The sequence below is a fragment of the Labrys okinawensis genome (genome assembly GCF_047345005.1).
In the GTDB taxonomy this organism is placed as follows: domain Bacteria; phylum Pseudomonadota; class Alphaproteobacteria; order Rhizobiales; family Labraceae; genus Labrys; species Labrys okinawensis.
In genome coordinates, this window is record NZ_CP178864.1 from 2,378,583 (window position 1) to 2,838,534 (window position 459,952).

Annotated in this window: 399 protein-coding genes, 3 tRNA genes and 6 pseudogenes (2 of these 408 only partly in view); 233 read left to right on the forward strand and 175 right to left on the reverse strand. The window is 63.4% G+C overall.

Features of this window, described 5'->3' with window-relative positions:
• From ACMDCR_RS11185 to ACMDCR_RS11205, 5 genes are all read left to right on the forward strand, one after another.
• Positions 1-747: the 3' portion of a DUF58 domain-containing protein gene (locus ACMDCR_RS11185; RefSeq protein ID WP_413992597.1), read on the forward strand. It extends 162 nt beyond the left edge of the window; the window shows 747 of its 909 coding nt (coding positions 163-909); its start codon lies off the left edge, out of view; its stop codon occupies positions 745-747.
• Positions 747-3,536, forward strand: a complete 2,790-nt coding sequence (locus ACMDCR_RS11190; protein ID WP_413992598.1) for a DUF4159 domain-containing protein — start codon at positions 747-749, stop codon at positions 3,534-3,536. Before ACMDCR_RS11185 ends, ACMDCR_RS11190 begins: the two co-directional genes overlap by 1 nt.
• Complete coding sequence (locus tag ACMDCR_RS11195; RefSeq protein WP_413992599.1) at positions 3,536-5,608, forward strand: hypothetical protein; 2,073 nt, start codon at positions 3,536-3,538, stop codon at positions 5,606-5,608. Before ACMDCR_RS11190 ends, ACMDCR_RS11195 begins: the two co-directional genes overlap by 1 nt.
• A gap of 303 nt (positions 5,609-5,911) precedes the next feature.
• Entirely contained in the window at positions 5,912-6,154 is a 243-nt protein-coding gene (locus ACMDCR_RS11200; RefSeq protein ID WP_413993591.1) for a hypothetical protein, read from the forward strand.
• Between the two features lie 21 nt (positions 6,155-6,175).
• Positions 6,176-6,937 carry an SDR family oxidoreductase gene (locus ACMDCR_RS11205; RefSeq protein WP_413992600.1) on the forward strand — a complete coding sequence of 254 codons (762 nt, stop codon included), beginning with the start codon at positions 6,176-6,178 and terminating at the stop codon, positions 6,935-6,937.
• A 16-nt stretch (positions 6,938-6,953) separates the two neighbouring features.
• Here ACMDCR_RS11205 and ACMDCR_RS11210 read toward each other — a convergent pair whose 3' ends face one another.
• Complete coding sequence (locus ACMDCR_RS11210) at positions 6,954-7,847, reverse strand: haloalkane dehalogenase (protein WP_413992601.1); 894 nt, start codon at positions 7,845-7,847, stop codon at positions 6,954-6,956.
• On the reverse strand, positions 7,844-8,437 hold the full coding sequence (locus ACMDCR_RS11215) for a TetR family transcriptional regulator C-terminal domain-containing protein (RefSeq protein WP_413992602.1): 594 nt from the start codon (positions 8,435-8,437) through the stop codon (positions 7,844-7,846). The genes ACMDCR_RS11210 and ACMDCR_RS11215 overlap by 4 nt, the downstream gene beginning before the upstream one ends.
• 105 nt (positions 8,438-8,542) lie before the next feature.
• Here ACMDCR_RS11215 and ACMDCR_RS11220 point away from each other — a divergent pair, with 105 nt between their 5' ends.
• Complete coding sequence (locus ACMDCR_RS11220) at positions 8,543-9,325, forward strand: SDR family oxidoreductase (protein ID WP_413992603.1); 783 nt, start codon at positions 8,543-8,545, stop codon at positions 9,323-9,325.
• Between the two features lie 17 nt (positions 9,326-9,342).
• Here the strand turns inward: ACMDCR_RS11220 and hemF are convergent, their stop codons facing one another.
• Positions 9,343-10,251, reverse strand: a complete 909-nt coding sequence (hemF, locus tag ACMDCR_RS11225) for an oxygen-dependent coproporphyrinogen oxidase (RefSeq protein ID WP_413992604.1) — start codon at positions 10,249-10,251, stop codon at positions 9,343-9,345.
• A 73-nt stretch (positions 10,252-10,324) separates the two neighbouring features.
• On the reverse strand, positions 10,325-10,810 hold the full coding sequence (locus tag ACMDCR_RS11230) for a tRNA (cytidine(34)-2'-O)-methyltransferase (protein WP_413992605.1): 486 nt from the start codon (positions 10,808-10,810) through the stop codon (positions 10,325-10,327).
• Between the two features lie 309 nt (positions 10,811-11,119).
• Here ACMDCR_RS11230 and petA point away from each other — a divergent pair, with 309 nt between their 5' ends.
• The 7 genes and pseudogenes from petA (at position 11,120) to ACMDCR_RS11265 (ending at position 18,698) form a co-directional block, all read left to right on the forward strand.
• Entirely contained in the window at positions 11,120-11,680 is a 561-nt protein-coding gene (petA, locus tag ACMDCR_RS11235) for a ubiquinol-cytochrome c reductase iron-sulfur subunit (protein ID WP_413992606.1), read from the forward strand.
• An 11-nt stretch (positions 11,681-11,691) separates the two neighbouring features.
• Positions 11,692-13,903 (forward strand): annotated as a pseudogene (locus tag ACMDCR_RS11240) (cytochrome c1).
• Positions 13,904-14,056: 153 nt separating this feature from the next.
• The gene (locus ACMDCR_RS11245; protein ID WP_413992607.1) at positions 14,057-14,602 is read left to right on the forward strand and encodes an adenine phosphoribosyltransferase; all 546 of its coding nucleotides are present in this window, start codon (positions 14,057-14,059) and stop codon (positions 14,600-14,602) included.
• Positions 14,603-14,830: 228 nt separating this feature from the next.
• Entirely contained in the window at positions 14,831-15,466 is a 636-nt protein-coding gene (locus ACMDCR_RS11250) for a 50S ribosomal protein L25/general stress protein Ctc (protein WP_413992608.1), read from the forward strand.
• Positions 15,467-15,618: 152 nt separating this feature from the next.
• Entirely contained in the window at positions 15,619-16,221 is a 603-nt protein-coding gene (gene pth / locus ACMDCR_RS11255) for an aminoacyl-tRNA hydrolase (RefSeq protein ID WP_413992609.1), read from the forward strand.
• A 164-nt stretch (positions 16,222-16,385) separates the two neighbouring features.
• A complete protein-coding gene (gene ychF, locus ACMDCR_RS11260; RefSeq protein WP_413992610.1) occupies positions 16,386-17,486 on the forward strand; it encodes a redox-regulated ATPase YchF in 1,101 nt (366 codons plus the stop codon).
• A 171-nt stretch (positions 17,487-17,657) separates the two neighbouring features.
• Positions 17,658-18,698, forward strand: coding sequence for a LacI family DNA-binding transcriptional regulator (locus tag ACMDCR_RS11265; protein WP_413992611.1), 1,041 nt, complete (start codon positions 17,658-17,660; stop codon positions 18,696-18,698).
• Positions 18,699-18,765: 67 nt separating this feature from the next.
• Here the strand turns inward: ACMDCR_RS11265 and phnN are convergent, their stop codons facing one another.
• The 8 genes from phnN to phnG form a co-directional block, all read right to left on the reverse strand.
• Positions 18,766-19,377, reverse strand: a complete 612-nt coding sequence (gene phnN / locus ACMDCR_RS11270) for a phosphonate metabolism protein/1,5-bisphosphokinase (PRPP-forming) PhnN (protein WP_413992612.1) — start codon at positions 19,375-19,377, stop codon at positions 18,766-18,768.
• Entirely contained in the window at positions 19,374-20,525 is a 1,152-nt protein-coding gene (locus tag ACMDCR_RS11275; protein ID WP_413992613.1) for an alpha-D-ribose 1-methylphosphonate 5-triphosphate diphosphatase, read from the reverse strand. The genes phnN and ACMDCR_RS11275 overlap by 4 nt, the downstream gene beginning before the upstream one ends.
• A 28-nt stretch (positions 20,526-20,553) precedes the next feature.
• The gene (gene phnL / locus ACMDCR_RS11280; RefSeq protein WP_413992614.1) at positions 20,554-21,264 is read right to left on the reverse strand and encodes a phosphonate C-P lyase system protein PhnL; all 711 of its coding nucleotides are present in this window, start codon (positions 21,262-21,264) and stop codon (positions 20,554-20,556) included.
• Positions 21,261-22,049, reverse strand: a complete 789-nt coding sequence (gene phnK, locus ACMDCR_RS11285) for a phosphonate C-P lyase system protein PhnK (RefSeq protein ID WP_413992615.1) — start codon at positions 22,047-22,049, stop codon at positions 21,261-21,263. The genes phnL and phnK overlap by 4 nt, the downstream gene beginning before the upstream one ends.
• Positions 22,050-22,129: 80 nt before the next feature.
• A complete protein-coding gene (locus ACMDCR_RS11290; RefSeq protein WP_413993592.1) occupies positions 22,130-23,047 on the reverse strand; it encodes an alpha-D-ribose 1-methylphosphonate 5-phosphate C-P-lyase PhnJ in 918 nt (305 codons plus the stop codon).
• A gap of 140 nt (positions 23,048-23,187) precedes the next feature.
• On the reverse strand, positions 23,188-24,285 hold the full coding sequence (locus tag ACMDCR_RS11295; RefSeq protein ID WP_413992616.1) for a carbon-phosphorus lyase complex subunit PhnI: 1,098 nt from the start codon (positions 24,283-24,285) through the stop codon (positions 23,188-23,190).
• On the reverse strand, positions 24,286-24,882 hold the full coding sequence (gene phnH, locus ACMDCR_RS11300; protein WP_413992617.1) for a phosphonate C-P lyase system protein PhnH: 597 nt from the start codon (positions 24,880-24,882) through the stop codon (positions 24,286-24,288).
• A complete protein-coding gene (gene phnG / locus ACMDCR_RS11305; protein ID WP_413992618.1) occupies positions 24,882-25,361 on the reverse strand; it encodes a phosphonate C-P lyase system protein PhnG in 480 nt (159 codons plus the stop codon). Before phnG ends, phnH begins: the two co-directional genes overlap by 1 nt.
• Positions 25,362-25,439: 78 nt before the next feature.
• Here phnG and phnF point away from each other — a divergent pair, with 78 nt between their 5' ends.
• On the forward strand, positions 25,440-26,189 hold the full coding sequence (gene phnF, locus ACMDCR_RS11310; RefSeq protein ID WP_413992619.1) for a phosphonate metabolism transcriptional regulator PhnF: 750 nt from the start codon (positions 25,440-25,442) through the stop codon (positions 26,187-26,189).
• Between the two features lie 161 nt (positions 26,190-26,350).
• On the opposite strand, the gene ACMDCR_RS11315 is transcribed toward phnF, so the two are convergent.
• The gene (locus ACMDCR_RS11315; protein WP_413992620.1) at positions 26,351-27,394 is read right to left on the reverse strand and encodes a lysine-2,3-aminomutase-like protein; all 1,044 of its coding nucleotides are present in this window, start codon (positions 27,392-27,394) and stop codon (positions 26,351-26,353) included.
• A 130-nt stretch (positions 27,395-27,524) separates the two neighbouring features.
• Here ACMDCR_RS11315 and ACMDCR_RS11320 point away from each other — a divergent pair, with 130 nt between their 5' ends.
• Positions 27,525-27,782 carry a hypothetical protein gene (locus tag ACMDCR_RS11320; protein WP_413992621.1) on the forward strand — a complete coding sequence of 86 codons (258 nt, stop codon included), beginning with the start codon at positions 27,525-27,527 and terminating at the stop codon, positions 27,780-27,782.
• Between the two features lie 78 nt (positions 27,783-27,860).
• Here ACMDCR_RS11320 and ACMDCR_RS11325 read toward each other — a convergent pair whose 3' ends face one another.
• Positions 27,861-28,190 carry an NIPSNAP family protein gene (locus ACMDCR_RS11325; protein ID WP_413992622.1) on the reverse strand — a complete coding sequence of 110 codons (330 nt, stop codon included), beginning with the start codon at positions 28,188-28,190 and terminating at the stop codon, positions 27,861-27,863.
• Between the two features lie 81 nt (positions 28,191-28,271).
• Here ACMDCR_RS11325 and ACMDCR_RS11330 point away from each other — a divergent pair, with 81 nt between their 5' ends.
• A complete protein-coding gene (locus ACMDCR_RS11330; RefSeq protein ID WP_413992623.1) occupies positions 28,272-28,952 on the forward strand; it encodes an ArsR/SmtB family transcription factor in 681 nt (226 codons plus the stop codon).
• 77 nt (positions 28,953-29,029) lie between these two features.
• Here the strand turns inward: ACMDCR_RS11330 and phnE (ACMDCR_RS11335) are convergent, their stop codons facing one another.
• The 4 genes from phnE (ACMDCR_RS11335) to phnC form a co-directional block, all read right to left on the reverse strand.
• On the reverse strand, positions 29,030-29,884 hold the full coding sequence (gene phnE, locus ACMDCR_RS11335) for a phosphonate ABC transporter, permease protein PhnE (protein WP_413992624.1): 855 nt from the start codon (positions 29,882-29,884) through the stop codon (positions 29,030-29,032).
• Positions 29,881-30,762 (reverse strand): phosphonate ABC transporter, permease protein PhnE, encoded by an 882-nt coding sequence (gene phnE, locus ACMDCR_RS11340; RefSeq protein ID WP_413992625.1) that lies wholly within the window; start codon positions 30,760-30,762, stop codon positions 29,881-29,883. The genes phnE (ACMDCR_RS11335) and phnE (ACMDCR_RS11340) overlap by 4 nt, the downstream gene beginning before the upstream one ends.
• Positions 30,763-30,823: 61 nt before the next feature.
• A complete protein-coding gene (gene phnD, locus ACMDCR_RS11345) occupies positions 30,824-31,756 on the reverse strand; it encodes a phosphonate ABC transporter substrate-binding protein (RefSeq protein WP_413992626.1) in 933 nt (310 codons plus the stop codon).
• A gap of 74 nt (positions 31,757-31,830) precedes the next feature.
• Complete coding sequence (gene phnC, locus ACMDCR_RS11350; protein ID WP_413992627.1) at positions 31,831-32,637, reverse strand: phosphonate ABC transporter ATP-binding protein; 807 nt, start codon at positions 32,635-32,637, stop codon at positions 31,831-31,833.
• 239 nt (positions 32,638-32,876) lie between these two features.
• Between phnC and ACMDCR_RS11355 the strand changes: the two genes are divergently transcribed.
• From ACMDCR_RS11355 to ACMDCR_RS11380, 6 genes are read left to right on the forward strand one after another with little or no spacing between them, the layout of a single operon-like run.
• On the forward strand, positions 32,877-33,521 hold the full coding sequence (locus ACMDCR_RS11355) for a chloramphenicol acetyltransferase (RefSeq protein WP_413992628.1): 645 nt from the start codon (positions 32,877-32,879) through the stop codon (positions 33,519-33,521).
• Between the two features lie 4 nt (positions 33,522-33,525).
• Positions 33,526-33,984, forward strand: coding sequence for a MaoC family dehydratase (locus ACMDCR_RS11360; protein WP_413992629.1), 459 nt, complete (start codon positions 33,526-33,528; stop codon positions 33,982-33,984).
• Complete coding sequence (locus ACMDCR_RS11365) at positions 33,981-34,454, forward strand: MaoC family dehydratase (protein ID WP_413992630.1); 474 nt, start codon at positions 33,981-33,983, stop codon at positions 34,452-34,454. The genes ACMDCR_RS11360 and ACMDCR_RS11365 overlap by 4 nt, the downstream gene beginning before the upstream one ends.
• 36 nt (positions 34,455-34,490) lie before the next feature.
• A complete protein-coding gene (gene otnK / locus ACMDCR_RS11370) occupies positions 34,491-35,753 on the forward strand; it encodes a 3-oxo-tetronate kinase (protein ID WP_413992631.1) in 1,263 nt (420 codons plus the stop codon).
• Positions 35,750-36,385 carry an aldolase gene (locus ACMDCR_RS11375; RefSeq protein WP_413992632.1) on the forward strand — a complete coding sequence of 212 codons (636 nt, stop codon included), beginning with the start codon at positions 35,750-35,752 and terminating at the stop codon, positions 36,383-36,385. The genes otnK and ACMDCR_RS11375 overlap by 4 nt, the downstream gene beginning before the upstream one ends.
• Positions 36,386-36,387: 2 nt before the next feature.
• Complete coding sequence (locus ACMDCR_RS11380; protein ID WP_413992633.1) at positions 36,388-37,161, forward strand: hydroxypyruvate isomerase family protein; 774 nt, start codon at positions 36,388-36,390, stop codon at positions 37,159-37,161.
• Between the two features lie 116 nt (positions 37,162-37,277).
• Here ACMDCR_RS11380 and ACMDCR_RS11385 read toward each other — a convergent pair whose 3' ends face one another.
• Positions 37,278-37,946, reverse strand: coding sequence for a class I SAM-dependent methyltransferase (locus ACMDCR_RS11385; RefSeq protein WP_413992634.1), 669 nt, complete (start codon positions 37,944-37,946; stop codon positions 37,278-37,280).
• A complete protein-coding gene (locus tag ACMDCR_RS11390; RefSeq protein ID WP_413992635.1) occupies positions 37,943-39,193 on the reverse strand; it encodes a DUF3419 family protein in 1,251 nt (416 codons plus the stop codon). Before ACMDCR_RS11390 ends, ACMDCR_RS11385 begins: the two co-directional genes overlap by 4 nt.
• A gap of 231 nt (positions 39,194-39,424) precedes the next feature.
• Here ACMDCR_RS11390 and ACMDCR_RS11395 point away from each other — a divergent pair, with 231 nt between their 5' ends.
• Positions 39,425-40,237, forward strand: a complete 813-nt coding sequence (locus ACMDCR_RS11395; RefSeq protein WP_413992636.1) for a class I SAM-dependent methyltransferase — start codon at positions 39,425-39,427, stop codon at positions 40,235-40,237.
• A gap of 1,182 nt (positions 40,238-41,419) precedes the next feature.
• On the opposite strand, the gene ACMDCR_RS11400 is transcribed toward ACMDCR_RS11395, so the two are convergent.
• Together ACMDCR_RS11400 and ACMDCR_RS11405 are read right to left on the reverse strand one after the other, a co-directional pair.
• Complete coding sequence (locus ACMDCR_RS11400; protein WP_413992637.1) at positions 41,420-42,445, reverse strand: zinc-dependent alcohol dehydrogenase family protein; 1,026 nt, start codon at positions 42,443-42,445, stop codon at positions 41,420-41,422.
• A 151-nt stretch (positions 42,446-42,596) separates the two neighbouring features.
• The gene (locus tag ACMDCR_RS11405; RefSeq protein WP_413992638.1) at positions 42,597-42,965 is read right to left on the reverse strand and encodes a DUF1330 domain-containing protein; all 369 of its coding nucleotides are present in this window, start codon (positions 42,963-42,965) and stop codon (positions 42,597-42,599) included.
• Between the two features lie 224 nt (positions 42,966-43,189).
• Between ACMDCR_RS11405 and ACMDCR_RS11410 the strand changes: the two genes are divergently transcribed.
• Positions 43,190-44,083 (forward strand): LysR family transcriptional regulator, encoded by an 894-nt coding sequence (locus tag ACMDCR_RS11410; RefSeq protein ID WP_413992639.1) that lies wholly within the window; start codon positions 43,190-43,192, stop codon positions 44,081-44,083.
• Between the two features lie 71 nt (positions 44,084-44,154).
• Here ACMDCR_RS11410 and ACMDCR_RS11415 read toward each other — a convergent pair whose 3' ends face one another.
• The 8 genes from ACMDCR_RS11415 to pgeF form a co-directional block, all read right to left on the reverse strand.
• Positions 44,155-45,801 carry an ABC transporter ATP-binding protein gene (locus ACMDCR_RS11415; protein WP_413992640.1) on the reverse strand — a complete coding sequence of 549 codons (1,647 nt, stop codon included), beginning with the start codon at positions 45,799-45,801 and terminating at the stop codon, positions 44,155-44,157.
• Between the two features lies 1 nt (position 45,802).
• Complete coding sequence (locus ACMDCR_RS11420) at positions 45,803-46,930, reverse strand: ABC transporter permease subunit (RefSeq protein ID WP_413992641.1); 1,128 nt, start codon at positions 46,928-46,930, stop codon at positions 45,803-45,805.
• Positions 46,923-47,846 (reverse strand): oligopeptide ABC transporter permease OppB, encoded by a 924-nt coding sequence (gene oppB / locus ACMDCR_RS11425; protein ID WP_413992642.1) that lies wholly within the window; start codon positions 47,844-47,846, stop codon positions 46,923-46,925. Before oppB ends, ACMDCR_RS11420 begins: the two co-directional genes overlap by 8 nt.
• A 210-nt stretch (positions 47,847-48,056) precedes the next feature.
• The gene (locus tag ACMDCR_RS11430) at positions 48,057-49,652 is read right to left on the reverse strand and encodes a peptide ABC transporter substrate-binding protein (protein ID WP_413992643.1); all 1,596 of its coding nucleotides are present in this window, start codon (positions 49,650-49,652) and stop codon (positions 48,057-48,059) included.
• A gap of 445 nt (positions 49,653-50,097) precedes the next feature.
• Entirely contained in the window at positions 50,098-51,066 is a 969-nt protein-coding gene (locus ACMDCR_RS11435; protein WP_413992644.1) for a ribose-phosphate pyrophosphokinase, read from the reverse strand.
• A gap of 169 nt (positions 51,067-51,235) precedes the next feature.
• Positions 51,236-52,384, reverse strand: a complete 1,149-nt coding sequence (locus ACMDCR_RS11440; protein ID WP_413992645.1) for a M24 family metallopeptidase — start codon at positions 52,382-52,384, stop codon at positions 51,236-51,238.
• A gap of 106 nt (positions 52,385-52,490) precedes the next feature.
• Positions 52,491-53,099, reverse strand: a complete 609-nt coding sequence (locus tag ACMDCR_RS11445) for a dual specificity protein phosphatase family protein (protein ID WP_413992646.1) — start codon at positions 53,097-53,099, stop codon at positions 52,491-52,493.
• Positions 53,100-53,114: 15 nt separating this feature from the next.
• Positions 53,115-53,903, reverse strand: coding sequence for a peptidoglycan editing factor PgeF (pgeF, locus tag ACMDCR_RS11450; protein ID WP_413992647.1), 789 nt, complete (start codon positions 53,901-53,903; stop codon positions 53,115-53,117).
• A 290-nt stretch (positions 53,904-54,193) separates the two neighbouring features.
• Between pgeF and ACMDCR_RS11455 the strand changes: the two genes are divergently transcribed.
• A complete protein-coding gene (locus ACMDCR_RS11455; RefSeq protein WP_413992648.1) occupies positions 54,194-54,805 on the forward strand; it encodes a DUF992 domain-containing protein in 612 nt (203 codons plus the stop codon).
• A 135-nt stretch (positions 54,806-54,940) separates the two neighbouring features.
• Here ACMDCR_RS11455 and ACMDCR_RS11460 read toward each other — a convergent pair whose 3' ends face one another.
• Both ACMDCR_RS11460 and lgt read right to left on the reverse strand, forming a co-directional pair.
• A complete protein-coding gene (locus ACMDCR_RS11460) occupies positions 54,941-56,002 on the reverse strand; it encodes a class I SAM-dependent methyltransferase (RefSeq protein ID WP_413992649.1) in 1,062 nt (353 codons plus the stop codon).
• A complete protein-coding gene (gene lgt, locus ACMDCR_RS11465) occupies positions 55,999-56,856 on the reverse strand; it encodes a prolipoprotein diacylglyceryl transferase (protein WP_413992650.1) in 858 nt (285 codons plus the stop codon). The genes ACMDCR_RS11460 and lgt overlap by 4 nt, the downstream gene beginning before the upstream one ends.
• A 93-nt stretch (positions 56,857-56,949) precedes the next feature.
• Between lgt and ACMDCR_RS11470 the strand changes: the two genes are divergently transcribed.
• The 3 genes from ACMDCR_RS11470 to proC all read left to right on the forward strand — a co-directional run bounded on the left by ACMDCR_RS11470 (position 56,950) and on the right by proC (position 58,687).
• Positions 56,950-57,204 (forward strand): accessory factor UbiK family protein, encoded by a 255-nt coding sequence (locus ACMDCR_RS11470; RefSeq protein ID WP_413992651.1) that lies wholly within the window; start codon positions 56,950-56,952, stop codon positions 57,202-57,204.
• Positions 57,205-57,354: 150 nt separating this feature from the next.
• On the forward strand, positions 57,355-57,855 hold the full coding sequence (locus ACMDCR_RS11475; protein ID WP_284313626.1) for a YbjN domain-containing protein: 501 nt from the start codon (positions 57,355-57,357) through the stop codon (positions 57,853-57,855).
• Positions 57,856-57,859: 4 nt separating this feature from the next.
• A complete protein-coding gene (proC, locus tag ACMDCR_RS11480; protein ID WP_413992652.1) occupies positions 57,860-58,687 on the forward strand; it encodes a pyrroline-5-carboxylate reductase in 828 nt (275 codons plus the stop codon).
• A gap of 37 nt (positions 58,688-58,724) precedes the next feature.
• Here the strand turns inward: proC and ACMDCR_RS11485 are convergent, their stop codons facing one another.
• Positions 58,725-60,596, reverse strand: coding sequence for a CHASE3 domain-containing protein (locus ACMDCR_RS11485; protein ID WP_413992653.1), 1,872 nt, complete (start codon positions 60,594-60,596; stop codon positions 58,725-58,727).
• A 181-nt stretch (positions 60,597-60,777) separates the two neighbouring features.
• Here ACMDCR_RS11485 and ACMDCR_RS11490 point away from each other — a divergent pair, with 181 nt between their 5' ends.
• From ACMDCR_RS11490 to ACMDCR_RS11500, 3 genes are all read left to right on the forward strand, one after another.
• Positions 60,778-61,518 (forward strand): TetR/AcrR family transcriptional regulator, encoded by a 741-nt coding sequence (locus ACMDCR_RS11490; RefSeq protein WP_413992654.1) that lies wholly within the window; start codon positions 60,778-60,780, stop codon positions 61,516-61,518.
• Entirely contained in the window at positions 61,515-61,871 is a 357-nt protein-coding gene (locus tag ACMDCR_RS11495; RefSeq protein WP_413992655.1) for a tRNA-binding protein, read from the forward strand. The genes ACMDCR_RS11490 and ACMDCR_RS11495 overlap by 4 nt, the downstream gene beginning before the upstream one ends.
• 300 nt (positions 61,872-62,171) lie before the next feature.
• Positions 62,172-63,938 carry a M23 family metallopeptidase gene (locus ACMDCR_RS11500; RefSeq protein ID WP_413992656.1) on the forward strand — a complete coding sequence of 589 codons (1,767 nt, stop codon included), beginning with the start codon at positions 62,172-62,174 and terminating at the stop codon, positions 63,936-63,938.
• A gap of 159 nt (positions 63,939-64,097) precedes the next feature.
• Here the strand turns inward: ACMDCR_RS11500 and ACMDCR_RS11505 are convergent, their stop codons facing one another.
• The 4 genes from ACMDCR_RS11505 to ACMDCR_RS11520 form a co-directional block, all read right to left on the reverse strand.
• Entirely contained in the window at positions 64,098-64,904 is an 807-nt protein-coding gene (locus ACMDCR_RS11505; protein WP_413992657.1) for a carbon-nitrogen hydrolase family protein, read from the reverse strand.
• Positions 64,905-65,014: 110 nt separating this feature from the next.
• Positions 65,015-66,463 carry an ATP-binding protein gene (locus tag ACMDCR_RS11510; RefSeq protein WP_413992658.1) on the reverse strand — a complete coding sequence of 483 codons (1,449 nt, stop codon included), beginning with the start codon at positions 66,461-66,463 and terminating at the stop codon, positions 65,015-65,017.
• Positions 66,463-67,176 carry a response regulator gene (locus ACMDCR_RS11515; protein WP_413992659.1) on the reverse strand — a complete coding sequence of 238 codons (714 nt, stop codon included), beginning with the start codon at positions 67,174-67,176 and terminating at the stop codon, positions 66,463-66,465. The genes ACMDCR_RS11510 and ACMDCR_RS11515 overlap by 1 nt, the downstream gene beginning before the upstream one ends.
• A complete protein-coding gene (locus tag ACMDCR_RS11520; protein WP_413992660.1) occupies positions 67,173-67,709 on the reverse strand; it encodes a MarR family winged helix-turn-helix transcriptional regulator in 537 nt (178 codons plus the stop codon). Before ACMDCR_RS11520 ends, ACMDCR_RS11515 begins: the two co-directional genes overlap by 4 nt.
• 265 nt (positions 67,710-67,974) lie before the next feature.
• Here ACMDCR_RS11520 and ACMDCR_RS11525 point away from each other — a divergent pair, with 265 nt between their 5' ends.
• Complete coding sequence (locus ACMDCR_RS11525) at positions 67,975-68,868, forward strand: branched-chain amino acid aminotransferase (RefSeq protein ID WP_413992661.1); 894 nt, start codon at positions 67,975-67,977, stop codon at positions 68,866-68,868.
• Positions 68,869-68,905: 37 nt separating this feature from the next.
• Here ACMDCR_RS11525 and ACMDCR_RS11530 read toward each other — a convergent pair whose 3' ends face one another.
• The 4 genes from ACMDCR_RS11530 to ACMDCR_RS11545 form a co-directional block, all read right to left on the reverse strand.
• Positions 68,906-69,538, reverse strand: a complete 633-nt coding sequence (locus tag ACMDCR_RS11530; RefSeq protein WP_413992662.1) for a glutathione S-transferase family protein — start codon at positions 69,536-69,538, stop codon at positions 68,906-68,908.
• The gene (locus ACMDCR_RS11535) at positions 69,535-70,011 is read right to left on the reverse strand and encodes an SRPBCC family protein (protein WP_413992663.1); all 477 of its coding nucleotides are present in this window, start codon (positions 70,009-70,011) and stop codon (positions 69,535-69,537) included. Before ACMDCR_RS11535 ends, ACMDCR_RS11530 begins: the two co-directional genes overlap by 4 nt.
• Positions 69,995-70,342 (reverse strand): ArsR/SmtB family transcription factor, encoded by a 348-nt coding sequence (locus ACMDCR_RS11540; RefSeq protein WP_413992664.1) that lies wholly within the window; start codon positions 70,340-70,342, stop codon positions 69,995-69,997. The genes ACMDCR_RS11535 and ACMDCR_RS11540 overlap by 17 nt, the downstream gene beginning before the upstream one ends.
• A gap of 178 nt (positions 70,343-70,520) precedes the next feature.
• Complete coding sequence (locus tag ACMDCR_RS11545) at positions 70,521-72,788, reverse strand: heavy metal translocating P-type ATPase (protein ID WP_413992665.1); 2,268 nt, start codon at positions 72,786-72,788, stop codon at positions 70,521-70,523.
• 82 nt (positions 72,789-72,870) lie between these two features.
• On the opposite strand from ACMDCR_RS11545, the gene ACMDCR_RS11550 reads away from it, so the two are divergent.
• Entirely contained in the window at positions 72,871-73,299 is a 429-nt protein-coding gene (locus tag ACMDCR_RS11550) for a MerR family transcriptional regulator (RefSeq protein ID WP_413992666.1), read from the forward strand.
• A 26-nt stretch (positions 73,300-73,325) separates the two neighbouring features.
• Here the strand turns inward: ACMDCR_RS11550 and ACMDCR_RS11555 are convergent, their stop codons facing one another.
• From ACMDCR_RS11555 to ACMDCR_RS11570, 4 genes are all read right to left on the reverse strand, one after another.
• The gene (locus ACMDCR_RS11555) at positions 73,326-73,862 is read right to left on the reverse strand and encodes a hypothetical protein (protein ID WP_413992667.1); all 537 of its coding nucleotides are present in this window, start codon (positions 73,860-73,862) and stop codon (positions 73,326-73,328) included.
• Between the two features lie 181 nt (positions 73,863-74,043).
• Entirely contained in the window at positions 74,044-75,258 is a 1,215-nt protein-coding gene (locus ACMDCR_RS11560) for an ornithine decarboxylase (RefSeq protein WP_413993593.1), read from the reverse strand.
• A 338-nt stretch (positions 75,259-75,596) separates the two neighbouring features.
• On the reverse strand, positions 75,597-76,058 hold the full coding sequence (locus tag ACMDCR_RS11565) for a GFA family protein (protein ID WP_413992668.1): 462 nt from the start codon (positions 76,056-76,058) through the stop codon (positions 75,597-75,599).
• 243 nt (positions 76,059-76,301) lie between these two features.
• The gene (locus ACMDCR_RS11570; protein WP_413992669.1) at positions 76,302-77,099 is read right to left on the reverse strand and encodes a phosphodiesterase; all 798 of its coding nucleotides are present in this window, start codon (positions 77,097-77,099) and stop codon (positions 76,302-76,304) included.
• Positions 77,100-77,357: 258 nt separating this feature from the next.
• On the opposite strand from ACMDCR_RS11570, the gene ACMDCR_RS11575 reads away from it, so the two are divergent.
• From ACMDCR_RS11575 to ACMDCR_RS11600, 6 genes are all read left to right on the forward strand, one after another.
• Positions 77,358-77,801, forward strand: coding sequence for a hypothetical protein (locus ACMDCR_RS11575; protein WP_413992670.1), 444 nt, complete (start codon positions 77,358-77,360; stop codon positions 77,799-77,801).
• A gap of 201 nt (positions 77,802-78,002) precedes the next feature.
• Entirely contained in the window at positions 78,003-78,353 is a 351-nt protein-coding gene (locus ACMDCR_RS11580) for a cupin domain-containing protein (protein WP_413992671.1), read from the forward strand.
• A 170-nt stretch (positions 78,354-78,523) separates the two neighbouring features.
• Positions 78,524-79,720, forward strand: coding sequence for a low temperature requirement protein A (locus tag ACMDCR_RS11585; RefSeq protein ID WP_413992672.1), 1,197 nt, complete (start codon positions 78,524-78,526; stop codon positions 79,718-79,720).
• Positions 79,717-80,571 carry a 23S rRNA (adenine(2030)-N(6))-methyltransferase RlmJ gene (locus ACMDCR_RS11590; protein WP_413992673.1) on the forward strand — a complete coding sequence of 285 codons (855 nt, stop codon included), beginning with the start codon at positions 79,717-79,719 and terminating at the stop codon, positions 80,569-80,571. The genes ACMDCR_RS11585 and ACMDCR_RS11590 overlap by 4 nt, the downstream gene beginning before the upstream one ends.
• Positions 80,571-81,398: a sulfurtransferase gene (locus ACMDCR_RS11595; RefSeq protein WP_413992674.1), complete on the forward strand. Its 828-nt coding sequence runs from the start codon at positions 80,571-80,573 to the stop codon at positions 81,396-81,398. The genes ACMDCR_RS11590 and ACMDCR_RS11595 overlap by 1 nt, the downstream gene beginning before the upstream one ends.
• 115 nt (positions 81,399-81,513) lie before the next feature.
• Positions 81,514-82,125, forward strand: a complete 612-nt coding sequence (locus tag ACMDCR_RS11600; protein ID WP_413992675.1) for a biotin transporter BioY — start codon at positions 81,514-81,516, stop codon at positions 82,123-82,125.
• 84 nt (positions 82,126-82,209) lie between these two features.
• Here ACMDCR_RS11600 and ACMDCR_RS11605 read toward each other — a convergent pair whose 3' ends face one another.
• Entirely contained in the window at positions 82,210-83,460 is a 1,251-nt protein-coding gene (locus tag ACMDCR_RS11605) for an ROK family protein (RefSeq protein ID WP_413992676.1), read from the reverse strand.
• A gap of 285 nt (positions 83,461-83,745) precedes the next feature.
• On the opposite strand from ACMDCR_RS11605, the gene ACMDCR_RS11610 reads away from it, so the two are divergent.
• Both ACMDCR_RS11610 and ACMDCR_RS11615 read left to right on the forward strand, forming a co-directional pair.
• Entirely contained in the window at positions 83,746-84,450 is a 705-nt protein-coding gene (locus tag ACMDCR_RS11610) for an SDR family NAD(P)-dependent oxidoreductase (protein ID WP_413992677.1), read from the forward strand.
• A 5-nt stretch (positions 84,451-84,455) separates the two neighbouring features.
• Positions 84,456-85,004 carry a 2,4'-dihydroxyacetophenone dioxygenase family protein gene (locus ACMDCR_RS11615; RefSeq protein ID WP_413992678.1) on the forward strand — a complete coding sequence of 183 codons (549 nt, stop codon included), beginning with the start codon at positions 84,456-84,458 and terminating at the stop codon, positions 85,002-85,004.
• Position 85,005: 1 nt separating this feature from the next.
• Here the strand turns inward: ACMDCR_RS11615 and ACMDCR_RS11620 are convergent, their stop codons facing one another.
• Together ACMDCR_RS11620 and ACMDCR_RS11625 are read right to left on the reverse strand one after the other, a co-directional pair.
• Entirely contained in the window at positions 85,006-85,503 is a 498-nt protein-coding gene (locus ACMDCR_RS11620) for an SPOR domain-containing protein (protein WP_413992679.1), read from the reverse strand.
• A 180-nt stretch (positions 85,504-85,683) separates the two neighbouring features.
• Positions 85,684-85,851, reverse strand: a complete 168-nt coding sequence (locus tag ACMDCR_RS11625) for a hypothetical protein (protein ID WP_413992680.1) — start codon at positions 85,849-85,851, stop codon at positions 85,684-85,686.
• Positions 85,852-85,980: 129 nt separating this feature from the next.
• Between ACMDCR_RS11625 and ACMDCR_RS11630 the strand changes: the two genes are divergently transcribed.
• On the forward strand, positions 85,981-86,214 hold the full coding sequence (locus tag ACMDCR_RS11630; protein WP_413992681.1) for a hypothetical protein: 234 nt from the start codon (positions 85,981-85,983) through the stop codon (positions 86,212-86,214).
• Positions 86,215-86,302: 88 nt separating this feature from the next.
• Here ACMDCR_RS11630 and ACMDCR_RS11635 read toward each other — a convergent pair.
• A tRNA-Gln gene (locus ACMDCR_RS11635) sits at positions 86,303-86,377 on the reverse strand.
• A 144-nt stretch (positions 86,378-86,521) separates the two neighbouring features.
• Between ACMDCR_RS11635 and ACMDCR_RS11640 the strand changes: the two genes are divergently transcribed.
• From ACMDCR_RS11640 to ACMDCR_RS11735, 20 genes are all read left to right on the forward strand, one after another.
• A tRNA-Pro gene (locus ACMDCR_RS11640) sits at positions 86,522-86,598 on the forward strand.
• Between the two features lie 265 nt (positions 86,599-86,863).
• Positions 86,864-88,159 carry a TIGR04372 family glycosyltransferase gene (locus ACMDCR_RS11645; RefSeq protein ID WP_413992682.1) on the forward strand — a complete coding sequence of 432 codons (1,296 nt, stop codon included), beginning with the start codon at positions 86,864-86,866 and terminating at the stop codon, positions 88,157-88,159.
• Positions 88,156-88,758, forward strand: a complete 603-nt coding sequence (locus tag ACMDCR_RS11650; protein ID WP_413992683.1) for an SIS domain-containing protein — start codon at positions 88,156-88,158, stop codon at positions 88,756-88,758. The genes ACMDCR_RS11645 and ACMDCR_RS11650 overlap by 4 nt, the downstream gene beginning before the upstream one ends.
• The gene (locus tag ACMDCR_RS11655; RefSeq protein ID WP_413992684.1) at positions 88,752-89,306 is read left to right on the forward strand and encodes a D-glycero-alpha-D-manno-heptose-1,7-bisphosphate 7-phosphatase; all 555 of its coding nucleotides are present in this window, start codon (positions 88,752-88,754) and stop codon (positions 89,304-89,306) included. Before ACMDCR_RS11650 ends, ACMDCR_RS11655 begins: the two co-directional genes overlap by 7 nt.
• Before the next feature lie 17 nt (positions 89,307-89,323).
• Positions 89,324-90,088, forward strand: coding sequence for a transaldolase (locus ACMDCR_RS11660; RefSeq protein WP_413992685.1), 765 nt, complete (start codon positions 89,324-89,326; stop codon positions 90,086-90,088).
• Positions 90,089-90,169: 81 nt separating this feature from the next.
• On the forward strand, positions 90,170-91,120 hold the full coding sequence (locus tag ACMDCR_RS11665) for an NAD-dependent epimerase/dehydratase family protein (protein ID WP_413992686.1): 951 nt from the start codon (positions 90,170-90,172) through the stop codon (positions 91,118-91,120).
• Positions 91,117-92,130 carry an NAD-dependent epimerase/dehydratase family protein gene (locus tag ACMDCR_RS11670; protein WP_413992687.1) on the forward strand — a complete coding sequence of 338 codons (1,014 nt, stop codon included), beginning with the start codon at positions 91,117-91,119 and terminating at the stop codon, positions 92,128-92,130. Before ACMDCR_RS11665 ends, ACMDCR_RS11670 begins: the two co-directional genes overlap by 4 nt.
• Positions 92,130-93,683, forward strand: a complete 1,554-nt coding sequence (locus ACMDCR_RS11675) for a PfkB family carbohydrate kinase (RefSeq protein WP_413992688.1) — start codon at positions 92,130-92,132, stop codon at positions 93,681-93,683. The genes ACMDCR_RS11670 and ACMDCR_RS11675 overlap by 1 nt, the downstream gene beginning before the upstream one ends.
• On the forward strand, positions 93,680-94,627 hold the full coding sequence (locus ACMDCR_RS11680) for a Gfo/Idh/MocA family protein (protein WP_413992689.1): 948 nt from the start codon (positions 93,680-93,682) through the stop codon (positions 94,625-94,627). The genes ACMDCR_RS11675 and ACMDCR_RS11680 overlap by 4 nt, the downstream gene beginning before the upstream one ends.
• Positions 94,624-95,940 carry a nucleotide sugar dehydrogenase gene (locus tag ACMDCR_RS11685; protein ID WP_413992690.1) on the forward strand — a complete coding sequence of 439 codons (1,317 nt, stop codon included), beginning with the start codon at positions 94,624-94,626 and terminating at the stop codon, positions 95,938-95,940. Before ACMDCR_RS11680 ends, ACMDCR_RS11685 begins: the two co-directional genes overlap by 4 nt.
• Positions 95,940-96,827, forward strand: coding sequence for an NAD-dependent epimerase/dehydratase family protein (locus ACMDCR_RS11690; RefSeq protein WP_413992691.1), 888 nt, complete (start codon positions 95,940-95,942; stop codon positions 96,825-96,827). Before ACMDCR_RS11685 ends, ACMDCR_RS11690 begins: the two co-directional genes overlap by 1 nt.
• Positions 96,820-97,476 (forward strand): class I SAM-dependent methyltransferase, encoded by a 657-nt coding sequence (locus tag ACMDCR_RS11695; RefSeq protein ID WP_413992692.1) that lies wholly within the window; start codon positions 96,820-96,822, stop codon positions 97,474-97,476. The genes ACMDCR_RS11690 and ACMDCR_RS11695 overlap by 8 nt, the downstream gene beginning before the upstream one ends.
• Before the next feature lie 43 nt (positions 97,477-97,519).
• Positions 97,520-98,515, forward strand: coding sequence for a GDP-mannose 4,6-dehydratase (locus tag ACMDCR_RS11700; RefSeq protein ID WP_413992693.1), 996 nt, complete (start codon positions 97,520-97,522; stop codon positions 98,513-98,515).
• A gap of 10 nt (positions 98,516-98,525) precedes the next feature.
• Positions 98,526-99,353, forward strand: coding sequence for a transketolase (locus ACMDCR_RS11705; protein ID WP_413992694.1), 828 nt, complete (start codon positions 98,526-98,528; stop codon positions 99,351-99,353).
• On the forward strand, positions 99,350-100,273 hold the full coding sequence (locus ACMDCR_RS11710) for a transketolase family protein (RefSeq protein WP_413992695.1): 924 nt from the start codon (positions 99,350-99,352) through the stop codon (positions 100,271-100,273). The genes ACMDCR_RS11705 and ACMDCR_RS11710 overlap by 4 nt, the downstream gene beginning before the upstream one ends.
• A 228-nt stretch (positions 100,274-100,501) precedes the next feature.
• The gene (locus tag ACMDCR_RS11715) at positions 100,502-101,515 is read left to right on the forward strand and encodes a class I SAM-dependent methyltransferase (protein ID WP_413993594.1); all 1,014 of its coding nucleotides are present in this window, start codon (positions 100,502-100,504) and stop codon (positions 101,513-101,515) included.
• A gap of 36 nt (positions 101,516-101,551) precedes the next feature.
• Complete coding sequence (locus ACMDCR_RS11720; RefSeq protein WP_413992696.1) at positions 101,552-102,418, forward strand: SDR family oxidoreductase; 867 nt, start codon at positions 101,552-101,554, stop codon at positions 102,416-102,418.
• Positions 102,419-102,517: 99 nt separating this feature from the next.
• The gene (locus tag ACMDCR_RS11725; RefSeq protein WP_413992697.1) at positions 102,518-103,204 is read left to right on the forward strand and encodes a class I SAM-dependent methyltransferase; all 687 of its coding nucleotides are present in this window, start codon (positions 102,518-102,520) and stop codon (positions 103,202-103,204) included.
• 362 nt (positions 103,205-103,566) lie between these two features.
• Positions 103,567-105,291, forward strand: coding sequence for an ABC transporter ATP-binding protein (locus tag ACMDCR_RS11730; RefSeq protein ID WP_413992698.1), 1,725 nt, complete (start codon positions 103,567-103,569; stop codon positions 105,289-105,291).
• Positions 105,292-105,955: 664 nt separating this feature from the next.
• Positions 105,956-107,071: a hypothetical protein gene (locus tag ACMDCR_RS11735; protein ID WP_413992699.1), complete on the forward strand. Its 1,116-nt coding sequence runs from the start codon at positions 105,956-105,958 to the stop codon at positions 107,069-107,071.
• Positions 107,072-107,180: 109 nt separating this feature from the next.
• Here the strand turns inward: ACMDCR_RS11735 and ACMDCR_RS11740 are convergent, their stop codons facing one another.
• Positions 107,181-107,402, reverse strand: coding sequence for a transposase domain-containing protein (locus ACMDCR_RS11740; RefSeq protein ID WP_413992700.1), 222 nt, complete (start codon positions 107,400-107,402; stop codon positions 107,181-107,183).
• A gap of 92 nt (positions 107,403-107,494) precedes the next feature.
• On the opposite strand from ACMDCR_RS11740, the gene tnpA (ACMDCR_RS11745) reads away from it, so the two are divergent.
• The 19 genes from tnpA (ACMDCR_RS11745) to ACMDCR_RS11835 all read left to right on the forward strand — a co-directional run bounded on the left by tnpA (ACMDCR_RS11745) (position 107,495) and on the right by ACMDCR_RS11835 (position 128,078).
• The gene (tnpA, locus tag ACMDCR_RS11745; RefSeq protein ID WP_413992701.1) at positions 107,495-107,878 is read left to right on the forward strand and encodes an IS66-like element accessory protein TnpA; all 384 of its coding nucleotides are present in this window, start codon (positions 107,495-107,497) and stop codon (positions 107,876-107,878) included.
• Positions 107,879-108,060: 182 nt separating this feature from the next.
• Entirely contained in the window at positions 108,061-108,456 is a 396-nt protein-coding gene (gene tnpA, locus ACMDCR_RS11750; RefSeq protein ID WP_413989781.1) for an IS66-like element accessory protein TnpA, read from the forward strand.
• 50 nt (positions 108,457-108,506) lie between these two features.
• Positions 108,507-108,800: an IS66 family insertion sequence element accessory protein TnpB gene (tnpB, locus tag ACMDCR_RS11755; RefSeq protein ID WP_413989782.1), complete on the forward strand. Its 294-nt coding sequence runs from the start codon at positions 108,507-108,509 to the stop codon at positions 108,798-108,800.
• 71 nt (positions 108,801-108,871) lie between these two features.
• A protein-coding gene (gene tnpC / locus ACMDCR_RS11760; RefSeq protein WP_413989783.1) for an IS66 family transposase occupies positions 108,872-110,525 on the forward strand; the annotation gives its coding sequence in 2 pieces (ribosomal slippage) (positions 108,872-109,600 and positions 109,602-110,525; 1,653 coding nt in all).
• A complete protein-coding gene (locus ACMDCR_RS11765; RefSeq protein ID WP_413989784.1) occupies positions 110,477-110,776 on the forward strand; it encodes a hypothetical protein in 300 nt (99 codons plus the stop codon). The genes tnpC and ACMDCR_RS11765 overlap by 49 nt, the downstream gene beginning before the upstream one ends.
• A 217-nt stretch (positions 110,777-110,993) precedes the next feature.
• Positions 110,994-112,001, forward strand: a complete 1,008-nt coding sequence (locus ACMDCR_RS11770; protein ID WP_413992702.1) for a GlxA family transcriptional regulator — start codon at positions 110,994-110,996, stop codon at positions 111,999-112,001.
• Between the two features lie 298 nt (positions 112,002-112,299).
• Positions 112,300-113,937, forward strand: a complete 1,638-nt coding sequence (locus ACMDCR_RS11775; RefSeq protein WP_413992703.1) for an ABC transporter substrate-binding protein — start codon at positions 112,300-112,302, stop codon at positions 113,935-113,937.
• 125 nt (positions 113,938-114,062) lie between these two features.
• Positions 114,063-115,076, forward strand: coding sequence for an ABC transporter permease (locus tag ACMDCR_RS11780; protein ID WP_413992704.1), 1,014 nt, complete (start codon positions 114,063-114,065; stop codon positions 115,074-115,076).
• Between the two features lie 3 nt (positions 115,077-115,079).
• Positions 115,080-115,955: an ABC transporter permease gene (locus ACMDCR_RS11785; protein WP_413992705.1), complete on the forward strand. Its 876-nt coding sequence runs from the start codon at positions 115,080-115,082 to the stop codon at positions 115,953-115,955.
• Positions 115,952-118,048, forward strand: coding sequence for a dipeptide ABC transporter ATP-binding protein (locus tag ACMDCR_RS11790; protein WP_413992706.1), 2,097 nt, complete (start codon positions 115,952-115,954; stop codon positions 118,046-118,048). Before ACMDCR_RS11785 ends, ACMDCR_RS11790 begins: the two co-directional genes overlap by 4 nt.
• Positions 118,045-119,307 carry an MFS transporter gene (locus ACMDCR_RS11795; RefSeq protein ID WP_413992707.1) on the forward strand — a complete coding sequence of 421 codons (1,263 nt, stop codon included), beginning with the start codon at positions 118,045-118,047 and terminating at the stop codon, positions 119,305-119,307. Before ACMDCR_RS11790 ends, ACMDCR_RS11795 begins: the two co-directional genes overlap by 4 nt.
• A 4-nt stretch (positions 119,308-119,311) precedes the next feature.
• Positions 119,312-120,754 carry a dihydropyrimidinase gene (hydA, locus tag ACMDCR_RS11800; protein ID WP_413992708.1) on the forward strand — a complete coding sequence of 481 codons (1,443 nt, stop codon included), beginning with the start codon at positions 119,312-119,314 and terminating at the stop codon, positions 120,752-120,754.
• Positions 120,751-121,524 (forward strand): SDR family NAD(P)-dependent oxidoreductase, encoded by a 774-nt coding sequence (locus tag ACMDCR_RS11805; RefSeq protein ID WP_413992709.1) that lies wholly within the window; start codon positions 120,751-120,753, stop codon positions 121,522-121,524. Before hydA (ACMDCR_RS11800) ends, ACMDCR_RS11805 begins: the two co-directional genes overlap by 4 nt.
• A gap of 51 nt (positions 121,525-121,575) precedes the next feature.
• On the forward strand, positions 121,576-122,607 hold the full coding sequence (locus ACMDCR_RS11810) for an NAD-dependent epimerase/dehydratase family protein (RefSeq protein WP_413992710.1): 1,032 nt from the start codon (positions 121,576-121,578) through the stop codon (positions 122,605-122,607).
• Between the two features lie 42 nt (positions 122,608-122,649).
• Positions 122,650-123,591 (forward strand): polysaccharide deacetylase family protein, encoded by a 942-nt coding sequence (locus ACMDCR_RS11815; RefSeq protein WP_413992711.1) that lies wholly within the window; start codon positions 122,650-122,652, stop codon positions 123,589-123,591.
• A 2-nt stretch (positions 123,592-123,593) separates the two neighbouring features.
• On the forward strand, positions 123,594-125,312 hold the full coding sequence (locus ACMDCR_RS11820; protein ID WP_413992712.1) for a thiamine pyrophosphate-requiring protein: 1,719 nt from the start codon (positions 123,594-123,596) through the stop codon (positions 125,310-125,312).
• A 17-nt stretch (positions 125,313-125,329) separates the two neighbouring features.
• Positions 125,330-126,694 carry a dihydroorotase gene (locus ACMDCR_RS11825; RefSeq protein ID WP_413992713.1) on the forward strand — a complete coding sequence of 455 codons (1,365 nt, stop codon included), beginning with the start codon at positions 125,330-125,332 and terminating at the stop codon, positions 126,692-126,694.
• 5 nt (positions 126,695-126,699) lie between these two features.
• Complete coding sequence (locus tag ACMDCR_RS11830; protein WP_413992714.1) at positions 126,700-127,473, forward strand: SDR family NAD(P)-dependent oxidoreductase; 774 nt, start codon at positions 126,700-126,702, stop codon at positions 127,471-127,473.
• 116 nt (positions 127,474-127,589) lie between these two features.
• Positions 127,590-128,078, forward strand: a complete 489-nt coding sequence (locus ACMDCR_RS11835; RefSeq protein ID WP_413992715.1) for an RrF2 family transcriptional regulator — start codon at positions 127,590-127,592, stop codon at positions 128,076-128,078.
• Between the two features lie 135 nt (positions 128,079-128,213).
• Here the strand turns inward: ACMDCR_RS11835 and ACMDCR_RS11840 are convergent, their stop codons facing one another.
• The 3 genes from ACMDCR_RS11840 to ACMDCR_RS11850 all read right to left on the reverse strand — a co-directional run bounded on the left by ACMDCR_RS11840 (position 128,214) and on the right by ACMDCR_RS11850 (position 130,110).
• On the reverse strand, positions 128,214-128,633 hold the full coding sequence (locus tag ACMDCR_RS11840) for a cupin domain-containing protein (RefSeq protein ID WP_413992716.1): 420 nt from the start codon (positions 128,631-128,633) through the stop codon (positions 128,214-128,216).
• A gap of 62 nt (positions 128,634-128,695) precedes the next feature.
• Complete coding sequence (locus ACMDCR_RS11845; RefSeq protein WP_413992717.1) at positions 128,696-129,448, reverse strand: SDR family oxidoreductase; 753 nt, start codon at positions 129,446-129,448, stop codon at positions 128,696-128,698.
• A gap of 155 nt (positions 129,449-129,603) precedes the next feature.
• Positions 129,604-130,110, reverse strand: a complete 507-nt coding sequence (locus ACMDCR_RS11850) for a carboxymuconolactone decarboxylase family protein (protein ID WP_413992718.1) — start codon at positions 130,108-130,110, stop codon at positions 129,604-129,606.
• Positions 130,111-130,241: 131 nt separating this feature from the next.
• Between ACMDCR_RS11850 and ACMDCR_RS11855 the strand changes: the two genes are divergently transcribed.
• Both ACMDCR_RS11855 and ACMDCR_RS11860 read left to right on the forward strand, forming a co-directional pair.
• On the forward strand, positions 130,242-131,153 hold the full coding sequence (locus ACMDCR_RS11855) for a LysR family transcriptional regulator (RefSeq protein WP_413992719.1): 912 nt from the start codon (positions 130,242-130,244) through the stop codon (positions 131,151-131,153).
• Positions 131,154-131,599: 446 nt separating this feature from the next.
• Positions 131,600-132,253 carry an outer membrane protein gene (locus tag ACMDCR_RS11860; RefSeq protein WP_413992720.1) on the forward strand — a complete coding sequence of 218 codons (654 nt, stop codon included), beginning with the start codon at positions 131,600-131,602 and terminating at the stop codon, positions 132,251-132,253.
• A 59-nt stretch (positions 132,254-132,312) separates the two neighbouring features.
• On the opposite strand, the gene ACMDCR_RS11865 is transcribed toward ACMDCR_RS11860, so the two are convergent.
• The 8 genes from ACMDCR_RS11865 to ACMDCR_RS11900 all read right to left on the reverse strand — a co-directional run bounded on the left by ACMDCR_RS11865 (position 132,313) and on the right by ACMDCR_RS11900 (position 142,538).
• Positions 132,313-132,762: an RrF2 family transcriptional regulator gene (locus tag ACMDCR_RS11865; protein WP_413992721.1), complete on the reverse strand. Its 450-nt coding sequence runs from the start codon at positions 132,760-132,762 to the stop codon at positions 132,313-132,315.
• Positions 132,763-132,884: 122 nt separating this feature from the next.
• A complete protein-coding gene (locus tag ACMDCR_RS11870) occupies positions 132,885-133,313 on the reverse strand; it encodes an OsmC family protein (RefSeq protein WP_413992722.1) in 429 nt (142 codons plus the stop codon).
• Between the two features lie 12 nt (positions 133,314-133,325).
• Entirely contained in the window at positions 133,326-134,594 is a 1,269-nt protein-coding gene (locus ACMDCR_RS11875; protein ID WP_413992723.1) for a M24 family metallopeptidase, read from the reverse strand.
• A 284-nt stretch (positions 134,595-134,878) separates the two neighbouring features.
• Complete coding sequence (locus ACMDCR_RS11880; protein WP_413992724.1) at positions 134,879-136,411, reverse strand: hypothetical protein; 1,533 nt, start codon at positions 136,409-136,411, stop codon at positions 134,879-134,881.
• 2 nt (positions 136,412-136,413) lie between these two features.
• A complete protein-coding gene (locus ACMDCR_RS11885) occupies positions 136,414-140,031 on the reverse strand; it encodes a S8 family serine peptidase (RefSeq protein WP_413992725.1) in 3,618 nt (1,205 codons plus the stop codon).
• A 326-nt stretch (positions 140,032-140,357) separates the two neighbouring features.
• Positions 140,358-140,966 carry a peptide deformylase gene (def, locus tag ACMDCR_RS11890; RefSeq protein WP_413992726.1) on the reverse strand — a complete coding sequence of 203 codons (609 nt, stop codon included), beginning with the start codon at positions 140,964-140,966 and terminating at the stop codon, positions 140,358-140,360.
• Positions 140,963-141,133 carry a hypothetical protein gene (locus ACMDCR_RS11895; protein ID WP_413992727.1) on the reverse strand — a complete coding sequence of 57 codons (171 nt, stop codon included), beginning with the start codon at positions 141,131-141,133 and terminating at the stop codon, positions 140,963-140,965. Before ACMDCR_RS11895 ends, def begins: the two co-directional genes overlap by 4 nt.
• Before the next feature lie 187 nt (positions 141,134-141,320).
• Positions 141,321-142,538, reverse strand: a complete 1,218-nt coding sequence (locus ACMDCR_RS11900; protein WP_413993595.1) for a hemolysin family protein — start codon at positions 142,536-142,538, stop codon at positions 141,321-141,323.
• A gap of 274 nt (positions 142,539-142,812) precedes the next feature.
• Here ACMDCR_RS11900 and ACMDCR_RS11905 point away from each other — a divergent pair, with 274 nt between their 5' ends.
• Entirely contained in the window at positions 142,813-144,141 is a 1,329-nt protein-coding gene (locus ACMDCR_RS11905) for an NAD(P)/FAD-dependent oxidoreductase (RefSeq protein WP_413992728.1), read from the forward strand.
• A gap of 26 nt (positions 144,142-144,167) precedes the next feature.
• Here ACMDCR_RS11905 and ACMDCR_RS11910 read toward each other — a convergent pair whose 3' ends face one another.
• The 9 genes and pseudogenes from ACMDCR_RS11910 to hutI form a co-directional block, all read right to left on the reverse strand.
• Positions 144,168-144,989, reverse strand: coding sequence for a carbohydrate ABC transporter permease (locus ACMDCR_RS11910; RefSeq protein WP_413993596.1), 822 nt, complete (start codon positions 144,987-144,989; stop codon positions 144,168-144,170).
• 5 nt (positions 144,990-144,994) lie between these two features.
• Entirely contained in the window at positions 144,995-145,858 is an 864-nt protein-coding gene (locus ACMDCR_RS11915; RefSeq protein ID WP_413992729.1) for a carbohydrate ABC transporter permease, read from the reverse strand.
• A gap of 253 nt (positions 145,859-146,111) precedes the next feature.
• Positions 146,112-147,431, reverse strand: a complete 1,320-nt coding sequence (locus ACMDCR_RS11920) for an extracellular solute-binding protein (protein ID WP_413992730.1) — start codon at positions 147,429-147,431, stop codon at positions 146,112-146,114.
• Positions 147,428-149,009 (reverse strand): annotated as a pseudogene (locus ACMDCR_RS11925) (putative N-acetylmannosamine-6-phosphate 2-epimerase). The gene ACMDCR_RS11920 and the pseudogene ACMDCR_RS11925 overlap by 4 nt, the downstream one beginning before the upstream one ends.
• 234 nt (positions 149,010-149,243) lie before the next feature.
• Positions 149,244-150,062, reverse strand: a complete 819-nt coding sequence (locus ACMDCR_RS11930; RefSeq protein ID WP_413992731.1) for a GntR family transcriptional regulator — start codon at positions 150,060-150,062, stop codon at positions 149,244-149,246.
• Between the two features lie 58 nt (positions 150,063-150,120).
• A complete protein-coding gene (locus ACMDCR_RS11935; protein ID WP_413992732.1) occupies positions 150,121-150,684 on the reverse strand; it encodes a HutD family protein in 564 nt (187 codons plus the stop codon).
• 93 nt (positions 150,685-150,777) lie between these two features.
• Positions 150,778-151,605: an N-formylglutamate deformylase gene (hutG, locus tag ACMDCR_RS11940; RefSeq protein WP_413992733.1), complete on the reverse strand. Its 828-nt coding sequence runs from the start codon at positions 151,603-151,605 to the stop codon at positions 150,778-150,780.
• Positions 151,602-153,146: a histidine ammonia-lyase gene (hutH, locus tag ACMDCR_RS11945; RefSeq protein ID WP_413992734.1), complete on the reverse strand. Its 1,545-nt coding sequence runs from the start codon at positions 153,144-153,146 to the stop codon at positions 151,602-151,604. The genes hutG and hutH overlap by 4 nt, the downstream gene beginning before the upstream one ends.
• Positions 153,146-154,366, reverse strand: coding sequence for an imidazolonepropionase (gene hutI / locus ACMDCR_RS11950; RefSeq protein WP_413992735.1), 1,221 nt, complete (start codon positions 154,364-154,366; stop codon positions 153,146-153,148). Before hutI ends, hutH begins: the two co-directional genes overlap by 1 nt.
• Before the next feature lie 203 nt (positions 154,367-154,569).
• Between hutI and hutC the strand changes: the two genes are divergently transcribed.
• Positions 154,570-155,307: a histidine utilization repressor gene (hutC, locus tag ACMDCR_RS11955; RefSeq protein ID WP_413992736.1), complete on the forward strand. Its 738-nt coding sequence runs from the start codon at positions 154,570-154,572 to the stop codon at positions 155,305-155,307.
• Between the two features lie 281 nt (positions 155,308-155,588).
• Here hutC and ACMDCR_RS11960 read toward each other — a convergent pair whose 3' ends face one another.
• Entirely contained in the window at positions 155,589-157,091 is a 1,503-nt protein-coding gene (locus ACMDCR_RS11960; RefSeq protein ID WP_413992737.1) for a multicopper oxidase family protein, read from the reverse strand.
• A 270-nt stretch (positions 157,092-157,361) separates the two neighbouring features.
• Between ACMDCR_RS11960 and ACMDCR_RS11965 the strand changes: the two genes are divergently transcribed.
• From ACMDCR_RS11965 to ACMDCR_RS11980, 4 genes are all read left to right on the forward strand, one after another.
• Positions 157,362-157,529: a DUF3311 domain-containing protein gene (locus ACMDCR_RS11965; protein WP_284315717.1), complete on the forward strand. Its 168-nt coding sequence runs from the start codon at positions 157,362-157,364 to the stop codon at positions 157,527-157,529.
• A complete protein-coding gene (gene mctP / locus ACMDCR_RS11970; protein ID WP_413992738.1) occupies positions 157,529-159,076 on the forward strand; it encodes a monocarboxylate uptake permease MctP in 1,548 nt (515 codons plus the stop codon). Before ACMDCR_RS11965 ends, mctP begins: the two co-directional genes overlap by 1 nt.
• Before the next feature lie 195 nt (positions 159,077-159,271).
• Positions 159,272-160,300 (forward strand): L-glyceraldehyde 3-phosphate reductase, encoded by a 1,029-nt coding sequence (gene mgrA / locus ACMDCR_RS11975; RefSeq protein WP_413992739.1) that lies wholly within the window; start codon positions 159,272-159,274, stop codon positions 160,298-160,300.
• 87 nt (positions 160,301-160,387) lie between these two features.
• Positions 160,388-160,714 carry a YnfA family protein gene (locus ACMDCR_RS11980; protein ID WP_413992740.1) on the forward strand — a complete coding sequence of 109 codons (327 nt, stop codon included), beginning with the start codon at positions 160,388-160,390 and terminating at the stop codon, positions 160,712-160,714.
• Positions 160,715-160,735: 21 nt separating this feature from the next.
• On the opposite strand, the gene ACMDCR_RS11985 is transcribed toward ACMDCR_RS11980, so the two are convergent.
• The 7 genes from ACMDCR_RS11985 to ACMDCR_RS12015 form a co-directional block, all read right to left on the reverse strand.
• A complete protein-coding gene (locus ACMDCR_RS11985; protein ID WP_413992741.1) occupies positions 160,736-161,725 on the reverse strand; it encodes an ABC transporter permease in 990 nt (329 codons plus the stop codon).
• 4 nt (positions 161,726-161,729) lie between these two features.
• A complete protein-coding gene (locus tag ACMDCR_RS11990) occupies positions 161,730-162,710 on the reverse strand; it encodes an ABC transporter permease (protein ID WP_413992742.1) in 981 nt (326 codons plus the stop codon).
• Positions 162,707-164,260, reverse strand: a complete 1,554-nt coding sequence (locus ACMDCR_RS11995; protein WP_413992743.1) for a sugar ABC transporter ATP-binding protein — start codon at positions 164,258-164,260, stop codon at positions 162,707-162,709. Before ACMDCR_RS11995 ends, ACMDCR_RS11990 begins: the two co-directional genes overlap by 4 nt.
• Positions 164,261-164,478: 218 nt before the next feature.
• Positions 164,479-165,609, reverse strand: coding sequence for a sugar ABC transporter substrate-binding protein (locus ACMDCR_RS12000; protein WP_413992744.1), 1,131 nt, complete (start codon positions 165,607-165,609; stop codon positions 164,479-164,481).
• A 332-nt stretch (positions 165,610-165,941) separates the two neighbouring features.
• The gene (gene nagA / locus ACMDCR_RS12005) at positions 165,942-167,087 is read right to left on the reverse strand and encodes an N-acetylglucosamine-6-phosphate deacetylase (protein WP_413992745.1); all 1,146 of its coding nucleotides are present in this window, start codon (positions 167,085-167,087) and stop codon (positions 165,942-165,944) included.
• A complete protein-coding gene (locus ACMDCR_RS12010; RefSeq protein WP_413992746.1) occupies positions 167,087-168,115 on the reverse strand; it encodes an SIS domain-containing protein in 1,029 nt (342 codons plus the stop codon). Before ACMDCR_RS12010 ends, nagA begins: the two co-directional genes overlap by 1 nt.
• Positions 168,116-168,379: 264 nt before the next feature.
• Positions 168,380-169,264 (reverse strand): BadF/BadG/BcrA/BcrD ATPase family protein, encoded by an 885-nt coding sequence (locus tag ACMDCR_RS12015; protein WP_413992747.1) that lies wholly within the window; start codon positions 169,262-169,264, stop codon positions 168,380-168,382.
• 225 nt (positions 169,265-169,489) lie between these two features.
• On the opposite strand from ACMDCR_RS12015, the gene ACMDCR_RS12020 reads away from it, so the two are divergent.
• From ACMDCR_RS12020 to ACMDCR_RS12045, 6 genes are all read left to right on the forward strand, one after another.
• Positions 169,490-172,003 (forward strand): glycogen/starch/alpha-glucan phosphorylase, encoded by a 2,514-nt coding sequence (locus ACMDCR_RS12020; protein WP_413992748.1) that lies wholly within the window; start codon positions 169,490-169,492, stop codon positions 172,001-172,003.
• 567 nt (positions 172,004-172,570) lie between these two features.
• Positions 172,571-174,802: a 1,4-alpha-glucan branching protein GlgB gene (glgB, locus tag ACMDCR_RS12025; protein WP_413993597.1), complete on the forward strand. Its 2,232-nt coding sequence runs from the start codon at positions 172,571-172,573 to the stop codon at positions 174,800-174,802.
• 118 nt (positions 174,803-174,920) lie between these two features.
• On the forward strand, positions 174,921-176,192 hold the full coding sequence (gene glgC, locus ACMDCR_RS12030; RefSeq protein ID WP_413992749.1) for a glucose-1-phosphate adenylyltransferase: 1,272 nt from the start codon (positions 174,921-174,923) through the stop codon (positions 176,190-176,192).
• 121 nt (positions 176,193-176,313) lie between these two features.
• The gene (glgA, locus tag ACMDCR_RS12035) at positions 176,314-177,756 is read left to right on the forward strand and encodes a glycogen synthase GlgA (protein WP_413993598.1); all 1,443 of its coding nucleotides are present in this window, start codon (positions 176,314-176,316) and stop codon (positions 177,754-177,756) included.
• A 66-nt stretch (positions 177,757-177,822) separates the two neighbouring features.
• Positions 177,823-179,451, forward strand: coding sequence for an alpha-D-glucose phosphate-specific phosphoglucomutase (locus ACMDCR_RS12040; protein ID WP_413992750.1), 1,629 nt, complete (start codon positions 177,823-177,825; stop codon positions 179,449-179,451).
• 142 nt (positions 179,452-179,593) lie between these two features.
• On the forward strand, positions 179,594-181,156 hold the full coding sequence (locus tag ACMDCR_RS12045) for a hypothetical protein (RefSeq protein ID WP_413992751.1): 1,563 nt from the start codon (positions 179,594-179,596) through the stop codon (positions 181,154-181,156).
• Positions 181,157-181,385: 229 nt separating this feature from the next.
• On the opposite strand, the gene ACMDCR_RS12050 is transcribed toward ACMDCR_RS12045, so the two are convergent.
• Positions 181,386-182,321 (reverse strand): lysophospholipid acyltransferase family protein, encoded by a 936-nt coding sequence (locus tag ACMDCR_RS12050; protein ID WP_413992752.1) that lies wholly within the window; start codon positions 182,319-182,321, stop codon positions 181,386-181,388.
• 241 nt (positions 182,322-182,562) lie between these two features.
• Here ACMDCR_RS12050 and glgX point away from each other — a divergent pair, with 241 nt between their 5' ends.
• From glgX to ACMDCR_RS12110, 12 genes are all read left to right on the forward strand, one after another.
• Entirely contained in the window at positions 182,563-186,423 is a 3,861-nt protein-coding gene (gene glgX / locus ACMDCR_RS12055; protein WP_413992753.1) for a glycogen debranching protein GlgX, read from the forward strand.
• A 1-nt stretch (position 186,424) separates the two neighbouring features.
• Positions 186,425-186,904, forward strand: coding sequence for a hypothetical protein (locus ACMDCR_RS12060; RefSeq protein WP_413992754.1), 480 nt, complete (start codon positions 186,425-186,427; stop codon positions 186,902-186,904).
• Between the two features lie 416 nt (positions 186,905-187,320).
• Complete coding sequence (locus tag ACMDCR_RS12065) at positions 187,321-187,818, forward strand: (2Fe-2S)-binding protein (RefSeq protein ID WP_413992755.1); 498 nt, start codon at positions 187,321-187,323, stop codon at positions 187,816-187,818.
• Positions 187,815-188,873 carry an FAD binding domain-containing protein gene (locus ACMDCR_RS12070; RefSeq protein ID WP_413992756.1) on the forward strand — a complete coding sequence of 353 codons (1,059 nt, stop codon included), beginning with the start codon at positions 187,815-187,817 and terminating at the stop codon, positions 188,871-188,873. Before ACMDCR_RS12065 ends, ACMDCR_RS12070 begins: the two co-directional genes overlap by 4 nt.
• Positions 188,863-191,121 carry a xanthine dehydrogenase family protein molybdopterin-binding subunit gene (locus ACMDCR_RS12075; RefSeq protein WP_413992757.1) on the forward strand — a complete coding sequence of 753 codons (2,259 nt, stop codon included), beginning with the start codon at positions 188,863-188,865 and terminating at the stop codon, positions 191,119-191,121. The genes ACMDCR_RS12070 and ACMDCR_RS12075 overlap by 11 nt, the downstream gene beginning before the upstream one ends.
• A gap of 369 nt (positions 191,122-191,490) precedes the next feature.
• On the forward strand, positions 191,491-192,111 hold the full coding sequence (locus tag ACMDCR_RS12080) for a CDP-alcohol phosphatidyltransferase family protein (RefSeq protein WP_413992758.1): 621 nt from the start codon (positions 191,491-191,493) through the stop codon (positions 192,109-192,111).
• 62 nt (positions 192,112-192,173) lie between these two features.
• A complete protein-coding gene (locus tag ACMDCR_RS12085; RefSeq protein ID WP_413992759.1) occupies positions 192,174-193,931 on the forward strand; it encodes a bifunctional alpha/beta hydrolase/class I SAM-dependent methyltransferase in 1,758 nt (585 codons plus the stop codon).
• A 97-nt stretch (positions 193,932-194,028) separates the two neighbouring features.
• The gene (locus tag ACMDCR_RS12090; RefSeq protein ID WP_413992760.1) at positions 194,029-195,366 is read left to right on the forward strand and encodes a phosphatase PAP2/dual specificity phosphatase family protein; all 1,338 of its coding nucleotides are present in this window, start codon (positions 194,029-194,031) and stop codon (positions 195,364-195,366) included.
• Positions 195,359-195,802, forward strand: coding sequence for a hypothetical protein (locus ACMDCR_RS12095; protein ID WP_413992761.1), 444 nt, complete (start codon positions 195,359-195,361; stop codon positions 195,800-195,802). Before ACMDCR_RS12090 ends, ACMDCR_RS12095 begins: the two co-directional genes overlap by 8 nt.
• A complete protein-coding gene (locus ACMDCR_RS12100) occupies positions 195,799-196,464 on the forward strand; it encodes a lysophospholipid acyltransferase family protein (RefSeq protein WP_413992762.1) in 666 nt (221 codons plus the stop codon). Before ACMDCR_RS12095 ends, ACMDCR_RS12100 begins: the two co-directional genes overlap by 4 nt.
• Positions 196,461-197,402, forward strand: a complete 942-nt coding sequence (locus tag ACMDCR_RS12105) for a phosphatidate cytidylyltransferase (protein ID WP_413992763.1) — start codon at positions 196,461-196,463, stop codon at positions 197,400-197,402. Before ACMDCR_RS12100 ends, ACMDCR_RS12105 begins: the two co-directional genes overlap by 4 nt.
• 106 nt (positions 197,403-197,508) lie before the next feature.
• Positions 197,509-198,525, forward strand: a complete 1,017-nt coding sequence (locus tag ACMDCR_RS12110) for an aldose epimerase family protein (protein WP_413992764.1) — start codon at positions 197,509-197,511, stop codon at positions 198,523-198,525.
• Positions 198,526-198,620: 95 nt separating this feature from the next.
• Here the strand turns inward: ACMDCR_RS12110 and ACMDCR_RS12115 are convergent, their stop codons facing one another.
• Positions 198,621-199,709: a PLP-dependent cysteine synthase family protein gene (locus tag ACMDCR_RS12115; RefSeq protein ID WP_413992765.1), complete on the reverse strand. Its 1,089-nt coding sequence runs from the start codon at positions 199,707-199,709 to the stop codon at positions 198,621-198,623.
• A gap of 103 nt (positions 199,710-199,812) precedes the next feature.
• Positions 199,813-200,817 carry an asparaginase gene (locus ACMDCR_RS12120; protein ID WP_413992766.1) on the reverse strand — a complete coding sequence of 335 codons (1,005 nt, stop codon included), beginning with the start codon at positions 200,815-200,817 and terminating at the stop codon, positions 199,813-199,815.
• A 179-nt stretch (positions 200,818-200,996) separates the two neighbouring features.
• Between ACMDCR_RS12120 and ACMDCR_RS12125 the strand changes: the two genes are divergently transcribed.
• Entirely contained in the window at positions 200,997-202,460 is a 1,464-nt protein-coding gene (locus ACMDCR_RS12125) for an NAD-dependent succinate-semialdehyde dehydrogenase (protein WP_413992767.1), read from the forward strand.
• 68 nt (positions 202,461-202,528) lie between these two features.
• Here ACMDCR_RS12125 and ACMDCR_RS12130 read toward each other — a convergent pair whose 3' ends face one another.
• On the reverse strand, positions 202,529-203,320 hold the full coding sequence (locus tag ACMDCR_RS12130; protein ID WP_413992768.1) for a hypothetical protein: 792 nt from the start codon (positions 203,318-203,320) through the stop codon (positions 202,529-202,531).
• A 321-nt stretch (positions 203,321-203,641) separates the two neighbouring features.
• On the opposite strand from ACMDCR_RS12130, the gene ACMDCR_RS12135 reads away from it, so the two are divergent.
• Positions 203,642-204,685, forward strand: coding sequence for an alpha/beta hydrolase (locus ACMDCR_RS12135; RefSeq protein WP_413992769.1), 1,044 nt, complete (start codon positions 203,642-203,644; stop codon positions 204,683-204,685).
• Between the two features lie 22 nt (positions 204,686-204,707).
• On the opposite strand, the gene ACMDCR_RS12140 is transcribed toward ACMDCR_RS12135, so the two are convergent.
• Positions 204,708-205,451 carry a FadR/GntR family transcriptional regulator gene (locus ACMDCR_RS12140; RefSeq protein ID WP_413992770.1) on the reverse strand — a complete coding sequence of 248 codons (744 nt, stop codon included), beginning with the start codon at positions 205,449-205,451 and terminating at the stop codon, positions 204,708-204,710.
• Between the two features lie 242 nt (positions 205,452-205,693).
• Here ACMDCR_RS12140 and ACMDCR_RS12145 point away from each other — a divergent pair, with 242 nt between their 5' ends.
• The 5 genes from ACMDCR_RS12145 (at position 205,694) to ACMDCR_RS12165 (ending at position 211,580) form a co-directional block, all read left to right on the forward strand.
• Positions 205,694-206,773 carry an ABC transporter ATP-binding protein gene (locus ACMDCR_RS12145; protein ID WP_413992771.1) on the forward strand — a complete coding sequence of 360 codons (1,080 nt, stop codon included), beginning with the start codon at positions 205,694-205,696 and terminating at the stop codon, positions 206,771-206,773.
• 10 nt (positions 206,774-206,783) lie between these two features.
• A complete protein-coding gene (locus ACMDCR_RS12150) occupies positions 206,784-207,716 on the forward strand; it encodes a carbohydrate ABC transporter permease (RefSeq protein ID WP_413992772.1) in 933 nt (310 codons plus the stop codon).
• A 2-nt stretch (positions 207,717-207,718) separates the two neighbouring features.
• Positions 207,719-208,564, forward strand: a complete 846-nt coding sequence (locus ACMDCR_RS12155; protein ID WP_413992773.1) for a carbohydrate ABC transporter permease — start codon at positions 207,719-207,721, stop codon at positions 208,562-208,564.
• Positions 208,565-208,643: 79 nt separating this feature from the next.
• Positions 208,644-209,966, forward strand: coding sequence for an extracellular solute-binding protein (locus ACMDCR_RS12160; RefSeq protein ID WP_413992774.1), 1,323 nt, complete (start codon positions 208,644-208,646; stop codon positions 209,964-209,966).
• Positions 209,967-210,068: 102 nt separating this feature from the next.
• Entirely contained in the window at positions 210,069-211,580 is a 1,512-nt protein-coding gene (locus ACMDCR_RS12165) for an alpha-N-arabinofuranosidase (RefSeq protein ID WP_413992775.1), read from the forward strand.
• A gap of 16 nt (positions 211,581-211,596) precedes the next feature.
• Here ACMDCR_RS12165 and ACMDCR_RS12170 read toward each other — a convergent pair whose 3' ends face one another.
• Both ACMDCR_RS12170 and ACMDCR_RS12175 read right to left on the reverse strand, forming a co-directional pair.
• A complete protein-coding gene (locus tag ACMDCR_RS12170; protein ID WP_413992776.1) occupies positions 211,597-212,190 on the reverse strand; it encodes a demethoxyubiquinone hydroxylase family protein in 594 nt (197 codons plus the stop codon).
• Between the two features lie 31 nt (positions 212,191-212,221).
• On the reverse strand, positions 212,222-212,569 hold the full coding sequence (locus tag ACMDCR_RS12175) for a hypothetical protein (protein ID WP_413993829.1): 348 nt from the start codon (positions 212,567-212,569) through the stop codon (positions 212,222-212,224).
• On the opposite strand from ACMDCR_RS12175, the gene ACMDCR_RS12180 reads away from it, so the two are divergent.
• Together ACMDCR_RS12180 and ACMDCR_RS12185 are read left to right on the forward strand one after the other, a co-directional pair.
• Entirely contained in the window at positions 212,537-213,061 is a 525-nt protein-coding gene (locus ACMDCR_RS12180; protein WP_413993599.1) for a hypothetical protein, read from the forward strand. The genes ACMDCR_RS12175 and ACMDCR_RS12180 overlap by 33 nt on opposite strands.
• A 58-nt stretch (positions 213,062-213,119) precedes the next feature.
• Positions 213,120-213,983: a DUF3037 domain-containing protein gene (locus ACMDCR_RS12185; protein ID WP_413992777.1), complete on the forward strand. Its 864-nt coding sequence runs from the start codon at positions 213,120-213,122 to the stop codon at positions 213,981-213,983.
• A gap of 1,259 nt (positions 213,984-215,242) precedes the next feature.
• On the opposite strand, the gene scpA is transcribed toward ACMDCR_RS12185, so the two are convergent.
• From scpA to ACMDCR_RS12200, 3 genes are read right to left on the reverse strand one after another with little or no spacing between them, the layout of a single operon-like run.
• Positions 215,243-217,399: a methylmalonyl-CoA mutase gene (scpA, locus tag ACMDCR_RS12190; RefSeq protein WP_413992778.1), complete on the reverse strand. Its 2,157-nt coding sequence runs from the start codon at positions 217,397-217,399 to the stop codon at positions 215,243-215,245.
• Complete coding sequence (locus ACMDCR_RS12195) at positions 217,396-218,736, reverse strand: methylmalonyl-CoA mutase family protein (protein WP_413992779.1); 1,341 nt, start codon at positions 218,734-218,736, stop codon at positions 217,396-217,398. The genes scpA and ACMDCR_RS12195 overlap by 4 nt, the downstream gene beginning before the upstream one ends.
• Positions 218,737-218,739: 3 nt before the next feature.
• Positions 218,740-219,093, reverse strand: coding sequence for a DUF2267 domain-containing protein (locus tag ACMDCR_RS12200; protein WP_413992780.1), 354 nt, complete (start codon positions 219,091-219,093; stop codon positions 218,740-218,742).
• A 258-nt stretch (positions 219,094-219,351) separates the two neighbouring features.
• Here ACMDCR_RS12200 and ACMDCR_RS12205 point away from each other — a divergent pair, with 258 nt between their 5' ends.
• From ACMDCR_RS12205 to ACMDCR_RS12220, 4 genes are all read left to right on the forward strand, one after another.
• Entirely contained in the window at positions 219,352-220,854 is a 1,503-nt protein-coding gene (locus ACMDCR_RS12205) for a helicase HerA-like domain-containing protein (RefSeq protein ID WP_413992781.1), read from the forward strand.
• A gap of 197 nt (positions 220,855-221,051) precedes the next feature.
• The gene (locus ACMDCR_RS12210; RefSeq protein ID WP_413992782.1) at positions 221,052-221,510 is read left to right on the forward strand and encodes a two-component system response regulator; all 459 of its coding nucleotides are present in this window, start codon (positions 221,052-221,054) and stop codon (positions 221,508-221,510) included.
• A 171-nt stretch (positions 221,511-221,681) separates the two neighbouring features.
• Positions 221,682-223,067, forward strand: coding sequence for a dipeptidase (locus tag ACMDCR_RS12215; protein WP_413992783.1), 1,386 nt, complete (start codon positions 221,682-221,684; stop codon positions 223,065-223,067).
• A 153-nt stretch (positions 223,068-223,220) separates the two neighbouring features.
• Positions 223,221-224,261 (forward strand): zinc-dependent alcohol dehydrogenase family protein, encoded by a 1,041-nt coding sequence (locus tag ACMDCR_RS12220; RefSeq protein WP_413992784.1) that lies wholly within the window; start codon positions 223,221-223,223, stop codon positions 224,259-224,261.
• Here the strand turns inward: ACMDCR_RS12220 and murJ are convergent.
• The 4 genes from murJ to msrB form a co-directional block, all read right to left on the reverse strand.
• Positions 224,239-225,768 (reverse strand): murein biosynthesis integral membrane protein MurJ, encoded by a 1,530-nt coding sequence (gene murJ / locus ACMDCR_RS12225; RefSeq protein WP_413992785.1) that lies wholly within the window; start codon positions 225,766-225,768, stop codon positions 224,239-224,241. The genes ACMDCR_RS12220 and murJ overlap by 23 nt on opposite strands.
• Before the next feature lie 574 nt (positions 225,769-226,342).
• Positions 226,343-226,942 carry a superoxide dismutase gene (locus ACMDCR_RS12230; RefSeq protein WP_413992786.1) on the reverse strand — a complete coding sequence of 200 codons (600 nt, stop codon included), beginning with the start codon at positions 226,940-226,942 and terminating at the stop codon, positions 226,343-226,345.
• Between the two features lie 244 nt (positions 226,943-227,186).
• Positions 227,187-229,286, reverse strand: a complete 2,100-nt coding sequence (locus ACMDCR_RS12235; RefSeq protein WP_413992787.1) for a S9 family peptidase — start codon at positions 229,284-229,286, stop codon at positions 227,187-227,189.
• 7 nt (positions 229,287-229,293) lie between these two features.
• Positions 229,294-229,701, reverse strand: a complete 408-nt coding sequence (gene msrB, locus ACMDCR_RS12240) for a peptide-methionine (R)-S-oxide reductase MsrB (RefSeq protein ID WP_413992788.1) — start codon at positions 229,699-229,701, stop codon at positions 229,294-229,296.
• Between the two features lie 654 nt (positions 229,702-230,355).
• Between msrB and ACMDCR_RS12245 the strand changes: the two genes are divergently transcribed.
• Positions 230,356-230,775, forward strand: a complete 420-nt coding sequence (locus tag ACMDCR_RS12245) for a MucR family transcriptional regulator (RefSeq protein WP_284315766.1) — start codon at positions 230,356-230,358, stop codon at positions 230,773-230,775.
• A gap of 195 nt (positions 230,776-230,970) precedes the next feature.
• Here ACMDCR_RS12245 and ACMDCR_RS12250 read toward each other — a convergent pair whose 3' ends face one another.
• The gene (locus tag ACMDCR_RS12250; protein WP_413993600.1) at positions 230,971-231,381 is read right to left on the reverse strand and encodes a SufE family protein; all 411 of its coding nucleotides are present in this window, start codon (positions 231,379-231,381) and stop codon (positions 230,971-230,973) included.
• A 50-nt stretch (positions 231,382-231,431) separates the two neighbouring features.
• Positions 231,432-231,725: a hypothetical protein gene (locus tag ACMDCR_RS12255; protein WP_413992789.1), complete on the reverse strand. Its 294-nt coding sequence runs from the start codon at positions 231,723-231,725 to the stop codon at positions 231,432-231,434.
• 389 nt (positions 231,726-232,114) lie between these two features.
• Here ACMDCR_RS12255 and ACMDCR_RS12260 point away from each other — a divergent pair, with 389 nt between their 5' ends.
• The 5 genes from ACMDCR_RS12260 to ACMDCR_RS12280 all read left to right on the forward strand — a co-directional run bounded on the left by ACMDCR_RS12260 (position 232,115) and on the right by ACMDCR_RS12280 (position 236,083).
• On the forward strand, positions 232,115-233,836 hold the full coding sequence (locus tag ACMDCR_RS12260; protein WP_413992790.1) for an ATP-binding protein: 1,722 nt from the start codon (positions 232,115-232,117) through the stop codon (positions 233,834-233,836).
• On the forward strand, positions 233,829-234,620 hold the full coding sequence (locus ACMDCR_RS12265) for a peptidoglycan-binding domain-containing protein (protein WP_413992791.1): 792 nt from the start codon (positions 233,829-233,831) through the stop codon (positions 234,618-234,620). Before ACMDCR_RS12260 ends, ACMDCR_RS12265 begins: the two co-directional genes overlap by 8 nt.
• A 123-nt stretch (positions 234,621-234,743) precedes the next feature.
• Positions 234,744-235,091: a DUF1491 family protein gene (locus ACMDCR_RS12270; protein ID WP_413992792.1), complete on the forward strand. Its 348-nt coding sequence runs from the start codon at positions 234,744-234,746 to the stop codon at positions 235,089-235,091.
• Positions 235,092-235,517: 426 nt separating this feature from the next.
• A complete protein-coding gene (locus ACMDCR_RS12275) occupies positions 235,518-235,709 on the forward strand; it encodes a hypothetical protein (protein ID WP_413992793.1) in 192 nt (63 codons plus the stop codon).
• A 188-nt stretch (positions 235,710-235,897) separates the two neighbouring features.
• Positions 235,898-236,083, forward strand: coding sequence for an ADP-ribosylglycohydrolase family protein (locus ACMDCR_RS12280; protein WP_413992794.1), 186 nt, complete (start codon positions 235,898-235,900; stop codon positions 236,081-236,083).
• Here the strand turns inward: ACMDCR_RS12280 and ACMDCR_RS12285 are convergent.
• The 3 genes from ACMDCR_RS12285 to ACMDCR_RS12295 are packed head-to-tail and all read right to left on the reverse strand — an operon-like array spanning position 236,080 to position 239,455.
• Positions 236,080-236,619, reverse strand: coding sequence for a DUF1254 domain-containing protein (locus ACMDCR_RS12285; protein ID WP_413992795.1), 540 nt, complete (start codon positions 236,617-236,619; stop codon positions 236,080-236,082). The two genes, ACMDCR_RS12280 and ACMDCR_RS12285, sit on opposite strands and share 4 nt — an antisense overlap.
• A complete protein-coding gene (locus ACMDCR_RS12290) occupies positions 236,616-237,227 on the reverse strand; it encodes a DUF1214 domain-containing protein (protein WP_413992796.1) in 612 nt (203 codons plus the stop codon). The genes ACMDCR_RS12285 and ACMDCR_RS12290 overlap by 4 nt, the downstream gene beginning before the upstream one ends.
• A complete protein-coding gene (locus ACMDCR_RS12295; protein ID WP_413992797.1) occupies positions 237,224-239,455 on the reverse strand; it encodes a transglycosylase domain-containing protein in 2,232 nt (743 codons plus the stop codon). The genes ACMDCR_RS12290 and ACMDCR_RS12295 overlap by 4 nt, the downstream gene beginning before the upstream one ends.
• A gap of 217 nt (positions 239,456-239,672) precedes the next feature.
• Between ACMDCR_RS12295 and ACMDCR_RS12300 the strand changes: the two genes are divergently transcribed.
• Positions 239,673-240,134 (forward strand): VOC family protein, encoded by a 462-nt coding sequence (locus ACMDCR_RS12300; protein WP_413992798.1) that lies wholly within the window; start codon positions 239,673-239,675, stop codon positions 240,132-240,134.
• 79 nt (positions 240,135-240,213) lie between these two features.
• The gene (locus tag ACMDCR_RS12305) at positions 240,214-240,714 is read left to right on the forward strand and encodes a YcgN family cysteine cluster protein (protein ID WP_413993601.1); all 501 of its coding nucleotides are present in this window, start codon (positions 240,214-240,216) and stop codon (positions 240,712-240,714) included.
• Between the two features lie 17 nt (positions 240,715-240,731).
• On the opposite strand, the gene ACMDCR_RS12310 is transcribed toward ACMDCR_RS12305, so the two are convergent.
• Both ACMDCR_RS12310 and ACMDCR_RS12315 read right to left on the reverse strand, forming a co-directional pair.
• On the reverse strand, positions 240,732-241,520 hold the full coding sequence (locus ACMDCR_RS12310; RefSeq protein WP_413992799.1) for a S1 family peptidase: 789 nt from the start codon (positions 241,518-241,520) through the stop codon (positions 240,732-240,734).
• A gap of 38 nt (positions 241,521-241,558) precedes the next feature.
• Complete coding sequence (locus ACMDCR_RS12315) at positions 241,559-242,290, reverse strand: S1 family peptidase (protein WP_413992800.1); 732 nt, start codon at positions 242,288-242,290, stop codon at positions 241,559-241,561.
• 315 nt (positions 242,291-242,605) lie between these two features.
• Here ACMDCR_RS12315 and ACMDCR_RS12320 point away from each other — a divergent pair, with 315 nt between their 5' ends.
• The 3 genes from ACMDCR_RS12320 to ACMDCR_RS12330 are packed head-to-tail and all read left to right on the forward strand — an operon-like array spanning position 242,606 to position 244,980.
• Positions 242,606-242,896, forward strand: a complete 291-nt coding sequence (locus ACMDCR_RS12320) for a PepSY domain-containing protein (RefSeq protein ID WP_413992801.1) — start codon at positions 242,606-242,608, stop codon at positions 242,894-242,896.
• A 9-nt stretch (positions 242,897-242,905) separates the two neighbouring features.
• On the forward strand, positions 242,906-243,580 hold the full coding sequence (locus tag ACMDCR_RS12325) for a response regulator transcription factor (protein ID WP_413992802.1): 675 nt from the start codon (positions 242,906-242,908) through the stop codon (positions 243,578-243,580).
• Positions 243,577-244,980: an ATP-binding protein gene (locus ACMDCR_RS12330; protein ID WP_413992803.1), complete on the forward strand. Its 1,404-nt coding sequence runs from the start codon at positions 243,577-243,579 to the stop codon at positions 244,978-244,980. The genes ACMDCR_RS12325 and ACMDCR_RS12330 overlap by 4 nt, the downstream gene beginning before the upstream one ends.
• 77 nt (positions 244,981-245,057) lie before the next feature.
• On the opposite strand, the gene ACMDCR_RS12335 is transcribed toward ACMDCR_RS12330, so the two are convergent.
• From ACMDCR_RS12335 to ACMDCR_RS12345, 3 genes are all read right to left on the reverse strand, one after another.
• On the reverse strand, positions 245,058-247,316 hold the full coding sequence (locus ACMDCR_RS12335; protein ID WP_413992804.1) for a transglycosylase domain-containing protein: 2,259 nt from the start codon (positions 247,314-247,316) through the stop codon (positions 245,058-245,060).
• Positions 247,317-247,452: 136 nt separating this feature from the next.
• On the reverse strand, positions 247,453-253,440 hold the full coding sequence (locus ACMDCR_RS12340; RefSeq protein ID WP_413992805.1) for an MG2 domain-containing protein: 5,988 nt from the start codon (positions 253,438-253,440) through the stop codon (positions 247,453-247,455).
• A gap of 5 nt (positions 253,441-253,445) precedes the next feature.
• Positions 253,446-258,983: a lysozyme inhibitor LprI family protein gene (locus ACMDCR_RS12345; RefSeq protein ID WP_413992806.1), complete on the reverse strand. Its 5,538-nt coding sequence runs from the start codon at positions 258,981-258,983 to the stop codon at positions 253,446-253,448.
• Between the two features lie 423 nt (positions 258,984-259,406).
• On the opposite strand from ACMDCR_RS12345, the gene ACMDCR_RS12350 reads away from it, so the two are divergent.
• The 5 genes from ACMDCR_RS12350 (at position 259,407) to ACMDCR_RS12370 (ending at position 263,929) form a co-directional block, all read left to right on the forward strand.
• Positions 259,407-259,823, forward strand: a complete 417-nt coding sequence (locus ACMDCR_RS12350) for a hypothetical protein (protein ID WP_413992807.1) — start codon at positions 259,407-259,409, stop codon at positions 259,821-259,823.
• Between the two features lie 86 nt (positions 259,824-259,909).
• Positions 259,910-261,034 (forward strand): c-type cytochrome biogenesis protein CcmI, encoded by a 1,125-nt coding sequence (ccmI, locus tag ACMDCR_RS12355; RefSeq protein ID WP_413992808.1) that lies wholly within the window; start codon positions 259,910-259,912, stop codon positions 261,032-261,034.
• Entirely contained in the window at positions 261,031-261,486 is a 456-nt protein-coding gene (gene ccmE / locus ACMDCR_RS12360; RefSeq protein WP_413992809.1) for a cytochrome c maturation protein CcmE, read from the forward strand. The genes ccmI and ccmE overlap by 4 nt, the downstream gene beginning before the upstream one ends.
• The gene (locus tag ACMDCR_RS12365; RefSeq protein WP_413992810.1) at positions 261,483-263,468 is read left to right on the forward strand and encodes a heme lyase CcmF/NrfE family subunit; all 1,986 of its coding nucleotides are present in this window, start codon (positions 261,483-261,485) and stop codon (positions 263,466-263,468) included. The genes ccmE and ACMDCR_RS12365 overlap by 4 nt, the downstream gene beginning before the upstream one ends.
• A gap of 2 nt (positions 263,469-263,470) precedes the next feature.
• The gene (locus ACMDCR_RS12370; RefSeq protein ID WP_413992811.1) at positions 263,471-263,929 is read left to right on the forward strand and encodes a cytochrome c-type biogenesis protein; all 459 of its coding nucleotides are present in this window, start codon (positions 263,471-263,473) and stop codon (positions 263,927-263,929) included.
• Positions 263,930-264,005: 76 nt separating this feature from the next.
• Here ACMDCR_RS12370 and ACMDCR_RS12375 read toward each other — a convergent pair whose 3' ends face one another.
• A complete protein-coding gene (locus ACMDCR_RS12375) occupies positions 264,006-264,521 on the reverse strand; it encodes a Dps family protein (RefSeq protein ID WP_413992812.1) in 516 nt (171 codons plus the stop codon).
• A gap of 324 nt (positions 264,522-264,845) precedes the next feature.
• On the opposite strand from ACMDCR_RS12375, the gene ACMDCR_RS12380 reads away from it, so the two are divergent.
• The 6 genes from ACMDCR_RS12380 (at position 264,846) to ACMDCR_RS12405 (ending at position 272,526) form a co-directional block, all read left to right on the forward strand.
• The gene (locus tag ACMDCR_RS12380; protein WP_413992813.1) at positions 264,846-266,381 is read left to right on the forward strand and encodes a Do family serine endopeptidase; all 1,536 of its coding nucleotides are present in this window, start codon (positions 264,846-264,848) and stop codon (positions 266,379-266,381) included.
• Positions 266,382-266,540: 159 nt separating this feature from the next.
• The gene (locus ACMDCR_RS12385) at positions 266,541-267,221 is read left to right on the forward strand and encodes a response regulator transcription factor (protein WP_413992814.1); all 681 of its coding nucleotides are present in this window, start codon (positions 266,541-266,543) and stop codon (positions 267,219-267,221) included.
• Positions 267,222-267,439: 218 nt separating this feature from the next.
• Positions 267,440-268,891, forward strand: a complete 1,452-nt coding sequence (locus ACMDCR_RS12390) for an ATP-binding protein (protein ID WP_413992815.1) — start codon at positions 267,440-267,442, stop codon at positions 268,889-268,891.
• Between the two features lie 98 nt (positions 268,892-268,989).
• Positions 268,990-271,887 (forward strand): bifunctional [glutamine synthetase] adenylyltransferase/[glutamine synthetase]-adenylyl-L-tyrosine phosphorylase, encoded by a 2,898-nt coding sequence (locus ACMDCR_RS12395; RefSeq protein WP_413992816.1) that lies wholly within the window; start codon positions 268,990-268,992, stop codon positions 271,885-271,887.
• Positions 271,888-271,963: 76 nt separating this feature from the next.
• Positions 271,964-272,269 carry an ATP-dependent Clp protease adapter ClpS gene (gene clpS, locus ACMDCR_RS12400; RefSeq protein ID WP_413992817.1) on the forward strand — a complete coding sequence of 102 codons (306 nt, stop codon included), beginning with the start codon at positions 271,964-271,966 and terminating at the stop codon, positions 272,267-272,269.
• A 71-nt stretch (positions 272,270-272,340) separates the two neighbouring features.
• Positions 272,341-272,526, forward strand: coding sequence for a hypothetical protein (locus tag ACMDCR_RS12405; RefSeq protein WP_413992818.1), 186 nt, complete (start codon positions 272,341-272,343; stop codon positions 272,524-272,526).
• 47 nt (positions 272,527-272,573) lie between these two features.
• Here ACMDCR_RS12405 and ACMDCR_RS12410 read toward each other — a convergent pair whose 3' ends face one another.
• Together ACMDCR_RS12410 and pepN are read right to left on the reverse strand one after the other, a co-directional pair.
• Positions 272,574-274,880 carry a PAS domain-containing sensor histidine kinase gene (locus ACMDCR_RS12410; RefSeq protein WP_413992819.1) on the reverse strand — a complete coding sequence of 769 codons (2,307 nt, stop codon included), beginning with the start codon at positions 274,878-274,880 and terminating at the stop codon, positions 272,574-272,576.
• 356 nt (positions 274,881-275,236) lie between these two features.
• The gene (gene pepN, locus ACMDCR_RS12415) at positions 275,237-277,858 is read right to left on the reverse strand and encodes an aminopeptidase N (protein WP_413992820.1); all 2,622 of its coding nucleotides are present in this window, start codon (positions 277,856-277,858) and stop codon (positions 275,237-275,239) included.
• A gap of 216 nt (positions 277,859-278,074) precedes the next feature.
• Between pepN and ACMDCR_RS12420 the strand changes: the two genes are divergently transcribed.
• The 3 genes from ACMDCR_RS12420 to ACMDCR_RS12430 all read left to right on the forward strand — a co-directional run bounded on the left by ACMDCR_RS12420 (position 278,075) and on the right by ACMDCR_RS12430 (position 281,531).
• Positions 278,075-279,442 carry a glycerophosphodiester phosphodiesterase family protein gene (locus tag ACMDCR_RS12420; RefSeq protein ID WP_413992821.1) on the forward strand — a complete coding sequence of 456 codons (1,368 nt, stop codon included), beginning with the start codon at positions 278,075-278,077 and terminating at the stop codon, positions 279,440-279,442.
• Between the two features lie 771 nt (positions 279,443-280,213).
• Positions 280,214-281,200: a M4 family metallopeptidase gene (locus ACMDCR_RS12425; protein WP_413992822.1), complete on the forward strand. Its 987-nt coding sequence runs from the start codon at positions 280,214-280,216 to the stop codon at positions 281,198-281,200.
• A gap of 40 nt (positions 281,201-281,240) precedes the next feature.
• On the forward strand, positions 281,241-281,531 hold the full coding sequence (locus tag ACMDCR_RS12430) for a protealysin inhibitor emfourin (protein WP_413992823.1): 291 nt from the start codon (positions 281,241-281,243) through the stop codon (positions 281,529-281,531).
• A gap of 45 nt (positions 281,532-281,576) precedes the next feature.
• Here the strand turns inward: ACMDCR_RS12430 and ACMDCR_RS12435 are convergent, their stop codons facing one another.
• The 3 genes from ACMDCR_RS12435 to recQ form a co-directional block, all read right to left on the reverse strand.
• Positions 281,577-282,143, reverse strand: a complete 567-nt coding sequence (locus ACMDCR_RS12435) for a TetR/AcrR family transcriptional regulator (RefSeq protein WP_413992824.1) — start codon at positions 282,141-282,143, stop codon at positions 281,577-281,579.
• Positions 282,136-285,729 (reverse strand): acyl-[ACP]--phospholipid O-acyltransferase, encoded by a 3,594-nt coding sequence (locus ACMDCR_RS12440; RefSeq protein WP_413992825.1) that lies wholly within the window; start codon positions 285,727-285,729, stop codon positions 282,136-282,138. The genes ACMDCR_RS12435 and ACMDCR_RS12440 overlap by 8 nt, the downstream gene beginning before the upstream one ends.
• Before the next feature lie 154 nt (positions 285,730-285,883).
• Complete coding sequence (recQ, locus tag ACMDCR_RS12445; RefSeq protein WP_413993602.1) at positions 285,884-287,692, reverse strand: DNA helicase RecQ; 1,809 nt, start codon at positions 287,690-287,692, stop codon at positions 285,884-285,886.
• A gap of 165 nt (positions 287,693-287,857) precedes the next feature.
• Between recQ and ACMDCR_RS12450 the strand changes: the two genes are divergently transcribed.
• The 3 genes from ACMDCR_RS12450 (at position 287,858) to ACMDCR_RS12460 (ending at position 290,056) form a co-directional block, all read left to right on the forward strand.
• On the forward strand, positions 287,858-288,415 hold the full coding sequence (locus tag ACMDCR_RS12450; protein WP_413992826.1) for an REP-associated tyrosine transposase: 558 nt from the start codon (positions 287,858-287,860) through the stop codon (positions 288,413-288,415).
• Positions 288,416-288,581: 166 nt separating this feature from the next.
• Positions 288,582-289,556 (forward strand): transaldolase, encoded by a 975-nt coding sequence (gene tal / locus ACMDCR_RS12455; protein WP_413992827.1) that lies wholly within the window; start codon positions 288,582-288,584, stop codon positions 289,554-289,556.
• Positions 289,557-289,573: 17 nt separating this feature from the next.
• Positions 289,574-290,056, forward strand: coding sequence for a GreA/GreB family elongation factor (locus ACMDCR_RS12460; protein ID WP_413992828.1), 483 nt, complete (start codon positions 289,574-289,576; stop codon positions 290,054-290,056).
• 193 nt (positions 290,057-290,249) lie between these two features.
• On the opposite strand, the gene ACMDCR_RS12465 is transcribed toward ACMDCR_RS12460, so the two are convergent.
• Positions 290,250-290,885 carry a LysE family translocator gene (locus ACMDCR_RS12465; protein ID WP_413992829.1) on the reverse strand — a complete coding sequence of 212 codons (636 nt, stop codon included), beginning with the start codon at positions 290,883-290,885 and terminating at the stop codon, positions 290,250-290,252.
• Positions 290,886-291,017: 132 nt separating this feature from the next.
• Between ACMDCR_RS12465 and ACMDCR_RS12470 the strand changes: the two genes are divergently transcribed.
• Positions 291,018-291,509, forward strand: coding sequence for an Lrp/AsnC family transcriptional regulator (locus ACMDCR_RS12470; RefSeq protein ID WP_413992830.1), 492 nt, complete (start codon positions 291,018-291,020; stop codon positions 291,507-291,509).
• Between the two features lie 13 nt (positions 291,510-291,522).
• Here ACMDCR_RS12470 and ACMDCR_RS12475 read toward each other — a convergent pair whose 3' ends face one another.
• Positions 291,523-292,980 carry an FAD-dependent monooxygenase gene (locus tag ACMDCR_RS12475; RefSeq protein WP_413992831.1) on the reverse strand — a complete coding sequence of 486 codons (1,458 nt, stop codon included), beginning with the start codon at positions 292,978-292,980 and terminating at the stop codon, positions 291,523-291,525.
• A gap of 135 nt (positions 292,981-293,115) precedes the next feature.
• Positions 293,116-293,598: a bacterioferritin gene (bfr, locus tag ACMDCR_RS12480; RefSeq protein WP_413992832.1), complete on the reverse strand. Its 483-nt coding sequence runs from the start codon at positions 293,596-293,598 to the stop codon at positions 293,116-293,118.
• Between the two features lie 264 nt (positions 293,599-293,862).
• Between bfr and ACMDCR_RS12485 the strand changes: the two genes are divergently transcribed.
• The 8 genes from ACMDCR_RS12485 (at position 293,863) to ACMDCR_RS12520 (ending at position 301,770) form a co-directional block, all read left to right on the forward strand.
• Positions 293,863-294,138: a bacterioferritin-associated ferredoxin gene (locus tag ACMDCR_RS12485; protein WP_413992833.1), complete on the forward strand. Its 276-nt coding sequence runs from the start codon at positions 293,863-293,865 to the stop codon at positions 294,136-294,138.
• Between the two features lie 86 nt (positions 294,139-294,224).
• Positions 294,225-294,728: an RNA polymerase sigma factor gene (locus tag ACMDCR_RS12490; RefSeq protein ID WP_413992834.1), complete on the forward strand. Its 504-nt coding sequence runs from the start codon at positions 294,225-294,227 to the stop codon at positions 294,726-294,728.
• A complete protein-coding gene (locus ACMDCR_RS12495; RefSeq protein ID WP_413992835.1) occupies positions 294,725-295,561 on the forward strand; it encodes an anti-sigma factor family protein in 837 nt (278 codons plus the stop codon). The genes ACMDCR_RS12490 and ACMDCR_RS12495 overlap by 4 nt, the downstream gene beginning before the upstream one ends.
• Positions 295,562-295,808: 247 nt before the next feature.
• Entirely contained in the window at positions 295,809-297,143 is a 1,335-nt protein-coding gene (locus ACMDCR_RS12500) for an NAD(P)-dependent oxidoreductase (RefSeq protein ID WP_413992836.1), read from the forward strand.
• Between the two features lie 138 nt (positions 297,144-297,281).
• Positions 297,282-298,601: an NAD-dependent dihydropyrimidine dehydrogenase subunit PreA gene (gene preA / locus ACMDCR_RS12505; protein WP_413992837.1), complete on the forward strand. Its 1,320-nt coding sequence runs from the start codon at positions 297,282-297,284 to the stop codon at positions 298,599-298,601.
• Positions 298,602-298,603: 2 nt separating this feature from the next.
• Positions 298,604-299,293, forward strand: coding sequence for a ferredoxin (locus tag ACMDCR_RS12510; RefSeq protein WP_413992838.1), 690 nt, complete (start codon positions 298,604-298,606; stop codon positions 299,291-299,293).
• Between the two features lie 282 nt (positions 299,294-299,575).
• Positions 299,576-301,075 (forward strand): tyrosinase family protein, encoded by a 1,500-nt coding sequence (locus ACMDCR_RS12515; protein ID WP_413992839.1) that lies wholly within the window; start codon positions 299,576-299,578, stop codon positions 301,073-301,075.
• Positions 301,072-301,770 (forward strand): DUF2182 domain-containing protein, encoded by a 699-nt coding sequence (locus ACMDCR_RS12520; protein WP_413992840.1) that lies wholly within the window; start codon positions 301,072-301,074, stop codon positions 301,768-301,770. The genes ACMDCR_RS12515 and ACMDCR_RS12520 overlap by 4 nt, the downstream gene beginning before the upstream one ends.
• A 19-nt stretch (positions 301,771-301,789) precedes the next feature.
• On the opposite strand, the gene rutR is transcribed toward ACMDCR_RS12520, so the two are convergent.
• Both rutR and ACMDCR_RS12530 read right to left on the reverse strand, forming a co-directional pair.
• Complete coding sequence (rutR, locus tag ACMDCR_RS12525; protein ID WP_413992841.1) at positions 301,790-302,428, reverse strand: HTH-type transcriptional regulator RutR; 639 nt, start codon at positions 302,426-302,428, stop codon at positions 301,790-301,792.
• A 135-nt stretch (positions 302,429-302,563) separates the two neighbouring features.
• The gene (locus ACMDCR_RS12530; protein WP_413992842.1) at positions 302,564-303,115 is read right to left on the reverse strand and encodes a cupin domain-containing protein; all 552 of its coding nucleotides are present in this window, start codon (positions 303,113-303,115) and stop codon (positions 302,564-302,566) included.
• 283 nt (positions 303,116-303,398) lie between these two features.
• Between ACMDCR_RS12530 and ACMDCR_RS12535 the strand changes: the two genes are divergently transcribed.
• The 10 genes from ACMDCR_RS12535 to ACMDCR_RS12580 all read left to right on the forward strand — a co-directional run bounded on the left by ACMDCR_RS12535 (position 303,399) and on the right by ACMDCR_RS12580 (position 314,755).
• Entirely contained in the window at positions 303,399-304,724 is a 1,326-nt protein-coding gene (locus tag ACMDCR_RS12535) for an aspartate aminotransferase family protein (RefSeq protein WP_413992843.1), read from the forward strand.
• Positions 304,725-304,884: 160 nt separating this feature from the next.
• Positions 304,885-306,381: a CoA-acylating methylmalonate-semialdehyde dehydrogenase gene (locus ACMDCR_RS12540; RefSeq protein WP_413992844.1), complete on the forward strand. Its 1,497-nt coding sequence runs from the start codon at positions 304,885-304,887 to the stop codon at positions 306,379-306,381.
• A gap of 385 nt (positions 306,382-306,766) precedes the next feature.
• Positions 306,767-307,603 (forward strand): ABC transporter ATP-binding protein, encoded by an 837-nt coding sequence (locus ACMDCR_RS12545; RefSeq protein WP_413992845.1) that lies wholly within the window; start codon positions 306,767-306,769, stop codon positions 307,601-307,603.
• Positions 307,593-308,522, forward strand: coding sequence for an ABC transporter permease (locus ACMDCR_RS12550; RefSeq protein WP_413992846.1), 930 nt, complete (start codon positions 307,593-307,595; stop codon positions 308,520-308,522). Before ACMDCR_RS12545 ends, ACMDCR_RS12550 begins: the two co-directional genes overlap by 11 nt.
• On the forward strand, positions 308,519-309,637 hold the full coding sequence (locus ACMDCR_RS12555; protein WP_413992847.1) for an ABC transporter permease: 1,119 nt from the start codon (positions 308,519-308,521) through the stop codon (positions 309,635-309,637). The genes ACMDCR_RS12550 and ACMDCR_RS12555 overlap by 4 nt, the downstream gene beginning before the upstream one ends.
• 53 nt (positions 309,638-309,690) lie before the next feature.
• A complete protein-coding gene (locus ACMDCR_RS12560) occupies positions 309,691-310,689 on the forward strand; it encodes an ABC transporter substrate-binding protein (protein WP_413992848.1) in 999 nt (332 codons plus the stop codon).
• 107 nt (positions 310,690-310,796) lie between these two features.
• Entirely contained in the window at positions 310,797-312,251 is a 1,455-nt protein-coding gene (hydA, locus tag ACMDCR_RS12565; protein WP_413992849.1) for a dihydropyrimidinase, read from the forward strand.
• A gap of 51 nt (positions 312,252-312,302) precedes the next feature.
• Positions 312,303-312,902 (forward strand): DUF1349 domain-containing protein, encoded by a 600-nt coding sequence (locus ACMDCR_RS12570; protein WP_413992850.1) that lies wholly within the window; start codon positions 312,303-312,305, stop codon positions 312,900-312,902.
• Positions 312,903-312,935: 33 nt separating this feature from the next.
• Complete coding sequence (locus ACMDCR_RS12575; RefSeq protein ID WP_413992851.1) at positions 312,936-314,174, forward strand: Zn-dependent hydrolase; 1,239 nt, start codon at positions 312,936-312,938, stop codon at positions 314,172-314,174.
• Positions 314,175-314,278: 104 nt separating this feature from the next.
• On the forward strand, positions 314,279-314,755 hold the full coding sequence (locus tag ACMDCR_RS12580) for a YiiD C-terminal domain-containing protein (protein WP_413992852.1): 477 nt from the start codon (positions 314,279-314,281) through the stop codon (positions 314,753-314,755).
• 88 nt (positions 314,756-314,843) lie between these two features.
• On the opposite strand, the gene ACMDCR_RS12585 is transcribed toward ACMDCR_RS12580, so the two are convergent.
• From ACMDCR_RS12585 to ACMDCR_RS12595, 3 genes are all read right to left on the reverse strand, one after another.
• The gene (locus tag ACMDCR_RS12585) at positions 314,844-315,809 is read right to left on the reverse strand and encodes a threo-3-hydroxy-L-aspartate ammonia-lyase (protein WP_413992853.1); all 966 of its coding nucleotides are present in this window, start codon (positions 315,807-315,809) and stop codon (positions 314,844-314,846) included.
• 93 nt (positions 315,810-315,902) lie between these two features.
• Positions 315,903-317,984, reverse strand: a complete 2,082-nt coding sequence (locus tag ACMDCR_RS12590; RefSeq protein WP_413992854.1) for a prolyl oligopeptidase family serine peptidase — start codon at positions 317,982-317,984, stop codon at positions 315,903-315,905.
• Positions 317,985-318,107: 123 nt separating this feature from the next.
• Positions 318,108-319,268: a M20 aminoacylase family protein gene (locus ACMDCR_RS12595; protein ID WP_413992855.1), complete on the reverse strand. Its 1,161-nt coding sequence runs from the start codon at positions 319,266-319,268 to the stop codon at positions 318,108-318,110.
• 95 nt (positions 319,269-319,363) lie between these two features.
• Between ACMDCR_RS12595 and pgi the strand changes: the two genes are divergently transcribed.
• Together pgi and ACMDCR_RS12605 are read left to right on the forward strand one after the other, a co-directional pair.
• Positions 319,364-321,004 (forward strand): glucose-6-phosphate isomerase, encoded by a 1,641-nt coding sequence (gene pgi, locus ACMDCR_RS12600; protein ID WP_413992856.1) that lies wholly within the window; start codon positions 319,364-319,366, stop codon positions 321,002-321,004.
• Between the two features lie 182 nt (positions 321,005-321,186).
• Positions 321,187-322,266, forward strand: coding sequence for a dipeptidase (locus ACMDCR_RS12605; protein ID WP_413992857.1), 1,080 nt, complete (start codon positions 321,187-321,189; stop codon positions 322,264-322,266).
• A gap of 139 nt (positions 322,267-322,405) precedes the next feature.
• Here the strand turns inward: ACMDCR_RS12605 and ACMDCR_RS12610 are convergent, their stop codons facing one another.
• From ACMDCR_RS12610 to ACMDCR_RS12625, 4 genes are all read right to left on the reverse strand, one after another.
• On the reverse strand, positions 322,406-323,161 hold the full coding sequence (locus ACMDCR_RS12610; protein WP_413992858.1) for an endonuclease III domain-containing protein: 756 nt from the start codon (positions 323,159-323,161) through the stop codon (positions 322,406-322,408).
• A gap of 9 nt (positions 323,162-323,170) precedes the next feature.
• Complete coding sequence (locus tag ACMDCR_RS12615) at positions 323,171-326,458, reverse strand: error-prone DNA polymerase (RefSeq protein WP_413992859.1); 3,288 nt, start codon at positions 326,456-326,458, stop codon at positions 323,171-323,173.
• A 107-nt stretch (positions 326,459-326,565) separates the two neighbouring features.
• A complete protein-coding gene (locus tag ACMDCR_RS12620; RefSeq protein WP_413992860.1) occupies positions 326,566-328,287 on the reverse strand; it encodes a Y-family DNA polymerase in 1,722 nt (573 codons plus the stop codon).
• Entirely contained in the window at positions 328,202-328,987 is a 786-nt protein-coding gene (locus ACMDCR_RS12625) for an ImuA family protein (RefSeq protein WP_413992861.1), read from the reverse strand. The genes ACMDCR_RS12620 and ACMDCR_RS12625 overlap by 86 nt, the downstream gene beginning before the upstream one ends.
• 339 nt (positions 328,988-329,326) lie before the next feature.
• Here ACMDCR_RS12625 and ACMDCR_RS12630 point away from each other — a divergent pair, with 339 nt between their 5' ends.
• A complete protein-coding gene (locus ACMDCR_RS12630; RefSeq protein WP_413992862.1) occupies positions 329,327-329,785 on the forward strand; it encodes a nuclear transport factor 2 family protein in 459 nt (152 codons plus the stop codon).
• Positions 329,786-329,893: 108 nt separating this feature from the next.
• Here ACMDCR_RS12630 and ACMDCR_RS12635 read toward each other — a convergent pair whose 3' ends face one another.
• Entirely contained in the window at positions 329,894-332,215 is a 2,322-nt protein-coding gene (locus ACMDCR_RS12635; protein WP_413992863.1) for a Tex family protein, read from the reverse strand.
• A gap of 224 nt (positions 332,216-332,439) precedes the next feature.
• Here ACMDCR_RS12635 and ACMDCR_RS12640 point away from each other — a divergent pair, with 224 nt between their 5' ends.
• Positions 332,440-332,832 (forward strand): amidase, encoded by a 393-nt coding sequence (locus tag ACMDCR_RS12640; RefSeq protein WP_413992864.1) that lies wholly within the window; start codon positions 332,440-332,442, stop codon positions 332,830-332,832.
• A 12-nt stretch (positions 332,833-332,844) separates the two neighbouring features.
• Here the strand turns inward: ACMDCR_RS12640 and ACMDCR_RS12645 are convergent, their stop codons facing one another.
• From ACMDCR_RS12645 to ACMDCR_RS12660, 4 genes and pseudogenes are all read right to left on the reverse strand, one after another.
• Positions 332,845-333,495 (reverse strand): glutathione S-transferase family protein, encoded by a 651-nt coding sequence (locus ACMDCR_RS12645; protein WP_413992865.1) that lies wholly within the window; start codon positions 333,493-333,495, stop codon positions 332,845-332,847.
• 186 nt (positions 333,496-333,681) lie between these two features.
• A pseudogene (atzF, locus tag ACMDCR_RS12650) lies at positions 333,682-335,052 on the reverse strand (allophanate hydrolase); the annotation flags it as partial.
• Positions 335,052-335,351: an acetyl-CoA carboxylase biotin carboxyl carrier protein subunit gene (locus ACMDCR_RS12655; RefSeq protein ID WP_413992866.1), complete on the reverse strand. Its 300-nt coding sequence runs from the start codon at positions 335,349-335,351 to the stop codon at positions 335,052-335,054. The gene ACMDCR_RS12655 and the pseudogene atzF, both read right to left, overlap by 1 nt.
• A 1,564-nt stretch (positions 335,352-336,915) precedes the next feature.
• On the reverse strand, positions 336,916-337,056 hold the full coding sequence (locus ACMDCR_RS12660) for a hypothetical protein (protein WP_413992867.1): 141 nt from the start codon (positions 337,054-337,056) through the stop codon (positions 336,916-336,918).
• A gap of 781 nt (positions 337,057-337,837) precedes the next feature.
• Between ACMDCR_RS12660 and ACMDCR_RS12665 the strand changes: the two genes are divergently transcribed.
• Positions 337,838-343,189 carry a beta strand repeat-containing protein gene (locus tag ACMDCR_RS12665; RefSeq protein ID WP_413993603.1) on the forward strand — a complete coding sequence of 1,784 codons (5,352 nt, stop codon included), beginning with the start codon at positions 337,838-337,840 and terminating at the stop codon, positions 343,187-343,189.
• A 54-nt stretch (positions 343,190-343,243) separates the two neighbouring features.
• Here ACMDCR_RS12665 and istB read toward each other — a convergent pair whose 3' ends face one another.
• Both istB and istA read right to left on the reverse strand, forming a co-directional pair.
• On the reverse strand, positions 343,244-344,038 hold the full coding sequence (gene istB / locus ACMDCR_RS12670) for an IS21-like element helper ATPase IstB (protein WP_413991136.1): 795 nt from the start codon (positions 344,036-344,038) through the stop codon (positions 343,244-343,246).
• Complete coding sequence (gene istA / locus ACMDCR_RS12675) at positions 344,028-345,551, reverse strand: IS21 family transposase (RefSeq protein WP_413989053.1); 1,524 nt, start codon at positions 345,549-345,551, stop codon at positions 344,028-344,030. Before istA ends, istB begins: the two co-directional genes overlap by 11 nt.
• A 188-nt stretch (positions 345,552-345,739) precedes the next feature.
• On the opposite strand from istA, the gene ACMDCR_RS12680 reads away from it, so the two are divergent.
• The gene (locus ACMDCR_RS12680) at positions 345,740-347,815 is read left to right on the forward strand and encodes a YadA family autotransporter adhesin (protein WP_413992868.1); all 2,076 of its coding nucleotides are present in this window, start codon (positions 345,740-345,742) and stop codon (positions 347,813-347,815) included.
• 323 nt (positions 347,816-348,138) lie between these two features.
• Here ACMDCR_RS12680 and ACMDCR_RS12685 read toward each other — a convergent pair whose 3' ends face one another.
• Complete coding sequence (locus ACMDCR_RS12685; protein WP_413992869.1) at positions 348,139-348,537, reverse strand: Crp/Fnr family transcriptional regulator; 399 nt, start codon at positions 348,535-348,537, stop codon at positions 348,139-348,141.
• 220 nt (positions 348,538-348,757) lie between these two features.
• Positions 348,758-350,035, reverse strand: coding sequence for a DUF3422 family protein (locus ACMDCR_RS12690; protein WP_413992870.1), 1,278 nt, complete (start codon positions 350,033-350,035; stop codon positions 348,758-348,760).
• Between the two features lie 636 nt (positions 350,036-350,671).
• On the opposite strand from ACMDCR_RS12690, the gene ACMDCR_RS12695 reads away from it, so the two are divergent.
• A complete protein-coding gene (locus tag ACMDCR_RS12695) occupies positions 350,672-351,700 on the forward strand; it encodes a sulfotransferase domain-containing protein (protein ID WP_413993604.1) in 1,029 nt (342 codons plus the stop codon).
• On the opposite strand, the pseudogene ACMDCR_RS12700 reads toward ACMDCR_RS12695, so the two are convergent.
• Positions 351,675-351,908: pseudogene (locus ACMDCR_RS12700) on the reverse strand (IS481 family transposase); the annotation flags it as partial. The gene ACMDCR_RS12695 and the pseudogene ACMDCR_RS12700 overlap by 26 nt on opposite strands.
• A gap of 71 nt (positions 351,909-351,979) precedes the next feature.
• On the opposite strand from ACMDCR_RS12700, the gene ACMDCR_RS12705 reads away from it, so the two are divergent.
• From ACMDCR_RS12705 to ACMDCR_RS12740, 8 genes are all read left to right on the forward strand, one after another.
• Positions 351,980-352,558 carry a hypothetical protein gene (locus ACMDCR_RS12705; protein ID WP_413992871.1) on the forward strand — a complete coding sequence of 193 codons (579 nt, stop codon included), beginning with the start codon at positions 351,980-351,982 and terminating at the stop codon, positions 352,556-352,558.
• Positions 352,559-352,731: 173 nt separating this feature from the next.
• Positions 352,732-353,949 carry a nitrate/nitrite transporter gene (locus ACMDCR_RS12710; RefSeq protein ID WP_413992872.1) on the forward strand — a complete coding sequence of 406 codons (1,218 nt, stop codon included), beginning with the start codon at positions 352,732-352,734 and terminating at the stop codon, positions 353,947-353,949.
• Between the two features lie 10 nt (positions 353,950-353,959).
• Positions 353,960-355,198, forward strand: coding sequence for an NAD(P)/FAD-dependent oxidoreductase (locus tag ACMDCR_RS12715; RefSeq protein WP_413992873.1), 1,239 nt, complete (start codon positions 353,960-353,962; stop codon positions 355,196-355,198).
• A complete protein-coding gene (locus ACMDCR_RS12720) occupies positions 355,198-356,949 on the forward strand; it encodes a NirA family protein (protein WP_413992874.1) in 1,752 nt (583 codons plus the stop codon). The genes ACMDCR_RS12715 and ACMDCR_RS12720 overlap by 1 nt, the downstream gene beginning before the upstream one ends.
• Entirely contained in the window at positions 356,946-358,562 is a 1,617-nt protein-coding gene (locus ACMDCR_RS12725; RefSeq protein WP_413992875.1) for a sulfite reductase subunit alpha, read from the forward strand. Before ACMDCR_RS12720 ends, ACMDCR_RS12725 begins: the two co-directional genes overlap by 4 nt.
• A gap of 46 nt (positions 358,563-358,608) precedes the next feature.
• Positions 358,609-361,272: a molybdopterin-dependent oxidoreductase gene (locus ACMDCR_RS12730; RefSeq protein ID WP_413993605.1), complete on the forward strand. Its 2,664-nt coding sequence runs from the start codon at positions 358,609-358,611 to the stop codon at positions 361,270-361,272.
• Between the two features lie 77 nt (positions 361,273-361,349).
• Positions 361,350-361,937 (forward strand): ANTAR domain-containing response regulator, encoded by a 588-nt coding sequence (locus ACMDCR_RS12735; protein ID WP_413992876.1) that lies wholly within the window; start codon positions 361,350-361,352, stop codon positions 361,935-361,937.
• Between the two features lie 12 nt (positions 361,938-361,949).
• Positions 361,950-363,206: a CmpA/NrtA family ABC transporter substrate-binding protein gene (locus ACMDCR_RS12740; RefSeq protein WP_413992877.1), complete on the forward strand. Its 1,257-nt coding sequence runs from the start codon at positions 361,950-361,952 to the stop codon at positions 363,204-363,206.
• A gap of 285 nt (positions 363,207-363,491) precedes the next feature.
• Here ACMDCR_RS12740 and ACMDCR_RS12745 read toward each other — a convergent pair.
• A pseudogene (locus ACMDCR_RS12745) lies at positions 363,492-363,698 on the reverse strand (IS481 family transposase); the annotation flags it as partial.
• A gap of 457 nt (positions 363,699-364,155) precedes the next feature.
• Here ACMDCR_RS12745 and ACMDCR_RS12750 point away from each other — a divergent pair.
• Positions 364,156-365,094 (forward strand): NAD-dependent epimerase/dehydratase family protein, encoded by a 939-nt coding sequence (locus ACMDCR_RS12750; RefSeq protein ID WP_413992878.1) that lies wholly within the window; start codon positions 364,156-364,158, stop codon positions 365,092-365,094.
• A 299-nt stretch (positions 365,095-365,393) separates the two neighbouring features.
• On the opposite strand, the gene ACMDCR_RS12755 is transcribed toward ACMDCR_RS12750, so the two are convergent.
• Entirely contained in the window at positions 365,394-366,755 is a 1,362-nt protein-coding gene (locus tag ACMDCR_RS12755) for a cytochrome P450 (RefSeq protein ID WP_413992879.1), read from the reverse strand.
• 162 nt (positions 366,756-366,917) lie between these two features.
• Positions 366,918-367,307: a DoxX family protein gene (locus ACMDCR_RS12760; protein WP_413992880.1), complete on the reverse strand. Its 390-nt coding sequence runs from the start codon at positions 367,305-367,307 to the stop codon at positions 366,918-366,920.
• A gap of 632 nt (positions 367,308-367,939) precedes the next feature.
• Here ACMDCR_RS12760 and ACMDCR_RS12765 point away from each other — a divergent pair.
• Positions 367,940-368,644 (forward strand): aspartate/glutamate racemase family protein, encoded by a 705-nt coding sequence (locus tag ACMDCR_RS12765; RefSeq protein WP_413992881.1) that lies wholly within the window; start codon positions 367,940-367,942, stop codon positions 368,642-368,644.
• A gap of 61 nt (positions 368,645-368,705) precedes the next feature.
• Positions 368,706-368,975, forward strand: coding sequence for a hypothetical protein (locus ACMDCR_RS12770; protein ID WP_413992882.1), 270 nt, complete (start codon positions 368,706-368,708; stop codon positions 368,973-368,975).
• Here the strand turns inward: ACMDCR_RS12770 and ACMDCR_RS12775 are convergent.
• Positions 368,946-369,614 carry a LysR substrate-binding domain-containing protein gene (locus ACMDCR_RS12775; RefSeq protein ID WP_413992883.1) on the reverse strand — a complete coding sequence of 223 codons (669 nt, stop codon included), beginning with the start codon at positions 369,612-369,614 and terminating at the stop codon, positions 368,946-368,948. The two genes, ACMDCR_RS12770 and ACMDCR_RS12775, sit on opposite strands and share 30 nt — an antisense overlap.
• A gap of 114 nt (positions 369,615-369,728) precedes the next feature.
• Here ACMDCR_RS12775 and dusA point away from each other — a divergent pair, with 114 nt between their 5' ends.
• From dusA to ACMDCR_RS12790, 3 genes are all read left to right on the forward strand, one after another.
• A complete protein-coding gene (gene dusA / locus ACMDCR_RS12780) occupies positions 369,729-370,727 on the forward strand; it encodes a tRNA dihydrouridine(20/20a) synthase DusA (RefSeq protein ID WP_413992884.1) in 999 nt (332 codons plus the stop codon).
• Between the two features lie 382 nt (positions 370,728-371,109).
• A complete protein-coding gene (locus tag ACMDCR_RS12785; RefSeq protein ID WP_413992885.1) occupies positions 371,110-371,583 on the forward strand; it encodes a hypothetical protein in 474 nt (157 codons plus the stop codon).
• Between the two features lie 113 nt (positions 371,584-371,696).
• Positions 371,697-373,727, forward strand: coding sequence for a sigma-54-dependent Fis family transcriptional regulator (locus ACMDCR_RS12790; RefSeq protein ID WP_413992886.1), 2,031 nt, complete (start codon positions 371,697-371,699; stop codon positions 373,725-373,727).
• Between the two features lie 256 nt (positions 373,728-373,983).
• On the opposite strand, the gene ACMDCR_RS12795 is transcribed toward ACMDCR_RS12790, so the two are convergent.
• The 7 genes from ACMDCR_RS12795 to ACMDCR_RS12825 form a co-directional block, all read right to left on the reverse strand.
• On the reverse strand, positions 373,984-375,615 hold the full coding sequence (locus ACMDCR_RS12795) for a molecular chaperone GroEL (RefSeq protein WP_413992887.1): 1,632 nt from the start codon (positions 375,613-375,615) through the stop codon (positions 373,984-373,986).
• 146 nt (positions 375,616-375,761) lie between these two features.
• A complete protein-coding gene (locus tag ACMDCR_RS12800; protein ID WP_413992888.1) occupies positions 375,762-376,559 on the reverse strand; it encodes an iron-sulfur cluster assembly protein in 798 nt (265 codons plus the stop codon).
• Positions 376,560-376,564: 5 nt separating this feature from the next.
• A complete protein-coding gene (locus ACMDCR_RS12805) occupies positions 376,565-377,587 on the reverse strand; it encodes an amidohydrolase family protein (protein ID WP_413992889.1) in 1,023 nt (340 codons plus the stop codon).
• A 377-nt stretch (positions 377,588-377,964) separates the two neighbouring features.
• On the reverse strand, positions 377,965-378,333 hold the full coding sequence (locus ACMDCR_RS12810; RefSeq protein ID WP_413992890.1) for an MmoB/DmpM family protein: 369 nt from the start codon (positions 378,331-378,333) through the stop codon (positions 377,965-377,967).
• Between the two features lie 30 nt (positions 378,334-378,363).
• Positions 378,364-379,422, reverse strand: coding sequence for an aromatic/alkene monooxygenase hydroxylase subunit beta (locus ACMDCR_RS12815; RefSeq protein WP_413992891.1), 1,059 nt, complete (start codon positions 379,420-379,422; stop codon positions 378,364-378,366).
• A gap of 244 nt (positions 379,423-379,666) precedes the next feature.
• Positions 379,667-380,728, reverse strand: a complete 1,062-nt coding sequence (locus tag ACMDCR_RS12820) for an NADH:ubiquinone reductase (Na(+)-transporting) subunit F (RefSeq protein ID WP_413992892.1) — start codon at positions 380,726-380,728, stop codon at positions 379,667-379,669.
• A gap of 101 nt (positions 380,729-380,829) precedes the next feature.
• On the reverse strand, positions 380,830-382,503 hold the full coding sequence (locus ACMDCR_RS12825; RefSeq protein ID WP_413992893.1) for an aromatic/alkene/methane monooxygenase hydroxylase/oxygenase subunit alpha: 1,674 nt from the start codon (positions 382,501-382,503) through the stop codon (positions 380,830-380,832).
• A 545-nt stretch (positions 382,504-383,048) separates the two neighbouring features.
• Here ACMDCR_RS12825 and ACMDCR_RS12830 point away from each other — a divergent pair.
• The 4 genes from ACMDCR_RS12830 to ACMDCR_RS12845 are packed head-to-tail and all read left to right on the forward strand — an operon-like array spanning position 383,049 to position 385,164.
• Positions 383,049-383,510, forward strand: a complete 462-nt coding sequence (locus tag ACMDCR_RS12830) for a hypothetical protein (RefSeq protein WP_413992894.1) — start codon at positions 383,049-383,051, stop codon at positions 383,508-383,510.
• Positions 383,507-383,839, forward strand: a complete 333-nt coding sequence (locus tag ACMDCR_RS12835; RefSeq protein WP_413992895.1) for a hypothetical protein — start codon at positions 383,507-383,509, stop codon at positions 383,837-383,839. The genes ACMDCR_RS12830 and ACMDCR_RS12835 overlap by 4 nt, the downstream gene beginning before the upstream one ends.
• Positions 383,836-384,954 carry a WD40 repeat domain-containing protein gene (locus ACMDCR_RS12840; protein ID WP_413992896.1) on the forward strand — a complete coding sequence of 373 codons (1,119 nt, stop codon included), beginning with the start codon at positions 383,836-383,838 and terminating at the stop codon, positions 384,952-384,954. The genes ACMDCR_RS12835 and ACMDCR_RS12840 overlap by 4 nt, the downstream gene beginning before the upstream one ends.
• A 33-nt stretch (positions 384,955-384,987) precedes the next feature.
• Positions 384,988-385,164, forward strand: a complete 177-nt coding sequence (locus tag ACMDCR_RS12845; protein ID WP_413992897.1) for a hypothetical protein — start codon at positions 384,988-384,990, stop codon at positions 385,162-385,164.
• A gap of 181 nt (positions 385,165-385,345) precedes the next feature.
• Here the strand turns inward: ACMDCR_RS12845 and ACMDCR_RS12850 are convergent, their stop codons facing one another.
• Both ACMDCR_RS12850 and ACMDCR_RS12855 read right to left on the reverse strand, forming a co-directional pair.
• Entirely contained in the window at positions 385,346-385,624 is a 279-nt protein-coding gene (locus ACMDCR_RS12850; RefSeq protein WP_413992898.1) for a ribbon-helix-helix domain-containing protein, read from the reverse strand.
• A 195-nt stretch (positions 385,625-385,819) separates the two neighbouring features.
• Complete coding sequence (locus ACMDCR_RS12855; protein WP_413992899.1) at positions 385,820-386,872, reverse strand: NAD(P)-dependent alcohol dehydrogenase; 1,053 nt, start codon at positions 386,870-386,872, stop codon at positions 385,820-385,822.
• 226 nt (positions 386,873-387,098) lie between these two features.
• On the opposite strand from ACMDCR_RS12855, the gene ACMDCR_RS12860 reads away from it, so the two are divergent.
• A complete protein-coding gene (locus ACMDCR_RS12860) occupies positions 387,099-389,024 on the forward strand; it encodes a sigma-54-dependent Fis family transcriptional regulator (RefSeq protein WP_413992900.1) in 1,926 nt (641 codons plus the stop codon).
• Positions 389,025-389,028: 4 nt separating this feature from the next.
• Here the strand turns inward: ACMDCR_RS12860 and ACMDCR_RS12865 are convergent, their stop codons facing one another.
• The 9 genes from ACMDCR_RS12865 to ACMDCR_RS12905 form a co-directional block, all read right to left on the reverse strand.
• Positions 389,029-390,261 carry a CaiB/BaiF CoA transferase family protein gene (locus ACMDCR_RS12865; protein WP_413992901.1) on the reverse strand — a complete coding sequence of 411 codons (1,233 nt, stop codon included), beginning with the start codon at positions 390,259-390,261 and terminating at the stop codon, positions 389,029-389,031.
• Between the two features lie 15 nt (positions 390,262-390,276).
• Positions 390,277-391,413 (reverse strand): carbohydrate ABC transporter substrate-binding protein, encoded by a 1,137-nt coding sequence (locus tag ACMDCR_RS12870; RefSeq protein WP_413992902.1) that lies wholly within the window; start codon positions 391,411-391,413, stop codon positions 390,277-390,279.
• Positions 391,410-392,474 carry an ABC transporter ATP-binding protein gene (locus ACMDCR_RS12875; RefSeq protein ID WP_413992903.1) on the reverse strand — a complete coding sequence of 355 codons (1,065 nt, stop codon included), beginning with the start codon at positions 392,472-392,474 and terminating at the stop codon, positions 391,410-391,412. Before ACMDCR_RS12875 ends, ACMDCR_RS12870 begins: the two co-directional genes overlap by 4 nt.
• A 1-nt stretch (position 392,475) precedes the next feature.
• A complete protein-coding gene (locus ACMDCR_RS12880; protein WP_413992904.1) occupies positions 392,476-393,252 on the reverse strand; it encodes an SDR family NAD(P)-dependent oxidoreductase in 777 nt (258 codons plus the stop codon).
• A gap of 1 nt (position 393,253) precedes the next feature.
• Positions 393,254-394,039 carry an enoyl-CoA hydratase/isomerase family protein gene (locus ACMDCR_RS12885; RefSeq protein WP_413992905.1) on the reverse strand — a complete coding sequence of 262 codons (786 nt, stop codon included), beginning with the start codon at positions 394,037-394,039 and terminating at the stop codon, positions 393,254-393,256.
• Between the two features lie 21 nt (positions 394,040-394,060).
• Positions 394,061-394,894 carry a carbohydrate ABC transporter permease gene (locus tag ACMDCR_RS12890; RefSeq protein ID WP_413992906.1) on the reverse strand — a complete coding sequence of 278 codons (834 nt, stop codon included), beginning with the start codon at positions 394,892-394,894 and terminating at the stop codon, positions 394,061-394,063.
• Positions 394,891-395,766, reverse strand: a complete 876-nt coding sequence (locus ACMDCR_RS12895) for a carbohydrate ABC transporter permease (RefSeq protein ID WP_413992907.1) — start codon at positions 395,764-395,766, stop codon at positions 394,891-394,893. The genes ACMDCR_RS12890 and ACMDCR_RS12895 overlap by 4 nt, the downstream gene beginning before the upstream one ends.
• A 128-nt stretch (positions 395,767-395,894) precedes the next feature.
• Positions 395,895-397,130, reverse strand: a complete 1,236-nt coding sequence (locus ACMDCR_RS12900) for an ABC transporter substrate-binding protein (RefSeq protein ID WP_413992908.1) — start codon at positions 397,128-397,130, stop codon at positions 395,895-395,897.
• A gap of 23 nt (positions 397,131-397,153) precedes the next feature.
• Positions 397,154-398,836, reverse strand: a complete 1,683-nt coding sequence (locus ACMDCR_RS12905) for a DeoR family transcriptional regulator (protein ID WP_413992909.1) — start codon at positions 398,834-398,836, stop codon at positions 397,154-397,156.
• A gap of 329 nt (positions 398,837-399,165) precedes the next feature.
• Between ACMDCR_RS12905 and ACMDCR_RS12910 the strand changes: the two genes are divergently transcribed.
• Positions 399,166-399,771, forward strand: a complete 606-nt coding sequence (locus ACMDCR_RS12910) for a hypothetical protein (RefSeq protein ID WP_413992910.1) — start codon at positions 399,166-399,168, stop codon at positions 399,769-399,771.
• Between the two features lie 88 nt (positions 399,772-399,859).
• On the opposite strand, the gene ACMDCR_RS12915 is transcribed toward ACMDCR_RS12910, so the two are convergent.
• From ACMDCR_RS12915 to cobT, 3 genes are all read right to left on the reverse strand, one after another.
• On the reverse strand, positions 399,860-400,618 hold the full coding sequence (locus tag ACMDCR_RS12915; protein ID WP_413992911.1) for an MBL fold metallo-hydrolase: 759 nt from the start codon (positions 400,616-400,618) through the stop codon (positions 399,860-399,862).
• Positions 400,619-401,023: 405 nt separating this feature from the next.
• Positions 401,024-401,323, reverse strand: coding sequence for a porin (locus ACMDCR_RS12920; RefSeq protein WP_413992912.1), 300 nt, complete (start codon positions 401,321-401,323; stop codon positions 401,024-401,026).
• Positions 401,324-401,419: 96 nt separating this feature from the next.
• A complete protein-coding gene (gene cobT / locus ACMDCR_RS12925) occupies positions 401,420-402,445 on the reverse strand; it encodes a nicotinate-nucleotide--dimethylbenzimidazole phosphoribosyltransferase (RefSeq protein ID WP_413992913.1) in 1,026 nt (341 codons plus the stop codon).
• A gap of 383 nt (positions 402,446-402,828) precedes the next feature.
• On the opposite strand from cobT, the gene cobS reads away from it, so the two are divergent.
• The 5 genes from cobS to ACMDCR_RS12950 all read left to right on the forward strand — a co-directional run bounded on the left by cobS (position 402,829) and on the right by ACMDCR_RS12950 (position 406,875).
• Positions 402,829-403,626, forward strand: a complete 798-nt coding sequence (cobS, locus tag ACMDCR_RS12930) for an adenosylcobinamide-GDP ribazoletransferase (RefSeq protein WP_413992914.1) — start codon at positions 402,829-402,831, stop codon at positions 403,624-403,626.
• Between the two features lie 30 nt (positions 403,627-403,656).
• Positions 403,657-403,905 (forward strand): DUF1289 domain-containing protein, encoded by a 249-nt coding sequence (locus ACMDCR_RS12935; RefSeq protein WP_413992915.1) that lies wholly within the window; start codon positions 403,657-403,659, stop codon positions 403,903-403,905.
• Positions 403,906-403,955: 50 nt separating this feature from the next.
• The gene (locus tag ACMDCR_RS12940) at positions 403,956-404,741 is read left to right on the forward strand and encodes a transporter substrate-binding domain-containing protein (RefSeq protein WP_413992916.1); all 786 of its coding nucleotides are present in this window, start codon (positions 403,956-403,958) and stop codon (positions 404,739-404,741) included.
• 47 nt (positions 404,742-404,788) lie between these two features.
• A complete protein-coding gene (locus ACMDCR_RS12945; protein ID WP_413992917.1) occupies positions 404,789-405,661 on the forward strand; it encodes an NAD(P)-dependent oxidoreductase in 873 nt (290 codons plus the stop codon).
• A 266-nt stretch (positions 405,662-405,927) separates the two neighbouring features.
• Positions 405,928-406,875 carry a homoserine O-succinyltransferase gene (locus ACMDCR_RS12950; RefSeq protein WP_413992918.1) on the forward strand — a complete coding sequence of 316 codons (948 nt, stop codon included), beginning with the start codon at positions 405,928-405,930 and terminating at the stop codon, positions 406,873-406,875.
• Positions 406,876-408,018: 1,143 nt separating this feature from the next.
• Here the strand turns inward: ACMDCR_RS12950 and ACMDCR_RS12955 are convergent.
• Positions 408,019-408,531, reverse strand: coding sequence for a winged helix-turn-helix transcriptional regulator (locus ACMDCR_RS12955; RefSeq protein ID WP_413992919.1), 513 nt, complete (start codon positions 408,529-408,531; stop codon positions 408,019-408,021).
• 95 nt (positions 408,532-408,626) lie between these two features.
• Here ACMDCR_RS12955 and ACMDCR_RS12960 point away from each other — a divergent pair, with 95 nt between their 5' ends.
• Positions 408,627-409,280 (forward strand): glutathione S-transferase family protein, encoded by a 654-nt coding sequence (locus ACMDCR_RS12960; protein ID WP_413993606.1) that lies wholly within the window; start codon positions 408,627-408,629, stop codon positions 409,278-409,280.
• 17 nt (positions 409,281-409,297) lie between these two features.
• The gene (locus tag ACMDCR_RS12965) at positions 409,298-409,678 is read left to right on the forward strand and encodes a nuclear transport factor 2 family protein (RefSeq protein WP_413992920.1); all 381 of its coding nucleotides are present in this window, start codon (positions 409,298-409,300) and stop codon (positions 409,676-409,678) included.
• A gap of 514 nt (positions 409,679-410,192) precedes the next feature.
• On the opposite strand, the gene ACMDCR_RS12970 is transcribed toward ACMDCR_RS12965, so the two are convergent.
• The 6 genes from ACMDCR_RS12970 to moaA form a co-directional block, all read right to left on the reverse strand.
• Positions 410,193-410,405 (reverse strand): hypothetical protein, encoded by a 213-nt coding sequence (locus ACMDCR_RS12970; RefSeq protein ID WP_413992921.1) that lies wholly within the window; start codon positions 410,403-410,405, stop codon positions 410,193-410,195.
• Positions 410,406-410,615: 210 nt separating this feature from the next.
• Positions 410,616-411,401, reverse strand: coding sequence for an enoyl-CoA hydratase-related protein (locus ACMDCR_RS12975; RefSeq protein ID WP_413992922.1), 786 nt, complete (start codon positions 411,399-411,401; stop codon positions 410,616-410,618).
• Positions 411,402-411,416: 15 nt separating this feature from the next.
• Positions 411,417-412,352, reverse strand: coding sequence for a DMT family transporter (locus ACMDCR_RS12980; RefSeq protein WP_413992923.1), 936 nt, complete (start codon positions 412,350-412,352; stop codon positions 411,417-411,419).
• Positions 412,352-413,239, reverse strand: coding sequence for a DMT family transporter (locus ACMDCR_RS12985; protein WP_413992924.1), 888 nt, complete (start codon positions 413,237-413,239; stop codon positions 412,352-412,354). The genes ACMDCR_RS12980 and ACMDCR_RS12985 overlap by 1 nt, the downstream gene beginning before the upstream one ends.
• Before the next feature lie 117 nt (positions 413,240-413,356).
• Positions 413,357-414,490 carry an N-methyl-L-tryptophan oxidase gene (solA, locus tag ACMDCR_RS12990; protein WP_413992925.1) on the reverse strand — a complete coding sequence of 378 codons (1,134 nt, stop codon included), beginning with the start codon at positions 414,488-414,490 and terminating at the stop codon, positions 413,357-413,359.
• Positions 414,491-414,582: 92 nt separating this feature from the next.
• The gene (gene moaA, locus ACMDCR_RS12995; RefSeq protein WP_413992926.1) at positions 414,583-415,590 is read right to left on the reverse strand and encodes a GTP 3',8-cyclase MoaA; all 1,008 of its coding nucleotides are present in this window, start codon (positions 415,588-415,590) and stop codon (positions 414,583-414,585) included.
• Between the two features lie 133 nt (positions 415,591-415,723).
• Between moaA and ACMDCR_RS13000 the strand changes: the two genes are divergently transcribed.
• A complete protein-coding gene (locus tag ACMDCR_RS13000; protein WP_413992927.1) occupies positions 415,724-416,125 on the forward strand; it encodes a gamma-butyrobetaine hydroxylase-like domain-containing protein in 402 nt (133 codons plus the stop codon).
• Positions 416,126-416,169: 44 nt separating this feature from the next.
• Here ACMDCR_RS13000 and ACMDCR_RS13005 read toward each other — a convergent pair whose 3' ends face one another.
• Together ACMDCR_RS13005 and ACMDCR_RS13010 are read right to left on the reverse strand one after the other, a co-directional pair.
• The gene (locus ACMDCR_RS13005; RefSeq protein ID WP_413992928.1) at positions 416,170-417,333 is read right to left on the reverse strand and encodes a patatin-like phospholipase family protein; all 1,164 of its coding nucleotides are present in this window, start codon (positions 417,331-417,333) and stop codon (positions 416,170-416,172) included.
• 103 nt (positions 417,334-417,436) lie between these two features.
• A complete protein-coding gene (locus tag ACMDCR_RS13010; protein WP_413992929.1) occupies positions 417,437-418,234 on the reverse strand; it encodes an acetoacetate decarboxylase in 798 nt (265 codons plus the stop codon).
• 191 nt (positions 418,235-418,425) lie between these two features.
• On the opposite strand from ACMDCR_RS13010, the gene ACMDCR_RS13015 reads away from it, so the two are divergent.
• The gene (locus ACMDCR_RS13015) at positions 418,426-419,214 is read left to right on the forward strand and encodes a 3-hydroxybutyrate dehydrogenase (RefSeq protein WP_413992930.1); all 789 of its coding nucleotides are present in this window, start codon (positions 418,426-418,428) and stop codon (positions 419,212-419,214) included.
• Positions 419,215-419,321: 107 nt separating this feature from the next.
• Here the strand turns inward: ACMDCR_RS13015 and ACMDCR_RS13020 are convergent, their stop codons facing one another.
• Entirely contained in the window at positions 419,322-419,612 is a 291-nt protein-coding gene (locus ACMDCR_RS13020) for a hypothetical protein (RefSeq protein WP_413992931.1), read from the reverse strand.
• Positions 419,613-419,899: 287 nt separating this feature from the next.
• Between ACMDCR_RS13020 and ACMDCR_RS13025 the strand changes: the two genes are divergently transcribed.
• A complete protein-coding gene (locus ACMDCR_RS13025) occupies positions 419,900-420,325 on the forward strand; it encodes a rhodanese-like domain-containing protein (RefSeq protein ID WP_413992932.1) in 426 nt (141 codons plus the stop codon).
• A 200-nt stretch (positions 420,326-420,525) separates the two neighbouring features.
• Here the strand turns inward: ACMDCR_RS13025 and ACMDCR_RS13030 are convergent, their stop codons facing one another.
• Positions 420,526-420,858: a hypothetical protein gene (locus tag ACMDCR_RS13030; protein WP_413992933.1), complete on the reverse strand. Its 333-nt coding sequence runs from the start codon at positions 420,856-420,858 to the stop codon at positions 420,526-420,528.
• 270 nt (positions 420,859-421,128) lie between these two features.
• Here ACMDCR_RS13030 and ACMDCR_RS13035 point away from each other — a divergent pair, with 270 nt between their 5' ends.
• The 9 genes from ACMDCR_RS13035 (at position 421,129) to ACMDCR_RS13075 (ending at position 431,419) form a co-directional block, all read left to right on the forward strand.
• Complete coding sequence (locus ACMDCR_RS13035) at positions 421,129-422,178, forward strand: ADP-ribosylglycohydrolase family protein (protein WP_413992934.1); 1,050 nt, start codon at positions 421,129-421,131, stop codon at positions 422,176-422,178.
• Positions 422,175-423,119, forward strand: a complete 945-nt coding sequence (locus tag ACMDCR_RS13040) for a PfkB family carbohydrate kinase (RefSeq protein WP_413992935.1) — start codon at positions 422,175-422,177, stop codon at positions 423,117-423,119. The genes ACMDCR_RS13035 and ACMDCR_RS13040 overlap by 4 nt, the downstream gene beginning before the upstream one ends.
• A 107-nt stretch (positions 423,120-423,226) precedes the next feature.
• On the forward strand, positions 423,227-424,294 hold the full coding sequence (locus ACMDCR_RS13045) for an ABC transporter substrate-binding protein (RefSeq protein ID WP_413992936.1): 1,068 nt from the start codon (positions 423,227-423,229) through the stop codon (positions 424,292-424,294).
• A gap of 85 nt (positions 424,295-424,379) precedes the next feature.
• Positions 424,380-425,285 (forward strand): ABC transporter permease, encoded by a 906-nt coding sequence (locus ACMDCR_RS13050; protein ID WP_413992937.1) that lies wholly within the window; start codon positions 424,380-424,382, stop codon positions 425,283-425,285.
• A 9-nt stretch (positions 425,286-425,294) separates the two neighbouring features.
• Positions 425,295-426,074: an ABC transporter permease gene (locus ACMDCR_RS13055; protein WP_413993607.1), complete on the forward strand. Its 780-nt coding sequence runs from the start codon at positions 425,295-425,297 to the stop codon at positions 426,072-426,074.
• Entirely contained in the window at positions 426,061-427,116 is a 1,056-nt protein-coding gene (locus tag ACMDCR_RS13060) for an ABC transporter ATP-binding protein (protein ID WP_413992938.1), read from the forward strand. The genes ACMDCR_RS13055 and ACMDCR_RS13060 overlap by 14 nt, the downstream gene beginning before the upstream one ends.
• Position 427,117: 1 nt before the next feature.
• The gene (locus ACMDCR_RS13065; RefSeq protein WP_413992939.1) at positions 427,118-427,708 is read left to right on the forward strand and encodes a cysteine hydrolase family protein; all 591 of its coding nucleotides are present in this window, start codon (positions 427,118-427,120) and stop codon (positions 427,706-427,708) included.
• Positions 427,709-427,736: 28 nt separating this feature from the next.
• Positions 427,737-429,971 (forward strand): MGH1-like glycoside hydrolase domain-containing protein, encoded by a 2,235-nt coding sequence (locus ACMDCR_RS13070; RefSeq protein ID WP_413992940.1) that lies wholly within the window; start codon positions 427,737-427,739, stop codon positions 429,969-429,971.
• A gap of 119 nt (positions 429,972-430,090) precedes the next feature.
• Positions 430,091-431,419: an MmgE/PrpD family protein gene (locus ACMDCR_RS13075; RefSeq protein WP_413992941.1), complete on the forward strand. Its 1,329-nt coding sequence runs from the start codon at positions 430,091-430,093 to the stop codon at positions 431,417-431,419.
• Here the strand turns inward: ACMDCR_RS13075 and ACMDCR_RS13080 are convergent.
• Complete coding sequence (locus ACMDCR_RS13080) at positions 431,402-432,076, reverse strand: GntR family transcriptional regulator (RefSeq protein WP_413992942.1); 675 nt, start codon at positions 432,074-432,076, stop codon at positions 431,402-431,404. The genes ACMDCR_RS13075 and ACMDCR_RS13080 overlap by 18 nt on opposite strands.
• A gap of 339 nt (positions 432,077-432,415) precedes the next feature.
• Between ACMDCR_RS13080 and ACMDCR_RS13085 the strand changes: the two genes are divergently transcribed.
• The 4 genes from ACMDCR_RS13085 to ACMDCR_RS13100 all read left to right on the forward strand — a co-directional run bounded on the left by ACMDCR_RS13085 (position 432,416) and on the right by ACMDCR_RS13100 (position 436,819).
• A complete protein-coding gene (locus ACMDCR_RS13085) occupies positions 432,416-433,444 on the forward strand; it encodes an ABC transporter ATP-binding protein (protein WP_413992943.1) in 1,029 nt (342 codons plus the stop codon).
• 44 nt (positions 433,445-433,488) lie between these two features.
• On the forward strand, positions 433,489-434,769 hold the full coding sequence (locus ACMDCR_RS13090) for an ABC transporter substrate-binding protein (RefSeq protein ID WP_413992944.1): 1,281 nt from the start codon (positions 433,489-433,491) through the stop codon (positions 434,767-434,769).
• Positions 434,770-434,970: 201 nt separating this feature from the next.
• A complete protein-coding gene (locus ACMDCR_RS13095) occupies positions 434,971-435,915 on the forward strand; it encodes an ABC transporter permease (protein ID WP_413992945.1) in 945 nt (314 codons plus the stop codon).
• A gap of 1 nt (position 435,916) precedes the next feature.
• Complete coding sequence (locus ACMDCR_RS13100) at positions 435,917-436,819, forward strand: ABC transporter permease (protein ID WP_413992946.1); 903 nt, start codon at positions 435,917-435,919, stop codon at positions 436,817-436,819.
• A gap of 37 nt (positions 436,820-436,856) precedes the next feature.
• Here the strand turns inward: ACMDCR_RS13100 and ACMDCR_RS13105 are convergent, their stop codons facing one another.
• The 3 genes from ACMDCR_RS13105 to ACMDCR_RS13115 all read right to left on the reverse strand — a co-directional run bounded on the left by ACMDCR_RS13105 (position 436,857) and on the right by ACMDCR_RS13115 (position 440,998).
• The gene (locus tag ACMDCR_RS13105) at positions 436,857-438,722 is read right to left on the reverse strand and encodes an ABC transporter ATP-binding protein (RefSeq protein WP_413992947.1); all 1,866 of its coding nucleotides are present in this window, start codon (positions 438,720-438,722) and stop codon (positions 436,857-436,859) included.
• Between the two features lie 187 nt (positions 438,723-438,909).
• Complete coding sequence (locus ACMDCR_RS13110) at positions 438,910-440,199, reverse strand: glycerate kinase (protein ID WP_413992948.1); 1,290 nt, start codon at positions 440,197-440,199, stop codon at positions 438,910-438,912.
• Between the two features lie 175 nt (positions 440,200-440,374).
• Entirely contained in the window at positions 440,375-440,998 is a 624-nt protein-coding gene (locus ACMDCR_RS13115) for a CGNR zinc finger domain-containing protein (RefSeq protein WP_413992949.1), read from the reverse strand.
• A gap of 97 nt (positions 440,999-441,095) precedes the next feature.
• Here ACMDCR_RS13115 and ACMDCR_RS13120 point away from each other — a divergent pair, with 97 nt between their 5' ends.
• Complete coding sequence (locus ACMDCR_RS13120; RefSeq protein ID WP_413992950.1) at positions 441,096-442,037, forward strand: DMT family transporter; 942 nt, start codon at positions 441,096-441,098, stop codon at positions 442,035-442,037.
• A gap of 492 nt (positions 442,038-442,529) precedes the next feature.
• Here the strand turns inward: ACMDCR_RS13120 and ACMDCR_RS13125 are convergent, their stop codons facing one another.
• The gene (locus ACMDCR_RS13125; protein ID WP_413992951.1) at positions 442,530-442,766 is read right to left on the reverse strand and encodes a hypothetical protein; all 237 of its coding nucleotides are present in this window, start codon (positions 442,764-442,766) and stop codon (positions 442,530-442,532) included.
• Positions 442,767-442,847: 81 nt separating this feature from the next.
• Here ACMDCR_RS13125 and ACMDCR_RS13130 point away from each other — a divergent pair, with 81 nt between their 5' ends.
• Both ACMDCR_RS13130 and ACMDCR_RS13135 read left to right on the forward strand, forming a co-directional pair.
• On the forward strand, positions 442,848-443,249 hold the full coding sequence (locus ACMDCR_RS13130) for a response regulator (RefSeq protein WP_413992952.1): 402 nt from the start codon (positions 442,848-442,850) through the stop codon (positions 443,247-443,249).
• On the forward strand, positions 443,246-443,638 hold the full coding sequence (locus ACMDCR_RS13135) for a response regulator (protein ID WP_413992953.1): 393 nt from the start codon (positions 443,246-443,248) through the stop codon (positions 443,636-443,638). The genes ACMDCR_RS13130 and ACMDCR_RS13135 overlap by 4 nt, the downstream gene beginning before the upstream one ends.
• Before the next feature lie 16 nt (positions 443,639-443,654).
• Here ACMDCR_RS13135 and ACMDCR_RS13140 read toward each other — a convergent pair whose 3' ends face one another.
• From ACMDCR_RS13140 to ACMDCR_RS13155, 4 genes are all read right to left on the reverse strand, one after another.
• A complete protein-coding gene (locus ACMDCR_RS13140; protein WP_413992954.1) occupies positions 443,655-444,149 on the reverse strand; it encodes a hypothetical protein in 495 nt (164 codons plus the stop codon).
• A 12-nt stretch (positions 444,150-444,161) separates the two neighbouring features.
• A complete protein-coding gene (locus tag ACMDCR_RS13145) occupies positions 444,162-444,401 on the reverse strand; it encodes a DUF4160 domain-containing protein (RefSeq protein WP_413992955.1) in 240 nt (79 codons plus the stop codon).
• Positions 444,402-444,636: 235 nt separating this feature from the next.
• Positions 444,637-444,711, reverse strand: a tRNA-Val gene (locus ACMDCR_RS13150).
• A 147-nt stretch (positions 444,712-444,858) separates the two neighbouring features.
• On the reverse strand, positions 444,859-445,554 hold the full coding sequence (locus ACMDCR_RS13155; protein ID WP_413992956.1) for an HAD family hydrolase: 696 nt from the start codon (positions 445,552-445,554) through the stop codon (positions 444,859-444,861).
• Between the two features lie 170 nt (positions 445,555-445,724).
• On the opposite strand from ACMDCR_RS13155, the gene ACMDCR_RS13160 reads away from it, so the two are divergent.
• The 13 genes and pseudogenes from ACMDCR_RS13160 to ACMDCR_RS13220 form a co-directional block, all read left to right on the forward strand.
• Positions 445,725-446,081: a hypothetical protein gene (locus tag ACMDCR_RS13160; protein WP_413992957.1), complete on the forward strand. Its 357-nt coding sequence runs from the start codon at positions 445,725-445,727 to the stop codon at positions 446,079-446,081.
• Positions 446,082-446,277: 196 nt separating this feature from the next.
• A complete protein-coding gene (gene rpiA, locus ACMDCR_RS13165; protein WP_413993608.1) occupies positions 446,278-446,976 on the forward strand; it encodes a ribose-5-phosphate isomerase RpiA in 699 nt (232 codons plus the stop codon).
• A 17-nt stretch (positions 446,977-446,993) separates the two neighbouring features.
• Positions 446,994-447,677: a DUF2059 domain-containing protein gene (locus ACMDCR_RS13170; protein WP_413992958.1), complete on the forward strand. Its 684-nt coding sequence runs from the start codon at positions 446,994-446,996 to the stop codon at positions 447,675-447,677.
• 127 nt (positions 447,678-447,804) lie between these two features.
• On the forward strand, positions 447,805-449,166 hold the full coding sequence (gene gor / locus ACMDCR_RS13175; protein WP_413992959.1) for a glutathione-disulfide reductase: 1,362 nt from the start codon (positions 447,805-447,807) through the stop codon (positions 449,164-449,166).
• Between the two features lie 34 nt (positions 449,167-449,200).
• A complete protein-coding gene (locus ACMDCR_RS13180; protein WP_413992960.1) occupies positions 449,201-450,394 on the forward strand; it encodes a tetratricopeptide repeat protein in 1,194 nt (397 codons plus the stop codon).
• Between the two features lie 153 nt (positions 450,395-450,547).
• The gene (locus ACMDCR_RS13185) at positions 450,548-452,104 is read left to right on the forward strand and encodes a toll/interleukin-1 receptor domain-containing protein (RefSeq protein WP_413992961.1); all 1,557 of its coding nucleotides are present in this window, start codon (positions 450,548-450,550) and stop codon (positions 452,102-452,104) included.
• A gap of 11 nt (positions 452,105-452,115) precedes the next feature.
• The gene (locus ACMDCR_RS13190; RefSeq protein ID WP_413992962.1) at positions 452,116-454,944 is read left to right on the forward strand and encodes a tetratricopeptide repeat protein; all 2,829 of its coding nucleotides are present in this window, start codon (positions 452,116-452,118) and stop codon (positions 454,942-454,944) included.
• A gap of 122 nt (positions 454,945-455,066) precedes the next feature.
• Positions 455,067-456,452, forward strand: coding sequence for a class II 3-deoxy-7-phosphoheptulonate synthase (locus ACMDCR_RS13195; protein WP_413992963.1), 1,386 nt, complete (start codon positions 455,067-455,069; stop codon positions 456,450-456,452).
• A 298-nt stretch (positions 456,453-456,750) separates the two neighbouring features.
• Positions 456,751-457,104: pseudogene (locus ACMDCR_RS13200) on the forward strand (metallophosphoesterase); the annotation flags it as partial.
• Positions 457,105-457,290: 186 nt separating this feature from the next.
• Positions 457,291-458,172, forward strand: coding sequence for a metallophosphoesterase (locus ACMDCR_RS13205; protein ID WP_413992964.1), 882 nt, complete (start codon positions 457,291-457,293; stop codon positions 458,170-458,172).
• Between the two features lie 26 nt (positions 458,173-458,198).
• Positions 458,199-458,525: a GMC oxidoreductase gene (locus ACMDCR_RS13210; RefSeq protein WP_413992965.1), complete on the forward strand. Its 327-nt coding sequence runs from the start codon at positions 458,199-458,201 to the stop codon at positions 458,523-458,525.
• A gap of 76 nt (positions 458,526-458,601) precedes the next feature.
• Positions 458,602-459,522, forward strand: a complete 921-nt coding sequence (ppk2, locus tag ACMDCR_RS13215) for a polyphosphate kinase 2 (RefSeq protein WP_413992966.1) — start codon at positions 458,602-458,604, stop codon at positions 459,520-459,522.
• A 230-nt stretch (positions 459,523-459,752) separates the two neighbouring features.
• Positions 459,753-459,952, forward strand: partial view of a glycine C-acetyltransferase gene (locus ACMDCR_RS13220; RefSeq protein ID WP_413993609.1) — the start only. 1,003 nt of this gene lie beyond the right edge of the window; 200 of the gene's 1,203 nt are visible here — the first part of the coding sequence; its start codon is at positions 459,753-459,755; its stop codon lies off the right edge, out of view.

Sequence of the window (459,952 nt, forward strand, 5' to 3'; positions counted from 1 at the left end):
GGGCAGGGGGAGAATTTCTGGCAGTTCCGTCACTTCGCTTCCGGAGAGGCGGCATCCAGTGTCGACTGGCGCCGCTCGGCACGGGGCGATGCGCTCTATGTGCGTGAGCATGAATGGGACGCCGCGCAGACGCTGTGGCTGTGGGTCGATCGCTCGGCCTCGATGAATCTCGCATCCAGCCTCGCCCAGACCTCGAAGATCGAGCGCGCGCTGATGCTCTGCCTCGCCCTTGCCGATCTGCTGGTGCGCGGAGGCGAGCGCGTCGGCCTGATCGGCGTGGTGAGGCCTTCCTCGCAACGCGCCATCATCCAGAAGCTGGCTCTTGCGATGATGACTGCCAAGGAGGAGCCCTCCGGCCTGCCTGATCGTATCGCCCTGGCGCCACGTAGCGAAGCCATCCTGATCGGCGATTTCCTCGGCGAGCCCGAGACGCTCGCTGCCACAATCGGGGCGCTCGCCAGCCGCGGCGCCCGCGGTCATCTGCTCGTGATCGCCGACCCGGTGGAAGAGACCTTCCCCTTCGCCGGCCGTACCGAGCTGATCGACCCCGAAAGCGGCGGCAAGTTCCTGGCCGCCCGCGCCCAGGATATCCGACAGGCCTATGAGACGCGCCTGGCGGCCCATCGCGACGCCGTGCGCGCGGTCGCGCGCCGTTTTGGCTGGAGCATGACGCTCCACCGCACCGACAGGCCGGCCTCGCAGGCCGTGCTTGCCGTGCATCCCCTCCTGCAGCAGGGCGCCCGCTGATGTTCGGTACGCTCGCCCTCGCCTCTCCCTGGATGCTGGCAGCCCTGGTGCTGCTGCCGGCGATCTGGCTGCTGCTGCGCCTCATTCCGCCGCGCCCGCAGCGGATCGACTTTCCGCCGCTGCGCCTGCTCTACGATCTCATGCCACGCCAGCGCGTCGCCGCACGCTCACCCTGGTGGCTGACGGCGCTGCGCCTGCTGCTGGCGGCGTGCGTGATCGCCATGTTGGCGGTGCCCATCCTCCGGCCGTCGGCCCATACCGGCCTGCCGCGCTCCGGTCCGCTGCTCCTACTGGTCGACAATGGCTGGGCTGCGGCGTCCAATTGGGATCTGCGCAAGAGCGTTATCCAGGCGACGCTGCAGACCGCGGAGCAGGATCACAGGCCCGTAGCGCTGGTGGCCCTGGCCGAGCCGGTGAGTGATCTTTCGCTCAGTCCGGCTGCCGCGGTGGCAGAGAAGCTCGCAGCGCTCAATCCCGAACCCTGGCAGGCCAATCGGGGCGTTTTCGCCAAGGCGATCGGGGATTTCCTGCGCGCCGAGCCCGATGCCGAGATCGCCTGGTTTTCCGACGGATTGGCCGGTGCCGATGACAATGCCTTCCTCAAGGCCCTCGCCCCCTCGGGCGAGGAGGGCAAGGTCACCGTCTATCGCGACAGCACCCACGACGTGCTGGCCCTCGCCGGCGCCAACAACGCGCCTTCCGGCGTCTCGGTGCGCGTCCTGCGCACAGGCACGCTCGAGGTGCCCCTGAAGGGAAGCGTGCGGGCGCTCGATCTCAAGAGCCTCCCGGTCGGCCAGGCCGACTTCATCTTTGCGCCCGGCGCGAGCGAGACCACCGCCACGCTTGATCTGCCCGTCGATATCCGCAACGACATCGCCCGCATCGAGCTGGTCGGCGCCAATTCGGCGGGCTCGGTGCAATTGCTCGACCGCAATTGGCGCCGCCGCGTGGTGGGCATCGTCTCTGGTCAGGATCAGGACGTCAGCCAGCCGTTGCTGTCGGCCAATTATTATCTGGGCCGCGCCCTCCAGCCCTTTGCCGATGTGCGTGCGGCCCAGGGCACGTCGCCGAGCGAGGCGATCGACCGCTACATCGACGACAAGCTGCCCGTGCTCATGCTGGCCGATGTCGGCAATCTCGGCCCCGCCGAGGACAAGTTATCGTCCTGGATCGACAATGGCGGCGTGCTGGTACGCTTCGCCGGCTCGCGCCTTGCCGCCGCTGAAAATACGCTGCTCCCAGTCAAGCTGCGCGAGGGCGGACGCACGCTCGGCGGCGCCCTCTCCTGGGAGAAGCCGCAGAAGCTCGGCAGTTTCGACGCCAACGGCCCCTTCGCGGGCCTCGCCGTACCCGAGGACATCACGATCAACCGCCAGCTTCTGGCCGAGCCGGATATCGACCTGCCCGGCAAGACCTGGGCGACGCTCGCCGACGGCACGCCGCTAGTGACCGCGGAAAAGCGGGGCAAAGGGCTTCTCGTGCTCTTTCACGTGACGGCCGATACCACCTGGTCCAACCTCGTGCTTTCCGGCACCTTCCCGGAAATGCTCCGCAAGGTGGTCGGATTGGCGACATCGGGCCCGGCTGCCGATGCGAGCGCGGCCGGGGCGCCCGCATCCAGCACCGCCCCGGTCTTTGCTTCGCCCAGCCGGACGCTGGACGGGCTGGGTGCCTTCGAGGTGCCGCCGGCCACTGCTCAGCCGGCACGGGTGGACCAGCCGGGAGTCGGACGTGCCGACCATCCGCCGGGGTTCTATGGCCCGCCGGACGGTCTGGTGGCAGTCAACGCGCTGGCGCCAAATGCCTACCTGAAGCCGCTGGAATTTGCGCCTCTGAATGCCACGTTCGAGGCTTATGCCGTGGCCAAACCGGTGGCGCTCGGCCCAGCAATCCTGGTCTTCGCGCTGGTTCTGCTGATGGCGGATGCCCTGATCGTATTTTTCATGTCCGGTGGGCTGTCACGCCTCACCCGGGCGGGAACGGGCGCGGCCGCGCTTGTCTTGTTCGCTATGGTGCTGGCGCTGCCGCATGAGGCCCATGCCCAGTCGCGCCCCTTCGATGCCGCGCTGAGAACGCGCCTCGCCTACGTCGTCACCGGCGACAAGGAGACCGACGACACCAGTCTCGCCGGTCTCAAGGGACTGACGGCCTATATCACCGAGCGCACCGCTTTGGAGCCGGGCCCGCCCGATGGCATCGATCTGGCCAAGGACGAGCTTGCCTTCTACCCGCTGATCTATTGGCCCATCGTTCCCGGCCAGGATCCGCCACCGCCGGCCGTTATGGCGCGTGTGGATGCCTTCATGAAGTCGGGCGGCATGGTCATCTTCGACACGCGCGATGCCGTGCAACGCGACGCCGGGCAGGCTGATACGCCAGCCGGCGACACGCTGAAGCGACTGCTCGCCGGGCTCGACATTCCCGAGCTCGAGCCCGTGCCACCCAAGCATGTGCTGACCAAGACCTTCTACCTGCTCGACAAGTTCATGGGCCGCTACGATACAGGCGAGACTTGGGTGCAGGCAACGCCCCAGACGGCCGACGACGCCGACAAGCCGGTACTGGATGGCGATGGCGTCTCGCCCATCATCATCACCTCCAACGACCTCGCAGGAGCCTGGGCTATCGACGACAACATGAACCCGTTGTTCCCGGTCTCGACCGGTCTGGAACGCCAGCGGGAACTTGCCTACCGCGCCGGCGTCAACATGGTGATGTATGCGCTGACGGGCAACTATAAGGCCGACCAGGTCCATGTACAGGACCTCCTGGAAAGGCTCGGACGCTGATGGGCGATTTCTCCCTGCAATTTGCCCCGCTGCTGCCTTGGGCCGCGATCATCGCTCTGGCCTGCGTAGCGGCGGTCGTCGCCCTCCTTGGCATCGTGGCCCGCCTGCGCGCGGCCTGGCTGCGCACAGCGATGCTCGGCCTGTTCCTGCTGGCGCTGTGCGGCCCCATCCTGTCGCGCCAGGACCGCGAGCCCTTGCCGAACGTCGTTGCCCTGGTGGTCGATCGCTCGGCCTCCCAGGGTATCGGTGATCGCACCAGTCAGACCAACGAGGCGCGCGATGCCATCACCCGGCAGGTGAAAGCGCTCGGCAATGTCGATCTGCGCGTGGTCGAGGCCAGCGGCGACCCCGCCAGCGCCGACGGCACGCGACTCTTCGGCGCGCTCTCGAACGCACTTTCGGACGTGCCGCCCGACCGGGTCGGCGGCGCCGTCCTCCTTACCGATGGCGTGGTGGACGACGTTCCCGCCCGTGCAGCCGAACTTGGCTTCAAGGCACCCGTGCATGGCCTGATCACCGGCGTGCCCGACGAACGCGATCGCCAGATCTCGCTGGTCGAGGCGCCTCGTTTCGGCCTGGTCAAGCAATCGACCACCATCCGCTTCCGCATCACCGACCACGGGCCGAACATGCCCTCGACCGCAACGGTTGTCTTGCGCCGCGACGGCGAGGAGATCGCGCGTACCAGCGTGCCGGTGGGCGAAGTCTCCTCGCTGCAGGTGCCGATTGACCATGCCGGCCTCAACGTGGTCGAACTGGAGGCCGAGACGGTACCGGGCGAGCTCTCGCCGGTGAACAACCGTGCCGTGCTGGAGATCGAAGGCATTCGCGAGAAGATGCGCGTGCTGCTCGTTTCCGGCGAGCCCAATGCAGGCGAGCGCACCTGGCGCAACCTCCTCAAGGCCGATGCCAATGTCGACCTCGTGCATTTCACGATCCTGCGCCCGCCCCAGAAAGGGGACGGCACGCCGATCAACGAGCTCTCGCTGATCCAGTTCCCGACTCATCGCCTGTTCGATGAGGAGATCCACCGCTTCGATCTCATCATCTTCGACCGCTATGCCCAGGAGGGCCTGCTGCCTTCGGCTTATTTCGACAATATGACCGAGTTCGTACGCAATGGCGGGGCGATCCTGCTGGCTTCCGGCGCCGATTACGCTTCCGAGAACAGCCTGTGGGGCACGGCGCTTGCCGATATCCTGCCTGCGGCGCCTACGGGCAACGTGCTCTACCAGCCCTACCGGCCAGCGATTAGCGATCTCGGCAAACGCCATCCCGTGACGCGCGATCTGCCGGGTTCCGGCGCCAACCCCCCGGCGTGGGGGCAGTGGTACACCACGGTCGAGACCAATCTGCGCGAGGGCACCGCCGTGATGTCGGGGGCGCAGGGCGCGCCGCTGCTGGTGCTCGCCCATCAGGACAAGGGGCGGGTGGCGCTGCTGCTCTCCGACCATGCCTGGCTGTGGGCGCGCGGCTATGAGGGCGGCGGACCCTATGTCGACCTCCTGCGGCGCCTGTCGCACTGGCTGATGAAGGAGCCCGATCTCGACGAGGAGGCCCTGCGCGCCAAGGCCAATGGCCGCGACATCACCATCGAGCGTCAGACCATGGCCGACAGCGTCGCGCCGGTGGATCTCACGGGGCCGAATGGCGAGAAGGCGCGGCTGACCCTGAAGCCGGAGAAGCCCGGCCTGTGGACGGCGGACTACACCACCGACACGATGGGCATCTGGCATGCACAGGATGGCGCGCTGCAGGCCATCACCAATGTCGGTCCGGCCAATCCGCGCGAATTCCAGGATCTCATCTCGACGCCCGATCGCCTGAAGGAGGTCGCCAAAGAAACCGGCGGCACCGTGCAGCGCCTCGCCTCCGCTGCGGGTTTTGCGGTTCCGGCCGTGCGCGCCGTCGGCGACGGCTCGCCCTATGGCGGCGATGGTTGGATCGGCCTGAAGCGCAGCGAGGCCACGGTGGTGCGCGGCATCGCCTCCTTCCCACTCTTCGCCGGCTTGATCGGCCTGGCGCTGCTACTGGGCGGCCTATCGATGATGTGGGCGAGGGAAGGGCGGTAATCCCAAAGCAAGGCGCGCTCAAGCGTAAGAACGCTTCTTTGCCTAACTCCTTGTTCAGACGCATCTTTGCGGTTCTTGACGATTCCGTCTAATCGCAAAATACTTTGGGAGCGCGGACGTCCCTCCAACGCGCTCTTGAGCGTCGTAGGAACGTCCGCGGCTGCCGACAGGCGGTAAAAAAAGACGGCGCTCGCCGCGATGCCAGATGCCCTTACGATTCGACTCTTGCGCCCTCACGCACTACGTTAGGAATATGAGTTCTGGTGCTGCCCTTCCTTAAGGGAAGAGGCCGAGGATGCAATGATGCGCAGTGACGAGATCCGGCCGAAAACGCTTGCCAAGCGCCATGCGGAACGGCGGGCGCAATTGTCCTCGGGTTTCCGGCGCGAGAGCTTCACCTTGCCGCGCGAGGAAGCACGCGCCAAGGCCCGCGATTTCTTTTCGCGTTATCCCAAGGCCGCCTATATGACCGAGATCGAATATTGGGAAGAACTGCCGGATGGCCAAATCTTCGTGACGATGCGCCATCTGCCGACGGCTGACTGACGAACGTTAGCCGGAGCGCGGATGGCTAAGCGTGTCCTGATCACGGCGGGCGGCAGCGGCATCGGCCGGGCGGTGGCCGAGGCCTTCGAGGCGACGGGTGCGCGCATCTGGGTTGTCGATGCCGACGGTACGGCACTCATCGCCTGTCCCGCCGCCTGGCGCAGGAGTCGGCTCGACGTCACCGACGAGGCCGCCGTCAGCCATATGTTCGAGCAGCTCCAGGCCGAATGGGGCGGTCTTGACACGCTTTGCGCCAATGCCGGCGTCGCCGGGCCGACTGCCCTGATCGAGGATATCGAACTGGAAGCCTGGCGGCGCTGCCTATCGGTCAATCTGGAGGGCATGTTCCTCTTCGCCAAATATGCCGTGCCGCTGATGAAGGCGCAGCGCTCGGGCTCGATCATCCTCACCTCCTCGACGGCAGGCATCTATGGCTATCCCAATCGGGCGCCCTATGCCGCCAGCAAATGGGCGGTGAACGGCCTGATGAAGACGCTTGCAATGGAACTCGGCCCTTTCGGCATCCGCGCCAACTCCATCTGCCCCGGCGCCGTGGAAGGGCCGCGCATGGAGCGCGTGCTCGCGCACGAGGCCGCCATCAAGGGCACCACGCGCGATGCCATCTATGAAGGCTACGCCAGCGGTACCTCCATGCGCTCCTTCATCTCCGCGAAGGATATCGGGTCGATGGCGGTTTTCCTGGCGTCCGAAGCGGCACGCTTCGTCTCAGGCCAGATCATTGCCGTGGATGGGCATACGGAGAACCCGGATCCGAAGGTGTGATCCACCGCCGGCCGGCTCAACCTGCTGCCGCCAACCGCCGCTGCCTTTCGATCCATCCGGCAACGGCCTTCCCGATCTCCTGCGGATGATCCTCCTGCAGATAATGCGCGCCGGAGGGGAGTTGCACGAACTCGCAATCGTGCAGGCCCGCAGCGAAGCGCTCCGCGAAGTCCGGTGCGATCAATGCGCCCGGATTGCCCGCGAAGAGGAGCTTGGGATAGCGCGAGGAGGTCAGGGCGTGGTGCGCCTCCTCCATTAGCGCATAGACGTCCGCGGGCTGGCCCTCGATCGGCAACTCATTGGGGAAGCGCCAGGTCGGCCGGCGGGATTGTGGCGTCGGGAATGGCGCTCGATAGACGGCCATTTCCTCTTCGCTGAGTGTGCGCAGTATGGCGCCCGGCAGAACGCCCTCGACGAAGGCGTTGTCATCGAGGATCAGCCGTTCGCCTTCTCCCGGCGTCCGGAATTTCCGGAAGATCTCCCTTTCCGCCGTTCTCCGCACGAAGTCCTCCCAGCTCGGCATGGGGCGGATGAATTCCATGAAGGCGAGGCCGCGCACGAATTCCGGCCGGCGCGCGGCGAGGTGAAAGGCGAGGGCGCTGCCCCAATCCTGCACCACCAGATAGGCCGAGGTGATGCCCATCCTCTCGAGGAAGGCGTCGAGATAGCGGACGTGATCCTCGAAGCGATAGTCGATGTCGGGCTTGCTGGATTGGCCGAAGCCGATGAGGTCGGGCGCGATACAATGGGCAAAAGGCGCAACCAGGGGCATGATGTTGCGCCAGATATAGGACGAGGTGGGATTGCCATGCAGGAAAAGCGCCACTGGCGCGCCAGGCCGGCGGTATTCGCGATAAGCCATGGTCGAGCCGAGAACGGGGATCTGCGGCAGGCTGATATCCGGTATCATGGGCGTTGCTCCTCGAAGACGGTGGCAAAGGCGATGCGTTTGAAGCGCTCCAGAGGCTCGGCCGTGCGGTCGACCTTCATGCGCAGGATCGCTCCCTCCCAGGAAGCGAGCAGGAATTCGGCGAGGTCGTCGGGCGTGAAGGTCTTGGCGATCTCCCCCGCGGCCTGGGCCTCGCCGATGCAGGCGGCGAAGGGCGCGCGCCACTCTGCGAAGATCTCGACGAGCTGGTCGCGCAGCATTTCGCTCTGCGGCGCGGCCTCGAGGCTGAAATCGCCGATCAGGCAGCCGCGGGTGAAATGGTCCTGCGCCAGGCGAGCCGTGATGATGTCGAGATAGCGCCGCAGGCGCTGGCGTGGTGTCAGGCTGGTATCGTCGAGCGCTTCGCTGACCACGCTCTTCAGATTCTCGAAATAGCGTGCCAGCACGAGACTGGCGAAGCCCTCCTTCGAGCGGAAATGATTGGTGTAGGAGCCGAGCGGCGCGGAGGCCTCGGCTGCAATGTCGCGCACGCCGGCGCCGACATAGCCCTTCCTGAACATCACCCGGATGCCGGCGTCGATGATGCTGTCGCGGTGGGATGCTTTGGCCATGACTCATAATGCGTACGAACGTATTGAGAGTCAATCACGATTTTTCAAGTTGAATTCGCCGGCCGGGAAGGCAAGTCTCACGCCCAATCGCAGGAGGAAATCGCCATGGATGTCGGTCTGAAGGGGCGCCGTGCCCTGGTTTGCGCGGCCAGCAAGGGCCTTGGACTGGCTTGCGCCACCGCTCTCGCCCGGGAGGGCGTCGCGGTCACCATCACTGGACGCACGCTCGCTACCCTGGAGAACGCGGCGGCCGGCATCCTGGAGCAAACAGGCGCGCAGGTGTCGATCGCCCCGGGCGATATCGCGACGCCAGAGGGGAGGGCGATGGCGCTCGCGGCGTGTCCCGAGCCCGATATCCTGGTCAACAATGCCGGCGGACCGCCGCCCGGCGACTTCCGGGATTGGCAGCGCGAGGACTGGCTCAAGGCGCTCGATGCCAACATGCTGACGCCGATCGAGCTGATCAAGGCAGTGGTCGACGGCATGATCGGCCGGCGCTTCGGGCGCATCGTCAACATCACCTCCTCCGCCGTGAAATCGCCGATCCCGACGCTCGGCCTCAGCAATGGCGCGCGCTCGGGGCTCACGGGGTTTCTTGGCGGGCTGGCTCGGCAGGTGGCGCCCTACAATGTGACGATCAACAATCTGCTGCCTGGCTCATTCCTTACCGACCGCCTGCGCAACATGAGTGTGGCGGCGGCACAGGAGAACGGCCTCACGCCGGAGGAGGAGATGGCGGAGAGCACCAGGGCCATCCCCGCCGGGCGTTTCGGCGATCCCGCCGAGTTCGGGGACGCCTGCGTCTTCCTCTGTGCGTCGTCGTCAGGCTATATCGTCGGCCAGAACCTGCTGCTCGACGGCGGGGCGTTCAGGGCGTCGTTTGGGTAACCCTGGGAGCGCGGACGTCAGGGCCATTTCACCGCGGGCGGCATCGAGGACAGGATCGATTCGACATTGCCGCCGGTTTTGAGCCCGAATAGCGTGCCGCGGTCATAGAGCAGGTTGAACTCCACATAGCGCCCGCGCCGCACCAATTGTTCCTCGCGGTCGGCATCGCTCCAGCGTGTGGCGAAGTTGCGGGCAACCAACTCCGGGTAGACGGCGGCAAAGTTCTTCCCCACGGCCTGCGTGAAGGCAAAATCCGCAGTCCAGTCGCCGGAGGCCAGGCCGTCATAGAAGATGCCGCCGATGCCGCGCGGCTCGTTGCGGTGCTTGAGGAAGAAATAGTCGTCGCACCATTTCTTGTAGCGTGGATAGTCCGCGACCTCGTGCGCCTCGCAGGCTTCGCGCATGGCGGCATGGAAAGCTCTGGTGTCGGGGTCACCCTGCGTGCGCCGGCGGTCGAGCACGGGGGTCAGGTCCGCGCCGCCGCCGAACCAGGCCTTGGTGGTGACCACGAAGCGCGTGTTCATGTGCACGGCGGGCACATTCGGGTTCCAGGGATGGGCGATCAGCGAGATGCCCGAGGCCCAGAAACGGGGATCCTCGCCGGCGCCCGGGATCTCCTGGCGGAATTCAGGCGAGAACTCGCCATGCACGGTGGAGCAATGCACGCCCACCTTCTCGAATACGCGGCCCTTCATCATCGCCATGACGCCTCCGCCGCCGGCGCTGCCGGTGTGGTCGGTGCGCTGCCAGGGCTTGCGGACGAAACGCCCGGGCTTGGTGCCGGTCGGCGCCAGCGTATCGGGAAGCTCGTCCTCCAGCCGCTCCAGCGATTGGCAGATACGGTTGCGCAGTTCCTCGAACCAGGCGCGGGCTTCATTTTTGCGGGAATCGAGGTCGGCGGGATAGTCAAGCAATTCTGTTGTCATGCCACCTCTATACGTCATCTCGTCGGGCAGGCAATTGCGCCAGATCAACCCAGGGCCAATGATTATACGCCAATCAGGCAGGCGTTCCGCCAGGCAGCCCCTGGAATCCGCTTGTTTGCCGCAGGGCCTCTCCCATCACCATGGCCGCTGTTACGGCGACATTCAGCGAACGGAAGCCAGGGCGCATGGGCACGATGATGCGGGCGTCAGCCGCGTCATGCACGCTTTCGGGCACGCCCGCTGATTCCCGGCCGACCAGAAGGATGTCGTCGGCAGTAAAGGCGAATTCCGTGTAGGGTGTGGCACCCCTGGTGGTCAGCAGCACGAGGCGGCGGCCGCTGGACGCGCGTCGGGCCTCGAAGGCCGCGAAAGAGGCGTGGCGCACGATCTCGATCCGGTCGAGATAGTCCATGCCGGCCCGGCGGAATGCGCGGTCGGAAACCGGAAAGGCGGCGGGCTCGATGATATCGGCGCTCACGCCCAGGCACGCGCACAGCCGCAGCATCATGCCGGTGTTCTGCGGGATGTCGGGCTGGTAGAGCGCGAGGCTTAGTGGCATTTCCATATTCGCTTGCGGTGGCCGAACGCCCCGGGTTGCCGGTCCGTCAGCACACGTAGACGGGATTCGGTACGAATGGCGTTGATGTCATGCGACATAGCGCCATTAGCAGGCTGCACGATCTAGACAACTTCGCAACAGAGTGGCATGAGCCCGTGATGAGGTTTGCCCTAGTTTCGCCGCGATCCCTTCGTGCGCGCCTGGGGTGGCCGAAGTTTAGCAGAGTTTGGCAGGCGCTGGGCGTCCCCCGTCCCGTTCCTCCATCACCCCGGCGGCAGCCGGGGTGCGACGTATGAGAAGGATCGATCCGTGGCAGCCACGAACGAAAACGCCGCAGAGCCCACTCGTCGCGATTTCATTTACATTGCTACCGGCGCGGTCGGTGCTGTGGGTGTCGCTAGCGCCATTTGGCCTTTTATCGACCAGATGCAGCCTGACAAGGCGACCATCGCTGCCGGTGTCCCCGTCGAGGTCGATCTGACGCCGATTCCCGAAGGCGGGAATGTCAAGGTGTTCTGGCGCGGTAAGCCGATCTACGTGCGCCATCGCACCAAGGAAGAGATCGCGGCAGCCGACAATGTCGACGTTTCCTCCCTCCGTGACCCGCAAACGGACGCCGAGCGCGTGAAGAAGGGTGACGAGCAGTGGCTGGTCGTGATCGGCATCTGCACCCATCTTGGCTGCATCCCGCTCATCAATGAAGGGCCCTATCACGGCTGGTTCTGCCCCTGCCACGGCTCGGTCTACGACACCTCCGGCCGCATCCGCCAGGGGCCTGCACCGCTCAATCTTGCCATTCCGCCCTACAGTTTCGAGAGCGCCAGCAAGATCATCATCGGCGCCGACTCCGATTCGACCCCCAAAGCTTAAGGTCACATTCCATGAGCGGATCCTCGACCTGGACCCCGAAAAGCGCCCTCGGACAGTGGTTCGAAAGCCGCCTGCCGCTTGGCGCACTGGTTCATTCCTCCTTCATCGCCTATCCGACGCCGCGCAACCTCAACTATATGTGGACCTTCGGCGCCATCCTGTCCTTCATGCTCGGCGCGCAGATCCTGACCGGCGTCGTGCTGGCCATGCACTACGTGCCTGACGCCAAGCTCGCCTTCACCTCGGTCGACCTTATCCGCCGTGATGTGAACTGGGGCTGGATGATCCAGAAGCTGCATGCCAACGGCGCCTCGATGTTCTTCATCGCGGTGTATCTCCATATCGCCCGCGGCATGTATTACGGCTCCTACAAGGGCCCGCGCGAGGTGCTCTGGCTGCTCGGCGTGGTCATCTTCCTCCTGATGATGGCCACCGGATTCATGGGCTATGTGCTGCCCTGGGGCCAGATGTCCGGCTGGGGCGCCACGGTGATCACCAACCTGTTCTCGGCGATTCCGGTGGTCGGCGATACCATCGTGACCTGGTTGTGGGGCGGCTATGCCGTCGGCAACCCGACGCTGAACCGCTTCTTCTCGCTGCATTACCTCCTGCCCTTCATGATCGCGGGCGTCGTGGTCCTGCATGTGTGGGCGCTGCATGTGGTCGGCCAGAACAACCCGGCCGGGGTCGACATCAAGACCGAGAAGGATTCGGTCGCCTTCACACCCTATGCGACGCTGAAGGATGCCACCGGCACTGCCTTCTTCCTCATCCTCTACATGTATTTCGTGTTCTACATCCCCGATTATCTCGGCGATCCCGTGAACTATGTGCCGTTCAACCCGGCGCAGACCCCGGCCGAGATCGTGCCTGAATGGTACTTCCTGCCCTTCTACGCCATCCTGCGCTCGATCCCGGACAAGCTGCTCGGCGTCATCATGATGTTCGGCTCCATCGCCATGCTGGCGTTGCTGCCCTGGCTCGACACCTCCAAGGTGCGTTCGGCGGTCTATCGCCCGGTCTTCCGCGTGGTGTTCTTCATCTTCGTGGCCGTTTGCCTCGGCCTTGGCTGGGTAGGCTCGCAGCCGCCGCAGGGCGTTCTGCTGACCGTCGGCCGCGTATTGACCGCCCTCTATTTCGCTTACTTCATCATCGTTCTGCCTCTGCTGGGGCTGTTCGAGCAGACAAAGCCTGTGCCCGCTTCCATTGCGGATGCGATCCTGGCGAAATCAAGCGGAGATCCCGCTCCGCAACTCAACGGCTGAGGGTGGAACTGCAATGATTCGGATGTTCAAACCCTCACCGCGCCTGGTCCGTTTCGGCCTCGCGCTGGCAGCCCTCACGATGGTCGCTGGCTATGCGGTTCCGGCGCCTGCGCAGGACGACAGCAATATCCCCGAAACGCCGCCGGTCATGTATCCACCGAAGCAGAGCTGGAGCTTTGCGGGTCCTCTCGGCAAGTTCGACCCGGAGCAGCTGCAGCGTGGCTTCAAGGTCTATAAGGAAGTCTGCTCGGCCTGCCACAGCCTGCATCGCGTTGCCTTCCGCAACCTTGCCGATCCGGGCGGCCCCGAGTTCACCGAAGGCCAGGTCAAGGCTCTCGCCGCGACCTATTCGATTGCCGATTTCGACGATAAGGGCCAGCCTGTCGACCGTCCCGGCCGCCCGGCTGATTATTTCCCGCTGGTCTTCCCGAACGACGACGCCGCGCGAGCTGCCAACAACGGCGCCGTGCCACCGGACATGTCGCTGCTCGCCAAGGCGCGCGGCGCGAAGTCGGGTTTCCCCTGGTTCATTTTCGACGTGTTCACGCAATATCAGGAACAGGGTCCCGACTATATCCATGCGCTGATCACCGATGGCTATCTCAATGAAGCCAAGGGCGAGAAGCCGCCGCTGGTCGCCACCGAAGACCCGAGCAATCCAGGCAAGAGGACCGTCGCCCCCTTCAAGGTGCCGGAGGGCTTGCATTACAACAGCGTCTTCGAGGCCCATTCGATCGCCATGGCCAAGCCGATCCAGGACGGCCAGGTGGAATACACCGACGGCGCGCCGCAGACGGTCGACCAATATACCAAGGACGTCGCGGCGTTCCTGGCCTGGGCCGGCGATCCGACGCTGGTCGAGCGCAAGCAGAACGGCCTCAAGGTCCTGATCTTCCTGATCGTGCTCTCCGGCCTGCTCTGGTACACCAAGAAGAAGGTCTGGATCGACGCCCACTGATGGCGAATCGATATCGCAACGAAGCAGGCGGCCGGAGTGAATGCTCCGGCCGTTTTGTTTTGGGTTCCTGCGGTTCGTGGCAACCCGATCATTCCTGAGGTTGCAACAGCGCGGGAATCGTGCATCGAAGGGAAGTTATCGTAGGAAGGCGCCATGACCAGCCAGATTGCCCGCATCCTCAAGGATGCCGTCCGCACCATTCCCGACTACCCCAAGCCCGGCATCGAGTTCCGCGACATCACCACTTTGCTTGGCGATGCCTGGGCCTTCCGGCGCGCGATCGACGAACTGGTGCAGCCCTGGGCAGGCTCCAAGATCGACAAGGTGGCGGGCATCGAGGCGCGCGGCTTCATCCTTGGCGGCGCGCTGGCCCACCAGCTCTCGGCCGGCTTCGTGCCCGTGCGCAAGAAAGGCAAGCTGCCGCACGATACGGTGCGCATCGCCTATTCGCTCGAATATGGCCTCGACGAGATGGAAGTGCACAAGGACGCGGTAAAGCCGGGCGAGAAGGTCATCCTGGTCGACGATCTCATCGCCACTGGCGGTACGGCGGAAGCGGCGGTGAAGCTGCTGCGCGAGATCCGAGCGGATGTAATCGCGGCCGTCTTCGTGATCGACCTGCCGGCCCTCAAGGGCGCGGACAAAATCCGGGCGCTCGGTGTGCCCGTGCATACGCTGATGTCGTTCGACGGGCATTGACTTCCTGGGATCGCAGGCATCCTTGCCCGCATCTTGAACCGCCGCGTCTCCAAGAGCAGGCAAGGATGCCTGCGATCCCGGGAAGTTGCGTTCACCCTCGTTGCAATTCCTGCACGATCCGTCTATAGGAAGCCCGTCCTGCGACCAGACACCCCTGGAGGCAATGCGGGACAGCCGAACCGGCCGCATGAGCGGCCTTTTTATTTGATCCTACCAAGGAATATCCAGATGTCCGTGAAGCAGATTTCCGCCACGGCGCGTACGCAAGTGGGCAAGGGGGCCGCGCGTGCCGTTCGTCGTGAAGGAAAAGTGCCGGCCGTGATCTACGGCGCCGGCAAGCCCCCCGTTTCCATCGCGCTCGACTCCAAGGCGACCAACCTTCTCGTCTATGCCGGCCATTTCCTCACCACCGTCTTCGAGATCGAGGTCGATGGTAAGAAGACCCGCGCCATTCCGCGTGACTATGCGCTCGACCCGGTGAGGGATACCGTCGAGCATGTCGACTTCCTGCGCGTCGATGCCGGTTCGCGCCTGCGCGTTGAAATCCCGGTCCATGCCATCAATGCTGCCGCCTCTCCCGGCGTCAAGCTCGGTGGTTCGGTCAACGTCGTGACTCATGCGCTGACGGTTCTGGCGCCGGCCGACAAGATCCCCGATTCCATCGACGTCGATGTCTCCGCGCTCGCGATCAACGATTCCGTGCACATCTCGCAGATCACGCTGCCGGAAGGCGTTTCCTATGTTGGCCAGGACGACGCGACCCTCGTCTCGATCCTGCCGCCGGCTGGCGAAGAAGCTGCTCCTGCTGCTGCGGAGCCGACTGCCGCACCCGCCGCTGCCCCTGCGCCGGCTGCCAAGAAGTAATCCGGCCTGTCTGCCGTTTCTGGAGTGGCCGGGCATGTCCCGGCCATTTCCCTTTTTGGACATGGCAACATGCCCTATTTCTGCCGTGACGCATTTTCTTCGCAGAAGAGTCTGCATAGATTTTTCGAAAGTGCCCTGAATCAGGTTCCGTCATGCGTCTGTTCGTCGGGCTCGGCAATCCGGGCGCCAAATATGCCGGCAACCGGCACAACATAGGTTTCCTCGCTATCGATGAGATCGCACGGCGCCATCGTTTTGCGCCCTGGCGTTCGCGCTTCCAGGGCCAGGTGAGCGAGGGCACCATCGGCAATGAGCGGGTGATGCTGCTCAAGCCCCAGACCTATATGAACGAGAGCGGTCAGTCGGTAGGGGAGGCCATGCGCTTCTACAAGATCGGCCTTCCCGATATCTCCGTCTTCCATGATGAGCTCGATCTGGCTCCTGCCAAGATGCGGGTGAAGGTCGGTGGCGGTAATGCCGGCCATAACGGCCTGCGCTCGATCACCGCTCACTGCGGCAATGACTATCGCCGTATCAGGCTCGGTATCGGCCATCCCGGCGACAAGGCGCTCGTACTGCATTTCGTGCTGGCCGATTTCGCCAAGGCAGAGTGGCCTTGGGTCGAGGATCTCTGCGCGTCCTGCGCCGACGCCGCCCAGCTTCTGGCCGATGGCGAGGATGCGAGCTTCCAGAACAAGGTGCACCTGTTCATGGAGGGGCGGGGACACGGCGCCGCGAAGCTGGCGGGGGCTTGAGGGAGCGCGGACTTCCAGTCCGCATTCCGAGACGTCGCGCTAGCGTGAAAGATGCGGACTGGAAGTCCGCGCTCCATTGACGCCGCGCCCCTTCCTATCTACCCAGCGCATAACAATTTTACCGGAGGCTGGGACGCCCCGGTCCTGATGAACGAGCGAGAGCCATGGGTTTCAAATGCGGTATTGTCGGCCTGCCCAATGTCGGCAAGTCGACCCTGTTCAACGCGCTGACGCAGACGGCGGCGGCGCAGGCGGCAAACTATCCTTTCTGCACCATCGAGCCGAATGTCGGCGACGTTGCCGTGCCGGATGAGCGGCTGGAGAGGCTGGCGGCCATTGCCAAGTCGGCCAACATCATTCCGACGCGCCTCACCTTCGTCGATATCGCGGGCCTGGTGCGCGGCGCCTCGAAGGGAGAAGGCCTCGGCAACCAGTTCCTCGGCAATATCCGCGAATGCGACGCCATAGCCCATGTCGTGCGCTGCTTCGAGGACGGCGATGTCACCCATGTCGAAGGCAAGATCGATCCGATAGCCGATATCGAGACCATCGAAACCGAATTGATGATCGCCGATCTCGATAGCCTGGAGCGCCGTGTGACGGCGCTGGAGAAGAAGGCCAAGACCGGCGGCGACAAGGAAGCCAAGGAGACGCTCGAGCTGGTCAATCGCGCCCTGGTGCTTTTGCGCGAGGGCAAGCCCGCGCGTCTCGTCGAGGTTCGGCCCGAAGAGCGCCGCGCCTTCGACATGCTGCAACTCCTCACCGCCAAGCCGGTGCTCTATGTCTGCAATGTCGAGGAAGCCTCTGCCGACAAGGGCAATGCCTTCTCCGACAAGGTCAAGGCCCGCGCCGCGGAAGAAGGCGCCAAGGCCGTGGTCGTCTCCGCCAAGATCGAGAGCGAGATCGCCGTGCTGCCGCCCGAGGAGCAGAAGGATTATCTCGAGGCGATCGGGCTCGAAGAACCCGGCCTCAACCGCGTCATTCGCACGGGCTACGAACTCCTGAGCCTGGTGACTTACTTCACCGTCGGTCCCAAGGAGGCGCGTGCATGGACCATCACCCAGGGCATGCGGGCGCCGCAGGCAGCTGGCGTCATCCATTCGGATTTCGAGAAAGGCTTCATCCGCTCCGAGACGATCGCCTATGGTGACTATGTCGCCCTGAACGGCGAGAGCGGCGCCAAGGAGGCCGGCAAGTTCCGGCTCGAAGGCAAGGATTATGTCGTCGCCGATGGCGACGTCCTTCATTTTCGCTTTGCGACGTGAGGCGTCGCGCGATTACAATCGAAAGTTGCAAGAACCGATTGTACATTCCCTAACGGCAGAAAATGACCGGCTTTGCCTTCTTGCGCGCTTTTTGTTGTGCGCGGACGAAAAAACCGATTTATCTGTGTTATACTGTTTGGATGGCCTTGTTTGTGACAGAGGCAGGAAACAATGGCCCAAGACGAGCCGCAGCGAAGATCAACTGGTGAACGGGCAACTATTCACGATGTCGCCAGGCTTGCGAATGTATCACCCGCCACCGTTTCCAAGGTGCTTCGCGGCCTTGGTGCCGTGAAGGCCGAGAGCGTTGCTCGCATTCATGCCGCGGTGCGCGAACTCGGCTTCCGTGTCGATCCGCTGGCTGCCAATCTGCGCCGCTCGCGCCGCTCTATCATTGGGTTGGTGGTGCCGGACTTCCGCAACCCCTTCTTCGGTTCCATGGTTGCTTCCTTCGAGCGACTGGCCGAAGGCAGCGGCTACCGCCTGGTGGCGGTGAGCAGCGCGGAGAAGGTTGAGCGCGAAGCCGCCCAGATTGAAGCCTTGCTCGATTGGCGCGTGGCTGGCCTGATCGTGGTGCCTACCGAAGCCCGCCTGGCGGCGGAGACCTCCATCCTTGACCAGAAGGTCGCCACCGTACTGCTCGACCGCGTGCCGGACGAGAGCAGCTTCGACAAGGTCAATGTCGACAATATCGAGGCGAGCGCCGCTGTCATCCGTGAACTCGTGGCCAGAGGTCACAAGCGCATCATGATCGCCACCGCCACGCTCGAACGTACCAATATGCGTGACCGCCTGGCGGGCGTGATGATGGCCGCGCAGGAAGCCGGCATTGCCGACAGCATCGAGGTGGTGCAATGCGGGCCTGATGTCGGCACGGCCACCGAGGCGATGGTGGCTCGGTTCGACAAGGGCAGGCTCCCGAGCGCTGCTTTCGCCTTGCTCGGTCCCGCGACCATGGCGATCCTGCGTGAGGTAGAGCGCCGTGGCTTGGTGGTGCCTGCAGACCTCTCCGTGGTGGGCTTCGACGACGTCGAATGGATGCAGGTGACGCATCCCCCCATCGCCGCCGTGATCCAGCCCATCGACCAGATCGCGGAGGCGGCCTGGAACCAGATGATCGCGCGTCTCGCCAACCCCGCCGATCCGCCGCGATCCCTGGAAGTGCAGTGCCAGCTCGATTTTCGCGGTTCGGTAGCAACCTTGTTGAAGTAGGCGGGATCTTCTCTTGGCGGTTCGGGGGCGAGTGCCATGGGACAGCGCCCCCGAGGTGCAAGTCCGATTACTCCGCCGCCTGGCGCGCGCTGCTCGACAGCTCAGCTCGCAGATGCGCCAGCAAGCGGTCGACGGCGGCTTCCACCGGCCCATCATTGGTGATGATGAGGTCGGGATGCAGCGCGTCCTCGCGGTCGACCTTGCGGGCGAGGCGGGCGCGGATCACCTCCGCGCTCTCGCGACCGCGCGCCGCGAGCCTCTGGGCGATGACCTCGGCGGGCGCGGTAACCAGCACGACATTCACCCGGGCGAAGCGCTCGCGGGCTTCCGACAGGCTCGAACGAGAGAGGTTACACACGGCATGGATGCCGCGTTCGGTGGCGCTGCGCACCTCCCGGGGCAGGGCGTAGCTTAGCCCATGCGCACGCCAGGAGAGCGAGAAGCCTCCCTCGGCCTCGATTCTGGCGAATTCGGCTTCGGACATCGTGTCGTGATCCTCGGCAGAGGAACTTTCGCGGGTGATGATCCGGCGGGGGAAGGCAAGGCCGGGATGTCCGGCGAATTCGGCGCGCGCCGCATCGATCAGCGTATCCTTGCCGGCGCCGCTCGGCCCGACGATGGCAATGAGCTTGCCATGGCTCGGCACCGGCGCGAAGGGAACCCTCTCTTCGGTGCTCATGCTGCTATCCGGCCCTGGCGCCAGACGCGGCGGATGATTGGCGTGGTGCCTGCCTGGATTACGCGGACGATGTCGGCACGACGGCCCTTCTCCAGCCGGCCGCGATCGTCGAGCCCCGTGGCCTTGGCGGGCGTGTCGCTGACCATGCGCATGGCGGTCGTAAGATCGATGCCATCAACGCGTTCCGGCAACTGGAAGGCGGCGAGCAGGAGCGAGGCCGGCACATAGTCGGAAGAGAGAATGTCGAGCACGCCCTTCTTGGCGAGATCGGCCGCGGCGATGTTGCCGGAATGCGAGCCGCCGCGCACGACGTTGGGCGCGCCCATCATCACGCTGATGCCGGCCTTGTGAGAGGCAAGGGCGGCTTCCAGCGTCGTAGGGAACTCGGCGATGGCAACGCCGTCGCCCACCGCTTCCTCGACATGGCCAGCGGTGGCATCGTCATGACTGGCGATGACTATGCCATGCTCGCGTGCTGACTTGACCAGGTTGGTGCGGCTGAAGGCGGCATATTGCTGGTGCTTCGCCAGCTTGGTCTGGATAAACTCCTCGACATCGGCGTCGCCCCGCACGCGGCGCGGCATGTAGAACTTCAGCCACTGGTCGAGGTTCTGGAACTGGCGCTGGCCCGGTGTGTGATCCATCAGCGAGATCATGTGGATTGGATAGGTCTCGCGGAAATAGTCGAAGTCCGTGACGACGTCGTGGGTTGCGAGTTCGCAACGCAGATGCGTGCGATGCTCGACCCGCAGATGCCCGCCTTGGCGCGCTTCTTCAAGGGCGTCGGCAAGCTGCCGGCCCTCGCTTGCGATCGTGCTTTCCAGAGCGGCGGAGCCGAGGCGGATCGAGTCGAACACCGTGGTGATGCCCGCGCTGGCGATCTGGGCGTCATAGGCCATCACCGCGCTCAGCGTATGCCAGCGCACCGAAGGGCGGGGCGTGTAATGAGCTTCCAGATGGTCGGTATGCAGCTCGATCAGGCCCGGCAGCAAATAGTCGCCACCCATGTCCAGACCCTTCTCCGGGGCAGCGCCTTCGCCGAGATCGGCGATCTCGCCCTTGTCGACGGCGAGCCATCCCTGCTCGATCACCCTGTCGGCGAGGACAAGGCGGGCGTTGGTGAGGAGGAATTGATCAAGGTCCGGCATAGGTCAGGTCCAATTGGGTCAGGTCCGGTCAGGCAGCAGCTTGGTCAGGCGAAAAACGAGTGACGTCGACGATTCGGTCCGCAACCTTCTCGCGAACATCTTCATCATGAAAAATGCCCACAATTGCGACACCGGCCGTTTTTTTCTCGGAAATGAGATCGACCACCACGGCCCGGTTGGCCGCGTCGAGCGAGGCGGTGGGCTCATCGAGGAGCAGGAGCGGACGATCGGGCGCGAGGCCCCGGGCAATATTGACGCGCTGCTGCTCGCCGCCGGAAAAGGTCGCTGGTGGAAGGCCCCAGAGCCGCTCGGGCACGTTGAGCAGGCTGAGGAGGCGTCTGGCGCGAGCGGTCGCCTGCGTCTCGTCGAGCCCGGTCTCGCGGGCGGCATCGACAACGATGGCAATCGCCGGCACGCGGGGGATGACGCGCAGGAACTGGCTGACATAGCCCATGGTATGCTTGCGCAGGGCAAGGATACGCCGGGGCTCGGCGGTGGCGACATCCACGGGTTCGTCGCCGTCATGCAGCCGGATGGAGCCGACATCGCAGCGATAATTGCCGTAGATCATCTTGAGGATCGAGGACTTGCCGGCGCCCGAGGGCCCGCCCAGCACCACGCATTCGCCGGGGGCGACGGAAAAGCCGACATCCTGCATCACACCGATGCTCAGGCCGCCCTGCAGATGCAGGGTGAAGCTCTTGCAGACACCTTCGAGGGTAAGAATGGGAGTGGTCATGCCGCAAGCACCGAAGAAACCAGAAGCTGCGTATAGGCCTCGTGCGGATCGTCGAGGACCTGATCGGTCAGGCCGGTCTCGATCACGCGGCCCTGCTTCATCACCATGATCCGGTGCGATAACAGCCGTGCGACAGACAGGTCGTGCGTGACGATGATGACGGCAATGCCGAGATCGGCCACCAGGCCACGCAGGAGGTCGAGAAGGCGGGCCTGCACGGAGACATCCAGGCCGGAAGTCGGCTCGTCCATGAAGACAAGGCGTGGCTTGGTCACCAGGTTGCGGGCGATCTGCAGGCGCTGACGCATGCCGCCGGAAAAGCTGGTCGGCCGGTCGTCGATGCGGTTGGCTTCGATCTCGACACGGCCGAGCCAGTCGAGCGCCGCGGCGCGGATATCGCCATAATGCCTGGCGCCGACAGCCATCAGCCGTTCGCCGACATTGGCGCCGGCCGAGACGCCCATGCGCAGGCCCTCGCGCGCATCCTGGCGCACGAATCCCCAGTCGGTGCGCAGCAGGAAGCGCCGTTCGGCCTCGCTGAGCGAGAAGAGATCGCGCGTCCGACCGTCGCGCATGCGGTAACGGACATGGCCCGAGGTCGGCTCGAGCTCGCTGGAGAGCAGACTGAGCAGCGTGGACTTGCCCGAGCCGGATTCACCGACGACGGCGAGAACCTCGCCCTCGTAGAGGTCGAAGGAAACGTCGGCGCAGCCGAGACGCAGGCCGTAATGCTTGGTAAGGCCGCTGGCTTGGAGGAGGGGGGTATTTCCCGGGTCCGCGGACATCTTGTCCGCTCCTTGCTCTCCTGCAAGTACACCGTTTCCAAGATGCGGACGGGACGTCCGCGCACCCGGGATGTCCTCGTTCATGGCGCTGCCTCCCTGGGAACGCGGACATCCTCGTCCGCTCTTGGAAACGTTTCGCTCGACGACGAAGGAAGAGCGGACGAGGACGTGTGCGCTCCCAGCTGGGACGCCTCGCCCAGCATGGCGCCCTTGTGGCCATCCGCCCGCCGCTTCTCGCAGTAATCCGTATCCGAGCATACGAACATGCGACCGCCGCGGTCGTCGAGCACGACCTCGTCGAGATAGACCCCTTCGGCTGCGCAAAGGGCGCAAGGTTGTTTGAAGGTCTGCACCGTGAAGGGGTGGTCCTCGAAGTCGAGGCTCCTCACCCTGGTATGTGGCGGCACGGCATAGATGCGCTTCTCGCGGCCGGCGCCGAAGAGCTGCAGCGCCTCGCAATTGTCGATCTTCGGATTGTCGAATTTCGGCGTCGGCGAAGGGTCCATGACGTAGCGCCCGGCAACCTCCACCGGATAGGCATAGGTGGTGGCGATATGGCCGTGGCGGGCGATGTCCTCATAAAGCTTCACATGCATCAGGCCGTAATCGGCGAGGGCATGCAGCTTGCGAGTCTCCGTCTCGCGCGGCTCGAGATAGCGCAGGGGTTCGGGAATCGGCACTTGGTAGACAAGGATCTGATCGGGCTTCAGCCTAGCCTCCGGTACGCGGTGGCGCGTCTGGATGATGGTTGCTTCTTCCGTGGAAGTCGTTGTGGCGACGCCTGCCGTCTTGGCGAAGAAGCGGCGGATCGAGACAGCATTGGTGGTGTCGTCGGCGCCCTGGTCGATGACCTTGAGCACATCGTCTGGACCGATCACCGCCGCTGTCACCTGCACGCCACCCGTGCCCCAGCCATAGGGCATCGGCATCTCGCGCGAGGCGAAGGGCACCTGGTAGCCGGGGATGGCGATCGCCTTCAGGATCGCCCGGCGGATCATGCGCTTCGTCTGCTCGTCGAGATAAGCGAAGTTGTAGCCGGTCGCGGCGTCATCCCGGCCGGAGCGCAGCGCAGTGCCCGGATGATGACGCGACTGGCCGCTCTGCACTTCGCTTCGGCCGGGATGACCCTCTGTCCCACTCATGCCGCGTCCTCCTCGACCTTCGCGCGTCGCTCGGCGTGCTCCGCCCTTAAGCGCCGCACCAGGTCGAGCTCCGCCTGGAAGTCGACGTAATGCGGCAGCTTCAGATGCTCGACGAAGCCGGTGGCCTGCACATTGTCGCAATGGGACATCACGAATTCCTCGTCCTGTGCCGGCGACCTCGCCTCCTCGCCGAATTCGCGCGCGCGCAGCGAGCGGTCGACCAGCGCCATGGACATCGCCTTTCGCTCGGCCTGACCGAAGACGAGGCCGTAGCCACGGGTGAATTGCGGCGGTGCCTCCGCCGAGCCCGCGAACTGGTTGACCATCTGGCATTCAGTGAGGGTGATCGCACCCATAGGCACGGCAAAACCAAGCTCCTCGGGCACGAACTCCACCTCGACCTCGCCAAGGCGGATCTCGCCGACGAAAGGATGGGTGCGGCCATAGCCACGCTGGGTGGAATAGGCGAGGGAGAGCAGGAAGCCTTCGTCGCCCCGCGCCAGGGACTGCAGGCGCAAGTCGCGGTCGGCGGGAAACTCCAGCGGCTCGCGCGTCATGTCGCCGACGGCCTTGCCATCATCGGGGACGGCATTGCGCTCGATCAGGTCTTCGCCGCTGAGGAGGTCGCTGACGCGAGGTGTTTTTTCTCCGGTGGCGGGCCTTTCCTCCGGTGCCCCGACCTCGCCACCCGCTTCCAGCAGGAAATCTATCAGACGGTGGGTGTAGTCGAAAGTCGGCCCGAGGATCTGCCCGCCGGGCAGGTCCTTGAAGGTGGCGGAGATGCGCCGGCGGATCACCATCGCATCGGTGTCGAGCGGCACGCCGTGGCCGAAGCGCGGTAGCGTGGTGCGGTAGGCGCGCACCAGGAAGATCGCCTCGACGAGATCGCCGCGCGCCTGCTTGATGGCGAGCGCCGCGAGGTCTCGGTCATAGAGCGAGCCTTCCGCCATCACACGGTCGACGCCGAGCGCAAGCTGCTCGCGGATCTGCTCGGGGGAGAGTTCGGGGATGCCGGCATCGCCGCGCCTGACATGGCCGAGCAGGCGATGGGCGTTGTCGATGGCCTCTTCGCCACCCTTCACCGCGACATACATTCAAGCCTCCCCAATCAGCCGGGACGAGCGTGGCAAAGCAGCGATGCGCCTTGTCGTCGTGAAGATGAGATCGACCCCACGCGGGAAGAGTGCGGCATTGGCGTGGAGCTGCTGCCGGAAACCTGATGGCAGTGGGGCGATGCCGAGGCCGATAGGCTCCTTGATACCAGGGCCGGTGAAGACGAATTCCTCTGCCGCCTCAAGTCGGTTGACCGCAATCAGCAGCGTGGTCGAGCGATCGGGGTATTCATCGCTGCCCAGCGCAAAACGTTCGAAGGGTGGGCAGGCGGCGGCATCGCCGATGAGCGCAAACGTCGCCTCGGCTGGATCTTCGACAAAGCGGGCGCCGGTGTGAAAGGCGAGATAGCGTCGCACCCCGGGCTCCCCCCGCAACGCCGCATCCAGCCACAGCGGCGCTTCATGGTCGGCCATGGCCAGGGCGAGGGCCGCCAATTCCGGCGTCAACGGGGCGGGCGGCGCCAGTTCCGTCGCGAGCGGCTGCGGCAGGGCCGGACGGGCGAGGGCGTTCATGCAGGCACGGAACACAGCCTGCGAGTCGAGTGCTACGTCGGCAAAGCCGGGAGCGAGATCGGCCATTAATCCTCTCCCCGGACCATGGTGAAGAAATTGACCTTTGTCGCCGCCGTCTGCCGCGCCGTTGTCGCAGCTTCAGCCTGAAGGCGGGCGGCGACCGGCTGCAAGGCCTTGCTCACCGCCTCGCGCCGGCCCTCGTCCTGCCAGAGCGCATCGAGAAGGGCGGCAGCGTTGGCCTTGGCGAGGTCGCGGCCGAGATGATACGCGAAGCCGATCTCGCCGCTCGCGAGGCGTATGGTGGCGCGCGAAGTGCTGGCCTCGCCAAGATTGAAGGGCGCGCCGTCCCCACCGATCCGCCCCTGCAGCATCACTAGGCCTGTCTGCGCGGGTCGCAACGGGGTATGGGCAGGCAGCGGTGCGAGGACGGCGAGGGCACGGTCGAGCTCCACCCGGGATGCATGGGCGCATAGCCGCATCGCAGCTTGACGGGCCTTCAGGCTGGTTTGGACCTGGCGGTGGATATCGGGAGAGGTTTCATTCATGACGAAGCCGGATTCGAGCTTTGAGATGATGTTGTCTAGTGTTATAGACAACTATATGACCAACTCTGCAACGACGCCATGACAAAACCGGCTCAGGCCCAGGAATTTTTCACCAGCCGCGGCGACGGCATCGCCGCCTGGCGCAAGATCGCCGACCTCCTGGAGGCTGAGATCGCCGGTGGCTTGCTCGTACCCGGCAGCCAATTGCCGACTGAGGCGGTGTTGGCCGCGCGCTTCACGGTCAACCGCCATACGGTGCGCCGGGCGCTGGCCGAGCTGGCCGACAAGGGGCTGGTGCGTACGGCGCAGGGGCGTGGCACCTTCGTTGAGGCGGCGCGCCTCGCCTATCCTATCGGTACGCGCACCCGTTTCAGCCAGAATATTGCGCAGGAGGGCCGCGAACCCGGCGGTGTCATTCTCGATGCGGCCGAGATCGAAGCCGATGCACGTATTGCCGGCCTCCTGGCGATCCCGCCCGGCAGCCTGGTCCTCAGGCTGCACACTGCGCGGCTTGCCGACGGCGTGCCGATCGCGATCGGCCACTCCTGCATTCCCCTGCCACGTTTCGCAGGCTTCGAGGCCGCCTATCGCCGCTTTGGCGCCGTTACGCCGTCCTTTGCCGCCTGCGGAGTCGATGACTACAAGCGCCGGGAAACGAGGGTCAGCGCCCGCTTCGCCTCGCCCGAGGAAGCCGCTGGCCTGGACATTGCCCCCGGGCGGCCGGTGATGGTGGTCGACAGCGTCAATGTCGATCTCGGCGGTGTGCCCATCCAGGCCACCAAGGGCGTCTTCGCGGCAGATCGCGCGGAGATCTTGCTGCAGAGCTGAGGGCGATTGGGTGGTGCTGAGATTGCACAAAGGGGCACGCCAAACACGGAGTGGCGGTCTCTGACCGCCATCTTCCTTTTCGACATAAGCAGCGCTTCCGAGAATGGCGGTCAGAGACCGCCACTCCAATCCCGCGCTTCCTCCATCAAAAGCAGCGCCTACTAGCCATTCACCCCATAAGCATGCGTACCGCCCCGCGGGTCGGTCACCTCATACCCCTCCCCCGTCTTCTCCACATAACCCGGCCCGATCGGCACCTTGCCGTGGCCGCCGGGGATGTCGAGCACATAGGTAGGCTGGCCCAGCCCGGTGAGATTTCCGCGCAGTTCGCGCATCAGGGCCTGCCCTTTGGCGATGGTGGTGCGGAAATGGCCCGTGCCTTTCGCCATATCCCCATGGTGAAGATAATATGGCTTGATGCGCAGGGTGAGGAGTGCGCGGAAGAGTTCGGTTAGCGCCTCCGGCGTGTCGTTGACGCCGCGCAGCAGCACGCTCTGGCTCACCATGGCGATACCCGCCTTTACAAGCCTGGTGCAGGCCTCGCGGGCAGCTGGTGTCAGCTCGCGCACATGGTTGGTGTGCAGGGCGACGAACACCGCCTTGTCGCTGGCAAGGCTTTCCACCAGTTCGGTGGTGACGCGTTCCGGGGCCACCACGGGGACGCGGGTATGAAAGCGGATCACGCCGACATGCTCGATGGCCGAGAGCGCCTCGACGATCCGCCTGATCCGTCGCGGCGAGAGGGCAAAGGGGTCTCCGCCCGTGATGATCACCTCGAAGATGGCTGAATTGCCGGAAATGTAGGCAAGTGCTGCCTCAAGCTCGGCATTGGTCAGGTTCTCGCCCTCGGGCCCCACCATCTCGCGCCGGAAGCAGAAGCGGCAGTAGACCGGGCAGATATGCAGTGGCTTCAGCAGCACGCGATCGGGATAGCGGTGCACGATGCCGGGTACCGGCGAAAAAGCCTCGTCGCCGATGGGATCGGCAAGCTCGTCGGTGCTGAATACCAGCTCCCGCTCGTCTGGCACGAATTGGGCGGCGATGGGATCTTCCGGCGGTGGCCCGCTGATGAGATCTGCCATGGCCGGCGTAATCGCCACCGAGAAGCGGCGCGCAACTTCCTCGATGCCGATGCGCTCGGCCGGTGCGATGAGGCCCCTGGCTTCCAGATCGGAAGCGCTCCGAAGGCTGGAATGCTTGTTCATGGCTAGTACCCGACGTGAGGGCCTGCTCTTAGACCATCACCTGTTGGGACGAAAGTCCCAATGGAGAATCGGCCTCGACCGTTCGGTGCAAACGGGGCATCATTCCCTTGGGGCTCCAGGGAGAATCATCATGACCCGTCTGCTTTCGATCGCACTCGTCTCGTCTTGCCTCGCTATCGGCCTGACTTCCGCCGCGCTTGCCGACGCCACCTGCAAGGCCCAGGCAACCGACAAGAAGCTGGCCGGCGCGGCCTTGACAAGCTTCTCCAAGAAATGCGCCAAGGATGCAGCCAGCGCCTGCGACGCCCAGGCTGCCACCAAGAAGCTCGCCGGGGCCGCCAAGACCAGCTTTGTGAAGAAGTGCACATCGGACGCCGTGGGCGGCTGAGGATGTTGGGGGGCGGGTCTTCGGACCCGCCTGCTCGTCGACATTGCAGGAAAAGCGCGTCCGAAGACCCGCCCTCGACTACGCTTTCACCAGCGGCGCATGCGGTGCGGAGGCCTGGCACAGGAAGATGCGCTCCTCCTGGCGGATGAAGCCTTCGCGCTTGGAGAAGGCGTAGTTGGCCTGCCCTTCCGGCGTGTTGCGCAGGCGGGCACGGTAGGCCTCGTAGGCCGCGAGATTCTCGATGTTGTAGACGCCGTAAGCCGTGGTGGCCGAGCCCTCATGCGGCGCGTAGTAGCCGATGAGATCGGCGCCGCAGCGCGGGATGATCCGGCCCCAGTTACGGGCGTATTCCTCGAAGGCGTCCACCTTGAAGGGATCGATCTCATAGCGGATGAAGCAGGTGATCATGCCGGGTTCCTTTCGATTGGCATTTCGACAGGGAAACTGTAGCGGATTGCCACACGCGGATGGTTCGGCTAGGATCGTAGTATGAAGGATGGACCGGTTATCGCATCAGTCGCCGCTCTGATGGGCGACCCGGCGCGCGCCAACATGCTGACGGCGCTGATGGACGGGCGCGCGCTCACGGTGAGCGAATTGTCGGAGGCTGCGGGCGTGACGCTGCAGACCGCCAGCGGCCATCTGGCCAAGCTCGACACCGCCGGCTTGCTCACGGCAGAAAAGCAGGGGCGGCACCGCTATTTCCGCCTTTCCGGCCCTGATGTCGCCCAGGTCCTGGAGGGCCTGATGGGCCTTGCCCAGCGCACCGGCGCCGTACGCGTGCGCACGGGCCCGCGCGACACGGCCATGCGCACAGCCAGGATCTGCTACGACCATCTCGCCGGCGAACGCGGCGTGGCGCTGCTGGACGGCTTCTTCTGCCAGGGGTTGGTGACGGACGAGGAAGCACCGGCGGTGACGCCGGAGGGAAAGCGCTTCTTCTCCGGTCTCGGCCTGGAGATCGACGTCATGGCCAGGGCACGCCGCCCGCTCTGCCGCCGCTGCCTCGACTGGAGCGAGCGCCGCAGCCATCTCGGCGGCGCGCTGGGCGCAAGGCTGCTCGACTGGGTGATCGACCAGAAATGGGCGCGACGCGAGAAGGGCCGCGTGATCACCTTCAGCCGGGAGGGCGGGCGCGCCTTCGATGAGCGCTTCGGGCTGGCGGCCTGAGATCGGGGGAGGTGGTCTTCAGACCAGCCTTTCTCGTCAGTGCGGGTGGATCAGGCGGGTCTGAAGACCCGTCCCCCTCACCGCTTCTGAGGCTGGCCGATGATGGCGAGACGCAGGCGCGAGGAGATGCGGTCGATCACAGCCACTGTAACCAGGATCATGATGATCAGCACGCAAAGCGGCGGCAGGTCGAGCACACGCAGCAATTCCTGGAGATATTGGCCAACGCCGCCCGCGCCGACAATGCCGAGCACGGTGGCCGAGCGGACATTGGATTCGAAGAAATAGAGCGTCTGGCTCGCCATTACGGGCAGCACCTGTGGGAGCAGCGCGAAGCGGATGCGATGGAGCTGGCTGCCGCCGGCGGAGATCACGCCTTCGCTCGCCTTGGTATCGCTGGCCTCGATGGCTTCGGAGAACAGTTTGCCCAAGCCGCCGAAATCGACACAGATGATGGCGAGCACGCCGGCGAAGGGGCCAAGGCCGACGACGCTTACCCAGGCCAGCGCCCAGATCAGCACATCGATCGCCCGGATCACGTCGAGGCTCCGGCGCGCCGTGAAATGGGCGAAGACGTTGGGGACGACATTGATCGCCGCGAGAAAGGCTATGGGCGCCGCCAGCAGTGCCGCGATCAGCGTGCCGGCGAAGGCGATGGCGAGCGTTTCCCCCAGCGCCTGGACGAAGAACCAGAATTTGCCCTCGGAATTAGGCGGGAACATCAGCACCGTGAAGTTGCCGAGGCGACTGATGCCGCTGAAGAAGCGTTCGGGCGTGAATTCCAGCCGCACCATGGCCACGACAAGCAAGGCAAGCATGGCGACGACCATGCCGGTCGTGAGCACGCGCGCGCGCCAGGAAGGCTGGAAATAGGCGGGATAGCGCGCCGCGACGGCGGAAGGATCGCTCTGGCGCAGGGGGCTGTCGCTCATGGCTTCTTCTCCATGCCGGCCAGCCGGTGGCGCAATTGTTCGCTGATCATGTCGATAAGGAAGACGGTACCGATCATCAGGAGCAGGATGGCGCTGGGATCGCCTGCCCGATAGGTGCGGATCGCCGTAAGCAGCTCCTGGCTGATGCCACCGGCGCCGACGAAGGCCATCACGGTGGCGCTGCGCACATTGATCTCGAAGCGCAGCAGCGTATAGGACGCAAAGTTCTGCAGCACTTGCGGCAGCACAGCAAAGCGCACCGTGGCGATCCAGGAGGCTCCGGTGGCGGTGGTGCCTTCCACCGGTTTCATGTCGATGTTTTCGACCACTTCGGAGAACAATTTGCCGAGAGCGCCGATGGTGTGCACCGCCAAGGCGAGGCCGCCGGCCATCGGCCCCGACTTGAAGGCGACGAGAAAGATCATCGCGAAGACGAGGTCTGGAACCGAGCGGCAGAATTCGAACAGGCGCCGCACCGGCTCGCGGATCAGCCAGTTCGGCATCAGGTTCGAGGAAGCGGTGAAGCAGAGGAGAAAGGCGCCGATCGCACCGGCGACCGTGCCGAAATAGGCGATCAGCAGTGTGTCGCCCAGCAGGGCCATCCAGCGCTTGAAGCCCCAGAACCAATCGGCGATGTCGGAAAACAGATGATCGAACCGCAGGCTGGGAAGCATGCGGCCGACATAGCCGCCGAAATTGCCGATATGCGTCCACAGCACGTAGGGCCTGACATCGGCGATGTGGAGCGAGACCGCAAAGCAGGCGATGCCGACGATGAAGCCCAGCCAGATCCTGCGCCTCTTGAGCGCGGAAGCGGCCTGATAGGCGGCAAGAAGGGCTCGCGACTGAGAGTCAGGGAGGTTGTTGATAGCCGGCAAAACGTTACTCCCAGGAAGAGGAGCGCGAACCACTCGGTTCGCGCCCTCCGAAACTCGCCCCTTACTGGGTCTTCTTCAGGCTGTCGTTGAATTTCACCATGTCGACGATCGGCTGGTATTCCTTGGCGGAGATCGGCGCGAGCTCGATATCCTTGCCGTCGGAAAGCTTGTCGAAATCGGCCTTGTCGTTCTTCGAGTAGTCGGTCAGCGCGCTGGCGATCTTCTTCTTCAGATCGTCGGGGAGCGAAGAGAGCACGGCATAGGGGCCTTCCGGCAGGAAGGGCGTCTTGTAGATCACGCGGAAGTCGGCCTTGGTCATCGGAGTCCCGTCATCCTTCTTCAGGATGCCGCGGCTCAGCATGCGGGTGAGGTTGGAATCGTCATCCGAGTTCCAGCTGTTGGCGGCGGCGTCGGCCGTGCCCTGGGCGAGGGCGAGGACGGCATTGTCATGGCTGCCGGCAAAGAAGTTGGAACCGAAGAAGCTGTCGATGTCGATGCCATCGCGATGCAGGGCGAAGCGCGGTGCATTGTTGCCGGAAGTCGAGTTGGGGTCGACCAGAGCGAGCTTCTTGCCCTTGAGGTCGGCGATCGTCTTATAGGGGCTGTCGGCCTTCACATAGATCACGGAGTAGTAGCCGGTCAGGCCATTGTTGTGGCGCGATACGGCAACCGGTTCGGTGCCTACGCCGGTGATTACGGCGCGGGCATAGGAGGCCGGGCCATAGAAGGCGATCTGGGCAAAACCGGCGCGCTGCGCTTCGATCACCGCGGCATAGTCGTTGGCGATGTTGAGCTTGACGGGCACGCCCACCTGCTTGGCGATATAGTCGGCCAGCGGCTGGTAGCGGTCGGCAGTGGTGGAGGCGTTTTCGGCCGGGATGACGGCGAGCGTCAATTCCGGGTACTGGGCCTTCCAGTCCTGGGCGTAGGAAGCGGTAGCTGTGAAGCTGAAAGCCGCGGCGGCAAGGCCGAGCAGCGTACGACGCGAAAGCATGGTTCTCTCCTGTCGAGATTTGACGTCTTGTCGGTAACGCTTGTGGTTACTTCGGGTGGAGCGCGCTGCCCGTCTCAGGCGGCGGCGCCGGCTGGGCTGGTTTGACCGGCCCAATTCGCTTCGGTTTCGGTATCCATCACCTCGCCGGCCTCCAGGCCGTAGAGTTCGCGGGCGGCGTCGGCGGTGAGGGCGGCGGGCACGTCGTCGAACACGACCTGCCCTGCCGCCATGCCGACCAGGCGGTCGCAATAGGAGCGGGCAAGATCGAGCGAATGCAGGTTGCAGATCACGGTGATGCCGAAATGCTTGTTGATGCGCAGCAGCGCATCCATCACCACCTTGGTGTTGCGGGGGTCGAGCGAGGCGATCGGCTCGTCGGCCAGGATGATCGAGGGCTCCTGCACCAGTGCGCGGGCGATGGCCACGCGCTGTTGCTGGCCGCCGGACAGGCTGTCGGCGCGCTGGGCGGCGAGATTGGCAATGTCGAATTGCTCGAGCGCGGACAGGGCCAGCGCCTTGTCCTCCTTGCTCCACAGCTGCAGCACGGCGCTGGCTGTCGAAACCTTGTTCAGGCGGCCCATCAGCACATTGGTGAGCACGTCGAGGCGGCCGATGAGGTTGAACTGCTGGAAGATCATGGCGCAGCGAGCGCGCCAGTCACGCAGGGCCTGGCCGCGCAGGGCGGTGACATCGACCCCGTCGAAGACGATCTTGCCTTCGCTCGGATCGACAAGGCGGTTCAGCATGCGCAGCAGCGTTGATTTGCCGGCTCCGGAACGGCCGATCACACCGATGAAGGCCCCGGGCGCTATTTCCAGATTGACGTTGGAAACTGCGGCTTTGCCGCCAAAACGCCGGGAAACGCCTTCGATTGCCAGCATGGAAACGCCCCTTCGCAATTGCAGCATGCCAGTCGGTACCCCTGGCCGATTACAGCGGGATGGCGTTTGAATGACGCTTCGATGACCGTGCCCATGCGAGACGTGTCACAATCATGAATTGTAATCGATTTTTGAGTGCAGCTTGCGGGACATGCGGAACTCGCCCCCGGCCTGCGTCATCGAAATGTCGTCGGGCGGTGGGAAGGGACCGGTCTTCCCAACAAGTGGAGTTTGCGCCGGTGACCAAGCTCAGCCCTGTGCCGCTCATCGAGCCCAGCGCCACCGTCAAGGCGAGTCGTCTGGGCCGCTATACGGAGGTCGGCGCGCGCACCAGCCTCCTGGAGGTCGAACTCGGTGACTATTCCTATGTCGTCAACGACGCCAACATCGCCTATGCACAGATTGGCCGCTTCACGTCCATCGCTGCCCACACCCGCATCAACCCCGGCAACCATCCGATGCAACGTGCCAGCCAGGCCCATTTCACCTATCGCGCCTCGGCCTATTTCGAAGGAGAGAGCGACGAGGAGGAGTTCTTCGCCTGGCGCCGCAGCCATGGCGTGACCATCGGCCACGATGTCTGGATCGGGCATGGCGCCGTCGTCCTCCCTGGACGTCGCATCGCCACCGGCGCCGTAGTCGGGGCGGGGGCCGTCATCACCAAGGATGTGGAAGCCTATATGATCGTTGGAGGCAATCCGGCGAAGCCGATCCGGCAGCGCTTCGGGAGGGATGTCCCGGCGCGCCTGGAAGCTCTGGCCTGGTGGAACTGGCCGCATGAAAGCCTGCACGCCGCCCTGCCGGATTTCCGCGCCCTGCCGGTCGAAGGCTTCCTCGACAAATATGAAGCCCTTGCCGTAAGCGGGGCAATCGGTTCAATCTGAGCACATGACCGATGACCTGCTCCATTTTGAAGATTTTCCAGTCGGTGAAGTCGTCACCTATGGTTCCTACAAGCTGACGCGCGAGGCCATGCTGGCCTTTGCCCGCGAATACGACCCCCAGCCCTTTCATCTCGATGAGGAAGCGGCGAGGGACACCCTGCTGAACGGGCTCGCCGCCTCCGGTTGGCATGCCTGCGCCATCATGATGCGTCTCAACTGCGATGGCTTCCTGTTGAACTCCACCTCGATGGGCGCGCCGGGGATCGACGAGGTGAAATGGCTTGTCCCGCTGCGCCCGGATGTCACGCTGAGCGTCCGGCGCACCGCGCTGGAGGCACGGACCTCGAAGAGCCGGCCGGAACTCGGCTTCGTCAAGTTCCTGTTCGAGCTGATCGCGGACGAGAAGGCTGTGGTGACCACGCAGGTCTGCTCCATCATGTTCGCTCGGAGACAGGCGCCATGAAATATTTCGAGGATCTTGCCATCGGCGACATCGATGAGATCGGCGCTTTCACGTTCTCGGCCGAGAGCATCAAGCGGTTTGCCCGTGACTACGACCCCCAGCGCTTTCATGTCGACGAAGCTGCCGCCGAGGCCAGCCTCTATGGCGGCCTGATCGCCTCGGGCTGGCAGGTCGCCGCGATCTGGATGAAGCTCATGGTGGCGCATCAGGAGACCGAGGTGGCGCGGGCGAAACTACTCGGCAAGCCAGTGGTCAAGCTCGGCCCCTCGCCGGGCTTTCGCAACATGGTTTGGGCCAAGCCCGTGCGTCCGGGCGACACGCTGCGCTACAGCGTCGAGATCACGGCGAAGAAGGAAAGCGCCTCGCGGCCCGAATGGGGCATCGTCTCCATGCTGAGTTCGGCGCTGAACCAGCATGGCGAACAGGCCTTCAAATTTGACGGCGTGGTGTTCTGGGAAAGACGCGCATGATCGGCGCGACCGCTTGCGGTCCGTGAGGGAGGCAGAATGCTTTTGGGAGCGGTAGCCGACGACTTTACCGGCGCCAGCGACCTCGCGAACACGCTTGCGAGGGGTGGCATGCAGACGATCCAGTTCGTCGGCGCATCCTCCGGTGCGGCGCCAGCGGATTGCGAAGCGGGCGTGGTCGCCCTGAAGACTCGATCGATCGCGGTCGCCGATGCGGTGCGGCAATCTCTGGAGGCCGCACGCTGGCTGCTCGGGCAGGGTTGCCGCCAGCTTGTCTTCAAATATTGCTCCACCTTCGATTCCACCCCCGAGGGTAACATCGGCCCGGTGGCGGAGGCGCTGCTCGATCTTACCGGCGCGGAGGTGGCGGTGGTCTGTCCGGTATTCCCCAAGACGGGCCGGCGGCTGTTCATGGGTCATCTCTTCGTAGGCGACCGGCTCCTGAGCGAATCCGGCATGGAGAAGCATCCGCTTACGCCGATGACCGATCCCGACATCCGGCGCTGGCTGGGTTACCAGGTAAAGGGCAAGGTCGGTCATGTTCCACTCGGGGTGGTGCATGAGGGCGATGCTGCGCTCGCTCGGGCCTTCGCTGCGGAAGCGGCTGCGGGGCGGCGCCTGGTCGTGGCCGATGCCGTCGAGGACGACGACCTCCTGATCCTCGGCAAGGCCCTCGCCGGCCACCGGCTCGTCACCGGCGGTTCCGGCATCGCCTTGGGCCTGCCGGCCAATTTCCGGGCACAGGGACTGCTGGCGGACCGCGCCGTGGAACTGCCGATCGCCCACGGGCCGGGCGTGGTGCTGTGCGGTTCCTGTTCCACGGCGTCGCAGCAGCAGGTCGCCGCCTATCTCGATGGCGGGGAAGGTTTGCGGATCGATCCAGCCGACCTGCTTTCCGGCCGCATGTCCGCGCAGGCGGCGGCGGGCTGGGTGCGCGAGCGCCAACAATCAGGTGCGGCGCCGATCGTCTATTCGACCGCCGATCCCGCCATCGTTGCCGGCGCCCAGCAGGCACATGGCAAGGCCGAGACTGCCGGGGCTATCGAGCATTTCTTCGGTGATGTCGCACGTCTGCTGGCCGACGCCGGCACGCATCGCATCGTGGTGGGCGGCGGCGAGACCTCGGGCGCGGTGGTGGAGGCCCTCGGGGTGAACGATCTGCGCATCGGCGCCGAGATCGATCCCGGCGTGCCGGCGCTGGTCACGGACAGGGGAGCGCCCCTCGGCCTTGCCCTCAAGAGCGGCAATTTCGGCGGTCGCGACTTTTTCGCCAAGGCACTCCGACAGGTGGGGACGGCATGAGCGAGCAGGCACTTCGCGACGCCATCGTGCGATGGGGCAGGTCGCTGTTCGAACGTGGCCTGACGGCCGGCTCCTCCGGCAATCTTTCGGCGCGGACCGAGCAGGGCTTCATCGCTACGCCCACCAATTCGTGCCTCGGCTTTCTCGATGCGGACCGTTTGTCGATCCTCGACCAGGAAGGCAGACATGTCGGTGGCGATCCGCCCACCAAGGAACTGCCTCTGCATTTCGCCTTCTATCGCAACCGGCCCAACGCAAGGGCCGTGGTGCATTTGCATTCGACCTATGCCACGGCACTGTCCTGCCTTGCCGATGTCGATCCCGCCGATGCCGTGCCGCCAATCACGCCCTATGTGGTGATGCGCGTCGGCAAGGTGCCGGTAGTGGCCTATGCGCGCCCCGGCTCTCCCGAGGTCGCGCCGCTGATCGATGCCGTGGCGCCCGACCACGCCGCCGTGCTCCTGCAGAACCACGGGCCAGTCGTCTCGGCCCCATCGCTGGAAAGCGCCGTCTTCGCCATGGAGGAACTGGAGGAGACGGCGAAGCTTGTCCTGCTCACGCGCGGCATGAAGGTGCGCCTGCTCGACGCCGGCCAGATCGCCGATCTCGAACGCAATTTCAAATTGAGATGATCATGCAGAAATTTTCAGCCAATCTCGGTTTCCTATGGCCCGACCGGCCTCTGCTCGCCCGTATCGATGCCGCGGCGGCGGCCGGCTTCAAGGCCATCGAGCTTCACTGGCCGTATGAGGTTCCGCCTGCCGACCTCCGCGCTGCCAATGAGCGGCACGGCCTCGAAATGCTCGGCATCAACACGCCCATCGACGCCGCCAAGGGCGAGTTCGGCCTCGCCGCCGTGCCCGGTCGCCAGCAGGATTTTCGCGAGGGCTTCAGCCGCGCCGCCGATTACGCCCACGCCATCGGCGCCCGCTCGATCCATGTCATGGCGGGCGATGTTCCGCCGGAACGGAGGGCGGAGGGAACGCAGCAATTCCTCGACAACCTGGCTTGGGCGGCCGAACAGGCGAGGGACCTCACCCTGCTGCTCGAACCGCTCAATAAGCACGACCGGCCAGGCTATTTCTACTCGACCAGCGGCGAGGGCGCGGCCGTCATCGCCGCGGCCGGCGTGCCCAAGCTGAAGCTGATGTTCGACGCCTATCATGTCGGCCGGACCGAGGGACATGTGGTCGAGCGCCTGGAACGGCATTCGGGCGTGATCGGCCATGTGCAGATTGCCGCCGTTCCCAGCCGCGCCGAACCCGACGATGGCGAGGTCGACTACCGCGCCTTTTTCACTGCGCTGGACCGACTTGGGTACAGCGGCTGGGTCGGCTGCGAATACAAGCCGCGTGGCGATACGGATGAGGGGCTGAGGTGGACGGAGACGCTTGGGGTGAAACTGTGATTGGAGTGGCGATCACCACCACCACATCGGCTCTTGCCGATGTGGTGAGGCCATCTTCCTATCCGAGATAGGTGGCGGTTCAAGAATGGCGGTCGGAGACCGCCACTCCATACCGCTCAACCCGGCTGCTCCAGCTCCGCGTAGAAAGCATAGCCCCGGCAGATCTTCTCCGCCCTGAACCTCAGCCCCTTGCGTTCGGCGATCTCGGCCAGCGTCGGACCCATCTCCGCGATCGGGTGCACCTGGTAGTGCGCGAGCCAGGCGAAGAGGAAGCGCTTGAACCAGGCCGGCAGTTCGTCCTGCTGGCCGAAATCGACGATCAGCAAGCGCCCGCCGGGCTTGAGGCTTGAAGTGGCGCGTTCGAGCACGGCGCGCCAGTCGGGAATCATCGACAGCGTATAGGAGATGTAGATGCGCTCGAAGCCCTGGCGTCCGAACATCGTCGGCTCGAAACGCGTCGCGTCCGCCTGCGCCACCGTGACGCGGCCGAGATTGTGCCGGGCGAGCGAGCGCTTGGTCGTCTCCAGCATGGCGGTGGAGATATCGAAGCCGTAGATTGGCGTGGCCGGATAGCGCCTGGCGACGGCCACGAGGTTGCGCCCCGTGCCGCAGCCGATTTCCAGGATCGCATCGCCGGCGCCGGGCTTGATCGAGGCGATCAGCCGGTCGCGGCCCAGCAGGTAATATTTGCGCGTGAGATCATAGATATAGCGTTGGTAGCGATAGATCCGGTTCATGGCCTCGGCGGCTTGGGCCGAAGACTTGATCTCTGACTGCGCGCTCAATGGACTGTCCTGAGCTCATAGAGGTGGAAGCCGCCATAGATGGCCGAACGGTCACGGGCGGTCAATTCGCGGCAGCGCTCACGGTCATAAGACCAGCGGGCGAGGAGGTCGCTGGGGATGCGGCCGGGCAGCAGGCTGTCCTCGGCGGCGGTGCGGAAGATGACGCGGGCGCCGGGACGGGCCGTGCGCGTGATCTCGCTCCAGAGCATGGTGAGGATCGGGTCCGTCATCCAGTCCTGCGCATCGAGCAGGACGTAGGCATCGAGGCTCGCGGCAGGCTGGGCCTTGAGATGATCGATCAGGTTGACATGGCGCACATCGATCCGGCCGGCGCGGCTTTTCACCGCCTCATAGGCGCCTGATTCGAGATAGGGCGGCACCGGGCCGTCGCCCTCGGGCTTATAGCCGCGGCCAAAGGCCTGCCAGGCGAAATAATTGTTCTTGAGATCGAAGTCGCAGGCGAGGCGCTCCAGCCTCTCGCGCAGCACATCGGCGATCTCGCCGCCATCGCTGGCCGCTTCGGCGAGGGCGTCATATTGCGCCGGCGGGATGCCGAGGCCGTAGAGCGAGGCGCGGCGACGGGTGAGCCATTTGATGTGAGGGCGGTCGAACAGAGGGGCGATGCGCTCGTCGAAGACCTGGCGCTGTTCGGCGAGATCGCGCGCCGCGAGGAGATCGCCCGGATTGATGCGGTGCAGCTTGCCGAGGAGGTGGCCGAGGCCGATAAAGCGGCCGAGCAAGCCGTGGCGATAGAGATTCTTGGCAAAATAGCCGATGCGCTTGCGGCCGAGGGTGTCGCGGCCATTCCAATAGGCGCGGGTATCCTCGTCGAGATGAGCGCGCAGATGGCCTTCGTAGGCCGCGATGTTGCCGTGCTGGCCGGCCCTGGCGAAGAAATCGAAGAAGGCATCATGGTCGGGCAGATGCTGGGCGGCGGCGATCTTGAGCTTGTTCAGCGCGATGTGGTGGCGGTTGAGATCGACGGCGGTGATGGCGGCCGGATTGGCGGTGAGATAGCTCATCACATTGCAGCCGCCGGAAGCGATGGCGACAAGCCGGTCGTCGGGCTTGAGGGCGAGCGCTTCCATGTCGATCTCGGGATCTTCCCAGATCTGGGCATAGACCAAGCCGCTGAAGGCGAGAGTGAAGAGCCTGTCCTGGATGCCGCGCAACGACAGCAATTTGTGGTGTTCGACTGCCTGCTTCACATGCCCCTTCGCCGGGCCACGCGCTTCAACCGTGCTCACATCCGCTATCCCTATCTTCGTCGCTCTCAGGGAATCCGAGTTACGACACAGGTTGTCGCGGATACGACTTAGGGATGACGATGGGATGACGGATGTCTTGTAGCGAGGATACAATATGTGGGGAACTGCTGCGCTGCAGGCTGCTTTTGGGGTGATAGTGCCTGGCGCACGGACGGTATATGGTTTCGGTGGCTGGACGCCGGAACCTCAGCCGTGACAGGAGCATTGCCGATGTCCGACACCGACCAGCTCTTCACCGGGTCCATCCCCGAGATTTACGACACCTATCTGGTTCCCCTGATCTTTGAACCGTATGCCGCGGACCTGGCGCGACGGGTAGCGGACGCGTCTCCGACCCGAATTCTTGAGACTGCGGCGGGAACCGGTGTTGTAACGCGCGCGCTGGCCCCGCTTCTCGGAAAGGACGTTCGCTACATCGTCAGCGATCTGAACCAAGCCATGCTCGACAGGGCTGCCGGCCGGCAGGGCACGGACGAGCGCATAGCCTGGCGACAGGCGGATGCCCTGCATTTGCCCTTTGAGCCAGGCAGCTTCGATGCGGTCTGCTGTCAGTTTGGCGTGATGTTCTTCCCGGATAAGGTAGCCGGCTACCAGGAAACGCTTCGCGTCCTCAGACCTGGCGGCCGCTTTCTCTTCAACGTGTGGGATCGCATCGAAGACAATGATTTCTCTCGTCTGGTGACTGAGGCCGCAAGCGGCTATTTTCCAGGCAATCCGCCCCGGTTCCTGGCCCGAACGCCACATGGCTACCACGATGTCGCGCAGATCGAAGCCGACTTGGGCAAGGCCGGCTTTTCAGCCATTGAGATCGTGACGCTTCGACATGAAAGCAGGGCTCCGAATGCCCGTGCCTCGGCAATTGCGTATTGTCAGGGCACGCCGTTGCGCAACGAGATCGAAGCCCGCGACCCGCAAGCCTTGGAGGCCGTCACCAGTGGGGCTGCCCAGGCGATCGCAAGGGAGTTCGGCGAAGGATCGGTCTGTGGAAAGATCCAGGCGCATGTGATCGTTGCACGCGCTTAGGGCGTTTTACTTTCAGATCAAATCGTCAGGAATCGCAAAGACAAGTTAAAACAGGTGGTTAGAGCAATGGGCGTCTGCGTGTAAACGCGCTTTGCTCAAGGGAATGTTAAAAGTAAGTGCTTGAAACACGACGCCTCCACCGCCTTCTCACCGCCATAGGCAAGCGCTCTCGTTCCCACGCCCTTTCCGGCTGGGTTGATGAGGAGACCGGGCGATGGCGGCTGCGGGGCAGCCGTGAAAGCAGGATTCATGGAAGATGGCAGGCCGCATTTGTCGGCCAGACGCCATCGCCCTGTTCCGGCGGCCCGGCACGCTGACAAAACGCGCAAGGCCACCTGTTTTTCCGCCTTCTGAAAGCGGAGGCGAGCCGGGAGCGGATGGCACGGACCATCCGAACCTGACCAGCCGGCTCGGCAAAGGGGCTGAGCGACGTCCGTCCTGGCCGGACGGTGGCATCAGCCGTCTTCACCGCATCGGCGGGAGGAGGGACGAAGGCGTTGCCGGGTTCAAGCCCTTCGCGCTCCCTCCAGGGATCACAGGGCACTTCCATGGGGTGCCGATCCCGTCTGTCCCGCTCGTCACCCCTGGAGGCCGGCTTCGAAGGAAGCAGGACCGCCGCGCACCTATCGCCTGGACAGGCCGCTGGGGTGGATGGAGGCGTTCGGGGCCGGGCTGTACATGCGCCGGCCATTGACGCCTCATTCCGCTACGGAATAAAACATGGCAACGAACGGAAGTCAATATTCGTTCTGTTTCTATTCACGCACCGCATGAGGAGAATGCCAGGCAGGGTGTTGTCGATTGACCCGGTCGCCGACGAGCGGTTTGACCGGGTAACCAAGGGATCGTCTAGGAATAAGCGCTTCCGGAACGCCATCGGACGCTCCGTCGACCTCTGCTCGCCTGCCGAATGCCAAAGCTACTTCAACGCAGCTGGCCACGATGCAACATGATCGGATTCCGCTCTCGTCGTTGTCTGCCTCAGCTTTCGTCCGATTGCGGTCAGGATAGCAGGTGGAATCATGGCCCGCACCGCCGCGTAGTCTTGATGGTCAGCCGGGCCTGTTCTTCTCTGGCGGACAGAGCGTCTTGAGCGCGCTTATGCTCGGTGATGTCGGCCGAGATTCCGAACGCCATTTGGGTTGCCAGCCTCGTTGCTGAGCACCCGACACGCCTTTGGTATCAGGCGATCTCGATAACGAGCTTTCCGAATGCGCCTCGGTTGAGGTGGTCGAGAGCAGCCGGCAGATCTTCAAGCCTATAGCGTTTGTCGATCACTGGCTTGATCCGGGTGCGGTCGACGGCTGCGACAAGATCTTCCAGTGCTCTTCGATGCCCGACACTGATCCCTGAAATTCTGGGAACCTTGAGGAGAAGCGGAAGAATAGGAGCAGAAACTTCGGAGCCTTCCAGCGCGCTGATAACGGCGATATGTCCCCCAGCAGCCACAGCGTGAAGGGATTTGCCCAGATTCGAACCGCCGGCAACTTCCAGTATGTGATCTGCGCCGCGGTTGCCCGTCCGGCTCCACACCGCCTCGACCCAGTCTTCCGCCTGCCGGTTGATGCCATGGTCGGCGCCAAGCGTCTTTGCCCGTTCGAGCTTTTCGGGGCTGCTGGAGGTCAGGAATACTTCGGCGCCGTGGGCTTTCGCGATCTGCAGCCCAAACAGTGCGACGCCGCCTGTTCCCTGCACCACAACGGTCTGCCCCGCGCGAAGTTGGCCGCGTTCGACAAGCGCGAACCATGCCGTGAGCCCGGCACAAGGCAATGTGCTTGCCTCGCCATCATCCAGCGACGTCGGCGCTGCGACGAACCATGCTTCCGGGAAGGAAACAAATTCTGACAGTACGCCCGGATGAAAACCTCCCAGGGAGCGATACGCTGGATCGCGAGCGTCGCCAAGCGGCCTTCCTTCCAACCAGCCTGGTGTGAAGGTCGAAATCACACGGTCGCCGGGTTTGAAACGGCATGAGTTCTCCCCAATCTTCACCACCGTCCCAGCCATATCTGAAGCCGGCGTGAAGGGGAAAGTCACGTCAAGGCCGCCGCCGGCTTCGATAACGTTGTTGTCGCGATTGTTGAGCGCAACCGCTGATACCTTGACCAAGACCTCGCCGGACCGAACGGCTGGCACCGGCACTTGGGAGAGGAAGAGATTGTTACGCCCGAAAGCGGTCATCTCCCAACGCCTCATCACTTTTGTCATTCGATTCTCCTCTGCCTCCCATTTATTCAAGCGTCCACAACCGTCTCCGGTGACGTCTCTTTCTCGCTTCCCACGCATCAAACCATGTAAGACATCGGTTTTGTCTGAATAAACAGACGCAACGCGCGCCTGATATTCTTCAAATCTTGGCCTATACTACTGAACTTGAAGGAAAGAAACCTTCCGAGATGACAACCGATCCTTCGGTCGACGCCGTGCGGAACTCACGGGCAGCCGCGTATTCGGGTGAGTTGTAGAACCGCTGCGCCGCGGCAAGGCTTGGAAACTCGGCGATGCCTATGACTGATCGGGGCGGGCCTTCCACCACCGTCGCGTTGAGGTTGAAGACAATGATCTTGCCGCCAAATCGCGGAACGAGTGGCCTGGCCGCCTCTATATATTTCTCAAAGGTCGGCTGATCCTTGATCGTGTAGTTCGCGATCACATAGCCGGCCGGCTGCGTATCTGGGGCGAGCGCATGAGCTGCCGTCGCCGATATTCCAAGAGCGATCTTCTTCATGTCGAGCGGCACTTTCGTTGAGAGCCGGAGCATCACATTCCGCTGGAGCGCGCTCCGTCGAAATCTGATTGCACGTCGTCACCTTTAATGATCTACGAAGCATGTCGTAATGCCTCCAATTTGGGGAAGCCCGCACCCTTCGCATTGCTCATTGCAAGATAGTCTTGTTGTCCGCTTTCGATAATGCACCATGATTCAATTAGCCTTATGGGTACGGCGCATAAATGAAACGAGACGATCTGTATGACCTCGCCGCCTTCTCTGTCGTAGCGGAACACGGCAGTTTTACACGTGCCGCCGCGGAGCTCGGAATGTCTCAGTCCGCACTGAGCCATGCAATGAAGGCCTTGGAGGAGCGGCTCGGCGTACGGCTCTTGTCACGGACCACGCGCTCGGTATCAACGACCGAAGCTGGTGAGACGCTGCTGCGCTCGCTGCGCCCCGCACTGGGGGACATTGCTTCCGGAATCGACGCGATCGTCGCCCTTCGCGGGAAGCCGTCCGGCACCGTTCGCATTACCGCGACCAAACATGCGGTCTCGTCTGTCGTGATGCCCGTTCTGCCGAGCTTTCTGGCATCACATCCAGACATTCGCGTGGATATGATCGTCGATGACAAATTGAACGATATCGTCGCCGACCGCATCGACGCAGGCATCCGCTTCGGCGACATCGTCGAGAAGGACATGGTCGCAGTCCGCGTCGGGCCGGATATCCGGATGGCCGTCGTCGGTGCTCCGTCCTATTTCGCAGACCATCCAGTTCCGCTAACGCCGCGCGAGCTATCAAGCCATCGTTGCATCAACTACAGGTACGTCAAGTCAGGCGGGCTCTACGCCTGGGACTTCCTGGAGGACGGGCGGCCCTTGCAAGTTCGCGTCGAGGGACCTCTGATATTCAACAACTCCGACCTAATTCGCGAGGCGGCCTTGGCAGGTCACGGCCTCGCTTATGTCCGCGAGGATGAAGTTGCGGCCGACATCGTCGCCGGCAGGCTCACGAAAATTCTCGAAGTCTGGAGTCCAGCCTTTCCAGGTTACCACCTCTATCATCCGAGTCGGCGCCTATCGCCTCCCGCATTGGTGGCCCTCATCGCGGCGCTGCGCCACAAGTCCTAAACGAGCCTTGCCCCAGGGCATGTTGCCTTCATATCAAATCGCCAAGAATCGTAAATTCCCGCCGAACGCCTCTATTCTGCCGCCTCCAGAGTCTTGCCGAGCGCCGCCGCCATCAAGGCCTTAGTATAGGCCTGGCGTGGCGCGTCGAAGATCTGGCGCGTCGGTCCTTCCTCGACGATCCGTCCCTCGCGCATGACGATCACATAGTCGGAGAGGGCCCTCACCACGGCGAGATCATGGCTGATGAAGAGGTAGGAGAGGTCATGTGCGGCCTGCAGTTCGCGCAGCAATTCCACGATCTGCTTCTGCACGGAGCGGTCGAGGGCCGAGGTCGGCTCGTCCAGCACCACGACCTTCGGCTTGAGGATCATCGCGCGCGCAATGGCGATGCGTTGGCGCTGGCCGCCTGAGAATTCATGCGGATAGCGGTTGCGGGCGAGAGGATCGAGGCCGACTTCCGTCAAGGCCTGGATGGCGCGCTTGTCGCGCTCGGCGGCGGAAAGGTTGGGCTCATGCACCTTGAGCCCCTCGGTGACGATGGCGCCCACCGTCATGCGTGGCGACAGCGAGCCGTAGGGGTCCTGGAAGACGAGCTGCAGCGCCCGCCGGAGGGGCCGCATGCGAGTCCTGTCGGCTTGGGAAATGTCCTTGCCGTCGAACAGGACATGGCCCTGGCTGGCAAGCAGCCGCAGCAAGGCTCGGCCGAGGGTGGACTTGCCCGAGCCGGATTCGCCGACGATGCCGATGGTCTGTCCCTGCTGCAGGCGCAGCGAAACGCCGTCCACTGCCTTGAGCTCGATGGCGGCATGGCGGCTGAAGAGGCCCCCTCCGGGAAGATGGAAGCTCACCTTGACGTCCCGCCCCTCCAGCAGCACGGGCGCTCCCGCCCGCGGCGGCGCCTTGCTGCCCGTCGGCTCGGCTGCGAGCAACATCTGTGTGTAGGGGTTGCGCGGGCGGCTGAAGACCTCCTCGATCGGTCCTTCCTCCACCACCTCGCCATAACGCATGACATAGACCCGGTCGGCAAAGCGCCTGACGACATTGAGGTCATGGCTGATGAAGACGATCGCCATGCCGAGCCGCTCTCGCAAATCCGCCAGCAGTGCGAGGATCTGCGCCTGCACGGTGACATCAAGGGCTGTGGTCGGCTCGTCGGCGATAAGCACGTCCGGCTGGTTGGCGAGCGCCATGGCGATCATCACGCGCTGGCGCTGGCCGCCGGACATTTCATGCGGATAGGCATCGACCCGCCGCTCGGGATGGGGAATGCCGACCAGCCGAAGCAGCTCGATCACTTGCTTGCGGGCCTCGGCGTAGCCGATGCCCTGGTGATGCACGATCGGCTCTGCCACCTGGCGGCCGATGCGATAGAGCGGGTCCAGCGAGGTCATCGGCTCCTGGAAGATCATGGTGATCTTGGCGCCGCGCACCTTGTTGAGCTCTTTCGGCCTGAGCCCGAGCAATTCGCGCCCGCGATATCGGACCGAACCGGTCGCGCGGCCATTGCCGGCCAGAAGCCCCATGGCCGCCATCATGGTCTGGCTCTTGCCGGAACCGGATTCGCCGACGATGGCGACGGTCTCGCCACGCCCGACCTTGATGTCGACGCCCTTGACGGCGCGAAGCTCGCCATCGGGTGTCGCGAAACGGACGTCGAGGCCCGAAATGTCGAGAACGGTCTCGTTGTCTTTAGACTGGGTCACGTCAGCGCTCGCCATATCAACGGTCCTTTGGATCGAGGGCGTCGCGCAGGCCGTCGCCGATGAAGTTGAGGCAGAACAGCGTGGTGACGAAGAAGGCGGCGGGGCAGATCAGCAGCCAGGGCGCGGCCTGCATGGAGCCGGCGCCGATGGCGATGAGGGCGCCCCAGCTCGTCAGCGGTTCCTGCACGCCGAGGCCGAGGAAGGAAAGGAAGCTCTCCAGCAGGATGACGCGCGGGATGCGTACGGTGAGGAAGATCACCACTTGCCCGATGGTGTTGGGGATGATGTGCTGGCGGATTACAGCCCAGTCCGAAAGGCCCATGGCATGGGCGGCGGCGACGAACTCGCGCCGCTTCAGCGACAGCGTCTGCCCGCGCACGATCCGCGCCATATCCAGCCACTCGATGGCACCGATGGCCACGAAGATCAGGACGAAGTTGCGGCCGAAATAGACCACCAGCAGGATGACGAAGAAGGTGAAGGGCAGGGAATAGAGGATCTCGACGAAGCGCATCATCACATTGTCGGTGCGCCCGCCTGCAAAGCCGGAGATCGCTCCATAGGTGACGCCGAGCAAGAGGCTGACCAGGCTCGCCAGGATGCCGACGAGCAGCGAGATCTGGCCACCGAGCATGATGCGCGAGAGCAGGTCACGCCCATTCGCATCCGTGCCCAGCAAGAAATATTGTCCGTTGATGTCGCCCTTGACCACCAGGGTGCGGCCGTCGTCGCGCGTCTCGGCCACCGTGGCGTTCTCGAATTCGTTGACGCGGTCGACATAGCGGGTGACGCGCGGATCGATCTTCCTGTCCGAGGAGAAGGTTGCGGTGAAGCTGGAGCCGGCGGTTTCGAAACTGTCGAGCTTCACCCGCGCCTGCTCGGCAACATGCGCAATGACTTCGGTCAGGGTATCCTTTTGCGGATAAGGCGACAGGCTCGGCGGCACGTTTACATAGGATTCGAAGACCTGATCGTAGTGATGCGGCGCCACCAGCGGACCGAAGACGCAGAAGAGGGCGATCGCGGCGAAGACCACCAGGCTGGTCATGGCGGCGGTGTTGCGGCGCAGGCGCAGCATGGCGAGCTGGAACAGGCTGCGGCTTCGGCCGCTCGTGCCCTGGGGCGTGATGGCGGCGTCAGTCATAGCGAACCCTCGGATCGAGCAGGGCATAGATGAGATCGACGGCGAGGTTGAAGGCGATGATGAACACCGAAACCAGCACGACGGTTGCCATCACCAGCGTATAGTCGCGGTTGAGGGCACCTGTGACGAAATAGCGCCCGACGCCGGGAATGCCGAAAATGGTCTCGACCACCGCGGAGCCGGTGAGGAGCTGCGCTGCCGCCGGCGCGAGATAGGTGATGCAGGGCAGCAGCCCGGCGCGCATGGCGTGGGCGAAGACCAGCACCCGGCTGGGCAGGCCATAGGCGCGGGCGGTGCGGATATGGTCGGTCCTCAGCGATTCGAGCATGGAGCCGCGCATCAGCCGGGCGAACACCGCCATTTCCGGCAGGGCGAGCGCGATCATTGGCAGGACGAGGAAGCGCGGCGAGCCGTCGCCCCAGCCCCCGCCCGGAAGCCAGCCCAGCATGACCGCGAAGATCAGCGCAAGCACGGGCCCGACCACGAAATTGGGAACGGTGATGCCGATATTGGCAACGCTCATCACCAGGACGTCGATGATCGAGTTCTGCCGAAGCGCCGCGATCGTGCCCATGGTGAGGCCGCCGCCAACGGCGATCAGCAAGGCGAACGAGCCCAATGTCAGCGAGTAGGGCAGGCTCTGCTTCATCAGTTCCAGGATGGTGAAGTCACGATAGATATAGCTCGGGCCGAAATCCCCCTGCACGACATTGGCCATATAGCGCAGATATTGCTGCCAGAGCGGCTCGTCGAGGTGATAGGCCCGGTTCATGTTCTCCAGGATCTGGGGCGGCAGCGGCCGCTCCATATTGAAGGGACCGCCGGGGGCGAACCGCATCAGGAAGAAGGAGATCGTGATCACCAGGAACAGGGTCGGTACCGCGCTGGCGAACCGACGCAGGATGAAGCGGAGCATGAGGCCTCCTCAGGGGGCGAGGGTGCGGGCGGAGAACTGCAGCGGATGAAAAGCGCCAGCCTGACCTGGAGAGACGCCGCCTTTGTCATGCCCGGGCTCGACCCGGGCATCCCATCCCGGGCAGGGCGCTGGCTGGATTGCCGGGACAAGCCCGGCAATGACAAATTGGAGAGGCCCTCGTCAGGCTGTCGTCGCTTGTGCGGCCTCGAGTTATTCCTTGCTGAGGAAGCGCGTCAGATGCTGGTTGGCGGCGTTGTCGTGCCAGCCCTTGATCTTGCTGGAGACCAGCCAGAAATCGGCATAGGTCATCAGGGGCGCCATGGCGCCGTCCTTGAGGCCGAGGGATTCGGCATCATGCAGGATCTGCATGCGCTTGGCCGGATCGCGCTCGGCATAGGACTTGGCCATCAGCGCGTCGAAGTCCGGATTGGAGTAGTGCGTCCAGTTCAGGCTCTTGGTGTTGCTGGCGAGCAGGAAGAGGAAATTCTCGGGGTCGGCATAATCGGCCACCCAGCCGGTGCGGGCGACGTCATAGGAACCGCCGTCCTGGATATAGGCGTAGTGGGTCTTGACGTCCGAGTTGAGGATGGTGACCTCCGCGCCCAGCCCCTTCCACATGTCGGCGATGGCGGTCGCCACCTTCTTGTGGTTTTCCTGCGTATTGTAGCGGATCTCGATCTTCAGCGGCTTGCCGCCGGGGCCGTAGCCGGCTGCCTTCAGGAGTTCGGCCGCCTTGTCCTCGCGGTCGAGCTGCGACATGTCGGCGTAATCGAGCTCGGCGGGCGTATAGCCGTCGATGCCCTCGGGCACCAGGCTGTAGAAGGGCAATTGCGCGCCGTTGTAGATCTTCTGGGAGAGGAAGTCGCGGTCGACGGCCATGGAGAGGGCCTGGCGGACCCGGGCATCGTTGAAGGGCGGCTTGCGCACGTCGAAGACGTAGTAATAGGTCGACAGCGACTGGGAGACATGCACCTGGTCGCCCAGCTTGTCGCGCAGGAACTTGAGCTGGTCGGCCTGGAAATTGTAGTTCACGTCGAACTCGCCGGCGAGGAAGCGGCGCACCTGGGCGGCATTGTCCTCGGTGGGATAGGAGACGACCTTGTCGATCTTCACATTGGCCGCATCCCAGTAATTAGGATTCTTGACCATGGTGATGTGATCGTTGGCGACGTTCTCGCTCAGCATATAGGCCCCGTTCGAGACCATGTTGCCCGGCTTGACGAAGTCGGCCTTGTATTTCTCGTAATTCTTCTTGTTGACGGCGAGCGCGGTCTGATGCGCGAGCAGCTGGAGGAAATAGGGCGTCGGCCGCTCCAGCGTGATCTCGAGCGTCTTGGCGTCGACGGCCTTCACGCCGAGTTGGTCGAGCCCCATCTTGCCGGTGTTGATCGCCTCGGCATTCTTGATGGGATAGAGGATGTTGGCGTAACCCGAGGCCTCCTTCGGATCCACGACGCGGCCCAGCGTGAAGACGAAATCATCGGCCGTGACCGGTTCGCCATTCGACCATTTGGCGTTCTCGCGGATCTTGAAGGTGTAGACGGTGCCGTCCGGCGAGAGCGTCCAGCTCTCGGCGGAGCCGGGAATGATCTTGCCAAAGGGATCGTAGACCGTGAGGCCCTCATTGAGATCCTTGAGCACGAATTCCTCGACATTGATCGAGGTATGAGCCGAGTCGAGCGTCTGGGGCTCGCCGCCATTACCTTTGTAGAGCACGGTTTCCGCGAAGGCCGGCAGAGCGAGGCCGCCGAGAAGACTCGTCGCCAGGGCAAGTGCGAAGATGCGGGTCTTGAAGGCTTTGGTCATGTGGAAACACCCCTCTGAAACCGGTTCCATCCGGCTGTTGATTGATAACGCCTAGTAAAGGCCCTCTGCGCTGCAACGGCAACCCGCGAATTTTGACACCCGCGCTACTGGCAAGGCGACGGCCACCCTTTTCGGCCTGAGGCAGCGAACGGGAGTTCGGATATTTCCGCGCGATCGATTTACGACGCAATCTTTGCCAAGCTCCTCACCGCCTGGTGAGTGAAGCGTTGCGGGAGAAAAAAATGCCTGGATCGCCTGGTGCTTGTGGATAAGAACGGGATGACCACGGGTTCGATGCCGCCCACTGCAGTGGCTTCGGCCGTTGGGGGAGCTTGGGGCATCGAAATGAGGCGCGCCAAACGCGGGGTGTCGATCCGGAGATCGACACTCCATTCCTGCGCCTATTGCGGCAAGGTCCACGCGCAAGGGCCGTGGCAGCAGCCCCTCAGTTGAACAGGCTGGAAACGCTCTCTTCGGAGGCGGTGCGGCCGATGGCCTCGCCGATCAGGGGCGCAATCGAGATGACGCGGATGTTCTGCGCCACGCGCACGGCTTCGGTCGGCATGATCGAATCCGTGATCACCAGCTCGCGCAGCTTGGAGGAGGCGATGCGGGCAACAGCCCCGCCTGAGAGCACGCCATGGCTGATATAGGCGAGCACGTCCTTGGCGCCGCGCTCGAGCAGCGCTTCGGCGGCATTCACCAGCGTGCCGCCGGAATCGATGATGTCGTCGATCAGGATGCAGGTGCGGCCGGAGACATCGCCGATCACATTCATCACCTCGCTCTCGCCGGCGCGCTCGCGGCGCTTGTCGACGATGGCGAGCGGAGCATCGATGCGCTTGGCGAGCGCCCGGGCGCGCACCACGCCGCCGACGTCTGGCGACACCACCATGAGCTTGGAAAGCTCCATGCGGGCCTTGATGTCGCGTTCCATCACCGGCGCGGCGAAGAGATTGTCGGTGGGGATGTCAAAGAAGCCCTGGATCTGGCCGGCATGGAGATCGAGGGTGAGCACGCGATCGGCGCCGGCGTTGGTGATGATGTTGGCGACGAGCTTGGCGGAGATCGGCGTACGGCCGGAGGCGCGCCGATCCTGGCGGGCATAACCGAAATAGGGGATCACCGCGGTGATGCGCCTCGCCGAGGAGCGACGCAGGGCATCCATGATGATCAGCAGTTCCATCAGGTGGTCGTTGGTGGGAAAGGAGGTCGACTGGATGACGAAGACATCCGTGCCGCGCACGTTTTCCTGGATCTCGACGAAGATTTCCATATCCGCGAAACGGCGCACCGAGCACTTCGTCAGCGGCGTCTTCAGATAGGTGGCAATCGATTCGGCCAGCGCGCGATTGGAATTGCCGCAGACGAGCTTGATCTCGCCCGAGCCGTGGCCCCTGTCACCTGCCGCCATGAAGCCGGCTCCCGCTTGCGTGAAACTTAGAGCGGCTCATAGCAAGCGCTGGCGCCTGGGACAATGGGGCGTCACAAGGAGTTCACACTTGCATGGGTGGGTTGCTGGCAGCGCGGACGTCCCTACGACATTCTCTTGAATGTCGTAGGGACGTCCGCGCTGCCAGGGATTACTTCATCACCAGCCCGGCATCGCGACCATTCAGCACCTCGCTGCCGGCGTGCGTGGTCAGGCTGGTGCGGCCGAGGCACATCGCCGTGCCGCTTTGCGAATCCATCAGGATCATGTGGGCGAACATCACCATGCCAGGCTCCAGCACCCAGTCATTGCCCTCGTAGAACATCGGCCAATCCATCCAGGATGGAGTGAACTTGGCGCCGAGGGAATAGCCGCAGGCGGCGAGGCGGTGGTTTTCGAGGCCATGAGCGTCCATCACGCGGGCATGGGCGGCGAAGACATCGCCGGCGGTGCGGCCGGGGCGGATCTCGGCTTCGCAGGCAAGCAGGGCTTCATGCGCCGCGGTGTAGAGCTCGCTGTGGCGGGGCGAGACGTCGCCCACCGTGATCGTGCGCATCAGCGCTGCATGGTAATGGCGGAAGACGCCGGCGAATTCCAGGGTGATCTGGTCGCGCGCGTCGAGCTTGCGGCGGCCCGCCTTGTACCGGCATAGCAGGGCATCGCGGCCCGAGCCGATGATGAACTCGTTGGCCGGATAGTCGCCGCCCGCCGAAAAGATGGCATTGTGCTGGGCGGCCAGGATGTCGCCCTCGTCCGCGCCCGCATGCACGGCGGCGATGCCGGCTGCATCGGCGGCATCCGAGAGGCGGGCGGCCTCGCGCACATAGACGATCTCGGCGGCCGACTTCACGGCGCGAAGGCGCGTGATGATCTCGGAGGCGTCGGTAAGTTCGTAATCCTCCGCAAAGGCGGCCTCGAGCTTTCGGCCACTGGCATGGGTGAGGCCGTAGGAGTCGAATTCGACGCCGATGCGCCCGCCGCCGACACCGAGATCCCGCGCCATCTCGAGCAATTGCTCGGCCGGCGTGGCGTCCTTGCGGTCAGTCCAGATGCGGATATCGTCGAGGATGGAGGTGTGCTGCGCCTGCCTGAGATCCGCCGAGCGGGTAAGCAGCGCCATGCGGCCATCGGCCCGCACCAGCAGGGACTGGAAGAAGCAGAAGCCGAAGGTGTCGTAGCCGGTGAGCCAATACATGCTCTCCTGCGCGAACAGCAGCATGGCGTCGAGCTTTCGAAGCTCCATTTCGGCCTGGAGGCGCTGCAGGCGTGCGGAAAACTCGTCTGTCGAAAAGTGAAGCATGTAGAAAACCTCTGGAGCAAAATGCGTTCAGGCTGAAGCCGCTTTCGAAATTAACTCATTGGCATCACAGCAGTTTGCGATACTCGGCGGTTCAATCCGAAGGCGATCACTCTGGTCGGGAAGCGTGGACTGCTGCCTTGAGGGCAGGAATATCGGCCGTCTTCAGATAACGCGGGATGTTGCCCCAGACGGCATGGTAGCCGAATTCGCCGCCCCGCATTTCAGCCAGCGCATCGTCCCTGCTCCACCCTTCGACAATGATGCGATAAAGCGCGGAGATCAGGCCGGTACGGTCGGAACCATGCTGGCAGTGCAGGAGGACGGGCCCGTGCTCCTGCGCGTGCAGTACGGTGCGCAGGGCCCTGACCACATCCTGGTCCTCGATGTTCCAGGTGTGGATGGGAATGCGGGTCAGCATGAGATGGTTGCCGCCGGCGAGCACATCGTCGGCGTGGAAGGCTCGCAGGCTGACAATGCTTTTCACGCCAAGGTCCTGGCTGAGATTGGCAAAGCCTTCCTCGGTCGGCTGGGCCGAACGATAGAACCTCGGCGTCACCCGATGCAGGTTCGGCACGCCCTCCAGCTCGACGGCTTCGGCCCAGGTCGCCGGCCTTGGTGCAGGAGGCACCGCGATCTCAGATGTCGATGTCATCATCATTCCGATCGTAAGCGAGGCGAAGCCGATCTGCTGCGCCGCTGGCCGCGTGGGGGGCACCAGACTCCTCCGGCTTCATGCATCCACCAGGGCAATGCCATGCAGCAGGCGGCCATAGTCGGGCTCCTTGCGATGGGTCACGCGCCGATAGGAATAGAAACGCTCTTCATCCTCGTAGGTGCACAGGCCGAGGTCGTCGAAGCGGCCGATGCCTGCCCTGCCCATGCGCGCACCGATATAGGCGGGCAGATCGAACATGGCATGGCCGTCCCTGGGGCCAGGGGTGAAGAAAGCCCGGTTGTCCGGCTCTGATGCCACGAAACGCTCGACGAATTCGGGGCCGACCTCATAGGCGCTCCTCGAGATCATCGGCCCGAGCACGGCGGTGATGTTTTCCCGGCGCGCGCCGAGCCCGACCATGGCGGCAATGGTCGCCTCCAGCACGCCGGTGAATGCGCCCTTCCAGCCTACATGCGCAGCGCCGACCACGCCGGCCTCACTGTCGGCGAACAGCACGGGGCCACAATCGGCGGTGGCCACGGCGATGGCGAGGTTCTTTTGCCGGGTGACCATGGCATCGACCTTGGGAGCGTTCTCGCGGGTCCAGGGCTCGGTGACGACGACCACATTCGGCGAATGCACCTGGTAGCAGGTAATGAAGCGCTCACGCGGCACGCCGAGGGTTTCCGCCATGCGGCCGCGATTTTCGCGGACATGTTCGGGATTGTCGCCAGAGCCGTTGCCGCCATTCAGCGAGGCGTAGATGCCATCCGAGACCCCGCCCTGTCGGGTGAAGAAGCCATGGCTGACTCCAGGCAGGTCGAGGGAGGAGTGGCGAAGAGCGATGGCGGGCGAATCGGACATGGGGGCAAGATCGCGACGATGGAAGTGGATGTCAAACCAGAGGGGCGGCAATCAGGAACGTAAAGAGGGCAAAAGCACGGCAGCAAGCGATGAGGGTAGACGCTGGAGAATCCGGCTGCCGCATACGAGCTGTTAGCCATGTCAGGGAAAAGGCGTATATCAATGTCAGCGAACCCGCGACGGCCATGGACGAACGGCAGTGAGCCGTGTCTTGAGGCGGTTGGTTCGCGGCGTCAGCATGCCGCTCTCAGCCCAGGCCGGCGCCGGATCAAGATCATACAGGTGATGCCATGAAGATGACCAAACTATTGCCGGCCCTTGCTCTTACTGCTTTGCTCGTCCCCGCCGCGGCCGGGTCAGCCCAGGCCGCGGTCCGGACCGGGACGCTGACCTGTGACATTGGCGGCGGTATCGGCGTGATCATAGGTTCCAGCAAGCCCGTGGCTTGCCGCTATACATCTTTCGACGGCGAGACCGAGCTCTATAACGGCACCGTGCGCAAGCTCGGCGTCGATGTCGGCTTCACCTGGGCGGGGCGTATCGTCTGGGCCGTGTTCGAGCCTGGCCCTCATGGTTCGCTGGGTGGCAGTTATGGCGGTGTCTCGGCCGAGGCGACCGTGGGTGCGGGCGTGGGCGCCAATGTGCTGCTCGGCGGCGGCAATGGCGGCGTGACGCTGCAGCCGCTCTCCGTGCAGGGCCAGACCGGCCTGAACGCAGCGGCAGGCATCGGCACACTCACCATCGAGCCGGTGGCCGCCGCGGTGGTGGTGAAGCCGCATCGGGTCTATCGCCATCGTCATCACGTGCATCACTGCGCCTGCTCGACCAAGCACAAGCACCACTATTATCACCATCATTATTATCATCATCACACGGTGAAGCACGTCCATCACAAGGCGTGAGGGGTAGCCAACACGCAGGCAGCATGGAGGGGCGATCACCGATCGCCCTTTTCCTCTCCTGGCAATCGCGGGTGTTCCCAGATGTTGATCTCAGCCTGTTCGGCATGGCCGACGTGGCTGAATGAACGCGCCGTGCTACGGCCCCGGCGCCGAGATCGCCAGCACCTTGAAGAGCGAGCCCATCGCCCTTGGCGCGTCGTCCGTGAGGCGCGCCAGCGCCTTGTCGATGTCCTCGGCCTGTTCGGGGGTGGCGTGGCGTTTCAGGTTTGCCGCCATCGGCCGGATGCCGAGTTCGCCAAGGAACTGTGCCTGCGTCGTCAGGATGTCGATGCCAAGCTTCTTGTCCATGGCGATGCGCGCCAGCGTCTCGAAGCAGACATGGGAGGTGAGATCGGCCTCGCCGGGGCGGGCGAGGGGGTCGACATAGGCATGCCCAACCATGGCCTGGAGCGTATCGCCGACACCGAGCTCGATGTGACCATAGTCGATGATCAATGCGGCTCCGCCAAAGCGGGCCAGACGGTCCGACAGCTCCGCCATTACCAGCGATCCCGCCTCGTGATATTCGAGTATGGTGCCGTCGAGTGCCTCCCCCCGGGGCGCCTGCGGCTCGGGCGCCGGTTCCGGCGCGAGCCCGAAGGCGAGCTCTCCGTCGCGAAGCCCGACGAGGCGTTCATGCCAGCGGCCGCCCTGATAGACCAGCTGGTGTATGGGCAGGGCGTCGAAGAACTCATTGGCGATGACGATGAGAGGCTGATCCGGCAGCGTCGACAGATCGTCGTGCCAGACAGGCTTGGTGCCGCGCAGAGCCTTGGCTTGGGCCTGGCGAAGCACGGGGCTGGTTTCGACGAGATGCACCTCGATTGCCCGCGCAAAGTCGGGCATCACCTTGCCGATGGCACGCAGCGCATCGGCCATCAGCGTACCCCGGCCGGGGCCGAGCTCAACCAGGCTGACGCGGGCGGGCGAGCCCAGGATCATCCAGCGATGCGTTGCCCATAGCCCGATGATCTCGCCGAACATCTGACTGATCTCCGGCGAGGTGGTGAAATCACCCGCCGCGCCGAGCGGGTCGCGCGTCATGTAGTAGCCATGGCCGGGATGGCCGAGGGCAAGCGCCATGTAGCGGGCCACGCTGATCGGGCCTTCCTGGCGGATCAGGTCCTTGATCTCGAGGGCGAGCGGTGTGCCGCTCATGCCGGCTGCGGCTTGCGCAGGAAGGCGTTGAGAATCAGGCCGATGCCGATGATGGCCATGGGCAGCGAATAGGCCTGTCCGATGGTCAGAAGTTCCTTGATCGCCCAGCCATCCGGCTCGCGGTACTGCTCGCAGAAGGAGCGGGCGGCGGCATAGCCGAGGCCGAACACGCCGGCGATCAGGCCCGGGCGCTTGAGGCCGCCGAGACGCGTCAAGGCGAGCAGCACTACAAAGAGCAGGATGCCCTCGGTCGCTGCTTCATAGAGCTGGCTGGGATGGCGGGGCACGCCGCCGGCCTCAGGGTCGGAGAAGATCATCGCCCATGGCACATCGGTGGTTTCCCGGCCCCACAATTCGCCATTGATGAAATTGGCGATGCGCACCAGGAATATGCCGAAGGGCGCTACGGCGGAAATGACGTCGAGATAGGAGAGGACCGGGATCCTGTTGGCCCAGGCGTAGACGACGATGGCGAGCGTCGCCCCGATCAGGCCCCCATGGAAGGCCATGCCGCCATGCCAGATCTGCGGGATCTCCCAGGGGTTGGCGAAATAATAGCCGGGCGCATAGAGCAGCACCTGCCCAAGCCTTCCGCCCAGCACCACGCCTAGCGTCACCCAGATCAGGAGGTCGTCGAGCTGGGCCGGGGTTCCCGGTTGCACCGTCCACAGGCTGGTATTGGCGACAAGCCGGCGCGCATACCACCAGCCGCCGAGCAGGCCAAAAATATAGCCCAGCGCATACCAGCGGATGAGGACAGGCCCGATTTCGAGCGCATAGATGCGCAGCGCCACAGGACCAGCCTGGAACAGCACCGTGGTCGGATCGGGAAGGGTGATGAATTGATCGTACATGCCCGCCTTGTGTCGGCAAGATGTGACAGCGTCAAGGCGGATGCTTATAAGGGGGCCAATGACATGCTACCTCGCATGCAAAGGAGTCCTTCAATGCCCCAGCAGACCGGCCGTATGTATGACGAGTTCGCCAAGCTGATGACCGATGCTGCCGGTGTCGCCCAAGGCGTGCGCCGCGAGGTCGACAATGTCGTGCGTGGCCAGGCCGAACGCATCATGCGCGATCTCGACTATGTTCGACGTGATGAATTCGACGCCGTGCGAGAAATGGCGATCAAGGCTCGCGATGAAAACGAGCGTCTGGCCGCCCGCATAGCAGAGCTGGAAGCAAAACTTTCCACCAAATAATCGTGCGACAATAAAGCCGTGGCGACCTTGTGGACGGCGGGAACGAATCCTTGCCGATTCGGCCTGAATAGCCGAACTCTCCCTCATAGGCTGCGCTTCACTTGGTATTCGCAGCAGGAATGCGCCTTTGCGAAGGCGCCGGGAGTTGCAATGTCCGTTATAGAGCTCCAAAGCGAGCGGGCCGGCCATCCGGTTGATCTCGTCGAACACTTGGCGAGTCTCCATGACTGGGCCTTCGACAGGCTTGGCGAAGACGAGATCTCCATCGTCGTGAAGGGGCATGGCTGCGACTATGCCGTCTCCTTCACCTGGATGGACGATATCGAATCGCTGCACCTGGCCTGTTCGTTCGACGCCAAGATTCCCAAGCGCCGCCATTCCGACCTGCTGCAGACCATCGCGCTCGTCAACGAGCAGCTCTGGATCGGTCATTTCGATGTATGGAATGCCGATCAGGTCATCATGTACCGCCACGCCTTGTTCCTGGCGGGTGGGGCGGAAGTGAATACGCGACAGTGCGAGGCGCTGATCGAGATCGCCGTCGAGACCTGCGAGCGCTATTTCCAGGCTTTCCAATTCGTGATCTGGGCCGGCAAGACGCCGAAGGAGGCCCTCGAAGCCGTGTTGTTCGAGACGGTGGGCGAGGCCTGAGGCGATGGCGGGCAAACTCGACATCGGTGGGAAGCTGCTGCTTCTCGGCGCCGGCAAGATGGGCAGCGCCATGCTGGAGGGCTGGCTGAAGCTCGGCCTCGATCCGGCCGAGGTTGGCGCGCTCGACCCGCATCTACCGCCCGAGGCGAGTGCGGCGCTCACCCGCGCTGGCATCGCCGTCAATCCCGATCTCGCCGGCTTCGGCACGCCGGCCGTGGTCCTGCTGGCCATCAAGCCTCAGATGATGCTGGCGGCCATGAAAACCGTGGCGCCGCTCTTCGGAAGTCATACGCTCGCCATCTCCATCATGGCCGGCAAGACCATCGCCGGCATTGCCGCCGAACTGCCTGCGAATACCGCCATCGTCCGGGCCATGCCCAATACGCCGGCAGCCGTCGGCCGCGGCATCACCGGCGCCGTGCCCAACGCCTTCGTCACACCAGCCCAGAAGGCTGCCGCCGATGCGCTATTGCGCTCAACGGGAGCTGTCGAATGGGTCGAGGACGAGGCGCTGATCGACGCGGTGACGGCGGTGTCGGGCTCCGGGCCGGCCTATGTCTTCAACCTCGTGGAGGCTCTCGCGGCTGCGGGCGTCAAGGCGGGCCTGCCTGCCGATATGGCGATGCGCTTTGCCCGCGCCACCATTGTCGGCTCGGGCGAACTGCTCCATCAGTCCGACCTGCCGGCCGCGACGTTGCGTCAGAACGTCACCAGCCCCGGCGGCACGACGGCCGCGGCCCTCGCCGTGCTGATGGCAGAGGACGGCCTGACGCCATTGGTGGAGAGGGCGGTGCTCGCTGCGCAGAAGCGGGCAGGGGAACTGGCGTCCTGACGTCGGGACTGCCGGCTGGAAAGCCGACGCTCCCAGGCTACCCCGCCCGCAGCAGCCTCGCCACGCGTTCCGCAAAATCCGCCAGGCTGAACGGCTTGGTCATCAGGTTCACGCCATCGTCGACCACGCCGTTATGTACTACGGCGTTGCGGGTGAAGCCGGTCATGTAGAGCACCTTCACCCCGGCGCGCTGGCGCTGGATTTCCTCCGCCAGTTGCCGGCCGTTCATCTCGGGCATGATGATGTCGGTGACCAGCAGGTCGATGCGCGGGTGGTTGGCGAGGAGGGCGAGCGCGTCCTTGCCGTTGTCGGCATGGATGACGGAATAGCGGAGTTCGCGCAGGGCATCCACGGCAAAACGGCGCATGCTGCTCTCATCCTCGACAACCAGGATGATCTGCTCGTGCGTCCCGAGCGGGATCTCGTCCGTCCTTGGCATCAGGGGGCTGGGCGCGGTTTCCGGCTCCACCGTGCGCGGCAGGTAGATCTTGATCGCCGTGCCATGGTTGAGCTCCGAATAGATGCGGATATGACCGCCGGATTGCTTCACGAAGCCATAGACCTGGCTGAGGCCGAGCCCGGTGCCCTTGTCCACCGCCTTGGTTGTAAAAAAGGGATCGAAGGCGCGAGCCAGCACCTCCGCTGGCATGCCCGTGCCGTTGTCGGTGACCGATATCAGCACATATTGGCCGGGCGGGACGTCGTCGAGCGGGCGGGTATAGGTTTCGTCGAGGAAGGCGTTGGCTGTCTCGATGGTCAGTTTGCCTCCCTCAAGCATGGCGTCGCGCGCATTGACGGCGAGGTTGAGGATGGCACTTTCGAGCTGGGCCGGATCGGCCCTGGTGCGCCAGTTGCCAGCGCCCAGGACTGTCTCCACCTGGATATTCTCGCCGATCGTGCGGCGGAGAAGGTCATTCATGCCGCCGACCAGCTTGTTGCAGTCGATCACCTGGGGAACCAGGGGCTGTTGGCGGGAGAAGGCGAGCAGGCGGTGCGTCAGGGTCTCTGCGCGGCGGGCGCCAGAGAGCGCGTTCTCAATATATTGCACCGCCTTGTCTTCTTGCGGCCGCCAGCGGCGCAGCAGAAGCCCGAGATTGCCGATGATCACGGCAAGCATGTTGTTGAAGTCGTGCGCGACGCCTCCGGTCAACTGGCCAATCGCCTCCATCTTCTGGGACTGGCGCAGCTGCGCCTCGACCTTGGTGCGTTCCTCGATCTCGTCCTGAAGGGAGGCATAGGCGGAGGCAAGCTGGCGGTTGCCGGCTACGAGTTGGTCATTGGCCGATTTGACGCTGAAATAAGTGCCGATACCCAGCCCCATCGCGGCGAGAGCCGCCAGTGCGGTGGAGATATCCAGCCAGAATGTGGTGGTCTTCACGGTCCTGGTGCGCTGCTGGAGCAGGATCTGCTCGGCTTTCACCATCTCGTCCGCTAGGGAGCGGGCTTGGCTCATATAGGCCTGTTTCTGGCTCTCGACGAGCAGCGCGACCGCCTTGCTACGGTCGCCGGCATTATAGGCCGCGACAATCCCGTCGAAGGCATCGCGTGACATAAGCGCGAACTCCCGATAGCGCCGTGCGCGGTCGGCCTGTGCGGGATTGTCGGCAACAAGGCTGGCGACACGATCGATCGTTTCGGGAATCTTCGGATCGGCTTTGGTGTAGGGAGCGAGCGTCGACAGATCGTCCTCGATCAAGAGGCCCCGCACGCCGATCTGGGCATCCTGAAGTGTCGAGAAGGAGGTCACGACTGCCGACTGTACCTGCAATGTGTGCGAGACCCAGTGCTCGTTTTCGGCCTGCGCGTTGGTAAGCCAGGCTGCACATCCCACGATGACAGCCAGAAGAGCGAAGCCGGCCGCCAGCGTCACTGGACTGATAGGCGCCTTCTTCACAGATTGCTGCAACATTCCCTGGCCGTGTTTGGTACCGTCAAGCGTTTGTTGGCAAACAGTAGAGGCCGCCCCTGGCAACATCAAGTCATCCCAGGAAAGGTGGCCTTCTCTCGGCCATGCCAACGCGCCGCATTGATCCGGCCCGTAGACGGCCTATCTTCACTGTAGACAGGCAATGAAACAGCGAGGACTGGTCATGGCTGAGAAAACGCGGGAAGAAGGCGCCCTCGATCCGCGCCAGGCTGCGATCGATGCCTTATTGGCACTCAGTGCCGAGACGGCCTGGAAGGATATCGGCCTCAACGACATTGCCGGAAAGGCCGGGCTCAAACTGTCGCTCCTGCGCGGTCTCTTCCCGTCCAAGGGCGCGATGCTTGCCGCGTATTCGCGGCAGGTCGATCAGGCCGTGCTCGACGGCATCGACGAGGGCATGGCAGACGAACCGGCTCGCGAAAGGCTCTTCGATGTCCTGATGCGGCGCCTTGACGTGCTGGCGCCACACAAGGTGGCGATCGAGAATATCAGCAAGGCCTTTGCGGTCGATCCGCTCTCGCTGGCAGCTTGGAATCGCGTGGTCACGAATTCAATGCAATGGATGCTGGTGGCTGCCGACATCGACGCCGAAGGGCCGCTCGGCGCCGTGCGGGCGCAGGGCCTGGCGCTTGCCTGGTCGCGCATCATCAAGGTCTGGCTTAGGGATGACGACGAAGGCCTCGCCGTGACGATGAAGGAAGTCGACCGGCAATTGCGGTCCGGCGAGCGCTGGATGGAGCGGGCGGACGATTTGTTCCAGATCTTCAAGCCCTTCTGCCGCATGGCGGAGCGTTCGCACGAGCGGCGCTCGCGCATGCGCGAGCGCCTGCGCACGAGGTTCCATGATTTCGCCGATGCGCGCCGCCGCCGGTCCGGCGGCCAGGACGATGCGGAGGCCGTGTGAGCAGTACCGAAGCCGCCGCCGTCATCAGTTTCGACGACTTCCTGAAAGTTGATATCCGCATTGGCACGATCCTCGAAGCGGCGGTCCTGGACGGGGCTCGCAAGCCGGCCTATCGCATGCGCATCGATTTCGGCGAGGAGATCGGCATCAAGGTCTCCTCGGCGCAGATCACCGTGCACTATGGCGCCGAGGAACTGGTCGGGCGCCAGGTAATGGCGGTGGTGAATTTTCCGCCGCGACAGATCGGCAAGTTCATGTCGCAGGTGCTCACACTGGGTTTTGCAGACAAGGACGGGGCGATCGTGCTGGCGGTGCCAGAGCGTGCCGTTCCGAACGGGGTGCGGCTGGTATAGAGCCCTTGCCGCCTCAACGGTAGCCTCAGCTTGGCAGAGGCCGAGCCCTTAATTCCCACGACTACGCCTCCGGCCTGGTCGGGCAGCGGAGAGCCTGGTTGGCGATTCCGTATCTCGCCAACGCGAATTTGGGTGCTTGGATGCACCCAGGGCATTGACTGGAGACGGCCTTTTTGTGGATGGTGACTCTCCCCGTCACACTCCTGCCCATATCATGATTTTGTTAACCATCATGATGCTCAGGCCGAAATCGGCGAGGCAGCCCCGACTGGCCTCGTGCTTCGACAGGATTTGCCTGTCGTGAGCCTGCATCACCTCCGCCTGCAGCCCTATCGCGCGGCAAGGCTGGCTGACCCGCCACCCTTGAACGTGTCGTCGCCCAATGATCCGCGCCTCAACCGGCGCGCTATCAACCGGCGCTGGCTCGCGGCGACCGTGCTGATGGCGGGGGCGGCCTGCTTTCTGATGCTCGGCGCGCTGGACGTCGCCTTCCACGGCAAATGGCATTTCAGGGCCGCGGTCGCCGTCTTCGCCCGATCCACTGTGGCCGAGATCGATGAATCGCTCGACGGGCGGGGTGACCGCCTCGACCCGCTGAAGACCACGGTCCAGATCGCGCCCTCCCAGGTGCATCTGGGCGAACTCAGCGTGCCAGGCCTCGGCGCCAAGCCACAGCATCGTCTGCAGGCCCATCTCGGCCCCGGCGAGACGGTTGCCGTGGTCTCGGCGGTAGCCAAGCGGGTGGAGCCTTCGGATGATGCGGACCCGGTGCAACTCGCCGGCGATCCCATGCCGCCGGAGATCCGCTATGGCACTTCGGTGCGTCGCCGTCGCGCCGTGCATCCGGCAACGCTCGCGGCGCTCGGCTATGCTGATGGCGATGACACGCTTGCCCGGGCCGAGGCCATCAACATGACGGTGGTTCCCGAGGCGCTCAACCGCCAGGACATGGTCGAAAAGATCATCATGGCCAAGTCGAAGGATACGCTGCCCCTGATCCTCACGTCCTTCGGCGCCAGCGGCGGCGATGCGGAGGCCATCACGGCCCGGATGCCTGGATGGTCCGACGGCAAGCCTGGCCTCCTCGCGGGCGGCGAGATGGTCACCGTCGTCCAGCCCGATGCCGCCGGCGACAAGGCACCGGTACGCCCGAGCCGGGTGATCGTCCAGCGCCCGGGGAGCGATCCGGTCGCCGTCGCCCTCACCGATGACGGCAGTTACGATGAAATGACAGCGCCGCCCCCGGGTGGCGCCGACATGCCCAAGCCGCCGGCAGGCGCGGGCGCGGCGCCAACCATCGGGCCAAGCATCAGCGTGCGCGACAATCTCTATGCCCTGGCGCAAGCCAACAATATCGACCGCTCGGTGATCGACCAGGCCGTGCGGCTGGCTGGCCGCGATATCGATCTCGACGGGCCGGCTTCGCCCGACGACAGCGTCGACATCCTCTATGCGCTCGACGACGACGGCCAGCAGGAACTGACCTTCGCCGGCCTCACAATCGCTGGCGAGCCGCATCGCTATTACCGCTTCACCTCGCCGGACGATCGCAGCACGGACTATTATGACGAGGATGGGCATTCGCAGACGGTGATGCTCTTGCGCAAGCCCGTGGCCAATGGTCGCCTCGGTGACGGGTTCGGCTGGCGCATCCATCCAGTCCTGCATGACCGGCGTTTCCACGAGGGGGTGGACTACGCCGCTCCCTACGGCTCACCCGTGGCAGCGGCCGGGTCGGGCGTGATCGAGAAGATCGACCAGGAGTCGGGTTACGGCAAATATATCCGCGTGCTGCATGACCAGGGTTATGAGACGACCTATGCCCACGTCTCCGGCTTTCCCAGGAATATGAGGGTCGGCACTCGCGTGCATCAGGGCGAGACCATCGCCTATATCGGCTCGACGGGCCTGTCCACCGGGCCGCATCTCTATTACGAGGTGCGCATCAACGGCCGTAATGTCGATCCGCTGCGGATCAAGCTGGAGGCGGGGCGCGTGCTCGGCGGCGGGGCGCTGGTGGCGTTCAAGCAGCAGCGCGAGAAGCTGGAAGCGGCTCTCACGCAGTAGTTCCCTAAGACCGCGGGCTTTTATGCCTGCGATCGCAGGCATCCCTGCCTGCTCTTGGAAACGATGCGCCAAAAAAGAGGGCAGAGGCCGGAGGGAAACCAGCAGTCCCGGGAGGGCGCGGTTTCCGAAAGGCTCGTCTCCATGGGCGAGCGCTGTGTTTCAAGAGGCAGGCAGGGATGCCTGCGGTCCCAGGAACTTCACGGCCACCACGTCCTCCCGCGCCTGCCCCAGGATCCAGTCCGACACGTCGTCGAGAGGCAACTCCGCCCGGATCGTCGAGATCTCCCCGATCGCCGCTTCCGCCAGCGCCTTGCCGGAAGGCGCGACGATCAGGCTGGGGCAGAGTTGATCCGCTGCCGCATTGTTGGCGCCGAGAACGAAGCGCTGCGTCTCCGCCGCCCGGCTGATCGCATGAGCCCGCCACACCTCGTGGCCCGTGACGCTGCCGATGGCATTGTTGACATAGGCGATCACCTGCGCCCCTTTCGCAGCCAGGACACGCCATTGCTCGGGATAGCGGATTTCCCGGCACATCTGGATGCCCAGCCGCAGCGACGTGCCGCCGACCTCCATCTCGAACACTGGCAGGTCATGCCCGGCGGTGAAGCGCGCCCGCTCGCTCCAGGCCAGGTTGATCTTGTCGTAGCGCTCGAGCCGGCCTTCGGGCCCCAGATAGAAGCTTGCGTTTCGCCAGCCGCCATCGATGGGTACGCAGGCGCCAACAATGAGGTGAAGACGCTTCCCGGTCACAAGCGAACGTGTCGTTTCCAGGGCTCGCCGACTCTGGGCCTGGTCGATCGCGTCGACGAAATCCGAGGTGGGCAGATAGCCCGACAGCGCACCTTCCGGCACCACCGCCAGTGTCTCGGGCGGGAGCTCCGCCAGGGCCGTGGATAAATGAGCCAGATTGGCGCCGATATCCATCGTGACCGGAAACTGGAGGACTGCCGCCTGGATCGTCGCCACTGCTTCACCGGCTCCTGGCACAAACGCAGATGCCATAAGGCGAGCTGCGGTTGTTTCCAAGGGGAGTCGGAACTTCCTTGTTCGAACTCGCCGCCGTGCCGATCCCGCGCCTACACCGGTATGCGCACCGTTGCCCGCAGGCCGCCAAGCGGGCTCTTGCCCAAGGTGATGTCGCCGCCATGGAAGCGGGCAATGTCGCGGGCGATGGCAAGGCCGAGACCCGTGCCGCCATAGTCCTGGTTGCGGGCCTCATCGAGACGGAAGAAGGGCTTGAAGACGTCCTCGCGGCTGTCCTCGGGGATGCCGGGCCCGTCATCGTCGACGGTGACGATGAGGTAGCGGCTTTCGCGCTGGCCGGCGATCATGATTGCCCTGCCGAAGCGCTGGGCGTTGGAGACCAGATTGGTCAGGCAGCGCTTGAAGGCATCCGGACGCACCACCACGATGGGATTGCCCTGGAAGCTGGCCTTTGTGTCGTGGCCCTGGCGGACGGAATCCGAGCGCAGTTGTTCCAGCAGCATCTCGATGTCGGTGGGCGCGGCCTGCTCTGCGGCGTCGCCGCGCGCGAAGGCCAGATAGGCCTCCAGCATGCGGCTCATCTCGTCGACATCCTTCTGCAGGTCCTCGAACTCGGGATTGCTTTCGTCGAGCAGGGCGAGCGAGAGCTTGAAGCGCGTCAGGATGGTGCGCATGTCGTGCGATACGCCGTTGAGCATGGCGGTGCGCTGCTCGAACGAGCGCTCGACGCGCCGGCGCATCTCGATGAAGGCGTTCGCGGCCTGCCTGACTTCACGCGCCCCGCGAGGCCGAAAATTCTGGACGTCGCGGCCCTTGCCGAAATCCTGCGCGGCGACGGCGAGCTGCTGTATCGGCCGGATCTGGTTGCGCAGGAACAGGATCGCTACCGTCATCAGGATCAGTGAGGAGCCCAGCATCCAGAGCAGGTAGATATAGGAGTTGGAGGCAAAGGTCTGGCTGCGAAGGGCGAATACGCGCAGCACGGTATCGTCCAGCTTGATGCGGATCTCCACCAGGTTGGAGCGCCCAACCGTATCGATCCAGAACGGCAAGCCGATGCGGGCGCGGATTTCGTCGGACAGGGCCTGGTCGAGAATGTCGAAGAAGGGCCGGGCGCCGCGCGGAGGAAGATCTTCGGGCGGACGGAACTCGATGCCGAGGGCGAGCTGCTTCTGGGCTATGTTCTGCAACATTTCCCTGGTGGCCTTGTCGTGCGGCAATTGCTCATAGAGCTCGACGAGTCCCGCAATGTCCTTGGTCGTGGCCGCCGACAGGCGCTCGGTCACGCCCTGCCAGTATTTCTCCATGAACATGTAGGTGACGATGGCCTGCAGGATCACCATTGGCGTGATGATGATCAACAGCGACCGGGCATAGAGGCCCTTCGGCATGCGGTCGCCAAGGACGGAAAGCAGATGTCCTGGACCGGCTGCAAGCTCGCGCGTCCTCGTCCATGCGCTGCGCCCGGCCTCGGCGATCCGGGCCAGATGCTTGCGGGCGAGCGCGCCCGGAACGAGGTGGGCCGGCTGACGATGCTCCATCACATATCGACCATAAGGCGATAGCCGGTTCCACGCACCGTCTGGAGATAGACGGGATTGCCGGGGTCCTTCTCGATCTTGCGGCGCAAGCGATTGATCTGCACATCGACGGTGCGCTCATTGGCACTGTCTGCAGCGGGGCCGGCCAGCGCCAGCCGGTCGACGGTCTCGCGCGGCTTTTCCACCAGGAGGCGCAGCATGTCGCGCTCGCGCTCGGTGATGCGGACGGTCTCGCCAGCCTGCTGCAGCTCGCCGCGAGCGACATGGAAGGTAAAATCGCCGAAGGTGAGGATATCGCGCACCGGCTCGGCCGGGGCAGGGGCGGCGGCTCGCTTCAGGATATTGTTGATGCGCAGCAGCAATTCGCGCGGCTCGAAGGGCTTGGCGAGATAATCGTCGGCACCGATCTCCAGGCCCTGGATGCGGTCATTCGGATCGCCTCGCGCCGTCAGCATCAGGATCGGCACGCTCGAATCGTTGCGGATCCAGCGCGTGAGGTCGAGGCCATTCTCGCCCGGCATCATCACGTCGACGATCAGCAGATCGAAGGCGATTGCGCCGATGCGCTGGCGGGCGCTCGCCGCATGCTCGGCCATGGTCACCCGATACCCGTGCTCGTTGAGATAGCGAGACAGCAGGGCGCGGATGCGATTGTCATCATCAACCAGGAGGATATGGGGTGCATCGTCGGGCAGGACGGCAACCTTGTTCATCGGTCCTCGCCCATAGTTGCATTGCCGCGAATGAGACGTGCCACCGCCGCTCGTTCTTCCGTATTGACCATGGCGAAAAGGAAACGCTCGACGAAATCATGGCTGCCGACGCCGGCTTCCGCAAGGGCATTCGCGATGCGCTCCGACTGTGTCCTTGCCAATTCCGCTGCCAGTTTTTTACCCTTGGATGTGGTGGCCAGCAGGCGCTGGCGGCGATCTTCCCGGCCCTCGCGCTGCAGGACGAAGCCCTGGTCGATCAGTTCCTTCAGCACCCGCGCCAGCGATTGCTTGGTGATCTTCAGGATATCCAGCAATTCGGCGACAGTAAGGTCAGGGTTGCGATCGACGAAATGCAGCACGCGGTGATGGGCCCTGCCGAAACCGTAGATCTCGAGGGCATGATCCGGGTCAGCGACGAAATCGCGATAGGCGAAAAACAAGAGTTCGATGAGGTCGTAGAGCGGAGGCCCTGCGGAGTGGGGCTCCGCACGGGGTTTTGAAGCCGGGAGGCGAGAGAAATTTACGTCAGTCATATTGACATATTTTCGTCAGATCGTTACGCAAACGGGGCTTGCGGCGAAAGGATGTTCCGCCGAACGGGATTGGAAGTTTCCTGCCGTCTGAATCATAAGGGGATTTGCCCCCCGACGCAAAAGCGACGGACGAATATTGTCATGTCCGGCCCGCAAGGGCCGGTGGTTTTCAAGCCGGCGAAGTCCTATTCTGTGGCCAGTCGGAACAGTTTCCGCGCCGGGAAGGCACGGACATAACAAAGCGCGGAGCGCTGGAGGATCTACCATGTCGATCTTGCCCTTCGATCAACGGGAAGGCTTTATCTGGCTGGATGGCCAGATGCTGGCCTGGGGCGATGCCAAGCTGCATGTCCTGTCTCATGGCCTGCATTATGGCGGCGCAGTCTTCGAGGGCGAGCGCGCCTATGGCGGCAAGATCTTCAAGTCATGCGAGCACTCCGCCCGCTTCCAGCGCTCCGCCGAATATCTCGATTTCAAGATCCCCTATTCGGTGGCCGAACTCGACGCTGCCAAGCATCTCGTGCTTGAGAAGAACGGGTTGAAGGACGCTTATGTCCGCCCGGTCGCCTGGCGCGGTTCGGAGATGATGGCGGTTGCAGCCCAGAACGCCACCACTCACACCGCCATCGCCGTGTGGGAATGGCCGAGCATGTTCGACATGGCCACCAAGATGAAGGGCATCCGCCTCGACATCGCCGAATATCGCCGCCCCGATCCGAAGACGGCGCCCTCGCTGTCCAAGGCCGCCGGTCTCTACATGATCTGCACCATCTCCAAGCATCGCGCCGAGCGTGACGGCTATGCCGATGCGCTGATGTTCGACTGGCAGGGACGCATCGCCGAATGCACGGGCGCCAATGTCTTCTTCATCAAGGACGGCAAGATCCACACGCCGATTGCCGACTGCTTCCTCGATGGCATCACGCGCCAGACGGTGATCGGCCTTGCCAAGGCGCGCGGCCTGGAAGTGGTCGAGCGGCGCATCATGCCCGACGAACTCGACGATTTCAGCGAGTGCTTCATCACGGGAACAGCGGCGGAAGTAACGCCCGTCTCCGAGGTTAGAGGCCATCGCTACACGCCGGCTGCCATCACGCGTTCGCTGATCGAGGACTTCACCCAGGCCGTGCGCCCCGACAGCCAGTCGGCCGCCGCCTGACCGGTGTGCCAAGGCGCGATAGTGCGAGGCGGCTCGATCAGGCAGCCGCCTCGGTATGCGGTCGTGAGGGGAAAGGTTGGCGCCAGGCCTCCAGCTCGTTGAGACGATCATGCCAGCGGCGGATATTGGGGTAGTCGTCGAGTGGAATGCGGGCAGCTCCGGCGTCCGGCAGAGCCGAGGCGAGGGCAAAATCGGCAACGGTCAGAGCATCGCCCACCACATGGGTGCGACCGTCAAAATGATCGTCGAGGAGGCGGGCCGAGCGGTGGGTTTCGGCCAGGGCGGCGGCGACTATCGCCCTATCCGGTTCGCCCATGCCGATATGGGGCTTCACCACATGCTCGAACCACAGTGTGCCGGTGTGGCGGGTGAAATGCTGGCTGTCCCAGCTCAGCCAGCGCATCACCTCGATCTGGCGCCGGTCATGCGGCCAGAGATCCGCGCCGGCCAAGTCCGAAAGATGGCACATGATTGCGTTGGCCTCCCACAGCGACCAGTCACCGTCCCGCAGCACCGGCACGCGGCCATTCGGGTTGATGGCGAGGAAGGGCGCCTGACGATGCTCGCCATGCGGCAAATCCACCCGCACGAATTCGACGGGCGAGCCGAGAAGGCGGGCGACGGCGCAGGCTTTGCGCGGATTGAGGGTCTCGCAATAATAGAGTTTCATGACTGTGCTTCCTCGAGCCAGGCTGCGAGCCGGTCGAAGCTCTCGTTCCAGCCACCCTGATGGCCGTCGCGCGAGGCGCGGCTCTCGAACAGGGCCTGATGGAAATGCATGCGGGTCTGGCCGGCCTCATCCTGTAGCGTGACCGTCACGATGGTTTGCGGACCGGGACGGCCGCCGCCATCCTCCCAGGCATGGGTGAAGACCAGGCGGTCGGGCGGCGAGACTTCCAGATAAGTCCCCTGGACCCAGTGATCGCCGCCGTCGGGGGCATGCAGGCAGGTACGGAAGAAGCCTCCGGTCCGGCAGTCGAACTTGTCGGGCGTGGCGGTGAAGCCTTTCGGGCCGGGCCAATGCGCAAGATGCTCTGCATCCGTCCATGCGCTGAAGACGAGGTCTCGCGGGGCCTTGAACAGGCGGGTGATGGTGAGCTCGCGCTCGCTCGCAGCCAGCGTGGCGTTACTTGTCGCGGCCATTGTCGCTCTCCTTGCTTTGGATCGTGGCGAGGTAGTCGTCGAGGCGGTCGAAGCTTTCATCCCAGAAGCGGCGGTAATGCTCGACCCAGTCGAAGGCGCCCTTCAGCGGCGCCGCCTCGAGCCGGCAAGGCCGCCACTGGGCCGTGCGACCGCGCGTAATCAGGCCGACGCGCTCCAGCACCTTGAGATGTTTGGAGATCGCAGGCTGGGTGAGCGAGAAGGGCTCCGACAATTCGGTGACGGTGGCCTCTCCCAGCGCCAGCCGGGCCAGGATCGCCCGGCGGGTGGGATCGGCGAGGGCCGAGAAGGTTTCGCTGAGGAGGTCGGGCATAGTATATAGCCAAATGGTTATTTAACTTGTTGGCTATATACGAGCGAAGGTTGGGGATGTCAAGAAGGGCGGAACGCCGGAGTCGTTCCTGGGATCGCACGCATCCTTGCCTGCCTCTTCCCATCTCGCAAGCGCGACGTTTCGAAGAGCAGGCAGGGATGCCTGCGATCCCAGAGAATTACACCTTCGCCTTCAGCAGCCTCAATGCATTCATCGTTACCAGCACCGTTGCCCCGGTATCCGCCAGGATGGCGGGCCACAGGCCGGTGATGCCGGCAATGGTGGTGACCAGGAAGACCGCCTTCAGGCCGAGTGCGATGGCGATGTTCTGGTGGATGTTGGCCATGGTTCGCTTGGAGAGATCGACCATGCCTGCGACATCGGCGACACGGCCATGCAGAACGGCGGCGTCGGCCGTCTCCAGCGCCACATCGGTGCCGCCGCCCATGGCGATGCCGACATCCGCCGCCGCGAGGGCCGGGGCGTCGTTGATGCCGTCGCCGATTTTTGCCACCGTCTGTCCCTGCCGGCGCAGCTCATTGACGATGCGCTGCTTGTCCTCGGGCAGCAATTCCGCATGGACCTCGAGCCCCAAGGTCTTGCCGATGGCCGCGGCGGTGCGCGCATTGTCGCCGGTGAGCATCAGCGTGCGCACGCCGGCCTGGCGCAGGGCCTCAAGGCCGGCCAGCGCATCGGTCCGCGGTTCGTCGCGCATGGCGATGAGGCCGGCGGGAGCGCCCTCGACGAGCAGCACCGACACCGTCTTGCCGTCGTCGTTCAATGTCTCGATGCATGCCAGCGCATCGGCGGACAAGGAGGCCTGTGCGACCGCCGCCTTGGCGGAGCCGAGGAACACGGACTTGCCCTCCACCGTTCCGCTCACCCCCTTGCCACCGAGCGCTCTGGCATCGGCGACCACGGGCGCAGCGATGCCCTGTTCGCCCGCCTTCGCCAGGATGGCGATGGCGAGCGGATGGCTGGAGCCGGTTTCGAGCGCGGCGGCAAGGCGCAATACCTCTGCTTCTGTCCCGCCAAGGGCGACGATGTCGGTCACTTTGGGCTTGCCCTCAGTGAGCGTGCCCGTCTTGTCGAAAGCGGCGGCAGTGATCTTGCCAACGGTCTCCAGCACGGCGCCGCCCTTGAGCAGCAAGCCCCGGCGTGCCCCGGTGGACAGGGAGGCGGCGATGGCGGCCGGCGTCGAGATCACCAGGGCGCATGGGCAGCCGATCAGCAGGATCGCCAGGCCTTTGTAGATCCATTCGCTCCAGCTGGCGCCGGCGAGCAGGGGCGGCAGGCAGGCGACGAGCGCCGCGACCACCACCACGCCCGGCGTGTAATAGCGCGAGAAACGGTCGATGAAGCGTTCGGTGGGCGCCTTCTTTTCCTGTGCCTCCTCGACCAGCTTGACCACGCGGGCAATGGTGTTGTCCGCCGCAGCGGCCGACACACGGATGCGCAGCGCGCCGTCGCCATTCATGGTGCCCGCAAAGACGGTGGCTTCTGGCCCCTTGCGCACCAGCGTGCTCTCGCCGGTGACCGGCGCCTCGTCGATGGCGCTCTCGCCCGTGAGGATGACACCGTCCGCCGGGATACGATCACCCGGGCGCACCAGGATGGTGGCGCCGATGGCCAGCGTTTCAGCGTCGATCTCGCGGGTCTTGCCGACTTCTTCAAGAAGCGCCGTCTTGGGCACCAAGGTGGTGAGCGACTGGATGCTCGCCCGCGCCCTGCCGGCAGCGACGCCTTCGAGCAATTCGCCGATCAGGAAGAGCAGCACTACGGTGGCCGCTTCCTCGCTCGCGCCGATGATGACGGCGCCGACCGCGGCGATCGTCATCAGCATCTCGATGGAGAAGGGCGTGCCATAGCGTGCCGCCATGAAGGCACGGCGCGCGATCGGGATGAGGCCGACCAGCATGGCGGCGTCGAAGACCCAGCGCTCGATGGCAGGGAAGAGATGGCCGATGCCGTAGGCCGCCACGAGGGCCAGCGCAGCGGCAATGGTCAGCCGCCCCTTGGCGGATTGCCACCACGGCCCCGTGCTCGGGCCATGGTCGTGGCCGTGCAGACCGGCGAGTGCCTCCTCCTTGTCGTCATGCTTATGGCCGTGGTCATGGTCGTGGCCCGCGTGGTCGTGATCCGCGTGATCATGCCCATCATGGTCGTGATCGTGGTGATGACGGCCGTGATCATGAGACGGCCTGGGAGCCGTGGCGGCGCCTGCGCTTATCGTCGCAAGCCCGTAACCCAGGCTGCGGACACGGTCCTCGATCACCGCCAGATCCTGGCTTTCGCCATGCTGCACCGTCATGGTGCCAGCCGATACCGAAACCGAAACATCTTCAACACCCGCCACGCGGCGCACGGCGGTGTCGATCTTGGTTGCGCAGGAGGCGCAATCCATGCCCTCGATGCGGTAGCGCGTTTCCTTCGCCGCAGCGGTCATTTGCGAAATCCCAGAGAAATCAAAGCCCTTGCATGTTTCGCGCGAATATTTACATCCTCTAGTGGCTAGAGGAGCAAGCGAAATGAGCACGGCAGGTGTGGCGATTGGCGAGGCAGCGCGGCGGAGCGGCGTGAAAGTGCCCACGATCCGCTATTATGAGCAGGTCGGCCTCCTGCCGGAACCGCCGCGCACCGACGGTAACCGACGTCTCTATCAGAAGGGCGACGTGCGGCGGCTCGCCTTCATCCGCCACGCACGGGAACTCGGCTTCGACGTCGATTCCATCCGCGCACTTCTGGAGTTGCAGGATAACCCGGCGCAGTCCTGCGCCACCGCCGACTCAATCGCTCGCGCGCGCCTCGTCGAAGTGGAGCAGCGCATCACCAGCCTGCTCGCGCTCAAGACAGAGCTGGAACGCATGGTGACAGGCTGCGAACACGGCCGCGTCGACGAATGCCGCGTGATCGAGATCCTCGCCGACCACGGCAAGTGTTTGCACGAGCGTCATTGAGCGGTTATAGGCTAGGCGGCGCCTGCTCAACCGCCGGCCATCCGCAGACGTTCGCGGGCTTTGGCGGGCGTGGGGCCTCCGCCCAATTGGATGGAAATACGATCTTCGGTTATAGTAACGCGCCCGACGCAATCGACCTTGCCGGCAACGGGAAAGGACTTGTTGCAGGTGACGGTCGCAGCCATGGAAGTTGGCGTTTTATGTGCGCTGGTAACCTGGCCATTGATTGCTGCTACCACGGGCGAAGTAGCAAACGAAACTTGTAGCGCCGCAAGTAACTTCGCATCCGTTATCTGGCGATTGGTCATCAAAAGTCGATAGCTCGTCGCCAAATTGCCAGGAAGAGGCTTATAACCCGCCATGACAAAGCCTGGGCCGCCGCAAGATGCTGTCTTGCAGATGAGAAATTTGTCGAAATGAGTTCCATAAGCGACGCCAGGAAGAGATAAATGCGCGTCTTGCCATCCTTGGGAGGCAAGCGCCGGGTTTGAAGCTGGCGTAAGCGTCGCTCCTCCAGGCGCACAAGCGGCTGTTGCGAGGCAAATAGCCGAAACTGCAAGCATGCGACGCACAAAGGCCCCCTAATAGTAAACCTACAAGTAAATTAACTTCATGTAATCTTAGGGAAGGACTTTGCTTCGGGCAATCGTTTCGGGGACCAGATCCGGCTTTATTTATTGTGCGAGCCTTAGTATCTGCCGAGCCATGGCTCAGCGCATGCGCCTCGGGCGCGGCGGTCGAGACTCATTCCGCCGCGATCGGGACGCTCACGCCTGGCTCTTCGTCGAAGGGCGTTTCAAGCTCCACGAACTTGTCGGGGTAGAAGCCGTTGAATCGGGTGCGCAGGCCGAGGGAATAGGCGCCGATATGGCCGATTTCGATCCAGTCGCCGGTGTCGATAGTCTCGGGCAGGTAGAAGGGCCGCGTCAGGATATCGACGGAATCGCAGGTGGCGCCGCAGACGCGGAAGGGCAGCAGCTTGTCGGGCGAGCCGTTGCGGCGCTTGCGGGCGGGATCGGGGATGAAGCGTGTCGGCAGCAGCAGCTTGCCGGTCCAGGAGTCGGAGAGCGAGGCCCAGACGCCGTCGTTGATGTAGAGGCGCTGGCCCTTCTTCAGCATCACGCGCACCAGAACGGAAAGGCAGCGCGCCACGATCACGCGGCCGGGTTCGGCCACCAGCGGCAGGTCGTCAAGCTTCCAGTCGGCGATGTCGGCGGTGATCTGCCGCATCAGCGCCTGCGTGGTCGGCGTGGTGGAATTGGAACCCTTCTTCTTCGGATCCATGCCGTATTGGGCCGGAAAGCCGCCGCCTATATCAAGCTCGACGATGTCCTCCTTGATGCGCGAGCGCACCCAGGCGACGGAGGCGAGCCCACGCTCGTAAGTCTCGGGATCCTCGACCTGCGAGCCGACATGGAAGGCGATGCCCGTCTTGAAGCCGATGCCGGCCATGCGATCGAGCAGTTCGACAGCATGGGTGGGTGTCGCGCCGAACTTCTTGGACAACTCGTAGGCCGCCGCGCCCTTGGTGGCGAGACGCAGGAACAGCGTGATCTCCTCGGGCGGGATATCGAGCGCCCGCACGATGCGCAGGATCTTGGCGACCTCGTCCTCATGGTCGAGCGAAAGATCGCGGATGCCATAGGTCTCCAGCGCCAGGCGGATATGCGACTGAGCCTTCACCGGGTGCATGTAGAGGAGCTCGCAACCCGGCGCCGCCTCGCGTGCCGCCTCGAACTCCGCCGGGCTCGCCACATCGAAACTCTTGATGCCGGCCTCGGCCAGCACCTTCAGGATCATAGGCTCGCCATTGGTCTTGACCGCATAGGCCGTCTTCCCGGGAAAGAGCGCCATGAATTCGCGCGCATCGGCGGCCAGCACCTGTGGGCGGAAGCCATAGACGGGCTCATCCGGACGCAGCGCCAGAGCGGCCTCGCGGGCGGTCGGGAATTTCTGCATGGTCGAATCGGCGCTGTTCTTCATGAAGCCCGTTTTAAGCCTGTTCGGTGCAGTCGCAAAACAACTTGGTTTCCTGACAAAATTGTGACGGGGTAAGTCTATGGCACCAACATCGTGCAGGGAGGCACCAAATGCGGAGTGGCAGTCTCCGACTGCCATTTCCCTCTCATGCAGACGCGACGTTTCCAGGATGGCGATTGGAAATCGCCACTCCAATCTTGCGCCTCGCCCTGCAAAGTTGGTGCGTGCAGGCTTTCATGCCTGCACCATTATTGCCTCGTGTGATCCCACCACTCCCACATGGCCGAAGTAGCTAGAGTTGGGACACCCTTTGCGCCCTACATCGGCGCTCGGGCGCCATGCTTGGTGTATTCGGCAATCAAGGCCGGATATTCGGTGAAGTCCGGTTCCTTGGGGTAGCTGTGCACGGCCGAGGTCATCGCCCACGTAATCTTCTCCGCGGTGTTGACTTCGATATAGGGCCAGAACCAGCTGTGGTCGTCGAGCAGGGTAGGGCGCACATTGACGAAATCCTCGAAGCCGTCCGGGCGGGTGAACATCCAGCTCATGCAATAGGGGCAGAAATAATGGCCGGTGGCACCGTGCATGCCGCCGATAACCGGCTCGCCGGCGGTGACGGCGAAGCCCTTGCTCGGCACAGTCAGGGTCAGCGAATAGGCGCTCGCCGTCATGCGCTGGCAACCGCGGCAATGGCAGGCCGAGGCCATCAGCGGCCGGGCGCTCACCTCGAAACGGCACTGGCCGCAGCGGCATTGGCCCTTCATGGACAGCTTGGACATGGACGTCGGTTCCTTCCTAATCCTGGATCGAGTTAGGGAAACGTCGAAGAATAAGTGAATCGGTGTGAGACTGTCATCCCCGGCGCGCGCAGCGCGGGAAGGGGATCCAGGGACCAAAGGCGGAGCTTTTGCTCCTGGATCCCCTTTTCCTCACCCTCTCTCGCTTCGCTCGAGAGCGGCTCGGCCGGGGATGACAGCAAGACTTATTTGCCAACGATTCCTAAGCATGTTCGCCTGGTGGCTTCACGCGAAATCGAACGGGCCAGGAAATCGTCCGATCGGCACCAGGTGAGTGATGAGACCAGCCTCTTCCTTCCAATGATGCAGCAGAAAGGCCGGCGGCTCGAGATAGGAAGCCGGCTCAGCATCGGCTTGGAGGCGCAGCGCGATGGCCGTCGTGGTGCTCGGCGCCGTGCAGAGCAGGGTGCCGCCGAAGCGCAACTGCATGAAGCGGTGCACATGGCCGCAAGCGATGCGCTCGACATTGGGGAATCGCGCGATCAGCGCCGCCAGCCGTTCACCATTGCGGCACCAATACTCGTCGATATACGGAATGCCGCAGGCAAAGGGCGGTTGGTGCATCAATACGATGGTTGGCCGGCCCGGAGCCGCGCCAAGCTGCCGCTCCAGCCATGCGGCGGCGTCATCGTCGAGATCGCCGTGATGGAGGCCGGGCACGGTGATGTCGAGGCCGAGGATTCGCACCGGGCCAAAATCGCCGACCGCAAAGTGCAGCGGACCCGATCGGCTTGTGGTGTCGAGGTCGGCAAAGCTGTGGCGGAAGGCTTCGCGCTCGTCGTGATTGCCGGGAATGACCAGCAGCGGCTGTCGGATCGCTGAAAGCAGCTCGCGCGCGAGTTCGTATTCCTCCGGCGCACCTTCATCCACGATATCGCCACTGACGAGAACGAGATCCGGCTGTGGCGACAGGCGGTTGAGGTGCTCGATGGCCGCTGAGAACATGGCGTTGGAGTCGACGGCGCCGTGATAGAGCACGCCTTTGGGCCTTAGATGCGGGTCGGAAAGTTGGGCGATGAGCATGACGTCGGAATGCCTTGCGGGGGGAATGACGGCACAAGGCTTCCATGCCGCGGGTGATCTTGCCAAGAGATGAGGAGGAGCTTGCCTGCCGATCGGCACAAAAACACCAAGCCCGTAAAAAGAACATCTCGCGCCGGATGCCATCACGCCGCTATGGCGAAAGACGGCAATTCCGTGGCAAGATATGGCGGCATGCCGCTTGACGACCGGCCTTGCCACGCACAGAGTCAATCAGTTGATCAATCAAGGATTCTCACCATGCGTATTGCCGGTTTTGTTGCCGCCGCTTTGCTGGCTGCTTCCTGCGTGCCGGCGCTTGCCGCCTCGGCCCTGGAGAAGAACTTCTGGCTGTCTGGTCCGAATTACGACGGCGTGCTGCCGCAATGCAGCGATCCGGCCGTGACCGGCAGGATTAGCTCGCGCTTCGCCGCGAAGGAGGCCAATTACTGGAACTCCACGCTGACGATCCAGCAGATCGACGAGTCGCGCCAGATCGCCTTCGAGCCCTGGGGCACCGACTATATCCCGCGCCGCTTCTGCGTGGCCCGCGCCTTGACCTCCGACGGCCATTACCGCCGCGTTTCCTATTCGATCGCCGAGGACACCGGTTGGATCGGCTTCAGCTGGGGCGTGGAATGGTGCCTTGACGGCACTGACCATAACCTCGCTTATGCGCCGGCCTGCAAGATGGCGCGTCCGTAATCCGCTTCCTGCTCGCCGCCCCTTGATAGTGGCGGCGAGCGGCGGCCTGTCCGCGCGCGAGATCCTGGGTACCGCCCCGGGTGACTTCGACCTCTATCTCCTGTCGCTGACCTGGTCGCAATTTCCGTCCTTGTCCCCAGACGGTGCAGCGGCAACCCTGCTGCGCCCGTTCCATTCTCATAGCGGACGACAGGCCCCAGCATGGCTCTCTGGATAAAATTCGCGGGTACGGGCGAAGGCAAGGCCGAGGCTGGCGCCCCCAAACCCGAGAGGCTGGAGGCGGGCAACCCCACCTTCCGCACCTGGAACAGCTATGAGAGCGCCGATGGCAAGACGTTCGGCGGCATCTGGGAGGCGACGCCGGGGCGCTGGCGCATCGTCTATGAGGAGTGGGAGAGCTGCACCGTACTGGAGGGCCGCTCCATCGTCACGCCAGACCGCGGTCCGGCGGTCGAGCTCGGGCCGGGCGACACCATGGTCCTGGAGCCTGGCTTTGCGGGAACCTGGGAAGTGTTGGAGACCACCCGCAAGAGCTACGTCATCCGGATCTGAGTCGTCATCCCGGACGAGCGCAGCGAGATCCGGGACCGTCAACCGAAAAGAGCTCTATTTTGCTCACGGTCCCGGATCTCGCTGCGCTCGTCCGGGATGACGATGCTTTGCTCTTGCCACCTTGCTCCGTTCCCGGCGATATGAATCCGGGGCAAGAGGAATAGGACACGATGACGGCAATACATGGAAACGGCGGCATTCTGCGCGAACGCGATGGTCATGAGGCGCGGGTTTCCTATGCGGAACTCTTCTTCGACCTCGTCTATGTTTTCGCGGTGACGCAGCTTTCGCACTCGTTGCTGCATCATCTCAGCTGGGGCGGTGCCCTCGAAACCCTGATCCTGTGGTTCGCCGTCTGGCTGGTCTGGCAATATACCTGCTGGTTTACCAACTGGTTCGATCCCGAGAAGACGCCGATCCGCATCTGCCTCTTCGTGCTGATGGCTGTCGGTCTGGTCATGGCCGCCGCCATTCCCGAGGCGTTCAACGAGAGGGGGCTGATCTTCGCCTGCTGCATCGCGGCGATGCAGGTAGGCCGATCCGCCTTCGCTCTCGTCCAGCTCGGGCGCGCCAGTCCGCTTACCGCCAACTTCCAGCGCCTGATGATCTGGAGCGCCATCGCCGCCTGTTTCTGGATCGCCGGCGGCCTGACGGAGGGATCCGTCCGTATCGTGCTGTGGGTGATCGCGGTGGGATGCGAATATTTCGCGCCGATGTTCGGCCTGTGGCTTCCCATCCTCGGACGCTCGGATGCGGGCAGCGAATGGACCATCGAAGGCGGTCATCTCGTCGAGCGCTGCGCCCTCTTCGTCATCGTGGCGCTAGGCGAATCCATCCTGGTGACGGGCGCCACCTTGTCCGAGTCGGAGTCCTGGGAACTGCCTGCCCTGATCGCCTTCCTCGTCGCTTTCGTCGGTAGCATTGCGATGTGGTGGGTCTATTTCGACACCTCGACGCGCGACGCCACCGAGGTGATCGTGGAATCGGATAATCCCGGCCAGCTCGGCGCCTATATCCACTATCTCCATGTGCTGCTGGTGGCGGGCGTGATCGTCGCGGCCGTGGGCAACGATCTCTCGCTCAAGCATCCCGACCAGCCGGTCGACATCGCCGGCCTCGCCGTGATCTATGGCGGCCCGGCGATCTATCTCATCGGCAACGCCATCTACAAGCGCCTGATCTATGGGCGCATCCCCATCTCCCACATCGCCGGGCTCCTGGCGCTGGCCATTGCTGTGCCCTTCAGCTTCAGCACCGATCTCCTGATGATCGGCGGCATCACCACGGTGATCGTGCTGGCGGTTGCGGTGTGGGAAGGCTGCATCAGCCGCCAGAGCCGGGCGCCAGCTGCGCGTCACGCCTCATGAATTACCGCCACGCCTTCCATGCCGGCAATTTCGCCGATGTGCTCAAGCATATCGTGCTGGCGCGTATCCTCGTCCACCTCAAGGCCAAGGATGCGCCTTTCCGCGTCATCGACACCCATGCCGGCGCCGGGCTCTACAATCTCGAGGGGAATGAGGCCCAGCGCACCGGCGAGTGGGAGGAGGGCGTGGCGCTCGTCAAGGAGCAGCCGCCCACGCCCGAAGTGGCCGAACTCATCGAGCCCTGGATGGCGCTCTCGAATATTCTGATGGCGCAGAAGCCGCCGCTCTACCCGGGTTCCCCATGGATAGCCGCGGACCTCACACGGGCGCAGGATCATCTCGTCTTCTGCGAGAAGCATCCGGAGGACGCAGGCCGTCTCAGCCGCAATTTCGAGCGCAGCAAGCGCGTCAAGGTGATGGAAGGCGATGCCTGGAAGCTGCTGCCGGGCCTGTTGCCCCCGCCGGAGCGTCGCGGCCTCGTGCTCATCGATCCGCCCTATGAGCAGGACAATGAGTTCAAGGTCATCGCTGACTGCCTTGCCGGCGCGCTGAGGCGCTGGGGCACGGGCATCTACGCCGTCTGGTATCCGATCAAGGGCATGCGCGAGGTCGAGAGCTTCGCCCGCAAGCTCGCCGCGCTGCCGGCGGGCCGCATCCTGCGCTTCGAACTCAGCCGCTACAAGGTTCAGCGCATCGACCGCCTGAACGGCTGCGGCATGATCATCCTCAATCCGCCCTGGAAACTCGACGAGGAACTGCGTGCGGTGGGCGCCTATCTCGCCCCGCTCTTCGCCAAGGAGGGCGAGGGCTTCCTGCGTCTCGACTGGCTGAAGGAAGAGGACAAGAGATAATGGCGGATCTGGTCTCGGCGGCGTGGCTCGATGAGAATCGCCGACGCGATGACGTTATCATCCTCGATGCCAGTCTACGCTCGCCGATCTCAAAAGGCGGGGGAGAGGATGCCGGCGTCATCCCAGGTGCATTGCGTGTCGATCTCGATACCCAGTTCTGCGATCCTGATTCGGACCTGCCCCATATGTTGGCCTCGCCCGAGCGCTTTGCAAACGACGCCTGCGTCCTTGGGATCGGCAGGAGTGATGCGCTCGTGATCTATGATCGCCAGGGCATCTATGCGAGCGCACGCCTGTGGGCGATGCTCCGGGCCATGGGCCATGAGCGGGTGGTCCTCCTCGATGGCGGCCTGCCGGGCTGGATCCGGTCGGGCCTACCTCTCGCTCTTTCCCATGCCGAAGCGGCGGGCAGGGGCAACTTCACACCACGGCCCGACAAAACAGGGTTTTGCGATGCCGGGCGTGTCCGCGAGGCGCTTTTGGATGAGAGTTGCGCGGTGATCGATGCCCGTTCGGCGGCCCGCTTCCGCGGTGAAGCTCCCGAGCCACGCGCGGGATTGCGCGGTGGCCATATGCCCGGAGCCTTCAACCTGCCTTTCGAGGCGGTGCTGGCGGACGGCTTTGTCAAGCCGGCTGAAACTCTCGCGCAGATATTCTCCGATCTGATCGGCGCCCGCCGCCGCTTGATCTTCAGTTGTGGCTCGGGCGTCACGGCCTGCATCCCGGCCTTTGCGGCCCGCCTTGCCGGCTACACCGACATTGCGATCTACGACGGCTCCTGGGCCGAATGGGGCAGGCGATCCGATTTGCCGGTGAGCGTGGCCTAGAGGCTCTTGCTCTTTGCTGCGTTTACCGCTTCTGTTGGCGGGATGTCGCCACCACTTTGCCCGGTCCCGGACCGGCACCAAAAAGGGAGGCGAGCCACTTGTTCTGGAGATTGAGATGAGCGCTGCGCAACCCACGACTTCAACCCTGGCAGGCGCCTTGTGGCCGGCAAAGGCCAATCCGCTGGTCCGTAATGTCCTGCTAGTGCTGGCGGGCGTGGCCCTCCTGGCGATTTCGGCCAAGGTACAGGTGCCGTTCTGGCCGGTGCCCGTGACGTTGCAGACCCTGGCCGTGCCGCTGATCGGCGCTGCCTTCGGTGCGCGTCTGGGCACGGCGACGGTGCTTGCCTATCTCGCCACGGGCCTCGTGCTGCCCGTCTTCGCCGGCGTGGGATATGGGCCGCTCTATTTCCTCGGCACCACCGGCGGCTATCTGCTGGCATATCCGGTTGCGGCCTGGATCGTCGGCTCCGTCGCCGAGCGGGTCGGGAATCGCGTCCTGCCGCTCTTCGCTGCCATGCTGGCCGGCGACATCCTCGTGCTGGCGATCGGCTTTGCCTGGCTTGCCTTCGTTGCCCAGCTTGCAAGCGGCGCCTGGGGCGGCATCGGCTATGAGCGCGCCTGGCTTGGCGGCGTCGCTCCCTTCCTTCTCGCTGACCTGATCAAGGTCGCGCTCGCCGCCGCCCTGATCGGTCTGAGCTGGACCGGCCTGAAGAAGCTGCGCGGCTGAGCCCTCTCCGGGAACGGTCGTAAGGCCTGTTTGCCAATCCACGGCCGGCCCCAACAGGCCGGCCGTTTCCTTGAAGGCTATCGCTCAGGCCCGTGTTTCTCCCAGCGACGCGATCGGCCTTGCGCTTGCCGAGACGGTCGCCCGGGGTGCGAAGTCGATGAACAGCGGCAGGGTGGCCGCCCCGAGGGCGTGGGCGGTGGAGCCGAAGGTGCCGAGCCGCAAGGTCGGAGCGCTGCGGGCTTCCGGAATGGCTGCCACCAGAGCAGTCTCGAGCCGCGCCACGATCTCCTTCATGATCGGGGGGCCGAGATCCCCGTCCAGCACAACATTGGGCACGTCGAGCAGCGCCTGCGCCGATAGCACCGGCCCGACCAGCGCCTCCACGCAATCGGCGATCCATTCCTCAAGCGCTTGCGGGCAGGCAGCAATGGCGGCCGGAAGATCGTTCGGGCCGGAGACCTTGTGGCCGTGCCAGTCGAGATGGCGCATCAAGGCTGCGATCGAGGCCCGCGCCAGCAGGATGTCGAACGGCCCCTTGGGCGGCGGCGTGGAGGGCAGGCGGGAGGGTGGCACTGGCAGCACGGCGACATCGCCGGCATTGCCGGTGGCGCCACGGCGATAGTCGCCAGCCAGCACCACGCCCCCGCCAATGGCCGGGCCGATGAAGAAATAGACGAAATCGTCCGATTCGCGGCCGAACCCGTAGAAAAGTTCGGCGATCGCCGCCGCCGTACCGTCATTCTCGGCATGCACGTCGAGGCCTACAGCTTCCTGCAAAGCGGCGGCGAAGTCGAAACTGTCCCATTGTGCCAGCGCCGGGATGTCGAGATTGAGACGGTCGAGCCAGGCGCCGAGATTGTAGGGCTGCGCCAGCCCGATACCCAGGACACGTCCCGGTGAGGCGTCTTCCGCCGTGGCATGGAGAGCCGCGACGTCGGCCGCGATCAGCGCCAGCGCCTCCTGGGGCGGCGGCAGGGGATGGTCATGCGAGCGCTTGTCGACGAGGTTGCCGCCAAGATCCACCAGCGCCGTCTCGATGCGGTTGCGATCGATGCGTACGCCGATGCCATAGGCGCCGGTCGGCTCCAGGCGCAGCAGGGTCGCCGGCTGGCCGCGCTGCCCGTGATAGCGCTTGCCGACCACCGAGATCAGCCCGTAGGACTGCAAGTCCGAGACGATCTCGCCGATAGCCGTATTGGTGAGGTTGGCGGCGCGGGCAAGGTCCGCTTTCGAGGCCTCGCCCAGACGGCGCAAGCGCTGCAGCACGATACGGTGGTGGTAGTGACGGATCCGCGCGGATGTCAGTCCACGCTCCGCCATTGACGCGGACGTCATGGCTCCCTCCCCGTTTCCTTCAGGCGCTTGGAAGCGTGCCAAAACGCCTTTTATTCATTACCGCTTAGTAAATGCAAGTTGGAGCTGTAAGTCAAGCATCAAGCGCGGCGAAAGATCGCTCAGGGGTCTTGAGTATTCACAGTATTTTGTTGGCGCTGGCTGGAGTTTCTGCTTGTGCCCGGCGTGCGGCGCATGCTTGGCAATGCCTCCATTGACGCCTGCGCCCCCGTATTGTCTGATCTTTGAGGGCGTGCTCGTCGCCCTGAGAATCGGGTGGAACGTCGCATGCAGTTCGATTTCAGCCGTCATTCCGTCCTCGTCAGCGGCGGCACAAGCGGCATCGGGGCGGCGATCGCCGGGGCCTTTGCCGAGGCTGGCGCCGAGGTGGTGGCCGCCGGCCTGCCGGGTGAGGCCCCCGCGGGAATCAGGACTGTCGATCTCGATGTCCGGGATGAGGCGGCGGTGACGGCGCTGGCCGCGAGCCTCACGCGGCTCGACATCCTCGTGAATGCCGCGGGTGTGATTCGCCGCGGCGCCGAGCACGATCCGGCAGTGTTCGAGGATGTCGTCGACATCAACCTCAACGGCACCATGCGGCTGTGTGCGGCCTGCCGTCCGCTGCTTGCCGCTTCAGGCGCCGGATCCGTCGTCAATCTTGCCTCGATGCTGTCCTTCTTCGGGGGCGGCCTGGTGCCCGCCTACAGCGCCAGCAAGGGCGGCATCGCGCAGTTGACCAAGTCGCTCGCCATCGCCTGGGCCGGCGAGGGCATCCGCGTCAATGCTATCGCGCCGGGCTGGATCGAGACGCCGCTGACCCGGGCGCTGGTGGAGGATCCTGCCCGCAGCGGCCCTATCCTGGCGCGCACGCCACTCGGCCGCTGGGGCAAGCCCGCCGACCTGACCGGTCCTGTGATGTTCCTGTGTTCCCCCGCCGCCGCCTTCATGACGGGGGTGATCCTGCCCGTCGACGGCGGCTATCTGATCGGATGAGGCTCATGAACCAACTTGAACGCAACGAGACCGACCGCAAGCTCGACCAGAGCAAGATGCCCTACCAGCTGCCGATGCCGGCGGAGGCCGCGCCGGAAATCGCGGTGCGGCAGGTGCTGCCGGAGGATGAGCGCGTCTGGGTGCCGCAGATGGAGAATGTCTGGTTTCGCCCGCTCTGCCTTCATGCGGGGCAGGGCTACTGGGTCAACCTCCTGCGCGTCCGCAAGTCTGGCGTGCTCTCACGCCATCGCCATCCGGCGCCCGTGCATGGCCATGTGCTGCGCGGGCGCTGGCACTATCTCGAGCATGACTGGGTGGCCGAAACCGGCTCCTATGTCTTCGAACCGCCGGGCGAGACGCATACGCTGGTGGTGCCCGACGATTGCCAGGAGATGATCACTTTGTTCCACATCACCGGCGCCATGATCTATGTCGACCCCTGGGGCAAGGTGACGGGCTTCGAGGATGTGTTCACGAAGATCGACATGTGCCGCGCCCATTACACCACCAACGGGCTGGGCGCGGATTACGTCGACCAATTCATCCGCCGCTGACTTACTGCGGCTTGGCAGGGGTGGGTTTCTGTGGCGCCGGTGCTGCCGGACGCGCAGCCGGCGCCTCGGTGGGGTGGGATGCATGCGGCATCATCGCGAGAAGGGCCGCTTCGATCGACTTCTCCTTGTGCTTCAGGCAGTAGCCGCGGATATGCGTGCGCAGCACGGAAGGATCCGTGAGCTCGGTCAGGCGGGCATTGTTGACATGCTCCGGGTTGGCCCTGGCATAGCCCTCCAGGAAGCCGCCCGCCCATGCGATGATCTGGCTGTCCAGCACGTCGCGATGCCGTACGGCGAAACCGCAGCGCATGTCGCCGTAGTCGACAGGCTTGTTCGCCGGGACATGGACGGGCTTTGCCGCAGGCTTCGGCGCCTCGGGCTTGGCCGCTTCAGGCTTGGTTTCCGCCGCCGGAGGGATTACCGGCGCTGGTTTCTCGGTGGCGAGAGCCGGCATGCACAGCATGCTGCCCACCAGGAATGCTGCCACCATCAAGCGCATGATTACCTCCACTGCGGCGTTCGGATCACTGCTAGCGATATAGCAGGAGAGCGGAACAGCGACAGGGCCAATCCGCAAAATATCCAGGCATGGTAGGCGAACAAAAAAGGCGCCTGCAAGGCGGGCGCGCAACCACGCCATTGCGAGACAAAGAGTTGCACGCGGCAACCTCCGAGCAACCTAGAACTCGCCCGGCTTCACAGCCAGGAAGGCGACGATGCCGCAGCCGATGCTGAGTCCTGCGACAAGGGCGGGCATATCAGGGACACCTGCCATCACCAAGGCCAAGCCCGCGAAAACCGTCAGCGGCGCCACATAATAGAAGTCCCGAGAGAGAACTTCCCCCATTGCAACGAGAAAATCGGCGACCTGTCGATATTTTAGATGCGACCTTACCATTGAAAGGGAACACCGGCAGGCCCGGCGAGTTCCCTGAGCAGGCAGCCTCTCCATCATCCTCACTCAGGAGACGAATCCATGGCGGCTGATTTCGACTATGATCCTGAAGAACTGGTCAGTTTCGAGGGGCATGACATTTCCCTCCGAACGGCAGTGCACCGCTATCTAGAAGCCAGGGTTCACCCCGACCCGCTTGTCGACCTGGTGGCCTTGCGGGATCCCGGCAAGGAGCCCCAGATATTGGAAGAAGAGCACTTCGAAGCGCTGCTCAAGGAGCCCGCGTTCAGCGAAAGCGCGACCTCTGGAAACTGAGGTCGCGAGACCATCGGGATCTTCTGCCAGCCGGCCTGCTGGGACTGGACCTGTCCCTCTGTGCAGAGCGGTCTCACCCCGAGGAAACTGGCTGGGGCGGGAGGGTTCGAACCTCCGAATGGCGGAATCAAAATCCGCTGCCTTACCACTTGGCTACGCCCCAATCGGAGCGGGTCAATAGCCGGTTCGCCCGGAGGCTGCAAGGCGGCTGTATAAGAATCCGCCTTTTAAATCATCCGCGAAAAAGCGCACATCCTGCTTGCGGCTCGCTGACGATCCCGCTATAGAGCCGCCCACGACTGGAATACGGAGTGTGGCTCAGCCTGGTAGAGCACTACGTTCGGGACGTAGGGGTCGCAGGTTCAAATCCTGCCACTCCGACCAGTTGGATCCCGAAAAGCTCAATTATAACAATATATTATGTGTGTCTATTGGTGGCGATGCACTAGGTATTCAAGCTTGAGTGTGGGCCATCCGATGGAAAATCGGTTCGTCGGCCTTCTAGAGACGCTCGTAGGGCTCGTACTTCCCAAGAGTGTAATGGTGGTGCTTGCCATCAACGTTCATCAGGCCTTATTGCTGCCCAACGCAAGGGGTGGGTTAGTTAGGTCGATAGTCTGAAGCCTTTAGAATAAGTCGAGCCCCCCTTATGAAGAAACGCAGTGTGGAAAAAGCGTTTAAAAGATCCGTTCGTCGCGCGATTTTCGCACTAACTTACGGGCTTCTAGCGTTTATATTGAGCCTTGCAAGATATCGTTTTGTCGTTATTACTATTCCTGGGAGAATTGGTCATCTTGCTATCGAACTGGATTGGTTTCTCAAGCAGCAGGTGCTCGGCCAATACACGGCGATTAGGCCTATTGTTCTGCTGCCTTATTCTGAGGCTGCCAATCCCGCATTGCTGCGCGTTTGGGGAAACTATCTCACCCTGATTTCGAATCCGATCGCGATAACCGTCCTGAAGCCCCTGGTTCGCCTCGAATCGTTGCGCATCGACCTTCATTCTGTGGCCTGCACTCTCGACGAAGCGGCGCAATATCAGGATGTCGTTAAGTCCTGGGGAGATAGACCTCCTCTCTTCAAGTTGCCAGAAAGTTTGAACGAAAAGGGCCGAAAGGCCCTTGAAGAGCTCGGTATGCCGCCTGGTGGGTGGTTCGTGTGTATTCATGCTCGCGATGGTGTGTATTCGCCTGGGGACGAGCATCTGCATATTTATCGCAATAGTGATATAGCCAATTGCCTTGCCGCCGTTGATGCGATTATTGCTCGCGGTGGATGGTGTATTCGAATGGGAGAGCGTGGTACGGCCTCATTGCCTGACAGGCCCGGATTGATCAACTATCCCGATACGCATCTGAAAAGTGACTGGATGGATTTGTATCTGGCGTCACACGCGCGTTTCTTCCTGGGTAACACCTCTGGTCTGTGCCTCATTGCGACGATATCGGGTGTTCCCTGCGCGCTCGCCAACATGGCGCCCTACGGCGCCTGTTACGGTATGGGATCGAAGGATATTTCAATACCCAAGCGATTGAAGCGCCTGGATGGTTCAGACGCGAGGCTCGCCGAAATCTTCGCCTCCGATGTATCATCCTTCCGTTTTGCCGAGCAATACAGGCAGGCCGGCTGGGTGGTCGAAGAGAATACCGAGGAGCAGATACGCGAACTTGTGCTTGAAATGCTGGACAGGCTGGATGGCGTTTTCCGGGAAACATCGGCTGCCGAGCATTTGCAGCAGGCCTTTCGCAGACTCTTAACGCCACGGCATTATACATACGGAACCACCTCCCGTATCGGCGAGGCGTTTTTAAGCCAGTACGCCGCCGAACTTGGCATGCCTGAAGCACCACAAACGGTCACTTCAATTGGCACACCCAACTGTGAGATTGAGACTTCAAACGAGATGATAATCACGGCTTCCACCAAGGGGATAGGTTCGCAATGAATGACGAGACAGTGCGCTCACACGCCGTTTCCTTCTTTGAGGACGCGGTCGCGATCAGTCGGTCATTGAGCCACGCATTGATTGAGAAACTGGCGGGCGAACTCGACCTTTTGCGTTCGCGTAAGGGGCGGCTCTTTTTCATCGGTGTGGGCGGTAGCGCCGGCAATTGCAGCCATGCCGTGAACGATTTTCGTAAATTGTGCGGTATCGAGGCCTACGCTGCGGCTGACAACGTCTCCGAATTGACTGCCCGCGCCAACGACGAGGGCTGGAACACGATTTTTTCGGGCTGGCTGGAGGTCAGCCATTTATCGGAAAACGACGCAGTTTTCATTTTGTCGGTGGGCGGTGGAGATGTTGCCCGAAACGTCAGTGTGAATATCGTTGAGGCGGTTGATCTGGCTAAACGACGTGGGGCCAAGGTTTTCGGTATAGTTGGAAACGATCGGGGGCATACGGCCATAAACGGTGACCTGGTTGTTGTTGTACCGGCTGTAAATCCGCAACTCGTTACGCCGCTTTCTGAGGCATTCCAAGCGATGGTATGGCACTGCCTCGTCTCTCATCCGATATTGCAGATACGGAAGACCAAGTGGTGAAGGAGAGTGTGGCCTCTGGGCGAAAGCCCGCGATCTTCCTTGATCGGGACGGCGTACTGGTGATCCCGACTTTTCGCGACGGTCGTAGTTTTGCTCCGACGTCATTGCAAAACTTCGTGATCTATCCAGAGGCCCGTGCTTGCCTTGATCGCCTCAAGCGCGCTGGATTCCTATTGGTCGTCGTCACAAATCAGCCCGATGTCGGCAAGGGTGTCGTGGAGCGAACTGTTGTCGATGAAATGCACCGACGCTTGTGTGCCGCGCTTCCACTGGACAGCGTAAAGGTTTGCTTTCATCGGCAGGACGAGAAATGCCTCTGCCGCAAGCCAAAGCCCTATCTTCTGTTGGAAGCGGCGCGTGAGATGAATATCGACCTATCGGCTAGCGTGATGATCGGCGATCGCGCGTCAGACGTCGAGGCGGGTCGATCCGCGGGCTGCCGTACAATTCACATCGATTGGGGCTACACGGCGGAGCCAGCTCCGAAAGACGTTGACATTATCACAACAAGTCTTACCGAGGCCACCAATCGCCTCCTGGCGCCCTGAGCGGAAACGGTAACGAGATGAACGCGAAGCCTGGCCTCAAACTTAAGCTCTTTGCCGATGGCGCCAATCTTGCCGAGATGAGGGCCATGTACAAGAACCCCGCGATTGCGGGTTTCACCACCAATCCGACGTTGATGCGCAAAGCAGGAATTACGGACTATACGGCGTTCGCTCGCCAGGTTGTAGCCGCTATTCCGGATCGTCCAGTATCCTTTGAAGTTTTTGCCGATGACCTCGATGGCATGGAAGCACAGGCTCGTGTCATCGCGGCCTGGGGCGCGCATGTAAACGTCAAGATTCCTGTGACAAACACGCAAGGTGTTTTCACCGGGCCCGTTATCCATCGACTTTCCAGTGACGGGGTTGTCCTCAACATAACTGCGATCATGACAGTAGAGCAGGTCGCTCAGGTTGCCGAGGCATTGGCGCCCCAAACTTCAAGTATTGTCTCCGTGTTTGCGGGGCGGGTTGCCGACACCGGGATCGATCCCATTCCCCACATGAAAGCCTGCCGCGCCGCTCTCCATAGTAGGCCCAAGGCTGAATTGCTCTGGGCAAGCCCGCGGGAGCTTCTCAACATTTTCCACGCTGAAGAAGCCGGCTGCGACATCATTACAGCGACATCGGACATTCTTGCTAAACTGGTGTTAGTCGGCAAGAATCTGGACGATTATTCACTCGAAACCGTTCAGATGTTCCATCGTGACGCTGCTGCTTCCGGTTTCGAGATTTCGACAGCGGCAATTGCCGAACAACCTGCCCGGCAAACCGACCCTGTGTAGAGATGAGGAAGAATATCCATGGCAAGACAATTCGATCGCATCTTCCTGACTGGAGGCGCCGGTTATTGCGGCAGCCGCCTTGTGCCGCAACTTCTGGCCTCCGGATACAAGGTTACCGTTTATGATATCATGTATTTCGGGTATGAGTTCCTGCCGAAGGACGATCCCAACCTGACCATTCTCCAGGGCGACATTCGCGACACCGCGAAGCTGGCGGCTGCGGTTGCCGGACATGATGCCTTTGTGAGCCTTGCTTGTATCTCTAACGATGCGAGCTTTGAACTCGACGAGCGGCTCTCGACCTCGGTCAACCTGGATGCATTCGAACCGATGGTCCTCGCGGCGAAGAACGCGGGTGTCCGCCGTTTTATCTACGCATCCTCATCCTCGGTCTATGGCGTCTCCGATCAGCCCGACGTGACCGAGGACCATCCGCTGGTTCCGTTGACCCTGTACAACAAATACAAGGGCATGTGCGAACCGTTGCTGAACAAGCATATCGACGACGACTTCGTCGGCGTCACGTTTCGCCCCGCCACCGTCTGCGGTTACGCACCGCGCCAGCGGCTTGATTTGTCGGTCAACATCCTCACCAACCACGCGGTGAACAAGAACAGGATCACGGTATTCGGTGGCTCCCAGTTGCGACCCAATCTGCATATCCAGGATTATGTGGACGCTGTCGAAATGTTCCTCGAAGCGCCCGCAGAAAAGATCCAGGGCGATATCTTCAATGTCGGCTACCAGAACCTGTCCCTGATGCAGATCGCCAACCTGGTGAAGAAAGTGGTGCTGGAGGAATATCCCGAGCGCGGCGATCTTGAGATCGTCACCACGCCAAGCGACGATATCCGCTCCTACCACATCAATTCCGGCAAGGTCAGCCGGGTGCTTGACTTTACGCCGCACTATACGGTGGAAGATGCGGTTCGCGAATTGTGCCAGGCCTTCCGCCGAGGTGCGCTGCCCGACAGTTTCGGTGACGATGCCTATTTCAACGTGAAGCGGCTTCAGCGGTTGAAAGCGGCATGAGCGACAAGCCTATTGCCGTCGTGACAGGCGGCGCCGGCTTCATCGGCAGCCATATGGTCGACCTCCTGCTGGAGCGGGGCTATCGCGTGCGGGTGATCGATGACCTGTCCGGCGGTCACGCGGCCAATCTCGCGCATCACGCGGGTAACCCGGATCTTTCGAGCCATCGGATCGACATCCGTTCGCTTGTGCCTGGGAACGCCTTGTTCGAGGGGGCTCGCCACGTCTTTCATTTCGCCGGCATTGGCGACATCGTGCCGTCGATCGAGCGGCCGCTCGATTATATGGACATCAACGTCCAGGGTACGGTGCGTGTGCTGGAGTGCGCGCGGGCGGCCAAGATTGGCAAGCTGGTCTACGCAGCCTCGTCCTCGTGCTACGGGCTGGCGGCAACGCCAACGCGGGAAGATCATCCCATCGATCCGCAGTACCCCTACGCCCTCTCAAAGTATCAGGGCGAGCAGGCCGTGTTTCATTGGCACAGGGTCTATGGCCTGCCGGTCAACAGCGTCTGCATCTTCAACGCCTATGGCACACGCGTGCGCACCACGGGTGCATATGGCGCCGTTTTTGGGGTGTTCTTCCGTCAGAAGCTCGCAGGCAAGCCCTATACGGTGGTCGGCGACGGTACACAGTCACGAGATTTCATCTATGTAACCGATGTTGCTACTGCCTTTCTTGCGGCGGCCGAGACAGACATCGTAGGCGAACGCTTCAATATCGGCGCTGGCAATCCCAAATCGATCAACCATCTCGTCAGTCTGCTCGGCGGTGATGTGGTCTATGTTCCCAGGCGTCCCGGCGAGCCCGATTGCACCTATGCCGACATCACCAAGATCACCACGATGCTCGGATGGCGTCCCGAGGTTGCCTTTGAGCAGGGCGTGCCTCGCATGATGCAGCAGATCCACTTGTGGAAAGATGCGCCTCTTTGGGATCCGGAATCAATCGCCGGCGCAACCAAGACCTGGTTTGAGTATCTCGGCCCGAGGGCCACGAGGGAGGCCTGATGTTAGAGTCCCTGAGCGACCGTTATGCTCACAAGATCAAGACGCCCGAACAACTGCGGGATATCCTGGGACCGATGCCGCGCGCCAAGCGCGCCATCATGTGTCACGGCGTATTCGATGTGGTGCACCCCGGACATCTGCGCCATCTGATCTATGCGAAGGGCAAGGCCGACATCCTGATCGCGAGCGTTACGGCGGACCGCCATATCACCAAGGGGCTGCATCGGCCCCACGTGCCGCAGGATCTGCGGGCCCTCAATCTGGCCGCCTTCGAATTGATCGATTACGTCGTCATTGATCCCAATGCCACGCCGATCGAAAATATCCGCATCATCCAACCGGATTTCCTGGCCAAGGGCTACGAATATACGGCCAATGGGCTGCCCCCCAAGACCGCGGAAGAAGCCGAAGTGCTGCGCTCCTATGGCGGCGACATCATCTTCACGCCGGGCGATATCGTCTATTCGTCCTCCAAGCTGATCAATCTCAAGGCGCCCGATCTGAAGCTTGAGAAACTCCAGATCTTCATGGAGCGCCAGGGAACCACGTTCGACGATCTGAGGCGCACGCTCGATGCGCTTGCAGGTCACCGGCTGCATGTGGTGGGCGACACCATCGTGGATAGCTACACCAATTGCACCATGATCGGCGGCCAGACCAAGACGCCAACCATGTCCGTGCTGTTCGAAAGCAGGACGGACTATGTCGGCGGTGCGGGCATCGTGGCCAAGCACTGCCGGGCGGCCGGGGCGCATGTCACCTTTTCCACCGTGCTGGGCAATGATTCCTATCGTGATTTCGTCATAGACGATCTGCGGGGAGCCGGCATCGATGTGAAGGCGACGATCGACAAGGGGCGGCCGACGGTGAACAAGAACGCCGTGGTCGTTGGCGGCTACCGACTGTTGAAGATCGATACGCTCGACAACAGCTCCATTTCCGATGGGATTCTCGCCGCCATGACGAGCACGGTGCGAAACACCGCGGCCGATGGCGTGATCTATGCCGATTTTCGTCACGGCATCTTCAATCGCCGTACCATTCCCTCCTTTATCGACGCTATTCCGGAAGGCGCATACCGGGTCGCCGACAGTCAGGTTGCCAGCCGCTGGGGCAACATCACCGAGTTCAAGGGCTTCGACCTGATCACCCCCAACGAGCGCGAGGCCAGGTTTGCGCTGGCGGACCAGGACTCGGGCATTCGTCCACTTGCTTCGCAGCTTTATGATCAGGCCCGGTGCAAGCTCCTAATTCTGAAGCTCGGCGAGCGTGGCGTTTTGACCTGCAACAGCACCGATCATGAGTCCCTGGACAGCTTCTTCGTGATCGACAGTTTCGTCGAGAATCTCGTCGATCCCGTCGGAGCCGGCGACGCGCTTCTGGCTTATTCGACACTGGCCATGCTGGCCGGCAAGGATGAGACGCAGGCGGCGATCCTAGGCAGCATGGCGGCCGGTTGCGAATGCGAATTCGACGGCAATGTTCCGATCACACCCGATCACGTCCACGCACGCCTGGATGCCGTCGAAAAACAGATGAACTATGCGTCATGAGGTCGATCGTCGTCGGCTTGGGCGTTCAGGGACATAAACGACGGCGGTTTGCCGGCGACGACTATGTCGCCAGCGTCGACCCCCTCAACTCCTCGGCTGATTTTCGCACGATAGGTGAAGTCCCGCTCGATAGCTTCGATGCGGCTTTGTGCTGCGTTCCCGACGAACCGAAATTCGAGTTGCTGACGTATCTGTTTGCCAACGGCAAGCATGTCCTGGTCGAAAAGCCGCTCTGGACCGGCAGCAGTGATCAGATAGCTCAATTGCAAGCCTTGGCCCGACACACGGGCGCCGTTTGCTACACGGCCTATAATCATCGTTTCGAGCCGCATTTCTTGCGGATGCACGACCTTATCGCCTCAGGGGTGCTTGGACGGATCTATTCTTGCCGGATGTTCTATGGAAACGGGACGGCCCAACTGGTTCGGGAATCGCAATGGCGCGACGAGGGCGCAGGCGTATTGCCGGACCTTGGTTCGCATCTGCTCGATACCTGCCGTTTCTGGTTCGGTGGGATCGACGATCATTTCGAGATCGTTTCGGTCAATCGCTTCGAAAATCGAGCGCCGGACCACGTTGTCATCGGCAATGAGAAAGGCTCATGCCGGATCGAACTCGAGATGACCCTGCTATCCTGGCGAAATCACTTCACATGCGACGTTTTCGCAGAGAACGGCAGCGCCCATATCGAATCCCTTTGCAAATGGGGGCCGTCGACCTTCACCCATCGCAAGCGCGTTCGTCCCAGCGGCCGGCCGCCTGAGGAAGCCACGACCCTGGTACAGGAGGATCCCACATGGGCCACCGAATATGCCTATTTCAAACAGCTCTGCGGGGCGGGGCTACCCACTGATCTTTCCAACGATATCTGGCTGCAGGAATGTCTGGGCAGGCTAAGCCGTGCCGCCATCGGAATTACGAGCAGGGTGGACGGGCTCCGATGAAGACCTCCGTTTCGGCGCAAGACCGGCCCGTCGTGGGTTTTGCCGGCATGACGCATCTGGGGATCGTCTCGGCGGCTTCAGTGGCCGCTAGAGGGTTCCGGACAGTCTGTTATTCGCCCGATACGGAGCTGATAGGAGGGCTTACAAAAGGGCAACTTCCGGTGATAGAGCCGGGGCTCGATGATCTTTTAGCGGAAAATACCGAGCGGCTGGTCTTCTCTAGCGATCTCGGCAGCCTTGCTGTCTGCGACCTGGTCTATATCGCGACTGATGTACCGACCGATGATGCCGGGCGGAGCGACCTTGGTCCGATCAGGGCCCTGATAGAGGGAGTGGTCGGCGCCCTGAAGCCGGATGCGCTGCTGGTGATCCTGTGTCAGGTCCCGCCGGGGTTCACCCGGGCTATCGGCAGTGTGGCGCCTGGCCGACTTTACTATCAGGTCGAAACCCTGGTCTTTGGCCGCGCCGTCGCCCGTGCGATGCATCCTGAGCGCACAATCATCGGCTGCGCCGATCCTTCGGCACCCATTGACGCACGTTTCAATGCGCTTCTGGCGGCATTTGGATGTCCATTGCTTCCAATGCGCTACGAGAGCGCGGAATTGGCCAAGATTGCCATCAATTGTTGCCTGGTTTCCTCGATCAGCGTCGCCAATACCCTCTCGGAACTGTGCGAGGCGATCGGCGCGGACTGGTCGGAGATCGTGCCGGCACTCAAACTGGATGCGCGCATTGGTTCGCAGGCCTATCTGGCGCCAGGGCTCGGGATCGCAGGTGGCAATCTGGAGCGCGACCTTGCCACCGTTATGCAGCTCTCGGAGAGGCACGGTACCAACAGCGACGTCGTGCGGGCCTGGCTCACCAACAGTGGGCATCGGCGAGATTGGGCAGCCGCCGAAATTCGCAGGGTGCTGTTGTCGAGGAAGCTTGGCGCGACAGTCGCGGTTTGGGGACTTGCATACAAGGAAAACACCCACTCGACCAAGAATTCCCCCTCCTTGGCGACCCTCTCCCGTCTACCCGATACACGCTTCGTCGTTCACGATCCCGTCGTTCCGGCCAGTGCAGCGGCCCATCCCCATGCGACCGGCGTCGATGACCCGCTTCAGGCTTTGCCAGGCGCCGATGCCCTGATGATCATGACGCCCTGGCCTCAATATGGCGCGATATCGCCGGCGGATATTGCCAAGGCCCTGAGCGGCCGCATCGTGCTGGATCCCTATGGTGTGCTTGATCGGCGCAAAGCAAGGACCGCCGGCCTGGATTACTATTCGCTCGGGCTGCCACATGAGCCGATTGCCGGGAGCAACTGATGCTGCACCATCTTCTTTCCGCGCCGGTTCGGCCAGAACGCGTCGTTGTCATTGGAGCGGGGGGCTTTGTTGGCGGCGCCGTTAAGCAGGCGGCAGAAGCAGCCGGCATCGGCGTGCTTGGACTTGCAAGGTCCGATATCGACCTTTCTGCTCCCGGCGCGGGGCAGATACTCGCGCGATCACTGCGGGCAAGCGACGCTGTGGTCGCAGCCACAGCCAAGGCGCCGTGCCGCAATCTCGATATGCTCATCGAGAATCTGGCGATCACACGTGCAATTATCACTGCGCTCGATGCCATACCCGTAGCGCACGTCATCAATATCAGTTCGGATGCCGTGTATGGAGACGAGCCGGTCCCACTGACCGAGAATGCGCCGACGGCTCCAGCCAGCTATCACGGCGCTATGCATCTGGCACGCGAGATCGCCTTTCGCAGCGAGATCAAGTCGCCGCTGGCAATCCTGCGCCCTACCCTGATCTACGGCGCGAGCGATCCACATAACGGCTACGGTCCCAACCGATTCCGCAGGCTCGCCAATGCCGGCGAGGATATCGTGCTCTTCGGAGCGGGCGAAGAACGACGCGACCACGTCCTGATCGAGGATGTCGCCGAGATCGTGCTGCGTGTGCTCATGCATCGCTCCACTGGCGCGCTCAATGTGGCGACGGGAGAGGTCCATTCATTCCGGACTATCGCCGATCTTGCCATCGCCGCGGCTTCGTCCGCGAGCGCCATCAAGGAAACGCCTCGCAGCGGGCCGATGCCGCATAATGGCTACCGACCATTCGACATTGCCGGCACTCGCGCAGCCTTTCCCGGTTTCGAATATGTGAAGCTGCCGGCGGGCATCCGCCGCGTTCAGGAGCAGGCGGAAGGGCATGGCTGAAATCAATCTGTTGGGATCACTGCCGCGAACCAAGCGCAACATCACCCTGCGTGGCGAAGCCAAGACGCCGGATGTCATCGCGGCTGCGCGCGAATATGGGGAGCTTTATTTCGACGGGCCGCGCAGCTTCGGCTATGGCGGTTATCGTTATGATGGGCGCTGGGTGCCGGTAGCTCGCGACATCATCGACCATTTTGGCCTGAAACCCGGCATGCGCGTGCTCGACGTCGGTTGCGCCAAGGGCTTTCTGGTCAAGGACCTGATGATCGCCTGTCCTGGCCTGGAGGCTTTCGGGCTCGATATTTCCCACTATGCGCTCACCCATTGCGAGAAGGAGGTGGTCGGCCGCCTTCATCTGGGTTCCGGCGATTCGCTTCCTTTCCCCGATGATAGTTTCGATTGCGTCATCAGCATCAATACGATCCACAATTTCGATCGCACCGATGCCGAAAGGGCACTGCGCGAGATCCAGCGTCTCTCCGGCGGCCGGGCTTTCGTGCAGGTTGACAGTTATCACACCCCGGAGCAGAAGGACCTCTTCGAGAGCTGGGTCCTGACCGCCCGCTTCCACGACTATCCGGCGGGCTGGATCGAGCTCTTCGCCGAAGCTGGCTATACCGGGGACTATTTTTGGACCGTCGTCGAGTGATTTCCCCAACGCACCGTCTTGTGCGTCCAATGTGAGTGAACTTATGCCCGGTAAGAAATATGCCATCCTCGGCGGCGGCGGCAGCTTCGGCATCCACACCGCTCTTTATCTCCTTGACCATGCCAGGCCCGAAAAGGTCATCGGCATCGGCCGCAATCCGTTGCGACAGTCGGCCTTTTCGCTCGATATCGACAAGCGCGAGGGTTACGAATATCACGCGCGCCACATCACTTACGAACTGGACCTGCTGCTGGAGCTTCTCGATCGCGAAAAGCCCGACGTCATCGTGAATTTCGCGGCCCAAGGCGAAGGGGCCGTGTCCTGGAAGCACTCCTGGCGATTCTTCGAGACAAACTCGATGGCGTTGGTCCGCCTCTCCGAAGAACTGATGAAACGTGACTGGCTGGAGCGCTTCATTCAGATCGGTACGTCGGAAATGTATGGCTCGGTCGACCGGGCCGTGACCGAGGAAGAGCCGATCAAGCCTTCGAGCCCCTATGCTGCTTCAAAGGTCGCCTTCGACATGTATCTTCTGTCGGTGTCGCGCTTCCTTAAATTCCCGATGAACATTCTGCGCCCCTCGAATGCCTATTGTTCGGGCCAGTTGCTGCATCGCGTCATTCCCAAGGCCATTCTGTCGGGACTGATCGGCGAAAAACTGCCTTTGCACGGTGGCGGCAAGGCAGAAAAGTCCTATATCCACGCCCGAGATCTCGGCCGCGCCATTCACTTGACGGCAGAAGGCGCTCCGCTCGGCAAGGTCTACAATGTCGGGCCGAGGGAGCCAACATCGATCCGCCGCGTCGTCGAACTCTGCGCCGAAGCCATCGCTGTGCCGTTTGAGGATCTGTGCGAGGTCACGGGCGACAGGCTTGGTCAAGACTCCCGCTATTGGCTGGACTCGTCCGCCATCAAGCGCGATCTCGGCTGGGAACCCGAGATCGGCTGGCAGCAGGGCCTAGCCGAGGTGGTCGATTGGGTGCGGACCTACCTCGATGAGCTCAAGCTTGCGCCTCGCGACTATACATTGCGAGGGTGAGCGATAGGCGATGATTTCCAACATTCAGAATTGGCAAGCCGTCCGCGACAGATGCCGTGAATATCGCCGCCGCATTCTGGCGATCTCTCAGACGGTCCCTGCATTGCACCTTGCACCAGCGTTTTCCTGCCTCGAGATTGTGGACGCCGTCTATAATCTTCTCATGCGGCGACAGCCCGATGGCAGCTTGGCTGACGGTTTTGTCATGTCGAAGGGGCACGGTGTCATGGCCCAGTACGCCGTGCTCGAGGATCTTGGAATCTTGCCAACCTCGCTCCTCAACAGCTATTGCCAGCCCCATGGGCATCTGGGCGCTCATCCCGATTACGGCCAGCCGGGTATCGAGGCATCTACCGGCTCGCTTGGTCATGGTCTGGCGCTCGCGGCCGGCATGGCCTATGCCGACCGGCTTCAGGGTGCGGACCGGACCACCCACGTGGTGCTGGGCGATGGCGAGATGCAAGAAGGTTCAATCTGGGAGGCCATAATGATGGCGCCCAACCTGAAGCTCGGCAACCTGGTGGCATTCCTTGATTTCAACGACTACCAGGGGCTCGGTCGCACAACGGAAACACATCCGCACTTCCTACCGGTGTCTGAAAAGCTCACGAGTTTCGGTTGGGAAGCAGTCGATGTCGACGGGCATGACAGTGCCGCGATTGTAGAAGCCGTACAAAACCGAAGGGGCGACAAACCATTCTTCCTTACATGCAGGACGGTAAAGGGGCGGGGCGTCTCTTACATGATCGATGCTCCCATATGGCACTATCGTTCGCCCAATAAGGACGAATATGCGCTGGCCCTTGCTGAACTTGCGGCCGACGGCGAGGCATCATGAGGAATAGGTTCGCGTCCACATTTTATGAACTGGGCCAGCGTGATCCTCGTCTGGTCGTCGTAGTTGCCGATATCTCGCCGGCGGGCTCAATTGCCAAGTTCCGTGAGGATTTTCCCGATCGCTTCATCAACACCGGCGTCGCTGAGCAGGTAATGATCGGCCTCTGTGCCGGCATGGCGCAGAGGGGGCTTCGGCCTTTCGCCTACACAATTGCGACCTTCTCCGTCTTTCGACCTTATGAGATGATCCGCGACGATCTGTGCTACCAAGACCTGCCGGTAACGGTAGTTGGCATCGGCGGCGGAGTTTCCTATTCCACTCTCGGGGGCACCCATCACGCAATGGAGGACGTTGCGCTGATGACTTCTCTGCCGAATATGTCGGTGGTGGCTCCCTGCGACCCGGCCGAAACCGAAGCAGCCACACGCTGGCTTGCGCTCAACAATCAGCACCCTGCTTATTTGCGCCTTGGTAAGGCCGGCGAACCGGATCTGACTAGCGCAGCCGCCGAAGCCTTTATCTTCGGGCGCATACGCCATCTGCGCAAAGGCTGGGGCACAGCCTTCCTCACCTATGGTCCGATCACCAAGACGGCGCTTGCCTTAGCTGACGCCGTGGAGCGCAGGAGCGGGCAGCCGACTACCGTCGTGAGCGTCCACACCCTCAAGCCCCTGGACGCCGATGGTCTGGCCGCGGTGCTGGCGAGTCACGACCAAGTGGTGGTGATTGAGGAGCACGTACCCCATGGCGGTTTGGGCTCACGTGTCAAGGAATTGGCCTGGGATACACGGGCGGGATGCGATCTGCGGCTCTTCTCCCTGAAGGACGAATTCATCCACCTTTATGGCAACCACGATGATGTGTTGGCGGCGCATGGCCTGTCATTTGCTGCGATTGCCGGTGAACTTGGCTTGCTCTAGGCCTCTATCTCTATGCGACCTCTATCAGTAAAGCCTGTCATCTCCTCATAAATGTACTCCAAGTGGCCCTCGATGCCGCTTTTGCCTAGCTCGTCAGAAGGTCGGTCTACAATGTCATCTTCCTGTGTTGTCTGCGCCGCGACTTCATTGCGCCGCCTTGATCGTTTCGCGCGATTGCCACGCGTTACGAGTGACTGCAAGCCATGGCCGGCAGGTGGTTCGTTGGCGGTGTGCGAACGATGCGGAACGATTCAGAAAGAAGCTGACGCCGTCTGGCTCGATGAGATCAAGCGTATCTACGACGCCTACCAGATCTATCATCTCTCTGAGGGGGCTGAGCAGGTAATTTTCTCGCCTGCCGGACAGCCGGTCCCTCGTTCCCGCATGCTTGTGGACTTCGTGGTGGGGAAGCTGCCCAAGCGCGCGCATGGACGTCTGATCGATATAGGCTGCGGCAATGGTTCGGCTCTGGCGAATTTCAGCGCGCTGCTGCCAGGCTGGCGCTTCGACGGTAGCGAATTGTCAGACGGCGCACTGCCACGCCTTCAAGCCATTCCGGGTTTTGAGACATTGCATACTGGCCCAATCGACGGACAATATGATGTCGTCAGTCTTATCCACTCGCTCGAACACATGCCAGCGCCACTGGATGCACTTACCGAAGCCTCCAGTCTTCTTGGAGTGGATGCAACACTGTTTGTTGAAATACCGGATATCGAAACCTCTCCGTTCGATCTTCTGGTTGCTGACCATCGCACGCACTTCACGCGGGCGACATTGCGGGCTCTGGCGGGACGTGCCTCCGTTGCGGTGGATTTTCTCGACAACAATATCATTGCGAAGGAAAACACCTTGCTTGGCCGACGGGGAAATCCGGCCCTTTTCGATCCGGATCCCCAAGCCGGAGAAAGTATCGCCGAGAGAACGCTGGATTGGCTTGAGAACGTACTCGACAGTGCCCGCCAGTCGTCCGAGCATTCTGAAGGTTTTGGCATTTTCGGTACATCGATTTCCGGAATGTGGCTCTATGGAGCCTTGCGAGATCGTGTCACCTTCTTCGTGGATGAGGATGCGACCCGCGTTGGGAAGACCTATGAAGGACGACCGATCCTTGCCCCCCAGGAGATCCCGGCAGGCAGCAACGTGTATGTGCCGCTTGCGAAATCAACGGCGCATCGCGTGGCGGAGCGCCTGCGAAAGACCGATGTGGTCTATGATATCCCACCCGAGATGGCACCTTAGTTCGCCGCTCTCAACACCCAAGATTGCCCAAAGACAATGCGCGCCATCGTAATCGGATCTGATGGGCTCGTTGGTGGCGCGCTCTTCTCCGCGCTCGCGGCCGGCGGGCTCGACGTCATTGGAACAACGCGGCGGTTCGATCGTGTTGTCGCTGGCAGGACAGTTCATTTCGATTTGACGGAACCGGATATAGCAGGCATCCCAAGCGCCGATATCGTCTTCATCTGTGCCGCCATGACGAGCTTTGCCGCCTGCAGGGCGTTGCCACAACTGGCGAAGCAGATCAACTGTGTCGCCCCCGAAGCGTTGGCGTCATATCTCGTTTCCACAGGTACCAAAGTTGTTTTCCTGTCGACATCTGCGGTCTTTGATTGCCAGGCGCCGTTGATGCAGCCCGACCGCGACTATGGCGGCGAGAGCATGTACGGCCAATCCAAGGCCGAAGCTGAGCGACGGATACTCGGGTTGGGCCGATTGGCGACGGTTGTTCGGTTGACCAAGATAGTTTCGCCGGGGCAACAACTCTTTCGGGGATGGGTAGCAGCCCTTGGACGGCGGCAGTCTATCGAGGCGTTCGATGATCACCGCATCTCTCCAATAACCATCCAGCACGGCGTTGATGCGCTCACCGCTATCGCGACGCGCGGGGAGGGCGGTATCTACCAGATATCCGGCGCCTCGGATGCGAGCTATTATGAAATTGCTTCTTATCTGGCCTCCAGGATCGGTGCCGAATCCTCCTTGGTGCACCCTTGTTCCGCTGCATCCCGGGGACTTCCTGCCGAGGAAATCACCCCCTTCACCTCCCTTGATTGTGCCCGTCTCTCCGATCTGACCGGATTTCGCCCACCTCAACCCTTGAACGCGATCGAGCGAGTTCTGCTTTCGGAAAGTGAGCCTTGATGCCGTCCGCTTTTGCGGCGCCCGAGTCCGTGAAAGCTCGATGACATTCAGGTGTGTTCCGTATAATCAACCAAGATGCTCGAATTTGGAGACCGTGACATGAGCGAAGCGCCTGCCCGCGAGGGCGAATTTCAGTATGGCGAGCCTATCGCTGAAATCCGGCGTCGTGGCCTCGAACGCATGGGGTTCATGACGAGCTGGGCATGGCTCGACGATCCCAGGCGGCTCACCTTCATGCTTGCGCGCTACAAATTCGTGGCGAAGATGCTGTCGGGGACCGAAAAAGCACTTGAGATCGGCTGCGGCGATGGCTTCGGTTCTCGTGTTGTCGCGCAGTCCGTGAAGAACTTGACGGCGATCGATTTCGATCCCGAACTTCTCGAATCCGCGCGACTGGTGGCCAGCGAAAAGTTCCCGGTCGAGTTTCGCAGGCACGACATGATGTCCGGGCCGGTCGAGGGCGACTACAGCGCTTGTTACAGCCTCGATGTTCTGGAGCATATCCAGCCATCAGACGAAAACATCTTCCTGCAGAATCTCACTCGATCACTCATATCGACTGGCGTGTGCATTATCGGAACACCGTCTCTGGAATCTCAGCCATACGCCTCCAAGTTCTCCAAGCTAGGGCATGTCAACTGCAAGACTCAATCGGCTTTGAAAGAAACTATGCTGCGCTTCTTCAACAATGTCTTCATGTTCTCCATGAATGACGAGGTTGTGCATACTGGCTACGAAAAGATGTCACACTACAATCTGGCACTTTGTTGTGGTCCAAAACTATAAAAACTGAAAAAAGATTCTGATTATCTAAAAAGTATATATCTCTTTCCGGCTTCAAGTCGCAGTCGCGACCGGCTCCCCCCGCAACCGGTGCACTGGTATCTCCTCGATACCAGCATTATATCCGCGCCTATCCGCGAGGAGATTGAGCCTTGCCCCATTGAGATTTGTGGTCAAAGCCATTAGGCAGATGTAGCCGAAGAGAGGCAAGATCGTTGTAGAGTTTCATCCCGGATCCGGGCGTTGCGCCGCTGAACAAAGCCGGTTCGACAAAGGTCAGTCGGCTTGAGGGGACGATCTTTGAAATAGTTGAGGCAGCCCCGGATTCCCGATCGCTGCGCTCCAAGTTGAATGGTGGTGTTTGTATGTTCAACCGACTTATCCCGAATTGGGATATCGTTCGGGACCCCAACGGGACGCTGTCTCTTTGCGGACAATTGCTCAAAGAGCAGGGTAGGCTGCATGCGCGCGGCTATATCGTCGCGTTCAGCTTCATGGCGGTTGCGGCAGCGGCAACCGCCATGACGGCCTGGTTGATGCGCGACGTCATCAACAAGGTCTTCATCGACAAGAGCATCGCCATGATGTGGCTGATCTCCGGTGCGGTCGTGGTTGCCTATGCGACCAAGGGGCTGGCAGGGTATGGCCAGGATGTTACGTTGGCAAAGGTCGGCAACCGCATCGTTGCGTCGATCCAGGAGCGCATGTTCCAGCACCTGCTGTCGCAGGACGTCGCCTATTTCTCGGGGCGGCACTCCACCGAGTTCATTGCCCAGCAATCGTTCATGGCCAGTTCTGCGCGCAATGCCCTTAACATGCTGGTGACGGTGGTCGGACGCGACCTGCTGACGCTGATCGGTCTGGTCACGGTAATGGTCATTCAAGACCCGCTGATGTCGATCGGAGCCTTCGCCTTCATGCCTTTTGCTGTCCTTGGCGTGCGTAAGCTAATCAAGCGCTCCAAGAAGATCATGTTGACCGAGTTTTCTAGCAATGCCGTGATCATGGAGACGGTGCAGGAAACCGCGCAAGGCATACGGGTCGTCAAATCGTTCAATCTCAACGCTTTCATGCTCGATCGCATGCGGCAGGCCATTCGCTCATTCGAGAAGGCATCCACCCGCCTGACGGTGGTCAGCGCCCGCTCCAGCCCAATGATGGAGACCTTGGGTGGACTTACCGTCGCGCTGGTTATTCTCTATGGAGGCTGGAGGGTCATTCATCAGGGACAGACGCCCGGCGCCTTTTTTTCCTTCATCACCGCTTTCCTGCTGGCCTATGAGCCGGCCAAGCGCCTGGCGAAGTTCAACGTAGATCTGAGCGGGCAGCTTGTCGGCGTGCGCATGATGTTCGATTTCTTGCACACGATGAGCGTCGAACCCGAAATCGACCCTCGGCCAGATCTGGTTGTGTCCAACGGCAAGGTAGCGCTCAAACACGTCACCTTCAATTATCGGGACAATGTCAAGGTCTTGCAGGATTTCAACTTTGTCGCGGAAGCCGGTATGAGCACTGCGCTCATCGGGCCTTCCGGGAGCGGTAAGTCGACCATTTTCAATCTGCTGCAAGGGTTTTATCGCGTGCGCAGCGGTACTATCGAGATCGATGACCAGGACGTCTCGCGCTTCAACCTGGCTTCGCTGCGGCAAGCCATCGCGGTGGTGTCGCAGGATGCCTTTCTATTCAAGGGCTCAATCATGCAGAACATCCGCTATGGGCGTTTGGACGCCAGCGACGAGGAAATCGTCGCTGCCGCTAAGGCCGCCTATGCGCACGAATTCATTGAAAAGCTCGACGGACGTTACGATGCTCACGTCGGTGAGCACGGCAATGCGATTTCCGGCGGGCAGCGCCAGCGTATCGCAATCGCACGCGCGATCCTCAAGAATGCGCCCATCATCCTATTGGATGAAGCGACCTCCGCGCTCGATCTTGAATCGGAGCAATATGTGCAAGCGGGGCTTCAGAACCTGGCGCGCGGCCGCACGCTCATTCTTATCGCGCACCGCCAGGAGAGCTATGCCCATGCTGACAAGGTTGTGCATATCGAAAGAGGGCATATCATAGACTTTCGGTCCGTGCGGCAATGAGCGAAGGCACCGATCCGGCTTTTCAAAGAACTGCGCGATCGAGGCTATGAGGGCGCGCATGACAGCGTCCACTGCTTTGTAAAGGCTTGGCGTAGCGAGCAAGCCATCTAACCCTTTGCGCATACCGCATGGCTGCGTTGCCAGGTAAACCTGATCGCCGCGCCGGGACTTGTAGGTGTAGAGGGAGCGATCGATCCGCAAAGCCTGGCAGGCCTTCCGGACTGACACTTTCCAGCCCTCCCGCACCTGATCCACAAGCTGGCGCCGGGGCGCAGACCCGCAGGCTGTTCAATCCACTCTTGCCTGAAAATTTGCAACACAACCCATAGATGCTATCACGGAGACTGGGAGGGGAAGGGGAGGGCATGTACCGGGTATCCCGGGCGTTTGATATGAATTACCATGAGACTGGATCTTATTTTGCTACTCGACTCGACGTAGTAACGAGTGTAGTCGCCTATGCGCCGCCTCTACACGAGGAATTCCACTTGCAGAAATCCTACCCCCCACGTTGCTTGATGCGAGCCGCATGCCATCGCTTTGCGGTTTCTTGTTGGCTGAGCCTTGCGGTTCCATCGACGAGGTCTTCTCCAGTGACCCCAGGCCACGATCATGGAAAGGAGACCCTTCGCGCCGTCGTGGGAACTGTTGAGATCCTAACTGCATGAAATTTCATGTTGTTATGGTCGTTTGGGGAGCGTCCTATATCGAGACGATGGTAGATGTTACCATCCCCACGCTATTGTCCCCCGGCAATATTCCGGCATTGGCGCAAATGCCGGCATCGGACGTTACATTCTACACGCGCGTAGAAGACGAAAAGTTGATCCGGAAGGCGCCGTCGGTCCAAAGCCTCGCCCGTCTGATCGATGTGAGGTATGCTCATATAGATCCAACTGTTGAAGCGACTATTTATGTTGCTATGAGCAAGGCTCATAGCGCGGCAGCCCATCGAGCCCAGGCGGAAGGGGCTCACGCCATCATATTGGCGCCGGACATTTTGGTGGCGGACGGTTCACTAGCTAGCGTGGTGCGACTCGCCGTGGTCGGCAAGCGGGCGGTGATGACGATCGGCCCACGGCTTACCCAAGAGAGTGCGCTACCCGCTTTGCGTACTTGTCTTGCGGGCGATGATGGAGGGATTCTGAGGCTAGCCCCTAGACAAATGGTACGGTTCGCGCTTGACCATCTCCATCGCGAGACTAAAAGAACTTTCTTTGACTCCCCGGAATTCTCCCTATACCCGACGACGTGTTTGTGGGCGATGCCGGGTAGGGGATTTCTTGCCCGCAACTTCCACTTGCATCCGTTGATGATCGACTTTTCGAAAACGGGATGTCTGAGTGCTTTGCGGCGCGATACGATCGACGGGGATTTTATAGGTCACGCGGTTGGAAGATGGCAGGACATTCACGTCGAGACAGACTCGGACAATATCTTGCTGTGTTCTCTTTCGCCGGCCGGTGCCACCTATTCTCCCACCTCTCCCAACCTAGCAAGTGCCGACCAATTGCGGGCCATGGCCTATAGCGCCGTTGTCAACCCTTTGCATCGTATGTTTTTCATGCAAGCAGTTCGTGTTCACGCTGAGGACATCGACGAGGACTGGCATCTACTTGAAGAGGAAACAGGGCTCTGGGCCTTCGAGATGCTGAAGTGGGAGCCAGTAAAAGGGGGACCGTCTCCCTCCTCGCCAGCACTTCGCCGGCGCGGCATAGCATACCGACTTACGCGCAAATGGCAGAAGATCAGGCGGAAAATCCAATCCATGTCAGGCTAACGGAAGATAGACTTCTTCGTTGGGGTGTTGCGAGTCGTTCGTGACGCATGGCGTCCCTAAAGCAAAATGCGTTCAGGTCGGAGCGGATTTTCAAGTTATCGAATTGGCATCAAAAGCATTGCGATTCTTGGTGATTCAATCTGAGCGCCAATGCAATCACCAGCCAGACAACCTCCTCGGCCGGCAGCTTGCGTCTGCGAACGCTGGCTTTGCCCGTCAGCGCAAGCGCCTGCGCTATCCACTCCACATAAAGCGATCGCGATAAGCCCGAACGCTCAGCAGAACGTCCAATCGTACGGGCCCTTGCAAAAAACAAATCAGGGTTGGACACAAACCGTACGCATCCGAGGAAGGCCGTCTTGTGCGTTGATTTGAGCTATCGGAGGGTCTGACCTTAAATCTAGCCTTAAGGTCATCAGTTCAATGCAGATGGAAGTCCTCGGCAGGGAGCGTCGTCGCCAGTGGCGCTACGAGGAGAAGATCCGGATCCTGGAAGAGACGATGCAGACGGGTGCAGTGGTCTGCGATGTGGCGCGACGGCATGGCGTCTCTCAAAGCCTTGTTTTCACCTGGCGCCGACTGGCTCGTGAAGGGCGCTTGGCTGGCGAGGTGGCCACGGGCATTGTTCCGGTGAAGATAACGTCGACCGCTTCACCCCCGCCCGATGAAGCGGGTATAACGCCACGACCTCGGCGCCGGAGTAGCATTATCGAGATCGATCTGGGCGATGGAAAGTGCGTGCGGGTTGACCGCGATGTCAACGCGGAGGCCCTGAGACGCTTGCTGGATGTATTGGGTGCACGATGATCCCGGTTCCGACGGGCGTACGCCTCGGAGTTCTCCAAGCTAGGCCATGTCAACTGCAAGACTCAGTCGGTTTTGAAAGAAACTATGCTGCGCTTCTTCGTAGGCCTCCGGCGAGGGCCGCCTTGCATGGTGACGGCCTGAGGCGAAGCATGCGGCTTTAAGGCTAGCCTTAAGGTCGGTTGATGCGAGTTGAAGTTCTGGGCGGAATTGAGCGCCGCCGTCGCTGGTCTCGCGACGAGAAGATGCGGATCATTGAAGAGACGTTGGCGCCTGGCGCGGTGGTGGCAGAGATCGCGCGCAGACACGGCATTGCGACGAGTTTGGTGTTCACGTGGCGGCGACAGGCCCGTGTTGCGAGCAGCCCTTCGACAGCGGCACACCTTGTTCCAGTCCGGATCGTCCCAGCCGAGCTCGTGGCCGAGAAGGCACCCTCCATGGAACCGCCATTGGGGGCGCCCGTCAGGAAACGCCGCGGCCTGATCGAAATCAAACTCGGTGACGGCAAAAGTATCCGGGTTGATGAGAATGTCGACGCTGAGGCGTTGGGGCGGGTTCTTGATGTTCTGAGCCGACGATGATCCCGATCCCAAGCAATGTCAGGGTTTGGATCGCGACGGGCCACACGGACATGCGCCGCGGCATGCAAGGCCTGGCTCTGACGGTGCAGGAAAGCCTCAAACGTGATCCGCATGCGGGCGATCTCTACATCTTCCGGGGCCGTCGTGGCGATCTAGCCAAAATTTTGTGGCATGACGGCATCGGGCTGTCTCTTTACGCCAAGCGGCTGGATCGCGGAAAGTTCATCTGGCCCTCGGCATCGGCTGGGGCGGTGTCGATCTCGGCGGCGCAGATGGCCTATATGTTGGAAGGGATCGACTGGCGAAATCCCCAACTGACATGGCGGCCCGAGCGCGCGGGTTGAGGCAGAAAAATGCGAAGCGAGGACCATTTTGGGGCATCACAACGCGCCGAATTTGTGATTCACTTCCTGGCATGAATGCTGCCAGCGACGCCGTTCCCGACGACATCGCCGCCCTGAAAGAGGCGTTGAGGATCGAGCGCGCGCAGGCTTTGCAGATGGCGGCAGAGCTCGCGGTCGCGCGCGCGAAAGCGTCCGAGGATCTGGCGTTGATCGCCCAGCAGAAGCTGCGGATCGCCAAACTGGAGCGCCAGGTCTGCGGGCAGCGATCGGAACGCTCTTCTCGCCTGATTGATCAGCTGGTGCTTTCGTTCGAGGAGCTGGAAGCCAGCGCCACGGAAGATGAGCTTGCGGCCGAGAAAGCGGTTGCCAACACAACAGCTGTGAACGGATTTACGCGTAAGCGCCCTGAGCGCAATACGTTCCCCGATCACCTTCCCCGCGAGCGCGTGGTGATCGAGGCGCCGACAGCGTGCGAGTGCTGTGGCGGCCATCGCCTGCGCAAACTTGGCGAGGACGTGACCCGAACACTGGAATCGATCCCTCGGCAATGGAAGGTGATCGAGACCGTGCGGGAGAAGTTCAGCTGTCGCGACTGCGAGAAGATCACGCAAGCGCCGGCGCCGTTCCATGTCATTGCAAGGGGATGGGCGGGGCCCAGCCTCCTGGCCATGATGGTGTTCGAGAAGTTTGGTCAGCACCAGCCCCTGAACCGTCAAGCCGAGCGCTACGACCTGGAGGGCGTGCCGATCGCTCTGTCGACCATGGCCGACGCTGTCGGATCGGTCTGTACGGTGCTTGACCCCCCTCCGCCGACGGATCGAGGCGCATGTCATGGCCGCCGAGCGTCTCCATGGGGATGACACGACAGTGCCTGTACTGGCAGCAGGCAAGACCGACACAGGTCGATGCTGGGTCTATGTTCGGGATGACCGACCTTTTGGGGGCACGGGGCCGCCGGCGGCGCTGTTTTATTACTCGCGTGATCGCAAGGGCGAACATCCTCAGGCGCATCTGGCCGGATATACCGGCATCCTGCAAGCGGATGCCTTTGAGGGCTATAACAAGCTCTATCTGGCCGGTCGCAATCCCGGTCCTATCCGGGAGGCGGCATGTTGGGTGCATGCGCGGCGCCCGTTCTTTGCCATGGCCGATATCGAGGAGAATGCGCGTCGCAAGGCCGCGGGCAAGAAGGAGATCGTGTTGTCGCCGATTGCGATCGAGGTCGTGCGTCGCATCGATACCTTGTTCGAGATCGAGCGATCCATCAATGGCCAGAGCCCAGAAGAGCGCCTGGCGGTTCGACAGACCCTAAGCCGGCCCTTGGTCGAGGATCTCCATGTCTATATGCGCGAGCAGGCAGCCAGGCTGGCTCGCGGGCATGACCTGGCCAAGGCCTTCAACTATATCCTCAAGCGGTGGGCGAGCTTCACCCTGTTCCTCGAAGATGGGAGGGTTTGCCTGTCCAACAATGCCGCCGAACGAAGTCTGCGTGGTATTGCTCTTGGCAGAAAGTCGTGGCTGTTCTGCGGATCTGACCGCGGCGGGCAGCGTGCAGCGGCCATGTACAGCCTCATTGTCACGGCCAAGATGAACGGCGTCGATCCGCAGGCCTGGCTGGCTGACGTCCTCTCTCGCATCGCCGCCCATCCCGTTCACCGGCTGGACGAGTTGCTGCCATGGAACTGGACGTCTCCAGCATCAGCGATCCGCGCTCGAGCGGCCTGACCATGCACATCAATAAGGTCCATCACGTCACGACCATCGCTCGCGTCGCCCAGGACCTGGGTGAAGACGAGGACTGGCTGCACGACGTTGCCAATGAAATGGAAATCGAGGATGGCGTTATCTGGGTCTACGGTGTTGGCGAAGATGGCGTCATGGCGTTCACCGACTTTGGAATCGAGAATCTGATCGAGCTCATCAAGATGCACAAAGACGACCCGACACTACTCACACGATGGGACCGGACCGAGTAGCCAGCATGCGGCCTACGCCGGATGCCTACGCTTCTTCAACAATTTCTTCATGTTCTCCATGAATGACGAGGTTGTGCATACTGGCTACGAAAAGATGTCGCACTACAATCGGGCACTCTTTTGTGGTCCAAGGCAGTAGTAAGCGTCGCTCATAACGAATGAGCGGCCCCTCGGCAGTCGTTCTGGTGATGCCTCTTGGAGAACCGCACGGGCTACGATGACGCAAAAGCAGGCCGCCAATGCTCTTGAAGTCCTTGCCGCGGCTGCGGAGCCCATCAGCATCGGCATCCTGCTTCTGCGCAACTTTCCCTTCATGACCTTCGGGGCGGCGCTCGACCCGCTGCGCCAGGGCAATCGGCTGGCCGGGCGGCCGGTGTTCAAATGGACGTTGATCTCCATGGATGGCGCCGGCGTCATGGCGAGCGCTGGCGTGGTCATGCCGGTCGATTGCTCGATCGACACCATGCCCCATTGCGACATGGTGATCGTCTGCGCCGGTCTCGACCATGCCAGCCATTACAGCCCCAGGCTGTTTGCTTGGCTGCGCCGGCTGCATCGGCAGGCCTGCGTGCTCGGGGCCATCAGCACGGCGCCTTTTCTGCTGGCCCAGGCGGGGTTGCTGGAGGGGCGCCGCTGCGCCGTCCATTGGGAGCTGCTGCCGCTGTTCCAGGAGGAGTTTCCCAACTGCATCGTCACCAACGAGATCTTCGCCATCGACGGTCTCTTCATCACCTCCTCCGGCGGCACGGTGACGCTCGACATGATGCTCTACATCGTCGCCGCCTGCCGCGGCCGTCCGCTGGCCGCCGCGATCTCCGACCAGTTCAACCATCCGGAAATCCGCCAGCAGCACGATTTCCAGCGCATGAAGCCGCAATCGCGCTTCTCCATCCGGCACGCCAAGCTGGCGGAGGTGATCACCGCGATGGAGGACAGCATCCAGGATCCGGTGGACCTGCAGGTGCTGGCGCGCCGCGTGCACCTGTCGACGCGGCAGATGGAGCGCCTTTTTCTCCTGCATCTCGGCAAGACGCCGTCGGCCTTCTATACCGGCCTGCGCATGGCGCGGGCGCGCGATCTCATCCTGCAAACCGATCTTTCGATCGCAACGGTGGCCCAGATCTGCGGATACATGTCGACGACGCATTTCGCGCGTACCTATCGCGCCCAGTTCGGCGTCACGCCGCGCGTGATGCGCAGCGAAGGTATCTTGCCGCGAAATTGAGCACGCCGGGCATTTGTGCAGGATCAGTCCGGCGATGTCGCTTATTGTAGGTCAAATGTCGCGTTAGTGCATTTCCATGGGCCTGGAAGCGACCTACTCCTTATCCATATGACAGTCGGGCTCCGGTGATCGCGAGCGGATTGTTCTGTGCCGAAGAAGAACTGAATTCAATAATTCACTCAAGAAATGCCCTCTCACCAAGAGAGGATCAGAAACTTGAAGTACATATCCAGAATAAAACATCCAAAATGGGGATCATCCAGTGACGAAGAACCCACATTCATACGTTCCAACCTTGATGAAGGAGTTCAAGGTCGGTGATGTAAGCCGCAGGCAGTTCCTGCGCACGGCAACATTGCTCGGCCTTTCCGCAGCACTTGCCTATGAGGCGGTCGGCGAGATCGACCCCGTCGGGACGGTGCATGCGGAGGAAATGCCCAAGGGCGGCAATTTGCGCATCGGCATGCGCTGCATGGAGATCAAGAGCCCGCATCTGGCCGATTTCGCCGAGCGTTCCAATGTCATCCGCCAGGTCTGCGAGTACCTGACCTTCACCGGACGTGACAACATCACCCGGCCCTACCTGCTCGAGAAATGGGAGGTCAGCGACGATCTCAAGACCTGGACGCTGCATATCCGCAAGGACGTCAAATGGCACAGCGGCCGGCCTCTCACTGCCGATGACGTCGTGTGGAACCTCAAGCGCGTCAGCGACCCGGCGGTGGGCTCGTCGGTGCTCGGCCTCTTCACTGGCTATCTGGTCGAGGAATACGACACCGGCGAGAAGGACAAGGACGGCAAGCCGAAGAAGTCCAGCCGCCTGTGGTCCGACAAGGCGATCGAAAAGGTCGACGATTACACCGTGCGCCTGAATGCCTTCGCCCCGCAGATCGCGGTGCCCGAGCATCTGTTCCATTATCCCATGTTCATCATCGATCCGGCCGAGAACGGCGTGTTCGGCCCGGGCTCCAACGGCACCGGCCCGTTCGAGCTCGTCGAATTCACGGTGGGCAAGAGCGCCAAGTACAAGGCCCGCAAGGATTATTGGGGGTCCGGTCCCTACCTCGACACCTTCGAGTTCGTCGATCTCGGCGACAATCCCGGCGCCCAGATCGCCGCCATGGCCTCGCGCCAGGTCGACGGCCTGTCGGAAGCCGATGCCGTGCAGATCAACGCGATGAAGAACTTCCCGCATGTGGCGGTGCACAAGGTCGACACCACACAGACGGCTGTCGCCCGCATGCATCCCGACCAGAAGCCCTTCAACGACAAGCGCGTGCGCGAGGCGATGCGCCTGGCCGTCGACCACGACAAGGTCATCCAGACCGTGCTGCTCGGCGCGGGAACCTCGGCGGAAGACCATCACGTCGCCCCGACGCATCCCGAATATGCAGCCCTGCCGAAATACGGCAAGGACGTCGAGAAGGCCAAGAAGCTGCTCGCCGACGCCGGCTATCCCGACGGCTTCGAGGTCGACATGGTGACGCGCCCCGATCCGATCTGGGAACTCAACACCGTTCAGGTCCTGGCCGAGCAGTTCAAGGATATCGGCGTCAGGATCAACATCAAGTCGCTGCCCAGCGCCCAGTATTGGGATGTCTGGACCTCGGTGCCCTTCAGCCTCACCGCCTGGGGCCACCGGCCGCTCGGCATCATGACGCTGTCGCTGGCATATCGCTCGAATGCGGCCTGGAACGAGTCCAACTATTCCAATCCCGAATTCGACAAGCTGCTGACCGAGGCCGAGGGCATCCTCGATCCCAAGCAGCGCAGTCTCGTGATGGCCAAGATCGAGGCGCTGATGCAGGATGACGGGCCGATCGTCCAGCCGTTCTGGCGGGTCTTCTCGACGGTGATGGACAAGAAGGTGACGGGCTTCAAGCTCCATCCCTCACAGTACATCTTCGCCAACGAATACGCAGTGGCGGCCGCCTGACTCCCGCAGGTCCGTCCATGTGTGAGCCTGTCCCCGGTTTCCCCGGCCGGGGACGGGCTCCAGCCCTTCCGTTCTGTCTACCCCGGGTCGGCAGCGCAACTCGAACCGGATATCGGCTAGTTTCGATGGCTTCCTTTCTTATCAGACGCCTGATCATGATGGTGCTCACCGCGCTGGTGGCCTCGTTCGTGGTCTTCGCCGTGTCCGAGTTCACGCCGGGAAGCGTCGCCAGGAAATCGCTGGGGCCGTTCGCGACCCAGCAGCAGGTCGATATCCTGACCGAGCGCCTGAAGGCAAACGATCCGCTGCTCATCCGGTATGGCCGCTGGCTCGGCATCCTGACGGGCGTCATCGCCGATCCGCTCCAGGATCCCGGCAATGGCCTGAACTTCACCGATCCACGCGGCCCGCGCTATTTCGGCAATTTCGGCTATTCGACCCTTTACAAGCTGCCTGTCAACGACGTGATCTGGGACCGACTCGGCAATACGGCCATCCTCGCCGGGCTCGCCTTTGCCCTCATCGTGCCGTTGTCGATCATCTTCGGCGTCCTCTCCGGCCTGAAGGAGGGCGGGGCGCTCGACCGCATCCTGTCGGTCGTCTCCATCACCTTCACCTCGATCCCTGAATTCGCCTCCGGCGTGTTCCTGGTCACGCTCTTCGTCATCCTCTGGCCGATCCTGCCGGGAACGAGCCCGATGGACCCGAGCGGCGGCTGGTCTGTGCCTTCGCAGCTCGTGCTGCCGGTCGCCGTGCTCGTCATCTATGATTTCGGCTATGTCGCCCGCATGATCCGCGTCTCGATGATCGAGGTCATGGAGAAGCCCTATATCCGCACCGCCATCCTCAAGGGGCTGAGCCAGCGGCAGGTCATCCTCGGCCACGCCTTGCGCAACGCGATGATCGCGCCCTTCACGGTACTGCTGCTCCAGCTCAACTTCCTGATCAGCGGCGTGGTGGTCACCGAACTCGTCTTCGCCTATCCGGGCTTCGGCCGCATGCTGCTCGAAGCGAGCCTTTTTGGCGACATCTCGACCGTGGAGGCCGCCACCCTCGTCACGGTCGCCGTCGCCATCGTCACACAGTTCCTCGGCGACCTCGGCTACATGGCCCTCAATCCGCGTATCAGGGTGAAGTGAGCCATGGCCTCCGACCGCATCGATACGCTCGCCGCCGCCCAGCCCAAACCAATCCGTCGGACGAGCGGCTGGCTGCGGATCTTCCGCTCCCGCACGGCGGTGATCGGTCTCGTCCTGATCCTGTTCTGGGTCGTGCTCGCCATCCTCGCGCCGGTCCTGCCGATCCCCTCGCCGACGGACCAGGACGTCATGGCCATTGCCGATCCCACGCCTTCCGCCAGCCACTGGCTGGGCACCGACATCCTCGGCCGCGACACCCTCTCACGCCTGATCTTCGGGGCGCGGACGGTGCTGGTGGTGGCGCCGCTCTCCGTGGCGGTGGCCCTGACGGTCGGCATCATCATCGGCATGCTGTCGGGCTATTTCGGCGGCCTCGTCGACACGCTGGTCAGCCGCCTGTCGGACGTGATTCTCGCCTTCCCGGTGCTGGTGCTCTACGTCATCCTGATTGCCAATATCGGCCCGTCCGTCCTCAACATCGTCATCGCCACGACTATCGCCTCGGCGCCCGGCATCGGGCGTATCGTGCGCGGGCTCGTGCTCGACCTCAAGGAGCGCGAATATGTTGCCGCGGCGCGCCTCAGGGCGGAGAGCACGCTCTACATCATGATCGTCGAGCTCCTGCCCAATTGCCGGGGACCGCTCATCGTCGATGCCTGCCTGCGACTCGGCTACACCATCATCACCATCGGTATCCTCGGCTTCCTTGGCCTCGGCCTGCCGCCGCCAAACCCCGATTGGGGCGGCATGGTGCGCGAGACGACCACCGTCATCAATGTCTGGCCGCTGATGTCGGTGGCTCCGTCGGTCGCCATCGTCAGCCTGGTCCTCGGCTTCAATCTCCTGGCCGACGGCATGCGGGAGGCCTTCAAGCCATGACCTTGCAGGAACAGGCCCGTGCCATCACCCCGGCTCCGGCAGGCGATGCCCTGCTGGAGGTCCGCAATCTGCGCATCGAGTTCAAGGGCCGGGACGATACGGTGCTGGCCGTGCCCGATGTATCCTTCCACATCGCCCCTGGAGAGGCCTACGGGCTGGTGGGGGAGTCCGGATGCGGCAAGACCACCACCGCCATGGCCGTGATGAGCTATCTCGGCGTGAACGGCCGGGTGGCCGGCGGCAGCATCCGCTTCGAGGGACAGGAACTCGTCGGCGCCCGGCCGGATCTGCTGCGTTCGATCCGCGGGCGGCGCATCGCCATGGTCTATCAGGAGCCGATGAGCGCGCTCAATCCGGTGAAGACGATCGGCGCCCAGCTCGCCGAAGTGCCGCTCCGCCATCTCGGGGCCAGCAAGGTCGAGGCGATGGACATGGCCGCCGCCATGATCGAGGACGTCCGCCTGCCGGATCCGCGCGAAATCCTCAAGCGCTATCCCCATCAGCTTTCGGGCGGCCAGCAGCAGCGCATCGTCATTGCCATGGCTCTTCTGGCCCGGCCGGCGCTGCTGCTGCTCGACGAACCCACCACCGGCCTCGACGTCACCGTCGAGGCGGCGGTTCTCGACCTTATCGGCGATCTGCGCCGGCGCTACGGTACAAGCCTGCTCTATATCTCCCACAATCTCGGCCTGATCGCCGCCACCTGCAACCGCGTCGGCATCATGTATTCGGGCGAGATCGTCGAGGAGGCGCCGACGGCGCAGCTTTTCCGTGATCCACGCCATCCCTATGCTCAGGGCCTGCTCGGCTGCATTCCCGATATCGGCACCGACAAGCGCTCGCGTGCCCTGATGCCGATCCAGGGGCAGATTCCCCTGCCACAGGAGCGCCCGCAGGGCTGCTTCTTCGGCCCACGCTGCGCGCATTTCCAGGCTTCGCGCTGCGGCGGCGCTTCCATAGCCATGCAGCAGGCCGACGCCGGGCAGCACGCAGTCCGCTGCGTACGCTGGGACGAGATCGAACCACCGAGGGCGGTCAATCACGACGACAACGGCGCCATGGCCCGGGCGCCGGATGCGCTCGTCGTCGATGAGGTCACCAAGCTCTATGTCCTCGGTCGTGGCAAGGCGCGCACCGTGGTGGCCAACGAGGCAATCTCGCTGGGGGCGGGCAGGGGCGAGATCCTGGCCCTGGTCGGTGAGTCCGGCTGCGGCAAGTCGAGCCTCGCCCGCATCGTCGTCGGCCTCGAAAAGGCGACCTCCGGACAGATCCGGTTCGCGGGCGACGACATCGCCCAGGTCGATGCCAGGCATCGCTCGAAGGCGATGCTGCAATCGATCCAGATGGTGTTCCAGAACCCGGACAGCACGCTCAATCCGTCTCATCCGGCCGCCTTCTCGATCCGGCGCACCATCAGCAAGTTCGGCATCCGCAAAGGCAGGGCGGCGATCGACCAGCGCGTGCGCGAGCTTCTGGAGATGGTCCGCCTGCCGCCGGCCCTTGCCGAGCGAAGGCCGAGCCAGTTGTCCGGCGGCCAGAAGCAGCGCATCGCCATCGCCCGGGCCTTTGCTTCCGATCCCAGCCTCATCGTGGCCGACGAACCCGTATCGGCGCTGGACGTCTCGGTGCAGGCCGCCGTCGTCACGCTGCTCCTCGACATCCAGCGCGAGAAGCAGAGCACGCTCGTCTTCATCAGCCATGACCTCGCCTTGGTCCGTCATGTCGCCGACAGCGTCGTGGTGATGTATCTCGGCAAGGTGATGGAGCGCGGGCGCGTGGAGGAAATCTTCAGCCCGCCCTATCATCCCTATACCGAGGCGCTTCTCTCCGCCGTCCACAGTCCCGACCCCGACGCCGTACCCAAGGAACGCATTCGCCTCGCAGGCGAGACGCCGAGCCCGATCAACGTGCCGCCCGGCTGCCGCTTCGCCTCGCGCTGCCATCGCAAGCTCGGCGCGATCTGCGACACGGTACCACCGCCTGTGCGCACCCTCTCGGCGACCCATGAAGTCGCCTGCCATATCGAGCCGGATCTCCTGGCCTGCCTGCCCCCCGTTTTTGCCAAGCCCGACCCGGACGAACAGCCCTCATGAGTACCCTACCGACCTCCACGCCGGGATTGCGGCAGACGCTCGCCCTGGCTCGCGAGATTCTGCCCCTGATGGCCGCCATCTGCATCGCCGGCGCCGGCAACGGGCTGCTCACCACCGTGGTTTCGCTACACCTCGGCAGCGGCCGCTTCGGCGCCACGGCAGTGCAGATGATATTGTCGGGTTTCCCGGCCGGTTTCCTCGTCGGATGCCTGGTCGCCCGCAGCATCGTGGTGCGGCTTGGCCATGAGAGGACGTTCCGCTCTCTTGCCCTGCTGACGGCGCTGGCCGGTTTCGGTTTTGCGCTGGGCGAACAGCCAATGCTCTGGTTTGGCCTGCGCCTCCTCAACGGCCTGTCGATGGCGATCCTCTTCATCGTGGCGGAGAGCTGGATCAACCTCTATGCGGGGACGCGCAATCGCGGCACACTGTTTTCGCTCTACATGCTGATGACTGCGCTCAGCGTGTTGCTCGGCCAGCTGATGGTGAGGCTCGCCGAGCCGCAGGGCCTGGCGCTGTTTGTCCTCGCCGCCTCAGTGGGCGTTTGCGGTGTCCTGCTCTCGAAATTTGGACTGCATGCTTGGCCGACCTTGCCACAGCCCAGACCGGCCTTGCCCTCCCCACCGGAAGGAGCGCGCGAAAATTTCGGCCTGTGGCGCCTTGCCTGTCTCGTGCCTGTTACCGTCATCGCCGCCTTCCAGGCTGGCATGACCAATCTCAACGTGTTCGCCATGACGCCGCTTTATGGCGAGCAGATCGGCCTGCCGACCAGCACCGTCATTGGCCTCACCACGGCCTTCAGCATCGGTGGGCTGCTGGCCCAGCCGCCGATCGGCTGGCTGTCCGACAAATTTGACCGCCGTCTGCTGCTGGTGCTCAACAGCGGGTTCGCGGCACTGCTATGCGGGCTCATCACGCTGTTGGGCAAGGGCCCCGCCCCGCTGCTTTTCGTCCTGTTCTTTGCGTATGGTGCGATGACGCTGACGATCTATCCGCTCGCCATCGCTTATGGTAACGCCCGGGTCGAGAGCCGCTTCATGGTTCTGGTCTCAGGCCGCCTTCTGTTGCTCTACGCCATCGGTGGCGTCGTAGCGCCTCTTCTGTCGACCGACCTGATGATGCGTCTCGGACCGCGGATCCTTTTCATCTTCCTGGGCGGCGCCGCTTTCTGTGTGATGGTCGCGGCCTGCTTCAACCTGTTGCGTTCGCCGGGCCCGGCCCCTGGCGGCGAGAGCACGCCGGCTCTCGACATGGGGGAGTAGTACAATGGCGCATGCGTCGAGCGAAGGCGAATTCGACCTGGTGATCCGGGGTGGCACGGTGGTGCTGCCAGAGGGGCCGGCAGAGATCGATGTCGGCGTCAGAGGCGAGCATATCGCAGCACTCGCACCCGGTCTTCCGCCCGGCCGGAAGGATGTCCCGGCCAGGGGCCGCATCGTTCTTCCCGGAGGCGTCGACAGCCATTGCCACATGGATCAGCCGCCCTGGGAGGGACGTTCCACCGCCGATGATTTCAACAGCGGAACCCTTTCGGCACTGTGCGGCGGAACGACCACCGTCATTCCCTTCGCGATGCAGATGCGCGGTCAGTCGCTGCGCGCCGCCGTCGACGACTACCACGAACGGGCTCGGTCCAAGGCCCACATCGATTACGGTTTCCATCTCATCATCGGCGATCCCACTGAGAAGGTGCTGAAGGACGAGATACCCCGTCTTGTGGCCGAGGGCTGCACCTCCTTCAAGATCTACCTGACCTACGAGGGGCTGAAGCTCGACGATTATGAGGTGCTCAACGTCCTCGACGTGGCGCGCAGCGAGGGCGCCATGGTCATGGTCCATGCCGAGAACGATGCCTGCATCCGCTGGCTCACCGAGCGCTTCCTCGCAGCGCGCAAGACGCAGCTGCGCTATCACGGCCTCGCCCATCCCGAGATCGGCGACCGCGAGGCGACCTTCCGGGCGATCAGCCTGGCCGAACTCGTCGAGACGCCACTGTTGATCAGCCATGTCAGCGCTGCCGGCGCGGTGGAAGAGATACGCCGCGCCAAGGCCCGCGGCCTGCCCGTCTATGCCGAGACCTGCCCGCAATATCTCTTCCTCACCTCCGAGGACATGGACACGCCGGACCTGAGCGGGGCGATGTGCGTGTGCACGCCGCCACCGCGCCATCGCTCCAACCAGCCCGAGATCTGGCGCGGCATCTTCGATGGCACGCTGGAGGTGTTCTCCTCCGACCACTCGCCGTGGAACTATGCCGATAAGATCGCGGGTGGGCCGGACGTTCCCTTCACGCGCATTCCCAATGGCATTCCCGGCATCGAGACGCGCCTGCCGCTGCTCTATTCGGCCGGCGTCAACATGGACCGGCTGTCGCTGCTCAAATTTGCTGAACTCACGGCGGCCAATCCTGCCCGCCTGTTCGGCCTTTATCCCCGCAAGGGCGCCATTGCGCTCGGTTCGGACGCCGACCTCGCCATCTGGGATCCGGCGCGGGAGGTCACGATCACCAATGCCATGCTGCACCACGCTACCGACCACACGCCCTATGAAGGCCGAGTGGTGCGGGGCTGGCCGGTCGCCACCATTTCGCGCGGCGACGTCGTCTGGAACGATGGGCAGATCACCTCGATGCCGGGCCGGGGACGGTTCCTTGCCTGCAACAGGCCCTTCACGCCGAAACAGGATCTGCCGCCGGTGCTGGCATCATGACCCCGATCTCGCCTTTCTCGCAGGGGCGCCTTGCCGGCCGGTCCATCCTGATCAGCGGCGGCGCCAGCGATATCGGCGCGGCGACCGCGCGGCGCTGCGTGGCCGAGGGCGCGCGGGTCGCCTGTGCGGATCTCGATCAAACTGCGGCGGAGCGCATTGTGCAGGAACTGGGCGGACATGCGATCGCCCTGCACTGCGATGTGACGGAACCGCTTTCCGCTGGAAAGGCGGTGGACGCCACAATCGCCGCCTTCGGTCATCTGGATGGATATGTCCATAATGCCGCCGCTTCTTCTCGCGACGGCGATGTCGTGGAGCTCGACCTGGCGGACTGGCGCCGCGAGATCGACGTCACGCTGACAGGCGCCTTCCTGATGGGGAAATATGTGGTGCCGGCCCTGGCGAAGGCCGGCGGTGGCTCGATTGTGCTGGTTGCATCGCAGCTCGGCCATGTCGCGACGGCACGTTCGGTTGCCTACTGCTCGGCCAAGGCCGGCCTGATCCACCTTGCCCGGCTCATGGCCGTGGATCACGCCGCCGCCGGCATTCGCGTCAACAGCCTGTCGCCCGGCGCCGTGCGCACGGCGCGGCTCCTTCAGCGCTGGCCCGATCTCGACGAGGCCGATGCAAGCCTCGCCGGGCACTACCTCACCAAGCGCATCGGCCGGCCCGACGAAATCGCCGCGAGCGCTGCCTTCCTTCTTTCTGGCGACTCCTCCTTCGTGACGGGCACCGACCTGCTCGCCGACGGTGGCTATGCCGCCCGCTGATACTGAAACAATGACGGGCGAGATCCCGCAAGCAATGAAAAGGGAGCGATCATGACCCTCTTGGTGACCGGCGGCGGTGGCTTCGTGATGAGTGTCGTCGTGGGCGAATGGCTGGCGCGCGATCCCGCCAACAAGGCGGCGATCCTTGATCGAGGCCCGCTCGATGCCACCGCCGAGCGTTATTTCGCGCCGGTGCGCGATCGCCTGACTGTCATCGAAGGCGATGTCTGCCGGGAGGAGACCTGGCGGGGCATAGCGGACGGCCTCGGCATCAAGGCCATCGTCCATGGCGCCACTCTCACCCCGATTTCGCGTGGCAGCGCCGCGGAGTCCAAGCGTCAGCCGGAGGCGGAGGATCCCGCCCGCATCGTCGACGTCAATCTGATGGGCACCGTCCGGGCGCTGGAATGGGCGCGCCGCAACGCGTCGATCAAGCGCTTCGTCTATGTCAGCTCGGGCTCGGTCTATCGCCATCATGGGCCGGACTGGCAGGGCGAGCCGCTGCCCGAAGACGGCTACGTCGCGCCGCTCACCCTCTATGGTATCTCCAAATATGCCTCCGAAATGGTGGTGAACCGCTATGCCGATCTCTTTGGCCTCCCGGCGGCCTCTGTGCGGTTGTCGTCGATCTATGGGCCGATGGACCGCGTCACGGCGAGCCGCAACTTCCGCCATATACCCAACCGCGTCGCCCATATGGCGCTGGCGGGCGAGGTGATCCGGCCGAACAGCCTGGATAGTGCCGGCGATTATCTGAACTCGGTCGATGTCGCCGCGGCCATCATCGCCCTCATCGGGGCGCCCGTGCTGCGTTACCGCCACTACAATGTCGCGAGCGGTGAGATTTCCACCACTGGTGACTTTGTCCGCTGGGCCGGCGAGAAGGTGCCCGGCGTACAGTGCGAGGTGACCTTCGACGCGACCGCCAACGTCGTGCAGGATCCGACGCTGCGAGACGGCATGTGGGGCGCCTATGACACCGCCCGGCTGGAACGCGATACCGGCTGGCGCCCGCGCCCGCTGCGCGAAGCCTTCCATGCCTACATGGACTGGATTGCCGCGAACGAATTGGCCGGCCAATGAGCAAGCCTGAATTTAATGCGTTTTTCCGTTTGAGAGATTGCCATGAGTAATGATTTGAATTCCGCTTCCCAGGGGCCGGCCCGTGATTTCATCGGCTATGGCCGGCACGCACCCCAGGTCGTTTGGCCCGGCGGCGCCAAGGTCGCGATCAACCTCGTGCTCGTCTATGAGGAGGGCTCCGAATATTCCTGGCTCGAAGATGACCGCAACGACAATTGGGGCGAATACAATATCCCCAACAGTCCGTCGGCCCGCGACTTGGGCACCGAGACCCATTTCGAATATGGCAGTCGCGCCGGCGTCTGGCGCCTTGCGCGACTGTTCGATCGCCACCAGGTGCCGGTGACGGTCTCGGCCTGTGCCGTGGCGCTGCAGCGCAATCCCGATGTCGTCGCCTGGATGAAGGCGAGAGGGCACGACCTTCTCGGCCATGGCCTGCGCTGGTCGGAATACTGGACGTTAAGCCGCGAGGAGGAGCGCGAACAACTGCGCCGGGCGAACGAGCTCTACCGCTCGCTCCTTGGCGTGCACCCCCCGGGCTGGAACTGCCGTTCCTTCCCGAGTGTCAATACCCAGGACCTCATCATCGAGGATGGCGAGTTCCTCTATTATTCCGACCCCTGCAACGACGACATCCCCTATTTCGTCGAGCACGCGGCCGGGCGCCTGCTCGTAGTGCCTTATTCGAAGACGCTCAACGACAGCCGCTATCTGATCGCGCCGGGCTACAGCAATCCGCGGGATTTCGCCGAGGATTGCCGTTCGGCCATCAGCTACCTCCTCGAGGACGCCGAGGAGGCGGGCGGCAAGATGCTCACCGTCGCCGTCCATGCCCGCTGGACCGGTCAGCCCAATCGCGCTTCGGGCCTGCGCGACGTCATCGAGTTCGTCAACCGCACCGAAGGCGCAATCTTCATGCGCCGCGAGGACATCGCGCGCTACTGGCTCGACAACCACGAATCCTTCTTCCTGCCGAGGGGCTGACAATGTCGTTCGGTGCTGCTGAATATGAACCGCCTCTGCGGGCCGCCGTGCCGAAGACGCGGCTGAAGGGGGCGCAGATCGTTGCTGCCATCCTCAAGCAGGAAGGGCTGAAGCAGATCATCGGCTTTCCCAACAGCGAGCTTTTCGATGCCCTGGCCGAGCTCGATATTCCGCCGATCATCACGCGCACGCCGCGCGTGGCGGTGAATATCGCCGAGGGCTATGCCAGGGTGACAAGCGGGCGGGAGCTTGCCGCCGTCACCGTGCAGTATGGCCCCGGTGCCGAAAGCGCCTTCGGCGGCATCGCACAGGCCTTCAACGATCGCTCGCCGATCCTGTTCCTGCCGACAGGCTATCCGCGCGGGCATGAGGCGGTGACGCCCAATTTCGAGGCCCGGCGCAATTTCCGCAATGTCACCAAATGGTGCGAGGCGGCGACCCGCATCCAGGACCTGCCCCAGCTCATGCATTCGGCGCTGTCGCGCGTTCGCAACGGCGCGCCTTCGCCCGTGCTGCTGGAACTGCCGGTCGATCTCCTTGCCGAAATGGAGGATGTCGACCTCACCGACTATCTGCGCCCGCGCCGCTCCCTGCCGCAGGCCGGAGCGGAGGAGATCCGTGAACTCGTCGATATCCTGCTGACGGCGCGCAATCCCTTGATCCTCGCGGGGCAGGGCGTGCTGTCCTCACAGGCTTCGGCTGAACTCGTCGCCTTCGCGGAACTGCTTGGCGCGCCCGTGGCGACGACCCCGAATGGCAAAAGCGCCTTTCCGGAAAACCATCCGCTGTCTCTGGGCACCGCAGGCCGGGCGCGACCTGCGACGGTCGATCATTTCCTTGCAAGGGCGGATGTCGTCCTGGCGATCGGATCCAGTCTGACCCGCTCGCACTACATCCTGCCGATTCCGGCGGACAAGACGCTGCTGCAGGTCACGCTCGGCGAGGCCGACCTCGGCAAGGACTATCCCATCGCCCAGGGCGTGATCAGTGATGCCCGCGCAGCACTCTCCCAGATGCATGAGCGCGCGCTGGAGGCACTGGTCGGAGACGAACGGCTCCTCGCGCGCCGGGCCACGGTCGAGAGGGACATCCGCAGGATCCGCTCCGCCTTCCTGCAGCGTTGGATGCCATTGCTGACGGCCGACAGCGTGCCGATCTCGCCCTACCGTGTCGTGTGGGAACTGATGCAGGCGATCGATCCCGGACGCACCATCGTCACCCATGACGCCGGCAATCCCCGCGACCAGTTCACGCCTTTCTACCAGGCCACAACGCCCGGCTTCTATCTCGGCTGGGGCAAGACCACGCAGCTCGGCAACGGGCTTGGCTTCGCCATGGGCGCCAAGCTGGCCAAACCTGACATGACCGTCGTCAATATCATGGGCGAGGCAGCCTTCGGCATGGTTGGCATCGATTTCGAGACGGCGATCCGCTGCAACCTGCCGATCCTGACCGTGGTCCTGCGAAACCATGTGCTGGGTGGCTATGCCGCCAGCATGCCCGTCGCCACCCGCAAATATGGCGCCAACCGCATGTCGGGCGAATATGCTCCGATCGCGCGGGCGCTGGGAGGACATGGCGAATGCGTCAGCGATCCCACCGAGCTTCGTCCGGCCCTGCTGCGTTGCCTCGGCGAAGTCCGTGGCGGACGCGCCACGCTGCTGGAGGTTGTCACGCATGAGGAAAGTCGCTTGGCCGGTCTGAGCCCGGAGATGCGCTGAAGCGACGGGATGGCGCCATGTTCGATCTGCTTCTGCGCGGCGGCACGGTGATCAATGCCGATGGCCCGCTTCGTGCCGATGTCGGCATCACCGCCGGCAAGGTGGCGGCGCTCGTGGCGCCGGGCGAGAGCGTCGAGGCGCGCAGTGAAATCCCGGTGGAGGGCATGCACTTGCTGCCGGGTCTCGTCGATGCCCATGTTCATCTGCGCGAGCCGGGCCTGACCCACAAGGAGGATTTCGCCTCCGGCACGCTCGCCGCGGCGGCAGGTGGGGTCACCACCCTCCTCGACATGCCGACGGACGAGCCCTGGACGGTGCGCCCCGCCGATCTCAAGGCAAAGATGCAATTGGCAGAAGGGCGCATCCACACCGACGTCGGCTTCCAGGTCGCCTTGCGGCGGGACCTTGTCGGCGTGGCGGGGTTGCGCCGGCTCGATCCCGTCTCCTTCGAACTCTTCACCGCGGATGTGCCCGAGGCCTTCCTGCACGCGACGATGGACGATGTCGTGCAGGCCCTGCGAGTGCTGGCGCCGCTGGATATACTGATCGGCATATCACCGGGCGATGAGTCCATCCTTTCCGGCGAGACGGTGCGCGGCCTCGACAAGCCGAAGGATGTTGCGGCCTTCCGCGCAAGCCGCCCGCCGCTGACGGAGGCGGCGGGCATCAGCCGGGCGCTGCTGGCAGCGGCGCAGACGGGCGCCCGCATACACGTCCGCCAGACAAGTTCGGCCCTCGGCATCCGGACGTGGCAGCGCCTGCGCGACATGGCGGATGCCAGCATCGAAACGACGCCCCAGTGCCTCCTGTTCGCCGGAGAGGCGTATGACCGGCTCGGCGCGGGGGTAAAGGCCTCGCCGCCGTTGCGCGAGAAAGAGGACGTCGCCCTGATGCGCGAAGCCCTGCGCTCGGGTTCCGTCGACATCGTGGCGACAGATCATGCGCCGCACAGCCCGGCTGAGAAGGCGGCCGCCTATCCTGCTTTCGCCGATATTCCGGGTGGCATGCCGGGCGTGCAGACATTGCTGATGACCATGCTGCATCTCGTCGATTCAGGTGGCCTGCGGCTGCAGGACCTGGTGCGGGTGTGCAGCGCCAATCCCGCCGCGCGCTTCGGTCTCGGTGGACGCAAGGGTGCGATCCGCCCAAGCCATGATGCGGATATTCTCGTTCTCGATGCGGGCCGGACAACCAGGATATGCCATGCCGATCAGTTATCGAAGGCAGGCTACACGCCCTTCGATGGGCTCGAAGTCCCCTGGGCTTTGAGGACTGTCCTTTTGCGAGGCAAAGTCATCTTTGCCGAGGGCACGCCGGCCATGGCCGCGAGCGGATGCATCGTGACGGCCTCTTCCCCCTTCCAGTCCATGTCCGCGAGGTGATGACGATGGCACTGCTCAAAAGCAAGGTCGCGGTGGTGACGGGCGCGAGTTCGGGCCTGGGACGGGCGATCGCGCTTCGCTATGCCCGCGAAGGCGCGCGGGTCGTCCTTGCCGACCGCCGTGAGGAGCCGATCGAGGGCGGCCCATCCACCCTGGAACTCATCCGCCGCTCCGGCGGCACCGCGATCAGCCGGGCCACGGATGTGTCGAAGTGGGCCGATATCGATGCGCTCATCACTGCCGCGGTCGCGACCTATGGACGCCTCGACGTGATGGTCAACAATGCCGCCACCTATACCAGCACTAGCCTGGTCGAGACGCAGGAGGAGCAGTGGGAGCGCGTAATTGCGGTCAATCTCACCGGCGTCTTCTTCGGCTGCAAGCGTGCGGTCCAGCAGATGCTGACGCAGGAGGCGGTCAATGAGGTGCGCGGGCGCATCGTCAACATCTCCTCGCAGCACGGCATGGTCGCCTCGCCCGGAGACCTGCCTTATGGCGTCAGCAAGGGCGGCGTGGTGCAGATGACCCGACAGGTCGCGGTCGACCACGCCAGGGATTTCATCGTCTGCAACGCGGTGGCGCCCGGCAAGATCATCACCGGCAAGCCGGGCGTCGCCAACGATCCCCAGGCGCTCGATTATTCGATCCGCCGCACTCCCTGGCCCCGGCTCGGCCGTCCCGACGATGTTGCCGGCGCGGCGCTGTTCCTCGCCAGCGACATGGCGACCTACATCACCGGCATCAATCTCCTCGTGGATGGCGGCTGGATGGCCGGCTGAGCGGCAAGGCGGTGCACGATAGGCGAGGGGAGCCTCATATTTACATCACCAAGGAATAGGGATATCTAATATCCGTAATATGCGCCGCCGCCCGGCACCGACTGCGGAATGAATGCATGATTTTGAAAAGCCAGGTCGAATGGGCGCTGCACTGCTGCGCCATTCTCGCGGGTCTGCCCGAGGGGCGCTATTTGTCGACCAAGGCGCTGGCACAGTTCCATGGGCTGCCGAAGGAGTATCTTTCCAAGGCGCTGCAAAGCCTGTCTCAGGCTGGGCTGGTCCATACCACGCTTGGTCCCTCCGGCGGCTATCGGCTCGCCAGGCCGCCGGCGGAATTGACCTTTCTCGAGATCATCGAGGCCGTGGAGGGCAGGACGCCCACTTTCGTCTGCACCAACATCCGCGCCAACAATCCCTGCCGCCCGCACGGTTATTGCGAAAGCGGTCCCTGCGCCGTGGCGCGCATCATGGGGGAGGCCGATGAAGCCTGGCGCGCGAAACTTCGGAGCGTCAGGCTGTCCGATCTCGTGGTGAGCCTATCACAGGAGATTCCGGCCGAGCTGTGGAAGAGCAGCTTCGAATGGGTGCTGGACCGCGCCGGCTGAGGGCGAGCCCGAAGCTGTTGATCAGGGCGAGGGCGATGGAGCGATGATCGCGGAACAAGGCGAAGCCTCACTGGCAGCGAATGTCGGATTCAGAAGAAGGGCCGGCCGCTGGGGATGGCGACCGGCCTCTCCGGCTTACTTCTTGATAGGATAGGTCAGCTGCTTCTCGGTGGTGTCGACCACGAACACGGCCAGCAGCTTCGCGGACTTTGTCTCGCTGCCGTTCTCGCTGACACCGTGACGGTCGCCCGGCATTTCCGAAAAACTCTCACCGGCCTTGTAGACCTTGACCGGGCCATCATTGACCTGACTGCGGATGGAGCCTTCGAGAACAGTGGCATAGATGAAGGCGGAGCTGGGATGGGTGTGGCCCTCGGAGTAGCCGCCGGGACCATATTCCACCAGCACGCCCTTGATGCTCTTGCCCGGGACATTCGGCAGTTCATGCTCATAGACGAGCGTGACCTTGGAGGCCTTCTCACCGGCATCATGCGCCGCGGCGGGGCCCGCGAGGGCTGCTGTCATGGCGAGGGCAGTAACGATCGACTTGATCATGTCGATATTCCTTTCATGGGTTGAAGAGGCGCCGCGCTCGAAGCCGCGGCGCAGGCACGCGGTCATTTCCGCGCAGAGGTGGCGAACCACTGCTCGAAGGTGACGTGGCCGAGGCGGGGATTGTTGTCGGAGACGAGCGAGCCGTCGTTCAGCTTGGCGCCGAAATAGCGCGCCTCCGGATCGGCAACGACCTTGCGGGGGTCGCCGCTGGCCTGCAGGTAGCGGGCGACCAGTTCGTTCATCCGCACGCGCTCCGGCCCGGAAATCTCGAACATGCCGTTGAGCGGCTTGGCGAGGGCGACGTCGGCCATGACATCGGCGACATCGTCGGAGGCGATCGGCTGCACATAGGCCGCCGGCAGATGCACTGTGTCCCCGACCGTGCCGGATTGGGCGATGCCGCCGAGGAATTCCATGAACTGCGTGGAATGAACAATGGTGTAGGGAATGCCGGAAGCCTTGATTAACTGCTCCTGGACGAGCTTGGCGCGGAAATAGCCGACTTCCTGCAGGCGTTCGGTTCCGACGACCGAGAGGGCGACATGGTGCTTGACGCCGGCAGCCTTGTCTGCCGCGAGCAGGTTGCGGCCCGAGGTCTGGAAGAAATCCATCGAGGCCTTGTCCTCGAAGGAGGGCGAGTTGGCGAGATCGATGACGACCCCCGCGCCGGTGAGCGCTCCGCTGAGGCCTTCGCCCGTGATGGTGTTGACGCCTGTGCTCGGCGCGGCGGCAAGCACCTCATGCCCCTGCTTGCGCAGGCGGTCGCCGGTCTTGGTGCCGATGAGGCCGGTGCCGCCGATGATGACGATCTTCATGGCATTTCTCCTTTCGCGGTCGCGCTGGCGCCGCGTTGCTCGGGGGGTGCGGAGTGAAGCAGAACTTGGAGGTTCCGGATCTCCACTCACAAGCCAAGCTTGTGAGCGTACGCTCACTCAACCACCCTTTGGTTTGGTTGTGGGAATGACGCGCCTCACGACTCGGCGCGAACTCGGGCGGCTTGATTCAGTCCCGCCTTGTCGAGGCCGTAGAGCCTGTCGGCCGAGCCGGGCACTGATTTGAAGGCGATGCCGGCGCGGTTCCAGGCATTGATGGTCATGATCGCGAAGGTCAGGTCGGAGATCTCCTTCTCTGAAAACTGGCCGCGCACCCGCTCGTAGAGCTCGTCGGGAATGCCGCCTTCCGGCAGCTTCGTGACGGCCTCCGTCCAGGCCAGCGCAGCGCGCTCACGTGGGATGAAGAGATTCGATTCCCGCCAGACGGCGACGTGGTAGAGGCGCAGTTCGCTCTCGCCGTGGAGCTTGGCTTCCTTCACATGCATGTCGAGGCAGAAGGCGCAGCCATTGATCTGCGAGGCCCGGATTTCGACGAGACCCTGGATCTTCTGCTCGATGGTGCTGCCTTTCACGGCCATGCTCAGGTCCGAAAGCTTCTTGAAGAGCTCCGGGGATTGCTGGGCGTAGTTCATGCGCTGGGTCATCGCTTTCTCCGTTATTAAGGATGTATAATATCCTTATGGATATAAAATATCCTTAATTCCTGGACAGTAAAGCGCTTCCCGTCTAAGTTGCAGACATAAGCCTTATGTCGAAAAGTATGAGGGCAGGAGAGATGGACATCGTATCGGCATTGCGAACGTTCCTGCGGGTGGCGGAGACGGGTTCCTTTTCCGCCGCTGCTGTTGATCTCGATCTGACGCAGCCAGCGGTTTCCCGGCAGGTGTCTGCCCTGGAAGCGCATCTGAACACGCGGCTTCTGCATCGCACGACCAGTGCGCTGGCGTTGACGGCCGAGGGCGAGCAGACGATCCCGATGGCCCGGCGGGTCATCGAGGCGGTGGAAGCGCTCGGCGAGGCCACATGCGGGGAGGGCGCAAAGGCATCGGGAAAAGTGAGGCTGAGCCTGCCCGCGCCGCTTGGACTCTACATGAGCGACCGCGTCACGCGGCTGCTCCATAATCATCCCGGGCTATGCGTCGAACTGATCTTCCGGGAGGAGCCGTCCGATCTGGTCGGAGAAGGGATCGATCTCGAGGTGCGCCTCGGCTCGGTCGCCGACAACAGCTTGATGTGCCGCCGGATCGGCTGGACAACGGCCTTTCTCGTCGCTGCGCCCTGCTATCTGGAAGGACGGCCCGTTCTTGAGACCCCGGACGATATCGGCGTCCACGACTGCATCTGTTATAGCCGTGCCGGTGATGGCCGGTCATGGTCGTTTTCCAACGGCGCGGACGAAGTGGCCGTGCGGATCGTGCCCCGTATGATTGCCAACAATTCGGTGGCCGTCCATCGGGCGGCTCTTGCCGGGGGTGGTGTCGCGGTTCTCTCCCACATCCTCGCCTGTCCCGATATCCAAGCGGGCAGGCTGGTGAATCTCATGGCGGATTTTCCCCCGAGCCGGCTGCCGATCAATGTCGTCTATCCCTCGCGCCGAAATCTGCCGCTTCGCGTCAGGACCGTCCTGGACTTTCTGATCGATGCTGTCCGCGAGGATCCCCTGATGGCCTCTGGTTCTGCGTGTTGACAGGGCGACACCGGCGTCGCTCCAGGGCACGTCTCGAGCCGCTGCACCGCCTTTCCTGCATTGAACTTACTAGGGCCAGTATTCGGCCACGCGGGTGAAATTGGTATTCTGCGCCACGGTCGCAAAGGCAATGTCGGCGATGGAGAGACGCTCCAGCTCATCTTGCAATCCTCGGCCACATCGGCTCGCTGCCCGCAGCCTTATCATCGCTGCGGAGATAGTCCGCTGTGACATGCTTCCGGGAAGTAGACTTGCGGCGGCTGGCAAGGAGGAATAATATGACAAAAAAAAGTAATCGGAACTGGAACCAATTGTTGATGGTCGAGTTTGAGTGTTCGGGATCATCCGGTTTCGCGGGAAACAGCTGTTAGATTCGTCAAGTGACATAGGTTTGCCAAGACGATCTGATAATTGTTTCCATATTGTCTCAGGTAAGGATTTCACAAATGAAGCTCGCTATTGCTCTTGCCTCCGCCGCCCTCCTCAGCACCACCAGCGCATTCGCGGCCGATCTTGCGCCCGCGCCGGTCGAGCCGGTGGCGGTTATCACCCCCTATAACTGGACCGGCTTCTATATCGGCGTTCACGCCGGAGTGGATATTGGCCAGGGCAAGGTGGACGGTGCCGATTTCAATACCACCGGCTTCATCGGCGGTGCTCATGCCGGCTACAATTATCAGTTTGAGGGCCCCTGGGTCGTCGGCCTCGAAACCGACATCGATTATTCGAGCTTCAGCAAGTCTGAAACCGTGACGGATGGGGCAGGAGGCGTCTTCCGCGCCAAGTTCAAGAATGAGTGGCAGGGCTCGACGCGCGCGCGTGTCGGCTACGCCTTCGACAGGTTCCTGCCCTACATCACGGGTGGCGTAGCCTATGGCGATGAAAAGATCAGCGGTCTCGGCGGTGGCTCCAATTCGGACACGAGAGTTGGCTGGACGGCCGGCGCCGGCCTTGAGTATGCGATCTATGATAACTGGCTCGTGCGCGGCGAGGTCCGCTATGTCGATCTCGGCAGCCACAACTTCAACATCGCTGGCACGCGGCACAAGACTCGCTTCGACTCCACCAATATTACGCTTGGCGTGAGCTACAAGTTCTGAACCTGGCGACTGGATCGGTTCCAACCCATGAGCCCGGCGCGAGCCGGGCTTTTTGTTTTTCAGATCTGGTACATGAAGGCGAGGGCGTCGGCGTCGGTCAAAGCGCGCATTTCAGCCAGGCTTCGGTTGTCAAGGACGGTGGAGATGGCCTGGCGCACTTCCAGCATCATCATGCGGACGGAGCATTGCTTCTCGTCCGTGCAGTCGTCACAGCGCTGATAGGCCGTCTTGCTGGCACAGGCAATCGGCGCTAGCGGCCCGTCGAGGATCCGGATGATATGGCCCACGCGGATCTCGCTGGCCGGGCGGCCCAGGCTGTAGCCTCCACCCTTGCCCTTCTTGGAATGCAGCAGCCCGGCATTGCGCAACTCACCCAGGATCGTGTCGAGGAACTTCTTGGGGATGCCGTTCTGCTCGGCGATCTCGTTGATGAGCATGGGCCGGCCAGGCTCAGCACCGGCCAGATGAACCATGGCCTTGAGGCCGTATTTTCCTTTTTTGGTCAGCATTGGAGTCCTCGACGACGTCCGGGGGCATAAATTCACTTTCTCTATAAGATAGGAGGAATATTGAATTTTGCATCGGGCATGCCGAGGTGGCTTATCTCGATGCATGAGGATGCCGGATTCGATCAGTTGCCCGCGCGATGGATCTCAACGGACGCTCCACCATGCAGCGTGTTGCTGATGGTGCAGATCCTCTCCGCCGCCGCGACGATCGCATCCTTCGCAGCCTCGTCGAGATCAGCGTCGACAAGCATCTCGATATCGAAGCGTTCGACGCGCGAAGCGCCTTCCGCCGCCTTGCTGCCGTGCACGCGCGCTTCGACATTGCGCAGCCTGCCGAGAACGCCCTGTTCGCTCGCGGCGATACGGGCGCTCAGCACCAGGCAGGCGGCAAGCGAGGCGTAGATCAGATCCAGCGGGCTGAAGCCCGACTCGCTCGGCCGGGTGACCACCGTGATCTTGCCGCCAGCGGCGGAGGTCACGACCGGATGGCCGAGACGCGCAAGCGTTGCGGTTGCACCGGTCTTGCGGGGCGTGACGGTGCCGATGGTCATGGTTCGGAGCCCTCAATCCATGATTTCGAGAAGGTCTCTCGGTAAAGGAGACATCAGTTCGAGGCCCTGCGGCGTTACCAGGAACTGGTCCTCGATGATGAAGCCGCCGACGCCGCGAACATAATAGGGCGCCTCGACCGCGATCACCATGTCCGGCTCGAGCAGCACGTCGCAGCCTGAAGAAATGAAGGGCCATTCCTCGCTGAACACGCTGGCACCGACGCTGTGGCCGAAATGGCCGCGGCTGAAGCTGGCAAAGCCGGCGTCATGCATGGCCCTGGTCGCGGCCTCGTGGGCCTCGCCTAGCGGCCGGCCGGGCCGGAGCGCCACTAGTGCCGCGTCGAGAGCGCCGCGCAGGGCGTCATGGATCTGACGCTGGGCGGGCGAGGTCCTGCCGATCACCGCCGTGCGGGCGACATCGGCGCTATAGCCGCCGACCACCGCGCCGACGTCGATCTTCACGACATCGCCGCGCCGCGCCGGGCCGCCCGGCGCGAAACCGTCGGGGCCGACGGCGATATAGGCCCAACTCGACAAAGACTGCCCGAGTTGGAGACGCCTTGCCTCTTCCTCCACCTTGCCGCGCCAGAGTGCGCCAATGGTCTGAGCGTCGATCCCCTCATGGAGCGAGGCAAGCGCATGCCGGAGCCCGCTCGTGGTGAGCTGTGCGGCAATCCGGAGGGCCTCGATCTCCGCCGGTTGCTTGACCATGCGCAGGCGCGCCACCAGCGGCGAGGCATCGGCCCAGCGCACTTGGGGCAGGGCCGTCTCGAAGGCCTGCATGTCGGCCACCGGGACAAAGCCGAGTTCGAGGCCGAGCCGGGCCGTGTCGAGGCCGCGCTCGCTGAGGATGTCGCGAAGGGACGAGAGCATCAAGGTGGGATCAAAGGTGGCCGGCCTCTCGAAGCCGGATTGCCGAGCCTTGTCGAATGCCAGGATATCCTCGACTAGCGAGCCGTCGGGCGGATCGGCGGCCGTCGTCTCCACCCAGATCGGATGACTGCGTACATCCTCGATACCCGAAGTCTCGCGGAACCCAGCCGCCTGGAGATCACCGACAGTCGCAGCGAGCGGAGAGGCGGGATCCGCCGGCACCAGCACGGCCGCGGCGCCCGCTCTGCGCCAGAGCGTGGCGACCCCTGCGAAGGCACCGGTGGCGTAGAGGATGCTCTCGGGCTGCACCAGCACGATGGCCTCGACGCCGAGTGCAGCCATCAGCCTTGCCGCACGCTGCCTGTCGAGATAGCCGCCCGGCGTTCTGGCCTGCGCCTTCGCGGTCATGCGCCAACCCTCTTCAATCAATGAAACACACAAAGCTTATAGGCTTTGAAAACGCAATGGCGCCGATGACTCGGAAAGAGTAATAGCGGAAACCAGCCGATCGCAGCGTTGGCCAGACGTCAGGGGGGAGCGCAGAAATCGGCCCTGACGTGGCGAGGCCAGCGGGCCATTCTGGACAGCCGGATGACCGGAGACTGGCCGGTCCGTGGATTGCTCCAGCATATCCAGATTGGATCATCGGCGAAGCAGGTCTGTTTGCCCTCCGCGGTGCCTGCCGGATGCGCTCAGAACGGCACCTCGACATAATCCGGACTGACGATCACGCCCTGACCGGGCTTGTTTGGCGTTTGGTCGGTGCGCAGGAAATAGCCCTCGGGCACCTTCTTGGTGAGCGCGTCGACGATGGCACCGAGCGGCATGTGGCCCCAGCGCTTCTTGATGGCCATGACCTCATCCACGGGGATCACCGCGGCCCGCAGCGTGGTCATCATCTCGAGCCCATGCTCCTTCATGGTGGCGTTATGGCTGCCGTGATGGCCAACTTTGTAGAAGATCGTGCGGCCGAGGAGATCGGGACCGGTAACCTCGGAATGGGCGCCAGGCCATTTGAGCGTTTGCCAGGACTCCCAGTTGCCGACCTGTGCGTCGGCCGCGAAGAGCAGGACATCGCCCTTGCCGGGATCGCCGAGCTCGACTGCAAGCACCAGGCTCGTGTTGTTGGTATAGCTTTGCAAGGCAAGCGCCAGTTCGGCAGCGGGGCCCAACCAATCACCATCGACCCGGCGCCAGTCGCCCTCCTTGTAATAGTGCTCGAGGAGGAATTCGTGGTCCTTGCCCAGATCCAGGGGGATGGAAACGCGCTGATGGAAGGGCACGTCCTCGTCGGGTGCATCATCGAGGCGAAGCGCTGAGGCCACGCCGAGAGGCATGACACCACCGCCGCCCAAGGCCAGGGCATAGGTTTCGGGTGCGCTTCCTGTAGGATTGATCTTGCGAATCAGCTTTTCGTCATGCGGCGGCCCGAGCACATAGATGCGTGCATTGAGGCCTGGGATCTCGATGGGTGCATCGGTGGGCCGGCATAGGCGCGGCGGCTTCGGATCGGCCATCTTCTTGGCAATGTCGAAGGCAGCCCTGGTGCTGGTCGCCCCAGCCGCGCCCATGCCGAAACTGGTGGCGGCGAGATCCTCCAGCATGGCGGCGGTATCGCTCTCGCCTATCCCGTGGAGGGCAGTCGCGCTGGCGGCCAGCGCTTTCTCGGCCTTGCCAAGTTCGCTTTTCAATTCCTGCGCGAGCGGATCCTTGTCGTCCTCGGTCCAGGCGACCCAGACCTCTCCCACCTTCAGCGGCTTGAACGCGGGGCCGGCCTGGATGAAGCCGGACAGGTGGTCCCAATGTTCATGCGTGATGGCGAGGACATCGATAAATTTTTCGGTCGTAGACACGATGTCGTTGACAACACGAGTCATCGGCTCGGCCGGGTTCGAGGTACCGAGCACGACGCCGCAATCGATCAGCAGCTTGAAATCCTTCTGCCCCTTGCCCCGCTTGAGGCGCAACAGGATGCAATCGCCAAGTCCCTGGCGATAGACACGCACGGAACCGCGTGCCCCGACGGCCGCGGCGGCGCCCCCTAAGGCGGCAGCCACGCCTGCAGACGGCGCCGCCGCCTTGGCGGGCGCGACCTTCACGGTTTGTACGATGTCGTCGGCACCAACGCTCGGCTTGGGCTTGCCGCCCTTGCCCTTGCTGGTCTTGCTCTTGGCCGAAGGTGTCCTTTTCGACCGAGCGGTTGTGGTCTCAGATTTGCGCGCCATTGTCAGTGTCCTCCGCCGCAGCGATGGATCATGGCGAAGGCATTCGCCCTCCGGGCTGCATCCGACGGTGCGTAATAGACTTGGCCATACTCCGCGGCACGAACGATCGCGGTAAAGTTCGCCCGCATCTGGGCGCCGATCGATCCTTGGGCCAGCAGCCGTTTGCGCACGACATATTTGAGTGTGTTGTCCGCCAGGTCGAAGACCAGGCTGCAGCCGCCACGATAGCGTTCCTGGTTCGGTTCGGCGCGGAAGGTCTGGCTGAGTTCGATGGTCAGGATGGCTTTGCTGGTCCCATCCGGCGCGTTGCGACGCGAGGGCCGGACGGAATGGACCTCGATGGGCCGGATCTCACCCTGAAGCACAGTGCCGCTGCCATTCTCCAACTGGATCGAATAGGATTTCTGCGGCTCGACAAAGCCGAGGATGTCGCGGATTTCCTGGCGCCGCGGGTCGGTCAGCCATTGATGCATGCGGTAGCGATTGGCCTCCGAAGTATCGAAGGCCGATTTTCGCTCGAAATTGAGATTCCAGCTCAGATCGAATACCGGCACGAGGTCATGGAATGCCTGCAATTGCCCAGGCGTCAGAGTCGGCGGCTCCCAGACCAGGCTGTCCTCGGCCAGATGGCGCACATTGGCGGGGATGATTGCCCGCTCCCGGAACGCGTCGATGAAGGCGACGCGATAGCCGCGATTATCGTCCGCAACCATATCGCGGTCCGCGGTGATGAGGGCACGCAGATAATCGCCAAAGTCGAGATTGACTGGCGGGCAGTAATCGAGGGCCCTGATGCACACGTTGAGTAGCTGGTCGGCCGTCTTGCTGGCCTCGGCCGCCAGTCGCCCGGCGAGGTCGTATGATATGTCGCCCTTGGGCAGGATGCCCGAGCCGCCCGTGGCGAGGCGAATGAGGTCGGCGGACCTGGCGCGATAGATCGTCATGAAGGCGCCGAAGATGGCGGACACCAGGACCGCGCCGCGGGCATGGGGTTCGGTAATATTCTCGTCGAGCGGCTTGATCTCGCCGATATAGCGCCGTAGCGCTCCATGCATGCCCGTCGCCTCGCCGAATTGCTGTGCGAGTTCGCCGAGGCTCTCAGCCGCGCCCATGTCGCCGGCCGACTTGCGGATCTGCCGCATCAGCGATTCCGGCATGGAAAAATGCTGGAACAGCGCGACGATGTCGGCAAAGGCCTCATGGAAGGCCGGCATGTCGATATTCGTTGCCTCCGAGTAGCGCGGATGGATGCCGTCGAGGAGCGCATGGGTTGTCTCATGCGCGATGATGTCATGCGAGGTCACGGCGAAGATGCCGGAGCCCGAGGTTACCGTGCCATCCGATGCGCTGGCGCGGAAATAGCCGAAGAGCAACGCGACTTTGGCGGGATTGTAATAGGCATTCGCTTCGCGTAGCGCATGCGGATAGATGCGCAGACGCTGTACGTATTCGCTTCGCTGCACCACGCCCTGTGCGTCGCGGGGTTGGCGCTTGGCCCAGAGCGCCCGTCGTCCGAGCGCGCGTTCGAAGCAGCCGATGGTGCGCATCGCCACCGCATAGGCCATCTGCTGGTGGAAGCGCGGGTCGGATTCGGAAGGTGCCAGGCCGTTCTGCGCCAGCAGGGCGGGGTTGTTGAGGTCGACAGGCGCGTAACAGAGATTGGAGGCAGGATCGATGTCCACCACCTCCAGATATTCGCCCACCGGACCGGGCTTGAGATCTCTCTCCCAGGGGACGGCTACCGTGGCCACGCTCACGTCGAAGATGTCGGGCCGCGTCTGCTGGCCTGGATCATAGGCGTAGATGCGCAGGCGACGGTAGGGTGGCGGGGGCGTCGGCGGATCCTGCGCGAGTTGCAGGAAGAGCCGGTTCACCATCTGAACAGCCGTTGGCGGAGGGCCGGGAGGCTGTGCTGCGGCGACGTCGACAGCGGCGGGCGGCGGAGCGACGGACGGCTTGTTACCATCGCTGCCTCTCGTCTCAAGCGCCTGGCGCAGGCGAGACGAGATCTCCTTGTGAGCCAGGATCTGGCCGACCAGATGCTCCCTGTCGGTATCGCTCGAGAAGTCTATCCCGGCCGAGGTCGCAACCTGCAGCGCTTCGAGCGCCAGCATGGCATCGGTTCCCTGCTCGGGACTTGCCGCGAAGCCCACGCCCGGGAAGAGCAGTTTGAGGAGGGCGAGATCGACATTGTCCTGCGGCGTAGCGACCAGGGCCGCTGCCTCGGCCGGCATCTCGTCCAGGGCATCGGCGGCGCGCAGCATGCCGTGCCCGAGCTCATCCGCATCACCCGGGGCGCCGGCCTTGGCGGAGTCGAACAACGCCTTGCGCACTGCCTCCACCCGCATCCAGGCCGTGGGATAGGCGTCGTAAGCCTGGCGATGTTTCTGGATCCAGAGCGTAGCCGCCGCAGCGACTTGAGGCGTCGCCGCTGAGGTGCCGTTGCTGTCGAAATCGGCGACGGCAGGTGCACCGAACCGGGCCCAGGGTGTGTTCGGCGTATAGCCGGCGATCGAGGTGGGCAGCTTGTCGCTGGGACCATAATTGCCGGCCATGCGCCGCAGCGGCAGGTTGGCATAGGGGCGTCCATTCGCCATCACGCCGCAGGCGGCGATCACCCGGTTGAAACGGGCGGGGTAGACAATGAGATGCGTCGGGACATTGAAGAAATTGTTGCCGGCGGCCGTGACCAGCACCACGCCGATCTCATAGAGCGCGTTGACGGCATCGGCCCAGGCCTGGGACGGGATGCCGCCCATGCTCATGCTGAGCACATGAACAGGCGTCTTGCCCTCCACGCAAAGCTGGTGGACATAGTCGAGCCCCCGCGCGATCGAGCTGTTGGAGAACAGCACCACCCGGTTGGCGACGCGGACAGGCACGATCTCAGCATCCGGTGCGCAGCCAAAGCCTTGGAAGCCCGATGTCGTCTTGCCGGCCAGGATGCTCAGCGTGCCGCAGCCATGGCTGAAATTGTTGAACAGGCCGCTAGAAGTGTCGGTGGCATCGTTGGGCTTGGCGGCGTCGACGAAATTGCGCTGAAGGTCGGCGCGGAGGAACCGCGGCACGCTGAGGTGATTGGGATCGAAGCCGGTGTCGAGATGGGCGACCCGCACGCGCTTGCCCTCCCCGGGATCGGCGGCTTTATTGAGCGCATCGTCGAACTGGCCGTGGGCAGTCTTGCGGAACCAGAAATTGTCGTTGGGGTCGCCGGCATAGCCGTTGCCGATATCCTGGGGCTCCGGCGCGCCCGTGCGCAGCGCCATGGCTCCGCTCGCTTGACGGGTGTCACCGGTTTGCCATTGCTGCTCGAGGTCGGGCTCGGCGAAAGTCACCTCGGGATTCTGGGCCACGAGGGCATGGCAGGCTTCCCAGGGATTGGCGGTATCAAGCCCGCCGGTCGCCGTAACGAGATGCCAGACACCGTCCGTCGCCGCAGGAGCGAGCCCCGAGCCGGCCGGACTGGTGCCGGGCTCGATGCTCTTGAACAGCGGCTCGGAGGCAAGAGTAACATTCTCGGCAGCAAAGCCGGGGCCGCTACCCGTGATCGTCAAGGTGCCCGGCGCGGCAGCACCGCGGATCTTGACCAGGAAACGTTGCGTTCCATCGTTCACCGACATGTCCCCCCGCCTGTTTCGAAAGCACGTTTCGACGATAGACCATAGATGTCGGCGAGCATCCGCGTGGCAATGCTGACTAAACGGCGGATCGACGACTGATCGAGGAAGAAGAAAAAGGTTGGAGAGGGAAAACGCCTCTTGTTCTTTGTCTGGTCGGGCGCTCCACAGCTTTACACAAAGCTTTCATGGATGGCGTGAATCTGTCGTGATATCGTTGTCTCCCTAATAAGCCGGCTTATTTATGCTCTTGAGACAGTTCGCGCCCAAATAGAAAGCTTTTGGAAATCAAGGTTTTGGCACGGCATGTCCCGCTGCGTTGGAGATTCTCAAGCCTCCCTGGCCAACTCAGCGATCAAGGAAGAGACCGACCTGCCTTCCGTCCGCCGTTTCATGTTGTCATCCGTCATGAGCGAGCGGGGCAGCAGCTTGTCAGTATAAAGGATGCCGTCAAGGTGGTCCATTTCGTGCTGGATGATGCGGGCGGGCCAGCCATGCACGAGCGTCCAGTCATTGAAGACGCCGTGCCGGTCGAGCCATGCGATCTCGATGTCGAGGGCGCGTTCCACCAACCCGGCATAACCGGGAATGCTGAGGCAGCCTTCGGGAAAGATCGTCTTCGCGCTTCCCTCGGCCGGCCGGATGCGCGGGTTGACGAACACCTGCAGCGGAAAGGCGCTGGTGCGCTGGCGTTCGTCGCGCTGTGTGTCGTTGAGCCGTTCAATCGCCAGCGGTGGATCCTCGACGATGATGATGCGCTTGGGTTCGCCGACCTGCGGCGCTGCGAGACCGACACCCGGGGCTGCCCGCATCGTCTCGATCATCTGGTCGATCAGCGTCTGGATTTCAGGCGAGGCGATCGTCTCCGGCGGCACCTCCGACGCACGCTGACGCAGAACGGGATCGCCGATCTGGACGATAGGCAAGGTCGACATCATGCCACCTCGCTGCGGACGGCGCCGGTGCCCTGTTCCAGGCTTTCAAAGGCGTAAGTGGGGTGCACGTAGACGGGACGTGTCAAAGCACCGTTCGCGCTGGCAGGATCATCGCCGAGGTGAATGGCGCGGGTCGAAAGTGCCTGCCGTCGGTTGGATTTGCGTCGCATGGTCGTCCTGGCCGGATGGGGGAACGGAAGCTACCCAACCTATTGTCGTCCGAAGATCGTCCGGCAAGGCGAGAGTCGTCAACAGCGCGGAGCGTGCCGTACTTGGAGTGGCGGTCTCTGACCGCCATTCATGAACCACCGCATTTGCCGGCAAGAAAGATGGCGGTCGCAGACCGCCACTCCTCGATCAAGCTGCCTTCGAAACCAGGATCTTGTCGATGCGCCTGCCGTCGAGATCTACCACCTCGAATTTCCAGCCGTCGCGCACGAAGCTTTCGCCGGTCTGCGGCAGATGGTTGAGTTCCGCCAGGATGAAGCCGGCAGCCGTCTCGTAGTTGCCGCGCTCGATCGGCATCGCCAAAGCCTCGGAGAGCTCATCGGCCTGCATCCAGCCAGCCACCAGATAGGAGCCGTCCGAACGCATGGTGATGGCCGGCTCGTCACCCTCATCGTCCTGAAAGGCGCCGGTGATGGCTTCCAGCACGTCATTGGCGGTGATGATGCCTTCGAAATGGCCGTATTCGTCGAAAACCAGCGACATATGGGCTTTCGAGGAACGCAGCGCTTGCAGCACGCTGAGCGCCTCGGTGGTGTCCATCACGATGGGCGCGGCCTGGACATGCTCGCGCACGTTCAGTGCCCGGCCCTCGAGCTGGGTCTGGAACAGTTCCTTTACGGTGACGACGCCAATGATGTTGTCGTCCTCGCCGTCCTGCACGGGAAGGCGAGTGTTCCTGGTGGCGCGCAGCCGCGCCATGATTGCCTTTGAGGAATCAGCAAGGTCGATCACCTCGACCTCGCGCCGTGGCGTCATCAAGGAGCGGGCACTGCGGTCACCGAGGCGCATCACGCCGGAGATCATGTCCTTCTCGGCTCGCTCGAGCACGCCTGCGCTCTCGGCCTCGGCCAGAATGGTGCGTACTTCCTCTTCCGTCACCGTCTCGTCGGTCTTGCCGCGCTGGCCCAGCAAAGTGAGGACGAGACGGCCGGAGGCATCGAGCAGCCAGACCAGCGGGGCCGAGCATTTAGAGAGGAGCTTCATCGAGGGGGCGACCCGTGCGGCCATGGCCTCGGAGTCGCGCAACGCGATCTGCTTGGGCACCAATTCGCCGATGATCAGCGACAGATAAGTGATCAGCACCACCACGATGCCGACGCCGAGCGTGTCGGCGATGTTGGTCGCAACACCCTGTTCACGCAGCCAGTCGGCCAGGCGCGTGCCCATGGTGGCGCCGGAGAATGCGCCCGAGAGCACGCCCACCAGCGTGATGCCAATCTGCACCGTGGAGAGGAAGCGGCCGGAATTCTCAAGCAATTCAAGGGCGATTGCCGCGCCGCTCCTGCCGCGGTCCGCCATGATGCGAAGCCTGGCCGGGCGGGAGGAGACGATGGCGAGTTCCGACATGGCGAGGACGCCGTTGAGGAGCGTCAGGAGGACGATGATGGCGATGTCGAGGAACAAGGTGCCTTGCAGGGGTCGCAAGCCCGCGACGAATGTCGGGCTGCTTCAGGGCCATTGAGCATAAGGGGAGTGGCCGCCGGATGATAGAGGTCTTTGAAATTTGGTTGTGTGCTCCGGGTGCACGGGCAGGATGCCCGTGCACCCGGAGAGAGCCGTCATTGCCGTTGCGGGACTGCGTTCTATAGTGCCGCGGTCTGTCTTTCTGGTTGCGAGTCGCATGTCTCCCCCCGTCGATCCCGTTTCTTCATCTTCATCCCTGCCTCCCCGTGCCGATGTCGTCGTCATCGGGGGCGGCATCGTCGGCGTCAGCACGGCGCTGGCGCTCCTGCGCAAGGGGCATTCGGTCGTGCTGTGCGAGAAGGGCCGCATCGGCGGCGAGCAATCCAGCCGCAATTGGGGCTGGTGCCGCGCCATGGGCCGCGACAGCCGCGAGATCCCGCTGATCCAGGAGAGCCTGCGTATCTGGAGCGGCCTCGACCAGGTGGCGGGGCAAGACCTCGGCTTTCGCAAATGCGGCATCCTCTATCTGTGCGAGACCGAGGCTGAGATGCAGGCCTACGAGCCCTGGCTCGATCACGCCCGGCAGCACCAGATCGGCTCGCGCCTCATCACCGCCAAGGAGGTGCAGGACGTGCTGCCGGGCCTCGCGCGCAAGGTTGCCGGGGCGCTCTACACCAGGAGCGATGCGCGGGCCGAGCCGGCTGTCGCGGCGCCTGCCATCGCTCGCACGCTGCAGTCGCTTGGCGGGACCGTGATGACGGAGTGCGCCGTGCGCTCGGTGGAGACCGCGGGCGGCAAGGTGAGCGCGGTGGTCACCGAGAAGGGGCCGATTGCCTGCGACACCGTGGTGTTGGCCGGCGGTTCATGGTCGCGGCTCTTCGCGGGCAATCTTGGCTTCAACCTGCCCCAGCTCAAGGTGCTCGGCTCGGTGCTGCGCACGAAGCCGCTGGAGGGCGGCCCGGAGAGCTCGGCTGCGGGCTCCGACTTCGCCTTCCGCAAGCGCGCCGATGGCGGCTATACAGTGGCCCATGGTGGCCTCTCGACGGCCGAGATCACGCCGGACAGTTTTCGCCTGTTCGGGGCCTTCCTGCCAGCACTGCGCAAGGAGTGGAAAAGCATCCGTCTGCATCTCGGTCAGCAGTTCCTCACCGAGATGCGCTGGAAGCGCCGCTGGAAGGCGGACGAGGCAACGCCTTTCGAGCAGATCCGCGTGCTCGATCCGGTACCCGACAACCGCCTGCTCGATCAGGCGGTGGCCAATCTGCGCAAGGCCCATCCCGCCTTTGCCGGCGTGGTGGAGGCGCAGCGCTGGGGCGGGCTCATCGACGTGACGCCGGATGCGGTTCCTGTGATCTCCGATGTCGCGGCGCTGCCGGGTTTCTTCATCGCCACCGGCTTTTCCGGCCATGGCTTCGGCCTTGGCCCGGGCGCCGGCCGGCTGATGGCGGATCTGGTGGCGGGCGATACCCCCGTCGTCGACCCCGCGCCATTCCGCTTCTCGCGTTTCGGCGATGGTTCAAAGGTCACGGTGGAAGCAGGATTCTGATCCGCTGCTGTCGCGGATCAAACAGTTCATCCCTTAACGGCGCCGGCCGTGAGCGAGCGGCCGATATAGCGATAGGCGAACAGGCTGAGCAGCAGCGGCGGCAGGATGCTCAAGATCATCACGGCTGCCGCCGTGCCCCATTGCACGCCCCCGCCGCTTGCCGCGAAGAAGAAAGAAGCGCCGACGGTGATCGGCACCGCGCTCTGCGTCGTCAGCATCAGGCCGAACAGGAACTCGTTCCAGGAATAGATGAAGGCGAGAATGAGCGAGGAGGCGATCACCGGCGTCGAAAGCGGCAGCACGATGTGGCGCAGCAACGGAATCGTCCCAGCGCCGTCGACACGTGCCGCTTCCTCGATCTCCAGGGGCAGGTCGCGCACGGCATTGGCAAGCAGCACCAGCACCAGCGGCAGGTTGACCAGGCACAGGATCAGCGACAGCCCGAAGCGGGTGTCGAGCAGGGAGAGGCGCTGGTAGATCAGGTAGATCGGGATCGCGAAGATGATCAGGGGAATGGCGCGCAGATTGGTGACGGCGGGCAGCAACCAGCGCCGGCCGACGCCGAAACGGATGATGGCATAGGCTGCCGGGAAGGCGAGAGCGATGGCAAGCACCGAGCCGAGCGTTGCCGCGATCACGCTGTTGATCAGGTAATGCGTGATGTCGAAGCGGTCGGCGATGACGAAGACCTTTCGGAAATTCTCCAGGGTGGGCGCTTCGATGATCAGCGAGGGGTTCTCGGCGATCTCGCTATCGCTCTTGAACGAGGTGATCAGCGTCGATATCAGCGGGAAATTGAGGGCGAAGGCGGCGATGACAAACACCGCCCAGCGCAGGGCCGCGAGGATGACCTTCATGCCCGCCGCTCCGCCAGCTTGAGCAAAGCTATAAGGACGAGGAAGGAAATCAGCAGCAGGAGAAGCGAGGCGGCGACGGCCACGCCGATATTGTTGCCGCGGAAGAAGGCCTCGTAGATGTAGATGCTGATCGTGGTGGTGCTGCCGCCCGAGCCGCTGCCGGTCAGCACATAGATGTTGTCGAAGACGCGAAAGCTGTCGATGAAGCGGAAGAAGAAGGTGATGGCGATGGTCGGCGCCATGAAGGGCAAGTCGATCTGCTGGAGCCGCCTCAAAGGGCCTGCGCCGTCGATCGCCGCCGCCTCGCGGATGTCGAGCGGGACGGCCTGATAGGCCGAGTAGAGGATCAGAAGGGCGAAGGGCGTCCATTGCAGGACTTCGATGGTCACCAGGGTGATGAAGGCGTGATCGGGGTCGAGGAAGGCGGGGCTGTCGCCGGTGAAGAGCTCGAAATAATAAGGCAGAACGCCAATGAATTCCTGCAGCACCAGCCGGTACATCAGGCCGACCAGAGCCGGTGCCAGCATCATGGGCAGCATAAGAAGCGCCATCAGCCAGGGTCGCTTGGCCAGCAGCGGCGCCAGGAAGATCGCGAGGAACAGGCCGAGCAGGATCTGGGCGAGCGAAGCGAAGACGGCGAATTTCAGCGAGAAGCCGAGAGCGCGCCAGAAGGAATCGTCCCGGAGCACGGTGAGGAAATTGCCGAGGCCTTGCAGCGTCGGCGCGCGCAGGTTTTCAAAGGTGACATGCGAGACCGAATAGACGAGGTCTATGACGAGCGGGATGCCCACCAGCAGCACAAGGAACGCCGTCATCGGCGTGATCAGGAGATAGGGCGTGCTGGTGCGGCCTAGGGCCATGTGGGCTGGTCCGGTGTCGTTGAAGCTTGGTCAAAAAGTCCAGGAAGTGCGGCTTTCGTCATCGCCGGGCTTGTCCCGGCGATCCAGAATGGCGCCAATCTCCCGAAGGCTGAACTTGGATGCCCGGGACGAAGCCCGGGCATGACAAACGTTGCTTCCAAGGGTTAGGCTGGAGTTTTGAGGCGGCCCGTCAGGGGCTGGCATGGCCCCCAAAGAAGACAAGCCGCGGCATTTGCGCGGTAGGATCGCCGGCCTACTTCAGCAACTCCTGCATCTTCGCCGTCGTGTCCTTCAGGGCGGAGTCGAGGTCGGTGGTGCCGGCCCAATAGCCCGTGAAGAACTTGGCCTGCGCCTCATAGACCTGCAGGGCATTGGCCGAGGTGCCGCCCGTCATCACGAAGCCGTATTGGCCGGCAAAGTCGCCGAGCTTCACGAGATCGGGGCGCTTGGGCAGTTGCGCCGTCAGGCTCTTGTCGATGGCGGGCGAGCCGCCAGCATCGGCGTAGGCCTTTATGGCGTCGGCGCTGGCGAGCCAGGTCAGGAATTTGATGGCGCCATCCTTGTGGGTCGAAGTCTTGTTGAGGCCGAAACCGAGGCCGTGGATGTGGGTGGTGCGGCCCTGCGGCCCCTTGGGCGGCGCGATCGTGTCGAACTTGCCGGCCACCGCGGGTGTCTTGTCAGGATTGTCGAGATCGGCGGCGGCGGCATTCCATTGCAGCATGGTGGCCGCCTGGCCGGAGCCGAAGGCGGCATTGGCCTCGGCGAACTCGTAGGTGAGCGAATCCTTGGGCGTGGCGCCGGCGTCGTAGAGCTTCTTGTAGAGTTCGAGGCTGGTGCGGTAGGCGGGCGAATCCACGGTGATCTTGCCGGAAGAATCTTCCCAGTCCGCGCCATAGGAATGGGCCACGCTGCCGAACACCATCATGTTGAAGAGCAGGTTCTTCATCTGCAGCACGGTGCCGTAGCGCGTGGGGCTCTCCTTGTTGATGCTCTTGGTGAAGAACAGGGCGGTGGCGGCATAGTCGTCCCAGGTCCAGTCGTCGTCGGCGACCGGCTGCATCGCCTTCCCAAGAAATTTCTGGGAGATCTCGCCATAGGTCTTCTTCCAGTCGTCGTCGCTGAGAAGCTTGGCCATCAGGTCCTTGCGGACATACATGAAATGCAGCGAGAGGTCGGTCGGCACGCCATATTGCTTGCCGTCATACTGCATGGTCTTGAGCACCTTGTCGCCAAAGGTCTTGCCGGCATCAGCCGGCAGGTCGATCGGCTCCAGGAAGGGGGCATACTTGCCCAGCGAATAGGTGGCGACGAGATTGAGGTCGAACTCGCTCGAGCCGGCGGCGAGATCCGCCTGCAGCTTGTCCCAGAAACCCTCACGGTTGAAGAAGATCAGCTTGACCTTGTCGTCGTCCTTGATGCCGGCCTGATCATTATAGATCTTGGTGACGGCGCGCAGGGCAGTTTCCTCCGGTCCGCCGGGCCAGCCGAGCACGGTGACCTCGGAAAGGGCCTGTGTGGTTCCCAGAGCGAGAAGCGCCGCGGCGCCGGCGAATGCAGCCTTGAGTCTGTTCATCGATCCACCTCTGTTGCGCTTGTTCTTTGGGTTCTTGCGAGATCGGCGATGCCGATCAGCCCCGCTTCGGCGCCGAGCGCAGCGGCACGGATGTTGGGGCGATAGTCGGGTTCGATGTCACGGGCGAGCCTGTGGAGGCGCGCGATGAAGCCTTCTGCGAGGCCGAGGCCGCCGCCGACCACGAAATAGTCGGGATCGAGCAGCAATTGCAGTGAGCGCATGGCGCGCAGGAGCGGCACCGCGACGGCCTGAATCCGTTCCTCGGCACCGGCATCGCCGCGCGCGGCCGCTGCGATGAGGTTCCTGGGATCGCCGATCCGGGCGAGGGCCGAGCCGGAGGCGAGATCCTCCAGCCGCCGGCCGCCCTCGCATGGATCGGCGAGGATCTGGCCGATATGGCCGGCCAATCCGCTGCGTCCGGTGAGGAGGCGCCCGCCAAGGACGAGGCCACCGCCGAGACCCGTGGAAACGGTCATGAAGACGAGATCGAGGCCTTGTCCCGCGCCGAAGCGGTACTCTCCCCAGGCCGCCGCCTGTGCGTCGTTGGTCGCAATGACGGGCACGGCAAGGCGCTCCTGCAAGGCTTCGACCAGCGGGAAGCGGTCGGGAACCGGCAGGATGGCCGGATTGATCGCCGACCAACGTCCCTCCGTGATCCGGCCCGTGACAGCGGCGCCAGCCAGGGTGAAGCGGCCCTCCCATTCGGCCGCAACGCCGGCGAGGGCATCGAGCCAGGCTTCGGCACCGGACTCCCTGTTGGTCTCGATACGCCGCCGTCCCAGCACTTTTGCACCCTCGACCAAGGCGACCAGGGTCTTCGTTCCGCCGATATCGATTGCGAGGACGGGCAAGTCGGGCATGGCTGTTCCCTTAACCTTGCAGGGGATCGGCGGAGGCGGGCAAACGGACCGCCTCGGCAAACCAGCTCGTGATATGTTCGGGGCGCGTGATCGCCGAGCCCACGACAACGGCATCGGCACCCGCGAGGCGGGCCGCCCTGACATCCTCGACAGTGTAATAACGGCCTTCCGCAAAGACAGGCCGTCCGAGTTTCGCGCTGTGGCGAACGAAATCGAGATCGGGCCCCGCAGGGACGGGGCCGCCGGTATAGCCGGAGAGGGTGGTGCCGATCACGTCGACGCCGAGAGCGGCGGCGGCCTGCGCATCGGCTAGCCCGGCGCAGTCGGCCATCGAGTGCCCGCCGACCCGACGTACGGCCGTGGCGAGGTCCGCCACGGGGACGGGACGGGGCCTGTCGGTGGCGTCGAAGGCGATGATGTCGGCTCCGGCATCGGCCAGCGCCAGTACATCTTCCAGCCGTGAGGTGATGATCACGGGCGTGCCCGGCTCGACCCGCTTCACGATGCCGATGATAGGCAGCTTCGTCACCGCGCGCACGCCGCGCACATTGGCGACACCTTCGATCCGCAGCCCCGCTGCGCCCCCGGCTTCCGCCGCCAGGGCAAAGCCGATGATCATGTCGAGGCGATCCATGGGACCACCCACCACCGGCTGGCAGGAGACGATCAGCCCGCCAAGGGTTCTTTCAACCGCTGAGGCCACGCCAGTCTCCCGCATATCGACAGGCCAAGCCTGCCATGATGGGAACACCGATGCAACCAGTTTAATACCACTTTTCTCGGGCCTGACTCAAACATCGCGAGAGGCCGAATAGGGCACAGATCTTGTCATGCCCGGGCTTGTCCCGGGCATCCAGTCGCCGCCTCTGTCAGCGTCTGCGTCCGTAGATTGCCGGAACAAGCCCGGCAATAACAAAAAGTCGCGGTCCAGACGATATTTCGGTCACGCTCTTCAAGAAGAGGGCCGGACCAGTTCGATCATGAATTGATAGGCATCGCCCCGGTAGCGGCTGCAGGTAAACTCGACCACCCGGCCATTGTCGAGGCTGCAGCGCCGTTCCATCTCCAGGATCGCTGCCCCCGGGGCGACCTGCAGCAGCGCGGCTTCCTCTGGCGAGGCGATGTCGGAGCGCAGCCGCTGCAGAGCCCGTGTCGGCATGCAGCCTCTTTCGCGCAGCGCCTCGTAGAGCGAATTGCCGACGACGTCGGTGCTGGGCAGGAATTCGGTGGGGATGATCGTATATTCGATGGCCATCGGGACATCGTCGGCCGTGCGCAGCCGGTGCAGGCGGCAGACCGCGGTGCCGGTGGGAAGGTCGAGCGCCGCCGCCTCGATGGCATCGGCGTCGCCGGTCTCGGCGAGAAGCCATTTCGCACCCGGCTTGCGCCCGCGCGCTGCCATGTCCTCGGAGAAGCTGGTGAAGATCGAGATCGGCTTTTCCAGGCGCTCGGCCACGCTGGTGCGCGCGCCGTGGCGCTGGATCATCAGCCGCTCGTCGACCAGACCCTTCAGCGCGTTGCGCACGGTCACGCGCGAGAGATTCAGCCTCTGGGCCAGCTCCCGCTCGCCTGGGATCATGGCCCCGGCCGACACGACGCCCTCGTGGATGGCGCTGCGCAGTGCCTCCTGCAGGCGGCGGTACAGGGACGTCGGGCTTTCGACATCCAGCCGGCCCTTGAGCAGCAGATAATCGATCAGCCGGTCGACCTCGGCGGGCCGGGACGTATGGGCTTCTCGCGGAAACCGCGGATCGGGACTGGGCAGGGTCATTCAACGCACCGGACAGGCTCGTCACCCGCCGCCCGGCTGAGGCGGCGATCATGCTCGATCAGGGTATACGGCTCAGCCGGGCGATCAATATCTTATGCGTCCCGGCCAGAGTGACGGCCTTATCGATGAAGACGACGTCGCCGAGGGCCAGATCCATCTCGGCGCCATCGATATGGAGCGTTCCGCTGCTGAGCGACAGCAGAACGGCGAGGGGGCCGTCCTTTGCCTCGACGGTTCCCGCTTTAAGATCGTGCTTCGTCACCTCGTGGCTGAACCGCGTACGGCGCGTCATCACATTGAAGTCGCGGATGGGGCCATCGATCAGCGTCGCGGTCACGGGGACATCGCCGGGAAAGGAGAGCGGCCCGGAGACAGGGGTGAGTGTCGTTGGCTCGCGCCCGTCAATCGCCATGACAAGGCCCTTGCCCTCGATCAGCGTCAGCGTGCGGTCGATATCCGGGAAGAGCGAGAACGGGCCGTCACTGGCGACGTCAGCCACGGAGAGGCGCCAGTCGAAATCGTCGAAGCCGGCGCCCTCGGGCGATACGGCGATCTCGGTGGTGGTGCCGCCGCCATTCTTCCAGGGCTTGGGCGTGAGGTCGGCGAAGCGGATGAGCTTCATGGAGGGCTCCGAAATGGTGTGCCGACCTCCAGGTCGGCATAGAACCGCGACGCTCGAAGACTAGAGTGCCGACCTGCAGGTCGGCACACCCGACTATCGCGTTGCCCTCGCGAAAATGAGACACGCGTTCAGGATGCTGCCGAGTGTCTCGCGGATTGGCCTGGCATAGGCGGCATCGAAGGGCACGGGCCAGTTGGCTTCCGAGACCTCACCCAGCGGCTCGTCGATATAGCTGCGGCAGGCGAGTTCCATCTGCACGGCATGCACGCCCTCGTCCGGCTGTCCCAGGCTGCGGGTGATGTAGCCGCCCTTGAAGCGCCCGTTCATCACCGTGTCCCGGCCGCTGGCAGTGCATAGCGCCTCGATGGTGCCTGCCAGCGCCGGATGGCAGCTCTTGCCGCTGTTTGTGCCGATGTTGAATTGCGGCAGTGTGCCTTCGAAAAGGCGCGGGATGACCGAGCGGATCGAGTGGCAGTCATAGACGGCAATGGTAGGATGACGGCCCTTCAGCCGCGCGACCTCATCGGCGAGAGCCAGATGGTAGGGATCGAACCAGGTGGCACGCCGCTGCGCGATCTCGTCGCTGCCCGGCGCATAGCCATCCTTGTAGAGCGGCTCGCCATCGAAGCTGGTGCTGGGGCAAAGCTCGGTCGTCGCCTGGCCGGGATAGAGCGAGACGCCGGAAGGATCGCGGTTGACGTCGATGACCGTGCGCGAGATCGCCGTGCGCACGATGGTGGCGTCGAGTTCGGCGGCGAAATCGTAGAGCGTCTCGATCCGCCAGTCGGTGTCCTTGCGCGCGAGCCAGGGCGAGACGAGCTTCGCTTCGATTTCGGCCGGGATCTCGGTGCCCGTATGCGGGATGCTGACGATCAACGGGGCCTGGCCCTGCCGGATCTCGAGCCAGTCAGGCTTGCTCATGCCGCATCCTCCACCACATGGGCCAGCATCGCCGCGCCGGCGGCAGCCTGGGCGGCGCCACTCCAGATCAGGGCGGTGGCTGCCTCGATATCGGGCGCAAAGTGCCGGTCATCAGTCAGATGCGGCACCTTGGCGCGCAGTGTGGCGCGCACGCGCTCCAGCGCGTCGCTGGAGGCGAGCGGTTGATGGAAGTCGCATCCCTGGGCGGCGGCGAGATATTCTATGCCGATGACATTGGCCGTGTTGCGGCTCATGTCCAGGAGGCGGCGGGCGCCATGTGCGGCCATGGAGACGTGGTCTTCCTGGTTGGCCGAGGTCGGGATCGAATCGACGCTGGCAGGAAAGGCGCGCTGCTTGTTCTCGGAGACGAGGGCGGCGGCTGTGACCTGAGGGATCATGAAGCCGGAGTTGAGGCCGGGCTTCGGCGTCAGGAAGGCCGGCATGCCCGACAGAGCGGGATCGACCAGCATGGCGATGCGCCTCTCGCTGATCGAGCCGATCTCGCACAGCGCCATGGCGATCATGTCGGCGGCGAAGGCCACCGGCTCGGCGTGGAAATTGCCACCGGAGATCACCTCGCCCGTGTCGGTGAAGACGAGCGGATTGTCGGTGACGCCGTTGGCCTCGATCGCCAGCGTGTCGGCCGCCTGGCGCAGCAGGGTAAGGCAGGCGCCCATTACCTGGGGTTGGCAGCGCAGGCAATAGGGGTCCTGCACGCGCTCGTCGCCGACGAGATGCGAGGCGCGGATGGCGCTGCCGGCCATCAGCTCGCGCAGCGTGTCGGCGACCTCTGCTTGGCCGCGATGGCCGCGCACGGCATGGATGCGGCGGTCGAAGGGGCCGTCCGAGCCCCTGGCGGCGTCCGTGGAGAGCGCGCCCGTGACGAGTGCGCCCTGAAAGATGCGCTCGGCCAGAAACAGGCCGGCGAGGGCAAGGCCGGTCGAGACCTGCGTGCCGTTGAGAAGCGCGAGACCTTCCTTCGGGCCGAGCACCAGCGGCTGCAGGCCGGCCTGAGCGAGCGCTTCGGCGGCGGGGATGCGCTTGCCGGCGACAAAGAATTCGCCGACGCCCATCAGCGCCGCCGTCATATGGGACAAGGGCGCGAGATCGCCCGAGGCGCCGACCGAACCCTGGCCGGGAATGACCGGCACCAGATCCCTTGCGAGGCAGTCCCGCAGGGCCTCGACGGTCGACCACTGCACACCGGAAGCGCCTTGGGTGAGGCTGCCGAGCTTCAGCGCCACGATCAGGCGTACGACATCCGCGGGCAAAGGCTCGCCGACGCCGGCGGCATGCGAGAGCACGATATTGCGCTGGAGGATGGTGAGGTCCGTATTCTCGATGCGCACGCTCGCAAGCTTGCCGAAGCCGGTGTTGATGCCATAGACTGGCTCGCCCTTGGCGATGATGGCGGCAACTGCCTGAGCGCTCGCCTCGACCTGCGGGCGGCAGCCCTCGTCCAGAGTGACGGGCGCGCCCTGATAGATGGCGCGCCAGGTCGCAAGCGAAACCTCGCCCGGACGCAGCAAAACGGGGTTCATTACTGGCCTCTCCAGATACGTTGATGCAGGGGGTTGAAACCGAGGCGGTAGACGAGCTCGGCCGGGCGCTCGATGTCCCAGATGGCGAGATCGCAGGACTTGCCGGCCTCGAGCGTGCCGATCTCGCCGAGCTTGCCGAGCGCCTTGGCGGCGTTGCGGGTGAAGCCGGCAATGCATTCGTCCACAGTCATGCGGAAGAGCGTCGCCGCCATGTTCATGGTGAGGAGGGGCGAGGTCAGCGGCGAGGAGCCCGGATTGCAGTCGGTGGCGATCGCCATCGGCACCTTGTGGGCGCGGAAAGCCGATACCGGGGGCTGCTTGGTCTCGCGGATGAAGTAATAGGCGCCCGGCAGGATCACGGCCACGGTGCCGGCGGCGCTCATGGCGGCGACGCCGTCCTCATCGGTATATTCGAGATGGTCGACCGAGAGCGCACCATATTCGGCGGCAAGCCTGGCGCCGTGCAGGTTGGAGAGCTGGTCGGCATGCAGCTTCACGGGCAGGCCCGCCTGCCTGGCCACTTCGAAGACGCGCCGGATCTGGTCGGGAGAGAAGGCGATGCCCTCGCAAAAACCGTCGACTGCATCCGCGAGCTTCTCGGCCATCACGGCGGGCAGCATCTCCCGGCAGACGAGATCGATATAGGCGTCCTTGTCACCCGCGGCTTCGACCGGCAGGGCGTGGGCGCCGAGGAAAGTCGTGCTGACGCCGACCCTGCGCTTTTCGCCGAGCCTGCGGGCCGCGCGCAGCATGGCGCATTCGGTCTTCGTATCCAGGCCGTAGCCCGACTTGACCTCGACCGTGGTAACGCCTTCGCCGATCATGCGATCGAGGCGGGGCAGGGCGCTGGCGACCAGTTCATCCTCGCTGGCGGCGCGCGTGGCGCTGACGGTGGATACGATGCCGCCGCCCGCCCGCGCGATCTCCTCGTAGCTGGCGCCCTCGAGACGAAGCTCGAATTCGCGGGCGCGGTCGCCGCCGAAGACGAGATGGGTGTGGCAGTCGATCAGGCCGGGTGTGATCCAGCGGCCCTCGCAATCGGTGGATTCGGCCTTGCTGATCTCGGCGGGGAGCTCGCCTTCGGGGCCGGCGAAGAGGATGCGGCCATCGCGGGCCGCGATCGCGCCCTTCTCGACGATGCCGAGGCCGGGCGAGCCCTCGGCCAGGGTGGCAAGGCGCGCATTGCGCCACAGATGAAGCCCTTCGCTGCCTTCCGACATCGTCCTCTCCGCCCTGATGAAGTTGGGAGATCATGTATAGACATATTTGTTGACGCGCAAGCCCGAAGATGGGAGTTTAACACCTAGCTAAAGCGTTTTGCGAGTTGACGGGATCGGCAAGAATCGCAAAGACGCGTCGAATTTGAGAGTTAGAGCGAAGAAGCGTTTACGCCTAAACGCGCTTTGCTCTAGGAGGCTACACCATGAGCGTGGCGCAAGACGAGGGCGGACAGGCAAGGCCCCAGACCTTGCATCAGCGCATTCTGGGCGAGCTCGAAAACCGCATCGTCTCCGGCGAGTGGCCTCCCGGCCATCGCATTCCCTTCGAGACCGAGCTGACCGAGATCTATGGCTGCTCGCGCATGACGGTGAACAAGGTGCTGACCCAGCTTGCCGCCGCCGGCCTGATCGAACGACGCCGCAAGGCCGGCAGCTTCGTGGTGCAGCCGCGCAGCGAGGCGGCGGTGCTCGCCATCCACGGCATCGAGGCGGAGGTAGAGGCGCTCGGCCTGCCTTATCGCTATGAGCTCCTCGCACGGCGCCGCCGCAAGGCGAAGCCGGCCGAAATCCTGCACCTCAATCTCGATGCCGATACGTCCTTCCTGTCGCTGACAAGCAGGCATTTCGCCGGCGATGCGCCCTTCTGCCTTGAGGAGCGCCTGATCAATCTGGAGGCGGTGCCGCAGGCCGAGCGGGCCAATTTCGCTGCCGAGCCACCGGGTGTCTGGCTGCTCAGCCATGTGCCCTGGACGGTGGCCGAACATCACATCAAGGCGGTGGGCGCCCGCGGGGAGGCGGCCTCATTGCTGGCCCTCGACGCCGGCGCCGCCTGCCTGGTGGTGGAACGCCAGACCTGGCGGGGTGAGCCGATGGTGACGGCCGTGCGCTTCACCTATCCGGGCGAGCGGCATCAGCTGGTGGCGCGCTTCTCGCCATCATAGGGAGAGCACTTAAAAGAGACGAGGCGTTACGCCAAAGCCTTCCCCACGAAGCTGGGGAAGGTGGCATTGCGAAGCAATGACGGATGGGGTGTGGCCCGGCAGGCTAAATACTCCCAGGATAAGGCTATGATTAAGAAGTCCTGAGTCCCATCCTTTGAGGTCGAGCCCATCGGACCACACCCCATCCGACCCGACTTCGTCGGCCCACCTTCCCCAGCTTCGTGGGGAAGGCGATCTGCGCCCCTTCCACAAAGTCAGCGCGTTTTCCCGCCATGCGTCGATCACGCCTCGACATTCACCAGCCCCATCATGCCGAGATCCTCATGTTCGAGGATGTGGCAGTGATACATGCGCGGGCCGGGCAGGTCCTGGCGCAGCAGGATGCGCACCGTCTCGCCGCGTCGGACATTGACCGTATCCTTGAGCGCCCGAAAGGCGGGCTTGGTCACCCTGCCCTCGCTTTCCCGCTCGACGATCTGAAATTGGGTGCCATGCAGGTGGAAGGGATGGTCCATGTCGGCCTGGTTGGCGATCTCCCAGAGCTCGACCTGCCCGGCCTTCGAGGCGACGTCGACACGGTTCATGTCGAAGGCGGCGCCGTTAATCAGGAAGCCCATTTCCATGCCCCCAGCGCTCATCGACATCGTTTCGGTGAATACGAAGCGCCGGGTGACGGCCGGCTGGCCGAGGTCGCGGATGGGCCGGAGCCTGCCCGGCAGCGAAGGTTGCGAGGAGGCCAGGCCCTCGGTAACCCGGACGGTCAGAAGATCCATGCCGGCCTCGTCGGGCCGGTTCGGACCCATCCAGCCGCGGTCATAAGCGAGGGTGCGCAGGCTCACGGTACCCGGCCGGTCGAAACGAGCGACGATCTCCAGCCGTTCCGCTGGTGCGAGGAACAGTTCGTCGACATCGGCGACGGGCGTTTCCAGCAGCCCTCCGTCGGAGCCGATCAGCGTGATATTGGCGCCGGCAAGAGACAGGCGCAGGAAGCGGGCATTGGTGGCGTTCAGCAGCCGGAGGCGCCGCAGCTCGCCTTGGGCAACGGTGAGCACGGGATTCTTCTGCCCGTTGACCAGCACATGGTCGCCGACACGCCCGTTCATGAGATCCGCCATGGTGCTCTCAGGCATGGTGCCGACCGGGGCGAGGCGCAGATCCGTGAAGACGAGGAGCGTGTCCCCATAGGTGGCGGGAATGGGATCGTCCGTTGCCTTGACCACAAACGCGCCGGCAAGGCCGCGATAGACCTGGCTTGCGGTCTTGCCGTGCGGGTGGGGATGATACCAGTAGGTGCCCGCGCTCCCGATGGGCAACTCGAAGCTATAGGTCCGTTCGTCACCGGCCCGGACGGGGCTTTTCGGATTGCCGTCCTGGTCGGCGGGCACGGGCAGCCCATGCCAGTGGATGGTGCTCTCCTGGTCGGGCAGACGGTTGCGGAAAGTGATGCTGACGCGATCCCCCTCGAAGACCTCGATCACCGGCCCGGGGGCGATGCCGTTATAGGCGAGGATCGGTGTCGCAAGGCCGGGTACGAAGCTGGCGCTGGCCGGTGCGGCCGTGAGCTCGGCCTCGAACACACCCGCTTGCTGCGAGCGGTTCGCGAGACGCGGGAGATCGGGCAGAAACGCACCTTCCGGAAGCGCGGGGATTGCGGCAGGCACATGGCCGCCGCCCATGTCCATGCCTGACATGCCGTGCATGGAGTGGCCGGGCTGCTGTGCGGCGGCGGGCCGCAGCGGCGATAGCATCGCGGCTCCCGCCAGAAGAAAACTGCGCCTGTTCATGCCTTGCCTGCTCCGGCCTTGCCTTTCGCCGATGCGGTCTTCCGCTTCGTCCAGATTGACGTTGCACCTTTCCATCATGGCAAGGTCAAGTGAACATCGCGGGATGGGCTTGGGAATGCAGGGCATGCCGGTCAGGCGGGCAAGCCCTTGCTGCCAATGTGATATCGCCTCTGGACACAGCCCCTGACGAAGGGAATAACAACCTTCTTCCACGCTTCACGACAAGCGGGATTCGGCCATGGCCGTATCAAGGGTTCCGGGGGAAACGCGATGAAATATATTCTCTTGCTGGTGCCATGCGTGCTGGCACTTCTGACGCCGCTGTACAACAGCATCGATCCTGTGCTGTTCGGCCTGCCGTTCTTCTATTTGTATCTGCTCGCACTGGTGCCGATCTCATCGCTGTTCGTCTACCTCGCCTGGAAGGTGGAACGCTGATGTTGGACAACCTGAACTGGACGGCAGCGGCAGTCTTCGTTTTCTTCTTCGCGGTGGTGACCATCATCGGTTTCGTGGCGGCGCGCTGGAAATCGGGGGATCTCAGCCAATTGCATGAATGGGGCCTGGGCGGGCGGCGTTTCGGCGCCTGGATCACCTGGTTCCTGCTGGGCGGCGACCTCTACACTGCCTACACCGTCATCGCCGTGCCAGGCGTGATGTACGCCCTCGGCGCCTATGGCTTCTTCGCCGTGCCCTACACGATCCTGATCTATCCGCTGGTCTTCCTGATCATGCCGAAGCTGTGGAACGTCACGCATAAGAACCACTATCTCACCGGCGCGGACTTCATCGCCGGGCGCTACGGCAATCGCTGGCTGGAACTGGCCGTGGCCTTCACCGGCATCCTGGCCACCATGCCCTATATCGCGCTGCAGCTCGTGGGCATGGAGAAGGTGATCGGCGCCCTGGGCTTCAAGGCTGACGGCATGGCGTCGCATGCCCCGCTCACCATCGCCTTCATCATCCTGGCGCTCTACACCTACAAGAGCGGCCTGCGCGCGCCCGCCATGATCGCCTTCGTCAAGGATATCATGATCTATGTCTTCGTGATTGCGGCGGTGATCGTCATCCCGGCCAAGCTGGGGGGCTATGCGGCGATCTTCGATGCGGCCAAGACTGCCTACGACGCCAAGATCGCGGCGGCAGTTGCCGGCGGCAAGCCGGCACCGGCGATCGGCCTGACGCTCGCACCCTCGCAGATCTGGATGTTCATCTCGCTCTCGGTCGGCTCGGCCATGGCGCTGTTCATGTATCCGCATGCGATGACCGGCACGCTCTCGGCCTCCAGCCCGGACGTGATCCGCCGCAACGCGGTGACGCTGCCGGCCTATTCGCTGGTGCTGGGCCTCATCGCACTTCTGGGCGTGATGGCGCTCGCCGCGGGGATAAAGACGACCGATCCCCAGCAGGCGGTGCCGCTTCTGGTCCTGAAGATGTTCCCGGATTGGTTTGCCGGCTTCTGCTTCGCGGCCATCGCCATCGGCGCCCTGGTGCCGGCGGCGGTGATGTCGATCGGTGCGGCCAATACCTTCACCCGCAATGTCTGGAAGCCCTTCATCGAGCCGGATATCTCGCCCGAGAAGGAATCCTATCTCGCCAAGCTGATGTCGTTGATCGTCAAGGTCGGCGCCCTCGTCGTCATCATCTGGCTGCCGACGCAGTTTGCGCTCGACCTGCAATTGCTCGGTGGCGTCTGGATGATCCAGATCTTCCCCGCCGTCGTCGCCGGTCTCTATACGCGCTGGTTCAACGGCTGGGCATTGCTGATCGGCTGGGCCGCGGGCATGATCGTGGGCAGCTATCTGTCCTGGGGGCCGACCGCGCTGACGCCGGCCGTGTCGATCTATGGCACCACCTTCTATATCGGCCTGGTCGCGGTGGCGCTCAACTTCGTCGTGTCGGTCGTGCTGACCATGGTGCTCGGCTCCACGGCATCGGACGAAACCAAGGCTTCCGACTACGAGGACGCTGCCGCTGTCCGCTGAGGTGTCTTATGACGAAGGGGCCGGGTGTTTGCACCGGGCCTCTTTCTTTGTGGAAGCTCATACAATCCACGGATGCGATTGTGCCGCTTTTGTCGGCAATGTGAACAAGCAATGGGTTGAAGGACACCCTCTGGCGGGTCTAGTTTGTCGGACCATTCCCTCCCAGTTTGTCACTTTCTACCCTTCGGAGCTGTTATGACTTACGTCGCTGATGAAGCACGCTACACTACCATGCAATATCGCCGCACCGGCCGCTCTGGGCTCGACCTGCCCGCGCTCTCGCTCGGCCTGTGGCATAATTTCGGTGGCGACGTACCCTTCGAAAATGCGCGTGCCCTCTGCCGCAAGGCCTTCGATCTCGGCATCACCCATTTCGACCTCGCCAACAACTACGGGCCGCCGCCTGGTTCGGCCGAGGAAACCTTCGGGCGTATCCTGAAGACCGACTTCGCCCATCACCGTGACGAGCTGGTCATCTCCACCAAGGCCGGCTACTACATGTGGCCCGGCCCCTATGGCGAGTGGGGCAGCCGCAAATACCTGCTCTCCAGCCTCGACCGCAGCCTCAAGCGGATGGGACTGGAGACGGTCGACATCTTCTATTCCCACCGCTTCGACCCGAAGACGCCGCTCGAAGAAACCATGACCGCCCTGCATGATGCGGTGAAGCAGGGCAAGGCGCATTATGCCGGCATCTCCTCCTACAGCGCGGCGCGCACCAAGGAGGCGGCCGCCATCCTCAGGAGCATGGGCACGCCATTGCTCATCCACCAGCCGAGCTACTCGATGATCAATCGCTGGGTCGAGGACGACAAGCTGCTCGACCAGCTCGGAGCCGATGGCGCCGGCTGCATCGCCTTCACGCCGCTGGCGCAGGGCCTGCTCAGCAACAAATATCTCAACGGCATTCCCGCCGACAGCCGCGCTGCCGCCGGCAAGTCCCTCTCGCCGACGCAGCTCAACGAAGGCAACATCGCCCGGCTGCGCGGCCTCAACGAGATCGCCGGCAGGCGCGGCCAGTCGCTGGCGCAGATGGCAATCGCCTGGGTGCTGCGCGATCCGCGCATGACCTCGGCCCTGATCGGCGCCAGCCGGCCCGAGCAGATCGAAGACTGTGTTGCCGCTCTCAAGAACCCGTCCTTCGACGCGACCGAACTCGCCGAGATCGACCGTTTTGCCCAGGAGGGTGGTGTCAATCTCTGGTCTGCGTCCAGCAAGAGCTGACGGCGGGGCGGGGCACTCCCGCCCTTTCGTTTTCCTCGGCGATCGCTAAGCTCCTTATCGGAAGCGATTGCCGGGGCTCAGCTTTTTATGAAATCCATCCTGTTCTACTGTCTGGCGGCGCTTGGCGAGATTGCCGGCTGTTATGCCTTCTGGGGTTGGCTGCGCCTCGGCAAGCCAGCTTGGTGGCTTCTTCCCGGCATTGCCTCCCTGATCGTCTTCGCCGTGCTGCTGACGCGCATCGACAGCGATGCCGCGGGCCGGGCCTATGCGGCCTATGGCGGCATCTACATCGCCGCTTCGCTGCTCTGGCTCTGGCGCGTGGAGGGCGTGCGGCCCGATGCGTGGGACCTTGCTGGCGCGGCCCTGTGCCTTGCGGGCATGGCGGTGATCCTGTTCGCTCCGCATCGGGCATAGCCGGAAGGCAGGTGGTCCTGGCTACGTCCTCATCCTTGCGGAGCGGCCATACAGCAGCAGCATGGCGATGATCGTCGCGCCGTAGATCACTTGCCGGCCGGCCTCCGGCATCTGGACAATGGCGAGAATGGATTGCAGCAGCGTGATCAGGATCACGCCGGCGACCGTGCCGAGATAGGTTCCACGTCCGCCCAGGATCGAGGTGCCGCCGAGCACCACGGCGGCGATGGCGGGCAAGAGATAGGGATCGCCCATGCCCTGGTAGGCCTTGGTGGAATAGCCCGCCAGTAGGACGCCGCCGAAGGCCGACAGTGCGCCGGAGATCACGAAGGCCAGCACCACGATGCGGCGGGTGTGCACGCCCGAGAGATAGGCGGCTCGCTCGCGGTTGCCGATGGCATAGAGAGCACGGCCGAAGGTGGTGCGCTTGAGGACGAAGACGGTGGCCCCGCCGATCAGCACCCAGATCCACACCGGATTGGGAATGCCGGCGATCAGCCGGCCGGTGGCGAGGTCATGCATCGAATCCGTCGACATGTCCTGTGGCGCCGCCCCGCCGGTGCGCACCACCATCAGGCCCTGCATCACCGCATTGGTGCCGAGTGTGAAGATCATCGAGGGCACGCGCAGATAGGCGACACCGAGGCCGTTGACCAGCCCGAAGGCCATGCCGCTGAGAATGCCTACGGGAATGGCGAGCACAGGCCCCCATTGGCCCCAGCCGGCCGCCGCCGTCGACATCATGGCGCCGATGGTGATCAGCCAGGGAATGGAGAGGTCGATCTGGCCGATCAGGATCACCAGCATCATGCCGGTGGCGGCCATGGCCAGGAAGGAGCCGACCTGGAGCTGCTGCAAGAGATATTCCGGCGACAGGAAACTCGAGGAGTAGAGGCTGCCGACCAGAAGCAGCACGACGATGCAGGCAAAAGCCGTCACGACGGCAAGGTCAACGCCTTGCAGGAAGACAGGAAGGCGAGAGGGAGATTTGGACGTGTCTTGCTGGCTCACCGCATCACCCGAAGAGATCGAGACGGTTCTTGATCTGCAGGAGGCGGAAGGAGCCCATGCAGACGGCGATGAGCAGCACCACTCCGAGGAACAGCGGCTGCCAGAGAGGATCGAGATCGAAGACGAAGAGCAGGTCGTTGATTGTGCGGAAGATCAGCGCCCCAAAGATGGCGCCCACGGCGCTGCCGGTGCCGCCGAACAGCGAGACGCCGCCCAGCACCACGGCGGCGATCGAGTTGAGCGTATAGGTCGAGGCATTGGCGGAGGAGGCTTCGCCCGAATAGGTGAAGAAGGTCAGCATCAGCCCGCCCATTGCGGCGAACAGGCCCGACAAGACATAGGCGATGAACTTGGCCGTATTGGTTGGAACGCCCGACATATAGGCGGCGACCTCCGAAGAGCCGACGGCATAGACAGAGCGTCCCAGCATCGAGCGGCGGAAGGGCACCCAGACCACCAGCATGATGATGATCAGCACCAGGAGGCTTGCCGGGAAACCGCCCCAGAGCTGGCCCGTGAGGGCGTCTGCGAGGTCGCCATTCACATCGCCGCCCGGGTCGGGCCGCAGCCAGAGCGCCAGGCCGAAATAGATGGCGCCGGTGGCGATGGTGGTGACGATCGGCTGCAGGCGGCCGAAGATCACGATGGCGCCATTGACGGCCCCGCAGACGATGCCGGTGGCGAGCACGCCGAGGACACCGAGCCCGGTCATGGCGGGCGAGCCCACCACGATCCAGGAGGCCAGGCAATTGGTGAGGATGAAGATGGTGCCGACGGAGAGGTCTATGCCGGCCGTCAGCACGACGAAGGTCTGCGCTACGGCGAGCAGGGCCAGCAGCACGCCCTTGTTGGCGGCCGTCTGCACGACATTGGCCGAGAAGCCCGCCTCATGGTTGGCCGTATAGATGGCGAACATCACCACGAAGACCAGGGCGGCCAGCAGCGTGCTCTTGTGTTCGGCAAATTTGTAGCGCCAGTCGCTCACGCGTTCACTGCCGGCTTTTGGCCGGCCTCCCCGTTCTCGGCGGTGATGTTGAGGGCGCTCGAGATCAGCGCGTTCTCGGTGATTTCGATGCCGGTGAGCTCGCGCCGAACGGCCCCTTCATAGAGCACCAGCACGCGGTCGCAGCAGCCGATCAGTTCGTCGTAGTCGGTGGAATAGAGCAGGATTGCCGCACCCTTGTCGGCGAGGTGGCGCAGAAGCTGATAGATCTCCTGCTTGGTGCCGACATCGATGCCGCGCGTGGGGTCGTTGAGCAGGATGATGCGTGGCGACACCATCAGCCACTTGGCGATCACGACCTTCTGCTGATTACCCCCTGAGAGCGCGCCGACGGGAATGTCGATGCCGGCCGTCTTGATCGCAAGCAGCTTCACCATCTCGGCAATCGCCTGCTTCTCCGCCTCCCGGTCGATCAGCCCGGCCCTGGAGATGCGGCCGAGCGAGGCGAAGGAGAGGTTGTCGCGCACCGACATCGGCAGCATCAGGCCCTCGGTCTTGCGATCCTCGGGAATGAGCGCCATGCCGATCTCCGGTTTCTTGGCCGTACCGGGGCTGGCGATCGAAACCCGTTTGCCCTCGACGCGGATCTCTCCGGTGGTGCCGCGCAGCACGCCAAACAGCGCCAGCAGCAACTCGCGCTGGCCCTGGCCGTCGAGCCCGCCGAGGCCGACGACCTCGCCGGGACGGACTGCAAGCGAGATGTTCTTGAGCCGGTCCGCCCAGGTGAGGTCCTTCACCTCGAGCAGCGGCTTGACGGCCGGCGAGGGTGGCGGAGGCTTCGTGGGAAAGACATGGCTGTATTCGCGCCCGATCATCATCTCGATGACCTCGTTGTCGGTCTTGGTGCCGGCCTTGAAGGTGGCGATGTTGCGCCCGTTGCGGAATACGGTGCACTCATCGGCGAGCTCTTCGATCTCAGCCATGCGGTGCGAGATGTAGAGCAAGGCCAGCCCTTCCGAGCGCAGGCGCTTCAGCACGCCAAAGATCTTGGTGACGTCGGCGGCCGTCAGGGCCGAGGTCGCCTCGTCGAGGATGAGAATGCGTGGTTTGCGGGCCAGCGCCTTGGCGATCTCGACCATCTGCCGGCGCGAGAGCGGCAGGTCCTTGACCGGGGCGAGCGGGTGGATGTCATCGGCGCCGGCGCGCGCCAGCCATTCTTCCGCCATGCGACGTTGGGCGCCGCGGTCGATCAGGCCGAAACGGCGGGGCGGGGCGTCGATGAAGATGTTGTCGGCCACCGAGAGGTCGGGGACCAGCGAGAGCTCCTGGAAGATGCAGACGATGCCGTTCTGCTTGGCCGCGGCCGGGCCGGAGAAGCGGATGTCCCGCCCTTCAAGGCTGAGCAGTCCCTCATCCGGCTGCACCACGCCAGAAAGGATCTTGATGAGGGTCGACTTTCCCGCGCCGTTCTCGCCGAGGATGGCATGGATGCGCCCTGCCTCGATGGTCAGCGAGGCCTTTTCGAGCGCGGCGACACCGCCATAGCGTTTGGAAATGCCTTCCATCCGAAAGAGCGGTACCGTTTCGACCATCAGGCGAACTCCGTACAAAGGAATGGCATTCCTGGGATCGCAGGCATCCCTGCCTGCATCTTGAACCTGATCGTTTCCAAGAGCAGGCAGGGATGCCTGCGATCCCAGGAGGGTGTGCCAACCTCCAGGTCGGCACTCTTCTCGTCGAGCGCTGTAAATCCGTGCCATTCCCGCCACATCGACCAGAGGTCGATGTGGCCGAGGAGATCGGCACGCCCTTACTGCTCCGACTGCCCCATGATCTCCTGGGCCGTGAAGTTGATGCCGCAGGTAGGGAAGGCATTGCCGACGAAGAAGTTGTCGGTTTCCTTCGAATAGTAGTTCTCGCCATCCTTGAAGTTTGGATCCTCGACATGGGCAAGCGGCAGCTTGATGGACTGCGGCACCACATTGCCCTGCAAGGCTTCGATCGCCGTCTTGATGGCGACCGCCACCTGGGCCGGGCCGGTGCCGCCGGAAGCGCATTTCAGGCCCTTGCCCGCATTGGCGGCGCAGAGCTTGCGATAGCCGTTCTCGGCTTCGGCCCCTGAGGGAATGAAGGGATGCCCAGCGTCGATGAAGGCGCGCACCATGCCGGTGGAACCGCCTTGGGCTGTCATGCCGTCGAAATGCTTATGGACGGCGATGGCGTCGGCCGTGACCTTCTGGGCCGTGCCGTCATCCCATTTGCCGACGACCTCGACCGTGTTGAAGGGCTTGCCGGAGTCCTTCAACGCCTTCTGGATTGCCTCATGGCGGTCGGTATCGACCGAAGTGCCGGCCACGCCGCGCACTTCGAGGATGGTGCCGCCATTGGGAACGTTCTTGACCAGCCATTCGCCCCAATATTTGCCCAGGCCACTCTGGTCGACGTTGATGTTGATGATGTCCTCGCTGTCGACGGTGTTGTCGAAGGCCACCAGGACGACGCCGGCGTTCTGGGCCCGCTTGATCACCGACTTGAAGGCGGTGGGGTTCTGGGCGTCGATGACCACGGCGTCATAGCCGGAATCGATGAAATTGTTTACCGCGGCGATCTGGGCGGCGATGTCCTCGCCGGTCGAGACCACCTTGAATTCCTTGAGATTGGCCTTCACGTCCGCCTGGTCGGCATAGGCCTTGGCCGTCTTGATCATCTGGATGCGCCAGGTGTTGCCGATGAAGCCATTGGCGAGCGCGATGCGATAGGGGCCCTTCTTGGCCGGGAACTTGAAGAACTTGGTCTTGTCGGTCCAGGGCACGAAGCAGGTTGCATCCTTGCTCGGCCCGGCGACGACTTCGGGGCCGGCGGCGGAGGCGGCGGCCGTGCCGAGCAACAGCCCGGCCAGCGCGGTGCAGGCAAGTGCAAGTGTGACGATAGAACGTTTCATAGACAGCTCCCTCGGTTTTGCACGGACAGATGTCCTGCGGTTCAGGCGTTTCCTGTTTCACCTTCCGGAACTCTTTGTGCGGCCCCGCGGCGATGCCGCGTCGGGCCGGGATCGTCCGGTTCGGGTGAAGATCGACAAGCTGGAGGTCCGACGCCTTAAGTTACGCCGCTTGTTCCAGTCCCTTGTCAATTGTCCGACTAATAAATGAAGAGCGCTTACATTTCAATGATCATGAGGGAGGTATCAAGGTAGGGCTTGAGGGCCACGCTCGTTTCCCCCCGACCACGGGGGGCAAGCAAGGCTTGTCGTGGCACTCATTGAGCTTGCAGGCGTCACCCCACCAGTTTCTTGCCGGCGATCCACAAACCCCTGGTCGCCAGTGTCTCGTCGAGATGGACGAGATCGGCCCGGAAGCCCGGCGCCAGCCGGCCACGGCGATCGAGCTTGAGGAACTGCGCCGGGTAGAGGCTTGCCATGCGCAGCACCTCGCCGAGATCGATGCCGAGATGGGCGACGCTATAGCGCACGGCATGGTCCATGGTGAGGTCGGAGCCCGCCAGCGTGCCGTTGTCGAGCGTCAGCGCGCCGTTTCGGCGCGTAACCTTGCGGCCGTTGAGGTAGAAGACATCGTTGGGGTCTCCGGCCGTCGGCATCGCGTCGCTGACCAGGAAGAGCCGGCCGGGCGCGCGCTTGGCCCTGAGCGCCAGGCTCAGCGCCCCTCGGTGCACATGGTGGCCGTCGGCGATGATGCCAGCCCACAGGCCACCATGGTCGAGCGCCGCGCCGGTGACGCCGGGCTCCCGGTTCTGCAGAGGCGACATGGCGTTGAAGAGATGGGTGATGCCGGTAGCCCCCGCATCCGCCGCCGCCATCGCCGTATCGTAGTCGGCATCGGTATGGCCGAGGCTGACGATGACGCCGCCCTCCGTAAGCCGGCGGATCAGGCGGTTCGGCGCATTTTCCGGCGCAACAGTGAGCAGAACAGTCTCGATGCCGCAGCCGAGGATGAGATCGACATCCTCCTCCGTGAGCGGGCGGATCAGCGCCGGATCATGAGCGCCCTTGCGCGCCACCGAGAGATAGGGACCTTCGAGGTGGATGCCGGCGATGCCCGGCACGCCCTGGGCGATCGCGGCTTTCGCCGCCTCGATCGCCAGCCTCATCCCTTCGGGTTTGTCGGTGATATAGGTCGGCAGGAGGGCCGTGGAGCCATGCTTGCGATGGGCAGCCGCGATGGCGCCGAGCGTGTCGACATCCGGCGTCTCATTGAAGAGCCGCCCACCGCCACCATTGACCTGCGCGTCGATGAAGCCCGGGGCGACCACGCCCGATGGCAGCGTGGTAACGGCCGCGTGCGAGGGCACGTCGGAACGCGGCACTGCGGCCGCTATCATCTCGCCCTCGATCAGCAGAGCGTGATGATCGAGGAAGGTTTCGCCATTGAACAGGCGCGGTGCGACGAGGGCTTCGAGGCTCATCAGATCGTCTCCGTCACCTTGCGCAGCCGGGTCGGGCGATCGGGGTCGTGGCCGCGCCCGCGCGCCACCTTCTCGGCCAGCCCGTAGAAGGAAACGAGCATGGGGAGCGGGTCGAGCAGGGCATGGCCGGAGCTTTTGAAGGGCAGCCCGCTGCCGCCCGCGACGAAGACGTTGGCGCCTGCCCCACGCATGCGTTCGATCGCTTCGCCCATGGCAGAGTACGCCGAATCCTGCGGGCGGAAGGCAAGCACGGGGAAGCCGGCGTCAACGAGTTGCAGCGGCCCGTGCATCACTTCAGCGCCGCTATAGGCCTCCGCATGCAGCACCGCGGTTTCCTTCAGCTTGAGGGCGGCTTCCTGCGCGATCGGGAAGGCCGGGCCGCGGCCGATGACATAGGCCGACTGCGCCTTCTCGAATACCGGCAGCGCTGCATCCCAATCGGCTGTCAGCGCTGCCTCGAAGGCGCCGGGCAGGTCGCGCACGCCCCGTTGCAAGGCATTGTCCTGATGCCACTCCGCCACGAGCGCTGCCAGCACGGCGGCGGAGCTCAGGCAGGTCTTGGTGGCTGCCACGCTTTTCTCCGGCCCGGCATGCAGCGGCAGCACCGCATCCGCCTCGGCTGCAAGCGGGGAGGACGCGTCGTTGACGATGGCGACCGCGAAGGCGCCCGCCTCCCTGGCGCGAGCCTGCAGGGCGACGATGTCGGGGCTCTTGCCCGATTGCGAGACCGAGACGACCACGGCGCCCTTGAAGCGTAGCGGCGCCTTGTAGATAGAGGCCACGGAAGGGCCGACGGAAGCGACCGGCACGCCGGCCAGGATCTCGCTGAGATATTTGAAGTAGCCGGCAGTGTTGTCGGAGGAGCCGCGGGCGCAGGTCACCGCGTAGGCCGGCGAGAGCTCGCGCAGGCGCGCGCCGATCTTCGCCAGATTGTTGTTCTCGGCGTCGAAGAAACGGGCGAGGGCGGCGGGCGCCTCGGCGATCTCCGCCGCCATCAGGGTTGTGGGTGCGTCGGCAGGCGAAGTCATGGTGCCACCTTGGGGGTGTGATTGGCAGGAGCAGCGGCAGGCTTAGCGGGCATTCCGCAAGACTTCAAACATTTGGAGAACCCGACCGAAAAATCGCGAGAACCTTGACCTTTTGTCATTGCCGGGCTTGCCCCGGCAATCCAGGGGCGCGAACGCGGCAGGGGTCGCATCTGAATGCCCGGGACAAGCCCGGGCATGACAAAATCTGTGCCCTTTCCGGCCATCTCGTGACTTTTGAGTCTGGCTCCGCTGACTTTGCCTCGTTCACCCCTTCGTGGGCGATACCAGGAAGTCCTGCTTGGCCAGCCTGAACGCCCCATCGAGCGCGTCGCCCTTGGGCTCGATCAGGACGTCGTCATAACGCGTCGGCAGGAAGGGGCGATAGGGCGCGGCAAGGCCTCCCATCAGGGCGATACGCGGCGCTCCCAAGTGGATCAAACGGTCCAGCATGCTCACGATCGAGCCGATGGCATGGCCTATCAGATGGTCCGCGACGCCGTCGCCGCCCGCCGCCCGGAACACCAGCGGCGCGAAGCCGCCATAATCGCGCGGGGTGGCGGTCTGGCTCCACAGCACGGCCTCGCTGGGATCGTCCTGGAAGCGCGCCATGATCAGGCGGGTGAGATCGGAGGAAGGCGCGAGGGCGTCGAAGCTGAGTATGGCGGCGCGGATCGCCGCCCGCCCGAGAATGGCGCCGGAGGCATCGTCCGACAGGGCAAAGCCCCACCCCCCGACGGTGGTCTCCTTTCCGGCCACCAGCGCAAGGCCCTGGGAGCCGGTACCGAGGATCAGGATGCCGCCATCCTCGCCGGCATGGGCGCCGAGGCAGGCGGTGACGGCGTCGGAAGCCAGCGCAAGCGACTGATACCCAAAAGGAAAGCTGCGAATACCATCGGCGAGCGCCGGAACATTGGCGCCCGACAGGCCCATACCGGCATGCACCTCGGCCTTGGTGTCGGGCGAAAGGCCTGCCGCTTCAAGCGCCTTTTCTCCAGCCTCGGCGATGGCTGGGCCAGTAATCGCAGTGCCGAGCGTGAGATTGGACGAACCTGACAAGCCTTCGCCAAGAATGCGCCCGCTTTGGTCGCTAAGACGAGCGCGGGTATTGGTTCCGCCGCCATCAACAGCCAGAAAATAAGGGCCCGACATCCATTTCTCCGTGCAGCGGAACAATTCTTGCAATCGATGATAAGCGCTGGAATCGCTCCCACAAAGTGACTGCTTCGAGGGCGATCCGCTACAGTGTTGCCTCATAATAAGGCAAATTCCATTCGATGCATTTTAACTAGTAAATTATGTGCCCTGAGCACTCGCATGTGAGGGGGAGTTGGGTTAAGGAGCACGGTCTGAATATCAATCATCGAGACTTGGCCCATGAAGTCACCGTTGCAGAATAAGCTCTATTCGGCTGAAGCAGCCCTTGCGGTAGCGGACGATACGGCGAAGCTCCCGGAGGCAACGGGAGACGCTCGCGCCTTCCGGGACCTTATTCTGGCAAAACTCACCTACGCCGTCGGCAAGGATCCGATCGTCGCGCGCGACCATGACTGGCTGCGCGCCGTGAGCCTGGCGCTACGCGACCAGATCGTCGACCGCTGGATGGCGACCACTCGCGGCGTCTACCGCATGGGCGGCAAGCGTGTGTACTACCTCTCGCTGGAATTCCTCATCGGCCGCCTGCTCAAGGACGGCCTCAACAATCTCAGCCTCCTGAACACGGCCCGCGAGGCGCTCGCCTCCGTCGGCGTCGATCTCGACATGATCGCCGAGATGGAGCCCGATGCGGCGCTGGGCAATGGCGGCCTTGGCCGTCTTGCCGCCTGCTTCATGGAGAGCATGGCCACCGTCGGCGTGGCCGCCTATGGCTACGGCATCCGCTACGAGAACGGTCTGTTCCGCCAGAACATCGTCGACGGGTGGCAGACGGAATCGCCTGAGAACTGGCTGCAGAACGGCAATCCCTGGGAGTTCCCGCGCCGCGAAGTCGCCTATGAGGTCGGCTTCGGCGGTGCCGTCGAGGCGAGCGACGGCTGGGACGGTTCGGCGGTGCACACCTGGAAGCCGGCGGAAACCATCCTCGCCGTTGCCCACGACACCCCGGCGGTGGGCTGGCGCGGCAACCGCGTCAACACGCTGCGCCTGTGGTCGGCCCGTTCGCTCGACCCGATTTCGCTCGATGCCTTCAATGCCGGCGACCATATCGGCGCCCTTGCCGACCGCACCAAGGTGGAGTCGATTTCGCGCGTGCTCTACCCGGCGGACTCGACTCCGGCCGGCCAGGAACTGCGCCTGCGGCAGGAGTATTTCTTCACCTCCTCCTCGCTGCAGGACATCGTCCGCCGTCACCTCCAGCAGCATCGCGACATCAAGACGCTGCCGAAAAAGGCGGCGATCCAGCTCAACGACACGCATCCGGCCATTGCCGTGGCCGAAATGATGCGGATCCTCATCGACATCCATTCGCTGAGCTGGGCGGATGCTTTCGCCATCACGCGCGAGACGATCTCCTACACCAACCATACGCTGCTCCCCGAAGCGCTCGAAACCTGGCCGGTGCCGCTGATCGAGCGTCTGCTGCCGCGCCACATGCAGATCATCTATGCCATCAATGCCCGCGTGCTGACCGAGGCCCGTGCCAGCGGTGCTTCGGATGCGATGATCTCCGCCGTCTCGATCATCGACGAGACGCATGGCCGCCGCGTGCGCATGGGCAACCTCGCCTTTGTCGGCTCGCACAAGGTGAACGGCGTCTCGGCCCTGCATTCGGACCTGATGAAGGAAACCGTGTTCCGCGATCTCAATGCGCTGTTCCCGGGCCGCATCACCAACAAGACCAACGGCATCACGCCTCGTCGCTGGCTGATGACGGCAAATCCCGGGCTCACCACGCTGCTGCGGGAGACGATCGGCGATGCCTACCTCGACGATGCCGAGAAGCTGAAGGCGCTGAATCCCTTCGCAAAGGACTCCTCGTTCCAGGAGCATTTCGCTGCCGTCAAGCACGCCAACAAGGCGCGCCTCGCCAAGGTGATCCAGCAGACCGTCGGCCTCAGGGTCGACCCGTCGGCAATGTTCGATGTGCACATCAAGCGCATCCACGAATATAAGCGCCAGCTTCTCAACATCCTCGAGACGGTCGCGCTCTACAACGCCATCCGCGCCCATCCCGAGCGCGACTGGGCGCCGCGCGTGAAGATCTTTGCCGGCAAAGCAGCGGCGAGCTACACCAGTGCCAAATACATCATCAAGCTGATCAACGATGTGGCGAAGGTGGTGAACTCGGATCCGGCCGTGCGCAACCTGCTCAAGGTCGTGTTCATGCCGAATTACAATGTCAGCCTCGCAGAGGTGATCATCCCGGCCGCCGACCTCTCCGAGCAGATCTCGACGGCGGGCCTGGAGGCCTCCGGTACCGGCAACATGAAGTTCGGTCTCAACGGCGCGCTCACCATCGGTACGCTCGACGGCGCCAATGTCGAGATGAAGGAACATGTCGGCGACGACAACATCTTCATCTTCGGCCTCAGGGCCAATGAAGTTGAGGATCGCAAGCGCGCCGGTCGCAATCCTTCCGACAACATCGGTGCCTCGCCGGTCTTGCATGAAGTGCTGGACGCAGTTGAATCGGGCGTCTTCTCGCCGACCGACCGCGAGCGCCATCGCGGTACCGTGCAGTCGCTGCGCTCCAGCGACTGGTTCTTCGTCACCGACGATTTTGACGCCTACGGCGCCATGCAGCGTAATGTCGACGCCCTCTGGGCCGACAAGGCGGCCTGGCGTGAGAAGGCCATCTTCAACGTGGCGCGCATGGGCTGGTTCTCCTCCGACCGCACCATCCGCGAATATGCGGACGAGATCTGGGGCGTGCCGACCGTTCCGGTCGAGTAAACAGGGCACGACCTGCGAACAATCCAGGGCCTCTTCCCACCCGGGAAGAGGCCTTTCTTTTGATACTTCGCCCTTTACCAACTAGCGTCCCAAGCAGCCGCACAGCCTCTGATCCATACACCTGCCTTCCGTAAGGAAGGCGGCTATGCGGGCGACAATGGCGGCGGCCCTCCGGACCTTTCGCCGCCGCGCCATGAGGGCTGCGGCGGTGCCGGAGACGAGGATGGTGGGGCCAATCGGTGACACCGCCATCCCGCGATGACGCTGGTGACGGTGGTTCCAACTGGACGGACGCTAGGAATATCTATCCCAGAGCTTGGGTTATCTTCCGCAACGTTGCATGTTTAGCTGCCGAGCAGCCCTTCCGCCGGATAACCATACTTCCAACTTAACTGTATTTTCCTTGCCTGCGTTTAATCGTTGACCGATCCGGCAAAACCCCTAGCTTGTCCCCCAAGGGGCTCGGCACAGAATGTCTGGCCTTCGGTAAGAACGGCGTCAGCCGTCAAGGCGAGAGGTGGTAGCGGCGTGGCAAAGAATACCAAGACGAGCGCTTCACCGTCCAAGGTGGAAAAGCCGGCCCCCCTGGCGAAGAAGGCTGTTGCCGGGAAGGCAGAAGCCTGGCGTTTGCCAGAGGTGGAGATCGCGGCGCTTGCGGCCGGGCGTCATCACGATCCCTTCGCTGTCCTTGGCCCGCATGACACGCCGGACGGCCTGGTAATCCGCGCCTTCGTCCCCAATGCCGAAAGCGTCCTCGTGGTTTCACCCGAACTCAAGGAGCCGGTGGCCTTGCGGCGGCGTCATGATGACGGCGTCTTCGAAGGCCTCGCTGCGGGTGCAGGCCGCGCCTATCATCTCCACGCGGCGAATGCGGGCGGGGAATGGGATGTCGAGGATCCCTATCGCTTCGGGCCCCTTCTCGGCCAGATGGACGATTACCTCTATGTCGAGGGCACGCATCTCAGGCTGTGGGATAAGCTCGGTGCGCGGCCTGTTCATCACGAGGGCGTGGACGGCGTACATTTCGCCGTTTGGGCGCCCCATGCCCGGCGGGTTTCCATCGTCGGCGACTTCAACAATTGGGACGGTCGCCGCCACCCGATGCGAAAGCGCATCGACACCGGCGTCTGGGAGATCTTCCTGCCCGGCGTGCATCCCGGCGCCTATTACAAATATGAGATCATCGGCCCCAATGGCGCCCTGTTGCCCCTGAAGAGCGATCCATTCGCCTTCGCGACGGAACTGCGGCCCGGTACCGCCTCGCGCGTCCTCTCGGCCGAGCCCTTTGCGTGGACGGACCAGCAATGGATCGAGGATCGTGCCCGGCGCGATGCCCGCATGGCGCCGATGTCGACCTATGAGGTGCATCTGGGCTCCTGGAAGCGCGGGGATCACCAGCGCTTTCTCAGCTATGACGAGTTCGCCGACCAGCTCGTCACCTACGTGGCCCATATGGGCTACACCCATATCGAACTGCTGCCGGTGAGCGAGCATCCGCTCGACGCCTCCTGGGGCTACCAGCCGACGGGCTTGTTCGCGCCCACCAGCCGCTTCGGCTCGCCCGAGGGTTTTGCGCGCTTCGTCAACAAGGCGCATGAGGCCGGCATCGGCGTCATCCTCGACTGGGTGCCGGCGCATTTCCCCACCGACTCGCATGGCCTCGCCTGGTTCGACGGTGGGGCGCTCTACGAACACCCCGATCCGCGCCGGGGCTTCCATCCCGACTGGAACACGGCGATCTATGATTTCGGCCGCCGCGAGGTCGCGAATTTCCTGATCGCCAACGCTCTGTTCTGGCTGGAGCGCTTTCATATCGACGGGCTGCGCGTCGATGCCGTCGCCTCGATGCTCTACCTCGACTATTCGCGCAAGGCGGGTGAATGGATCCCCAACATTCACGGCGGGCGCGAGAACCTCGACGCCATCGCCTTCCTGCAGCGCATGAACAAGGAAGTTTATGCCGCCCATCCTGGCGTGATGACGATCGCCGAGGAATCCACGGCCTGGCCGGGTGTGTCCAAGCCAGTCTATGATGGCGGCCTGGGCTTCGGCTTCAAGTGGAACATGGGCTTCATGCATGACACGCTCGATTACATGGAGCGTGAGCCGATCTATCGCCAATATCACCACGACGATCTGACCTTCGGCCTGATCTACGCCTTTGCCGAGAATTTCGTGCTGCCGCTCTCCCATGACGAGGTGGTGCACGGCAAGAATTCGATCGTGAACAAGATGTCGGGGCTGGAGGGCGACAAATTCGCGACGCTGCGCGCCTACTACACCATGATGTGGGCCTATCCCGGCAAGAAGCTCCTGTTCATGGGCCAGGATTTCGGCCAGCGCCGCGAGTGGAACGAGAATGTCGGGCTCGACTGGGATCTCATGCAGTATGGACCGCACAAGGGCCTGAGCGATCTCGTGCGCGATCTCAACCATATCTACCGTGGGCGCCCGGCTCTGCATGAACGGGACTGCGAGGGCGACGGCTTCGAGTGGATGGTGGTGGACGACAACACCAATTCCGTCTTCGCCTGGGCGCGCTATGCGTCCGATGTCGCCCCCATCGTCATGGTTGCCAACCTGACCCCGGTGGCCAGGAACGACTACGTTCTGCCGTTGCCTCTGAAGGGACAGTGGCGCGAACTGCTCAACAGCGATTCCGAACTCTATTTCGGTCTCAATCGTGGCAATCTCGGCGGCATCCATGCCCAGGAGGGGAACTGGAAGGGTAAGCCGGCGATGGCCAGGATCAACTTGCCGCCTCTCACCGCCATTCTCCTGGAATGGGCGGGGAACTAGCAAGAACGTGGCGCGTTGGGGGCGACCTCCCTGCGCACCAACTCATAGAAGTCGCGAATAAGGGTGGACTCGGGAAGGTACGCCCGCCAGCAGCGCAGCCAGTATGGGAGGAGTTTAGATGACGGAACCGAGACATTCGACGGGTGGTCCGCTTGCACGTTCGGCCATGGCCTATGTGTTGGCCGGCGGGCGCGGCAGCCGATTGATGGAGTTGACCGACCGGCGGGCCAAGCCCGCGGTCTATTTCGGCGGCAAGAGCCGGATCATCGATTTCGCGCTCTCGAATGCGATCAATTCCGGCATCCGCCGCATCGGCGTTGCCACTCAGTACAAGGCGCATTCGCTGATCCGCCATCTCAATCGCGGCTGGAACTTCCTTCGCCCGGAGCGCAACGAGAGCTTCGACATCCTGCCAGCCAGCCAGCGTATCTCGGAAGACATGTGGTATCGCGGCACATCGGACGCGGTGTATCAGAACCTCGACATCATCGACGGCACCGGTGTCGAATACATGGTCATCCTTGCCGGCGACCATATCTACAAGATGGACTATGAACTGATGCTCCAGCAGCATGTGGAGCACAAAGCCGATGTCACCATCGGTTGTCTCGAAGTGCCGCGCATGGAGGCCACGGGCTTCGGCGTCATGCATGTCGACGAGAAGGACCGTATCGTCGCCTTCGTCGAGAAGCCCAAGGATCCGCCCGGCATCCCCACCCAACCCGACATGGCGCTCGCCTCGATGGGCATCTATGTGTTCACGCTGAAGTTCCTCAAGGAGGAACTGCTCCGGGACGCCAACGATCCCAATTCCAGCCGCGACTTCGGCAAGGACATCATCCCGAACATCGTCAAGAACGGCAAGGCTGTCGCGCATCGCTTCCCGACCAGCTGCGTAAGGTCGGAGCACGAGAAGGAAGCCTATTGGCGCGATGTCGGCACGGTGGACGCCTATTGGGAAGCCAATATCGATCTCACCGACGTGGTGCCTGCGCTCGACCTCTATGACCAGGAATGGCCGATCTGGACCTTCGCCGAAATTACGCCGCCGGCTAAGTTCGTGCATGACACGGAAGGTCGGCGCGGCATGGCGATCTCGTCTCTGGTCTCGGGCGGCTGCGTGGTCTCCGGCGCCACCGCCAAGCGCTCGCTGCTTTATACGGGCGTGCGTGTGAACTCCTATTCCTCGGTCGAGAACGCCGTCATCCTGCCCTATGTCGAGATCGGCCGATCGGCGCGCCTGAAGAACGTGGTGATCGACCGTGGCGTCGAGATCCCCGAAGGGCTGGTGGTGGGCGAGGATCCGGTGCTCGATGCCCAGCGCTTCCGGCGCACCGACAAGGGCATCTGCCTGATTACCCAGCCGATGATCGACAAGCTGAAGCTCTGAGCGGAGGTAGCCGGATCGCGGGTGTGCCGTTTGTCCACGGAGCCAAACTGAGCCCGGGGCATGGCAAAATCGGTGCCTCGTGGAGCACGGCCTCTCCCGATCCTTCTGTCGAAATGCGGAAATACCGATGATCAAAGTCCTCGCCGTTGCCTCCGAAATTCATCCACTGATCAAGACCGGGGGGCTTGCCGACGTCGTCGGCGCGCTGCCCGGCGCCTTGCAGCGCTACGATGTTGCGGTGACGACGGTCATCCCGGGCTATCCGGCGGTGCTGGCCGCCAATGAAAAGTGGGAGACGGTCGCCAAGCTTCCGAGCTTTTTTGGCGGGCGCACCACCATCAAGCGCGGCGTGGCGAAAGGCCTGAACCTTTTTGTCGTCGACGCGCCGCATCTCTTCAACCGGCCCGGCAATCCCTATACGGACAAAGATGGACGCGACTGGCTCGACAATCCCCAGCGCTATGGCGCGCTTTCCAGCGCGGCGGCCGAGATCTGCCATGGATTGGTGGCCGACTACCACCCCGACATCGTGCATGTCCATGACTGGCAGGCAGCGCTTACCCTTGCCTATCTCAATTACACCGACGGCCCCCGCCCAAAATCGGTGATCACCGTGCACAACCTGGCCTTCCAGGGCCAGTTCCCACGTTCGATCCTCGGCAGCCTCGCCTTGCCGCAGCGCTCCTTCTCGGTCGATGGCGTGGAATATTACGGCATGATCGGCTTCCTGAAGGCCGGGCTGCATTTCGCCGACCGCATCACCACCGTCTCGCCCCGCTACGCCATCGAAATCCAGACGGCCGAGGCCGGGATGGGCCTGGAGGGGCTGCTCGCCGGGCGTTCCGATGTGCTGTCCGGCATTGTAAACGGCATCGACGATAATGAATGGAATCCGGCGACCGATACCAGGCTCGCGGCTAACTACGATGCCAAGTCGCTCGCCAAGCGCGCTGGCAATCGCGAGGCTTTGGAAAAGCGCTTAGGCCTCGATCACGACAACTCGCCCCTGTTCTGCCTCGTCAGCCGCCTGACCTGGCAGAAGGGAATCGACATCCTGGCCGAGACCGTGCCCTATCTGGTGGCGCATGGCGCGCGGTTGGCGCTGCTCGGTTCGGGCGACAAGGAACTGGAAGGCGTCTTCCGCCAGGCGACTTATCAATATTCGGGCCGCGTGGGCGCCGTTTTCGGCTTCGATGAGGCCCTGTCGCACCTGATGTTTGGTGGTGGCGACATGACCCTGGTGCCCTCGCGTTTCGAGCCCTGCGGCCTCACCCAGCTTTACGCTCTGCGCTATGGCTGCATACCGGTGGTGGCGCGCGTGGGAGGCCTGTCCGATACCATCGTGGACGCCAACGATGCAGCGCTCACGCTGAAAGCGGCCACGGGCGTGCAGTTCCAGCCCATCACCGGCGCCATGCTGCAGGAGGGCATCTCCCGCGCCATCGCTCTCTATCGCGACAAGACAGCCTGGCAGGCCATGCAGAAGCGCGGCATGGGGCTGGATCTGTCCTGGACTTCCCGTGCCAGTGCCTATGCCAAGCTCTACAAGGACTTGTTGAAGTAACATTGGACTTGTTGAAGTAACACTGTTCGCACCGTTCACCCACTATCGACCAATCGGAACCTTGACATGATCCGTACTGTTCCCACCACGCCCATCGATGGCCAGAAGCCCGGCACATCCGGCCTGCGCAAGAAAGTGCCGGTTTACCAGCAGCCCCATTATGTCGAGAACTTCGTGCAGTCGATCTTCGACACGCTCGAAGGCTTTGCCGGCAAAACATTGATCGTGGGCGGCGATGGCCGCTTCTATAATCGTGAAGTCGTGCAGAAGATCCTGAAGATGGCAGCCGCCGCCGGCTTTGGCCGCATCAAGGTGGGGCAGGGGGGCCTGATGTCCACCCCGGCCGTCTCCGCTGTTATCCGCAAATATGGCGCCTTCGGCGGCATCGTGCTCTCGGCTTCGCACAATCCCGGCGGTCCCGATGGCGATTTCGGCATCAAGTACAATATCGGGAATGGCGGTCCCGCGCCGGAGAAGATCACCGATGCGATCTTCGCCCGCACCAAGACGATCAGCGAATACAAGATCACCGATGTGCCGGATGTCGACATCGACCAGCTCGGCGAGGCGAAGATCGGCGACACCGTGGTCGAGGTGGTCGACCCCGTCTCCGACTATGCCGAGCTGATGCAGAAGCTGTTCGACTTCGACGCCCTGAGCGCCCTGTTCAAGAGCGGCTTCACGATGCGCTTCGACGCAATGTCCGCAATCACCGGCCCCTATGCCAAGCGCATCATCGAGGGCCTGCTCGGCGCCGCGCCCGGCACTGTGGTGAACGATACGCCACTTCCGGATTTCGGCGGCCACCATCCCGACCCCAATCCCGTCAACGCCAAGGAACTCTACGATCTGATGATGGGGCCCGACGCTCCGGATTTCGGCGCTGCCTCCGACGGCGACGGCGATCGCAATCTGATCATCGGCCGCGGCATCTTCGTGACCCCCTCCGATAGCCTCGCCATCCTGGCGGCGCATGCCGATCTTGCCCCCGGTTATGCCAAGGGCATTGCCGGCATTGCGCGCTCGATGCCGACGAGCCTGGCCGCCGACCAGGTTGCCAAGGCCATGGGCATCAAGATCTACGAGACGCCGACCGGCTGGAAGTTCTTCGGAAATCTGCTTGATGCCGGCCTTGCCACCGTCTGCGGCGAGGAAAGCGCCGGCACCGGCTCCAACCATATCCGCGAGAAGGACGGCGTATGGGCCGTGCTGCTCTGGCTGACCCTGCTCGCCAAGCGCCGCCAGCCGGTGATCGATATCGTGCGCGAGCACTGGGCCAAATATGGCCGCAACTATTATTCGCGCCACGATTATGAGGCCGTGCCGACCGAGGCCGCCAATGGGGTGATGGAAGGGATCCGTTCACAGATCCCCAGCCTGCCCGGACAAAGCTTCGGCAAGCTCAAGGTCCATTCGGCCGACGATTTTGCCTATCATGATCCGGTGGATGGCTCGGATTCCAGGAACCAGGGGCTGCGTATTCTGTTCGAGGGAGGCTCTCGTGCGGTGTTCCGCCTCTCCGGTACGGGTACGGAGGGCGCGACGTTGCGCGTCTATCTGGAACGCTATGAGCCCGATACCGCCCATCAGGATATCGAGACGCAGGCGGCACTGTCCGATGTCATCGCCGTCGCGCGCAAGATCAGCGGTATCGTCGAGAAGACCGGCATGGCCGAGCCTACGGTCGTGACCTGAGGCAAACGGGGGGCGGGTCTTCAGACCTGCCTCTTTCTACCGCATCTCTGGCGGGTCTGAAGACCCGCCCCCCGATACCCGGTTGCCAGATCCGGCGCCTTGCTTCTATCGTGGGCCCTGTACCCATTTCCAAGGGCATGTCATGCCTGCGCAGGCTTCCTTTCGCCGATTTCTGCAGTCGGTTTCCGCCCCGGCATTTGCCGCCGCCTGCGTTCTCGGGGCTGCCCACATCACCCCGGCAGCGGGGCAGGCGCAAGTCGCCTGCGCCATTCGAGACTGGCGCTGCCTGCTGAAAGAGGCCGCGACCGATGTGCAGAAGGACAAGCAGGACAATGGCGACAGCCATGGCCGCTATCTTGTCGACATCGTCAGGGGCTATCCCGAGGCTGATCGGGTGGGGGTTGCACGACAGTTCCTCGCCTCTGCCGGCAAGAACGATGATCTTCAGACCCGCCTCGAAAACTTCCTGGTGCCGGCCCAGCTACGCCAGCAGCCGGATGTCGAGGCACTGAGGAAGGCCCTGGCCGGCGGCGTCTCTCCGGAGCCTGACTTTGCCCTCACGGAGTACGCCAGATTGGCGTTCCAGGGCCTGATCGCCCGAAACGACAAGGACACCATCCTCAAGCTCTGGCGGGAAGAGGGCAAGCAGCTCTGGCGCAACGCCCCGCAAGCCGAACTGGCCATCGACAGTTGGCTCGCCGAGACCGCGCCCGATATTCTCAAGGAGAGCATCAGGACGCGCGGGCTGGTGGATGGTGGCTGGGCGGCGATTTCCGCGGTGGCGGAACGTCTGTGCCGGCAGGGGGCCAAGGACAAGGGCGACGGACTTTTGGCGCTGCTGGAACAAGAGCGCACGGCCTGGAACACCAATCGCAGCCACGAAGCCACCAATCTCGCCAGTTCGGTCATGGCCGTGGCTGCCTGTGATGGTTTCGAGGCGGCAGAGAAGCGGCTCGATGCCGCCGAAAGCCAAATGAAGAGCGACATTGCCGCCATCCGTACGCACATCGCAGATAAGGATGATGCCCAGGCCACCATCGATCTCCTGGAACAGACCGTGGCCGAGACTGGCGTGCGTCCGCTGATGCGTGCCTATCTCGATGGCGGTCGCACGGATGACGCCATGCGCATCTTCGGCCGTTTGCCGGCGCAGGAAGCCGCCGATGGTGTCGTTCTTGGCTCGGACGGATCGCCGGGCGACCCCAATGCCGAGAACGGGGAGGGCGGCTGGCAGGCCGAGTACAGGAGCTGGGCAGAGGCGCGCTCCTTCAGCGCCAATCCGCAACTGGTCCTCGCCGATGTCGATCGCTGGGGGAAGGAAGACGACGACAATGTCGGTGTGGATGCCATGGCCGAGATGCTGCGCACGACCGAGGCCCTGCCGAATTTCAAGGGGACCAAGCGTCCCTTTGTCGTCAAGCTGAAGGCGCTCGGCGAACGTATTGCCGCGCTCCCCAATGCGGAGGGGCTGGCGCGCGAGCAGACCGAGGTCATGCTGGCGGATGCCGAACTGCAAATCGCCGGCTGCCGGCCGAGCGATGGGCAGTTCCAGGCTTGGGAAAAGGCATTCGCCGCGGCACCGGAGCTGCAGACACGCGTAGAAGGGATCGTGGCCGTTGCGAGACTTCTGCGACATATCGAAAACGGCGCTGCCAACAACGCCCATGACCCGGACTATGGCGCCTGCGTGATCGCGCGGGAGTAGAGCGTCTTATCTTCACACGGAATTACCAAGAATCGCAAAATGCGTTGGACAGCAAAGAGTTCATTTGGAGGTCCGCTCCGGTGTGAACGCATTTTGCTCAAGGACATGGGGGTTTTGGGCCCGATCCCAGCGAGGCAGGAGAGTCTGTCATCCCCGGCTCCTGGATCCCCTTCCCGCCGCCTTCGGCAGTGCCGGGAATGACAGGAGCACTTTTTTGCCGACGCTTCCCTTACCCTCGCGGCGCACTCAACCTTTGCTGGCCAATCACCACCGGCTCGATCTTGCCGGCCGAGATGCGCCTGGCGGTCTTGTCACCGGGCAGTTTGCGGGCGAGGGCGTAGGTCCTCTCCATCAAGTCGAGAGCCGCCGCCTTGCGGTCGGTGACATGTGCGAATTCCTTGCCGTCGATGGGGTCGCCGATTGCGATCGGCAGCACCGTGCCGATGCGGTCGCGCACTTCCTTGAAGATCAGCGACAGGCGCAGCGTCTGGTTCATGTGACTGGCGATCTGGAACAGGCGGCTGTTCTGGCCGCCGAAGAAGATTGGTACCACCACGGCGCCGGAGCGCTGGATGAGCTGTACTGTGAAGGGTTGCCAGGGCGCGTCCATCGCCGGGCGGCGGCCGAGCTTGTCGGGCGAGGTCGAGACGGCGCCTGCCGGGAAGACGATGACGCAGCCGCCTGCATCGAGCCGCCGGCGGGCCTCGGCGCGCGTGCGCAGATTGGTCTGCATCGCCTCTTCAGTTTCGGAAAAATCCACCGGCAGGAGATGCTTGTGCGTCTCGGGCGCGCGCAGCAGCAAGGCATGGGTGAGGATGACATAGTCCTGGCGCACCAGCCCGATCAGCCAGCCGATGGTGACGCCGTCGAGCACGCCATAGGGATGGTTGGCGATGATGACGCACGGACCTGTCTTCGGGATCTTGGCGAGCTGGGAATGGTCGAACTGCGCCTCGAGCTTGAGCTTGCGCACAGCGGCAGCAAAAAAGGTCTCGCCATCGACCGGATTGCGCTGGTTCTCCAGGTAGAGTTTCTTGAGCTTCGGCTGGCCGGTCACCTTCTCGATGGCTTTGATGAGCGCCTGCTTCGGTTTCGAGAAGGTGGGGTCCGCATAGGTGAACTGAACCTCGTTGCCCCCTGCGCCGCGCCCTGTTTTGCCAGCCATGTGTTACCTTCAGATGCCCATTTGTTGCATCGGATTATGACTATAGCGCCATGTGGGTAGCGAAGCACCTGCCATAACCTGTAAATCGGCAATTCCTTGTGGGGCGCATGATTTTTTTTTTGTCAAACGCGAAGCATCTAGTCTTTGCCTTTTGACCGTTCAGAATGTCAGGAAAGTACGACGTTATTTCGACAGTCGAGGCATGGATGGCATGGCAAGCGTTTTAACGGCAAATCCGGGCATGGCCGCGCCCCTGGGAGCGAGCTGGACGGGGGAGGGCGTCAATTTTGCCGTCTATTCAGCCGATGCCGAGCGCATCGAGGTCTTCCTCTTCGATGCCAGCGGCGAAGAGACGGCTCGAATCGCCCTGGGCGGACGCGAGGGACCCGTGCATCACGGCCTCATTCCCGGCCTTGCCGAAGGGCAGCTCTACGGCTTGCGCGCCTATGGCCCATGGGCGCCGGAGAAGGGTCTGCGCTTCAATCCTGCGCGCCTGCTGATCGACCCGCGCGCCACTCGTCTCGTCCTGCCTGCCGGCATGACCTCGGCCCTGCCGGTCAAAGGTGCTGCCGGTGTCGACGATCTCGTCCTTGATGGCACCGATACGGCCGCCCTGATGCCGAAGGCGGTGCTGGAACGCCCTGTCGGGCCGTCCCGCCGGCCGGCAGCACCGAGTCCCTCCACGCACATCGTCTATGAGCTGCATGTGAGGGGCTTCAGCCAGAAGCATCCCGAAATTCCGGCCGAGCTGCGTGGCACTTTCGCAGCGCTCGCCCACCCCGCCGCCATCAAGCATTTCCTGGCGCTCGGCGTCACGACGCTGGAGATCATGCCGTTGGCGGCCTGGATCGACGAGCGCCATCTCGAGCCGCTCGGCCTCAGCAATTACTGGGCCTACAACCCCGCCTGCTTCCTGGCGCCCGATCCGCGCCTTGTGCCCGGCGGCATGGCGGAAATCGCCAGGACCATCGACGCGCTGCACCAGGCCGGCCTCGAAGTGATCCTCGACGTCGTCTACAACCACACCTCGGAGAGCGACGAGCGCGGCGGCACCCATTCACTGCGCGGGCTCGACAACCGCTCCTATTACCGCCTTGCCGATAATCCGCGCTTTTATTCCAACGTTACCGGCTGCGGCAACACGCTGGCGCTCGACCGAGAGCCGGGCATGGGGCTGGTGCTCGATGCCCTGCGCCATTGGGGTGGCGCCGGTGGCTTCGACGGCTTCCGCTTCGACCTGGCTCCGGTGCTCGGCCGCACGCCGGCCGGTTTCGATGCCAAGGCGCCCTTGTTCGCCGCCATCGCTGCCGACCCGCTGTTGAGCGGCAAACGGATGATCGCAGAGCCCTGGGACGTCGGCCCCGGCGGCTACCAGCTCGGCCACTTCCCGCAAGGCTGGAGCGAGTGGAATGACCGCTACCGGGACGACATCAGGCGCTTCTGGCGCGGCGATGGCGGCATTGGCGCCCTTGCCACACGCCTCGCCGGCTCCTCCGACCTGTTCGATGCGGCGACACGCCACCCCACCGACAGCGTCAACTTTGTCTCTGCCCATGACGGCTTCACGCTCGACGACACGGTGAGCTTCGCAACCAAGCACAACGATGCCAATGGCGAGAACAATCGCGACGGGCATGCCGGCGAGATCAGCTGGAACAACGGCGCGGAGGGGCCGAGCACCGCGCCCGAGATCGTGGCGCTGCGCCGCTCCTATGTACGGGCCATGCTGGCCACGCTCCTGCTCTCGCGCGGCACGCCGATGATCGGCATGGGCGACGAGCTTGGCCGCAGCCAGAGTGGCAACAACAATGCCTATGCACAGAACAACGACACCACCTGGATCGACTGGGAGGATGCCGACCAGTCGCTGATTGCCTTCGTCGGCGGCCTTGCCAGTCTGCGCAAGTCGCTGCCTGTTGTCACGGCCAGCAGCTTCCTTACCGGTCAGACCGGCCCAAGCGGTCGCCCCGACGTGATCTGGGTCGGTGCCAATGGCCGCCCTCTGCAGGGCTCGGAATGGAGCAATCCTGCCAAGCGCACGCTCGGCATGCTCTTGAGCGATGCGGATGGCGGCGAAGTGCTGATCTGGTTCCACGCCGGCAATGAGCCCTTCTACGCGCGGCTGCCGGATCTGCCCTCTCGCAAGGTCTGGCGTCTCGCCCATGCGAGCGATGAATATCAGGCGCTGGCCCTGGCACTCCCCACTCTCTATGGTGCGTTCGACATTATCGAGGTCGCTCCGCGCTCGGTAGGCGTCTTCATCGCCGAGACTGGCCGTGCTCCGCGCCGCGACGGCGATGCGCCGCCCGAAGTGCTGGATCTCCTGGCCGTGGCCGCTGGCATCGCACCCGAATGGTGGGAAGTCTCGGGCAAGCACACGCTGGTTTCGGCCGATACCAAGCGGGCGCTGCTCACCGCGATGGGTCTCCCGCATCACACGCTCGCGCAGGCGCGCGAGAGCCTCGACCATCTGCGCGAGCTGGCGCCCGCCGCGGCCTCGACAGGCCGGGCCTATCACCCGGCTGCGCTGGCCGATGGCGGCCGGCGCTTTGGCCTCTCCGCCCAGCTCTACACGCTGCGGCGCGCGGGCGATCAGGGCATTGGCGATTTCCGCACGCTCGAACAGCTCGGCAAGGCCGCGGCGGGCAAGGGCGCAAGCCTGCTCGCCCTCAATCCCTTCCACGCCATGTTCCCCTCCAACCGGGAGCGGGCGAGCCCCTACCAGCCCTCGGATCGCCGCTTCCTCGATCCTGCCATGATCGCGCTCGATGCGGTGCCCGAGCTCGCCGATCCGGGTCGCTTCTCGCTGCCCGAGGGGCGTCTGATCGACTGGCCTGCGGTGTGGAAGCTCAAGCGCGCCGCGCTGGCCGAGGCCTTTGCGGCGCTGCAGGGCTATCCGGCACGTCGGGCAGCCTTCGAGGCCTTCAAGGCGCAGGGCGGGGAGGCGCTTTCCCGGTTCGCCCTGTTCCAGGCGCTTGAAGAGCGAGCCGGCTCGACCGCGATCGTTGGTTGGGACCAAGCCGCCGACCTCCGCCAGGAGTTGCACGGCGCGGCCGAGTTTGCGAGCTATCTGCAGTTTCTTGCTGAGGAGCAGCTCGCCTCCGCCAGCCATAACGGCCTCGCCATCGGCTTCTGCCGCGATCTGGCCGTCGGCGCCGCGCCCGACGGCGCCGAGGTCTGGACCTCGCCCGAAGCCTTCCTGAAGGGGGTCTCGGTCGGCGCGCCGCCCGATCCCTTCTCCGCCGACGGCCAGGTGTGGCACATCCCGCCGCTCGACCCAGTCGCTCTGCGGAACAGCGATTTCAGCCATTACCGTGAGCTGCTCGCCGCCAATATGCGTCATGCCGGTGCCTTGCGCATCGACCATGTCATGGGGCTGACGCGTCTCTTCGTCATTCCCGATGGCGCGAAGGCAAGCGAGGGCGCGTATCTGCGCTACCCGATCGAGGCGATGCTGCGGGTGTTGGCCGAGGAGAGCGATCGCGCGAAATGCCTCGTTGTTGGCGAGGATCTGGGCACGGTGCCCGAAGGCTTCCGCCAGCGCCTCGCCGAGGCTGATCTCTATTCCTACCGTGTGCTGTTCTTCGAACGCGACGGCGCCGTGTTCCGCCAGCCTGACGTCTATCCGGCTCAATCGCTCGCCTGCGTCGCCACGCATGATCTGGCGACATTGCGCGGTTGGTGGAACGGCGCCGACATCGCGCTCAACAAGTCGCTCGGGCGGACGGTGGATGCCGATGCCGATGCGGAGCGCGCCAAGGACAAGGAGGCTTTGCTGGAGGCGATCGGCCGAGAAGAAGCGGGTCAACAAAAGGAAGCGGGTCAAAAGGAGGCAGGCCAAAAACCGGCGGTCGAAGGGAAGGCTCAGGAGCTGACGCCGGAACTCGTCGGCGCGATCCACGGCTTTCTCGCTTCCGCGCCCTCAGGCCTGGTGGTCGCCCAGATCGAGGACCTGGCCGGTGAGATCGATCCGGTCAACCTGCCTGGAACTGACCGTGAATATCCGAATTGGCGCCGACGGCTGGAGCTCGACGTCGAGGCGGCACTGGAAACGGATACGGCGAGGGCGGTGTTCGCGGCCATGAAGGAAAAGGGACGGTAGCATGAGCACCGGGCCGGCCCCCACCAGCTTGCGCAAACGGCAGGCGCTCTATCTGGGGCTGCTCGCCGTTCAGACGGTCTGCGCGACGATCCTCGTCTTCGAACTCATGCCGTTCTTCTGGCGCCTCGTGGATGACTTCGGCAAGGTGCAGGAAGTTTCGGGCAAGGGAGAAGCCCTGGCCTGCTTCTGCGTGGTTATTTTCCAGGCCTGCTACTGGTGGCGGATCAACAATCTGGCTGTGCCCTTCGCCACGAAAAGCCAACCGATCTCCCACTTGATCGTGTTCGTTGGCCGGCTGAGCTTCCTGTTTGCCGGCACCCTGGCTTCGCTGATCTTCTTCCGGCACATGCCGGCACTCGCCCCCTCGAATCTGACGCTCTCCAGCGCGTTGAAGCTCCTGCTCTTGTTCGCGGTGCTATTCTCGTGGTTCTGTTTTTCGCTGGAGCTGGAGCGGCTGGGGAAACATCAGGCTCAGGCATAGGCGGCAGCCTCGACCGCATAGATGCAGGCCGGGGTTTGGGGACTCTGCCATAGAGTTCGCGAAGCAGCCGAAAAGGGCGCGGGTTTTGTCATGCCCGGGCTTGTTCCGGGCATCCGGGCGCGACCTCTGGAAGCGTTCGCATCCCTGGATTGCCGGGACAAGTCCGGCAATGACACTGCCTTCTGCTCAGAGAAATCGTGCACCGTCGGCCTATTCTTTCCGAGTGGTGTCGATTGTCTCTTGATAAACGGAGGGCGCCTCCGTATATGTGGGCGTGTGGCGGGAAAAACGCGTTCGCGAATGCCACTCCGACAGGATCCGACCGATCCCATCGGCTCGGCCTGCCCCGCCAGGGCCCTTGCTGCCGCGCCGCGGCACCAATTCATACATCATAAATACTGAATGGAGTATCCCTCATGTCTCTCTCCATCAGCCTCACCATCAATGGTCGTCTGCGCAGGGTCGATCTCGACGATCCACGCGTGATGCTGCTCGACCTGTTGCGCGAGCGTCTGGATCTTCCCGGCAGCAAGAAGGGGTGCGATCGAGGCCAATGCGGCGCCTGCACGGTGCTGGTCGACGGGCGGCGCATCAATTCCTGCCTCGCGCTCGCCGTGAGCCTGGACGGTGCTGAGATCACCACCATCGAGGGGCTGGCCGAGGGCGGTGAACTCCATCCGGTCCAGGCTGCCTTTATCGCCCATGACGCCTTTCAGTGCGGCTATTGCACTCCCGGCCAGATCATGAGCGCCGTGGGCCTCATCTCGGAAGCTCAGGCGGGCGACGATCCCGAGCGCATTCGCGAATTGATGAGCGGCAATATCTGCCGCTGCGGGGCCTATCAGGGCATCACCGAGGCCGTGCAGGACGCGCAGAAGATCCTCGCAGAACGCAACCGGAGGAACGCGGCATGAACCGCTTCGACTATTTCAGGCCCTCCAGCATTGCGGAAGCCGTGGCGGCTGGCGCCGAGCCCGGCTCGGCCTATCTGGCCGGCGGCACCAATCTGCTCGACTTGATGAAGGTGGGCATTGCACGGCCCGAACGGGTCGTCGATATCTCGCGCCTCCCCGATCTCGACCGCATCGAATGGCTTGCCGATGGCGGCGTGCGCGTCGGCTCGCTCGTCCGCAATGCCGATCTTGCCTATGATCCACGCTTCGCGCGGACCTTCCCGGCCGTCGCCGAAGCGCTGCTGTCGGGCGCGTCCGCCCAGCTTCGCAATGCGGCGACCGTGGGCGGCAATCTCCTGCAGCGCACGCGCTGCGCCTATTTCCACGACCGCGCCAGCGCTTGCAACCGGCGCGCTCCGGGGTCGGGGTGCGATGCGCGCGACGGCGAGAACCGGCTCCACGCCGTGCTCGGCTGGAGCGAGAACTGCATCGCCACCCACCCCTCCGATTTCTGCGTGCCGCTGGTGGCATTGGATGCGGTAGTTGAAGTCGCGGGGCCGCACGGCGCCCGCGAGATCGCCCTCGACGATCTGCATCTCGTGCCTGGTGCCACGCCACACCAAGAGATCGCGCTGCAGCCTGGCGAGTTGATCGTGGCAGTGCGACTTCCCACCCAAGCCGCCACCTTCGCACGCCATGCGCGCTACCTGAAGCTGCGCGAACGCACCTCCTATGCCTTCGCCGTGGTTTCGGCGGCTGCTGCGCTCGACATGGAGGGCGGCGTGATCCGCGAGGCGCGTCTTGCGCTCGGCGGCGTCGCGCCCAAGCCCTGGCGCGCAAAAGAGGCGGAGGCCTCGCTGGAAGGCGCCCTGCCTTCGGCTACGGCCTTCGCGAAGGCGTCCGAGCTGGCTCTCGCCGAGGCGCGGCCGTCCGGCGACAATGCCTTCAAGATCGAACTGGCACGCCGCATCCTCGCGCGTGCACTCACCCTTGCCCTCGAGGGGACACCGGCGGCCATGCCTGCGCTGCCGGCTTCGCCCTTCACCACCACTCCGGGAGTGACCCATGCTGCATGAGAGCGCCAGTTCACAGGCCCCGTATCGCCGTCACGGCTCCAATGCGGGCCAGCCCCTGACACGTCGCGACGGCCCGCTCAAGGTCACCGGCCGTGCCACCTTTGCGGCCGACAACCATCCCGAAGGCATGCTCTATGCCGTGACGGCCGTCAGTGCCATAGCCCGCGGGCGGGTCACTGCGCTGGACGTCGATGCCGCGAAGGCCCATCCCGGCGTTGTCGAGGTCATAACCCCGGCCAATCGGCCGCCGCTGGCGCATGATCCGGACGTGAAGATGGCGCCCTTCGGCTTTCGGGTGGAGGTGTTGCAGGACGACACGGTGCGTTATGCCAATCAGCCTATCGCGCTGGTGATCGCCGAGACGCTGGAGGCGGCGACCGAGGGCGCGCTGCTGCTCAATCCCCGTTACGAGGTCGAAAGCGCCCGCACCACGCTGGAGAGCGGGATGCGCTACGATCTCACGGCTGTCGGCGTCGGCTCGCCGGCGCGAACCGCCCATGGCGACCTCGAAACAGGCTTTGCAGCTGCCAGCATCGTGACGGAAGCCGAATATTTCACGCCGCCGCAATACCACAACGCCATGGAGCCCCACGCCGTGGTGGCGCAGTGGGATGGCGACCACCTGACGCTCGACATGCCCAACCAGGCCATGACCCTGAGCTGCATCTCCTATGGGGCCTATTTCGGCATACCAGCGCAGAACATCCTGATCCGCTCGCCCTTCCTCGGCGGCGGCTTCGGCTCAAAGGCGATCCTCAACGGGCCGCAGATCCTCGGCATCCTCGCGGCGCGCATGCTGAAGCGGCCAGTCAAGCTCGTGCTGACGCGGGCACAGATGTACGGACCTGTCGGGCATCGTGGCAGCACCTGGCAGACCCTGCGCCTCGGCATGGACGATGAGGGACATCTTACGGCGCTGCATCATCACGCCCTCTGCGCCACCTCCAGCTTCGACGATTTCATCGAGCCGGCGGCGAACGCCTCGCTGCCGCTTTACGCCAGCCCCGTCATCCTTGCCGAGCATTCGGGCCTCAGGCTCGACATCGGCACGCCGGGACCGATGCGCGCACCGGGGGAGGCTTCCGGATCAGCGGCGCTGGAGGTCGCGATGGACGAGGCCGCCCAGGCCTGCGGCATGGATCCGCTCGACTTCAGGCTCGCCAACTATGCCGAGACCGAGCCGGGCAGCGGCAAGCCCTTCTCCTCCAAGGCGCTGCGCGAATGCTATGCCGAGGGGGCCAAGCGCTTCGGCTGGTCGGGTCGCCCCCTGCAGCCGCGTCAGATGCGGGACGAGAACGGCTTCCTGGTCGGGTGGGGCATGGGCACGGCCGTGTTCCATTGCCCGCACTTTCCGGCGGAGGCTCGCGCGACCCTGCGGGATGACGGCACGGCGCTGGTCGAGACATCGGGGGCCGACATGGGGCAGGGGGCCTGGACCGCTCTCGCCCAGATCGCCGCCGAGGCGCTCGGCCTCGATCCCGATCAGGTGGAGTTCCATTCGGGCGTTTCCAGCCTGCCCGATGGGGGTATCGCCGGCGGTTCCGGCCACACGGCCAGTGCGGGGCTCGCCCTCAACAATGCCGGCATGGACGCCATTGCAAGGCTTGCCGAACTCGCCACCGCCGATTCCCGCTCGCCGCTGTTCGGTGCCGGCAATATCGGCGTGGTCGCTCGCAATGGCCGGCTGCATCGCCGCGACGACGAGGGGCACAGCGAAAGCTACGCCGAGATCCTCAAGCGTGCCGGGCAGGTCATGGTGGTCGGCCACGCGAGGGCGATGCGCGACCCGGCGGCCGGCGCGGCGCATGCGCTCTTCTCTCACGGAGCCGTCTTCGCCGAGGTGAAGGTCGATCCCGACCTCGGCCAGGTGCGCGCCACCCGCCTCGTCGGCGCCTTCGCGGCCGGCCGCATCATCAATCCGCGCCTGGTGCGCAGCCAGTATTTCGGCGGCATGATCTGGGGCATCTCCTTCGCCCTGCACGAGCAGGCGATCACGGACCCCCGCACCGGGCGGATCATGAACGCCGACCTCGCCGAGTACCACGTGCCCGTCAATGCCGACGTGCCGTCGCTCGACGCGATCCTGATCCCGGAGGAGGATCCCTACATCAATCCGCTGGGCGTGAAGGGAGTCGGCGAGATCGGCATCACCGGCACGGTGGGCGCCATCGCCAACGCGGTCTGGCACGCTACCGGCAAGAGGGTGCGGCGGTTCCCGATCAGGATCGAGGATTTGGTGATTGGTTGACGAACAAGGCGGCTTACGCCTGAGACGAGCGGGCGTCCCATTCATCGGTGCCGGCTTGGCGATGTGAGAGGGGAGTGGCGATCTCTGATCGCCATTCTTCAAAACGCTGCTTTTAATGCCAACGGAAGATGGCAGTCGGAGACTGCCACTCCGTATTTGGCGCGTCCCTGCCGGTAGAGAAAGAGCGCGGGGTTGGAGTGGCGGTCTCCGACCGCCATTCCGCGTTTGGGACGCCAAGGCCGGCGTCCGTTAGACTGTGCCCATTGCCGCTGAACCCGTTTCGGATGAAGCCCATAAGACGCATCGACCACCCGGTTGCAATTGCCGTGCATTGGCCGAGTATGACAACTTTGCGTCGCGGAGCCATCCATGAGCCTTTACGCCCTCAAGCCGCGCTTCCAGGCCCTGCTGCGTCCGCGGGTGACACGGATGGCCGATGCCGGCTACACCGCCAATCAGGTCACGCTGGCGGCGGCGGGCGGCTCGCTCGTCGTCGGGCTCGGCGTCGCATTCTTGTCGGATCTGCGCATCCTCTTCCTGCTGCTGCCGGTCTGGCTGTTCATCCGCATGGCGCTCAACGCCATCGACGGCATGCTCGCCCGCGAGTTCGGCCAGAAGAGCCTGCTGGGCGCCTATCTCAACGAGATCGCCGATGTCGTCTCCGATGCCGCACTGATCCTGCCCTTTGCCACCCTGCCTCTGTTCGGCCCGTTCTGGACTGGTGCGGTGATCGTGCTCGCCGTGATCAGCGAGTTCGCCGGCGTGATGGGGCCGATGGTCGGCGCCTCCCGCCGTTATGACGGGCCTCTTGGCAAGAGCGACCGGGCCTTCGTGTTCGGGGCGCTCGGGTTGTGGATCGGCCTCGGCCTGCCGCGGCCGGAATGGCTGTTCTGGCTGATGCCCCTGGCCGTGCTTTTCCTCACACTGACCATCGTCAATCGCGTGCATAAGGGTCTGCGCGAGGCACGGAGCCACCAAAGCGTCTCGTGATCTGACGGTATCGTCAAGAATCGCAAAGACGCGTCGAAACGCGTTTTGCTTAGGGAGAATTAATGCGTTCCGTCGAGACAAGCCACTTCCCCACCCATGACGGCGTGTCCCTGTTCTACCGGCATTGGCCGGCGATGAACGGCCGGCCCAGGGGCGCCATCGTATTTTTCCATCGCGGCCACGAACATTCCGGCCGCATGGCGCATCTGCCCGACGAGCTCGGCATGCCCGACTATGATCTCTTCGCCTGGGATGCCCGCGGCCATGGCGAATCCCCCGGCGAACGCGGCGATGCGCCGAGCTTTGCCGCTCTGGTACGCGACGTGCAGGGCTTCATCGATCATATCGGCCGCGCCCATGGCATTGCCCCCGCAGATATCGCCGTGGTGGCGCAGAGCGTCGGAGCGGTTGTCGCTGCCACCTGGGTGCATGACTACGCGCCGAAGATCCGAGCGCTGGTGCTTGCCTCGCCCGCCTTCAAGGTGAAGCTCTACGTGCCCTTTGCCCGGCCTGGCCTGAAGCTGATGCAGAGGGTGCAAGGCAATTTCTTCGTGCAGTCCTATGTGAAGTCGACCTTCCTGACGCATGACAAGGCACGCCAGCAATCCTTCGACGAGGACCGGCTGATTACCCGCTCAATCTCGGTGCGCATCCTGCTCGGCCTATACGAGGCGGCCAGGCGCGTGGTGGCGGACGCCCGGGCCATCGTGGTGCCGACGCAGCTCCTGGTCTCCGGCTCGGACTGGGTGGTGCATCACGGGCCGCAGCACCGCTTTTATGAAAATCTCGGCGCGGCCACCAAGGAGCGCCACGTCCTGCCGGGCTTCTATCACGACACGCTGGGCGAGAAGGACCGGGCCGTCGCCATCGGCCATATCAGGCGCTTCCTGACGGAGCGCTTCGCTGCTCCTCTGGAGCGCCAGAACCTCCTCGATGCCGACCGCCAGAGCGCTTCGCGCGACGAAGCGGACAGGCTGGCCTCGCCCCTCTCGCCGGCCTCGCTGAAGGGGCTGTACTGGGCTGGCACCAGGCTCGGCCTCAGGGCCACGGGCCTCGTCTCCGACGGTATAAGGCTCGGCCACCGGACGGGTTTCGATTCCGGTTCGACGCTCGATTATGTCTACCGCAACACGCCGTCAGGCCGCTCGGCACTCGGGCGCCTGGCCGACAGGAACTACCTCGAAGCCATCGGCTGGCGTGGCATCCGGCAGCGCAAGCTCCATGTCGAGGAGTTGTTGCGGTTGGCGATCGCCCGTCTGAAGCAGGAGGGCAAGCCCGTCAACGTCCTCGATATCGCCGCCGGCCATGGCCGTTATGTGCTGGAAGCGCTGGAAGCGGAGGGTGTGGCACGCCCGGATACGATCCTTCTGCGCGACTACAGCGACATCAATGTCGAGGCCGGTGGCAGGCTGATCGCCGAGAAAGGCTTCGCCGATATCGCCCGTTTCGTGAAGGGTGACGCCTTCGATGCCGCAAGTCTTGCAGGCATCGAGCCGAAGCCGACGCTCGGGCTGGTTTCCGGTCTCTACGAACTTTTCGCCAGCAACGACCTGGTGAAATGGTCGCTGGGCGGCTTGGCCGCGGCGATCCCGCCGGGCGGCTACCTGATCTATACCGGCCAACCCTGGCATCCCCAGCTCGAATTCATTGCCCGCGCCTTGACGAGCCACCGTGAGGCCCGGGCCTGGGTGATGCGCCGGCGCATCCAGGCCGAGATGGATCAACTGGTCGAGAACGCCGGCTTCGAGAAACTGGAGCAGCGCATCGACGAATGGGGCATCTTCACGGTGTCGCTGGCCCACCGCAAAGGCGCGTCATGAGGATACTGGGCCCGGATACCGGCTCTTCGCTGCGCTACGGCCGGAATGACGAACCGCTCTCGGCTCATCGCCAGCAAACCCCAATTCGGAGTTCGGCATGACCCTGGCCGTTCCGCAGGATGTACCGTCCCGCCGGCCCTGGCTGCGCGCGTTTCTCTGGCTCGCGGGCCTCGGCATCCTGTTCTACACAAGCTATCCGCTCGCCAATTATCTCGCCGACCAGCGTGCTTTCATCCCCTCGATCGTGTTCGATTGGGAGAAGGGCATGCCCTTCCTGCCCTGGACGATCATTCCCTATTGGTCGATCAACTTCTTCTATGCCGCCTCGCCGTTCTTCTGCACCACGAAAGCGCAGGTCGATACACTCGGCCGGCGCCTGCTGACGGCGCAGCTGATCGCCGTCACCTGCTTCATCCTCTTTCCGTTGCGCTTCAGCTTCGCCAAACCCGAGATCGGCGGCGGCCTGCCGGGCCTCCTGTTCCAGGCGCTGATGAGTTTCGACAAGCCTTACAACCAGGCACCGTCACTGCACATCGCCCTGCTGGTCATCCTCTGGAGCCATTATGCCCGTTTCATCCCGGCCTGGGTGCGCTGGGCCTGGCATCTGTGGTGCGTGCTGATAGGCGTCTCCGTGCTCACCACCTATCAGCACCATTTCTTCGACATACCCACAGGCGTGCTGCTCGGCCTTTTCTGCCTCTGGCTCTGGCCGGATGTGCCGGATAGCGCCCGGGTGACGCCGGTCCAGCGCGTCAAACGCCTGAAGCTCGCCGGCTTCTACGTGCTCGGCGCCTCGCTTCTCGCAACTCTCGGTATTGCCCTTGGCGGTTGGGGCCTGTGGCTGTGCTACCCCGCGGCGTCCCTGGCGCTGGTTGCCGCCAACTATCTCTGGCGCGGCGCCGGCGGCTTCCAGAAGCGGCCCGACGGCAGCATGCCGTTCGCTGACCGTCTGCTGTTCGCGCCCTATCAGCTCGGCGCCTTCCTCAATTCGCGCTGGTGGACGCGCACTGCGCCAGCGCCGGCCGAAATCCTGCCCGGACTGTTCCTCGGCCGCATCCCCTCCCGGTTCGATCGGCAGGTGGCCTCCTTCGGGACAATCGTCGATCTCTGCGCCGAATTGCCCGCTCGGCAGGGCAGGGGAGCCGTGGAGGCCTTTCCGCTGCTGGATCTGGTTGCGCCTTCCCCTGCCACCCTCGCCGAGGCCGCCAAATCGATTGAAGCTGCGCGTGCGAACGGTACAGTGCTGGCGTGCTGTGCGCTCGGGTATTCGCGCAGCGCGGCCGCCGTCGCGACCTGGCTGCTGCAATGCGGGCGGGCGGAGACGGTGGAGGAAGCAATTGGAATCATACGCGTTGTCCGGCCTGCCATTGTTCTCGGGCTCGATGCGCGCGTCGCCATTGCGGCGGCAAGGAAGACAGGGAAGGCCGATGGCTGAGGCACAGGAAAATCCGGCAGTCATCGCCGCAATCGCCGCCTCCTATCTCAGGCAAGGCCGGCTGCTCGACCAGATCTCACGCGGGCTGACGCTGATTGGCTCTGTCGCAGTGATCGTCGGCACCTATGCTTCGGCACCTCTCGCCGTCATTGGTCTTGCCGCACTCTCGGTGCTGTTCGGCTTGGCCGAAACCTATTTCGCTTTGCGCGCCGGGTTTGACGCCGAGATCTTCAGCCATCTCGCCACAGGCTCCTTCAGTGCCACGACCTTCGACGGCTCGATGAAGCGGCTCAAGCTGATCCATTCCAACCGCACGCCGCGGCCGATGTCGGATCGTGCCAGGGGCGCCATGGTGCTGGTGCGCTACCAGGCGATGGCCATGGGCCTGCAGATTGTCAGCATCCTGACGCTGCCGCTGCTCGGCATTCTTCTGTGACCACATCGCCGCCTGCCGAAAGCCGTTCGATCGCGGGGCGGCTCGCAGCTTCCGCAGCCATAGGCCTTGCCCGCCTCGTCACGGGCGTGCGCGGCAATTGGCTGGGCTGCCTGCCGGCTCGGGAAGCGCGCATCTATTTCGCCAACCACAACAGCCATGGTGACTTCATCCTGGTGTTGACGGTCTTCCCCGCAGCCTTGCGCGCCACCGCCCGCCCCGTCGCCGCGCGCGACTACTGGGAGGCCAGCGCGGCCCGCCGCTTCTTCGCCCGCAGCGTCTTCGACGCCGTGCTGATCGATCGCGAGGCCGTCACCCGTAGCGTCGATCCGATCGGCCAGATGAGCGGTGCCCTGGAATCGGGCTCTTCCCTGATCCTGTTCCCGGAGGGCACCCGCAATACCACTGACCAGCCGCTGCTGCCATTCAAGTCAGGCCTTTACTGGCTCGCGAGGCGCCAGCCAGGGATCGACCTCGTGCCGGTATGGATCGAAAACCTCAACCGCGTCATGCCCAAAGGCGAGTTCCTGCCGGTGCCCTTCCTGTGCACGGTAACCTTCGGCGCACCCCTGCGCCTGGCGGCCGGCGAGGAGCGGCAGGCCTTTCTCGACCGTAGCCGCGATGCGCTGCTTGCCTTGCGCCCACGGGAAGGGGACGAGGCATGACCGTCGACAGCCACGCCCTCGCGCTCGTCGGCGGCATCGCTGCCTTCCTGTGCATCGCCTCGGCCATCGGCTGGCTGCTCGACCGCCGCGCCGGGCCGCAGGGCGATCCAGGCATCGACAACCTCAACGCCCGTATCCGAGCCTGGTGGGTGATGGTGGCGCTGATGGGCGCGGCCTTCCTGCTCGGCAAACCCGGTGTGATCCTGCTCTTTGCCTTCGCCTCCTTCGCGGCGCTGCGCGAATTCCTGACGCTCACGCCGACGCACCGGGCCGACCACCGCACCTTGTTCGCCATGTTCTTCGTGGTGCTGCCGATCCAATATTATCTGATCTGGATCGAGTGGTACGGGCTCTATTCGATCTTCATCCCCGTCTATGTCTTCCTGCTCATGCCGATCCTGATCGCGTTGCGGGGCGACACCGCCAGGTTCATGACACGCGTCGCCGAGATGCAGTGGGGCGTGATGATCGCCATCTTCTGCATCTCCCATGTGCCGGCGCTGCTGACGCTCGACATTCCGGGCTTCGAGACGCGCAAGCTTTTGCTGATCGCCTTCCTCGTCATCGTCGTGCAGATGAGCGACGTCCTGCAATACATCTGGGGCAAGCTGTTCGGCCGCCACAGGGTGGCGCCGAAGCTGTCCCCTTCCAAGACCTGGGAGGGGCTGGTCGGCGGCGTCGCCAGCGCCACGCTGCTGGGGGCCTGCCTGTGGTGGATCACGCCCTTTACCTTCCTGCAGGCCGGCCTGGTGGCTCTCGTCATCACGCTGATGGGCTTCTTCGGCGGGCTGGTGATGTCGGCCATCAAGCGCGACCGCGGCGTCAAGGATTGGGGCCACCTGATCGAAGGGCATGGCGGCATGCTCGACCGGCTCGATTCCGTGGTCTTCGCCGCGCCGATCTTCTTTCACTTGGTTCGCTATTGGTGGACGGTATAACTATGAGTCGTCATCGCATGGTGATGCGTTACAGCCAGAATGACGGCGGCGCGTTTCATCCGCAGTAGGCCCCTCCGACCGCAATTCCACAGCTTGAGGAAATCCCATGTCCAATCCCGTTCTGTTCGGCACCTTCGGCGGTGCCGATGTGCTCGAGGTCACGCTTCGCTCGGATGCGGGAGCGGAGGCGAAGGTCATTTCCTATGGCGCCGTGGTGCGCGATCTCCTCGTGCCGTCCAAGGCGGGGCCGCAGCGGGTGGTGCTCGGTTTCGAGAAATTCGAGGATTATCCGGAGCATTCGCCGCATTTCGGCGCCGTTCCGGGCCGTGTCGCCAATCGCATCGGCTTCGGCACGTTCACGCTGGACGGGCAGACCTATGACCTGTCCAAGAGCCATGGCGGCCCACACACCCTGCATGGCGGCGCCACCGGCTTCGGCAAGCGTGCCTGGTCGCTGGTGCAGTCGGACGAGCGCTCGGCCACTCTCGTGCTGGTCTCCGAGGATGGCGACATGGGCTTTCCCGGCCGCGTGGTCACGACCTGCAGCTACCGCATGCTGGAGCCTGCGACGCTGCAGGTGATCTTCACCGCCACCACCGACAAGGCGACGCCCGTCAACCTCGCCCAGCATTCCTATTTCAACCTCGACGGCTCGGCCGACGTGCTCGACCACCACATGGAGATCGACGCCGATTTCTACACGCCCACCGATGCCGACCTCATCCCCACTGGCGAGATCCTCTCGGTGGCCGGTACGCCCTGGGATTTCCGCCAGGACCGCACCCTGCGCTTCGACACGCCCGACGGCTCCTTCAAATATGACGGCAATCTCGTGCTGCGCTCCTCCGGCGTGCTGGCGCGGGCGGCGCGTGCCTGGTCGCCCAGGAGCGGCGTGAGCCTGGAGACGTGGACGACGCAGCCCGGCGTGCAGCTTTACGATGCCGCCAAGCTGGACATCCCGGTGCCGGGCCTGGGCGGGGCGACATATGGCGCCTACGGCGCCTTCTGCCTGGAAACGCAGAACTTCCCGGATGCCGTCAACAAGGCGCATTTCCCTTCGTCTATCCTGCGGCCGGGGCAGGTGTACCACCACGAGACGCAGTATCGCTTCGGGCAGGTGTAGTTTCCCGGGTGCGCGGACGTCTCGTCCGCCTCTTGGAAACGATGGCGCTGAAACAAAGGAGAGGCGGACGAGACGTCCGCGCACCCGGGAAGAACTCACGCCGCCGGGAACTGATAGCCCGGCGTGGAGCGCGACAGCGCCACTTCCTCGGCATCCATCTCCGCTTCAATGCCCTCGAACATCGGCGTCGTCATGTAGCGCTCGCCCGTGTCGGGAAGCATGCACAGGATGACCGACCCGGCGGGCGCCTTTTCGGCGATGTCGCGGGCCACGGCGAAGGTCGCGCCGGCGGAGATGCCGACGAAAATGCCTTCCTTCTGGGCGAGGGCTCGAGCCCATTTGACGCCCTCGCTGCCCGGGATGGGCACGAGTTCGTCATAATATTTCCTGTCGATGGCTTCCTGCAGCACCTTGGGGATGAAGTCCGGCGTCCAGCCCTGGATCGGATGGGGCTCGAAGGCGGCATGGCCCACGGCCGGTGCGCCATCCGCCTCGCGCTCCTGGGGCTTGCCGCTGCCGAGGAGCTGGGCATTTGCGGGCTCGCACAGCACGATCTTCGTCTCGGGCCGCTCCCGCCGCAGCACGCGCCCGACGCCAGTGACGGTGCCGCCCGTGCCGTAGCCGGTGACGAACCAGTCGAGCCGCTTGCCGGCGAAATCATTGATGATCTCGCGCCCCGTCGTCGTCTCATGGATGTCGGCATTGGCCTCGGTCTCGAACTGATGGGCCAGGAACCAGCCATTGGCCTCGGCGAGCTCGACCGCCTTGCGGTACATGCCGAAGCCTTTCTGCACGCGCGGCGTCAGCACCACCTTGGCGCCGAGCATGCGCATCAGCTTGCGCCGTTCGATCGAAAAGCTGTCCGCCATGGTCACGACCAGCGGATAGCCCTTCTGCGCGCACACCATGGCAAGCCCGATGCCGGTATTGCCGCTGGTGGCCTCGACGACGGTCATGCCCGGCTTGAGGGCGCCTGTGCGCTCGCCATGCTCGATGATGGCGAGGGCAAGCCTGTCCTTCACCGAGGCTGCGGGATTGAAGAACTCGCCTTTCACATAGATCGTAGCGTGAGCGGGTGCGAGATTGTTGACGCGGATGACGGGCGTATCACCGACCGTTTCCAGAATGCTTTCGAAAAGGCGGCCGCGGCCGGATGTCGTCCTTGGTTGATTTTGCTCGGTCATTTCAACCTTTCCTTGTTCTGTGATTCACCGACACGGAAACGTGGTAGCAACCTTGTCGTGACTTGAACGTTGGATGCGCTTGTCCGACGAAGCACAGGCAAGCCTAGGCCAAGGCTCCCGCCAGCCTCAATCGTCCAACCTCCATCCCGTTCCAGTTCTTCTGCACAGGAGCGAGGAAGGGCTTGAGCGCTTCACCCTCGTGCTCCGACAATGGCAGCAGTTTGGCGATCACGCCCGCCATCATCAGCTCCGAGGCGCGAGTGCCGCCATCGTCGCATTTGAGGGCGACGCCATAGCCGAGCTCCGGGAAGCTGGCGCAGAACACGCCCTCGGCGCCAGTCTTTACGAAGACGCGCTCGCCGAAGAGCGCCATGATATTGGTGTCGAAGCGCTTGCTGCCGGCCACCAGGAAAGGATCTGCCGCGGCAGCCTTGCGGATGCGCGCCGCTGCCCTGGCGCGCTCGGGGCCGAGATGAGCGCCGCTGCCGAAGCGGGCGAAGCCGCGCGCCACGCCTGCCAGCGGCGCGGCCTGCGTCGGGATGGAACAGCCGTCGATGCCGACTCCGTCACCGGAAAGCGTGGCGCCGCTCATCTCGTTCACCGCGCCCATGATCTCGCGCATCACCGGATGGCTGGCCTGGATATAGCCCTGCGGGTCGCGCGCCTCCGCGCAGGCGAGGCAGATGAAGCCGGCGTGCTTGCCCGAGCAGTTGTTGTGCAGGGCCGAGGGCTTCTGGCCGGCACGGACGAGCGCTTCGGCGGCCTTGCGGTAGCTTGGCGGGTGGATGCCGCATTCGAGCGAGCCGACATCGCGCCCCACCCTGGCGAGCATCGAGACGGCGGTCTCGACATGCCGGGGTTCACCACCATGCGAGGAGACGGCGAGGGCGATCTCGGCATCGGTGAAGCCGAGCTTGTCGGCAGCCCCGGATTCAAGCAGCGGCAGTGCCTGGAAGGCCTTCACGGCCGAGCGCGGATAGACGGGCCGCTCCACATCGCCGAGGGCCAGCACCAGCCGGCCTTCCGGGTCCGACACGGCCACCGCCCCGCCATGCCGGCTTTCGACCAGGCCGCCACGCACCAATTCGGCCACAACGGGGTTCGACATCGATACCTCGGTAATTCAACGACCGCGGAGACATTTCGGGGGAGGGTCCTCAGACCCGGTTCCTTGGTGTCCCGCAAAGATAAGAAAGAGGCCGGGTCTGAAGAGCCGCCCCCCGACACGCATTGATCGGCGCCCTCGGAAAGCCTATCTAAGCGCCATCACGCTTCGGAGGAAGGCTCATGTTGGACAAGACCGCTCAGAAACTCGAATTCAAACGTGAGGCTGCCTATGTCAACGGGCAATGGATTGCCGCCGACAGCGGCAAGACCCTGCCTGTCCACAATCCGGCCACGGGCGAGCTGATCGGCACGATGCCCGATTGTGGCAAGGCCGAAACCGCCCGCGCCATCGAGGCCGCCAATGCGGCCTTCCCCGCCTGGCGCGCCAAGACAGCCAAGGAACGCGCCAAGATCCTGCACAAGCTCGCCGATGTCGTCGAGGCCAATGCCGATGCGCTTGGCGTGCTGCTCACCGTGGAGCAGGGCAAATCGCTCGCCGAGGCCAAGGGCGAAGTGAACTTCTCGGCGGCCTATGTGCGCTGGTTCGCCGAAGAGGCGCAGCGCGTCTATGGCGACGTCATCCCCTCGCCCTGGCCGGGCCGCCGCATCCTGGTCACCAAGGAGCCGGTGGGCGTGGTCGGAGCCATCACGCCCTGGAACTTCCCGTCCTCGATGATCGCCCGCAAGCTCGGCCCCGCTCTGGCCGCCGGCTGCACCATCGTGATCAAGCCGGCCGCCCAGACGCCCTATTCGGGCCTGGCCTGGGGCGCACTGGCCGAGATGGCCGGCATTCCGGCCGGTGTCGTCAACGTGCTGACCGGTTCGGCCAGTGCCATCGGCGGCGAACTCACCTCCAATCCGCTGGTGCGCAAGATCACGTTCACCGGCTCGACGCCGATCGGCAAGCTGCTGGTCGAGCAATCGGCCAAGACCTTGAAAAAGGTCTCGATGGAGCTCGGCGGCAATGCACCCTTCATCGTGTTCGACGATGCCGATGTCGACCGTGCCATCGAAGGCGCCATGATCGCCAAATACCGCAATTCCGGCCAGACCTGCGTGTGCACCAACCGCTTCCTGGTGCAATCGGGCATCCATGACAAGTTCGTCGAGAAGCTGATCGCGGCGTCCAACGCGCTGAAGGTCGGCAACGGCCTCGAGCCGGGCGTGCAGCAGGGCCCGCTGATCGACGAGAAGGCGGTGGCGAAGGTCGAGGAGCACCTCGCCGATGCGGTCTCCAAGGGTGCCAAGGTGGTGGCTGGCGGCAAGCGCCATGCGCTCGGCGGCAGCTTCTTCGAGCCGACCGTGGTGACCGGCGTCACGCCGAAGATGCTGGTGGCGCGCGACGAGACCTTCGGCCCGCTCGCCCCGGTGTTCAAGTTCGAGACCGAGGAAGAGGCCATCCAGATGGCAAACGACACCGAATTCGGTCTCGCCTCCTATTTCTACACCAAGGACCTCGGCCGCGCGTTCCGCGTCTCAGAAGCGCTGAGATACGGCATGGTCGGCGTCAATGAAGGCCTGATCACCACCGAAGTCGCTCCCTTCGGCGGCGTCAAGGAATCGGGCATGGGCAAGGAAGGCTCGAAATACGGCATCGACGACTATGTCGACGCCAAATATGTCTGCCTCGGCGGTCTCGACTGAGAGGCAGCGCCTGACCAATCCGTCGAACGCCCCGGCTTACCCCGGGGCGTCTGCTTTTGTGGGGAGGTCTATTCGAATACGTCCACTAGATTCTGCTCACGCATGCCCTCCCTACTCGCGCGCAACTCGAAATAGATCACGCAAGCGAGGGCGAAGATAAAGGAGTCGTAGAGGATATTGGCTGGCAGGATGTAAAGAAGATAGGAGACGGAGTCATTGCCAAGACCGGGCGAATAGAGCTGTCTCAGTCGATATGCAAGCTGGATGTAACCATAAAGTATGGCGTAGGGGATGACGTTGAGGACGAATATCCGCCCCAGATTGCGTTTGGCGAGCGATGCGCCTCGCTTAATTGAGGCGACGATACCGAGCTTCTCGAAGGAAGCTGCAGGCGCAATTGCAACGAAGAGGCAGGCTGCAACGAGGCCCGGGATGACTAGGAGGACCATGCCGACGCAGGTGGCAAAGGTCGTGATGATCGCACCGACCAACACGACCAGTATGTTGAAGATGCCGCCGCGCAGGCCCCGGGCGACTCGCGGGCGGTTGCCGGTAAGGATATCATCGGTCCAGAACACGGCGAAGGCGACCGCGGCCTTGCCGGCAATACCGAGGAAGAACGAATAGACGAGCGAACCTAGGAAGAATCCCCAGTAGCCGTTGAGGCCCCAGCCGAGCAATGGCCGCATGACGGCCGAGTAAATCGGGCCGATCAGCCAGCGCATGGAAGCACAGGCACCGCCCAGCAACAGGAACAGCGCAAAACCGCTCCTGTAGGCCGAAAAGGTGCGGCGGAAGACCGTGGCGACACGAAATTCGTAGTTGGATGCGACTTCGGTGATAGCAGCGTGGGATTGCATCACGGTTCTCGATGGGGTGCTGTGTGGTGCAGACACTCTCCCATCGTCCGGTAGTGGACAAGTCCCTTCGGAACAACCCCGCATGGAGAAGGATCCATAGGTTGCTGTTCAAATAAGTCCGACAGGTCCTGCCTCAACGCTACAATCGGTGACGTGGTTTCTTCGGGCGATAGCGTGACATTTTTGCCAGCATGGGCTGTAAAAGGCGCTTTGGACGAGGATTCTCGCCCCGCGTGGCGATATCGCCTCATTTTCGCCCCTTCACCGACTATTCACCGCTTTGGCTGCATTGAAGGCGGCACGGCACAAGGATGGGATTCGATGCGGGCGGCCACGCTCTTCGCTTTGTTGGTTTCGGCTTTGACCCTGGCGGGCTGCGTCGGGATCGATGACGATTCCGGCGATGCGACCGCCTCCCTCAAGCCGGTCCTCACCACCACCGCCAGCAACGACCAGTCCGCCAGCAGGGCGCCGCTCGGCATCTGGCGCGGCGGCATGACCATGCTGGTGATGACCACCCGCAACCGCACCGGCAACGAGGAGCCCTGGTTCGGCACCGACCGCGCCTCCGATCCCACTGCGGCGCGCATGGTGATGTACCCTCCGTCCAAGAGCATGCTGGCGAGCGTCAACCCGATCTCCTCGCCCGGCTGGACCGTTGCCGGTGTCAGCCCGCTCTCAGGCGACCAGCCCGCCACGGCGCTGGCCACCCAGGCCGAGGGGCGGGACGTGCTGCTCTATGTCCACGGCTACAACGAAAGCTTCGACAGTGCGGCGACGAGCTATGCCCAGCTGGTGTCCGGCATCAAGTTCCCCGGCGTGCCGGTGCTGTTCTCCTGGCCCTCCCGCGCCGCCCTGCTCGATTATGTCACCGACAAGGACAGCGCGATGTGGTCGCGCGACGCCTTGGAGGATACGCTCACCGCACTCGTCAATGATCCGAAGGTCGGTCGCATCAACCTGATCGCCCACTCCATGGGCGGCATGGTCGCGATGGAGGCGCTCCGCTCGATGGCCGATCGCATGGGCAGCAACATGGGCGATCACTTCGGCGCGGTCGTGCTCGCCAATCCCGACGTCGACACCGATCTCTTCAAGCGCCAGATGAAGCGCCTGTCGCCGCTCACCTCGAAGATGACGGTGATCGTCTCCTCCAACGACCGTGCGCTGGAAATCTCCACCAAGCTCGCCGGCGGCGTACCCCGCGTCGGGTCGGGCGACAGTGAGGCCCTGCGGCAGACCGGCGTGAAGGTGGTGGACGCGTCCGATTTCGGCTCGGGCATCATCAACCACGACATCTTCATGAGCCGCGAGGAAGTGCGCGCCGTGGTCGCCCGCGCCATCGAGAACGCGGACGACAACTGACGACCGCAACTGGGCACCGGCTTTATTCGCCGGCGCTCCGCTCAATAATCTGGGAAGTGCCGTTCAGCGCCTCGAGTATGCGAAGCCGCGAGACCTCCAGCAAATGGCTCATCTGCCTCGAGGCTTCTTCGCCGCGCCGCTCGACGATGGCCGAGACCACGGCCTTGTAGGGCTCCAGGTCCAGCGCCTGCCCGTTGGCGCTGCGCTGGGTAAGCGTGAAGGAAACCTTCAGCGCCGTCTTGACCGCCCGTCCGATGGTGACGAACAGGCCGTTATGCGTGGCCGTCATGATGGCGAGGTGAAACTCCGTCTCCGCCCCGGCCGCCAGGGCAGGCTGCTTCAGCATGGAGACGAGATCGGCAAGACGCATCTGGATGCGTTCCAGATCCTCGACCGAACCGTCACGAGCCGCCAGGAAACAGGCGCGGGGCTCGAAGCAATTGCGCATCTCGTAGAGGTCGTCGATGATGCGCTCGTCGAACTGGGCGTTGAGGCGCCAGGACAGCACGTCCTGGTCGAGCAGGTTCCAGTCGGCGAAGGGCAGCACGCGTGTGCCGATCTTGGGCGAGACTTCGACGAGGCCCTTGGCCGCCAGGTTCTTCACGGCCTCGCGAATGGTCGATCGGCTGACGCCATAGGCCTGGCACAGGTCGTTCTCGATCGGCAGCGTGTCACCGGGCCGGAATTCCCCTGAGGTGATGCGGGTGCCGATGATGCGCGCCACCTGCGCGCTCATCGTGCTGATTGCGGTATCCCGCTCGAACATACTCATCTCCAAACCAACCCATGGCTCTGCCTGGGTATGAGCGCAGCCTTCCGGAAACGCCGTCCGCTGCTGCGCAGGGAGGACTGCCGACTCATACAATTGCTACCGAGATTGGGCAAAGAGCGCAAAAGTCCCCCAAAGCCTGTGGCCGATTTGTCGGAGCACCGATTGACAGGCCGCTCGCGTTGCATCTATCTTATCATCAGATGATAATAAGAAAAGATGGTTTGGAGGATATGCCCTTGAGTGCCATCGATATCGATCAGGTGTCCAAGAGGTACGGCGCGGTCAACGTCATTTCCGACCTCTCGCTGAAGGTTCAGTCGGGTGAATTCGTCGCGTTTCTGGGGCCGTCCGGCTGCGGCAAGTCCACGCTGCTGCGCATGATCGCCGGCCTGGAACGCGTGGACGGCGGCAGGATCTCGATCGGAGGGGAGCGCGTGGACCAGCTGCCGCCAGGGGCGCGCGGCGTTGCCATGGTGTTCCAGCACTATGCCCTCTACCCGCATATGAACATCTACGACAACATGGCTTTTGGCCTGCGCAACATCGCGCTGCCGGCCGCCGAGGTCGATCGCCGCGTCAGGGAAGCGGCGCGTATCCTGGAAATCGAGGGCCTGCTCGAGCGCAAGCCGGGACAACTGTCCGGCGGCCAGCGCCAGCGCGTTGCCATCGGCCGGGCCTTGGTGAAGAGCCCCAAGGCCTATCTTTTCGACGAGCCGCTCTCCAATCTCGATGCGGCGCTGCGCGTGCGCACCCGCATCGAACTCGCTCGCCTGCACCAGCAGTTCAGGGCCACCACCATCTTCGTCACCCATGACCAGGTCGAGGCCATGACCCTGGCCGAGCGCATCGTGGTGATGAACGCCCGCAAGGTGGAGCAGGTCGGCTCGCCCATGGAAGTCTATTCGCGCCCGGCCTCCGAATTCGTGGCGCGCTTCGTCGGTTCGCCGGCGATGAACTTCCTGCCGGTGACGATCTCCGATCGCGGCGGCTTCGCCGCGGCGAGGCTGGGGGAGGGCAGCGACATCGTCACCCGCGTGCCCGTCAACGCCCCGCCGCAGGGCGCGAAGCTGCGTCTGGGCCTGCGGGCCGAAGCCATCAGGGCCGATCCCGAAGGCAGTCTTACCGGTCAGATCGAGGTGGTGGAGCGACTCGGCGACCGCACCCATCTCTATGTCCGCCTCAAGGACGGCTCAAGCATCGTCGCCGAGGACAAGGGGCTGTCCGACGCCGCTACCGGCGCCGAGGCCCGCTTCAGGGTGGATCCGGAAGCCGCTCATCTCTTCGATGAGACTGGCCGCGCCTTCCACGCGGCGTGAGGAGAGGGCGATGTCGACCGAAACCGCCGCCCCGCCCCTCGTCGCCACACCCGCCGCCAGCCGCCATGCCGGTGCCTCCATCGGCTCGAACTGGCGCAATGGCCTGTTCATCCTGCCTTTCCTGGTCATCTATGCAGTGCTGCTGGTCTATCCGCTGTTCCGCGGCATCTGGATCAGCTTCCAGACCTACGACATGTTCGATCAGACCGCGTCTTTCGATGGACTGGCGAACTACAAGCGTCTGCTCGTCGACAAGGTCTTCCTGCGAACCGTGTTCAACACCTTCGCCTTCGTGGTGATGACGGTGCCGGCCTTCGTCGCCATCGGCCTTGCCCTTGCCCTGGCGCTGAACCGGGAGGGCCGCACCGGCGCGGTCTTGCGGGCGATCTTTTTCGGCACGTCGGTGCTCTCGGTGACCATCGTCACCATCATCTGGAAGATGATGTACCTGCCGGATCGCGGCCTGATCGCCGGGGTGCTCTCCATTTTCGGCGTCGCGCCCGTCGAGTTCACCACCAGCGCCGACCTCGCCCTGATCTCCGTGGCGATCTGCACGGTGTGGTGGATCATCGGCCTGCCGATGATGTTCTTCCTTGCCGCCCTCCAGCAGATACCGGGCGAGCTCTACGAAGCAGCCGCCCTCGACAATGCCAGCCGCTGGCGCTCCTTCTGGGCTATCACGCTACCCTCGATCCGGCGCACCATGCTGGTGGTGACGATCTACGAGATCGTCGCGCAGTTCCAGCTCTTCGGCCAGGCCCAGTTGCTCACCAAGGGCGGTCCCAACAATGTGTCCCGTCCCATCGTGCTGTTCATCTACGAGGAGGGCTTCCAGCGCTGGAATGTCGGCTACGCCGCGGCCGCCTCGGAAATCCTGTTCCTGCTCATGGCCGTGGCCGCGATCGTGCAATACATCGCCGGCCGCCGCCGGTCGGAGGGCTGAACATGGCGGCGTCGCAACAGATCGTCGGCCGTGGCGCCGGCAACAAGCTCATCCTGGCCGCCGTAATCCTTTTGGCGGTCATTTGGCTGGTGCCGGTCGCCTGGGTCCTCATCCTCTCCTTCAAGCCCAATGCGGAGCTGATGCTCTCGACCAACACGGCCCTCCACCCGCCCTACACATTGAAGAACTATACCGACATCCTGGCTTCCTCCGGCGTATTCCGCTGGCTGTTCAACAGCATGGTTGTGGCCCTCGGCATGACGGCGGGCACGCTGGTGCTCTCCTCGCTTGCCGGCTACGGCTTCGCCCGCACCGAATTTCCCGGTCGCGATATCCTGTTCATCGTCGTGTTGCTGGGCATGGCCGTGCCGGAGCAGGCGCTGATCATCGCCCGCCATCAGATGTTCACAGACTGGAAGATGCACAATGGCTATCCGGCGCTGATCCTGCCGGGCCTGTCCAACGCCTTCGGCGTCTTCCTGATGACGCAATATTTCAAGGCGATCCCACGCGATATCGACGAGGCGGCGATGCTGGACAATGCCTCGCGCTTCAAGATTTTCTGGAAAGTGGTGCTGCCGCTGACTATTCCCGCGCAGGCGACGCTCGGCATCTTCACTTTCCTCACCGCCTGGAACGACTATCTCTGGCCGCTGATCTCGGCGACCAAGCCGGAGATGTTCACGCTCACGGTCGGCATTGCCTCGACGCAGACCAATTTCGCCCAGTCGGAAGGGCTCGGCTACCTGATGGCCCAGGCCGTGTTCGCCGGGCTGCCCGTCTTCATCGTCTACCTGTTCTTCCAGAAATACATCGTCCGCGCCGTGGCCGGAGCAGCCATTCGCTGATCTGCGGCGCGTCCTTGAAGTCCCGCGTCCTGGCCGGGCGCCCGAATGTGAACAAGATCGGCCGAAACGGAGGAAATGCATGACCACAATGAGGAGACTGTTCTACGCCGGGGCTGCGTTGCTGATGTCGACCCAGTTCTCCCTGGCCCAGGACAAGACGGAGATTTCGGTTTCCCGTTTCTTCGGTGCCTGCGAGGCCGACTACGGCACGCTGACCGATGTCAGCAAAGCCAATGGCGAATGCGGCATCGTCACCGCCCTGATCAACAAATTCAACGCCGAGAGCAAGGACACGCATGTCAAGGTCGATATTGTGGAGTGGCCCGGCTACGACCAGCTGACGGCACGCATCCGCTCCGGGGAGCCGCCGACCATCTCGGTGATGCATGAGGCGGTGATCAGCGATTATTCCTCGCGCGGCCTGCTCGAACCCCTCGATGACGGACTGAAGGCGGCTGGTGTCGATGCCGCCGACTTTACCGATGCGGCCAAGGCTGGCGTGACCAAGGACGGCAAGATCTACGCGCTGCCTTTCGATACCCACACCTGGCTCTGGCACATCAACCTCAACCTGTTCAAGCAGGCGGGACTGGTGGATGCCTCCGGCAATCCGATCCTGCCCAAGAGCGCGGACGAATTGCTGTCGCAGGCTCAGCAATTCAAGGAGAAGACGGGCAAGCCTTATTTCGTCTCCACCCTCGCCAATGAGCAGGCGGCCTATACCCGCACCTTCGATACGCTGCTCTACCAGCAGAACTTCGACTTCTTCGCCGACCCGACCAAGGTCAATTTTGCCACGCCCGAGGCCAAGAACGCCGCGACGTTGCTCAAGGCCATCTTCGACAAGGACTACACCACCAAGGGCCAGGACTACGCCGCTTCGGTGGCGGGGTTCAGCAATGGCGATGGCGGTGTCTTCATCTGTGGCACCTGGCTCGTCGATACCTATGACCAGGAATCGAAGAAGAGCGGCGTGCCGCTCTCCAACGGCTACACGGTGGTGCCGTTCCCGCAGCTTTATCCCGGCAGCCCGCGCGTGTGGGCCGATGGCCATAGCTGGGTGATCCTCAAGGCCGATCTCACTGACCCCCAGCGCAAATCGGCCTATGAATTCCTGAAATTCCTCTGGGACAACGACTTCCAGTGGGCCCGCACCGGCCACCTGCCGATCCGCAAATCGGTGGCAGACAGCGCCGACTTCAAGGCCCTGCCGCATCGCACCGCGCTCATGCCGCTGACGCAGACGGGCACCGCGCTACCGGCCGCCGTGAAGCGCCAGTTTGCCATCCAGGACATCGAGGGCGAAGAGATCGCCTCGGCCATGCGCGGTGACAAGGACGTCGACAGCGCCCTGGCCGACGCCCAATCCCGCATCAACGACCTGCTGGCGAACGCCAAATAATCGGGCCTCGCCAGCCAGGGACACGGGCAGACTCCCAATGCCCGTGTCCCGCCCCATCCGCAACCGTCCTTGCCCTGCCAGCTTCAGAGAGCCACCTTCGCCATGCCTTCCGCACGCCTTACCGTCGACCACGATTTCGTCATCTCCGACCTCGACCGCCGCATCTTCGGCACCTTCGTCGAGCATATGGGGCGCTGCGTCTACACCGGCATTTTCGAGCCCGGCCATCCCACCGCCGACGCGCAGGGCTTCCGCGAGGATGTCGCCGACCTGACGAGGGAGCTGGGCGTCACAATCGTACGCTATCCGGGTGGAAACTTCCTCTCGGGCTATAATTGGGAGGATGGCGTGGGGCCGGCCGAAAAGCGTCCGCGCCGGCTCGATCTCGCCTGGTTTTCCACCGAGACCAATGCCTTCGGCACCAACGAGTTCGTCGACTGGTCACGCAAGGTCGGCGTCGAGCCGATGTTCGGCGTCAATCTGGGCACGCGCGATCATGATGCGGCGCGCCGCTTCATCGAATATTGCAACCATCCCGGCGGCACGGAACTGTCGGAGCTGCGCCGCAGCCACGGCTATGACAAGCCGCACGACATCAAGTTCTGGTGCCTCGGCAACGAGATGGATGGCCCCTGGCAGATTGGTGCCAAGACGGCCTCCGAATATGGCCGCGCCGCCCACGAGACGGCCAAGGTGATGCGCTGGGTCGATCCCTCGATCGAGCTCGCCGCCTGCGGCTCGTCCAACCGCGACATGGCCACCTATGCGCGCTGGGAATACGAAGTCCTCGATCACTGCTTCGACCATGTCGACTTCATCTCCCTGCACACCTATTTCATGAATCCGCATGACAGCACGGAGGAGTTCCTCGGCAATATCGAATTGCTGGAATTCTTCATCCGCGAAGTCGTCGCCATTGCCGATGCCGTGGCTGCCACGCGCCGCTCGCCCAAGCGCATCATGCTGTCGCTCGACGAATGGAATGTCTGGTACAAGGCCCGCACGCACGAGCACCTGCGCAAGCCCGGCTGGCCCGAGCATCCGCCGCTGATCGAGGAGGTCTACAACACCGAGGACGCGCTGCTGATCGGCGGTGCGCTGATCACGCTCCTCAACAATTCGGACCGGGTGAAATGCGCCTGCGTCGCCCAGCTGGTGAATATCATCGGCCCGATCATGACCGAACCGGGCGGCCCGGCCTGGCGCCAGACCATCTTCCACCCCTTCGCCCTCACGGCCCGCTACGCCCATGGCCGGGTGTTGCGCTCGCTGATCTCCTCGCCTTCCTATGCCGGCAAGACGGCGCCTGAAATGCCCTATCTCCACGCCTGCGTCACCGAGGACGAGAGCACCGGGCAGGTCGCTATCTTCGCGCTCAACCGCCATCTCGGCGAGCCGATGGAGCTGGAAGTGGTGCTGCGCGGCTTCGGCGGCGGGCGTCGCATCATCGAGGCCCAGCAGATCCATCATCCCAACATGAAGGCCGTGAACACCAAGGACGCACAGGATACGGTCGCCCCCGCGCCGATCCAGAACGTGACGCTGGATGGCGATCGCCTGACGGCCCGCCTGATGCCGGGCTCCTGGAATGTGATCGTCACAACGCCGGTGTGAGCGGCGCGCGGGGGGACTAGCTTGTCTTGGCCTGCCGAAGCGCCCGCGCCATGCGGGTGGAGTCGCCCCAGGTCGAAAGCCAGATCATCAGGTCGGTCAGCACCGTGATCGTGCCATGCAGGGCGGCTTGCGTGGCGTTCATGGTCTGGAGATGGGATTGCGCGGTGTGGAGGTGCGCGAGTTCCTCCTCGTTGATGTCGAGGATGATGGCTTTCACGCTCTCGTCCCGTCCCGCCAGGAAATGCAACTGGTCGCCGAGATGGCGATGTACGGCCGCTTCCACCGCCGCCGTGCAGACCCAGATCGATTGGCGCCCGGCGAGGGCCGTGAAGAAGCCGAGCAGGAAACCGCCGAGACTCCAGAACTGCATCACACGGCAGGGACGCGATCGGCGGCTCGGCATGGCGGCCCGGAACAGGTGGCAGTGACGGATCTCGTCCCCGAGCATCTCGGTGAGTGGAGGCACGAGATTCGGCCATAGGCGCCTGGCCACCACGATCTGAGCGCCATAGATCCGGATAGCGCCATATTCGCCGGCGTGGTTGACGCGCAGGATGCGGGCAATGGTCAACCGGTCGCGGGCCTCGACATGGGCGGCGGGGATCCACATCGTTATTCCTCGCCCCTTCTCGTGGTTTGCCTTATGTAGGTGACATGAAGGCAAAAATAGTAGTGGCCAATGGTAGGCCATGGAAAGTTCCGTGAAGTTGCGATACCCAATTATCAAATAAGCAAGAATGCGGTGGGGTGCCGGTGCTGTCCAGAGTCAGTGCAGTAGAATTTGTGAGGCCGATTATCAACGGCAAGACAGCTCCTTTCTCATCGGCTGCGAGGAACCAGGAGGTCGAGGCAATATCGAGGTAGTCACAAAATACTCTTCTGGTTGTGAGCGCCGAGAAGTAAGTCTTTCCTGTGAGGTTATTAGTGCCTGCCTTGCGGCGGACCTCGGTCTTCCAATAAATGAGCCCTTTTTGGTCGAACTTGCCCATGACTTCATAGAGGCTGTGCCGGATGCCATCCATCGCCAACGAATGGCAAACAGCAATTTCGTCGCGTTTGGGTCGAAGCTCGTCACGGGCTTCTCGTCCTGGTCAAGCGGACGCCTTATTTCCAGTGCACTTTTGCCAATCGCTGCTGCTGTGTTCACATTCGATGCTATCGTGCAGAACCCCGACCGCAGGGACGGAAATCCCAATTGTTTGGTCAGTGGCGACAGCATTCGGATTATCGATCATGAACTGACGTTTGGCCACAGACTGATTCTTCTTTGGCGTCCGCCGTGGCAACTCGGCTCGCTTCGACATTTGAAATGCCTGGCATGCATATTTTTCGATCAGGCCTTTTGGGCCAGGACATTGATTATCAACCTATCAGGGACGCGTGGGCGAACTTGTCAGATGCCCGCATCGAGCAATATGGAAATGCCATACCTCCTGAATGGGCGAATGCTGCAGCCGAGGTCCAAAGTGCGTTACAACTGATTAAAGATGCGCGTGATAATATAGATGCGTGCATCTCTGAGATAAGGCGGGTGCTCCAATGACGTTGAGGCAACCATACACCTACACGATCCTCCGATATGTTCATGACGTGGTGACAGGGGAATTCATCAATGTCGGCGTGCTGATGTTTGTTCCCAGGTCAAACTTAGTGAAGTTCGGGGGCCGCTCTTCGATAGGGCGCATAAAGCAGGTTTTTCCCGACCTTAACCGAACTGCGTTTCTAAGCGGCGTGCGAGCCGTCGAGCGTTCGGCTACACGCATCGCAAAGCAGTTGAAGCAGGGCGACCTACTTTCGGAGCACAAGGATGCGTCTTCCATCGCTCGCACGATATTGATGACGGACGATAGTTCCTTGCAATGGTCGCCGATCGCGGGTGGTGTAACGGACAATCCAGAGAAGACGTTTGATCGCCTATACTGCCGCTTTGTAAGTCGATACGACACCAAGACGACTCATCGGCGTACTGATGATGATATCTGGAAGCCGGTGCGCGCACTCCTCGAAAGCCGAGCCGTGCCAGTCCAATTCGATGAAAAACAGGTGACTGGACGGACCGACGAAATTGTTTTCAAGCGCGCTTGGAAAAACGGGATGTGGCACGCGTATGAGCCGCTCTCATTTGACCTCGCCGATGCGGATGGGATCAAGGATAAGGCACGACGCTGGCGCGGACACTTGGAAGCTGTTCGAGATGGGGCAACGGTAGACGTCAAGCTCCATTTCTTGGTTGGAGCGCCGCAGGACTCGACACTTGAGCCGGCATATAGGAATGCCATCAAGATTTTGAGTGAAGCTGCATTTGAGCCAGAAATTTTTGAGGAGACCCAAATCTCAACGCTGGTCAATCAGATAGAGGATGAAGTTCGGGAACACGCGATCACGCCGCAGCGGCCAACCTGACCGCTCTGTTTTACGATAGACTCCTCGCCTTGCACTGCCTCGCGAAGATCTCCGACATTACGGTGACAGTTTACTAAATTTGGAATCTGGCCTGCGTGCCCCTGGGCGAGATGCCGGCCTGTTGTCATCGGTGAGAGCCCAGTTCGGATGGGTATGACGGCGCCTGCAGCGACGGCGCCCGTTGCCGTCTGATCTTCCACGGTGTCGGAAACGCCGGCAAGCCGCCAGCCTCCCGATCTATCTGCAGCCTGGTGCTGGCGCGTCGGGCAGGGCGCATTGTTGACTGTCCGGCTGGCCCCTCCTGGTCCGCCTGATTTCGGCTCTGGCCGGCCGCGCCCGGCGTGCCGTTGGAGTACGTTGGACAAATAGGACCATACCTCGACATTCCATTCCTGCTTTGCTCTACTCGCCCCCGGAGCGAAGGAGGGCGGGGCTCGTAAATCCGGATCATGACCGGTGGCCCCGCCCCTTCCACCCACCCCGATGTCCTGCGGCCTTGCCAGCCGCGCTGCCAGTGGTCCGGACTGCCTGCGAGAATGGAGCCTCGCGGGATTGGATCGCGTGTAGGGGATATCGTCCGGCGGCTTCAGCCGGCCTTCAGGCGAAAGCCTGTGGGTCGTCGCCGAGCCGGATGCGGGGCTTGAGGAGAGGCGGATGGACCGCTCACGGCGCAATGGAACATCATCCTTGCGCCGCAGATGCGTCCCCGGGACCAGGAGAGAGGCCGGCCGCTCCGGGCCGGATCACTTGCGTTGCCTACGTCATCTGGCGCAGGTCATCGTGGGCCCTGGTTTCGACGCTTCGTGGGTGAGGCGCAGGACGATCCCACCCGGTCCCGCATGGCTGCGGGAGGGCCTGGGGGCCTGCGCCATCCAGCATGTCCCGGATGCCAGGAGAGCGACGTGATCTCCAGGGCGACAGGGCGTGCCTTCCCGAATCGGCAAGGGCCGGGAAGAGGCCGGTCCGGCATGCGCGTTGTTGGCATGTGCGGGATCGGTGCGGGGCAACCTGCCGGAATAAGGTGACGGCGGCTTTCCCCAACAAGCCCGCCAGAGCCATGAACCAGCAAGGCACGGCTTTCCTGCGGAAAGCCGCCGTCACCTTGACTGCGCCCGCCGTCATGACTCAGCCCGAAAGGGCGTGAGAATGTGGTCGCTTGGCTATTTGTCACCCCTCGTGCCCCTTCGCCGGAATGACGAAACCTCAAACCGTGGAACTTCAGGGGCCGCTGGTAGGGGTCTTCGCGGTGGAAAGGACCATCATCCCTGCGCGGGCCTGTTGTGATGGCGGTGACGCAATTGCGCGAGCAGTTCGGCGAGGAGGTTTTCCGCCGCCTCGGCGATCACCGTGCCGGGCGGGAAGATCGCCTGGGCGCCGGCGGCGTAGAGCGCCTCGAAATCCTGTTCCGGTACCACGCCGCCCACCACGATCATGATATCGGGCCGGCCCTCGGCCACCAACGCCTGGCGCAGGGCCGGAACCAGCGTGAGATGGCCGGCGGTGAGGGAGGAGATGCCGACGATATGAACGTCGCTGTCGGCAGCCTGCTTTGCCACTTCCTCGGGTGTGGCGAAGAGGGGCCCGATCTCGACCTCGAAGCCGAGATCGCCGAAGGCCGAGGCGATCACCTTCTGGCCGCGGTCGTGCCCGTCCTGCCCCATCTTCGCGACCAGTATTTTCGGCGGGCGGCCTTCCTCCTCTCGGAAGGTCGCCGTCTGGCGCTGCACGCTGGCAACGCGCTCCTCGCCCATGCCGGCCCTGTAGACGCCGGCCATCGAGCGGATTTCGGCCTTGTGGCGGCTGAACACCTTCTCCAGCGCGGCGGAGATCTCCCCGACCGTCGCCTTGGCCCGGGCCGCGTCGACGGCGAGCGCGAGGAGGTTGCCATCGCCGGCTGCGCCCTCGCTAAGCGCGTCCAACGTCCGGGCGAGGGCTTGCGGATCGCGTTCGGCCCGGAGCCGATCGAGCTTGGCGATCTGGGCTGCGCGCACGGCGGAATTATCCACCTTGAGCAGTTCGAGCGGCGGCTCGGATTGCGGCTTGTAGATGTTGACGCCGATCACCGATTGCTCGCCGGAATCGATGCGCGCCTGCGTCCGGCTGGCGGCTTCCTCGATGCGCAGCTTGGGCAGGCCGGCTTCGATAGCTTTCGCCATGCCGCCCATGGCCTCGACTTCCCCGATGTGCTTCCAGGCTTTCGCCGCCAGATCCTCCGTCAGGCGCTCGATGGCGTGGGAGCCGCCCCAGGGATCGATCAGCCGCGTGGTGCCGCTCTCCTGCTGCAGCACGAGCTGGGTGTTGCGGGCGATGCGGGCGGAAAAGTCGGTCGGCAGCGCCAGCGCCTCGTCGAGCGCGTTGGTGTGGAGGGACTGCGTGCCGCCTTGCGTGGCCGCCATCGCCTCGATCATGGTGCGGGTGACGTTGTTGAAGACGTCCTGCGCCGTGAGCGACCAGCCCGAGGTCTGGCAATGCGTGCGCAGGGCCAGGGACTTGGCCGATTTGGGGTGGAACTGCTTGACGAGACGGGTCCAGAGCAGCCGGGCCGCACGAAGCTTCGCCACCTCCATGAAGAAATTCATGCCGATGGCGAAGAAGAAGGAGAGGCGCGGCGCGAAATGGTCGATGTCGAGCCCCGCCTTGAGGCCGGCACGGATATATTCGACGCCATCGGCCAGCGTATAGGCGAGCTCCAGGTCCTGCGTCGCTCCGGCTTCCTGCATGTGATAGCCGGAGATCGAGACGGCGTTGAACTTCGGCATGTTTTTCGCCGTGTAGTTCAGGATATCGCCGACGATGCGCATCGAGGGGCCCGGCGGGTAGATATAGGTGTTGCGGACCATGAACTCCTTCAGAATGTCGTTCTGAATGGTTCCGGCCAGCTTCTGCGGCGGCACGCCCTGTTCCTCGGCGGCCACGATGTAGAGCGCCAGGATCGGCAGCACGGCGCCGTTCATGGTCATCGAGACCGACATCTCCTCGAGCGGGATGCCCTCGAAGAGCGTGCGCATGTCGATGATGGAATCGATGGCGACACCGGCCATGCCGACATCGCCAGTCACGCGCGGGTGGTCGGAATCATAGCCGCGATGGGTGGCGAGATCGAAGGCGATGGACAGGCCCTTCTGCCCGGCGGCGAGATTGCGCCGATAGAAGGCGTTCGAATCCTCGGCCGTGGAGAAGCCGGCATATTGGCGGATGGTCCAGGGCTGCTGGACATACATGGTCGGGTATGGGCCGCGCAGGAAGGGCGGCTGGCCCGGCCAGCCGTCGAGATCCGCGGAGCCGAGAATATCGGCCTCCGTGTTGACGGCCCTGACCTCGATGCCCTCGGGCGTGAGCCAGGTCTCGTCCGAGAAGAGCGATAGCGCTGCCGGGCGTTGGAGGCCGAGACGGGAGAAATCGGGGATGCGGCTCATGGTGCGGCCTCGAAGTCGAGCGCGTCTCGGCGGCGGCGGAGAGCGGGGACAGGCAGCTCAGCCGTGCTCTCGACGAGAGGGCGCAGCACGGAGACCGGCGCCTCCTCGGCGAGCGCATATATACTGGCACCGACGATGGGGCCCGGCGGGGCGCGCAGGCGGTCGATCTGTGCCTGCACCCAGCCCGATTGCAGCGCCTTCACAATGCCATGCTCCCGCTCGATGGCCTGCAGAAGCGTCCAGGCCGCTTCGCACAGGCTTTCCGTCATCGCCTCCAGTCCGCCGGAGCCGGCGGCGGGATCGGTGATGCGATGGAGATTGGCCTCGCTGATCAGCACATGCTGGCAGTTGCGCGAGATGCGGCGGGCATGGGCGTCGGGCAGGCCGTTGGCGCTGGTGAAGGGCAGGGTGGTGACGCTGTCGGCACCGCCGAGGCCCGCCGCCGCCGTGGCGAGGCCGCCGCGCAGGATATTGGTGGCGGGATCGCGCCGGCTCAGCATGCGCCAGGCCGTCTCGGCATGCAGGTGGATCGGCGCCGGGGCGAGATCGCAGGCTTTTTCGATTTGCTGCCAGGCAAGGCGTAGCGCCCGGAACTTGGCGATGGTGGCGAAGACATTCTGGTCGGCTGCGAGGGTGAAGCCGATGCAGTGGCGCGCTTCCTCCAGACGGATGCCCGTTGCCTCCAAGATGCGCAGATAGGCCAGGCCTGCCGAAAGCACGCAGGCGAGCTCCAGGCCCGGTGTCGCGCCTGCCTCGTGGAAGACGCGCCCATCGGCGGTCACCACCGTACCGTTCTGCCGATGGCTCGCCAGCACCGAGACCGTGGAAGGCCACGCCGGAGGCAAGGCGCCCGTGGCTGCAAGCAGTCCAACGGGATCATAGCCATAGTGGACGGTGCCGCCGGGGATCTCGCCGAGCAGGCGGGCGACGTCGAGCGTATGCGCTCCGGCATCGAGGTGCAGGACGACGGCATCCCGCTGCACCTTGTCCAGCAGCCGGGCTAGATCGCCGGCGAATGGAATGGCGACGCCGAAGCCGCGCGCATAAGGGCTGTGGTTGGTGACCAGGGAGAGGCCACCGGCGCCGCCTTCAAGGTCCTCCAGCGCCAGCGCATTGGCCTCCACCGCCTGCGGATGGTCGACACGCTGGACGATGGTCCAGGGTGTGGCTGGGCGACGGCCGGGAATGGGGGCGGTGCCGGAGCGCCTGGGATAGACGGGTTCGAGGCGGATGCCGTCGGGCGTGAGGGTGGTCAGCGTATCCTGGTAGGACGCCCCTTTCAGCACACCCGCGACGGCTTCGCGCCATCGCGCCTCATCCTCTCCCATCCCGCTCATGGCTCAGACGAATTGCCGCAGTTCGGGGATCTCGGCCACGATCTTGCCGACGACCTCCGGCCCCGCCTCCTTCTCGGCGAAGGCGAAGAGCTCCTTGCCGATGCCCTGGATCTGGTTGAGGTCGAGGCCGAGCGCCATCAGCTGGCCGCCGAGGCCGGCAATGCCGCCACCGACGTGGCCGACCATGCCGGCGAGCATGCCCATGAAGCCGCCGCTCTGAGCATTCATCGCCTCATTGGTAACTTCCCGGGCACCCTTTATGGAGTCGACCAGCTTCGCCACCGCGTCGGCGGGGCCTTCACGTTCGAGGAAGGCAAGCACCGCACCGACGGCCTGCGTTGCAACATCGGGGCTCACACCAACTTTCGCTGATAATTGGGCGACCAGCTCTTCCATATTCTTTTCTCCCTGACGTTACGCCGATGCTACCAGAGTTTCATGGTGCGCATACCGCCTTTCTCTGTTTCGTATTTTAACATGGAGATCAAGGCCGCAGGCGAGCCTATTCAGGCAGCCGGTTGGGCGTAACCCGGCACCATCACGAGGCGACCATGGCGAGAGGCTGCCCGTGCCTATATGGTGCGCCGCCAAACCGACTGGGCTGGGACAGACAAGATGATCGATCAGAGCCGGATTTTCGTCGCCAAGGGCAGTGAGCCCAACTATCTCACCGTGGCCTTCGGCAATCGCCATGGGCTGATCACCGGGGCGACCGGTACCGGCAAGACGGTGACGCTGCAGGTGCTCGCCGAGGGATTTTCGGCGCGCGGCGTGCCGGTATTCGCCGCCGACATCAAGGGTGATCTTTCCGGCGTGTCGCAGCGGGGCGAAGCCAAGGACTTCATCCTCAAGCGCGCGGCCGATGTGGGCATCACCTATGAGCCCGAGCAGTTTCCGGTGCAGTTCTGGGATATCTTCGGCGAGCAGGGCGCCCCGATCAGAGCCACCATCTCCGACATGGGGCCGTTGCTGCTCTCCCGCATGCTGCTGCTGAACGATGTCCAGGAGGGCGTCCTCAACGTTGCCTTCAAGCTTGCCGACGACCAGGGCCTGCTACTGCTCGACCTCAAGGATCTGCGTGCCCTGCTGGCCGACATGACCGAGAACGCGGCAGAGCTGGTAACGACCTATGGCAATGTCTCCAAGAGCAGCGTGGGCGCCATCCAGCGCCAGCTCCTGGTGCTGGAGCAGCAGGGCGGCGACAAGTTCTTCGGCGAACCGGCCTTGTCGCTCGTCGATATCGGCCTCGTCGATGCAAGGGGGCGCGGCACCATCAACATCCTGGCCGCCGACAAGCTGATGGTAGCGCCGCAGCTCTATGCCACCTTTCTGCTCTGGCTGATGTCCGAGTTGTTCGAGCAACTCCCCGAAGTGGGGGATCTCGACAAACCCAAGCTCGTCTTCTTCTTCGACGAGGCTCATCTTCTCTTCGACGATGCGCCACCCGCTCTCCTTCGGAAGATCGAGCAGGTCGTGCGCCTTATCCGCTCCAAGGGCATCGGCATCTATTTCATCACCCAGAATCCACTCGACGTGCCCGATACGGTGCTTGGGCAGCTCGGCAATCGCGTCCAGCATGCGCTGCGCGCCTTCACACCGCGCGACCAGAAGGCAGTCAAGGCAGCGGCCGAGACCTTCCGACCCAATCCGGACATCGATACCGCACGCGTGATTTCGGAACTGGGCAAGGGCGAGGCCCTGGTGTCATTCCTGGAAGGTAACGGCGTGCCAGTCATGGTGCAGCGTGCGCTTATCCTGCCGCCTGCTGCCCGGGTCGGCGCGATCACGCCGGCTGAACGTCAGGCGATTCAACAGTCCTCGCCCCTTCGCGGCAAGTATGAGACGCCTGTCGACCGCGATTCGGCCTTCGAAATGCTCCAGCGCCGGATCACCCAAGGGGGTACGGATCCTGAAAACAGCCAGAACGGCGGTGGATTCCTCGGTGGCGTGCTCGGCAGTGTATTCGGAGGCACCGCTTCCGGAAAGAGCACATCGGGCCGGATGTCGACCTCGGAGGCCGTTATTCGCTCGGTCACACGCACAATTGCGACCACCGCGGGCCGCGAAATTACCCAGGCGATCCTACGCGGTGTGCTCGGCGGGCGTTCCCGCAGATAGAGGCCGAAAAGCCGTAGTCACGCAACTGATATATCAATATACTTCTGAGGTAGTTGCACCTAGTTTACGTAGCGTAATGCCGAATTTATCATATTGCTTTTGCCCACGGACTGGGGAAGTATTGTTGGTGCATTATACGTTTGGGTATCTGGGACGTATGAGCTTTTGCGGCGCGACAGCTAGGAGGCTCGAGGAAGATGGACGGTACGGCTATACTGCACGAGCGTGCGAACCGGAAAATTATTCAGTTCGCCGATATATTGCTGGTCAATTCCAACCAGGAAGTTGTTGAGTTTTGGCGCGAGAGTCTGCTCGACTTTGGCATGACAAAGGTAAGGATTGCTTCCGGCATTGTGGACGCCCTGGAGGTAGTACGCCAATCTCCTCCGTCGGGTATTGTCGTTGCCTTGCCAATCCTTGCCGACGCTTTCGCACTCATGGGCGCCTTGAGCCAGGACGAAACCAGCGATCTGCGCGAAGTTCCGATTCTGCTCGTCGCCAAACAACCGAGCCGCGCGGCATTGCTGACGGCAACGCATGCCGGCTTTGACGCCGTGCTGACAGAACCGGTCTCCCCAAGGCAGATCTACCGCCGCGTTGGTTCGATGATTCAACGGGCAAGGCTATCGGCGCGCATGCGCAGTGTAGCGAGCTGAGCGCTCCTTGATGATGCTTCGAGACGCCGCACATATCCCGCGAGGTAGCGCCGGAACTGAGCTGGTCCGTGCTCGTCTGTGCAGGGCTTCGGCTTTGTGAACAAATCGGCCCTACCAACGAGGACAAATGCGCGATAGCTTGGGCTTTCCCCTATCGCGCAGTTCAGGTTCATGTCTCAAATCCTCAAAGCGCTCGACGCCGCCGACCAGGCGCTCGATGCGAGCCTCGACAGGCTGTACGAATTCCTTCGCATCCCCTCGATTTCCGCTGACAGCGCCTATGACGGTGATTGCCGAAAGGCGGCTGAATGGGCGGCAGCAGCGCTGCGTGACATCGGCTTCGACGCCTCTCCGCGCAAGACCATCGGCCATCCCATGGTGGTCGGCCACAAACGCACCGGCCGTCCCGGGGTGCCGCATGTGTTGTTCTACGGTCACTACGACGTTCAGCCGCCCGATCCGCTGGAATTGTGGAACACCAAGCCCTTTGAGCCGGTGCGGGTGAAGGGCCCCCACGGCGACATGATCGTGGCGCGCGGCGCCTCCGACGACAAGGGCCAGGTGATGACCTTCATCGAGGCCTGCCGCGCCATTCTGAAAACGGATGGCGAGCTGCCGGTCGACGTCACTATTTTCCTGGAAGGCGAGGAGGAATCCTCTTCCCGCAGCCTGGTGCCCTTCCTTAAGGAGAACAAGGACGAACTGACTGCTGATTTCTGCCTCATCTGCGATACCGGTCTTTGGGATCGCGATACGCCTGCCATCACCACAATGCTGCGCGGCATCGTCTATGAAGAAGTGATCATCAAGGCCGCCAGCCGAGACCTGCATTCGGGCATGTATGGCGGGGCGGCGCAGAACCCGATTCGGGTCCTCTCCAGGATCCTCGCCGCCCTGCATGACGAGGATGGCCACGTCACGCTGCCGGGCTTCTACGATGGCGTGAAGGACCTTCCTGCTGAGGTGAAGGCAGAGTGGGAGGCGCTTGGCTTCGATGGCGAGGCTTTTCTCGGCGAAGTCGGCCTGAAAGTGCCCGCTGGCGAGAAGGGGCGCACGGTGCTCGAGCAGATCACGGTGCGGCCGACCTGCGACGTCAACGGCATCAGCGGCGGCTATCAGGGCGAGGGCGCCAAGACGGTTATCGCGGCGCAGGCTTCCGCCAAGGTTTCCTTCCGCCTCGTGGCCGGCCAGGAGCCTGCCAAGGTGCAGGCCGCCTTCCGGGATTTCGTCACCAGGCGCCTGCCCGCCGACTGCAAGGCCGAGTTCCTCTCCCATGGCGCGAGCGCCGCTATCGCAGTGTCCACGGACAGCCCGCCGCTCGCCAAGGCCCGTGCGGCGCTGGCCGACGAATGGGGCCGTACGGCGCCGGTAATCGGTTCGGGCGGTTCCATCCCGGTGGTCGGCGACATGCAGCGCATCCTCGGGATCGATTCGCTGCTGATCGGCTTCGCGCTGGAGGACGACCAGATCCATTCGCCCAACGAGAAATATGAGCTGCGCAGCTTCCACAAGGGCATCCGCTCCTGGGTGCGTATCCTGCACGCGCTGGCGCAGTGAGGTCGGTCATCCCGTGCGCGCTGCAATGCGCAGCATTGAAGTGCAGACACGGGATCGCCCACGCGAAGAGCTGGACATTGCTTACGGTCCCGGATCTGCGGCGCAACACTTCGTGCTGCACCGCGCCCGGGATGACATCCATCCGGAGCCTTCATGAAAGCCGTCGTCTTCGAGCAATTCGGCCAGGCGCCGAGAATCCAGACCGTACCCGATCCCACGCCTTCGGAAGAGGGCGTTGTCGTCAAAGTGGAGGCGACCGGCGTCTGCCGCAGCGACTGGCATGGGTGGATGGGGCATGACCGCGACATCGTGCTGCCGCATGTGCCGGGTCATGAGCTCGCGGGCACCATCGCCGCCGTCGGGCGGCAGGTGAAGCGCTGGCGCGTCGGCGACCGCGTCACCGTGCCTTTCGTCGCCGGCTGCGGCCATTGCCCGCAATGCAGTTCGGGCAATCACCAGGTCTGCGAGCAGCAGTTCCAGCCGGGCTTCACGGCCTGGGGTTCCTTTGCCGAATATGTCGCCCTCGATTTCGCCGACACCAATCTGGTGGAAGTGCCGGAGAACCTCGACTTCGCCACCGCGGCGAGCCTTGGCTGCCGCTTTGCCACCTCCTTCCGCGCCATCGTCGATCAGGGCAGGGTGCAGGCGGGCGATTGGGTGGCCGTGCATGGCTGCGGCGGCGTGGGCCTTTCGGCCATCATGATCGCCAACGCAATCGGCGCCAATGTAGTGGCCATCGACCTGACCGAGGAAAAGCTTGCCTTCGCCCGCGAACTGGGAGCTGTGGCGACTGTCAACGCCTCCGAGACCAAGAGCGTGGTGAGCGCGGTGCGCGAACTGACGGGGGAGGGCGTGCATGTCTCGATCGACGCCCTCGGCCACCCCACGACCAGCGTGAACTCAATCCGCAATCTGCGCCGGCGCGGGCGCCATGTGCAGGTGGGCCTGATGCTCGGCGATCATGCCCGGCCGCCCATTCCGATGGATCGCGTCATTGCCTATGAGCTCGAAATCCTCGGCAGCCATGGCATGCAGGCCTATCGCTACAAGGCGATGCTCGACATGATCGAGACGGGCAAGCTCTCCCCCGAGAAGCTGATCGGCAAGCGCATCGGCCTCGATGATGCGCCGGAGGCACTGATGCAGATGGACCGTTTCGATGGGGTCGGCATCAGCGTCGTAACGCGCTTTTGAAATTGATGCCGGCAAAGCGGAAGGCGAGCAGTACCACCACGCCATAGGCAAGAGCGCCGACAGCGCCCGTAACGGCGAGGCGCGCGATCTCCTGGAAGCGCGGCAGCAGAGCCGTGTAGGGCTCCAATTCCTCCGAAACGATGTACATGGCTTCGGCCATGACGATAGTGGCTGCAGCGATGCAGGCGAGCATCCGCCACAGCCGGCCATCGAGAGCCATGTAGCCGCGGCGGCTGGCCAGCACGATGAGCAGGATCAGGTTGATCCAGGCGCCGACCGAGGTGGCGAGGGCGAGACCCGCCTGCTGCATCGAGCCTGTCAAGGCGATCTTGAGCAGCACATTGATGGTGAGCGCCGTGAGCGAAGCCCAGAGCGGCGTCGCCGTATTGCCGCGCGAATAGAAGCTGGCGGTGGCCGAACGGATCAGCACCACGGCAGGCAGGCCGACACCATAGGCGAGCAGGGCCGTGGCCGCGGCGCTGGCCGCCTCCGACGTGAAGGCGCCACGCATGAACAGCGCGCGCATGATGAGATCGGGCACGGCGGCAAAGCCGGCCAGGAATGGCGCCGCCATCAGCCAGGTCAGGAAGATGGCGCGCCTTTGGGCGGCATGGGCGGCTTCGGGCTTGCCGGCGGCCAGCAGGCGGCTCATCTCCGGCAGGAGCACGGTGCCCGCGGCGATGCCGATGATGCCGAGCGGCAGCTGGTTGATGCGGTCGGCATAATAAAGGGCGGCCACGGCGCCCGCGAGGAGCTGCGAAGCGATGATGGTATCGGCGAAGACGGCGATCTGGGTGCCCATGGAGCCGATCGTGGCCGGCCCGAGCGCCCGGAAAAAGGCCCTCACCGGCTTGTCGAAGCTGATGGCCTGCGGCGTCGCCAGCACATGGGCGCGCCAGGCCGCCCACAGGATGAACCCGAGTTGCAGGACGCCGGAGATCACGAAACCCCAGGTCGCCGCATAGGCCGGCGTCGGGAACAGCCGGTAGCAGGCGAGCGCCAGGATCATCGGGATATTGAGCAGGATCGGCGCAGCCGCCGCGGCGGTGAAGCGACCGATCGAGTTCAGCACGCCGCTGTAGAGCGCCGCGAGCGTGATCAGCAGCAAATACGGAAAGGTGATGCGGGTGAAGACGACGGCGAGATCATAGCGCTCGCCCTCGAAGCCGGGCGCCGTCAGGCCGATGAACTGCGGGGTAAAGAGCAGCACCAGGCCGAGCAGGATGACCTGCGAGATCAGCAGGAGGGAAACGATCCGGCCCTGGAATATTCTCGCCGCTTCGTCGCCTTCCTGCTGATGGACCCGGACATAGGCCGGCACGAAGGCGGTATTGAATGCGCCCTCGCCGAATATGGCGCGGAAACTGTTGGGCAAGCGCGAGGCAACAAAAAAGGCTTCGGCGGCCGGGCCACTGCCCAGGAGGGCGGCCGTCATCGCATCGCGGGCAAAGCCGGTGATACGCGAGAGAATCGTCCAGGCGCCGATATTCAGGATGTTCTTAAGCAAAGGCGGGCCTACGAGGAGAATGTGCGCCCTGATACGCGGCTTTCACGAGTCTGAACAGAGACAAGCGCGATTCTCGCCCAGAGCGGTTACCTCACGATGGAAGGATTGCGCAGGTTTGATGCGGAAGCTTTGTTCTTGGGTGAGACTCCCGCTGATCCGGCGCACGGAACGCGGAGTGGTGGTCTCTGACCGCTATTTTTGAGACCGCTGCATTGGGGGTAAAGATGGCGGTCGGAGACCGCCACTCCAAAAGAAAGAGGCCGCAGCTTGCGCTGCGGCCCAAGTCTAGGGAGGAAACGCCCAAGGAGGGCTGCCAAACGGGGAACAAATCCGCGCCGTCTGACATGGAGGAGTTTAGTGTGCGGCGCACAATAAACAAATGCTGGTTTTGCATGGCTGTCGAGCAAGCCATGCAGGTGTCGTGCGGGTAACTCGCTACCGGAACCTCGAATCTCGATAGATTCCAAAGGCTTAAAAGAAAAGACGGAGCACGATGGCTCCGCCTCTCCTTGAACTTCAAGCGACGCGAAAAATCCAAAGCGATTTGAGCGCGGATTTCGCTGGCGAAAGGAGCTTACTTCACGGCCACTTCATAGAGTTCAGCGACATATTCCCAGTTTACCAGGTTCTCGACGAAGGCCTTGAGGTAGTCGGGGCGGCGGTTGCGGTAGTCGATATAGTAGGAGTGCTCCCAGACATCGACGCCGAGAATCGGAGTGGCGCCATGCACCAGCGGGCTTTCGCCATTGGCGGTCTTGGCGATGGTCACCTTCCCGTCCTTGACCGCGAGCCAGGCCCAACCCGAGCCGAACTGCGTCACGCCAGCCTGGATGAAGTCCTCCTTTGCCTTCTCGACCGAGCCAAGGCCATCGACGATGGCCTTTTCGAGATTGCCGGGGATCGCGCCACCGCCATTGGGCTTCAGCCACTTCCAGAAATGCAGATGGTTGTAGTGCTGGCCGGCATTGTTGAACAGGCCGGCATTCTTGCCGAAGGAGCCTTTGACAATTTCTTCAAGGCTCTTGCCTTCCCACTCCGTGCCCTTGAGCAGGTTGTTGCCATTGTTGACGTAGGCAAGGTGGTGCTTGTCGTGGTGAAACTCCAGCGTTTCACGCGACATATAGGGCGCGAGCGCATCGTAGGAATAGGTCAATTCGGGAAGCGTGAAGGACATGGCGTTCCTCTTCATGTGGCATGTGATCAACGGTGATAACGGCAAAACGCCGCCTGCCGTTGTGGGTTCCTGGATTTCCGGGCCGAAACCGTGGATCTCGCGGAAATCCGGGGCAGAACCGAGCGCCGAGGATGTCGGCAGGCGACCTTAAGCAGGATGGCGGAGGAAGGAAACTGATTTGGTAGAATGACTGGCATGAAATTATGCAGGTCATGCCGCTTTCCAAATCACGCCGCTTTCCAAATCACGCTACTTTCATGGCCTTCAGCGCGAAAGCCTGCACCAGCGCCACTTCCTTCAGCCGGTCGAACCGTCCCGAGGCGCCGCCATGACCTGAATCCATGTTGACCCGGAGGATCGCCGGTGTCTCGCCTGTGCTCTTTTCGCGCAGTCGCGCCACCCATTTCGCCGGCTCCCAATAGGTCACGCGCGGGTCCGTGAGGCCGGCAAGCGCCAGGATCGGCGGATAGGTCTGGGCGCTGACGTTGTCGACCGGACTATAGGACAGGATCGTACTGAAGGCCTCCTCGTCCACAATCGGATTGCCCCATTCGGGCCATTCCGGCGGGGTCAGGGGCAGGGTGTCGTCGAGCATGGTGGTGAGCACGTCCACGAAGGCGACCTCGGCCACGATGGCGCCGAAGAGATCCGGTGCCAGATTGGCGACTGCTCCCATCAGCATGCCGCCAGCCGAGCCGCCGTGCGCCACGATCCGTCCCTTCGAGGTGAATTTGTGGCTGGCGAGATAGGCCCCTGCAGCGATGAAATCATGGAAACTGTTGGTCTTGCGCGCGAGCTTTCCTTCCCGATACCAGCGCCAGCCCTTTTCGGAGCCGCCGCGAATATGGGCGATCGCATAGACGAAGCCACGATCGACCAGGGACAGGATGTTGGTCGAGAACTGCGCCGGCATGGAAATACCATAGGCGCCATAGCCATAGAGCAGGAGCGGGGCAGAGCCATCGATCGGAGTCGCCTTGCGGTAGAGCAGGCTGACAGGCACGCTTTCGCCATCGGCCGTGGGTGCGAAGATGCGCCGGGTCACATAGAGCGACGGGTCGTGTCCGGAAGGCACCTCCTGGCGCTTGCGCATAACGCGCTCGCGTGTACGCATATTGTAGTCGAAGGTCTCGGCCGGCGTGGTCATCGAAGAATAGACGAACCGAATCATGTCGGTTTCGAACTCTTCCCAACCCCGCAAATCGAGGGCATAGGCCTCCTCCTCGAAGGCGATGCTGTGCTCGGCGCCGCTGGCAAGCTCTCGCACTACGATTCGCGGCAGGCCATCCTCCCGCTCCAGTCGCACCAGCCAATCCGCCAGCACCACCATGGCAAGGATATAGCGGCCTGATTTGTGTGGGATAAGATCGCGCCAGGACCGGCGGTCGGGCATGGCGAGCGGCGCGCTCATGATTCGGAAGTCCTCGGCGCCGTCGGCATTGGTGAGGATCAGCAACTGATCCTTGCCGTCGGCCACCGGCAGGTGCTCGATCTCATACTGCACGCCCGTTTCTCGCGCCGCGATCAGGTGAACATTGCCCTCGGGATCGTCGAGATGGATCACCCGGGCTTCCGATGTCTCGTGATCGTGGATCGAGATCACCGCCATGCGGCGCGACTGGGTCCGGTCGAGGCCGACGAACATACCGCTGTCCGCTTCCTCATAGACCAGACGATCCTTGCCGGCGGGCGTGCCAAGGCGGTGTTCCCACACGCTGGAGGCGCGGTGGTTCTTGTCCACCTGTACATAATAGAAGGCCAAACCATCCTGGCGCCAGACCACGCCGCCGGCGGTATCAGGCACTTCATCGTCAAGCATTACCCCTTTTGTGGTATCGAGGATATGCGCGACATAGAACTCGGAACCATTCTCGTCGCTGCTCCAGGCAAGAAGCCGGTGGTCGGGCGAGGGATCGGAGCCGCCGAAAGCAAAGAAGCTCTTGCCTTCTGCGAGGGCATCGCCGTCGAGCAGCATGCTCTCCTCGCCACCCCCACGGGGGCGGCGGCAGTAGAGGCGGTGCTGCCCCCCTTCGCGGAAGCGGGAGTAATATTCGAAGGGGCCATCCGGCGCCGGTACGGACGAATCATCCGCCTTGATGCGCCCCTTGAGTTCCTCGAACAACACGGCTCGCAGAGCCTCCCCCTCGGCCAGCCGCGCCTCCGCGTAGTGATTTTCCGCCTCGAGATGGGTTCGGATGTCGGCCGGCAGGGCCGATCCGTCGCGCAGGACGTCCTGCCAGTTGTCGGCTCGCAGCCACGCATAGTCGTCTTGCAAGGTAACGCCGTGGACAATACGCTGGGTCGGCCGCTTTTCGGCGGCCGGGGGAAGAATCGGGGCTGGCATCGGGGGCTTATTCTTTCGAATCAGGCGTGAAGTTCATCGAGTGACCGTTGATGCAATAACGCAAACCGGTCGGCTTGGGGCCGTCGGGGAAGACATGGCCCAGATGCGCGTCGCAGGTGGCACAGCGGATTTCAATTCGACGCATGCCGAAAGAGCGGTCCTCAAGTTCGACGACGGCGTCCGGCCGCACGGGTTCGAAGTAGCTGGGCCAGCCGCAGCCGGAGTCGAACTTGGTGTCGGACCTGAAAAGTTTTTCACCGCAGCAGACACAGGAATAGGTGCCCTTTTCTTTGGAATTCCAGAACGGCCCGGTAAAAGCACGTTCCGTCCCGTGCTCCCGGGTAATGCGGTACTGTTCTGGAGAGAGAAGCGCCCGCCATTCCGCATCGGTTTTGCTGACTTTCTTGTTTGGCACAATTGTCTCCCAATATTTTGCCGCAAATGGATGCTAAATACGCTGAAGACATACTTTGCGACTGATTCGACGAAGCCACTCTTTGGTAGTGCGTCACTGACACATAGATAGGAAGGGGGCAGAACGTTCGCAATTCTTGCGCCGATCACGAAGGAGTTAGATTTTGCAATTTTGCAGAGAATGTTTGTGAGTGGTGCAGATTGTCGCAGAGGAAATCGGTTTACGACTGGCCCTTTACCATGGATGGTAAAGGGGTACGCTGGACGCTGAATTTATATAATGTGCTGATTATCCACGACTTTTTTCAAGAGCGCTTTCTCCCCGATGGGGGAGGCCGATTTTGTCCACAATGAAGCTCAGATAGTCCAATAGGGCGTTGCAGTAGCCAATTGTGGTAGGTTCCCGGCTTACGTAAGCGGTTGTATGATTTGGCGGCAGTAAACCGGGCCGCCTCAATACAAATTTCATGCTTGTCTTACAAAAGAACTTGATTGATAAGATTTGAGAGTTTAAATCAAACTCCAATTCGAAATTCGCGATTCCAATGTTGCGAAGCGGATGTATGGCTGGCTCTGCTGTAATTGAATGGCGCGGCAGCGTAGCCTGTGGTGAACATTTAGTTAAATCAGACCAAAAGAAGAAAGTCGATTTTCCATGAGCGACGGATCACACAACGCCAACTTCATCGAGCTCGCAGCTGACATCGTCTCTGCCTATGTAAGCAACAATTCGGTTGCCGCATCGGATCTGCCAGGCTTGATCAACGAGGTCCACGGTGCTCTTCAGCGTATCACCAGCGGCGTCCAGGAAGTGCCGGCTGAGGCTCCCAAGCCCGCCGTTCCTGTGAAGAAGTCGGTGACGGCTGATTACATCATCTGCCTTGAGGATGGTAAGAAGTTCAAGTCGTTGAAGCGTCACCTGCGCACCCAATACAATATCTCGCCGGAAGAATACCGCGAGAAGTGGGCGCTGCCGGCCGACTATCCGATGGTTGCGCCGAACTATGCCCAGGCTCGTTCCAACCTCGCCAAGCAGATGGGCCTCGGCCAGCAGCGTCGCCGCAAGGGCCGGTAAGCTCCCGCTCCGGCGTCCAGTGCATATCCCTTGGAAAGTGTCGGGCTTTCTGGATGGGGTGACGTACCGACCCGGAGTTGGGGCATGCGCGGTTCAGTAGAAGCGCGACCCGCTGCGAACCTTCAAGCAATCAAAAGGCCGGGTGTTCTGCGCCCGGCTTTTCTATTCTGCGCGGGATGACGGGAAACCCGATGCTCAAGTGGCCGCGAGGACCTGCCGAGCGTCGTGGCGGATGCGTTCCACGAATGATTTGAGCCCATTGGAGCGCTGCGGCGTCAGGTGTTCCTGCAACTGCAGGTCGCGGAAGATCTGTAAGGCATCGATCGCCAGGATCTCCGGCGCCGTGTGGCCGCTATAGACGGACACCAGAATGGCAAGCAGCCCGCGCACGATGAAGGCGTCGCTATCGCACACGAAGGAGGCGCGTCCATTCTGCCAATGTGTCACCAGCCAGACCTGGCTGACGCAGCCCTGCACCTTGTTGGTCGGGGTGCGGGCTTCTTCAGGCAGCGGTTCGAGCGTCCTTCCCAGTTCGATCAGGTAGCGGTAGCGGTCCTCCCAATCGTCGAGGAGCTCGAAATTCTCGATGATTTCCGAAATCTGCAGCGTGCTCATATCCACCATATAGGTGAGATGAAGCCAAAGACAAAGCTTTCTCAGGGAATGGCGGGGCGCGGCGGCGGCAAGGTTACCAGGTGCTGTGCCGCGGGCGCCTCGGTAGCGGCCCGTCCCGTCCTTCCGCTCAGGAGGTCGCCAAGCCTGCGGGCGCCCTCCAGTCCTGCCGCGCATTTTTCGGGGCTCGTTGCGCAGTAGGAGACCGCGGCCGACACCGCCTGTTCGGTCAGCGATGTCGTGCTCGTGGAGGCGCTTTGCCGATGCTGGCCCGGTGAGGCGGGCAGGAGCAGTGCGACAACAGCAATCCAGAACACCATGCGGAGAATGAAGAACATTCTCAGGAACTCCCGATGAGAGACTTCCACTTTATCATGAGGTTGTTGGACACTTGCGTCACGTCTGCCACTGGTGCCGCCAAAGTGAAGAAGTGGTTAACCTGCGGACGCACTGTCTTGAGGTCTTGTTCACCATGTTTATCAGTTCGGCGCGTGGAAGGGCTTTCCGGGCCCTCTGAAGCCCTCGCGGGCCCGTTCCTTTAGGGTTCGCTTAAAGGACGCCCTGCCATGGTCTGATGGTCATGGTAGGGAGCGCGGCTGAAGGCCGTGCCTGGGCGTTGCGTCAATTTGATTGGTTCATATCGGCCAAAGCATCCGTGGACCGTCTGGTCCATGGATCGGCTCGTCACGACCCTTTGACATCAGCCCGACATGGCGCGTTCGTTGCCATGCTGCTCGGCACCGCGCTGTTCGGGTTGACCCTGGTGCCGCCCATCCTGGCTTTCTCGATCGGCCCGAGCCTGATCGTCGGCGCGGTGGTGCTGCTGGGCGCCGCCCTGCTTGGGATCGTCTGGCGCCTGTCGATCACCGGCCGGCTCGATATCGCCGCACTGATGACCGTGCTGGTAATCTGCGGCTTTTCAGGCCTGGTTGCCCATTTGAGCGCCGGCCACAGCGCGGCGTCATATGCGCTGCTCGGCATCGCGCCGGCGATCGCCATGCTCACCGGCGCCCGCAACATCGTCATCCGCGCCATGGTTCTGGCCGGCCTGACCGGCTTGACTGTCGCCCTTGCCGGTTCCAGTGCTGCCGCGCCTTTGCCGCTTGGTGCCCGTTTTCTCGACGGCCTCGGCGTCGTCTCCGCGGTGGGTGCCGTCAGCGGCATCATGCTGGCGGAATTGCGCCTGCGCCGATACGACCGTCAGCTCGTGAAGTCCGGCGAGGCGCGCTACACGCTGCTTGCCGAGAACATCTCCGATCTCGTGACCCGCCATGGCAAGCGCGGGCAGGTGGTCTATGCCTCGCCCGCCTCGCAAGCCCTCTTTGGCGTCGAACCGTCCGACCTGCTCGGCCAGGGCCTGTTCGACTACGTCCATATCGCGGATCGCCCGGCCTATCTCTCCGCCCTGTCGTCCGCCGAGATGGATGGGCTTGCCTCGACGGTGGAATTCCGCCTGCGCCGCAAGGGCGAAGGCGCGCCGGTGTTCCTTTGGGTCGAGATGCGCTGCCGCCCGCTCGGCGAGGATGACGATCGCCAGACGGTCGCGGTGATGCAGGACATCACCGATCGCAAGACCTATGAGCACCAGCTTATCGACGCCAAGATCGAGGCCGAGAAGGCCAACGCCGCCAAGAGCCGCTTCCTCGCCACCATGAGCCATGAACTGCGCACGCCGCTCAACGCCATCATCGGCTTCTCCGAGCTGATGCTGAACGAGGAGATGATGAAGCTGTCGGCAGAGCGCCGCCATGAATATGCCGGACTGATCCATGACAGCGGCCATCACCTCCTGTCCATGGTCAACGGCATCCTCGACATGTCGAAGATCGAGAGCGGCAGTTTCGAGCTGGTTCCAGAATCGTTCCAGGTGCGTGATCTCGCCGAGAATTGCCGCAACATCCTGCTCTTGAAGGCGCAGGAACTCGGTATCTCGCTGGAGACGGCGATCAGCCCCGATATGCCGCCAATCATCGCCGACAAGCGCGCCTGCCGGCAGATCTACCTGAACCTGATGTCGAACGCCTTGAAGTTCACCAAGCGCGGCGGTCATGTCACCATCGGCGCGCGCCAGGAGAAATATGGCGTCGCCCTGTTCGTGGCCGATGACGGTGTGGGCGTGGCGCGGGAAGATGTGCCACGGCTGGGCGAGGCCTTCTTCCAGTCCACCGCCGGCAAGCCCTCGAAGGATTACGAGCGAACCTATGAGGGCACCGGCCTCGGCCTTTCCGTTGTGAAGGGCCTGGCCCAGCTCCATGGCGGGCGGATGGAGGTCGACAGCCTCGTCGGCCATGGCACCACCGTGACCGTGCTGCTTCCCAGCGATTGCGAGAACGAAGCCTCCCGCCGCGCCTTTGCGGGCAGCGCGGTGATCGAGACGCTGCCGGCCCGTCCGGCTCAGGCGGCGATAGAGCATTTTATTGACGAAGAATTGGGGAAGAAACGTGCGTGAAGCGTTAGCCCGCTCCGACGGCGATTTCACGCTGTCGGATAAGATGGAAGAGGCGCCATCGCGCTATATCGGCGTGATGCGTGTGCTTTTGCAGCGTCCGATGGAGGTGGCCGGTATTGCCATGATGGCAGGGGTTGGCATGGTCATTCTCGTCAATGCGCTGGCTCTGCAGACCGGTATGCGTGCCTCCCCCTATATCCGCGCACAGGAAAGGGCAGGCTCCGTTCCCGTGCCTCCGTCCGCTCCCAACGCTGCCGAGCGCGGCTCGGCCGACCAGGCCACGGAAGATGCGGTGTCGGTGCTGCGCGACGTCCAGCTTGCCTTGGCCGAGCGCGGCCTTTATGACGGCCTCGCCGATGGCGTGAACGGCCCCAAGACCACTGCCGCGATCCGCTCCTTCCAGCAGCATAACGGACTTGCGGTCGATGGGCTTTCGAGCTCGGCGCTGCTTGCCAAGATCACGGCGAGTTCCGGCCCGGTGCTGACGCCCGACAACACCATGGCGGATACGCCCCCGGCCCCGCCCGTTGACCAGATTGCCGCGCTCATCAATGGCAGCACGCCCGCACCTGCTGCCGGTCCACAGTTGGACAAGCGCCTTTTGAGTGTCGAGAAGGCGCTTGCCAACCAGGGCTACGGGCCGCTCAAGGTGGACGGGTTCATGTCCAAGGAAACGCGCAGCGCCATCGGCCGTTTCGAGAAAGACCACAATCTGCCTGTCACCGGTCAGGTTTCCGAGCGCCTGATTCAGGCGCTGACACGCTCGGGAGCCAAGATCGAGTGAGCGGCATCGAGAGCGTGTTACTTTCAGATCGAATCACCAAGAATCGCAAAATGCTTTTGATGTCAGTAGTTTAATTTCGAAATCCACTCCTGCTGAACGCATTTTGCTCTAAGAGGTGGCAGCATGAGCTCACGGCTCAAGTCCAGTATCTTCGTTGCGGCCTATATCCGCCGCGCCGAGATCGAGGGTGGCTTTGCCGTGCTTAGGCATCGCGGCGCCGAGGAGGCCGGCGCGATCTTCGTGAAGGTCGACAGGCTCGATGGCACCGCAGCCCTTTATGGCCCGGCCCCGCAGTCCCTGATCACCGAGGACGATGGTATCAGGCGCTTCATCCTCCTCACGCCGGAGGGCACCACGCCTCTGGATGCCGAAACCCGCCTGCAGCGCGAATTCCGCTTCGATCCGGACCTGTGGGTCATCGAGGCGGAAGACCGGCAGGGCCGTCATTTCCTGGATCTTGCTGTCGAATAGAGCAGGAAGTGCATAGGACCGGTGTGGGGAGACCGGCTGGAGTCCTGAGCTAATCGGTCGGGAGAATCCCGGAACAAGGCCCGCTCCATCTCGTTTAGGGCACGCGACCCATTTCGAAACATGGTTACGTAACGGTATAATTCAAGTGGGTAGTTCGGTTGGGGGACCTCGCGCCATCCGGAGCCGTGACATGTACGAAAGGTTTACTTCTTTTTTATAAGCTCCATTTCGTGCCCAAAAGGGCGATTTGGTCTTGGAATTACGGACCGATGTGCGAAAACGCACACACGAGTCACGCTCAGACTACGGGTAGCGGCGTTTAGTGCGCTCGTACACATACTGTTAACTTTCCTTACCTGTATATGACCGCAAATCGAAAGCATTCGGAGTTCGACTTTCTGGTGCAATCCGCTGATAGGTCCTGCCATGAGCATCGTGCTGCAATTTCCGAAACAACCCCAGCCCCGATCCCCATCGGGTAGCGAAAACCGCGACCACACCGCGGAGATCCTCTTCTTCACCGGCGTGCGCATCGAACGGCACACCGAGGACGACCATCGGGACGACCGGTCCGAGCGCCGCGGCTCCACTGGTAGCAAGCGCCATCGCAAAGCGTGACCTCTGCCTTCTTTCTCGACCGGGCCCAGGGTGATCTCCTCGGTCTCGCCAGCGGCGATGCACTAGAACAAAATGCGTTCACGCCGGACCGGATCTCCAAATGAACTCTTTGATATCCAAAGCATTTTGAGATTCTTGGTGTATCCGTGTGAAGATAAGACGCACTTGGCACCACACTTGAATTCTTGGTGCACGACAGCCGCCGTCCCGTTACCGATCTCGTCGGTGGCGGCCCCTTCGCCCTACCGGCCGGCGCTTGGACCGACGACACGTCCAGGGCCCTTTGTCTCGCCGAGAGCCTCAATAACAGCAAGCGCTTCGAAGTGATCGACGGCATGAACCGCTTCGTCAATCGGAGGCGTTGTGCGCCTTAACGCCGAGCCACGTCACAACGCGCCGCCGACAGAGCACTCTCGGTCTCGGCCTTCTCCCCCGGCTCCGCTATCAACGCGCGCAGCACCACCAGCCCCCTGTCCTGCGGCGCCTGCAGGCGCGGAGCGCCTGGCTGGTCGGGGCCTTCATTGGCGCGCACCTGTGCGAGTTGTGCAGGCGTGTAGAGGGTGAGATCGATCGCGCCATTGGCCGCCGCCCTGTCGGTGAGGGCGTAAAAGTTGAGACCAGCGGTGGTGTAGAAGGAGATCGACAGGAACCCTGATGAGACGGGCACATGCAGCCGGACGGCACCGCTCGCGAGGTCGTAGCGGCAGAAGGCCGTGATAATGGCTGGATCCGGCATTGGCAGAGGCGTCTTGTCCGCCGGTAGAATGGCGAATCCACCCGCCCTCGCCAGGACGGCGATGCGCTGAAAGCCGGTCTGGGCGCTGAGGCGCGGAAGGCCGATCACGGAGACGAGATGCGCCAGGATGCCGATCAGCACGCCAACCAGGCTCCACAGGAACCAGCGCATCATGACTGCGATCCGTTCTGGCAGGCGCCCCGCTTGATATCGGGCATCTCGATGGCTCGACGGGCGCCCAACTCGGTCCCAAGGCCCGTGGAGACCGGGCTGTCGTAGAGGCGCAGCACCAGCGAGATCGGCCCCGCCGCGCTGGGAAGCCAGTTGCCGGGCTGCAGGACTGGGCCGGTCTCGATTGCGGCTGCACCGTTCTCGCCGCGCAGCACGGCCGAACTGGCAAAGCCGAAGCGCTCGCTTGGATTGGCGATCGGCTTGCCGGCCTCGTCGTAGAGGCTGAGCGTCCACCAGCGAGCCGGCGGCAGGATAGGGCTGATGGTGTAATGGCAGCTGCCGTCAAGGGCTCGGCCCTCGGAGTCCACCCTGGCGGTGAAGGCCAGGCCCTCGCCCGGGCCAAGCGGCAGGTCTCCCGAACGGGCGATGCGGGCGCGGCTGTAGCGGTCGGCGTTGAGCGGATCGGTGAGAGGCCAGGCCTGCCACGGACCGATACGCAGCGCCCCGATCTGGAAGGCGTCGCCCGTGGTCCACCAGGTCAGGCCGAGCGCCACCACGGCGCCCAGGACCAGGGCATAGGCCAGTCCGATATTCGATGGCGGACCCCTCATTCGATGGTCGACCGGCGGGGCAGGGCGGCTGATTTGGCGGGGACCGGGGGAAGGGCGGCCCTGGCGCTGTCGATCATCACGCCAATGTCGCGTAGCACCTGCGTGGTATTGCGCGTGAGGGCCTGCGGCACCATTGGAGGCGGTGACGCATTCCCATCGGCGGTCTGCGGCGGCGGCTCGCCCTTTTTCGGCTGTACCTCGGGCGGGAAAGGCGCCACGCCCGGTATCGGCCGAATGTCCGCCCCCTGATGCGCCACCGCCATCACCTGCTGCCAGGTCATGGCCGGCAGGGTGCCGCCGGTCATCCTGTTGCTGGGCTGGAAATTGTCGTTGCCGTACCAGACCCCGCCGACAAAATTGCCGGTGAAGCCCATGAACCAGGCATCACGATAGGAATTGGTGGTCCCTGTCTTGCCGGCGACCTTGATGCCGGGCAATTGCGCCTTCTTGCCCGTGCCGTTCTCGACCACGCTGTTCAGCATGCCGTTCATGTCGCTGATGATCTTGGGATCGATGACAACAGGTGTCTCGGTCGCCGCATCGAACCGATAGAGCAGATCGCCCCTCGCGCTGCGGATCTCGGTCGCCGCGTGGGGCGGCGCCTTGTGTCCGCCGGAGGCGAAGACGCCATAGGCGCCCGTCATCTCCAGGAGATCGACCGCCTCCACGCCGATCGGCAAGGCCCAGGATTCCTTCAGGTCCGTCTCGATACCCATCGTGTGGGCAGTGTCGATGATCATGCGCCGGCCATCGACGGCATTCTTGCTCAGCGCCAGCGAGATCTTGACCGGGATGACATTGATCGAGCGCGTAATCGCCTGCAGCAGCGTCACCGGCCCTGAAAAGCTGTGGCCGAAATTCTGCGGGCACCAGTTCTTGATGCAGACGGGCGAGTCGACCACGATCGATTTCGGCGTGAAGCCGTTCATCAGGGCGGTGGTGTAGACGAAGGGCTTGAAGGAGGAGCCGGGCTGGCGCAGGGCGTCGGTGGCGCGGTTGAACTGGCTCTGGCTGTAGTCGCGCCCGCCCACCATGGCCCGCACCGCGCCGTCGGTATCCATGATCACGATGGCGCCCTGACGGGCGTTGTAGTCGCTGCCATATTGGCGCAGTGTCGATTCCAGCGCATTCTCGGCGGCAGATTGGATGACGGGGTCGAGCGCCGTGCGCACCACGAAGACCGACTCGTCCCCGAGCGCCCCGTCATCGGCCATGTCGGCGATCTCGCCATAGGCCCAGTCGAGATAGTAGTCCGGCGCCTTCTCCCGGGCCCGGTCGACGGGTGTCGCGGGATTGCGGCGGGCGCCGGAGACCTGTCCCTCCGTCATGAAGCCGGCATCGACGAGATTGCTCAGCACCTGATTGGCGCGCCCGCGCGCGGCGGCGAGGTTGTTGGTGGGCGCATATTTGGTCGGCGCCTTGAACAGCCCCGCCAGCATGGCTGCCTCCGCCAGCGAGACGTCGCGCACCGATTTGCCGAAATAATATTGCGCCGCTGCTTCGATGCCGAAGGCGCCGCCGCCCATATAGGCGCGGTCGAGATACAGCTTGAGGATCTCGTCCTTGCTCAGATGTCCCTCGAGCCAGAGCGCCAGATAGGCTTCGCGAATCTTGCGTTCCAGCGTGCGCTGATTGGAGAGGAAGAGGTTCTTGGCCAGTTGCTGGGTGATCGAGGAGCCGCCCTGCACCACGCCGCTCGCCTGGCTGTTGACGGTGAGGGCGCGGATCGTGCCGATGATGTCGATACCGAAATGATCGTAGAAGCGGCGATCCTCGGTGGCGAGCACGGCCTTGATGACGTAATCGGGCATGTCGGCCAGGGCGACGCTGTCGTTGCTGCGGATGCCGCGCTGGCCGACGACGTTGCCGTAGCGGTCCTCGAAGGTGACCGCGATATCGGCCCTGTGCAGCCAGTCGTCGCCGATCTGCTTCATGATGGGCTGGGCCAGCATCAGGCCGACGATCAGGGCGGCCGTGCTAACCGTCAGGGCTTCGCAGCCGAGCTCGACGAGCAGGCGGCGCCAGCCCGCGACCTGGAAGCGATGCGAGAAATCCGAGCCCCATTCGATCGCCGCGCGCAGCTTCTGTCCCGACACATAGACGGCGTTGTCGAGCCACGAATCGAGCCGCAGGGCCCGGCGGCTCAAGCGCTTGAAAAAGGACGGTTCTGGCTTGCGGTCGGGCACTCGGGAAACCAGCCATGACGCGAAGGGTTTGCGAAGCGGCATCTTACCCGCGGGGAGGGGTTACCGGAAGGGGTGCTGACAGGCCGAAAACACCTTCTCACTATGGAGTTCATCAGGACCGTCCCCCACTGATCCCTGCTGCGCAGATTCCGTTGCCTCATCTGTCGGCTGCGCCTTAGATGGATCGTCCTCGGGATGTCGAACCCGGCGGTCGCGATGACAGGCCGGCCTGGATATCCATGAAATAGGGAGTTTCCGAATGTCCCAGCCAATCCCCAATGGCATGAGCACGATATCGCCGCATCTGGTCTGCGATGGCGCCGCCCAAGCCATCGACTTTTACAAGAAGGCTTTCGGCGCCGAGGAAATGGCGCGCTTGGCCGGGCCGGATGGCAAGCTGATGCATGGCTGCGTCCGGATCCAGGGCAGCACCGTGATGCTGGTGGACGAGTATCCCAACTACGGCATGCAGTCGCCGAAGACACTCAATGGCACGCCGGTGACGATCCATATTTATGTGCCCGACGTCGATGCCTTCGTGGCCAGGGCCGTGGAAGCAGGCGCTACCGTTTCCATGCCGGTGCAGGACATGTTCTGGGGCGATCGCTACGGGGTTCTCAAGGATCCGTTCGGCCATAGCTGGTCGATCGCCACCCACCAGCGCGACGTCACGGCCGAAGAGATCGCGCAGTCGATGAAGAGCATGGACGGTGCCTGCTGACGCCTGTCCCGCTCCGGCCCGCGGGCGATACAGGTCCGCGGCGCCATTTTCCATAGCGAAACATTTGGCTCTCTCCGGCATTTCCGCTATCCCAGCGGGTATGAGCCAAGCCATCGAACCTTTCTGGAAGACCAAGACGCTGGAGGAACTCTCGCCGGAGGAGTGGGAGAGCCTGTGCGACGGCTGTGGGCGCTGCTGCCTGGTCAAGCTCGAGGAAGAGGAAACGGCCAATACATATTTCACCGATGTCGCCTGCTTCATGCTCGAATGCCATAGCTGCCAATGCTCCGACTATGAGCACCGCAAGACCCATGTGCCCGATTGCGTGACGCTGACGCCGGAACTGGTCCGCACCATCGACTGGCTGCCGCCGACCTGCGCCTATCGCCTCGTGGCCGACGGCGAGGACCTCTACTGGTGGCACCCGCTGGTCTCGGGCGATCCCTCGACCGTGCACACCGCGCAGGTCTCCGTGCGTGGCAAGGTCAAGGCCGATGACACCCAGATCGCCGACGGCGAGTGGGAAGAGCACGTGGTGCGCTGGCCCATGCGCGTACCCAAGAAGGCGCGAAGGAAATAGGGTGCCGAAGAGGTAGCCTATTGGAATTTCACCGGAGAGCCGGCGGCATCCGCCATGTTCTCGATGAACGTGCGATAGTCCGAGACGGCTGTTACGGCGGTAATCGCGCCGCAGTCCTTGCCCTTCCCGCCCATCACGGCCGAGATCACGCCCACCAGCACATAGCCGCTGGCGGTGCGCTGGAACACCGGCCCGCCGGAATCCCCGCGGCAGATGCCGTTGTTGTTGATGGTCCTACGTGTCGCCTTATGGTCGATCAGGAAGAGTTGGTGAGACTTGGTATCGATCTGGTCGAGCATGTCGAAATGCCGCTCGCGCAGCTTGCCGGCGCTGCTCAGAACGCGGTCGCGGCTCATGCCGAAGCCGGCGACCTGAACGTCGACGAAGCTGCCGTCATCCGCGACGCGGGAGGCGAGGGGCACGGGCACCAGCCAGTCCGGAAACGCCTGGTCGACGCGGATCAGGGCGATATCGTTGATCGCCGCGGTCGTGCCGAGCGCCTGGACGTCGAACTGGGGGTGGATCGCCACCTGGGTTGCTTCGGCAAAACGGAAGCGGAACTGCGTGTCGAGTGCGCGGATACGATATTCGCCATGGCCGGAAAGGAAGCAATGGGCAGCGGTCAAAACGAGCTTCTTCGAGATCACGGTGCCGCTGCATTTGGTGCCGCCCGGGCCGGTGATCTGGACGACGTGGCTGCGAACGCCACTGGGATCGGTCACATCGCGTCCGCCCTTGATCGCCAAAGCGGGGGAGGACAGGGCAAGGACCAGCAAGGCAGCTACGGCAAATCGGATTCTCATCATGGATTAGGTCTAGAGCATTTCCCTCCAAAGCCAAATGACTACGGCAAGGACACGCCCATTTTCGCGGCACTGGTGCGGATCCAGGGGAGGGCCGTGCCCAAAAGCGCGACGCCCGTCATGCCCCCGCACCCCTTGTGGCTGTTCTCGCCGACGGCTGAGGCAAGCACGCCGACCAGGAGGCCGTCGCGCAGCACCGGTCCACCCGAATCACCCTGGCAGGCGCCCCCGACGCCAGTCTCCTCGCGCAGGCGCAACTGCACCTTGGAGACAGGCGGAGCCCCCTCGAGCGTAAGCTCGCGCAGAACACCGCCGCTCTTGCCGGCGTTCTGCGCAGTGAGGCCGAAGCCGGCGATCCGATAGCTTTGTCCCGCAACGCCCGCCTCCGGCGCCAGGGGCAGGGGAGCATAGCCCGAGAGCGGCGTATCGAGCTTCACCAGGGCAAGATCGATGGTAAAACGCCTGTTGTCGTAGGCACCGGCATCGAATTGGGGGTGGATGGCTATCTGCCCGAGTGGCGAGAGCACCGGCTTGCCGCCCGCATAGGTCAGCAGGCGGTAATTGGCGCCCTTGCGCACGCAGTGTCCGGCCGTCAGCAGGAGGTCGGGCGCGATGACGCTGGCGGAGCAGAAGCTGCCGCGGTCGCTCACGATCATGACCACATGGCTGGTCATGTCGGCGCCCGCCGGCGAGCCGCCGACGATGGCCTGAGCCGGCCCGGCAATCGGGAGGAGGGTGGCGAGGGCGAAGAGGAGGGCGCGCAAACGGGTCATGCTTTGGCTTTGGCGGCTCCAAGCGGGCCTGTCAACGGGGGCATGACCCCTGCGAGAGCGGACGGCGACGTCCATAGGCGCCAACTTTGCGGAAATAAGCGCAGGGCACGCGGAGTGGCGATCTCCCAGGCAAAGTTAGCGCCCATGGACGGGGACGTCCGCGCTCCCAGGGAGGCCCCGGCGCTATTCTGGCGAGGGACGGCATTCCGCATTACGTTCATGCGATGTTCAGTGCTTTTACCGGATGATGGCGGTTCGAATCGGGGGATCGTCGCGAACCGCAGCGGAAGGGCGATGATGGGTTGGAGATCATCCATGGCCGCGGCGCTGTTGCTGGGGCTTGTTTCAGGGACGGCGGTGTATCCGGCAAATTCAGCGTGCATCAGCCTGAGTGAGGCGCGGCCGTTGGTGCAGGCTGGAACCATCGTGTCCCTGCTGTCCGTTCTCGGTCCCGTGCGCCGGGCCGTCAAGGGCGAGATGATCGATGGCGATTTGTGTGGAGGTCCCGACAATTACCGCTATGTCGTCACATTTCTGGGGCCGGATGGCAAAGTGATACGGGCGACGATCAACGCCAAGACCGGCGAAGTCGTAGGTGTGAAGTAGGGAACGAATATGCGGCTTCTCGTCGTGGAAGATGACCAGGATCTCAATCGCCAGCTGGTCAAGGCGCTCGAGGAAGCCGGCTATGCCGTCGACCGTGCCTTTGACGGGGAGGAAGGCCATTTCCTCGGCGATACGGAGCCCTATGACGCCGTGGTTCTCGATGTCGGCCTGCCCAAGCTCGACGGCATCACCGTGCTCGACCGCTGGCGCCGCGATGGCAAGATGATGCCGGTGCTTATCCTCACCGCTCGCGACCGCTGGTCCGACAAGGTGACGGGCTTCGATTCCGGGGCGGACGACTATGTCGCCAAGCCTTTCCACATGGAGGAGGTGCTGGCGCGGCTGCGCGCTCTCATCCGACGCACCACCGGGCATGCCACCAACGAGCTCGTCTGTGGCCCGGTGCGGCTCGATGCCCGCGCCGGGCGCGTGGTGGTGGACGGCAATCCGGTCAAGCTCACCTCGCACGAATACCGGCTGCTCGCCTACCTCATGCATTACACAGGCCGCGTCGTCTCTCGCACCGAGCTGGTCGAGCATCTCTACGACCAGGATTTCGATCGCGATTCCAACACCATCGAGGTCTTTGTCGGGCGCCTGCGCAAGAAGCTCGGCGTTGACGTGATCCAGACAGTGCGCGGCATGGGCTACATCGTCACGCCGCCGGACGCCATGCGCGTATGACCACGCGGTCCCTGGCATTCCGCCTCTTCGTCTCGGCCGCTGCCTGGATCGTGGTGATCTTGCTGATCACCGGCGTCGTGCTGGTCTCCATCTATCGGCAGGCAGCGGAAAAGTCGTTCGACGGACAGCTGCAATTCTATCTGCGCACGCTCGTCGCCGATATCGCCGATCTCGATGTCGGAGACCGCACCGCACCCAGCAATTTCAACGATCCGCGCTTCGAGCAGCCCCTGTCGGGCTGGTACTGGCAGATCACGCGCCTGGACAAGCCGGAATCGAATGGCTCGAAATCCCTGTTCGAAGCGGTGTTGCCCAGCCTGGAGGACCTCAAGGTCCCCGCCCATCCGGAGGGCTTCTACCAGGGATACATGAACGGTCCCGACGACAAGGGCACCGGCACGGGGCAAAGCCTGCGCGCCCTGGAGCGCGTGATCTACCTGGGCGATGACGGTACCTATCGCGTGACCGTAGCGGGCCCGGCCGATGAGATCGACAACGACATCGCCTATTTCGAATATGCTCTCTTTCTCACCTTTGTCGCCCTGGCGGTCGGCCTTCTCGCCGCCACCTTCGTCCAGGTGCGCTTCGGCCTACGGCCCCTCAACCGCATCAGCCGCGTGCTGGCGGAGATGCGCGCCGGCCGAGCCATGAAGCTTCCCCCAAACCTGCCGGACGAGATCGTGCCGCTGGCCCGTGAGATCGACGCGCTGGTCGATGCCAATCGCCAGGTGGTGGAGCGCGCACGTACCCATGTAGGCAACCTCGCCCATGCCCTGAAGACGCCGCTTTCCGTCATCGCAAATGAGGCGGATTCTGCGCCGAGCAATCCGCTGGCCGAGCAGGTGGAGCGCCAGGTGTTGGTGATGCGCATGCAGATCGACCATCACCTCAAGCGCGCCCGCATCGCCGCCGCGGTGAGCGTGGTCGGCACCGTCACCGAGATTGCTCCGGTGGTCGATGGCCTGGTGCGAGCGATGGAGAAGATCCATGCCGTCAAGCGCCTGAAGATCACGACGCAGATCGATCCTTCGCTGCGCTTCCGCGGCGAGAAGCAGGACATCGAGGAGATGACGGGCAACCTCATCGACAATGCGTGCAAATGGGCGATCTCGGAGGTGGCAATCCGCGCCGAGCCGACCCAGATCGACGGCGCCGTCTTCGCCTGCATCACCATCGACGACGACGGCCCCGGCCTTTCTCCCGAAAAGCGAGCCGAGGCAGTCCAGCGCGGCAAGCGCCTCGACGAGACCAAGCCAGGCACCGGCCTCGGCTTGGCCATCGTGGAGGATCTCGTCTCGCTTTATGGCGGCCGTTTCGCATTGGAGGAGGCCCCGATCGGTGGCCTCAGGGCGGTGCTCGACGTGCCCGGGTTGCTGGGGGCGGGGGTGGAGGTAACGTGAGCAGGCGTACCCTATAAGCGTGCTGCTTGGCGATGGAAGCGACCCGCCCCCCAAGAACCTCGCGCATCCGTTCGCATTCACTGCACATAGACCGGCACGACCGACGAGGCCTCGTCGCGATAGGGCAGGCGGATTTGGAAGCGGTGTGCGCCGGGTTGAATCGGCCAGAAGACCGGTTGATCCGGTGCGGAGACAGCGAAGGGCTGGCCATCGACATACCAGACGATCTGCGCCACATGCGGTTCCACCGAGGCCTTGAGGGCAAGACGGTTGTAGGCGGTCGGCTGTTCGGGGTTACGCCAGATCTGGGTATTGCGGGCCGGCGTCGAGATGCTGAGGCGGATCGGCTGGCCCCCACCGTCGGCATCGGGGCGGGGCAGGGTCGGGCCACCGGCAGCGATGGCTTTCACCGGCGCCGAAACGGTGTCGGCGCCGGAGCGCAGGTTGGCTGGAATGGCCATTGGCATCTCGTCGGGCCTGACCCATTCGACCAGCGTCTGGCTGCAGGCTCCGGCGTCGACCTGGCCGTTCAGCAGGCACACGTCCACCTGCTTGCGGCCAGGCGGAGGCGGGAACCGTGCCTCGGCGATGTCCCCGGGCTTGATGCCGTGGATTCTCACCATGATGGCATGCACCAGCTGGGCCGCGCTGCTGGCGCCGGTGAGGCGGTTCATCGTGCCGTCGTCGCCTCGGCCGAGCCAGACACCGACGATAACCTTATCCGAATAGGCCACGGCCCAGGCATCGCGGTAGCCCTGCGAGGTGCCGGTCTTGATCGCGACGGGAAAGGGGTATTCCAGCGCGCCGTAGCGATGGAAGCTCGGCAGCCGCGCCTGGGCGTCGGAGAGGAAGGAGGTGACCAGGCGGGCGCTGTCGACGGAAAGGACCCGCACGGGTGGACGCCGCCTCTGCTCGCGCGCCCAGGCAAGATCCTGCAACTGGCCGTCATTGGCGAGAGCGCCATAGGCCCGCACGAGCCAGTCCAGCCGCGTCGGCAGGGAGCCGATCGCCATCGACACGCCGAAACTGTCTGCGGGCGTCTCCAGGTCGTGCAGGCCAAGGTCGCGCAGGAAATGGAAGGTGGTCTCCAGGCCCACGCTGCGCAGCAGGTTGGTGGCAGGCACATTGCGGGAATTTGCGAGGGCCTGCCGCGGCAGCATGGGACCGAGAAATTCGCGGTCGGCATTGCCGATGCCAGATGCACCCTCGGGCAGGTCCAGCAGCATGTCGGTCGGCTTCAGCATGCCGCGGTCCAGCGCCAGCGCATAGATGAAAGGCTTGAGGGTCGAGCCAGGCGAGCGCTGGGTGCGGGTATAGTCGAAGGCACCGGCATGGCCGGCGTAGTAGCCGCTGGATCCCAACTGTGCCAACACCTCGCCGGTCTGGCGGGAGACCACCATGACGGCCACCTGCTGCGCGCCGGCGTCGCGCCAGCCTTGCAGATATTGCCGCGCGAGTTTCGTAACATCGGTCTGCAAGGAAAGGTCGATGGTAGTGTGGATCAGCGGCGCGTTCGCAGCCTCAGGCGTGATGACGCCATCCCGCACGAGATCGCGATAGCGCAGCACCAGATGCAGCGCGTCCGGCCGATGAGGCAGGCTCGGCATGCGCAGCCTCTTGAGCTGGTTGTGGGCGATCGCCGCCTCGTCGGTGCTGATCACCTCTTGCTCCCTGAGGATATCGAGCACGCGATGGCCGCGCTGGATCGCCCGGCGCAAGCCGTCGGGACGCAGCGGATTCATGCGCGTCGGCGATTGCGGGATGGCCGACAGCAGGGCGATTTCAGCCCAGGAAAGATCGGCCACCGGCTTGTCGAAATAAAGCCGCGCCGCATGGGCGATGCCGTGGCTGCCATTGCCGTAGGGAGCGAGCCGCAGATATTGCGCCAGCACAGCCTCATGGCCATAGCGCAGGGTCAGCACCACGCCGGTGCCCGCCTCCAGGACCTTGTTGGGCCAGGTACGGGCTTCGGGCCGTTGCATGCGCGCCACCTGCATGGCGATGGTCGAGGCGCCCGAGCGCCGGCGGGCGCCATCGAAATTCTGCCAGGCCGCGCGGGCGATGGCATAGGGATCGACTCCGGCGTGATCGAAGAAGCGGCGGTCTTCCAAAGCGAGGGTCGCCCTCACGACCCGGTCGGGCAGTTCCTCCAGCGGCCAGTAACCGTAGTCCACGCGCCCGCTCTCATCATCAAGGCCGACCTGGGTGAGGAAGGCGCCTGCCCGATCGTAGAGGATCGGCGTGGGGGGCGGGGCGATGAGTTGGGCGCGCTGGTTTATGAGATGGGCGTAGAGGAGGATGCAGGCGGCGAAGGCGTGCCAGGCGGCGAAGGCCAACTTTAAGCGGCGGGTCCGAAGCGGGGTGATGGGGGCCCCTGAACAGGGCGCGACGCAATCCTTCCCCGATTGCTGGGAAGGACTAGGTTGCGCCTCTATGGGCCGGGCTGGTGGCATGTGCATCACCCCACCGATCCTATTTCGACACCACGATCCGCGCCGCCGCGCTCGCACCTTTGACGCCCTTTGCATACATGGTCTCAGCCAAAGCCTGGGGCTCGGTATAGGTGCCCGGGATCAAGGCGCGCATGCGGTAGGCGACGGTGTAGTTGCCCTTCGGCAGGGTCTCATAGGCGTAGAACATCCTGTCGTCGCCATAGGAGACCCAGTCCGCCGGCAAGCTGGGCGCCATGGATGGTGTAGCCTCGGCTGGAGCCGTGGCAATGTTGGGATTGAGCGGCTCCAGTCCTGCCGCAAGCGGCACCGTCATGGCGACATGGGTGCGGTCCTGGGAGACCACGAGCTCGACCCGCTCCTCCAGAATGTCTCCCACCTTGAGCTGGATGGTGCCGCCGCTATCGGGAACGAGCTTCTCCAGCGGAGCATCGCCACTGGGAACCCGGTAGAGGGTGCGGGTGAGGGCGAAGCCCTGGCTCTCGGCCTGCGCCTGATAGCCGGGCTCGGCGGAGACGTAGCTCGTCTCCACCAGCGCCAGGGCAGGCGTGTTGCCGGTGTTGCTGAGGGTCACCGTAGACGAATCGAGCGTGACCTCTCGCAGCACTGGCGTATTGGCGTCCAGCGTCAGGTTCTGGACGTTGCTGCCCTGGGCGAGCTTCAGAGGCAGGGGCATTGTCGGCCTCTGCCGCACGGAGGCGAGCGCGCGTATCGCAGCCGAGGTGGCATTGGTCGAGCCCCAGCCGTCGCCCTGGCCGAGGTTCAGCAAGGCGACCTTCAGAGCGGGAAAGCGCGGGTCGGTCTGCGAGGTCAGGGCCGCCGCTCGGACCATCTCGGCAAGGCTCCGGGTTTCCGAAGGCAGGATGACCGGATTGCCGTCGTCCTCCGTCTGGCCGTCATAGACGAGCTGGCCCTCGCGCGAGAGGACGCGTACACGCGACCACATGGTGTCGGCGAGGCCGCCCACCAGGCGCTGGTCGGCATTGTCGGCGGCAGCCGCAGCCGAGGTCATGCGGGCGACGCTGACATTGGGCATCAGCGCTGCCGAGCGTGCGAGCTCCGCCAGATAGGCCGGGTCGAGCTTGCCGCCTTCGGCCAAAGCGGTGAGCGCCTCGACCCGTTCGCGCAGCTCGTTGCCGGTGAGGAGGTGGGGATAATCCGAGCGCAGGGACAGTTTCAGCACGGCGGCGAGACGATCGCTCAGCGCCTTGTCGATCGGCTCGCCCGCCTTCTCCGCGGCAACCAGGAAGGAATAGGCCCAGGCCGTCAGCGTGACATTGCCCTTGCTGTGCGGCCAGAAGCCGACAAGGCCGTCGGAGTCGACGGACTGGTCGATCGCCAGCACGGTGTTGTGCACGTCGCTGCCGACGCGGCTGTCGAGATTGGCGGCCGCCAGGATCGGTGAGAAGCTCTTGAAAGCAAGGCTGGAGGAAGCCAGAGATATGCGCTGCTCGGTCGAACCATAGGGATGTTCGACCAGGGTGTTGAGCCCGGCGACCAGCTTCACCAGGGCCTGGTCTGATGTCAGGGTGATGGCGCGCTGGAAGGAACCAGGGCGCATGGAATCCTGCGGCGCGGGCAACGTCTTCGAACCGCCCGGCGGGATCTCGACGATCTCGAAATGCTTCGTCGGGATGCGGTCGGACATCACCGGCAGGGTGACCTCCACGGTGTCGCGGGCATGGTCGGCCAGGCGCTCCACGCCGAAGCGCAGGCGAACGTCCTGCTTGCCCGGCTTGGGTCCGGGCACCGAGGCGGGTACACCGATGCGGGCGGGCTTGTTGTCTTCCCAGACGAAGGAGATATCCTTGCCGCCCTGGAAGGTCAGGCCGTCCGAGGCGATGGTGCCGTGGCCTTCACCGCTGGCTCCTTCGACGACGCGCGCGATGACGCCGGCCTCGAACTGGTCGCCCGAACGCAGGAAGCGTGGCAGGGCAGGCTGCGCCACGATCTCCTGCCGGATGAGCATTTCGCCGGTGCCGTAGCCGAACCGGTCGGGTCCGCTCACGGCCTTGGCGCGCAGCTTGAATACGGTCAGTGAATCGGGGAGTTTCACCTTGATCCTGGCAGTACCGTCGGGCCCTACCTTCACATCCGGCAGGTAAATCGGCACGGGCGTGAAGTTCTTGCGCACCGAGATGTTGTTGTCGGTGCCCATTTCCTCGCGCTCGTCACCGCCGGGCACTTCCTCCAGCGGGATGATGCCGAAGGCCATGTTCCGCGTATCGCGCAACGCCATGGTGGACTGGCGCTTGACAACGAAGTTCGGCAGGGGATCGAGCGGCTGCTCTGTTGCCAGCGACAGCACGGCCTGGTCGATCATCCAGAAGGTGGCGTCGCCTGCGATCGGCTTGCCGGTATCGTCGGCCAGATGCAGCGTCACCTCGACCTCGTCACCGGGCCTGGCCTTCTTCGGATAATCCATGGTGATGGTGACGATGTTCTTCACTGGTGTCACCGTCACGTTCCTCGTGGCGGCGATCGTGACCGGCTTGCCCTGGTCGAAGGGTGCGCTTGGCGAGGGTGTGCTGGCATCGAGCCGACCGCGCATGATCAGGAAATGCACCGGAATCTGAGGCATATATTCCTTGCGTACAGGCAGGGCGTAATGGCCATAGCCGTCAGCGATATCCACCCAGTCATAGCGGAACTTGCCCTCGGGCTCCTCGACGATCGCGAGGGCGCGGGCTGTCTGGAATGGAGACTGGATCAGCAGATTGGCGGTTTCGCCGGGACTGTAACCGTCCTTGTCGGTGCTCACCGTGGCGGTGCGGGCCGGGGCCTGCGCCCAGGTGACGGGGGTGTTTCCGCCGACGAAGAAGTCGACGCTCACCTGCTGGCGCCGACCGATACGGTCAGTGGCTTCGAGCTGGACGATATAGACGCCGGCTTGCTTGGCTTCCAGCGCCAGGGTCTGGATATCCCGGGTGCTTGTGATCTTGCGCTCCAGCACGACGTCGTCCATCACCTGCGTCACATATTTCGCCGAGCCTTGACTGAAATCGCTGGCCTGAAGCGTCGAGGTCCAATTGCGGTGGATGAGGCGCGCCGTCATCTCCAGCCCGTCTACCGGATCGCCCTTGCCGTCCACGGCCAGGATCTGCGGTTCGATGGTGCCGGGCTGCGGCACGTAGCGCGGCACTTTCAGGCCAAGCACGAAGGGCGGGATCGCGTGGACATTGGTGATGCTGCGCACTTGCAGATCATCGTCTCCTGTCACCGTCGCCTCGATCATGTAGCGCCGCGGCTGTGCCGTCGGCTCGATCGTCGTGTCGAAGCTGATCCGCGCCGCGCCGCCCGCATCGGTGCGGCCGTCGCGCTCCAGCATGGGCGAGGACTTGAACTCGTCGCCGCCCGAATAACGTGCATCCGTGGAGAACAGGAAGCCTTCATGGCCTGGCGGCGTCCAGTTGTAAGGATACTGCATGGCGCGCCAGTGGATGGGACGATCGGCCAGCAGGCCACCCGCAAAGTAGCGTGCGATCAGGTCGACGTTGAAGGAGGCATCGAGCGGCGCGGTCTGCGGGTTGTTGAGCACGACCTCGAAGGTCGGGAGCCGATAGGCTTCCTTCTTGAAAGTGATGCTGCCGCACTGGCTGGTGTTGTCTGCCTGCTCGGTATTCTGGTCGCCGCCGCCCTGGTCATCCGCGTTCTGGTTGTCGCCAGCCTGATTGTCATCCGGCCGTGCGGCGCCGGACTGGTTGTCGTCAGCCTGGTCGTCGGACTGATCATCGCCGGGCTGGTCCGCCGAGCCGGACTTCTGCCCTTGCTGGTCGCCATCATCGGCGCCCTTCGGCTTGGAGCTGCCCAGCTCGAAATGCACTTCATAATCGCCGGTGGCCGGCGTGTTGGCATCGAACTTGTCGTAGAAGCTGCCATACTCATCGAGCTTCACCGGCACGCGCCATTCCTGCTTGTCGGGGCCGGTGATGACGAGCTGGCCGCTCTTGCGCGCGAGGGACAAGTGCCCGCCGAGATAGTTGCGGACGTAGCCCTTGATATGTACCGGCTCCTCCGGCCGGTAGATCGGCCGTTCGGTAAAGATATGGCAAAGCGTGCGGGTGTCCTCGGCACGCTTTTCGTCCGGATTGGTAGTCCAGTCCAGCCAAGGCCTCGAGGGCTTGGTCCAGTTGTCGCGGGCGTATTGCGTTGGCGCGTGATCGGGATCGACAACCAGCGTATCCAGGCCCTTGGTCACGATGACGCGGCGGATCGCCGCCTGGCTGCGCTGGCCGAGATCCCAGGTGAAGAAACCCTGCGCGTCGGTCATACCGGTGGCGAGCGTCACGAACTTGTCGTCCTGTACGCCGTCGAGGCGGATCTGCGCCTGATCGATCGGCTTGCCAGTGGCGAGCGATGTCACGGCAAAGCGCACGCGGCTGGGTTCCTCCACCGCACTCAGGGTGAGATCCGTCACCTGAACGCGCAACCAGTGCCTGACATCGCCATCCACCGCGCGCAGGCCGACGAGGTATGTGCCGGGCTGCTCCGGCCCGAGTATGCCGGCGAAGAGCGGCTTCATGTCCAGGCCGAACTTGGTGTCGACGCCACCCTTGTGGATGGGCAGGTCCACCAGCTTCGAGACGGCGGGCGAGCCCAGCGTCTTGATGCGGGCTTCGATCGCATCGGCCGAGGCGTCGCCGTCCTCGGCCCATTGCCGTGGCTCCTTGCCGGGCAGCGGTGGGGCGTCGTCGTCCTTGGTGTCGAGACCTGCCTGCGGGAAGGGCCAGAAGTCGCGCGACAGGGGATCGATGGCATGGATGCGAATATCGGCCCGGTCATAGCCGCGTCCACGCAAGGGAACGAGCTGGGGACCGAAGCGCTCGACCACACCTTGGGAGGCATCCCAGGCGATCGCCGCCTGTTCCGGGGCGAAGGCAAACTTCTGCTCGAAACCGGCCGCCAGCGGGCGGTTGCGGTCATCCTTCAAGGCGCCGGCGGCCACGGTCAGTGTGTAGAGCTGGTCGGTCAGGAAGCGGCCGCGCACGAAAAGGCGCGAGCCCTCGGCCGTCACCGCGAGATCGTCGACAGGCGGCGAAATGCGCAAGGCATCGCGCGTTGGGAACTGCTCGCCGGCAATCGGATTGCTTGAGAAACGGAAGGTCAGGCTGCGCCCGCGCGCGGAAGCATAGCCTGGTGCCTTGGCGTCGGCACTATCGACGGCTTCGCCATTGTCGTCGGCCGCATCGGAGCTGCTATCCGTTCCATAGGAGGTGCAGCGCAGCACCCCATCGGTGGTGGTAGCGTCGAAGCCGCGCCCACAATCCTTCGCGGTCATGGTGAAGGGCACGGCTGTGCGCACGCGCAGCTCAAAGGTTTGGTCGCTGAAATCGGGCGTGTCGGCGAGCTTCAGCCTGAGAATGGCCACACGGCCGTCGGGCACGCTTTGGTGGAACCGCACCGCATAGGATTGCTGGTCCCCCCGGCTGTTGCGCTCGAGCGGCTGGACATCGAAATCCTGCGCGCCCAGCATCAGGCCACCCTCGGCGCCGATGCCGGGCGAGGGCCGCAGCTCGACTGACAGGAGCCGCTTGAGAGCAGCAACGTCGACGGGTTCGGGGAAGGCCAGCGTGATCTGGTCGAGTTCGGTGACGGGTTCGTCGCCGGTCGCCGGCACCGTGGAACCGGGCACTGGCAACAGCGGGACCAGCGAGGCCTCGCCGCCCTCGGTCTTCACCTTGATGCGGGCGAGCGGCTGCCACTTGTCCGCCGGCCGGAATTGCAGGGCGCGAGGCCCGAGCCACTGCCAGGCGCCGGCAACCGCCGGTTCCATCGTCACGAAGCGCTGCGGCGCATCCTCGGGGCCGCCGGCCGCTGGGCCTGTATCGACAGGGAAGAACACCGTTACGGGATCATAGGCGCGTAGGAATTTCTCAGGCACGATCCTGGTGCCGTCAGCCCGTTTCAGCACGTCCTGGGCAGGCGGGGCGTTGTCCTGCTGCGCGTAGGCAGCGGGCGTCAGGGCTGCGGAGACCAGAAGGGCGGAAAGGAGAAGTGCGAATTTCGTCATGGCTTTCACTTCGGTTCCGCGGGCTTGAGGCCGGCACGCTGCAGGTAATCGGAGGCGATTTCGGGGGGCGGTCCAGCCGGCGGTGGCGACAGGCCGATCACGGCCGGCCGAACGATGAGCGTCGGCGCATCCGCCGGCGCCCTTGCTTCGAGAAGGTAGCGGCCAGGTTCGAGCCTGTTGAGCTGATTGAGCCCTTCGCCGAGAACCTTTCCCTGGGCATCGAGGAGGCGGGCCTTGGCGAGATCAGGATCGGAGCGCAGGCCGACACCGATGTTGCCGGCTGTCTTGACCTCAAAGCCGAACAGGGCCGAGGTACCCGGCGCCAGGACCACGGGCGCGCCGATCCCCTCACCGACCGGAACGACGGGCGTCGAGGTCACGTCCATCGAACCGGACAGCGGTCCCTCATGGGTGGAATAGACGGTCAGCACGGCGTCTCCGGCTCCGAGATAGCGGTGCAGTTCCGCCCCTGTGGGGAAGAGCTGCAGGTCGCGGCGCCCGTTCTGCTCCAGCGCAATGATGACGGGTGCGTCGGTGCTGACATCGAGCACCGTTGGTTGGGCCGGGCTCAGCCGGAACGCCATGGCCGAACTTGCGAGCTCGACGCTCCGCGGTAGGATGAGGGCTTGCGCCTCGGGCGCAGGCCAGGGCGACTTGCCCTCATGCTCCAGCCAGAGCACCACCAGTCCGGCACCATGATCAACGATGAGTTCGCCGGGGCCGGAAACCGGGAGCGTATCGCCATGCCCGACCTTGCCGTCCAACCCGATGAAGGTTGCCTCGCCACCAGAGATCCTGAGCACGTCGCCTCTCTCGGCATCCACCGAGACCTGCTCCGATCCGGCCGTGCCGAAAAAGCGACGCCGGATCTGGCCGGCCGCGAGGGGCTGGGCCTGCCCAAGGGAAAGAGCGACGTGGGCCGAAGCGGCATGATCGCCGAGATTGACCAGCCAGATCTCGCCGGCGCTGGTGGCAAGGCTCCGCGACAGGGAAGCTGCGCCCGACCAGATGTTGAGGAGCTGGGCATCGCTTGGCGCCGCAATGATCGCGATACCGGGCGCCAGATCGAGCGTGAGCCGCTTGACGCCGGCGGGCAGCTTCACCGGCTGCGCGCTGAAACCGGGAATGGCGGCGCCATAGCTGCCATCCGCCGTCACGGGAGCGAGTGTGGTTACATCAACGGGCGTGAGGCGCATCTGCAGCGCCTCGTCTTCGCCGGCGTTCCATATGCGCAGCCCTTCGGGGCCGGCCACAGCGACCGCACTCTTGTCGGCGACGCCCATGCCTCGTCCGGCATCGAGGCCCGGCTGGCCGAAAGCCGATTCAGCCCGCCAGAAGCGGGTCTTGCCGGATGGCGAGGCCGTGACGGGTAGGATCGCCTGATCGCCCGCCGGCAGCGTGAGGGCGATTGCGCTGTTCGTCTCGGACGGAGTCACGTGCAAATCGCCGTCGTGGGTCGCCACCAGCCAGAGGCGGTCCGACTGCGGTGCAAACAATCCGGATGATACTGCGGTCAGAGGGCGGTCGGGACTTGCGCCCGCCAGAAAATCCGAGGCGCCCTCCAGTTGCATCAGCCCGGCTGAGGGCGCGTGCACGAGCGCCGCGTTCAGCGTGAGGCCCGGGATGTCGAGGGAAACTGGTTCCAGGGCGACATCGCCGGGCTCCCGCATGTCACGCGCAACGCTCTGGGTACCTATCCGGATGGCAGCCGCACCGCCGTCCAACGTCCATGTCGAGGCGCGCCACTGGGCGGTATCACCATCCGAAGCCGGCCATGCCAGGGCGGGAACGTGGCCGCGAGCGAGGGCCTGCGGATGCCAGATGCCATCCGCGCCACGCTTCTCGACCGAGAGGACCAGGTCGGCGGTGGATTGCGCCGCCACTACGGTAAGCTGGCCCTTGGGCCCCTGAGGCAGGGGGAAGGCGAAGACGGAGGCGCCGTCAACGGTGGTCGATGTGCCGAAGGTGAGAGCGGGTTGCTGTGCCTCCCTCGGCAGAGCCAACTGCACCTCGATCTTCGACGAGCCGCCATTGCCCGAGGCCTCGCCGCCGGAATCCGTGCCCTGGTCCTCGGAGGCATCGTCCGGCTGGCTTCCAGCCTTGCCCGCGGAGGCGGCGTCGTCGAGCGACAGCGTGTAGGAGCCGGCCGCGAGGCGTCGGGACAGGGCGATGTTCCAGTCGTCGGCTCGGCCTGCCAGGCGTTCAATCACCTTACCGCTTGCGTCCTTCAGCTCGCCCTTGATCTCTTGGCGGCCGAAACTGCCCAGGCTGACGACGCGATCCTCGGCGATGTTGAAGGGAAGCTCCGCCGGCAGGTCGACGAAGCGCGCCTCGCCGGGCTGCAGCGCGGCGGTGTTCAGGGTAATGCTGTAGTCCAGCCGATCGTCATGGGCGAGGCTGGTGAGGTCGATGCGGTAATGGCCCGCCTTCAGGCGGCCGCTGAACTGCGGATCAGCTACGAATTTCGCCACCAGTTCCTTGTCGTTGCGGGTGAGCGTGCCGACCATGCCTTCAGTAAGACCGATGCTGACATCGGCTTCGCCGGCGAGGTCGAAGGTCCAGCTGTCGGGGACGCGCGGGGCATCCTTGGCCTGGGGTTCACGCCACTGGAAATTCTGCGTCTGGTTGAAGGCCAGCGGATGCGGGCCGTGGCCCTGCAGCTGGGGCGCATCTTCGACCGGGCTCAGCCGGGTGACGAAGCGCGTGTCGACCTCGCGCGGCAGGATCACCAGGCGGTAGTTGCCGGGTGCGAAATCCTGATCAAGGGAGGAGAGCTGGCCGGGCACGGTGAGCGGCCAGCCATCGGCGTCCTCCAGCCTTGCGGTGAGGTCATCGCCGAGCGCATAGAGGTCGAGATGATATCTGCCCGCCTTGGCGATCTCGATCGGCACGATCGCTCCTCGACCGCCAGCCAAGGCGCCCCTGCTGCTGCCCTCGGGCACGAGGGTGGTGGTGGTGGCCAGAGCCGCCGGCGCGGCGCTGAGGCCGAGATGGCCTGAGGAATTCTGCGCGGAGACATCGATTTGGTAGGTCCCGGCGCGCAGATAGGTCTGCAGCAGGGCGTTGTGGCCATCGCCATTGTCGGAGGCCTGCCCCAGCTTGGGCAGGAAGGACGTGCCGATACCGAGCGAGGTCTGCAAACGCCCTGATGTCTCGACGCGGTAGAGGCCGCCATTGGGCACGTCGAGCCGATAGAAGGCATTCGCGCCCTCGTCCAGGTCGAAAAAGCGCGGCTGGCCGGCCGTCAAAGGCTCGCGGGCCGGGCGTTCGAGCGGGGCGGCGGCCGCTGGATCCGGCCGCCAGTACACACCCAGCGCGCGGGAAGCCGGCGGAGCCTTGAAATGCAGGGTGAGGACGCGTCCCTTGTCGTCCGCCTGCTCGTTGTCGACGGTGAAGAGGGCGGGATTGCCGGCAATATCGACGGTGCTGATCGTGCCGCCTTGGGGCACATGCACGTCGATGTTCAACGGCTGCGTGCTATCGTCGGCCGATTGCCACAGCGTCAGCGCGCGGCTCCGGAGATCGGCGGGCAGGGACACGGCTCGCGGTCCGGTCAGAAGGCCAGGCGCCACATTGGTGATGACATCGTAGCTCGTCGCCTTGTCTGCTTGCTGGAGGCCGAAGGAGATCGTGGTACGCTGCGGGGAGGGCGGCTGAACGGGGATCGTCGTGCCGGGCGGCCCGATCATCAGGTCGAGGATGCCGCCGGCATTGTTGTCGGGCTCGACGGTCAGCAAATAGTAGCCGGCATCGAGATCGAAGACGGAGGGATTGCGGCCGTCGGCACGCGGAGCATTGCCGATGAGAACCGGGCTAATGCCCGCACGTATGGCGGGTCCCGAAGAACGCATGGCGATCGGCCCCGGCTGCGTCATCTCGAACAACAGCGAGGTCTGCCCGCGCAGGTTGAACTTGTGCCGCCAGGCCTGGCCGGGGCCCAACTGAGGCATGTCTGCAGCCACGACGCTCGATTTGCCCTGGGGGTCGTTGCGCTGGAGTAGCGCAGTCGCCGGAATCTCGTCCCCACCTTCGCCTGCGACATCGACGCTGATCAGATTGGGCACAGAGCCGTCGAAACGGGCGTGGTTGGAAAAATACAAGCCCCGCAGCTGGAAGCGCTGACCTTCGTAACCCGTCACCTCGACGAGAGCGGATTGGTCGCTCCTCGCCAGCGAAAGCGTGGTCACCGGCTCGCGACTGGTCTTGTCGATGGTCGCACCCTGGAAAGCAGGCGAGGCCCCGGACAGGCGGGCAGCCCTCAGCCCGGCCGGCGCCGACTGCGCCAATTGCAGGCGGAAGGTATCGAAATCGGCGGGGGCCTCGAAACGCTCCGATCCGAAGGGCCCAATGACGCCCTCGGCGATACCGGCGGCCAGCGACCGTTGCGTGCCGGAGCGGATATGGAAGGGCTCGGTCGTATCCGAATTGGTCCAAACCAGCTTCTCGCCACCATAGGCGGTGACGAGATAGCGGCCGGGCTCCACCTTGCCGCTGAGCGCAGCCCGTGTCATCGGCAGGCCGGGCTTCGTTTCGAAGACCGACAGCGCCGGCGCAATATCGACGAGATCGGTACCGTCCCGCCATAGGCGCAGGTCAAGGAGCGAACGGCCGACGGCCTCGAGATAGACGAGCCCGTCGCCGGGAACATCCATCCAGTAGGAGCGCTGCTGGAAATCGCTGAGCTCGGCATCGACAGGCTTTTGAGCCGTCAGGGTGGTCGCCGGCTGTTCCAGTTCGAGATACGCCTGCGCGGTGAGCTTGACGTCGCCGCCGGCGCCCTTGGCGCCGAAGGTCCGGATCTTGTAGGTCCCCTTGTCGAGCAGCGCATCCACCCGGCCGTCGCTCGCCCCGGGCGCGCCCATCTGGTTGCCCGGTCCGCTGATCATGTCGACGAGCTGGAGAGCCACGCCGGTGCTGCTCTGTGTGCGGATGACGATGTGACCCGGTACATCGACGGTCATTAGCGTGCTGGCATCCTGGCCGGCAGGCAGACGATCCGTGGCCAGGCGCGGCTGTGGCCCGGCAGGCGGCAGAGGCCTTGGTGGCGTCGGGACGGAAGCGGGTGCGGCCTGCGGTACGGAGGCGGCGGGAGGTTGAGCCGCTTCCTGCGCCTGGGGAGCGGGCTCAGCGGCGGGAGTCGGCGAAGCGGGTGGCACGGCCTGATTCGCTGGAGCAGCGGCCGGACCTGCTTCGGCAACCAGGGCCTGGAGTGCCGCAAGGCGGGCCTGGTAGCTCGCAGTCAGGCATTTCGACAGACGGGCTCGGTCTGAGGACACGCAGGATTTGTTGCGGTCCGCCAGCCAGCGGCGCTGCTTGAGGCGCAGATCGGCGAGCTTGGCTGGATCATTGCCGAGAGCGGCCAGCGCCTGCCGGTAACTGTCCGCCAGAGCCGTATCCTGGGCAATCAGAGCGGGAGAGGTGCAGATCGCCTTTTCGATCGGGGTCTGAGCCTTGCCACAATCGAAGGATTGCGCTTCGCAGATCAGGGGAAACAGACTGAAACCGAGGACAAGGACCGTAGGCAAGCGGAGGGCAAAGGCCATGGATGACTCGTTTCTAATGTCGTCGGCAGGCTGGTCAGTACGGGCTACAAGGGGGCAGGACGAGGGACTACACCACGCGAAGGAGAGCCGGCAGTTCCTCCAGGGACACCCGTTCGGGATTCGGGTGGCCATTCGTGTCGAGTGTTCTTGAAAAGCAGCGTCTCACGCCGGGCGCCGGCATTCAACGCTCGGCTGGTGGAGAAACGTGAGGAAGGTCGATTTCTTTTGTTCGCGGGACAGGACAGGATCGCGCTGCTGATGCATCACTTGGGGGTAACGAGCGCCATGAATTGAAGGCGGGATTGACCGCATGAAAAGCCCGTCACCTCGGGAACAGTTGCCTCGCCCAGGGCCAGACGTGGTTGGCGCGGCACGCATTTGCGTGTAAGGCTCGCCACAACGTCCGTATGCGGCAGGGGTCCCATGGCAAAATCAACCGTCACCTTGTTTGGTCTTGTTCTGTTGGCCGTGCCGCTGGCTGGCTGCGGCATGACGAGTGGTTCGGAACCTCAGCCCCAGGTGGCCGCCGTAGCGCCGCCGCCGACCAGCAACAGCCCCATTCTCGACGCGCTCACTCCGGCCGACCGGGCCCAGGCCGAGCAGGCGCGGGCCACCGCGCTCAATGGCAAGGCGAAGGTCAGCGTCGACTGGAAGAGCCCGACCAATCCGCTGACCCATGGTACCGTCGTCGCCGGGCCATTGACCGACCAGAACGGCACGCAATGCCGCCAATATTCGCAGACTGTCTATCTCAACGGTGTGCCCAGCATCTCGCGCCTGACCGCCTGCCACCAGCCGGACGGCAGCTGGGCCAATGCAGCTCCGGCCGCCAACAGCTGACGGGTGCGAATAAACACCACATTGTTGGTGTTTACCCATCATAAGGCGCCTTAGTTAGGCCGAAAGGCCGGCGCAAGAGACATTCTATGTTGCTTTGGATAGCCCTGGCCGCCATGACCGGCCTCGCAGCTCTGGTTCTGCTTTGGCCGCTCGCGCGGCGCGGCACCGGTTTGACGCCGCAGGCTTCCGATGTCGCCATCTACAAGGACCAGCTTGCCGAGATCGACCGAGATCTCGAACGCGGCCTGATCGCCAAGGGCGAGGCCCAGGCGGCACGCACCGAAGTGTCGCGGCGGCTGATCGAGGCGGATGCGGCGGTGCAGGCCGCAAGTCAGCGGACGGCGGCTGCAACAGGCGCGGCAGGACGCCGGCGCGGGGCGTCAATCGTCATTCTCGTCGCGGTGCCGGTCATCAGTCTCGGCCTTTACGCGCTGCTCGGCTCGCCTGCCAATCCCGACCAGCCTTTGCTGGCGCGGCTCGACGGCCCCATGCAGAACGCTTCGACGGACGAACTGATCGCCCGCGCCGAAGCGAAGCTTGCTGCCAATCCCAATGACGGAGCGGGCTGGGAGCTGATGGCACGCGTCTATGTCGGGCTTCAGCGCTTCGACGATGCCAGGCAGGCCTATGCAAACGCAATCCGCCTGCTCGGCCCCACGCCCGAGCGCCTCGCCAATTACGGCGTCTCCATGGTGGCCGTGGCCAATGGCATGGTGACGGCGGATGCCAAGACGGCCTTCGAGAGCGTATTGAAGCTCGATCCGAAGGAGTTCCGCTCCAATTACTTCCTCGGCCTGGCCAAGATGCAGGATGGCGACAAGGATGGCGCCATCGCGATCTGGCGGGCGCTGATACCGAACAATCCGGATGCGGCGGATTTCCTCAACCAGGAGATCGCCCGCGTGAGTGGCAAGCCCGAGGCCCCCGTTGCGCAGACGCCCGGTCCCTCTGCGGACGATGTCGCCAACGCCCAGGTTCTGACACCGGAAGAGCGCGGCAAAATGATCCAGGGCATGGTCTCGCGCTTGTCCGAGCGGCTAAGATCGCAGGGCGGCTCGGCGGAGGAATGGATGCAGCTGGTAAAGGCCTATACGGTGCTCAAGCAGGCGGACGAAGCGCGTCTGGCGCTCGCCGATGCCCGCAAGGCAATGGCCTCGTCGCCTGATGCATTGAAACAGCTCGACGACCTCTCGAAGGCATTGGGACTATGACGCGCAAAGGCAGACGGCTGGCCATGATCGGGGCTGCGGGCGTGGTGCTGGCGAGCGCCGTCGCCCTGGTGCTCTACAGCCTCGGCGGCACCATGTCCTATTTCGCGGCGCCCAGCGATATCGTCGGCAAGGCGTTCCAGCCCGGCCAGCGCTGGCGCCTGGGCGGCCTCGTCGAGCAGGGCTCGCTGACACGTGAGGGCGCCGCCGAGATCACCTTCAAGGTCACCGACACCAACAAGTCGATCAAGGTCGTTTATTCGGGTATCGTGCCGGATCTGTTCCGCGAAGGGCAGGGCGTGGTGGCAGAGGGCGTGGTCGATACGGCGGGGGTGTTCCAGGCCGATACGCTGCTCGCCAAGCATGACGAGAAATACATGCCCAAGGAAGTGGCCGATGCCTTGAAGGCACAAGGCCACTGGCAAGAGGGCAGCGACTACGGGAAGAAGCCATGATCGTCGAGGCCGGCCACTATGCACTCATCCTGGCGCTGACTTTGGCGGCCATCCAGTCGGTGCTACCGATCTGGGGTGCTCGCACCGGCGACCTCGGTCTGATGAGGACAGGTACCTCGGCGGCCCTGTTCCAGCTGTTCTTCATCACCGTCTCCTTCGTGGCGCTGGTGCATGCCCATGTCACCTCGGACTTCTCGCTGCAGAACGTGTTCGAGAACTCTCATTCCGACAAACCAATGCTCTACAAGGTCACTGGCGTATGGGGGAACCATGAGGGCTCGATGCTGCTCTGGGTCTTCATCCTCGCCTTTTTCGGAGCGCTGGTCGCGGCTTTCGGGCGGAACCTGCCGCCGAGCATGAAGGCGACCGTGCTCTCCGTGCAGGCCTGGATCAGCGTTGCCTTCCTTCTCTTCATCCTGTTCACCTCCAACCCCTTTGCCCGGCTCCTCCCGGCGCCGATGCAGGGGCAGGACCTCAATCCGGTGCTGCAGGATATCGGACTCGCCATCCATCCCCCGCTCCTCTATCTCGGCTATGTCGGCTTCTCGATCGCTTTCGCTTTCGCTGCCGCCGCGCTGATCGAGGGCCGCATCGACGCGGCCTGGGCGCGTTGGGCCCGGCCGTGGATCCTGATCGCCTGGATCTTCCTGACGCTGGGCATCGCCATGGGCTCCTATTGGGCCTATTACGAGCTCGGCTGGGGCGGCTGGTGGTTCTGGGATCCGGTGGAGAATGCCTCGCTGATGCCCTGGCTCGCCGGTACCGCGCTGCTGCATTCGGCCCTGGTGATGGAAAAGCGCAACGCGCTGAAGGTGTGGACGATCCTGCTCGCCATCCTCACCTTCTCGCTGTCGCTGCTCGGCACCTTCCTGGTGCGCTCGGGCGTGCTCACTTCCGTGCATGCCTTCGCCACCGATCCCAGGCGCGGCGTCTTCATCCTCGCCATCCTCGTGCTCTTCATCGGCGGCGGCCTGTCACTGTTCGCGTGGCGCGCCTCGGCCTTGAGGCAAGGCGGCATATTCGCGCCGATCTCGCGCGAGGGCGCCCTGATCCTCAACAATCTCCTGCTCACGGTGAGCTGCTCGGCCGTGTTCTTCGGCACGCTCTACCCGCTCGCCCTGGAGGCTGTTACAGGCGGTAAGATCTCGGTCGGCCCGCCATTCTTCGATCTCACCTTCGGCCCGTTGATGCTCGCCCTGCTGGTGGTGATGCCCTTCGGCCCCTTCCTCGCCTGGAAGCGTGGCGATGTGCAGGGCGCGATGCAACGCCTCGCCGTGGCGTTCGGCCTCGCCATCCTGGCGGCGTTGGTGACGCTGTGGGTCAAACAGGGCGGCCCGCTGATGGCTCCCATCGGTGCCGGCCTTGCCGCCTTCATCATGATCGGTTCGCTGGTCGAGATGGCCGAGCGTATCAAGCTTTTCCGCGAGCCTGCGGGTTCGAGCCTGCGCCGCGCCATCGGCCTGCCTCGCTCGGCCTTCGGCACCGCGTTCGCCCATTTCGGTGTCGGCGTCACCCTGCTCGGCATCGTCGCAGCCTCGGCCTGGCAGTCCGAAAAGATCGTGGCGATGAAGCCCGGCGACACCACGTCATTCGGCCGATACGAGGCCAAATATGTCGGCTCGGTGCCGCGACAGGGCTCCAACTTCACGGCGACGGTCTCGAAATTCGATATCTATCGTGGCGGGGTTCAGGTGGCCGAGATGGAAGCGTCCAAGCGCTTCTACCCGGCGCGACAGACCCCGGCGACCGAGACCGGCATCAAGACATTCCTGTTCGACCAGGTCTATATCGGCCTCGGTGACACCGAGCCGGACGGCACCATCGCCGCCCGTCTCTATGACAAGCCGCTGGTGACGCTGATCTGGCTCGGCTGCGTGGTGATGGCCCTCGGCGGCCTGCTCTCGCTCTCGGACCGGCGCCTGCGCGTCGGTGCCCCCAAGCCGGCACGGCGCGCGGCAACCGGGCTGCAGCCGGCGGAATGACGATGCTGCGCCGCCTCCTCATCGCCTTACTCTTCAGCCTGGCCGTGCTGCCGGCTCTGGCGGTGCAGCCCGACGAAATGCTGCCAGACCCGGCGCTGGAGGCGCGGGCACGGGCCCTGTCGGGGGAATTGCGCTGCATGGTCTGCCAGAACGAGTCGATCGATGATTCCGATGCGCCGCTCGCCAAGGACCTGCGTATCCTGGTGCGCGAGCGTCTCAAGGCCGGCGACAGCGACAAGGCGGTCAAGGACTTCCTGGTGGAGCGCTATGGCGACTTCATCCTGCTGAAGCCGCCGCTGGAATTGCGCACCATCGTCCTATGGTCGGCGCCCTTCGCGCTGTTGGTGCTGGGCGCGGCGGGGATCTACGCCTTCTCCCGTCGGCAACGCCCGGCTGCGGCGGAGGCCCTCAGTTCCGCCGAACGGGCCAAGATAGACGAGATCCTGAAGCGGGAAGGATAGCCCGCCCGCCGTTCTCGGCTTCGATTTCCTGGCGGTGCCGCACTTGCGTTCGACACCTTCTGGCTCTGGCGCCCGCTCAGCCTCTCTTGCGGCCGGTTTCGAACAGGAACCAGCTACGGCGTTCGGCCTCGTCGATCCAGTTCTCGATCAGGCTGGCAGTGGCCACGTCACGGTGTTCGTCGGCCAGCTCGTGAGTTTCGCGCAGGAAGCCGGTCAGGCGCTTGTTGTCGTCATGAAGCTCAGCCAGCATGTCGTCGGGCGTGACGAAATCGGCATCGTTGTCCGAGAGCCGATGGAGCCGCGCTGCATGACCGACAGAGCGCAAGGTGGTGCCGCCGATCTTGCGCACACGCTCGGCGATGTCATCGGTCATGCCGAAGATCTGTTCCGCCTGCTCGTCGAGCAGAAGGTGGTAATCGCGGAAATGCGGTCCGGACATATGCCAGTGGAAATTCTTCGTTTTCAGATAGAGCGTGAAGACATCTGCCAGCAGCGTGGTCAGCGCGGCAGACAAATCCATGGTGGCGTTCGAAGACAGATCGCTCGGAACGCGCAGATTCGACGTCTTCAGCTCTTTCTTGTCTTTTGACATGGCATCACCCTTTTCATGCAGCCGCGGCGCAAGCCCGCGAGGCGGCGGAGTTTCGAGCGGTTTTGCTGCCTCTGTCAATCTCAGAGCAAGGTTCTCATATGCAACTGTAGATTGTATTGAAAGTATTATTCAATTATTCAGGATTTCTTGCGCTTCATAGTTTTCCGCAAATACCGCGCCGTCTTACCAAAGAGTAATCTCATGGAAAAAACGCCGTAATGTTGGAGAAGGCATTGTCACCTCCAACAGCGCGGCATCGTGCGCTGAGTCACAGTCCGACGGTCCTCGAACGTGAGGCGCCGCGCTACTATGGAGCCCATCACCATGAATTTCCACGAAAACGATACTGCGCATAAGACCGGCATCCTCGCTCGCCGCCGCACGCGTCTTCTGGCCGCAGTCTTCGGACTCGGCGTCGCCGGCGCGGTAGCCGGCAACTTCGTCGTCATTCCTTCCCTGACCCCTGCTTACGCCCAGTCGCAAAGCCAGTCCGCTGCGCCGGCCCAGCCCTTCGGCTTCGCCGACGTCGTGCAGAAGGTGCGCCCGGCCGTGGTCTCGATCAAAGTCAAGACCGAGGCGACCACCGACGCCTCCGATGATGGTGACGACAACAACGGCGCCCCCAGCAACCCGTTCGAGTTCTTCTTCAACGGTCCTGGTGGTGGCGGCATGCAGCACGGCCGGCCTCAGAAGCAGTTCGGCATGGCGCTCGGCTCAGGTTTCTTCATCTCTGATGACGGCTATGTCGTGACCAATAACCATGTCGTCGACCATGCCCAGGAAGTCGATGTCGTCACCGATGGCGGCAAGACCTATACGGCCAAGGTGATCGGTGTCGATCCCAAGACCGACCTCGCCTTGCTGAAGATCGCGGACAAGGACGCCAAGTTCCCCTTCGTCCAGCTCGAACTGCAGAATGAACCGCGCGTCGGCGACTGGGTGCTGGCCGTCGGCAATCCCTATGGCCTTGGTGGCACGGTGACGGCAGGCATCGTCTCGGCCCGCGGCCGCGACCTCAACAATTCGACCTATAATGACTTCCTGCAGATCGACGCGCCGGTGAACCGCGGCAATTCAGGCGGCCCGACCTTCGACCTCTCCGGCAAGGTAATCGGCGTGAATACCGCGATCTATTCGCCCTCGGGCGGCTCGATCGGCATTGGCTTCGCCATTCCCGCCGATACGGTGCAGCGCGTGGTGCAGCAGCTCAAGACCGACGGCCAGGTGACGCGCGGCTATATTGGCGTGCAGATCCAGCCGGTGACGCAGGATATTGCCGACTCCATCGGTCTGAAGAAGGCTTCGGGCGCCCTGGTGGCCGATGTCACCAAGAACAGCCCTGCCGCTAAGGCCGGCCTGCAGTCGGGTGACGCGATCACCGCTGTCAACGGCAAGGGCGTCGCCGACAGCCGCGAGCTTGCCCGTGCCATCGCCGACATCAAGCCGGGCGATACCGCCGACCTCACGGTCTGGCGCGATGGCAAGGAGCAGAACGTCAAGGTCGAGACCTCCAAGCTGCCGGGCGACAAGCAGCTGGCCGAGGCCAATACGTCCCAGGACGATGACAGCGGCAAGAGTGCGCTCGCTGGTCTCGGCGTTGAGCTCGCCCCTGCCGCGAGCGTGGCTGGCGCCGGCAAATCCGGCGTGGTTGTCACGGATGTCGATCCGAACAGCGCCGCTGCCGACGCCCTGCATCCGGGTGACGTTATCCTCGACGTGGCCGGCAAGCCGGTGAGCAATGTGCGCGATGTGCGCGAGGCTCTCTCCAGTGCCCGCGCCGACTCCAAGCGCACCGTCCTGCTGCGGGTGAAGAATGGCGATGGCACGCACTTCGTCGCCCTGCCGGTTGGCAAGGCCTGATCCGGACTGAACGGTTGGGGTCCCCTTTCCCGCGAGGGGGAGGGGACTCATTCCTGTTGGACGCCATTTGGCGGTCCTACCCTATGAGGTGACCTTGAAATGTGGCAAAGCTCGGTTGATACCTCTGCATCGCAAAACGTGACTGAGTCTGAATCCAAAATGCGCATTCTGATCGTCGAGGATGACCGCGACGCTGCCGCTTATCTCGTCAAGGCTTTTGCGGAAGCCGGGCATGTCGCCGATCACGCTGCCGACGGGTTGAGCGGGTATGCCTTGGCCAAGGACGGTCCCTATGATGTCCTGATCGTCGATCGCATGCTGCCCAAGCTGGACGGCCTGTCGATGATCTCGCGCCTGCGCCTGGAAGGCACGCAGACGCCCTCCCTTATCCTGTCCGCGCTCGGCGAGGTCGACGACAGGGTGAAGGGTCTTCGCGCCGGAGGCGACGATTATCTGCCCAAGCCCTATGCCTTTTCCGAGCTGCTCGCCCGGGTTGAGGTGCTCTCGCGCCGTCATCCCGGCAAGGGCGAGGAGACGGTCTACCGCGTTGGCGACCTCGAGCTCGACCGCCTCTCCCATGTCGTCAAGCGTGCGGGCGAAGAGATCGACCTGCAGCCGCGCGAGTTCCGCCTGCTCGAATATCTGATGAAGAATGCCGGCCAGGTCGTTACCCGCACCATGCTGCTCGAGCACGTCTGGGACTATCATTTCGATCCCGGCACCAATGTCATCGACGTGCATGTGTCGCGCTTGCGCTCCAAGCTCGACAAGACCTTCGAAAAGCCCCTGCTGCACACCATCCGCGGCGCCGGCTACATGATCAGGGATAGCGCAAAGTAAGACTTAGGCCACGTGCCTGAGCAGAGCGCCAGCCGGCCCCAGGAGAAGCGTTCGGATGGTTTTCTTGGGCATCGCGAAGATGATATCCGCAGGGCACGGTCGGTCTTTGCTCGTGTGCTTGGAGAACATTTCTGGTGGGCGCCGCCTGATATAAGGTGATTGTCAGAGTGTGTAGTGCATATGGCCAATGAAGAAACCGGCGTGGCGGGGGCGCGGTCGTGATCGGATTGGGCAAACTCATCCGCACCACGGCCTTCAAGTTGATGGCTGCCTATCTGCTGGTGTTCACCCTGTTCGCCGCTTCGCTGCTCGGCTATTTCTTCTGGAACGCCCAGCGCCTGCTCGGCTCGCAGATCAACACCTCGATCAACAGCGAGATCAACAGCCTGAGCGATGAGTATGAGCAGGGCGGCATCGTTCGCCTCGCCTCGACCATCGAGGCGCGCACCCGCCGTCCCGGCTCGCTGCTCTATCTCGTCACCACGCCGGACAGCGAGGCGCTCGCCGGCAATGTCACCGAATTGCCGGATGGCGTGCTCGACAAGCCTGGCTGGAGCAACATTCCCTATACGCGCGATGACGGCAACGCCACGACCCGCCGCACTGCGCTGGTGCGCGTCTTCGGTCTGCAAGGTGGCTACAAGCTGCTGGTGGGCATCGACCTCGAGGATCAGAGCCGGGTGCGCGCCATTATGTTCAACGCGGCCTTGTGGTCGGCAGGACTGATCGTGCTGCTCGGCGTTGCCGGCGGCTGGTTCGTGGCACGGCGCGTGCTGCACCGGCTCGACGACATCAACGCCACCAGCCGCTCGATCATGGCCGGCGATCTCACCCACCGCCTGAAGGTATCGGGTACGGATGACGAGATCGACCGTCTCGCCTCCACCACCAACGCTATGCTCGACCGTATCCAGGAGCTGATGGTGGGGCTGAAGGAAGTGTCCGACAACATCGCCCATGATCTCAAGACACCACTCACCCGCCTGCGCAATCACGCCGAGGAAGCCTTGCGCACGGCCGGGGACGAGGACGCCTATCGCGCCGCGCTCGACCGCACGATCGAGGAATCCGACAAGCTGATCGGCACCTTCAACGCCCTCCTGATGATCGCCCGGGCCGAGGGCGGCCGCATTGAAGGGACAATGAGCGAATTCGACGTGGCGGAGGCCGCCCAGGCAGTGGCCGAGCTCTATGAGCCGCTGGCTGAGGAGCATGGAGGGAAGATCATCGTCGATTCCGCCTCGCCCTTGCCGTTGCGAGGCAATCGTGAGCTGATCAGCCAGGCTCTCGCCAATCTGATCGACAATGCGCTCAAGCATGGCCCCAGGGAGGAGGGTGCCGGTTCGGGCGACGTCACCATCGCCGCCCGCAAGGGCGAGGGGAGGATGATCATCAGCGTCGCCGACCGCGGCGAGGGCATCGCTCCGGCCGACAGGCAGCGTGTGCTGGAGCGCTTCGTACGCCTCGAATCGAGCAGGACCCGGCCGGGATCGGGCCTCGGCCTTGCGCTCGTTTCGGCCATGGTGAAGCTCCACGGCGGCACGATCCGTCTCGAAGACAATCAGCCGGGGCTGCGCGTCGTGCTCGAATTGCCCGATGGGCTGGAGAAAGTGGCGGGGGCGCAGCCCAAGCTCGCCCTGCGGCGTCCAGCGCTGCGGATGAACGGGTGACGGTACCCGGTGCACGGGCAAGATGCCCCTGCACCCGGAAAATGCTATCCGGGAACACAGCGCCGCAAGAAGACGTTCAGGCCAGGCCGAGGAAACCCATGATTCCCATCGAAGACGAGCGCCGAGCCAAATCCCGTTTTGCCGATCTTGCCGTCCGTCTCGATGCCGCCGTTCAACCTGCCCTCGCCGAGGCGTTGGAGGGCGGGCCGGGGCACGACGTGCTGGCAGGCATCGCCACAGGTTCGCCCTTCCTGTGGGGGCTCGGCCTTTCCGATCCCCAGCGGCTGGAGCGCATTCTCGCTGGCACGCCGGAAGCGGTTCTGGCGGAGGCGATGGCACGTGCCGAGGCGCGGTGCCGGGAGGCCGCCGACGCGGCCGAGGTAATGCGCGCCCTGCGTTTTCTCAAGCAGGAGGCAGCTCTCCTGATAGGCCTCGCCGATCTCAACTGCTCCTGGCAGCTGGCCGATGTCACCGGAGCGCTCACCCGCGTGGCCGACGAGAGCGTGCGGCTTGCGCTCTGTTACCTCCTGCGCGAGGCGGCCGATGCCGGGCGCTTCATTCCGCCCGTTTCAGCACATCCGGATCGCGGCTGTGGCTTCGTGGCGCTCGCCATGGGCAAGCAGGGCGCCTTTGAGCTCAACTACTCCTCCGACATCGACCTCATCGTGCTCTACGATCCCGATACAGCACCACTGCGCGAGGGGCTGGAGCCGGCGCCCTTCTTCGTGCGTCTCACGCAGGGCCTGGTGAAGCTCCTGTCCGAGCGGACGGCGGATGGCTATGTCTTCCGGGTCGACCTGCGCCTGCGTCCCGATCCCGGCGCCACTGCCGTGGCCATTTCGCTGCCGGCCGCCTATTCCTATTACGAGAGCGTCGGCCAGAACTGGGAGCGCGCGGCGATGATCAAGGCGCGGCCCTGCGCCGGCGACATCGAGCTCGGCACGCGTTTCCTGGCCGGCCTCACGCCCTTTATCTGGCGCCGGCATCTCGATTACGCCGCGATTGCCGATGTCCACGCCATGAAGCGCCAGATCCATGCCCATAAGGGCCATGAGGTCATCGCCGTGGCCGGGCACAATCTCAAGCTCGGTCGCGGCGGCATCCGCGAGATCGAGTTCTTCGTGCAGACCCAGCAACTGATCGCCGGCGGCCGCAACCCCGACCTGCGGGGCCGCGGCACGGTGGAAATGCTGGCGGCCCTTCAGGCGGCGAACTGGATCACCGAGGAGGCCCGCGACGAACTGATCCAGGCCTATGACTTCCTGCGCGGTCTGGAGCACCGCCTGCAGATGATGACGGACGAGCAGACCCACAGCCTGCCCGAAAGCAAGACGGCGCTGAAGGAATTCGCCCGTTTTGCGGGCTATGCCGATGTCGCCGCCCTGTCTAAGGCCCTGATCGGGCGACTCGAAACCGTGCAGCGTCATTACGCCAGGCTCTTCGAGGCCTCGGCACCGCTGGCCAGCGACATCGGCAGTTTGGTTTTCACCGGCAAGCAGGACGATCCGGAGACCTTGAAGACGCTGGAGCGCCTCGGCTTTGCCTCGCCCGCGCAGGTGACCGAGATGATCCGAAGCTGGCATTTCGGCCGCTATCCCGCCATGCGCTCGGCCAAGGCGCGAGAGGATCTCACCGAATTGACGCCGGCGCTCCTGCAGGCCTTGGCGCGTGAGGGCCGGCCCGACAAAGCGCTGATCGTCTTCGACGGCCTGTTGTCGCGCATGCCGTCCGGCTACCAGCTCTTCTCGATCCTGCGCAACAACACCAGGCTCCTCGATGTGATTGCACGCATCCTGGGCGTGGCGCCTCGCCTCTCGGAGGTGCTGGTGCGCCGCCCGCATGCCCTCGACGGCCTGCTTGACCATGGGGCCGAGGCTGGCCATTCCAAGGACTGGCTGCGCAGGCGCCTCGCATCGACTCTCGCCTCCGGCGAGAATTACGAAGATAAGCTGGACCTGGCCCGCATCTTCGCCCGTGAGCGCATCTTCGTGCTTGGCGCGCGGTTGTTGTCAGGCGAGCTCGACCCCCTTGCCGCCGGAGCGCAAATCTCAAGCCTGGCGGAGGCGATCGTGCAGGACCTGCTGGCGCTCGTCTGTGCCGAGTTGAAGCAGGCGCATGGCATGCCGCCTGGCGCCCGCATCGGCATTCTGGGCATGGGCAAGCTGGGCGGGCGTGAGATGACCGCGTCCTCGGACCTCGACCTCATCGTGCTCTATGACCATGATTCCGATGCCTGTGAGACGGATGGGCCTCGTCCGATCGCGCCCTCCGTCTGGTTCGCGCGCCTGACGCAGCGCCTCATCGCCGCGCTCTCGGCGCCCACGGCGCAGGGTACGCTGTTCTCGGTCGACATGCGCCTGCGCCCCTCCGGACAGAAAGGCCCCGTGGCCATCCAGGTCGATGGCTTCCGCGACTACCAGCATAAGGAAGCCTGGACCTGGGAGCACATGGCTATGACGCGGGCGCGCCCGATCGCTGGCGACGTCGCGCTCGGCGAGGTGATCAGGGGAACCATCGCCGAGATCCTGACCGTCCGGCGCGATCCGGCCAAGATCCACAAGGACGTTATCGAGATGCGTACGCTCCTCGAAAAGGAGAAGGGTGGGCGCGGGACCTGGGATCTCAAGAATACGGCAGGCGGCCTTGTCGACATCGAGTTCATCGCCCAGACCCTGCAGTTGCTGCATGCCGCCGATCATCCTCAAATGCTGGACACCAATACCGGCCGGGCGCTCGACAAGGCCCTGGAGGCGGGTGTGCTGGCGAATACAGCGCATGAGCGGCTGTCGGAGGCGTGGCGCCTCTATACCGCACTCTCCCAGGCCATCCGTTTCTGTGTCGGCGGCAATCTCGACCCCGACAAGACCTCCGAGGCCGGCAAGGCGCTGCTCTGCCGTGTGGCCGAATGTAGTGATTTCGACGAACTGAACTCGCTGATCGCAGTCACGCAGACAAGGATCCGCGAGATCTTCCGGCAAGTGATCGGCGGAAAGTAGACGCGGCCGGATAGTCGTGGGAAAATAGGGGAAACCAGATCCAGGCAATGAGCCGCCATTGGGAGATCTCTTGCCAATGAGTGACACCGCTCTTCGTCCACGCGTCAAAACCCGAACCAAGACCCAGCGCCCGCGCCTTCACAAGGTGATCCTGGTGAATGACGACTACACGCCACGCGAATTCGTGGTGACCGTGCTGAAGGCAGAGTTCCGCATGAACGAGTCGCAGGCCTATCGCGTGATGATCACGGCACACCAGAAGGGCGTGTGCGTGGTCGCCGTCTTCGCCAAGGATATCGCCGAGACCAAAGCCACCCGGGCCACCGAAATGGCGCGCAACCAGGGTTACCCCTTGCTGTTCACCACGGAACCTGAAGAATGAGCAACCGGTGGCCGCAGGAGCCGGGCAGTCGCTTCCGCTGAGGAGGCGTCCAGCATGACAGGAGAGTACCGATGGTCGAGCCGCGCAGCACGCAGTCCTATGACCGGGAAATTGCGATCATCCGCGAGAATATCCGGCAGTTGATGGAACAGGCGGCCGCGTCTTCGGGGGCCGCGAACGAGGATCTGATCGCCGACCGCATCGCCGACCAGGAGGCGCGGCTGGCGTTGCTGCTGAAACAGCAGGCGGCGGAGTAGCGGAGTTGGCGCCCGCGGCAAGATGCCGTGCACGCGAATCGTCGCCCTCAATGCAGCACGGCGGCCCTTGCCAGGCGCTTGAGGCTCGCCTGCATCACGGCGGGAGCCGGCAGCTTGCGCGGCTCCTCCAGGCCCAGCAACCCCGGCAGCACCACCATCACCACGGTGCCGATATCAACCGCCGAGCGGATGCGGATCGAGCCGCCATGCAACTCGGCCAGGGACTTTGCGATGGAAAGGCCGAGGCCAGAACCCTTGTGAGCCTTGGTGAACTGCGTCTGCACCTGCTCGAACGGCCGTCCAAGCTTGCTGATCGCTTCCGGCGGGATGCCGATGCCGGTGTCCTCGACATAGATCACCACCTTGCCGTCGCGCTGGCGGATGCGCAGGCCGACCCTGCCGCCTTCCGGCGTGAACTTGATGGCGTTCGAGATGAGGTTGCGCATGATCAGCCTGAGCGCCCGGCGATCTGCATTGAGGGTGACGCCATTCTGCCAGGAGGGATGCAGGCTGAGCTTCTTGGCATCGGCCTCGGGCTTGATCGAGCGTAGCAGATCGCTCATCAACCGGTCGACGGCGAAATGCTCGCGATGGAGATCGACCTCGCCGGCCTCGATCTTCGACATTTCCAGGATGTCATCGACGAAGTCGAGCAGATAGCGCCCGCTCTCATGGATGTCGCGGCAATAGCCGACATAGCGCGGATGGCTGAGCGCTCCGAAGGTGCCGCTTTCCATCAGTTCCGAGAAGCCGATGATGGCGTTGAGCGGTGTGCGCAGCTCATGGCTCATATTGGCGAGGAATTCGGACTTGGCGCGATTTGCGGACTCGGCCTTGATCTTCTCGGCGGCATATTTCTCGGCAAGCTCGGCCAGTTCCTGCGTCTGGCGCTCCAGCACCTGGCGCGAGCGCTTGAGGTCGGCGATCATGCCGATCAGGCTGCGCTCACTGTCCATCAGCTTGGTCTGCTGGTCCTTGAGCGAGGTAATGTCGGTGCCGACGGAGACATAGCCGCCATCCTTGGTGCGGCGCTCGTTGATGGTGAGCCAGCGCCCATCCTGCAATTGGGCCTCGAAGGTGCGGGCGCCACGCTCGATCAGCGTGTTGGTGGGCATATTGGTACGCACCACGGGCTGGGACCCCGCTTCCACGATGGCGCTGTAATGCGTGCCGGAGCGCACCAGCGCGTCGGGCAGATTATGCAGGGCCTGGAATTTCGAATTGCACATCACCAGGCGGTTGTTCGGATCCCACAGGACGAAGGCCTCGGAGATCGTCTCGATGGCATCGCGCAGACGCAGATCCGCTCTTTTGGTCTGCTCGGCGAACTTGCGCTCCTCGGTTTCGTCGACCACGATGCCGATCAGGCGCTTGCCGGAGGAACCGTCGCCTTTGGGGCCGAAGACGAGCTCGCCGCGTACCCGCACGAAGATCCATTCGCCATTGGCGCAGCGCATGCGGAAACGTCGGTCGATCAGCAGCGGCGGGTTCTTGGAACGAAGCTCACTTGCGAGCGATTGCAGCCCGGTATCCTCGGAGTGGATCAGGCGCTCGATGTCGCTGTGCACGAGGAGGTCGTCCTGCGGTTCATAGCCCAGCAGGTGGAACATCGAATCCGACCAGAACACGCGTCCCGCCTCGAGGTCCCAGTCCCACAGGCCCGAGCGGCCGCGGCTGAGGGCGGTTTCGAGGCGCGTGCGCACGGCGTTGTAGATGTCGTCGGCGCGCCGGGCCCGCGAAGCCTGCCAGTAATAGGCAAAGCCGAGGATCAGCAGCACGCAGCCCGTCGTGGTGGTGAGCAGCAGCAGGAGGCCACTTAGAATGTACCAGCGATCGAGGACATCGCTGATGGGCCTGGCGGCGATGATGCGGAAGCCCTCGCTGGTACCGATCGAGGCCAGCATGGCGGTGCCGCCGACATCGACCGTGAGACGGCCGGTGCCGCGGTTGCCGATCACCTGGATCAGGCTGGCGACGTCATTGCTCTCGTTGAGCGGTTTGCCCTGCGACGTGACGATAGCGAGTTGGACATGGTCGGGCGCCGAGATGGCAGCACTGGCCGGCGCCTGGCCGGTTTGCGCCACGATGGCGGTGAGCTTGGCGCTGGCGGCCGAGATGACCAGGTCGAGATCGCGGCTGGCCTCGTGCAGGGTATGCTTGCGGGCGTCGCGCGCCTGGAGGAAGGCAGCGAAGGCCATGGCGCTCAGGAAAGCGACGATGAGAACGGGAACCGCCTTGCGCAGGAGGGGCTCGACGCCCATCAAGCGCTTGTAGGTCGGGCAGATCAATGTCCTCGCCAGGCCCCGGATACCCGGCGCACGCAAAAACGCATGTGTCGCGTTTGCACGCGCCATTGCACAGCCCTTCCAGCTTTTCCTGAATTTCCGAAGGGGTAGGTGGTCAACACCGCCCCGAATCGATATTCGCTATAAGAATCAATCTGCAGGTGATTTGTCTAGAGTCGGCATGAACTCTTTTTTAATTATTTGTGTGCGCTTACGGCGAAAAAATGGATGATTCCAGCCAATTTTTGGGCGCAAACATGTCCGTTTATCTACATCTATGGTGTTTGCGGGTGTATATCACAATATATAGTGTCGGGAGGCATTTAACGGTCGCTGCCACTCAGAGATGTTTCCCTAAAGGCAGCATAACTTTCGATTGCAACGGGCGTGCTCGTTACAGTGCGACCGAAGTTACCCTTTGAAACTCAGGCGAGCGATCTCTGCACGATGTCAGCAACATCGCGCGACAGGCCGGGCCGCGCCGCGATGTCGCGCAAGGCGGCTGCCGCAAGAGCCCGCCTGCCGGCCTCCAGCGAACGCCAAGTCTTGAAGGCAACCAACAGGCGCGCCGCCAATTGCGGGTTCTTCGGATCGATGCTGAGAATGATATCGGCGATGAAGCTGTAGCCTTCGCCATCGGGACGGTTGAACTGCGTCTGGTTGTTGGCGGAGAAGGCGCCGATCAGGGCGCGGACGCGGTTGGGATTGTGAAGTGAGAAGGCGGAGTCCCGCATCAACTCCTTCACGCGAGCCAGGGTGGTTTCGTGCGGCAGCATCGCCTGAACGCTCATCCATTTGTCGATCACCAGCGGATCGCTGCCATAGCGCTCGCGGAAGCCCAGCAGCGCCTGTTCGCCCGCATCAGTGCCCGAGAGCGCAAGCGTGTTGAGCGCCGCCATTTCATCAGTCATGTTGTTGGCATTCTCGAATTGTGCCTGCGCGACGGCGAGGGCTGCCTTGCTGCCATTGGCACAGGCGAGTTCAAGCGCGACATTGCGCAGCGATCGCCGGCCCGCATCCCGAGCCTGCGGCGAATAGGGGCCATCGACGCTCATCGTCTCGATGGTGCGCAGCAACTCCGAGCCCAGATAGCTGCCGAGCGTGTGCCGCAGCTTTGCGCGCGCTCCTAAGATCGCCTGCGGGTCGACGTCGCTGCCGATCTCGCGGGCGATATCGGCCTCGCTCGGCAACGCCAGCGACAGGGCTGCGAAGGCAGGGTCGTCGCCGCCCCTCTCGAGAATGCCGCTGATCGCCTCGACGAAACGCGGGTCGATCGGCGTCGTCGGGTCTTTCACAAGGCGCAGCAGCAGCTTGAGCGCGTAGCTTTGCGCGGCCTGCCAGCGATTGAAGGGATCACTATCGGCGCGCAGCAAGGTGAGGAGGGCCTCCTCGTCGAGATCGACGGCAAGCTTCACCGGTGCGGAAAAGCTGCGGAGCAGTGAAGGTACGGGCTTCTCGCCGACCTCGCTGAAGAGGAAGCTCTGCGTGGGTTCGGTCAGCGCCACCAGACCCTCGAACGGCTCGCCGTCCAGCCTGACCCGCAGGTCGCCTTTGGTGCCTACGAGGCCGAGGCGGATGGGGAAGAGCATCGGCTGCTTGTGAGGCTGGCCCGGCGTCGGCGGCAGGATCTGGCTGAGAGTGAGCGCATAGGTTCGGCCGGACTCGTCCCACACGCCCTCGGCCCTGATTTCCGGGGTGCCTGACTGACGGTACCAGAGCATGAACTGGGAAAGGTCACGTCCGCTGACATCGGCGAAGCAGGCGATGAAATCCTCGATGGTGACCGCTTCACCGTCATGGCGTTCGAAATAGAGGTCCATGCCCCTGCCGAAGGCCTCGTCGCCGATCAGCGCTTTCAGCATGCGCACGACCTCGGCGCCCTTCTCATAGACGGTGGCCGTGTAGAAATTGTTGATCTCGTTGTAGATTTCCGGCCGCACGGGGTGGGCGAGCGGACCGCCGTCCTCGGAGAATTGCTGGCTGCGTAGCGTCTTCACATCGCTGATGCGCTTCACCGGGCGCGAACGCTGGTCGGCGGAGAATTCCTGGTCGCGGAAGACGGTGAGGCCTTCCTTCAGGCAGAGCTGGAACCAATCGCGGCAGGTGATGCGGTTGCCCGTCCAGTTGTGGAAATATTCGTGGGCGATGATCGCCTCGATATTGGCATAGTCCTGGTCGGTGGCTGTTTCGGGCAGGGCCAGCACATATTTGTCGTTGAAGACGTTGAGGCCCTTGTTCTCCATGGCGCCCATGTTGAAATCGGACACCGCCACGATCATGAAGATATCGAGATCATATTCGCGGCCAAAGACTTGCTCGTCCCAGCTCATCGAACGCTTGAGCGCGTCCATGGCATAGGTGCAGCGGCTTTCCTTGCCATGCTCGACATAGATTTCGAGCCTGACATGCCGGCCCGACGCGGTGACGAAACTATCGCGCACGACGGCAAGATCGCCCGCGACCATGGCAAAGAGATAGGAAGGTTTCGGGAAGGGATCGTGCCAAACGGCAAAATGCCGGCCATGATTGAGAACGCCTTCCTCGATCTTGTTGCCATTGGCAAGCAGCGCCGGCGCTTCCTGAAAGGAGGCTTCGATGCGCGTGGTGTAGACCGAAAGCACGTCGGGCCGATCGAGGAAATAGGTGATGCGGCGAAAGCCCTCCGCCTCGCACTGGGTGCAATAGGCCGAGTTGGAGCGGTAGAGCCCCATCAACTGCGTGTTGGCGGAAGGATCGAGCCGGGTCTCGATGGTCAGCGTGAAGCTGCCTTCCGGTGTGTGATGGAGCGTGAAGGCCTGGGGCAGGGCGACGTAATCCCTCGTCTGCAGCGGCACGCCGTCGAGCCAGGCCTCCACAAAGAGGAGGCTGTCGCCATCGAGCTTGAGCGGGCCGCGTTCCCCGCTCGCGGGATTGCGCCGGATCGCCAGCGTGGCGACGATGCGCGTCTGCGTCCGGTCGAGGCCGATGTCGAGATGCACGGTATCGATGAGAAAGGCGGGAACGCGGTAATCGACGAGGCGAACGGGTTCCAGCGCAGTATCCGACATGGGGGTGTCATTCCGGTGGAGCGGGCGCGGATTCGCGCCGAGCGAGATGCGCCATCATGCCGGAGGGGAGGCGGAGCCCGCAACCCTTCGAGGGGCACCGGCTGTCATCCATACGTCAAAGATCCGCCATCCCGTCGTTAGAGAGCCGCGTCATGAAGGGAGTAGGGCCTCGGGGGCTTCGTGGAACGGTCTGGCTTCAGACGGTGGAGACACAGGATGACGATCGGAAGAGACGGAACACTTCGTGGATTGCTGGGCGCCACGGCGCTGGTGCTGGGCCTGAGCGGGCTCGCCTTCGCGCAGGACGCCAAGCCTTTCCTGACGCTCGACGGCAAGCCGCCGCTGGTGATCGGCCATCGCGGCCTGCCCGGCCTGATGCCCGAGGAGACGCAGGCGTCCTACGAAATGGCCGCCGCCGTCGGCACCGATGCCTTTGAGGAAGACCTCCATCTTACCAAGGACTGCGTGCTCGTCGCCCGCCACAACCCCTGGCTCAGCGACAACACGAATGTGGCGGAGGTTGCTAGCACCAATCCCGAGGTTGCCGCCCGCAAGCGCACCGTGCCGGGCGTGATGGTGAAGGTGAAATGGGCGCAGACGCCGACCAGCGGCCCTGCCGAATATCTCACCGACCTGACCGATCCGAACGATCCTAAATCGGTGCTGAAATCGCTGATCGTCGATGGCGAGGACCATACCAATGACTGGTCGATCAACGATTTCACCATGGCTGAGTTGAAGACGCTGATCGCCGGCACCACCTATGACGACGCCGCCGAACGCCCGAAGATATTCAATGGCAAGTTCCCGATCCTCAGCTTCCAGGAGATCATCGATCTCGCCAAGGTGAAGTCGAAGGAGACGGGCCGCGTCATTGCCGTCTATCCCGAATCCAAGAACCCGACCTGGAACGACGAGCAGGCCATCGCCAATGGCTGCGGGGCGCCCGGCAGCCATCCGCTCGAAGATGCGATGATTAAGATCATCGAGAAGAACGGCCTCAACTCGAAGGATGCGCCGATCTTCGTGCAGAGCTTCGAGCCTGGCAGCCTGAAATACATGCACGACCATGGCCTAAAGACCAAGATCGTCCAGTTGATCGATGGTTATGGCGTCGACTTCAAGACCGGCATGCCCCTCTACAACGAGATCACCGACAGCCGCCCCTTAGACTGGACGCTGGCTGGCGATCCGCGGTGGTTCGACGCCATGCTGACTCCTGAAGGTCTTACGGAGATCAAGACCTATGCCGACGGCATCGGCCCTTGGAAGCCGCAAATCGTGCCGCTGAAGATTTCGCCCTGGCCGGAAAAGAACGCCGATGGCACGCCCTTCGCCGGCTCGACTGCGAACGCAAGTGTCCAGCCGCCGACCAGCCTGGTAGCTGACGCTCACAAGGCAGGCCTGTTCGTGCACGTCTTCACCTTCCGCAACGAGTCGAAATACCTCGCCGGCAGCTACAACAAGGATCCGATTCAGGAGTTCCTGACCTTCTATCGCCTGGGGGTTGACGGCGTGTTCACGGACTTCAGCAACACCGGTTACATCGCCCGCCTGGCGTATCTGCGCGAACTGGGACGGTAAGAATGATTAGCGAAGGGGAGCGGGAAGTTCGCTCCCCTTTTGTGGCAAGAATCCGCGATCCTGCATTGCGGAGCGGTACGATTCAGCTTCGGATCACACGAATCCAGGCATTTGCATTTGCAGTTCCCGTTCCCGCGCTGCCGGAACGAAGGGCCCCATCATCTGAAGTATCGCCCTGAAGCGCAGCGTCTCCTCCGCAGGCATGAAGCCACCCGTTGGAAGGATTGTGGCGCTGGAGATAATAGCGCTATTATAACACCGCATAAGAGCGAAGCGTTTCCTCGTGCAACCCATGGTGGAGGGCGCGACCCAGCGATCGCGTGTTATGGCCTTCTCGGCCCAGGTTCTAATAGCGGCGCAGGTTGCCGCTCCCAGCGGACGACACCTTGGTGCCTTCCTGCATCGGCAGGGTCCACGAGAGGATATCAAGAAACGAATTTTTTCCAGAGGAACACCTAAACCGCGCAGCTGCTGTAAAGCCCCAGATCGATAGCAATCTCAGCGCTTGGATAGAAATCATCTGATTTATAAATCACGCGAGAGTCACGAATGATCAGGTAAACGGTATCGATTATTTGTTGGGAGTTATATGATGATAAATCTCTTAAGTAAAAATGGCTAATATATAGATAGATTTATTATATATGGATGCAAAGTTCAGTCGTATTCTGTGCAATTTGGCGTGATCTACCTGGATGTCAAATAAAACCGGAGGGGAGAGATACAATGTGCCATATGTGTCAAATCGTGCCTCAGGATGTATTGAAGCGATTGGCCAAGGATAAATCGCTATCTGCTGCAAACCGTAAGTCTTTCGCCGATACTGCACGTCTGGATACGCAATTGCGACGTCTTCGCTCCCAGGCGATGAGACTTACGCGGCTTGCGACCGCGATTTCTCCCGGGCTTACCGCCATTGCAGCGGCTCCGACGGTGGCGGTCTACGACTGCAAGAACGGCCAGACTCTACCGGGCTCTCCGATCTCAAATCCTGCGAAGGCGCAGGATGGCACCGCAAAGCAAGTCTTCAACGAGACCACATCGGTCGCAACATTCTATTCCAAGGTGTTCGGGCGAAACTCGATCGATGGCTCCGGCATGACACTGCTTTCCTCCATTCACTACGGCGTCAGTTACAACAACGCATTCTGGAATGGAGCGCAGATGACTTATGGCGATGGTGATGGCGAGATCTTCGTCGACTTTTCCAAGGGAAATGATGTCATCGGCCACGAACTCACCCATGGCGTCACCCAACACAGCCTGCAACTCGATTATGTCGACGAAGCCGGCGGGCTTAACGAGAGCCTGTCGGACTGTTTCGGCTCGATGTTCCGCCAGTGGGAAGCGAAGCAGGATGTCAACCAGGCAGACTGGCTGATCGGCAGCGATATAATGGGGCCGACGGCAGCAGACAGGGGATATACATGCCTTCGGGATATGGCCAATCCTGACGCCCAGCACTGTCTGGCGCCACAGCCAACCCAATATTCTCAATTTGAGCCAGGCATGGATCCCCACTCCAGCAGTGGGATCCCCAACCTTGCATTCTATACGATATGCAAGGCTGTCGGCGGCAATAGCTGGGACAAGGTTGGTCAGATTTGGTATAACGTTCTGACAGGGTCTGGCGCGAAACCCCAGATGACAATGAAGGAATTCGCGGATCGCACTCGAGCGGCGGCTGGGCAACTCTATCCCGGTGACTCGGCTCTCGGAGGAAAAGTCGATGCCGGATGGAAGCACGTCGGGCTCTAGATGTCCGGCGCGCGCCCGGCCCCATTGAAGGACCGGTGCCATGGGCATTCTCAAGATCGAACGTGTCGGTGGCCTGGCCGGATTCGGCCTGGCCGGTTCAAAGCTGCGGAGCCAAGGACAACAGGATCTGTCGGCGCTTTCGGCTGCGGACCAGGCATCCGTCGAGAACCTGTTCAAGGGTGCGACGGATGTCCACGGTTACCGACCGGTGGCCGATGGTTTCCGCTACCGCATTACGCGCACGGTGGATGGCAAGGACCAGTCGGTCGAGGTCCCGGAGGCGGCGGTTCCCGAAGCGCTCAGGGCTTGTGTTACCGACAGGTTGGATTGACCGCGTGGCGCGGCCTTCGAGCGATCATCTTTTCCGCGCGGTGTTCTACCGCACCGCCGCCCAGATCGCTCTCGTCAGGTCGGGCGCGCGCGCGGCCAGCGGGCCCAACAGGCGACCATAGATTGTGAAGATGGCGGGCTGGGCGACGATACCGAGCGCGAGGGCGGCCAGCAGATCCGGGTCTTCCTCCCGGATATCGCCATGCGTGATCGCCTCGACGAAGATATTCTTGACGGCCTCCACGACATTGCTTTCTCGACCTTCCGGTACATCGGCCAGATGAGCGTGCTGAGCCAGGAGCAGGAACGAGAAGAGCGACCTGTCGTCGTCAAAGAGCCTGCAAAAAAGATCGACGATCTGACCGATCTTTGCTTCGATCGGATGATGCGTCTCCCCCACGGCCACCACATCCGCCGCAAGCCGTGCATAACCCTGCAGAAAGAGGCTGCGCGAGAGCGCATCCTTGGATGGGAAGTGCCGGTAGAGGGCGGCTTCGGCTACCCCCACGGCCGCGGCGATATCCCGCACCGAAGTCCCGACGACGCCCTTTTCGGCGAAGAGACGCAGAGCCTCGCTCTCGATCTTCGCCCGGGTCTTGGAACCGTCACGCATCGGGCTGGCCCTGCGGCACGGCGTGGCCGGTCTGGATCTCGGCCTGCGGCGGGGCAGCCTGGGTCTGCTGGGCCTGCTCCTGCGAGGCGGGCGCGCTGTTCACCGGGCCAAGCTCGTGCGGGCGGGCCCGGGGCAGGTCAGGAAGCGGGGTCGGTGTCGACGTCGACGCTGGCGTCGACATCTTGGCTTCGCCAAGGCGCTCTTTCAGCATCGTACCGAGGCTGACATAGTCGGTCTTGCCGGTGCCCATCACGGGCATGGTGTCGATGACCATGATCTCCGAGGGCGTCATCAGATCGGCGGCATGCTTGTATTTGAGATGGGCGATGACGTCGGAGCGGCTGGCGTCCCTGTTGGTGGTGACCAGCACCAGCCGCTCGCCCTTGCGGGGATCGGGAGCGGCGAGCACCGCCACCGGCGTGTCCGGCCACAGATCGGCGAGCAGGCTTTCAACCGCGGCCAGCGAGACCATCTCGCCGCCGATCTTGGCGAAGCGCTTGGCCCGGCCCTTGATGGTGATGAAGCCCTGGGGATCGATGGTCACGATGTCGCCGGTGTCGTGCCAGCCCTCTTCCGGGGGCAGGAGCTGGCCGGGATGCTCGGCCTTGAGATAGCCTTGCATCACATTGGGGCCGCGCACATGCAGGCGGCCACCTTCCTCCACGCCCGGCACCGGTTCGAGACGGGCCTCCATGCCGGGCAGGATACGGCCCACCGTGCCGTTCTTGTTGAACATCGGCGTATTCAGGGCCAGCACGGGCGAGGTCTCGGTCACGCCATAGCCTTCCAGGATGCGCAAGCCGAACTTCTCATTGTACATGCGGCGTGTCTCGAGCTTCACCGGCTCGGCACCAGCCACGACATAGCGCAGCGACCGGAAGTCATAGGGATTGGCCATCTTGGCGTAACCGGAGAGGAAGGTGTCGGTGCCGAACACCGCCGTCGCATTGGTGGAGTAGATCAGCTCGGGAATGATGCGGTAATGCAGGGGCGAGGGGTAGAGATAGAGCTTCACGCCATTGATCAGCGGCAGGATCATGCCGCCCGTCATTCCGAAGGAGTGGAACACCGGCAGCACGTTGAAGACGATGTCGCCGGGGCCGAAATCGATGCGGGCGCCGATCTGGGCGATGTTGGAGAGGATGTTGCGGTGCGAGAGCACCACGCCCTTGGGCGTGCCTTCCGAGCCCGAGGTGAACAGCACGGCCGCGGGGGCGTCAGGCGAGATCCTGCCGTGCTGGCGCCCAGCGGTAAGGAAGGCCTTGAGCTTGTCTGGGGTGGTCACGGTCTTGCGCAGATCCTCGAGCCAGACGAATTTCACATGTCCTTCCAGCGCGGCGACGAGCTCCTCCAGGCGCCCCTTCTCGATGAAGGTGCGCGAGGAGAGCACCGTCCTCACCTCGGCCGTCTGGCAGGCGGAAATCAGACTGGCCTTGCCGGCCGAATAATTCAGCATCGCCGGGATGCGGCCGATCGCCTGCAGGGCGAAGAAGGTGACTGCCACGCCATTGGCGTTGGGCAGGAGCACGCCGACATGTTCGCCGCGGCTGGTGAAGGCCTTGAACTTGCTGCCGAGCACCTCGATGGCAATCAGCAGGCGCTTGTAGGTGAGGGTGCCGGTGACCGGATCCTCGATGATGACGCGGCTCGGCCTGTATTTCTTCGCGGCGCCGGCCAGCGCCTGGAACACGGTCTCCTCCGGTGCGCTCGTCTTGTAGATGAGGTCCGACATCACGTCATAGAGGGCAGCGCCGGCGGCGAGGCGCCGCTTCTTGCCGCGCAGGTCTTCATCGATGGTGAGGCGGGTGGACTCGGTGAAGGTCACCGTCACCTTCGGGAAGAGCTTGCGCGAGACTTTGCTCGGGTCGAGCCGGGTGAACGGCGTGCGTTCCAGGCCGTCGATGCGCACCGGCACGATGTCGGCCTTGGACTTGTCGGCGATCAGGCCGGCGCCGTCATAGACCTTCATCAGGGCGCCGGTGACGGTGAGGCGGCCTTCAGGGAAAATCACCAGCGTCTCACCGTCCTTCACCGCATTGATCAGGCCGCGCGTCGCCATAGGCTTGGTGGGGTCGAGCGGGTAGGCGCGGCAGATCTTGAGGAAGGGCTTCACCCACCAGGCCTTGGCGATGGTGTGGTCGATGGCGAAGACGGGGTCCTTGTCGAGCAGGGCCAGGATCAGGCCGGCGTCGAGGTAACTGGTATGGTTGATGGCGATGATACGATGGGGCGTCGGAGTCTGCAGGTTCTCGATGCCGTGCACTTCTAGGCGGAAGAGCACACGATAGATCAAGAGAACGAAATCGCGCACGAAGCTCATCGGCAGCACGAAGAGGAAGACGATACCAGCGATGACGTTGAGCACGGCCATGCCGAGCAGGGCTACGGGGGTGGAGAGGCCGAATTGGTGCTGCAGGAGTGAGAGGCCGCCCGAACCTACCACCATGAACAGGGCGGACAGAATATTACCGCCAGCGATGACGCGGGCACGTTCATCCTTCGGTGCCCAGTGCTGGACGGCGGCGTAGATAGGGACGATGAACAGGCCCGCAGCCACGGCCACCAAGGTCAGGGCGACCGTCATGTGGATGCCGCTGCCGGTCTGCAGATAGCTCAGAAAGTAGAGCGGAGTAGCCGAAGGCGTGGTGCCGAAGGCGAGCCAGGCGACATCGAGACTGATCAGGCCCATCAGGATGCAACCGATCGGGCTGAGCAGGACGATGGCTCGCCCGGCGGCAAGCTGTGCGGCCAGAACCGAACCGACGGCAATGCCGATGGAGAAGGCGATAAAGAAGAGCGTGTTCATGCTCTCGTCGCCACCCACCACGTTCCGGGCAAGGGACGGCGTAAGGTTCAGCATGACGGCGCCACTCAGCCAAAACCAGGCTACGGCGATCGAGCCGATCAGCAGGCGGCGATCTTCTGAAAGAAGCTTCAGCAGATCCCAGCTTGACCGCAGGACATTCCAGTCGATCTTCAGGTCCGGTGCAGCCTGACCGGTTGGGGGGATCATGCGGGCCGAGAGCCAGCAGATCACGGCAATCACAGCCATGAAGCCGGCGACGACAACGCTGGGCAGGTGGGGCGCCACAAGGCCGGCGCTGATGACGCCGATCAGGATGGAGAGGAAGGTGCCCGCTTCGATCAGGCCGTTGCCTGCGGGCAGTTCCTCGGGCGCTAGATGATCTGGCAATATTCCATACTTCACTGGCCCAAACAGTGCGCCCATCACGCCCAAAGAGAGCATGCTGGCGAGCAATATCGCGACGGAGTGGATGGCAAAGCCTATGGCGGCGACTGCCACGATGGCGATCTCGAAAAGCTTGACCGTCTGCGCCACACGCGCCTTGTCAAAACGGTCGGCGATCTGGCCGGCCAGACCGGAAAGAAACAGGCCGGGTAGCACCAGCAGAGCGGTGGCAAGTGATACGAGACTCTCCCCTCCTGCAATCGCTGGTGTCCCGGCGATACCGTAGACGGCGAGGATAATCAGCGCCTGCTTGATGAAATTGTCGTTGAAGGCACTGAAGAACTGGCTCCAGAACAGGGGCCAGAAGCGACGGGCAGACATCAGCGATGCGAACATCGGCGTGGTTCCTGGTGCGGGGAATCGCGATAAAGTTAGTGAACGAACGCTAACTTAAATTGCTGAGGAGGTCAAGCGCGCGCAAATGCGCTTCGTGCGGGGAATCACAATGGGGAGCAAGATTGCCTGAAAAGGCCCACGATGTCGTGACAGTTCAGCCGTGGCTGGCCAGAACCGCCAGGAACGCTGCGCCGTAATGGTCGAGCTTGGCCTGCCCGACGCCCGAGAGCGCCAGGAATTCCGCCCTGTTGCCGGGCCGTTGCGTCGCCATCGCCCGCAACGTGGTATCGGCGAAGACCATGTAGGGTGGGATGCCCTGTTCTCGGGCAAGGCGGCTGCGCTCGGCGCGCAGGGCCTGGAACAGCGCCTCGTCCGCGGGGGCGAGGTCGCCGGTGGCCTTCTGGGCTCGCAGCTGCTTCGTCGTCTTGCGCGGACGGTCGCGGCGCAGCGTCACCGTTCGCTCCTTGCGGAAAACGGCGCGGGCGTCTTCGCTCAGCGTCAGGGCGCCGTGGGCGTTGTGATCGATGGCGATCAGGCCGGCGGCGGTGAGTTGGCGCAGTACGGACTGCCAGGTCTTGGCGTCCATGTCCTTGCCGGCGCCGAACACCGGCTGGCTGTCGTGGCCGAAGCGCTGCGCCTTCTCCGTCACCTTGCCGGTGAGCACGTCGACGATATGGCCGGCGCCGAACATCTGGCCGGTGCGGTAGACGGCGGCCATCGCCTTGATGGCGGCCTCAGTGCCGTCGAAGCTTTCCACCGGCGAGAGGCAGGTGTCGCAATTGCCGCACTGGCCGGGGTGAGCCTCGCCGAAATGGGCGAGGATCGCCTTGCGCCGGCAATCCACCGTCTCGCAGATGCCGAGGAGGGCATTGAGCTTGCCGAGTTCAACGCGCTTCACCGCATCGGGCGCGTTGCCCTCCTGGATCATGCGGCGGCGCTGCACCACATCGGCCATGCCGTAGCTCATCCAGGCTTCCGAGGGCAGGCCGTCGCGCCCGGCGCGGCCGGTCTCCTGGTAATAGGCCTCGACCGAGGAAGGGATGTCGAGATGGGCGATGTAGCGCACATCCGGCTTGTCGATGCCCATGCCGAAGGCGACGGTTGCGACGAGACAGAGGCCTTCCTCCTTGAGGAAGGCGTCCTGGTTGGCGCTGCGCACGGCGGCATCGAGCCCGGCATGGTAGGGCAGGGCCCGGATGCCCTGGCTATTGAGCCATCCGGCGGTGTCCTCCACCTTGGCACGCGACAGGCAATAGACGATGCCGCTCTCGCCCTTGTGACGGGCGAGGCAGGCCAGCAGTTGCTGGCGGGCATTGTCGCGCTCGACGATGGTGTAGGAGATGTTCGGCCGGTCGAAGCTGGTGGCGAAGACGCGCGCGTCGCCGAGGCCCAGTCGCTCGATGATATCGGCACGGGTGACGGGATCGGCGGTTGCCGTGAGCGCCACGCGCGGGATGCCAGGGAAAAGTTCTGCCAGCTGGTTGAGATCGCGGTACTCAGGCCGGAAATCATGACCCCATTGGCTGACGCAATGGGCTTCGTCGATGGCGAAGAGGGCGATGTCGGCATCAGCGATCAGGTTCTGGAAGCCGGCCGTCGCCACGCGCTCGGGCGCGACATAGAGAAGGTCGAGCTTGCCATCCATCAGGTCGCGACGGACCTGGTAGGACTCCTCGCGCGACAGCGAGGAGTTGAGAGCGGCGGCGCAGACGCCGGCCTGGCGCAATGCTTCGACCTGGTCACGCATCAGCGCGATCAGCGGTGAGACGACGATCCCGACACCGCGTCGGCACAGCGCCGGGATCTGGTAGCACAGCGACTTGCCGGCGCCTGTCGGAAACAGCACCACGGCGTCGCCGCCATCAGTGACATGACGCACGACGTCTTCCTGCTCGCCTCGGAAGGCGGCATAGCCGAAGACGTCGTTGAGCACGGCCAGAGGGTCTTTGAAGGTGGCGGGGATGGCGGGAGCTCCTCGTGGCGGTGGTCTCCGACCGCCATGCGTGGAAACGAAAACGCTTGGGACAAGGAAGATGGCAGTCGGAGACTGCCACTCCACATCGCGCGTTTCCAGATATACCGTAACGTAAGATGGTGACGGTGGACGTTGTTCTAATAGGATGTCTGCATGGATGAGAGCAAGGAGCATCGTGGCTGGTATCAACACCGCGCGTTGCCACATTTCGATTCGCCCGAGCGGGTTCAGTTCGTGACATTTCGATTGGCCGACAGCCTGCCAAGTTATGTGGCTCGAAGCGATGAGACGTCAGCCGAGGTTCGCAGGCGGCTGAAGGGTGAACTCGACGAGGGAAGGGGGGCGTGCTGGTTGGCCAAGCCAGAAATCGCAGACATTGTGCAGGGTACTTTGCTGTCCTTCCATCTTCAGCGCTACAGGATGTGGGCATGGTGCATCATGCCCAATCATGTGCACTGCCTCTTTGAACCCGATCAGGGCCAGCTTCTTTCTGACATTGTGAGGTCCTGGAAGGTGCATAGCGCAATTCGAGCCAACCGACTGCTCCAACGTAGCGGGCCGTTCTGGCAGCGAGATTTCTTCGATCGCTACATGCGCTATGAAGAGCAATTCACGAACACCCTCAATTATATCGAGCGTAATCCCGTTTCTGCTGGACTTTGTGGCAATGTATGGGAGTGGCGCTGGTCCAGCGCATGGGGAAGGCGATGATTGGAGTGGCAGTCTCCGACTGCCATCTTCCTCGGCCGTAAATGCGCTGCTTCCAAGATGGTAGTCAGGGACTGCCACTCTTTAATTTGAGATGACGGAGGCGGGGCGCATCGCTATTGTTCTGTCCCGGAACGCTAGCAAGGTCTTAGAAGAGGGATACATTGAGATGGCTTCGAAACTCGAGCAATTGCGCGCGATGACGGTCGTGGTCGCCGATACCGGCGACATCGAATCGATCAAGGCGGTGAAACCGGTGGACTGCACCACCAATCCCAGCCTGCTGCTCAAGGCCGCCGAGATGCCGGCCTATGACCACATCATCGAAGAGGCCGTGAGCTGGGGGCGCAAGCACAGCGGCTCCCAGGAAGCGGTGGTTGCCGCCATCGCCGACCGCCTCGCCACCTCCTTCGGCTCCGAGCTGACCAAGCTCGTGCCGGGCCGCGTGTCGACCGAAGTCGATGCCGACCTTTCCTTCGACACGAAGGCGACCATCGCCAAGGCCCATGCCATCATCGCCGACTACAAGTCGCGCGGCATTTCGCACGATCGCATCCTGATCAAGATCGCCTCGACCTGGGAGGGCATCCGCGCTGCCGAGGAGCTGCAGAAGGAGGGTATCGACTGCAACCTCACCCTGCTGTTCTCGCAGGCCCAGGCGATCGCCTGCGGCGACGCCGGCGTGTTCCTGATCTCGCCCTTCGTCGGCCGTATCCTCGACTGGCACGTCAAGAATGATGGCCATACCTTTACGCCGGAAGAAGATCCGGGCGTCATTTCGGTGCGCAGCATCTATGCCGACTACAAGGCTCGCGGCGTCAAGACCGTGGTGATGGGCGCCTCCTTCCGCTCCACCGGCGAAATCGAAGCGCTGGCGGGCTGCGACCGCCTCACCATCGCGCCGAACCTGTTGCAGGCGCTCGACGCTGATCAGGGCACGCTGGTGCGCAAGCTCTCGCCGGACGCGCATCCCTCCAGGCCGACCACCAGCAAGATCGACGAACGTGCGTTCCGCTGGGCCATGAACGAAGACGCCATGGCGACCGAGAAGCTTGCCGAGGGCATCCGTGGTTTCGCCAAGGATCTGGGCAAGCTGCGCACGCTCATCGCCAAGCGCGTCGAAGGGGCAGCCCAAGCCGCCTGATCGCATAAGGCAAGGCATTGAGTCGCGCCTTCACGCGCGACGGACAGGAAGGGGAGGACGCACATGTCCTTCCCGAAAGGCCCGTCAGCACCGAACGCAATTTTGTGACAGCGCGCGGCCTGGCCCTGATCGAAGCCGATCTCCGCCAGGCCCGCAACGCATTTGCGGCCGCCGAGGCCGCTGGCGACCGCATCGCCATGGGTAACGCCTCCCGCGACATTCGCTACTGGGCTGCGCGCCGTGCCTCGGCCGAACTGGTCGAACCCGCCGCGACCGCTGCCGGTATCCGCTTCGGCATGGCGGTCACGCTCGCGTATGCCGATGGGCAGGAGAAGACCTGGCGGATTGTCGGCGAAGACGAGGCGGAAGCCGCCGTTGGCCGCATCAGCCACCTAGCGCCGCTGGCGAGAGCCTTGTTCGGCAAGGAGATCGGTGAGGAAGTGAAGGTCGGTCCCCAAAGTGCGGAGATCGTTGGGATCGACGCGAAGCCGGAGAGCTAGTCCTGGGAACGCGGACGTCCGACGACACTCAAGAGAGTGTCGGACGATCCACTCTTGAAACGATAGCGTTTCGGAAGAATCCGAGAAGCTCATGCGGGGACAGGATCCAAAAGGGCACCACCAACGACTGAGGCGGCACCCTTCTCGTATAAAGGCGTGGTTCAAGAGCGGACGAGACGTCCGCGCTCCCAGGTTACCGTGGCCCCTGGGCGAGTGCCAGCCTGGCGGCGAAGCCGAGCAGCAGGCTGGTGAAGACCCAGCGTTGGGCGGCGGCAGCCGTGCGGTGGCGGGCGAGGAAGCGGCCGAGGGTCGAGCCGGCCAGGGCGTAGAAGCAGTCGAAGCCGATTCCGACCACGACCAGGATGGCGCCGAGCAGCACGAACTGGCCGCCGACATTGCCGAGCTCGGGATGGATGAATTGCGGCAGCAGTACCGAGCAGAACAGCAGCGCCTTGGGATTGGAGATATTGGTGATGAGGCCGCGCAGGATTGCGTGGGCATAGCCGTGCGGCCTGGTGTCCTGCGCCACGCCCCTGAGGTCCGGCGTCAGCGATGAAGCACGGAAGATGCTGATGCCGATCCAGATGAGATAGGCGACACCAAAGATCCGCACGATCTCGAAGGCCCAGGCGGCGGTTTTCAAGAGAGCGGCCAGGCCGAGGACGGCCAGCGTCACATGTGCCGCGCGTGCCAAGGCGAGGCCGATGACGGCAGCCAGGGCATGGTTCCGGCCCTGCCGCGCTCCCGTATCGAGCAGCAGGATCATGTCCGGTCCGGGAACGAGATATGCCACCGTCAAGGCACCGATGAAGATCCACAGGTCAGCCATTGCTTCCTCCAGCGATAGATATGTCAGGAATAGAATCTACCCCCTGGAGGCAGGCATGTCCTTGCGTATTATATCAAGGAAGCATGCCATATTAGCAGAAACATCCAACACGGATGATCATGGAGCGTGATCGTGCCAAGATTGAAACTGGACGCCATCGACAGGCGGATTCTCGCCGCCCTGCAGCGCGACGCGCGGTTGACCAATGTGCAACTGGCAGAGGAAGTAGGCCTATCACCGTCGCCATGCCTGCGCCGTGTCCGGCTCCTGGAAGAGGCGGGGGTGATCGACAGCTACCGCACCCTGCTCAGCCGCGAGAAGATAGGGCTGGGGCTGACGGTGTTCGTCAGCGTCAAGGTGGAGCGTCATCGCGATGATACGGCCGATAGATTCCGCCAAGCGGTACTCGCCCTACCGGAACTGATCTCCTGTCATCTCGTCTCGGGCGAGGCGGATTTCCTGCTGCAGGTGGCGGTGCCGGACCTTGCGGGGTATGAACGATTGCTGATCGGAAAGCTGCTCAAGCTGCCGGGTGTGACGGATATCCGCAGCAATTTCGCCATCCAGACCATCAAGGCCCACGGTCCGCTGCCGCTCGATCACTTCGTGGAACCGGAAGGCTGAAGGCCGCGCCTGATCAGGCAAACACCTTCAGATAGGCTTCCGCCTTGTTCCATTCGCCACGACGGGCCGACAGGCCGATATAGCCGTCGGGCCGGACGACCAGCAGCCGGGCCGCATCGGGTGGCCTGCGCGGGCCGGGCTCAAGAAGATCCGGGAAACGGGTGGCCAGGGCTGCGCCCTTTTCGGTGTCGGCGGTCATGAGCACCAGGCGTGGCCTGTTTCCGCTCCCGGGCGGCGGCCCGTCATAGTCTTCCGGGGCGAGACGGTTGCCGGCTCCCGGGCCCTCGGACAGCGGACTGTGGGCGTAGGCGATGTCTGTCTCGCTCATCGTGCTGCTCAGCTTGTCCTGCACCGCGTGGAGACCGAGCAGGAAGCGAAGCGCCATGTTGCGAATGGCTTGCGCGGCGGGAGGCGACAGGGTCGCCATATCGGTCATCCGGCTCGCGTTTTGCAGCACGAGTTTGCCGACGGCGCTGCGTTCCGGACTGTAGCTGTCCAGCAGCGAGGGGCTGGCCTGGCCATGAGCAACCATTGCGAGCTTCCAGGCGAGATTGAAGGCGTCCTGCATGCCGGTGTTCATGCCCTGGCCGCCGGCGGGACTGTGGATATGGGCCGCATCGCCTGCCAGGAAGACCCGTCCCTGGCTGTAACTGGATGCCTTGCGCTCGTTGATGCGGAACGTCGAGAGCCAGACGGGATCGGTCACCTGGATGCCTGCGCCGCAGCGCCCATCCACCATGGCCTGCACGTCGGCGAGCGTCGGATCCGGCCGCGGATTTTGCGGATCCGTTTTCCCGATGACTGCCACGATACGGGCCCGACCGCCGGGTATCGGAAACACGACCAGGGGGCCTTCGCGATGCAGGAAGGTGGCGACCTCGTCCGTCGCCGGCGCTCCCTCGCCGCCGAGGCGGACATCGGCGAGCATCCAGTCGTCGCCTTGGGCCGAGCCATGGAATTCGACACGCAGCCCGTGCCGGACGACGCTGTGAGCACCATCGCATCCGATCAACCAAGGCGTTGACAGGACCTCTTCTCGCCCATCGACATGGCGAAGGTGCGCTTCGACGTGATCCGCCCGCTGCGAAAAGGAGACGAGTTCGAGCTGCCGCTCGACGTTCACGCCAAGGCTGGCGAGATGGGCAGTCAAGAGCCGCTCGGTCTCGCTCTGCGGGATCATCAGCGCGAAATTATAGGGGCTGGCAATGTGATCGAAGCGGGCGCGGCCGAGAAGCGTGCCACCGCTTCGGATTGCTCCACCATGGGCGCGCAACCCAGCGTCGAGAAAAGGTGGAGCAGCCCCGGCGCGATCCAGGAGTTCGAGCGTGCGGCTCCAGATCACCAGTGCCTTGGATGTTTGGGTCGGATGCTCGGCGCGATCGATGATGCGGACAGCCAGGCCGTATCGCGTCAGTTCGGCGGCCATGGTCAACCCCACGGGGCCTGCGCCGACAACAAGAATATCCACCATGTGCCTTGCTCCAGCCCGTGGCACGATAGTGACCGGTTTCCGGTGCTTTCGCTAGACCGGACGGAAGAAAGGCAAACCCCGCCACATGGCAAAGAGCAGTCCTGGGAGAGGGCGACCTTTCGGCCGCCCCTCGACTCACTCTTCGGGGAAACCACCGAGATGGCTCTGCGAGTAGTTCTGGATGCCGATGCGCTCGATGAGGTCGAGCTGGGTCTCCAGGAAGTCGATATGGCCTTCCTCGTCCGTCATCAGTTCCTTGAACAGGTTCTCGGAGACGAAGTCCTTCACCGTACGGCTATATTCGGCGGCTTCCTGATAGAGGGCGCGGGCGTCACGCTCGGCGGCCAGGTCGCATTCCAGCGCCTCTTTCACCGTCTGGCCGATCCGGAGCGGATCGAGCGTCTGCATGTTGGGAAAACCCTCGAGGAAGAGGATGCGCGTGGTGATCCTGTCCGCGTGCTGCATTTCCTCGATCGATTCGGCGCGCCACTTCTTGGCCAGGCCCAGCAGGCCCCAATTGTCGAAGATGCGGTAATGCAGCCAGAATTGATTGATCGCGGTCAACTCGCTGCGCAGCGCCTTATTGAGATAGTCGATGACCTTCTTGTCGCCCTTCATGGGAGCGTTTCTCCTACTTGAATTGAACGAGTCTAAATTAGAATAATTCTAAAAGATGGCAAGAGATAAAAATCCGGTGCCCACAAAGGCGGATTCATGGTGGCGCGATGGCGAAATCCGGGCAGGGGCGGCATAGTTTAGTGTGGTTCTAAACTACTGATTTATAACAATTCTATTGTTTCGCCGGGCCATTGACAACGAGCGCGCATGCGTACAAATCAAATCCAGTCATTGCCTTTGGCCGAACCCCAAGATCGTTTTCAGATGATCGTTTGCTCCTGCCGTGTTTTGACCGATGAGGATTTCGCCAGCACGCTCGCCAGCGAGGATCCTGGCTGTCCGCGTTCGGCCGCCGACGCCTATCGCTGCCTCGGCTGCGGGCCGGAATGCGGGCGCTGCCTCATCACGGTTCGGCAGATTCTTGCCGACGCTCGCGCTGCCGCGCGCTGCCATGACTGTGCCGAGGCTGATTGCGCCCTGCACAAGATCGCCGTTGAAGTCGCCAATAGCGATGTTCCCTATCTCGACGCTGCTGAATAGTAACGCAAACAGTAACCGGTTCGAACGATTGCGTTTGCCGGAACAATCGCCACAATTATGCCGCGCGTTGTCTGCATAGGCGATTCATGCCCCGAAGCGGTGACCAGGAAGTTCGCAACGGCCTCGCCGCGCATTTGACGGGGCTGTGGCGCTTTGGCCTCGTGCTCTCGGGCAGCGGCCAGGTCGCCGAGGAACTGGTGCAGGCTACCTGTCTGCGTGCGCTCGAGAAGGCTCGCCAGTTCGAACCGGGCACGCGGTTAGACCGCTGGCTGTTTTCCATCGAGCGTTCGATCTGGCTCAATGAGATCCGCGCCAACAGGGTGCGCAACCCTGTCGAACTCGAGGAAGCCGAGGCCGTGCTGGTTTTCGATGGGGAAGAAAAATTCCAGACGAATATTTTGGCCGCACAGGTGTTGAAGGAGGTGCAGGCGCTGCCGTCAGCCCTGCGTGAGACTGTTTTCTTGGTCTACGGGGAGGGGCTCAGCTATGCCGAGGCCGCGCAGATGCTCGCAGTGCCGATTGGCACTGTCATGAGCCGCCTGTCATCGGCCCGGCTGAAGCTGGCCCATTTGAACAAGGAAGCGTCATGAGCACGGAAGATATGGGACTCGAAGACGCCACCTTGATCGCTTTTCTTGACGGCGCACTGCCGGCGAAGGAGCGGACCTTGCTTGAACGCCGCCTTGCCGCGGACGCCGGCCTGAAGGCGCGGCTCGAGGCGCTGGCCGCCGGTTCGCGGCCCTTCCGCGAGAGCTTCGAGGTCCTGAACGGCCACGCTCCCACGGCGCGGCTCGAAGCCACGCTGGCCAAGAGCCTGGAGGCTGTGCCGGCGCCGGTGGCGAACGATAACGACGGACGCCGGTCCTGGCACCTGCCGCCGGCGGCGATCGCGGCCGGCCTCGCGCTCCTGCTGGTGGGCGCCGGCATCGGCCATTACACGCCAGTGCAATGGTGGCCGCTCGGCCCGACGACCCAGGAGGCGGACCAGGAGACGCCTGATGCCTGGCGCACCAAGGTCGCGCAATATTGGGGGCTGACGACGTCGCAGACCCTGCTGGAAATGCCTGGTGACACGGCCGCTACCGAGCGTGACCTGTCGGTGGCGACCAAGCGCCTTGGCTTTCCCCTGACCCCCCAGCAGGTCGCCCTGCCGGCGCAGGAGGTCAAGCGTGTCGAACTCTTTCACTACGATAATGCCCCCTTGGTGGAGATCGCCTATTTCGACGAGCTGAACGGCCCAATCGCCTTCTGCATCTTCGCCAACAATCCCGGCACGGTGACACAGCCGGAGCTCGAGCAGCGCAAGGGCTTCAACGTGGTCTACTGGTCGGACGCCAAGCGCTCCTACATGGTGATCGGCCACGGGCCGGACGAGATCATGCTGAAGATCGGCGATATCCTGGCCAAGCAGGTGGCGGCCTGACCCGACTGCTTCCTGTCGAATAGCGAGACGCCTGCGGTCCCAGGGGATCCCGCGCCACGACCGGCAAAAGTGATGCCCCGAAAGCAGAAGCGATTACGCTCCCTGGGATAGAGAACCTTCTGGCACAAAATCTGCTTGCCAAGCCCTTCAGGCCGGCAGATTCTCACTCTGGAATTTTTCCAAACAGGATTGACAGCCGCGACCTCATTTGATCAACTGGTAAAAAATATACACACCAGAGGTTCCGATGACTGCACAGCCTGACATTGCGCGGGGTCGTCTCGATTCCGACGCGCTGGCGCAAAATTTTTCCGACCTCCATCCGGCCTTCGACCGGCATGAGGCGAGGGTCGCAGCCGAGCGCTGCCTGTTCTGTTACGATGCGCCCTGCATCAAGGCCTGTCCCACCTCCATCGACATTCCGCTCTTCATCCGCGAGATCATGACGGGCAATACCGTCGGCGCTGGCAGGACCATCCTGAGCTCTAACATCATGGGCGGCATGTGCTCCCGCGTCTGTCCGACGGAAACGCTCTGCGAGGAGGCCTGCGTCAAGGAGGTGTCGGAGGGCAGGGCGGTCGAGATCGGCAACCTGCAACGCTACGCGACCGATGACCTGTTCGCCAAGGGCAAGCAGCTCTTCAAGCGTGGCGCCCCTACCGGCAAGCGCGTGGCGGTGGTCGGCGCCGGGCCGGCTGGCCTTGCCTGCGCCCATAAGCTCGCCACGCTGGGCCATGACGTCATGGTATTCGAAGCTCGCGAGAAAGCCGGCGGCCTCAACGAATATGGCATCGCGGCCTATAAGAGCACCCACGATTTCGCCCAGGCCGAGATCGACTACATCGTCGCCATCGGTGGCATCGACATCCAGCATGGCAAGCGCCTCGGCCGCGATGTCCAGCTTGCCGATCTCGCGAAGCAGTATGATGCTGTCTTTCTCGGCGTGGGCCTCGGCGATACCAATGTCCTCGGTCTGGAGGACGGGATCGAGGGCGTGATCGAAGCCGTCGACTACATTGCCGAACTGCGACAGGCCAAGGATCTCGCCTCCCTCCCGGTCGGCCGGCGCATCGTGGTCGTTGGCGGCGGCATGACCGCGATCGACATCGCCTCGCAGACCAAGCGCCTCGGGGCGGAGAGCGTGACCATCGCCTATCGCCGCGGCCAGCCGCAGATGAACGCTTCGGACTATGAGCAGGAACTGGCGCAGACCGATGGCGTCTTGATCCGCCACTGGCTGAAGCCCTCTCGCCTCCATGCAGAGGGCGGCAAGCTGGTCGCCGTCGAGCTCGAATATACACGCGATGAGGACGGCAAGCTCGTCGGTACCGGCGAAAAGCTTCGTCTCGAATGCGACCAGCTCTTCACTGCCATCGGTCAGACCTTCCTTCCGAAGGAAGTCGACGGCGCGCCGCTTACCTTCGAGAAGGGCCGCCTGGCTGTCGATGCGGAACGCCGCACGTCGGTGCCCGGCATCTGGGCTGGCGGGGACTGCGTGGCCGGCGGGCAGGACCTGACGGTGGCCGCGGTCGAGGACGGCAAGCAGGCTGCCCTGTCTATCGATCGTGCCTTGAAATCCTAGACGGATATTCTCGAGCCGGAAGTACATCCAGCGCGAGAATATCTGTCAAATCTTTGATTAGAAGCATAATTTTCAGCAGGATCCGGAGGATCGGCCTGGAAATTATGCTTCCCGCAGGCCGCGTGAGGAGGAACCGAAATGGCTGATCTCAGCACCAATTTCCTTGGCATCAAGTCACCGAACCCGTTCTGGCTCGCCTCCGCTCCGCCGACGGACAAGGAATACAATGTCGTGCGCGCCTTCCGGGCCGGCTGGGGCGGCGTCGTCTGGAAGACGCTGGGCGAGGCCGGCCCGCCTGTCGTCAACGTCAACGGTCCGCGCTACGGCGCCTGGCACAGCCAGGACCGGCGCGTGATGGGCTTCAACAACATCGAGCTGATTACCGACCGCCCGCTCGAGGTGAACCTGCGCGAGATGAAGCAGGTCAAGCGGGACTGGAAGGACAGGGCCCTGATCGCCTCGATCATGGTGCCCTGCGAGGAGCAGGCCTGGAAGGCGATCCTGCCACTGGTCGAGGACACGGAAGCCGATGGCATCGAGCTCAATTTCGGCTGCCCGCACGGCATGTCCGAGCGCGGCATGGGTTCGGCCGTGGGCCAGGTGCCCGAATATGTCGAGATGGTCGCGCGCTGGTGCAAGCAATATACGCGCATGCCCGTGATCGTGAAGCTGACGCCCAATATCACCGATATCCGCAAGCCGGCCGAGGGCGCCAAGCGCGGCGGCGCCGATGCCGTGTCGCTCATTAACACCATCAACTCGATTGTCTCCGTCGATATCGACACTATGCGCCCCTGGCCGAACACCGACGGCTTCGGCACGCATGGCGGCTATTGCGGGCCGGCGGTGAAGCCGATCGCCCTAAGCATGGTCTCCGAAATCGCCCGCAACGAGGCGACGCGCGGCATGCCGATGTCGGGCATCGGCGGCATCGAGACCTGGCGCGACGCGGTCGAATATATGGCGCTTGGCTGCGGCACGGTCCAGGTCTGCACCGCCGCCATGGTCTACGGCTTCAAGGTCGTGCAGGAGATGATCTCGGGCCTGTCGGACTGGATGGACGAGAAGGGCTACACCTCCGTCGACCAGTTCGTGGGTCTCGCTGTCCCGAGGGTCACGGACTGGCAGCACCTCAATCTCGACTATGTCGTCAAGGCCCACATCGACCAGGATCTCTGCATCAAATGCGGGCGCTGCCACATCGCCTGCGAGGATACCTCGCATCAGGCCATCACCAACATGGTCGACGGCATGCGCAAGTTCGAGGTGATCGAGGAGGAATGCGTCGGCTGCAACCTGTGCGCGGTGGTCTGCCCGATCGAGGATTGCATCACGCTCTCGCCGGTGACCTCGGGCGTCGACAAGCGCACGGGCAAGCCCGTCGGCGGGCATCGCACCTGGATGGAACATCCCAACAATCCAGCCGTGCGGGCCAAGGTCGCCGAACCGGCCGAGTGAGCGTGGCCGCGCAGACGACCCTCGCTCAAGTGCAGCAAGCCGCCGTCGCGCTGGGCCTGGCCTTGCGCGGCGCCTTTCACTGCGAGCCGGGCGATGGCGTACCGGCCGGGCGGGACGGGGACGGAATCAAGACGCTGGTTCTGCTCGGATGGATCGGCGGCCGGCAATGGCCATCGTTCGCACGTTCGCGCGAGGCCGGTGATGGCGCGCCGCACCCGCTCGACCGCTGGTCGAAGCGGATCGTCGACGCGCTCGCCACGGATTTCGACGCCAGCCCCTTCTATCCTTTCGGCGGGCCGCCCTATCTTCCGTTCCAGCGCTGGGCGGAACGGGGTGACGACGTCTTTGCCTCACCGCTCGGCATTTATGTCCATCCGGACCATGGGTTGTGGCACAGCTATCGCGGCGCGCTGGGTTTTCGCGAAAGGCTCGAACTGCCCGAGCGGGTCGCGCGAGCGCACCCGTGCGAGACCTGCGAGGCAAAACCCTGTCTAAGCGCCTGCCCTGTCTCCGCTTTCAACCCCGGCCACTATGATGTCGATCGCTGTGCCGCGCATGTGAAGTCGGTCAAGGGCGTGACGTGCTTCACCGGCGGCTGTCTCGCCCGCCGGGCTTGCTGGGTAGCGCCGGACCTGGCCTACGGGGTCGACGAGGCAGGGTTCTACATGAGGGCATTCACGGCCGCGCACTGATGCGCCGAGGAAGCCGAAGCAGCGCTGTGAGGTCTTCCCGTGCGTCGCCCTTGAAGATTCACGTCAGTTTCACGCGAATGCGCTAGTATTATGGTCGCCGTGAAAGTCTTACCAATCCTATTCACTGGAGCTATTTCGAGAATTCAGGCAGGCATCCATCCTTTCTGTCTTTCCATCTTGTCTTTGTGCCGGCTCACGCCCGGCAGAAACTAGCTGACATATCCCCCGTTGAATTTGCGCTTTCCGGCTGAAGAAAAGTGGCTTGAACAGGGAGATTTGAACGTGGCGAGGACGAGGCGGGAAATCTACGGTCTTGGGCCGACCTGGAACGATACGGTTCTCTGGTATGCCAAGGCTATCAAGGAACTGCGCCCGCGGCCGATCACGCGCAAGGCAAGCTGGCGCTATCTTGCCGCCATGCATGACTTCGACCGCGACCAATGGGTGAGCCTCGGCTATCTGAAGGCCCGCGAGGCGCTGCCGCCCCAGGCCGAGCAGGATCTCTACTGGAAGCAATGCCAGCACGGCTCCTGGTATTTCCTACCGTGGCACCGGGCCTATCTGCTGTCTTTCGAGGATATCGTCGGCGCTGCCGTCAAGGCCTTGGGTGGCCCTGACGATTGGGCATTGCCCTACTGGAACTACAGCTCGCAGAGCAATCCGAGCGCGCTGAATATTCCGCCGGCCTTTCTCACCCGCACCATGCCTGATGGTTCCGCAAATCCCCTCTTTGTGGCGGCCCGTTCAGCGCGCGCCCTGAATCGGGACACCGTGCGGCTGGAGGCCCAACTTTCAGACGGCGATTTCGTCGGTGTCGACGACGGCCCCAATGCGGGCGTTGGCGGGCCCCGAACGATCTTCATGGATCACGGCGATACCGAGGGCCTGATCGAGGCTCAGCCCCACGATATCGTGCATAGCCAGCTCGGCGGGCGCGGCGGTCTGATGGCCTACACCACCTTGGCCGCCCTCGATCCGATCTTCTGGCTGCATCACGCCAATATCGACAGGCTCTGGGAAGTCTGGCTGCAGCGTGACCCGGCCAACAGGAACCCGACCGAGGCAAACTGGCTGAACGGGCCTTCCAGGAAGCGGCGCTTTGCCATTTTCGGCCCGGATGAGAAGGACCGTTCCTCGAATCCGCAGGACGTTCTGTCAACGGCAAAGATCGGCTATAGTTATGACGATACATCCGATCCGCTGAAGGGTGTTACCAGGCGCCATCGCCGCTTGCAGGATATTCTGCCGCATCGCCAGACCTTCAGCGTCGCCGGGGAGGGAGGGCCCAAAGCCATGCCCGCGGGTGGCAAATTCGAATTGATGGGCTCGAACGACAAGAAGCTCGCGCTCGGCCCCGAAACGGCGACGGCCCGCGTCAAGCTGGCGCCGCGGCCGCTGACATCCTTCACCCACAGTTTTTCAGCCAGCGCGCTGCAGCCTGAGACGCCCGGCGAACCGGATCGGGTCTTCCTGAGACTGGAGAACATTACCGGCAAGGACGGATCCGGTATCTTCGACGTCTTCGTCCATGGGCCGGGGAGCGGGGCCGGCGACGAGCACACTCTGGTGGGCTCTATATCGCTGTTCGGGCTGGAGCGGGCCTCGGCCGGCACCGGAGGCCTCAACAAGACGCTCGAGATCACCAATGCGATCGATGCCCTGCATCTCAGCAAGGCCAATCTCGATGAGCTCGAGGTTTCGATCGTACCCCGCTCGGACGTGCGCGAGGAAGATCAGATCAAGGTCGGGCAGATCACGCTCTACAGACAGTCCAGCGAATGACACGGGCGCTGGCAGTCTATCGGGACTATGTGGCCGGGCGCTTCTGGCCGCTTTTCCTCGCCAGCATGCTCGGATGGCTGGGGCTCCTGCTTTTCGATGCCACCGTCGAAATACCGGTGCTCTGCACGTCCGGCCGGGATGCGATGTCGGACGTCTCCTCGATCATGGCGGCGGTTTGGTTGATCAATGGATCGGCTGCCCTGCTGCTGCCTTGGCTCATGCTATCTTGGCTCCTGATGCTGGCAGCGATGATGGCGCCGCTTCTAGCCCCGTCGCTGATGCATGTGTGGGACCGTAGCCTAGCGCAGCGGCGCATGCGCGCGGCACTGCTCTTCCTCTTGGCCTATGCCCTCGCTTGGATGCTGGCTCTCGGCCTCCTGCAGGCAGCGGCCCTGCTGCTGCGGATCCTCGCCGGCGGGGAGGTCGCCGCCCTTGTCCTGGCATTGGTGTTGGCCCTTGCCTGGCAGCCCACCGGCTTGCGGGCGCAGTTGCTGCGCCAGTGCCACGCGCGCCGTGCGCTGCCGGCCTTCGGCCTGCGTGCCGATCTCGGCAGCCTGCGCTTCGGCGTGGCGGTGGCCCTCCCCTGTATCGGGGCATGCGCGGGGCTCATGCTGGTTCCGCTTTCCAGCCCCACCGCGCATCTGCCCCTGATGGTGGCGGTCTCCATCCTCATGGTGGTGGAGCGCTATGGCTGAGTGACGCCGCGCGTCGTGCTCAGGCCAGCACGCCCCGCAGGATCGTATCCGTCACGCTCCGCAGAGTTTCCTGGTAGAAGGCCTCGTCGGAAAGGTCCTTGCCGGTGAGCACGCTGATCTGGGCGGCGAAATCGGCATAATGCTGGGTGGTCGCCCAGATCATGAAGAGCAGGTGATGTGGTTCTACAGGGCGTAGCTTTCCCTCTGCCACCCAGCCATTGACGATCGCTGACTTGCGCTTCACGGTCTCGGTCAGGTCCGTCGCCAGCACATTCTTCAGATGCCGGGCGCCCTGCATGATTTCGATGGCGAACAGGCGTGAGGCCTCCGGATAGCGCCGGGAGCATTCGAGCTTTCGTTTGATATAGGCGGAGAGCGCCACCGACGGATCGCGCGTGGCGTCGAGTTCGGACAGGGGCGTGATCCATACTTCCAAGGTGCGAGTCAGCACCGCCTCGTAGAGGGCGTCCTTGCTGCGGAAGTAATAGAGCAGATTGGTCTTCGACATGCCTGCAGCTTCGGCAATCTGGTCGATGCGTGTGCCGCGCAGCCCATGTGTCGCAAAGGCGGAGAGCGCGCTGTCCAGGATCTTGTCGATGTTGGCCAGACCCAGTTTGGTCTTGTTGCGCTGCCTCTCGGCGCCTCCATTGTCGGACATCACGCTCTTCCAGTTCCCCCTTGAGCAAAACGCGTTCAGGCGGAAGCGCTTCTTTGCTCCGGCTCTTTCCTTCGGCGCGTCTTGCGACTCCTGGCGGCCCCGTCGATCGCAAAACCGTTACGCCTCCTTCATCGCTCAGAAACTGGGTGGTGTGCAAGCCGTTACAAGCTCACATGGTGTCTCACCGATATTGCGGAAGCGATGCGGCTCGCGGCTGTCGAAGTAGTAGGCATCCCCCGGCTTTAGCACGGTCTTGTCGTCTCCAACGGTCACCTCCAACTCACCGCGGATGACGATGCCGCATTCCTCGCCCTGGTGATGCAGCAGAACCTTGCCGGAATCGGCGCCCGGCTGGTAGCGCTCCGACAGCATCTGCAGCGCGCGCCCGCGCAGGTCCGAGCCGACCTGGCGGTAGGAAATGCGCCCTCGGCCGATCTCCATCAGTTCATCTTGCCGGTAGAACACCTTGCGGCCGGTATTGGCTTCGAGGGCAAAGAACTCGGCCAGCCCGATCGGCAGAGCATCGAGGACGCGCTTCAGGGCGCCGACCGACGGGTTCACCGCATTTGATTCCATCAGCGATATCGTGGCGTTTGAGATGCCGGCTCGCTTGGCGAGCTGGCGCTGCGACAATCCGCGCGCTTCGCGCACGCGCCTCAGCAGCGAACCCAGGTCGACGTTCTGCATCGATGCCTCCTGCTTTTGGGCCTGTTTAGGGTGTTTAATATCCTGAACAACGCAGCCGATTTCACTTTGCCATCAACGTATTCCATTTCTAGAAAAAAACGTCTGTTTTTTATTCAGCCATTATGGATAAAATGTGGGCCGACGGTTGAGGCGTTATCGCGAATGATCGTGCCACAACAAAGAGTTGGCATAAGTTTCAGATTCAAGGCAAAGCTAGCACAGCTTAACGAGCCGGGGTGCTTCGAATGCCTTTCTGCCCCAGCTTCTTCCGGAGAGAAATCCCATGAATGCCCCGACCCGCGTGACCAACAATCTCGAAGCGTTCTGGATGCCGTTTACGGCCAACAGACAGTTCAAGGCCAATCCACGCATGTTCGTATCCGCCAAGGACATGCATTATACCACGGCTGACGGACGTTCGGTGCTGGATGGAACGGCAGGATTGTGGTGCTGCAACGCCGGCCATGGCCGGCCCAGGATCGTGGAGGCCATTCAGCAGCAGGCCGCCGAGCTCGATTACGCGCCGGCCTTCCAGATGGGTCATCCCAAGGCCTTCGACCTGGCCTCCCGCCTGGTGCAGCTGACGCCCTCGGGCATGGATCACGTCTTCTTCACCAATTCAGGGTCCGAGGCTGTCGATACCGCGCTCAAGACGGCGCTCGCCTATCATCGCGCCCGTGGCGAGGGCTCGCGCTTCCGCCTGATCGGCCGCGAGCGCGGTTACCATGGCGTAGGCTTCGGCGGCATCTCGGTGGGCGGCATCGTCTCCAATCGCAAGATGTTCGGCACGATGCTCACCGGCGTCGACCATATTCGTCACACGCATGATCTCTCCCGCAACGCCTTCTCGCGTGGGCTGCCCGAATTCGGCGCCGAATATGCCGAAGACCTGGAGCGCGTGATCGCCTTGCACGACGCTTCCACCATCGCTGCCGTGATCATCGAACCGGTCGCCGGCTCAACGGGCGTGCTGATTCCGCCCAAAGGCTATCTGGAGCGTATCCGCGCCATCTGCGACAAGCATGGCATCCTCCTGATCTTCGACGAGGTCATCACCGGTTTCGGCCGCCTTGGCACGCCGTTCGCCGCTGAATATTTCGGCATCACGCCCGACCTGATGACGGTGGCCAAGGGCATCACCTCGGGCGTGATCCCGATGGGCGCGATGTTCGCCAAGAAGCATATCTACGAGGCCTTCATGAACGGCCCCGAGCACATGATCGAGTTCTTCCACGGCTATACCTATTCGGCCAATCCGGTGGCCTGCGCCGCGGCGCTCGGTACCCTGGACGTCTACCAGGAAGAGGGACTGCTCACCCGTGCTGCCGAACTCGCGCCTTATTGGGCCGATGCCGTACATTCGCTCAAGGGGCTGCCGCATGTCATCGACACCCGCAATCTCGGCCTGATCGGCGCCGTTGAACTCGAACCGATTCAGGGACAGCCGACCAAGCGCGCCTTCTCGGCTTTCCTGAACGCCTATGACAAGGGTCTGCTCATCCGCACCACCGGTGATATCATCGCGCTCTCGCCGCCGCTGATCATCTCGAAGGCGCAGATCGACGAACTGGTCACCATCCTGGGCGACGTGCTGAAGACGCTGGATTGAGCCCTGTGTCATCCCGGACAAGCCGCAGCACGAAGTGATGCGGTGCAGATCCGGGACTGCTAGCGGATGCGGCGCCTTCACCGGCCAACGGTCCCGGATCCGCGCTGCAGCATTGCATGCGGCAGCTTGTCCGGGATGACTCCAACAATGAGGAAACCCCATGTCCCGTATCGCCAACCTGATCAGCGGCAAGTCCGTCGAGGCCACCAGCGGGCGTTTTGCGCCAGTGTTCAATCCGGCCACCGGCGAGCAGAGCGGCGAGCTCGGCCTCTCCTCGGCCGCCGATGTCGACACCGCCGTGCAGGCAGCCAAGAAAGCCTTCCCGGCCTGGTCGACGACCGCGCCGCTGAAGCGCGCCCGTTACATGTTCAAGTTCAAGGAATTGCTGGAGGCCAATGCCGACAAGGTCGCGCGGGCGATCTCCGCGGAGCACGGCAAGACCCATTCCGATGCGCTCGGCGAAGTCCAGCGTGGCCTGGAAGTGGTGGAGTTCGCCTGCGGCATTCCTCATCTCCTCGCCGGTGAGTTCAGCCGCAATGTCGGCCCCGCCATCGACACCTACAACGATCGCCAGCCGCTCGGCGTGGTCGCCGGTATCACGCCTTTCAACTTCCCGGCGATGGTGCCGCTGTGGATGTACCCAGTGGCCATCGCGGCCGGCAACACCTTCGTGCTCAAGCCCTCCGAGCGCGATCCCTCCGCGGCGCTGCTTGTCGCCAGCCTCCTGATCGAGGCGGGCATTCCAGAAGGCGTGCTCAATGTCGTCAACGGCGACAAGGAGGCGGTGGACGCGCTGCTGCATCACCCTGACGTCAAGGCCATCAGCTTCGTGGGCTCGACACCGATCGCGCAGTACATCTATTCGACCGCCGCCGCCAACGGCAAGCGCTGCCAGGCCCTGGGCGGGGCCAAGAACCACATGGTGGTGATGCCCGACGCCGACATGGAACAGGCCGCCGACGCGTTGGTCTCCGCCGCTTACGGCTCTGCCGGCGAGCGCTGCATGGCGATCTCCGTGGCCGTGCCGATCGGCGACAAGACCGCCGATGCACTTATCGACAGCCTGCTGCCCCGCATCCAGAAGCTCAAGATCGGGCCGGCTGCCGATCCGCAGGCCGAGATGGGGCCGCTGGTGACGAAAGTGCACCAGCAGAAGGTGCTCGGCTATATCGACGCCGGCGTCAAGGAAGGCGCCGATCTCGTGGTCGATGGCCGGGGTCTCAAGCTGCAGGGCTATGAGAACGGCTATTTCATCGGCCCGACCTTGTTCGACAAGGTTACCGAGGGCATGTCGATCTACAAGGAAGAGATCTTCGGACCGGTGCTCTCGATGGTGCGCGCCCGCGATTATGGCCACGCCACCAAGATGATCAACGACCACGAATATGGCAACGGCACCGCCATTTTCACCCGCGACGGCGATGCCGCCCGCGCCTTCGCCGATTCGATCGAGGTCGGCATGGTGGGCATCAACGTGCCGTTGCCGGTGCCCGTGGCCTTCCATTCCTTCGGCGGCTGGAAGCGCTCGATTTTCGGCGATCACTCGATCTATGGCATGGAGGGCGTGCGCTTCTATACCCGCCTCAAGACGGTGACCTCGCGCTGGCCGACGGGCATTCGCGCGGGTGTCAACCTGAACTTTCCCAGTGTGAATTGAGGTAAACCTGGGATCGCCCAGCCGTTCCTTTCTCCCAGGCGTTGCGTTTCCACGAGCAGGCAGGATGCCTGCGATCCCAGGAATGTATTTATTCCAAAAAGGGTTGCCTATTTTTTGTCCATGCGGTCAATATTCGTGCTGACTGTGGGCAGCATCCGGTTTCGAGAGGGCCGCTCCGCTTGGTAGCGGCCTTTCTTTTTTCGTATGCAAGTCGCCTTGTCGCCGGTTTCAAATATTCCAACCGGGGCAGGGAGGCGGTAACGTGATAAAATACGGACTCTCCCGCACATGGCACGATCATTGCTGTGAACGGGCGGTCGGAAGCAAGGACGGAGCGGCCTCGAGCGAGCCGTAACCGTTCGATAGAACCAGGGGTAAAGCCGGCATGCAGGTTGAGGGCGTGGATCGGGATCTTGACGGCACGGCTGCTACAACGCCGGCCGGCAAACCGGTGATCTCGGTTGAGGATTTGTCGCTGACCTTCGATACCGGCGACGGCCCGGTTTATGCGCTCTCCAGCGTCAACCTCACCGTCAATGAAGGCGATTTCGTCTCCTTCATCGGCCCTTCGGGCTGCGGCAAGACCACCCTCCTGCGCGTCATCGCCGACCTTGAGCGCCAGACCTCGGGTTCGATCAAGGTCAACGGCCTGACCCCGGAGGAGGCGCGGCTTCAGCGCCATTACGGTTATGTCTTCCAGGCGCCGGCGCTCTATCCCTGGCGGACCATCGAGCGCAACGTCATGCTGCCGCTCGAAGTGATGGGTTTTCCGGCGGCCGAGCAGAAGGAAAGGGCGGCCAGGAACCTCGAACTCGTCAATCTCAAGGGTTTCGAGAAGAAATTCCCCTGGCAATTGTCCGGCGGCATGCAGCAGCGAGCTTCGATTGCCCGTGCGCTCTGCTTCGATCCACACCTGATGCTGATGGACGAGCCCTTCGGCGCGCTGGACGAGATCGTGCGCGACAAGCTCAACGACCAGCTCCTGCATCTGTGGCGCACCACCAGGAAGACGGTGGTGTTCGTCACCCATTCGATCCCCGAGGCGGTATATCTCTCCACCAAGATAGTGGTGATGTCGCCTCGACCCGGGCGTATCATCGATATCATCGACTGCAATTTCCCACGCGACCGCACGCTCCACATCCGGGAAACGGCGGAGTTCCAGGAGGTGGCGCATCGTGTACGTGACGGGTTGCATGCGGGGCATTCCTATGACGACTGACGTTATGCCCGCCCGATCAGCCCCCTCGCTCTGGAGCCACCTGATGGCCGGCAAGGCCGGGCCGGTGACGGTGGTGGTGCTCGCCATCTTCGCGGTGTGGTATCTCGCCTGCCTGCCGATGAACGGGAGCGCGCTTCAGCGCGCCATGCCGGACATGGCAAGCCGCTCCGTGATCGAGCGATTCATCGCTGCGATCAATCTGCCGGACGGCAATCTCGCGGCGCCCCACCAGATCATCACGGCGATGGTGCAGGGCATCTTCTTTGAGCCGCCGCTGGGACGCCGCAGCCTCGTCTACCACGGGCTGATCACGCTCTCCGCGGCGCTGTCGGGCTTCGTGCTCGGCACGGTGCTCGGCATCGTGCTGGCGGTGCTGATCGTGCATTTTCGCTCGATGAACAAAAGCCTGATGCCCTGGGTGATCATCTCGCAGACCATCCCGATCCTGGCCCTGGTGCCGCTGCTCAATGCCATCCTCGGCAAGCTCGGCCTGCCGATCCTCGTGCCCAAGGCGCTGATCGCCACTTATCTCTGCTTCTTTCCGGTTACCGTCGGCATGGTGAAGGGGCTGACTTCGCCCGATGTCATGCAACTCGATCTGATGCGCACCTATGACGCCTCCAAATGGCAGACCTTCTGGAAGCTGCGCTGGCCGGCGGCGACGCCCTTCCTGTTCGCTAGCCTGAAAATCGCCATCGCCGGCTGCATCGTCGGTGCCATCGTGGCCGAAATGCCGACAGGCGCCCAGGGCGGCCTCGGCTCGCGTCTCCTGGCGGGCTACCAGTACAACAATCTACGCCTCGTGCTGTGGGCGGCGCTCTTCACGGCGGCCCTGCTCTCGGCGGTGCTGATCAGCATTATCGCGCTGGTGGAACGGCGGGTGCTGGTCTCGATGGGCGTGCGGGGAGGGGCGGAATGACGACCTTCCAATCGCGCGGCTGGCTTGTCGCTGGTATCCTGCTCGCGCTCGGCGCCTTCCTGCCACTCGCTGATGACGGCATCTTAATACCATTTCCTCTCTCGATAATTATTTTGACCGCGGCGATCATCTTTGGGGTGGCAGGTGTTCTCAAGCCATCGAGAACCTCTTGGCCCATCGTACTTCTTATTCTCGTGATCGCCGTCGCGGCTGCCCTGACAGTTGCGGTTCATCTGCCTTTTGTGAGCGGTGCCGCGGGCTGGGGTTTCTGGTCCATGGCCGTCGGCCTTTGGCTGGCGGCCTGGATGATGGTCGACACGATTGCCAACAGCGGCGACCGGAACAAGACCTCGCGCTGGAAGGATCTGGCTCCTCCAATTCTGTTCGGCCTGACACTGCTCCTCCTGTGGGAGTGGATTGTCCTCGGCTTTGGCATTCCCGCCATCAACCTGCTGGCGCCGTCGGCCATCGGCGTGGCGATGGGCCGCTATTCCGATACACTTACCCACGATTTCGTCTGGACCTTCCTGCATGAGGCGCTGCTCGGCTGGCTGCTCGGTTCCGGCGCCGGTTTCCTGGTGGCGCTGGTGGCCGACCGCATCCCCTTCCTGCGCCGCGGCCTGTTGCCGCTCGGCAATGTCGTCTCCGCTTTGCCGATCGTCGGCATCGCGCCCATCATGATCTGGTGGTTCACCTATGACTGGCCGTCCAAGACGGCCGTGGTAATCGCCATGACCTTCTTCCCGATGCTGGTCAATACCGTAGCGGGGCTGGCCTCGAGCGGCGCGCTGGAACGTGATCTGATGCGCTCTTACGGCGCGAGCTACTGGTCGACCCTGACGCGCCTTCGTCTTCCGGCTGCCATGCCATTCATCTTCAATGGCCTGAAGATCAACTCGACGCTCGCCATGATCGGTGCAATCGTGGCCGAATATCTCGACGGGCCGACCATCGGCATGGGCTTTCGCATCAACACCCAGGCGGCGCTGTCGCAGACCGACATTGTCTGGGCCGAGATCGCCGTCGCCATGGTGGCGGGCTCGATCTTCTACGGCATTATCGCGGTCATCGAACGGGTGGTGACATTTTGGCATCCCTCTTACCGGCGCGCATGACGCAGGGAAGGGCTTTAGTGAAGAAGAAACTCGACAACAGAGGAGTGGACGGAATGAAGAAGGCACTTTTGGCGGGCGTTGCCTTTGCGCTCGGCCTCGGCGCGGTGACGGCTGCGCAGGCCGCCGACAAGGTCACGCTGCAGCTCAAATGGGTGGTGCAGGGCCAGTTCGCCGGCTATCTCGTCGCCAAGGACAAGGGCTTCTACAAGGATGCCGGCCTCGATGTCACCGTCGCCCCCGGAGGCCCGGATATCGCGCCGGAGACCGTGATCGCCAACAAGCAGGCCGACGTCATCGTCGACTGGATGCCCGCCGCGCTCGCCGCCCGCGAGAAGGGCGTGCCGCTCGTCAACATCGCCCAGCCTTTCAAACGCTCGGGCCTTGAGCTGACCTGCCGGAAGGAGACCGGCATCAAGACCCCCGCAGATTTCAAGGGCAAGACGCTCGGCGTCTGGTTCTACGGCAACGAATATCCCTTCAATGCCTTCATGGGTAAGCTCGGCCTGAAGACCGACGGCTCGGCCAATGGCGTCAAGGTGATCAAGCAGGGCTTCAATGTCGATCCGCTCCTGCAGAAGCAGGCCGACTGCATCTCGACCATGACGTACAATGAATATTGGCAGGTTATCGAAGCGGGCGTGAAGCCGGAGGACCTGGTGGTGTTCAACTACACCGATCAGGGCGTCGCCGTGCTCGAAGACGGCCTTTATGTCATGGAGGATCGCCTCAAGGACCCGAAATTCGTCGAGACTATGGCTAAGTTCGTCAAGGCTTCGATGAAGGGCTGGGACTATGCCCGTGAGCATCCCGACGAGGCGGTGAAGATCGTGCTCGACAACGACGCTTCCGGCGCTCAGACCGAAGTGCACCAGACCAACCAGATCAAGGAAGTCAACAAGCTGACCGAAGGATCGGACGGAACGCTGGATCCGGCCGCGGCCGACATCACCGTGAAGACTCTGCTTTCGGGCGGCGGCGACAGCCCTGCCATCACCAAGCCGCCGGTCGGCGGCTGGACCAACGTGGTGACGGACGCTGCGAAGAAGCTTTGAGGCAAACTGGGAGCGCGGACATCCTGTCCGCTCTTCCTCTTTCTGCGGGCGCCTCGTTTCCAGGAGCGGACGAGACGTCCGCGTTCCCAGCATTTCTGGAGGACTCCATGCCGATCCTGATCCGTGGCGGTGTCGTGGTGAACCACGATTTCTCCAAGCCCGCCGATGTTCTCATCGATGGCGAAACCATCGTGGCGATCGGACCCAAGCTCTCAGCGCCCGCCGGGGCCGAGATCATCGATGCCGATGGTTGCTACGTCCTGCCTGGCGGCATCGATCCGCATACCCATCTCGAAATGCCCTTCATGGGCACGGTTTCGGCCGACGACTTCGAATCCGGTACGAGAGCGGCGCTCTCCGGCGGCACCACCATGGTGGTGGATTTCTGCCTGCCGGCGCCCGGCCAGTCGCTGCTCGCCGCCTATCAGGACTGGCGCCACAAGAGCGAGAAGGCCGTCTCCGACTACAGCTTCCACATGGCCGTGACCTGGTGGGACAAGCAGGTGTTCGACGAGATGGACACCGTGGTGAAGACCTACGGCATCAACACCTTCAAGCATTTCCTCGCCTACAAGGGCGCGCTGATGGTGAATGACGACGAACTCTTCCACTCCTTCAGCCGCTGCGCCGGCCTCGGCGCCCTGCCGCTGGTGCATGCGGAAAATGGCGACATCGTCTTCCGCCTGCAGCAGCATTACATGGATCTGGGCGTCACCGGTCCTGAGGGCCACGCCTATTCCCGACCGCCGGAAGTGGAGGGCGAGGCGACCAACCGAGCCATCATGATCGCCGACATGGCCGGCAGCCAGCTCTATGTCGTGCACACCTCCTGCCGCGACAGCCACGAGGCCATCGCCCGGGCGCGGGCTGCCGGCAAGCGCGTCTACGGTGAGCCGTTGATCCAGCACCTCGTGCTCGACGAGTCGGAATATCAGAACAAGAACTGGGACCATGCCGCCCAGCGCGTGATGTCGCCGCCCTTCCGCAACAAGTCGCACCAGGATTCGTTGTGGGCAGGCCTGGCTTCCGGCTCGCTCCAGGTGGTCGCCACCGACCATTGCGCCTTCACCACCGAACAAAAGCGCATGGGCCTCGGCGATTTCCGCAAGATCCCCAACGGCACGGGCGGCCTTGAAGACCGCATGCCGGTGCTGTGGACGGCAGGCGTGAAGACCGGGCGCCTCACCAAGGAGGAGTTCGCCGCGGTAACCTCCGCCAACATCGCCCGTATCCTCAACATCTATCCGAAGAAGGGGGCCGTCGCCGTGGGATCGGATGCCGATCTCGTGGTCTGGGACCCCGCCGCCACCAAGACGATCCGCGCCAAGAAACAGTTCAGCCGCGTCGAATACAATGTCTTCGAAGGCTATGAATGCACGGGCCTGCCCATCGTCACGCTCTCGCGCGGGCGCATCGCCTGGAAGGACAAGGAGATCCGCGCCCAGAAGGGTGACGGCGCCTTCGTGCGGCGCGATCCCTTCCCGGCGGTGGCCGTGGCGAATGCGACCTGGAAGGAGTTGAACAGGCCCAAGCCCGTGTCGCGCATCGAGGTGACGCCGTAGAAGAGCTACAGTTCCGAGCGAGGCGGGTCGCGGTTCCGGAGTTTCAAGTTCATGCCGGCCTATGTCGAGCTCTCACCCCTTCGCCTTGGACGCTGGTTGAATGAACCGGCGCGCTGGGCATTGGACGGTGAGACACTCGACGCCGTCACCGACAAGGCCACCGATTTCTGGCGCGAGACGCATTATGGCTTCACGCGCCACAACGGCCATTTCTTCTTTCTCAACAGCGCCGGCGATTTCACAGCGGAGGTCCGCGTGCAGGCCCGCTTCGAGACGCTCTACGATCAGGCCGGCCTGATGGTGCGGCTCAACGAGGAGACCTGGCTCAAGGCCGGCATCGAACATAGTGACGGGGCGCCCATGCTCGGCAGCGTGCTGACGGTGGGCCAGTCCGACTGGGCGACCGGCCCTTTCCACGGCGATCCTTCCGATTTCCGCCTGCGCGTCACGGTTTCAAATGGCGTGCTTCGCTTGCAATATTCATCAGATGGCAAGCATTGGCCTCTAGTGCGGCTCGCGCCCTTCCCCAAGGCTGCGTCCTATCAGGTCGGTCCGATGTGCTGCACGCCCGAACGGGCCGGACTCCACGTTTCCTTCAGCGATTTCCACCTCGCGCCGCCGAGCGGCAAGGCACTGCACGATCTCACCTGATCGTCCTGCGCCCCATTCCAGAAAGGCATGATCATGCTCACCAATCTCAACATCAATCCCCAGCGCCTCTGGGACAGCCTGATGGAAACAGCGAAGTTCGGCGGCACGGTGAAGGGCGGCATCAAGCGCCTTACGCTGTCCGACGAGGATAAGAAAGTGCGCGACTGGTTCAAGGCGCAATGCGAGGCGCTCGGCTGCACTGTGACGGTCGACGAAGTCGGCAACATGTTCGCCGTCCGCCCCGGCAGGAACAACGAACTGGCGCCCATCGCCATGGGCTCACATCTCGACACCCAGCCGACCGGCGGCAAGTTCGATGGCGTGCTCGGCGTGCTCGGCGCGCTGGAGGCCATGCGTACCATGTATGAGCAGGGCTACGAGACCAATGCGCCGGTCGAGATCGTCAACTGGACCAATGAGGAAGGCTCGCGCTATGCGCCCGCCATGCTCGCCTCCGGCGTGTTCGCCGGCGTGTTCACGCCGCAATATGCCTATGAGCGCACCGACCGCGACGGCGTCACCTTCCTCGACGAATTGGAGCGCATCGGCTATCGCGGTGCCGAGAAGGCCGGCGCCCACAAGTTCCAGGCCATGTTCGAGCTTCATATCGAGCAGGGGCCGATCCTAGAGGACGAGAAGAAGATGATCGGCGTCGTTACCGGCGTGCAGGGCATGCGCTGGTACGAAGTCACGGTCACCGGCCAGGATGCGCATACCGGCGCCACGCCCATGTATCTGCGCAAGAATGCCCTGCTTGGCGTCGCCCGCATCATCGAGGCGGTCGACGCCATCGGCCAGAAGCACCAGCCGGGGGTCGCCACCGTCGGCCTGATCGAGAACAAGCCCAACAGCCGCAACGTCGTGCCGGGCGAAGTCTTCTTCACGATCGACCTGCGTCATCCCGACGAAGAGGCGCTGGAAGTGATGGAAAAGGAGTTTCGCGCCGCGCTAAAGGATACTTTGCCGGCTATGAAATTGACCTATGACGAGAAACGTATCTGGAACTCGCCGGCTGTGAAGTTCGCGCCAGAGCTGATCGAATGTGTCGAGCACGGCGCAGAGAAGGCGGGCTTCGCCATGCGCAAGATGGTCTCCGGCGCCGGCCACGACGCGGCCTATATCGCGCGCGTGGCGCCCACCACCATGATCTTCGTGCCCTGCGAGGGTGGGCTCAGCCACAACGAAGCGGAGTCGACCAGCTTCGACGAATGCGCGGCGGGGGCGCAGGTGCTGCTCAATGCCGTAATCGAGCATGACCGGCGGCTGGCGTAATCTGGGAGCGCGGACATCCTGTCCGCTCTTGAAACACTGGTAATTCAGAACGAAGCTCGACCGTCGCGCCTCGCCACCGAGGACAAGGTTCAAGAGCGGACAGGATGTCCGCGCTCCCAGTGACCCAGGACCCCCTCTTGCTGCCCGCCGAACTCGAAGCCGATCTCCACGCCAACATCCCGCTGACGCGAGCCATGCAGGTCCGGGTTCTCGACATCGCCGATGATTCCGTGTGCCTCGGCGCACCACTTGCGCCCAACATCAATCATCATGGGACGGTTTTCGGCGGCAGCCTTGCCACGCTGGCCACTCTCGCGGCGTGGTCGCTTGCGCACCTCAAGCTCCGGCGGGCGGGGATCGACTGCAGCCTGGTCGTCGGTGCCATCCACATGGACTATCTGGCGCCGGCTGAAGGCGATGTCTTGGCTCGCTCCCGCCTCGCCGAGCCGGACAACTGGCCGCATGTGCTGGAGATCTTCGCGCGCAAGGGCAAGGCACGCATCCCCGTTCTGGCCGAGGTCGACCATGACGGCCGCTGCGTGGCGCGTTTCAAGGGCGACTTCGCGGCCCTGGCGCGGTGAAATCCTGGGATCGCAGGCATCCTTGCCTGCTCTTGGAAGCGCGGCGCTCGGGAGAAGGAAAGAACATGCTGGAAGCCTGCGATCCAGGCTACCCCATCAGCGCACAGAACCGGTCGAGATCGACGTTGCCGCCGCTCACCAGCACGCCCACGCGCTTGCCCTTGAGCTGTTCCTTCATGCGTCGCGCTGCCGCAAAGGCCAGGCATCCCGTCGGCTCGATCACCAGCTTCATGCGTGAGAAGGCAAAACGCATGCAGTCCACCAGTTCGGCATCGCTGGCAGTGAAGATATCGTCGACGTCGCGTTTGATGATGCTGAAGGTGTAGTTACCGAGATATTGCGTCTGGGCGCCATCGGCGATGGTCTTGGGCGTGTCGATCCGCACGATTTCGCCCTTGTGGAAGGACTGCTGCCCGTCATTGCCGGCTTCAGGTTCGACGCCGTAGAGCTTGCAGTTGGGCGAGAGCGCCCTGGTGACCAGCGCCGAGCCGGAGAGGAGGCCGCCGCCGCCGAGGCAGACGAAGAAGGCATCGAGCTCCCCCACCTCGTCGAAAAGTTCCTTGGCCGCCGTGCCCTGGCCGGAGAGGACGTCCGGATGGTCATAGGGCGGGATCAGCGTCATGCCGTGCTTTTGCGAAAGCTCGCGCCCGATCGCCTCACGATCCTCGCTGTAGCGGTCATAGTAGACGATGTTGCCGCCATAGCCCTTGGTGGCTTCCGCCTTCGCCTTCGGCGCATCATGCGGCATGATGATCGTGGCGGGAATGCCGAGAATGCGGGCCGAAAGCGCGATCGCCTGCGCGTGGTTGCCGGAAGAAAAGGTGATGACTCCGTTGTGGCGCTGCTCCGCCGTGAAGCGTGACAAGGCATTGAAGGCCCCGCGGAACTTGAAGGCCCCCATGCGCTGCAGGTTCTCGCATTTGAACAGCACCTCCGCGCCCACTTCCTCGTTGAGAATGCGCGAGCTCATCACCGGTGTGCGGTGCGCATGGCCCTCGATGCGTTGGGCAGCGGCGAGAACGTCGTCATATGTGGGGAGGGGGAGGACGGTCATGTCGGGGGCATTCGTCAGTACAGAGGAGGGAAGCGACAGGTGTTAGCATAAGGAGAGGAGCGGCGCTTTCGCGCCATATCGACAATGGAGAACTCAACCGCGCACCTCCCAGCCGATGGCCTTGCGCAGGAAAGAATAGCCGAGCGCGACGAAGGATGCGCGCTCGCTATTGTCCTTGCCATAACCATGTCCGCCAGCCGAGGGTTCGTAGAAATGCACGCGATGGCCGAGGCTTTCGAGCTTGGCCGCCATCTTGCGGGCGTGACCCGGATGGACGCGGTCGTCCCGGCGCGTAGTTGCCAGCAGGATCGGCGGATAACTGCCGGGGCCTGCCGTGTGATAGGCGGATATCTTCTGCAGGAAGGCCCAGTCCTCCGGCTTGTCGGGATCGCCATATTCGTCGATCCAGCTCGCGCCGGCGAGCAGCCTGGTGTAGCGGCGCATGTCGATCAGCGGGATGGTGCAGAACAGCGCGCCGAATTTCTCGGGATGGCGCGTCAGCATGTTGGCGATCAGCAGGCCGCCATTGGAACCGCCCTCGGCTGCAATGCGGCCGGGTCGGGTTACGCCCCGGCGCGCGAGATCAGTGGCGACGGCGGCGAAATCCTCATGCGAGAGGAATTTGTTCTGCCGGCGCCCGGCCTCGTGCCAGCGCGAGCCGAACTCGCCACCGCCACGCAGATTGGCCATCACATGCGTGCCGCCGCGCTCCAGCCAGAGCTTGCCGACCGAAGCCACGTAGGTCGGCTGCAGCGTCACCTCAAAGCCGCCATAGCCCGTCAGGTGCACCGGCGCCTCTCCGGTTTCGCCGGCGGGCCCCACCTGGGTATAGGGGATCTTCTCGCCGTCCACGGACACGGCCTCGTGCCGGGTCACCCTGAGGCCGCTGGCATCGAAGACTTCCGGACCGCGCTTGAGCACAATGGGGCTGGTAGGCGCCTCGGGATTGCTCACATCCATCAGCGAGATCTGCGGCGGCGTGATCGGATCCTGCAGCGCCACCATGATCTCGCCATTGGTGTCGGCATCGTCGGAATCGAGCGACCGCACATGTACGACGCCGGTGGAGGGCAGCGCCTCGATAGGGTAACGCCGCCAGAGGGATGGCGAGGGTGTCACAATCTCAAAATGCGGCTTGAGGTTGTCGAGTATGGAGAGGACGAGCTGCCCCTTGTTCCAGACGAAACCATCCAGCACGCGCCGCTCGCCGGGCTCGAAAAGCACGGAGAAATCGCGGCTTCCGGCCTGGAAGGCGGAGAGGCCGATGCCAAGCAGCGTATCCGGCGGGTAAGTCTCCGTCGCCGGGGTCCAAGGCGTTCGGGGCTTCACCACCAGCCAATCGTCGAAAGCGTCCCAATGGGCATTGGCCGGTAGCTCAATGCGCGCCTGGGGGCCGCTTGCGTTGCCAAGCCAGCCATTCGTCTCGAAGAAAGCGGGCTTCTCGACGAACCAGACCCGGGGCGCCGCGGCGGTGCGGTCGACGCCAGCCCAGACCGACATGAAATCGGGCTTGGTCTCGAAGATCACGGGCGCCTTGAGCGCATCCTCGCCACGGCGCCACAGGCGCACCGTCCGGGCATAGCCCGAGGTCGTCGCCATGCCCTCGCCGAGCGCGCTGGAGAGCAGCAGCGTGCCCCGGTCGAGCCAGGCGATTTCGCCCTTTGCCTGAGGCAGGACGAAGCCGTCAGCCGGGAAGCTCTTCGACCCGAGGTCGAATTCGCGATGCACCACGGCATCGCTGCCGCCGCGCGAGAGCCGCAGCATGGTCCGCTGCTTCTCCACCGGCTCGACGGCTGAACCCGCCCAGACCCAGTCCTCGTTCTCTTCCCTAGCGAGGGTGTCCAGATCGAGCACCAGCTCCCATTCGGGCTCCGGCGTGGCGAAGGAGGCGAAGCTGGTGCGGCGCCAGACACCACGCGGGTTCGCTGCGTCCTGCCAGAAATTATAGAGATAGTGCCCGCGCCGGGTGACGTTCGGGATACGGTCTGGCCTGTCGAGGATGGCAGTCAGCGTGTCGCGATCTGCAGCGAAGCCGGCATCGCCGAACTTCACCATGGTCGCCCGCGAGCGTTCCGCAGCCCAGGCCAGGGCAGCGGGGCCTTCGATTTCCTCGAGCCAGCGATGCGGATCGTCATCGGGGGCAGCCAGGGTCGGGCGAAGATCGGAGGTGGTCATGCGTATTCCTTCGTGGGAGGCGCAGTGGCTGGGACCGCGGACGTCCTCGTCCGCTCTTCCCTTGTCATAGAACGAGGCGCTTCCAAGAGCGGGCGAGGACGTCCGCGGTCCCAGCCACTGCGCCTATCCGGCAAGCCGCGTCTGGGCAAGCTGCGTCCAATAACTGATGCCGGCCGGGATGATGGCGTCGTTGAAGTCATAGGCCGCGTTGTGCAGCCCGGCGCTATCGCCATTGCCGATGAAGATAAAGGCGCCGGGCCGGGCCTCCAGCATATAGGAGAAGTCCTCCGCGCCCATCATCGGCGGCGCCTCGACATCGACATTGTCGTGGCCGGCGACGCGCCTGGCAATCTCGCCGCAGAACTTGGTCTGCGAAGCGTGATTTCGGGTCACGGGGTAATGGCGGGTGTAGACCGCCTTGGCGCTGGCCCCGAACGCCCGAGCCGTTAATTCGGCCACCTCGACCACGCGTCGTTCAAGAAGGTCGCGGATGTCGGGCCGCAGCGCACGGCAAGTGCCGTGCATATGCACGCTGCCGGGAATAATGTTGTAGGCTTCACCTGCATGCACGGCCGTCACCGAGACGACTGAACTCTTCAGCGGATCGGTATTGCGCGAGACGATGGACTGCAGGGCGGTGATGATATGGGCTGAGACCAGCACCGGATCGATGCCCTCGTGGGGCTTGGCGGCATGAGCGCCTCTTCCGGTTACGTCGATGTCGAATATGTCGCTGGAGGCCATGATCGGTCCGGGGCAGATGGAGAAATGTCCCGGCGCCAGGCCCGGCAGATTGTGCATGCCGTAGACTTCCTCGATGGCGAAGCGCTCCATCATGCCGTCCTCGACCATTGCCCTGCCGCCGCTGCCGCCCTCCTCGGCAGGCTGGAAGATCACCACGGCATTGCCGGTGAAATTGCGTTGCTTAGCCAGGGCCTTTGCGGCACCTAGCAGCATCGCGGTGTGGCCGTCGTGACCACAGGCATGCATCTTGCCGGGCGCGGAGGAGGAATAGGCGAGGTTGGTGGTCTCCTCGATCGGCAGGGCATCCATGTCGGCGCGCAGGCCGATGGCGCGCGATCCCGGCCGGCCCTTGATCACGCCGACCACGCCCGTCCTGCCGATGCCCTCCACCACCTCGTCGCAACCGAACTGGCGCAGCAGATCGGCCACCTTTCCGGCCGTGCGGTGAACGTCATATTGCAGTTCAGGATGGCGATGTATATCCCGGCGCCATTCGGTGACTTCAGGAACGAGAGCCTTGATGCTGTCCGAAATCGTCATGCGCTATCAGTTCCAATATTGATTTCTGCCCCCAAGCCGGGCCACAAGTTAGTCCCAGTTTTGCACGCCTTCAGAAAATGAGGAAGGGAACGATCATGGATCATTCACAGGCCGCAGCGGTTTGGCAGGATCTTGAGGCCCACAAGCAGAAGCTGGGGGCGACGACCACGCGAGACCTTTTCGCAGCCGATCCCGATCGTTTCTCGAAATTCTCCTTTTCGCTCGACGATGTTCTGGTGGATTTCTCGAAAAACCGCGTAAGCGAGGAGACCCTCGCCTTGCTGCTCAAGCTGGCACGGGCGCATTGCATCGAGACCCGCCGCGACGAAATGTTCCGGGGCGATGCCATCAACACCACCGAGGGGCGCTCGGTGCTGCACACGGCGCTACGCGCACCCGCTGACGCCCAGATCCTGGTCGACGGCAAGAATGTCGTGCCCGATGTCCATGCCGAACTCGACCTCTGCTTTGCCTTCGCCAACAAGATCCGCTCGGGCGAATTGCGCGGCGCCACCGGCGACAAGATCACCGATGTGGTGAATATCGGCATCGGCGGTTCCGACCTTGGTCCGGCCATGGGCGCCCGCGCGCTCTCGCCTTATGCCGTCGATGGGCCGCGCCCTCATTTCGTCTCCAATGTCGATGGCGCCGACATGTCGGACGTGCTCTCGCGCCTCGACCCTTCGCGCACCCTCTTCCTGGTGTCGTCCAAGACCTTCACCACCATCGAGACGATGACCAACGCCCACTCGGCGCGCCAGTGGATCGCCAAGTCCCTGGGCGAGACGGCGGTGGGCGATCATTTCGCCGCAATTTCCACCAATATCGTCGCGGTGGAAGCCTTCGGTATCAACAAGGACCGCATGTTCCGCTTCTGGGACTGGGTCGGCGGGCGCTACTCCATGTGGTCGGCCATCGGCCTTGGCCTGATGATCGCTATCGGCCCGGAGAACTTCTCCGAGTTCCTGGCGGGCGGCCACGAGGTCGACCGTCACTTCGTCTCGACGCCCCTGGAGCAGAATATTCCGGTGCTGATGGGCCTGATCGGCATCTGGCACCGCAATTTCATGGGCTATGCCGCCCATGCCGTGCTGCCCTATGACCAACGCCTCGGCCGTTTCCCGGCCTATCTGCAGCAGCTCGACATGGAGTCGAACGGCAAGCGCGTCCACCTCGACGGTACGCCGGTGACCTCGGACACCGGTCCGCTGGTGTGGGGCGAGCCCGGCACCAACGGCCAGCATGCGTTCTACCAGCTCATCCACCAGGGCACGAGCGTGATCCCGGGCGACTTCCTCATCGCGGCCGAGCCGCATGAGACCGGCATGGGCGACCACCACGCCATCCTGATGGCGAACTGCCTGGCCCAGACCGAAGCCCTGATGCATGGCCGTTCGCTGGAGGAGGCCAAGGGGGTGCTGAAGGCGCAGGGCCTCGACGACAAGAAGATCGATCTCCTGGGACCGCACAAGGTATTCCCCGGCAACCGGCCGACTACCACCATCGCCTACCGCAAGCTCACCCCGCGCATGCTCGGCCGCCTCGTCGCGCTCTACGAGCACAAGGTGTTCACGCAGGGCGTGATCTGGGGCATCAACTCCTTCGACCAGTGGGGCGTCGAGCTCGGCAAGGAGCTCGCCTCGCGCCTGCTGCCGGTGGTCAAGGGCGCTAATGTCGAGGGCCTGGACGCCTCGACCAAGGGCCTGGTGGCGCATCTGAAGTCACTGCGGAGCTAAGCGGGCGGGCGGGTCTTCGGACCCGCCTTCTGATATGCCGCGCCATCAAGGCGGGTCTGACGACCCGCCCCCAATATTTTGGACGAGGGTATGCCGTAGGGCGCTGGATGGTGTGCCGGTCTTCAGACCGGCATGGCACCTCTTCGAAAAGTCACCGGAACCGCCCCCCAAAAGGACTGCCCATGACAACGTCCGCCGCGGCGCCAGCCACCATTCCTGTCTTCGACGGCCATAACGACACGCTGCTGCGCCTTTATTTGCAGAAGGCCAAACCGCCGGAAGAGGTCTTCGGCAAGGGTGAGGGATCCGGCCATATCGACCTGCTTAAGGCGCGGACCGGTGGCCTTGCTGGCGGCTTCTTCGCCATGTTCCCGCCGCCGATCAAATCAACCGACCTGTCGCAGGTCACCCAGGCACCTCGCTATGACGTGCCGCTGCCGCCGATTCTCCCCATCGAAGCCGCCCAAGCCTCGACGATCGGCATGCTCTCGATCATGCTGCGGCTGGAGCGGGCCTTTCCCGACGATGTCGCGATCTGCCGCAGCGCCGCCGAGATCCGCGCGGCGATGGAAGCGAACAAGATCGCCGCCCTCATGCATATCGAGGGCGCGGAGGCCATCGATCCCGACTTCGCCATGCTGGATGTCCTTTTTGCCGCAGGCCTGCGCTCGATCGGGCTGGTATGGAGCCGCTCCAACATCTATGGCCATGGCGTGCCTTTCCGCTTCCCCGGCTCGCCCGATGTCGGGCCCGGCCTCACCGACGCCGGCAAGGCGCTGGTGGCCGAGTGCAACCGCCGCGGTATCGTGATCGACCTCTCGCATCTCAACGAGCAGGGCTTCTGGGATGTCGCCGCTTCCAGCACGGCCCCGCTGGTCGCCACCCATTCCAATGTGCATGCGCTCTGCGAATCCGCCCGCAACCTTACGGACAAGCAGTTCGGCGCCATCAAGGAGAGCGGCGGCGTGGTGGGGCTCAACTTCGCGGCCGGCTTCCTCAGGCCCGACGGCTCCATGCGCGCCGATACCGACCTCGACATCATGGTGCGTCATCTCGACTACCTCGTGGAGCATTTGGGCGAGGATGGTGTCGCATTCGGCTCGGATTTCGACGGCGCCGTCGTCCCCTCTGCCATCGGCAACGCCGCCGGCCTGCCGCGCCTGATCGAGCGCCTGCGGGCGTCTGGATATTCCGAGCCGCTGCTGCGCAAGATCGGTCACGAGAACTGGCTGTCGCTGCTTGAGCGCACGCAGAGGGTATGAGGCGCATGAGTGGAGTGGCGGTCTCCGACCGCCATCTTCGGAACCGCGGCGTTTGCTGGATAGGAAGATGGCGGTCGGAGACTGCCACTCCATGTTTGGCGTCTCCCCATCTGCGAAGCTGACGGCACAGTGCTGAGGCTCAATCGCGACGCTGCGGCTTTTTACTATTCCTATCAGGCGGTTGCCTGGCACGGCCAAACTTGCACAGATCCGCCAACCCGCAGCGGTCACACAACGGCCTCTGATTGGTGCACACCTCCTGGCCGAACCGCTTCATCAGCCAGTGCAGTTCATAGAGGTCGTCGGCGTCCCAGGCCGATGGCATGAGATGCATCATCTGCTGGTGCGCCTTCTCGAAACCGGCATCCCCGGACAGGAGCCCGAAGCGGATGCCGAAGCGCTTGATATGCCGGTCCACTACGAAGATGCGCCGCCGCAGAGCACTGAAATTGAGGATGGCGGCGGCACATTTGGGACCGATGCCGTCATACTCCTTCAGCTTCGCCATCGCGGTATCGATGGGCCACGTGGCGAGAAAGGACAGCTCGAACCGGCCGCGCTCGGCGATGATGCGCCCAATCGATCTCACCAGTTGCTCGGCCTTCCTTTCGGGATGGGTGACGGTGGCAAGATGTGGAAGTACCTCTTGCGCAGTGCTCTGCCCCAGCCTGTCGAGAGGGCGAAAATGTCCGCGCAAGGCCCGGAAGCCCTTCTCGGCCTCGGAGTCGAAGGTTTCGGCACTGATCAGCGCCTTCACGAACTGTTCGGGCGGCGTGTGCCGGTGGCTATGCCGTAGCGGGCCATAGGCCGCCAGCAGGCGCTGCCGCACCACGGCAAGAGGCGGCTGCTCGCCGAAATCGAAGCCGAATTGGATCTGCTCGATGACAGGCCTCATGATCCCGCCTCAATGGAAATCCCGGCTCTTGAACAGGGTCAGTTCGAGCTGGGCCGGCGGTGCGGGGACGCCCTCGCGCAGGCGTGCGAGCTCGGCGGAGAGGTCGAGCACGTTTTCGGCGATCACATGCACGACGAGGCCGGCGCGCTGCACCCGGCCGCGTATGGCGACGAAACGGGAATTCATCACGGCGCGGCGGTATTTCTCGAAGGTTTTCGGCCAGACGATGATGTTGCTGATGTCGGTCTCGTCCTCGATGGTCATGAACACCACGCCGCTGGCCGTGCCCGGGCGCTGGCGCGTCAGCACCAGGCCGGCCACGGTGACGAGGCTGTTCTCCGTGATTTCCTTGCCGCGATGGGCCTGGTTGGTGATGGCGCCGAGGCGGTCGAGTTCCGGCCGCAGGAAGCTGCAGGGATGGGCTTTGAGCGAGAGGCCGGTGGTCTGGTAATCCTCCAGCACATGCTCGCTCTCTTCCATTACCGGCAAGGCGATCGCCGGTTCGGGGAAGAGATGATCGTCGAAATCGGAGGTCAGCAGCGGAAGCTCTCGGCTGACCTTGCCGAGCCCGACGCCGATGGTCTCGAAGCGGCGCACGGCCCAGAGCGCCTCGCGCCTGTCCATGTTGAGCGAACGGAAGGCATCGGCCTCGGCCAGCTTTTCGATGGCCGAGAAGGTGAGGCCGCTCGCCGATCCGAAGCGCTCCAGGCTGCCATAGCCATTGCCGCGGCCGCCTACCATCATCCGGATGTCGTCCTCGTTCAGCCCCGTCACCAGCCGCATGCCCAGACGCACGGCGAAGCGATGCCGGCTCGGATCGGTGGCTGGTTCCAGCGTGCAATCCCAGTCACTGTAATTGATGTCGACGGGCCGGATTTCGACGCCGTGCCTGACCGCATCGCGCACCAGTTGCGCCGGCTGGTAGAAGCCCATCGGCTGGCTGTTGAGGATCGCCGCGCAGAAGACGTCCGGGTAATGGCATTTGATATAGGCCGAGACATAGACCAGCACGGCGAAGCTGGCGGCATGGCTCTCGGGGAAACCATATTCGCCGAAACCTTCGATCTGGCTGAAGCAGCGCTCGGCAAAAGTTTTTTCGTAGCCGCGCAGCACCATGCCGTCGATGAACTTGTCCTTGTAATTGCCGATGGTCCCGGTGTGTCTGAACGTCGCCATGGCGCGGCGCAGGCCATCCGCCTCGTCCGGCGTGAAGCCGGCCGCCTTGATGGCGATCTCCATGGCTTGTTCCTGGAAAAGGGGGACGCCTTTGGTTCGTGACAAGACTTCTTTCAGTTCATCCGCCGGGCCGAATTCAGGTGAGGGCGAGGGATAATGCTCCTTTTCGATGCCATCGCGCCGGCGCAGATAAGGGTGAACCATGCCGCCCTGGATCGGACCGGGGCGGACGATGGCCACTTCGATGACGAGATCGTAGAATTCCTGGGGCTTGAGACGCGGCAGCATCGACATCTGCGCCCGGCTCTCGACCTGGAATACGCCGACGGAATCGGCTTCGCACAACATGTCATATGTCTTCTTGTCGCCGCGCGGCAGCTTGGCGATCTCCCCCAGATGTCGTCCGTAATGCTGCTTCAGAAGATCGAGCGCCCGCCGGATGCAACTCAGCATGCCGAGCGCCAGTACATCGACCTTCATCATGCCGATCTCGTCGATATCGTCCTTGTCCCATTCGATGAAGGTGCGGTCATCCATCGTCGCATGGCAGATCGGAACGGTGTCGTTGAGCAACCTGCGCGTGAGCACGAAGCCTCCGACATGCTGGGACAGGTGCCGGGGAAAGCCCGTAAGCGCGGCGGTGAAATAAAGCGCCTGCCGGATTACGGGATTGTCGGGATCGAGCCCGGCCTGGTGCACACGGCTGGGCGTCCAGGTCTGCATGCCCATGCCCCAGACCGTCTTGGACAGGGCTGCGGTGACATCGGGCGTCAGGCCCAGGACCTTGCCAACTTCGCCTATTGCGCGGCGGGAGCGGTAATGGATGACGGTGGAGCAGATGGCGGCGCGGTCGCGGCCATAGCGGCGATAGACATATTGGATGACTTCCTCACGGCGTTCATGCTCGAAGTCGACGTCGATATCGGGCGGTTCCCCTCTGTTCTCCGAAATGAAGCGGGAGAAGAGGAGCTTGGTTTCATCCGGATTGACTTCGGTTATGCCGAGGCAATAGCAGACGGCACTGTTTGCCGCTGAACCCCGCCCCTGGCAAAGAACCTCAAGGTTATTTCGGGCGTAGTCGACGACGTCATGCACCGTGAGAAAATAGGGAGCAAAACCAAGCCTGTCGATCAGTCGCAGCTCTTCCTTGATGCGAGCGACGACATCGTCAGGCACGCCATAGAGATAGCGCCCCTCGGCGCCGGCCCAGGTCAAGTCCTCCAAATGCTGCTGGGGCGTCTTGCCTGGAGGAATTGGTTCTTCGGGATACTCGTATCTTAACTGCCGCAAATCGAAGTGGCATGCCCGGACAATCTCCAGCGTCCGCGCCAGTGCTTCGGGATGATCCGCGAAGAGCCGCGCCATCACCTCCGGCGGCTTGATGGTGCGCTCCTCGTTGATCTCCAGCCGGAGCCCGGCCTCGGCCAAAGTGCATTTCTCGCGGATGCAGGTGAGTATGTCGGCCAGCGCCCGGTGTTCGGGCATGTGGTAGAGTACGTCGTTGACGGCGACCATGGGGGCGCCGACCTCGTTGCCGAGTTCCGCCAGGCGGCCAAGGCGGCGGGGTTCGTCGCCGCAGAGGCGGTGGTGGCCAGCGAGGTAGGTGCGGCCCGGCGCCGATTTGGCGAGGGCGCAAACGCGGGCGATGAAGGTCTCGTCCGGTTCGTCCGGCGGCAGCGCGATCAGGATCTGGCCTTCGCTGGCAGCAAGGATCGCCTCGAAACCGAACAGGCATTCACCTTTCTTTCTCTTGATGCGCGTGTTGCTGGCGCTGAGCAGGCGGCAGAGCCGGCCATAGGCCTCGCGGTCGGTGGGGTAGGCGATGGCCTCGAAACCGTCTGTGGTGACGAGACGCACGCCGGGCAGATAGCGCAGATCGGGGTGCTTCTTCGCCTCCCGCAGGGCCCGCACCACGCCCGCGAAGGAGTTACGGTCGGCGATGCCGATGCCGGCGAGGCCGAGCTCATGCGCCCGCTTCACCATGTCCTGCGGGAAGGAAGCGCCGCGCAGGAAGGAGAAGTTGGTGGTGACGGCGAGCTCGGCATAGCCAATCGGGGGGCTGGTCTTCAGACCTGGCCGTGGCGCCGAGAAAAGAGCCGGGTCTGAAGACCCGCCCCCCATTCCTGGGACCGCAGGCGTCTCGCCTGCATCTTGAACCGCTTCGTTTCCAAGAGCAGGCGAGACGCCTGCGGTCCCAGCGAAGGCTCGCCTCTCGTCCTGCCTGCTCCTCATGCGAACAGCCCCCGCATGAACCAGTTCACCTGCCGGGGAGTCGCCTCGCGGCAGAGCCAGAAGCGCTGGCCGCCCTGTGTCTCGGCGACATAATGATCGTGCCGCGCCGGCGCCGGCAGCAACACGGAGCGTTCGCGCCCGGCTTCGTCGTCCTCGAAGCGGTTGCGCTTCTGGCTGGTCGTGGTCTCGCCGGCAGGAATGCTGCCCGGAGTATCGCCCTTCTTGCTCCAGCCGAACTCCTCCCGGGCGATGGTGGATAGGGCCGGAGCCACTTGTTCCCACCAGGGGGCGGCAATGCGTTCCGGTCCCTGCAATTGTGTGATGTGGTGAGGGGCGCCGCGCCAGCGGAAATGGCCGGGCAGCCCGTCCGGCCTGGTGGCGAGGATCTGCAAGGGTTCGGGCTGGTCGAGGAAGAGGGGCGGGCGCAGGGGCAGGCGGTCAGGCTTTGGCCAGACGGGCTCGCCCTCTTCGGCGTCGCGAGCCGTCTCGGAGCGGGCGGGATCGTGCCGTTCCACCGGATGAAGCTGGCGCACTGTCCCGGGGCCGAGGCGCTGGCGCAGGGCGTCGATCAGTTCTGTGCGGCGCTCGCCGGGATCGGCTTCGGGCTGGCGCCGACCATCGCGCAGCGACAGGCGGGACTGGCGGCTGCCGATCTTCTCGGTACGGGTGGCGGCGAGACTGATGGTCTCGAAGCCGAAGCCGGCGTCGATGGTTTCCCCCAGGCGTTCCAGGTCGAGCGTAACGAGTCTCGCGACATGACTGGGATCGCGCGTGGCGGAAGCGAGGCCGATATGGATGGTGCGCACCTCGCCATCGACACGGAAGAGCCGCAGCTGCAGCACACGAGCGGCGACGCCGTCGCGGGTGAGGGCCGGTACGAGATCCTGCATCAGGCGGGTGGCGACATGCACCACGGCCGCCTGGCTCACTACCGGCTCCAGCAACTGGCGGCTGCGGTGATAGATCGGCGGCGGCTCGACCAGGGCGAGGGCCTCGTCGCGCATGTTCATGGCCTGGTCGAAACGCCGCAACAGCAGGGGATCGAAGCGCGAGGCGAAGGGTGCGCGCGGCTTGCCGATGAGGTCGCCGACTTGTTTGAAGCCGAGACGCCGCAGCGTCTGGCAAAGATCGTCGGGCAGGCGCAGGGCCTGTAACGGCAGGCCTGTCAGCGCCGGACCGGGATCGGCGCCTTCGGCCAGGATGAAATTCGCCTGGGAGTGGAAGCGCGACAGGGCCCAGGCGGCGCCGGGCGTATCGGCAAGGGCCACCCGCGCGCCGAGCGAGAACTGGCGCAGGCGCTTGACGATGTCGGCGAGCAGGGCCTCCTCGCCGCCGGCAAGATGGCTGGCGCCGGTGATGTCGAGGAAGAGCCCGTCTGCGCCATCCGACTCGCGATAGAGGGCGATAGCAGGGGTGTAGCGCAGGGCCCACAGGCCGAGGCGGTGCAGTGCCTGGGCGTCGGCCTCAGGCGCAAGCGGACGCGTCTGCAGGCCCGGCACCTTGGCGCGGGCATCGGCCACCAGCCCGCCTGCCGCCAGGCCTTCCTGTTCCGCCAGCCGGCTGGCCGAGGCGATGCGTGGCCCGCCCGCAGCTTCGATCGTGAGGATGAAGGGGCTGCGCGGATCGATCGTCTCAGGCGACCTTGGCGCTTTGGACTGGGCAATCAGAAAACGCTGGATCGGCCAGCGTGGCAGCCAGATCGAGACGATGCGTGACATGGTCGTACTCCATGAGCCAGAGACCGCTTTGCCCGTTGCGGCTGCGTTCCAACTGAACGCGCCATCGCCAGGCGGTAAGAAGGCCGAACCGGTCGCGCGGGCCCGCTGCCGCGCCGATGCGCCAGCGGGTGACGGCGACGGTGGCGGATGGGGCGAGGGGAGGGCGCAGCAGAAAAAGCGGGCAGGGCGCCGAGGCAGCAGCGAGCTGCAGGCGCCGGCTGCTGGCAGCATCGAGGCCGCCTCCTGTCAGCGCCGCGACCGCGGAAGCCGCGCCGGAATGAAGGATTTCCTCCAGCGCCCAGGCCGCCTCGACCTCGCTGCCGGCGTGGACCAGCACGAGCCGGGCCGGATCGAGCCCGAGACTCCGCACCCCATGCCCATGGAGCCGGCCGAGCCCGTCCAGTCCGCGCGGCGAGGTGACCAGCCAGACCGCGCCCTTGTCCTGCCTGTGCACCAGGCGGGAGACGAGGAAAGCCAGCGCCGAGGCCGTGTCGAAGATCGTCCGCGGCGCGATCTCATGCAGCCCGTCGAGCGCCAGCCCGCCGCCCGGCAGCTTCCGATCCACGTCCCCGATGCCGAAAGGCAGGACGCCGGCATCGGCATGCACATGTTCGAGCCGGGGCAAGAGCAGGCGCAGGCTCGCCAGCTTCTCGGCACGCTCGTCAGAAAACTCGGCAGGAGGGGGTACGCGTATCGTCATGGGCGAAATCCGTTTCACCCAGACTAGAACAAAACAAGAACATTTCAAGTGGAGTCTCAGGATAAGACGCTCGAAACCCGCCTGGAGTCAAACATGGTAAAAACACCCTTTCCACCACCGAGGTAAGAAGTGCATTTCTTTTCAAAGGGATAAGGGGGTCTTCACCACCGACGCTTGCAAGCGGGCATAGTTTTCATTCGCCGTTCGAGCGGTTCCATGTCGAGCACCATCTTCGCCCTTCCTGCCATGGCCGTTCACGCCATGAGAGATGATTTTCGCTCTCCCAATCCGACCTCACTCCGCGCTATCCATAATGGACGACAGGCCCAAGGAGAGACCATGCCGAAGACCATCACACCCGAAGAAGCAGCCGACCGGCTCGCCATCCGGGACCTGATCGATGCCTATGCCCATTGCGCCGACCGGCGCGACGCCGCGGGACAGATGGCGCTGTTCACCGAGGACACGGCCTTCCATGTCTTCATGGACAGCAAGGCGCCAGAGCCGACCTATGTCCTCCATGGCCGGGAGGCGCTCGCCCCTGTCTTCGCCGACCTGAACCAATATCGGGCCACGACGCATTTCAACGGGCAGAGCACCATCCGCCTCGAGGCTAACAGCGCCACCGGCGAGAGCTACTGCATCGCCCATCATCTGACGGTGGACGGCGAGAAGCGGTCGCTGATGATCGCTTCGATCCGCTATCTCGATCAGTTCGTGAAACAGAAAGGCACCTGGCTGTTCGCCGAACGCAAGCTGATGGTCGATTGGACGGATACGCGCGCGTCGGCTCCGTAATGGGGGGCGGATCTTCAGACCCGGGCCCCTATGGGGCGAGCGGGCGGCAGAGCCGGGTCTGAAGACCCGCCCCCAGTGCGCCCTGTCTCTGTCGTAAAGCAGCCCTCCCTAACGCTTCTTGAGAGCTTCCGCCAACGCCGCGCTGAAAGCGCCCTGGCCGCCGGACTTGTCCGGCCGGCCGGGGCCGGGCCGCGGCGTGTTCTGCTTGTCCCTGCTGTCGTCCCGCCGCACTGGTTTCGCAGCGCCGGCGCCGGCGCTGGCGTCGCGGCGCATCGACAGGGCAATGCGCTTTCGCGGGATGTCGACCTCGACGACGCGCACCTTCACGACGTCGCCGGCCTTCACCACCTCATGCGCGTCCTTCACGAAACGGTCCGCCAGCTGGGAGACGTGCACGAGGCCGTCCTGATGCACGCCGATATCGACGAAGGCGCCGAAGGCCGCGACATTGGTCACCGTGCCCTCCAGCAGCATGCCGGGCTTCAGGTCCTTGATGTTGTCGACGCCCTCGGCGAAGGTCGCGGTCCTGAATTCGGGGCGCGGATCGCGGCCGGGCTTCTCGAGTTCCGCGATGATGTCGCGCACGGTCGGCAGGCCGAAGCGTTCGTCCACGAAGAGGCGCGGATCGATCGCCCTGAGGGCGGCGCTGTCGCCCATCAGCGTGCGCACATCGCGCCCGCAGGCCGCGACGATCTTCTTGGCCACGCCATAGGCTTCCGGGTGCACGGCCGAGGCGTCCAGCGGCTCACTGCCCCTAGGGATGCGCAGGAAGCCGGCGCATTGCTCGAAGGCGCGCGGGCCGAGACGGCTGACCTTGAGCAAGTCCTTCCGGTTCGAGAACGGCCCGCTGGCATTGCGATGCGCGACGATGCCTTCCGCCAGCGAGGCGCCGAGGCCGGACACGCGCGCCAGCAGCGAGGCGGAGGCCGTGTTGAGGTCGACGCCGACGGCGTTCACCGCGTCCTCCACCACGCCATCCAGGGACCGCGCCAGGCGATACTGATCGACATCGTGCTGATATTGTCCCACGCCGATTGATTTCGGCTCGATCTTCACCAGCTCGGCCAGGGGATCCTGCAGCCTTCGCGCGATCGACACGGCGCCGCGCAGCGAGACGTCGAGATCCGGGAACTCTGCCGCGGCCGTTTCGGAGGCCGAATAGACCGACGCTCCCGCTTCGCTCACGATCACCTTGAGCGGTTTCGGCGCAGGAAGACCGGACAGCATCTCTGCCACCAGCTTCTCGGTCTCGCGGCTGCCGGTACCGTTGCCGATGGCGATCAGCTCCACGCCGTGCTTGCGGACGAGGCCGGCGAGTTCGGCCTGCGTGCCCCGAACGTCGTTCTTCGGCGGGAAGGGGTAGACGGTGGTTGTTGCAACCAGTTTGCCCGTGCCGTCGACCACGGCGACCTTCACGCCCGTCCGGATGCCGGGATCGAGTCCCATCGTGGCGCGGGAGCCGGCCGGCGCAGCGAGCAGCAGGTCCTTGAGGTTGCGCGCGAAGACCTGGATCGCCTCCTCCTCGGCCCGGGCGCGCAGGTCTCCCATCAGGTCGAGATAGAGGTGCAGCGAGAGCTTGACGCGCCAGGTCCAGCTAGCGATCTCCATCAACCAGCGGTCTCCCGGGAGGATACTGCCGATCGCATAGGCCTGCACGATCATGCGCTCCACCGGCTTCACGGGCGAGGCGTGGTCGGCATCGACCTCGATGTCCAGCGACAGCACGTCCTCGTTGCGCCCACGCAGCATCGCCAGCGCCCTGTGACTTGGTACGCCGGACCATTTCTCGACATGGTCGAAATAGTCGGAGAACTTCGCACCGGCATCCTGCTTGCCGTCGATGACGCGGGAGTGCAGGAAGGCCCTTTCCTTCATATAGGCGCGCAGGCGGCCGACGAGATCGGCGTTTTCGGCGAATTGTTCGGCCAGGATATCGCGCGCGCCTTCAAGCGCCGCCTTGGTGTCAGGCACTTCATCCGTGAGATAGGTCTTGGCCAGTGCCGCCGGCACGGCCGACCTGTCCGCCAGGATAGCCTCGGCCAGCAGGCCCAGCCCCCGCTCGCGCGCGACCTCGGCCTTGGTCCTGCGCTTGGGCTTGTAGGGGAGGTAGATGTCCTCCAGCTCCGTCTTGGTGACGGCGGCGGCGATCTTGGCTTCGAGCTCGTCCGTGAGCTTGCCCTGCTCGCGAATGGAGGAAAGGATGGTATCGCGCCGCGCCTCGAGTTCGCGCAGATAGGCGAGCCGCTCGGCCAGCAGGCGCAACTGCGTGTCGTCGAGGCCATCAGTCGCCTCCTTGCGGTAGCGGGCCACGAACGGGACCGTCGCTCCCTCGTCGAGCAGCGTGATGGCGGCGATCACCTGCTGGGGCCTGGCGTTGATATCCGATGCGATGATCGAGGCGATGCGTCCGCTGTCTCTTGTTCCGGTCATGCGCTCCTCGCTCCACGTGATGGGCCGGGCACCTTAATGAAGAGCGGCCGGGACCGCCATGGTCCAGGCTGCGCGGGCCTGCTTCTCCACAGCCTGTCGCCACGCCTGGCGCGAATGGAAATTTCCTTGCTTACGACTCTGAAAGAAATCTACTTTCATGGATAACAACCCCTGCTGCGGCTTCAATCCCACGGCCGCGCGCATGATCGTGACGGAATGACGCCATGACCTCAGTCCAGCTCGCCGTGGTCGGGGCCCATCTCGCGGGCATGCCGCTGCATCATCAGCTCACCTCCCGGCAGGCGCGCTTCGTACGCACCAGCCGCACGGCGCCGAGCTACCGGCTCTACGCCATGATCGGCACGATCCCGCCCAAGCCTGCCCTGGTGCATGCCGCAGGCGGCGGCTCGATCGAGCTCGAGATCTATGAGCTCGATGTCGCCGCATTCGGCAGCTTCGTCGCGGAGGTTCCCGCTCCACTCGCGATCGGCACGGTGGCGCTCGAGGACGGCACCAGCGTCAAGGGTTTCGTCGCCGAACCGCGGGCGATGGACGGGGCCGAGGATATCACCGCGCTGGGCGGCTGGCGGGCCTTCATGGCGCTGCAGGCGGGGTAGGCGACCTTCTCGTCAGCCGGTCGATGCCGCGGCGAAAACCGCCAGTTGAGCATCGAAGGCACGCCTGAAGGCCGGCCGCGCTTCGCCGCGTACGACATAGGCGGAGAGGTTGGGATATTCGTCCAGCAGCCCCGATCGATTCAACCTGCGGAGCACCGACACCATCATCAGGTCGCCGGCGCTGAAGCCCCCATCGAGCCAGTCGTCACTGCCAAGGCGAGCGGAAAGTTGCTTCAACTGGTCTCGAACGCGATCCTCGACCAGAGGCAGGCGTTCCTTGCTCCAGGGCTTGTCACTCTCCAGAAGCCTGGCGTTTGCCAGTTCAAGGATCGGCGGCTCCACCGTGCTGAGCGCTGCAAACATCCATGTAACAGCGCGCGCCCGGGCATTCGCATCGTCTGGCAGCAGGCGGCCATGGCGCTCGGCGATATGGAACACGATCGCCCCCGACTCGAACAGAGCGAGATCGCCTTCCTCATACGTCGGAATCTGCCCGAATGGATGGAGCGCGCGATGAGCGGGTTCCTTCATCTCGCTGAACGAAACAAGACGAACGTCATAGGGTTGGCCCACTTCTTCGAGCGCCCAACGAACACGCATGTCACGCGCCTGTCCCCTGCCGCGGTCGGGCGACCGTTCAAAGGCTGTGATGGTTGGGGTCATTGGAAGGCTCCGCGTGATTGCCTGACACTGTCGGGCGTGAAGAGAGGGTTCTCGCGTTTTGCACCCAGAGGACGAAAGGCCGGCGTGGCTCCCGACAACGCTCCTCGTTTTCTTTGGCAATGCGGGTCTTGGGCTGGGAGGTCTCGGAACCGCCTCGCGGAGAAGGTCCCTGCTTCTGGTTCACCCCGCCTGTCTGTCGATCCCCATGCCCCAGCTCTTGGCCTGCATCAGCCGCTCGGCGAGGGCGAGGATGGCGTCGTCGGCGAAGGCCGGCGCGATCAGGGTGACGCCGGCCGGCAGGCCGTCCTGGCGGAAGCCGGCGGGCACGGCGATGGCGCAGCAATCGAGCAGATTCACGAAATTAGTGTAGCGGCCGAGATTGGAGTTGAGGGTGATCGGATCGGCGTGCATGGCCGCTACCGTATAGATGGTCGGCGCCGTCGGCAGCAGCAGCACGTCCATCTCCGCCCATTCGGCTTCGGCCCGGCGGCGCAGCGCCTCCAGCGCATAGGCGCCGCGAAACGCCTCCACGGCGCTGATGCCGCGCGCGCCTTCGATGATCCCGCGCACGGTCGGATCCATCGCGTCGGCCTTCTCGTCGACGAAGGCCTCGATGGCGGCGAGGCGTTCGGCAACCCAGGGGCCGCCATAGAGCAGGCGGGCGCATTCGCGGAAAGGGGCATAGTCGATTGCCACCCTGGTGCCGCCGAGGGCCGCGAGCCGGGCATCAGCCGCGTCATAGAGGGCCGCGACCTCCGCGTCTCCGTAGAATTCTCGTTCCGCCTTCCCGAGTACCCCGTACCGGAACCCTTTGGCCGGCCAGGGCGGCGCCTCACGCGGGCGGCGCGAATAGGGATCCGCTGCGTCGAAGCCCTCGCCGATCCGCCGCACCAGCCCGGCCTCGGCGACGGTGGCGGCGAGCACGCTGATGCAGTCGAGGCTCCGGCATGCCGGCACCAGGCCGGTGGTGGAGAACAGGCCGCGCGTCGGCTTGATGCCGACGAGATTGTTGAAAGCCGCCGGGATGCGGCCCGAGCCGGCCGTGTCGGTGCCGAGCGCGAAGGAAACCTGGCCGGCGGCCACCGCCACCGCGGAGCCGGAGGACGAGCCGCCGGAGATATAGCGCTGATCGAACACCGAACGCGGCGCGCCATAAGGCGAGCGCGTGCCGTTGAGGCCGGTGGCGAACTGGTCGAGATTGGTCTTGCCGATCAGGAGCGCGCCGGCCGCCTTCAAGCGTGCAACCACGAAGGCATCGGCCTGCGGACGATAGGCGAAGGCGGGGCAGGCGGCGGTGGTATCGAGATCGGCGCAGTCGATATTGTCCTTCACGGCGAAGGGAATGCCCCACAGAGGCTGATCCGGTCTGGGGACGGTTGCCTCGAGCCCCCTGGCGGAGGCCCGGATCGCCGCGTCGGGCAGGCGGCTGATCCATACCGCCTTGTCGGGATGGCTTTCGATGCGCGACAGCACGGTTTCCACGACCTGAGAAGGAGAGAGGGTGCCCTTGCGATAGGCTTGTGACACAGTCGCGATATCGAGCATTGCGGGCAGCATCACGCGGTCTCCAGCAACACAAAGATGTCGCCGGTCCTGGCGGCGCGGCCCGCCTGGCAACGCATCCTGGTGACCCGGCATGGCGTTGGGCTGCGGATTTCCATTTCCATCTTCATCGACTCCATGATCGCGACCACGTTACCCTTGGCGATCATATCGCCCTTTTCGATCAGTATTTTTCCAGACATTTCCCATAATCGACGCCATGGCCGCGCGGTCGCTTCGGTATCGGAGACCACGGCGCTTGCCCCGTTGCTGACGACGCTGTCCAGGCTCTGTTCCTTCCAGGCGAGGCGCACGGCTTTGAAGGCCGCCGGCTACGCAACCTTGAAGGCAGTGGTGGCTCTCGGACCGCCGACGCGGAACCCCGGCCACCGACTCGACGTCTCGAACAGAGCAAGCAGCGTGCCAAGGGCAATATGGACGAACCCCGCTGGGTAGCACGGATATGTCCGCTCAGGCAGCGACGGGCGATAGGAAAATCGATGCCTGCCTGCCCAAGATTTGGCCTGTGTATGCTCTGAAAATGGCGGGCAGGGACCAGCCGCTTCAACCCAGATGGGCGGCGATGGAGATGACGGCGCTACGCGATCTCGCCTTGCGGGAGTCGTCGTCGGCAGGGTTGACAAACCTTCGATCTATCTGTTTTTCATCGCGCAGGCCTTCCCAGCCTTCCCCAGCGTCATTTTTCACTTGTAAATTTGCAATATATCCTTGCACTTGATTTACTTTTCCAAAAATAAAGATTTATTCCCACAAGGAAAGGACGTCCCTCCAGGCCGTTTTCGCCATTCCAACGCTCAAAAATGGCATAAAAAGCTTACTTTGAGGAAGGTTCTGGCTCAAATCTAAGCATTTCGAAGGGGGTTGGCGAGAGGCCGTCGGATGTGGATTCCGGCCGTTTTGGCCTGTAGAAGCCCCTCAAAGCGCTGTGAACCTCAAAAAATCCCGATCGTTGCAAAAGCGCAACAGCGCTCCGGAATGGAGGTAGCCAGGAACCATCAACCAAGTATTGAGACCGATTTCATGACTTTTCATTGCCGTGCTGCCCCGCCTATTCGTTTCATCTTTTCTAAACATTTCGGTGTTGTCAAAATCTGAGCAGACACGATTTTTTCAGTTAATAGTTTTCCGTCCGTGCAACCGAGTGACGTAACGAAATATCCACAAAACATACTTTTTAGCAAAAACTGCTCATAGTGGCCCATAAATCGTTTCATATATATCGATGACTATCCGCAATCACGAAAGATTCAATAGAGTTTCTCAAGCTTGGGTTGATAATGACTGTAAAATTGATCTCGCTCCGACAACTCTGAAAGTTACCGGTATCTTGCAATAGGGCATGTTGCCTGTCGTTTGCCTAGGTATGACAGATGATCGTTTTCCGATCAGCGATACCGAAATGTGGACAGTTACGGATTGTTGTCGATTTGCGTGTTAATTACGAAACGGGTTATGAGCGTTACAAATCGGAGAGATAAGGACGTTCCGTAACAACCCAGCCACAATATCTGGTGATGGGTGGAGACGGGTGTCCAGCATTCCAGATCCGAAACCATGGCCGCAAGGCCGGTGGGCGGAGGATAGTTCAAGTGCGGCCAGTCCATGCAACTATTGGTTGCGGATCGGCCATGAGATGACGACCAACAGGCCGAGCCTAGCATGCTGCAGAACGACAGCATCACCGGGACCGCTCCGCCGCTCGAACGTGTAAGGCGGGGGCGCCTTTGGAAAACGTCTCCGCGCCAATGTAACGACTATTCTGCGACGGGAATCGACGGTGAATAACTGGGGCAAAAACGACAATCGCGGCAAACGCAATGGCCACGGTCTCGTGCATGTCGGTCACGCCGTCGGCATTCACGGGGATATCAGCAGGGCGTTGCGGCGCCGCATCATGGCCGTGCTGCGCATGGCCCACAAGGTGCTGGGCCTGAAGCGCGACCGTCTCGGCATCGGCTCCCTGACCAGCAGCAGCGCCTCCGCCATTGCCTTCGTCATTGCTGGCTTATCTGTCAGTTCGCCGGCATTGGCCGGTGCTGGCGTCTACATCAACGACGGCACAGATTCCGGGTGCGTATACACTTTCGATAACGGCACCGGCAGCGCCTCGATAGGACAACTCGCAACGAGCGGGCCCACGTCCGGCAATGCCGTGAACGGCTTCTTAGGCCCGAGCAACAGCACCCTGCCGGACAGCACGGTCAGCATTACCGGCGTGGGCAACTCCGGCACCCAGTGTGTTACGACCGACAAGGCCACGCAGACCAATCGTGCGCTGTTCTACGGCAATTCCAGCCAGATATCGTCGACGTCGCTGAGTCTGGGTGGCGAACTCTATGACAACAGCGGCAATTTCGGCCTGGGCGGCGGGCAGACCGGAGCGACGATCAACTCGATGCGTGTCGGCGCCAGTTCCACCCTCGGTATTACCAATTCTGGCGCCTATTCGCTCGCCATTGGCGGCGCCCCCAACGCCACGGCCGCCTACGGCCCGAACGCCATCGCCATCGGCACCGCCAGCACGGCAGGTGTCTCCGGCAACACCACCATAGCCAACTCCGTCGCCATCGGCACCAGCGCCGTCGCCTTGAACAGCAACGCCCTGGCGCTGGGCCTCTCGGCGAGCGCCGGGAACACGGACGCCATCGCCATCGGCACCAGCTCCAATGCTTTTGTGGCGAATGCTGTCGCCATCGGCAACACCAGCAAGGTGCTGGGCGCCAACGGCATCGCCGTGGGGGCGGGCACCACTTCTGGTGCGAGCGGCCAGAACGTCGCCATGGGCGCGGGCTCGACCGCCAACAACAGCGCCGTCGCCATCGGCCTCGGCCAGACCGCCAATGGCAATGGCGCGGTCGCCATCGGTGATCCCAACACCGTTAACGGCACTGGCGCAGTGGGTCTGGGTGCCAATAATACCGCCAACGGCACGGCCGCGGTCGCCATCGGCAACAACAGCAACGCGACGGGAAGCAGCACCTTTGCCATTGGCGACAGCGCCGTTGCCTCTGCGACGAACGCAACCGCCATCGGTGCCTCCGCGAAAGCCTCGATCGCCAACAGCGTCGCCATCGGCAGCGGCTCGAACGCCGGCACGGCCGCGGTGGGCACCTCGTCCTTCTCGCTCGGTAGCACCACCTTTAGCGGCTTCGCCGGCACTTCGCCGATCGGCACGGTCGACATCGGCAACCGCGAGTTGACGAGCGTTGCCGCCGGCCGGGTCTCCGCAACCTCCACCGACGCGATCAATGGCAGCCAACTTTTCAGCGTAGCCTCGACCCTTTCGACGGGCATCTCCTCTCTTTCAACCTCGACCTCGACGGGCATCTCGTCGTTGTCGACGGGCGTGTCGTCGCTATCGACGGGTCTGTCGAGCACGAACAGCACGGTTACGTCGCTGTCGACCTCGACCTCGACGGGTATCGCCTCGCTGTCGACGAGTGCGTCTTCGCTGTCGACAGGTCTGTCGAGCACGAACAGCAGTGTGACGTCGCTGTCGACCTCGACCTCGACGGGTATCGCCTCGCTGTCGACTGGTGTGTCTTCTCTGTCGACGGGTCTGTCGAGCGCGAGCAGCACGGTGACGTCGCTGTCGACCTCGACCTCGACTGGTATCGCCTCGCTTTCGACTGGTGTGTCTTCGCTGTCGACGGGTCTGTCGAGCACGAACAGCACGGTGACGTCGCTATCGACATCGACCTCGACCGGTATCGCCTCGCTCTCGACGAGTGCGTCTTCGCTGTCGACGGGCTTGTCGAGCACGAACAGCACGGTGACGTCGCTGTCGACCTCGACCTCGACCGGTATTGCCTCGCTCTCGACGGGCGTGTCTTCGCTGTCGACCTCGACCTCGACGGGCATCGCCTCGCTCTCGACGAGTGTGTCTTCGCTGTCGACGGGCTTGTCGAGCACGAACAGCACGGTTACGTCGCTGTCGACCTCGACCTCGACGGGCATCGCCTCGCTGTCGACGAGTGCGTCTTCGCTGTCGACGGGTCTGTCGAGCACGAACAGCACGGTGACGTCGCTGTCGACCTCGACCTCGACCGGCATCGCCTCGCTGTCGACGAGTGCGTCTTCGCTGTCGACGGGCTTGTCGAGCACGAACAGCACGGTGACGTCGCTGTCGACCTCGACCTCGACGGGCATCGCCTCGCTGTCGACGAGTGCATCTTCGCTGTCGACGGGTCTGTCGAGCACGAACAGCACGGTGACGTCGCTGTCGACCTCGACCTCGACGGGCATCGCCTCGCTGTCGACGAGTGCGTCTTCGCTTTCGACAGGTCTGTCGAGCACGAACAGCACGATGGCGTCGTTGTCGACCTCGACGTCCAGCGGTGTCGCCTCGCTGTCCACCGGCCTGTCGAGCACGGACAGTAGCGTGGCGTCGCTGTCCACCGGCCTGTCGAGCACGGACAGTACCGTAACGTCGCTCTCGACGGGCGCATCTTCGCTGTCCACCTCGACGTCGACCGGCATCGCCTCGCTTTCGACCGGCCTGTCGAGCACGGACAGCACGGTGACTTCGCTATCGACCTCAACCTCGAGCGGTGTTGCCTCGTTGTCTACGGGCCTGTCGAGCACGGACAGCACGGTGACCTCGCTGTCGACCTCAACCTCGAGCGGTGTTGCCTCGTTGTCTACGGGCCTGTCGAGCACGGACAGCACGGTGACCTCGCTGTCGACTTCGACGTCGAGCGGCGTCGCCTCGCTTTCGACCGGCTTGTCGAGCACAGACAGCAGCGTAGCGTCGCTCTCAACCTCTACCTCGAGCGGCGTTGCCTCGCTGTCGACGGGTCTGTCGAGCACGAACAGCACGGTGACGTCGCTGTCGACCTCGACCTCGACCGGTATCGCCTCGCTGTCGACGGGCTTGTCGAGCACCGATAGCACCGTGACGTCGCTGTCGACTTCGACGTCGAGTGGCGTCGCCTCGTTGTCGACGGGCCTGTCGAGCACCGATAGCACCGTGACGTCGCTCTCCACTTCGACCTCGAGCGGCGTCGCCTCATTGTCCACCGGCTTGTCGAGCACAGACAGCACGGTGGCCTCGCTGTCGACCTCGACGTCGAGCGGTGTTGCCTCGTTGTCCACCGGCCTGTCGAGCACGGACAGCACGGTGGCGTCGCTGTCGACCTCGACCTCGACCGGCATCGCCTCGCTGTCGACGAGTACGTCTTCGCTTTCGACAGGTCTGTCGAGCACGAACAGCACGGTGACGTCGCTGTCGACCTCGACCTCGACCGGCATCGCCTCATTGTCGACGGGCGTGTCTTCGCTTTCGACCGGCCTGTCGAGCACCGACAGCACCGTGACGTCGCTTTCGACCTCGACATCGAGCGGCGTCGCCTCGCTGTCGACCGGCCTGTCGAGCACCGACAGCACGGTGGCGTCGTTGTCGACCTCGACCTCAAGCGGCGTCGCCTCGCTTTCGACCGGCCTGTCGAGCACGGAGAGCACGGTGGCGTCGCTCTCCACCTCGACGTCGAGCGGTGTTGCCTCGCTGTCCACCGGCCTGTCGAGCACCGATAGCACCGTGACGTCGCTCTCCACCTCGACCTCGAGCGGCGTCGCCTCATTGTCCACCGGCCTGTCGAGCACGGACAGCACGGTGGCCTCGCTGTCGACCTCGACGTCGAGCGGTGTTGCCTCGTTGTCCACCAGCCTGTCGAGCACGGATAGCACCGTGACGTCGCTCTCAGCCTCTACCTCGAGCGGTGTTGCCTCGCTTTCGACAGGTCTGTCGAGCACGAACAGCACGATGGCGTCGTTGTCGACCTCGACGTCCAGCGGTGTTGCCTCATTGTCTACTGGCCTGTCGAGCACCGACAGCACCGTGGCGTCGCTCTCGACGGGCGCATCTTCGCTGTCCACCTCGACGTCGACCGGTATCGCCTCGCTTTCGACCGGCTTGTCGAGCACAGACAGCACGGTGGCGTCGCTCTCCACCTCGACGTCGAGCGGCGTCGCCTCGCTTTCGACCGGCCTGTCGAGCACGGACAGCACGGTGGCCTCGCTGTCGACCTCGACGTCGAGTGGTGTCGCCTCGTTGTCCACCGGCCTGTCGAGCACAGACAGCACGGTGACGTCGCTCTCCACTTCGACCTCGAGCAGCATCACCTCGCTGTCGACCGGCTTGTCGAGTACCGACAGCACGGTGGCCTCGCTGTCGACCTCGACGTCGAGTGGTGTCGCCTCGCTATCGACATCGACGTCGAGCGGCGTCGCCTCGTTGTCGACGGGCGTATCTTCACTGTCGACCTCGACCTCGACCGGCATCGCCTCGCTGTCGACGAGTGCGTCTTCGCTGTCGACGGGCTTGTCGAGCACGAACAGCACGGTGACGTCGCTGTCGACCTCGACGTCGAGTGGTATCACCTCGTTGTCCACCAGCCTGTCGAGCACAGACAGCACGGTGGCGTCGTTGTCGACCTCGACGTCCAGCGGTGTTGCCTCATTGTCTACTGGCCTGTCGAGCACCGACAGCACCGTGGCGTCGCTCTCGACGGGCGCATCTTCGCTGTCCACCTCGACGTCGACCGGCATCGCCTCGCTTTCGACCGGCTTGTCGAGCACAGACAGCACGGTGGCGTCGCTCTCCACCTCGACGTCGAGCGGCGTCGCCTCGCTTTCGACCGGCCTGTCGAGTACGGATAGTAGCGTGGCGTCGCTCTCCACCTCGACGTCGAGCGGTGTTGCCTCGTTGTCCACCGGCCTGTCGAGCACGGACAGCACGCTGACCTCGCTGTCGACCTCGACGTCGAGCGGCGTCGCCTCATTGTCCACCGGCCTGTCGAGCACCGACAGCAGTGTGGCGTCGCTGTCAACCGGCTTGGCGAGCACGGACAGCACGGTGACGTCGCTGTCGACTTCGACGTCGAGTGGCGTCGCCTCGCTCTCGACGGGTGCATCTTCGCTATCCACCTCGACGTCGACCGGCATCGCCTCGCTTTCGACCGGCCTGTCGAGCACCGACAGCACGGTGACCTCGCTGTCGACTTCGACGTCGAGTGGCGTCGCCTCGTTGTCGACGGGCTTGTCGAGCACCGATAGCAGCGTGGCATCGCTGTCGACGGGCCTGTCGATCACGGACAGCACGGTGGCGTCGCTGTCGACCTCGACCTCAAGCGGCGTCGCCTCGCTTTCGACCAGCCTGTCGAGCACAGACAGCACGGTGACGTCGCTCTCCACTTCGACCTCGAGCGGCGTCGCCTCATTGTCCACCGGCTTGTCGAGCACAGACAGCAGCGTAGCGTCGCTCTCCTCCTCAACGTCGAGCGGTGTTGCCTCGTTGTCCACCGGCCTGTCGAGCACGGACAGCACGGTGGCGTCGTTGTCGACCTCGACGTCGAGTGGTGTCGCCTCGCTTTCGACCGGCCTGTCGAGCACCGATAGCCACGTGACGTCGCTGTCGACCTCGACATCGAGCGGCGTCGCCTCATTGTCCACCGGCCTGTCGAGCACGGACAGCACCGTGACGTCGCTCTCAACCTCTACCTCGAGCGGTGTCGCCTCGCTGTCCACCGGCCTGTCGAGCACCGATAGCACTGTGACGTCGCTCTCCACCTCGACCTCGAGTGGCGTCGCCTCGCTTTCGACCGGCTTGTCGAGTACCGACAGCACGGTGGCCTCGCTGTCGACCTCGACCTCGACCGGTATTTCCTCGCTCTCGACGGGTGTGTCTTCGCTGTCGACCTCGACGTCGAGTGGTGTCGCCTCGCTGTCGACCGGCCTCTCGAGCACAGACAGCAGCGTAGCGTCGCTCTCAACCTCTACCTCGAGCGGTGTTGCCTCTCTGTCCACCGGCCTGTCGAGCACGGACAGCACGGTGGCCTCGCTATCGACCTCGACGTCGAGCGGCGTCGCCTCGTTGTCGACGGGCGTATCTTCACTGTCGACCTCGACCTCGACCGGCATCGCCTCGCTTTCGACGGGCGTGTCTTCGCTGTCGACTTCGACGTCGACCGGCATCGCCTCGCTGTCGACGAGTGCGTCTTCGCTGTCGACGGGCTTGTCGAGCACGAACAGCACCGTGACCTCGCTCTCCACCTCGACGTCGAGCGGCGTCGCCTCACTGTCGACGGGCGTATCTTCGCTTTCAACCGGCCTGTCGAGTGTTGATTTCCGTTGAGAAGTGACCCGGGATTTCCATTGAGAACTGACCCGCCCCGATGATGTTTGTGTGTCAGGCTGAGGTCAAGTTTCGTGCCTTCTCCTTTGCTGGCTTTGGACTTTTCGCAGAGCTGTTTTTGAAGCGGAAGCTGTCGTTTCCGGTCTCCAGGATATGGCAGTGATGGGTGAGGCGATCGAGGAGCGCAGTGGTCATCTTGGCATCGCCGAAGACGGAAGCCCATTCGCTGAACCCGAGATTGGTGGTGATGACAACGCTGGTGCGCTCATAGAGTTTGGAGAGCAGGTGGAAGAGCAACGCGCCACCCGAGGCACTGAAGGGCAGGTATCCTAATTCGTCGAGGATAACGAGGTCGGAGTGGACGAGGCGACCGGCAATCTGACCGGCCTTTCCCTGGAGCTTTTCCTGCTCGAGAGCATTGACGAGTTCGACGGTTGAGAAGAAGCGAACGCGTTTATGATGATGTTCGATCGCCTGAACGCCGAGTGCGGTGGCGATGTGGGTCTTGCCCGTACCGGGGCCGCCGATCAGGACGATATTATGAGCGTCCTCGAGGAACTCACAGCGATGGAGATGGCGCACGAGAGCCTCGTTGACCTCGCTGGAAGTAAAGTCAAAGCCGCTGAGGTCTCGGTAGGCTGGAAAGCGGGCGATTTTGAGCTGATAGGCCGTTGATCGAACTTCGCGTTCGGCTGTCTCGGCCTTGAGGAGTTGCGCCAGGATCGGCATGGCGGCCTCGAAGGCCGGGGAGCCCTGTTCGGTCAATTCGCCGATGGCCTGGGCCATGCCGTGCATCTTGAGGCTGCGCAGCATGATGACGAGAGCGCCGCTTGCCGGATTATGACGCATGGCGAGCCTCCCGGCGCAGGGCCTCATAACGTTCGACATTGGCCTTGGGCTCAGTGGTCAGAACCAGAGCCTGGGGAGCGTCCACGGTTGGTGGGGTGATCGGCTTGCCGTCGATCAGGCGATGCAGCAGGTTGAGGATATGGGTCTTGGTCGGAACACCTGCACTCAATGCCAGTTCGACGGCCGTCAGCACGACCTGTTCGTCATGCTGAAGCACGAGCCCCAGGATCTCGACCATCTCGCGGTCGCCGCCTGGCGTTTTGAGCAAGCGGTGTTGCAACGATCGGAAGGCATCCGGCAAATCGGCAAAGGGGGCACCGTTGCGCAGGGCTCCTGGTTTGCGCTGGATGACCGCCAGATAATGGCGCCAATCATAGATCGTCTGGCCCTGTTGGGAATGGGACCGGACAAAGACCCGCCGATGCTCGCAGATAGCCTGGCCCTCGGCTGCGACGACGATGCGGTCTGGATAGAGCCTGACGCTGACCGGTCGATTGGCGAAGGAAGCTGGAACGCTGTAGCGGTTACGTTCCAGATGGATCAGGCAGGTCGGTGAGACGCGCTTGGTGTATTCGACAAAACCATCGAAGGGGCGTTGGACCGGCATCAGATGACGGATCTCCTCGTTCCAGACATCGGCGACGGTTCCGGATTGGACGCCGTGCGGGGTCAAGGACCATAGGTCCCGGCAGCGTGTCTCAAGCCAGTCGTTCAGCGCCTCCAGGGACGGGACGTTCGGCATGGGCTGCCACAGCCGATGCCGGGCATCCTGGACGTTCTTCTCGATCTGTCCCTTCTCCCAACCTGAGGCGGGATTGCAGAACTCGGCCTCGAACAAGAAGTGGCTGACCATTGCCGAGAAGCGGATGTTGACCTGGCGATCCTTGCCACGGCCGACTTTGTCGACCGCCGTGCGCATGTTGTCGTAAATCCCTCGGCGCGGCACGCCGCCCAGGACACGGAAGGCGTGATTGTGGGCATCGAACAGCATCTCGTGGCTTTGCTGGAGATAGGCCCGCAGCGTGAAGGCGCGGCTGCACGACAGCTTGAAGTGGGCAACCTGCAGCTTGGTTCGCTCGCCGCCGATGATGGCCCAGTCTTCGGACCAGTCGAACTGGAACGCCTCGCCCGACACGAAGGCCAGCGGCACGAAGGTGCCACGACCGCTGGTGCGCTGCTCATGCTGGCGGGCTGCCTTCCATTCGCGCGCGAAGGCCGCCACCCGATTGTAGGAGCCTCCGTAACCAAGGACTGTCAGATCGGCATGCAACTGTTTGATCGTGCGCTTGTGCTTGCGGCTCTTGCCGGCTTCCACCCGCAGCATCGCCGACAGCTTGTCCACATAAGGATCAAGCTTGCTGGGCCGATCGGGAACAGCGAACCGAGGCTCAATCCGCTCGGCGCGCAAATACTTGCGAACTGTGTTCCTCGATAGCCCAGTGCGTCGGCATATCTCCCGGATCGGCAAATGGTCCCGGTAGTGCCAGCGTCGAATGACGCTCAATAACTCCATGTTGATCACTCCGTCGTCCCCTGCGCTAGCCGCACAGGGGGAGCTTCGAACATGGGTCAATTCTCGATGGAAAAATCCCCTCCGACTGGGTCACTTCTCAGTGGAAATCAACACCGTCGCTCAATGCTTATGACGCCAGCCATGGTTCGGGTACGGCCCAGAGGATCACCAACCTCGCCAATGGCACGGTGGCGGCGGGCTCGACCGATGCGGTAAATGGCGGCCAGCTCTTCGCCACCAACACCACCATCAGCAATCTTGGCAACTCCATGGCCAACGGCCTCGGCGGCGGCTCAAGCTACGATCCCACGACTGGCACCGTCACCACTGCGCTGAATTATGGCGGCAACCAATATAGTTCGGTGCAGGGGGTGATCGACCAGATCGGCGGCTCGCTCAATGGTGGCGGCATCAAGTATTTCCACGCCAATTCGACCAAGGGTGACAGCCAGGCCAATGGCCCCGACAGCATCGCTGTCGGCCCCAACGCCGTCGCGACGGCGGCGGGCACAGGTGCCATTGCCCTGGGCCTCGACAGCAATGCCAGCGCGACGGGCGCCATGGCGATCGGCCAGTTTGCTTCGGCCCGCGGGGCCAACGGCATCGCCATGGGCGTGAGCGCCGTCTCGGGCGCCACCGGCCAGAACGTCGCCATCGGTGCGGGCGCCAGCGCCAATGCCGCCACGGCGGGCGGCGGCGCGGTGTCGATCGGTCTGGGCAACACGGCCCAGGGCGACGGCGCGGTGGCGATCGGCGATCCCAACACCGCCATTGGCACGGGCGCCGTGGCGATGGGCGCCAACAACACGGCCAACGGGCAGGGCGCGGTGGCGCTGGGCAACACCAGCACAGCCACCGGGCAGGGCTCGTTCGCGGCCGGCAACAATTCGAATGCCGGAGCAGCCGGCGCGGTTGCCCTCGGGGATACGGCGCTGGGCGCTGCCGCCAACACGGTCGCCGTCGGTTCGGGTGCCAAGGCAAACAATGCCAATGATGTGGCGCTCGGCTCCGGCTCGACCACGGCCGCGGTCGTCAACACTACCGGCACCACCATCGCCGGCACGGCCTATACCTTCGCGGGCACCAACGCGACCTCGACGGTCAGCGTCGGCACAGCAGGTGCCGAGCGCACGGTCACCAACGTGGCCGCAGGCCAGATCACGGCGACATCGACCGACGCCGTCAACGGCTCGCAGCTTTACGCCACCAACCAGGCCGTCCAGGCCGTGGGCCAGCAGGTAACGCAGCTTGCCGACGACGCTGTCCAGTACGATGCTCGCTCGAACAAGAGCTCCATCACGCTCGGTGGCGCCAACGGCACAACCATCAGCAATGTCGCCAACGGCACGGTGACTGCGACCTCGACCGATGCGGTGAACGGCTCGCAGCTTTATGCGGTGCAGCAGCTGGTTGGCGCGGGCTGGAATCTCAGCACCAATGGTGGCACAGCCACCAATGTCGCGCCCAACGGCAATGTCGATCTAAGCAGCGCCGACGGCAACATGGTGATCAGCCAGACCGGCACGCAAGTGAAGTTCGCCCTGTCCGACAAGGTGAACGTCGCCAACAGCATCTCGGTCGGAAAAACGACCATGACCGCCAGTGGTATATCGGTCGGCGGAACGGGCGGAACGTCGATCACCAAGGACGGCATGACGGTGGGCGACACAACCATTAGCGGGACCGGCTTGACCATTGCCAATGGTGGCCCGAGCATCACCACCAGCGGAATCTACGCGGGCAAGCAGAAGATCACAGGCGTCGGCGCCGGGACGATCTACGCGGCCTCGACGGATGCGGTAAACGGCTCGCAGCTATACGGTACGGCTCAATCCGTGGCGACTGCGCTCGGCGGCAACTCAGTCGTGAAGAGCGACGGGACGATCAGCCGTCCCAACTATACGGTTGGCGGCAAGACCTACAACAGCGTCGGTACCGCTATCACCGCCCTCGACTCGCAGTTCAACGGTATCGGCAACAGCATTTCCAACCTGCAAAGCCAGATTTCACACAACCAGAACGAGGCTCGCAGCGGTATCGCCCAGGCGATGGCTGCCTCGGCCCTGCGCTACGACGACCGTCCGGGCAAGATCTCCGCTGCGGCCGGCATGTCGGTCTATCACAGCCAGGTCGGCATCGCCGCCGGTATTGGCTGGACCTCCGAGGATGCCAAGTGGCGCGCCAACCTCGCCGGCACCTATTCGCCAGGTGCCCGCAAGCCTGATTTCGGTGTGATGGGTGGCCTGTCCTATACTTTCAACTGACGCGGCAGATGTCAGAGCTCCTCAAACTGAAAAGTCCCGGGAAACCGGGGCTTTTCTTTTGGACGATAGGCTATCCTGCAGCCTCGATCATCAGCACCAACCGCTCGATCCCAGAGGGCGCGAAGATCTCGGCGCCGGCGTGCCCAGCAGAGTCGCCGTCACCTTGCCGCCGTTATGGACAGTTCCATCTAAATCATCGTTGCGGATGAAGCTACAGCTGCACGAAGGCCGGCCGTCGATGAGGAGGGTGAAGCAGCAAATCTCAGCGCAAGCCAGCACGACGGCGCGGGCTGGGGCAAAGCTTTTGGCCCTCTCAATTCCGATCACAAGGCAGAATTCGTAGCCCGTAGCCGGTCAACGATTTCCGCCAGCACATACCAGACAAAATTCGGCGTGGTTTCAACCATGTATCGAAATTGTCTTGCATCGAGAAGTGCAATTTCGGACGCCTCTATGGCCTTTGCCGTAGCCGATCTTGGCTTATTATCAATCAAAGATACAATACCGAACGCTCGTCCTTCGGTGACTTGTTCAATAATTTTATCATGACTACTGACTTCAACTACACCTCTGAGAATTATGTACGCATATTTTGGCGTGTCGCCCTGCCGAAAGACAACATCCCCGGCGGCATAATTAATCACAGTCCCCAGACCGCGAGCTAGTTGGCGAAAATCGATAGGCGGGGCTGCAGACCTAGTCGTCGAAGAAAGATCGTTCATCGTTACCTCGCCCAATCAAAGAATTGTTATCGAAATTTCATTCGGGTGTCATCATATCGTAATAATCGGCTTCGTTCCAATTCAAAGTTGGCGGCTATCTCGCGACAGACGCGAACGCGCCGCGCAGGCCATGCATCCAGAATACGCAGGATTCAATCCGTCGGCGGTATTGGCCAGGTAAGTTTGGTTCACCCCCAAAGGGAGCCATTTTTCCGAGTGCTCACGCCGCTTTTCGCAGCCTTTTTATACCCCTCCAGACCAGGAGCAGCATGATGGGCGCGGCGCAGAGCATGACGATCCCTTTGTCGACATGCCAGATATGGCTGAAGCCTTCGATGATGTAGCCGAGGATCGCGAGCGCGTAGTAGGAGATCGCGATGATCGAGAGACCCTCGACCGTTTCCTGCAGACGATATTGGCTCTCCGAGGTTCGCGAAATCGTATCGAGGATCGTCTGGTTCTGCATTTCCAGATTGAGGCTGATATGGGCGTTGAGGAGCTCGGCGGATCGCTGCAGCTTCATCGCCAGTGCCTTGAGCCTTTTCTCCGTCGCCAGGCAGGTTGCCACCGCCGGATCGGTGCGGTTGGTCAGGTAGCGTTCGATCGTGGTGAATTCGCCGATCGGCGTTTCCACCAATTGCACCAAACGTGTCTTGAGCACGTCGGCATAGGCCTGGCTTGCTGCAAAACGAAAGCTGGTCTCTTCGATACCGCGACCGACCTCGGCGGAAAGGGCATGGATACCGTCGAGGGCTACGCGGTTTTCGGCAAGCGAATGAGCGTGGCCAATGCGGCCCATCACGCCGCTCAGCGCGGCCTCCAGTCCCTGGATCGTCGGCGCGTAGGAGCGTGCGACGGGCAGGCCGAGCAACACGAAATTGCTGTAGGTCTCGATCTCCAGCAATCGGCGCACGAGGACGCCGCGGCGAAGTACGTTGCATTGGCCCGCGGCCAGCTCATAGCGCGTGAAACCATCGCGATCGCGCTTGAAGTCCGTGGCTACCTGCGCATGGCCCGCATACATGTCGGAATAGCACAAAGTGATGGGGTTGAACCCTACCAGGGCTTCCTCGGTAATGGTGAAGGTGTCCGTGAGATCGATGCGCGTGGCGCTTACGAGTTGAAGCCCCTCGAAACACGATAGCCCGATGTCCTCCGGCCACGCCTCCCAGTCCGTGAGCACCGATTGCCAGGTCAGCGTCGCAAATTCGTTATGAAGCTCCCAGGTGATCTTGCGACCGCTTCGTTCGGCCTTGATGTGACGGATGCGGCCGTCATCGGGCGACAAAGTAGGCATCCCGGCAAACGCAGCGAAACGAGCGGCGACTTCCTGCAGCGCAGGCCCGTTGGGCCCGGGCATGAACGATACTCTTCGGATACGCGCGGAAGTGGCGATTGGCTCGATGGCCCGAGCATGCAACTCGGCATAGATGGCTTCCCTGCTCGGATGCTCAACGAACACGGATCCACCCGCGTCCGGTGCGGCACGTGCCGTCATGGTCTCAATTCCCCCCACTCCCGCGTCGGCATGGACAGTGCACGGGTTCAAACTCTCCAAAGGCTCAAAGACAAGGCCGGTGTCGCCGCCATACCTCATATTCCTGCGAATTGACACGAGAAGGCCGCGCGCATCGAGGCCCGCATCCATTTGCCGCGGTCGAACGACACGTTAGCCAGTATGGGCGGCCATCCGGGGACGACGCCGTTTACGCTCGCGCTCCGGGATCTGTCAGGCGTCATATCCATTAGCGGCAAGGAGGGGTCTCCGCTGATGTTGCCCTTCCTGTTGAATGATTGTTGCGCAGAGCCGCTTTGCAAACCCTTGACACCGCCTAACCGCCTTTGACTCCAAGATGTGGGAAAAATCCACACAATTCGATTGCGGGAGTTGACGATGGCCAGCGATCGACATTATAAGTAAGTGGGAAATTATCCCACATAGTGTCGATGTTTTTGGGACACTTTTGTTGTGCTTGAGCAACATGCGAAGGGGCTCGGCACCCAATTGGACCACCGGCCCTGGAAAGGTTTGATGCTCTCAAAGCCTCGTCTGGTTGCCCGCTGACCAAGCACAGGAGAAGAAGTTAACGTGCTCAGAGAAGAGGCCTCGGCGATTCATGTTCTCATTGCGTGCATGCCAAAATCCGGATCGACATTTCTGTCCGACGTCATCAGTCAATTGCCAGGTTGGACGCGGGCGATTCCGGTCCCGTCAGGTTGCAGACGCGAGCAGGAACTCGACGAAAGCTGCCTGCAGCAAGTGAATGATATCAACTATGTTGCGCAGCTTCATGTTCGTTACAGTGACTGGACCGACCAGATGTGCCATGACTACCGTATCAAACCGGTGGTCCTCATTCGCAGCCTATATGATGCCGTCGTGAGTATTCGCGACCACTTGAGAAATGAGAGCCATATCTGGCCGATGATTTTTCTGGAGCCGTATCATGCAGATCTCGACGATGCCACCCTTGACCGGATGATCATCCGCCTGGCTCTGCCTTGGTATCTGAACTTCTACATGAGCTGGCGCAAAGCGCGGCATGCCCTAATCCTCAGTTATGAAGAGGTCGTGGCGGACCCTGCAAAGGCCGTCCGCGACATTCTTTCCTTCGCAGGAGCAACCGTGGGCGCATCGGATATCGAGGCTGCAGTCCAATTCGTACGAAATGCGAAGGCAAGCCGCCTTAATGTGGGAGTGAGCGGGCGCGGCAACGCTCTAAGTCCGGAAGCAGTTCGGGACGTATTGGCGTTGCTGGCGCTCTACCCGGAGGCTGCTGCAGATCCATATTTTCAGATGCTCAACGCCCACGGCGCGGCTATACTTGCCGGCGAAGCCCTTCCGCCGTCCATCGTCCCAGCGGCTCCACGAGTGGTGCGGACGACATTGCCGCAAAGATCCCCGTCACCGATCGACTCCAATCAGTGGAACGAGCTGCTGATAAGGCGCTTCGTTCCAGCATTGCTGGTATCCTTGGCGGTGATCTATTGGCTGCTGCCAATCGATCTGATCCCTGATGCAGCCCCCTATGGCATGGTGGACCATGTGGTCGCCTTGATTGTCCTTGTTTTCCTGGCAGGGCGTCTGACGCGACACAGGTCGCGGGTCAAAAAAAGAAAACAGAAGACGCGTGCGAGCGGAATTCCATCCCGCGCCTTATAACCAGTGATGCGCTGGTCCTGGGCATGCTCCTCGGCGCTTTCGATCCCATAGGCTCATCGCTGGTTGTGGTGCGATTGCGCCACTTGCTGACGGTCTTGGGGTTCAGACCATAGCGGACGGCAAGGGTCCGGCTGCTGTCTTGCGAGGCTTGGAGTTCGGCGCAAATACGCGGCGTCGTGCGGGCGCCGCGGTAAAGAACTCCTGCCATAGATCATCCTCTTCCTGACGACTTAGGATCGATGATGCACCATCAGAATCTGGGACTGTACGGCTAGGAAGTTGAGTTCTCACCAGATTGCATTGCGGCAATCCATCACGATGGTCGTAACGGTCATAGCGCTGGAGGCTTCCGAGGTGAGGAACAGGATAGCAGAGGCGATCGTCCGGCCGAGCAACGGGCTTAGTAGGCGTCATGTCCATCCAGGTAGCAAAGCGCGCAGGGTCGGCGAGCCGATCAAGCCGCCCACCACGCTGCTGCGCCGGGGCTTCGACATGGATGCGCCGAAAGCCTATGTCATCCACACGAAAGAGATCTCGCGCGTCGGCTCGGTGGTGACCCCGTGCCGCCAGTGCACTTGCTGGGCTGACGGCCGCATCTGGCTCTGGCTCGGCTGCTGCTGCAAGACCGACCGCGGCGAGGGCTCGAGCGGCCTTGCCTTCGACCATATCATCGACCTGCCGAAGAATCCCGAGCGGGCAACGAACCGGATTACCCTCACTAGATCATCGCCGCGCAAAAAATATCAGCACTTTCACGCTGCATCGCACAATATTTGGACTTGCTCAAAAATGTGCCTCGCCTCATCGTTGTGCAACGTGAAGGAGAGTCATCCTTCCGGATGCCGTGTGGGCCAATGAGGGCCCTCAGCGCGGTTAATTCCTAATTTCAGGGCCTTTGAGGCTCGGCGCTCATTGTCGGGCGCAGAACGGCAACGCCGCCGATCGATCCCGTTTGCCGTTCTGGCACTGCCGAGGGCAGGGGGGCGATCGGCGGCTTTTTTGTTTTCGCCACAATCATGCGGAGCGGAACCATGAAGACGCGGGACTTTCTCAAGGCAGGGCATTGGCCAACTCTGGTGGCCGCCTTCTTCTATTTCGACATGAGCTTCATGGTCTGGATCCTGCTCGGGCCCCTGGCTGTACAGATCGCCACCGACCTCAAGCTCGATCCTGCCCAGAAGGGCCTGATGGTCGCTTTGCCGGTGCTCGCTGGTGCGTTTCTGCGCGTGGTCAACGGTTTCCTCGTCGACCGGTTGCGCCCGCGCCTCACCGGTATCGTCGCCCAGGTTGTCGTGATCGCTGGCTTGCTCGGCTTCTGGCATTTCGGCGTGCACTCATATGGCCAGGTCCTTGCCCTCGGCGTGGTCCTCGGCGTCGCTGGCGCCTCCTTTGCCGTGGCGCTGCCGCTCGCCTCGCGTTGGTATCCGCCTCAATATCAGGGTGTTGCCCTCGGCATCGCTGGGGCGGGCAACTCCGGCACCGTGTTCGCTGCCCTGTTCGCGCCGGCGCTCGCGGCTGTTTTCGGCTGGAACAATGTCATAGGCCTTGCCGCTCTGCCGCTCACGCTGGCACTGGCATTCTATCTGGCCTGCGCTAAAGACAGCCCCAGCCAGCCGCGCGCCAAGTCCCTGACCGAATATGCCCAGGTCCTGCGCCAGCCCGATGCCTGGTGGTTCATGTTCTACTACGCCGTGACCTTCGGCGGCTTTTCGGGCCTGGCTTCTTCGCTCGGCTTCTATTTCAACTCACAATACGGCCTTGATCCGGTCACTGCCGGCTATTGCACGGCAGCCTGCGTACTCGCCGGCTCGCTGATGCGGCCGGTAGGCGGTGCCCTGTCCGATCGTTTCGGCGGCATCCGCATGCTGACCGCGCTCTACAGCGTGGCGGTCGCGGCGCTCATTCTCGCGAGCTTCGGATTCGCCCAGCTCTGGCTTGGCCTCGCCATCCTCGTGGTCGCGATGCTGGCGCTCGGCATGGGCAACGGCGCAGTGTTCCAACTCGTCCCGCAACGCTTCGGTGCCGAGATCGGCGTGATGACCGGTCTGGTGGGCATGACCGGCGGCGTCGGCGGCTTCTATCTCGCCTCCAGCCTCGGCTTCTCCAAACAGATCACCGGCAGCTACCAGGCCGGCTTCCTGATCTTCGCCACGCTGGCGGCTCTGGCCCTTCTCGCCCTCACGAGCGTCAAGCGCCGTTGGCGGACCACCTGGACCGCCGAGAACGGCTTCGCCGCGGCACGGATCTGAGGAGGGCGCCATGAAGGAGAAGTTGCTGATCATCGGCAATGGCATGGCCAGCGTCCGGCTGTGTGAGGAACTTCTTGCCGCGACCGGCGGGCGCTTCGACATCACGGTGGTCGGCGCCGAACCGCATGCCGGCTACAATCGCGTGCTGCTTTCCGCGCTGCTCGCCGGCGATATCGGCGAGGCCGACGTGAAGCTACGCGACAGAGCCTGGTATGCCGCCCGAGGCATCACCCTGATCACGGGCAGGCGGGTGACCGGCCTTGATCCCGCCGGGCGTCTCGCCAGGCTTGATGATGGCTCAAGCTTGGCGTTCGACCGTGTGGTGCTCGCAACCGGGTCGACGCCCTTCCGCCTGCCGATTCCCGGCATCGGCATGCCGGGGGTGACCACCTTCCGTGACCTTGCGGACCTGCCGATCCTGCAGGAGGCCTCGCGCCGCCGCCAACGCGTCGCCGTGATCGGCGGAGGCCTGCTTGGCATCGAGGCCGCTTATGGCCTCGCCAAGGGTGGCGCCGAGGTCACGCTCGTGCATGTGATGGATCGCCTGATGGAGCGCCAGCTCGACCGGCGCAGCGCCGCCTTCCTCAAGCGCGCCATCGAGAAGAAGGGCATCGGGGTCATGCTCAATGCCCAGACGGCGGAGATTGCCGGCAGTGGGCAGGCGGAGGCGCTCATATTCGCCGACGGCTCGCGTCTACCGGTCGATCTCGTGGTGGTCGCGGTGGGCGTGCGTCCTGCCGTCGATCTTGCCAAGGCGGCGGACTTGCCCGTCAACCGCGGCATCCTGGTCGATGATCGCCTCGCCACGATCGTGCCCTTCATCCACGCCATTGGCGAGTGCGCCGAGCATCGCGAGACGGTCTATGGCCTCGTCCAGCCCGCCTACGAGCAGGCGGCCGTGCTGGCGCGTCATCTCGGTGGCGACGCGAGCGCGACTTATGTGGGTACGGCGCTTTCCACCAACCTGAAGGTCTCCGGCATCCCAGTCTTCTCCGCCGGCGATTTCCTGGGCGAGCCGGGCACAGACGAGATCATTGTGGAAGATCGCGGCGCTGGCCTGTGCAAGCGCCTGGTGGTGCGGGGTTCGACACTGGTCGGTGCCGCTCTGGTCGGCGAGGCCGACGACGCGCTCTGGTATCGCGACCTCATCCGCACGGGCGCAGACATTGCGCCGATGCGTCAAAGCCTGATCTTCGGGCGCGCCTTCTGCGAGACGCTTGCCCCTGTCGCCAGGAAGGAGGCAGCCTGATGGGCAGCGACTTCAGCGCCGACCAGAAACGCTATCTCGAAGGCTTCGTTTCCGGCATGCAGGCCGTGCGCGGTGCCCGTAACGTTCCGCCAGCCGCAGCGCCCCCGGTCCCGACAGGACCCGATGCCGCCCACCTCCTCGCGCAGGATGCCACGACAGGCGTCGGCAAGAAGCTCGTGGACCAGGAGAAATGGAAACGGGCCGAACATCCCTTCGACGCCTGGCCGCGCCTGAAGGGGCAGGCGAGGGACGGCACCTTCCCCAAGCCCGAGGACAATTTCCGCTGGCGCTACTTCGGCCTCTTTTACGTCGCACCCGCCCAGTCGAGCTACATGGTGCGCCTGCGTATCCCGAACGGTATCCTCAATCATTGGCAGTTCGCGGGCATGGCGGATGTCGCCGAGCGCATGGGCGGTGGCTACGCCCATGTCACCACCCGAGCCAATCTGCAGATCCGCGAGGTGATGCCCGAGAATGCTCCAGCGGTCGTCGAGGCGATCCAGGACCTCGGCCTATGCTCGCGCGGCTCGGGCGCCGACAATATACGGAATGTTACCGGCTCAGCCACCGCCGGCATCGATCCGCAGGAGATCGCCGACACCAGGCCGCTCGCTCGCGAATGGCACCACCATATTCTCAACGACCGCTCGCTCTACGGGCTGCCGCGCAAGTTCAATGTCGCCTTCGACGGCGGCGGTCGCATCGCGACCCTCGAGGAGACCAACGATATCGGCTTCCAGGCTGCCTTGATCGGCGGCGAGCTCTGGTTTCGCCTCGTGCTCGGCGGTATCACGGGCCATCGTGACCTCGCCCGGCCAACCGGTGTGTTCTGCAAGGCGGACGAATGCTGCGCCATCGCGGACGCCATCGTGCGCGTTTTCATAGACAAGGGCGACCGCACCAACCGCACCAAGGCACGCATGAAGTATGTGCTCGACGCCATCGGCTTCGAGGCCTATCTCGCCGCCGTCGAAGACAAGTTTGGCCGCAAGTTGACCCGATTGCCGGAGACGGACGCCGCGCCGCGCGCGCCCTTCGACCGCGTTGCCCATATCGGGGTGCACGCCCAGCGCCAGCAAGGCCTCAACTGGATCGGCGTGACCCTTCCGGTCGGCAGGATGGACTGCGCGCAGATGCGCGGACTTGCCGCCATCGCCCGGGACTTCGGTGATGGCGATATACGCCTCACCGTCTGGCAGAACCTACTGGTCTCGGGCGTGCCCGACGCGCAGGTCGAGACTGCTAAAGCAGCAATCGAGGCGCTCGGCCTGGATTGGAAGGCGAGTTCCCTGCGCGCGGGCCTGGTCGCCTGCACCGGTGCAACCGGATGCAAGTTTGCCGCCGCCCATACTAAGGAGCACGCGCTGGAGATTGCCGAGCATGTCGACGCTCGCATGACACTCGATGTGCCCGTCAATGTTCATCTCACAGGCTGTCACCATTCCTGCGCCCAACACTACATCGGCGACATCGGGCTGATCGGCACCAAGGTCACCATCAACGAGGAGGGCGATCAGGTCGAAGGCTACACCATCGTCGTGGGCGGCGGCTTCGGCGACCAGGCCCGAATCGGACGTGAGCTTTGGAGCGAGGTGAGGGCGACGGATTGCCATGTCAGGGTCGAGCGCCTGCTGCGGGGCTACATGGCGCATCGCCATGGCCCGGATGAGAGCTTCCAGGCCTTCACCAGCCGCCATGAACCTCAGGAACTCAGGACTCTTGCCGAGAACATGGAGCTTGCAAGCGCATGAATATGCTCGCCATACCGCCCCAGCGTTCGCTTATTCCCGAGAATGCTCCCTTCACGCCGGAGCAGCGCGCCTGGCTCGACGGGTTTTTTGGCGCCGTCCTGGCTGCCGAGGGTGGCATGGCGCCGCTGGAACCAGCGCCGGCCGCGCTCGCGCCGGCTGGAGAACCAGCACCTGTCCTGGCTGACAATGACGAGGCGCCCTGGCACGATCCGAGCATGCCGTTGGACGACCGCATGGCAATGGCCGGCGATCGACCGCTCGCCCCGCGCCTGATGGCGGCCATGGCCCAGCAGGATTGCGGCCAGTGCGGCTACAACTGCGCCGACTATGCCAACGCGCTCTTCCTGAAGAAGGAGGAGCGCCTGACACTGTGCGCGCCGGGCGGCAAGGAAACCGCCCGCATGCTCAAGCAACTCGCCGCCGAGCTCAGCAAGGGGGCAGCCGGGCCTGCGCCGGTTGCTGAAATTGTCGGCACGGCGCCGCCAGCGTCCCCGGTCGAGGCCGGCCGTTCGCGTGACAATCCGGTTCCAGCGCGCTTCCTGTCGCGGTGGCGGCTGAACGGCGCCGGATCCGCCAAGACCAGCTGGCACGTCGAGTTCGATCTCACCGAGAGTGGCCTTGACTATGTCGCGGGCGACAGCTTCGGGGTGTTCCCCAAGAACATGCCGGGACTGGCCGACCAGATCATCGCCGTCCTGGGAGCCCGGCCCGAGACCGCCATCGGCGGGAAGACCCTGCGTGATATCTTGATCGAGGACGTCTCGCTCGGCACGCCGCCCGACAGCCTGTTCCAGCTTTTCTCCTATCTCACCATCGGCGAACAGCGACGCAAGGCGCGGGCTCTGGCCAACGGCGAGGATCCGGACGGCGATGCCGCCACGCTCGACGTGCTGGCGACCCTCTACAAATTCCCGAGCGTGCGGCCTGGAGCGGAGGCATTCGTTGAGGCGCTCGAACCCCTGCAGCCGCGCCTCTATTCGATCTCCTCCTCCCACAAGGCCAACCCCGGCCGCATCTCGCTGACCGTGGATGGGGTGCGCTATCGCATCGGCTCGCGCGAGCGTATCGGCGTCGCCTCGACCTTCCTGGGTGAGCGCATCGGCGCAGGGGAAACCCTCAACGTCTATGTACAGAGGGCGCACGGCTTCCGTCTGCCGCAGAATTTGGACACGCCTGTGATCATGGTCGGCCCGGGCACCGGGGTCGCTCCCTTCCGGGCTTTCCTGCAGGAGCGAGCCGCGCTCGGCGCCAAGGGGCGGAACTGGTTGTTCTTTGGCCATCAGCACCGCGATCATGACTTCTTCTACGAAAGCGAGCTCGCAGCCCAGCGGGATAGTGGTCTGCTCACGCGCCTGTCTCTCGCCTGGTCGCGCGATGCCGAAGGCAAGTTCTACGTGCAGGACCGGATGCGCGAGGTCGGCCCAGATCTGTGGCAGTGGCTGGCTGAGGGCGCCTATTTCTATGTCTGCGGCGATGCCAAGCGCATGGCCCGCGATGTCGAGCGAGCGCTCGTCGACATCGTGGCGCAATGGGGGGCCCGTTCGACGGAGGAGGCGGCAAGCTTCGTCAACGGCCTCAAGAAGGCCGGGCGGTACCAGGCGGACGTGTATTGAGGAGGCGGGAATGAACATGAAGGTGCTCGCGCCCGATGCGCTTGTTATGACGCCGGTCTCCACCAGCATACCCACGACCTGCGCTTACTGCGGTGTCGGTTGCGGCGTGGTCGCCGCTCCCGATGGGGTCGGTGGTGCCGCGATTGCCGGCGACCCGGTCCATCCCGCCAACCTCGGCCGGCTTTGCGTGAAGGGCGCGGCACTCGGTGAGACCCTCGGCACGCACCATCGCCTGCTGCATCCACTGATCCACGGCGTGCGGACCACTTGGAACCGGGCGCTCGACGCCGTCGCCAAGGGGATACGCGACACCCTCGACATGTACGGGCCCGATGCCGTGGCCTTCTATCTCTCCGGCCAGTTGCTGACCGAGGACTACTACGTCGCCAACAAGCTGATGAAGGGCTTCATCGGCTCGGCCAATGTCGATACCAATTCGCGCCTGTGCATGGCCTCGACAGTCGCCGGCCATTATCGGGCCTTCGGCGAGGATATCGTGCCGAACTGCTATGAGGACCTGGATGAGGCCGACCTCATCATCCTTGTCGGATCCAATGCGGCCTGGTGCCACCCGGTACTCTGGCAGCGCATGGAGCAGGCAAGAGCGAAGCGCGGCACGCGTATCGTCACCATCGATCCTCGCCGGACGGTGACCGCAGACAGCGCCGACCTGCATCTGCCCATCGCCCCCGGGATGGACAGTCTGCTCTTCGCCCGCCTGCTCGTTGAAACGGCCGAGCGAGGCTTGGTCGACGAGGCATATGTCGAGCAACACACGGCGGGATTTGGGTTGTCGCTCGCAAATGCGCGCTCCATCGCTCCCGACCGCGCCGAGACGGCCAGGCGCTGCGGCATCATCGAGACGGATCTGGCCGCATTCATCGAATGGTGGCTCGCAACACAACGCACGGTGACCTGCTTCAGCCAGGGCGTCAACCAGTCGGCGCAGGGTACCGACAAGGTCAACGCCATCCTGAATGTTCATCTGGCCACCGGCAGGGTCGGCAAGCCGGGCTGCGGCCCGCTGTCGCTCACGGGCCAGCCCAACGCCATGGGAGGGCGCGAGGTCGGCGGGCTCGCCAACCAGCTCGCCGCTCATATGGGGTTTTCCCCGGAGGAGGTCGACCGCGTCGGCCGCTTCTGGCGGGCTCCCCGCATGGCACGAGGCGAAGGCCTCAAGGCGGTGGCGATGTTCGAAGCCATCGAGCGCGGCGAAATCAAGGCGCTCTGGGTGCTCTGCACCAATCCGGCGGCGAGCCTGCCGCGAGCCGATGCCATGCGAGCGGCGCTACGCAAGCTCGACTTCCTCGCCGTTTCCGACGTTCATGCCCATGCCGACAGCCTGGTCGAGGCGGCCACCGTCGTCCTGCCGGCGACAGCCTGGGGCGAGAAGAACGGTACGGTCACCAATTCCGAGCGCCGCATCTCGCGTCAGCGCCCGTTCCTACCAGCGCCCGGGGAGGCGAGACCGGACTGGTGGCAGATCTGCGAGGTCGCCAAGCGCCTCGGCCACGCCTCCGCCTTCGACTATGCCTCGGCGGCAGAGATCTTCCGCGAGCATGCAGCATTGTCCGCCTTCGAGAATGCCGGCACACGCCTGTTCGACATCGGCGCCCTCGCCGATCTTTCGGACGAAGCCTATGACGCCCTCGAACCGGTGCAGTGGCCTTTGCCGAGGGGAGCTGTGGCCGGCACTCCCCGGCTGTTTGCCGGAGGCGGCTTCCGTCATACCGATGGCAAGGCGCGTTTCGTGGCTCTCGCCATGCCCGAACTCAAGGCTGTGCGTAGCGCCGATTATCCGCTGCTGCTCAACACCGGCCGGGTACGAGACCAGTGGCACACGATGACACGCACGGGCCTCAGCCCGCGCCTGGCTCAGCACCGGAATGCGCCCTTCGTCGAGGTTCACCCTGCCGACGCGGCGGAGCATGGCCTCGTCGATGGGGGATTTGCCGCCGTGAGCAGCATCCATGGACAGGTGGAGTTGCGTGTCGTCGTCACGAACACCCAGCAGCGGGGCAACCTGTTCGCGCCGATCCACTGGACGGATGCCACGGCCTCGCGCGCGCGGGTCGGATCGCTGGTGCATGCCCTCACGGATCCGGTGTCGGGCCAGCCCGACTCCAAGGCGGTCCCGGTGTCGATCCGGCCTTGGGCGATAAGGGCGCAAGGCTTCATCGTCTCGCGCCGACGCTTGCCAATGCCCGCCTGGCTTAGCCATGCTCGCACGGTCGTCGAGGGCGGCGAGGTCGTCAATTTCGCCAGTCCGCGTGCACCGGATGCCCTGCACGACCTGTTGTCGAACTGGCTCAATCTATGGACGAGCCCCCTCAACCAACGAGACCTGGCCTCCAGCCTCTTCCGCTCGGCCTCGCTGGTGCGAAACCGGCTGGAGATCCTGCTCTCCACCGGCCCCGAGCCGGACGAGACGGGCCTGGCCTGGGCGACGGAGCTGCTGGCGCGGGATGCGATCGATGCGGTCACGCGCCGTTTCATCCTGGCTGGCCGGCCTGCTTCGGTCGGAACGAGCGGCGGCCGGCAGATCTGCGCCTGCTTCGGCGTGCGCCAGGCCGCAATTGAGGAAGCTGTGAGAGAAGGAATCGACAGCGTGGAGGCAATCGGCACAAAGCTGAAGGCCGGCACCAATTGCGGTTCCTGCCGGCCGGAGATCCGCAAGCTGCTGGAAGAGGCGAGAGAGGGAGCAGCCTGAGTGCGGGAGTTAGCTCCGCGCAAAGGACTCTCGCCGCGCGCCTTGCTTCACGATCGCGCCTGGCGGACATTGCTGACATGAGCGAACCACCCCTCCACGTGCTGCTGATCGACGACAATGCGGTACGCGCCTCCGTGATCGAAGGGGGCCTGCGCGAGGCTGGGCACCAAAGGGTTACGGTCGTCAGCCAGATGCGGCACTTGTTGCGCCAGATCGTCGAGGCCGACCCCGATGTCATCTTCATCGACCTCGAAAACCCCAATCGCGACGTGCTCGAGCAGATGTTCCAGGTGTCGCGCAGTGTGCATCGCCCGGTGGTGATGTTCGTGGACCAGTCCGACAAGGCCGCGACCGAGGCTGCGATCGATGCCGGGGTTTCGGCCTATGTTGTGAACGGCCTGCGCAAGGAGCGAGTGAAGCCGATCCTCGACATGGCGATCAGCCGCTTCAATGCCTTCCATCGCCTGCGAGAAGAACTCGACCGTACCAAGCAGGCGCTGGAGGATCGCAAGTGTATCGACAAGGCCAAGGGCATCCTGATGAGGAGCAAGGGGATTTCCGAGGAAGAGGCCTATGCCCTCTTGCGCAGGACCGCGATGAACGAAAGCCGGCGGGTCGCTGACGTGGCCCGTAGCCTCGTCACCGCCGCCAAACTGCTGGGTTGAGGATGGCTGCTGATGGGCGTTGAGGCACGGGGCGAGGATCGGGGCAGCGAAAGAAGCGAGCTCACACTGGGCTTCATTCCACTGGTGGATGCCGCCCCGCTGCTGGTGGCGCGGGATAAGGGATTTGCGATCGAAGAGGGCCTCAACCTGACCCTGATGCGCGAGACCTCCTGGGCCAATATCCGCGATCGCGTCATGCTCGGCCATTTCGACGCCGCGCATATGCTCGGGCCGATGCCGATCGCCTCGGCACTGGGCATCGGCCACGTCGAAGTGCCTATGATCGTGCCGTTCTCATTGAGCCTGGGTGGCAACGCCATCACGCTTTCGCCCGCTGTCTTCGCCGGCATGCAGCACCACGGTGCCTCGTTGGATTCGAACCCGGCTACGATAGGCGCGGCGCTTGCGCGGCTGGTCATCCAGCTGCGCCAGGAAGGCCGGCCCGCGCTGACGCTGGCCGTGGTCCATCCCTTCTCGGGCCATAACTACGAGCTTCGCTATTGGCTGGCCTCCGCCGGCATCGATCCGGATCGCGACGTTCGCCTCATCGTGCTGCCTCCCCCTTTCATGGTGGACGCCATGCTGGAGCGGCAGATCGATGGCTTCTGCGTCGGTGAACCCTGGAACTCCATGGCGGTGGACGCCGGGGCAGGGGTGATCTGCGTCAGCAAATCGGCGCTGTGGAGGCAGGGACCCGAGAAGGTCCTTGGTTTCCGTTCCGATTTCGCTGATCGATCGCCGACTGTGCTCAAGGCCCTGCTGCGGGCCCTCTATAAGGCCGCGCAATGGGCGGGAGATCCGGCGAACCAGGCCGAGCTCGCCGGCCTTTTGTCACTGCCCGCCAATCTCGGGATCCCTGCCGGCATCATCGCCCGAGCCTTAGGCGGCGCCATGGTGCGGCGGCAGGGCGATGACGCCCGTGCGGTCCCCGATTTCCTCGTGTTCCATGACCATGCCGCGAATTTCCCCTGGCAGAGCCACGCTTTGTGGTTTTATTCGCAGATGGTACGCTGGGGACAAACGCACTTTTCGCCCGAATTCGCGGCGCGTGTGCGAGGTGTCTATCGCCCGGATCTCTATCGCGCCGCTCTTGCCGACAGCGGCATCGACCTTCCCCGGGCCAGCGCAAAGGTCGAAGGCGCCTTGGTGCGGGCAACGCCCGTCGCTTCAAGGAATGGCACCATGACCCTGGGCCCCGATGGCTTCTTCGATGGCCGCCTGTTCGACCCCGACCAGCTGGAGGCCTATATCCGATCATTTCGAGACTGAATCTCAGCGAACGAGGTCTGCGCAGAGAGCGGCTTCCGCCGCTCCGACGAGTTTCCAATGCTCGTTATCGGGTCAAGCTCTAAATTCTACGCTGACGACTAGTAGGAGAGCAAAGTATTAATTTATGAATTTCTAATTATTACATTAGCCATACTATTCAACAAACTCAGCGAGATTCGGCGCATCCCGGCAAGCAATTCCTCGACAAAAGCAACAAAGGCACCTGCCTTCGCACTTTCCATTCGCCATATTGGGTAAACGGCCCAGATCTCTGCGCTTGGCAAGAACAGGTCGCAAGGTGCGGCGTCGGAACTCGACGACAATGGCTTCCTCTGCAGGGCTCAGGATCGTGCTCCTCGGCGCTTTCAGTCCCATAGGCTCATCGCTGGTCGTGGTGCGATTGCGCCACTTGCTGATGGTCTTGGGGTTCAGACCACCGCGGACGACAAGGGTCCGGCTGCTGTCTTGCGACGCTTGGAGTTCGGCTCGAATGCGCGGCGTCGTGCGGGCGCGTGCATTTCATAGCGATTCCATCAAGTCGCTATGTGCTTGGCCTCACGCAAAAGTAGGAATGGCGGAGCAAGTAGCGAGAACGGCAAATTGGCAGGTCGCCCCAGTGCGATGAAAAGTGCTGCTCCCGGCAAGGCTGAACCTTACCGAACCAGCAGCGCCGTCACAGACAAGGCCAAGCGGGTCCTTTCATTTAATGGAAAAAAATCACACGTGTTCCCCACATAATGTTGACGGCTGCCATTGCATCACATAGTTAATACGTGGGATATTTTCCCACAAACTGAGCTGCTGAGCCCTTGAATATTCGAACATGTGCGGCGACCTCGGATAGGGGCGGCGCGCTCCGGCATGCCCCTGGGATCGGCCAAAGCAATATCTGGATCTCGCCCGCCCGATGTCATGCGACATCCGCGGCGTTTTAATCAGAGGAATGTCGGTGCGGATTTTGGTAACGGGTGGTACGGGCTTTGTCGGCAGCTGGATTGTGAAAAGCCTGGAAGAGCGCGGCGTCGAGGTTGTTGTCTGCACGCGAAAGACTCAGCGTGCCGGCGGGAGCAAATTTCTGACCGCGGATCTCCTTCGGCCGGCAGCCGTGGAGGAAATGCTTGCCCAAACCAAGCCCGACATCGTCCTGCATGCTGCTTGGTGCGTCGACCATGGCAAGTTCTGGAACACTCCCGCCAACCTCGACTGGGTGACAGCGACCCTGCGCCTCCTTCAGGCAGCCAAGCGCCACGGCGTCCGGCGATTTGTCGGCGTTGGGACCTGCTTTGAATATGCCTGGCCGACGGAAAGCGATTGCAAGGAAGCGACTACGCCGATCCAGCCAACCAGCCTGTATGCGGTCACCAAGGACGCGACCCGGCGAATGATCGAGGAATATTCGGCTGGCAATCAGCTCGAATGCGCCTGGGGGCGGCTTTTCTATCTATTTGGCCCCAACGAACATCCGGACCGGCTGGCCTCATCCGTGGCAATCAAGCTGGCCCGCAATGAGCCGGCACCGCTTTCATCCGGCAGGGCAATCCGGGATTTCATGGATGTGCGCGATGCCGGAGCCGCTCTCGCAGCTCTCGCCGTTTCATCGGTGGTCGGGGCGGTCAATATCGGGAGTGGCGAGGCACTCAGGATCGTGGATCTCGCCAGGGCGCTCCAGCGCGCTGCCGGCGGAGCTGGCCAATTGAATGTAGGGGTCCTTCCGGATCGCGCCAATGAGCCACCACGCATTGTCGCCGATGTAGGCAGGCTGCACAGCGAGGTCGGCTATCACCCCTCGGTCTCCGTACGGGAGCGGCTGGTTGAAACCTATTTTTGGTGGCAGCAGCACTTCGTGAACGACATGGCAAGATCGCAAGATCTATCGGCTCGACTTTGACAGGCAGACGTCCACGGGCGCGGATAGATCGAGAGCAGTAGTGGATCGGCTCTCTCAAAGGCAAAATAAGAAAAATACCGAAATCCGAGCTGCTTCGCCGTTCGGGCGCCAATGGAAATGAGATCATGTCCGACGATGCCGTCGATAGCTCGTTAAGCGAAGGTATAGCCAGACGGCGCGCTGATTGACCGCGGGAGGGAAACGATGGCGGGCGTAGCAAATTGACGTCTTCCGCAACGATACCTCAGCTTGGACGTTTTCGTGACAATGCCCTCTCCAGTACGACAGGCACTTTCGCGTCAGATCCGCTTCACTGCCAGCCGCACGCCAGTGTCGGGGCGGACAGTCATGGCCATGGTCGGCGTCGGCAAGGAATGTGGCCCCAACTCGAAACGGAAGCGCGCGAGAAGCGTAGCCAGGATGATGTGTGCCTGCATCATCGCAAAGTTCGCGCCGACGCAAATGCGCGGACCCGCGCCGAACGGAAGATAAAGATAGCGGTCGCGAGCGCGGACGGCTTCCGATGAAAACCTGTCCGGGTCAAATTCATTCGGGCGCTCCCACCACATCTGATGGCGATGGAGCGCGTAGATCGGGAGGAAAAGCACGTCGTTCGGTTGGACCTGCCGGCCAACGAGGGTGTCAGTTATTCGGACATTTCGCGCCAGCATGCCGACCGGCGGATAAAGACGCATGGCCTCTTCGATCACCTGTTTCACGTAGGGCGTCGCTTCGATGTGACTGGCGCCTGCCGGCGAATCCCCTAGGGCTGCCCGAGCTTCTGCCTGCGCCCGCTGCTGCGCCTCCGGATGCAGTGCCAGGAGAAGCAGCGACCAAGACAGTGCCAGCGCTGTCGTTTCGTGGCCGGCCACGATGAAAAACTGCATGTTGTGCAGAAGATCCGTCGGTGACATGCGTCTGCCTGTCTCGGGGTCTTGAGCCTTCAGCATATGGTCGAGCAGGTCGTCGGCGCCGCCGTTTGCCTCCCGTCGCCGGGCTTCTATGGCCCGGGCTACCATGCTGTGCATGGTCCGAACCGCGCCGAGACCGAGCAGCACCCCAGGCCGAGGGATCCAGTCCGGCACCCGAAGAAAGTCTAGCAGGGACGCTTTCCCTGCGGTCTGGAAATATCTGAGGATGGCATGGCTATAGGCGTCGGCGTCGAAGTGCTCGCGGCCAGACAAAGCCACCTCGCAGATCACGTCAAAAGTGGCAGACAGCATCTCTCCGACCAATTCAGGATATTCGCTGTCAAGCATCAGCCGCTCAGCCGCTCGCTCGGCTGTTGCCGTCATCACTGGCGCCAGTGCCGTTACGTTGCGTTGTGCGAACACCGGCGCGACCGCTCTACGTTGCCAGCGCCACGAGTCACCTTCCGAGGTGAACAGGCTGTCGCCGACGGCCGGGCGCAACATGCGCAGCATCACCTCTGATTTTGGATAGTTTTCGACGTTGTCCAGAAGGACGCGGCGAAGGGCGCCCGGATCCTGCACCATATGCCAGCGCGCACCCATGCGCCCCGACACCATCGGCTGTCGGTAAGCCAGCTCCGGGATAATCTCGAGCACGTTGCGCCGGGCGGCCCGGAGGGATTGTAGGATAGAGAGAGGGCGCGATGGAGGCGCAACGGTCGGCGGCAACACCATGGATGTGTAGTGCATGTTCGAGCGCCTCAATTGAGAATTCCGTATCCGTAAGAGCACTCGAGTCCGAGCATACGTCCGACGAGTACATGTGGACCAACGTTTAGTGCATCCCAAGGAAACACGATTGAGCCTAATTCGGGGCACTGTCGTGCAAATAGATCAAAGCGCGCAGCATCCTCAGGTTTCATAGAATGGAGTGGGGCTCGTAGCGCCGGCCCATTCACGCGCTGCAATGATAAGAAGCGCACCAGCCAGGGCAAAATCCTTCTCAAAGTGCAGAAGCTGATTCGGATCAGTCCAGTTCATGTGGAAGATCAACGCCGTGCTTGCGCAGAAGAGCGCGAGAATGAACTCCGCGTAGCGCAGTCCGACGCCGGATATCAGCGAAAGCCCGCCGAACAGCTCTACGAACAGGGCGCCCGGCAGTAGGATCGCTGGCAGGCCATATTGCGCCATGTAGGCGATGGTCAGGTCCAGATGTGTGATCTTGAACCAGGATTCATGCAAGAACAGCACGGCGATCAGGATACGGCCCGCAACGATACCGTAACGGTTGAGACTTTCCATTATCGTGTCTTTCCGGAAGGAGTGATTGGGCATCGCACCAGCAGGGAGAGGGCCCACGGGATACTGGGGCTTGGGGTATCTACCGCCCAGGCGGCAGTGCCGATCAAAAGGCCAGCGAAGGCAAGGCTGATGGTGCGAAACCTAGTCATTTGAAGCTCCTGTGCGGGGGCCTGATGCTGGGGTGACAGAAGCAAAGACCGTAGCCGAGGAGGCTTTATTCCCTATTTGCAGGTAAAATATTTTACCTGCGATGCGAATAAATTGACGTCCAACAACTGGTAGGAGTGCCAAAACGTTACCTGAGCATGGAATGCCGCTCCTTCGCCGGCCGGGCTGGATTCTCAAGTATGCAGAATATCCGAGAACAGACATGCGACCGAATTCTCGCATAAACTGGACTTCTTGGACCAAGCTCAAGAAATTCTCATCTCAATCGGCCTCTGAACACCAGCCCGGCGTTCGAGTGGACGCAAGGGGAAACGACTCGTTGTCGCTTTGGTGCCTAGCGGGTTTAATCCTGGCGGGCGTATTGCGAACGGAACTCCAGTGGCGCGTCCTCAATGCCACTCTGGGAATGTCGCTCGCTGCATCGATCTTGCCAATCTGGCTTTGATACAAGGAGCCCAGCGAAAATGGAGATAATCGGACTGATCGGCGGCATGAGCTGGGAGAGTTCGGCACAATACTATCGCATTATCAATGAAGGCGTGCGCGATCGCCTCGGGGGCGTCCGCTCTGCGCGCAGTCTCATGTTCTCCGTCGATTTCGGGGAGATCGAACGATTGCAGCACGAAGGTGAGTGGCAGGCCCTCACCGGCCAAATGATCGACGCGGCGCAGCGTTTGGAGCGCGGTGGCGCGGACTTTGTGCTGGTCTGCACGAACACGATGCACCGCATGGCCGACGATATCGCAGCGAGCATTTCGATCCCGCTGCTTCATATTGCAGACCCTACAGCTGACGCTATCAAAGCGGCCGGCTTTCAGCGTGTCGGGTTGCTCGGCACGGCCTTCACAATGGAGCAAGATTTCTACAAGGGTCGGCTGACCGATCGCTTCGGGTTGGAGGTCCTGGTGCCTGACGACGCCGACCGCAGCATCGTCCACGAGGTGATCTATAGCGAGCTCGTCGTTGGAGAGGTTCGCGCCACGTCACGTGCTGCCTACCGTGAAATCATCGCGCGTATGATCGAGCGTGGCGCCCAGGCCATCATTCTGGGCTGCACCGAGATCATGTTGCTGGTGCGTCCCGAGGACAGCGCCGTGCCCCTGTTCGATACCACGACCTTACATGCACAAGCTGCTGTCAAACGGGCTTTGCGCGGCTTGAGCCGCTAAAATCATAGGGCGCCCCGATTGCCATCATTCCAACTTCGTCGTCGAAGGCATCGACAACCGTTTGCTCGTAGCCGAACTGATCAAGAACGGCTGGATTGTCACGAGCTCAGAAGCACCGGCTACGGTTCAGCTCATGATCAACGCGGCGCATCACGGCGTCGCGGTTCCCTTCACCACGGCCGCGACCGAGATTGCCGCGGATATTCGGCAAGGCAAACGGGGCGACGGTGGCGAAGGCTGGGTCTATTCGAAGGTCGCGGTGCATGTCGCGCGACGGGAAGGCAGCTTCAGCCGGTCACAATCAAGTAGCGCCCAACCCCCAACCATTTGAGCGCGATCCATGGACGGTTCGCCCCTTGAGCGCGAACTCGATGGCAGCGCGAATCTTGGACGAGAGTTGGCGCGAAGCTGCATAGACCGCCAAGAGATCACGGGGGGAAGGACGCCAGCCGTCGAGATCGATCTCAACCAACTCGCGACCAAGTGCCCCTCCGACGAGGGCATCAGGCAGATAGCCTAGCCCCATCCCACGCTTGACCGCGCCGTGAATGGCCGCTGCATGCGACAGCACGAGCTTGATCAAGCCGATGTCGATGCCCAAGGTGACAGGACCCGCGCCCTGATCGGCGCGATCGCGGCCGAATTTGATCGATCGCTCGCGATCAAGGGCAGAAATCTTGCATTTTCCGAGTTCTCGCTTCAGAAGATCAAGCGCTGCAGCCTTAGATCGAAGCGGTGTCTTGCCGACAGCGGTCATGTCCTGGATGTGGAAATCGACAAGTTCGCCGAAGGTCTTGATCTTGGTGATGCGAGAACTGGTCGGAGTCTCGCCGGGATGAGCCTGGACGTCGGCACCCAGAGCCCACCGCCGGGCATCGTCGCAGCGCTGGAAGGTCTCGCTGACATAACGACCCCTGCGCCGAATTTGGACGCGCCAGGAGCCGGAAGGAACCTTCGTGGACGTAGCCATTTTTCGTGTGCAATCCGTGTGCATTCGGAACTGAAATCGGGTCGAACAGGGTCAAATCGAGGCCTAGAATCGGGTACCTCAAATTGATCCAAGAATTTGATGTTACGGAAAAAAATGAAGAAGTATCAAGGATATAGATTTGCTGTAGCGCCCATGATGGACTGGACGGACCGGCATTGCCGCTTCTTCCACCGCATCCTGTCGAAGCGCGCGCTGCTCTATACCGAGATGGTGACCACCGGAGCCGTGATCCATGGCGACCGGCAGCGTCTGCTCGGCTTTGCAAGCGAGGAGCATCCGGTGGCGGTGCAGCTTGGTGGCTCCAACCCGAGAGATCTCGCCGTGGCGGCCCGCATCTGCGCCGATCTTGGCTATGACGAGATCAATCTCAATGTCGGCTGCCCGTCCGATCGCGTGCAGGAGGGGCGCTTCGGCGCCTGCCTGATGGCGGAGCCTGAGCTGGTTGGCGAATGCGTTGCTGCGATGAAGGCGACTGTGAGCGTGCCCGTCACTGTGAAGTGCCGCATCGGCATCGACGAGCAGGATCCCGAGGCGGCGCTCGACCGTATCACCGCGACCGTACGTGCGGCCGGCGTCGATGCGCTCATCGTGCATGCCCGCAAGGCCTGGCTGAAGGGCCTCAGCCCCAAGGAGAACCGCGATGTACCGCCGCTCGACTATGGCCGCGTCTATCGCCTGAAACAGGCCTATCCGGATCTGCCCATCGCCATCAATGGCGGCATCAAGGATGCCGACGCCTGGCGCGAGCATTGCGCGCACCTCGACGGCGTGATGATCGGCCGTGAGGCTTACCAGAACCCCGAGATCCTGCTCACGGTCGATCCCATGCTGTTCGACGATGCGGCGCCGGTCGCCGACAGCTTCGAGGCGATCGAGGCGATGGCTCCCTATATCGAGGCGCGGCTGGCCGAGGGCGTCAGGCTGAGTTCGATCACCCGCCATATGATCGGCCTTTTTCCGGGCCGCCCGGGTGCGCGGCTCTATCGCCGGCATCTGGCGACCGAGGCGGTGAAGCCGGGCGCGGGGCTCGATGTGCTGGTCGACGCGGCTGGCCATGTGCGGCGCGCCATGGAGGCGAAGGCGGCGGCGTGAGAGCCACCGCCGATCACTTTCTCTCGACCCGTATGGGGCACCTTCGCCAGCCTCTGCGCCAAAGGCCGGTGTTGCGCCGCAAGGCTTTGTGGCGGCTGTATTTTTGCCCGAAGCCTGTATTTGTCAGTCCGGATCTTTCCGTCACGATGTAGCACTCAGCTACTACCCAACACCGGCCAAGTCGCGCTACAACATCCTGATGGGGAGGCGGCAGCAGGCAGAGTCGGTCCGCGACAAGGACGTCTGCCGCACCTCGGGCCACTAAAGCGTCTTGCGATTTGACGGGCTCGGCGAGAGTCGCAAAGACGCGTCGGAACAAAGAGCTAGAGTAAAGCAGTGTTTGCGCTTAAGCGCGCTTTGCTCTGGGATCTGGGAGGGTTCGATGGTCGAAATCATATCAAGGCGCGATGGCCCGCGCCGCGAGGACGATGCGTTGCGCCGTATCATCGGCGATAACCGCGCGACGATCACCCGCCTTGCCGATCATCTCACGGGTGGCGGCTATTCGGCCTCCAAGGCTCCGAAGCAGGCGCCCAAGCCGCAGGGGCTCATCATCCATGATCTCGGGTCCGGCAGGCCGGCGGAGGAACCGCATCCCGTGGTGCGGATCAGCCTCAATGGCCGCGTCATTCTGGTGGACGAGAACTCAAGCCGGCAGATGCATCATCTCGGTGAGATCCGCGTCCGCCAGGGACGCGAAGTCTTCGCGCTCGCCACTGTTGAGAACGGCTTCTTTGCTCCGGTCGATGCCGAGATTGCCGGGATGCTCGCGGAACTCGATGGTTGCGTGCTGGAAGGCGAGGAGGGCGAGCAGGAGCTGGCGGCGGAAGTCGGCAAGCGTCTCGGTCTCGCATGAGGCGCGGGTCTGGTCAGTGCAGGCAATGGAAATCACATTGGCAAGGATGACATTCGAACGAGCGATGTGAAGCACTCATGGCGATTAATGTCGGTTCAGATGGAAAGCAGCCCTTGATCCCGCACCCCGCCGATCAGGCGCGCCCCCTGGCGCTTGCGGAACTCGACTATGACGAACGCCGCACGATGGCTGCCTGGGAGAATCTGCTCTCCGGGGAGGCGGGCCTCTCCCGCGGCCGCGCCCCGGTGCGTACGCTGATCCAGGATTCCTGGCTGCGCTGTACCAGCGGCGGCATCAATGCGCTGCAGAACGAGGCGCCGCTCACCAGCGATCAGGAGGAGATCGAGAGGCTCAGCCGGTCCAGCAAGGAACTCGTCCTGGCGGCGCGGCGCTCCTTCTTCGCGCTCGGCCAATTGCTGCAGGGCACCGGTGCCATGCTTGTCCTCGCCAACGAGGACGGCACCCTGATCGATGCGGTCGGCGACAAGCGCACGCTGCACGACGGCATGGATATCCACCTCGCGGTGGGCGGCACGTGGACCGAAGGCGTTGTCGGCACCAACGGCATCGGCACGGCGCTGTGGACGGGCGAGCCGGTTTTCGTGCATGCGGCCGAGCATTTCTGCGCCGGCATCAAGACCTGGACCTGCGCCGGCGCGCCGATCCGCGATCCCTTTGATGGCAAGATCATCGGAGTGGTCGATCTCTCCGGCCACCCGGATATCTTCCGGCCGCACAACACCGCCCTGGTGGCCGCCGCCGCGCGCGAGATCGAGAAGGCGCTCGCCGACCAGCAGAGCGAGGAGCGCACACGGCTTCTTGAAACCTTCATTACTTCGGCCCCGCGCTACCAGCGCTCGGACGGCCTGATGATCGTCGATCACCATGGCCGCGTCGTCTACACGGCCAACCTGCCTCAGCGCATCGAGCATGGACTGCTCGGCCAGCCTCGGCAGGGCACGCCGCGGCGTCTGACGGATCTCAGCGATCCGCGCGGCCTCGACGAACTGGTGAGTTCGCTGCCGCGGGAATTCCGTTCCTGCCATGTCAATCCGCTGGAGCTCGACGGCGATCTGCGTGGCGCGGCGCTGGTATTCCCTCCGACGCCGGCCGCCCCGCATGTGTCGATGCGCGATGGCGGCCCCTCGGAACGAATGCGCGAGGCCACCGCCCTGATCGTCGGTGAGAGCGAAGAGATCCGCAAGGCGGTGGACGTCGCCTGCCGGGTATCGCAATTCGCGGACCTCACCTCGCTCCTGATCGAGGGGGAGACTGGCGTGGGCAAAGAGCTCTTCGCCAAGCTCGTGCATGCCGGCAGCCGGCCAAACCAACATGCTCCTTTCATCGCCGTCAATTGCGGGGCGATCACGCGCGAATTGTTCGGCAGCGAATTGTTCGGCCATGTCGCCGGCGCCTTCACCGGCGCAGCGCGCGAGGGCAAGCCGGGCGTGTTCGAGCTTGCCAATGGCGGTGTGCTCAGTCTTGACGAGATCGGCGAAATGCCGCTCGACATCCAGCCTTTCCTGCTCCGCGTGCTGGAAGACAGAGTCGTCAACCGCATCGGGGAAAGCCGCGGCCGGCCTGTCGATGTCCGCCTCATCGCTTCCACCAACCGCGATTTGCGGGGCGAGGTGGAGGCTGGCCGCTTCCGGCGAGACCTCTATTACCGCATCAGCGCCGTTTCCATTCAGGTGCCGCCCTTGCGCGAGCGCGGGCAGGACATCCTGCTGCTGCTCGAGCATTTCAACGCCAGGCTCGCGAGCCGGATCAATGGCGAAAGGCTCACCTTTAGCAATGACGTGCTAGACGCCCTGCTGGCCTATCAGTGGCCGGGCAATGTTCGCGAACTCAGGAACCTCGTCGAGAAGCTGCATCTTCTCAGCAATGGCGGCGACGTCACCCTTCGCGACCTCCCCGGGGAGATCACGCAGGCCGACGGGTTGGCGCCGCCCGCGCTCCTGCCGCCCGGCCGGAAACCCGAGGGTGGCTCCCACATCCTGGAGGAGGCCGAGGGTGAGGCCATCCGCAATGTCCTGGCGGCCGAGGGTGGCAATCTCAGCCGTGTGGCACGCCGGCTCGGCATTTCCCGGCCGACGCTCTATCGCAAGCTCGAACAGCACGGCATCCGCCGCGGGTTTGTATAGGGGAAGTACTGAGGCGACGAAGCGCGACCGGAGCCTTCTCCACGAAGCTGGGGAAGGTGGCATTGCGAAGCAATGACGGATGGGGTGTGGCCCGACGGACTAAGACTTAAAGGGACTAGGTACGGGTTCTTCTCAAAGAGGAATCGAGCCTCATTCTGTCATCCTGTCATAAGCGGCCCACACCCCCTCCGACCTCACTTCGTTCGGCCACCTCCCCCAGCTTCGTGGGGGAGGCTTTCGCGTTGCGGCCCTTACCCTACGGCCGGCCCAACAACTCCGCCCCGCCGCCCAGCGCCGGCCCAACGGTCGGATCCTCATTCTCGGCGAGATCGCCCACCAGCGTTTCCGTGGTCAGGATCAGTTTGGCGACCGAGGCGGCGTTCTGCAGCGCGGTGCAAGTGACGCGCACGGGGTCGACGATGCCCGCTTCATACATGTTCTGGTAGTCGCCGCGTGCGGCATCGTAGCCGAAGCCGCCATTCACCGCGGTCACCTTCGCCACCACCGCCTCGGGGTCGCCGCCGGCATTGGCGACGATGCGCCAGAGCGGCCTTGTCAGCACCGACTTCACGAGCCGGATCCCTTCGGCGACATCGCCATTGGCGGCGGCAAGCACCGGGTCCAGCACAGGCCCAATCTGAGCGAGAGCCGTGCCGCCGCCGGCCACCACGCCTTCCTCGATGGCGGCGCGCACGGCGGCGAGTGAATCCTCGATCAACTGGATCGTGCGCTTCTGCTCTACCGGCGTTACGCCACCGGCATAGAGTATGGCCGTGCCGCCCGAGAGTTTCGCCAGACGCTCGCGCAGCTTGTCCTGCTCGATATTGGGCGGCGCATTGTCATATTGGCGCTGTACCTGCACGCGTCGCGAGGCGATCGCCGCCTTCTCGCCGCCGCCATGGATCACGCTGGTATGGGTGGCGTTCGTGCGCACTCGCTCCGCGCTGCCGAGATCCTCCTGGGTGACGTTTTCGAGCTTGCCGCCTAGATCGCGGGCAACGACGCGCCCGCCGGTGAGGATCGCAAGATCCTCCAGCAAGGCCTTGCGCCAATGGCCATATTCCGGCGGATGCACGATGAGATATTTGCCCGCGCCGCTCTTGCCGAGCAGGGTGACGACAACCTCCGGCGAGACCTCCTCGGCCACGATCAGCAAGGGCCGCCCGGTCTTGTCGGCAATGGCGCGCGCAGCATCGAGCGAAGCGGGATCCTTGATCTTGAGATCGGTCATCAGGATCAGCGGCTTCTCCAATACCGCTTCCATCTTCTCCTGGTCGGTGACCATATGATGCGAGAGATACCCCCGGTCGAAGGACATGCCCTCGACGACGTCGAGCGTGGTCTGCGTCGTCACGCTGAAATCGGTGGTGATCACGCCGTTCTCGCCGACCCGCTCGAAGGCATCGGCCACGAGCTTGCCAAGCTTGGGATCGGTCGCGGCGATGTTCGCCACGGCCGCCAGGGAGCCATTGCCCTTCACGGGCTTGGCGGACTTGCGCAGGGAGGCGATCACGGCCTCGACCGCGAGATCGATGCCCTTGACGAGATCCACGGACTTGGCGCCGCGCTCATTGGCTTCGATCCCTCTCTGCACCAGGGCGTTGGCAAGCACGATGGCGGTGGTGGTGCCGTCCCCGGCCACCTCGTTGGTCTGCATCGAGACTTCGCGCACCACCTGCGCGCCCATGTTTTCGAAGCGGTCGTGCAATTCAATCTCGGAGGCGATGCTGACGCCATCGCGTGTCACGATCGGCGTGCCGATCGGCCGATCGATCATGGCGTTCATGCCCCTGGGGCCGAGGGTGGGTTCGACGGCCGCGGCGAGCTGGGCCACACCGCGGGCAAGCGCGCGGCGTGCATGGGAATTGTGGATGATCAATTTGGGCATCAGTCCTCCTTCCGCCTTTTGCCGGCGGTCAATTGCTAAAGCGTTTTGCGATTTGACAGAATCGTCAAGAATCGCAAAGACGCGTCGAAACAAAGAGTTAGAGCAAAGCAGCGTTTGCGCCTAAACGCGCTTTGCTCTAGTCCCTCTCAGCCGGCCGGCGTTGACGGTGCCGCGCTGGGCACGCGGTTCATGATGAAGTCGACGAGGGTCGGTTCCCCGTCGACAAAATCCGCTTGCTTGTAGCGAGTGGTCTTCAGTCCACGGCACAGCGCGCCGTTGAACTCCATGTTGATGCGGACGCTCCGGAGCTCACCGAGATAGGCGCCAAGAGCCTTGATCGGTTCGCCCTCCCAGGTGAGGAACGCGCGGTCCTTCAAGGCGATGGCCGGCCGCCGCTGCAGTAGCGCCTGCCGATAGCGCCGCTGACGGAACCCGGCCTCCGGATCGGCGAAGGTCTTGGCCTCATAGCTGGCGAGCGACAGGCGGACGATATCTTCATCCGCCATGCCGGCCCGCCGGAGGTCGAGGATCGCCCCTTCCTGCCGCCGCTTGTAGGCCTTCATCTGGAAGGTCTCGCGCAGCGCCTGCACGTCGCAGTCGCCGGAGAGGTCGCCGAAGATCTGGCCGAAGCTCTTGCCGGCCGCGACGCCGGCATTCACCTCATCTGCAAACATGTGATCCTGCAGCCGGACCTCATAGGCGGGGCGCCAGGACAGGCCGTCCAGGGCCTCGCGCACACCGTCCAGCATCAGGAAGGCGAAGTTCGGCGAGCACCAATAGGTCGGCAGGCGGAAGTCGACGACGACATGGCCATCATCGGCGACCTCGGCCCGTTCGACAAAGCCCATGTCGGTGATGGGCTCGTCGAGTTCGGGATCGTCGACCTTTGCGAGCCGCCGCCAGAGCTCGTCCTGACGGCTGGTTTCAGGCTGGACGAGCACCATTCTCCCTACTCCGCCGCGATATTGAAGGGCGTGCTGGCGAGTGCCCTTTTCTTGGCCGCGATATCGATGTCGTAGAGGCGCGCGGCATTGAGACCGAGGATCTTCTCCTTGACCTCGTGCGTGAGGTCGACGCCGCGTTCCTGCTTGATGTCCTCGGGCAGCTCGAAGGCCCAGAACTTCTCGATCAGCCAGCGTGGTGTCCAGATTGCATAGTCGGAGCCGAACAGGATCTTGTCCGGACCGATCCAGAACAACAGCTCGGCGATGACCTCGGCGAAGTAGCGCGGGCGGGAATGGATGAAGGGCAGGGCGACGGCAAGGCCGCCGAAGACATTGGTCTCCTGCACGGCGATCCAGCAGAAATCATCGAGGCGCGGCAGGCCGCAATGCTCGACGATCCAGTTGAGATTCTGGAAGTCGGTTGCTGCATAGTCGACATCCTCGACATTGAAGGCGTCCTTGCTCAGGGGGATGATGGTCGGCCCCTTGTGGACATGGATGTTGCGGATGCCGAGCTTCTCGCACAGTTCGAAGCATTTGTAGGCATCGGGATCGTTCAGCTTCCAGCCCTTGGACGCCCCGTTCCACTCGGCCGTGTACATCTTCACGCCCTTGATGTCGTAGGTCTCCTTCATGAAGTGGATATATTCGAGCGCCTTCTCGCCATCTCGCGGATCGAAAGAGCCATTCACGATGAAGCGCTCGGGATAGCGCTTGGCCACCTCGGCATTGCGCTCGATGGTGTTGAAGCCGTTCTTGTAGAAATCCTTCAGATAGGTCGACTGCACGATGGCGACATCGTCAGGCCCATCGATGAAGAGGTCGCGATAGAGGTCGTCGGCGCTGTATTTCTCAAACTTGTCCTTGGGCCAGAGCTGCTCCTTAGGGCTCAGCGCGGTGTGATAGGCATAGAAGCACTCGACGAATTGCTTGCCATGGATGTTGCGCTGGTTCGCGGGGCTGCCATCCCAGAAATGGGTGTGCCCGTCGACGACGAAGATCTCTTTGCCTTCCGGTGTGGTGAACATGACTATCTCCTTCAACCTCTTCTGATCATTTGGTTCTGGGGCTGCGGGTGGGAGCCCGCCGGCCGGGACTAGGGCGCGGCCTCCACGGTGCGTTGGGCGCGAGGAGGCAGACGGCCCAGGGGCGATGAGCACAGACCGCTCAGGAAGCAGCCTGGACAGGGCTGCCTGTGCGGGAGCGCGAGGCCGCGCGCGGGCGGGGTGGCTGCGCCGGCCGGATCCGCGCTTGCCGACGGGGACGGGGCGCCCGCCAGCGGTGCGGCGGCATGATCATCGCGGCAGGTCTGAAAGGGTTCGCCGATCATCGTCCCGCTCCTTCGCCGAATTCCGGAAGGCACGGGGAGGCAGCGCCGCCGGGACGCTCCTCCCCGGCCGCTGCGTCAGATGTATTCGAAGACCTCGTCCATATTGCCGAACAGGATCACCGTATTGTCGTCGACCCGCACCATGCGCCCGTAATGGGTAGAGGTGTTGACCTCGAAGATTTCGGCGGTCATGTCGCGGCCGAGATATTCGCTGATCTCGTCCATCTTGAAGATCAGCTTGCCGTCACCGTCGATCCGGATGAGGGCAGGCTGGTAAGTGATAGTCACACCGGGCTTCTTGCCCATGAACTCGGCGATGGCGCGAGCCTCGACCGAGTCGTTCATGGTCACGCCGCACTGGTGCGAAATGGTCTGCTCGAAGGTGATGTCCTTCATCGCCTTGAAGATATTGCTGTGCGAGGCGTCGCGGGCTGCAAGTGACATTGTGCTTACTCCGTTGGTTATGATTGCCGTTCAGCCCTGGAGACCGAGCTCGCCCAGGATCTGGCCGATGCGCTCCTGCGAGCGGGCCTGCGCGTCCTCGAACGAAACGGGTTTGGAATGCGGCTGCGACCAGATCGGCTGCAGGCCCTTGGCCGCCTTTTCGGCGAGCGGGCGGTGCTTCTTCAGCCAGGAGGCGAAGAGTTTCTGGTTATCGGTCGCATATTTTTCGTCATGGGCGAGCAGGTACATGAGGTCGATGGTGTTCGCGAGATTGCGCTCGTAATCGGCCTCGGCAGCCGAGATCACCGGCGGCGTGATGAAATCATGGTTGGCAGCGGCGGCCTGCATCAGGAAGCCGGAGCGGAAGAGTTCGCCCACCAGCGGCTCGAACACGATGTTGATGGCGAAATACTGTTCCAGATAGTCGGCCGTCCCCATGATGGTCTCGATCGCTTCGCGCGTGCCCTGCCAGACGCTGTCCTCCAGCCAGGCCTTCTTGCCGAGCTCATCGTTCCAGCCGGGAATGTCCAAGCCGATCTCGGCCAGATACAGCGTGATGTCCTGGGCCAGGCGCAGCTTGTAGGAGGAGTTGGTCAGCGTGGCGTTGTTGATCATCTGGGTGTAGCCGTAGCGCTGCGCCTGCATCAGCGACGTGCCCAGCCCGAATTCGGCATGTTTCCAGGCGCCGAGATGGGTCTGCAGGATGCGGACCCATGCCTTGTCGAAGCTCTTGGGCGCGCCCGACTTGCGGCCATTGGCGATTACGCTCTGCACCATGGTCTCGATCTTCGACTGGCGCTGGTAATGGGTGCGTTCCCACTCCTGGTCGGGTGCCCGGAAGGCATGCCAGTTCGAGCTCTTGGCATGGGTATAGTCCTTCATGTAGGCGCCGCGCCCGTCGGCGAAATTGATGATCCAGTTCTGGATCAGATATCGCTCGGGATCGGGCTGGACGTCGACCGTCACGTCTTCGTAATGGGTGGCGCGCTGGCCGCGCGGATCGAAGTAGCGATATTTCCGGCTATCGGAATCGGCGAAGATGGCGGCGCCCGCGGCGCCCGATCCGACCGAACTCGAAACTGCAGGCATGATGGTCACTCCCTTGCTGTGGTGGTTTGGTCCGTTGGCTAAGTCTTTGTCATCGAACCGTTTCTCGGCCCGAACTGTTGGAAGACGCCGGAGGTAGGTGCTCTGTCATCCCCGGCGGCACCGAAGGTGCCGGGAAGGGGATCCAGGAGCCAATGTCCTCGCGGTGGCCCCTGGATTCCCTTCCTGCCGCCTGCGGCGGCGCCGGGAATGACAGCCTCCAAACGATTCATTCTGCGAAGTCTCCCTAGTGGCCGGGCGTTGCGCCCGCCGAGGTGGTGAAGCGGTCGAAGAAGACGTGTTCCTGCTCGTAGCCGTTCATGAAGAGAACCGGCTGGAGCGCGTCGATCATCGGCGGCGGGCCGCAGGCGTAGACGTCGCCGTGTCCGTCAAAGCCGAGTTCCTTGAGCCTGGCGTCGACTCGCTCATGCACGAAGCCACGCTCGCCCTCCCAGCTTCCGTCCTCGCCGGCATGCGAGAGCACGGGGATGAAGCTCACCTCCGGATGGCGCTCGAGCAGGGCGGCGATACGATCGAGATGGAAGAGGTCGTCCTGCGTGCGCGCGCCGTAGAAGAAATAGACCGGCCGCTGCTCGCCGCTCGCCAGATGATCGTTGAGGATCGACCAGACCGGCGACATGCCGGAGCCCGCGCCGACCAGGATCAAGGGTCCTTCGCGCTCCTCCCGTCGGAAGCAGGTGCCATAGGGTCCGGTGACACTGACGTCGGCGCCGACCCGGATTCCGCCGGCGTCGAGTTCTCCGGAGAATTTTCCCTGGGGGTATTTCTTGATGATGAAGGAGAGTTTCTGGGTTTGGTCCGGCGTATTTGCCATGGAAAACGAGCGCGTAAGCGTCTCCCCTTTTTCCGTGGTGACTGTGATGTCGACATATTGGCCGGCCCAGAATTTCATCGGGGAACTGAGCGAGATCTCGATACCGCGAATATCGTGGGTGAGGCGCTCGATCTTCTCGATCCGGCCCCGGTAGCTCTTCACGGCAATGGCCTTGGCGAGCACCTCCTCGTCATAGTTGAGGAGCTCGACTTCCATGTCCGAATAGGCGATCGAACGGCATAGAAGAATATGGCCGCTGTCCTTCTCCGTGTCGTTCAGCGCGAAGGTCGAATATTTCAGCATGTCGACTTCGCCATCGAGCAGGACGCATTTGCAGGCCGAGCATTGCCCTTCCTTGCAGCCATGCGGCAGTGCGATGCCCTGGCGAAAGGCCGCGTTCAGCACGGTCTCGCCATGCTCCACCTCGAATTCAACGCCGACCGGTTCAAGGCGCACAGTGTGGGCCGCGCTCATCGGGCCTTCCTCCAATACTGTCCCGTTCCCCCTCCCGGCGTCGGGAGGGGGCCGTGATCGCTGGGACCGCGGAGGCCGTGAGGCCCCCGCGGGTCATCGGCTCAATGGCAGGGGTTGATCGTGAAGCCCGCCCGGTACTCGGCCAGGTGCTTATCGCGATCGGCTGGCGACATCTCGCGCAGCAGCGTCAGCGGCGAAAGAATGGTGTGGCCCTTGACGTCGTCGAGGGTCCACATCTCCTTCGGGTCGAAGCGCAGATGGGGCTGCGGGATCAGGGTCTTGCCGTCGGAGCGGACGAAGTTCAAGTCCTTCATCGCATCGGCGAGATCCCAGCCGTGATACAGCGTCTCCCATTCGCGCTTGCCGCTGAAGCGGCCCATCGCCGGGGTCGGACGTCCCTGATACTCGTCGGCGAAGGCTTCCACCGCCGTCCAGCGGTCGAGCTCATGGGCGAAGGTGTGCAACTTGCCGTCGATCTCGTCGACGACGATGTCCTCGCGGATCAGGCAGGGGACGAGGCAGCTCCAGCAGCGATGCGGATAGACATAGCCCACCTGCTCGTTGAAGGTGAGGATCTTCTCGCCACGATGGCTGAGCTTGTCGTGCCACTTCCAGAACTCGCCGAACTGCGCATACCAGCCTGGATACTTATACTCGAACCACTCGAAGTCCTTGTCGGTCTGCGCCTCGATGCGCCAGAAGTTGAGCGGCCAGCCGACCGTGAAAAACTGCGCCACCTTGTGGACGTAGAACTTCTCGGTGATGCGCTTCCAGGCTTCCTGGACATCGTCATGATGGATCTTGATGCCGTATTTCTCGAGCGGCAGCATGTAGGTGCGATAGTAATCCTCGAAGATCCAGCGATGCCACATCTCCGCATAGGACTCCTTGGTCTTGTCGCGGTTCGTGGTGCCATATTCGATGAAGGTGCCGATGGCGGCGTCGACGATTGCGTGGTTCTGCCAGAAGGCGTAGCGCAGGTCGCGCTCGAGCAGGAGATGGTTCTCGGGCTCCTTCAGGGCAGCCATGAGGAGCGAGTGGCCATTGCCGATATGGCGGCTTTCGTCGGACTGCACCGAGAGGAACACCGTCGGCAACGCATAATCGCCGTTGCGGGCGGCTTCCGAGGGCATGGCGACGAAGAGCGTGTTGGTGAATGCGGTCTCGGCCACGACCGTGAGGTACATGCAGGCCGCAGTCATGGTATCGCCGGTGATGAATCCTTCGCCGAACTGCCTGCCGATGGTGGTGGCGTAGCATTTGCCGAAGGCTTCCTCGGTAATGTCGAAGCCGGCCGGGTCGATATAGTTCTCCATGTACCATTTCTTCAAATTCATCTGAATCGTGGAATGGCGGAACTCATCGACCATCTGCATGGTGAAGCCGGTACGCAGATCCTCGCCGGGCGCCAGGCGCGCCACCATCGCCATCGAGCGGGCGGCCGAGATTTCCGGGAAGGGGATGATGGCCAGGAACAGCTTCATCCATTCCACCCAGCGCGGCTCGACATTGCGGAACATGTCGCCGCGCAGCGCCGCATCGAGCGCGCCATAGACGCGGTTGTCCTTCTCTTCCTGCATGGGGAAGTAAGAGCGCAGCACCTGCTTCATCGGATCGCGCGGTGCCTTGTTGATCTTGTAGTCCGTCGGGAAGGTCATCGCCTCCTGGACGTAGGTCGGATTCCAACCAAGATCCGCGATCTTCTTGGTCGCCTCGCCCACGGAGATGCCGCGCTGCGAGGTAATCTTGTTGAGCGTCAAAGACGTCATAGCCATAAGCCTCCACCAGATTGCGCCGGGCGCCCCTATGGCTCCGGCGGGAAGCGGCCGAAACAGCCGCTGCAAGGAGTGCGGACGAGGCGCGACGCAGCGTGCTGTGCACGCCGGGCCAGGCGTTCGCCCAAGTGGATCGCGGCAAAGGTGCAGGGGGACCGGCTGGAACTCTCAGGGCGCCCCGACGGTGCGAGGGGCGCAACAAGGTTCCCAACCGAATTTCCTCCATTCCTTCGTTCTTCTGGCATCGCGCAAAAAAGGCGATGGGCTTCTTATGTCGATTGATGGAGCAAGGAGCGTGCCAAGTTATGAATGCTTCTAAAGCGGGCGTTTCATCGCCCGCACTTCAAAGTAAATCGTTTTCCGTAGAATTGCCTGTGTAACGATATTTTACAGGTGTAAAATTCAACTGTAATATTTACATGTCTATTCGCAATTGCAGCAATATTTTGTGCAAATGCGATATAAATTCTTATCGACATTTGTCATCTCGTCTATATTTTGAAGACAACGGTGTTTATTCGATTTTGTTCTACGGGATCGTTGCGATGTCACGCACCAACGCCCCATCACCGGACTTCGAACCGCCACGTGGTGATGTCTCGACCGAGCTCCTGGGCCTGATGTCCCGCGACCTGATCTTCTCCATGAAGTTCCTGGGTGAAAGCCAGTTCCGCCTGCAGCGCCATTTCCAGGATTTCATGATCGCGGAGCTGGCGGCCAAGGGCGTGACGAAGGAGACCCACCCGCTCATCCATGTCTTCGTCGAGCGGCACGCCATCCTGCTGCGCGATTTCGTGTTCTCGGGCGTCGCCTTGTCGCGCCAGTTCCACATCGAGGACATCGAGCGGCTGATCGGCGACACCTCTTCGCTGCTGCGTGTCGATATCTGGGATCAGCTTCGCAGCCATGTGCAGATGGCCGAACGACAGTTCCTGGCCCAATTGCCGAATTTGCCGGCGCAGCTGGCCGGCCTGGAAGATCCCGCGCGGGCTGGAGGGACGCCATGAGCGATCCGAACTTCCAGCGCGCGAATCTGCTCGCCCGCCGGTTCTCGGCCGTCGCGGAGGCGGCGGGCCTGAATGCCGAGTCCTTGCGGCTGACGCAGAAGCTCGCCGGCATCGAGATGGAAATCCTGCGCATCGAGCTTGAGCTGGATCGCCATCCCGGGGACTGCGAACTGGCGGAAGCCATGGAGGCGACGCGCGACCAGCTTGCAACGATCGAGGCGAAGCAGAACGAGTGCGCCGACCTCTACAGCCTGCGTGAGCAGGAGATCGCCGAGATCGATCGCCAGCTCGCAGCAGCGATATCGGGCCCAGCGGGAGATGGAAGATGAACGAGCACAGCAGGCCAGGCCTTGGCCTTTTCGAACTTCTCGGCCGGCACTGGCAGCGCCCCGCAGGCATCACCACCGTCCGTTTCAGTCCCGATCTTTCAGCTGTGGCTTTTGCCGCGTCCGACGGTTCGATTGCGCTTGCCCCCATAGCCGAGGCGGAGCCACCCGAGAATCGCATCCGCATCAGCAGTGACCTCGGGCAGATGCGTATCCTGCCTCGCAGCAAGCCGCCCGCGCCTTTGTCGAGCGTTGGCGCTCGGTCGGGGTCGCCGGCACCGCTGGTGGCCCATGTTGCCGCCTCTTTCCTCGTCGGCACGGATCGTGGCGAGGTGATACGCCTGAGCGGGCAGGGGGAATTGGGCGATATCCTGTTCACTGCACATGGAGCGGTAACGGCCCTCGATCACTGGAGCACCCTGGCCGGCCTGACTGTGGCTTCTGACCGACGGCACCTCTATGTCGCACGCGGCCGCGAGGCCGTGGCGCAGATCCGCTTCGAGGAAGAGGATCCGATCAGCGCCATCGCGATCTCGCCGGACGCCCGGCGGATTGCCGCCTTGTTCGGCCGGGGCCTGGCGGTGTGGACGCTGGAAGGCGCCTCGCTTTCCCTGAGGGTGACGGCCCTGCCCGCGGCGCCGATTTCCCTGTGCTGGAACGAGGGGGGCAGCCATGTCGCCTGCGGGCTTGCGACTGGCGGCTTCAGCCTGGTCGGCGCCGCGCGCGGCAGCACCCATACGGTGATGAATTTCCCCGCGCCCGTCCGCAGCCTGTCCTGGAGCAGGCCGGCCAGCGCCCTGATCGCCTCGGGTGCCTATCGCATCGCGGCCTGGCTTCTGCAGGACGGCATGGCCGGCGAGGCGATTTCCGCCGGCCGTCCCGGCCTGGTGTCTGTGGATACCGTCGCGGCCCATCCGCGCCGGGAGCTGGTTGCAGCGGGGTACGCCGATGGCCGGATCGTGGTGGCCCAATTGCGCGCCTCGGACGAGCTCGTCGTACGGGTCGACGGGCCCTCGGTGACGGCGCTCGTCTGGTCCGATGATGGCCGGCACCTGGCGATCGGCGACAGCGAAGGCGGCGCTTCGATCGTCACCTTCCCACCCCAGATTTTCAAATAGGCCGCGTGCCTTCAACAAGCCAGGAGATCCGACATGGCAGACCAGACATTGTCCGAGCAGGAGAGCAAGGATCTCTTCTTCAAGGAGCTCGAAGCCATCGCCCAACGGATGATCGAGAGGCACGGCAAGGATTTCGCCATGGGCGCGCTCGTCCTCGCGGCCCGCTGGATCGCCGAGGATCGCATGAAGAAGCCCGAGCATGTGAACTAAGAGGGTGTTGAAGCCTGGCCGTAGATCGTGGGAACCTCCACTTCTTGTCATCACCGGGCTAATCCCGGTGACCCAAGGGGCACGACATCGGCTGGATCTGTGGCTGGATGCCCGGGACAAGCCCGCGCATGACGAAATCAGCGCCTTCTTCGGTCAATTCGCGAATCTTGGATCGGGCTCCTCAAGCTCGCCCGGCCGCAAGGCGTCCTTCCTGGTAAAGCAGGCACACCGTCCGCAACACGGAGGCGAAATTCAGCATCTCGTCATGGAATTCCAGCGCCTCCTCATGCAGGGTCGAGACGAGCCGCGCCGTGGTCGTACCCTCGTCTTCGGCGATTTCGTCGAGCACGGCCCAGAACGCATGTTCGAGGCGCACGGTCGTCGACTGGCCGGCGATCCGCAGCGAGCGGCTCACCTGCTGGAAACGGAGCGGGCTGTGACTTGTGATCACGCCACACATGGCGGTCCTCCCCATTATTTCCATCCCTTTTTTGACGTTTCGACCGAAACAGCCGCCGCTCCCGGCCGAAGGAGGAACCGCGGACACAGCACTCGCAATGAGATCGGCAATCTGGAAATCCACACCGGCTTCGCCGCCGGGAGACCCCGACGGCGGCGCGGCGTTCCGGCGCGTCGCCGGTACTCAGGCACACAATCAAGGAATAAGAACGGCGCGCCCGTGGATGCGGCCGCTGTGCAGGTCATGCAGGGCCTTGTTGGCGTCGGCGAGCGAGTATTCGACCGTCGTGAGTTCCACCAGGCCCCGATCGGCCAGCGCCATGAGCTCCACCAGTTCGGCCCAGGTGCCGACCAGGTTGCCGATGATGTTCTTCTCGGTGATCACCATGTCCACCGTCGGCACCCTTATGTCCTCGCCGTAGCCGACGACATAGTAGCTGCCTGCGGAACGCGTCATTGCCAGGCCCTTGGCGGTGGTGCCCTTCTCGCCGACGAAGTCGATCACCGCTTCGGCTCCGGCGCCGCCGGTGAGCGCGAGCACGGCCTCGACCTCGTTGCCATCGGCCTTGACGAGCTTGTCTGCGCCGATCTTGCCCGCGAGCTGCAGCGAGGCGTCCGACTTGTCGACGACGATGACATCGGCCGCGCACATCGCCTTGAGGCACTGGATGCCGATGTGGCCGAGGCCACCGGCGCCGATAATCACGCAGCTCTCGCCGGGGAGGAGATGGCGCGTCGCCTTCTTGGCCGCGCGATAGGCGGTGAGGCCGGCGTCCGCATAGGCGGCAACGTCCTTGGGCGCCAGCGAACGCGGCAGCGGCACGATATTGCGCTCGGAAGTGCAGAGATATTGGGCATAGCCGCCATTGCTGTCGAGGCCCGGAAAAGTCCCGGGCGCATGCATGTCCATGCCGCGACGGCAGGCCAGGCAGGTTCCGCCCGAGATCTTGGGATGCACGATAACGGGATCGCCTACCTTGATGCCCTCGACTTCCTTGCCGACCTCTTCCACCCAGCCGGCATTCTCATGGCCCATGATCAGCGGCAGCAACTTGTTGGCGTTGGGGTCCATATGCGGGCGCCAGACACCCTCGATGATGTGCAGGTCCGTGCGGCAGACGCCGGCGCCGCCGATGCGGACGATGATATCGTTCGACTTGGCGATCTTGGGATCGGGCACGTCCTTCAGCGTCACCCATGCGTCCGACTTGAGATCGTCGTCATATCTTTCCAGGACCTGGGCTTTCATGTCGTTTCCTCCACAAGCTGCGCCTTGACTGGGCAGTCCAGGAAGAACAGCAACCGCCATGCCAGGCAGTCTGGCTGTTATAAATCAACGGGTTATGTGCCTTTCCGCATCGATCCTGCGTTCATGGATTGGACAGGCTGGACAGGAGAACTGTCCAGTTTCTGGTCATTGCGGTTTGCACCATTCGGCCGATACTTCGCGAAACCATAGGATGCTGGGAGGAGCCATGCAGCATCTATCGGGCATGGATCGGGCACGATCCGCACTGGAACGCGGCGAGCGTTTTCCCGCTGGCTTGCTGCCGGCGCTGGTCGCCGAAAGCTGGCAGCGTTGCCGGGACATCGGGCTCGACCCCAATGCGGCGCCCCGCGAAGAGGTTCTGCCCTTTGCGCAAGTCCGGCGCAAGCGGGACGAGACGGAGGGGCTGCGCCGGCTCGCCCTGGCGGAAATGCAGCTGCTCTATTCGCAGATCGCCGGCTCGAACTTCATGATCGCGCTTGGCGACGCCTCGGGCATGGTGCTCGATACGATCAGCGACCCCGTTTTCGCCGAGAGCGCCGCGGGGAGGGCCATCATTCCCGGCAGCCGGTGGGACGAACGCAACAGGGGCACCAATGCGCTCGGCCTCGCCGCCATGGCTGGCCAGCCGGTGGCGATCTATGGCCGCGAGCATTTTTTCGCCAGCCATGGGCACTTGAGCTGCATGGCCGCGCCAATCGTCGATTCACACGGCCGGGTGCTCGGGCTCCTCGATGCCTCCTGTGCCAACGAGGCGCGCCAGCAGCATACCCACGTGCTGGTGCGCATGGCGGCGGCCCAGATCGAGAACGGACTGATCTTCCAGGAGTGCCCGGAGAGCTTCATCCTCGCCTTCCATCCGCGCGGCGAATATCTAGACACCCTCTCGGCGGGTCTCCTGGCTATTTCACGCGACGGCATGGTCGCCGCCTTGAACAGGCCGGGTATCGCATTGCTCGCGGGCCTGCCGGCCGCGGCGGGCAGCCACTTCAGGGATCTCTTCGATGGCGATTTCGGCAGGACCATCGACACGCTGCTCAATGGCGGGGTCGCCGCCATCCGCGACCGGGCCGGCAGCGCCGTGCTGATGGTCTGCCGCCAGATCGGCCAGCGCCGCCCGCGCCCGCTGCCGGCAACCACGGTGCCAGTCCGTGGCGTTTCGCAGGCCGGCCCGCGTGCACCGGATTTCATCTGCGAGGACGAGGGCCTGCGCCAGGCGATCTCCGATCTCCCCGAGGCCGTAGCGATGCAAATGCCCATCCACCTCACTGGCGAGACGGGGACCGGCAAGGAGCTGATGGCGCGCCACATCCACGATGTCAGCGGGCGCGAGGGTGCCTTCGTCGCCGTCAATTGCGGCGCCATCGCCGAACCGCTCTTCGTCGCCGAACTCTTCGGCCATGAGCGCGGTGCCTTCACCAATGCGCGCCACGAAGGTTCGGCCGGCCTTGCGCGTGCCGCCCACAAGGGAACGCTTTTCCTCGACGAGGTCGCGGACATCCCGCTGGCCGCACAGACGGCGTTGCTGAGGTTCCTCGACTCGATGGAGGTCCGCGCGGTCGGTGGCCAGCGCAGTCACAAGATCGACGTGCAGATCGTCTCCGCCACCAACCGCGACCTGCGCGAGATGGTGGCGGCGCGTACCTTCCGCTCCGATCTCTTCTACCGCCTCGCCGCGCTCACCATCGCCCTGCCACCGCTGGCAGCACGAACCGACTTCGCTCTGGTGGCCCAGCACCTCGTCCAGAAGCTCGCGCCTGGAACCGCTATCACCGACGCCGCCATCGCCCTGCTGCGCCGGCGCGCCTGGCCCGGCAATATCCGGGAACTGCGCAGCTCCCTCCAGAAGGCGCTGATCCGCGGCAAGGGAGGCTTCATCGACGAGGCCGCGCTCGATGACGTGCCGCGGGAGAGGGCGAGTGCCACGGCGTGTCCGGCTTGCCGCCAGAACCCCCTGGCGAGCCGCCGCTGCAGCGAGATCCGAGCGATCTTCGCGTCGACCGAGGGCAATATCTCCGCCACAGCCCGCCAGCTCGGCCTGTCGAGGACAACCGTCTACAAGCATGTGGCGGAGGAGCGGGCAGCTCGGGAAGGTGATCTGAGCGTTCCCGCCCGGCAGGGTTCCCGGGCCTGAGACGTCAGCCGGGCAGCGTTTCGCCCACGGCGCCGCTTGCGACCAGGGCGTCGATCTCGTCGGCGGCATAGCCGAATTCCGCCAGGATCTCGCGCGAGTGCTGGCCCACCAATGGAGCGGGCTTGGAGATTTCCGCCGGTGTTGCGCTCATCTTCACCGCCGGCGCAACGACCTTGACGTGGCCGGCCACCGGATGTTCGTAGCTGGCGATGGCATGCATGTGGCGCACTTGCGGGTCCTGCTCGGCCTGGAGGTGCGTCTTCACTTCGCCGCACCAGATATCGACCGCCAGCAACGCCTTCATCAACTCGGCCGTGCTCCAGGCCTTGGTGCGCTTGGCAAGCTCTTCCCAGACCTCGTCGCGCCTCTCGAAAAGGGTCTTGGGGTCGTCATAGACCAGCAGGCTGTTGTCGCCGAGCACGCCGACGAGCCGCTTGAATGGGCTCATGGCGATGGTCACCCAGCCGTCGCTGGTGGGATAGACGCCGAAGGGCGCATCCATGCCGGGATGGCCGATGCCGGAGCGCGGGCGCTGGAAATCCTCGTGGAAATTCATTGCCATCAGCATTTCCTGGCCCTGATGGGCGAGCATGGCCGACAGCAGGTCCACCTTGATTTCCTGGCCCTCGCCGGAGCGCTCCCGCCAGTAGAGCGCGGTCAGGATGCCGTAGACCATGTTCATGGCCCCGATCTGGTCGGAAAAGCCCGAGCCGACCGGCACCGGCGGCCCGTCGCCCCGTCCGGTGGCGGCGGCGATGCCGGTCAGGCCCTGCAGCAGCATGTCCTGGCCAGGACGGCTGAGATAGGGGCCGCTTTCGCCATAGCCCGAGCCGGAGCAATAGATGATGCGAGGGTTGATCCTGCGGAAATCCTCGTAGCCGAAACCGAGCTTAGCCAGCACGCCGGGCCGGAAGTTCTGCACGACGATATCGGCCTTCTCGGCGATCTTGTAGAGGATAGCCTTGGCGTCTGGTGCCTTGAGGTCGAGGGCGAGCGAGCGCTTGTTCCGGTTCCAGGCCAGGAAATTCGGGCTCTCGCTGCCGCCGACCCAGCGATTGTTGAAGGTCAGCGTGCGGAAGAGATCGCCCTGGCCCGGCCTTTCCACCTTGATGACATTGGCGCCCATGTCGGCCAGAAGCTGGGTGGCGAAGGGCCCCTGCAGGAGGTGGCTCAGGTCGAGGATTGTGACGTCTGCAAGAGCTTTCGGCCTATCATTCGTCTTCGGTTTGTCGGTCATATCGGGAGTCCTTGGTCACATAAGCGGGCCGCGGCTAGCCAGGCGCGCCTGGCGCCAGCGCTCGCGCAGCTGGGAAAGGGTGGTGGATTCGGGTTGCCGGGCCTCCAGGGCGGCGCGGATCAGCGCGGCGGCATCGGTCTGGAAGGCGATGTAGCCGTCAAAGCGCGGGCGCACCCAAGCGCTTTCGGTGGTGGCGGCGGTGGCACGATAGAACCCGCCCCATTGCGCGTTCACCGGGGCAGCCTGCCAGGCTTCGCGCAAGGACGGCTGGCCGTCATGATCGGGTATGAAGCCGCACTGGGCGCCGATGCCCATCAGCCAGCGCAGATGCGCCAGCAGTTCGTCATCGGGACGCGACCGCCTGGTGAGGGCGACGCCGGTGCCGCCGAGCACGCTGCCGCGTCTTTTCGATTTGCCTGCCGGCGCCTCGGTAAAACGCAATGCCTGGCGACCCGGCGCGCCAATCGCATAATTCACATAGCCGTAGACCAAGGGCACGCAGGCGATGCCCTCGCCGCGGGCCATGGCCTCGAGCAGGCCGATCGGATTGAGGCGCCGGCTGAATTCCGGCGTGCGGTGATGGAGTTCGGCCAGAAGCGCCAGCGCCGCGCGGCCGGTTTCCTCGTCCACGAGATCCTCGCCTCCCGTTTCGCGGCCAAGCGAGACGATCATCGAGAAGAGGTTGAGCACGGCGTGGGGGCCGGCAACCGACAGCGCTACGGGCATGCGCCGGCTCAGCGCCACCATGCCCTGCCAATCGTTCGGCGGTACGCCGATATCCGCAACGCGATAGGCGCAGACCTGCGTGGCGATGTCGAGCGGGATCGCCCATTGCCGGCCCTGCCAGTGATAGCTCGCCATGGTCGAGCCCATGGTGGCCCTTTCCCAATGCGCCAGCTCCTCCGGACCGAAGAGTTCGTCGAGAGGAAGGAGGCAATCCTGTGCCACCGCCTCGCCGATATGGGGATGATCGAGCACAAGGAGATCGTAGCGGCCGGCAAGATCGGCGATGGGGTGGGATTCGAAGCCTTCGAGCGGCTGCTTTTCCCAATGCAGCAGGTCGGGTGGGGCGATCTCGCGTGCGGCGGCGGCGAGCGCATTGTAGCCGCGCGGATGGTCCCACGTCAGGCCGAGATATCTGGCTTTGCTCATCGGGAGGCGGCCTCTACGCGCTGGCCCGAAGCCGTGTCGAAGAAATGCAGCTTGGCGCGATCGAAGACGACGCCGATCGGCGCGCCGATGACTTGTCCCTCGGTTGGGCCCGTCTTGACATTGACGATCTCCCTGCCGAGCTGCACGGCAACCAGGGTGGAATCGCCCAGAAGCTCCGACGAGAACACGCTGCCGGCAAAGTCAGCCTGGCCGGGCGGTGCCAGGCGCAGATCCTCCGGGCGTTGGCCGAGCGTGATATCGCCCCGCAGACGGCCCGGCAGGTCATTCAAGCGCCCGGTCGAGTGGTTGAAACTTCCGCCCTGCATGCTGCCCGGAATCAGGTTCATCGGCGGCGAGCCGATGAAGCCGGCGACAAAGGTGCTGGTCGGCCCGGCATAGACCTCGGCCGGGCTGCCCTGCTGCTCGATCCGGCCCTTGTTCATGATGACGATGCGGTCGGCCAGCGTCATCGCCTCGACCTGGTCATGGGTGACATAGATCGTGGTGGTGGCGAGCTCTCGCTGCAGGTGCTTGAGCTGGGCGCGCATCAACGTGCGCAATTTGGCATCCAGGTTGGAGAGCGGTTCGTCCATCAGGAAGAGGCGTGGCGTGCGCACGATGGCGCGGGCGAGAGCAACGCGCTGGCGTTGGCCGCCGGAGAGCGCCGCCGGCTTGCGCTGCAGGAGAGCTCCAAGTTCGACCTTTTCGGCTGCGGCGGCGATGCGCGGCCGGCGCTCGGCCCAGGACAGTCCCTTCACCTTCAGGGGATAGCCGATATTGTTCTCCACCGTCATGTGCGGATAGAGGCCGTAATTCTGGAACACCATGGCCAGATCACGGTCGCGGGCCGGCTTCTCGTTGACGCGCGCACCGTCGATCAGGATGTCGCCGGAGGTCGGATCCTCCAGGCCGGCTATCATGCGCATGGTGGTGGTCTTGCCGCAGCCGGAAGGGCCGAGCAGGACCAGGAATTCCCGGTCGGCGATGTCGAGCGAGAGATCGTCGATGATCCTCAGCGAGCCGAAGCTCTTCCTGATATTGGCGAGCGTGACGGTTGCCATCTCACTCTCCCTTGATCAGCAGGCCGCCATCGACGCGCAGGATCGTGCCGGTGATGAAGGAGGCGCGGTCGCTGGCGAGAAACAGCACGGCCTCGGCCACCTCCTCCGGCTGGCCGAAGCGGCCGAGCGGGTGGGCTTCGTTCCAGGTGCGGATCAGGGCCGCGGGGTCGGGATGGTCGGCAAACACCTTCTCGTTGAGCGGCGTCATGATGGTGCCGGGCGCCACTGCATTCACCCGGATGCCATGGGGTGCGAGATCGACCGCCGCCTGCTGGGTCAGCGAATTGATGCCGCCCTTGGCCGCGGCATAGGCGGCCCAGCCCGAGAAACCGGTGAGAGCCTGCACCGAGGACATCGAGATGATGGAGCCGCCACCTCGTTTCTTCATGGCCGGCACGGCAGCCTTCATGCCGCGCCAGACGCTGGTGAGGTTGGTGGAGATCACGATGTTCCAGCTCTCCTCGTCGATCTCGTCGACCTTGCCGCCGATGGCGCGGGCGGCATTGTTGACAAGGATGTCGAGCCCGCCGAAGCGGCTGGTCGCTGCCTCCACGGCGGCCTCGATATCGCCTAGCGAGGTAACGTCGGCGCGGATGAAATGGACTTGCCCGCCTGCTTTCGCAATCGCTTGGCAGGTCGCATCGCCGGCTTGCGTGTCGATATCGGCCAGCACCACATCGGCCCCAGCGCGAGACAGCGCCTCCGCGCAGGACTTGCCGATGCCCATGGCGGCGCCGGTGACGAGGGCGACCCGGCCCTTCAGATCGGATTGCGCCATCTCACTCACCCTTGAATTCCGGTTTGCGCTTGTCGAGGAAAGCGGCGATGCCTTCCTGCCCATCCTGCGTTCCATAGAGCCGCGCCAGAACCTCCTGCTCGAAGGCGAGTGCGGTCGGCAGCGCGGCGTCGGCCCCCTGACGGATCAGGCGCTTCATCTCCCTGGCCGCCAGCGGCGAGATCTTGAGCACGCCGCGGGCCCGCGTGAGCGCGGCCTCCAGGAGTTCCTGCTCGGCGACCACCTCTGCCGCCAGCCCGAGCTGAAAGGCGCGCTCGCCTGAAATGCGTCGGGCGGCGAGCATGATGTCGGAGGCCATGTACTTGCCGACGGCCCGGGTCAGGCGCTGCGTGCCGCCACCACCGGGGGAGAGGCCGAGCAGCCCTTCCGGCAGGCCGAGCTGGGCGGAGGCCGTGCAGACGAGGATGTCGCAACACAGGGCGATCTCGAAGCCGCCGCCGAGCGCATAGCCGGCAATCGCGGCGATCACGGGTTGGGGCAGGGCCTCGAGCTTATCGAAGACGCGGCGGCTTTCGAACTGGTAGGCATTGAAAGCGGCTGTCCGGTTGCCGCGATATTCGGCGATGTCGGCGCCAGCGACGAAGGCCTTGCCGCCGGCGCCCTGCAGGATGACGGCACGCACCGAGGCATCGGTGGCGATGGCGTCGATCTCGCTCTCGAATTGCCGGACCATCGGCGTCGACAGGGCGTTGAGCTTGTCCGGCCGGTTGAAGGTGAGGCTGACGACGCCCGGTATCGGCGCCTCGCGCAGGATGAGATTTTCGCTCAAGGAATCAGCCTTTCCAAGGCACTAACCTTTGACCGCGCCGGCGGTGAGGCCAGCGACGAATTGGCGTTGCAGGATCATGAAGACGAGCACGACGGGCAGGGAGATCAACACTGAGCTGGCCATCAGCTCGCCGTAGCGAATGCCGTATTGGCCGATGAAATCATTCATCCCGACGGGCAACGTGCGCATCTCCTTGGTGGAGGTGAAGGAGAGGGCAAAGAGGAATTCCTGCCAGGTGACGATCAGGACGAAGACGGCGGTCGCGGCGATGCCGGGCCGGCACAGCGGCAGGATGATGTCGACAAAGGCGCGGAACGGTCCGGCGCCGTCGATCGCCGCCGCCTCCTCCAGCGTGACAGGCAGGCGGGAGAGGAAGCCTCTGAGCATCCAGATCGCAACCGGCAGTGTCACCGCCACATAGGCGAGGATCAGGGAGACATAGGTGTTGAGCAGGTTCGCCGCTCGCATCATGCGGTAGATCGGAATGATGATGGCGCTGCCCGGAAACATCTGGGCGACAATGACGAGGCCGAGCAGCACCGACAGGATGCGGAAGCCGGAACGGGTGAAACTGTAGGCGGCCAGCAATGCCAGGGTGACCGTAATCACTACCGTGGAAAGCGACACCACCACCGAATTGAAGAAATAAGTGCGGAATTCCGGCCTGAAGGCGCTGACGTAATTGTCGAATGTGGGATTTTCGGGCCAAAGCCGTGCCGGGATCGAGAATGGCTCGGTTGCCGGCTTCAGCGATACGGAGAGCATCCAGAAGAAGGGCAGCAGAATGATCGCCGCCAGCACGATCTGAAGCGCCAGCAGCATTGCCTTGCGGGAGGCGGGGATGCGCCGGCTCATGCCTCGACCCTCCGTCCGCGCGCCTGGATCAGGAAGTAGAGCGGAATGAGCACGCCGAGCAGCAGGATCGAGACGACGCCATAGGTGGCGGCCTCGCCGAAGCGGAACTGGCCGAAGCCGAGCTCGTAGATCTTGGTCGGGAAGATGTGGGTGGCGTTCTGCGGGCCGCCGCGCGTCAGCACCCAGATCATGTCGAAATAGTTGAATGTGAGGATCGCCGTCAGCACGAGGTTGATGGCGATGATCTCCTTCACTGCCGGAATGACGATATCGAAGAGCCGCCGCACGGCTCCGGCTCCGTCGATGATGGCCGCCTCGATCTGCTCCTCGTCGACATTCTGCAGGGCGGCCAGATAGACGACCGTGGAGAACGGAAAGCCTTTCCAGACCGCGGCGATGATGGTTGCAGCCAGGGCGGTGGAGGCATCGGCGAGCCAGGGAATGCCATGGCCGCCGAGGCTGATCAGGAAGGAATTGATCAGGCCGAGCTGTGGATCGTACATGAAGCGCCAGAGGATGGCCGCCACGACCCCCGGCAGTACCCAGGGCAGCAGCACGAGCGAACGCATGAGGGCCTGGCCGGGCAGGCGCTGGTTGAGCAGCAGCGCGGCAAGGAAGCCGAGCAGGTTCTGCAGGAGGACAACGCCGACCGTCCATAGGATCGAATTGAGCACGATCCGTCCGAAGGCGCCGTCGCCGAACACGGCGCGATAGACCTCCAGACCCACGAAGCGCGGATTGGGATTGATGAAGGAGGTCGAGTAGAAGCTCTCGATCACCGTTCCAACCATTGGGTAGTACATCAGCACCGCGATGATCAGCAGTGCGGGGGCAATGAACAGCCAGGTCAGCCAGGGCGTACGGGTGAGCATTAGAGCCTCGGGCGAAAAAGCGAGGTTGAAGAGGCGCGCATTTGCTGTTCGTGGAACGCCGGTGACTTCCCTTCCCCACAAGAGGGAAGGGAGCGAATGGTGTCGCGCCTCAAGGAGCCAGACCCCCCTTACTTCAACGCATCGATCTTGGCGCAGGCATCCTTTGCCGCCTCGGCCGCATCCTTGCCGCCATAGACGTCCTGGGTCAGCGTGACCTCGACATCGGACAGCTCCAGATAGCGCGGCGAAAGCGGGCGTGGCGCCGCGTTTTCGAGCAGCGTCATGATCTGGTCGGGACCCTTGCGGTTCTTCGCCAGGAAGGCCTTCGCCGCCTTTACATTGGCCGGGATCAGGTCGACGACATCACCGTTGACGTCCTCGCGCGTCAGGAACTGAATGAATTTCCAGGCCGCGTCCTGATGGGCCGAAGACTGGAAGACCGCAAGGTTCCAGCCGCCATAAGTACCCACCGGCTTCTTGCCGTCGGGCGCGTGGCCGGGCACGAAATTCCAGTCGAGCTTGGATTTCTGCAGCGTCGGCTGTTCCAGTGCCGGCCAGAATTCAATGGCAAGCGATTGGTTGAGGAAGAGTTCGCGCATATTGCCGGAATTGGCGTTGTTCATGCCCGAAGGCGCATAGGGCACCAGGGTCTGAAGATATTTCAGCGCACCTACGGCTTCCGGGCTGGTGAGAGCGCAGGTGCCATCCTCGTTCAGCACCTTGCCGCCGTTCGAGAAGATGAAGGAATCGAGCACAACCACCGTGTCCTCGCCCTTGCCGGCGAACAGGCCGACGCCGAAGCGTCCTTTGGACGAATCGGTCAATTTCTGGGCGGCCGCCTTCAACCCGTCCCAACTGCCGAGGCTGGCCGCATCGACGCCGGCTTCCTTCAAGAGGGCATTGTTGTAGAAGGAGAAGGACCAGACATCGACATTGAAGGGCATGCCCCACAACTTGCCGTCGTAGTTGGCCGAGTCCCAGGCGCCCTTGAAGAAGGTGTCGGCCTTGATGCCAGCCTTGGCGGCATAGTCGTCGAGTGGCGCCAGCGCGCCGGCCTTGGAGAAGGCGGCGATCCAGATCTGGTCGAGCGTGGCGACGTCAGGCGCATTCCCGCCCTGCACGGCCGTCAGCAAGCGCTGCTGGTATTCCGGATAGGGCACAGTTGTGACCTCGATCTTGATGCCCGGATTTTCCTTCTCGAATCGCTGGACGGCGGCCTGCTGATACTGGCTGAGGCCGGATTCTGTCTGCTGATTGTCCCAGAACTTCAAGGTGACGGTGTCGTCGGCCAAGGCGCCGGCCGATATTAAGGCGCTGGTCGACATCAGGGCCGCGGCGACGGCGGCAAGCAGAAGGCGTTTCATCCCAGTTTCCTCTTGTCTGTTGTTTATTTGCGGCCTGTGGCGGGGAGCCTGTCCGGGGAAACCGACAGCTTCCCCGCCACGGGTTCGGCTTCAAGGTCCGCCAGCGTCACACGCAGGCCCGCGGAGCTGCAGGCCAGGCGATCGGCTGGCAGGGACCCGGAATCGGTGATCAGTTCGGTCAATTGCCGAAGCGGCACGATGCGATGGCTGGCTTCCGCTCCGATAAGCGAATGGTCGGCAAGCACGAAGACCTCACGCGAGGCGTCGGCGAAGCGCCTGGCCGCAAGAGCCAGGCGCTCGTCGCGAGCGGACGCCCCGAAGCGCACGGACAGGCCATCCACCGAGAGAAAGGCCTTGTCGACGCGAATGGTCTCGAACAGCGCGCCGAGGCTTGGACCGACCAGGCAGCGCTCGCGCGCATGATATTCCCCGGAGGTCAGGATGACCTTGAGCCCGCTGCGGCCCGACAGATGCTCCAGCACGCCGAAGGAATTGGTGATCACGGTGACATCCTTGAGATCAGCGATCGTCTCGGCCAGGACCTTGGCCATGACGCCGGCATTGATCAGGATGGTGTCGCCTGGATTGACCCGGCGGATCGCGGCGGCTGCAATCCGGCAACGCAGGGAGTGGATCTCTCGTGCGATGCCCGCGGTCGGCGCCGAGACGCGCAGTTCCAGCCCGAGCTCGCTGGCGCGCCGCTGCAAGGCGCGCGCCATGTTGCGATACCAGTCATGCGCCGGATAATGCGGCACGAAGCCGATGGAGCCGCCTTTGGATTGGCGCCTCGCGCCGCCGAGCGCGGTCGGCAGGCCGAGCAGGGCGGGCGCATCGGGCGTGAGGACAAAGCCGTCTCCATCCCGTCCGTAATAGGCGGACAGCGTCTGCATGGTCAGGACGACGTGCGGCGTGCGGATCTCCGCGGGCAGGGGAGCGCCGGCGAGGGCATCCGCCAGCGTATCGACCGCCCGCATCGCCACGATTTCCGGAAAGAGGGCGGCGCAGGCATGCAGCCGGGTGCCGCGTGCGAGAATCTCGAAGAGACCCGCTCCCTCGCCGCCAACCGAGAACGCGAAGGGCTCGATGCCGGCTCGGCCTGCGGAATCAAGAGCTGCGAGGACCGAATGGTCGTTGACGCCGAAGACGATGTTGATGCCCGGAACGGCGTTGAAGACATCGAGGCTTGCCTGCTGCGAAATCCGGAAGCTGCCCTCGCCATTGACGCGCCAGTGCCTTATCGGCCCACCGAATGCGCTGGCAAAGCCATCGAGAAAACCGTCGCACCGCGCCTTGGTGTTTGCGAGATGGTCGATCGCCACCGCCAGGATCCGAGCCTCGGCCAGCCGTCCCGCCAGCATTTGGCCCGCCGTGACTCCAAGATCATGGCCCGCGGCGAAATTGTCAGGTCCCAGATAGATTCCCCCATTCTGGGGCGCCGACTCCGCGAGGAAGGGAATGTGGCGCCGCTGGGCCATCAGGCGGAGCGTGTCGGCCGTGCGCCCCTCGATGGGCGGGAGAATGATTGCATCGACGCCGTCGATCGTATCGTCAGGTTCGGCAAAATCCTCGGCAGCCGGCACAGGCGCTGCCTTGGCGCCGCCATGCGTGCGGATCAGCGCGCCCCGCTCCGCCAGCCGGGCAATATCCCGCCGGATGGAAATGGACGAGACCTCCGGAAAGGCCGCCCCAATCTCATACAGGCTCAAAGGGGACCTGCTCGCGAGGAGTTTCAGAATGCCGGTTTGACGCTGTGTGATCATTTTGATCATTTATGAAGTAAATATTGCTAGATACGCATAACGCTTGTGATCTTATTGTTCAAGGCAGAAATCAAAATTGGAGAAATGCGAGGGGAGTGAATGAACTAAATGATCATATTGATCATTTAGTTGTTTTCGCCAGTTGTTCGTCTTTGAACGCCGTGTGACCCGGAAACAAGCTCGTGAGGCCTCGGAGCTGCTCGCGCCAAAGTGAATCGCGCTGCCGTCAGGGATGATTATGCTGCGCCACGCTTGGGGGGACAGGAGTTCTGACGATGACTTGTTCTTATTGGCTGGGCGGCGCCATTGCGCTGGCCTTGATGATGCCTGCCGCTGCTCAGGACGCGCCGCGCAAGATCTTCCGGGGCGAGGTTGCCTCGCTCGACGGCCAGATGCTCGGCGTCAAGACCAAGGACGGCCAGACGGTCTCAGTGACGCTGACGCCGGATTGGCGGGTACGCGTGGTGGTGCCGATCGGCGTGGAAGCGATCCACACCGGCAGCTTCATTGGCACGGCGCAGGTGCCGGACGCCGATGGTGTCGGGCGTTCGCTGGAAGTCCACGTCTTCCCGCCGGGCGTGAAGAGCGGCGAAGGAGACCGTCCCTGGGATTCTCAGCCGGGTGCGCGCATGACGAACGGCACCGTGACCGGTGAAGTCATCGCCGATGCCAAGGGGCGTTCGCTGACGCTGACCTATCCTGGCGGGAGCCGCAAGATCGTGATTCCGCCCGACGTGCCCGTGGTCCAGTTCAACCCGGCCCAGCACGCCGACATCAAGCCGGGGGTCCAGGTCTTCATCGTCGCCATGGGCGACGGCAGCAGCGGCTGGAAGACCAACAACATCGCCATCGGACAGAACGGCGCCGCACCTCCCATGTGAGGTCGGGGGGCGGGTCTTCAGACCCGCCTTTTAGCTGAACGTTCCAGGAAGGGCAGCCCGGTCTGAAGACCCGCACCCCAAAGTCGCCTCAGACGTCGATCACCATGCCGTCTTCGGCTAGATCGAACAGCGACCTGTCGACATGGTCGCGATAATCGAGCATGGCCGGGCCCATATGGGTCAGCACCACGCGCTTGGCATCGAAATCGCCGCGCCGGGCGACCAAGCGCGTATAGTCGAGATGCGGCGGCGTCTCCTCGATGGCGAAACATTCGAGGAAGAGCAGGTCGGCTCCCTTGGCGATGACGGGGAGGGCCTCCGTCCATTCCGTGTCGCCCGAATGTACGAAGACCTTGCCGCCGGCCTCGAGCCGCACGGCAGTGGCGGGTGCGCCGCAGGGATGGATCACTTCGGTTGTATGGATGGAAAAGCCCTGCGCCTCGCGGTGGGTGCCGGGCGCCATATCCTCGACGCTCCAGGCGAAGCTCCAGGGCGTCTCCATGGTGGCGCCGGCGAACAGCGCCTCGACGGTGACGGAGATACGCTCGATCGTGCCGGGCGGGCCGATGATGCGCAGCGGGCGGGTGCGGGCACGCACCCATTGTGCGTCCAGAAGCAGGAAGGGAATGCCGCCGAAGTGGTCGCCATGCAGATGGGTCAGCATGATCAGGTCGATGCAGTCGGGGTCGATGCCCATGGCGCTCAGCGCCGTCATCGTGGTGGCGCCGCAATCCAGGAGGCAAACGCGCCTGCCCTGATGTGCATCCTTGATCTCAACCAGACTGGCGGTGTTGAACCTTCCGCCCGAGCCGAAGGCGTCGCCGCATCCTACGACGGTCACGCGCATGGAGGTTCCTCCTGCCGTGCTGATATGCCTATCGGGGCGAAGGAATGCTGTGTCTGACTCATGCTGAAGTCTGTTCTGTTTTGGTCAACCGCGTCGTCTGTTTTTCTGATTGCACTGACGCAGGCCTACCACCTTTGACGTATCTACCCGCATGACGGGTATGACCCGAATTATCCGCAGACTTCAACTTAAAGAAAGTAGGTTGACGCACGGAAGCCCTGCAACTTCGGGAGACGCCACAAATCGATCAAACTGTCTGTGCGAAAACGCACACAGCGAGCAGGGCAGCCAATCAATTTTTTGCTAAGGCGGTTTCAGCGGGGATGGACAGGATTTCCTGTCTTGAAAGCCGTTCAATGCGAAAACGCGGGAGGGGCGCCGCGAATCGGAGGTGGTCGGTCCGTCTCAGTACTTGCGAGCAGTAGGTTCGATCACCGCGCGGAAGGCACCGAATTCGCTGTCGCCGCGCGCATCGACCTGGCCCTTGACGCCGGAGCCGAAGCCAGTCTGCTTGCCGAAGCCAGTCTGGCTGCGGATGCCGTAATCGGCGCGCAATTCGCCGCTGACCTTGATGCACATGCCGGTATCGGGCGAATACGTGAAGCCTTCGCCATATTGGCTGCAGCGCGGATCAGTCTTGTCACCGGCAAGGGCGGGCACAGCAAGGGCAAACAGGGCGGCGGCGGCAGTAATCGTCCTCAACATCAACAGACTCCCTTGATCCCGATCCGCGTTTAACGTGCGATCGTGATCACTTTGCGGCAAAGACTGCCTTATTCACACACGGAATATAACGGTTTATTACGCCTTATCGGTCACGCCGGCCTGCGCGAACGTCGCCATGCCGGTGTGGCAGGCCAAAGCCGCCTTGATCAGCGAAACGGCGAGCGCCGCGCCCGATCCTTCGCCGAGTCGCATGCCGAGATCAAGCAAAGGCTTCTTCCCCAGGCGCGCCAGCACGTCGGCGTGGGCTCCTTCGGCGGAAACATGGCCGGCGACGCAATGGTCGAGCAAAGCGGGATCCATGGCGTGCAGGACTGCCGCGGCGGCACAGACGACATAGCCGTCGAGCACCACCGGAATGCGCTGGCTGCGTGCGGCCAGGATGGCACCGGCCATCGCGGCGATTTCGCGCCCGCCCAGGCGCCGCAGCAATTCCAGCGGATCCTTCACATGGCTCTGGTGGAAGGCGACGGCATCGCGCACAGCCGCGGTCTTGCGGGCGAGACCGGCGTCGTCGATGCCCGTGCCGCGGCCGACCCAATGGCCCGCCTCGCCGCCGTAAAGGGCGTGATAGATCGCAGCCGCGATGGTGGTGTTGCCGATGCCCATCTCGCCGAGCACGAGCAGGTCGATGCCACCCGACACCGCTTCCATGCCGAAGGCCATGGTGGCGGCGCAGGCCTTCTCATCGAGCGCGTCCTCGACAGTGATGTCGCCGGTCGGGATATCGAGCGCGAGGTCGAAGACCTTGAGGCCAAGATCGAAGGTCGTGCAGATCTGGTTGATCGCCGCCCCGCCGGCGGAGAAGTTCTCCAGCATCTGTCGCGTCACTTCCTGTGGATAGGGCGAGACGCCCCGCGCCACCACGCCGTGATTGCCCGCGAAGATCGCCACCAGCGGGCGGGAAACGGTGGGTGCCGCCTTGCCCTGCACGGCCGCGAGCCATTCGACGAGGGCCTCCAGCCGTCCCAGGCTGCCCGGCGGCTTGGTGAGCTGGGAGTCGCGCTGACGGACCTTGGCCACGGCCTCGCTGTCGAGGGCCGGCATGGCGCGGGCGAGATCGCGGATATCGTCGAAGGGCAGGGCGGTGCCGGCAAGGGCCATGGAGACGAGCTTTCGGTTGAGCGGGAAAGAGGCGCTTATAGACCGCCGCGGCTTTTGCGCAAAGGCCGCGAGGCGACGATGGCTGCGCCGAGGGCGACGGTTCGCTGGCTCTTCTCAGGAGATCGTTGCCTGCGGTCGTTTTCGCTGTCTTTCCCGGCCTCGCCGCTCTGCAGCGAAGCGAAGAGAGGGCGAGGCGAGAGGAATCCAGGGGCCATGAGTGCAAGGCCTTTTGCCCCTGGATTCCCTTCCCGCGCTTCGCGCGCCGGGAATGACAGGCTCTCTTCCCGAATGTGTTGCAGACGAGAAGACTCTCCGATTGACAGGGGGCGCCAATACAAGGCACGGCTGTGCTCGCCCGATGATTGTCCGGAACAGCTTCTCCCGTGAACGATATTCCCGCCAGCTTTGTCCAGGCCCTGCGCTTCTGGTCGCGCCTGCCCGTGCCGGCGTTCGATTTCGAGGCGGATCCGCATGGGCGGCTGAATATGGAGCATCTGGCCCCGGTGACGCCGCTGGCGGCGGCCGTACTGGGCGTCGTAGCGGCTATGGTGCTCATGCTCGCCAGCCTCCTGGGGCTGCCGGCCACCCCTGCAGCCATCTTCGCCATCGCCGCGCTGGTGGTGATGACTGGCGCGCTTCATGAGGATGGCCTTGCCGATCTCGCCGATGGATTCGGCGGCGGGCGAACGGTGGAACGCAAGCTCGATATCATGCGCGATTCGCGCATCGGCTCTTATGGCGCGACGGCGTTGGTGCTCGCACTGGCCGCAAGGATCTCGCTGCTCGCCGCCGTCGTTGCAGCTGCGGGCGCGTTCGGGGCCGGCCTCGTGCTTCTTGCCGCCGTCGCGGTTTCGCGCATTGCAGGGCTGCTGCCTCTCGTGCTGCTGTCACCGGCTCGCAGCGACGGCGCGGGAGTCGCGGCGGGGCGGCTGTCGCTCGACGCCTGGCGGCTCGGTGCGATCCCCGCCCTGTTCGCTGGGGCCGTCCTGGCCTGGTTCGGGACCGGCTATTTCGCCGCGATCCTGGCGCCGGCGCTCGGCTTCCTGGCCGCCTATGGTGTTGCCCGGCTTGCCGAACGGCAGATCGGCGGCCAGACCGGCGATGTCTGCGGGGCGGCTGTCATGCTGGCCGAGATCGCCTTTCTTGCGGGAGCACTGGCGCCGCTCGGCTGGCGCGCCTAAATAGGATCGAACGAAGAGAATCCCGGTTTCATGCAGATCACCTCTACCCCTTGCATCACGATTTGCCGGATCGACCAGGCCACCGGCTTCTGCATCGGCTGCGGCCGCACCAGTCTCGAGATCGGCCAGTGGGTGGAGATGGGCGAGCCCGAGCGCCTGGCCCTGATGGACAAGTTGCCGTCCCGCTTCAGCCAGATACCGGCGCTGCAGGCCGCCCGCGAGGCCCACGACGCCCTGATGGCCACGCGTGTGCGCACGAGGCGGCGCAGCCGCCTATGAACGCCACCTTTGCCATACCGACTGCCTGATATGACAGAGCAGGGTAGGATATGCGCCTGATCCTTTTCCTCGCCACGGGCCTCGCGGGCCTGATGCTGCTGGCCGGTCTCGCCATGGCCAAGGACTGGAAGACGATCAGGATCGCAACCGAGGCCGACTACGCCCCCTTCAACTATCTCGATGCGCAGGACCAGCCCGGCGGTTTCGACGTGGATATCGCCAAAGCCCTTTGTGCCAGGATGCAGGCACAATGCACCATCGAGGCGGAGGATTGGGACAGCCTGATTCCAGCCCTCAATGCCGGCAGATATGACGCGGTAGTCTCTTCCATGGCGATCACCGAGGAACGCAAGCGGCAGGTCGCCTTCACCGACAAATATTATGACCGCCCGTCGAGCTTCGCCGCCCGAAAGGACAGCAAGATCTCCGCCTGGGACGCCGCGGGCCTGAAGGACAAGGTGATCGGTGTACAGGCCGATACGTCGCAGGCGGCCTTCCTCAAGGGTGAGATCGAGCCGGGCGGGGCGCAGGTCAAGCTCTATCAGACGCAGGACGAGGCGGACGCCGATCTCGTCATCGGCAAGCTCGATGCCATCTTCGCCGACAAGATCCTGCTCTCCAATTGGCTGAGCCGGCCCGACAGCCTGTGCTGCGAGGTGAAGGCCGATGTCGATCTCATGCGCTATGCCAGGTATTTCGGCGAGGGCGAGGCCATCGCCCTTCGCAAGAATGACACCGACCTGAAGGAAAAATTGAACAAGGCAATTGCCGATATCGTCGCTGATGGTACCTACAAGACCATCAATGGCAAATATTTCCCCTTCTCGATTTATTGACTCAAACCGGCGGGCGCGGCCTGCCGCTCAGATCCTGGAGTTTTGCGATGAAAGTGGCGTTTCTCGGCCTTGGCGTGATGGGCTTTCCGATGGCGGGACATCTCGCCGTGCGCGGCGGACACGAGGTGACCGTCTACAACCGCAGCGCTGCCAAGGCGCAGGCCTGGGTCGGGAAATACGGCAATGCCAGCGCACCGACGCCGGCGCAAGCCGCTCGGGATGCCGACATCGTCTTCGCCTGCGTCGGCAATGACGACGATCTGCGCTCGGTGACGATGGGCCCCGACGGCGCCTTTTCCGGCATGAAGAAGGGAGCCATCTTCGTTGACCACACCACCGCTTCGGCCGATGTCGCCCGCGAGCTTTACGAGGCCGCCGGCAAGCTTGGCCTTGGCTTCGTCGATGCGCCGGTATCCGGCGGCCAGGCTGGAGCCGAGAACGGTGCGCTGGGCGTGATGTGCGGCGGCGATCCCGATGTCTACACCAAGGCCGAGCCGGTGATCGCCCACTACGCCAAGGCCTGCCAGCTGATGGGGCCTGTCGGCGCTGGCCAGCTTACCAAGATGGTCAACCAGATCTGCATCGCCGGCCTGGTGCAGGGCCTGGCGGAGGGCATCCACTTTGCCAAGAAGGCCGGTCTCGACCTCGAAAAGGTGGTGGGTGTGATCTCCAAGGGCGCGGCGCAGTCCTGGCAGATGGAGAACCGCTGGAAGACCATGAACGAGGGCAAGTTCGAATTCGGCTTCGCGGTCGACTGGATGCGCAAGGACCTCGGCATCTGCCTCGCAACCGCCCGCCACAACGGCGCCCAACTGCCGGTGACGGCGCTGGTCGACCAGTTCTACGCCGACGTCCAGGTGATGGGCGGCAAGCGCTGGGACACGTCGAGCCTGGTGGCGCGGCTGGAGCGGAAGGGGTGAAAAGCGAGGGCATCCTCGTTTTTCGGTCAATGGCCAGTGGGCAGGCCTTACGAAGATCCCGATTCGGCACCTTTCGCCCGCGCGTGGATGGCTGTAAGGCAAGCACGGCGCATTTCTGCAAAGTTCGGGCCCTTAACAATTCGCCAAAAAGATTTAGATAGCCGCTGAGCGCTCATCCGGTACCCTGCTTCATTGCAGAGGGCCGAATAACGGGCGCCTCACTGCGATCTGATGGTTTTGCGGGCAACCGCAAGGAAGTTACGAGTATGCCTATCAAAGTTCCCGATCGGTCTCCCGCGGAAGCTGCGCTTCAGCAGGAAGGCGTCGAGGTCATCCCGGATGCCACCGCGCTGCGGCAGGATATCCGGCCACTGCGCATCCTCCTGCTCAACCTGATGCCGACAAAGATCGCGACCGAGGTACAAATTGCGCGGCTGCTCAGCCATACGCCGCTGCAGATCGAACTGAGCCTGCTCACCACAGCGACGTACCAGCCGCGTAACACGCCCTTCGAGCATCTGAAGGCCTTCTACCGCACGCTCGACGAGGTGAAGGACGAGCGCTTCGACGGCTTGATCGTTACCGGCGCGCCAGTCGAGACCCTGCCTTTCGAGAAGGTCGACTACTGGTCGGAACTCCAGGAGATCCTGGCCTGGTCGCGCACCAATGTATTCAGGCGTTTCGGCATTTGCTGGGGCGGGCAGGCGCTGCTGTATGCCGCTCATGGCGTCGAGAAGATCCAGTATCCCGAAAAACTGTTCGGCGTGTTCGAGCAGCGCGTGCAGGCGCCTCGCTCCGAACTGATGCGCGGCTTCCCCGACAGCTTCCCGACGCCGGTTTCGCGGTGGACCGGGGTCGACCCCAGGGGCATTGCGGCGAAGCCCGAGCTGCGCGTGCTTGCCGATTCACCGCAGACGGGCATCGGTCTGGTCGAGCATGTGCCGACAGGCGATGTGTTCTGCTTCAACCACCTCGAATACGATACCGAGACCCTTCGCAATGAGTTCACCCGCGACGTCTCGCTCAATCCGGCCACGGCGCTGCCCCACAATTACTTCCCCGGCAACAGCACGTCCGCCGATCCCGCCAACACCTGGCGCGCCTATGGCTATCTGATGTTCGTGAACTGGATCACCACGCTCTACCGCGACACGCTCTATGATCTTTCGGCGCTATCGCCGCGTCCGGAGAATGACTGGGGCGCGGGGATATAATCGTTGGGCGTTTAATTTCGTAAGCAAGGCGGGAGATTGTGTCGATCGCTGATCGACATCTTGGAAGCGTCGCGTTTGTAGGAAAGGATGATGGCGATCTCTAGCCACTTCGGCGATGCCAAAGTGGCGGGATCGCCGCTCCGCGCTGGGCGCGTCTCATCTTGCAAGCACAGGGACCGTTTAAAAAATTAAATTGCTTCGAGCGCGACGCTTGCGCGCCTCTCCCGCTCTTTGAACATCGGCTTGCCGATTCATTGATTTTTTAACGCTTCCCAATCATCAGACTCTCTCGCCTCCACCGCCTTCTTACCGCCATAGCCAAGCGCCCTCGTTCCCACGCCCTTTCGGGCTGGGTTGATGAAGAGAGACCGGGCGATGGCGGCTGCGGGGCAGCCGTGAAAGCATAATCATGGAAGATGCAGGCCGCACTGTCGATGCGAGCCGCCATCGCCCCGTTCCGGCAGCCCGGCACGCTGACAAAGCGCGCAAGGCCACCCGTTTTTCCGCCTTCAGAAAGCGGAGGCGAGCCGGGAGCGGATGGCACGGACCATCCGAACCCGGCCCAGCCGGCTCGGCACAGGGGCTGAGCGACGTCCATCCTGGCCGGACGGTGGCATCAGCCGTCTTCACCGCATCGGCGGGAGGAGGGGACGAAGGCATTGCTGGGCTCAAGCCCTTCACGCTCCGTCCGGGGATCACAGGGCACTTCCATGGGGTGCCGATCCCGTCTGTCCCGCTCGTCACCCCTGGAGGCCGGCTTCGAAGGAAGCAGGACCGCCGCATGTGCCTGCCACCTGGACAGGCTGTCGGGGTGGATGGAGGCGTTCGGGGCCGGGTTGCGCGCACGCCGGCCGCTGACGCCTCATTCCGTTACGGAATAAAGCATGGGCGGGAACGAAAGTCAATATCCGTTCGTTCTATGTTCGACGCAATCCAACACCTGTGTCATCTGGGGGGCAGGATGCCACGCAGAGCACCATCTATTGACACCAGCACTGATGAGCGGTTTGACCGGGTCAGCAAGGGATCGTTCAAGAATGAGCGCTTCCAGAGGCGCGCCTCTCCTGCAATCTCAATACCGGCTTGCCGATTCTCTGATTTTCTTACGGCCCCCTTAGTGCTCCGTGCATCCCGGCTTCATGGTCAGGCGGTCGGAGCGCTGTGTGCCGCTATCCGTGTGCAAACCTCCTCATAGGCTGCCTGTAGTTCGGCAAAGACCGAACGGCCGGGGTCGGGTGCGCCCAGATGCATCATGCGCAATTCGTCCATGAAGGCGTCCCAGAGCGGCTGCCCGCCTTCCTCCAGCAGCTGGGCGCGGATGGAAAGAGGCTCGGATACAGGCGTATGCCGACGGCCCCAGGCGCCCATATGAGCGAGGAGCGGCACCAGCTGGATCGCCGGCTCGGTGAGGCTGTAGATCGCTTTCTGCTTGTGGCTCGGATCGTCGCGGCGGCTGAGCAGGCCCAGATCCACCAGGCGCTTCAGCCTGTCCGCCAGGATGTTGGAGGCGATGCCTTCCTCGGACTGGTTCAGAAGCTCGCGATAATGGCGCCGGTTGCCGAACATCACGTCGCGAATGATGATCAGGCTCCAGCGGTCCCCCAGCATTTCGATGGTCAGATTGATCGGGCAGCCCGACCTGTGCGACGCATCCATGGAAATCCCCTCGGTACTGCTTGCAAAATAGGATCAGTCGACGTAAAAGACAACCGATTGCAAATCACAATCGGATTCAACGCAGGAGAGCCATGATGGCGTTGACGCTTTATGCCCACCCCTTCTCGTCCAACTGCCAGAAGGTGCTGATCGCCCTGTATGAGAACGCCACGCCCTTCACCTTCCGCATGCTGGAGGATGCCGGGAGTATGGCCGAGCTCGAGGCGTTGTGGCCGCTCAAGCGTTTCCCGATCCTCACCGATGGCGATCGCACGGTGATCGAGACGAGCTGCATCGTCGAATATCTGCAACTCTACCATCCCGGCCCGGTGCCGATGCTGCCAGATGACCCCAAGGCGGCGCTGGAGGTGCGCATCCTCGACCGCGTCTTCGATCACTACATCTCCCACCCGCAGCAGAGGGTGGTGTATGACAGCCTCCGGCCTGAGGCCGAGCGCGATCCGCGCGGCGTCAACGAGGCCAGGAACCTACTGGAAACGACCTATGGCTGGCTGGAGACCACGCTTGCCGGGCGCAGCTGGGCCACGGGGGAGGCCTTCTCGCTCGCCGATTGCGGCGCAGCGCCGTTCCTGTTCTACGCCGACTGGACCCATGAGATCGGGCCGCAATACCCGGTTCTGCGCGCCTATCGCTCACGGCTGCTGGTTCGCCCCTCGGTGAAGCGGGCGGTCGATGAAGCACGTCCTTATCGTCACTACTTCCCCCTTGGCGCCCCCGATCGGGACTGAAGGCAGAGGAGACCGCCATGACGGAGCAACGCAATCTGGCAGCGGCTCGTGCCTGCTATGAGGCCTATGTGAGCAAGGATCGAGCGGCGATCGAGGCCCTGATCGCCCAGGATTTTCATTTCACCAGCCCGCGCGACAACCGCATCGATCGCCAGACCTATTTCGAGCGCTGCTGGCCGGGCGGTCAGGAAATCGAGGCCTTCGATTTCATCAATCTGGCGCCGGTCGGCGACCGTGTCTTCGTGACCTATGAGGCGCGTATGCGAGGAGGGAGGCGTTTTCGCAACACCGAAATCATGAGGTTTCGTGACGGCCATATCATCGAGGTCGAAGTCTATTTCGGCTGGTCGCTTCCGCATCCGGCGCCGGATGGGGGCTTTGTCGACGGGCAGGCTTGATGTGGCGGCGATATCGTCTGCGGCCACCTGTCCCGCAGGGCCCCGAACTGAGGTCAATAAGGGCGGCGGAACCGTCATTCCGGCCGGAGCGCCGGAATCCAAGAACACTGTCTATTGGGGCTTGAAAACCATCCGTTAAGGTTCGTGATCATGGATCCCGGCGCTCCGGCCGGAATGACGAATCGACGTGTCGGCGTCCTTGTTAACCTGAAGTTCGCAGCCTCGACATATCCCGCCTTGTAATCGACACACTGCCTTCCTATATAGCTTTCAAGGGTGATCCGGCGGACGCGTCAGGTACCCGATCGAGAAGCAGCTCTACCACGGATGTACTGGGGGGCAGGCGTATCGAAATGAAATGGCCGGCGTTTCGCCCTTGGGTTTGATCCCGGTCTTTGTCGCAAGGCAACCCCGTCAGCAATGGCGGGGTTTCGTTTGTCTGGGGTACCCATCGGCCTCGCCTGGCTCATTTATGATTTCTCAGGCTGAACCCGAAGACCGGAAGTAGCCGGCCTTAATGTCGCCGAATGAAGAAGAACCAGCCAAAATAGGCCGCGATGGCAAGTCCGATCAGCAGGGTGATGGTCTCCTTGCTGTCGGCGCTCAAGGCAGCATCGCGCTGTGCCGCGGCATAACGGCTCGCCATCTCCGGATTTGTTCCGACATAGATGGCGACGACGGCGACGACGGCGAACAGCGTGAGAAGGATCCAGCGCGAACGGAACAAGATGAGGCCTCTTCTTCGATGAGCGGGCATATTCGGACAGATAGTCCCCAAAGGCACGTTAGGAAAGCGTAACCTCGCCGACCGCTTGCGCTACTGCTAGAGCAAAACGCGTTTAGGCGTAAACGCCGCTTTGCTCTAACTCTTTGTTTCGACGCGTCTTTGCGATTCTTGCCAATTCCGTCAAATCGCAAAACGCTTTAGGGATTTGTGCTACCGCCCCTCGAAATGGGGCGGTCTCTTTTCCAGGAAGGCCGCGACACCCTCCTGGAAATCGCGCGAAGCGCCTGCCTTTTGTTGCAGCGCCGCCTCGAGCGCGAGCTGGGCGTCTAGATCGTTGCCGTCGCTGGCGAATACGGCCTCGCGTATCAGGCGGTAAGCGAGGCCGGGGCCTCTCGCGAGCTTTTCGGCAAAGGCGGCAACCTCTGCCGCGAAATTGGCGTCCTCATAGACCTTGTAGACCAGCCCCAGCCGCAAGGCTTCCTCGGCCGGCACCGGCTCGGCCGTAAGCATCAGGGCAAGCGCGCGCCTGGGGCCGACCAGGCGCGGCAGCAGCCAGGTGCCGCCGGCATCGGGGATCAGGGCGATCCGGGCAAAGGCTTCCTGCAGGCTGGCGGAGCGTGCGGCCAGCACGATATCGCAGGCGAGCGCGATGTTCATGGCGGCGCCGACGGCCGGGCCGTTGAGCGCGGCGATGACGGGTTTGGGGGCCGTGACGATCTGCTTGATCAACGGATTATAGTCGCGCTCGAGCGCGGGGCTGAGATCGATGCGGCCGACGGCATCGCGCGGCAGTTCCTCGGTGAGATCCTGGCCCGAGGAGAATGCGCGCCCGGAGCCGGTGAGCACCACGGCCTTGACGCCGTCGTCCAGCATCGCCGAGGCCAGGGCCTCACGCAACTCGGCATGGAGGGAGGCGGTGAAGGCGTTGAGCTTGGCGGGGCGGTTCAGGGTCAGCGTTCGCACCTGACCTGCATTCTCGACCACAAGTTCACGCATGCGCCATTCCCTCGTTCAGCCGCCGCCATCCCGCGCCAGGGCAGCCTCGATGGCACGGCGCTGGCGTATCTCGCGCTGCGCGGCATAGAGACCGCTGATCGTGATCAGGACCATGCCGAGCGCCGTCCACACATCGGGCAAATCGCCGAACACCACAAGACCGACGATCACCGCAAGGGCGATTGCCGAATAGCGGAACGGGCTGACCACAGAGACCTGGACGCCACGATAGGCGGCAATGACCAGCGCATGCCCGCCGACCAGGCATAGGCCGCCCAGCATGACGATCATCAGATTGTGCGCCGTGAGGGGCTGCCATTCCGCGAAGGCCGAACCGCCGAAGCCGGCGAGCGAGACCACGACCGTGGTGCCGAGCGTAGCCAGCAGCGTCGGCACCTTCGCGCCCATGCGATGGGTCAGGAGGTCGCGTAGCGCCGTGAGAACAGCGCAGGCGAGGGAGGAAAGGATGAAAAGATTGAGCCCGTTCGCCGTGGGATGGGCCACGAGGATTACACCGGCGAAGCAGAACAGCACCGCGAGCCAGCGCCGGCCATCCACTCGCTCTTCCAGCAGGAAGGCGGAAGAGGCGAGCAGCAGGATCGGCGTGATCTGTCCGACGGTGGTGGCCGTGCCGAGTGGCACATGGGCCAGGCCGACGAGCGAAGTGACCGCCACCATCACCTCCATGCAGCCGCGTATCAGCACCGGCCATTGGAAGATCCGGCGAAACTGCGGGCCGAAGCCGCTCGCAAAGATAAGGCCGAGTACAAAAAGCGAGGCGAAGACACCGCGAATGGCGATTACCTGGCTCACCGGCATCGAGCCTGTCGCGAGCTTGGCGAGGGCATCATTGCCCACGAAGCTCGTCATCGCCCCGATCATCAGGAGAATGCCGCGCTGGTTGGCGCGCTGCTGGCCGAGATCGCCCTGCGTATAGGATACGCTGCTCATCAGGCCACCGCTTCCTGCACCTGTCGCGAGCGAACGAAGAGCAGGGCGAGGCCACTTCCGACAATCAGCGCCATGCCGATGACAGCAAGACTGTTGGGCACCTCCCGCCAGATCACGAAGCCGGCCGTCACCGCCCAGACTGTGAAGCTGTAGTAGTAGGGCGCGACGATGCTGGCCGGCGCCCGGCGATAGGCCAGGAAGATCGCCATCTGACCGAGTGTCACGATGAGGCCGGAGGCAATCATGGTGAGCCATTGCACCGGGCTCGGCGGCAGCCAGGGCTGGAGAGCCAGCGTGGCCGCGCCTGTCGTCAGCGAGAGGATGAAGCCGCTGGCGGATAGCACGACGAAGGTAGGGATCGAGGAGGGGACACCGCGGGTGAGAAGGTCTCGCATCGCCACCGTCATCGCCGTCAGGAAGGCGTAAATCGCTGCGGGCGAGAGTCCCGCCCCCGTAGGCTGCGCCACCAGCACCGCACCGAGGAAGCCGGCGCAGACCAGGACGAGGCGGATGGCGCCGATACGCTCGCGGAAGATCACGGCGACGGCGATGATCACCAGAAGCGGTGCCGTCTGTCCGATGGCAATGGCATCGGCGATCGGCATGTTGGCCAGAGCCGTCATGTAGAAGAAAGTGGAGGCTGCTTCGGACGACGCGCGAAGAAGCACGCGCCAGTCGAAGGCGCCTCCAATTTCGCGCCACTGCCCCATGACCAGCACGAGCACGGCGCTGCAGATGAAGCCGAAGAAGCAGCGCATGAACAGCACCTGTAAGGGCTGCTGCAGCGCCTGCGCGGTGAGCTTCATCAGGGAATCGGAGACGATGAACAAGCCCGTCGCGAGGACGATCGCGGCGATGCCAAACCAGTGGGAACGAACGGATGTCATGGAGGATGCAATCGGAACGCTGCCCCGCGGAAAAAAGCCATGCTGCGAGGGCGAAGAAAGAATATTGTTCTGTTTATACTTGTGCCAGCGATTTGGCAAAGACAAGCAGCCTGAATATCAAGCAAAACGTCGCAGGCTGAACATGTCGAGATCGAAGCGGCTGCGTCCCGATGTCGCCAGTTCCGCCAGGGCCTCGCCGATGGCGCTGGCGAATTTGTAGCCATGGCCGGAACAGGGCGAGGCAACGATCACCTGTTCAAAGCCGGGCAGGGTGTCTATGATGAAGTGCTCATCGGGCGTCATCGTGTACATGCAGGCCTTGAGGCCGAGCAGGTCGCCGTTGGCGGCGGGAATATGCTTGGCGAGGCAGGCCCGCAGGAGGTCGCGCTGGGTGGGCGAGGGCTGGCGATCCGGCAGATGCGGGTCGTAAGGCTCGCCGCTGAAATGGGGCGAGCCGAGCTTGAAGCCCGGATGCTGCCAGAGGGGGAAGCCGTAGAAATGCCCCTCCCGCGCCTCGAGCGTGAAGACCGGAAAGCGCGTCATGTCGAAGAGGGACGGCTTGACAGGGCTGAACCATCCGAGCGTCTGCCGCACCACCTGCGTCGAAGTCCTGAGGGCCGGTACCAGATCGCCGATCCAGGCGCCCGGCGAGAGGATCAGCCGGCCTGCCTCGTAGACGCCGTGTTCGGTGGTCACGCGCACGCCCCCGCCGGCGGTGGGCTCCCAGCCCAGCATGGCCTCACAGCCATGGATCTCGGCGCCGTGATAGAGGGCAAGCGTGACATGGGCAAGGATGGCCCGCTCGGAGGCGACGAACCCCGATTGCGGCTGGTAGAGGCCGATATGGTCGGTATCGAGCGTAAAGGCCGGGAAGCGCTCCTCTATCGCCTTGCGATCGAGCACCTCATGTGCCAGGCCATATTTTTCGCTGGCGGCACGAGCGTCCTCGATGACACCCGAGCCCTCCTGGCCGATATCGAGCGCGCCGACTTCGTAGAAAAGCGGCTCGCCGGTGATCCTGCCGGTCTCGAGCCAGAGCTCGCGCGCCCGCCGCACGAGCGGCACATAGGCCTCGCCCTGGAAATATGCGAGGCGAAGGATGCGGCTCAACCCATGCGAGGAGCCCATGGCGTGGCCGATCTCGAACCTCTCGAGGCCCAGCACCCGCGCGCCGCGCCTGGCGAGCTGGTAACAGGTTGCCGACCCCATGCCCCCGACGCCGACGACGATGACATCATAGGGTCTGGGCACGGGCAATACTTTCGCGGTTCAGGGGCGCGGGGTCGACGCAGTAGGAAGTAGTTGCTCCGCTCTCGCCGCCTGGCGCGATCAGGCGGAATGCCTCATCCGCCGGTCACGCTCATGTGGCGGCTGACAGAGGGCTGTCGGGTACGCCGATCGATGATGAAGTCGTGGCCCTTGGGCTTGCGGGCGATGGCGCGGTCGATGGCGGCGTTGAGCAGGTCGTTGCTCTCCGAGGCGCGCAGCGGAGCGCGCAGGTCCGCGGCATCCTCTTGTCCCAGGCACATATAGAGCGTGCCGGTGCAGGTAACGCGCACGCGGTTGCAGCTTTCGCAGAAATTATGGGTCATCGGCGTGATGAAGCCGAGGCGCCCATCGGTCTCCTTGACGCACACATAGCGGGCCGGGCCGCCGGTCGCATAGGGGATGTCCTCGAGCGTATACCTGTCCATCAGCTGCGCCCGCAGCATGGAGAGCGGCAGATATTGGTCGACGCGGTGGCCGGAGACGTCGCCCATCGGCATCACCTCGATGAAGGTGAGATCCATGCCGCGGCCATGTGCCCAGTCGATCAGGCCGCCGGCCTCGTTCTCGGTCATGCCTTTGATGGCGACGGCGTTGATCTTCACCGCCAGGCCCGCTTCCTGGGCCTTGTCGATGCCATCGAGCACCTTGCCCAGATCGCCCCAGCGGGTGATTGCCTTGAAGGCTTCGGGATCGAGGGTGTCGAGTGAGACATTGACGCGCTTCACACCGCAGGCTCTGAGTTCGGCGGCATATCTGGCGAGCTGCGAGCCGTTGGTGGTCAGCGTCAGCTCATCGAGCCGGCCGGTCTCGAGATGGCGGGAGATCGAATGGAACAGTGTCATGATGCCGCGACGCACCAGCGGCTCGCCACCGGTGAAGCGCAGCTTGCGCACGCCCTTGGCGATGAAGGCGGTGCAGAGGCGATCGAGCTCCTCGAGGGTCAGCAGATCCTTCTTCGGCAGGAAATTCATGTCTTCCGACATGCAATAGACGCAGCGAAAGTCGCAGCGGTCCGTCACCGAAACGCGCAGATAGTTGATCGCGCGCCCGAAGGGGTCGATCATCGGCAGCTTACCTGCCATGATATGATCATCCAGCACTTAAAAGACTCCGAGGGGCATTTCCCCTTTGTTCCTGTTCTAGGGCGAGGGATAGCAGCCGTAAAGGGCGTTGCACTGCGTCAAATCCGGCTTGCACCGCTCCATTCACGTCCTTATGTGGCGTGTGATCTCTCAAAAGGAAGATGCCGTGAGCGCGTGGCCCACCGAATTGCGCCTGTCCCAGGACAAGAAGACGCTGACCGTGACTTTCGACGACGGGAAGACCTATGCCCTCAGCGCCGAATTGCTTAGGGTGATGTCGCCCAGCGCCGAGGTGCAGGGCCATAGCGCCGCCGAGCGCAAGACGGTGGGCGGCAAGATCAATGTCGCGATCCTGGCGGTCGATCCCGTCGGCAATTACGCCGTGCGCCTCTCCTTCGACGACATGCACAACACCGGGCTGTTCACCTGGGCCTATCTCGCCGAACTGGGGCGCGACAAGGACGACCGTTGGGCCGCCTATCTGTCGGAATTGCGGGAGAAGGGCCTGTCGCGGGAGAGGCCGGGGCAGAGGTGAGGGGCTGCGCCGACCTTTTCCAGAATTGATCAGACCGCCACGCCTTACGTCGGGTCCTCGCGATGCAGGTCGTGGATCGCCACACCGCCAGCCGCTTCCGCCGGTGGCAGCAGCCATTGCTTGTGGCGCAGGGTGCGCTGCGTATCTTCGAGGCCCATGCTCCAGTGCTCGCGCATCGAAGTGCCTGAGAATTCGTAGTCCTTGGCGTGGCCTTCGTAGTTTTTGTGCTGGTAGATGAGGTGCACGATGTTGACGGCGCCCGGCTTGACATGGGTTTCGATCAGCTTCTGCTCTTCCCTGGTCAGCATCTCTTTCGGCACGCGCTTGAGGGCGTCGATCAGATGCGTCCTGATGCCATGGATGCGCTTGAAATTATCGGTGTTCTGGCGCGTGCGGCTCGAATACATGATGTCCTTGTGGCGCGACAGCACATCCGGCATCGAGCGCGGCAGCACGCCGCGGGCGCTGAAGAGGTCGACCTGGAACACCAGCGAGGAGCGCTCTTCCTCCTGGTCCAGCAGATATTGCAGCGGCGTGTTCGAGACGATGCCGCCGTCCCAATAATATTCGCCCTCGATGCGGATGGCGGGGAAGGCGGGGGGCAGGGCGCCGCTAGCCATGATGTGCTCGGGCCCGATATGCACCTGGTCTGTGTCGAAATAGACAAAATTGCCGGTGCGCACATTGACCGCTCCGACGCTCAGGCGCTTCTTCCCGTCGTTGAGGATGTCGAAGTCGATCACTTCCTCCAGCGTGTGGCGCAGTTCCTCGGTGTCATAGAAGCTGGTCGCACCTTCGGCGCCGGCCTGCTCGAGCCAGGGATTGGGGAACCGGGGCTTGAAGAAGCCAGGCTGGCCCTGCGACATGGTCATCCACGACGAGGTGCGGTTGCGGATATCGCGGTAGATGTCGCCCTCGGGCGTATAGGCCCAGATCTTGCGGCCCGAGATCTTCTGCCAGAACTGCTCCAGGCGCTGCAGCCGGTGGCGCGGTTCGTTGCCAGCGATGATCGAGGCATTGATCGCGCCGATGGAGACCCCCGACAACCAGTTCGGCTCGCAGCCGGCATTGGCGAGAGCCTCGTAGACGCCGGCCTGATAGGCACCCAAGGCGCCGCCGCCCTGGAAGACGAGGGCAATGCGGTCATACTGGGCAGAGATTTCTTCGATGGTGGCGCGGGCGGCCTTGTCTCTGTTGCGTTCAAGCACGGAAGCGGTCCTTGGAAAAATACGCAGAAATCGACGGAATACACCGCGCTGGGCGGGGCTGGCATTGATGTGCCGGTCCGAAGACCGGCACATCGAGAATATTTCAGCCCTGGGAGACGATCGGATCGAGCATCGTCTTGGCGATGGGCTCGCGCGCCGGCTGGTCGGCCAGGTAATCGTGGATGACTTCGCCGAGGCCAAGGGTGAGGTCTGCCGTGAAGTGGACGGCGGAGACGACTTCCAGCACCGGCAGCTTGGCGACATCGGCCATGACGTGCGGGTGCAGGTCGAGGGCGGCCGGCGCCGTCCAGGCTTCCTTGAGGTTCACGTCGATGAGGTGGTATCGCACCAGCTCGCAAATACGCAGCGTGCCGTCGACATGCGGGATGATCTTGATCAGGTAGTTGGGCGCTTCGAGCGCGGCCTTGATGGCCTCCTGGTCCGCCGCCTTGTGCTTGTAGCCCATAGTGCCGGTGGCGCAGAGCACGCTGCCATAATGGAGCGTGCCGACCACGACTTCGCCCTCATGAACGATCCTGGGCTTGGCGAGCTTCTTGGGAAAACCCCAGAGTTCACGGCCGCCGGCGATGGGCGCGTCGTCGTCGAGATACATCGAGTGGACATATGCACCGTGCTCGCCCTTGAAGCGAACGGGGATGACCTGTCCTGTTTCGGTATAGTCACCGAAACCGGTGGAGTCGGGCATGCGGATGAATTCGTACTTCACCAGCGGCTCGTCGATCTCGAGGGGCGCCGGGACCACCTTCTCCAGCGCCTCGCGCGTGGTGCGGTAGGTGATGATGATGTATTCGCGATTGAAAAAGCGATAGGGGCCGGGGGGATACGAGGGATTGGTGAGCGGCATTGCATAGGCGCGCTTCAAAACGTCGGCTTGTTCCACGGGATATCCTTTGGGATCGGAAAAAGGGGATGGACAGGCAAGCGTTCATTTTGTTGCACGGCAGCATGACAGTCCCATGTCCATTCCGCAGTGCACAGGTGCTGTAATAAGGGCGACATCTGCGCGTGCCAGCCTTCGGTGCTTTGGCGCATCTGCGCCACCCCTCCGTTTTCCCTCCCAAGAGATTTAAGATGGCTGTTCTCACGTCCAAGAATGCCCTGGTGACCGGTTCGACCAGCGGCATCGGCCTCGCTATCGCCCGTGCTTTTGCGGCCGAGGGCGCCAACGTCACGATCAACGGCTTCGGCGATGCGGATGCCATCGAAAAGGAGCGCGCCAGCATCGAGGCTGATTTCGGCGTGAAGTGCCGCTATTCCGGCGCCAACATGATGAATGGCGAGGAAGTCACCGCCATGGTCAAGGATGCGGAGGCGGCCTTTGGCAGCCTCGACGTGCTCGTCAACAATGCCGGCATCCAGTTCGTCTCGCCAATCGACGAATTTCCCAACGACAAATGGGAAGCGATCATCCGCATCAATCTGATCGCTTCCTTCTATGCCATCAAGGCTGTGCTGCCGGGCATGAAGCAGCGCAAATGGGGCCGCATCATCTCAACCTCCTCGGCGCATGCCCTGGTCGCCTCGCCCTTCAAGTCGGCCTATGTCTCCGCCAAGCATGGCGTGACGGGCCTGACGAAGACGGTGGCGTTGGAAGTCGCCCGCGACGGCATCACCGCCAACGCCATCGCGCCCGGCTATGTCTGGACGCCGCTGGTCGAAAAACAGATCCCGGACACCATGAAGGCTCGCAACATGACTGAGGAGCAGGTCAAGAACGACGTGCTGCTCGCCGCTCAGCCGACCAAGGAATTCGTCACCGTCGACGAGGTCGCCGCCATAGCGCTGTTCCTGTGCACCGACTCAGCCAAGCAGATCACCGGCACGACGCTCTCCGTCGACGGCGGCTGGACGGCGGAATAAGCCTTCGGCGTATCCTGAGGAGACGGGTTCCGGCGCGCGCAAGTGCCCGCCGAAACCCGTTTTGTTGTTGTCGAATATCACACTGCCAAGTCTCAGGCAGCCAAGCCTCAGGCAGCCTTGTCGAGGACGACGAGGATGTCGGTGACTTGCCGGTCATGCAGCATCAGCGTCGTGTGCCGGTCGTCCGACCAGCCCGCGAGCTTGATGACGCGCCCGGTCATCTTGCCATCGTCGCCGGCTTCGGCCGGTTCGAGGATGATGAGCCCGCTCTCATCGATGAAGAAGGTGTGATTGCCGAACTGGCTGTTGAAGCGAGGCATCATCGGATGATCGTCGGGAATGGCTCTCGCCGGATACTGGCTCAGGGTGCGCTCGACATGAGTGGACGTCAGTTTCATGGCACGTTCCTTTCTCCTTCCGCGGGCAACGAACGGCCCGCCAGGCACCGGGACGCTAGAGACGAAATCTGTTCATCGTCCGATGCAGGCGCGGCCATTCGATGAAAGCTGTATGGCCGCAATGTGCGGGCGCGTCGGCGATCTCAGTCATGACCGGGCCGCTCAGTTGCGCATGAGCACCAGCGGGATAGCGATTGGCATGATCTTGACGATCGTTGGCAATCCTGCCAGGAGCGGGTAGGGGCCGGCCGCTGTAGAACATCGCCATCCGCAATGAGGAGGTGAAGATGAGTTCCGTCAGTGAGATTCCCGCCGCGTCGGCCAGCGCCGCCATCGAGCATTTCGAGAAGCGCCTGGCACTCGAGACCGATTGTTCAGACGTGGCGAAGGCACTCGGCGCCGGTGACCAGGACTTCGTGCTGCTGCATGTGGTCGGTACGCCCGAAGCCTATCGGCGCCGTCACGTGCCCGGCGCTCTGCACCTGCCGCATCGCGAGATCACGGCCGAGCGTCTGGCTGAATGGCCCGAAGACACGCTGTTCGTCGCCTACTGCGCCGGCCCGCATTGCAACGGCGCCGACCGTGCTGCCCTCAGGCTCGCCCGGCTGGGCCGTCGCGTGAAGATCATGATCGGCGGCATTACCGGCTGGGAGGACGAGGCTCTGCCCTTCGCCACCGGCGCCGAACCCGGGAACTTCCGGCGCGCGGCCTGACTGCAACCTTTGATTACAAAGTCAGCCTCCGGCGGTGGCAGGGAACGCGACCTCGCGATGCCTCGCCCTGACGGGGGTTTTGTGGCGGCTTATTTCCGTCACCCAAGGCCTGTCGATCTCGATTCCGCGTCTCTCGCGAAACGAAAAGGCTTCAGCGACAGTCGGTCTCCAGCTTACTGACTGTCATACATCCTATCCCCTCAATACTCCTGATAGTCATTTCCCTGGTCGTCATCATAATACTGCCGATAGCGCGGCGGCTGGTAATCATATCTCGGCTGCTGATAGTCATACCTTGGCTGGGGATCGTAATAATATTGCTGCTGATAAGGGTGCTTGCGCAGATAGTGGCTGAGCTTGCAGCCGCCATGGCTGGTCACCTTGTAACCCGGCGGACAGGGAGCGTATTGGGCGGGAATGACCTGCAGGGCCGTGGCGGTGCTGTCCGGAGCCGGGACAGGCATGGCCGAGGCTGCTGAGGTGGCCAGGACGGTGGCGGCGGCCACGGTTGCGATGAAGCGGGGGTGGGGCATGGTTGCCTCCTTGTTGTACACGCCATGGTCGCAGCGTGGCACGGCGAGGATGAACAGAGGTTGAATGGAGGTGGCGAAGGTTGCCGCCGAGCGAATCTTTCGGACGGGTCGACGCGACGGGATGACGAACGCCCCTTTGCGTTGGCGCGTTGGCGCACTGGTTCCGCACAAAGGGCACCGTGGCTTCGCCCTCTTGACAGGGTGCCGGTTGTGTGAGGAATATCGTTAGTACACAAACGATATTCCTGGCCTCCTGTCGAAAGGGCGTCGATGGCCATATCCGCTCAAAGCCGTGCGCGCGGCGCGCTTCTTGGCCTGGCGATCGGGGATGCCCTGGGCATGCCGACGCAATACATGCCGCGCGCCATCGTGGCGAAGCGCTATGGCATCCTCAACCGTTTCGAGCCCGCACCCGATGATAATCCCATCAGCCGCGGCATGAAGGCGGGATGCGTGACAGATGACACCGACCAGGCCGTAATCCTGGGTGAGTTGCTGGTGGAAGGCGGCGGCTATGTCGATCCCCGCCGCTTCGCGGATGAACTCCTGGCCTGGGAGACCCGCATGATCGCGGCTGGTTCGGCCGACCTGCTCGGCCCCTCCACGCGCAAGGCACTGACACTGATCGCCGAGGGCATGCCGACCGACGAGACCGGCAAGACCGGCGCGACCAATGGTGCGGCAATGCGCGTGGCTCCAGTCGGCATCGCCTTTCCAGCCAAGCCCGTCGAAGGGCTTGTCGATGCTGTGTTCCAGTCCGGCCATGTCACCCACAACACCACCATCGGCCTCGCGGGCGCCTCGGCCGTGGCTGCAGCGGTGAGCGTTGCCATTGACGGCGCGAGCGTGAGCGAGGCCCTGCAGGCAGCGGTCGAGGGAGCCCGGCATGGCGCCCGGCGTGGCTATTACTTCGCCGGTGGCGACATCGCGGCCCGTATCGGCTGGGCCGTCGGTCTGGTGCGCGGCAAGACACAGGATGAGGCGCTGGACCTTATCTACGATATCGTCGGCACCGGCGTCGCAACGCAGGAGGCGGTGCCGGCCGCCTTGGCGATTCTCTCCCTCGTGCCTGAGGATCCCTGGCTCGTCTGTCGCCTGGCTGCCAGCCTCGGTGGCGACTGCGATACCGTTGCCGCGATTGCAGGCGCCGTCGCCGGTGCCTGCCACGGTATCGAGGGCTTCCCGCCGGCGGTGATCTCGGACCTCAGGGCCGCCAACCCCTCGCTTGATCTCGAAGGGCTGGCGGATCGGCTGTTGTCGTTGCGCGGCAAGGCCTCGATCCTGCCGCCATCGGCCCACATGGGAGTGCGCAGCGCATGACGGCGAAGGCCGCCCCGACCAGACTCTTGTCGGTGGGAAGCATCATCGCCGATGTGCGGATCGACGTGCCCATCCTGCCCCCGCGCGGTGGGGATGTGCTGGGCTCGGAGGCTTCCATCAGCGCCGGCGGCGGTTTCAATATTCTTGCCGCCGCGGCGCGAAACGGCCTCAAGGCCGCCTTCGCCGGACAGCATGGCAACGGTCCCTACGGCGAGCGCATCCGGGCTGCGCTCCAATCCGAGGGGATCGAAGCGCTGATGCCGGCCAGCAGGGTGGCGGACAGTGGCTTTTGCATCGTACTCGTCGAGCCGGACGGAGAGCGCACCTTCGTCACCAGCCCCGGCGTCGAGGCTCGCGCAAGCGCGATGGCGCTCAGCGAGATCAAACTTGGCCCCTCGGATGCCCTGTTCGTCTCGGGTTACGATCTCAGCTATCCGGATCTTGGACCGGCTATTGCAGACTGGATCTCTGTCCTTCCGGCCGGCGCATGGGTGACGGTCGATCCTGGACCACTGGTTGCCGACATTCCCGTGGCGATCAAGGCGGCAGTTCTCCCCCGGGTCGACGTGTTCACGCTCAATCGCCGGGAGGCAGATCTTCTTTCCCAAAGCCAGGATATTTCCGCAGGCGCCGCTGTCATCTTGCGCCGACTGCGGCCCGATGCTCTTCTCATCATTCGCGATGGGCCGGCTGGTTGCTGGCTTTTTGGCGGGTGGTTTGGCGCGCAGGGGCGGCATGTGCCTGCACCCCTTGTCCGCATGGTGGATTCCACCGGCGCGGGGGACGCCCACACGGGTGTATTCCTGGCCTCGCTCGCGGCGGGACATGATTTTCTCGAGGCTGCCAGGCGTGCCAACGCCGCTGCCGCTTTTGCCGTAACCCGGAAGGGTCCCGCCACCGCCCCCCGCAAGGAGGAGCTGGACGCCTTCCTGGCGGCATAAGACAATAAAAACAACAAGATAGGGCGGATTTCTCGTAAGAGAAACGAACGCCCAGATGGGTCAAAACAATAAAAGCGCTGTCACCATCGATCAAGGGAACCGGAATCATGAGCTATCAGATCAACCGTCGTCGTTTCACCGCCGCCTTGGGCGGCGCCGTTCTCGCCGGGGCCTGGGCCCGCCCGGGCTTTGCCGACGCAAAGGAAATCACGGTCCTCAACTGGAAGGGTTATGGCACGGATGAGTCCTTCGCGCTGAAGGCCTTCGCCGATGCCACCGGCATCACCGTCAAGCATGACTATTTCAACTCCGAGCCGGAGATGCTGACGAAGCTGCGCACCAATCCGGGCGCCTACGACGTCGTCCTCATCAACAGCGCCCGCATCCAGCAGGCGCAGGGCGAGGGGCTGATCGATCCGATCGATTTCGCCACCATTGCAAACGCTGCGGCGCTGTCACCCGCGCTGAAGGAGCACGCCAATCTGAAGGCGGATGGCAAGATCTATGGCTGCGCCTGGGTTTGGGGCATGAATTCGCTCGCGGTGCGCAAGGGTATCACCACCGACACCTGGACGATCTTCTCGGATCCCAAATACGCCGGGAAGCTCGCTCTGTTTGATGATGCGGTCACGTCGGTCGGCATCGGCGCCTTGTTGACGGCTCAGGATGCCAACGATCCCAAGGACTTGAAAGCTGTCACAGAAGCGCTGAAGGCGATGAAGCCCAATGTCAAGCTCATGTGGTCGAGCGAGGACGAGTGGAACAAGGCCTTCGCGGCCAATGCCTTCGACATCTCCGTCTATTGGTCCGGCGCCGTGGTGCGCTCGATCCGCCAGGCCAAACTGCCGGTGGAGTTCGTGGTGCCGAAGGAGGGTGCGATCGGTTGGCTCGACAGCCTGGCGGTGCCGACCTCCAGTTCGAAGAAGGACGACGCGCTCAAATTCATCAACTACATGATCGATCCCAATTTCTATAAGACCTGGACCAGCGTGGCGGGCGCCCCGGCCTCCGCCAACCAGGCGGCGATGGATCAACTCCCGGCCGACGATCTCAACCGCCAGATCCACAAGCCTGAGTATCTCACCAAGCTCACCTTCATGTCGGCCCTGCCGGATGACCGGCGCCAGTCCTTCGCCGACCTGTGGGAAGAGGTGAAAGCCTTCTACGCGAAGTAAGAAAAGACAAGTCAGGGTAGGAGCTTGTTGCTCCGCCCTGACTCTGTTTGCAAGGGTGTTTCGCCACCTCGCGTTCTGGATGAGGATGATGTCGACAGCCAACGAAGCCGCGGCGCCGCCTGTGCGTGCCAGATGGCGCCTCAGGTCCGGCTGGGCCAGCGCGGTCCTGCTGACGCCGGCCTATGGCTGGCTGACGCTTGCCGTGTTCCTGCCCCTCTGCGCCATGCTCTTCTTCAGCTTCCTGAAGAGTTCGCCGATCCCGGGCCGCCCGCTGGTCTATACGATCGACAACTACCTCGCCTTCATCAAGCGTCCCTACCTGTTCGATGTCGCCTGGACGTCGATCGAGATCGGCCTGTGGACCACCGGCCTGTGTGCGCTGATCGGCCTGCCGGCAGCGCTGGCGTTGGCAAGGGCCACGAGCGGGCGGTCCAAGCACATCCTGTTTCTCCTCATCATCCTGCCTTTCTGGACCAACGGGCTGGTGCGAGTCTTTTCCTGGACGATGGTCCTGCGCGAAGGCGGCATTCTCGACTATGCGCTCCATTGGATCTTTCCGGCGGCGCCGACCTTCTCGCTGCTCTACAGCTTCCCGGCAATCATCATCGGGCTCGTCCACGCCTACCTGCCCTATATGATCCTGACCTGCTATCTCTCGGCCTCTGCGATCGAGGATGCGACCATTGAGGCTGCTCGCAGCCTCGGTGCCCGAATGCCCGTGGTGTTCTGGAAGATCCTGCTGCCGCTGTGCCTGCCGGGGCTGATCTCGGGCTCGATCCTGATCTTCGTACCCGTGATCGGCAGCTTCATGGAGCCGCGCATCCTGGGCGGACGCATCGGCGTCACTATGGGCACGGTGATCGAGGATCAGTTCACGGCGGCCTTCAACTGGCCGCTTGGCGCCGCCTTGTCCTTCACCATGCTGGCTGTCGTCCTCCTGATCTTCGCCGCTTCCTCCCGCGTCCTCGCCGGGCGCGTGGGAACACAGTAGGAGGCCATGATGATCGCACTCGGCCGTTCCTTCCTCGGCGCCACCCTGGTCTTCCTCTATCTGCCCATCCTGGTAATGGTGGCAATGGCCTTCAACGCCTCGCCGCTCTACACCCTGCCGATCGAGCCGACATTCCATTGGTTCGGCGTGCTGGCCGAGAATGGCCCCCTGCTAGCGGCGACGTACAACAGCTTGCTGATTGCGCTCGCGACCTCGATCATCGCGACGGCGGTGGGAACGCTCGCATCCCTGGCCCTCAACAGGCGCACTTTCCGCGGTCAATCTCTGCTCAAGGTGCTGCTGCTGCCGCCGATTGCCATTCCCTGGCTGATCACCGGCACGGCCATGCTGGTGTTCTTCTTCTGGACCGGTATTGGGCGCGGGCTGCACGCCATGCTGATCGGCCATGTCGCGCTCGCCATTCCCTATGTCGTGCTGATCGTCGGCACCGGCATGCAGTCGCTGCGGGCAGAACTCGAGGAAGCGGCCATGAGCCTCGGCTCGACCCCGATCCATGCCTTCCGGGCGGTCACCCTGCCGCTGCTGGCACCCAGCATCATCGCCGCGCTGCTTTTCGCCTTCGCGGTGTCGCTCGACCAGTTCGTCGTCTCCTACTTCCTGGCGACACCGGGCGTCAGCACCTTGCCGGTCGAGATCTATACCTCGATCCGGAAGGGCTTCACGCCGGAGATCAATGCGATCTCGGCCATCTTCCTCGGCGTTTCGGCGGTACTCGTGCTGATCTTCGCCCAATTGTCCAACCTCGGAGGCAATCGTGATCGGCGTTGATGTAGCTTCCATCAGCAAGGGATATGGTTCCCTACGCGTGCTGGACCAGGTGAGCACCTCCTTCAAGGCCGGGCAGTTCACCAGCCTGCTCGGGCCCTCCGGCTCGGGCAAGACCACGCTGTTGCGCATCATCGGGGGCTTCGTCTCTCCCGACGACGGCAAGATCCGCTTTGGCAGCGAGGATGTGACCGACGTGCCGCTCTGGCAGCGCAAGGTCGGGATGGTCTTTCAGTCCTACGCGCTGTTTCCGCACATGAACGTGCACGACAACGTCATTTTCGGCCTCAACCGCCAGGGCATCAGGGGAGACGCGGCGCGCAAGGAAGTGGCACGGGTTCTGGAGATGGTGCACCTCACCGGCTTCGAGCAGCGCAAGCCCAAGCAACTGTCGGGCGGGCAGCAGCAGCGAGTCGCCCTTGCCCGCGCCATCGTCACCAAGCCCAAGGTGCTTTTGCTCGACGAACCCCTGTCGGCGCTCGACCGGCGCCTGCGCCAGGACATGCAGATCGAACTGCGCCGCATCCAGCGTGAGAGCGGCCTGACCACCATCTTCGTGACACATGATCAGGAAGAGGCGCTGACGCTCTCCGATACGGTGGCGATCCTCGACGGTGGACGCATCATCCAGGAAGGCGTGCCCCTCGACATTTATGAGCGCCCGCGCAACCGCTTTGCCGCCTCCTTCCTGGGGGATGCCAACTTCTTCAAGGGCATCGCCACGACCGGGGGCGTCGAGCTTGCTGGCGCGCTTCTGCGCACTGCCGACAGGCTGCCGACGCCGGGAACGCAGGTGACGCTCGCTGTGCGCCCCGAAAAAATGCGCCTGGTGGGGGAGGGCACGCCGACCGATGGCGAAAACCTCTATACCGTCACGATCCGCGAGATCATCTATGCCGGCGCCGTCTCGACCTTTCTCGCCCAGGGCGCCGATGGCACGGAGATCAAGATCCTGTCGCAGAACCGGGAAGTCAGGCAACTTGTCGCCGGCCAGACCGTAACGCTGGCCTGGTCGCCTGCAAATACCATCGTACTGGCGGACTGATATGCTGACGGATGCTCGCGCGATTCATCTGTGCATCGACATGCAGCGTATTTTTGCCGAAGAGACGCAATGGCATACGCCGACCCTGTTCGACATCGTTCCCAACATCGCCCGCATCGTGGCGGAGAAGCCCGGGCATACGATCTTCGCGCGCTTTACGGTTCCGCACACGCCTGATCTCGCGACGGGAAGCTGGCAGACCTATTATCGCCGCTGGTCCAGCCTGACGGGTGCGAATCTGGATCCAGGCATGATCGAGCTGGTCGAGCCGCTCGCGGCCCTGGCCGAAGGCGAGGAGATCTTCGATAAACCGACCTACTCGCTGTTTGGCCACAGCCACCTCGATCAACGGCTCAAGGCACGCAAGGCCGATACGCTGGTCATCACAGGCGTGGAGACCGACATCTGCGTCCTCGCGACGGTCTTCGATGCGGTGGACCTCGGCTACAGGGTGATCCTGGTGCGGGACGCGGTCACCAGTTCATCACTCGAATCCCACAAGGCAACCCTGGAACTCGTCTTGCCCCGCATGCCGCAGCAGATCACCATCGCCGGGACCGCAGATGTGATCGCGAGCTGGAGCTGCGCATGATCATGGCTTTGCCCTCTGGTTGCCTGACATGCCCGAGAGCATGAACATTCCGTTCGACCGGGCCTGGAATACGTGGTCGAGCCGGCCGGCCGAAATGGTCTTCCTGCCCCTCGGCGTGCGCCTGACGCCGCTGGCATTCGCGGCCAGCAACGCCAAGGCCACGTTGTTCGACAATCCAGACAGCGTGCGCCTCGGGCGCCACCATCTCGACGCCTCGCTGGTGGAGCTCGATCTCAGTCACGCCGGGACCCGGCTCGCCTGGCGTTATGGCAAGACCGATCCCTTCTGCCTTTCCGGTTCCTGGCGAACGATCCGCTCGGGCGAGTGGGGGCTGCGTTTCTGGATCAATCTCTGCTTCTCCGCGGATGCAGGGGAGACGGTTCGGTTCGTTTCGTCGCGCAACGCCGCCGTCATTCAGATCGGCCATCGCTTCGTCGCGCTGGCGACCGCCAAGCCGCCGGTCCAGGTAACAGGGCACGACAGTGTTGCCGACGCCATGTCCGACTACGAGACCCATGGCTACTTCTACAAGGGCTCGCGTTCCGAGGCGGCGCCCGTCCTGATGCTTCGCTTCAATCTGGAGATGATGCGAGATAACAGCTTCGGCGTTGCTATCGCGGATCGCGAAGATATCGCCATTGAGCGGGCAAGCTCTCTGGCTGCTTCGCCCGATGACCCCCCAACTGTGGCGGCCGACAACAGTTCGCCAGCCTTCGCGCTCGATGCGCTGCGCGACGTCGTTGCCTGGAATACGGTGTGGGACGGCGTCAACCAGCGCGCTTACACGTCCATCAGCCGGAACTGGGACCTCGGCAAATTCGGAGGCTTCGGTGTCTGGCTCAACGACCAATTCTACGCGGCCCTTATGGCGGGCGAACTCGATGCCGGGCTTGCCCGCGAGAACTTCGCCGTCGCGCTGTCGAACGCCACGCCGGAAGGTAATCTCGCCTGTCTCCTCACCGCGAATGACGCCTGGGTCGATCGCAGCCAGAGCCCGATCGGCAGTTTCGTCGCCTGGCTGCTCTATCTGAGGTGCAGCTCGCGCGATTTCCTGGAGGCCTCCTATGCCGCACTTGCCCGCAACCACGCCTGGTGGTGGCGCGAGCGCGACCCCGACCGGTCCGGCCTCGCCTCCTTCGGGACCTCGGATGTCGGCGACGGGCTCTACAAGGGCACGTCCTTCGGCGCCCGCAACGAGTCGGCCATGGACAATTCGCCGGTTCACGACGAAGCCTGCTGGGATCCCCAAACCCGCACGCTGGATTGCTGGGACATCGGGCTCAACAGCCTGCTGGCTCTCGACGCCGAAATGCTCGGCCTGATCGCAGAAGAACTCGGATATGGTCGTGAGGCGGCCGACCATGCGTCGCGCGCGCAAGCGACGCGTGCGTGCATCCGCGAGCGCCTGTGGGACGCCGATCGCGGCATCTTCGCCAATCGCCTGCATTCCGGTACTTTCGTGCGCAGCCTGGCTCCGACGAGCTTCTACCCCTTGTTGGCGGGTGCCGCCACGCAGGAGCAGGCCGAACGGCTGTTCGCCCATCTCGACGATCCCGCGGCCTTCGGCGGCGACCCGATCATTCCGGGGGTCAGCCGTGACGATCCGGCCTTTCCGGACAACAGCTATTGGCGCGGCAGGATCTGGCCGCCGTTCAACTATCTCGTCTATCTGGGTCTGAAGCGCTCGGGCGCGGAGGCGAAGGCTTCTGAGCTGGCGCGGCGCAGCTTCGCGCTATTCCGCCGCGTCTGGGAAAAGGATCGCATCTGCCCGGAGAACTACAATGCCGAGACGGGCGAGCCGCTCGACCAGCCCGATACCGAGCGTTTCTACAGCTGGGGAGCCCTGATGGCCAAGCTCGGCGTCGCCGCTATCACCGACATCACCCCGTGGGGCGGCTGGGAGGTCGTGAATGACGGCGTAGCCGCCACTCTTGGCCCCTTCACCAGCCCGATAGGGCGGACGCGCCTGACGATCGATGAGGCTGGACGCCTAAGCATTATCCAAGGCGATACGGTCCTGCTGCGTACCGATATTCAGGGACGCATCCGTCATCTCTCGTTTCAAGCCGGCACATTCTCCATGCACCTGCCGCCGGTTTCCAAGGAGGCCTTCCTGCTTTTCCCGACCATGCGGCCGGCGTCGGTCCTTGAGGCGAGTTTGGACGGCGAGGCTCGAGCGATGACCGACGAGGACGAAGGGAGCCTGGTCAGGCTGCCACCGTGCGACGAGCCGCGCTTATTCGTGATGAGAAGGCGAGGCTGATCGAGGCCGCGTTCGGGCTCTGCCAATCGAAATCAGGGCACCATGGCAGTACCGCACCGCAGCATCCCGATGTGGCCCACGGCTTGCATGGGAACATCCGTCACTGAAACGGATTTCACATGCCCGCCTTCGAAGATCTTGCCGCCTTCATCCAATCGACCGACATCCATCGCATTCCGCCTTCCATCCGCCACCAGACCGGTCTTGTGCTAGCCGATACGCTCGGCGCTATCCTGGCCGGCTGGCAGGAGGCGGACGTGCGTGCGATCGGGCGGAAGTATGCCGATGCGGGCGAGGCCGATGTCTTCGGCCGGAAGCGCAAGGCAGATGCGGCGTCGGCCGCTTTCCTGACGGGCTTTGCCGGCACGGCGGTGGAGCTCGACGAGGGCAATTATGCCGCCGGCGGGCATCCGGCCATCCATGCCGTCGCCGCGGCTCTCGCCGAATGGAGCGTGCGGCCGGATCTTTCGGGCGAGGCCTTCTTCAATGCCGTGCTGGTCGGCTACGAGGCGGGCGCCCGCGCCGGCATGGCCACCACGCTGCGCCCGGCGGCGCATCCGCACGGTACCTGGGGCGTGATCGGCGCCGCGGCCGCAGTGGCGCGGCTGCGCCATTTTTCGTCCGAGATGACCTTGACGGCGCTCGAACTCGCGGCGAGCCTCAGCCTTGCCACCAGCGTCACCGCCAGCCTGCGCGGCAGCGCCATCCGCAACATCTATGCCGGCGTTGCGGCGCAGAACGGCCTGCTCGCCTGCGATCTCGCCCAGGCCGGCATGACTGGCGAACCCAATGGCATTGCTGTGGTTTTCGGTTCGGTCAGCGGGTCGCGCTTCTCGCATGAGAAGCTGGTGGATGGGCTCGGCGAGCGCTGGCTGATTGCCCAGCCCTTCCTCAAGCTCGCCTCCTCCTGCCGCGAGACCCAGGGCGCGCTGGAGGTGATCGAGACGATGCTGGAGGAGCGCGACATCGATCCCTTCGAGATAGAGGCCATGCGCGTCACAACCTTTGCCCCGGCCTCCGCCCTGAAGGAGACCAGGCCGGTGACGCCGATCGGCGCTCGCTTCTCGATTCCCTTCGTGCTGGCGCTGCGCCTCATGCACGGCTCCGTATGGATCGATGCCTTCGCGCCGGAGAAACTGCGTGACCCCGCCATCCGGGCTCTGGCCGAGCGCATCCGGGTGATCGAGGATCCGGCCATGACCCGCCGCCTGCCGACCGAACGGCCCTGTCGCATCGAGATACGCTTTGCGAACGGAAAGGGCCGTTCCGCCGAGAAGACAGATGCCCTCGGCGATCCCTCCCGTCCCTTGCCGGAGGCGGCCTTGAAGTCGAAGTTCCTGCGTATGGCCGAGGGGCTCGAGGATGGGGAGGCGGCATGGATTGCCGCCCGAATGCCAGACAAATCTACCGGATTCGAAGCGTTTTCGCGGCTATTCCTGAACGGATAGCACGATATGATCGAGGTGGTGCATCATCAGGTGCACCGCCTTGGCCCCATCCCCCGCGCGCATGGCATCGACGATGGCAATATGTTCGGAGGGCGAACAGTCGGTGTCGTGGCGGGTGGCATGGGTGGCGAGCGCCAGGGCCGTGCGCCAGACCAGGTTCTCGATGATCGAGGTCAAGACGGGGTTGCCCGCAAGTTCCGCCACCAGGCGATGGAACTCGCCCGAAAGGCGGATGATGGCGCCGGGCTGCTCAGCCCGACGGGCCTGCGCTTCCTCCTCGAGATGGGCGTCGAGTCGCGCCAGCGCCAGCGTGCGCGCTGGCTCGGGCAGGGCTGCCACAAGCGTCGCCGTCTCGCTTTCGATGACGCGGCGCGCATGGAAGAGGGCGATGCTTTCCGCCCGGCTCGGCTGGGCCACGAAGGCGCCGCGATTGGGCTCGAGCGCGATCAGCCCGCGCTGGGACAGCAATAGCAGGACCTTGCGGACTCGTGCACGGGTGACACCGAAGATATCGACCAGGCTTTCCTCGGTGAGCTTGGTGCCGGGTGGCAGTCGACGTTCGGCAATGGCACCGAGAATGCGCTCGAATATCTCCCGCTCGGTCTGAAGACCGGAGGCTTTATTTGACGGCAGCCCAGAATACTCGATGTCGAGCATGACCTCAGCAGACCATAACCTGCAGAATGATATGGTTTTCAAGTCGAACGCCGGTTGCCCCAAGTTTGGAGTTGCGTTCAACGATCGCAGTATTGCATCTCACGCCCGTCGGCGCCGATTTGTCAAGACGGTCAAATATTCATTGTCGACAATCCCAGCCACGTTGTGGCAGTGCAGCATCAGGCTATTCCCGTCCAATCTGCTCAAATATGTTGCACGTCGACGTGCAATATTTTGGCAGCGGCCTGGGGGTAAATCTTAATGCCTTGATGAATCACGCAATTTCATTTGGCACGGCCCATGCATAGGGATTGTCGACAATCCTGAATGAGGCTCGGCGTGGCAAATAGCGCAACTGAAACAGGCAAGGCCAAGGGGCTGATCGAGTTTGCTTCCGTGACCAAGGCCTATGGTTCCTACAAGGCCGTCGACGCCATCAATCTCAAGATCCCGGCCTCCACCTATTGTTGCCTCCTCGGCCCCTCGGGCTGCGGCAAGACCACCTCCCTGCGCATGCTGGCGGGCCATGAGATCGCAACCTCCGGCGATATCCTTCTCGACAACATCGATGTCACTGACCTCGCTCCTGCCAAGCGGGGCACGGCGATGATGTTCCAGAGCTACGCGCTCTTCCCCCATCTCACCGTGGCCGAGAACGTCGCCTTCTCGCTGAAGATGAAGGGCGTCTCCAAGCCCGAGCGGCTCGAAAAGGCCAGGACCATGCTCAAGGTGGTGGAACTGGAAAAGTTCGCCGACCGCCTGCCATCCCAGCTCTCGGGCGGCCAGCAGCAGCGCGTGGCGCTGGCCCGTGCCTTGATCACCCAGCCCTCGGCACTGCTTCTCGACGAGCCGCTCTCGGCACTCGACCCGTTCCTGCGCATCAGGGTGCGTGGCGAGCTGAAGCGCCTGCAGAAGAGTCTCGGCATCTCGTTCGTGCATGTCACCCACAGCCAGGACGAGGCTCTCGCCCTCGCCGATCTCGTGGTGCTGATGAACAACGGCCGCATCGAGCAGCAGGGCACCGCGGGGGATGTCTTCAACCGCCCGCGGACTGCTTTCGTGACCCGCTTCGTCGGTGGCCACAATGTCATCGATCTCGGCGACCGTGCCATCGCCGTGCGCCAGGATCGCGTCCAGCTTGCCCATGGCGAGGCGGAGGCTACGGCCTCGAGCCGCTTCGTCAATGTCGCCGGCATCGAGTTTGCCGGCACCGGCTATTCCGTTCAGGTCAAGGACGAGCGCGGCGGCGAGATGACCGCCATGGTGGCCGAGCAATCATACCTGTCGCAACCCTTCCAGGAAGGGGAGCGCGCCACGCTTTCGTGGGCGCCATCGGACGCCCACCAACTCGAAGGCGGTGCCCATTAAGGGCCCGTGATCAAACGATAATCCGATCCAGAAGGGGACCGTATATGAAGAAAGAGCATAAGGGCGGCCTGTCGCGCCGCGACCTCCTGAAAGGGGGCATCGCGCTGGCGGGCGCCGCTGCCGGCGCGAGCGTGCTGGCAGCCCCGGCCGTGCACGCGGACGAACCCGTCACGCTGCGCTACCTTTCCACCGCCACCAACCAGGCTCCCGCCATCGCCGACCAGGCCTTCAAGGATACCGGCGTCAAGATCCAGTACGTCTCGGTGGACACCGATGACGTCACCAAGCGCATCATCACCCAGCCGAACTCCTTCGACCTGGTCGACACCGAATATTTCAGCCTCAAGAAACTGGTGCCGTCGGGCAATTTGATGGGCATGGACGCCAAGAAGATCAAGCTGGTCGACAAGCTCGCCACCGTGATCACCAAGGGCGAGATCAACGGCAAGAAGATCGGCGACCAAGGCACGGCGCCCAAGAAGGTGTTCTATCTCGAAGGCCAGCATTCCAAGAAATTCGCGACTGAGCCGACCGAGTGGATCACGTTGATCCCGACCACCTATAACGCCGACACGCTCGGCATCCGCCCGGACCTGATCGGCCGGCCCATCGAAAGCTGGGCCGAACTGCTCAATCCGCAATTCAAGGGCAAGGCCGCCATCCTCAACATCCCATCCATCGGCATCATGGATGCCGCCATGGTCACCGAAGCCAGCGGCAAGCACAAATATGCCGACAAGGGCAACATGACCAAGGACGAGATCGACCTGACGATCGCCACCATGATCGAGGCCAAGAAAGCGGGCCAGTTCCGCGCTTTCTGGTCGGACTTCAACGAAAGCGTCAATCTGATGGCTTCGGGCGAGACCGTGATCCAGTCGATGTGGTCGCCCGCCGTGACCGCCGTGCGGCTCAAGGGCATTCCCTGCAAGTTCCAGCCGCTCAAGGAAGGCTATCGCGCCTGGGCTTCCGGCTTCGCCCTGCCCAAGACGCTGAAGGGCAAGCAACTCGACGCCGCCTATGAGTTCATCAACTGGTTCCTCTCAGGCTGGGCCGGCGCCTATCTCAACCGGCAGGGCTACTATTCGGCCGTGCTCGACACCGCCAAGGAGCACATGGAGCCCTATGAGTGGGCGTACTGGATGGAAGGCAAGCCTGCCGAGAAGGACATCCACGGGCCGGACGGCGGCCTGCTCGAAAAGGCCGGCGCCACCCGGGACGGCGGTTCCTATGAGCAGCGCATGGGCGCCGTGGCCTGCTGGAACGCGGTCATGGATGAGAACGAGTACATGGTCAAGAAGTGGAACGAGTTCATCGCGGCTTGACCGGCTTCGACCGAACGGTCGGGGAATCTCGACTTTTTATCATGCCCGGGCTTGTCCCGGGCATCCTGAGGCAACGCCATGGATCTACACCGGACACTTGTCCGGTAGGGGGACAAGCCCGGTCATGACAAAATCTGCGCCTTTCCAGCCGGGCCGCACCATAGCCCGGCTCGGCAATTGGCATATCCTGAAAGGTCCTCCATGGCGGTAACCACGGCCACAGCTCCGACCACTTCCGCTTCCGCCCCGCCACGTGAGCGGACCAGCAAGCGCGCCTCGTCCCGCTGGGCCTCCTATTGGCAGGCCGCGCCGCTGACCATCGTCTTCGCGATATTCTTCATCCTGCCACTGCTGGCTACCTTCATCGTCAGCTTCTGGGACTATACCGAATATTCGATGGAGCCGGATTTCCAGCTGAAGAACTATGTCGAGGTCTTCGACAAGTGCGTCTCGGGGCTGCCGGACCTGTGCACGACCTTCAAGACCTATCTGTCGACACTGAAATTCTGCCTGATCGTGTGGCTCTCCACACTGCTGATCGGCTTCACGGTGTCCTATTACATCGCCTTCGAGGTGAAGAAGACGACGACGCGGCTTGTGCTGGCGCTGCTTTGCACCATTCCTTTCTGGACCTCGAATGTCATTCGAATGATCTCCTGGATACCGCTGCTCGGCCGGAACGGCCTGATCAACCAGACATTGATGACTGTCGGCATCACCAGCCAGCCACAGGATTGGCTGCTCTATTCCAACTTCTCGGTGATCCTGGCCTTCGTGCACCTCAACACGGTGTTCATGATCGTGCCGATCGTCAATTCCATGTCGCGTATCGATCGCTCGCTGGTCGAGGCGGCCTATGACAATGGCGCCTCGGGCTGGCAGACCCTGTGGAATGTCATCATCCCGCTTTCCAAGACCGGCATCGCCATCGGCTCGATCTTCGTGATCACCGTGGTGATGGGCGATTTCATCACCATCGGCCTGATGGGCGGCCAGCAGATCGCCTCGATCGGCAAGGTCATCAATGTCGAGATCGGCTATCTGCAATTCCCGATCGCCGCCGCCAACGCCATCATCCTGCTCGCCGTCGTGATGATGATCATCGCGGCGATGGTGCGCTTCATCGATATCCGGAAGGAACTCTGAGATGAGAGAGGGCAGGGGTCTCACCTTCTATATCCTGACGGCGATCTTCGCGCTCTATGTGCTGTTCCTCTACGGGCCGACCATCACCATTCTGATCCTGTCGTTCCAGGGGCCGGATGGCGGCCTCACCTTCCCGATGAACGGGGTGTCGCTGCACTGGTTCCACGAACTTTTCTACGGCGATACGGTGAGCGGCATCGGCGATGCCTTCTTCCGCTCGCTCGGGCTCGGCCTGCTGGTGGCCTTCCTCACCGTGGTGATCTCGGTGATGGCGGGCCTCGCCTTCCGCCGGCGCTTCTTGGGGTCCAACTTCCTGTTCTACACCGCCATCGCCAGCCTGATCCTGCCCTCGATCATCGTGTCGCTCGGCATCGCGCTGGAATTCAAGATCGTCGACGACACCATCAAGGCCATCGGCGATGCCTACGAGATCGAGTGGATCCAGGACAATTACCAGACGATAGTCGGCATCTTCACCTCCGGCCTCGGCGCTCACCTGACCTGGACGCTGCCTTTCGGCCTGCTGATCATGTTCGCCGTGTTCAACCGCTTCAACCCCTCCTATGAGGAAGCGGCGCGCGATCTCGGCGCAACGCCGTGGCAGACCTTCTGGAACGTCGTGCTGCCCATCATCGCGCCTTCCCTGGTCGGCGTCGCCCTGTTCGGCTTCACGCTGTCCTGGGACGAGATCGCCCGCACCAGCCAGGCAATCGGCGCCGAGAACACGCTGCCCCTCCAGCTCGAAGGCATGACGACCACGGTGACCACACCTGTGATCTACGCGCTGGGAACACTAACCACCGCGATCTCGATGGCCGTGATCCTCGGCGCCATCACCATCCTGCTGCTGGTCCAGCGCCATCGCGCCAGGCAAGGCTCGGATGCAGGCAAGGGAATGGTGTAGTTGGGAGCACGGACGTCCTCGTCTGCGCCTCCCAGGTTTATTCCGCCGCCGCCGCTCCATCCTCCAACGCCAGGAATCCGCCGGATTGGCGGCTCCATAGCCTCGCATAGAGCCCACCTTGGGCGATGAGTTCCTCATGCCGGCCCTCTTCCACGATGCGGCCTTCGTCCAGCACGATCAGCCGGTCTAGTTCCGCGATGGTGGAGAGCCGATGGGCGATGGCGAGCACGGTCTTGTGCTGCATCAGCCGCTTGAGCTGGCCCTGGATCACCGCCTCCACTTCGGAGTCGAGCGCTGATGTTGCCTCGTCCAGCACCAGGATGGGAGCATCCTTCAACAGCACGCGCGCAATGGTGATGCGCTGGCGCTGGCCGCCCGAGAGCTTGACGCCGCGCTCGCCCACCCGGGATTCGTAACCGGCGCGCCCGTCCTGGTCGCCGAGGCCGAGAATGAACTCGTGGGCGGCGGCCTGGCGGGCGGCCTCTTCGATGGCCACGCGGTCGACCTCCGTACGGCCATAGGCGATGTTGTCGTGGATGGAGCGGTGCAGCAGGGAATTGTCCTGCGTTACCACGCCGATCAACCGGCGCAGGCTGTCCTGTGTGACATGGGCGATGTCCTGCCCGTCGATCAGGATGCGCCCACCCTGAATCGCATAGAGACGCAGCAGCAGATTGACCAGCGTCGACTTGCCGGCGCCCGAGGGGCCGACGATGCCGATCTTTTCGCCAGGCCGGATGGTGAGCGACAGATCCTCGAACACGGGCCTGCCGCCGCCATAGCCGAAGCGGACATGGTCGAAGACGATCCCGCCCCGCGGCACGGCGAGCGCCGCGGCATCCGGATCGTCGACGAGGTCGTGCGGCTTGGCGATGGTGAGCATGCTCTCCTGCACCGTGCCGATATTGTCGAAGACGTCGCGCACCAGATACATCAGCCAGCCCGAAAGCTGGACGAGGCGCAGCACCAGGGCGATACCCGCGGCACCGATGCCACCCGTCATCGTGCCGCGAGTCCACAGCAGCAGCGTGATGCCGGCCGTGCTGACGATCAGCAGGCTGTTGAGGATCTGCAGGAGGAAGGTGGTGCCGAGGATCAGGCGCTGGAGTGCCAGGAAGGCATCGTTCCAGCGCTTGAGCGATTCCCGCACGGCCGAGCGCTCGAGGTCGCCGCGGGCGAACAGTTTTACGGTGAGGATGTTGGTGTAGGAATCGACGATGCGGCCCGTCGCCGACGAACGGCCGAGCGAATTGGCTTCCGATCGCTCCAGCGCCCGCGGCACGAAGAAACGCAGCAGGGTTGCATAGGCGATGAACCAGACTATGACAGGCAGCGTCAGCCAGATGCTGACCGAGCTGAAGAAGCCGATTGTGACCGAGGCGAATATGATGCCGTACCAGAGGTCGCCGATCATCGCGACGGCGGCGGAGCGGATCGACTGGCCTGCCTGGATGACGCGCGCGGACAGGCGCCCGGCGAAATCGTTCTGGAAATAGGTCAGCGAGTGGCCGAGCGTGTAGACATGGTTGCGCCAGCGGATCTGGTTGGTGAGGGAGGGCACCACGATCTGGTTGGTCACCAGTTGCACGAGGAAGAAGAGTACCGGTCTTAGGATCACGATGAGCAGGGCGGCACCGACGAGATGCCAGCCGTAGTCGCGGAAGATGGTCGCGGCGGACTGCTTGTTGAGCAAGTCGACGAACCAGCCGACCATCAGATAGATCGACGCCTCGATGGCGCTGAAGGCAAGCTCGATCACCATGATCGCGACAAGCCAGCCCTTCACCACCTTGAGGTGATGCCACATGAAGCGCCACACGCCCGTCGGCGGCGTCTCGTGCTCGTCGAACGGCGCAAAGACGTCGATGCGGCTTTCGAGATACCGGAACAGGCGAGACAGCATTACGGACGTGACCCTGGTTCAAATCCCACATGGCAATGGCATGGCCAGAGGGCAATAAGCTTGGGTCAAAATGATGGTACGCGCCGATTCCCGAAACAGCGTTGACTGTTCAGGCCGCATCCTTTCTCTCGGCGGCCACATTCGCCGACACCTCGTCGAGCCCCTCTACAAGCGCGCCGGCCAACCGCTACCCAACCAAGATCACCCTCAGATCATTCACATTGGTGAAGGTCGGGCCAGGGGCCACGAGGTCGCCGATGGCTTCGAAGAAGCCCGTCGAGTCGTTGTTGGCGAGATAGGCCTCTGGATCGATGCCCCTGGCTCGCGCTCGAGCGAGGGTGGTGGGGTCGATGATCGCGCCGGCCGGGTCGGTGGCGAGGCCGCCGCCGCCATCGGTGCCGTCGGTATCGGCGGCGAGCGCGCTGATGCCGGACTCGCCGCCAAGCGCCAGCGCGAGCGCGAGACTGAATTCCTGGTTGGGTCCGCCACGGCCCTTGCCGGTGATGGTCACCGTCAACTCGCCACCCGAGATGAGAGCGGCCTTGCGCCCGGCCGCCTTCAAGGCTCTTGCCTGTTTCGCCTGCTCGGCGGCGACGCTACGCGCCTCGCCCTCGACGTTGGCGCCGAGCACCACCGGTTCATAGCCATGCTGCTCAGCTATCTCTATCGCGGCCGCAATCATCTGGGCAGGCGTCGCGACGATGCGGAATTCGCTCTTGGCAAACACGGCGTCGCCGGGCTTCGGCGTTTCATTCCCGGCATCTTCGAAATGGCCGCGCGCGGCACCGAGGGGCGTGTTGAAACGTTCTGCGATGGCGAGCGCCTGAGCGTTGCTGGCCGGATCCGGAACGGTTGGTCCAGAACCAATGATGGCAGGATCATCGCCCGGCACGTCGGAGACGGCGAGTGTCAGCAGCCGTGCCGGGTAGGCCGCCTGCGCCAGCCTTCCGCCCTTGATGCGCGACAGGCGCTTGCGCACCACGTTGATCTCGCCGATCGCCGCACCCGAGCGCAGGAGATGGCGCGTGATGGTGCGCTTGTCGTCGAGGGTGAGGTCACCAGCCGGCGCCACCAGATTGGCGGAGGCGCCGCCCGACAACAGCACGAGAACGAGATCGTCGGGCCCAGCGGAGCGGGCGGCTTCAAGCGCACGCGTGGCGCCCTCCACACTGCCGGCATCCGGCACGGGATGGCCAGCCTCGATCATCGGGATGGACCTGAGCGGGCGGCCATATCCATGCCGCGCCACCGCAACGCCGCTGATACGCTCGGCCGGCACGCCGAGCCCTGCATAATGGGCCTCGGCGATTTCGGCCATGCTGCCGCCGGCCTTGCCAGCCGCGATGATCACCAGGCGCCCGCTTGCCGGCAATGGCGGCAGGTGGGAAGGCAGGAAGCTGGCCGGATGGGAGGCTGCCACGGCGCCCGTGAAGATGGCATCGAGGACGGCGCGTTGCGTGTCTGCGTGATCCGGCATGAGATGGTCGGGCTCCCCTGGAACGAAGCGCGTTTCCTGCGAAACGCCCTTGGCTCGCTCTATTTGTTTTCGGCGCAACTGTGTGACGCCTGGCATTACCCCATGGAAGCGGGATCAAGCTAGCGCGTCCATCGCATTTTCTTGCAATGATTTTCGCCCGGCGGGAGAGGACGGCTCAAGCCTTGGGCCTGTCCTTCTGGCGGAAGCGGCGCACGCGCATGGCTGTGCCGCATGTTTCCTCCGAGCACCACAGCCGGCGGCCGCTGCGCGAGGTATCGAGGAAGAGCCAGCCGCAATTCACCCCATGGCATTCGCGTATGTCGCGGCGGCTTGCGCGGGCGGCGAGCAGATCGGCAGCTTCGAAGGCGACACGGTAGAGCACGGTGTCGAGATCCGCTTCGTCACGCCAGGCCCAGTGAAAGGAGCCTGCCTCCTGCCGCAATTCGCGATGCCCTCCGGCCAGGCGCAGGATGGCATTGAGTTGCTCCGCGTCATCCGAGTTCAGGGGCGCGGCCTCGGCCTCGGTAAGGAAGAGGGCATGGAGGTTCTGCCTCAGCGCCCGTGCCCGCCCCAGGGCGGCTTCGGCCTCGATGGGCGCATTGGCTGCCTTGGTGCGCAAAATCGTCGCGAGCCTGGTGTCGACAAGATCGAGGCGCCGTGCCCAGGCCACCAGATCCTCATAGCGCAGGAGAAAATCCGGGCCCCAGCGGTCCCGCCAGGCGTCGACCGTGTTGATGAAGTCCAGCGCCGGATGCCCGCCGAGCAGGCGGACAGTGGCAATGTCCGTATGGGGTGTCATGGTTCCAGCATCCAGCATGGGAACTCAAAACTCAAGCGTGCGTTGTAACGTATATAGTGATATATAGCCGTTACATTCGTTTGTCATGAGGCTCGTGATGCCCAATCGCAACCTGTTGCTTTTCCTGGCTCTCTGCGCGATCTGGGGGACCACCTGGATCGGTATCAAAGCGGGTGTGGAAGCCGTTCCGCCGCTGCTCTTCGCGGGCACCCGTTTTATAGCCGCTGGCGCCATCCTCCTGGCAATCTCGGGACGGGGGGAGGGGCTGCCTCGCATCGGTGTTGCCGATCTGCCGCGCCTGGCAGCGACCAGCCTCCTCATGATCGTCCTGTGTTATGCCGCGCTGTTCTGGGGCATGGTCCATGTCGATTCCGGCACGGGCGCAGTGCTGGAAATGTCGCTGACGCCGGTCGCGCTCATGGGATTTGCCCTGGCTCTGGGCGAGGAAACCTTTGACAGGAGGCGGCTCGGCGCTCTTCTGCTTGGTATCGTCGGCCTCATGATCCTGTTCGGGCCGACAGCCTGGCAAAGCTGGTCCTCGAGCCGGGGCGAGGCTGCCGGCCTCCGCCTTCTAGGTGCAGCCGCGGTCGCCTCCGCGGCCGTGACCTATGGCTGGGGCTCGGTCATCGCGCGGCCTCTGCTGCGCCTCTATCCCCCGGCTCTGATTGCGGGCAGCACGGCCTTCTTAGGCGGCGCGATCCTGTTCGGGCTGTCGCTCGCCTTCGAGCCCGGTGCCGTCGCCGCCCTGGCGGGGCAATGGGGTGCCGCGGCCTGGGCGGGCTGGCTGTTCCTGGTGCTGTTTGGATCGTTGCTCGGCTACACCATCTATATGCGCCTGCTCCGCGACATTGGCGCCACACGCGCGGGAAGCTACGCGTTCGTTTCGCCAGTTATCGCCGTGTTGCTGGGCATCGTCTCTTTCGGCGAACAGGTGCGGACGCACGATGTCATCGGCATGGGCATCATGCTCATGGCCGCCGGCCTCGCCATGTTCGAAGGAAGGCAGAAGGTCATCGCCAGCACAGTGGGCGGCAGTTGAAGGGAAAGCGGCCAATATTCCCGGGAATATCAGCCGCTCATCGCTGTCGTTTCAGCCCCGCTCCTTACTGTTGCGGTTGGGTCGGAGTTGTTGTGGCTGGGGGCGTCGTGGTCTGAGGCGTCGGCGTTGTGGGGGCAGGTGTTGCTGAGCTTGGCGCTGGAGCCATCGACTTATGCACGATGGGTTTCTTCACGTGCTGGCGATGGTGATAGTGATGCCCCGGTTGCGACTGACGGAGCCATTTTGGTCCCGTATGAACGCCAGGCACGCCATACCATTTGCAGCGCGCATTGCGCTGTGGGGCGTTGCAGGTAGGATCCCGCACGGTCTGTACCAAAGATGGATTGTCCTGTGGTGCCAGCGGCATGGCAGAACTGGAGCTGGCGAGAGCAAATGTCGCCCCTGCGACTATGGCGGCGGCAAAAAGTACTTTCATGGGAGTTCCTCCGCATTGGAATGCTCAGTCCAACGCCATGTCGATATGAAAGTTCCTTAACGGTTGTAAAAACTTTCACCGATTTTTTTCTTTTTCGACACGATATGATTTGGTTGCACAGGCGTGTCCCAAGCAACCGCGCCAGCAAGGAACCGTCTAAGCAGACTTTCATTGGCAGGCTCACGCTTCGCCCGCTTAATTCTTTGTTTTGCCGAAGATTTTTTCGGGAAGTCCGGGGACATTTTTTCCGGGATTTGCATAGCGCCCGGTAGAACTTGGTCCGAAAAGTCCAAGGACGAAATCGATTTTCCCCGGGCGTTGGAACCCCCCACTCCTTTTGCGGGTTTCAGCCTGACCCGGAGAATTACTCATTGATGGTGCCTCAGTCAGAGCCTCAGCACAAAAGACCCAGCATACTCGTGGTAGAGGATGAAGCGCTGATCCGCGCCATCCTCTCCGACGAGCTCAGGATCGCAGGTCTTACTGTTGTGGAGGCGACCAGCGCGGACGAAGCCTTGTCCTATCTGAGGACGGCCGGGATGGTGGACCTCATCTTCACCGACATCCAGATGCCGGGCTCGATGAACGGTCTCGAGCTGGCGCGCCGCCTGCGTGCCCAGAACCCCTTGCTTCCCATCATCATCACCTCCGGAAATGTCGGGCCGAAAGGGGCGGAGGGCATCGGCCAGTTCATGCCCAAACCCTATGATATGGAGCAAGCCGTGAAGATGATCTGCTCGACCCTCGGTGTCTCGCCATCCGGAGATAGCAGATGAGCGACGCGTGCATCCTGCTCGTCGAGACAGATATTCTCATCCGCACGCCTCTTGCCGAATATCTGCGCGATTGCGGCTATCGTGTCATGGAGGCCACTGCGGCAGGCGAGGCGCGGGAACTCCTCGTTCATGGCACCATCCCCGTCGACATCGTGATGATCGCTGTGAGCGCCGAGGAGCGCTCGGGCTTCGAACTCGCCGCCTGGGTGCGCAGCAATAAGCCGGACTGCGAGGTGGTGCTGGCCGGCACGCCGGCCAAGGCCGCGGAAAAGGCCGGCGATCTTTGCGAAGAGGGGCCGGCTCTCGGCAGGCCCTATGACCACAAATTCGTCCTGGAGCACATCAAGCGCCTGATGGCGGCCAGGCAGCGGGACAAGGGCAAAGGTTGAGCGTCGGATATGTTGACTATGCAGCTGCATCCTTGCGCGGCCTGCCAGCCTTTCGAGGTCGAAAGTGTGCCTGCATGATCAGGGGATCGCGTAGCGCGGCTCTCAAGGCAATGTCGACCAGCTTCGGCGTCTTTCCCGTCTTGGCAGCCTTGTAGGCGTTCCAGGTGCTTAGAGAAACGCCTAACAGTTCCGCCGCCTCCTGGTTTGATAGCCGAGCTTGCGCCTGCCATTCCGAGATATCGATGGGCGCTTGTTCCTCCGCGAGCAGGCGAAGGTGCTCGGCATCGATCATCAACTCGTCGTCCTCTCCCCAGGCGATAGAGGTGCCATATTCGGCAGCATGCGCACTTCCGAACAGCGAACCGGTGTTAAGGGCTGCCAGAAGGTCGCCGCCTGTTGCGATCCAGCCCGCGAGATTGATCTGTGCTGTGCCCCCGCTTTTCCAGGTGACCGACACCGTGAGCGGTCCAGTCACTGATACGGAATCGATCCTCGGCAATTCATCGGTCATCGTTCTCTCCTGTCATGTGATCGGGAATCGAGGATTGATGCGGTTCCATTCCGCCCTGATAGTCTCGATATTGGCGGACACCCACGCCTCGATCTCCTTGCGGCTGGATTTGATCGACCCCTTCAGCATGCGCTTGGTTTCGATCTCGACCAGAGCCTGGAAATCGGGTGCAACAATGTGGAAGTGCGGCGGCAAGTGATCGTTGGCATACACTCGGATGATGATGTTGCCGATTTGGTAGAGCTTGCCCATGCCCGTCCTTGTCGTCTATGCGACGAAACATAGTCCGGAATTCAGATGTTTTCAATAAATATTAATCCGAAATACGGATGGTATTTTTCGGAGGCTTTCAGACCATGGAGGCCTTTGGGTGTTTCCGTGCGAACGGCGCCGAAATGCTTTTTATGGATTTGCATGCCACATTTGGCTGCCAATGGGACAGGCTCAGACCCAAGCCGAAAAAACGTAATGATTTTCAATGATCGGATGGTGGGCGCGACAGGGATTGAACCTGTGACCCCTCCCGTGTGAAGGGAGTGCTCTCCCGCTGAGCTACGCGCCCCCGAAGGGAAGCGCCTATTTGTATAAAGCCGGGCGCGCTGTCAAGCGATTGTCGCGTCAAATATCGGGGCTGCATCGAAAAGCGAGGATGGCGGCCTCATCCCGCGACGGCTATGCGTTTCCCCAATCGGGAACTCTCCTGGGATGATCAGGAAACCGCAACCCGTCCGGCGTGCTGGGCATTGATCGCATCGATCGCCGGAATCAACTCGTCGAAATGCGAGATCACCCGCGTGGCGCCGAGCTTGATTGCGGGAATGTCGGTGTAGCCGAAATCGACGCACACCGAGGGCAGGCCGGCATTGATGGCGGTGTCGATATCCGTTTTTGAATCGCCAACCATGATCGCATTGGCCGGGTCCCCGCCCGCGGCCTCGATCGATAGAATAAGGTGGCGGGCGTCCGGCTTGAACCACGCGAAGGCGTCTCGCCCGCAGATGGCGCTGAAATAGGAAGAGAGCTTCAGTGCCTCGAGAAGGCGGACGGAATGGGACGTCATCTTGTTGGTGCACACGCCGAGGATGAGGCCGCGTGTCTTCAGAGCTGCCAGGGCCGGCTCGACCCCCTCGAAAGCCACCGTTTCGTCGGCGAGGTGCTCGTTATAGTGGTCGAGGAAATCGCGGTAGAGCCGATCCATGCGGGCGGTCTCGACCACCTGACCGTTGGCCGCAAAACCGCGTTCGAGCAGAGCGCGAGCGCCTGCGCCGAGCAGGCTGTGGGCTTTTTCCACCGGCAAAGCAGGAGTACCTTCGCGGGCAAGAATGAAGTTCAACGTGCCCATGAGGTCGCGCGCGCTGTCGACCAAAGTGCCGTCGAGATCGAAAATTACCGTTTGCGGCCGCATGCGCTATTCTCTCTAAGATTTGCTGATTTCCGAGCCCGTCTGGAAAATGCCACGAGCGGGTGGCAAGCGGTCGCCCGAAGGTCCTGCGATTCGGGATAGCCCTGCTGCCCCGATTCGTTCAATTCTCTGCGTTACCGAGCAGCCCGTTCCCTTAAAAGAAGAGCCGCCCCATGATGATCCGTTCTCTCTGTCTAGCTGTCCTTCTTCTGGTAGGCGGGCCGGCCTTGGCGGGCGACTATGCGTTCGTGGCCGCGCCGCAAAAGGACCTCAACCGTATCTACCGCGTTGACCGCCTCACGGGCGAGGTTGGGGCCTGTCAATATGGCGTGAAGGAAGACAATAGCGGCGTGACGCTGTGTTTTCCGCCCGGCGAGGGGGCCGGCAAGCAAGAGCCAGGGGATTATATGCTGATCGCTTCCAACCATGAGAAGGAGAGCGCGGTATTTCGCGTCGAGCAGCGCACCGGCGCGATGAGTGTCTGCTACGTGTGGAAGGATCAGGTGATCTGCACGCCGCCGGCGCGGTGAGGATTCTTCCCGGGTGCGCGGACGTCCCGTCCGCACTCTCCAAACGCGGTGCTTGCACGAGAAGAAGAGGCGGGCGGGACGTTCGCGCACCCGGGGAAAAACCCCGCGCTACCCGCCATATTCCCAAACTTAACTGATGCAAACCGCGGCAAAGCCGCTATAACGCCGCCTGACCCAGAGGAGGAATGCTGTGCCGATGACCCCGGACGACATGAAGCGCGAAGCAGCCCGGGCCGCGCTCACCCATGTCGAGAGCGGCATGCGGCTTGGCCTCGGCCACGGCAGCACCGCCAAGCACTTCGTCGACCTGCTTGGCGAAAAGGTGAAGGATGGTCTGAGCGTTCTCTGCGTCCCCGCCTCCGAATTCACCCATGACCAGGCTCAGGGCCTCGGCATTCCGTTGGCGACGCTGGACGAGACGCCGGAGCTCGACCTCTGCGTCGACGGGGCCGACGAGATCGGGCCGAACCTGTCGCTGATCAAGGGCGGGGGTGGTGCGCTGCTGCGCGAGAAGATCGTTGCGGCGGCGGCCCAAGCCATGATCGTCATCGCCGATGATTCCAAGGTCGTGCCCGTTCTCGGGCGGTTTCCATTGCCCGTCGAGGTGATCCCGTTCGGTTTCGGCGCGACCAGGGTTGCCATCGAGAAGGCAGCGGCAAAACTGGGCCTTTCCGGTGCATTGACCCTGCGCACGAGGCCGGATGGCCTTGTTTTCGTCACGGATGGCGGGCACCACATCCTCGATTGCCACTTTGAGAAGATACCCGATCCGGCTGCTCTGGCCGCCGGCCTTTCCACCATTCCCGGTGTCGTCGAACACGGATTGTTTCTCGGATATGCCAAGGGCGCCTATGTCGCCGGCAATGCGGGCATCCGCTTCATCGGGCCAGCCTGACTGATGGGAGTTCCATAATGCTTCGTCAACGCCGTATTTTTGCCTTGGCCGCCGTGGTCGCGGGCTTGCTTGCAGGCTCTGCTGTGCTGCCGGCCTATGCGCAGGATGCGACCCAGGCGCCCGCAGCCGATGTGCCGACCGCCGGCGCCCCCGCCGCGCCGGCTGCCGCCAACCAGCCCGAACCCAGCCCCGAGCGCCTGACCCTCGCCATCCAGTTCCTCAAGGCCTCGGGCCTGACCACCGGTTTCGACGACATCATCCCCCAGTTCATGACCCAGGCGAGCCAGATCTATTCGAGCCGTCGGCCGGAGCTGCGCGGCATGATCAACGATGCCGCCATCTCGCTGATCCCCGAATTCGTCAAGAAGCGCGATGATCTCGACAAGGCGCTCGCCCGTTTCTACACGACGAAGTTCACCGACGACGAACTCAAGCAGTTGGTGACGTTCTACCAGACGCCGGTGGGTGCCAAGTTCTCGAAGGAACAGCAGAACATCCTGCGTGATTCCGTTCCCGTCGTCGGGAACTGGACGCGCGACCTGCAGGACAGCATCATGCTGCGGCTGCGCCAGGAGGTGCAGAAGCGCGGTGGCCAGCTTGGCGGGCCGGATGCCGATGCGACCGCTCAGGGGAATGCCCCGGCCGCCCAGGGCGGCGCCGCGCCAGCCGGCAATGCGCAGGCTCCCGCGCAGAACCCCTGACCAGGAATGGCAGTATTGCCGTGAAGCGGGATTGATCGGCTCAGTCCCGCTTCTTATTTTCAGCTCTCCCGCAACGCGTCTTCACGCATGCCTTCCTTCAGAAGGCATCCGACCCTAGGCCCCCGTCATGTCGCAATTCGACTATGATCTCTTCGTGATTGGCGCGGGATCGGGCGGGGTGCGCGCGGCGCGTATCGCCGCCTCGCACGGCGCGCGTGTGGCGATCGCCGAGGAGTTCCGGGTCGGGGGCACGTGCGTCATCCGGGGCTGCGTGCCCAAGAAACTCTATGTGCTGGCAAGCCGTTTCGCCGACGAGTTCCGCGATGCTGCCGGCTTCGGCTGGAACGTTGCCGAACCGGAATTCTCCTGGGCCAGGCTGGTCGCAGCCAAGGATGCCGAGATCAGCCGGCTGGAGCGGGCCTATTCCTCCAATCTTGAGAAATCCTCGGTCGCGACCTTCCCCACCCGGGCAGTGATCACCGGCCCCCACACTATCCGCCTCGATGGCGGGCGTCTCGTTACAGCCTCCAAGATCCTGGTCGCCACCGGCGGGCGACCCGTCAAGCCGGCCATTCCCGGGGCGGATCTTGCCATCACGTCCAACGAAGTGTTCGACCTGCCTTCGCTGCCGGAAACCATGCTTATCCTGGGCGGTGGCTATATCGCGGTGGAATTCGCCTGCCTCTTGCAGCGCTTGGGTGTGAAGGTGACGCTGGTCTATCGCGGCGAGGCCATCCTCCGCGGCTTCGACGAGGATATACGGCGCGTCGTGTCGGAGGCAATGGTCGTTGCCGGCGTCGAGATAATCGTGGGAGCCAATCTCGCCAGCATCGCGGCCGATGCTTGTGGAGGCAAGAAGGCCGTTCTCACCAATGGCCAGAGCCGCATTGTCGGTGAGGTGATGATCGCCACCGGTCGCCGCCCGAACACGGAGGGTCTCGGCCTGCAGACGGTAGGCGTGGAGGTGAATGCTGCGGGCGCCATTGCTGTCGACGACCAGTCGCGCACAACCGCGCCGCAGATCTGGGCCGTGGGCGATGTCACCAACCGCCTCAATCTCACGCCGGTCGCCATCCGCGAGGGTCACGCCTTTGCCGATACGGTATTCGGCAACAAGCCCTGGCTTGCCGATCATCGCCTGGTGCCGAGCGCCGTGTTCTCGACGCCGGAGGTTGGCACTGTCGGTCTGACCGAAGGCGAGGCGCGGGCGGAGTGCGGTGGAGGCATCTCGATCTTCCAGACCTCCTTCCGCGCCATCAAGGCGACCCTGTCCGGCAGCGCCGACCGCGTCTTCATGAAGCTCGTGGTCGACAAGGTCAGCGACAAGGTTCGGGGTGTGCATATCGTTGGCGAGGGCGCTGCCGAGATGGCGCAGCTTCTCGGTATCAGCATCAAGATGGGCGCCACCAAGGCTGATTTCGACGCCACCATGCCGCTGCATCCCACCGCTGCCGAGGAGTTGGTGACGCTCCGCACGCCAGTACGCTGAGGAGTTTCGGGCGGATGGCTCTGGAGCGGGCGTGATGCGGGCTGCTGCTGCGATCTTCGGTATCATCACGATCGGCCTCGTCCTGCAGCCGCCGGCAGCGGCGGCTCTCAACCTCACCCCGCCGCATGGCAAACACGTTCCGCCGATGCGGGCCGAGCCGAAGAACATCGAGCCGGCGACCGATTGCGACCGCACTGCCGCGAGCCCCGAGGACACTCAGAAGGTGGCCGATGGCGTGCCGTTCGACAGCCTCGACGGGGCGCTGGCCGTCGCGCAATGCCAGCAGGCCGCCGACCGCTATCCCAATGTCGGGCGCTTGCTCTACCAGCTTGGCCGCGGGCAGGAAAAGCTTGGCAACGACGCGGCCGCCCTGCAGTCCTATCGCAAGGCCGCCGATCTCGGCAGCCTGATTGGGGCCTTTTCCGCCGGGGTGCGTGAACGTGACGGCATCGGCACGACGCGCGACGACCAGGAGGCCAACCGGCTCTTCAAGCTCTGCGCCGACCAGGGCGATGCGGATTGCCTCAACTCGCTCGCCTTCCAATACCAGGCGGGCAGGGGTGTTCCTGCCGACGCCACGCAGGCGATCCAGCTCTATCGCCAGGCCGCGGCCGCCGGACTGGTGGCCGCCAACGTCAATCTTGGTTTCCTCTATCGCGACGGCGACGGCGTGCCGCAGGACTATGCAGAGGCTGCCCGCCAGTTCCAGGTGGCGGCCGACAAGGGCGATCCCGCTGGCGCTGGCAACCTCGCGCAGCTCTACCAGAACGGTCAGGGCGTCCCAAAGGACGAGGCCAAGGCCATCACCCTGTTCCAGCGAGCCGCAGACCATGGCGACGATGACGCGCTGATCAAGCTTGCCTTTGCCTATCTTGACGGCACGGGCGTGCCGAAGGACGAAGCCAAGTCTGTGGCCTACTACCAGCAGGCGGCTGATCGCGGAAATACCGACGGCATGGCCGGCCTCGCCTTCGCCTATGCCAATGGCCGCGGCGTGCCCGTCAACAACAGGCTGGCGGCCCAATGGATGGTGCGGGCGCTCGCGGCCGGCAACGAATACACCTACGACCAGCTCACGAACCACTGGGTCGGCTGGAACGCCGACACCCGTATGGCCATCCAGTCGATCCTGGCCGACCGCGGGCTTTATAGCGGAAGGATCAATGGGGATCTCAACCGCGAGACGTTGAAGGCGATCAGGGTGCTGGCGGGGCGGGAGGGCGGTTAAGTCTTCAGAAAATCCAGTTCGGACGAGCGTCTCTGCCTATTCGTGATCTCAGTGTGAAGCGCCCCCGGCGGAAATTGGCCGTTTGATTGCGCGGAAGTGAAATCCACAGTACTTTCCGTACAGATTAAGTGTCCGTCAGCAGTGAGGCGGATTATGCCAGAAAAGCCTGTCCAGATCTTCATGTCATATGCGCGCGACGACGACGCGCTGCCGCCTGAGTTGCAGAGCAGCGAGGCGCGGGGCTTCGTGACGTCTTTGCTCGGGCAGATCGCGTATGAATGGCAGGACAAGGGCGGCCCCAGCCCCACCATCTGGTGCGATATCCGCCGCGTTGCCAGTGGTGAACCTTTCGATACCCCGATTACCAGTGCCATCGACCAGTCTTCGCTGCTGCTCGTCGTCCTGTCGCGCAACTGGATGGAAAGCGAGTATTGCCGCGGCGAACTCGCGGCCTTCACCGAGCGCTGGAAGAGCGATCCGAACATACGCGAGAGGATCATCATCGTCGGCAAGAACCATGTCGATCCCGACAGGCGCCCTGCGCTGCTGCAGAACCAGGTGGGCTATCTCTTCTACGCTCTGCAGGAGATGGACGAGATCGAGCCGGAGAAGGACTTCTTCGCGCGGGGCAAGGTGCGGGATGCTCGTTATTTCGAACAGGTCACCAGCCTCGCGGGTTTCCTGTTGCGGCGCGCTACGCGCCTTGCCGATCGCGAACGGCGTCCGGATCCGGAGGTGCCGCGCCAACCTCCCGTTGTGGCCCAGGAGCCTCCGCAGAACCGGCGCATCGTCTATCTTGCCAAGCCGGCCGGCGACATGGTCGAGGCCTATGGCCGGCTTGTTCGTGAGCTGACCGGGGCGGGATATGGCATCGTGCCCGATCCCAAGCTGGACCTTCCCGTCGATGCCAGCGCGACCGATGTCGTCGACAAGGCGTTGGCGCAGGCCCATGTCGCCATCCATCTGCTCGGCCAACGGCCCGGCTTTGCCCCCGAGGGACAGGAGCCGATTGCAAAGCTGCAGCTCCAACGGGCAGCGCGAACGCTCACCGTGCCGGCTTCCGAAAGGCCAGATGGCACCGCCTTCAAACGCGTCGTCTGGGCGCCGAAGGTTGCAAGTGCCGGCGAATGGGATAACGAGCGGGACCCGCTCGCCGTTCTCTCCCAGTTCGATCGCTATGTCGAAGGTGATGTGGTGGAGGGAGCGACGCTCAGCCGTTTCGTCGAAACCCTCGGCCAGCTCATAGGAGCGCCGGTGATCCGGGCAAAGGGGCTGGACAGGCTGGAGCCGAAATCGCGCATTTATGTCTATTACGACGCCAGGGACGCCGAATTCGGCTACAACGTCGCCAAGGCGCTGAAGCAACGCAACCTCACCCCCATGTGGCCGACCATCGACGGTACGGATGCCGAGAACAGCCAGGTCCACCACAACAATCTGCGCGAATGCGATTCCGTGCTGCTGTGCTGGGCTACCGCGCCCGATACCTGGGTTCGGGCAAGCTCCAGCGAACTTGCGGACTGGAAGATGCTCGGCCGCAGCAGGATGTTCGATTGGCGGGGCCTGATCGCCGGGCCTCCGCCAGGCCTGCCCAAGCGCATGTTCGTCGATTTCCGCTCGGGCGACGAGATCGACGTCGTTGTCGACCTGTCGACTCACCAGGAGCCGCCGAAGCCAGATGACCTGAACCAGTTGCTCTCTGCCCAGTGACCGGAGCAGATATGGCCAGATTGGAAGGATCCGGACTTTCGAAGGAACGTCCCTTCCCGGGACTACGACCGTTCGATGCTGCCGACCATGAGTATTTCTTCGGCCGCGAGAGCCAAGTCTACGCTCTTTATCGCCTCGTGACCCGCAGCCATTTCTCAACGGTCGTGGGCAGTTCGGGAAGTGGAAAATCCTCGCTGGTGCGCGCCGGCCTGGTGCCTCTCCTTGCCAAGGAAGCCGGCGAAAGCGGCGGACGCAACTGGATCTGCAAGGAGATGCGCCCTGGGGACGCGCCGCTTGAACGCCTCATCAAGATGTTCTGCGAGATCGCCGTCGACCTCTCCACACAGGACGAACAGGCCGTCGCGGCAGCCCGCATGGACCGCATCGCGTATCGGTTGCGCGCCTCAAGCTTTGGAATTGCCGATGCCCTGGCCGAGATTCCCGGCGCCGGTGACCGTTCGATCCTCTTGTTGATCGACCAGTTCGAGGAGCTGTTCCGCTTCTCGACCTCATTGCCCGGGCGGGATCGCGCCGAGGAGGCACGCCAGCGAGACGAGGCCGCCCATTTCGTCCAGTCGCTGCTGGAGGCGAGCCGCTGTCCAGACTACGATATCCGGGTTCTTCTCACGATGCGCTCGGATTTCATAGGCGATTGTTCACGCTTCCACGGGCTTCCCGAGGCGGTAAGTGCGGCGCAATTCCTCACGCCCGCCCCTGATCGTTCGCAGCGCGAGGCGACCATACGCAATCCCATCACCAAGGCCGAGGGCACCATTGACGCCGTGCTCGTTGAGCGGCTGCTGAACGACAGCGATGACGAACTGGATCAACTCCCCGTGCTCCAGCACTGCCTGCTGTGCCTGTGGGAATGCGCTGGCCGGGCAAACGGACAGGATGGATCTTCCGGTCGACAGATCACGCTGGCCATGTATGAGCAGATAGGTGGACTGGCAGGGGCGCTGTCGGGACACGCCAACGAGATCCTGGAGAAGGATCTGCCCAATCTCACCGCCACCGTCGAGCATGTCTTTCGCGCGCTGTGCGAGTTCGATCAGCAGGGACGCATAACACGGCGCGCGCTGCCGTTTGAGCGCCTCGTTGCAGAAACGGGAGACGAGGAGGCGGATGTGCGCAAGGTGGTCGACCGTTTGCGCGCCGACGATTGCTCGTTCCTGACGCCGCCATTGTCCATGGTGCAGGAACTGGTGGCGCACACACGCATCGATGTCGGCCATGAAGCCCTGCTGCGCGGCTGGGAAAAGGTGAGCGGCGAGCCTGGGGCCACAGGCGAGCGGGACGACCTCCGGGCCGCCGGCTGGCTGCGGGAGGAGCGCCGCGACGGGCAGCGCTATCAGGTGCTGCTGTCCATGGTGGACAATGATCAGCCGGATCAAGCCAGGATTCCGTCCGATCAGGTCGACCGTTTCGCGAAATGGTGGAACGAGCGGCCACGCACGCAGGCCTGGGCCGAGCGGTGGGGAGGGGATCGCGATGCCGTCGACCGCCTCATCAAGCAGAGCCTGCGCCTCCGCGACGAGGAAGAGCAGCGGCGGCTATCTGACAAGGAGGAACAGAAACGTGCGCGCAAGCTCCGTGCCGTCCTGGGCGGCGTTTGTGCGGCCTTGATCTTGGTTGGCGGAGCCAGCGTCTTCATCTGGACTCAATATCGGCGCGCCGACGAGGCTGCGACGGTGGCGAAGAAACAGGCCCAGGCAGCCGGACTGGCGATGTCCGTTGCCATCAACGCCATCACCGATTCATACCAGCGTGGCGCCGTAACCACCGAGAGCGCCGCCGCAATGCTCAAGAGCATCCAGGATGCGGCCGAAGACCTCCCCGAACTGACGACCCTTGGCGCGACGCAGAAACTCGGGCTCCTGCTCAGCATATCCGATGCGCTGAAGTCGCTGGGCAACAATCAGAAGGCCTATGATATCGCCCTGCGGGTGAGCCAGGCTGCGAGCGGCTATGTCAAGTCCGAGCCGCGCGAGCAGAAATATCAGATTCTGTTCTATTCGAGCCTGTTTCGCCTTGCGGATGCCACCACCAGCCTGAACTATTCTCCCGATAGCCTGAAGAAAGTGCTGCCGCTTTACCAGCAGGCCGAGGACATCGCCCGTCAACTCGTCACTGAGAACCCAGGCGATGGGAAATTTGCCGACAATGTCACTTTTGTTACCAACAAGGTCGGCGAGACGCAGATGCTGTTGGGCGACCTGGATGGCGCCCGGACACAATATGGCGATGCCCTCGACAACGCCGGCAGGCTCGTTGCCGCGCAACCGGCCAACGACGATTGGAAAGCCTCTCTTGCTTCCACGCAATCCAAAATGGCGACCCTTCTCCTCAAGCCCGGGACGCTCGACCTGAAGGGTGCGCTTCGGAATACCGATGCTGCGATCGCCATTCAGAAGGATCTGGTCACCCGGCACGCCGACGACAAGGTGATATCGTCCAATCTCGCAGGCTCCTATCGAACCCGCGGGGATGTATTGAAGGCGATGGCCCTCCCCAACGATGCCCTGCAGAGCTATGGGAGCGCCCTCGACATCGTCGCCAAGATTTACCAGAAGGATCCCAAAAACACGTTCTGGGGCCTCCAGCTCGCCAACAGCCACAGCCGTATCGCGGCCGTGCTCGCCGATCAGCGCAACTTCGACGATGCAGCTAACCACTACCGCGAGGCTGTGGCCATCTGGCGCGATCTGACGAGCAAGTCTCCCGGCAGCCCGGTCTGGCTCCAGCAGCTCAAGACGGCCGAGAGCAAGCTTGCCGCGGTCGAGGCGGCCCGCCAGAACCCGGGCCCGCCTGGCGCGGCAGCAGCTGCACCGGATAATTGAGGGGCAGGATCCTCGCAAATAGGTGCAAGGGAGGGGCGCCGCGACGCTGGTCTTCTTGCCCGCGCACGCGTATAGAACCCGCCTTCGCCGGCCCGGCCGGCCCCAAGACAGGATATCGAGTTATGTCCGAGCGTTGGACCCCGCAGAGCTGGCGTTCCAAGCCGATCCAGCAGGCGCCCGCCTATCCCGACGAGAAGGCGCTCGGCGATGTCGAGGCGACGCTTGCCACCTTCCCGCCGCTGGTCTTCGCCGGCGAGGCCCGCAAGCTCAAGCGCGAGCTCGCCAAGGTTGCCAAGGGCGAGGCTTTCCTGCTTCAGGGCGGCGATTGCGCCGAGAGCTTCGCCGAGCATGGCGCCGACAACATACGCGACTTCTTCCGCGTCTTCCTGCAGATGGCGGTGGTGCTCACCTTCGCCGGCTCCTCGCCGGTCGTGAAGGTTGGCCGTATCGCCGGCCAGTTCGCCAAGCCGCGCTCCGCACCAATGGAGAGAATCGGCGATGTCGAGCTGCCGGTGTATCGCGGCGACATCGTCAACGGCACCGAGTTCACCGCCGAGGCCCGCATTCCCGATCCGCGTCGTCAGCTGGAGGCCTATCGCCAGTCGGCCGCCACGCTCAACCTGCTGCGCGCCTTCGCGGGTGGTGGCTATGCCAATCTCGCCCATGTGCACCAGTGGATGCTCGGCTTCGTCAAGGATTCGCCGCAGAGCTCCAAATACCAGGCTCTCGCTGGCCGCATCTCCGAGACGCTGGACTTCATGCGCGCCTGCGGCATCGATCCCGAGCTGCATCCGGAAATGCGCGTGACGGATTTCTATACCAGCCACGAGGCCCTGCTGCTCGGCTTCGAGCAGGCGATGACACGCATCGATTCCACCTCGGGCGATCCCTACGCCACCTCCGGCCATTTCATCTGGATCGGCGACCGCACGCGCCAGCTCGACCATGCCCATGTCGAGTTCTTCCGCGGCGTGAAGAACCCGATCGGCCTGAAATGCGGTCCCTCGCTGAAGCCGGACGAGTTGATCAAGCTCATCGATGTGCTGAACCCGGACAATGAGGCCGGGCGCCTCACGCTGATCGCCCGCTTCGGCCATGACAAGGTCGAGCAGCATCTGCCTGAGTTGATCCGCGCCGTGAAGCGCGAGGGGCGCACCGTGGTGTGGTCCTGCGACCCCATGCACGGCAATACCGTCAAGGCCGCCAATGGCTACAAGACCCGGCCGTTCGACCAGATTACTGGCGAGATCAAGAGCTTCTTCGCGGTGCATGAGGCGGAGGGCAGTTATGCCGGGGGCCTGCATCTGGAGATGACCGGCAAGAACGTCACCGAATGCACGGGCGGCGCCCGGGCCGTCAGCGAGGCGGACCTCGCCGATCGCTACCACACGCATTGCGATCCACGCCTCAACGCGGATCAGGCGCTGGAGGTGGCGTTCATGGTGGCCGAACTGGTCAAGAAGGAACGCTCCGGTCAGGCGAGGCCGAGCATCATCGCGGCGGAATAAGGTTTGGTGCGCCGGTCTCCGGACCCGTGCGGTAAATCGAGACATCGCCAAGAAAGGCACCGATTTTGTCATGCCCGGCCTTGTCCCGGGCATCCAGTGGTGCCTCCGAGCCGAGCCGGTGCCTGACTGGATCACCGGGACGAAGCCCGGTGATGACAAAAGTTGCGTTCCTGTCGGTCTTTCCATGGGATTCTTCCAGCGAGATGGAAGGTAGATCGCCAATATCTCATCTGACACGGACTTTCCTTCGATCCTGCACAATTTCATCGTCGCCTCGTCATACGACTGAAGCGGTCGGGGCCTCGACGATCTCCCCGCTACGCTCGACCGGGTATCCGACGAGGCGCCGGCCATCCTCCTCGCGCACGAGCCCGACATCTTCGCCGATCTCCCGCGCCTCGACCGCCAGCGGCGCATCGCGCTGACGATCAGCGGCCACACTCATGGCGGGCAGGTCAGCATTCCCCTCTATGGTCCGCGCTCGATCCCCTCACGCTATGGCAGACGCTATGCCTATGGCCATGTCGTTGAAGATGATAGGCATCTGGTGGTCTCCGCCGGGCTCGGCATGACGGGCATTCCCGTTCGGTTCGGCGTGCCTCCCGAGATCGTGCTGATCACCCTCGGGCCTGACGGCTCGGTTGCAGCCTAGCTGCGCTACCATGCGCGACGCGTGCGACGCTGAGGCTTCTTGCCATTGCTGCTTTAATGCGGTGCATTATAATTGCTGCGCTGCATCATATTTCCACGGCCTCTGCATGGCTCTGCCTCGCAATTGCCGTGAGGAAAAGGTTCAATCGCGGCGCCCTGGAAGCCGGGCAATCCACTGGAAGTCTGAATGATCACCCGACGCCATCTCCTCAAGGCCGGTCTTGCCACGCCTTTCCTGTTCGGCGGCTACGCCTTGGCGGAGCCCCAGCGCCTTGTCGTGACCAGCTATCAGGTCTCGCCCCGGCAGTGGCCCGCCGATTTGCGGCTTAGGATCGCGGTGATCGCCGATATCCACGCTATCAATCCCTGGATGACCACGGCCCATATCGCGGAGATCGTGCGGGCGACCAATATGCTGCAGCCGGATATTGTGCTGCTGGCCGGCGACTACGAGGCAGGTATGTCCCGCTTCAAGGTCGGCTCCTGGGTTTCGATGTTCGATTGCGGCAAGGTTCTCTCTCAATTGCAGGCGCCACTCGGCACCTACGCCGTGCTCGGCAATCATGACATCGGGAACAATGACGGCAACAATGTCCGCCAGGGCTTCGCCGCCAACGGCATTCCCGTGATGGAGAATGTTGCCCGCCGCCTCGTCAAGGATGGCCGGGCGTTCTGGCTGCTCGGCCTCGGCGATCAGTTCGGCGATGGCGGCCGCTGGGATCCAGGGCGCGGGCATGACGACCTGCCCGGTACGCTGAAACAGATCGGCGACGATGCACCTGCCATCCTCCTTGCCCACGAGCCTGATATATTCGTCGATGTGCCGGACCGTATCGCCTTGACGATCAGCGGCCACACCCATGGGGGCCAGATTCTCCTCCCCGGCTATGGGCCGCTCGTGGTGCCCTCGCGCTATGGCACGCGCTTTCGCTACGGCCATATCATCGAGAACAACAGGCACCTCGTGGTCTCCGGCGGCCTGGGCACCACGGGCATCCCCATGCGGTTCGGCGTGCCGCCCGAGATCGTGCTGATCACCCTGGGGGCAACTCCTGCGGCATCGGCTTAGCAATCAGGGAGAAGATTGCGCGAGAGATGCTGCCGGGGCCGGACAAGGTTGGCGACGCTGACCGGCACGCCCATTGCAAGCTCATGGTGAAGACCAACTACCACCCTCTCGGCGCTGCCCGCATGGGGCGCGATGACGATCCGATGGCAGTGCTGGACTCGAAGCTCCGCGTGCGGGGGGTGGAAGGGCTGGGCGTGTTCAATTGCTCGGCAATGCCTGAGACCGTCGGCGGCAACACCAACGCTCCGGCCATGGCGATCGCCCATCGCGCGGTAGAATGGCTCAAGGCGGGGTGGCCAGACGCAAGGGCAGGCAAGGAAAGGATGGAATCGTCTGTCACATATCTGAAATAATCCTGCAATAGGGCCATCATCGCAGTATGGGCGAATAGCGCCTGAAGCCCATCACGATTTGCGCAGGAGCACTCCCATGACAACGCCAGACGAGACGAAGCTGTCCCTCGACCGCATCCATCAGGAAATCACCGATGGCTATGACGAGGAGTTGGAACTGGAACTGGAGGAGGCGCGTCTCGATCACATCATCTCGGAAATCCCCGGCTACGAGGAAACGGATACGCTCGACCGCAAGGTCTATTTTCGCGAACTCTTCCGTTTGCAGCATGAGCTCGTCCGCCTGCAGGACTGGATCCAGCACAACAAATTGCGCGTGGTCGTGCTGTTCGAGGGCCGTGACTCGGCGGGCAAGGGCGGCGTCATCAAGCGTATCACCCAGCGTCTCAACCCGCGCGTCTGCCGCGTCGCCGCGCTGCCTGCGCCGAATGAGCGCGAGCGTACGCAGTGGTATTTCCAGCGTTATGTCGCCCATCTGCCGGCAGGCGGGGAAATGGTGCTGTTCGACCGCAGCTGGTACAACCGCGCCGGCGTCGAGCATGTCATGGGTTTCTGCACCGATGCGGAATATGAGGAATTTTTCCGATCGGTGCCGGAGTTCGAGCGCATGCTGGCGCGTTCGGGCATCATCCTGTTGAAATACTGGTTCTCGATCACCGACGACGAGCAGGCCTTTCGCTTCAACATGCGCATCCATGATCCGCTGAAGCAGTGGAAGCTCAGCCCGATGGACGTCGAATCCCGCCGCCGCTGGGAAGATTATACCCGCGCCAAGGAAGTGATGCTGGAGCGCACCCATATTCCCGAGGCGCCCTGGTGGGTGGTCGAAGCCGTGGACAAGAAGCGCGCGCGGCTCAACTGCATCACGCATCTTCTGTCGCAAGTGCCCTATGGCGATATCGAGCATCCGCCCGTGGTGCTGCCGCCGCGCGAGCGCCACGAGGATTATGTGCGCCACCCGGTGCCGTCGGAGATGTATGTGCCGAAGGTGTATTGAGCGGACCCGTCATCCCGTGCGCAACGCAGCTCGTAGTACTGTTTCGGAGACACGGGACCGGCCTCAAGATCGCGCTCTATTCGTCATGCGGTCCCGGATCGGCGCCGCGCTGCCTCGCAGCGCAGCCTGTCTGGGATGACGCGCTCCCCATGCTCTTTTGGCATGGTCTCATCATTTGAAGCGCGGCCGGTTTTGGCTTAGGCCTGTTGCCCTCAGATTCCAGAGGGACGATTCCGATGTCGCTGCTCGATCACGTCAAATCCACCCTCGCTGAAATCGAGGCGGAGGGGCTCACCAAGCGCGAGCGTGAGATCGCCGGGCCGCAGCGGGCGCGCATCGAGGTGGCCGCCAACGGCAAGCAGCGGCCCATGCTCAATCTATGCGCCAACAACTATCTTGGCCTTGCCGACAATGCGGAAATCATCGCAGC

Bases quoted from the DNA above. Each gene is read 5' to 3' on its own strand.
- ACMDCR_RS11645 (WP_413992682.1), top strand. From the start codon at position 86,864: ATGAAGAAACGCAGTGTGGAAAAAGCGTTTAAAAGATCCGTTCGTCGC.
- ACMDCR_RS11845 (WP_413992717.1), bottom strand. From the start codon at position 129,448: ATGAAGATCGTCATCATCGGCGGCACCGGCCTCATCGGCACCAAGACC.
- rutR (WP_413992841.1), bottom strand. From the start codon at position 302,428: ATGTCCGACAATGGAGGCGCCGAGAGGCAGCGCAACAAGACCAAACTG.
- ACMDCR_RS12755 (WP_413992879.1), bottom strand. From the start codon at position 366,755: ATGCACTACACATCCATGGTGTTGCCGCCGACCGTTGCGCCTCCATCG.
- proC (WP_413992652.1), top strand. From the start codon at position 57,860: ATGGCGGGCAAACTCGACATCGGTGGGAAGCTGCTGCTTCTCGGCGCC.
- ACMDCR_RS12910 (WP_413992910.1), top strand. From the start codon at position 399,166: ATGACTTGTTCTTATTGGCTGGGCGGCGCCATTGCGCTGGCCTTGATG.
- ACMDCR_RS12685 (WP_413992869.1), bottom strand. From the start codon at position 348,537: ATGAACGATCTTTCTTCGACGACTAGGTCTGCAGCCCCGCCTATCGAT.
- ACMDCR_RS13170 (WP_413992958.1), top strand. From the start codon at position 446,994: ATGCTTCGTCAACGCCGTATTTTTGCCTTGGCCGCCGTGGTCGCGGGC.
- ACMDCR_RS12015 (WP_413992747.1), bottom strand. From the start codon at position 169,264: ATGTCGGGCCCTTATTTTCTGGCTGTTGATGGCGGCGGAACCAATACC.
- ACMDCR_RS12580 (WP_413992852.1), top strand. From the start codon at position 314,279: ATGTCCGCGCTCCCAGTGACCCAGGACCCCCTCTTGCTGCCCGCCGAA.
- ACMDCR_RS11830 (WP_413992714.1), top strand. From the start codon at position 126,700: ATGGCACTGCTCAAAAGCAAGGTCGCGGTGGTGACGGGCGCGAGTTCG.
- ACMDCR_RS11380 (WP_413992633.1), top strand. From the start codon at position 36,388: ATGCAGAAATTTTCAGCCAATCTCGGTTTCCTATGGCCCGACCGGCCT.
- ACMDCR_RS13205 (WP_413992964.1), top strand. From the start codon at position 457,291: ATGATCACCCGACGCCATCTCCTCAAGGCCGGTCTTGCCACGCCTTTC.
- ACMDCR_RS12920 (WP_413992912.1), bottom strand. From the start codon at position 401,323: ATGTTGAGGACGATTACTGCCGCCGCCGCCCTGTTTGCCCTTGCTGTG.
- ACMDCR_RS11215 (WP_413992602.1), bottom strand. From the start codon at position 8,437: ATGGCCAAAGCATCCCACCGCGACAGCATCATCGACGCCGGCATCCGG.
- istA (WP_413989053.1), bottom strand. From the start codon at position 345,551: ATGGAGTTATTGAGCGTCATTCGACGCTGGCACTACCGGGACCATTTG.
- ACMDCR_RS12075 (WP_413992757.1), top strand. From the start codon at position 188,863: ATGCTGCATGAGAGCGCCAGTTCACAGGCCCCGTATCGCCGTCACGGC.
- ACMDCR_RS13180 (WP_413992960.1), top strand. From the start codon at position 449,201: ATGCGGGCTGCTGCTGCGATCTTCGGTATCATCACGATCGGCCTCGTC.
- ACMDCR_RS12420 (WP_413992821.1), top strand. From the start codon at position 278,075: ATGACGATCGGAAGAGACGGAACACTTCGTGGATTGCTGGGCGCCACG.
- ACMDCR_RS13045 (WP_413992936.1), top strand. From the start codon at position 423,227: ATGAGCTATCAGATCAACCGTCGTCGTTTCACCGCCGCCTTGGGCGGC.
- ACMDCR_RS12040 (WP_413992750.1), top strand. From the start codon at position 177,823: ATGATCCGTACTGTTCCCACCACGCCCATCGATGGCCAGAAGCCCGGC.
- ACMDCR_RS11660 (WP_413992685.1), top strand. From the start codon at position 89,324: ATGAACGCGAAGCCTGGCCTCAAACTTAAGCTCTTTGCCGATGGCGCC.
- ACMDCR_RS11835 (WP_413992715.1), top strand. From the start codon at position 127,590: ATGATTTTGAAAAGCCAGGTCGAATGGGCGCTGCACTGCTGCGCCATT.
- ACMDCR_RS11870 (WP_413992722.1), bottom strand. From the start codon at position 133,313: ATGACCATCGGCACCGTCACGCCCCGCAAGACCGGTGCAACCGCAACG.
- phnL (WP_413992614.1), bottom strand. From the start codon at position 21,264: ATGACCACTCCCATTCTTACCCTCGAAGGTGTCTGCAAGAGCTTCACC.
- ACMDCR_RS11275 (WP_413992613.1), bottom strand. From the start codon at position 20,525: ATGCCGGACCTTGATCAATTCCTCCTCACCAACGCCCGCCTTGTCCTC.
- ACMDCR_RS12530 (WP_413992842.1), bottom strand. From the start codon at position 303,115: ATGCAGAACGTCGACCTGGGTTCGCTGCTGAGGCGCGTGCGCGAAGCG.
- ACMDCR_RS11405 (WP_413992638.1), bottom strand. From the start codon at position 42,965: ATGAAGAAGATCGCTCTTGGAATATCGGCGACGGCAGCTCATGCGCTC.
- ACMDCR_RS11995 (WP_413992743.1), bottom strand. From the start codon at position 164,260: ATGGTCGAAACGGTACCGCTCTTTCGGATGGAAGGCATTTCCAAACGC.
- ACMDCR_RS12435 (WP_413992824.1), bottom strand. From the start codon at position 282,143: ATGCGTGACGGTTCCAAGACCCGGGCGAAGATCGAGAGCGAGGCTCTG.
- ACMDCR_RS11615 (WP_413992678.1), top strand. From the start codon at position 84,456: ATGAACCAACTTGAACGCAACGAGACCGACCGCAAGCTCGACCAGAGC.
- ACMDCR_RS12835 (WP_413992895.1), top strand. From the start codon at position 383,507: ATGAGCGATCCGAACTTCCAGCGCGCGAATCTGCTCGCCCGCCGGTTC.
- scpA (WP_413992778.1), bottom strand. From the start codon at position 217,399: ATGAGCCGCATCCCCGATTTCTCCCGTCTCGGCCTCCAACGCCCGGCA.
- moaA (WP_413992926.1), bottom strand. From the start codon at position 415,590: ATGGCAGGTAAGCTGCCGATGATCGACCCCTTCGGGCGCGCGATCAAC.
- glgC (WP_413992749.1), top strand. From the start codon at position 174,921: ATGACGGAACCGAGACATTCGACGGGTGGTCCGCTTGCACGTTCGGCC.
- ACMDCR_RS11980 (WP_413992740.1), top strand. From the start codon at position 160,388: ATGAAATCCATCCTGTTCTACTGTCTGGCGGCGCTTGGCGAGATTGCC.
- ACMDCR_RS13015 (WP_413992930.1), top strand. From the start codon at position 418,426: ATGGCTGTTCTCACGTCCAAGAATGCCCTGGTGACCGGTTCGACCAGC.
- ccmE (WP_413992809.1), top strand. From the start codon at position 261,031: ATGACGCGCAAAGGCAGACGGCTGGCCATGATCGGGGCTGCGGGCGTG.
- ACMDCR_RS12615 (WP_413992859.1), bottom strand. From the start codon at position 326,458: ATGGGGGGCGGGTCTTCAGACCCGGCTCTTTTCTCGGCGCCACGGCCA.
- ACMDCR_RS11920 (WP_413992730.1), bottom strand. From the start codon at position 147,431: ATGAACAGACTCAAGGCTGCATTCGCCGGCGCCGCGGCGCTTCTCGCT.
- ACMDCR_RS11820 (WP_413992712.1), top strand. From the start codon at position 123,594: ATGTCGTTCGGTGCTGCTGAATATGAACCGCCTCTGCGGGCCGCCGTG.
- preA (WP_413992837.1), top strand. From the start codon at position 297,282: ATGGCTGATCTCAGCACCAATTTCCTTGGCATCAAGTCACCGAACCCG.
- ACMDCR_RS13135 (WP_413992953.1), top strand. From the start codon at position 443,246: ATGAGCGACGCGTGCATCCTGCTCGTCGAGACAGATATTCTCATCCGC.
- ACMDCR_RS12800 (WP_413992888.1), bottom strand. From the start codon at position 376,559: ATGGTGCTCGTCCAGCCTGAAACCAGCCGTCAGGACGAGCTCTGGCGG.
- ACMDCR_RS12540 (WP_413992844.1), top strand. From the start codon at position 304,885: ATGTCCCGTATCGCCAACCTGATCAGCGGCAAGTCCGTCGAGGCCACC.
- ACMDCR_RS13195 (WP_413992963.1), top strand. From the start codon at position 455,067: ATGTCCGAGCGTTGGACCCCGCAGAGCTGGCGTTCCAAGCCGATCCAG.
- ACMDCR_RS12440 (WP_413992825.1), bottom strand. From the start codon at position 285,729: ATGTTCGCATCGCTGATGTCTGCCCGTCGCTTCTGGCCCCTGTTCTGG.
- phnD (WP_413992626.1), bottom strand. From the start codon at position 31,756: ATGCTTTCGCGTCGTACGCTGCTCGGCCTTGCCGCCGCGGCTTTCAGC.
- ACMDCR_RS12635 (WP_413992863.1), bottom strand. From the start codon at position 332,215: ATGACCGGAACAAGAGACAGCGGACGCATCGCCTCGATCATCGCATCG.
- hutI (WP_413992735.1), bottom strand. From the start codon at position 154,366: ATGTCGGAAGGCAGCGAAGGGCTTCATCTGTGGCGCAATGCGCGCCTT.
- ACMDCR_RS11695 (WP_413992692.1), top strand. From the start codon at position 96,820: ATGGCTGAAATCAATCTGTTGGGATCACTGCCGCGAACCAAGCGCAAC.
- ACMDCR_RS11725 (WP_413992697.1), top strand. From the start codon at position 102,518: ATGAGCGAAGCGCCTGCCCGCGAGGGCGAATTTCAGTATGGCGAGCCT.
- glgX (WP_413992753.1), top strand. From the start codon at position 182,563: ATGGCCGCGCCCCTGGGAGCGAGCTGGACGGGGGAGGGCGTCAATTTT.
- ACMDCR_RS12215 (WP_413992783.1), top strand. From the start codon at position 221,682: ATGTCTCAAATCCTCAAAGCGCTCGACGCCGCCGACCAGGCGCTCGAT.
- ACMDCR_RS11690 (WP_413992691.1), top strand. From the start codon at position 95,940: ATGCTGCACCATCTTCTTTCCGCGCCGGTTCGGCCAGAACGCGTCGTT.
- ACMDCR_RS13065 (WP_413992939.1), top strand. From the start codon at position 427,118: ATGCTGACGGATGCTCGCGCGATTCATCTGTGCATCGACATGCAGCGT.
- bfr (WP_413992832.1), bottom strand. From the start codon at position 293,598: ATGAAGGGCGACAAGAAGGTCATCGACTATCTCAATAAGGCGCTGCGC.
- ACMDCR_RS13155 (WP_413992956.1), bottom strand. From the start codon at position 445,554: ATGCGGCCGCAAACGGTAATTTTCGATCTCGACGGCACTTTGGTCGAC.
- ACMDCR_RS12935 (WP_413992915.1), top strand. From the start codon at position 403,657: ATGCAGATCACCTCTACCCCTTGCATCACGATTTGCCGGATCGACCAG.
- ACMDCR_RS12850 (WP_413992898.1), bottom strand. From the start codon at position 385,624: ATGTGTGGCGTGATCACAAGTCACAGCCCGCTCCGTTTCCAGCAGGTG.
- ACMDCR_RS13080 (WP_413992942.1), bottom strand. From the start codon at position 432,076: ATGCTCGACATCGAGTATTCTGGGCTGCCGTCAAATAAAGCCTCCGGT.
- ACMDCR_RS12630 (WP_413992862.1), top strand. From the start codon at position 329,327: ATGCCGAAGACCATCACACCCGAAGAAGCAGCCGACCGGCTCGCCATC.
- ACMDCR_RS12695 (WP_413993604.1), top strand. From the start codon at position 350,672: ATGCCAAAATCCGGATCGACATTTCTGTCCGACGTCATCAGTCAATTG.
- ACMDCR_RS11935 (WP_413992732.1), bottom strand. From the start codon at position 150,684: ATGAAGCTCATCCGCTTCGCCGACCTCACGCCCAAGCCCTGGAAGAAT.
- ACMDCR_RS11805 (WP_413992709.1), top strand. From the start codon at position 120,751: ATGACCCCGATCTCGCCTTTCTCGCAGGGGCGCCTTGCCGGCCGGTCC.
- ACMDCR_RS13095 (WP_413992945.1), top strand. From the start codon at position 434,971: ATGGCGGTAACCACGGCCACAGCTCCGACCACTTCCGCTTCCGCCCCG.
- ACMDCR_RS12045 (WP_413992751.1), top strand. From the start codon at position 179,594: ATGCCTGCGCAGGCTTCCTTTCGCCGATTTCTGCAGTCGGTTTCCGCC.
- ACMDCR_RS12735 (WP_413992876.1), top strand. From the start codon at position 361,350: ATGAGCGAACCACCCCTCCACGTGCTGCTGATCGACGACAATGCGGTA.
- ACMDCR_RS12430 (WP_413992823.1), top strand. From the start codon at position 281,241: ATGGGCATTCTCAAGATCGAACGTGTCGGTGGCCTGGCCGGATTCGGC.
- ACMDCR_RS11575 (WP_413992670.1), top strand. From the start codon at position 77,358: ATGCGTATTGCCGGTTTTGTTGCCGCCGCTTTGCTGGCTGCTTCCTGC.
- ACMDCR_RS12185 (WP_413992777.1), top strand. From the start codon at position 213,120: ATGACGTTGAGGCAACCATACACCTACACGATCCTCCGATATGTTCAT.
- ACMDCR_RS11885 (WP_413992725.1), bottom strand. From the start codon at position 140,031: ATGTCGGTGAACGATGGAACGCAACGTTTCCTGGTCAAGATCCGCGGT.
- ACMDCR_RS12560 (WP_413992848.1), top strand. From the start codon at position 309,691: ATGAAGAAGGCACTTTTGGCGGGCGTTGCCTTTGCGCTCGGCCTCGGC.
- ACMDCR_RS13130 (WP_413992952.1), top strand. From the start codon at position 442,848: ATGGTGCCTCAGTCAGAGCCTCAGCACAAAAGACCCAGCATACTCGTG.
- pgi (WP_413992856.1), top strand. From the start codon at position 319,364: ATGGATCATTCACAGGCCGCAGCGGTTTGGCAGGATCTTGAGGCCCAC.
- pgeF (WP_413992647.1), bottom strand. From the start codon at position 53,903: ATGTCCGATTCGCCCGCCATCGCTCTTCGCCACTCCTCCCTCGACCTG.
- ACMDCR_RS12330 (WP_413992803.1), top strand. From the start codon at position 243,577: ATGACCACGCGGTCCCTGGCATTCCGCCTCTTCGTCTCGGCCGCTGCC.
- ACMDCR_RS11630 (WP_413992681.1), top strand. From the start codon at position 85,981: ATGGCGGCTGATTTCGACTATGATCCTGAAGAACTGGTCAGTTTCGAG.
- ACMDCR_RS12585 (WP_413992853.1), bottom strand. From the start codon at position 315,809: ATGACCGTCCTCCCCCTCCCCACATATGACGACGTTCTCGCCGCTGCC.
- ACMDCR_RS12205 (WP_413992781.1), top strand. From the start codon at position 219,352: ATGATCGATCAGAGCCGGATTTTCGTCGCCAAGGGCAGTGAGCCCAAC.
- ppk2 (WP_413992966.1), top strand. From the start codon at position 458,602: ATGACAACGCCAGACGAGACGAAGCTGTCCCTCGACCGCATCCATCAG.
- ACMDCR_RS12610 (WP_413992858.1), bottom strand. From the start codon at position 323,161: ATGAGGCCTGTCATCGAGCAGATCCAATTCGGCTTCGATTTCGGCGAG.
- ACMDCR_RS12310 (WP_413992799.1), bottom strand. From the start codon at position 241,520: ATGATGAGAATCCGATTTGCCGTAGCTGCCTTGCTGGTCCTTGCCCTG.
- ACMDCR_RS11595 (WP_413992674.1), top strand. From the start codon at position 80,571: ATGGCGGATCTGGTCTCGGCGGCGTGGCTCGATGAGAATCGCCGACGC.
- ACMDCR_RS12070 (WP_413992756.1), top strand. From the start codon at position 187,815: ATGAACCGCTTCGACTATTTCAGGCCCTCCAGCATTGCGGAAGCCGTG.
- ACMDCR_RS11205 (WP_413992600.1), top strand. From the start codon at position 6,176: ATGGCTAAGCGTGTCCTGATCACGGCGGGCGGCAGCGGCATCGGCCGG.
- ACMDCR_RS11620 (WP_413992679.1), bottom strand. From the start codon at position 85,503: ATGCGCTTGATGGTGGCAGCATTCCTGGTGGGCAGCATGCTGTGCATG.
- ACMDCR_RS12895 (WP_413992907.1), bottom strand. From the start codon at position 395,766: ATGCTCACCCGTACGCCCTGGCTGACCTGGCTGTTCATTGCCCCCGCA.
- ACMDCR_RS12555 (WP_413992847.1), top strand. From the start codon at position 308,519: ATGACGACCTTCCAATCGCGCGGCTGGCTTGTCGCTGGTATCCTGCTC.
- ACMDCR_RS11585 (WP_413992672.1), top strand. From the start codon at position 78,524: ATGACGGCAATACATGGAAACGGCGGCATTCTGCGCGAACGCGATGGT.
- ACMDCR_RS13105 (WP_413992947.1), bottom strand. From the start codon at position 438,722: ATGCTGTCTCGCCTGTTCCGGTATCTCGAAAGCCGCATCGACGTCTTT.
- ACMDCR_RS12945 (WP_413992917.1), top strand. From the start codon at position 404,789: ATGAAAGTGGCGTTTCTCGGCCTTGGCGTGATGGGCTTTCCGATGGCG.
- ACMDCR_RS12340 (WP_413992805.1), bottom strand. From the start codon at position 253,440: ATGACGAAATTCGCACTTCTCCTTTCCGCCCTTCTGGTCTCCGCAGCC.
- ACMDCR_RS13145 (WP_413992955.1), bottom strand. From the start codon at position 444,401: ATGGGCAAGCTCTACCAAATCGGCAACATCATCATCCGAGTGTATGCC.
- ACMDCR_RS12095 (WP_413992761.1), top strand. From the start codon at position 195,359: ATGGCTGAGGCACAGGAAAATCCGGCAGTCATCGCCGCAATCGCCGCC.
- ACMDCR_RS11360 (WP_413992629.1), top strand. From the start codon at position 33,526: ATGACCGATGACCTGCTCCATTTTGAAGATTTTCCAGTCGGTGAAGTC.
- ACMDCR_RS12985 (WP_413992924.1), bottom strand. From the start codon at position 413,239: ATGACATCCGTTCGTTCCCACTGGTTTGGCATCGCCGCGATCGTCCTC.
- ACMDCR_RS11265 (WP_413992611.1), top strand. From the start codon at position 17,658: ATGGCCCAAGACGAGCCGCAGCGAAGATCAACTGGTGAACGGGCAACT.
- ACMDCR_RS12080 (WP_413992758.1), top strand. From the start codon at position 191,491: ATGAGCCTTTACGCCCTCAAGCCGCGCTTCCAGGCCCTGCTGCGTCCG.
- istB (WP_413991136.1), bottom strand. From the start codon at position 344,038: ATGCGTCATAATCCGGCAAGCGGCGCTCTCGTCATCATGCTGCGCAGC.
- ACMDCR_RS12155 (WP_413992773.1), top strand. From the start codon at position 207,719: ATGGCGGCGTCGCAACAGATCGTCGGCCGTGGCGCCGGCAACAAGCTC.
- ACMDCR_RS12625 (WP_413992861.1), bottom strand. From the start codon at position 328,987: ATGACGATACGCGTACCCCCTCCTGCCGAGTTTTCTGACGAGCGTGCC.
- clpS (WP_413992817.1), top strand. From the start codon at position 271,964: ATGAGTGACACCGCTCTTCGTCCACGCGTCAAAACCCGAACCAAGACC.
- ACMDCR_RS12860 (WP_413992900.1), top strand. From the start codon at position 387,099: ATGCAGCATCTATCGGGCATGGATCGGGCACGATCCGCACTGGAACGC.
- ACMDCR_RS13185 (WP_413992961.1), top strand. From the start codon at position 450,548: ATGCCAGAAAAGCCTGTCCAGATCTTCATGTCATATGCGCGCGACGAC.
- ACMDCR_RS12645 (WP_413992865.1), bottom strand. From the start codon at position 333,495: ATGACCCCAACCATCACAGCCTTTGAACGGTCGCCCGACCGCGGCAGG.
- ACMDCR_RS11365 (WP_413992630.1), top strand. From the start codon at position 33,981: ATGAAATATTTCGAGGATCTTGCCATCGGCGACATCGATGAGATCGGC.
- ychF (WP_413992610.1), top strand. From the start codon at position 16,386: ATGGGTTTCAAATGCGGTATTGTCGGCCTGCCCAATGTCGGCAAGTCG.
- ACMDCR_RS12575 (WP_413992851.1), top strand. From the start codon at position 312,936: ATGCTCACCAATCTCAACATCAATCCCCAGCGCCTCTGGGACAGCCTG.
- ACMDCR_RS11415 (WP_413992640.1), bottom strand. From the start codon at position 45,801: ATGGCGAGCGCTGACGTGACCCAGTCTAAAGACAACGAGACCGTTCTC.
- ACMDCR_RS12875 (WP_413992903.1), bottom strand. From the start codon at position 392,474: ATGGCAACCGTCACGCTCGCCAATATCAGGAAGAGCTTCGGCTCGCTG.
- ACMDCR_RS11930 (WP_413992731.1), bottom strand. From the start codon at position 150,062: ATGACCCTGCCCAGTCCCGATCCGCGGTTTCCGCGAGAAGCCCATACG.
- ACMDCR_RS11670 (WP_413992687.1), top strand. From the start codon at position 91,117: ATGAGCGACAAGCCTATTGCCGTCGTGACAGGCGGCGCCGGCTTCATC.
- ACMDCR_RS12175 (WP_413993829.1), bottom strand. From the start codon at position 212,569: ATGGGCAAGTTCGACCAAAAAGGGCTCATTTATTGGAAGACCGAGGTC.
- ACMDCR_RS12170 (WP_413992776.1), bottom strand. From the start codon at position 212,190: ATGTGGATCCCCGCCGCCCATGTCGAGGCCCGCGACCGGTTGACCATT.
- ACMDCR_RS13020 (WP_413992931.1), bottom strand. From the start codon at position 419,612: ATGAAACTGACGTCCACTCATGTCGAGCGCACCCTGAGCCAGTATCCG.
- ACMDCR_RS11675 (WP_413992688.1), top strand. From the start codon at position 92,130: ATGTTAGAGTCCCTGAGCGACCGTTATGCTCACAAGATCAAGACGCCC.
- ccmI (WP_413992808.1), top strand. From the start codon at position 259,910: ATGTTGCTTTGGATAGCCCTGGCCGCCATGACCGGCCTCGCAGCTCTG.
- ACMDCR_RS12235 (WP_413992787.1), bottom strand. From the start codon at position 229,286: ATGCCAGCCCCGATTCTTCCCCCGGCCGCCGAAAAGCGGCCGACCCAG.
- ACMDCR_RS12640 (WP_413992864.1), top strand. From the start codon at position 332,440: ATGACCTCAGTCCAGCTCGCCGTGGTCGGGGCCCATCTCGCGGGCATG.
- ACMDCR_RS12760 (WP_413992880.1), bottom strand. From the start codon at position 367,307: ATGGAAAGTCTCAACCGTTACGGTATCGTTGCGGGCCGTATCCTGATC.
- ACMDCR_RS12375 (WP_413992812.1), bottom strand. From the start codon at position 264,521: ATGTCAAAAGACAAGAAAGAGCTGAAGACGTCGAATCTGCGCGTTCCG.
- nagA (WP_413992745.1), bottom strand. From the start codon at position 167,087: ATGAGCCTCGAAGCCCTCGTCGCACCGCGCCTGTTCAATGGCGAAACC.
- otnK (WP_413992631.1), top strand. From the start codon at position 34,491: ATGCTTTTGGGAGCGGTAGCCGACGACTTTACCGGCGCCAGCGACCTC.
- hydA (WP_413992849.1), top strand. From the start codon at position 310,797: ATGCCGATCCTGATCCGTGGCGGTGTCGTGGTGAACCACGATTTCTCC.
- ACMDCR_RS11785 (WP_413992705.1), top strand. From the start codon at position 115,080: ATGGCCTCCGACCGCATCGATACGCTCGCCGCCGCCCAGCCCAAACCA.
- ACMDCR_RS11780 (WP_413992704.1), top strand. From the start codon at position 114,063: ATGGCTTCCTTTCTTATCAGACGCCTGATCATGATGGTGCTCACCGCG.
- ACMDCR_RS11460 (WP_413992649.1), bottom strand. From the start codon at position 56,002: ATGAGCGGCACACCGCTCGCCCTCGAGATCAAGGACCTGATCCGCCAG.
- ACMDCR_RS11545 (WP_413992665.1), bottom strand. From the start codon at position 72,788: ATGACCGCTGCGGCGAAGGAAACGCGCTACCGCATCGAGGGCATGGAT.
- ACMDCR_RS11600 (WP_413992675.1), top strand. From the start codon at position 81,514: ATGAGCGCTGCGCAACCCACGACTTCAACCCTGGCAGGCGCCTTGTGG.
- ACMDCR_RS11220 (WP_413992603.1), top strand. From the start codon at position 8,543: ATGGATGTCGGTCTGAAGGGGCGCCGTGCCCTGGTTTGCGCGGCCAGC.
- ACMDCR_RS12160 (WP_413992774.1), top strand. From the start codon at position 208,644: ATGACCACAATGAGGAGACTGTTCTACGCCGGGGCTGCGTTGCTGATG.
- ACMDCR_RS12115 (WP_413992765.1), bottom strand. From the start codon at position 199,709: ATGACCGAGCAAAATCAACCAAGGACGACATCCGGCCGCGGCCGCCTT.
- ACMDCR_RS12765 (WP_413992881.1), top strand. From the start codon at position 367,940: ATGGAGATAATCGGACTGATCGGCGGCATGAGCTGGGAGAGTTCGGCA.
- ACMDCR_RS12915 (WP_413992911.1), bottom strand. From the start codon at position 400,618: ATGCGCGTGACCGTCGTAGGATGCGGCGACGCCTTCGGCTCGGGCGGA.
- ACMDCR_RS12230 (WP_413992786.1), bottom strand. From the start codon at position 226,942: ATGTCCTTCACGCTTCCCGAATTGACCTATTCCTACGATGCGCTCGCG.
- ACMDCR_RS11705 (WP_413992694.1), top strand. From the start codon at position 98,526: ATGATTTCCAACATTCAGAATTGGCAAGCCGTCCGCGACAGATGCCGT.
- ACMDCR_RS12140 (WP_413992770.1), bottom strand. From the start codon at position 205,451: ATGTTCGAGCGGGATACCGCAATCAGCACGATGAGCGCGCAGGTGGCG.
- ACMDCR_RS12815 (WP_413992891.1), bottom strand. From the start codon at position 379,422: ATGCCTGCAGTTTCGAGTTCGGTCGGATCGGGCGCCGCGGGCGCCGCC.
- ACMDCR_RS11210 (WP_413992601.1), bottom strand. From the start codon at position 7,847: ATGATACCGGATATCAGCCTGCCGCAGATCCCCGTTCTCGGCTCGACC.
- ACMDCR_RS11430 (WP_413992643.1), bottom strand. From the start codon at position 49,652: ATGACCAAAGCCTTCAAGACCCGCATCTTCGCACTTGCCCTGGCGACG.
- ACMDCR_RS12775 (WP_413992883.1), bottom strand. From the start codon at position 369,614: ATGGCTACGTCCACGAAGGTTCCTTCCGGCTCCTGGCGCGTCCAAATT.
- gor (WP_413992959.1), top strand. From the start codon at position 447,805: ATGTCGCAATTCGACTATGATCTCTTCGTGATTGGCGCGGGATCGGGC.
- ACMDCR_RS12620 (WP_413992860.1), bottom strand. From the start codon at position 328,287: ATGTCACGCATCGTCTCGATCTGGCTGCCACGCTGGCCGATCCAGCGT.
- ACMDCR_RS12690 (WP_413992870.1), bottom strand. From the start codon at position 350,035: ATGACGGCACGTGCCGCACCGGACGCGGGTGGATCCGTGTTCGTTGAG.
- ACMDCR_RS11250 (WP_413992608.1), top strand. From the start codon at position 14,831: ATGTCCGTGAAGCAGATTTCCGCCACGGCGCGTACGCAAGTGGGCAAG.
- ACMDCR_RS12085 (WP_413992759.1), top strand. From the start codon at position 192,174: ATGCGTTCCGTCGAGACAAGCCACTTCCCCACCCATGACGGCGTGTCC.
- ACMDCR_RS12495 (WP_413992835.1), top strand. From the start codon at position 294,725: ATGAGCACGGAAGATATGGGACTCGAAGACGCCACCTTGATCGCTTTT.
- ACMDCR_RS12570 (WP_413992850.1), top strand. From the start codon at position 312,303: ATGCCGGCCTATGTCGAGCTCTCACCCCTTCGCCTTGGACGCTGGTTG.
- ACMDCR_RS12595 (WP_413992855.1), bottom strand. From the start codon at position 319,268: ATGACGATTTCGGACAGCATCAAGGCTCTCGTTCCTGAAGTCACCGAA.
- ACMDCR_RS12940 (WP_413992916.1), top strand. From the start codon at position 403,956: ATGCGCCTGATCCTTTTCCTCGCCACGGGCCTCGCGGGCCTGATGCTG.
- ACMDCR_RS12805 (WP_413992889.1), bottom strand. From the start codon at position 377,587: ATGTTCACCACACCGGAAGGCAAAGAGATCTTCGTCGTCGACGGGCAC.
- tal (WP_413992827.1), top strand. From the start codon at position 288,582: ATGGCTTCGAAACTCGAGCAATTGCGCGCGATGACGGTCGTGGTCGCC.
- ACMDCR_RS12275 (WP_413992793.1), top strand. From the start codon at position 235,518: ATGAGCATCGTGCTGCAATTTCCGAAACAACCCCAGCCCCGATCCCCA.
- ACMDCR_RS12830 (WP_413992894.1), top strand. From the start codon at position 383,049: ATGTCACGCACCAACGCCCCATCACCGGACTTCGAACCGCCACGTGGT.
- ACMDCR_RS11610 (WP_413992677.1), top strand. From the start codon at position 83,746: ATGCAGTTCGATTTCAGCCGTCATTCCGTCCTCGTCAGCGGCGGCACA.
- ACMDCR_RS13070 (WP_413992940.1), top strand. From the start codon at position 427,737: ATGCCCGAGAGCATGAACATTCCGTTCGACCGGGCCTGGAATACGTGG.
- ACMDCR_RS11555 (WP_413992667.1), bottom strand. From the start codon at position 73,862: ATGCTTGCAGTTTCGGCTATTTGCCTCGCAACAGCCGCTTGTGCGCCT.
- ACMDCR_RS12120 (WP_413992766.1), bottom strand. From the start codon at position 200,817: ATGTCGAACCCCGTTGTGGCCGAATTGGTGCGTGGCGGCCTGGTCGAA.
- ACMDCR_RS11475 (WP_284313626.1), top strand. From the start codon at position 57,355: ATGTCCGTTATAGAGCTCCAAAGCGAGCGGGCCGGCCATCCGGTTGAT.
- ACMDCR_RS12665 (WP_413993603.1), top strand. From the start codon at position 337,838: ATGGGCGCGGGCTCGACCGCCAACAACAGCGCCGTCGCCATCGGCCTC.
- ACMDCR_RS11395 (WP_413992636.1), top strand. From the start codon at position 39,425: ATGTCCGACACCGACCAGCTCTTCACCGGGTCCATCCCCGAGATTTAC.
- ACMDCR_RS12245 (WP_284315766.1), top strand. From the start codon at position 230,356: ATGAGCGACGGATCACACAACGCCAACTTCATCGAGCTCGCAGCTGAC.
- ACMDCR_RS12065 (WP_413992755.1), top strand. From the start codon at position 187,321: ATGTCTCTCTCCATCAGCCTCACCATCAATGGTCGTCTGCGCAGGGTC.
- cobT (WP_413992913.1), bottom strand. From the start codon at position 402,445: ATGGCCCTTGCCGGCACCGCCCTGCCCTTCGACGATATCCGCGATCTC.
- ACMDCR_RS13050 (WP_413992937.1), top strand. From the start codon at position 424,380: ATGATGTCGACAGCCAACGAAGCCGCGGCGCCGCCTGTGCGTGCCAGA.
- ACMDCR_RS12740 (WP_413992877.1), top strand. From the start codon at position 361,950: ATGGGCGTTGAGGCACGGGGCGAGGATCGGGGCAGCGAAAGAAGCGAG.
- ACMDCR_RS11190 (WP_413992598.1), top strand. From the start codon at position 747: ATGTTCGGTACGCTCGCCCTCGCCTCTCCCTGGATGCTGGCAGCCCTG.
- ACMDCR_RS12000 (WP_413992744.1), bottom strand. From the start codon at position 165,609: ATGAAACGTTCTATCGTCACACTTGCACTTGCCTGCACCGCGCTGGCC.
- ACMDCR_RS13120 (WP_413992950.1), top strand. From the start codon at position 441,096: ATGCCCAATCGCAACCTGTTGCTTTTCCTGGCTCTCTGCGCGATCTGG.
- ACMDCR_RS11590 (WP_413992673.1), top strand. From the start codon at position 79,717: ATGAATTACCGCCACGCCTTCCATGCCGGCAATTTCGCCGATGTGCTC.
- ACMDCR_RS11795 (WP_413992707.1), top strand. From the start codon at position 118,045: ATGAGTACCCTACCGACCTCCACGCCGGGATTGCGGCAGACGCTCGCC.
- ACMDCR_RS12165 (WP_413992775.1), top strand. From the start codon at position 210,069: ATGCCTTCCGCACGCCTTACCGTCGACCACGATTTCGTCATCTCCGAC.
- ACMDCR_RS12715 (WP_413992873.1), top strand. From the start codon at position 353,960: ATGAAGGAGAAGTTGCTGATCATCGGCAATGGCATGGCCAGCGTCCGG.
- ACMDCR_RS12320 (WP_413992801.1), top strand. From the start codon at position 242,606: ATGGCCGCGGCGCTGTTGCTGGGGCTTGTTTCAGGGACGGCGGTGTAT.
- ACMDCR_RS12520 (WP_413992840.1), top strand. From the start codon at position 301,072: ATGACACGGGCGCTGGCAGTCTATCGGGACTATGTGGCCGGGCGCTTC.
- ACMDCR_RS12405 (WP_413992818.1), top strand. From the start codon at position 272,341: ATGGTCGAGCCGCGCAGCACGCAGTCCTATGACCGGGAAATTGCGATC.
- ACMDCR_RS12290 (WP_413992796.1), bottom strand. From the start codon at position 237,227: ATGAGGGGTCCGCCATCGAATATCGGACTGGCCTATGCCCTGGTCCTG.
- lgt (WP_413992650.1), bottom strand. From the start codon at position 56,856: ATGTACGATCAATTCATCACCCTTCCCGATCCGACCACGGTGCTGTTC.
- ACMDCR_RS12110 (WP_413992764.1), top strand. From the start codon at position 197,509: ATGTCCAATCCCGTTCTGTTCGGCACCTTCGGCGGTGCCGATGTGCTC.
- ACMDCR_RS12870 (WP_413992902.1), bottom strand. From the start codon at position 391,413: ATGAGCAAAGCCAGATATCTCGGCCTGACGTGGGACCATCCGCGCGGC.
- ACMDCR_RS11560 (WP_413993593.1), bottom strand. From the start codon at position 75,258: ATGCAGAAATTCCCGACCGCCCGCGAGGCCGCTCTGGCGCTGCGTCCG.
- tnpB (WP_413989782.1), top strand. From the start codon at position 108,507: ATGCGCCGCGGCATGCAAGGCCTGGCTCTGACGGTGCAGGAAAGCCTC.
- dusA (WP_413992884.1), top strand. From the start codon at position 369,729: ATGAAGAAGTATCAAGGATATAGATTTGCTGTAGCGCCCATGATGGAC.
- ACMDCR_RS12395 (WP_413992816.1), top strand. From the start codon at position 268,990: ATGATTCCCATCGAAGACGAGCGCCGAGCCAAATCCCGTTTTGCCGAT.
- ACMDCR_RS12325 (WP_413992802.1), top strand. From the start codon at position 242,906: ATGCGGCTTCTCGTCGTGGAAGATGACCAGGATCTCAATCGCCAGCTG.
- tnpA (WP_413989781.1), top strand. From the start codon at position 108,061: ATGCGAGTTGAAGTTCTGGGCGGAATTGAGCGCCGCCGTCGCTGGTCT.
- ACMDCR_RS12975 (WP_413992922.1), bottom strand. From the start codon at position 411,401: ATGCGTGAACTTGTGGTCGAGAATGCAGGTCAGGTGCGAACGCTGACC.
- ACMDCR_RS12345 (WP_413992806.1), bottom strand. From the start codon at position 258,983: ATGGCCTTTGCCCTCCGCTTGCCTACGGTCCTTGTCCTCGGTTTCAGT.
- ACMDCR_RS11315 (WP_413992620.1), bottom strand. From the start codon at position 27,394: ATGAACAAGCATTCCAGCCTTCGGAGCGCTTCCGATCTGGAAGCCAGG.
- ACMDCR_RS11535 (WP_413992663.1), bottom strand. From the start codon at position 70,011: ATGGCCGCGACAAGTAACGCCACGCTGGCTGCGAGCGAGCGCGAGCTC.
- ACMDCR_RS11520 (WP_413992660.1), bottom strand. From the start codon at position 67,709: ATGACTGACGTAAATTTCTCTCGCCTCCCGGCTTCAAAACCCCGTGCG.
- ACMDCR_RS13035 (WP_413992934.1), top strand. From the start codon at position 421,129: ATGGCCATATCCGCTCAAAGCCGTGCGCGCGGCGCGCTTCTTGGCCTG.
- phnF (WP_413992619.1), top strand. From the start codon at position 25,440: ATGACAAAACCGGCTCAGGCCCAGGAATTTTTCACCAGCCGCGGCGAC.
- phnC (WP_413992627.1), bottom strand. From the start codon at position 32,637: ATGCTGGCAATCGAAGGCGTTTCCCGGCGTTTTGGCGGCAAAGCCGCA.
- ACMDCR_RS11875 (WP_413992723.1), bottom strand. From the start codon at position 134,594: ATGACCGCGAAGGCGCAGGCCAGAACGCCGGGCGGCTATCTCGACAGG.
- ACMDCR_RS12060 (WP_413992754.1), top strand. From the start codon at position 186,425: ATGAGCACCGGGCCGGCCCCCACCAGCTTGCGCAAACGGCAGGCGCTC.
- hydA (WP_413992708.1), top strand. From the start codon at position 119,312: ATGGCGCATGCGTCGAGCGAAGGCGAATTCGACCTGGTGATCCGGGGT.
- pepN (WP_413992820.1), bottom strand. From the start codon at position 277,858: ATGTCGGATACTGCGCTGGAACCCGTTCGCCTCGTCGATTACCGCGTT.
- ACMDCR_RS13210 (WP_413992965.1), top strand. From the start codon at position 458,199: ATGCTGCCGGGGCCGGACAAGGTTGGCGACGCTGACCGGCACGCCCAT.
- ACMDCR_RS11570 (WP_413992669.1), bottom strand. From the start codon at position 77,099: ATGCTCATCGCCCAACTTTCCGACCCGCATCTAAGGCCCAAAGGCGTG.
- ACMDCR_RS12270 (WP_413992792.1), top strand. From the start codon at position 234,744: ATGAGCTCACGGCTCAAGTCCAGTATCTTCGTTGCGGCCTATATCCGC.
- ACMDCR_RS12960 (WP_413993606.1), top strand. From the start codon at position 408,627: ATGGCGTTGACGCTTTATGCCCACCCCTTCTCGTCCAACTGCCAGAAG.
- ACMDCR_RS13140 (WP_413992954.1), bottom strand. From the start codon at position 444,149: ATGACCGATGAATTGCCGAGGATCGATTCCGTATCAGTGACTGGACCG.
- mgrA (WP_413992739.1), top strand. From the start codon at position 159,272: ATGACTTACGTCGCTGATGAAGCACGCTACACTACCATGCAATATCGC.
- ACMDCR_RS11440 (WP_413992645.1), bottom strand. From the start codon at position 52,384: ATGCTTCACTTTTCGACAGACGAGTTTTCCGCACGCCTGCAGCGCCTC.
- ACMDCR_RS11900 (WP_413993595.1), bottom strand. From the start codon at position 142,538: ATGTCGGAACTCGCCATCGTCTCCTCCCGCCCGGCCAGGCTTCGCATC.
- ACMDCR_RS12845 (WP_413992897.1), top strand. From the start codon at position 384,988: ATGGCAGACCAGACATTGTCCGAGCAGGAGAGCAAGGATCTCTTCTTC.
- ACMDCR_RS11200 (WP_413993591.1), top strand. From the start codon at position 5,912: ATGCGCAGTGACGAGATCCGGCCGAAAACGCTTGCCAAGCGCCATGCG.
- ACMDCR_RS11730 (WP_413992698.1), top strand. From the start codon at position 103,567: ATGTTCAACCGACTTATCCCGAATTGGGATATCGTTCGGGACCCCAAC.
- mctP (WP_413992738.1), top strand. From the start codon at position 157,529: ATGTTGGACAACCTGAACTGGACGGCAGCGGCAGTCTTCGTTTTCTTC.
- ACMDCR_RS12370 (WP_413992811.1), top strand. From the start codon at position 263,471: ATGCTGCGCCGCCTCCTCATCGCCTTACTCTTCAGCCTGGCCGTGCTG.
- ACMDCR_RS12130 (WP_413992768.1), bottom strand. From the start codon at position 203,320: ATGCAATCCCACGCTGCTATCACCGAAGTCGCATCCAACTACGAATTT.
- ACMDCR_RS12840 (WP_413992896.1), top strand. From the start codon at position 383,836: ATGAACGAGCACAGCAGGCCAGGCCTTGGCCTTTTCGAACTTCTCGGC.
- ACMDCR_RS13040 (WP_413992935.1), top strand. From the start codon at position 422,175: ATGACGGCGAAGGCCGCCCCGACCAGACTCTTGTCGGTGGGAAGCATC.
- ACMDCR_RS12710 (WP_413992872.1), top strand. From the start codon at position 352,732: ATGAAGACGCGGGACTTTCTCAAGGCAGGGCATTGGCCAACTCTGGTG.
- ACMDCR_RS11470 (WP_413992651.1), top strand. From the start codon at position 56,950: ATGCCCCAGCAGACCGGCCGTATGTATGACGAGTTCGCCAAGCTGATG.
- ACMDCR_RS13030 (WP_413992933.1), bottom strand. From the start codon at position 420,858: ATGCCCCACCCCCGCTTCATCGCAACCGTGGCCGCCGCCACCGTCCTG.
- ACMDCR_RS11700 (WP_413992693.1), top strand. From the start codon at position 97,520: ATGCCCGGTAAGAAATATGCCATCCTCGGCGGCGGCGGCAGCTTCGGC.
- ACMDCR_RS12500 (WP_413992836.1), top strand. From the start codon at position 295,809: ATGACTGCACAGCCTGACATTGCGCGGGGTCGTCTCGATTCCGACGCG.
- ACMDCR_RS13100 (WP_413992946.1), top strand. From the start codon at position 435,917: ATGAGAGAGGGCAGGGGTCTCACCTTCTATATCCTGACGGCGATCTTC.
- ACMDCR_RS11550 (WP_413992666.1), top strand. From the start codon at position 72,871: ATGAGCACGGCAGGTGTGGCGATTGGCGAGGCAGCGCGGCGGAGCGGC.
- ACMDCR_RS11490 (WP_413992654.1), top strand. From the start codon at position 60,778: ATGGCTGAGAAAACGCGGGAAGAAGGCGCCCTCGATCCGCGCCAGGCT.
- ACMDCR_RS13110 (WP_413992948.1), bottom strand. From the start codon at position 440,199: ATGCCGGATCACGCAGACACGCAACGCGCCGTCCTCGATGCCATCTTC.
- ACMDCR_RS11375 (WP_413992632.1), top strand. From the start codon at position 35,750: ATGAGCGAGCAGGCACTTCGCGACGCCATCGTGCGATGGGGCAGGTCG.
- ACMDCR_RS12150 (WP_413992772.1), top strand. From the start codon at position 206,784: ATGTCGACCGAAACCGCCGCCCCGCCCCTCGTCGCCACACCCGCCGCC.
- hemF (WP_413992604.1), bottom strand. From the start codon at position 10,251: ATGACAACAGAATTGCTTGACTATCCCGCCGACCTCGATTCCCGCAAA.
- ACMDCR_RS12490 (WP_413992834.1), top strand. From the start codon at position 294,225: ATGCCCCGAAGCGGTGACCAGGAAGTTCGCAACGGCCTCGCCGCGCAT.
- ACMDCR_RS11850 (WP_413992718.1), bottom strand. From the start codon at position 130,110: ATGACCCAGCGCATGAACTACGCCCAGCAATCCCCGGAGCTCTTCAAG.
- ACMDCR_RS12365 (WP_413992810.1), top strand. From the start codon at position 261,483: ATGATCGTCGAGGCCGGCCACTATGCACTCATCCTGGCGCTGACTTTG.
- ACMDCR_RS12720 (WP_413992874.1), top strand. From the start codon at position 355,198: ATGGGCAGCGACTTCAGCGCCGACCAGAAACGCTATCTCGAAGGCTTC.
- ACMDCR_RS11810 (WP_413992710.1), top strand. From the start codon at position 121,576: ATGACCCTCTTGGTGACCGGCGGCGGTGGCTTCGTGATGAGTGTCGTC.
- ACMDCR_RS12380 (WP_413992813.1), top strand. From the start codon at position 264,846: ATGAATTTCCACGAAAACGATACTGCGCATAAGACCGGCATCCTCGCT.
- ACMDCR_RS11685 (WP_413992690.1), top strand. From the start codon at position 94,624: ATGAAGACCTCCGTTTCGGCGCAAGACCGGCCCGTCGTGGGTTTTGCC.
- ACMDCR_RS12795 (WP_413992887.1), bottom strand. From the start codon at position 375,615: ATGCCCAAATTGATCATCCACAATTCCCATGCACGCCGCGCGCTTGCC.
- ACMDCR_RS11410 (WP_413992639.1), top strand. From the start codon at position 43,190: ATGAAACGAGACGATCTGTATGACCTCGCCGCCTTCTCTGTCGTAGCG.
- phnH (WP_413992617.1), bottom strand. From the start codon at position 24,882: ATGGCCGATCTCGCTCCCGGCTTTGCCGACGTAGCACTCGACTCGCAG.
- ACMDCR_RS11510 (WP_413992658.1), bottom strand. From the start codon at position 66,463: ATGGAGCATCGTCAGCCGGCCCACCTCGTTCCGGGCGCGCTCGCCCGC.
- ACMDCR_RS11770 (WP_413992702.1), top strand. From the start codon at position 110,994: ATGACGCAAAAGCAGGCCGCCAATGCTCTTGAAGTCCTTGCCGCGGCT.
- ACMDCR_RS11455 (WP_413992648.1), top strand. From the start codon at position 54,194: ATGAAGATGACCAAACTATTGCCGGCCCTTGCTCTTACTGCTTTGCTC.
- ACMDCR_RS11525 (WP_413992661.1), top strand. From the start codon at position 67,975: ATGTCGATCTTGCCCTTCGATCAACGGGAAGGCTTTATCTGGCTGGAT.
- ACMDCR_RS12295 (WP_413992797.1), bottom strand. From the start codon at position 239,455: ATGCCGCTTCGCAAACCCTTCGCGTCATGGCTGGTTTCCCGAGTGCCC.
- ACMDCR_RS12220 (WP_413992784.1), top strand. From the start codon at position 223,221: ATGAAAGCCGTCGTCTTCGAGCAATTCGGCCAGGCGCCGAGAATCCAG.
- ACMDCR_RS12590 (WP_413992854.1), bottom strand. From the start codon at position 317,984: ATGACCACCTCCGATCTTCGCCCGACCCTGGCTGCCCCCGATGACGAT.
- ACMDCR_RS13090 (WP_413992944.1), top strand. From the start codon at position 433,489: ATGAAGAAAGAGCATAAGGGCGGCCTGTCGCGCCGCGACCTCCTGAAA.
- ACMDCR_RS12545 (WP_413992845.1), top strand. From the start codon at position 306,767: ATGCAGGTTGAGGGCGTGGATCGGGATCTTGACGGCACGGCTGCTACA.
- ACMDCR_RS12820 (WP_413992892.1), bottom strand. From the start codon at position 380,728: ATGAGCGCGGCCCACACTGTGCGCCTTGAACCGGTCGGCGTTGAATTC.
- ACMDCR_RS11825 (WP_413992713.1), top strand. From the start codon at position 125,330: ATGTTCGATCTGCTTCTGCGCGGCGGCACGGTGATCAATGCCGATGGC.
- ACMDCR_RS11195 (WP_413992599.1), top strand. From the start codon at position 3,536: ATGGGCGATTTCTCCCTGCAATTTGCCCCGCTGCTGCCTTGGGCCGCG.
- ACMDCR_RS13075 (WP_413992941.1), top strand. From the start codon at position 430,091: ATGCCCGCCTTCGAAGATCTTGCCGCCTTCATCCAATCGACCGACATC.
- ACMDCR_RS13055 (WP_413993607.1), top strand. From the start codon at position 425,295: ATGATCGCACTCGGCCGTTCCTTCCTCGGCGCCACCCTGGTCTTCCTC.
- phnN (WP_413992612.1), bottom strand. From the start codon at position 19,377: ATGAGCACCGAAGAGAGGGTTCCCTTCGCGCCGGTGCCGAGCCATGGC.
- ACMDCR_RS13160 (WP_413992957.1), top strand. From the start codon at position 445,725: ATGATGATCCGTTCTCTCTGTCTAGCTGTCCTTCTTCTGGTAGGCGGG.
- ACMDCR_RS11650 (WP_413992683.1), top strand. From the start codon at position 88,156: ATGAATGACGAGACAGTGCGCTCACACGCCGTTTCCTTCTTTGAGGAC.
- ACMDCR_RS12865 (WP_413992901.1), bottom strand. From the start codon at position 390,261: ATGACCGACAAACCGAAGACGAATGATAGGCCGAAAGCTCTTGCAGAC.
- ACMDCR_RS12315 (WP_413992800.1), bottom strand. From the start codon at position 242,290: ATGACCCGTTTGCGCGCCCTCCTCTTCGCCCTCGCCACCCTCCTCCCG.
- ACMDCR_RS12955 (WP_413992919.1), bottom strand. From the start codon at position 408,531: ATGGATGCGTCGCACAGGTCGGGCTGCCCGATCAATCTGACCATCGAA.
- ACMDCR_RS11710 (WP_413992695.1), top strand. From the start codon at position 99,350: ATGAGGAATAGGTTCGCGTCCACATTTTATGAACTGGGCCAGCGTGAT.
- ACMDCR_RS12965 (WP_413992920.1), top strand. From the start codon at position 409,298: ATGACGGAGCAACGCAATCTGGCAGCGGCTCGTGCCTGCTATGAGGCC.
- ACMDCR_RS11605 (WP_413992676.1), bottom strand. From the start codon at position 83,460: ATGACGTCCGCGTCAATGGCGGAGCGTGGACTGACATCCGCGCGGATC.
- ACMDCR_RS12135 (WP_413992769.1), top strand. From the start codon at position 203,642: ATGCGGGCGGCCACGCTCTTCGCTTTGTTGGTTTCGGCTTTGACCCTG.
- ACMDCR_RS11735 (WP_413992699.1), top strand. From the start codon at position 105,956: ATGAAATTTCATGTTGTTATGGTCGTTTGGGGAGCGTCCTATATCGAG.
- ACMDCR_RS12125 (WP_413992767.1), top strand. From the start codon at position 200,997: ATGTTGGACAAGACCGCTCAGAAACTCGAATTCAAACGTGAGGCTGCC.
- ACMDCR_RS11330 (WP_413992623.1), top strand. From the start codon at position 28,272: ATGAAGGATGGACCGGTTATCGCATCAGTCGCCGCTCTGATGGGCGAC.
- ACMDCR_RS12900 (WP_413992908.1), bottom strand. From the start codon at position 397,130: ATGAAACGCCTTCTGCTTGCCGCCGTCGCCGCGGCCCTGATGTCGACC.
- ACMDCR_RS12195 (WP_413992779.1), bottom strand. From the start codon at position 218,736: ATGAGCGGGATGGGAGAGGATGAGGCGCGATGGCGCGAAGCCGTCGCG.
- ACMDCR_RS12890 (WP_413992906.1), bottom strand. From the start codon at position 394,894: ATGAGCCGGCGCATCCCCGCCTCCCGCAAGGCAATGCTGCTGGCGCTT.
- ACMDCR_RS11815 (WP_413992711.1), top strand. From the start codon at position 122,650: ATGAGTAATGATTTGAATTCCGCTTCCCAGGGGCCGGCCCGTGATTTC.
- ACMDCR_RS11880 (WP_413992724.1), bottom strand. From the start codon at position 136,411: ATGGCGCGCAAATCTGAGACCACAACCGCTCGGTCGAAAAGGACACCT.
- ACMDCR_RS11485 (WP_413992653.1), bottom strand. From the start codon at position 60,596: ATGTTGCAGCAATCTGTGAAGAAGGCGCCTATCAGTCCAGTGACGCTG.
- ACMDCR_RS11680 (WP_413992689.1), top strand. From the start codon at position 93,680: ATGAGGTCGATCGTCGTCGGCTTGGGCGTTCAGGGACATAAACGACGG.
- ACMDCR_RS12050 (WP_413992752.1), bottom strand. From the start codon at position 182,321: ATGGCTGGCAAAACAGGGCGCGGCGCAGGGGGCAACGAGGTTCAGTTC.
- pth (WP_413992609.1), top strand. From the start codon at position 15,619: ATGCGTCTGTTCGTCGGGCTCGGCAATCCGGGCGCCAAATATGCCGGC.
- ACMDCR_RS11290 (WP_413993592.1), bottom strand. From the start codon at position 23,047: ATGATCCGCCGGGCGATCCTGAAGGCGATCGCCATCCCCGGCTACCAG.
- ACMDCR_RS12550 (WP_413992846.1), top strand. From the start codon at position 307,593: ATGACGACTGACGTTATGCCCGCCCGATCAGCCCCCTCGCTCTGGAGC.
- ACMDCR_RS11420 (WP_413992641.1), bottom strand. From the start codon at position 46,930: ATGACTGACGCCGCCATCACGCCCCAGGGCACGAGCGGCCGAAGCCGC.
- ACMDCR_RS13025 (WP_413992932.1), top strand. From the start codon at position 419,900: ATGAGTTCCGTCAGTGAGATTCCCGCCGCGTCGGCCAGCGCCGCCATC.
- def (WP_413992726.1), bottom strand. From the start codon at position 140,966: ATGATGTCGACCTTGCCTATCGTCCAGATCGGCGATCCCGTTCTGCGT.
- ACMDCR_RS12660 (WP_413992867.1), bottom strand. From the start codon at position 337,056: ATGACGAAGGCAATGGCGGAGGCGCTGCTGCTGGTCAGGGAGCCGATG.
- ACMDCR_RS12260 (WP_413992790.1), top strand. From the start codon at position 232,115: ATGCTGCTCGGCACCGCGCTGTTCGGGTTGACCCTGGTGCCGCCCATC.
- hutH (WP_413992734.1), bottom strand. From the start codon at position 153,146: ATGAACCCCGTTTTGCTGCGTCCGGGCGAGGTTTCGCTTGCGACCTGG.
- ACMDCR_RS11230 (WP_413992605.1), bottom strand. From the start codon at position 10,810: ATGCCACTAAGCCTCGCGCTCTACCAGCCCGACATCCCGCAGAACACC.
- rpiA (WP_413993608.1), top strand. From the start codon at position 446,278: ATGACCCCGGACGACATGAAGCGCGAAGCAGCCCGGGCCGCGCTCACC.
- ACMDCR_RS11865 (WP_413992721.1), bottom strand. From the start codon at position 132,762: ATGCTGACCAAAAAAGGAAAATACGGCCTCAAGGCCATGGTTCATCTG.
- ACMDCR_RS12725 (WP_413992875.1), top strand. From the start codon at position 356,946: ATGAATATGCTCGCCATACCGCCCCAGCGTTCGCTTATTCCCGAGAAT.
- ACMDCR_RS12350 (WP_413992807.1), top strand. From the start codon at position 259,407: ATGGCAAAATCAACCGTCACCTTGTTTGGTCTTGTTCTGTTGGCCGTG.
- oppB (WP_413992642.1), bottom strand. From the start codon at position 47,846: ATGCTCCGCTTCATCCTGCGTCGGTTCGCCAGCGCGGTACCGACCCTG.
- ACMDCR_RS11530 (WP_413992662.1), bottom strand. From the start codon at position 69,538: ATGAAACTCTATTATTGCGAGACCCTCAATCCGCGCAAAGCCTGCGCC.
- ACMDCR_RS12485 (WP_413992833.1), top strand. From the start codon at position 293,863: ATGATCGTTTGCTCCTGCCGTGTTTTGACCGATGAGGATTTCGCCAGC.
- ACMDCR_RS11320 (WP_413992621.1), top strand. From the start codon at position 27,525: ATGACCCGTCTGCTTTCGATCGCACTCGTCTCGTCTTGCCTCGCTATC.
- ACMDCR_RS12285 (WP_413992795.1), bottom strand. From the start codon at position 236,619: ATGATGCGCTGGTTCCTGTGGAGCCTGGTTGGCGTGCTGATCGGCATC.
- ACMDCR_RS11565 (WP_413992668.1), bottom strand. From the start codon at position 76,058: ATGTCCAAGCTGTCCATGAAGGGCCAATGCCGCTGCGGCCAGTGCCGT.
- phnK (WP_413992615.1), bottom strand. From the start codon at position 22,049: ATGTCCGCGGACCCGGGAAATACCCCCCTCCTCCAAGCCAGCGGCCTT.
- ACMDCR_RS11855 (WP_413992719.1), top strand. From the start codon at position 130,242: ATGGACATCGTATCGGCATTGCGAACGTTCCTGCGGGTGGCGGAGACG.
- tnpA (WP_413992701.1), top strand. From the start codon at position 107,495: ATGCAGATGGAAGTCCTCGGCAGGGAGCGTCGTCGCCAGTGGCGCTAC.
- ACMDCR_RS11915 (WP_413992729.1), bottom strand. From the start codon at position 145,858: ATGGCCCTAGGCCGCACCAGCACGCCCTATCTCCTGATCACGCCGATG.
- ACMDCR_RS11720 (WP_413992696.1), top strand. From the start codon at position 101,552: ATGCGCGCCATCGTAATCGGATCTGATGGGCTCGTTGGTGGCGCGCTC.
- ACMDCR_RS12465 (WP_413992829.1), bottom strand. From the start codon at position 290,885: ATGGCTGACCTGTGGATCTTCATCGGTGCCTTGACGGTGGCATATCTC.
- ACMDCR_RS13115 (WP_413992949.1), bottom strand. From the start codon at position 440,998: ATGACACCCCATACGGACATTGCCACTGTCCGCCTGCTCGGCGGGCAT.
- ACMDCR_RS11400 (WP_413992637.1), bottom strand. From the start codon at position 42,445: ATGACAAAAGTGATGAGGCGTTGGGAGATGACCGCTTTCGGGCGTAAC.
- ACMDCR_RS13000 (WP_413992927.1), top strand. From the start codon at position 415,724: ATGTGGCGTGTGATCTCTCAAAAGGAAGATGCCGTGAGCGCGTGGCCC.
- ACMDCR_RS11775 (WP_413992703.1), top strand. From the start codon at position 112,300: ATGAAGGAGTTCAAGGTCGGTGATGTAAGCCGCAGGCAGTTCCTGCGC.
- ACMDCR_RS11295 (WP_413992616.1), bottom strand. From the start codon at position 24,285: ATGTATGTCGCGGTGAAGGGTGGCGAAGAGGCCATCGACAACGCCCAT.
- ACMDCR_RS11580 (WP_413992671.1), top strand. From the start codon at position 78,003: ATGGCTCTCTGGATAAAATTCGCGGGTACGGGCGAAGGCAAGGCCGAG.
- ACMDCR_RS11965 (WP_284315717.1), top strand. From the start codon at position 157,362: ATGAAATATATTCTCTTGCTGGTGCCATGCGTGCTGGCACTTCTGACG.
- ACMDCR_RS11960 (WP_413992737.1), bottom strand. From the start codon at position 157,091: ATGAACAGGCGCAGTTTTCTTCTGGCGGGAGCCGCGATGCTATCGCCG.
- ACMDCR_RS12535 (WP_413992843.1), top strand. From the start codon at position 303,399: ATGAATGCCCCGACCCGCGTGACCAACAATCTCGAAGCGTTCTGGATG.
- ACMDCR_RS12730 (WP_413993605.1), top strand. From the start codon at position 358,609: ATGACGCCGGTCTCCACCAGCATACCCACGACCTGCGCTTACTGCGGT.
- ACMDCR_RS11515 (WP_413992659.1), bottom strand. From the start codon at position 67,176: ATGAACAAGGTTGCCGTCCTGCCCGACGATGCACCCCATATCCTCCTG.
- phnE (WP_413992624.1), bottom strand. From the start codon at position 29,884: ATGAGCGACAGCCCCCTGCGCCAGAGCGATCCTTCCGCCGTCGCGGCG.
- ACMDCR_RS12825 (WP_413992893.1), bottom strand. From the start codon at position 382,503: ATGGCTATGACGTCTTTGACGCTCAACAAGATTACCTCGCAGCGCGGC.
- ACMDCR_RS12450 (WP_413992826.1), top strand. From the start codon at position 287,858: ATGGATGAGAGCAAGGAGCATCGTGGCTGGTATCAACACCGCGCGTTG.
- ACMDCR_RS11765 (WP_413989784.1), top strand. From the start codon at position 110,477: ATGGAACTGGACGTCTCCAGCATCAGCGATCCGCGCTCGAGCGGCCTG.
- ACMDCR_RS12475 (WP_413992831.1), bottom strand. From the start codon at position 292,980: ATGGTGGATATTCTTGTTGTCGGCGCAGGCCCCGTGGGGTTGACCATG.
- ACMDCR_RS12210 (WP_413992782.1), top strand. From the start codon at position 221,052: ATGGACGGTACGGCTATACTGCACGAGCGTGCGAACCGGAAAATTATT.
- ACMDCR_RS12385 (WP_413992814.1), top strand. From the start codon at position 266,541: ATGCGCATTCTGATCGTCGAGGATGACCGCGACGCTGCCGCTTATCTC.
- ACMDCR_RS12785 (WP_413992885.1), top strand. From the start codon at position 371,110: ATGGTCGAAATCATATCAAGGCGCGATGGCCCGCGCCGCGAGGACGAT.
- ACMDCR_RS12300 (WP_413992798.1), top strand. From the start codon at position 239,673: ATGTCCCAGCCAATCCCCAATGGCATGAGCACGATATCGCCGCATCTG.
- hutC (WP_413992736.1), top strand. From the start codon at position 154,570: ATGAGCGTGGCGCAAGACGAGGGCGGACAGGCAAGGCCCCAGACCTTG.
- ACMDCR_RS12090 (WP_413992760.1), top strand. From the start codon at position 194,029: ATGACCCTGGCCGTTCCGCAGGATGTACCGTCCCGCCGGCCCTGGCTG.
- ACMDCR_RS12255 (WP_413992789.1), bottom strand. From the start codon at position 231,725: ATGTTCTTCATTCTCCGCATGGTGTTCTGGATTGCTGTTGTCGCACTG.
- ACMDCR_RS11245 (WP_413992607.1), top strand. From the start codon at position 14,057: ATGACCAGCCAGATTGCCCGCATCCTCAAGGATGCCGTCCGCACCATT.
- ACMDCR_RS12020 (WP_413992748.1), top strand. From the start codon at position 169,490: ATGAAGTCACCGTTGCAGAATAAGCTCTATTCGGCTGAAGCAGCCCTT.
- ACMDCR_RS13190 (WP_413992962.1), top strand. From the start codon at position 452,116: ATGGCCAGATTGGAAGGATCCGGACTTTCGAAGGAACGTCCCTTCCCG.
- ACMDCR_RS11895 (WP_413992727.1), bottom strand. From the start codon at position 141,133: ATGCGACGCAAATCCAACCGACGGCAGGCACTTTCGACCCGCGCCATT.
- ACMDCR_RS11860 (WP_413992720.1), top strand. From the start codon at position 131,600: ATGAAGCTCGCTATTGCTCTTGCCTCCGCCGCCCTCCTCAGCACCACC.
- ACMDCR_RS11540 (WP_413992664.1), bottom strand. From the start codon at position 70,342: ATGCCCGACCTCCTCAGCGAAACCTTCTCGGCCCTCGCCGATCCCACC.
- hutG (WP_413992733.1), bottom strand. From the start codon at position 151,605: ATGAGCAAGCCTGACTGGCTCGAGATCCGGCAGGGCCAGGCCCCGTTG.
- ACMDCR_RS12950 (WP_413992918.1), top strand. From the start codon at position 405,928: ATGCCTATCAAAGTTCCCGATCGGTCTCCCGCGGAAGCTGCGCTTCAG.
- ACMDCR_RS11435 (WP_413992644.1), bottom strand. From the start codon at position 51,066: ATGGCGGCAGGTGACAGGGGCCACGGCTCGGGCGAGATCAAGCTCGTC.
- ACMDCR_RS12855 (WP_413992899.1), bottom strand. From the start codon at position 386,872: ATGAAAGCCCAGGTCCTGGAAAGATATGACGACGATCTCAAGTCGGAC.
- ACMDCR_RS12105 (WP_413992763.1), top strand. From the start codon at position 196,461: ATGACCGTCGACAGCCACGCCCTCGCGCTCGTCGGCGGCATCGCTGCC.
- ACMDCR_RS12605 (WP_413992857.1), top strand. From the start codon at position 321,187: ATGACAACGTCCGCCGCGGCGCCAGCCACCATTCCTGTCTTCGACGGC.
- ACMDCR_RS12880 (WP_413992904.1), bottom strand. From the start codon at position 393,252: ATGGCGCAATCCGATCTGAAGGGCCGGGTCGCCCTCGTCACCGGCGCC.
- ACMDCR_RS12010 (WP_413992746.1), bottom strand. From the start codon at position 168,115: ATGACTTCGCCTGCCGACGCACCCACAACCCTGATGGCGGCGGAGATC.
- ACMDCR_RS11325 (WP_413992622.1), bottom strand. From the start codon at position 28,190: ATGATCACCTGCTTCATCCGCTATGAGATCGATCCCTTCAAGGTGGAC.
- phnG (WP_413992618.1), bottom strand. From the start codon at position 25,361: ATGAATGAAACCTCTCCCGATATCCACCGCCAGGTCCAAACCAGCCTG.
- ACMDCR_RS12980 (WP_413992923.1), bottom strand. From the start codon at position 412,352: ATGAGCAGCGTATCCTATACGCAGGGCGATCTCGGCCAGCAGCGCGCC.
- ACMDCR_RS12810 (WP_413992890.1), bottom strand. From the start codon at position 378,333: ATGTCACTTGCAGCCCGCGACGCCTCGCACAGCAATATCTTCAAGGCG.
- ACMDCR_RS11790 (WP_413992706.1), top strand. From the start codon at position 115,952: ATGACCTTGCAGGAACAGGCCCGTGCCATCACCCCGGCTCCGGCAGGC.
- ACMDCR_RS12410 (WP_413992819.1), bottom strand. From the start codon at position 274,880: ATGGCGCGTGCAAACGCGACACATGCGTTTTTGCGTGCGCCGGGTATC.
- ACMDCR_RS11905 (WP_413992728.1), top strand. From the start codon at position 142,813: ATGTCTCCCCCCGTCGATCCCGTTTCTTCATCTTCATCCCTGCCTCCC.
- ACMDCR_RS11840 (WP_413992716.1), bottom strand. From the start codon at position 128,633: ATGATCAAGTCGATCGTTACTGCCCTCGCCATGACAGCAGCCCTCGCG.
- ACMDCR_RS11625 (WP_413992680.1), bottom strand. From the start codon at position 85,851: ATGGGGGAAGTTCTCTCTCGGGACTTCTATTATGTGGCGCCGCTGACG.